This window comes from Streptomyces changanensis (assembly GCF_024600715.1).
GTDB lineage: Bacteria > Actinomycetota > Actinomycetes > Streptomycetales > Streptomycetaceae > Streptomyces > Streptomyces changanensis.
This window is the reverse complement of the sequence record NZ_CP102332.1, coordinates 5,369,640-5,829,220: the sequence shown is the minus strand read 5'-3', so window position 1 is coordinate 5,829,220 and position 459,581 is coordinate 5,369,640. Positions and strand designations below refer to the sequence as shown.

The following is a 459,581-nucleotide window of genomic DNA, read 5'->3' as shown; positions in this document are numbered from 1 at the left end:
TCCGCTCCCCCGCCGCGAGCAGCGCCAGCAGCGCCCAGGCCGTCTGGGAGGCGGTGGAGGCGCCGCGGCCGACCCACTCCTCCTCGCGGTAGGAGCGCAGGTCCTCGCCCCAGCCGCCGTCCTCGTTCTGGACGGACTCCAGCCAGGCCACGGCCCGCCGGATCGCGGGGTGCGCCGGCGGCAGCCCGGCCGCGGTGAGCGCCGGCACGACCGACCCCGTGCCGTAGACGTGGTTGACGCCCCAGCGGCCGAACCAGGAACCGCGGGGCTCCTGTTCGGCGAGGAGCCAGGCGATGCCCCGGCGGGTGCGCGGGTCGTGGGCGAGACCCTCGTGGGCGAGCATCTCCACCACGTGGGCGGTGACGTCGGCGGACGGCGGGTCGATGACCTCGCCGAAGTCGCAGAAGGGCAGCCGGTTGGGGAAGGGGCTCGTGTTGTCGGCGTCGAAGGCTCCCCAGGCGCCGTCCCGGCACTGCATGCCGAGGGTCCAGCGGGCCCCGCGGGCGACCGCCGCGTCGACCCGGTCCGGGTCGGGGTGGCGTACACGGCGCAGCGCGAGGATGACCTCGGCGGTGTCGTCGATGTCCGGGTAGGTGTCGTTGTGGAACTCGAAGGCCCACCCGCCCGGCGGCAGGTGCGGCCGGCGCACGGCCCAGTCGCCGCGCCGGACCACCTGCTCGGCGAGCATCCAGTCGGCGGCCCTGACGAGCGCCGGGTGGTCGGCCGGCAGCCCCGCGTCGGCGAGGGCGATGACGGCGAGGCAGGTGTCCCACACGGGTGACTGGCACGCCTCGACCATGCGGGCGCCGTCCTCCCGCCGGACCGCGAACCGGTCCAGCGACTCCAGCCCGGCGCGCATCACGGGGTGGCCGAGGTCGTAGCCGAGGAGGTGGAGGGCGATCAGCGAGTAGACGGCCGGGGGCTGGATGCCGCCCCAGCAGCCGTCGTTCTCCTGCCGTTCGACGATCCAGCGGGCGGCGGCGTTCATGGCGGCGCGGCGCAGCGGGCGGGGAGCGACGCGGCGGTAGCGGTGCAGGGCCCGGTCGAGCCGCTGGAAGAGCCCGTCCCAGGTGGCGGCCGGGGCGAGCGGGCGGGGTGGGTTCGGGCACCGGGGGTCGGTGTGCAGCTCGTCGAGCGTGAACGGGGCGGGGCGGACGGGGCGCTTCGCCGAGACGATGGTGAGGGGCACGATCGTCTGCCGGGCCCACTGCCCGAAGTCGTAGATGTTGAGCGGGAACCAGCTCGGCAGGAAGATGAGCTCCGGCGGCAGCTCCGGCAGGTCCTCCCACCTCCACCAGCCGAACAGGGCCAGCCAGACGCGTGTGAAGACCCGGGCGGCGGCGATGCCGCCCCGCTGCCGGACCCAGGCGGCGGCGCGGGCCATGTGCGGGGCGTCGGGCGGGTCACCGGCCAGGCGGAGCGCCACGTACGCCTCGACGGTGGCGGAGAGTTCGCCGGGCCCGCCGTGGAAGGTGGCCCAGGTGCCGTCGTCGCGCTGCTCCCCGCGGACGAAGCGGGCGGCGGCCTCGGTGACGGCCTCGTCGCGGATGCCGAGGAACTCCCGCAGGAGGAGGTCCTCGGCGTCCATGGTGACGTTGGTCTCCAGGTCGCCCTTCCACCATCCCTCGCCGTCCTGCCGGCCGAGGAGGTGGTCCACGGAGCGCCGCATCGCCGTCTCCGCGTCGGTCCTGACGTCGGGTGCGGGGGTCGGCGCGGGTGCGGTGGTGTGGTGCGTCCCGGTGGTCACGATCGTCCGCGGGCCCAGGGCCCCGGCGCTCCCGTCGGTCGTCGCTGTCATGGCTTCCCCTTCGTGCAGTGGACGTGCTGCTGCTACGGGTCTGCCGTCGGCCGCCGCCCGCACGCCGTGCGTGCGGGCGGGGGCCGCCGACCGCGCACTCATATGCGGGTGGAAGCGCTCCTGGGTCCGGGGCCGGGGGGCGGGGCGGGCGCGGACGGGGTCATGGGTGCCGTCATCGCTTCCTGACGACGACGAAGTCGGCGAGGGCGGTGAGCCGGTCGCGCACCCGGGACGGCATCTCGACGCGGTCCAGGGCGCCGACGGCGACGGCGTGCTGGCGGCGGGCCTCGTCGGCGGTCCAGTCGCGGCCGCCGGCCTCCTCGATGAGGGCGGCGCGGGTGGCGAACTCCTCCTCGGAGAACGACTCCAGGTCCTGGCTCTTGGCGTCGGCGGCGAGCAGTTCCCCCAGGCGTTCGGAGGCGGGGCCGCCCGCGGCGAGCGCGGCGACCACCGGCAGGGACTTCTTGCGCTGACGCAGGTCGCTCCAGGTCTGCTTGCCGGTGGACTCCGGGTCGCCCCAGATGCCCAGCAGGTCGTCGACGGCCTGGAAGGCCAGGCCGAGGTGGTGACCGTACGCCTCCAGGGCGTCGGCGGTGCGGTCGTCGGCGCCGCCGAGGACCGCGCCGATGGAGGCGGAACAGGCCAGCAGGGCGCCGGTCTTGTTGCCCTCCATCTCCAGGCACTCCTCGACCGTGACCCGCTCGCGGTGCTCGTAGGAGATGTCCTGCGCCTGGCCGTCGATCAGCTTGCGGGTGGCGACGGTGAGGCGGCGGGTGGCCCGGCCGGCCTCGACGGTGCCGAGCTCCAGCAGCAGTTCGTTGGCGAGGGCGAACAGGGCGTCGCCGACGAGGATGGCCTGGGCGGGGCCGTGCACCTTCCACACGGTGTCGCGGTGGCGGCGCTGCTCGTCACCGTCCATCAGGTCGTCGTGCAGGAGCGAGAAGTTGTGCACGAGCTCGACCGCGACGGCGCCGGGGACGCCCGTCTCCGGCGGGGCGCCGGCGGCCTCGGCGGACAGCAGCGCGAGGGCCGGGCGGACCGCCTTGCCCCCGTCGCCGTCGGCGGGGCGGCCCAGGGCGTCGATCCAGCCGAAGTGGTAGGCGGCGACGGTGTCCATGGGGTGCGCGAGCCGGTCCACCGCCGCGCGCAGGACGGGGGTGGACAGGGTCCGCCCGCGCTCCAGCAGCGCGGCGACCTCCGCGGCGTCGACGGTGTGGTTCGCCGGGGGCACTGTCGGCACGGTCTCTCCTCTTGTTCCTGTACGCGGTCTCATGCCGCCTCCTCGATGGGGTGTACGTGGGGGCGGCCGAGGGCCGAGAGGGCGGCGGACGCGGCGGCGGAGCCGCTGCGCACCGCTCCTTCCATGGTGGCGGGCCAGCCGGTGGCGGTCCACGCGCCGGCGAGGTACAGGCCGGGGGTGTGGGTGCGGGTGCCGGGGCGGTACCGTCCGACGCCGGGGGTGGGGGCGAACGTCGCCGTCCGCTCCCGGGTCACGAAGAAGTCGTGCACGCGGGCGCCGCGCGCGGCCGGCAGCAGCCGCTCCAGCTCCGGCAGGTAGCGGGCGCGCAGCTCGGCGACGGGGGCGTCGATCTCGTGCCCGGCGGCCGACTGGGAGAGGGCCAGGTACTGGCCGCCGTCGTAGCCGGAGGCGACGGTGCGGTCGAAGACCCACTGGACGGGCGAGCCGAGCGCGGCGAAGAACGGGCGGCGCAGTACGGGTCGGTCGTACAGGACGTGGACGTTGAGGATGGGCGCGGTGCCGATCTTCAGCAGGTCGCCGGGGGCGGCGAGGGCGCCGGGCGGCAGCAGGTCGTGGGTCTCGCGCTGCGGGACGGCGAGGACGACGGTGTCCGCCTCCAGGGTGTCGCCGGGAACGTCGACGACCCAGCGGCCCGCGTCGGCGGGGGTGACGGCGGTGACCTTGGTGCGGACGGCGACGCGGACGCCGCGGGCGTCGAGGGCGCGGCGGGCGAGCGTGTCGTGGAGGTGGCCGAGGGGGACGTGGGCCCAGCCGATGTCGGCGGCACCGGGCTCGGAGAGCAGACCGGTCTTGAAGACCATGGCGGCGAGGCCGAGTGAGGCGTGGGGGGCGGTGGCGTTGAGCGTGGCGACGCCGACGAGGTCCCACAGCGCCTCGACGGCGCGGCGGGACTGGCCGTGCCGGGCGAGCCAGCCGGCGAAGTCGACGCCGTCGAGGGCGGGGTCGGCGGGGTCGAGGGCCTGCAGGGCGAGGGCGGCGCGGCCCACGCCGAGCCGCTCGGCGAGCGAGAGGTGCGGATAGCCGGCGAGGCTGGCCGCGAGGTGCAGGGGTACGGGCAGGGCGGTGCGGCGCAGCCGGCCGAGGCGGGGGCCGCGCGGGTGGGCGGCGTCCAGGACGGGCACGTCGAGGCGGTCCTGGACGGGCGCGAGGTGGGCGCCGCCGACGCGGTCGAGGAACCACCGGTACGCCGAGCAGCAGCGCAGGTAGACGTGTTGGCCGTTGTCCACGGTGAGGTCGCCGCGCCGGAACGAGAACGCCAGGCCGCCGAGGCGGGGCCGACCCTCCAGCAGGGTGACCCGCACCCCGGCGTCGGCGAGGCGCAGGGCCGCGGTGACCCCGGCGAGGCCCCCGCCGACGACGACGGCGCTGTGCCCGCTCACGCGACCGCCCCCCGCCCCCGTGCCGGGCGGGGGCGACGGGCACGGTCGGGACCGGCGCAGGCCGCCGGGCGGGCGGGCGCCGGGGGGCCGTCGGGGGTGGTGGCGGCAGGGGTCACGGGCGCGTCCTCTCGCTGCGGCGGGAGACCGTGCGCGCGTCGAGGCCGGACAGACCGCGCACGGCGACGTACGCCTTCTCGTGGCCGGGCAGGGACACGCGGCCCCGCAGCACGGCGCCGGGGTCGCGTTCGATGCGGTCGAGGAGGCGGCGGTAGATGCCGGCCATCGCGGCGACGCACGCGCCGCTGCGCCGGTCGAGCAGGGGCAGCAGCCGGTAGCCCTCGGCGAACAGGGCGCGGGCGCGGCGCACCTGGTGCTGGACGAGTCCGGTGAAGTCGCCGTCCACGGGTGGGGCGGCGGTGCGGAAGCCGTCGGAGCAGCCGAACTTGGCGAGCTCTTCCGCGGGGAGGTAGCTGCGGCCGTTGGCGGCGTCCTCGCGCAGGTCGCGGAGGATGTTGGTGAGCTGGAGGGCGAGTCCCAGGGTGTCGGCGTACTCGGCGGCGCGGGCGGCCTCGCGCGCGCCCGGGGCCGTGCCGAACACGCCGAGGGAGAGCCGGCCGATGGCGCCGGCGACGCAGCGGCAGTAGACCCGCAGGTCGTCCCACGTCTCGTAGGCCGCGCCGCGCACGTCCATCAGCACGCCGTCGATGAGTTCGTCGAAGCCTTCCAGCGGCAGCGGGAAGCGGTGGGCCGCGTCGGCGAGCGCGACGGCCACCGGGTCGGTGTCGTCGTCGGTGACGGTGCCGCGCCGGACGCGGTCCAGCACCTCGCGCGTGGCCTCCAGGCGGCTGCGCTTGTCCTCGGGGCCGAGGCCGCCGTCGCCGATGTCGTCGACCCGCCGGGAGAAGGCGTACAGCGCCGACATGGCCTGCCGCTTCGCGGTCGGCAGGAGCCTGATGCCGTACGCGAAGTTGCGGGCCTGACGGGCGGTCACGGCCTCGCAGTAGCTGTAGGCCGCCTGTACCGGCGGGGGCGGCTGCGTCGTGGTGTCCACGGTCCCCTTCACCCCTCTCTGCACGCTGTTCGCCACACCGCTCCCGCCCGGCGGAGCAGGCGGGGCCCGGTGGCCCTGGGCGGTTCGGGGAGCACGTCGTGGCGGGCGGCCGCGATGGCGTCGAGTGCCGCGTGGCCGCCGCCGACGAACCCGGCGAGCAGCAGCCGGAGCCGGCCGCGCACGCTCGCGACGAGCGGCGCCCCCTCCTCCAGCAGGGCGCGGGCCCGCCGCGCCTCGTACGCGACGAGCGCCCGGACCGCGGCGCCGGCGGTGGGGGCGGCCAGGTCGGCCTCGGTGACGTGGAAGCGGGCCATGTCCTCGGCGGGCAGGTAGATCCGGTCGCGGCCGAGGTCCTCGGCGACGTCCTGGAGGTGTTCGACGATCTGCAGGGCGGTGCAGACGGCGTCGGAGCGGCGGACGCGCTCGGGGGTGGTGGTGCCGGTGATCGCGAGGACGAGCCGGCCCACGGGGTTGGCGGAGAGCTCGCAGTAGGCGACCAGGTCGCCGTAGCCGGCGTAGCGGCGCACGTGCTGGTCCTGGCGGTTCGCCTCGACGAGCGCGAGGAACGGCTCGGGGGTCAGGGCGTGGCGGCGCACGGTGGGCCGCAGGGCGCGCAGCAGCGAGTGGGAGGGGGCGCCGGAGGCGTCGAAGACCCGCAGAAGGTCGGCCTCGAAGGCGTCGAGCAGGGCGGAGGGGTCCGCGTCGGGGTCGGCGCCGAGGTGGCGGGCGTCGGCCCCGCCGGAAGCCAGGTCGCCGTCGCCGATGTCGTCGACGAGCCGGGCGTAGCCGTAGACGGCCATGAGGTCGGCGCGCCAGGCGCGGGGCAGGAAGAAGGGGGCCACGGGGAAGTTCTCGGCCGCGGCCTTGTCGAGCGTGGTACGCGCGGTGGCGTCGGGGCGCGCCTGCCGGACAGCCGTCACTGCGCGCTGCCCGTCGCGGGGACGGCGGGACCCTCGGCGCGTGGGGGGTTCTCCGTCATGGCCGTCACGTCTCCCGTTCTACACTGCGGACCCAATACATCCCATTTCGGACACGCCGCCGGCCCCTCGGACCTATCACCACACATGGCGCGAATCAGAACCGCTACAGCTTACGCCGAGCACGCCCCGCGACCCGGCCAGGGGCTCCGCGCGTGGCACGCGAGGGCGTCCGGGACGGCGGGCGCACCGGCTCCGCCGCCCTGACCTGCGCCGTCCGCGCGGTTCGGCGGGGCTCGCCGGGCTACCTGCCGGTCTCCCTCTCGTACGCCCGGAGGACCTCGTCGGTCGGCCCGTCCATGAGGAGTTCGCCCTTTTCCAGCCACAGGACGCGGTCGCAGGTGTCCCGGATCGACTTGTTGCTGTGGCTGACGAGGAAGACCGTGCCTGCCTCCTTGCGCAGCTCCCTGATGCGCTCCTCGGAGCGGATCTGGAACTTGCGGTCGCCGGTGGCCAGCGCCTCGTCGATCATGAGGACGTCGTGGTTCTTGGCGGCCGCGATGGCGAAGCGGAGCCGGGCGCCCATGCCGGAGGAGTACGTCCGCATGGGGAGGGTGATGAAGTCGCCCTTCTCGTTGATGCCGGAGAAGTCGACGATGTCCTGGTAGCGCTCCTTGACCTCCTCGCGGGACATGCCCATGGCGAGACCGCCGAGGATCACGTTGCGCTCACCGGTGAGGTCGCCCATCAGGGCCGCGTTGACGCCCAGCAGCGAGGGCTGGCCGTCGGTGTAGACCTTGCCCCGCTCGGTGGGCAGCAACCCGGCGATGGCCCGCAGCAGGGTCGACTTGCCGGAGCCGTTGGTGCCGATGAGGCCGATGGCCTCGCCGCGGTAGGCGGTGAAGGTGACTCCGCGCACGGCGTGGACCGTGCGGACGCCGCGGCTCTCGCCCTTCTCGCCGCGGAGCATGCGGCTGAGGGCGGCCGTGGCACTGCCCCGGCCGGCCGACCCGCCCCCGTGGACGCGGTACACGATGTGCACGTCGTCGGCGATGACGGTGGGGATGCGCGAGCCCGCGGGGCGGGCTTCGTTGGTCTCGTCAGCCACGGCCGTACCGCTCCTCAGCCTTCCAGAAGAACACGAAACCGGCGACGCCGACGACGACCGCCCACAGGAGCGCGGCGAGCCACACGTGGTCGGGCAGGTTGTCGGAGGTGTAGCCCTCGATCAGCGCGAAGCGGATGAGGTCCATGTAGACGGCCGCCGGGTTGTACATCAGGACGTCGGCGATCCAGGCCGGTTTGTCCCGCAGCATGATCGGGATGGAGAACATGACGCCCGAGGCGTACATCCAGGTCCGCATGATGAACGGCATCAGCTGGGCGAGGTCCGGCGTCTTGCTGCCGAGCCTCGCCATGATCATGGCCAGGCCGGTGTTGAAGAGGAACTGGAGCACCAGCGCGGGGACGATCAGCAGCCAGCTGAGCGAGGGGTAGCTGCCGCACAGCGCCACGATGACGAAGAGCACCAGCATCGAGTACAGCAGCTGCTGGAGCTGCTGGAGCGCCAGCGAGATGGGCAGCGCGGCCCGGGGGAAGTGCAGCGCCCGCACCAGGCCCAGATTGCCGGAGATCGACTTCACGCCGGACATGACGGACGTCTGCGTGAACATGAAGACGAAGACGCCCGTCACCAGGAACGGGACGTAGACCTTCTTGTCCATGCCCCGGCCCGCTTCGAGGATCAACCCGAAGATCGCGAAGTAGACCGCGGCGTTCAGCAGCGGCGTCGCCACCTGCCACAGCTGGCCGAGCTTGGCCTGGCTGTACTGGGCCGTGAGCTTCGCCCGGGAGAACGTCATGATGAAGTGGCGCCGACCCCACAGCTGCCGGACGTACTCCGCCAGCCCCGGACGGGCGCCGCTCACCGACAGGCCGTACTTGGCGGCCAGCTCGGCCGGCGACAGGCCGTCGTCGGGCGAGGGCGGGACACTCACGGCGACCGCTCGGTCGCGGGTCGTCTCACTCACAGGTCGAAACTTTCGTGTTCACGATGCGGGGGCGGTGGGGTGCGGCCCGGTCCCCGGGGCGGGGGCGGCCCGTCCCCGGGGGCGGCCGGGCCGCCGGATCCGAGCTTGTCAGATGACGGGCGGGCGGCCCAGTCGCGTGAGGCGCCACACCGTGCGCCACCTCATGGGGCGCCGCGGCCCGCAGGGGGTCGTCCAGCCCTCCTTGAAGCCCCCGAACCACGCCTTCAGCGCGGCCCCCGACGGGCGCCTCAGCAGGGTCAGCAGCAGCCACACCCCGACGTACACCGGGACCAGCGGCGCCGGCAGGTTGCGGCGGGCCAGCCACACCCGGTTCCGCGCCACCATGCGGTGGTAGACGGCGTGCCGGGACGGGGCGGTCGTGGGGTGGTGGAGCACCATGTCGGACCGGTAGTCGATCATCCAGCCGGCGTCCAGCGCCCGCCAGGCGAGGTCGGTCTCCTCGTGCGCGTAGAAGAACTCGCCCGGCAGGGGCCCCACCTCGGCGATGACCTTCGTGCGCACGGCGCTCGCCCCGCCCAGGAAGGTCGTGACGCGCGAGGAGCGCATCGGGTCGGAGGCGCGCAGCCGGGGCACGTGGCGCCGCTGCGTGACGCCCGTCTCCGGGTCGGCGATGCGGAAGCTGACGATCCCGAGCCGCGGGTCGGCGGCGAACGCGGCCCGCAGGAGCTCCGCGGTGTCCTTGCCGGGGAGCAGCCCGTCGTCGTCGAGGAAGAGCAGCGCGTCGACGTCGGAGCCGTTCGGGCCGAACGCCTCGATGCCGACGTTCCGGCCGCCGGGGATGCCGAGGTTCTCGGGCAGGTCGACGGTGCGGACCCAGCCGGGGACCCCGCGGACGGGGGCGCCGTTGCCGACGACGACGACCTCGACCGGCTCGCCCTCCTGGCGGGCGACGGACTCGATGAGGGCGTTCAGGTCGTCGGGGCGGTCGCCCATGGTGATGATGACGGCACCGAGCTTCACGGCGTCACCTCAGCCTGCTGGACACGAGGACGGACACCAGGTGCAGCAGCGTCTGCAGCAGGGCGATGGCGGCGAGGACGGCGACGCCCAGGCGGCTGAAGAAGAGGTCGCCCCGGACCGTGTCCGCGACGGCCAGCACCACGATGAGCAGCGACGCCTCGATGCCGAGGACGAGCCGGTGGAACCTCAGCGCGGCGGCGGCCCTGCGGGCGAGCGCCATGCCGGACGAGCGCGGCTCGGCCGCGGCCTCCTTCACGGGCGGCAGGCCGCCCTGGTGACGGGCGACGCCGACGAGGTCGGTCTCCGCCTTGATGAGGATGGCGCCGAGCGCGGCGAGGGTGCCGAGGAAGGCCCACAGCCAGTCGATCCGGCCGCTCCCCCACAGGTCGGCCGCGCGCAGGCCGAAGCCGACGAGGACCGCCGCGTCGCACAGGTAGGCGCCGACCCGGTCCAGGTACACGCCGGAGAGCGAGAACTGCTTCTTCCAGCGGGCGACCTCGCCGTCGACGCAGTCGAGCAGCAGGTAGAGCTGGACCATCAGCGCGCCGAGGAGCGCGCCCGGGATGCCCGGGACCAGCAGCGCCGGAGCGGCGAGGACGCCCGCGAGGGTCATCACGTACGTCAGCTGGTTCGGGGTGACCCGCGTGGTGACCAGCAGCCGGGTGATGCGCAGGGAGATCTCGCGCATGTAGAGGCGGCCGCCCCAGTGCTCTCCGCTGCGGCGGTCCTTGACCCCGGCCGGATGGACGACCGGGCGGAGTTCAGCTACGGATGGTCTTGGCATAGTCGGCGTACGCGTCCCTGATCTGGTCGGTGGACAGGTCGAGGTGCTCCAGGACGGTGAAGCGCCCCGGGCGGGTCTGCGGCGCGTACTCGACGGCGCGCACGAACTCGTCCGGGGAGAACCCGATCTCCTCGGGCAGCACCGGCAGGCCGTGCCGGCGCAGGACCTCGGCGAAGAGCGACGACTCCTCGCGGGCGCCGCGCAGGTGCATGGCGAAGGCGGCGCCGAGGCCGACCTGCTCGCCGTGGAGCGCGGAACGCGCCGGGTAGAGCAGGTCGAAGGCGTGGGAGATCTCGTGGCAGGCGCCCGACGCGGGACGGGTGTCGCCGCTGATCGACATGGCGATGCCGGTCAGGACGAGGGCCTCGGCCAGCACGATGAGGAACTCGTCGTCCGCGACGCTCCCCGGGTGGCGCAGCACCGCCTCACCCGCCGTGCGGGCCATGGCGGCGGCGAGGCCGTCGACCTGTTCGCCGGTGTGCCGGTGCGACAGCTCCCAGTCGGCGATGGCCGAGATGTTGGAGATCGCGTCGCCGATGCCGGAGCGGACGAACCGCGCCGGGGCGTCCCGGATCACGTCGAGGTCGATGACCATGGCGATCGGCGAGGGGACGCCGTAGGAGCCGCGGCCGTTGTCGTTGTCGAGGGTGGAGACCGGCGAGCAGATGCCGTCGTGCGACAGGTTCGTCGCGACCGACACCATGGGCACGCCGACCCGCGCAGCGGCGTACTTCGCCACGTCGATGATCTTGCCGCCGCCGAGGCCGACCACGGCGTCGTACCGCTTGCCCCTCATGGCGTCGGCGAGACGGACGGCGGAGTCGATGCTGCCGTCGGCCACGGCGTACCAGTCGGCGTCCGGGAGCAGCGGCGCGAGCTTCTCGCGCAGCGCCTGCCCGGAGCCGTTGCTGATCGCCACGGCGAGCTTGCCGGAGGCGGAGATCCGCTGGTCGGCGAGGAGGCCGGCCAGGTCGTCCATCGCTCCGCAGCTGATGTCGACGACGACCGGCGAGGGGATGAGCCGGGTCAGTACAGGCACGCGATCCCACGGCCCTTCGCGAGGTCGTCGTGGTTGTCGATCTCGACCCACTTGACGTCGCCGATGGGCGCCACGTCGATCCGGAAGCCCCGGTCCACCAGCTCCTGGTAGCCGTCCTCGTAGTAGAGGTCCGGGTCCCGCTCGAAGGTGGTCCGCAGCGCGTCCGCGAGGTCCTCGGCGGCCTCCGGCTCGATGAGGGTGACGCCGATGTACTCGCCGGTGGCGGTGGCGGGGTCCATGAGCTTGGTGATCCGTCGGACGCCCTCGCCGTCGGCGGTGATGACCTTCATCTCCTCGTCGGCGAGGTCCTTCACCGCGTCGAGCGCGAGGATGATCCTCCGGCCCTCGCCCCGGGCGGCGAGGAGGGTCCTCTCGACGGAGACCGGGTGCACGGTGTCGCCGTTGGCGAGGATGACGCCCCGCTTCAGGACCTCACGGGCGCACCACAGGGAGTAGGCGTTGTTCCACTCCTCGGCCTTGTCGTTGTCGATCAGGGTGAGCGACAGGCCGTACGTGGCCTCCAGCTCCTCCTTGCGCGCGTACACGGCCTCCTTGCGGTAGCCGACGACGATCGCGGCCTCGGTGAGGCCGACCTCGGCGAAGTTGCGCAGGGTCAGGTCGAGGACCGTGGTGTCCCCGTCCACCGGCACGAGGGCCTTCGGGAGCGTGTCGGTGTAGGGGCGCAGACGGCGTCCGGCACCGGCTGCCAGTACGAGGCCGATCATGCGGGTTCTCCTTCGTCGTGTACGGCGGGTGCGTGGGAGGACACCCAGAAGCGGATGGACTCCGCCAGCCCCACCAGCGCGACGGCGCCGGCGAGGGCGGTCAGCGCCAGGGCGAGGCGCTCCCCACCACCCGCCGCGAGGAGGGCGGCGAGGACGGCCACGAGCAGCGTGCGCCCTTCCTGGCCGCCGAGCGTCCGCACCAGCCAGACGGGCGGCGCGCCGGTGCCGCCGCGGATGCGGTACACCGTGTCGTAGTGATGGTAGGCGACGGCCGCGACCAGCCCGAACGCCGCGGGGAGCGCCCCGGGGGCGTCTGCGCGGGCGGCCAGGACGAGGATCGTGCCGTACTCGGCGACGCGCAGGACGGGCGGGACGAGCCAGTCGAGGGCGCCCTTCAGGGGCCGGGCGACGGCGGCGCCGGAGGCCAGCGCGTACGCGGCGGCCGCCGCGACGACGAGGCCGCTGCCGACGGGCGCGGCGCACGCCGCGTACAGGAGCAGGGCCGCGCCGAGCACCGCGTACGGGGTGCGGCCGCCCAGCGGGCGGGCCCAGCGACGGGTCGCGCGGGCGGCGAGCTCGGCGAGCGGGCCGCCGTCGGCGAGATCGGCGAGGGCCCGGGCGGCGCGGTCGGTGCGGCCGGCCCGGCGGGTCAGCGAGCGCAGGACCCGGCCGGCGGTGGTGTAGCAGGCGGCGAAGGCGCAGCCGACGAGCAGGGCGTAGAAGACGACGCGGGGGCTGGTGACGGCGGTGAGCACCGCGATCATCGCCCAGCGCTCCCCGATCGGCAGGACGATCATGCGCCGCACCCAGACCGTCCAGCCGACGCTGTCGAGCCGGTCGGAGAGGGCGGCGGTGGGGCTGGTGTTGGCGGTGGCGTCGTGGTTGGCCTCGTTGAAGGAGAAGTCCACGACGTGCCGGCAGGTCTGGAGGACCATCGCGCCGAGGGCCAGCGCCCAGACGTCGTCCCCGCCGCGGGCGGCGCCGAGGGCGAGGCCCGCGTAGTAGGCGTACTCCTTGGCGCGGTCGAAGGTGGCGTCGAGCCACGCGCCGAGCGTCGAGTACTGCAGGGAGTAGCGGGCGAGCTGCCCGTCGGTGCAGTCCAGGACGAAGGAGAGGAGGAGCAGGACGCCCGCCGCGACGAAGCCGCCGCGGGTGCCGGTCGCGGCGCAGCCGGCCGCGACGAGCGCGGTCAGCAGCGAGGCGGTGGTGACCTGGTTGGGCGTGAGGCCCCGGCGGGCGCACCAGCGGGCGAGGTAGCGGGAGTACGGGCTGACGCAGAACGTGGTGAAGAAGCCGTCACGGGACTTCACGGCGGAGCGCAGGCGTACGGCCTCGTCGTCGACGGCGGCGACGGCGTCCCGGGTCTCCTTGCGGGCCTGGGGACCGGTCGGTACCGCGGCGACGAGCGAGCCGAGCTCGGGCCGGTGCACGGCGACGCCGTCGGCCTCCAGGGCGGTGGCGAGCGTGTCGGGCAGCGGGGGCGTACCGCCCGCGGACGCGCCGCCGGCCCGCGCGCCGCCCGCCTCGGGGGCGGTGGTGGGCGCGGCTCCGGAGGCGGTGGTGGGCGCGGCGACCGGCGCGGAGCCGGGGACCTGGGCGGAACCGGGGTCGGGCGCGGAGCCGGAGCCGGGGACCCGGGCGGTCAGGGCGCGGGTGAGGGACGGGCGGGCCTCGGGCTGCGCGGTGAGGGCGCCGGGCGCCGCCGCCGCCGGGAAGCGGGGGTCGGTCAGCGCCAGGCGCAGCGCGTGGAGGTGCCCGACGAAGCGCGGGTCGACGACGGCGACGCGCTCACCGGCCGGTACGGCGGCGAGGAGCGCGGCGGTCTCGCCCGGGCCCGCGGCGGAGCGGACCTCGAAGCCCAGCGACCGCAGATCGCCCTCGAGCGGCGATCCGGGTACCGGCGGACCGGTGAGGATGGCGGTCGACAGACGAACTCACTCCTTGGACCTGACGGCTGGTGTGCGGTGGCTCGGCCCGGGCGGGCGGCGGCACGTCGGCTGAGGCTATCGGATGAACGGAAGAGCGGGTTCACCGAGGGTTTGCGCGGACGGGAGCGGTCCGACCGGCGGCGGGATCATCATCCTCGATGATCGCCCCGGCCGACAAACTCCAGGTCGGGGACGCACCCGCCGCGGGCGTCCGCGCGCGGGCGCAAAGGCGCCGTCGGGGTGGCCGGCGGCGGTGGCCGGCAGCGGCGGTGGGCGGGCCGGGACAGCGGCCGGGACTGCGGGCCGCCCGGGTGAGGACGCCCAGGTCAGAGGGGATGACAACGGTGTTCAACCTCAGCTTGCCCATACCCCCCACCCGTAGTTGACTGACCGCTCGGAAGGCAGTCACCAACCTGATCGGGAGGCGACCCCATGGGGGCTGGGCACGACCACGGGCACACGCACGGCGGACCACCGACCGGTACGGCCGGAGCCGCGCACCGCTGGCGGCTGCGGGTGGCCCTGACCATCACGCTGGGCGTGATGGTGGTCGAGATCGTCGGCGGGCTGCTCGCCGACTCGCTCGCGCTGCTCGCGGACGCGGCGCACATGGCCACGGACGCCGTCGGCCTGGGCATGGCGCTGCTCGCCATCCACATGGCGAACCGCCCGGCCACCGCGAACCGCACCTACGGCTACGCCCGCGCCGAGATCCTCGCGGCTCTCGCCAACTGTCTGCTGCTGCTCGGGGCCGGCGGCTACGTCCTGTTCGAGGCGGTCCAGCGGTTCGTCACCCCCGCCGAGACGAAGGGCGGCCTGACGGTCGTCTTCGCGCTGGTCGGTCTGGCCGCGAACATGGTGTCGCTGTCGCTGCTGACGCGGGGGCGCAAGGACAGTCTGAACGTGCGCGGCGCGTACCTGGAGGTGCTGGCGGACGCACTCGGCTCGGTGACGGTGCTCGTGGCGGCGGGCGTCATCCTGGCGACCGGCTGGCAGGCGGCGGACCCGATCGCGTCGCTGGTGATCGGCATGATGATCGTCCCGCGCACGCTGCGGCTGCTGCGCGAGACGCTGGACGTGCTGCTGGAGTCCGCACCGAAGGGCGTGGACATGACGGAGGTCCGGGCGCACCTGCTGGCGCTGCCGGGCGTGGAGGACGTGCACGACCTCCACGCGTGGACGATCACGTCGGGGATGCCCGTGCTGTCGGCGCACGTCGTGGTCGACGCGAGCGTGCTGGACGGCCCGGGGCACGAGAAGATGCTGCACTCGCTGCAGGAGTGCCTGGTCGGCCACTTCGACGTGGAGCACTGCACCTTCCAGCTGGAGCCCGGCGGGCACGCGGAGCACGAGGCCGGCTTCTGCCACTGACGGGACGCCCGGGCGGGACCGCGGCGCCCGTCCGGGGGCCCGGGGGCCGTCGGACCGGCTGCTAGGCTGCGGCGGGAAGACCCGCACACCGGCAGGGAGAGGAGTTGAGGACGATGGCCGCCACGGTCGGCGCCGCCCTCCACGGCGACGCGTTCGGTCCCTCCTTCCCCTCTCCGGTGTCCGGCTGACGGCAGGACGCCGGACCCGGGGACCCTCCTCACGCAAGGGCTTCCACGGTGTCCCACGCTTTCCACGACGTCCCCTCCACTGCCTCGTCCTCCTCCCCTCCGGGTCCGCGCTGGCCGACCCGCCCCGAGACGGACGCGGACCGCGCGGCGGTCCACGCCGTCAACGCCGCGGCCTTCCCGACGCCGGCCGAAGCGGACCTCGTCGACGCGCTGCGCGCCGACCCCGACGCCTGGCTGCCGGGCCTGTCGTACGTCGCCGAGGCGCCCGACGGCTCCGTGGCCGCGTACGCGCTGATCACCCGGTGCCGGGTCGGCGACGCCCCGGCGGCGGCGCTCGCCCCCGTGGCGGTGGCCCCCGCGCACCAGCGGCGCGGCGCCGGGCAGGCGGTGGTGCGCGCCGTCCTGGAGGCGGCGCGGCTGCGCGGCGAGCGGCTGGTGCTGGTCCTCGGTCATCCGGAGTACTACCCGCGCTTCGGCTTCGCACCGGCGTCCCGGTACGGGATCCGGCCGCCCTTCGACGTGCCGGACGCGGCCATGATGGCGCTCGTGCCGGACGGTTCGGACCGGCCGCCCTCGGGAACGATCACCTATCCGCCCGCGTTCGGGGTGTGAGCCGACGGCCGCGCGTTCGGCCGTGTGGGCGCGGGCGCGGTGTGCCGACGGGCGCCTCCCGTACGGCAGACTGAGGATTGCCCCACAGGGCCGAGAATCGATGCGAAGGATGGTTATGCCGACCACACCTGCCACCGAGGCGAACAGCTCGTCGAACGGATCCGCGCCCACGATCATGCTCGAACTGGTCGACGAGGACGGCAGCACCATCGGCACCGCGGAGAAGCTCTCCGCGCACCAGGCACCGGGACAGCTGCACCGGGCGTTCTCGGTGTTCCTCTTCGACGAGGAGGGGCGGCTGCTGCTCCAGCGCAGGGCGCTTGGCAAGTACCACTCACCGGGTGTCTGGTCGAACACCTGTTGCGGGCATCCGTACCCGGGCGAGGCGCCGTTCACGGCCGCCGCGCGACGGGTGTTCGAGGAGCTCGGGGTGTCGCCGTCGCTGATGGCCGAGGCCGGGACCGTCCGCTACAACCACCCGGACCCGGACTCGGGTCTGGTGGAGCAGGAGTTCAACCACCTCTTCGTGGGGATGGTGCAGGCTCCGCTGCGGCCGGACGCCCAAGAGGTCGAGGAGACGGCGTTCGTCACGGCGCAGGAGCTGGCCGAGCGGCACGCGAGCGCGCCGTTCTCCGCCTGGTTCATGACCGTCCTGGACGCGGCCCGGCCGGCGATCAAGGAGCTGACGGGGGCCACGGGCGGCTGGTGAGCCCTCCGGTCCCGCGGGGCGCCTGACGGCCGGGTACGACCGGGGGCGCCCCGTCCGTCACCGGGGCAGGGCGGCCCAGATGGTCTTGCCGCCGGTCGCGGTGTGCTCGACGTCGCAGGTGCCGCCCGCCTCGCGGGTGATCTCGCGGACCAGCAGCAGGCCCCGGCCCCCCGTCTGCGCGTAGTCGGTCTCCAGCGCCTTCGGCCGGTAGGGGTGGTCGTCCTGGACGGCCACCCTGACCCAGGCGGGGCCGATCGCGACCTCCACCGACACCTGCGGGGAGAGCAGTGCCGCGTGCCGCACGGCGTTCGTGACCAGCTCGGAGACGATCAGGAGCAGACCCTGGGCGACGTCTCCGCCGCTCGGTACCCCCTGATGCTCCAGCAGGTCGCGTACGGCGTGCCGGGCCTGCGGTACGGAGGCGTCGACCGCGGGTGCGGTGAAGCGCCAGACCCCTTCGTACGACGGCGGCCGGGCCGGGACGCCTCCGCGGCCCGGCGCGGTCCGGCTCTCACCCTCGTGCTCGATTGTCGCCACGCGTCAGAGTGTTGGCCCCTGGACGGGACAGCCGAGGCTGTGACCGGAAGTGACCGCTTATCGGCGTACTCGGCTCGCAATTGAGCGGTATTTCTACTTCTCCGGCCGGTGCGGATCCGTTTCTGGCGCCTCCGGACGCCGGTGCTCCTCGTGCGGCGCCCTCCCCTCGGAGACCATGCCGACCACGCGGCGCCCGCCCAGCCCCATGGCGATCAGGCCGAGCCCGTCGAAGAGCAGGGCGAGGGAGAAGAACGTGCCGAGCACGTACAGGCTGTTCTCCGGCCAGCCGAACAGGACGAGCAGGCCCAGCAGGACGCCGAAGGCGCCCTGGAGCAGCGTCCAGCCGAACTGCGGGCCGCGCACCACCGCGCTGCCCACCAGCCGGAAGACGCCGCCGGTGAGGAAGAGGAGCGCCGCGAACATGGTGAACGCCTCGGCCGACTCGGCTGGGTGGCGGATCACGACGAACCCCGCGGCGATGTTCAGCGCGGCGACCACCACGGCCAGCCAGAAGGACCCGGTGCGGCGCGACTCCAGCGCGTGCAGCAGGCCGACCGCGCCGCCGATCAGCAGCAGCCAGCCGAACAGCAGCATGGACGTCAGGGTGGCCAGGCCCGTGTAGACGAGGCCGAACAGTCCGCCGAGCACCAGGGCCGCCCCCAGGAGCGCCAGCCGGCCGAAACTGCGACTCAGCCGCTTCCCCTCGCGGGCCGGGTCGTGGGTGGTATCGCGCATCGGTGCGCCTCGCTTCCCTCGGTACGACTGTCGCGGCGCCCCCTTCTTGATCGTACGGTCGGGCTCCCCGGATAGCATCCGACGCATGGAGCCGCAGCAGCCGCAGGCGTCGCAGGTACCGCAGGAGCCACGCCCCCCGCAGCCACCGCAGGCAGCACGCGCAGCGCGCGAGCCCCGGCTGGAGCACCGCGTCGCCGACGGCGTCGCGACCGTCGTCATCAGCAACCCGGCGAAGCGCAACGCCATGACGGCCGACATGTGGCGGGCCGTGCCGGAGCTGCTGGCCGAGCTGGCCGCCGACCGCGACGTACGGGCGCTGGTGCTCACCGGCGACGGCGACACCTTCTGCGCCGGGGCCGACATCTCCGCGCTGCGTCGGCCGGACGACCGTCAGCAGTCGCTGGCCGTGCGCGCCGAGGAGGCGCTCGCCGCCTTCCCCCGGCCGACCCTCGCCGCGGTGCGGGGGTACTGCGTGGGCGGCGGCTGCCAGCTGGCGGCCGCCTGCGACCTGCGCTTCGCCGAGGCCGGGGCGCGCTTCGGGGTGACGCCCGCGAAGCTCGGCATCGTCTACCCGGCCTCCTCCACCCGGCGTCTGGCCTCCCTCGTCGGGCCGGCCACCGCCAAGTACCTGCTCTTCTCCGCCGAGCTGATCGACGACGAGCGGGCGCTGCGCACGGGCCTGGTCGACGAGCTGCTGCCCGCCGGGGGCCTGGACGAGCGGGTCGCGGCGTTCCTCCGCGTCCTGACCTCGCGGTCCCTGCTCACGCAGGCCGCCGCGAAGGAGTACGCGGACGGACGCACCGGGCGCGAGGAGCACTGGGCGGAGCAGGCGCGTACGAGCGGCGACCGGGCGGAGGGCGTCGCGGCGTTCCTGGAGCGGCGGGAGCCGCGCTTCACGTACCGGGGCTGACCGCCCCCTACGCCCCGTACCGACCAGTCGGTAACGTGGGGCCATGACGATGACGACTCTCCCGCCCCGGGCCGTGCGCCGCTGCCACCACCCGGTGAACCTGCTCCACTCGACCGTCTACTTCTCCCCCGAGTTCGCCACCGAGCTGGCGGGCGTGGGCGTCGCCGACCCGCACGCCGCCTACTTCGCGGGCCGGGCCGCCGCCATGGGCGCCGTCGGGCCCGGTGTCGTCACCGGGACCTTCTACAACTTCAACCACGCCCTCGTCGCCCGGTACCTGCCCGCCGTGTGGGACACCGCGTCCCCGGCCGACGTGCTGGCCGCGCGGCTGCGCGCGGCCGACGCGACCGTACGGCGGCTGCTCGGCGACGCCGCCGCCTCGGACGGGATGGCGGAGGCGGCCCGGCTGGCGCTGCGCGCCACCGAGGCGTGCACCCGGCACGGCCGCCCGCTCTACGCCGCCCACGCCGACCTGCCGGTGCCCGAGGCGCCGCACCTCGCGTTCTGGCACGCCGCGACGCTGCTGCGCGAGCACCGGGGCGACGCGCACCTCGCGGCGCTGCTCAGCGCGGACCTCGACCCGCTGGAGGCCGTGGTGAGCCACACCGCGACCGGTACGGGCATCTCCCCGCGCTGGGTGCTCGCCACCCGCGGCTGGGAGCAGGCCGACTGGGACGCCGCGGTCGAGCGGCTGCGCGGACGCGGACTGCTGGACGCGGCGGGCGGGCTGACCGAGGCGGGCGCCGCCCTCCGCGAGGAGGTGGAGGCCCACACGGACCGGCTGGACGCCGCCCCCTACGAGCACCTGGGCGCCGAGGGCGTCGCCCGACTCACCGAGCTGGCCAGGGGATTCCTCACGGCGGCGGCCGCGGCGGGCGCCTTCCCCTCCCGGCTCACCGGCCAGGGCTGACCCCGGCCCGCCCGCGTCGCCCGCCCGCCGCGCGGCGCCCCGCCGCGGGCGGGCGCGCCGGGGCGCGGGGGCAGACGCGACACGTGCCGCTCTGAACAGGCAGAATGCGAGCGCAACCGAGGCACGAGAAGGCGGGTCGGGACAACCGTGACGACGTCCATCGAAGGCAGGATCGCCGAGGAACTCGGCGTACGGGAACGGCAGGTCAGGGCGGCCGTCGAGCTGCTGGACGGCGGATCGACCGTGCCGTTCATCGCGCGGTACCGCAAGGAGGCGACCGGGACGCTCGACGACGCGCAGCTGCGCACCCTGGAGGAGCGGCTGCGCTACCTGCGGGAGCTGGAGGACCGCCGCGCCGCGGTCCTGGACTCCGTCCGCGAACAGGGCAAGCTGACCCCGGAGTTGGAGGCCCGCATCCGGGAGGCCGACACCAAGGCGCGTCTGGAGGACATCTACCTGCCCTTCAAGCCGAAGCGGCGGACCAAGGCGCAGATCGCCCGTGAGGCGGGGCTGGAGCCGCTCGCCGAGGGGCTGCTGCGCGACCCGTCGACGGAGCCGCTCGCCGCGGCGTCCGCGTTCGTCGACGCCGACCGGGGCGTCGCCGACCCGGCCGCCGCGCTGGAGGGCGCCCGCGCCATCCTCACCGAACGGTTCTCGGAGGACCCCGACCTCATCGGCGAACTGCGCGAGCGGATGTGGACGCGCGGCCGCCTGGTGGCGCGGGTACGGGAGGGCAAGGAGGAGGCGGGCGCGAAGTTCGCCGACTACTTCGACTTCGCCGAGCCGTTCACCGAGCTGCCCTCGCACCGGGTGCTGGCGATGCTGCGCGGCGAGAAGGAGGACGTGCTCGACCTGGTCCTGGAGCCGGAGGAGCCGCGGGAGGGCCCGTCCACGTACGAGGGGACGGTGGCCAGGCGGTTCGGCGTCGCCGACCGGGGCCGGCCGGCCGACAAATGGCTCGCCGACACCGTCCGCTGGGCGTGGCGCACCCGCATCCTCGTCCACCTCGGCATCGACCTGCGGCTGCGGCTGCGCACGGCGGCGGAGGACGAGGCGGTGCGGGTCTTCGCCGCGAACCTGCGCGACCTGCTGCTGGCCGCCCCCGCCGGGACGAGGGCGACGCTCGGCCTGGACCCCGGCTTCCGCACGGGCGTCAAGGTCGCCGTCGTCGACGCGACGGGCAAGGTGGTCGCGACCGACACCATTCATCCGCACGTCCCACGCAACCAGTGGGACGAGTCGCTGGCGAGGCTGGCGCGGCTGGCGAAGCAGCACGCCGTCGAGCTCGTCGCCATCGGCAACGGCACCGCCTCCCGCGAGACGGACAGGCTCGCCGCGGACCTCCTCGCCCGCCACCCGGAGCTGGGGCTCACCAAGGTGATGGTCTCGGAGGCCGGTGCCTCCGTGTACTCGGCGTCGGCGTTCGCCTCCCAGGAGCTGCCCGAGCTCGACGTGTCGCTGCGCGGCGCGGTGTCGATCGCGCGGCGGCTCCAGGACCCGCTGGCCGAGCTGGTGAAGATCGACCCCAAGTCGATCGGTGTCGGCCAGTACCAGCACGACCTGTCCGAGGTGAAGTTGTCCCGCTCGCTGGACGCGGTCGTGGAGGACTGTGTGAACGGCGTGGGCGTCGACGTCAACACGGCGTCCGCGCCGCTGCTGTCGCGGGTCTCGGGCATCAGCGCGGGCCTCGCGGAGAACATCGTGGCGCACCGGGACGCGAACGGCCCGTTCCGCTCGCGGCGGGCCCTGAAGGACGTGCCGCGGCTCGGCCCGAAGGCGTACGAGCAGTGCGCGGGCTTCCTGCGGATCCGCGGCGGCGACGACCCGCTGGACGCGTCGGCCGTGCACCCGGAGGCCTACCCGGTGGTGCGGCGGATGGTGAAGGCGACCGGCGGGGAGGTCGCCTCCCTGATCGGCAACGCCGGGGTGCTGCGGTCGCTGCGCGCCGACGACTTCGTCGACGGGACCTTCGGTCTGCCCACGGTGACGGACATCCTGCGGGAGCTGGAGAAGCCGGGGCGCGACCCGCGGCCGGCGTTCCGGACGGCCACCTTCAAGGAGGGCGTCGAGAAGATCGGCGACCTCGCGCCGGGGATGGTGCTGGAGGGCGTCGTGACCAACGTGGCGGCGTTCGGCGCGTTCGTGGACGTCGGCGTGCACCAGGACGGCCTGGTCCACGTGTCGGCGATGTCGCGCACCTTCGTCAAGGACCCGCGTGACGTGGTGAAGCCCGGTGACGTGGTGAAGGTGAAGGTCCTGGAGGTCGACGGGGCGCGCAAGCGGATCTCGCTCACGCTGCGCCTGGACGACGAGCCCGTGGCGGACGGGCAGTCCGGCGGCCCGCGCCGCGAGCGCGGCCCCCGTCCGCCCCAGCAGCGCCAGGGCGCCGCGGCCGGCCAGGACCGGCGCGGCGGCCGGGGCGGCGAGCGCGGTGGTGGTACCGGCGGAGGCGGCGAGCGCGGCAGTGGTGGCGAGCGCGGCGGGAACCGCGGCGGCGACCGGCGGGCCGCGGCACAGGGCAACAGCGCGATGGCCGACGCGCTGCGCAAGGCGGGCCTGCTCGACGGCGGGGGCAAGAACCGCCGCTGAACCGCACGGGTACCGGGGCGGGGCGGAGTCCTCCCCCGCACGGGTAACGGGGCGGGTGGGGTCCTCCCCCGCCCGCCCCGCCCCCGTACCGGTCGACGTGCGGGGGCGCGCGGGGCGTGTGAGTCTGGCCGCGTCGCCGCACCGCGCGGCGGCTGGACGGAGGCGGTCATGAACCAGATCGGGGACAAGCCGGAAGAGGTCAGGAAGCACCGCGAGGAGGAGCGGCGGCGGGCGCGCGGGGACGACCCCGACGAGCCGGGGGGCGCGGAGGGCCGACCGGAGCACGACCGGGCCGACCGCGCCGCGACCGACGAGGCGGCGCGTGACTCCTTCGACACGTACGAGGAGATCGAGGACCGCCCGTAGCGGCGGCCACGGCCCGCGCCCGCCGGGGCGCGCGGGGCGCGGGGCGCGGGGCGCGGGGCGCGGGGCGCGGGGCGCGGGGCGCGGGGCGCGGGGCGCGGGGCGCGGGGCGCGGCGGGACCGTACCGTCGCGGGGCCCCTGTCCGTACCGGCGCCGGGGTCCGCCCGCCCCTCCGTACCGCCGCGGGTCCCGGCCCCGTACCGTCGCGGCGCCGTGCCCGTACCGTCGCGGGGCCGACCGGCCGGTGGGCCGGGGGTGTCAGATCTCGGTGACCTTCCCGCCGGCGACCTCGACGCGGCGGGTGACGTGGACGGCGTCCAGCATCCGGCGGTCGTGCGTCACCAGCAGCAGGGTGCCGGAGAAGGCGTCGAGGGCCGACTCCAGCTGCTCGATGGCGGGCAGGTCCAGGTGGTTGGTCGGCTCGTCCAGCACGAGCAGGTTGACGCCCCGGCCCTGGAGCAGTGCCAGGGCCGCGCGGGTGCGCTCGCCCGGGGAGAGCGTCGTCGCCGGGCGCATCACGTGGGCGGCCTTGAGCCCGAACTTCGCGAGGAGCGTGCGCACCTCGGCCGGTTCCGTGTCGGGCACGGCCGCGCAGAAGGCGTCGAGCAGCGTCTCCTCGCCGTGGAAGAGCCGGCGCGCCTGGTCGACCTCGCCGACGAGGACCCCGGAGCCCAGGGAAGCGTGGCCCGCGTCCAGCGGGAGGCGGCCGAGGAGCGCGGCGAGGAGGGTCGACTTGCCCGCGCCGTTGGCGCCGGTGACGGCGATCCGGTCGGCCCAGTCGACCTGGAGGGTCACAGGTCCGAAGGCGAAGTCGCCGCGCCGCACCTCGGCGTCGCGCAGGGACGCCACGACGGCCCCCGAGCGGGGGGCCGCGGCGATCTCCATGCGCAGCTCCCACTCCTTGCGCGGCTCGTCCACCGTCTCCAGGCGCTCGATCATGCGCTGGGTCTGGCGGGCCTTCGCGGCCTGCTTCTCGCTCGCCTCGCTGCGGAACTTGCGGCCGAGCTTGTCGTTGTCCCCGGCCTTGCGGCGGGCGTTCTTCACGCCCTTGTCCATCCAGGAGCGCTGCATCTGGGCGCGGCCCTCCAGGGCGGCCCGCTTGTCGGCGTACTCGTCGTACTCCTCGCGGGCGTGCCGGCGGGCCGTGTCACGCTCCTCCAGGTACGCCTCGTAGCCGCCGCCGTAGAGGGCGGTGCGGCCCTGCGCCAGGTCCAGTTCGAGGACCTTGGTGACGGTACGGGCGAGGAACTCCCGGTCGTGGCTGACGACCACCGTCCCGGCGCGCAGACCGCGCACGAACCCCTCCAGCCGCTCCAGCCCGTCGAGGTCGAGGTCGTTGGTCGGCTCGTCCAGCAGGAACACGTCGTAGCGGGAGAGCAGCAGCGAGGCGAGTCCGGCGCGGGCGGCCTGGCCGCCGGAGAGCGCGGTCATCGGCTGGTCGAGGCCGACGGTGAGGCCGAGGGCCGCGGCGGTCTCCTCGGCCCGGTCGTCGAGGTCCGCGCCGCCGAGGGCGAGCCAGCGCTCCAGAGCGGTGGAATACGCGTCGTCGGCGCCGGGCGCCCCGTCGACCAGGCCCTGCGTCGCGGCGTCCATCTCCTCCTGGGCGGCGGCCACGCCGGTGCGGCGGGCGAGGAAGGCCCGCACGGTCTCGCCGGGCCGGCGGTCCGGCTCCTGCGGGAGGTGGCCGACGGCCGCGGTGCGGGGTGAGAGGTGGACCTCGCCGTCCTCGGGCGCGTCCAGCCCGGCGAGGAGCCGGAGCAGGGTGGACTTGCCGGCGCCGTTGACACCGACGAGTCCGATGACGTCGCCGGGGGCGACGACGAGGTCGAGGCCGGTGAAGAGCGAGCGCTCCGCGTGTCCGGCGGCGAGGTTCTTGGCGACGAGGGTGGCAGTCATCAGGAGGCCGATCCTAGGACAGGCCCGACCGCCCGGGCACGGCCGGACGGGGACGGCCGGATGCCGGGTGGTGCCGGACCGGGGGCCCGGCGGACCGGCGCGGCCGGATGCCGGGGGGCACGGGACCGCGTGGCATGACCCGGATGCGGCGTGACCGGGGCGGCCTGACCGGGGCGGTACGGGGCCGCGTGCGGCCGAGGCCGGAGGCTGGCGGACCAGCGCGGCGTGACTACGGCGGCCGGACGCCGGGCGGCACGGGGCCGCGTGCGGCCGAGGCCGGGGACTGGCGGACCAGCGCGGCGTGACTACGGCGGCCGGACGCCGGGCGGCACGGGACCGCGTGCGGCCGAGGCCGGAGGCTGGCGGACCGGCGCGGCGTGACCGGGGTAGCCGGATGCCGGGCGGCACGGGACCGCGAGCGGACGGACCTGGGTGGCCGAACGCGGGCGGTGCCGGACCGGGGGCTGACGGAGACCGGCGCGGCGTGACCGGAGTAGCCGGATGCCGGGCGACACGAGACCGCGAGCGGACGGACCTCGGTGGCCGAACGCGGGCGGTGCCGGACCGGGGGCGGCCGGATCGGGGCGGCCGTCTGCCGGGCGACACGAGACCGCGTGCGGCATGACCGCGTGCGGCCCGACCGGGCGGTGCGGGACGTGGGTGCGGTCTGGCCGGGCGGCCGGATGCCCGACGGTACGGGACGACCGCGTACGGCCGGACCGGGTGCGGGTCGGACGTCGGGCAGCCGGACGGCGGAAGGTACCGGCCCCGGCGTACGGGGCCGGGTCACCGGGGCGGCCGGACGCCGGGTGGTTGCGGGTCCGGACTGCGGGCGGGCTGCGCCCGGTCCGGACTCCGTGCGCGGCGGGCCCGGTCCGGACTCCGTGCGCGGCGGGCCCGGTGCCGCCCCGCGCGGATGGGCGGCACGGGTGGCCGGTGGGGTCAGGGGCAGCGCGGTACCGGCCGCGCGGCCGTGACGTGGTAGGCAGCGCGGGCGTCGAGCAGCAGCGGCACCAGCGCGCGCAGCGACTGCCGCAGCGGTACCAGGCGGCCGTCGCCGTCGGGCACGGACCGGATGCCGTGCAGGGCCAGTTCGTCGCCCCACTCGGCGTACTGAGCGGCGTCGAGCCGGTAGGCGCAGGGCGGGTCGGCGAGGACCTCGGACGGCTCGGGCGGGTCGTTGTCGGCGCCGCCCAGCAGGACCGGGCCGCGGTCGGCGTACCCGGCGACGCGGGCCGTCGCGGTGGCGGCGGCGATCCGGGCGCGCCGCTGGGTGACGTGGGCGAACGCCCCCTCCAGCGCGGCGAGCTGGCTGTCGACGCGCCGCCGGTTGTCGGGGGCCGGATCGTCTCCCCCGGGGGGCGTGAGAGGTTCGACGCGTGTCTCGACGAGGAGGCCCACGCTGTGCTTGACGCCGGTGGTGTTGCGCAGGATGCGCTCCTGGCCGTCGCCGGCGACCTGGCGGATCGGTTCACCGGTGACCGGGTCGGTCCAGATGCCGTAGACACCGGTGCTGAAGCCCGCGCGGGCGGCGGTGGGGCGGACGTACCGTTCGGAGAGGGTGTGCGCCTCGTCGTGGACGGCGGTGGCGGTGTTGGGGTTGCGGGGCCACAGGGAGAGCAGGTCCTTGGCGTAGTACGGCGGGGTGGATCCGTACTCGTGCAGGTCGACGACGACGTGCGGGCGGTGGTCCCGCAGGACGCGGGTGAGCGCGCGGGCCTCCGCGGTGCGCAGGGCGATGTGGTCGCGGTTGACGTCGATGTCGTCGGCGTTGTGGCGGGTGTCGGCGGCGCGGCCGTCGGGGTTGGCGGTGGGGACGACGAGGACGGTGGTGCGGGCGAGAAAGTCGCGGGTGTGCGCGTCCCGGGCGTGGGCCAGGTCGCGGACGGTGGTGAGGCACGCCTCGCGGCCCGACGGCTCGTCGCCGTGCTGGCTGCACACGAGGAGCACGGTGGTGGGCGCGGCGGGGGACGCCGTGACCCGCACCAGCCGGAGCGGGCGGCCCTGGCGCGTGGTGCCGATGGTGGTCAGCGTGGCCCGGTCGCTGCCCCGGTCGACGGCGGCGAGGAAGCGCTGCTCCTCGTCGAGGGTGGTCCAGCGGGCACCGCCGCTGGTCTCGAAACCGGTGCGGGGCGGTGGGGCGGCCGGGGTGGCCTGGGCGGGTCCGAGCGCGGTCAGCGGCAGGGTCAGGGCGGTCGTGCAGGCGGCGAGGGCGGCCAGGGTGCGCCGGCGCAGGGTCATCGGGCGGCTCCCGGGAGCAGGGGACGGGTGCGGGGCGGGAGTGGCGCGGCCACTCCGGTGAGCGGGGCGGTGACCCCGCGCGGGATGGCCGCCCCGTCGACGGGGCCTGCGTCGGGGCCCACGACAGGGCTGGTGGCGGCGTCGGCGGCGCGGTCGGCGGCGGATCCGGTGGCGGCGTCGGCGGCGGCGCCTGCGACGGGCCCGCTGGCGGCGCCGGTGGTGGGCCCGCCGGCGGGGTCGAGCGTCGGGCCGGAGCTGTCACCGGCGGCCGGGACCCGGCCGGAACCGTCGCCGGAGGCCGGGACCGGGCCGGCGGTGGCACCCGCGGCGGGCCCGGAGGCCGGGGCCGGCGGGCCCGGCGGGGTCGGGAGGGTGGCGCGGGCGAAGGCCGGTGCGCCGCCGACGACGGGGACGCGGACGCTCGTGCGGGTCAGGTCGAGGGTCAGCGTGGGCCTGGACGGCGGTGCCTCCACGAGGCCCTCGTCGGTCCCCGCGACGATCAGCGCGAGCCGGTGCCCGGCCGGGACGACGTGGTCGGTGAGGTGCAGGTCGAGGGTGAGGGCGTGCGCGGCGCCCGGGGTGAGGGGGCGGCCCCGGTCAGGGTCGGCCCACGTGCCGAGGTCGGCCCAGCCGCGGCTGACGACGGTGAAGTCGACATCGGCCGTCCTCGCCGCGGTCTCCTTGAAGCAGGCGCTGTCGCCGGGGGTGCTCGCTCCCCAGCAGGTGCGGTGGGCGAGGGTGGTGATCCCCTCGCCGGGCGCCGTGTAGTCGCGGATGGTCGCCGGTCCGACGTCGACGAGGACGGCCGTCAGGTGGGCGCTGGTGGTGTCGGGCGTGGCGGTGACCGTCACGGTGGCCGATCCGGCGAGGCGCAGGTCCCGGGTGAGGGGGCGGGTGGTGAAGGCGGTCTTCGCGGGGGTCGGGGTGTCGATCCGGGCGGCCCAGTCGAGCTCGCCGAGCGACGGGTCGTCGGTGAACGCCGCCGTCGCGCCGGCCGGTGCCGGGCGGAGCCCGAGGATGCCGGGACCGCCGGGGGTGCGGCCCGGTGCGGGGCGCAGCGTCGTGGCGGCGGTGGCGGCCGGCGGCCAGGCGCGGTCGGTGGTCCACCGGTCCGGGGCGCGCTCGACGTCGGCCATCGGCTCCCGGTCGACGCCGTTGTCGTATCCGAGGAGGTGGTGGTCGAACCACCGGTGCAGGGTGCGGACCCACGCGGCGCGGCGGAAGTCGAAGGGGTCGACGTGACCCGTCCGGGAGAGCCAGATCCGCCGTTCGACGCCGTGCGCGGCGAGGGCGTCCCACCACCGGCCGAGGTGCCCGCTGCGGACGTTGAGGTCCTGCAGGCCGTGGACGGCGAGGACGCTCGCCCGGACGCGGGAGGCGTCGGGTACGTAGTCGCGCTCCGCCCAGAGCGGGGTCCGGTCGCCGGAGCGGGGGGCGCCCTCGACGAGGCGGCGCTGGACGGAGGCGCAGCGCCCGCGCGCCTCGGCGCTGTCGACGTGGTGCGCGAGCCGGTCGGGGCCGGAGCCGTGGAGGGGGGCGCCCTGGCTGAAGTAGTAGTCGTACCAGGAGGAGATGGCGCCGATCGGCACGATGGTCCGCAGGCCCCGGACGCCGGTCGCGGCGACGCCGTTGGCGACCGTGCCGTCCCAGCTCTTGCCGATCATGCCGGTGTCGCCGGTGGACCAGCGCGTGGCGTGGGCGCGGGTCGTGCCGGTGCGGGTCGTGTAGGCGCGGGCGCGCCCGCCGAGCCAGTCGACGACGGCCTTCGCGGAGAGGACGTCGGAGCGGCCGCCGACGTCGACGCAGCCGTCGGAGCGGTTGGTCCCGGCGAGGTCGACGGCGACGTACGCGTAGCCGCGGGGCACGAAGTAGTTGTCGTAGTGGAGCGGGAGGAGGACGGGGGCGCCGTTCGTGTCGTACGTCTTCTTCTGGCTCTCGTTGCCGCGGCCGCAGCAGGAGTAGTACGGGCTGGCGTCCATGATGACGGGGACGCGCAGTCCGTGCGCGGTCGCGCGCGGCCGGACGACGTCGGCGGCCACCCGGTCGGTCCTGCCGTCGCCGTCGCCGTCGAGGCCGGTGTCCACCCAGACGGACTCGCGGACGGCGTCGTCGTAGGAGTGGACGGGCCGGGACTCGGTGGGGCGCGGGGGCGGGGCGCCGTGGGCGCCGGCGGCCGGGAGGAGGACGGAGGCGAGGGCGACCGCGACGGTCACCGCCGCCGCTCCGCGGGGTGTGGGGGTCCCGCCCGTGCGGGCGGCGGGGCCGAGGGCGTGGGGGAGGGATCTCCGCGTGCGTATCGGCATGGGCGGACGGTACTGCCGTCAACTCCCGCACAGAAGAGGGCGATAGGGGGCGTTCGGCGACCAAGGGGACACAGCGGGTGCGGGGGGCTCATGTCGGCCGGATGGCGATCGTGTGACGGCGGGGGCCATGGACATGACTGCGACCGCGGAGCTGAATAGCGTTCAGCTCATCAGATCGTTCTACGACTTGGAGGGTCTTACGTGCACCGCAGACTGATCGTCCCGGGCGCGATCGCGGCCTCCCTGATGCTGGCGATCCCGGCGTCGGCCGCGAACTTCCAGCCGGGGGCACCGGGCATCGGCGATCCCTACTACCCGGCCAGCGGCAACGGCGGATACGACGTCGGCCACTACGACCTGCGGCTCAAGTACCAGCCGGCGACGGACCTGCTGGAGGGGACGGCGACGCTCATCGCCACCCCGACGCAGGACCTGTCGCGCTTCAACCTCGACCTCGGCCTGACGACGCACGAGGTGCGGGTCAACGGCCGCAAGGCGGAGTTCCGGACGTCGGGTGCCCAGGAGCTGGAGGTCACCCCCGCCTCGCCGCTGCCGAGGAACCGACCGGTTTCGGTCGTCGTGCGGTACTCCGGCAAGCCGTCCGAGGTGAAGATCGGCGGATGGACCGCCTGGCACCGCACCCCGGACGGCGGGGTCGCCGCGCAGGAGCCGGACTCCGCCGCGTGGTGGTTCCCGTCCAACGACCACCCGCTCGACAAGGCCACCTTCGACGTCTCGGTCTCCGTCCCGGACGGCACGCAGGCGATCAGCAACGGCGTGCTCCAGTCGCAGAGCTCGCGGCTCGGCTGGACGCGCTTCAACTGGCGCTCCGACAAGCCGCAGGCGACCTACCTGGCCACCCTCGCGGTCGGCAGGTTCGACATCACGACCGACACCACCGCCGGCGGCCTGCCCGTCCTCAACGCCTACAGCAAGGACCTCGGGGCGAACGCGGGCGCCGCCCGGGCCAGCCTGGAGCGCACGGCGGAGGTCGCGGAGTGGCTGGAGGAGGTCTTCGGCCCGTACCCGTTCAACGCCCTCGGCGGGTACGTCCCCAACGTGCGCAGCGGGTACGCGCTGGAGACGCAGACCCGGCCCTTCTACAGCCCGCGCCAGTTCGCGAGCGGCTCCAACGTCTCGGTGGTCGTCCACGAGCTGGCCCACCAGTGGTACGGCGACAGCGTGTCCGTCGAGGGGTGGAAGGACATCTGGATCAACGAGGGCTTCGCCCGGTACAGCCAGTGGCTCTGGTCCGAGAAGGAGGGCGAGGGCACCGCGCAGGAGCTGGCGGACTGGGTGTACGCCTCCCGTCCGGCCGACGACCCGTTCTGGACGGTCAAGCCGGGCGACCCGGGACCGGACGACCAGTTCCACGTGGCCGTCTACGACCGGGGCGCCCTGGCCCTCCAGGCGCTGCGGAACGAGATCGGTGACGAGGACTTCTTCCGGATCCTGAAGGGCTGGCCGACCGAGCGGGCCTACGGCAACGCGGAGGTCGCCGACTTCGTCGCCTACGCGGAGCGGATCTCCGGCAAGCGGCTCGGCGCCCTCTTCGACACCTGGCTGTACCAGCCGTCGAAGCCGCAGGCCCCGGCCGCCACCGGGGACCGGACGGCCGCGCGGTCGGCGGCGCCGGCCGTGGCGGACCCGGCGCCCGCGGCGCCCCCGAAGTCGTGGGCGAAGATCGCCGCGACGAACACCGTGCACGACACCGGCCACCCGGTCCACGAGGGGGGTCACCGCCACTGACAGCTCTCGCGGACGCGCGGTGCGGCGTGGGGCGGCTGCGGCGTCGCGCGCGGCGCCCGGGTCCGGTGGGGCCGTTCGCGCGTCGCTGCCTGCCGCGGCACGTCACGGGGCGCCGGCCGGTGGGTGGGGTCGGGGCCGCGGTGGGTCACCTCCTCGGGGTCGGCGGCCTCGGGTACCGCGGAAGTCACCCCGCTGACGCCGCCAACCCCTGCGGGGGCGACCCACCACGGCCCCTCCGTCGCCGTCCGGCGGGTGCGGGTCGACGTGCCGATCCGACATCCGGGCCGGGGCCTCGGCCCGCCGCGCCGGCCGGGCCCCGGTGACCAAGGGGGTGAGAGCGCTCTCACGTCCTTGGTCACCGGATATTCTGACCGGTGTACGCCGCGTCGCACCGCCCCGAGGAGTCCGCTGTGCCCGATCCGACCCCCGGGGCCCGTCCCACGCTCGAAGCCGTCGCGGCCCGCGCCGGTGTCTCCCGGGCGACGGTGTCCCGCGTCGTCAACGGCGGGGCGGGGGTGCGCCGGCCGCTGGTGGACCGGGTGCGCCGGGCCGTCGAGGAGCTCGGGTACATCCCCAACCACGCGGCGCGGACGCTGGTGACCCGGCGCAACGGCGCCGTGGCGGTGATCATCGCCGAGCCGGAGTTCCGGATCTTCTCCGACCCGTTCTTCGAGCAGCAGGTGCGCGGCATCAGCCGCGAGCTGACGGCGCACGACTCGCAGCTCGTGCTGCTCTGGGTGGAAGGCGCGGGCGACTACGAGCGGATCGCCCGCTACCTGGGCGGCGGCCACGTCGACGGCGCGCTCGCCTTCTCCGTGCACGACGACGACGAGCTGCCCGCGATCGTCCGCCGGGTGCAGGTGCCGACCGTCTTCGGCGGCCGGCCCGGCTGGCCGGGGGCCACCGGGGAGCCGGCCGTGCCGTACGTGGACGCCGACAACCGCGGCGGCGCCCGGGAGGCCGTGCGCTACCTGGTCGGCCAGGGGCGCCGGCGGATCGCGCACATCGCGGGGCCGCGCGACCAGACGTCGGCGACGGACCGGCTCGCCGGGTACCGGGACGTGCTGCTGGACGCCGACCCGGGTCTGGTGGCCCAGGGCGACTTCACGGAGGGCAGCGGCGCCGTGGCGATGGCCGGGCTGCTGGACCGGCGGCCCGACCTGGACGCGGTGTTCGCGGCCAACGACCTGATGGCCTCGGGAGCCCTGCGGGTGCTCCGGGAGCGCGGGCTGCGGGTGCCGCAGGACGTGGCGGTGGTCGGCTTCGACGACATGGAGTCCGTCGCCGCGGCGACGGACCCGCCGTTGACGACGGTCCGCCAGGACATCGAGGGGATGGGCCGGCTCATGGTGCGGCTGCTGATGCGGGCGCTCCACCCGGACGGCGGGCCCGGGGCGACGGACGCCGCCCCGGGCTCGGTGATCACGCCGACGGAGCTGGTCCGCCGGGCCTCCGCGTGAACGCCGGGGGGTGTTCTGCCGGACGCCGGGAGCCCGGAACGGTCGGCACGACACCCCCCACGTGCGGGACGCCCCCTACGTATACGGGATGACCAGCACCGACCGGTCCGTGCCCGTCTGGAGGCGCGCCGTGGAGGTGCCGATGGCGTGCCACACCTCCAGCCGAACGGTGCCGTCGCGGAGGTCGCCGAGCGTTCCGGTCACCGCCTTCGGTCCGCTCCCCTGGGTGTACTCCTCCCAGCCGGTCACCGGGTCCGTCGCGAAGTAGTGGTACGTCTCCGTGCGGTCGACGGTGCCGTCGCCGGTGAGGTCGTAGCTCACGCGGGCCTGCTGTCCGAGGCCGACGGCCGTGCCGGCGTCGACCTGGAGGCGGAAGGCCGTCGCGGCGCCGGGCCGCAGGGTGCCGTTGACACCCTTGGCCTCGTAGACGAGCGGCCGGTGCGGGGTGCCGTCGTGGTTGGCGCCGCCGGCCGAGGCGATGGTGTCGGCGCCGGCCTGCGCCCCCGTCGCGGTGGTCAGCGTGCCGCCGGTGCGCAGCTGGAAGGTGTCGCCGGTGGACGGCCCCGGTTCGCCCGGGCCGCCGGGATCGGTGCCGGTGCCGGTGGCGGTGGAGCGGGCCGGGACGGTGAGCTTCGCGCCGTCCGAGAAGGTGACCGTCCGGGCCGTCGAGCCGTGGTTGTGGGCGGCGTAGGTACGAACGGCGCCCTTGGTGAAGACGGCCGAGGTGGGCAGGTCGCCCGCCACCGTGGCGTCCGGCGCGCCCAGGGTGTCGAGGGTCGTGAGCCAGTGGTACGTGTGCGCCTTCGACTCGCCCTGCTCCGGGGTGTACCCGGCGTGCTGCGCGTCCCACTTGGCCTTGGCGGCCGCCGGGTCGGCGAGCGACTGGAACTCCCACAGGATGTCGCGCCACTCGACGGCCTGGCCGCCGTTCTCGCGCTCCATCTCGGCGATGTTGCGGCGGATGGCGTCCTTGCGGGCGGCGAGGTGGAGGGAGCCGCCGGTCACGGGGAGGACGTTGATGCCGTGGATCTCCTCGGGGTTGGCGGTCCACCAGGTGGAGTAGGCGGCGCCGCTCCCCCACACCATGCCGGCCGTGTCGTGGCCGAAGGAGGCCGGGAAGACCTGCTGGTCGGCGTCGAACCAGTACTGGGCGATGGCCTCGGACTCGGTGGTCAGCAGGAAGGTGCCCAGGTCGCGCAGGGCCGTGTCACCGGTGGCCGCGCCCCACAGGACGAGGCCGGCGCTGAGGTTGGTGGACTCCGACGACGACTCCTGGTTGTTGCCGGCCGCGAAGCCCTGGTGGCCGGAGGCCCAGCTGTGCCCGGCGTACACGTCGAAGCCGCGCAGGAAGGGGAAGGCGGCGTCGGTGCGGCTGGGGTTGGCGGCGTCCCGGACGAGGGTCTTCACCATGGTGCCCCACGCCGGGTCGGCGGCCCAGGACGGGTCGTACTGGGCGACGATCGCCGCGGCGTAGACGTAGTACGAGTAGTGGAAGTGGTGGTCGTTGAGCTCGGTGTCGCTGCCGTAGGAGGCCGGGTAGCCGGTGAGGGTCTTCCACGTCCGGTCGTAGGAGAACTCGCTCGGGCCACCCGCGGTGAACCACTCCTGGAGCCGGCCCTTGAGCAGGCCGACCAGCCGGTCGCGGGTCGCCGTCTCACCGATCTGCTCGGCGACGGGGACGAGCTGGGCGAGCCGGCCGAGGGCCTTGCCGGTCCAGTAGGTGTCGGTGGCGCCGGAGAACGGGTCGGGGGCGTTCACCACCTCGGCGAGGTAACCGCGCAGCCGGGCCGGGTCGGTGCCGGAGGCCCGGGGCAGGGCGGGCAGGACGGCCGCGGCGCGCTGGGCGGTGGTGAAGGTGCGGGACTCGCGGACCTTCATCGTGCCGCGCGGCGAGACATACGTGTACGCCGTGAGGGGGTCGGCGGTGTGCAGCCACTGGTGGCGGTAGAGGGCCTGGAGGGTGCCGGTCTCCGTGCCCTCCTGGGGCTGGGTGGTGAGGGTGTAGGTGGCGCGTACGGTGCCGCCGGCGGAGCTCCAGGTGGCCTGGGAGCCGGTGACGAAGCTGTAGGCGTACTTGCGGAAGGCGGCCAGGGCGTCCGTGGACGGCAGGACGGCGAGCGAGAAGTAGTCCTTGCCGCCCAGACCGGCCGTGAGGGAGGAGCCGGAGACCGTCCAGTCGCTGCCGGTGGGGGCGAAGAGGGCGTAGTGGTGGCCGTTGACGGTGATGCCGAGGACGTGGCCCTGGTCGGCGAAGACCGTGGGCGGGGCGGCGGTGGTGACGCTGGCGCTGCCGCCGCTGCCCTTGGCGTACACGAAGGGCAGGCCGTGGCCGATGGTGGTGCGCAGGGTGCGCGTGCCGTCGGACCAGTACGGGGTGACGGTCCAGTCCGACCAGGCGTCGGCCCGGGTGTCGGGGGCGTTGAGGCCGGTCAGGCCGAGGGTGAGGTCGCGCTTGTGGGCGAACTCGTACTGGCGGCCGTCGCCGACGACGGCGGGCGTGGTCGGGTAGCCCACGTCGAGGCCGGCGGCGGTGGCCTGGTACGTGAGCGGGTGGCCGTACATGGGCGTCGAGTACGGGTTGTCGCCGTAGCGCTGGAAGGCGAGGGACGACCACCAGTCGTTGGTCGGGACCGGCTTGCCGGCCGCGGCGGGGGTGAGCTTGGGGGTGACGGGGGCGCCCGTGTTGGTGGTGGGGCCCGACGTGCCGGGTGGCCGGGTGTCGGAGTAGCTGCCCGCGCCGGCCGGGACCGTGGCGGCGGCCGCGGGGGAGGCGGCCGGGCCGGTCAGTCCCACGGCGGCGAGGGCCGCGGCGAGCGTGAGGACGCCTGAGCGGGGGGTTCTCATGGGGGTCACCTCGAGTGAGGGCGGCGGGAGGACGCTCCGAGAGCGCTCTCAAGTGCCTGGAACGTAAAACTCCTGAAACATTGCTGTCAATACACGGAACGTGGGGCCGAGTTGGTGCCATGCACCGCCGTTATCCGTTCGAGTCTTGACGGGGAACGGCCCGCCGAGGCACGCTCCCTGGACCTTCTTGAGAGCGCTCTCACGGTTCCTGTGGTCGGTCCCGTGGTCGCTCCCGTGGGGTGTTCCCCGCTCGATCGAAGCCAAGGAGGCTTCCCATGCCCATCGCCCGAGCCGCCAGAAGGGCCGCCGTCCGACTCGGTGCGGTCGTGCTGACCGGGACCCTGCTCGCCGCCTGCGGATCCGGCGCCGACGGCGCGTCCGACGCCGCCGGCGGCGGGGTCACGCTGACCGTCGACCTGTTCGGCTCGTTCGGCTACAAGGAGGCCGGGCTGTACGCGGAGTACGAGAAGCTGCACCCCGGGGTGACGATCAAGCAGACCGACACGGAGGACGAGCAGGACTACTGGAAGTCCCTCCAGACCCGCCTCGCGGGGGGCGGCGGGCTGGCCGACGTCCAGGGCGTCGAGGTCGGCCGCATCGCCTCCGTCACGCAGCAGCAGGCCGACAAGTTCGAGGACCTGGCCAAGTACGGCGCGAAGGACCTCAAGGACCAGTTCGCCGAGGCCAAGTGGTCGGCGGCCACCACCAGGGACGGCCGCGTCCTGGGCCTCGGCACCGACGTGGGCCCCGAGGCGATGTGCTACCGCACCGACCTGTTCGCCGAGGCCGGTCTGCCCACCGACCGCGAGGAACTCGCCCGCGCGTGGGCCACCTGGGACGGGTACCTGGAGCTCGGCAGGCAGTACAAGGCGAAGGCGCCCCGCGGGAGCGCCTGGCTGGACAGCGTGGGCAGCCTCTACACGATCATGATCGGCCAGGAGGAGGAGCGGTATTACGACGCCTCCGGGAAGCTGATCTACGAGGAGAACCCGGCCGTCAAGGCCGCGTGGGACGCCGCCACCGAGGCCGCCGACGCCGGGCTGAGCGCCAAGCTCGACCAATGGTCACCGCAGTGGAACCAGGCCTTCGCCGCCGGGTCCTTCGCGACCATCCCCTGCCCCGCCTGGATGCTCGGCTACATCAAGGGCCAGGCCGGCGACGCCGGCAAGGGCAAGTGGGACATCGCCAAGCTCCCCGGCGGCGCGGGCAACTGGGGCGGCTCGTACCTGACCGTGCCGCGCGCGGCCCAGCACAAGAAGGAGGCGTACGAGCTGATCACGTGGCTGACGGCGCCCGAGCAGCAGGCGAAGCTCTTCCGCAAGCAGGGCAACTTCCCCTCGTCGACCGGCGCCATCGCGAAGGTCGCCGACGCGAAGGACCCGTACTTCTCCGGCGCCCCGATCGGCAGGATCTTCGGCGACGCCGCGAAGGCCGCGCCCGTCCAGGTCCTCGGCGTGCACGACAAGAACGTCGCCGACCAGATCACCAACGCGCTGAGCGAGGTCGAGCGCAAGGGCACGGCGCCCGACAAGGCATGGGCCAACGCGCGGAAGGGCGTCGCGAACGTCATGGGCTGACGGCCGGTCCCGTTCGGCGGCGGCCCGTACCGCCCCGAGCCGGCTCCCGCCGGGCGCTGCCCGTCCGGCGGGGGGCCGGCCGGCTCACGGCCCCGGAGCGGGGAGCGGTCCCCACCGGACCGCCCCGCCCCCGTCCCGGCCCGTCCGCACCGCCCGTCCCGTCCGCACCGCCCGTCCTGTCCGCATACACGCACCGCGCGCACTCCGGGTAGGTCCGGCACCTCCCGCACCCCCCGTACCTCCCGTACCTCCCGTACCTCCGCAGACCGCTCCCCGAAGGGCCGCCCCGTGACCCTCACCGCCCCGGCGGGCACCGCCGCGCCTCCGACACCCCCTCCGGCCAGGGCCGCACGCCCCTCGGCGGTGCGGCGGGCCTGGCGGACCGTCTCGCCGTACGCCTTCATCGCCCCGTTCTTCACCCTCTTCGCCGCCTTCGGCCTCTTCCCGCTCCTCTACACCGCGTTCGTCTCGCTCTACCGGGTGGAGCTGCAGACCCCGGGCGACATGGAGTGGCGGGGCCTCGGCAACTACACGGCGCTCTTCACCGACGAGTTCTTCTGGATCTCGCTGCGCAACACCTTCACCATCGGCGTGCTGTCGACCGTGCCGCAGCTCGTCATGGCGCTCGGCCTGGCGCACCTGCTCAACTACCGGCTGCGCGGCCGGACCTTCTTCCGCACCGCGATGCTGCTCCCGTACGCGACCAGCGTCGCCGCGGCCACGCTCGTCTTCGCCCAGCTCTTCGGCCGCGACTTCGGTCTGGTCAACTACGTCCTCGGGCTGGTCGGCTTCGGCCCGGTCGACTGGCAGACCGGCACGGTCGCCTCGCAGATCGCGGTGTCCACCATCGTCATCTGGCGGTGGACCGGCTACAACGCCCTGATCTACCTGGCCGGCATGCAGTCCATCCCCAGCGAGCTGTACGAGGCCGCGGAGATGGACGGGGCGTCCCGGTGGCGGCAGTTCGTGCACGTCACGCTGCCGGGGCTGCGGCCCACCATCGTCTTCACGGTCGTCGTGTCGACGATCGGCGCCACCCAGCTGTTCGGCGAGCCGCTGCTCTACGAGGGCTCGATCTCCGGCGGCATCTCGCACCAGTACCAGACGCTCGGCCTGTACATGTACGAGCAGGGCTGGGGCTTCTTCCACCTGGGCCGGGCCGCGGCCATCGCCTGGGTGATGTTCCTGCTCATCGTGGTGCTCGTGGGGGTCAACGCCCTCCTCGCGCGCCGCCGCACCCGCAAGGAGGCCCGCCGATGACCACCCGCGCGGGGCGCACGCTGCACGGCGGCAAGGTCGCGTACGCCATCCTGATCGTCGCCGTCCTCGTCTCGGCCTTCCCCTTCTACTGGACCATCGTCGCCGCCAGCCGGTCCAACGCCGACCTGGCGCAGGTGCCGCCCACGCTGCTGCCCGGCCCCAACCTGCTGCGCAACGTCGAGGCGGTGCTGGAGGAGGCGGACATCGGCACGGCCCTGCTCAACTCGCTGGTCGTGTCCGGGTCCATCACCGTGGGCACCGTGCTGTGCTGCACGCTCGCCGGCTTCGCCTTCGCCAAGCTCCGCTTCCGCGGGCGGGGCGCCCTGCTGACGATCACGGTCGGCACGATGATGATCCCGCCGCAGCTCGGGGTGATCCCGCTGTTCATGCTGATCGCCGAACTCGGCTGGGTGAACCAGCTCCAGTCGGTGATCCTGCCGGGCCTGGTCTCGGCGTTCGGCGTGTTCTTCATGCGGCAGTTCCTCGTGCAGGCGCTGCCCGACGAGCTCATCGAGGCGGCTCGCGTCGACGGGGCGTCCACCGCGCGGATCTTCTGGTCGATCGTCGTGCCCATCGCCCGGCCCGGCATGGCCGTCCTCGGCCTGCTGACCTTCATGGCCGCCTGGAACGACTTCTTCTGGCCGATCGTCGCGCTCTCCTCGCAGAACCCGACCGTCCAGGTCGCGCTGCGCCAGCTCGGCGGCGGCTACGTCCACGACCAGTCCGTGATCATGGCGGGCACACTGCTCGGCACACTGCCCGTGCTGCTCGTCTTCGGCCTGCTGGGCCGGCAGATCGTCGGCGGCATCATGCAGGGCGCGGTCAAGGGCTGACCCGCACCCCGCCGCCGGCCCCGCCGCACCGCCCCCGCCCGGTTCTCCGGCGCCATCCCACACACCTCCGGGAGTTCCCCCCTCATGACCGCTGCCGACGTCCAGTCCCGCCCGCCGGCGGGGCTCGCCTTCCCCACCGGGTTCCGCTGGGGCACGGCCACCGCCGCCTACCAGATCGAGGGCGCCGCCGCCGAGGACGGCCGCGCCCCGTCCATCTGGGACACCTTCAGCCGCGTCCCCGGCAAGGTCCGCAACGGCGACACCGGGGACATCGCCGCCGACCACTACCACCGGATGACCGAGGACGTCGCCCTCATGCGGGACCTGGGCGTCACCGACTACCGGTTCTCCGTCGCCTGGCCCCGGGTGCAGCCCACCGGGCGGGGCCCGGCCCTGCAGAAGGGCCTCGACTTCTACCGGCGGCTCGTCGACGAGCTGCGCGCGGCGGGCATCCGGCCCGTCGCCACGCTGTACCACTGGGACCTGCCGCAGGAGCTGGAGGACGGCGGGGGCTGGCCGCACCGGGAGACCGCCGAGCGGTTCGCCGAGTACGCCTCGCTCGTGGCCGGCGCCCTCGGCGACCGGGTCGCCACCTGGACGACGCTGAACGAGCCGTGGTGCGCCGCGTTCCTCGGCTACGCCTCCGGCGTGCACGCCCCGGGCCGTACGGACCCGGCCGCGTCCCTGCGCGCCGCCCACCACTTCAACCTGGCGCACGGGCTCGCCGTGGGGGCGCTGCGGGCGGCGCTCCCCGCGTCGACCGAGGTGTCGCTGACGCTGAACCTGCACGCGGTGCGGCCGCTGACCGGGTCGGAGGCGGACGGGGACGCGGCCCGCCGCGTCGACGCGCTCGGCAACCGGGTGTTCCTGGACCCGGTGTTCCACGGGCGACTGCCCGAGGACCTGGTCGCGGACACCGCGGCGCTGACGGACTGGTCGTTCGTCCGGGACGGCGACCTGGCGGCGGCCTCGGCGCCCGTCGACTCGCTGGGCATCAACTACTACTCCCCCACGGTCGTCGCGGCGGGCACCCACGAGGGCCCGTCGCCCTGGCCGGGCGCGGAGCGGCACGTGCGCTTCGAGCCGGCGCCGGGGCCGCGCACGGCCATGGACTGGCCGGTGGACGCGGACGGCCTCCACGAGCTGCTGACGCGGCTGCGCGACGAACTCCCCCACGTCCCGCTGATGGTCACCGAGAACGGCGCGGCGTACGACGACTACGCCGACCCGTCGGGCGAGGTCCACGACCCGGAGCGGGTGGCGTATCTGCGCCAGCACCTGGCGGCCGTGCACCGCGCGCTCGCGGACGGCGTCGACGTGCGCGGGTACTTCCTGTGGTCGCTGTTGGACAACTTCGAGTGGGCGTACGGCTACGGCAAGCGGTTCGGCGTCGTCCACGTGGACTTCGCGTCACAGCGGCGCACGCCGAAGGACAGCGCGCGCTGGTACGGGGAGGTCATCGCACGGGGCGGTCTGCCGCAGTGAGCGGGACCGGCCCGGCGTCCCGGCCGCGCCGGTGGGCGCGGCGGGCGCGGCGCGCGAGCGGCAGGTAGCGCAACCGCTCGGGGAGTGCGGGCACCACGGCCCGCACGACCCGGGAGAGCCGCCGCAGCCGCCGCTCCTGGGCCGGCGACCACTCCAGGCCGATCGCCGCGCGCGCGTCGGGCGGCATGAACCCGACGGTGACGAAGGCCCGGAAGCGGGCGAGGCGCGGCCACACGAGGGGCCACAGGGCGCGCAGCAGCAGCCGCAGCGGCAGGGGCCCGCGATCGGGCGGCGGCAGCGGGTCGCCCGTCACCACCAGGTCCCGCACGACGGGGGTGAACTCGACCTCCTCGGCGAGCATCCGGCGGTAGTACGGCCAGAACTCCTCGGCGGTCTGCGGCATGTCCCGGTCACGGATGCCGAGGACGCGCCCCACCCGCAGCCACTCGGCGTACAGCTGCCGTTCCTGCTCCGGGGTCATGGGCCGCACCAGGTAGCGCAGGGCGTGGTGCTGGACGGGGAACCCGGTGGCGTGGACCCAGGCGTAGGTCTCGGGCCGCAGCGCGTGGTACGGGCGGCCGCGGGTGTCCGTGCCCGAGATCGTGCCGTGCAGCCGGCGCAGGCGCCGCCCCTCCTCGGCGGCTGCCTCCCCGCCGTACACCCACAGTTGGAGCGAGCGCAGGGAACGCTCCCCGCGGCCCCAGGGGTCGGTGCGGAACACGGAGTGCTCGTCGACGCCGGCACCGACGGCCGGGTGCGCGACCTGGAGGGCGAGGGCGGCGGGCAGCATGAGCAGGCCCCTGACGTCCCCCGCGAGGCTCCACAGGACCCCGCCGGGAGGCGGCGGCTGCGGGTGTGCGGGGGGTGTCGTCATCGGTGTCGCTCCAGGTCCGTCCGGTGTCCGCGGGGTGGACCTCCAGTATGCGATCGGTGGCGGTACGGGGGGTTCCGGGCTCTCGGCGGGCGCGGAGGGGAGGGTTCTCCGGCCCGCCCGGTCTCCGCAAGATCTCCTCCACCCGGGATCTACCGGAGGGTAACCGCGGCTGCTTTGATGTGCCGCGCCGAGACCCGCCCCCACGTCCCCGGGAGTCCCCGTGCCGCGCCCCGCCCACCCCTCCGTGCCGCGCCCCGCCCGCACGTCCACGCCTCGCCCCGCCGGCCCCTGCGTGGCGCGTCCCGATCCGCGCCGCGCGCCGCGCGCCGTCCTGTCGGCCGCGGTGTCCGCCGCGCTCGCCGCGCTCTCCCTCACCGCCACGGCCCCGCAGGCGGCCGCCGCCCCGGAGGCGACGCCCCGCCTCACGGTCCTCACGTACAACGCCTTCCTCTTCAATCGCGCCCTGTACCCCAACTGGGGCCAGGACCACCGGGCGAAGGCGATACCCGCGGCGCCGTTCTTCGAGGGCAACGACGTGGTCGTCGTCCAGGAGGCGTTCGACAACACCTCCTCGGACGCGCTGCGCCGCAACGCCTCGGCCCGGTACCCGCACCAGACGCCCGTCATGGGCCGCGGCACGTCCGGGTGGGACGCGACGGGCGGCGCGTACTCGTCGACCACGCCGGAGGACGGCGGGGTGACGGTGCTCAGCAAGTGGCCGATCGTCCGCAAGGAGCAGTACGTCTACAAGGACGCGTGCGGCGCGGACTGGTACTCCAACAAGGGCTTCGTCTACGCGGTCCTGGACGTCGGCGGCTCCCGTGTCCACGTCGTCGGCACACACGCCCAGTCGACGGACCCCGGCTGCGCGGCGGGCGAGGCGGCGCGGGTGCGCTCCCGGCAGTTCCGGGCGCTGGACGCCTTCCTGGACGCGAAGGCCATCCCGGCCTCCGAGCAGGTGATCGTGGCGGGCGACCTGAACGTCGACACGCGGACGCCGGAGTACGCGACGATGCTCGCCGACGCGGGCCTGGCGGCTGCGGACGCCCGCACCGGCCACCCCTACTCGTTCGACACCACGGAGAACTCCATCGCGGCCGATCGCTACCCCGGCGACCCGCGCGAGGACCTCGACCACGTCCTGCACCGCGCGGGCCACGCCCGCCCGGCAGGCTGGACGAACCACGTGCTCGCGGAGCGCAGCGCGCCGTGGACGGTGTCGAGTTGGGGCCGCGACCACACGTACACGAACCTCTCCGACCACTACCCGGTGACGGGCCACGCGGCCCCCTGAGGAGCGGCGCCGGCCTTCCCGTCGTCCCGACCACTCCCCCGAGCCGGACCGGCCGGACACCCCCTAGCGGGGGTCCCTGCGCATGCACCAGGTGCGGGGGCCTCCGTCGGGGAGCCGGACGTCGGCCGTGACCCCGAAGCCGAGGCGCTCGTAGAAGCGTACGTTCCGCTCGCTGGAGGTCTCCAGGAACGCCGGGTACCCGGCCCGCGCGGCCGCCTCGATGCCGGGGGCCAGCACCGCGCCGCCGAGGCCCCGCCCCTGGGCCGCGGGGGCGACCGCCACCGTGTCGAGGAACCAGACCGGCTCCTTCGGTCGGTGCGGGGCGACGGCCCGCTCCGCGGACTCGTAGGCGGCCGCCCGGTCACCGGTCAGGTCACCGAGCAGGGGGCCGATCTCCGCGAAGGCGGGCGAGGGGTCCCGGTCGGGGGTGGACCAGACGGCGACGGCCCGGCCCGCGTCGGCCACCCAGACACGGCCGTACACCATGCCGACGCGGGTCAGGCACAGCTCCTGGAAAGCGCGGATCCGCTCCTCGTGGTCGTCCGCGGCGATCACGTGCCGCGTGTAGGGATAGTCGGTGAAGGCCCGCGTGAGGGTGTCGACCGCCGTCGGGACGTCGGCGTCGGCGAGGGGGCGTACGGACGCGTGGTCAGGGTGCCGGGACATACCCGAGGAAACGATCTCGGTGCGGGGACGGTTCCCACGCACCCCGCACCCTTCCCGCGCACCCCCCCCCGGCCCTTCCCGCACCCTTCCGGCGCCCTTCCCGCACGCGGCGGATAGCATCGGCGCGTGAACACCTACTGGCACGTCGTCCTGCCGCCGCTCTGCGCCTGATCGGGCGCAGACACCGACGGCTTTGACCTCCGTCCCCGACCGGCCCGCAGGGCAGTCAGGGTTTCTTGTCGTGCGCCCGTTTCGGATCAGTCCACTGACGCATTCGACGACGGAAGATCACGACAGTGCCGAACCGCACGTCCCCCCTGACTCCCGCGCGCCCGGCGACCGCCGGCCCGCGCCCCTCCCGCGCCGGTGTCCTCGGCGGCCCCGCGCCCATCCTCGGCTCGGCCGTGCTGTGGGGCACGACCGGGACCGCCGCGTCCTTCGCCCCGGCCGGCGCGTCGCCGGCGACCATCGGCTGCGCCGGTCTCGTCCTCGGCGGCATCCTGCTGTTCCTCACCTCCCGGGGCGCCCGCTCGCTGCCGGCCGCCTGCACACCCCGCGAGCGGCGGCTGCTGGCCCTGGGCGCGGTGGCGGTGGCGGGGTATCCGGTCACCTTCTACCCGGCGACCGCCCGGACCGGGGTGGCGGTGGCCACCGTGATCGCGTTGGGCAGCGCCCCGGTCTTCGCCGGGCTGCTCTCCTGGGCCACCGAACGGACGCGGCCCACCACCCGCTGGACGGGCGCCACCGCGGCCGCCGTCCTGGGTTGCGCCCTCCTGGTGCTGGGCCCCTCGCTCACCGCCCGCGCCACACCGGTGGACCCCGCGGGCGTGGCGCTGGCCGCGTGCGCCGGGCTGTCGTACGCCGTCTACGCCCTGATCGCGGCCCGGCTCATCAGCCGCGGGAGGCCGTCCGGCGCGGTGATGGGGGTGCTGTTCGGCGCGGCGGGGCTGCTGGTCACGCCGCTGGTGCTGATGCTGGGCGCGCACTGGCTCGCCACGGCGCGCGGCGCGACCGTGGCCGTGTACCTGGCCGTGTTCACCGTCTACCTCACCTACCGGCTCTACGGGCGCGGGCTGCGCCACACGTCGGCGTCGGTGGCCACGTCGCTGACCCTGCCCGAGCCCGCCGTCGCCGCGGTCCTGGGCGTCACCGTGCTCGGTGAACGCCTGCCGGCCGTCTCCTGGTGCGGGCTGGCCGTCCTGACCGGGGGCCTGGTCCTGCTGACCGTGCCCGCCGGCGCCGGCCGCCGGGTCGGTGGCGGCAACCGGCGCCGGCAGCCGGGGCGGTAGTCGCCGGGCGCCGCGGCACCGGCGGCGCCCGCCTTCCGTCAGGGCTCGTACACGTACGGGGTCGTGGTGGAGAGGGTGGTGAAGCCCAGGCGGTGCAGGATGGGGCGGCTGTCGGCGGAGGCGTCGACCTGGAGCCAGTCGTAGCCGCGGGCGGCGGCGGTGCGGGCGCGGTGGGCCACGAGGGCGCGGTAGACGCCCCTGCCGCGCCACTCCGGTACGGTGCCGCCGCCCCACAGGCCGGCGAAGGGCACGCCGGGGAGCATCTCCAGGCGGGCCGAGCTGATCGGCCGGTCCCCCGCCACGGCGAGGACGACGGCGACCGTGTCCGGCCGGTCCACGAGCCGGGCGAGCAGCCGCTGCCGCAGCAGCGTGCCGTCCGTGCCGAACGCCCGCTCGTGGACCTCCGCCACGAGGTCCATCCCGGCCGCGTCGGTGACCGGGAGGAGTTCCACGCCCTCGGGCGGCGCGGTGTCGATGGCGGCGCCGGCCGTCCCGGCGACCATGAGCGCCTCCCGGGGCTCGGCCCGGAAACCGGCGGCGACGAGCCGGTCGGCGAGGTCGGCCGGCTCGTCGTGGGCGTACAGCTTCCACTCGAAGTCCCGTCCGAGGGCGGTGTAGTGGCGGATCTGCTCCTCGACGGCCCGGTCCGCCGTCCCGGCGGTCAGGGCGCTCCACAACACGCCGTTCCACGCCTCGGCGGGGCCCGTCTGCCGGACGACCTCCCCCACCCGTTCCACGCGGCAGCCCGATCCGTCGGGCCGGGCCTCCCGCCTCATCCACCGGTCGTACAGCGCGCGTACCGCTTCCTCGTCCATGGGGGCAGCCGACCACCACGGGCGCGGGGCGGCAACGGATTTTCACCCGGCCCGCCATGGGGTACGTTGAACGTGTTCAAATACTTCGTCGAACGGGGGCAGGCACCATGGACACCGCACTGGACGGACGACCGCGGCGGGTACACGGGATCCAGCGCTTCGTCGCGGTCCTGGCCGCACTGGCGACCCTACCCGCGCTCGTCCTGGGCTTCGACGCCGGCCTCGGCGGCCTCTTCCTCGCCACGGCCCTGCCCGTCGCGGCGCCCCTCCTGCTCCTGCGTCACCCGCGCGCCTTCGGCTGGACGTGCGCGCTGCTGGGGCTCGCCCTCGCGGTGTGGGGCTTCGTCGGGGCCATGGGCGGGATGTTCTTCTTCCTCCCCTCGGCGGTGCTGCTCATGATCGCTCCCGCCGTCGGCCCCCGCTGACCCACCGGCCCGCCCACGGCGGCGCCGCGGGGGCGCGGTGGCCGCGGGGTTTCACAGGGGTGGTGCGACAGCAATACTGTTGCACCAGTGCGACACCAGCGTGGAAGCGAGGGCCCCTTGGCGACCGAGACGCAGCAGCCGGCGTTCACCGTGGACGAGCTCGCCGCCCGGGCCGGCGTCACCGTCCGGACGATCCGCTTCTACGGCACCCGCGGACTGCTCCCGCCGCCGGTCCTCGGCCCCCGCCGGGTGGGGCGGTACGGGCCCGAGCACCTCGCGCGGCTGGCACTGATCGAGGAGCTCCAGCACCAGGGCATGACGCTCGCCGCGATCGAGCGGTACCTGGAGCAGCTGCCGCCCGACGTGAACGCGCACGACCTGGCGATCCACCGGGCGCTGGTGGCGACCTGGGCGCCGGACTCCGTGGAGCGGCTGTCCCGCGCCGAGCTGGAGCGGCGGGCCGGGCGGCGGCTGACGGACGCCGACATGGACCTGCTCGCCGCGATGGACGTGCTGACCGGCCCCGACGAGGACGAAACCCTGCGCGTCGACCTGGGGCTGCTGCGCCTCGGCGTACAACTGCTCGACGTGCCGATCCCGCACGCGACGATCGTGGCCGCCCGCGCGGTGCTGGTGGAGCACACGCGCGAGGCGGCGCACGAGCTGACCCGGCTCTTCCGCGACGAGGTGTGGAGCCCGTACCGGGAGCGGGAGGCCGACCCCGAGGACCCGCAGCACGTGCGGGCGATGAAGTCGCTCTCCGCGCACATGCAGCCGCTGGTGGTGCAGGCGCTGGTCACCGCCTTCCAGCGGTCGCTGACCGAGGAGCTCCGGGCCGCCTTCCGCGCCCCGGAGTGACCCGGGCGCTCGGGGCCGGCCCGCCGCCCGGGGGACTCCCCGAGCGGCCCCGGCCGTCGCGTCAGTCCGTGAACGTCTCCCCCCGCTGCGCCTTCCGCACCAGCAGCGCCGGTGGCTCGAACCGCTCGCCGTACCGCGCGGCCAGCTCCCGCGTCCGCGCCACGAAGCCGGGCAGGCCGCCCTCGTAGCCGTTGACGTACTGCAGGACGCCGCCGGTCCAGGCGGGGAAGCCGATGCCCATGACGGAGCCGATGTTGGCGTCGGCGACCGAGGTCAGCACGCCCTCCTCCAGGCAGCGCACCGCGTCGAGCGCCTCGGAGAAGAGCATCCGCTCCTTCATGTCCTCGAAGGAGACCTCCGCGCCGGCGCGGGTGAAGTGCTCGCGCAGACCGGGCCACAGGCCGGTGCGGCGGCCGTCCGCGTCGTAGTCGTAGAAGCCGGCGCCGCCGCTGCGGCCCGTGCGGCCGAACTCGTCGACCATGCGGTCCACGACGGCCTCCGCCGGGTGCGCGGTCCAGGTCCCGCCCGCCTCCTCCACCGCGCGCCGCGTCTCGCCGCGGATCCGGCGGGGCAGCGTCAGCGTCAGCTCGTCCATGAGGGACAGCACCTTGGCCGGGTAACCGGCCTGGGCCGCCGCCTGCTCGACGGAGGCCGGTTCGACGCCCTCGCCCACCATCGCGACGCCCTCGTTCAGGAACTGGCCGATCACCCGGGAGGTGAAGAAGCCGCGCGAGTCGTTGACGACGACCGGCGTCTTGGAGATCTGCCGGACCAGGTCGAAGGCGCGGGCCAGGGCCTCGTCGCCGGTCCGCCCGCCCCGGACGATCTCCACGAGCGGCATCTTGTCGACCGGTGAGAAGAAGTGCAGGCCCACGAAGTCGGCCTGCCGCTCCACGCCCTCCGCGAGGACGGTGATCGGCAGCGTGGAGGTGTTGGAGCACAGCAGGGCGTCGGGCGCCACGACACCCTGCACCTCCTGGAACACCTTGTGCTTGAGGGCGGTGTCCTCGAACACCGCCTCGATGACGGCGTCGCACCCCGCGAGGTCCGCCACCTCGGCCGTCGGGTGGATGCGGGCGAGCAGCGCGTCCGCCTTCTCCCGGGTGGTCCGGCCGCGTTCGACCGCCTTGGCGCAGAGCTTCTCGGAGTACGCCTTGCCCTGGGCGGCGGCCTCCGCGGACACGTCCTTGAGCACCACCTCGATGCCCGCCTTCGCGCAGGCGTAGGCGATGCCCGCGCCCATCATCCCGGCGCCGAGGACGGCGGCCCTGCGGACCGTGCGGGGCTCCACGCCCTGTGGGCGGCTCCGCCCGGCGTTCACGGCCTGGAGGTCGAAGAAGAACGCCTGGATCATGTTCTTCGCGGTCCGGCCGGTGACGAGTTCCGTGAAGTAGCGGGACTCGATGACGCAGGCGCTCTCGAAGTCGACCTGGGCCCCCTCGACGGCGGCGGCGAGGATGTTGCGGGGCGCCGGGTAGGGGGCGCCGTTCAACTGCTTGCGCAGGTTCGCCGGGAAGGCCGGCAGGTTGGCAGCGAACTTCGGCTGCGCCGGGGTGCCGCCGGGGATCCGGTACCCCGGGACGTCCCAGGGCTGGCGGGACTCGGGGTGGGCGTCGATGAAGGCGCGGGCCTGGGCGAGCATGGACTCGGGCGAGTCGGCGACCTCGTGGACCAGGCCGTTCTCCAGGGCGCGCCGGGGTGGGTACTGCCGGCCCTGGAGGAGGACCTTCAGCAGCGCGTCGGCGATGCCCATGAGGCGGACGGTGCGGGTGACGCCGCCTCCGCCGGGCAGCAGGCCGAGCGTGACCTCGGGCAGGCCGATCTTCGAGCCGGGCGCGTCCAGGGCGATCCGGTGGTGGGAGGCGAGGGCGATCTCGTAGCCGCCGCCGAGCGCCGCGCCGTTGATGGCGGCGACGACGGGCTTGCCGAGGGTCTCGATGCGCCGCAGCGAGCGCTTGATCTCGTTGGTGGCGTCGAAGATCCGCTGGGCGTCGGCCGGGCCCGCCCGCATCATGTCCCTGAGGTCGCCGCCGGCGAAGAAGGTCTTCTTCGCCGAGGTGTAGACGATGCCGCGGATGGAGTCCCGCTCGGCCTCGCACCGGTCGGCGACCGCGGCGATCGACTCGCGGAACGCCTGGTTCATGGTGTTGGCGGACTGCTCCGGGTCGTCGAGGACGAGGGTGACGACACCGGTCTCGTCCTGTTCCCAGCGGATGGTGGAACGCGTCGGCAGGGCGGTCATGGATGCTTCTCCGTAACGGGGTTCGGGCGGGACGCGGACGGGGCGGACTCAGAGGCGCTCGACGATGGTGGCGACGCCCATGCCACCGCCGACGCAGAGGGTGGCGAGGCCGTACCGCTTGTCCTGGCGTTCCAGCTCGTCGACGAGGGTGCCGAGGATCATCGCGCCGGTGGCGCCGAGGGGGTGGCCGAGGGCGATGGCGCCGCCGTTGACGTTGATCCGGTCGAGGGGCAGGCCCATGTCCCGGGCGAAGCGCAGGACGACCGCGGCGAACGCCTCGTTGATCTCGACGAGGTCGATGTCGTCGATGGTGAGGCCGGCCTTGGCGAGCGCCTTGCGGCTGGCGGGCGCGGGCCCGGTGAGCATGATGGTCGGCTCGGAGCCGGAGACGGCGGCGGAGACGATCCGGGCGCGCGGCGTCAGCCCGTACCGCTCGCCGACCTCGCGGGAGCCGACGGCGACGAGGGCCGCGCCGTCGACGATGCCGGAGGAGTTGCCCGCGTGGTGGACGTGGTCGATCCGCTCGACCCAGTGGTACTTCTGGAGGGCGACGGCGTCGAAGCCGCCCAGGTCGCCGATGTCGGCGAACGACGGCTTGAGCCCGGCGAGGCTGTCGGCGGTGGTACCGGGGCGCAGGTGCTCGTCGTGGTCGAGGACGACGAGCCCGTTGCGGTCCTTGACGGGGACGACGGACCGGTCGAAGCGGCCGTCCTTCCACGCGGCGGCAGCGCGCTCCTGGGAGAGGGCGGCGTACTCGTCGACGTCGCGCCGGGAGAAGCCCTCGACGGTGGCGATGAGGTCGGCGCTGATGCCCTGGGGGACGAAGCGGGTGGTGTGGTTGGTCATGGGGTCGGACATCCAGGCGCCGCCGTCGGAGCCCATCGGCACGCGGGACATCGACTCGACGCCGCCGGCGAGGACGAGGTCCTCCCAGCCGGAGCGGACCTTCATGGCGGCGGTGTTGACCGCGTCGAGGCCGGAGGCGCAGTAGCGGTTCTCCTGGACGCCGGCGACGGTGTCGGGCAGCCCGGCGGCGATGGCCGCGATCTTGGCGATGTCGGAACCCTGGTCGCCGAGCGGGGAGACGACGCCGAGGACGATGTCGTCGACGGCGGCGGGGTCGAGGCCCGGGAGCCGGTCGCGCAGCTCGTGGATGAGGCCGACGACGAGGTCGATGGGCTTGGTGCCGTGCAGGGAGCCGTTGGCCTTGCCGCGGCCCCGGGGGGTGCGGATCGCTTCGTAGACGAACGCTTCGGTGGTCACAGGTCGGGCCTTTCGCGTCGCGGGGGTCGTCGCATCACGGGTGGGGTGGGTCAGCCGAGCAGCGAGCGGCCGATGATCTCCTTCATGATCTCGGTCGTGCCGCCGTAGATGGTCTGGATCCGGCCGTCGGTGAAGGCGCGGGCGACCGCGTACTCGCTCATGTAGCCGTACCCGCCGTGGAGCTGCAGGCACCGGTCCGCGACCCGCTTCTGCAGCTCGGTGGCCCACCACTTGGCCATCGAGGCGTGGACGGCGTCGAGCGTCCCGTCGGTGTGGTCCTCGATGCAGCGGTCGACGAAGGAGCGGGTGACGGCGCACTCCGTGGCCATCTCGGCGATCTCGAAGCGGACGTGCTGGAGCCGGGCGAGCGGCCTGCCGAACGCCTCGCGCCCCTTGACGTACGCGCTGGTGGTCTCCAGGAGGTGCTCGGCGCCCGCCGCCGCGGCGACGGCGATGGTCATGCGCTCCTGGGCGAGGTGGGTCATGAGGTGGACGAAGGCGCCGTCACGCTCGCCGAGGAGGTTCTCCTTCGGTACGCGGACGTCGCGGAAGAAAAGCTCGGCGGTGTCCTGGGACTTCTGGCCGATCTTGTCGAGGTTGCGGCCGCGTTCGAAGCCGGGGGCGCCGCGCTCGACGACGAGCAGGGACAGGCCGTGCGCCCGGCCCTCGGGGGTGGTCTTCGCCACCACGACGACGAGGTCGGCGAGGATGCCGTTGGAGATGAAGGTTTTGGAGCCGTTCAGGAGGAAGTGGTCGCCGCGGTCCTCGGCGGTGGTGCGGATGCCCTGGAGGTCGGAGCCGGCGCCCGGTTCGGTCATGGCGATGGCGGTGATGGTCTCGCCGGTGCAGAAGCCGGGGAGCCAGCGGCGCTTCTGCTCGGTGGTGGCGAGCCCGGTCAGGTACGGCCCGATGATGTCGTTGTGCAGGCCGATGGCGAGGCCGGGGGCGCCGGCGCGGGCGAACTCCTCGGCGAGCACGGCGCTGTAGCGGAAATCGGGGTTGCCGCCGCCCCCGTACTCCTCGGGCACGGCCAGGCCGAGGAGGCCCTGGCGGCCGGCGGCGCGCCAGGCGTCGCGCGCGACGACGCCGTCCTCCTCCCACCGGGCGTAGTGCGGCAGGACCTCCTTGGCGAGGAAGGTGCGGACGGTGTCGCGGAACGCGTCGTGCTCGGCGCTGAAGATCCGGCGCTTCAACGGGGCCTCCTGTCGGGGCTGTCGGCGCTGCTGTCGGCGGAGTCGGGGGCGGCCGGGGCCGCGCGGGGGGCGTCGGCGGGCGGTGCTGCGGGGACGGCCCCGGCGGGCGGTGCCCCACGGGTGGCGTCGACCGTCGGTGCGGGGTGCGCGACGGCCGGGACGTCCCAGTCGCGGGCGACCTCGTCGGCGTCCGCGCCCGGCCGGGCGGGCGGGCGGCGTACGGAGGCCGGGGTCGCCGAGAAGCGGGGGGCGGGCGCGGGCTGGGTGAGCCCGGCGTGCTCGGTGAACGTGCCCCGGGCGGCGAGGTGCGGGTGGGCGGGAGCCTCGCGCAGGGTCAGGACGGGGGCGACGCAGGCGTCGGTGCCCTCGAAGAGGGCCGTCCACTCGTCCCGGGTGCGGGTGCGGAACCGGGCGGCGACGGCGGCGCGCAGCCCGTCCCAGCGGGCCGGGTCGTGGCGGGCCGCCGCCGTGGCGTCGTCGAGCCCGAGGATCCGCGTGAACACGTCGTAGAAGCGCTGCTCCAGCGCCCCCACCGCCATGTGGGCGCCGTCGGCGGTCTCGTAGGTGCCGTAGAAGGGGCAGCCGCCGTCGAGGAGGTTGGTACCGCGCCGGTCCTGCCAGGCGCCGGCCGCCAGCATGGCGTGGATCATCGTGGCGAGGTGGGCGGCGCCGTCGGCGACGGCGGCGTCGACGACCTGGCCGGTGCCGCCCTCGGAGCGCGCGTGGTGCAGGGCGGCGAGGACGCCGACGACGAGGTAGAGGGAGCCGCCCGCGTAGTCGCCGACCAGGTTGGCGGGGACGGTGGGCGGCTCGTCGGGCCTGCCGAAGAGGGAGAGGGTGCCGGTGACGGCGATGTAGGAGACGTCGTGCCCGGCGCGCGCGGCGAGGGGCCCGTCCTGGCCCCAGCCGGTCATCCGGCCGTAGACGAGCCCCGGGTTGCGGGCCAGGCACTCCTCGGGGCCGACACCGAGGCGCTCGGCCACACCCGGCCGGTAGCCCTCGATGAGCACGTCGGCGCGGGCGACGAGGTCCAGGAGGCGGTCGGGGCCGTCGGCGGCCTTGAGATCGAGGAGGACGGAGCGCTTGTTGCGGTTGGTGAGGTCGTACGCGGGGTCGATGCCCAGCCCCGCGCCGCCCGGCCGGTCGACGCGGACGACGTCGGCCCCCAGGTCGGCCAGGAGCATCGCCGCGAACGGCCCCGGTCCGATGCCGGCCAGCTCCACCACGCGCACCCCGGTGAGCGGGCCGTTTCCCGTCGTCGCCGTCATCCGGTCCCCTCGCCACGCCTCTGTGACACTACTGCTGTAACAGTGACGATGTTAAGAACGTGTTCCATCGCGCACAACCCCCCACCGGCACGCCCCGCACCGGCCGCACCGGGGCGGGCACGACACCCGTTAGCCTCTGCCTCCTTACAGCAGCGCACCAGAGCAGTGGCGGAGGGCCTGATGGACACGCGGGACGGCACGGCACGGGCGTACGACGTGGTGCTCTACGGGGCGACCGGCTTCGTGGGGGAGCTGACCGCCCGCTACCTGGCGGCGCACGCGCCGGACGGGTGCCGGTGGGCGCTGGCCGGGCGGTCGCGCGAGAAGCTGGCGCGGTTGCGCGACCGCCTCGCCGCCGACCACCCCGGCTGCGCGGAGCTGCCGCTGCTCGTGGCGGACGCCGCCGACCCGGCCGCGCTGCGCGAGCTCGCCGCGTCGGCGCGGGTCGTCGCCACGACCGTCGGCCCGTACGTCTGGTACGGCGAACCGCTCGTCGCCGCCTGCGCGGCGGCGGGGACGGACTACGTCGATCTGACGGGTGAACCCGAGTTCGTCGACCTGATGTACGTACGCCACGACGCGCGGGCCAGGGAGACGGGGGCGCGGCTGGTGCACGCGTGCGGCTTCGACTCGGTCCCGCACGACCTGGGCGTGTACTACACGGTGCGGCAGCTGCCGCGGGACGTGCCGCTGCGGGTCGACGGGTTCGTCCGGACCAGCGCGCTCTTCTCCGGCGGCACGTTCGCCTCGGCGCTCACCGCGATGGGGCGCGGGCGGCAGACGGCGCGGGCGGCGCGGGAGCGGCGGCTGCACGAGCCCCGGCAGGTGGACCGGCGGGCCCGTGCGCCGCTGGCCGGGCCGCGGTTCAGCCGCGAGACCGGCGCGTGGGCGCTGCCGCTGCCGACGCTGGACCCGCGGGTCGTGGCGCGGTCGGCGGCGGCGCTGCCCGAGTACGGCCCGGACTTCCGGTACCGGCACTACGCGGCGGTGCGGACGCTGCCGATGGCGCTGGGCGGGGTGGCCGCCGTCGGCGCCGGCCTCGCGCTGGCGCAGGTGCCGCCGGCGCGCCGGTGGTTGCTGGACCGGTACGCGCAGGGGAGCGGCCCGGACGCGGAGCGCCGGCGGCGCAGCTGGTTCCGGGTCCGCTTCGTCGGCGAGGGCGGCGGGCGCCGGGTGTGCACCGAGGTGTCGGGCGGCGACCCGGGTTACGACGAGACGGCGAAGATGCTCGCCGAGTCGGCGCTGTGCCTCGCCTTCGACGGTGGCCTGCCGCCGGTCGCGGGCCAGGTGACGACGGCCGTGGCGATGGGCGACGCGCTGCTGGAGCGGCTGGGCGCGGCGGGCATCCGGTTCAGGGTCGCGGACGCGCGCTGAGCCCGGGGCGCGGGGGCGGTGGCTGGGCCCCGGGGCGTGGGCACGCGCGCGGCGGGCGGGGGCGGTGGCTGAACCGGGGGCGCGAGCGGCGGGCGGGGGCGGTGGCTGGGCCGGGGGCACGCGAGCCGGGGCGCTAAGGCGGTGGCCGGGCGGGGGGCGCGGGCAGGCGCACCGCGGAGGGGTGCGGGGACGGCGGGCGTCCGGGCGGCCGCCGCCCGGGCTCGGCGCCCGCGCGCGTCACTCCCGTACGAGGCAGAACGGGTGGCCCGCACGCGGCCCGCACACGGTCCGGGCCGTGCGCGGGCCGCCCGCGTCGAGGACCTCCGCGCCCAGCGCCACCGCCGCGTCGCGCGCCGCCTCCAGGTCGGTGACGCCCACGTCCGGGTGGACCCGCTGGGGCCGCCGCGGATCGGGCCACCGCGGCGGCTCGTACGGGTCGGCGCGCTGGAAGGCCGGCACCCGGCCGTCGCCGAGGTGGAGCGTCGCCCAGTCGTCGTCGAGGGACCAGCGCGGGTCCGGACGGTCCGTGTCGCCGCCCGGCATGCCCCGGTGGAGGACGGCCGGCGCCCGTGGGTCGGGGCAGTCCGGCACCACGCGCTGCAGCCGGTGGATCATGCGGCGCTCCCCTGCCCCGCGGTGGCCTCCCGCAGCGCGCGGCGGCACAGCGCGTCGGCGAGCCGGGTGGTCTCCGGCAGCCGGTAGCGGGGCGTCAGTGCCAGCGTGTGGGCGCAGGCGGCGTCGAGCGTGACGCGGTGTCCGACGGAGACGAAGACGGGCTTGACGCCGTCCCTGGTGCGCAGGGCCCGCCCCACCTCCTGTGCCCCGGCGAGGAGCGGCGCGGTGGAGCCCCGGCGGGGCGCCGGGTCCTCGTGGGTGAAGGTGAACGGGTTCTTCGCGACGCCCACGACCGGCAGCCCGGTGAGGACGCCGAGGTGGCTGGCGAGGCCGAAGCGGCGCGGGTGGGCCAGCCCGTAGCCGTCGCAGACGACGAGGCCCGGCCCGGCCGTGAGGGTGTCCAGGGCGGCGAGGACGGCGGGGAGCTCCCGGAAGGCGAGGAGGCCGGGGACGTACGGGAAGGAGACCCGGCCGACGGCGGTGGCCTCCTCGACGACGTCCAGCGTGCGGGCGTCCAGCACGACGGCCGCCGCGGCCACCAGGTCGCGCTCGTCGTCGTACGCCACGTCGACGCCGGTCACGAGGCCGGTGCCGGGGGCGGGCCCCGGCTCGTCCAGGACCACGCGGGCGCGCAGCGCGTCCTGGACGGCCAGGGCCTCCTCCTCGTCGGCCGGCCAGCCGGCGGGCGTTTCGATGATCGTCATAGTGCCGTCAGCCTAGCCAGCGGGTGTCGGGCCGTCGCCCACCGCGCGCCTCACGCCACCCCGTCGCCCCACCCCACGCGCCCCACCCCACACGCCTCACCCCGCGTGCCGGACCAGGCGCGCGACGCGGCCCTGGGCGCCCGACGCCCAGCAGCCGCCGTCCGGGGTGCAGTCCACGGTGTCGTACGAGCCGGTGTCGACGGTCCGCCAGGTCCGCCCGCCGTCCGTGGTGAGGTCCGTGCCGGTGGGGCCGACGGCGAGGGCGGCGGAGCGGCTGTGCGGCAGCCAGGCCACGGAGGAGCGGTAGGCGGGCGGGGGCGTGGTGGCCGTGCGCCATGCGCGGCCGCCGTCCCGGGTGACGGCGGCGGCGTCGGGGGACGGCTGGTCCGCGCGGTGGTCGCCGCCGACCGCGATGCCGTGGGCGCGGTCCCGGAAGGCGAGGCCGAACACGCCGCGGGCGGCGTCGCCCGCCGGTATCCCCGCCCCGGTGGCCGTCCAGGTCAGGCCACGGTCGCCCGAGTGCAGCACACGGCCGACGGACCCGCCGCCTGTCGCCAGCCAGACGTCGCGCGGACCGGCGCTGACGAGGCACTGGCCCCCGGCGGCGAACCCGGCTTCCCCGGGGAGCGCGGCGGGCATGCCCTCGTCCGGCAGGACCCGCCAGCTGCGCCCGCCGTCGGCGGTGGACAGGATCCGGAACCGGCCGTCGACGGGGTCGCTCATGGCGAGGCCGTGGCGTCGGTCGAAGAAGGTCACGCAGTCGTAGAAGGCGCGCGGGTCCGGGTTGCGGAAGGTCTCGGTCCAGGTGGCGCCGCCGTCGTCGGTGCGCAGGATGCGGGACGCCTCCCCCTCCCCGATCGCCAGGACCACCGCGCGGCGTCCGTCGAACGCCTCGACGTCCCGGAACTCCAGTTCGCCCGCGCCCGGTGGGGACACGTCGCGCCAGCTGCGTCCGCCGTCGGAGGTGCGCAGCACGGTGCCCGCCGAGCCGGCGACCCACGCCGTGTGCCGGGTCACCGCGGCCAGGCCGCGGAAGCGGGCCGTGACGCCCGTCGCGACCGGCTGCCAGCCGGGTACCGCCCCCGCCGCGCCGGCCTCGGACGCCCGCGCGGGGGCGGTCCCCCGGGCGTGGGCCGCCGGACCGGCCGCCAGGGCCGTCGCCGCCACGGCCGCCCCGCACAGCACCAGTGAAACCCACCGTCTCGTCTTCCCCATGGCTGTCATGGCGCCGGAACGTACTGCCCGCCCTCCGCCGCGTCCAGAGCGCCTCCGCCCGTGACGCACCTCACAGACGGCCGCAGTGCACGCCCCGGCGGAATCCGTCGTCCTTCCCGGTGAAGGGCAGAGCGGGAGACCGAGGAGGGAGCCGGACGTGTCCGCCGTGATCGAACAGGCCGTGGAAGCCCGTCTCGTCGCGCCCGCGCCCTGCATGGACGTCGTCCCCGCCGTCCTCGGCTACGCGTGCGCCGACCCCTACGCCGTGCGCATGACCTTCCCCGCCTCGGCGACGCTGGAGGGCGTGGAGGTCGTGTGGGAGTTCTCCCGTGAGCTGCTCGCCGCGGGTCTGGAGGGCCCGGCGGGGGCGGGTGACGTCCGGGTGCGGCCCTACGGGCAGGACCGGACCGTCATGGAGTTCCACGCCTGCGAGGGCGTCGCGGTGATCCACGTGCGCACCGGCGAGCTGCGCGGTTTCCTGCGGCGGGCCCTGGAGCTGGTGCCGGCCGGTCGCGAGCACCTCCACCTGGACCTGGACGGCCACCTCGCGCAGCTCCTGCGCGACGCGTACTGAGCCGCGCGCCCGGCGGGGAAAACCCGTTGCCGCCGGGGCCGCCCCCGCCCTAGCGTTCTTCCCGGCCCCGTAGCCGTCGATCGGAGTAGGACATTGCTCGTCTGAGGTCCTGAGACACCGTGCCGCCGCACGAAGCGCGCTCCCGCGCCGTGCGTGCCGCCGTGTGCGACCTCGGCGTACGAGCCCGTCCCGCCCGCCCCGCCCCGCGCCCCGCGCGGGCCGGCCGGCCCGACCGCCCCCGCCGCCCCCGGTCGCCACACCGGTGTCCCGCCCGTTGCCCCCCACCCCCTCCACGCAACCGGGAGACGCTCATGGCACACCCTTCCCCTTCCCCCGCGCTCGCCTGCTCCGCCCTGTCCTTCGCCTGGCCGGACGGCACCCCCGTGTTCGACGGGTTGAACCTGGCCGTCGGCCCGGGGCGCACGGGCCTGGTCGGCCGCAACGGATCCGGCAAGTCGACCCTGCTGAAGCTGCTGGCGGGCGAGCTCGCCCCGGCCGGCGGCACGGTCAGCGCCGCCGGCGACGTCGGGTACCTCCCGCAGGCCGCCACCCTCGACACCGGCCTGCGGGTCGACGAGGCGCTCGGCATCGCCCGCGCGCGGGCCGCCCTGCACGCCATCGAGTCGGGCGACGCGCGCGAGGAGCACTTCACGGCGGTCGGCGACGACTGGGACGTGGAGGAGCGGGCCCGCGCCACGCTCGACCAGCTGGGCCTGGACGGCATCGGCCTGGACCGCACCACCGGCGAGGTGTCGGGCGGCGAGTGCGTGCTGCTGCGGCTCGCCGCCCTGTTGCTCGCCCGGCCCGCCGTCCTGCTGCTCGACGAGCCGACCAACAACCTCGACCGCTACGGGCGCCGGCGGCTCCACGCGGCCGTCGACGCCTGGCCGGGCGTCCTCGTCGTCGTCAGCCACGACCGGGAGCTGCTGGAGCGCGTCGACCGGATCGCCGAGCTCCGCGAGGGCGGGGTCGGCTGGTACGGCGGGCCCTACTCGGCGTACGAGGAGGCGGTGGCCGCCGAGCAGGAGGCGGCCGAGCGGATGGTGCGCGCCGCCGAGTCGGACGTGCGGCGGCAGCGTCGGGAGCTCGCCGAGGCGCAGGTCAAGCTCGCCAAGCGGAAGAAGTACGGGCAGAAGAGCGCCGAGAACCTGCCGCCGATCGTCGCGGGGGCGCGCAAGCGGGCCGCCGAGGTGTCGGCCGGCAAGCACCGCGCCGTCCACGCCAAGCGGCTGGAGCAGGCGCGGGACCGGCTGGGCGAGGCGGAGGAGGCGGTACGGGACGACGACGCGATCCGCGTGGAGCTGCCGTACACGGCCGTGCCGCCGGGCCGGGGCGTGTTCCTGCTGCGGGACCTCGTGCTGCGCCACGGGGCGCGGCTGGACGGGGAGTTCGAGGTGCGCGGGCCCGAGCGGGTCGCCCTCGTGGGACGCAACGGCTCCGGCAAGACGACGCTGCTGCGGACCCTCGCCGGGGAGCTGGAGCCCGTCGCGGGGGAGGCGGTGGCGCGGGTCCCGCTGCGCTTCCTGCCCCAGCGGCTCGACGTCCTGGACGACGGGCTGTCCGTCGTGGAGAACGTGGCGCGCTTCGCCCCGGACGCCTCGGTGAACCGGATCAGGGCGCGACTGGCCCGGTTCCTGTTCCGCGGGGCGAAGGCCGACCAGGCGGCGGGGACGCTGTCGGGCGGCGAGCGGTTCCGGGCGGCGCTCGCGGCGCTGCTGCTGGCCGAGCCGGCGCCGCAGTTGCTGCTGCTGGACGAGCCGACCAACAACCTCGACACGGCGAGCGTGCGCAGCCTCGTCGACGCGCTGGAGGCGTACGAGGGGGCGCTGGTCGTGGCGAGCCACGACGTGCCGTTCCTGGAGGCGATCGGCATCACACGGGAGGTGTCGCTGGAGCGTGTGACCTCGGCCGATGCGGGAACGTGAGCGGTCGGTTCCCCGGGCGGGCTTGGCGCGGGGCTTATCGCGCGTTTAACCTACGGTCTCGTAACCTACGAGTCCGTAAGTAATGATCGCTTTCCCAGGAGCCCACGTGACCCTCACCTCTCCCCACCTCGGCAGTTCGGCGGACTGGACCGATGCCCGACTGCTGTACGCGCTGGAAGAGGTCGTCGAGAAGGAACTGAACCGGCACCTCAAGGTCGTCAAGGACTGGATGCCGCACGAGTACGTGCCGTGGTCCGACGGCCGGAACTTCCCGGGCCTCTTCGAGGACGGGGAGCCGTGGGATCCGCAGCAGTCGAAGGTGACCGACGTGGGCAGGATCGCCCTGGTGGTGAACCTGCTCACCGAGGACAACCTGCCGAGCTACCACCACGAGATCGCCACGCTCTTCGGCCGGGACGGCGCCTGGGGCACCTGGGTCCATCGCTGGACAGCCGAGGAGGGCCGGCACGGCATCGTCATGCGTGACTACCTGCTCGCCTCGCGGGCCGTGGACCCGGACAAGCTGGAGCAGTTCCGGATGGCCCACATGAGTGAGGGCTTCGAGTCGGACAACCGCCACTCGATGCTGCACTCGGTGGCGTACGTCGCCTTCCAGGAGCTCGCCACCCGCATCTCGCACCGCAACACCGGCCACCAGTCGGGCGACCCGGTGTGCGACCGGATGCTGGCGCGCATCGCGACCGACGAGAACCTGCACATGGTCTTCTACCGCAACCTGCTGGGCGCGGCCTTCGAGCTCGCCCCGGACCTCACGATGCAGGCGGTGCGGGACGTCGTCGTGAACTTCCGCATGCCGGGCCACGGCATGCCGGGGTTCGAGCGGGCGGCGGCGCAGATGGCGATCGGCGAGATCTACAACATGCGGATCCACCACGACGACGTGCTCCAGCCGGTGCTGCGGTTCCTGAAGGTGCTGGAGATCGACGGGCTCGGCCCGGAGGGCCTGAAGGCCCAGGAGGAGCTGGGCCTCTACATGAACGGGCTGGACGCGGAGGCGTCCAAGTTCGACGAGAAGCTGGCCGCGCGCAAGGCCCGGATGGCGGCCCGCGCCGCCGGCTGACGGCCGCGACGCGCTCGCCCGGGGCCGGCGGGGCCGCGGTGGCTCCGGTGGCTCGCGCGGGACCCGGCGGGCCGCGTCGCTCGACGGGCCCGGCGGCCCGACGGGCTCAGCGGCGGCCGGCGCGCCGGCGCCTGAGCGCGTACCGCTCCTGCTCGGAGAGGCCGCCCCACACGCCGAACCGCTCGTCGTGCGTGAGCGCGTACTCGAGGCACGCCTCCCGGCCCTCGCAGATGCCGCAGAGCATCTTCGCCTCACGGGTGGAGGAACCGGGCTCCGGGAAGAACAGCTCGGGCCCGGTCTGCGCGCACAGGGCGGTCTCCTGCCAGGAGAGCTCGCCGTCCGCCGGGGCGGTGCCGGCCGGGACGGGGCGGAGGGCGGGGCGTTCTGCGGTGTCGTTGATCGGCATGCCGCACACGCTCCCCCACCGCGATAAACGAGCCGTCAACGTACGGTCAACGCCGGCGGAGGCGGGTGCTCATCGTCAGGATGGCCCCGCGCACGGTGACGGGGCAAAGGGTTCCGGGGCGGGGCGTGTCCCCCCGCCGCGTTCCGCTTCCCGGCGCGTGCCCGGTTCACCGGTCGCGGGTCACCGGTCGCGTGCCGCGCCGGTCCTCGTCGAGGCCGGCGCCGCGCGAGCCCTACGGGGTGGCGGGCGCCCGGTGCAGGACGGCGAAGCGGGCGCCGTAGGGGTCGGTGAGCAGGGCGCTGCGGCCGAGACCGGCGAGGGCCCCGGGGCCGCGCCGGACGGTGCCGCCGAGCCGTTCGGCCAGCGCCACGGCCGCGTCCAGGTCGCCCACCTCGAAGTACGGCGTCCAGCAGGGGCCGTCTGCCGCCTCGGCCGGGTCCCCGCCGAGCGGGACGACCCCGCCGAAGGCGTCGGCGGGCGCGTCGGGTCCGCCGCCCGGCGGTTGGAGCAGCGTGTACGCCGAGCCGGGGTGCGCGGTGTGGGCCTCCATGCCGAAGACCTGGTCGTAGAAGGACAGGTCGGCGACCGGATCGGGCGTGTACAGCTCGGTCCAGGCGAGGGCGTTCGGTTCCCCGACCACGTCGAGGCCCTGGAGCGCACGGGGCTGCCACACCCCGAAGCCCGCGCCCGTCGGGTCGGTGAACAGGGCCATGCGGCCCAGGTCGAGGACGTCCGTCGGGTCGAGCGCCACGCTGCCGCCGCCCGCGCGGACGGCGGTCGCCGCGGCGTCGGCGTCCGGGGCGCGGAAGTACAGCGTCCAGGCCGTGCCGCCCCCGTGCGGGGGCGGCACGGTCATGGCGCCCGCGACGGTCCCGCCGGCGGCGGTGAACATGCCGTAGCCGCCCGCCTCGGGGCCGGCCGACGCGAACTCCCAGCCGAACAGCCCCCGGTAGAACGCCCGCGCCCCGTCGAGGTCGGGCGTGCCGAGGTCGATCCAGACCGGGGAGCCGGGGAGGGGGCGGGGGGTGGGCATGGGTACTCCTCGGGATGCCTTCCGGTGTCCGGTGCCTGCTGTCCGGTGCCTGCTCGGCGCCTGCCCGGCGCCCGCCCGGTGTCTGCTCCGTCCGGGCCGCCGTCCGGTGCCTGCTCTCCGGTGTCCGGTGTCCGTGTGGGGGCTGCTGGTCCGAGTCTGCGGCGGTCGTGGCGCCGGCGCACGCCGACCGTGGCGCTCGGGGGCCGCGCCGGCCGGCCGCCGGCCGCCCGGGCGCGGACCGGCCCGTCACTCCTTCCTGGCACGGCTCGGCTGCACCCGTTTGGGCTCCCCGGGCATCTTGGGGTAGTCCGGCGGGTACGGCAGGTCGCCGAGCCCGTGGTCGCGCTCGTCCCGCTCGGCGAGCTCCAGCAGCCCCTCCAGACCGAAGGCGTACTCCTCCATGTCGGCGTGGACGTCACCGTGGTCGGCGTACCGGACGGGCATGGTGATCAGGTCGAAGTCGCGCGGCTCGACGTCGTCGAGCTCCTCCCACCGCAGCGGGGCGGAGACCGGGGCGTGCGGTCTGGGCCGGACGGAGTAGGCGGAGGCGATGGTGCGATCCCGGGCCGTCTGGTTGTAGTCGACGAAGATCCGCTCGCCGCGCTGCTCCTTCCACCAGGCGGTGGTGACGCGGCCGGGCATGCGGCGCTCCAGCTCGCGGCCGACGGCGATGGCGGAGCGGCGCACCCCGGTGAAGGTCCAGCGGGGCTCGATGGGGACGAAGACGTGCAGTCCGCGGCCGCCGGAGGTCTTCGGCCAGCCCCGCAGTCCGTACTCGTCGAGGAGGGCGCGCAGTTCGTGGGCGGCGCGCACGGCGTCGGCGAAGCCGGTGCCCGGCTGGGGGTCGAGGTCGATGCGCAGTTCGTCGGGGTGGTCGGTGGCGTCGCCCCGGACGGGCCAGGGATGGAAGGTGAGCGTGCCGAGGTTCGCCGCCCACAGGACGGCGGCGACCTCCGTGGGGCGGATCTCGTCGGCGGAACGGCCGCTGGGGAAGGCGATGTGGGCCGTGGAGATCCACTCGGGGAGGTTCTTGGGCGCCCGCTTCTGGAAGAACGACTCGCCGTCGACCCCGTCCGGGAAGCGCTCCAGGGTGGTGGGGCGGTCCCGCAGCGCCCGGGTGATGCCGTCGCCGACGGCGAGGAAGTAGCGGGCCACGTCCAGCTTCGTGAAACCGCGCTCCGGGAAGTACACCTTGTCCGGGTTGGACAGGCGCACCGTGCGTCCACCCGCCTCCAGCTCCACCGCTTCTGCCATGCCGCCACGGTAGGCGGAGGGAACAGAACGCGCATATCGGGTCCGTCCGGGCGCAGAATCGTGCCATGGATCTGCCGGTGATGCCGCCCGTGAAACCGATGCTGGCCAAGAGCGTCAAGACCATTCCGCCCGGGATGCACTACGAGGGGAAGTGGGACGGGTTCCGTGCCGTCGTCCACCGGGACGGCGACGAGGTGGTGATCGGCAGCCGGACCGGCAAGCCGCTCACCCGGTACTTCCCGGAGGTGGTGGAGGCGGTGCGGCGGCTGCTGCCCGAACGGTGCGTCGTGGACGGCGAGCTCGTCGTCGCCCACGACGGGCGGCTGGACTTCGACCGGCTCTCCGAGCGGATCCACCCGGCGGAGTCGCGGGTGCGGACGCTCGCCGAGCGGACCCCGGCGCGGTTCGTCGCGTTCGACCTGCTGGCACTGGGCGACGCGGCCCTGCTCGACGCCCCGCTGACCGAGCGCCGCGCCGCGCTGGAAGGGGCCCTGGCGGACGTCCGGCCGCCCCTCCACGTGGCGCCCGCGACGACCGACGTCGAGATCGCGCGGCGGTGGTTCGAGCAGTACGAGGGCGCCGGGCTGGACGGGATCGTCGCCAAGCCGCTCGACCTCCGCTACCAGCCGGACGCCCGCCTCATGTACAAGATCAAGCACGAGCGCACCGCCGACGTGGTGGTGGCCGGATACCGCTTCCACAAGAGCGGCCCGGTGGTGGGTTCGCTGCTGCTCGGGCTGCACGACGACCGGGGCGCGCTCCAGCACGTCGGGGTGTGCGCCGCCTTCACGGCGCGGCGCCGCGCGGAGCTGGTGGAGGAGCTGGCGCCGCTGGTCATGGACCCGCCGGACGCGCACCCCTGGGCGGCCTGGGGGGAGGCCGCCGCGCACGAGAGCGCCCGCCGGCTGCCGGGGGCGCCGAGCCGCTGGTCGGGGAAGAAGGACCTGTCGTGGGTGGCCCTGCGCCCCGAGCGGGTGTGCGAGGTGGGCTACGACCACATGGAGGGCGACCGGTTCCGCCACACGGCCCAGTTCCGCAGGTGGCGCCCGGACCGGACGCCGGAGAGCTGTGGCTACGAGCAGTTGGAGGAACCGGTCTCGTACGACCTGGACGAGGTGCTGTCCGGTCCGTGACGGAGGCCGCCCTGACGCGGCCCGCCCCGTGACGCCCTGTCAGCGACCGGGCGCCCAGGGCCATGACGGAGCCGCCGGCCGGGGCCCCGGCCGGCGGCTCCGTCACCGGCGGGCTCCCCGGCCGTGGCGCGTCCTGCCGGGGCCGGCGCGGGCCGGGCGTCACCCGCCCCGGCGCTCTCCCTCGGCCCCCCGCTCTCCTCCGGTCCTCCGCTCGCCCCCGGTCCTCCGCTCTCCTCCGGTCCTCCGCTCGCCCCCGGTCCTCCGCTCTCCTCCGGTCCTCCGCTCGCCCCCGGTCCTCCGCTCGCCTCCGGTCCTCCGCTCGCCTCCGGTCCCGTGGCCGCCCTCGGTCCCCCGCTCGTCCTCGGGGGCGCGGCCGCGCTCGGTGCGGGGGCCGCGGGAGCGCCACTCCGGGCGGGCCTGGAGGGTGGCGTTCGCCTGGTCGTTGGCGTCCCGGTCGGAGACGCCGTGGTTCTCCGCCTCCTTGCGGAGCCGCGCGCGGTGGATGTCGTATTTCTTGCTGCCGGGCTCGGGCATGGCGCTCACCTCCGACCAGGTCGGGTACCCCGTGGAGGACCGCGGACACCGGACAGCCGGGGGCCGGGAGGCGGCCCCGGGGACGGACCACCGCCCCGGAGCCGTCACCATAGGGGGGTACATCCCGCGCCCGGACGCCTGCCACAAGCAGGACAGCAGTAAAGGACCTCACGTGACCGTGTCGCGTCTCATCCCCGTGCCGATCCCCGACCACGTCGCCGCGCTGATCGGGTCCTGCATGCCGATGGGGGTGCTCCAGGCGGAGATCGACGCCGAGTGCGCCGCGCGTGAGGTGCGCCGTTTTCGGGGCCCCATGTGCCAGGACGACCAGGTCGACCGGGAGCACGCCCTGGCGGCGCTGGCCCGCGCCAACAAGGTGCTGGCCGCGTACAACCCTGGCCTCGTGCTCCGCCCGGGCGGCGGCATCCGCTAGCCGCCCGCCCCGCCCGCCGGACCGCCGTCCCCGGACGGCCCCGGCGGACCCGCCGACCCGCCGGACGCCCCGTCAGTCGAACGTGCCGTCCACGTACACCCACGCCCCGCCGTCCTTCTCGAAGCGGCTGCGCTCGCGGAGCGCGCCCGGCTCGCCGGCGTGGGTGTAGTGCGCGGCGAAGGTCACCGTGCCGGTCGTGTGGAAGAGCGTGCCGTCCGTCGTGTCCAGGACCTCCAGGCCCGTCCAGCGGGTCTCCGGGTCGAAGTCGACCGAGCGGGGGCGGGTGGCCGCCGCCCAGGTGCGCAGCAGGTACCCCTCGTCGCGCACCACGAAGGCGCTGTAGCGCGACCGCATCAGCCGCTCCGCCGTCGGGGCCCGCTCGACGCCCGAGTGGAAGCGTCCGCAGCACTGGCCGTACGCCGCCGCCGATCCGCACGGGCAGGGCGCGTCCGGCCCGAGGGCCGGGGCGGGGGCCGGCGCGGCGGCACGGGCGGGGGCGGTGCGGGGGCGTGGCTTGCGTCGCGACATGCGTCCATTCTGCCCGGCGCCGCCCCGGGGCCCCTTTCCGGCCATTGTGCGGTGGGGGCCGCGCGGTGCTTCCGGGTCATGGGGGGCGGCCCTATCCTCCTGCGCCGGACGTGGTACTTACCGCCGGTAAAGGGGTCGGGATGAACCGTACGGGTACGACGCGACGCACGTTCGTGGCGGGCGCCGCCGCCGTCACCGGGGCGGGGGTCGTGGGCGTGGCGCCGACCGCCCGGGCAGGGGTTCCCCGCTCCCCCGGGCCGGCTGACGTGCCAGGCCGCTCCGTCGCCGTGCTGGGAGGCGGCGTCGCGGGGCTGACGGCCGCTCACGAGCTGGCCGAGCGGGGCTTCCGCGTCACCGTCTACGAGCGGCGCGCACTCGGCGGGAAGGCCCGCAGCATGGACGTGCCCGGCAGTGCCCGGGGCGGGCGCAGACCACTCCCCGCGGAGCACGGTTTCCGCTTCATCCCGGGCATCTACCACAACCTGCCCGACACGATGCGGCGGATCCCGTTCCCCGGGAACCCGAACGGGGTCTTCGACAACCTCGTCGCGCCCGGCGAGATGATGTTCGCCCGCACCGGCCGCGAGGACCTGCGCTTCCCGATCCCCTGGCCCGGGCACCGGCCCGAACGGCTGACCCTCGACGAGCTGCGCCGCGCGCTGACCGCCCTGCTCGACACCGCCCTGCGCCTGCCGCTCCACGAGACCGCCTACTTCGTCAACCGGGCGCTCGTCTTCCTCACCAGCTGCCAGGAGCGGCGCGACGAGGTGTGGGAGCGCACGCCCTGGTGGGAGTTCACCCGGGCGGCGCGGATGTCGGTCGACTACCAGCGGATCCTCGCCATCGGGGTGACCCGCAACATCGTCGCCACCAAGGCCGAGGAGGCCAGCACCCGCACCGTCGGCACGCTCGGCGAGGCGTTCGTCCTGAACGCGCTCGGCCGGGGCGCGGACGGCCCGCCCGACCGGATCCTCAACGCCCCCACCAACGAGGCGTGGATCGACCCCTGGGTGGCGCACCTGCGCGCGCTGGGCGTGGAGTTCAGGATCGGCTGGACGCTGCGCGAGATGCGGTACGGCGACGGGCGGATCACCGCCGCGCTGGTCGACGACCCGCAGGGCGGACGCCACGCGGTCACCGCCGGGCACTACGTCTGCGCGCTGCCCGTCGAGCACGCCCGCCGCACCTGGGGCCCGGCCCTGCGGGCGGCCGACCCCCAGCTGGCCCGCTGCGACCGGCTGCGCACCGACTGGATGACGGGCATCCAGTTCTATCTGACCGAGCGTCCGCCGCTCGTGCGGGGCCACGTGAACTGCATCGACTCGCCCTGGTCGTTGACGGCCATCGCCCAGGCCCACCACTGGACGGGCGGGGACTTCGCCGCGCGGTACGGCGACGGGGTGGCCGTGGACTGCCTGTCGGTGGACATCTCGGAGTGGGACCGGCCGGGGATCCTGTACGGGCGGACCGCGAAGCAGTGCACCCGGGAGCAGGTCGCGCGGGAGGTGTGGGCGCAGCTGAAGGCCGCGCTGAACGACACCGGCCACCAGGCGCTCAAGGACGGTGCGCTGCACTCGTGGTTCCTGGACCCGGGCGTCGACGGGCTCGGCACCCCGCACCCGACGAACGAGGACGAGCTGCTGATCCACCCCGTCGGCACGTTCCACGACCGGCCGCGGGCTCAGACCCGCGTGCCGAACTTCTACCTGGCCGGCGACTACGTCTCCGTCGACATCGACCTCGCGACGATGGAGGGCGCCAACGCGGCGGCGCGCCAAGCCGTGAACGCGCTGCTGGACCGGTCGGGCTCGGACGCGCCGCGGTGCGCGGTGCGCCCGCTGTTCCGGGCTCCGGAGATCGAGGGGCTGCGGCGGCACGACCTGTTCCGCTACCGGCTGGGCCTGCCCAACGCGCTCGACCTGGGGTGACGGCGCAGTAGCGTACGGGTCATGAGGCTGACGATTCTGGGCGGCGGCGGGTTCCGGGTGCCGCTGGTGTACCGGGCGCTGCTCGCCGACCACGGGGAGGGCCGGGTCACCCGGGTCGTCCTGCACGACGTGGACGGGGCGCGGCTCGCCGCGATCTGCAGGGTGCTGGCCGACCAGGCGGCGGGCGTGCCCGACGCGCCGGCCGTGAGCGCGACCACCGACCTCGACGAGGCGCTGCGGGGCGCGGACTTCGTGTTCTCGGCGATCCGCGTCGGCGGCCTCGCGGGGCGCGCGGCGGACGAGCGGGTGGCGCTGGCGGAGGGGGTGCTCGGGCAGGAGACGGTCGGCGCGGGCGGAGTCGCCTACGGGCTGCGGACGGTGCCGGTGGCGGTGCACGTGGCCCGGCGGGTGGCCGAACTGGCGCCGGCCGCCTGGGTCATCAACTTCACCAACCCGGCGGGCCTGGTCACGGAGGCGATGTCGCGGGTGCTCGGCGACCGGGTCGTCGGCATCTGCGACTCGCCGGTGGGGCTGGGCCGGCGGGTGGCGCGGGTGCTCGGCGCGGACCCGGCGCGGGCGTGGGTCGACTACGTGGGCCTCAACCACCTCGGCTGGCTGCGCGGGCTGCTGGTCGACGGGCGCGACCTGCTGCCGCGGCTGCTCGCCGACGACGTGGCGCTCGGCTCGTTCGAGGAGGGCCGGCTGTTCGGCCCGGACTGGCTCCGCTCGCTCGGCGCGGTCCCCAACGAGTACCTGCACTACTACTACTTCAACCGCGAGACGGTCCGCGCCTACCGGGAGGCGGTGTGCACGCGCGGGGCGTACCTGCGCGACCAGCAGGAGGGGTTCTACGCGGCGGCCGCCCGACCGGAGGTGCGCGCCCTCGACGCGTGGCGGCACACGCTCGCGGAGCGGGAGGCCACGTACATGGCGGCCAACCGCACGGCCGCCGGGGACGAGGCGGGGCGGGCCGAGGAGGACCTGGTGCCCGGCGGCTACGAGCAGGTGGCGCTCGCGCTGATGCGGGCGGTCGCGCGGGACGAGCGGTCCACGCTCGTCCTGAACGTCCGCAACCGGTCGACGCTGTCGGTGCTGGACGCCGACGCCGTCGTCGAGGTGCCGTGCCTGGTGGACGCGAACGGCGCCCACCCGATGGCCGCGGCGCCGCTGCCGAACCACGCCGTGGGGCTGGTGGCGGCCGTGAAGGCGGTGGAGCGGGAGGTGCTCGCGGCGGCGGAGAGCGGTTCGCGGCAGGCGGCGGTCAAGGCGTTCGCGCTGCATCCGCTGGTCGACTCGGTGGCGGTGGGCCGACGGCTGCTGGACGCCTACCGGGCGGAGCACCCGGAGCTCGCGTACCTCGACTGAGGCGCGCGGCGGGGTGCGCCGGCGCGGCTCCCGCCCGCGGCCGGCCGGTGGACGCCCACCGTGGACGGACGACCCGGGCCGCCGGTACGGACGACCGGGACACGGAGGGCCAGGGGACGACCGGGACACGGGCCGGGCATGACGCAGGGGCGCGGCGGCGCCCCCCGACGCCGCCACGGCCCACCCCCCATCACGGACAGGGGGCACCGCCGGTTCACCGGGGTGCCCCGTGACGGGGGGCGATGCCGTTCGACGGGGCGCGGCGGGGCGGGTCAGGGCTTGCGGGCGACAGCGGCGTACCCCGGGATGGGTTCGTCGCCGGCCACGGGAACGGGCTCACCGAGCTCGGGGTGCCACTCCGCGGTCAGCGAGACGCCCGGTTCGACGAGCTCCAGCCCGTCGAGGAAGCGGCCGAACTCCTCGCGGCTGCGGGGCCGCAGAGTGAGGCCGCGGCCCTGGTACACGGCGCGTGCCTTCGCGGCGCCCTCGGGGTCGAACTCGCTCGTCACGTGCGACAGGACGACGTAGCTGCCCGGCGCGAGGCGCTCGACGAGCCGGGCGAGCAGCTCGTAGGCGCCGTCCTCGTCGTCGACGAAGTGGAGCAGGGCGAGCATGGACAGGGCGACCGGCCGGGAGAAGTCGAGGACGTCGCCCGCCTGTTCCAGGATGGTGCGCGGGTCGCGGGCGTCGGCCTGGATGTACGCGGTGGCGCCCTCGGGGGTGGAACGCAGCAGCGCCGCGGCGTGGGCGAGGACGATGGGGTCGTTGTCGCAGTAGACGATCCGCGACTCGGGCGCTACCTGCTGGGCGATCTGGTGCAGGTTGGGCTCGGTGGGTATCCCCGTGCCGATGTCGAGGTACTGGCGGACGCCGGCCGCGCCGAGCCAGCGGGTCGCCCGGTGCATGAAGGCGCGGTTGACGCGGGCCATGTCGCGGCCGCGGGCGTCGATGGTGAGCAGCTGGCGGGCCATCTCCTCGTCGACGGGGTAGTTGTCCTTGCCGCCGAGGAACCAGTCGTACATCCGGGCGGGATGGGGCTTGCTGGTGTCGATCCGTACGCCGTCGGCGGGGGAGGCTTCCTCGGTGGCGGTGTCGTTCCCGGTCATCGGCTGCTCCAGGGGTCGGGGTCGGACGTGGTCAGTGTCGGACGTGGGGACCGGACGGTGTCGGCGGCCGGCCGGGGTGCCGCCGGACGGTGGTGCGCCGGACGATCGGTGGCCCGCGGGGGGCCGTGGCGCCGCGGGGTCGACCGCGGGGCGGTCGACAGCATATGACGCCGGGTCAGGTGAGCAGGAAGTCGGCCTGCCCGGACTTGGCGCCCTGGATGAACGCGGCGATCTCCCCGGGGGTGTAGATGAGCGCGGGGCCGTCGGGGTCGGCGGACTGGCGCACCGCGACCCTGCCGTCGGCCAGCTTCATGGCCTCGATGCAGTTGCCGCCGTTGCCGCCGCTCCACGGCTTGTGCCACCCCTCGGCGCCGAGGTCGGTGGCGGGCATGCCGTTGTATATGCGAACCATTCACAGCTCCTTGCGGAAAGCCCGGAGGATTTCCTTCGTACGTTGTGCGGTGGCGGCCTGTGCCGCCATGCGGTCCATGACCTCGAGGTGGGAGGCCACCTCGGGGCGCGCGTCGAGGTAGACGGCACCGGTCAGGTACTCGCTGTAGACCATGTCGGGGAGCTCGGGCACCGCGAACCGGAAGAGCACGAAGGGGCCGTACGTGCCGGGGTGGTGCCCGGTCGCGAACTCCGCGACCTGGAGGGTGACGTGCGGGAGCTCGGCCGCCTCGACGAGCCGGTCGAGCTGGGCGCGCATGACCGCCGGGCCCGTGCCGGGCGGCCGGCGGCGCAGCACCGTCTCGTCCATGATCACCCAGAACTTCGGGGGGTCGAGACGGCTGAGGAGGGCCTGGCGCTCCATGCGCAGGGCCACGTGCCGTTCGATGTCCTCGGGTGAGACCCGGCCGACCGCCCCGGCGCGGAGCACCGCGCGGGCGTAGTCCTCGGTCTGGAGGAGCCCGGGCACGAAGTGCGGTTCGTAGGCCCGGATGAGGCCGGCGGCGCCCTCCAGGCTCACGTACATGCTGAACCAGGTGGGCAGGACGTCGTGGAAGCGCTGCCACCAGCCGGGCCGGTTGGCCTCCTCCGCCAGCTGCACGAAGCCGGCCGCCTCGTCGCGGTCGACGCCGTACGCCTGGAGGAGCAGCTGCACGTACGGGATCTTCAACGCGACCTCGGCCGTCTCCATGCGGCGGATGGTGGCCGGGGCGACGTGCAGGACCCTGGCGGCCTCCTCCCGCTTCAGACCCGCTCGCTCCCGCAGATCCTGGAGTCGCTTGCCGAGAACGACCTGTCCCACGGTGGGGGCGGACCGCGGCTCGCTCACTTCTGACCTCCCCACGCGCTTTTTTGTCGAGTGTGCCATGGGAAGGCCAGACAGGACACAACACTCTGCAATTTTCAGAGTGCCACTTGCCAAGTGTTGTCCACGGGAGGAAAGTATTCCGATGAACCAGTCGGTGAACCAGTTCACGCGGCTGCCGCGCGCTCTGCCCCGGGGAGATGCGGCGTACGGCGCCGCTCCCATGTGAGGAATCGGTCGTGGCACCTGGTAATGCGCTCACCCCCCAGCTCACGGCCGCGCGACCGCTGACCCTGACCACCCCTCCCCACCGGCACCCCGACGCCCCGCCGGCGCCGCGGACGCCTCCGCCCGCTCCCCATCCGCACGCCCCTGACGTGCGCCGTTTCGCCTTCGAGCTGCCCGCGCGCGCCGAGGCCGTCGCCCGGGCGCGCCGGCTCGTCACCGAGCGGCTGGTGCTGTGGGGCCTCGCGGGTGAGGTGGGCGAGACCGCCGAGCTGGTCGTCTCCGAGCTGTTCACCAACGCCGTCGTCCACACCGGGAGCGGCCGCGTCGTGTGCGAGCTGCGCGACCGCGGCGAGCACGTGCGGATCGCCGTCCACGACGAGGGCTGCGCGGTGGCCGGGCCGCGTGCCCGCCCGGCCGACCGGGAGGAGTGCGGCCGCGGCCTGCTCCTCGTCGACGCCGTCAGCAGCGCCTGGGGCAGCCACGACGCCCGGCACGGGGCGGGGCGCGTCGTCTGGGCCGAGCTGCTCCACGGCACGGCGGGCCCATGCTGAGGTCGATGGTCACCCTGCTGTCCCCCCGTGGCCGGCAGGGCGACCGGGGGGCCGGAACGCCCTGGGAGGACGCGCTCGGCGAGGTCCAGCTGGCCCCGCCGCCGCACCTGCCGGCGACACTCGGGTACGACGCGGTCGGCGTACCGGCGCGGCACGGGGTGCGGCTGCTGAGCCGACTGCCGGGCAACGGCTGTGTCTTCGCCGACTCCGACTGGTGGTGGTGGCTCGTGCCGTCCGGGTCCGACGCGGACCTGCGCTGGCCCCTGCCCGCCTGCTACGCGCCCGGCGGGTTCGTCCCCGACCGGCGGCCGCGGCTGATGCGCCGGCCCGGCGGCACTTCCCCGTACACCCCGCCGATCCCGCTGTACCTGATGGTCTGCCAGCTGACCGGGACGGCGCCGGCCTGGACGGTCCCCGGGGTCGGGTCCCGCCTCTGAGCCGGCGCGCGTCCCGCCCGCGCCCCTGCGTGCGCGCCGGTCAGGCGTGGTCGGGGACCGGGACGCCGAAGTCCGGGGTGCCGTCGGGCTTCCAGCCGAGCCGCTGGACGCGGGTGTGCCGGTTCGGGTCGTGCAGCGGGTCGCCGGTGATCTCCCGGTACTGGCGGGCGTGGTAGACGAGGACGTCGGTGCGACCGTCCTCGGCGACGGTGAAGCTGTTGTGGCCCGGACCGTACTGGCCGGTGGTGTCGTCGCTGGTGAAGACCGGTACCGGGGACTTGGTCCAGGAGGCCGGGTCCATCAGGTCGGCGCGCTCGTCGGCGGTGAGCAGGCCCAGGCAGTAGTTGCTGTCGGTGGCACTGGCCGAGTACGTCATGAAGATCCGGCCGTTGCGCCGGAGGAACGCGGCGCCCTCGTTCACCTTGAAGCCGACGCGTTCCCACGGGTACTCCGGCGTCGTGAGCCGCACCTGGGGACCGGTCAGGGTCAGCGGGTCGGCCATCCGGGAGAGAAAGACGCCGGTGTTGGAGTCCGTGCCGGGTTCGTGCTGCGCCCACGCCAGGTAGCGGTCTCCGCGGTGGGTGAAGGTGGTGGCGTCGAGCGAGAAGGTGTCCCAGGCGGTCGTGATCATGCCGCGCTCGGTCCACGTCCCCCGGAACGGGTCGGGATGGCGGTTCTCCAGCACCCACATGCGGATGCGCCACACGTCGTGGGCCGGGGCCGCGGCGAAGTACAGGTACCAGCGGCCGTCGATGTGGTGCAGTTCGGGCGCCCATATGTGGGCGGACATGTCGCCGCTGGTGTGGCGGCGCCACACCACGGCCTCGTCGGCGGTGGTCAGGCCCCGCAGGGTCCGCGACCGGCGCAGCACGATGCGGTCGTACTCGGGGACGGTCGCGGTGAAGTAGTAGCGGCCGTCGGTGTGGCGCTGGATGTGCGGATCGGCGCGGTTGCGGACGAGGGGGTTCGCGTACGGGCGGCCCGGCAGCGCGCCGGGGGCCCGGGCGGCGGCCCGGTCGGCCGCGCCGGGGACGGCGCCGGCGGGAGCGGAGGTGCCGGGCGGCCCGTCGGCGGCACGGGCGGCGCCCGGTGCGGCCGCGAGGGCGCCGGCGGCCACGGCGCCCTGGAGGAGGAGCCGGCGGTTGAAGGCGTGACGGGGGTTCATGGAGTGTTCGCCTGCCTCACGTTCGTGGTGTCGAACAGCATCTGTGATTCCGAACGGCGAAACCGTAGAGGCGTGACGCGGAGAGGTCAACGGGGCGAGCGGGACCGGCTTCGCTACCTTCGCCGCCATGACCCCCACCACTCCCCTGTTCACCACCGCCCTCGCCTCGCCGACGGCCACCCTCGTCCTCGACGGCGGCCTCTCCAACCAACTGGAGGCACAGGGGCACGACTTGTCCGACGACCTGTGGTCGGCGCGGCTGCTCGCCGAGGACCCGGAGGCCGTCGTCGCCGCCCACCTCGCCTACTACCGGGCGGGCGCCGACGTGGTGACCACCGCCGGGTACCAGGCCACCTTCGAGGGGTTCGCCCGGCGGGGCGTCGACCGGGAGGGGGCGGCCCGGCTCCTCGCCCTGAGCGTGGAACTGGCCCGCGAGGCGGCCCGCCGGGCCCGCGCCGACGGCGTGGCCCGCCCGCTGTGGGTGGCCGCGTCCGCCGGCCCGTACGGGGCGATGCGGGCCGACGGTTCGGAGTACCGGGGCCGGTACGGGCTGGGCGTGGCCGCGCTGGAGGCGTTCCACCGCCCGCGCCTGGAGGTGCTCGCCGCGGCCGGGCCCGACGTCCTCGCCCTGGAGACCGTGCCGGACGCCGACGAGGCGCGCGCCCTGCTGCGGGCGGTACGGGGCCTGGGCGTGCCGGCCTGGCTGTCGTACACGGTCGCCGACGGCCGCACCCGGGCGGACCAGCCGCTGGAGGAGGCGTTCGGGCTCGCGGCGGACGCGGACGAGGTGGTGGCGGTCGGGGTCAACTGCTGCGCCCCGGAGGAGACGGAGCGGGCGGTCGCGCTCGCCGCACGCGTGACGGGCAAGCCGGTGGTGGCCTATCCGAACAGCGGCGAGGCGTGGGACGCCGGGGCGCGCGCCTGGCACGGGCGGCCGACGTTCTCGCCCGACCTGGCGGAGGCGTGGCGACGGGCCGGGGCGCGCCTGATCGGCGGCTGCTGCCGGGTGGGACCCGCGGCGATCACGGACCTGGCGACCCGGCTCCACCCCTGACGGCCACCCGGCCGGGGCGCGGGCGGGGCCGTGGGAGCGCGCGGGGCCGTGGGAGCGCGGGCCTGCGCCGGGGCGTGGGCGTGCGGGGACTCGGGGGCGGGGGTTCGCGTGGGAACGGGGGCGTGGGCAGGGAGATCGCCGGCTGACGGCCTGGCCGGTTCGGACCCGTCGGGGCGCGGGGCCGCCTAGGGTAGGAAGCGCTTGCTAAGCCGACCCAGGAGGTGCCATGACGCCGACCGCGAGCCCCGCCGGTCCGACTCTGGCGGTGGTGGCCCGCGAGGCGGGCGTGTCGGTGCCCACCGCCTCGAAGGTCGTCAACGGCCGCGAGGACGTGGCGCCCGAGACCCGGCGCCGGGTGACCGAGGTGCTCGACCGGCTGGGATACGTACCGCGCCGGCGGACCCCCGTGCCCCGGCGGCACGGCATGGTGGACCTCGTCCTGGCCTCCCTGGAGGGCCCGCAGACCGCGGCCGTGCTGCGCGGCGCCGAGCGCGCGGCCCGCGCCGCCGGGCAGGACCTGGTCCTCTCGACCGGCCGGCACCTGGGGCGCGACCGGCTCGATCGCATCGCCTCCCGGGGCTCGACCGGCGTGGTGTTCCACCGGGAGGGGGTGACGGCGGGCGCGGCCGCCCGTCTCGCCCGGCACCGGCTGCCGTACGTACTCCTCGATCCGGTGCGGCAGCCGTCGTCGGACGCCTTGTCCGTCGGCGCGGCGGACCGGCGGGGCGGAGCGGCGGCGGCCCGCCACCTTCTGGCGCTGGGCCACGAGCGGATCGCGGCCGTCGCCGACCCCGGACACGCGGTCGGGGCCGGGGCGGCGACGGACCGGGAGGCCGGTGGTGCGGGCGTCGACGGGGAGGGCGGAGCCGGCGTCGACGGGGGCGTGGGCCCGGGCCGCGACATGGAGCGCGGCGCCGAGGGCGGCGGCGCGCGGCTCGCGGGCTGGCGCGCGGCCCTCGCCTCGGCCGGGGTCCCGCACCGCCCCGAGTACCACCGCGTCCTTGCCCCCGGCACGCCGCAGGAGCAGGGCGCGCGGCTGCGGACGCGGGAGCTGCTGGACCTGCCGCAGCCGCCCACGGCCGTCTTCGTCTGCTCGGACGCGATGGCCCCGGGGGTCTACGCGGCGCTCGCCGAACGGGGCCTGCGCGTGCCCGCGGACGTGTCGGTCGTGGGCTACGGCGACCTGCCCGGCGCGCGGTGGGCCCTGCCGGGGCTGACGACCGTGCGCCGACCGGAGGCCGGGATGGCCGCCGCGGCGGTGGGGCTGCTCGTACGGCTGGCCTCGGGTGAGCGGCCGGACGGCGCTCTGGAGCTGCCGACGGAACTGGTGGTCCGGTCGAGCACCGCGCCGCCGGGCGCGTGACCGCCCGGGACGCCGGGGCGCGGGCGGGCGGTCGGCCCGCCGGACCTCACCGGTAGGCGGCGGAGACGTGGTAGGCGTACACGCCGACCATCCCCATCACGCCGAGGAGGACCACCCAGGACCGCAGGCCCGTGTGCCGCGAACGGCCTCCGCCCGCACGGCCGCCGCCCGCACCGCCCCGGCCGGCGCGGGCCACGGCCTCGCCCCTGCCCGCGCGGCCCCGGCGGACGCGACGGACGCCGGTACGGGCGCCCGCCTGTTCCGCCCGGGAGGATGTCGGCTCGGCGGCGGCCTCGGCCAGCAGCCGGCGGCAGACGGCGGCGAGTTCGTCACGGCCGGCCGCGAGGCGGACGACCACCTCGGAGCGGGCCGGGGCCGTGGTGCCGCCGTCGAGGATGCGGCCCGCCCGGATGAGGACCTCGTCACGGGTGCCCCTGGGCGAGAGGCTGATCCAGCGCCGGACGTGCTCGCCCCGGATGACGACGGCCCCCGACCGTTCGCGGTACAGCGTGTGCTGCCGCCACAGGACCGTCGCCAAGTCGGCGGCCACGTCCTTGAGTTGGCTCTGCATGCCCTCCCCTTCGCCAGGCCGCACACGCCTCGAACACGCATGCGCACGGGCACTCTAGCCCCCACCTCCGTCAGCCGCCGTGGCGGAGGCGCCGCCACGGGTCACCGTGGCGGCGCCGGCGGTGTCGCGGTGGGTGAGCCGGGGAGGCACCTACGGCGGGTGCGGGTGCCGGGGGAGGCGGCGGAGGCGCACGGGCGGGGGCGGGGGGAAGGACGGGCCGGACGACGGGCGAGCCGGTCGTCACCGGCGACAGACCCGCGCGGACGGCCCACCCCCGGACGTAGGCCCGACACGGTGGGGGGTTGCCCGGGCACGGCGCGGGCCGAGGCCCGGCACGGCGCAGACCTGGCACGGCGCGGGCCCGGCACGGTGGAGGCCGAGGCCCGGCGCGAGGGGGGCCCGGCACGGCGGCGGGCCCCCGCCCGGTTCAGGGACCGACCTCGAGCGGCGCGCAGGCCGGGTCCAGGCGCAGGCGCGCGAGGTCGCGGCCGACGAGCCCCCAGGCGTACCAGCCCTCGGGTTCGAAGGCGAGCTGAGGGTTGGTGTACCAGTCGTCGCCGAGTCCGGTCGCGATCGGCCGGGGCTGTGCGCCGCCGGGGCCCAGCAGGTGGACGTTGCCGCCGGCGCGGTAGGTGGAGGTGAACACCTCGCCCCGGTGCACCTCGATCTCGCCGTAGCCGGTCAGCGTCCCCTTGCCGAGGACCTGCCGGGTCCGCACGTCCATGGCGAACCATCCGGGGTCGCGCTTGAGCACGCCGTACAGGATGCCGTCGTGGTACTTCACGTCCTGGACGGTCTCGTTGTGGCGGCCGGGCTCGGTGTGGGTGTCGGGCACGGGGCTCTCCCACAGCACCCGGCGCGAGGCCAGGTCGAACGCCGCGACGGCGGCCGTGGTCCGGGTCGCCGTGGTGCCGCCGCCGCCCAGGACGTCACCGCCGAGGTAGACCACCCCGTCGGGGCCGAGGCTGAGGCTCATCAGGCTCTGGTCGCGGATCACGTCCACGTACACCTGCTTCTCGCCGGTGTCGGGGTCGACGACCGACAGGGCGCCCCTAAGGTTCGCGCCGAGCGGCGCGCTCGCCACCAGCAGCCGGTCGGTCGCCGGGTCGTACTCCATGTCCCACGGGCGCTGCTGGCCGTGGGACAGGGGGCCGAGGTACTCGACGGCGTGGCCCTTCGCCGGGTCGATGCGGGCGATCTCGCCGCTCGGGTACATCGCCGCGTACACCTTGCCGCCGCGGTGGACCAGCGCCTTGGGCTCACCCGCCACCCCGAAGCGGTGCCGGGTGCCCCGCGCCGGGTCGTGCACGGTCACGGAGAAGTGGCCGCCGACCCAGACCTTGCCGTCCGGGGTCCGCAGGATCGACTGGGGCCGCTCGGCGCCGGGGGTGAGCCCGGCCTCCAGCAGATCCGTGTAGTCGGTCTTCCCCGTCGTGATGTCCATGGTCCACACCCCGCCGCTGCCGGCGAACCCGGTGAGCACGGTGCCGTCGAGGAACAGGCCGCGGGTCTCCTCGCGGTCCTTGGGGGTGCCCACCACCACCGGCTGCTCGCCGGTGCGGTAGCGGTAGACGGTGCCGTTCGGCCGGGTGGAGACGTACGCGGTGTGGTCGGGGGCCGTGCCGAAGGCGTCGACGGTGTCGCCGCCGAGGGACACCTTGCGGACGTCGGTGCCGTCGGTTCGCAGGTCGTAGAGGGTGTCGCCGCCGGCGGCACGCACCCGGGTCCGGCCGACGGACACGGCGGTGAAGCCCGTGGCACCCTCGGCGAGGACGCGGACGGCACCGGTGGAGCGGTTGACCGACACCAGCTTGCCCTTGTCGAGCAGACCCGCGTAGACGTGGGTCGCGTCGACGGCGAGCGCCCGCACGGAGCGCTCGCCCTCGGCGAGGACACCGAGGTCCCGGGAGGCCCGTGAGACGGGGTCGTACTCCCAGACCCGGCCGTGCGGGTACGTGCCCGCGTAGATCCTGCCGTCGGGGGCGGCCGCGAGGCTCCAGACGAAGCCGCCGTTCACACCGAAGGAGGCGAGCCGCTCGATCCTGCCGGTGGCCGGATCGAAGCGGTAGAGGTCGGGCACGGGATAGGTGCCGATGTACACCTTGCCGCCCGAGACCACGGTGGCCCAGGCGCCCTCGGGGGAACCGGCGGCGGGGCCGTCCGGGATGGGCGTCTCGCGCACGACCCGGCGGGTGGCGAGGTCGAACTCGGCGAGCACCGGGGGCTTGAGGCCGCGCGTGACGACGTAGGCCCGTCCCCCGTGCACCGTGGCGCCGACTATCGCCCCGGTCAGGGATGCCTTGTCGAAGGTTTCCACCCCGGGTTCGGCACAGGCCCCGGCGGCCTGGGCGGCCCCGGCCGGCCCGGCGGGAGCCAGGAGCGCGAGCAGGGTCGCGAGCAGGACGAGGAGCGGGCGGCGGCGCGGCCCGCGGGGTAGGGGAGGTCGCATGCGTCGGGTCCGTACGGTGGGAAGTCGCTGACATGGCATCAAATGTCGGGAGTGATCACCCCGTCAACGGCGTTTTCGCGCCACCGCCCCCGCGGGAAGGGCCGACCGAGGGTGGTGACCGGGCCCGTGCGGGGCGGGGCGGCCGACCCACTCGGCCGACCCGCCCGCGCCCCGCCCCGCGCCGGCCCCCGGGACGCCGGGTCTCCCGGAGAGGTCGGTGTCCCCAGCCCTCGGACCCCCGGGGCGTCGGGCGCACCCAGCCCTCGGGTTCCCGGGACGTCGGGCGTCCCGAGAGCCCAGGCGTCCCGACGGCTCAGGCGTCCCGACGGCTCGGGCGTCCCGACGGCTCGGGCGTCCCGACGGCTCGGGCGTCCCGACGGCTCGGGCCTTCCGTCGGCTCAGGTGCCCTGACCGCTCGGGTGCCCCGAGGTACGGGCGGCGGCCCGGTGCCGGGTGGTCAGATCCGGCCGGCGCCCGCGTTCGCGGTCACCGACGCGACGACCGACGAGGCCGGTTCGGCGGCGTAGGCGTACGGCGGGGCGGTGAAGGAGCCCGTGCGGGAGATCTCGGTCGTCGCACCGCCGAGGTCGTTGCCGCGGAGGTTGGCGTATCCGTCGACGGCACTGCTGCGGCTGGTGGTGACGGCGACCTTGGTGGCCCGGAAGACGTTGTTCTCGACGAGCATCTGGGCGCCCATCCGGGAGTGGCAGGCCGTCTCGGCCCCCTGGACGTAGTTGTTGTAGAAGTGGCCGGTGCCGAAGCGGAGGCTCGGGATGCGCGAGTAGACGTCGCTGAAGTGGTTGTGGTGGTACGTGACACGCAGGTGGCCGGTGTCCTCGGAGGCGTTCTTGTCACTGTGCCCGACCAGGGACCCCTTGAAGTGGTCCTTGAAGGTGTTCCAGGAGACGGTGACGAGGTCGGCGCCGTGGTTCACGTCCAGCAGGCCGTCGTAGTGGTCCTTGTCGTGGTCGCGGTCGGCGGAGAAGGAGTTGTGGTCGATCCACACCTTCGTCGACTCGGTCACCGTGACGGCGTCGGCGGGTGCGACCGGCTTGGACAGGTTGAGGTTGCGGATCACGACGTTCGTCTCCTCCTTCACGCGCAGTCCGCCGCCGGTGAAGCCGGAGGACGCGCCGACACCGAGCACCGTGGTGTGCGAGCCGATGTCGACCTGTCCGGACAGGGGGATCAGGCCGTTGACGCGGACCACCTTGGGGTGGTCGCCGGTCACGGCCGCCTTGAAGGCGCCGAGCGTGGAGACCGTGACGGCGGCGGCGTCACCGCCACCCGTGGTGCCGGCGCCGAACCCGACCGGGGCGCCGTCGGCGGCGCCCGCCGACTGGGGGAGCGCGACGGAGGCGGCGAGGAGGGCGGCCGTGGCGGCGGAGATGAGGAGCAGTCGAGCGGTGCGCATGGGGGTCCCTTTCCGTACGGGTACGAGAGCGGCGTGGAGGCCGTACATGGAGTTGGCGCACGTTCATGTGAGTGACCCTATGCACCGGGCGGAGCTGCCTGATGACCCCGGCAGCCCGCCCGCTGGTCACATTTCTGAACGGAACGTAGGACGCAAGCGCTTTCTCGTCAACGGATCGCACACGTACTCCCGCACGCCCGCCCAGTGTCAACCGACAGTTGACACCACTCGACTGTCAACCTACCGTTGACACATGACGCACTCGGAAGGCGCCACCTCGTCCATCCGCCTGGACGACCTCATCAGCGCCATCAAGAAGACCCACCCCGACACCCTCGACCAGCTGTCCAGCGCCGTCATCGCCGCCGACCACCTGGGCGAGGTCGCCGACCACCTCATCGGCCACTTCGTGGACCAGGCGCGGCGTTCGGGCGCGTCCTGGACCGACATCGGCAGGAGCATGGGCGTCACGCGGCAGGCCGCGCAGAAGCGGTTCGTCCCGAAGGGCCCGGGCGAGCCCACGGAGCTGGACCCCAGCCAGGGGTTCGGCCGGTTCGACGAGGAGGCCCGCAAGATCGTGATGGCCGGGCACTCGGCCGCCCAGGGCGCGGGCAGCGCCGAGATCGGCCTCGCCCACCTCACCCTCGGGCTGGTCGGCGAGCCGGACACCGTGGCCGTACGCGCCATCACCGCCCAGGGCGTGTCGGTGGAGGACGTCCGGCGTGCCGCGACGGCGGTGCTGCCCCCGGCGGTCGAGGAACCGCCGTCCCTCGTCCCGTACGACCAGACCGCCAAGAAGGTCCTGGAACTGACGTTCCGCGAGGCGCTGCGCCTCGGCCACCAGTACGTCGGCCCCGGGCACCTGCTCCTGGCGCAGCTGGAGTTCGAGAACGGCGCCGGGCCGCTCAGCGGCCTCGGCATCGACAAGCAGGCCGCGGAGGCGTACATCACGGCCGCGTCCTGACCCGGGGCGGCCACCAGCCGCCTCCCTGCCCGGTCACCCGTCCGGCGCCCCCTCGGGTCACCCACCCGGCGCACCCGGGCGGCCGGACGGGCCAACCGGGACGGCGCCGGACGGGGTGGCGGGACGACGGCGGGCGCGGCGGCGCCCCCGCGATCCCGCCGCCGTGGTCCCGGCCAGGCGGCTGCCGCTCGAAAGGGTGGGCTCGGCTCGATGGGCGCTGCCCCGCCCGACCGGGAGGGAACCCCTGACTCCGAAAACCCACCGCCCGGAACGACCGGGCGGCGCGTCCCGCGACCCGGAGGAACACATGATCAAGAAGGCCCTTGCCTGCGCCGCGCTGGCCGCTGCCGCGATGGCGGTCGGAGCAGCACCCGCCGCCGCCGGTGAGTACGACGACAACGGCGGCCACTTCCACGCGGCGGAGTTCAGCGCCATGAAGGGGCACTACCTGCAGTCCCAGGGCGGCGCCATCATCGCCAGCGGCAGCGCGGTCGAGGGCTCGTACATGACGGTCGAGTAATTCCGCCGTCCGGCGGCGCCCGCCGCACCGGGAGCCGTCAGGGGCCGTCACCGGCCCCTGGCGGCTCCCGCGCGTAGGGGCGCCCACCGCCGCGCCCCTCCCCCGGCGCACGTGGCCCCGACGGGGAGGGCCGGGGCACCGGGTGGGACGTGTCCCGGCCGGACGGGCATCCCGCGCCCGTCGGCGGTGCCGGTCCTCGCTCGGCGACCTGCACCCGGCGTACCCGCCGAACGGACCGCGGAGACCGGGCAGTTCGCCGTCCACCTCGTGTGGGCACACGTGCGGCCGACTGGCTGGACGTGCCGCGCAGCGCGTGGGACGGCGTGGCGACGGCGGTCCCGTACGCCGGAGGGCCGGTACGCCGGAGCTGCCGGGCGTGCCGGCGACCGTCGAGGACCGCCCGCTGCGCCGGCTGGGCCCTCGACCCCTCGACCGCCTGGGGGCCGCCTCTCCCCGCTTTTCGAGCCGAGCTCCCCGCCCCCGCGGGCGGGTGACGCGCTGCGCCGTCCCGGAGCACCTCAGAGCAGGACTTCGGGAACGCGGCCCTCCCCCGCCCGCCACTGGACACCCCCGGCGCCGACCGTCCCCGGCCGGCCGGCAGGCGCGGGGCGGGGTGGGGCGCGGGGCGGGGCGGCGCAGGGCGTTGGCGGCGCAGGGCGGGCCGCGGACGGACGGGGTGGCGCAGGGCGTTGGCGGCGTAAGGCGGGCCGCGGACGGGGGTGGGGCGCGGGGCGGGGTGGGGCGCAGGGCCGGCCGCGGACGGGCGGGCGGCGCGGGGCGGGGATACGGGGACGGTGGCGGGTGTTGCGCTGGAGTGCGCTCCAGCTCGTAGGGTCGCCGACGTCGCACGCCGCGGCCCCGCTCCGCATCCCCGACCCCGCCGCGTCAACCCGCTTGCCCAGACTGGGAGATGACCATGCGCTACCGCACCCTCGGCCGCACCGGCATGGAGGTGAGCGCCTACTGCCTCGGCACCATGATGTTCGGCGCCGTCGGCAACCCCGACCACGACGACTGCGTACGGATCGTCCACGCCGCGCTCGACCGGGGGATCAACTTCCTCGACACCGCCGACATGTACTCGGCCGGCGAGTCGGAGACCATCGTCGGCAAGGCCCTGCGGGGCCGGCGGGACGACGTCGTGCTCGCCACGAAGGTGCACTTCCCGATGGGCGAGGGGCGCAACCGGAGCGGCAACTCGCGCCGCTGGATCGTGCGGGCGGTGGAGGAGAGCCTGCGGCGGCTGGACACCGACTGGATCGACCTGTACCAGGTGCACCGGCCGGACCACACGACCGACGTCGAGGAGACGCTGTCGGTTCTCGGCGACCTGGTGCGGCAGGGGAAGGTGCGGGCGTTCGGCTGCTCGACGTTCCCGGCGGAGGAGATCGTCGAGGCGCACCACGTCGCGGAGCGCCGGGGCCTGATGCGGTTCCGCACCGAGCAGCCGCCGTACTCGCTGCTGGCCCGGGGCGCCGAGGCGCACGTGCTGCCCGTCGTGGAGCGGCTGGGCATGGGGGCGCTGACCTGGTCGCCGCTGGCGTCGGGGTTCCTGACCGGCGCGTACCGCAAGGGCCGCCCGGTCGACCTGGGCACCGGACGGGCCGCGCTGACGCCGGCGCGGTTCGACCCGGCGCTGCCGGGAAACGCCGCCAAGCTCGACGCCGTCGAGGAGCTGGTCGCGGTGGCCGACGGCCTGGGCCGCACGCTGCCGGAGCTGGCGGTCGCCTTCCCGCCGGCACACCCGGCGGTCACGTCGGTGATCGTCGGGCCGCGTACGCGGGAGCAGTTGGACGCCACGCTGAAGGGCGCCGACCTCGTCCTGGACGACGACGTCCTCGACCGGATCGACGCGATCGTCCCGCCCGGGACCGACCTCTACCGCGCCGACGGCGTCTGGAGCCCGCCGTCGCTGACCGACCCGGGGCTGCGCCGCAGGTCGCGGGCCGCCCGCGCCGCCGCCTGACCGGCCGCCGGACGGGTCACCTGACTGACCGCCCGGCGCACGGCCGTCCGACCGGACGCTGGACGGGCCGTCCGCCCGGACGGTGGGCGGGCCATCCGACCGGACGGTGGGCGGGCCATCCGACCGCCCGGCGCACGGCCCGTCCGGCGGCACCGGCACCCGGCCGTGGGCCCGGTGGCGGGGCGGGTCACCGGGGGGCCCACCGGTACTTGCCGCCGCCCACCCACCGCACGACGGCCGGGTCGTCGAGGTCCACGTGGGTCAGGCCCGCGTGGTGGGCGAGGCGGATGACGTCCAGCACGTCGCGGGCGGTCCCGACGACGTCACCCCGGATCTCGACCACGCGGTACGGCGGGTCGGCGGGTACGACGCCGAGGACGACGATCGGGGCGGCGGCCGGCAGGCCGTCGGTCTCGGCGGGGTCGTCGTTCGGCACGGCGGGTCTCCTTCGCTCCGGGACGGCAGCCGCCCGGCACCGGGGCGACGCTCCCGGTCTACCACCCCGGACGGTGACACACCGGCGGTGACACCGCCCCGCCCCGGCGCCGCCCCGGGCCCCACGCACCCGGTGGACCCGGTGGACCCCGTCGGGCCCGGGCGTGGTCACGGGGCCGTGTGCCGCAGCACCTCTTCGGCCAGCCGGGCGTCGAGGACGGACGGCAAGGTGTGCCCCATGCCCGCCACGACGACCAGCCGGGCGTCCGGCACGGCGGCGGCGACGGCCTCGCCGTGCGCGAGCGGGAACATCGGGTCGTCCGTGCCGTGCAGCACCAGCGTCGGCGCCTTCACGGCGGCCGGACCGGCGGTACCGCCGGTGCCGGCGCTGCCGGCGAGGCTGTGGTGGAGCGCGGCCGGGAGGCTGCGGGCGCGCGCGTACACGAGCGACTCCATCGCGCGGTACTCGTCCTCGTCGAACGGGAGCGTGCCGCCGTGGAGCAGGCGCCACAACGGCATCCGGGTGGTGAGGTACTCCTCCAGGTCCGCGCCCTCGCGGGGCAGCGTCGCGGCGAGGGCCGCGAGCAGCTCCGGGGAGGGTGCCGGGAGGTCGCCGGGGAGGGGCGGGGCACCGGCCATCGCGCGCTGGATGGCACCGGGGGCGTCGGCCCACAGGGGCGAGGAGGAGAGGGCGGTGAGGGTGAGCACGCGGTGCGGGTGCGTGACGGCGATCCGCTGGGCGATCACCCCGCCGAGGGAGGCCCCCACCAGGTGCGCCCGCTCGACGCCGAGCCCGTCGAGGACCGCGAGCGCGTCGTCCGCCATGTCCGCGACCGTGTACGGGTGGGTGGCGAAGTCGACCGTGGAGGAGAGTCCCGTGTCGCGGTGGTCGTACCGGACGACGCGGCGGCCCCCCGCCACGAGCCGTTCGACGAAGCCGTCGTTCCACTGGACCCCTTGGGCGCCCGCTCCCATCAGCAGCAGTACGGCCGGATCGCCCGGGTTGCCGAACTCCTCCGTCCACAGGCGGAGTTCCCCCGCCGCCACCATGCGCTGCGTACCCGTGGAGCGGTGCGTGCCGCTCTTGTTCTCCTGCATGATCGTTCACGGTAATGAGAGCCGATGGCACCCGCCAGCACCTTTCCGGCCGCCCGCGCCACCCCGCCCCGGCTCCCCGGCGCCCCCCTGCGGCCACCCCGCCCCGGCTCCCCGGCGGCCACCGCGCCCGCCCCCCTGGCGGGGGCACTCGCGGGGGTCCGTCCGCGCGCGGGCGCTCCCCCGCCGACGGGCATAGCCTGGACGGGACGGACGGAGGTGGCGCCATGACGCACCAGACCGACGACCCGGGCCACGGCCCGGAGCAGCGGGCGGAGCGGACGTCCGGGGCCGTCGCCCTGGACGACCCGGAGCCGCGCCCCCTGCCGGAGTCCGCGGCCCGCGAGCTGTTCGCCGAGCGCGCCCCCCTGGGGCTGGTGCGGGTCTTCTCGGCGTCCGTGCCGCTCGTCCTGGACGGGGAGACCGTCGAGGACGAGGAGCGCATGCACGCCGACCTCGCCGGGCCCCTGCACCTGACCCCGCTCGGCAGCGGGGACGAGGTGGTGCTCGCGGGCTTCACCGACCGCGCGGCGATGCTCGCCGAGGCGCGCCGCGCCACCGCGGACGGGCCGCCCCGGGAAGGGCCGGACGGCGCGCGCGGCTCGTTCGAGCGGGTGTGCACGTCGAATCCGGACTCGCTCCCCGACCGGGTGTGCTTCTTCGAGGACGCGGGCGAGCAGGGGGACGTCAAGTGCCTGGGCGCCGGCCTGGGCTACCCGAACCTGAGCCGGGTGCACCGCGGCTTCCTCTCCACCCAGAACTGGAACGACGTCATCTCCTCGCTCAGCTGGTGCCGCTTCGACGTCTCGCTGTTCGACGCCTTCGACTGGCAGGGCAACGAGTTCTTCGCCCGCAAGGGCTGCACCACCCCGGACCTGAACCGGTTCGGGTGGGGCGACCGCGCCGCGTCCATCGCCAACTGGGGCAACTGACCGGCCGGGTGACGGCCTCTCGGCCGTCGATCGCCGTCGGCCGGATTCGCTCCCGCCCCGGTCCGTCCCGCCGTCCATCGGGTTACCGTACGCGCATGACTGGTGACGACGAGGTGGCGGTCGTGGACGGCGTGCCGTCCAGGGTGCGGGCCGTCTACGGGCCCGACGACCTGAGTTCCGTGCCGTCCTTCGGTGGCGGCTTCATCAACTTCGGCCACTGGGACGGTATCCCGCCCGACCCGGAGCGGCCCCTCACGGTGGACGACCGGGTCCGCAGCGAGCGGGACCTGTACCGGCGGGTGCTCGGCGCGCTGGCCGGCGGCCGGCCGCGGGGCCGGGCCGTGGAGGTCGGCTGCGGCCTCGGCCTCGGCTGCGCCCTCGCCCTGGAGGAGTACGCCTTCGACGCGGTGACGGGCGTCGACATCCACCCGGACCAGCTGGCCCGGGCCCGCCGCGCCAACGCCGAGCTGCTGGCCGCGTCCCCCGACCGGCTGTGCTTCGCGCGCGGCGCCGCCGAGCGGTTGCCGCTCCCCGACGCCGGCTTCGACCACCTCTACTCGGTTGAGGCCGCCCAGCACTTCCGCGACCTGCGCGCCTTCGCCCGGGAGGGCGCGCGCGTGCTCCGCCCGGGCGGCCGGGTCGCCGTCGCGAGCTTCTTCGTCCCGGACGACCGGGAGGACGCCGCGGACGAACTGGCCCGGCGCCTGGACAGCTTCGCCTCGGGGCTGGACGTGGCGCACCCGCTGCCGGAGCTGACCGGTGCGCTGGCCGAGGCGGGGCTCGTGGAGGTCCGGGCCGAGTCGCTCGGGGAGTCGGTGTGGCCCGGTTTCGACCGCTTCCTCGCCGGGGTGGACCTGCCCGTGTCCTGGCCGCGCAACTTCCTCGGCGCGTACCGGGACGGGCTCCTCGACTACTACCTCGTCACGGCCACCCGCCCACCGGCCGCCTGAGGCTTCCGCCGGCCGCCCCCGCCCTCCCCCCGGGCCCCATGGCCGGGCCCTCCCCCAGGCTCCCTCGCCCTTCCCCGAGCCCCGTAGCCGGACCCCCTCGCCCTTCCCCGAGCCCCGTAGCCAGCCCTTCCCCACCCCCCCGCCCTGCCACCGGCCCCGCATCCTCGGCGCCGGCGGGCCGCCCCTGCGGTGGCGCGCGGCCCGGCCGCTTCGGGCGTACGGCGGCCGGGTACCGGGTCAGGCGTCCGCGGGCAGGGCGGCCGGGAGGCGCTTCGGGCCGTGCGCCTCACCGCGGGCGAACGCCGTCGCCGCCGCCCCGGGGCCGAGCGCGGCCTGCCACCGGGCCCACACCCGATCGACGTCGTACCGCTCCGCCGCCGGCAGCGGTGCGCCCGCCCCGGCGCGGGCCGCGCCGAGCAGTTCCGCCGCCCGCCCGGCGGCGCCTCCGGCCGCCGCGGCCCCGTGACCTGACCACGAGGGCGGGAGCCCCTAGCCGAGGCGCCAGTGCCGCAGCCGGTCGCCGTCGCGGGTGAGCCAGGTGCCGTCGCCGAGGGGGACGACGGTGTCGTCGACCGGGCAGGGGTAGCGCAGCCGCCCCAGCGGGCGCAGCGTGTCCGCCGCCAGCAGCCAGTGCGTGTGCTCCAGGGGGCCTTCGCTGGGTACCCAGTCGGCGGTGACCAGCAGATGCGAGCCGTCCAGGACGTGCGCGGACCCGAAGTCGTCGTTCTCGGCGTCCCACGACAGGTCGTTGAGGTCGAGCGTCGCGACCGGGGACGCGGCCGCGCCGGCGGCGGCGCGGGCGTCGTGGAGGGCCAGTTCGTACCGGTCGTCGTCGAGGGCCGTCCATTCGGCGCGGCGCAGGGTCACCACCCGGGAGGAGCCGGGGAGGAACCCGACCACCTCGTGGCGGTCCGCGGTGACGCCGAGGATCCGCAACCCGCCGTCGGACGGTTCCGCCCAGTACCCGGCCCAGCCGTACCAGGCGGTCCGGAAGGACGCCGCGAGGAGGGCGCCGCCCGCGTGCCACTCCAGGGCGAGCGCCCCCGCCACGGCCGCGACCGGCTGCTCGGCGCGGACGGTGCCGGTCCCGGCGTCGAGGAGGAGCAGGCGGTCGCGGCCGTAGCCGCGCCGGCGCGGACCGTCCTGCAGGGCGACGGCGCGTGCGGCGACCTCCTCCTCCGGCAGCAGGGTCGGGACGGTCACGGCGACCAGGCGCCCGGACGGGTCGGGCGCGGGCGCGCCGGGTGCCCGGGGCGGGCGGTGCCCGCCGTGCCAGGTGTCGTGCGGCAGCTCCCAGCGGGTCGTCCCGTCGGGCGCCACGGCCCGGACGCGGGCGGCCTCCGCGACGACGAAGCCACCGCCCGGTGCCGGTTCGGCGTGCGCGCCGGGTGGCAGGTCGAGGGCCTCGACGGGTGCGCGGGCCCCCGCGAGGAACGCCTCACGGTCGTGCACCTCCAGGCGGTTCGGCGTCCGCAGGGACAACCGGTCCCCGGGGGCGCGGCGCACCCTGCCGGGCGCCTCTGTCGCGCCGAGCGGTACCGGCACGATCCGTACGTCCCCCGTCTCCCTCATGCCGCGATCCTGTCACCCGGGCGGGCGCGCCGAGCGGCCGAGGCGTCACCCGCCGACGTCCCCGCCCCGCGCCGGCTCAGGCGTCGGTGGAGAGCCAGGCGTCCCCGGCACGGAGCCACAGCGCGCCGTCGCGGCCCTGGCCGCAGCGCGGGACCACGCGTCCGGGCACGCGCACACGGCTGCGCGCGGTCACGGTCCACGCGCCGTCGACCAGCCGGGCGCGTACCACCTCGACGGCGCGCCGGCCGTGCTCGCGCCGGGTGAACACCGCGCGGTCGCCCCGTACGGCGAACCCGTCCGGCTCGGGTACGGGGCTGGGCCGGCTGGTCACCTCGCCCGTGGCGGGGGTGACGCGCGTCAGGTACGTCCCTGGGGCGCTGCCGCCGGAGTACCAGACGAGCCACACGTGCTCCCCCTCCGTGGCAGCGGCGCACCCCTCCAACGGTGCGTCGGGGAGCCGGCCGCGCGGCCCCCACACCGAGCGGCCCTCGGTGCTCCACCCGGCGAGGCCGGCCGCGGACTCCGGGTGCCCGCCGTACACGCCCTCGTCGCCGTGGGCCGTCCAGACGAGCCCGCCGCGGTCGGTGACGAGGACGGGGATGTCGTCGCCGAGGCAGCCGGCGCTCTCATGTGCGCCGTCGGTGGACCAGACGACGGCGTTCGGCCGCCACTCCCCCGTGGTGTCGTCCCGCAGCGCCCGACCGGCGACGAGCAGCAGGCGCCCGTCGGGCAGGAGGGCGATGTGGGCGGGCACGAGCGGGATGCCGTCGAGCGACCGGCGCTCGCCCGACCCGTCGGCGCGGCGGATCAGCAGCAGCCCGTCGAACGGCGCCCGGGGACTCCACCCGACCCAGCCCCTGACCTGTCGGTGGCGGCGGAGCTGTCGTCGGCGCACGAGCAGGACCGCGAGTTCACCCGCCGGGCCGACGGTCCACCACAGCGGCCGCCGCCCGGCCCAGCGTTCCGCGACGGGCGCCCTCCACACGTCCCGGAACCCGCCACCGTCCACACCCATGCCCCCGCCCCCGTCCCGCACGGCGGACCGCGATGCCCGCCTGCCCGGAGTCTACGGACGGGGGAGGTCGGGGAGGGCGGGGATGCCGCCGCGGTCACCGCCGGGGGCGGGACCGGGGGCCGGGACGCGAAAGACCCCACATCATGTGGGGTCTTTCGTCTGGTGTCCGAGGGGGGACTTGAACCCCCACGCCCGATAAAGGGCACTAGCACCTCAAGCTAGCGCGTCTGCCATTCCGCCACCCGGACCAGGTGTCTCGCCGCCCCGGGGCGTTCCCCGCGGCGACATGGATAACTCTACCAGGGGTTCCGGGTGCCCTTCACCCGCATATCCCGTGGTCAGGGAGGTGCGGGCGAGGGCTCCGGCTCGTGCGTGCGGTGCGTTTCCGCAGGGTCACGGAGGGTGCGCCGGCGGCCCGTCCGGGGCGCCGGGGCTCAGGGGGTGTGGACGATCTGGCCCGCGTACGAGAGGTTGCCGCCGAAGCCGAAGAGGAGCGTCGGGGCGCCCGAGGGGACGTCGCCGCGCTCGACGAGCTTGGACAGGGCCATCGGGATGGACGCGGCGGAGGTGTTGCCGGACTCGACGACGTCGCGGGCGACGACGGCGTTGACGGCGCCGATGCGGCGGGCGAGGGGTTCGATGATGCGGAGGTTGGCCTGGTGGAGGACGATCGCGGCCAGGTCCTCGGGGGCGAGGCCCGCCCGCTGGCAGATCTCGCGGGCGATGGGCGGCAGCCGGGTGGTGGCCCACCGGTAGACGGCCTGGCCCTCCTGGGCGAAGCGGGGCGGCGTGCCCTCGATGCGGACGGCGTGGCCGAGCTCGGGGACGGAGCCCCACAGGACGGGGCCGATGCCCGGGGTGCCGTCCGGGGCCGCTTCGACGATCGCAGCGCCGGCCCCGTCACCGACGAGGACGCACGTCGTCCGGTCGGTCCAGTCGGCGACCTCGGTCATCTTGTCGGCACCGATCACCAGGGCGCGGCGCGACGAGCCGGCCCGTACGGCGTGGTCGGCGGTGGCCAGGGCGTGGGTGAAGCCGGCGCAGACCACGTTCAGGTCGAGGGTCGCCGGGGAGGCCATGCCGAGGCGGGCGGCCACCCGGGCGGCCATGTTCGGGGAGCGGTCGATCGCGGTGGACGTGGCGACCATGACGAGGTCGATGTCGTCGGGGGTGAGGCCGGCCGACGCGAGGGCCTTGGCGGCGGCGTGGGCGGCCATCTCGTCGACCGGTTCGTCGGGGCCGGCGACGTGCCGGGTGCGGATGCCGACGCGGCTGCGGATCCACTCGTCGCTGGTGTCGACCAGCGCGGTCAGGTCGTCGTTGGTGAGCACCTTGGCGGGCTGGTGGTGCCCGAGCGCGGCGATACGAGTGCCCGTCATGCCCGGGAACCCCCTCGGCTGTCGGTTTTCGGATGGTCAGGAGTCCCCAAGTCTGGTCAGCGACTCATCGGTAACCCGTCGCGTGATCCGACAGGATTCCCGCGCGCCACTTGGAGAGTCCGCCACATCGCGGGAGTGACCGGGGATGACCCTGTGTGACGGGGCCCCGGGGGTCGGCCGGGGCTGGAGGGACGGGCGTGCGGGAGAATGCCCACCGGGACGGTACCGCGGGGCGACGGAGGGGACGGGCATATGGGACGGGTCACGGAGCGGCGGCGTGTCATCCGGGTCCGGGACGGCGCGGTGGCCACCCGGCCGGACACGCTCGTCGCCGAGGAGCCGCTGGAGATCCGGCTGAACGGCAAGCCGCTCGCCGTCACGATGCGCACCCCCGGCGACGACTTCGCGCTGGCGGCCGGGTTCCTGGTGAGCGAGGGGGTGCTGGCCTCGGCGGACGACGTGCGGACCATCGTGTACTGCGCCGGGGCGCGCGAGGACGGCGTGAACACCTACAACGTCGTCGACGTGCGGCTGGCGCCCGGCGTGCCCGTGCCGGACATCACGCTGGAGCGGAACGTCTACACCACCTCGTCGTGCGGCCTGTGCGGCAAGGCGAGCCTCGACGCGGTGCGCACGACGACCCGGTTCTCGCCGGCGGACGGTCCGGCGCTGACGGTCGGGGTGGACACGCTGGCCGGGCTGCCGGACCGGCTGCGGACGGAGCAGCGGGTGTTCGAGCGGACCGGGGGGCTGCACGCGGCGGCGTTGTTCTCGCCGTCGGGTGAGCTGCTGGACGTGCGGGAGGACGTGGGCCGGCACAACGCGGTCGACAAGGTGGTGGGCCGCGCCCTGCGGGAGGGGCGCCTGCCGCTGGCCGGGGCGGTGCTGCTGGTGTCCGGGCGGGCGTCGTTCGAGCTGGCGCAGAAGGCCGTCATGGCGGGCGTGCCGGTGCTGGCGGCGGTGTCGGCGCCGTCGTCGCTCGCGGTCGACCTGGCCGTCGAGACCGGGCTCACCCTGGTGGGGTTCCTGCGGGGCGGGTCGATGAACGTGTACGCGGGCGAGCACCGGCTCGTCGGGGCGGACGGCACGCCCCTGCGGGCCTGAACCGCTGTCACCCGGCCCGCGCCCCGGCGGGTCCCGCGTCCGGCTGGGCCCCTGCGCGGGCCGTGCCCGGCTGTCCCCGCGGGGCGCCCGGGGCGCCGGGGTCAGCGGGCGCGGCGGCGGGCCTCCACCGGTATGTCGATCATCTGGAGGGTGAGGGTCGGCGGGGGCTCGGCGACACCGGGACCGCCCGCCTCGACCCAGGCGAGGATGTCGTCGAGGCAGTCGTCGTCCAGCGTCCAGCCGATCCAGGCAGCGCGGGCGCCTCGCCTGCGCGCCTCCCCGGAGGGCTGGACGACCACGACGTTGGCCTGGCCGCAGGGGCCGAGGCAGTCGCTGGTGCGGACGGTGAGCCGGCCGCCGGACGCGGCCGCCGCCTGCCGCAGTCGCGCGAGCTGACCCACGTGGTCGGTGCCGGGGTGCTTGCGCGCGTCCCCGCAGCAGCAGCCGCGGCAGACGACGAGCGAGCAGGGCCGGTCCGCCCCGGGCCGTATCCAGCGGGTCACCGGGCACCGCCCGCGACGTAGGGGACTGCGGCACGGGCGGACGGGTTCCGGCGAGGGGCCGAGTGGGTCCGGGCCACACCGGCCGGGGCCGGGCGACCCGGCACCCCGGGACCCGGCACCGGACGGGTCGGGACCACGCCGGTCGGGAACGCGCCGGGTGAAAGCGCGCAGGGCGGGAGCGCGCTGCCCGGCACCGCGCGACCCGGCGCCGGTCGGGTCAGGACCGCGCGGTTCGGGACCGTACGCGTCAGGACCGCGCTGCCCGCGCCGGGCGTGCCGGGTCGGGCGGTCGAGCACGAGGGCGAGGGGTGCGGGGCCGCGCGGTACGGCGCCAGCCCGCGCTGCCGGGGCGTACGGGGTGGCGCCGGCGTGCGGCGCCGGGGCGGGCGGCGTGGTCGCGTGCGCGGGGCGGAGGCGCGGGGTGCGGGTGCGGGCATGCCCTCACGGTAACGGCCGTGATCATGGTCGCGGGGCGGTGGGGCGGCTCCCCGCCACGCGGGGTGGCGGCCACCGGCGCGAACGGGTGGAACGGGTCTCGGCCACGACGGCTGTGATCGGCGCGTACAGATTCGGTGGAGATTCCGGCGGCCGCTCCTTACCCGTGAGTCAGTAGCGGACGGGACCGCACCCCCGTGACCACGCGCTTGCCGGTCTGACCAGTGGCGACGCCCTTTGTCCAGACTTTGATGACCCCCTCCCGCACCCACTCTCCGTGGGATACCGTCACCCTCCGCTGTGCTGAGCGCCACAAGGAGCAGGCCATTGCGCGAGATGACCGTGCCACCCCTGGCGACCGCTCCGCTGGTCGGCGGCTTGGCCGACGCGGTGTTCGACCACGCCGCGAGCGACCCGGGCCGGGTCGCGCTGGGCCGCAAGGACGCGTCCGGCCGGTGGGGCGAGGTCACCTCCCAGGGGTTCCGCGACGAGGTGCTGGCGCTCGCCAAGGGGCTGCTCGCGCAGGGCGTGCGGTTCGGGGACCGGGTCGCCGTCATGTCGCGTACGCGCTACGAGTGGACCCTGTTCGACTTCGCGCTGTGGACTGTGGGCGCCCAGCCGGTGCCGGTGTACCCCACCTCCTCCGCCGACCAGGTGCACTGGATGCTCCACGACGCCGGCGTCACCGCCTGCGTCGTGGAACACGAGGACCACGCCATGACCGTCGGCTCCGTCGTGGACCGGCTGCCGCTGCTGAAGCGACTGTGGCAGCTGGACACCGGGGCCGTCGCCGAGCTGGTCGCGGCGGGCGCCCGGATCGACGACGAGGTGGTGCACCGTCACCGGCGCGCGGTGACGCCCGAGTCCGTCGCGACGGTGATCTACACGTCGGGGACGACCGGCCGCCCCAAGGGGTGCGTCCTGACGCACGGCACCTTCATGTTCGAGGCGGACACGCTCGTCGAACGCTGGGAGCCGGTGTTCCGCCCCCGGCCCGGGGAGGACGTCTCGACGCTGCTCTTCCTGCCCCTCGCCCACGTCTTCGGCCGCATGGTGCAGATCGCGGCGGTACGCGGCCGGGTGAAGCTCGGCCACCAACCGCTGATGTCGGCGGGCGCGCTGCTGCCGGACCTGGCGGCGTTCCGCCCGTCGTTCGTGCTGGCCGTCCCGTACGTCTTCGAGAAGGTCTTCCACGCGGCGCGGCGGCGGGCGGAGGCCGAGGGCAGGGGCGGGGCCTTCGACCGGGCGGTGGAGGTGGCCGTGCGGTACGCGGAGGCGCTGGAGCAGCGTGACTTCGGGCTCGGACCGGGGCCTTCCGCGGCGCTGCGGGTGCAGCACCAGTTCTTCGAGAAGGTCGTGTACGGGAAGGTCCGCGAGGCGCTGGGCGGGCGGGTGCGGCACGCGATGTCCGGCGGCTCGGCGATGGACCGGCGGATGGGGCTGTTCTTCGCGGGCGCGGGGGTGACCGTGTACGAGGGGTACGGGCTGACCGAGACGGCGTCGGCGGCGACCGCGAACCCGCCGGAGCGGATCAGGTACGGCACCGTCGGGCAGCCCGTACCGGGGACGTCGGTGCGCATCGGGGAGGACGGGGAGGTGTGGGTGCGGGGCCGGAACGTCTTCTCCGGTTACCTCAACGCCCCGGCCGCCACCGACGCCGTCCTGCGCGACGGCTGGCTGGCCACGGGGGACCTGGGCGCGCTCGACGAGGACGGGTACCTGACGATCACCGGGCGGAAGAAGGAGATCCTGGTGACGACGAGCGGCAAGAGCGTGTCGCCGGTCGCGCTGGAGGACCGCGTGCGGTCGCACCCGCTCGTCGCGCAGTGCGTCGTCGTCGGCAACGACCGGCCGTACGTCGCGGCGCTCGTGACCCTGGACCAGGAGGCGGTCGAGCACTGGCTGGCGATGCAGGGCAGGACGGTCCTGCCGGCGGTCGAGCTGGTCCGCGACCCGGCCCTGGAGAAGGAGATCCGGCGGGCGGTCGTGGCCGCCAACACGCTGGTCTCGCACGCCGAGTCGATCCGTACCTTCCGGATCCTGGCGCATCCGTTCAGCGAGGAGCACGGGCTGCTCACCCCGTCGCTGAAGCTGAAGCGGCGCGCGATCGAGACGGTGTACGCGGCGGAGGTCGACGCGCTGTACCGCTGACCGGCGGCCGGACGCCGGCGGCGGGGCCCACCGTCCGGCGGCCGGGCCGTCGCGCGCGGGGCCGGCCGCCGGGCGGTCAGGGTCGGTCAGGGTCGGCCCGGGGTGCCCCCGGGACGGCCCGGGCCGCGCGTCAGGGTGTGGCCCCACACGCCCGCCAGCGCCGCGAGCGCGGCGCCGCCCGCCGTCCACAGCCAGCGCGACGACCACCAGCCGGACGACCAGCCGTCCTCGGGCTCGACGGTGGCCGACGAGCCCTGGACGAGCGGTGCGGCCAGGCGACCGTCGACCGCCGCCGCGCCGCCCGCGTCCTCGATGGTGACGTCCAGCGCCGCGTCGAAGGGCAGGCCGGCATCGGTGGCGGCGACCCCCACGGCGGTGAGCCGGACGTAGTACGCGCCGGGCAGCGGGTCGCCGGACCACGGCTCGGCCCAGGCGCGGACCGTGCGCAGGTGGCAGGTGAGGTCGGCGGTGCGGGCGTCCGCGGCGAGCGTCCGGGTGTCGCTGCCGTACCGGCACGCCTGACGGCGGCGGAGCCCGTCGTACACGTCGATCCGCCAGGTGGTGCCCGAGCGGCGGGCGGACGTCTCGGGCAGCGTGACCGTGGCCCGTACGGTCGCCCGGTCGCCGGCGTCCGCGGGGAACTGCCAGTACAGGTAGTCGCCGGTCGACGCCTGGGCGGTGGCGCGCTGTCCGGGGCGCACGGCGGTGGCGGCCCGGAAGGAGGTACCCGCCTCGGTGGGGGCGGCCGCTTCGCCGTCCCGTGCCGACGGGGTGGGCGAGGGGCTCGCGGCGACGGCGGCCGGCGCGGCGAGGCCGAGCAGCGCGGCCCCGGCGAGCAGGACGGCGGTGGACCGGCGCGCCGCGGACCGCGGGGCGGGGGTGGCGGACGGGGCCGGTGCGGCGGACGGGGCCGGGGCGGCCCGTCGGGTCAGCGGGGTGCGTACGGTACGCATCAGTTGGTCCTCCAGACGGTGACGCGCCAGCGCGAGAGCCAGCCCCACAGGAGCCCGGCGAGGAGGCCGGCGAGCACGAGGACGCCGAGCGCCCACCAGCCGCGGGCGAGGCCGAGGAAGGCGGGGTCGTCCGCCTCGTCCGGGCCGTCGACGAGGGCGATGCTCAGCTCGACCGGCAGGCCCGGGGTGGTCTTGACGCCGGCGGGCGCCGAGAAGGAGTTGCTGACGCGCAGGCAGACGGTCTCGGAGGCGGGTTTGCCGGAGCCGCTGTCGGTGTCGGCGTCGTCGATGTCGGGCTTCGGGTAGCGCAGGCCCGTGGAGATGACGTCGGTGCGGCCGTCCCCGGCCGCCTCGCCCCGTACGATCTCCCGCCCGGCCGGGGTGGACGCCCGCAGCAGGACGCCGTAGTCGCGGTTCACGGCCCGGTCGGCGCCGACGCTGACGGCGGCGCGCAGCTCCTGGCCGGGCAGGACCTCCACCCGGTACCAGCGGTGGCTGCCGAACACCTCGCGGTCGGTGTACAGGCCGGGGCGGAGCACCGGCGCCGCGGCGCACCGGTCGCCGCCGCTCGTCGCGACCGGTGTGAGGACCGGCTCGGCGGCGCGCTCGACGAGTTGGCTGACCCGCTCGGAGAGTTCGGCGGTGTGCCGGACGGAGGTGTACGTACCTCCGGTGGCCTCGGCGATGCAGACGAGCTGGGCGCGCGTCTTGGCGTCGGGGACGAGGCCGAGCGTGTCGATGGTGAGGTGGATGCCCTTGGCGGCGATCTCCCGGGCGACCTCGCACGGGTCGAGCGGGGCACAGGTGTCCTCGCCGTCGGTGATGAGGACGATCCTGCGGGTGGCGTCGCCGCCTTCGAGGTCGTCCGCCGCGCCGAGGAGCGCGGGGCCGATGGGCGTCCAGCCGGTCGGGACGAGCGTCGCCACGGCGGCCTTGGCCTCGGTCCGGTCGAGCGGGCCGACCGGGTACAGCTGCCGCGTGTCCCGGCAGCCGCGCTTGCGGTCCTTGCCGGGGTAGTCGGCGCCGAGGGTGCGGATGCCGAGCCGCACGTCCGCCGGGACGGCGTCGAGCACCTCGTTGAACGCCTGCTTCGCGGCGGCCATGCGGGACTGGCCGTCGATGTCGCGGGCGCGCATGGACCCGCTGACGTCGAGGACCAGTTCGACCTTGGGCGCCTCGCCCGCGGGCTCCCCGGTGTCGGCGAGGGCGGCGGTCGGGGCGAGCCCGGCCGTCAACGTGACCAGCAGGCCGCACACGGCGGCCGCCAGTCGCTTTCGTGTGATCATCGCCGGATCATATGGAGGGCGCCGCGCCACCCCCAACTCCCCCGGCGCGCGGGCGCCCCGCCCCCGTGCCGGGGCGAGGCGGCGCGGGGGCGGAGGCCGCGGGGCGTGGCCGGCGGGGGCGGGGCGGGGGGCCGAGGGCCGAGGCGGGGTCAGGAGACGCGTCGGGCCGTGTGGACGGTGCGGGCGGTGAGGACGTGGACGTCCGCGCGGTGGTGGAGGCTCGCCGGGTCGGCCGGGTCCAGGAGGCGGTCGAGGGTGGCCGCGTCCTCCTTTGTGAGGTCGTCGGCGACCCTGCGGTGGCGGTCCATCGCCGTGACGACGTGCTCCCGCACGGCGGCGGGCACCGGCGCGGGGACGTCGAGCAGGAACGTGCGCGTGCCGGCGGGGGCGAGGCCTGCGGCGGCGAGGAGGGCCCGCCAGTCCTCGGTCTCCCGGCGGGAGCCGGGGAGTTCGCCCCGCATCGTGGTGAACCAGTCGGCCGCCAGCGCCTCCAGGCGGGCCTCCAGCCCGGGCCGGCCGATGCCGATGTCGCGGGGCAGGTACCGGGGCGGCAGGCCACCCTCCACGAGGGCGAGCAGCCCGCCGGGGCGCAGCCGGCGGCCTAGGTCGGTCAGGGCGCCGAGCTGGTCGCCGACGTGGTGCACGGACTCCCCCGCCCAGATCAGGTCGGCCTCGCCCAGCGCCTCGACGTCGTCGGGGAGTTCGGCGGTGAGCGTGGTGACGCGGGCGCCCCGCTCGGCGGCCCGCTCGCGGGCGCGCTCCAGCAGTTCCGGCGTCGGGTCGACGGCGACGACCTCCGCGTACGGGAAGGTCTCGGCGAGGAGGCACGACAGCACGCCGGGGCCGCTGCCGACGTCGAGGACCCGCTGCACGGAGCCCGGCGACAGCAGCTCGGTGAGCCAGGACGCGGCCTGCCGGTACATCGGGAGGCGGATCTCTGCGCCGTGCTCCAGCAGCGGCAGCATCTCGGTCCAGTCGATGTGGGTGGAGTGGTGGTGGGTCATGGGGACAGGGTGCGGCGTGCTGCCGGGCCGGGCGAGGAACCGTGCCGGTCCGGCAACACCGCCGCCGGGGAGGGGTCAGTCGGCGCCGTGGACGGCGGCGATGGCCTCCACCCGGGTCGCGAGCTCGAAGTCGCGGTCGGTGACGGCCCCGCCCGCGTCGTGGGTGTGCACCGACAGAGCCACGGTGTCGTAGCCGAGGGTGAGGTCGGAGTGGTGGTTCAGCTCGTCCTGGACGCGGGCGACGTGGACGACCATCGCGGTGGCCGCGAAGTGGGTGGCCAGGCGGTAGGTGCGGGTGATCCGGTCGCCCGCCAGGCTCCAGCCGGGCAGTTCGCTGAGCCGGTCCTCGATCTCCTTCTGCGACAGCGGTTCGGTGGGCATGGCCGGTGCTCCTTCTCGGTTCGGCGCCGGTGGGGTGGCGGCGGTGCCGACCCTACGGTCCCGGGAGCCCGCGCCGGTGGTCAACACGGCGGTCTCGGCTACCGTCTGCGGTATGACGACGGTCGCGACGGTCACGGGCGTGGGGGCTCTGCTGCGGGAGTGGCGGGAGCGGCGCCGGCTGAGCCAGTTGGAGTTGGCGCTGAGGGCGAACTCGTCGGCGCGGCACGTCTCGTTCGTCGAGACGGGCCGGTCCCGGCCGAGCGAGGAGATGGTCCTGCGCCTGGCGGAGCACCTGGACGTGCCCGTCCGGGAGCGCAACGCGCTGCTGCTGGCGGCCGGTTACGCGCCGCGGTACACGGAGTCGGCGCTGGACGGCCCGGAGCTGGGCCCGCTCCGCGAGGGCGTCGAGCGGCTGCTCGCCGGGTACGACCCGTACCCGGCGATCGTCGTGGACGGCTCGTACGCGGTGCTGGCCGCGAACCGGGGCGCCGGGCTGCTGCTGGAGGGGGTCCCCGGCCACCTGCTGGGCCCGCCGCCGAACGCCATGCGGGTCACGCTGCACCCGGAGGGCCTCGCGCCGCGGATCCGCAACCTGCCGGAGTGGCGCGGCCACCTGCTGGCGCAGATGGAGCGGCAGATCGCCCTGGACCGCTCCGAGCGGCTGCGCGCGCTGTACGACGAGGTCGCCGCGTACCCGGTGCCGGACGCCGATGCGCGGGGCGGGCAGGACGGGGACGGCGGGGAGGAGGCCGCCCCGTACCCGTACTTCGCGCTGCCGCTGCGGATCGAGGTGCGGGGGCGGGTGCTGTCGTTCGTGTCGTCGATCTCGACGTTCAACACGCCGATGGACGTGACGGTCGCCGAGCTGGCCATCGAGACGTTCCTCCCGGCCGACGCGGCGACCGTCGACTTCCTGCGCGCCCTGCCCGACTGACCGGACGGGCCGTCGGCCTCCGAGCCCCGGGCCCGCCCGCGCCCTGCCCCGGATCGAATCGGATCGGCCCGAATCGGACCGGCACCGGTCCGGATCGGACCGGCACCGGTCCCGGTCCCGGTCCCGGGGCGCAGCCACCGGCCACCGGGCCCCACCATCGGACCACGTCCGGGCCGGGGGCCGGGCCGCCGAGGCCTGGACTCCGGAAGCCGGGGTTCCGGCGGCCCGGCCGCCCGGGGGACTCCGGAAGCCGGGGCTCCGGCGGCCCGGCCGCCCGGGGGACTCCGGAAGCCGGGGCTCCGGGGGCCTGGCCACCGGGGCGGGATTCCGGGGCCGGCCCGGGGGCCCGACGGGGCGGGACGGGTTCAGCGGGCCGTGGTGCCGGCGGTGGCGCGCAGGGCGGACCACTGCAGCGCGGCGAAGCCCGCGACGGTGGCGGCTTGCACCGGGATCCACACGGCCCCCGCGGTGGTCGGCTCCAGCCAGGCCGCGAGCGCCACGACGCTGAGCACGGCCCACACCGCGTTGGCGTCGACGACGAGCTTCACGGCGGCCCCTGAGGGCCGCGGCCGGGCGGCGAGCGCGCCGACGCCGGCGGCGAAGGCGGTGAGGAACACGCCGAGGCCGAGCAGCAGCGCCGCGTCGACGCCGAGCAGTCGTCCGAGCGGCCCGGAGGCGGCGACGTAGGCGAGGCCGTTCCCCCCGGTGACGACCGCGTCGAGGGCGAGGAACCGGCGCAGGGCGGTCCGCGGCTCGGTGGTGCGGGAAAGGCCGGCGAGCAGGGCCTGGGACATGGCGGATCACCCTCCATCAAGGTGGTGCAGGACACGGGTCGGCGGTGCGGGGCCGCGACCCGCCGCCGAGCACCCCGGGTGTGCGTCCCGGGAGGCCCGGGGCGGGCCCCGGTGAGCAGAAGCCTGCCGGGCGGACCCACGCGCGTCGATTACGTCCGGGGTAATGCCGGGGACGGGCGGTAGTGGTGGACAGACGGAATGGTGGACGGGCGGGGGCGGTGGAGGCTGGCGGGGTGGGGGGCGCGCCGGCGAGGCTTCACCCGGTCGGCGCGGCGCGTGAAGCTGCGCTGTGGGGCCGCTTAAGAAAACCTCGATGGACGCGGCGGGCCGCTCTCGGCACATTGGTCGCGTTGACCACTCTTCCCGCCTGGAGTCGCCGCGATGAAGGCCCTTGTCAAGCAGAAGGCCGAGCCCGGCCTGTGGCTGATGGACGTCCCCGAGCCCGAGACGGGCCCCGGGGACGTGCTCATCAGGGTGCTGCGCACCGGCATCTGCGGGACCGACCTCCACATCCGCTCGTGGGACAACTGGGCGCGCCAGACCGTGTCGACGCCGCTCGTGCTCGGGCACGAGTTCGTCGGCGAGGTCGCCGCGGTCGGCTCCGACGTGCGGGACGTCGCGGTCGGCGACCTGGTGAGCGGCGAGGGCCACCTGGTGTGCGGCAGGTGCCGCAACTGCCTGGCGGGACGCCGGCACCTGTGCCGGGCCACCGTCGGCCTGGGCGTGGGCCGGGACGGCGCGTTCGCCGAGTACGTCGCGCTGCCCGAGTCGAACGTCTGGGTGCACCGCACGAAGGTGGACCTGGACATCGCCGCGATCTTCGACCCGTTCGGCAACGCCGTGCACACGGCGCTGTCCTTCCCGCTCGTCGGCGAGGACGTGCTGATCACCGGCGCCGGGCCGATCGGCATCATGGCGGCGGCCGTCGCCCGGCACGCCGGCGCCCGCAACGTCGTCATCACCGACGTGAGCGAGCCGCGCCTGGAGCTGGCCCGCAAGGTCGGCGCGACGCTCGCGGTGAACGTCGCCGAGAGCGGCATCGCCGACGCGCAGCGGCAGCTGGGGCTCCGCGAGGGCTTCGACATCGGCCTGGAGATGTCCGGCCGGCCAGAGGCGATGCGCGACATGGTCGCGAACATGACGCACGGCGGCCGGATCGCGATGCTGGGCCTGCCCGCGGACGAGTTCCCGGTCGACTGGTCGAAGATCGTCACCTCGATGATCACCATCAAGGGCATCTACGGCCGGGAGATGTACGAGACCTGGTACGCGATGACGGTGCTCCTGGAGGGCGGTCTCGACCTGAGTCCCGTGGTCACCGGCCGGTACGCGGCCAAGGACTTCGACGCCGCGTTCGACGAGGCCGCGACCGCGCGCAGCGGCAAGATCATCCTCGACTGGACGGCCTGACGGCCAAACCGGACGATCCCGGTCCGCACGCCCGCGGCCGCCCGCGGCCGCCCCGCCGCCCCCGCACCTCCCCGCCCGACCAGCATCCCTAGGAGCACCCCTCATGTTCGCGTCCGTCCGTGACGACCTCCGCGCCAGCCTCGACGAGATCCGCGACGCGGGGCTGTACAAGCCCGAGCGGGTCATCGGCACGCCGCAGTCGGCGTCCGTCGCCGTCACGGCGGGCGGCGCGGCCGGCGACGTGCTGAACTTCTGCGCCAACAACTACCTCGGCCTGGCCGACCACCCGGAGGTCGTCACGGCGGCCAAGGAGGCGCTGGACCGCTGGGGCTACGGCATGGCGTCCGTCCGCTTCATCTGCGGCACGCAGGAGATCCACAAGGAACTGGAGGGCCGGCTGTCGGCGTTCCTCGGGCAGGAGGACACGATCCTCTACTCCTCCTGCTTCGACGCGAACGGCGGCGTCTTCGAGACCCTCCTCGGCGCCGAGGACGCGGTGATCTCCGACGCCCTCAACCACGCGTCGATCATCGACGGCATCCGCCTGTCGAAGGCCGCGCGGTACCGGTACGCCAACCGTGACCTGGGCGAGCTGGAGGCCCGGCTGAAGGAGGCGGCGGGCGCCCGGCGCCGGCTGATCGTCACCGACGGCGTGTTCTCCATGGACGGCTACGTCGCCCCGCTCAAGGAGATCTGCGACCTGGCCGACCGGTACGACGCGATGGTCATGGTCGACGACTCCCACGCCGTCGGCTTCGTCGGCGCGGGCGGCCGCGGCACCCCCGAGCTGCACGGGGTCATGGACCGCGTCGACATCGTCACCGGCACCCTCGGCAAGGCGCTGGGCGGAGCGTCCGGCGGCTACGTCGCGGCGCGCGCCGAGATCGTGGAGCTGCTGCGCCAGCGCTCCCGCCCGTACCTCTTCTCGAACTCCCTCGCGCCGGTGATCGCCGCCGCGTCGCTGAAGGTCCTCGACCTGCTGGAGTCGGCGGGCGACCTGCGGGAACGGCTCGACGCCAACACGAAGCTGTTCCGCACCCGCATGGCGGAGGAGGGCTTCGAGATCCTCCCCGGCGACCACGCCATCGCACCGGTGATGATCGGCGACGCGGCGCGGGCGGGCCGCCTGGCGGAGCTGCTGCTGGAGCGCGGCGTGTACGTGATCGGCTTCTCCTACCCGGTCGTGCCGATGGGCCAGGCCCGGATCCGGGTACAGCTGTCGGCGGCCCACTCGACGGCGGACGTGGAGCGCGCCGTGGCGGCGTTCGTGGACGCGCGGGCCGTGCTGGACGCGTGACGCCGGACACGGCCGGCGGGTGACAATGGCAGGGTGATCGACCCCCGCCGGCTGCGCATCCTGCGGGCCGCGGCGGACCACCGTACGGTGACCGCCGCGGCCGCAGCGCTGTACCTGACGCCGTCCGCCGTGTCCCAGCAGCTGGCCGCGCTGGAGCAGGAGACCGGGCACACCCTGCTGACCCGCAGCGGCCGGGGCGTGCGGCTCACCCCGGCCGGGGAGATCCTGCTGGAGCACGCGAACGAGGTGCTGGCGCAGTTGGAGCGGGCCGAGGCCGAGCTCGCGGCGTACGCGGACGGCACGGCGGGCGAGGTGGCGGTCGCCGCGTTCGCCACGGGCATCGCCGAGGTGCTGGCCCCGGCGATCGGGCGGCTGGCCCGGCGGCACCCCGGGATCCGCGTGCGGGTGCGGGACGCCGAGGGCGACGAGTCGCTGCCGCTGGTGCTGGACGGCGGCGCCGACGTGGCGCTGGCGGTGGAGTACCGGGGCGCCCCGCGCGAGGGCGACCGCCGGCTGGCGCGCGTCGCGCTGTACGCGGAGCCGTTCGACGCGGTGCTCCGCGCGGGGCACCCGCTGGTGCCGGAGCGGGAGGTGGCGCTCGCCGCGCTGGCCGACAGCGACTGGATCGGCCAGTCCCCGGGCAACCCGTGCCAGGACATGGTGCTGTTCGCCTGTGAGCTGGCCGGTTTCCAGCCGAGGATCGTGCACGTTTCGGACGACTTCCGCGCGGTGACGGCCCTCGTCGGGGCGGGCGCCGGGGTGGCGCTCGTCCCGCGGTCGGCGCTGCGCGGCATCGAGCTGAAGGACGTGGTGGTGCGGCCCGTGACGGGCCCCGCCGCGTTCCGCCGGGTCTTCGCGGCGGTACGCCGAGGCGCCGAGGACCATCCCCTGATCCGCCCGGTCCTGGACGCGCTGGCGGAGTCGGCGTCCACCATGGCGGTGGCGGACGGCCGGCGGACGGACGCCGGGCGGACGGACACCCGCCCGGTCGCGGCCCCACGCTAGCGGGCACCGGGTCGATCAGGTCGGATCAGGGAGCGGCGCCCGGTGCCCGCACAGCGCAGGAGAGAGTCGACGCGTGGCGTCGGCGACCGACGGCAACGCGGCGAGGCTGGTGCCGGGCGCCGCGACGCCGAGCTGATCGGCACGAACCGCGTTCCACGGCGCTCCGCCCGGCCCGCCGTACCGCGCCGGCCGTACCGCGGCGGGCGGGGCGGAGCGGCGTGGAACGGGGTCAGCGGGTCCCGGGGGTCAGGCCGGGTTCCTGGCGCCTGCCGGCGGTGGGGGTGGACGGGGGCTCCGGGGCGGGGCGCCGGTCCGGGTCGGTCTCCGCCGGGCGACTGCGGGCGGCTTCCGCCCGTACCAGGGCGGTCAGGGCGGCGAACGGGTCCACGGGCATGGCTGTGCTCCTCGTGCGGTCGGCTGCTGACGTCGCTGGGGCCCCCGGTCCGGGGGCCGCGGGCCGGTCAGCGGCGCAGCACCACGCAGCGCACGGTGCGTACCGCCGGGTCGGGGGCCGGCACCGTCGCGGGAGCGTCCCGCGGCGCCAGGCCGACGGGCACGGAGCGGGCGGGCGGGGCCGACCGGGCGGAGGCGGCGGACGTACGGCCCTTGCCGCGCGGTGCGCGGGACGGCGGAGCCAGGTCCGTCCCGCCCGGGTCGCAGGCGCCTTCGCCGGCCGGTGCCGGCGCCGCCGAGGCGGCGGGGCGGGGCTCGGCGGCGGAGCCGGACGCGGTGCCGGCGGTGGCGCCGAGGAGGGTGACCAGGAGCAGCAGCGCCGCGAGCACCGACGCGCGGACGGCGGTGGCGGGGCTGGTGCGGGGCATGGCGGGACCTCCTGGACCCGATCCTTTGCCCGTATCCCTGCCTCGGCGCGCCCGCGGCGGGCCGAGGCCGCCCGGCCGGAGTACGGCGTTGCGCCGTTCCGGCGACGGCGAGGGCGCCCGCGACGGCCACGGTGCCGGCTCCGGCGCCGACCTCGGCGAGGGCCACCCCCGCGGCGGGGCCACCCCCGTGGCGCGGATACCGGCGCCGGGGCGTGGCGGGGCGGTCCCCGGCGCGTCCGGCGCGGTCGTGGTGTCGGGGGACGCCCGTCACGCCGTGACGGGCGTCGCCTCGCCGCCGTACCGGCGTGGAGGCCGTGGCCGGGCCGGGGTCAGGGCGTGCGGCTGCGGGTGCGGCGGGCGGACATCCAGGCGTGGACGAGCACACCGGCGAAGAGGAACAGGACGCCCTGGTAGACCGCGGCGTACCCGGACCCGGCGACCAGCCACATGGAGAAGCCGAACGCTAGGGCGGCGAGCACGCCGTCGCGCACGAGGCGGGGGCCGTGGACGCGGTCGCCCCGGCCGGAGAGCAGGAAGTGGATCTGCGCGGCGGTCGACAGCAGGTAGGGCACGGTCGCGGTGAAGGTGGTGACGAGGACGAGCGTCTCGAAGACGCCGTCGGAGCCCGCCGTGTAGTTGTAGACGGTCAGCAGGGAGGCGAGGACGACCGTGACGAGGACGCCCGCGGTCGGGACGCCGCGCCTGCGCTGGGCGAAGACCTGCGGGAACAACCCGTCCCGGGCGGCCGCGTACGGGGTCTGGGCGCTCAGCAGGGTCCAGCCGTTCAGCGCGCCGACCATGGACACGACGGCCATGCAGGCGACGGCCGTACCGCCCCAGGTGCCGCCGAACATGGCGTCGACGGCGTCGGAGAAGGGCGCGGAGGAGTCGACGAGCCGGTCGTGGGCGACGGTGCCGAAGACCGCGACCGTGCCCAGCAGGTAGAGGACGGCGGCGCCCAGCGTGCCGAGGATGGTGGCACGGCCGACGTTGCGGCGGGGGTCGCGCACCTCGCCCGCGCTGACGGCGGCCGACTCGACGCCGAGGTAGCTGAAGAGCAGGATCGCGGCGGACGCCGACACGGCGCCGAGCGCGCCGGAGTCGCCCGCGCGGAAGGGGCCGAGGTTGTCGGCGTCGAAGAAGAACAGGCCGCAGACCGCGACGAGGAGCAGCGGGACGAACTTCAGCACGGTGGCGACCAGCTGCACGGCGCCGACGTAGCGGGTGCCGGCGAGGTTGGCGAGGGCCGGCAGCCACTGGACGAGGAGGGCGGCGGTGACGGTCGCGGCGACGGAGCCGTGCAGCGGCAGCAGCACGTCGAGGTAGCCGACCGCGGCGACGGCGAGGGCGGCGTTGGAGACCCAGGTGGTGATCCAGTACGACCAGGCCGACAGGAAGCCGGCGAAGTCGCCGAACGCCTCCCGGGCGTAGACGTACGGGCCGCCGGTGCGGGGGTGGCGCTCGGCGAGCCGCCCGAAGACCAGCGCGAGGGCGATGGCGCCGGCCGTGAGGACGGCGAACGCGACGAGGCTGATGGTGCCGTAGGGGGCGACGGACGCGGGGAGCAGGAAGATGCCGCCGCCGATGATGTTGCCCATGACCAGCGCGGTGGCGACGGGGAGTCCGAAGCGCCGCGCGTGCGGGCCGCCCTCGCCGGCGGCCGCGGCTCCCGGGGCGCCCCGCCCGGTCGCCGTACCCGGTTCGGTCGCCGATCCCGGTTCGGTCGCGGTCCCCCCTCCGGTGGGGGTCCCCCGGGTGGGGGTGTCCGCTCCGACGGGGGTGTCCTGCCCGGTCCCCGCTGTGTCCTGCCCGGCGTCCGGGGTGCTGACCGTGGTCATGAGGGGTGGTGCGCCTTTCTCCGTACAAACGTCGAACATGCTCACGTACGGCGAAACAGCGCTCCAAATCACCCGTCTTTGTCCGGCGTGAGTCGGTCCGGCACCGGAAATGCTTCGCCCACCAGCGACTCCGACGGTGATTCCTGCACGTGGCCGATCGGCACCTGGGGGCCGCGGCCCTCCGCCAGCCACCGCCGCAGCACCCGGTGCACGGCCTCCGCGCCGACCGGCGGCGCACCGTCGGGGGACGGCGCGGAGAAGTCGCGCGGCCACAGCAGGAAGGCGTCCGACTGGCCGCCGCCGAGGCCGCCGTGGGAGCCGATCTGCTCCTCGAAGGCGTGCACCCGGTCGGTGCGCGGGTCGTACATGGAGTTGACCATGATGTCGGCGACGTGCGGGAAGGTGTCGGTGCGCCGGATCGCGTCCGCGGCGCCCGGGCCGAACACCGCGAGCGGGCCGGACGCGTCGGTGAGGTCGCGGACAGGCGCCTCGAACCCGCCCGCGCCGAGCACCACCGACCCGTGCCGCTCGCTGCGGACCAGCAGGAAGCCGATGCCGGGGTGCCCGGCGAGCGTCCGCAGCAGCCCCGGGTGGCGGGCGTCGATCTCCTCGCGCGTCAGCCGGTGCGGCACGTCGGGGAAGTACACCAGCCCCAGGTTCCCCGAGGCCAGCACCACGGGACCGGCGCCGCTCGGCGGGCGGTCGTCGCGCCGCTCCCCCTCCACCGGCCGGTGCAGGGCGCTGCGCAGGGCGTTGCGGGCCTCCGCCCCGCTCGCGCTGTGCCGGGCGCGGCGGGACACCGGCAGCCCGCAGCCGGCCCGCACGAGGTCGCGCAGGGTGAGGCCGTAGGCGCTCTCGAAGGTCTCACCGAAGCTCTGCCCGTGGTCGGAGAGGAGCACGATCCGGTACGGGCGGGGGGCGTGCTCGGTGGCCTCGGCGATCGCCGCGACGCAGCGGTCGAGGCGCCGGAGGACCTGTGCGGCGTCCGCGCCGCGCGGCCCGGAGTGGTGCGCGACCTCGTCGTACGCCACGAGGTCGGCGTACACGGCCGTCCGGCCCGCCAGGACGTCGCCCAGGACCGCGGCGACGACGATGTCGCGCTCCACCACCGTGGCGAAGGCCCGCACGAACGGGTACAGGCCGCCGCGGGGCACGCGCGGGGAGTCGCCGCGGAGCCGGGCGCGCAGTGACTGGACCAGCTCCCGGCAGACCTCGGCGACGAAGGAGATCGCGGTGCGCGTGGCGTTGGCGGGATCGCGGAAGTACGCGAAGTACCCGGCGCGGGAGCGCGTTCCGGGGCCGCGGCGGGCGGAGACCGACAGCACCAGGGCGAGCTGGTCGGCGCCGCCGCCGAAGAGGTTGCCCCGGCTCGCCCCGTCCTCGGCGAGGAGCCCCGGGTCACCGGTGCGTTCGGCGGCGCGGCGCTGGAGCTCCACGGCGCTGGAGGGGCGGTTGCTCACCATGAGCCGACCGGTGTCCTTCTCGTACCAGCGGAACGCGGGCACGTCGTGGTTGGTGCCGTGCAGCAGGGCGAGCTGGCTGGCGCCGGTCTGGCTGGACCAGTCGGTGCGCCACGAGGTGAGCCGGTGCGTGGTGCGCTCCCAGGCGGCGACGGTGGGCATGAGGCCGGCGTCGACGGCGTCCCGCAGGACCCCGTGGCCCACGCCGTCCAGTTGCAGGAAGACCGTGCCGGGCGGGCTGCCGGGGCCCGGCGCCGCGGCGGTGCGGCGCCGCCCGGCCAGGCGGTACAGGCGGCGGCGGTAGGCGTCGTCGTCACGGACGGCGAGCGCGGTGGACGTCGCCGACGCGACGGCGGACATGACGGCGGCCACGACGACGGCGTTCTCGGGGTCGGCCTCGCCGCGCCCGTCGGGGATCGTCCACAGGACGACCAGCAGCAGCGAGCCGTTCAGGGCGAACACCAGCACGCCGAGGACGAGCGCGGGGACCAGCAGCAGCGCCCGGACGACCAGCGGCCACACCAGCGCGCCCAGCAGGCCGAAGGCGCCGGCGGCCCAGGCCGCGGTGACCGCCGTGCGAGTGATGCTGTCGCCGTCGTCGGACTGGAGCTGGACGTCGGGCAGCGCCCCGGCGAGGGCGAGGAGGGTGAGCGTCGACACGGCCCACACCACGACCACCCGCAGGAGGGCCGCGCCCGCCGTCCTCCACCACCCGACGCCCACGACCTCCGCCTTTCGCCCGTGCCCTCCCGCTCCAGCGTGGCACACGGTGCCGTGCCGGCGACCGGCGCGGGGCCCGGCCGGCCCGAGGCCCGGCGGCCGGGTGCCGCAGGCCCGACCCGACCGGTGGGGCAGCCCCTAGGCTTCTGGGCATGGAGGTCACTTGGTGGGGTCACGCCACCTGCACGGTCGAGGACTCCGGTGTGCGGGTGCTGACCGACCCGCTGTTCGCGCGCCGCGTCGCGCACCTGCGGCGGCGCCGGGGCGCTGCGCCGCCGCCCGAGGCGGCCCGGGCCGACGTGGTGCTCGTGTCGCACCTGCACGCCGACCACCTGCACGTGCCGTCGCTGGCCCGGCTCGCGCCGGGCACGCGGCTGGTGGTGCCGCGCGGCGCGGCACGGTCGGTGCCGGGGCTGCGGCGGTTGCGCGGGCTGCGCGTGACGGAGGTCGGCGCCGGCGACGAGGTGAACGTCGGCGCCGTGGTGGTGCGGGCCGTGCCGGCCGCCCACGACGGGCGGCGGCTGCCGGTGGGGCCGCACCGCTCCCCCGCCCTCGGGTACGTGGTCCGGGGTGCGGCGCGGACGTACTTCGCCGGTGACACCGGCCCGTTCGACGGGATGGCGGAGGCGGTCGGCGGGGTGGACCTGGCGCTGCTGCCGGTGGGCGGCTGGGGCCCGTACCTGGGCCACGGGCACCTCGACGCGCGGCGCGCCGCCGAGGCCCTCGCCGCGTTGGCGCCGCGGGCCGCGGTGCCGGTGCACTACGGCACGTTCTGGCCGATCGGGATGGGCGCCGTGCGGCCACACGAGTTCCACGCCCCGGGTGGCGAGTTCGCCCGGCTCGCGGCACGGCTGGCGCCGGGGGTGGAGGTCCACGTGCCGCGGCACGGGGAGCGGGTGCGGCCCTGGGCGGCGCGGTGATCGCGGACCTGGTCGGCCAGTTGCCCGACGAGCAGACCCAGCGGGCCGTCGGGTACCCGGCGTTGTTCCTGCTGGTGGCCTTGGGCGCGCTGGTGCCGGTGGTGCCCACGGGGCCGATCGTCGGTTCGGCGGCGGTCGTCGCCTACCACCAGACGGCGCCGCTCTCCCTGCTGTGGGTCTTCCTGGTGGCGTCGGCCGGGGCGCTCACCGGCGACGCGGGGCTGTACTGGCTGGGCCGGCGCGGCGCCGGCTCGCGCAACGGGTCGCGCTGGCTGGCCTCGCTGCGGGCCCGGGCGGCGCCGGACCGCCTGGAGCGGGCGCAGGAACGGCTGCGGCAGCACCGGGTGCCGGTGTTGGTGCTGTCGCGGCTGGTGCCGGCGGGGCGGATCCCGGTGATGGTGGCGTGCCTGCTGGCGCGGATGCCGCTGGGGCGGTTCGTGCGGGCGGACGTGCCGGCGGTGCTGGCCTGGGCGGTGGCGTACCAGCTGGTGGGCGTGGCGGGCGGCTCGCTCTTCCCGTACCCGTGGCAGGGGGTGGCGGCGGTGGTGGGACTGACGCTGCTGGTCAGCGCGGTGCCGCCGCTGTGGCGCCGGGCGCGGGGCGGCTAGACGCGCACGGCGGGCGGTGGCGGGCGCGCGGGACGCGCACGGCGGACGGACGCGCACGGCGGACGGGCGCGCAGGCGGGCGAGCACGCGGCGGCGGGGCGTGCCTGCGGACGCGTACGGCGGGCGGGCCGGCCACGGCGGGCGCGCGGGCCACGAGGGGCGACGCGTGCCTGGCGGGGCACGCGGTGGGGCGGCCGGCGGCGGTCACAGGACGCGGGACTCGCCCACCGCCAGGTCCCAGAGGCGTTCGCGGGGCAGGCCGGCCGCCTCCCAGGCGGCCAGGAGCCGGGTCAGGGGCTCCATGACCGGCTCGGAGGACAGGACGAACGTCGCCCAGTGCATGGGGGCCATCGCGCGGGCCCCCAGGTCGCGGAAGGCGCGGACGGCCTCCTCCGGGTCGGTGTGGACGTCGCCGAGCCACCAGCGGGGCGCGTACGCGCCGATGGGCAGCAGCGCGAGGTCGATCCCCGGGTGGCGGTCGGCGATCCGGCGGAACCAGTGGCCGTACCCGGTGTCACCGGCGAAGTACACGCTCCTGTCCCGCCGATCGGTGAGGACCCAGCCGCCCCACAGCGTGCGGCAGGTGTCGGTCAGGCCGCGCTTGGACCAGTGGTGGGCCGGTACGAAGTCGAAGCGGACGCCGTGGAGTTCGGCCCCCTCCCACCAGTCGAGCTCGGTGACGGTGGAGAAGCGGCGGTGGCGGAACCAGCGGCCGAGGCCGGCGGGGACGAAGACGGGGGTGCTGCGCGGGAGCCGGCGGAGCGTCGGCGCGTCCACGTGGTCGTAGTGGTTGTGGCTGATGACGACCGCGTCGACCGGGGGCACGTCCTCCCAGCGGACACCGACGGGTGTGACGCGCGCCGGGGTGCCGAGGATGCGCCGGGACCAGACGGGGTCGGTGAGGACGGTGAGGCCGCCGACGCGCACGATCCAACTGGCGTGCCCGGCCCAGGTGACGGCCAGCGTGTCGGGGTCGGCGGGCGGCAGCGGCCCGGGGGCGAACGGCAGCTTCGGCACGTCCCGCAGCCCGTCGGCGCCGGGGCGCACCGCGGCCGCGCCCTCCCGGGCCAGGCGGGCGAAGGCGCGGACGCCGGGCAGCGGCGCGGTGAGACGGCCCGCGAAGGAGCGCGGCCAGCGGCGTACCTCGCCGAGGGGCCGGGGGGCCGGCCGGGGGACGGGGGCCACCGGAGCGCCGTGGTGGGGCGCGGTGGCGGGATCCGCGGGGGGCGGGGGATCGGCGTGGGTCGGGTCCGTCATGTACGGGCTCCTTCACCGGTGTCGGCGCGGTCCGTGCGCGGTGCGCCGCCGCCGAGGGCAGCCGACAGGGCGCCCAGCGCCTCCGTCACGTGGGGCCGGTCCAGCGGGTCGGCCGCGGCCAGGGCCTCCAGCCGCTCGGCGGGGGTGGGGCCCAGCAGCGGCGTGGTGGCCAGGCGTACCCGCAGCGCGCCGAGTTCGTCGCCGAAGCGGTGGCCGCCGGGGACGGGGGTGCCGAGGCGCGCGGTCAGGTACTCCTCCAGCTCGATGGAGTCGGTGACGCCCCGCTCGGCGAGGTGCCCGCGGAGCGGGCCGAGGTCGGCGTAGAGGTGGCGGCCCGCCTCGGGCGGGAGGGCCAGGGCGCCGGCGGTGAGCACCACCCGGTGGGCCGCGGCGGCGACGCGCGCGTGCAGGGCGTTCGCGGCGGCGGTGCGCGCGGTGAGGGTCCGCGGCTCGTCGAGGGCGTGGGCGAGGGCGGTCGCCAGGGGGCCGGGCAGGTCGGCGCCGAGCGCGGTGAGCACGTCGAGGACGCGGGCGCGGTGTGCGGTGGCACCGGGCCGGGTGGGGAAGCGGGCCACGGCCGCGGGCCACGCGGCGGGGGCGACCGAGCCCGCCAGGTCGCACACGACGGTGACGTCGTCGGGGCACATCTCGGCGGGACTGACGAACACGGTGTCGCGGGGGTGGTGGACGGTGTCGCGCCACGTCTCGTCGCTGACGATGTGGAGCCCTTCCCCGACGGCCGCCTCGCAGGCCTCGCGGACCAGTTCGGGGGGCGTGACCGTGCCGGTGGGGTCGTCGGCGACGGACAGCAGCAGCACGGCCGGCCGGCCGCCCTCGGCCCGCACCCGGCGGACGGTCTCCAGGAGGGCGTAGGGGTCGGGGACGCCGCCGCACTCGGCGGGCGTGGGCACGTGGTAGGCGGGGCGGCCGAGGAGGCGGGCCTGCGGCGTCCACGCGAGCGGGCAGGGGCGCGGCATCAGGACGTCGCCGCCGTGCGCGGCGAGCAGCGCCAGGAACAGCGGGCCGGCGCCCGGGGCGGCGACGAGGTCCTCGGGGTGGCAGTCCAGGCCGCGCCGGGACCAGTAGCCGCAGGCGGCCTCCCGCAGCACCGGGCCGCCGCCGGGTGGTTCGGCGTCGGTGCGGCCCGCCGCGGCGGCGAGGAGGCCGGAGAGCTCCGGGAGGACGGGCAGGCCGGTGTCGGGGGCGGGCGGGGCATGGCGCACCTGGCCGTGCCCCTCGGGGGCGGAGCTGTGCATCGCCTCGACCTCCCGGGACCTCTCGTACCGCTTCGTCAAGCTTCGCTCCGGTTCCTGTGCGCACTGCCTTTATACGAAGATTCCCGGGGGTTCGCCGTTCGGGGGCGGGCGGTCGGGGGGCGGGCGGCCAGGCGTGCCAGCTCCTTCTCCAGGCCGTGGCCGCGGGCGCGTACGACGGCGGCGGCGACGTCGGCCAGTTTGCGGTTGGTGAGCTGCGAGACGCGGCGGAGCACGGTGTGGGCGTCCTCGGTGCCGCAGCCGAGGGCGTGCACGACGATGCCAACCGCCTGGTCGATGACCGGCCGGGAGCGCAGCGCCGTCTCCAGTTGGGCGACCTCGGCGAGGGCGGCACGGTGGAGGTCGTCACGGACGAGTGCGGCGGTGGCCGCCTCGCCGAGGGCTGCCGCGGGGCCGTGCGCGGCGCCGGCGAGGGAGCCGGGGCGGAAGCCGTACAGCGTGAGGGTGACGTCGGTGCCCGGACGGCGGAACGGCAGGGTCACGCTGGTGCGCAGCCCGGCGCGGAGCGCGGCGGCCCGGTGGGCGGGCCACCTGGTGTCGTGGAGGAGGTCCGGGACCTCGACGGGCCGGCCTGCGTCGAGCGCCGCCCGGACGGGCCCCTCGCCCGCGTCGAGCTGAACGGTCACGAGGGCGGCCAGGTCCGGATGGGTGGCAGCCGTGCGGCACCCGTCGGCCTCGGGCCCGTACGCCTCCGGCCCGTACGCCTCGGGCCCGTACGCCTCGGGTCGGTGCGCCTCGGGTCCGTGCCGCCGCTCCTGTCGGGGTCCGCGCGGCGGGCCGTGTTCCGGCTCCCGCGCGTCGTCGCCGAGGGTCGCGGCGGCGCCGCAGCAGGCCGGTACGGAGCGGACGCACTCCTCGGCGAGCCGTCGGAGCCGGCGCGCCGCGGACACCGGGACCGGTCCGTCGTCCTCGTGCTGGATCGGCATCGGGGGGTGCTCCTCTCGACGTGCGGCTGCCCGCCCGCAGCGGCCCGAAACGGCCGGGCGTTCGCGACGTGCACCCGGTTACCGTGCCTACATGCGGACGACGGTGCGGGCGACCCGGGAGCGCGCGCGGGTGTGCGCGGCGCGGTGGGGTGACGGGCGGCGGCGGGAGCCGGGAGCGCGGCGCGGTGACGGGCGCTCGCGGGGACCGGGAGCGGGCTGGGGTGACGGGCGGCGGCGGGGTCCGGGGGCACCGTGGAGCGGCGGGCGGGGGCCCGGGACGCGCCGCCCGGGCCCGGGCGGCGAGAGGGCCTCCGGATGAGCGGGACCGACGCTTTCGGCCGCGACCTCGCGGACTTCGTCCGGCGGGTGGGCGAGCTGCGCGCCGCCCGCGCGCTGCCCCCGGAGGAGCGGCGGGACGCCCTGGACACGGCCCTGTTCGAGCTGCAGCACGTGGCGGAGACGCTGTGGCCGCAGTACGAACGCCTCGCGGCGCGCGCCCCGGCGGGCAGGCCGGCGGAGCGGCAGGAGTCGCAGCTGCTGAAGGCCGTCTTCCAGCGGCTTCCGTTGCCGGTCGCGCTGGTCGACGGGGACACGGCCGTCCGGCGGATGAACCAGGCGGCGACCGTCCTGACCGGGGTCCCGGCCGGGTACGCCACGGGCCGGCCGCTGGCGGCGTTGCTGGCGCCGGGCGACCGGGTGGCGTTCCGCTCGCAGGTGGCCGCGGCGGCCCGTGGCGAGGGCGGTCGGAGCCTGTCCGTGCGGGTGCGTCCGCGTTCGGAGGAGCCCGTCCGGGTGACGCTGGTGGCGCTGCCGTTGCCCGGTGAGCCGGTGCCGGCGGTGCTCGTGGTGTTCCAGCCGGGTGCCGACGTCGTGGAGGCGCGGGGTGCGGCGGTACCGGCGGGTGGGGTTCCGGGCGGGCACGCGGAAGTCCTGGCCGCTGGGGCCGGGGCCGATGACCGGGCGGGGGCCGGTGGCGCGGGGGCCGGCGACCTGGCCGGGGCCACCGCCCGAGCGTCGGCCCTGGACGTGGTCGACGCGGTCGCGACCGCTCTGCTGCGCCGCCCGCCGGGGGACGCCACGGGGGCGCTGGAGGCGGTGGCGCGGGTCCTCCACGGCCGGTTCGCCGACTGGGTCCTCGCCGACCTGACGCCCGCGGGCGCGGCGCACGCGGCGGACCGCCCGGCGCCGGGGCCGCGCCGGGTGGCGGCGCTGGGACCATCCGGCGAGGACGCGCTCGCGGGCGAGCTCGCCGCGCAGGAGCCGGCGCGCTGTCCCCTCGTCGCCGAGGTCGCGCGGAGTGCCTCGGCCGCCCTCCAGGTACGGCTCGAGGACCCGCTGGCGCTGGGCACGGACGCCGCCGGGACGGCCGTGCTGGTGCGCGCCGGGGTCGGTTCGCTGCTGTGCCTGCCCGTCCTCGACGGTGGTGGCGGCCCGCAGGACGGGCCGCGGACGCCGCGGGTCCTCGGCGTGCTGACACTGCTGCGCGTCGACGCGCGGCGGGCGTTCTCGATGGCGGAGGCGCGGGCGGCCGACGTGGCCGCCCGCCACACGGGTATCGCGATGGTCCGCCCGGGGTGACACCGGCGGTTACGCGGCGTCCCGCATGATGTCCTCGCGCAGCCGGGAGCAGCACCGGCTGATGAGGCGGCTCACGTGCATCTGCGAGATGCCGAGGTCCTCGGCGATGCTGCTCTGCGTCATGTCGCGGAAGAACCGCATGTACAGGATCTTCTGCTCGCGCTCCGGGAGGGTGCGCAGCCTCGGCTTGACGGCCTCCCGGTCGACGACGATGTCCAGGGCCGGGTCCGGCCCGCCGAGCGCGTCGACGAGGGTGTAGCCGTCCTCCGTGCCGGGCAGTTCGGCGTCCAGCGACAAGGCGGTGAAGCTGTCGAGGGCTTCGAGGCCGGCGACGGCCTCCTCCTCCGTCATCCCCGCCTTCTCGGCTATCTCCGCGACCGTCGGGGCGCGGCCGCCGACGGAGTGCGAGAGCTCCTGGTAGGCGGCGCGGACGCGGCCCCGGAGGTCCTGCACCCGGCGCGGCACGTGCAGGGTCCACATGTGGTCGCGGAAGTGCCGCTTTATCTCGCCGGTGATGGTGGGCACGGCGAAGCTCTCGAAGGCCGCGCCCCGCGACGGGTCGTACCGGTCGACGGCCTTGACCAGGCCGAGGGCGGCGACCTGCTTGAGGTCCTCCAGCGCCTCGCCGCGGTTGCGGAACCGGCCTGCCAGCCGGTCGGCCATGGGCAGCCACGCGCTGACGATGTCCTGGCGCAGACGGTCCCGTTCCTCTCCGGGCGGCAGTGACGCCAGCCGGCGGAACGCCTCGGCGGTGTCGGGCGCGTCGTCGTGCGGATGCTTCGAGTGAGCGAGGGTAGGCATGATCGTGTTCAGCTCCCTGAGCGGCGCTGATGGTTGGCTGTCACCCCGGGAAGCGCCGCCGCCGGAACCGGGCGCGGACACGCCCGGAGCGGCGATCCGCTCCCACGGACGTGCCTCCGGTCCGAAGCACGAGATGCGCCTGCCCGGGGGCCTTGATGGCAAACGCCTTGATCCCACTGTCCGCCTGATTGCGCCGTTCGGCTTCCCGAGGGGCGCCCGGCCGGTCCGTCCGGGGCGGCGGCGGTGCGCCGCCACGGGTGGGGCGCGGGGGTGTCCGCGCAGGCGGGAGCGGGTGTGGCGGGGCCGGGCGGGGCGTTTTGAGGGCCGTCCCGCGCCTCGCGGGAGTTCGGCTGTCCGGGTGACCGGCACGGGGGTCGGAGCGGCGCGAGGCCGGCGCGGCGCGGCGCCGTCGCGGGCGCCGGGGCGGCACGGGGCCCGGAGCGGCGCGGGGTCGGCGCGGGCACCAGGGCGGCGCACGGGCCAGAGGGGCGCGGCGCCGTCGCGGAAGGGCGCACCCGGCGGCCCCGGGCCGTCCCGGGCCGTCCCGGGCCGGAGGGCGGTCGGGAGCCCTGCGACCGGGGAGCCGGCGACCGGGAAGGGACCCGGAGCCCGCTGTGCGGCCGAGGTACCGGGCCGGGCGGCACGCGCCCGGCCCGGCCCCGGGACGGATGGACGCGGGGCCACCCTGCGCCGGTACGGAGGCGGGGGCTGTCAGGCCGCGTCGGGCTGCTCGGCGGCGAGGGGCGCCACGACGGCGGTCGGGTCGACGACCGGCGCGACGAGCGGCTCGACCGGGACCACCTCCCCCGCCGCCCCGGCCGCGCCGTCGGGCTCCTCGGGGGGCGCGGGCAGCATCCGGTCCTCGTAGTGGGCCATGGCGAGGACGACGCCCAGCAGGGCGGGCGGCAGCAGCAGGGCGAGCAGTGCGGTCGTGACGTCCATCGCCTCGTCCCTTCCGTCCACGGACGCGGGGAGCGGCCCGGGGCGGACCGCCGTCCGCGCGTCCCGGTCCGCTCCCCACCCTTCACCCCTCGGCCGTCCGGCCGCTCAGCCACCCGGCCGCGTCGGCGAGTCCCCGCGACGCCCCCCGCCAAACCAGCGGACCGGCCGGCGGACCGACCGGCGGGCCAGGCGACGGGCCGCCGGCGGGTCCACCGGCGTTCCGGCGAAGCGCCCGTGAAGTGGTGGTTTGCGGCGGCGCGGCCGGGTACCCGCCCGGCGACCGACACACGCGGCACCGTGGAGGACTTCATGCAGCGAGGCAGCGATCGGCTCAGCCGGCGGCAGGACGACGCGATGAAACACGAGCTCCAAGGGCTGCTCCGGTCCGGCCACCCCACCCGTACGGAGGAGTGGCACGACCCCGAGCCGGTGGCCGACGACGACCCGGCGCTCGCCACCGGCCGCGGCCCGTCCGACGCCTTCGAGGCGCTGCGCCTCGAACTGGCCCGGCACCTCGCCCGAACGCCGTTCCCGGCCCACCGGGTGGACCTGCTGCGCGTCATGCGGGAACGGCACGCCCCCGACCCGCTGACGGAACGGGTGGAGGAACTGCCCGGCGACCGGACCTACCGCAGCGTGCAGGACGTCGCGGTCGCCCTGCACGGGCGATGACGGGGCCGGGAGCGGAGGCCGCGGGCGGTACGGCGCGGCTCGTCCGCGAGGTCATGACCGCGGGAGTGGCCGCCGTCCGCCCCGACGCCTCACTCGTCGAGGCCGCCCAGCTGATGCGGGCCCAGGACGTCGGGGACGTGCTCGTCGCCGACGGGGACCTGATCGTGGGGGTGCTGACGGACCGGGACATCACCGTCCGGGCGGTCGCCGAGGGCGCCGACCCGTCGACCGTGAGCGCCCAGACCGTGTGCACCCCCGACCCGGTCGTCGTCGGGCCCGACGACGACGTCGCGACGGCCGTGGGCCTGATGCGGCGGCACGCCGTGCGGCGGCTGCCGGTCGTGGAGGCCGGACGCCCCGTGGGCGTGGTCAGCCTGGGCGATCTCGCGGTCACCGAGGAGCCCCGCTCGGTCCTGGCCGACATCAGCAGGGCCGCACCCGAGAACGACACAGCGATGGACGAAAGGATCTGAGACCGTGCGCATCGCGTTTCTGGTGGCGCCCGAGGGCGTCGAACAGGTGGAACTGACCAAGCCGTGGCAGGCGGTCGCCGACGCCGGCGACACCCCGGAGCTGGTCTCGACGGCGTCCGGGCACGTCCAGGCGTTCAACCACCTGGACAAGGCCGACACCTTCCCCGTCGACCGGACCGTGGAGGAGGTCTCGGTGGACGACTACGACGCGCTGGTCCTGCCCGGCGGCGTGGCCAACCCGGACGCCCTGCGCATGGACGAGGGGGCCGTCGCGCTCGTACGGAGCTTCTTCGACGCGGGCAAGCCGGTCGCGGCGATCTGCCACGCCCCGTGGACGCTGGTGGAGGCCGACGTCGTGCGCGGCCGGAGGCTGACCTCCTGGCCCAGCCTGCGGACCGACATCCGCAACGCGGGCGGCGACTGGGTGGACGAGGAGGTCGTCGTCTCGGGCGACGGCTCCGGTACGACGCTCGTCACGAGCCGCAAGCCGGACGACCTGAAGGCGTTCTGCGACACGTTCACCGCCGAGTTCCGCAAGGCCGGGCAGGGCAGCCGGGCCGCCTGACTCCCACGGCCCCTCCCCCGGCACCGTACTGACGCGCCCGCCCCGGTCCACCGACCCGGGCGGGCGCGTGCGCGTGCGCACGGGCCCGGTCCGGGTGCGTGGGCGGCGTGACCGGTCCGGGTGCGGTGGGCCGCGTGACCGGTCCGGGTGTGGGCCGCGTGACCGGTACCGGCCACGCGGCGCCGGTCACCACCGCTCCTCGCCCTGCGCGCGGCGGCCTCGCCTACGCGCGGCGGCCCAGCAGGGCGAGGAGCCTCGTCTGGGCGTCGGCGTCCGCGGGCACGTCCAGCGGTCGGTCGAAGAGACCGGTGGACGGCAGCGAGTCCGCGTAGGGCGTGAACTCCCCGAGCGCGAAGTCGACGAGCCGGCGCGGCAGGCGCTCGTCCGCGCCGATCGCCCGCGACAGGTCCCACGCGTGGACCACGGCGTCCGCCGTCATCTGCGCGCAGTAGGCGGTGGCCGGGGTGTCGCCGGACGACAGGCTGACCGTCCGGTCGAGCGCGCCGTCCTCGCGGAAGGCGTCGCGTGCGCCCGCCGCGGCGCGGTCCCAGGTGGCGACCGGGTCGTCGCCGAGGACGTCCCCGTCGTACTTCCCGCCGACCTCGGCGACGGTCCGGCCGTCGCGCACCAGGTCGACGACCCACAGCTGTTCGCCGGCCAGGTGGCCGACCAGGTCCCGCACGGACCACTCGGAGCAGGGTGTGGGCGCGTCCCACTGGTCGTCCCGGACCGCGTGGACGCGCGACGAGAAGAGGGCGAGCGCCTCCGCGTGCCGGTCGAGGAGCGGGCTGCCGGACATGGATCACCTCCGCGTGTGTGGGTTCCACTCTGGGCGCGGGCGGGGCTCCGCGCGACAGGAGGGCGGCCGTGTGCCGTCCGACCTCACGGGTACCCGTCGCGGACCGACGAACCGGCCTCCGGGAGGGAGCCATGCAACTCGCCTTTCTGACCGGCCTCTACGACCACCCAGGACCGTGGGCGAGCGTGTACCTCGACACGTCGCGGCGGGACGAGTCCGCCGAGTGGCGGCAGGAGCTCACGGCGCGCAACGCCTGCGAGGAGCTCGCCGCGCAGGGGTGCGACGAGGCGACCGAGCGCGCCGTCCACGAAGCGCTGAACCGGTGGCCCCGACCACCGGGCGAGGCCGGGCGCGCGGTGTTCGCCGCGCACGGCGAGGTCGCTCTCGACCTGCCGCTGGCCGCCCGCCCGCTCGCGCCCACCCAGGTCTCCTGGTCGGCGCTGCCGCGTCTGGGACCGCTGCTCGACCTGGCCGCGGGAGACCCCGTGTGCCTCGTCGCGTACATCGACCGCGTCGGCGCCGACCTGGAGCTGCGCAGCCCGGTCGGGGCGGTGCCCGCCGGGCAGGTGGAGGGCCGGGACTGGCCCGTGCACCGCACCTCGGGCGGCGCCTGGTCCCAGCGGCACTTCCAGCTCGCCGTGGAGAACACCTGGGAGGAGAACGCCGCCGAGATCGCCGACGCCGTCGCCGAGACGGCCGAGGACCTGGGCGCGGACCTCGTGGTGCTCGCCGGTGATCCGCGCGAGCGGCGCTCCGTGCACGAGCGGCTGCCCGTCGGCCTGAAGGCGGACGTGGTGGAGAGCGAGCACGGCGGCCGGGCCGCCGGCGCCTCCCGGGAGCGGCTCGACGAGGACGTGCGGGCCGCGAAGGACGCGTTCCTGCGGCGTACCGCGGAGCAGGAGCTCGACCGGTTCCGGGCGGCCCGCGCACCGGAGGGCGGGAGCCCCGCGGGGGCGGCCGCCTGCGAGGGGGTCCCCGCGCTGGTCGAGGCGGCCCGCGAGCACCGCATCGCCGAGCTGCTGATCCGTCCGGACGGGCCCGACGCGCACCGCCAGGTGTGGGTGGGAGCCGCGCCGGACCAGGTGGCCGTGCGGCGCACGGAGACCCAGTACCTGGGCGCGACCGAGCCGCTGCCGGCGCGCGCGGACGACGCGTTGCTGCGGTCGGCGTTGGCGACGGGGGCGGAGGTCCTGCGCGTCCGGCCGGAGGTCGACGACCGGCTGCCGGTCGGCGGTCTCGGAGCGCTGCTGCGGTGGCCGTACGACGAGCAGGAGACCGAGGTTTCGACCAGATGACCGCGACGGGGAACGCCCCGCGCCCGCCGACCCCCACGGGACCGGCGGGCGCCGTCGTAGCGCCCCCCGTCGACGGCGGCGGCCCGGCGCGCCCGCCCGCCCGGTCCGGAGGCGCCGTCATACCGTCCGAGGCCCGTGCGGGCGACGGACCGAGGCCCGTGCGGGTGACGGCGGGCCGCCTGGGGCTCGCGCCGGGGCGGTCGCGCCGGGGCGGTGACGAGGTGCCGGCGGGCGCTGTCGGCGGGCCCGCGCCGCGCCGGCGGCCTTCCCGGCCGGGCCTTCGCGACCGCCGGCCGCCGGCGCGCGCGAGCCCCCACCGCCGGGCCGGGCGGGTGAGGGCTCGCGACCCGGCGCCGGGCCGGGCGGGTGGTCAGGCCACGACCCGCTCCACCAGCAGCGTCACGGCCGCGGCGATGGAGTCGGCGTCGATGCCCGCCGCGTGCAGCTGCTCCTCCGGCGTCGCTGAGCCGGGCATGTTCCGCACGGCGAGGCGGGCCATGCGGGGGGCGGGCCGGCCGTCCGCGAACACCTCGGCCACCGCGTCGCCGATGCCCCCCTCCGGGTGGTGGTCCTCCACGGTGAGGATGCAGCCCGTCTGCCCGGCGGCCTCGTTCAGGGTGTCGGCGTCCACCGGCTTGACCGAGTACAGGTCGATCACGCGCGCCCGGATGCCGCTCTCCGCGAGCCGGTCGGCCGCTTCGAGGGCCTCGTGGACGGTGACGCCCGCGGCGACGATGGTCACCTTGTCGTCGTCGTGGCGGCGCAGCACCTTGCTGCCCCCGACGGGGAACTCCTCGTCGGGCCCGTAGATGACGGGCGTCCCGCCGCGGCTCGTCCGCAGGTAGCGGATGCCGTCCAGGTCGGCCATGGCGGTGGTGAGCCGGGCCGTCTGGTTGGCGTCGCACGGGTAGAGGACGGTGCTGCCGTGCACGGACCGGAGCATCGCGATGTCCTCCAGGCCCATCTGGGACGGGCCGTCGGGGCCGATGGCGACGCCCGCGTGGGAGCCGACGAGGTTGATGCCGGCGCGGCTGACCGCGGCCATGCGGACGAAGTCGTGGGCGCGGGTGAGGAACGCGGCGAACGTCGCGGCGTACGGGACGTATCCCCGCGCCGCGAGGCCGACGGCTCCGGCGACGAGTTGCTGCTCGGCGATGTAGCACTCGAAGTACCGCTCCGGGTGCTCCTTGGCGAAGACCTCGGCGCGGGTCGAGTCGCCGACCTCCGCGTCGAGGACGACGACCCGGCCGCGCGCGGCGCCGACCGCCGCGAGGGCCTGCCCGAAGGCGTCACGGGTGGCGACCCGGTCGCCCGGGTCGTAGCGCGGCGGCGCGGGCGTGGTGTCGCCGACGGCGGTCGTCACCTTGCCGTCGGGCGGCGCCTGGACGGTCACGCGGGTGTGGCGTACGCCGCCGAGTTCGGCGATCGCCTCGTCCGCGTCGGGCAGGGGCTTGCCGTGCAGGCCCTCGCGGTCCTCCACGGCCTCGACGCCGCGGCCCTTGCGGGTGCGGGCGAGGATGGCGGTGGGCTTCCGGGTGGTGGAGCGGGCCTCGGCGAAGGCGGCGTCGATCGCCTGGACGTCGTGGCCGTCGACCTCGACGGTGTGCCAGCCGAAGGCGTGCAGGCGCCGCGCGTACGCGTCGAGGTCGTGCTCGTGGCGGGTGGGGCCGCGCTGGCCGAGCCGGTTGACGTCGACAACGAGGGTGAGGTTGTCGAGGTGGTTGTACGCGGCGTGCTCGACCGCCTCCCAGACGGAGCCCTCCGCCATCTCGCTGTCGCCGGACAGGACGTACACCCGGTACGGGAGCCGGTCCAGGCGCTGCCCGGCGAGGGCCATGCCGACGGCCACGGGCAGCCCTTGGCCGAGGGAGCCCGTGGCGGTGTCCACCCAGGGCAGCCGCGGCGTGGGGTGCCCTTCGAGGCGGCTGCCGAGCGTGCGGTAGCCGAGCAGCTCCTCCTCGTCCACGGCGCCGGCCGCGCGGTACAGGGCGTACAGCAGGGGCGAGGCGTGGCCCTTGGAGAGGACGAGCCGGTCGTTGCCGGGGTGGTCGGGGTGGTCGAAGTCGAAGCGCAGGTGGTGGGCGAGGAGGACGGCCGCGAGATCGGCGGCGGACATGGAGGAGGTGGGGTGGCCGGAGCCGGCCGCGTCGGCGGCTCGGACCGCGTCGACGCGCAACTGCTGACCCAGTTCTGCGAGTTCCTCGTACTGCATGCGTCGTTCACTCCTTCCCGGGCGCGCCGCGGGTGTGGGCGAGCTCGGGTGCGTCGGTGTCGAGGGGGACCTGCCAGGAACGGACCAGGCCGAGCTGGACGGCCTGCCGGGGCAGGGCGGCGTCGAGCAGCCAGTCGGCGGCCACCCGGACGCGGTTGCCGGGCATGGCGGCCAGGTGGTAGCCGCGGGTGACGGCGCCGGCGACCGGACCGGAGAGGGGGACGCCGAACGGGTTGGCCGCGGCCTTGACCCCGCCGAGGTCCACGGCGAAGCCGAGCGCGTCGTGCCGGTACGGGGCGGGGGTGCCGAGGCCGAGGGACGCGGCGACGTTCCGGGCGGCGGTCTTCCCCTGGCGCGAGGCGTGCTGCGCCGTCATGGGGGTGATCTCGCCGGGGCGGGCGAGGTCGGGCACGGCGGCGGCGTCGCCGCACGCGAAGACCTCCGGGTGGCCGGGGACGGCGAGTTCCGGGGTGACGACGATCCGGCCCTGCTGGAGGGGGACGCCGACCTGGGAGACGAACGGGTCGGGGCGGACGCCGACGCACCAGATCAGTGAGCGCGTCGGGACGAACTCGCCGTCGTCGAGCAGGACGCCGTCGGCGGTGGACTCCTTGACGGAGGTGCGGGTGCGCACCTCGACGCCCCGGTCGCGCAGGACCCGGTCGGCGGTGGCGGCGAGGCGCTCGTCGAGGCCGGGCAGGACGCGGTCGGCGACGTCGACGAGCAGCCAGCGGGGCGCGCGGTCGCGCGGCCAGTGGGGCTGCTCGCGCACGAGGGCGTCGGTGAACATCTTGCCGTGGGCGGCGACCTCGGTGCCGGTGTAGCCGGCGCCGACCACCACGAAGGTGCGGCGGGCCTCGGCGGTCGCGGGGTCGTCGGCGCCGGCGGCCATGAGCTCGATCTGCCGGGTGACGTGGTCGCGCAGGTAGAGCGCCTCGGGCAGACCGCGGAAGCCGGTGGCGTGCTCGGCGATGCCCGGGATGGGGAGGAGCTTGCTGACGCTGCCGACGGCGAGGACGAGCCGGTCGTAGTCGATCCGGCCCGAGGTGCCCTCGGGGTCGGTGCAGTGCACGGTGCGCGCGTCGAGGTCGATGCGCTCCGCCGTACCGAGGACGAGCCGGACGTTCCGCAGGGTGCCCGGCAGGGACACGGTGACGCGGCGGGGTTCGAGGATGCCGGCGGCGACCTGGGGCAGCAGCGGCAGGTAGAGGAAGTAGTCGGTCGGGTTGAGCAGGACGATCTCGGCGCGGCCGCGCAGGGTGCGGGACAGTTCGCGTGCGGTCCGGTAGCCGGCGAAGCCGGCTCCGACGATCAGGACGCGCGGACGGCGCCTCGTCGCGGTGGTCACTGGGCCTCCCGTGGGTGGTGTGCGGTCAGGCGCGGTGGTGGGGCGCCTCGGGGTCCGCGGGCGGGCCCGGCGGCTCCGGGCCGGCGGGAGGCTCCGGCGGTGCGGGATCGGCGGGAGGCTCCGGCGGTGCGGGATCGGCGGGAGGCTCCGGCGGCTCCTGGGCAGCGGGAGGCTCCGGCGGCTCCGGCGTCGAAGGAGGATGCGGCGGCGCCGCGACCGGCGGGGGGACCACCGGTGAGGGTGGGGTGCCGGGGGCGACGACGCGGACGTCGTCCGGTTCACGGGCGGCCGGGGAGTCGGGTGCGGAGTCGTCCACGGACGCGGTGGCGGGGTCCTCGGTGCGGTACGGGCGGTCCTCGGCCGTGCGGGCGTCGCGGCGGCGCGCCTTCACGACCACCGCGGCCAGCAGGGCAGCGCCCAGCGCCGCGGTGGTCGCCCGTACCGGCTTCCGGGACCGCGGGGTCTTGGTCGTCATGGGCGGCGGGTACCCGGGCCTCCCCGCGGATAACGCCCCACCACCCCTGTCCGCATTCTGGGAATCACGTCTCGGGATGTGGTTGGCCGGCGTAGCGTGGCGGTCCTGTCCCGGTCCCGAGAGAGACGGAGTAGGGCGATGGCGGATGCCGTCTACACGCATGGCCACCACGAGTCGGTGCTGCGGTCGCACCGGTGGCGCACGGCCGACAACTCGGCGGCGTACCTGCTGGGTTCCCTGCGGCCGGGGCTCGACGTGCTCGACGTCGGGTGCGGTCCCGGCACCATCACGGCGGACCTGGCCGCGCTGGTCGCGCCGGGACGCGTGACGGCGGTCGACGCCGCCGACGGCGTCCTGGCGCAGGCGCGCGCGGTCGCCGCGGAGCGCGGCCTCGACAACGTGGTGTGCGCTGTCGCCGACGTCCACGCGCTGGACTTCCCCGACGACTCCTTCGACGTCGTCCACGCCCACCAGGTGCTCCAGCACGTGGGCGATCCGGTGGCCGCGCTGCGGGAGATGCGGCGGGTGTGCCGTCCGGGCGGGGTCGTCGCCGCGCGGGACAGCGACTACGCGGCGTTCGCCTGGTACCCCGAACCGCCGGCGCTGGAGGAGTGGCGGGGCCTGTACCGGCGGGTGGCGCGGGCCAACGGCGGCGAGCCGGACGCCGGCCGCAGGCTGCTGTCGTGGGCGCGGCAGGCGGGGTTCACCGACATCACCCCCAGCGCCGCAGTGTGGTGCTTCGCCACACCGGAGGAGCGCGCGTGGTGGAGCGCCCTGTGGGCGGACCGCACGACGGAGTCGGGGTACGCACGGCTGGCGGTGGAGGGCGGCCATACGACGCCGGAGGGGCTGGCGGCCGCCGCGGGGGCGTGGCGCGAGTGGGGCGTGGCGCGAGTGGGGCGCGAGCGCGGACGCGTGGTTCACCGTGCCGCACGGGGAGATCCTCTGCCGGGTGTGAGGCGTCCCAACTACCCTGGTCCGGTATGGAGATCCTCGGCACCACACTGCGCATCTGCGTCGACGACCTGGACGCCTCGGTGGCGTTCTACGAGCGGCTCACCGGCGGTCCGGCGCTGCGGTTCGAGCGCGGCGGCGTCCGCGTCGCCGCCGTCGGCTGCTTCCTGTTGATGAGCGGCCCGGAGCCGGAGCTGGAGGTGCTGCGGAAGGTGTCGGCGACGATCGCGGTCGCCGACGTGGACGCGGCGCACGAGGCGCTCACGGCGGTCGGCGCGAAGGTGCTGGCCGGCCCGGTCCCGACGCCGGTGGGCCGCAATCTCATCGCGGTCCACCCGGACGGCTCCGTCTTCGAGTACGCGGACCGCCGGGCCGGGTAGCCGCCGGGCGCGGCCGGCCGTCCGGCATGCGCCGCCCGCCGCGACCGGACGCGGACACCCGGCCCCGGGCTCCGTCCGGCGGGCGCCCAGCGCCGGGCTCCGTCCGGCGGGCGCCGGGTGTCCGCGCCGGATATTCGCTGGGCGTCCCCGCCCGGCCTCCCTAGGGTGGAGGGCGCCCGCGCCCCCAGGCGCGGGTTCGGTCGGAGCGGGGCGGAAGGCGGTACGGCATGGGGGCGCGTCACACCTACCGGGTGATCGTGCGGGGCGTCTGGGACGGCCTGACGGACCGGGACCGCGAGCGCCTCCTGGCCGACGCGGACCGGCACGGCCTGTCCTCGATGCGGTTCACGGAGGAGGGCTCGCTCACCTACGACGCCGCGCTGAAGCGCTTCAGCTACCGCTTCACGGTGGTGTCCGACGCGGACGACGGGGAGGAGATGGCCGCACTGCTCGCCGAGGAGCGGGCGGAGGCGGCGCTCGCCGCGCTGGGTCTCGGCCACCGGGCGCTGACCTCGACAGCCACGGACATGGACACCATGAAGGTCAACGACCGGGGCCGGCGCCCCGGGCGGCCGGCTCGTCCGCGGTGAGCGCCCACCGCTCGTGGTCCCGCCACTCCCCGTCGACGAGGAGCATCGCCGGGGAGTAACCCTCCCTGCGGAACCCGGCGCGGCGGACGAGGGCGATCGAGGCGGCGTTGCCGGGTTGGATGTTGGCCTCCAGGCGGTGCAGCCCGAGGGGGCCGAAAGCGTGGCGCACGACGAGGCCGAGCGCCTCCCCCATCAGTCCCCGCCCGGCGGCGTGCGCGAAGGCCCCGTAGCCGAGGGCGCCGTTGCGGAAGGCGCCCCGGACGATGTTGTTGACGTTGACGAAGCCGGCGATGGCGCCGCCGTCGCGCTCGCAGACCAGGTGGCCGAGGCGGTCGGGGGCCTCGATCAGGCGCCGCGCGTAGGCGGCGTAGGCGTCGGCGTCGTCGGGCGGGAAGAGCCAGGGCCGGTGCAGGTCCCGGCTCTCCCGCGCCCGTGCGGTGAACTCGTCGGCGTCCTCGTACCGGAAGGGCCGCAGGCCCACCCGGGGTCCCACGGCCAGGTACGCGGCCGGCCGGATGCTCTCGTCGTCGGGCATCCGGCCAGCCTAGGCGATGTCCCGCTCAGTGGTGGGCGACGACCACGGGGCGTTCGTCCGACGCCTCGGCGGCCTCCTCGGCCGGCGGGCGCTGGATGAGCAGCGAGGTCACCACGCCGACGGCGAGCAGGGCGAGCGCGGTGTACATGGCGTTCTGGTAGCCGGCCTCGGTGACGCCGCCGGCGTCGCTGCCCGCGGTGATCATGGCGGAGGCCAGGGCGATGCCGAGGGAGGCGCCGATGCCGAAGCAGGCGCCGTTGAGGCCGGAGAGGGAGCCGGGCTTGTCCGCCGGGGCGGTGGTCACGGCGAGCCCGTTGAGGCCGGTGAGCATGAAACCGCCGTAGGTGACGCCGAGCGCGGCGAGCGCGGCGACGAGGATCCACTCGTTGTGCAGGAAGAGCGTGGCCACGAGGAAGATCGCGAAGTTGGCGACGGCGCCCGTGACGACGATCTTGCGCCAGCCGATCCGCGGGCCGAGCCGCCCGGTGAGCGGGGCGGAGACCACCCCGATGAGCTGGATCGGCGTGAGGAAGAGGATCGCCGAGGTGACGGCCGTGAGGCCGAGGCCGACCCGCGCGTCCTGCGAGAACAGCGGGATGGTCAGGGCGATGGCGCCGAACGCGCCGCCGAGGGTGCAGATCGTGGTGAGGAGCAGCGGCCAGGCGCGCCGGGAGGCGAGGACGTCCAGGTCGATGACCGGGTTGGGGGCGGTCTTCTGCGAGAGGACGAAGAAGGCGAGGGAGGCGAGGCCGCCGATGAGGAAGGCGAGGGTGAGCGCCGAGGTCCAGCCCCAGGCGGCACCCTGGGCGAGGCCGACGAGGATGCCGGTGAGGCCGAGGGCGAGGGCGGTGATGCCGCGCGCGTCGAACCGGGCGCCGGGCTCCGTGGTGGGCGGTACGTCGGGGACGTAGCGGCGCACGCCGATCAGGCCGGCGACGGCGATGAGGGTGGAGCAGACGAAGATCCCGCGGAAGCCGATGGTGTCGGCGATCTGGCCGCCGGCGATGGCGTCGACGCCGGCGAGGCCGCCGTTGACGGCGGTGATGATGCCGGCCGCCTTGCCGAAGCCGGCCGGGGTGAGCAGCTGGTTCAGCGTGAGGAAGGCGAGGGTGAACATCGCCGCCGAGACGCCCTGGAGGATGCGGCCCGCGATGAAGACCTCGATGTTCGGCGCGACCACGCAGAGCACGTTGCCGACGATCAGGACGGCGGCGCACACGAGCATCATGGGCTTGCGGCCCCGCTGGTCGCTCAGGCGGGCGAGGGTGACCTGGCCGATGGCCGCCATCAGGAAGAAGAGCGTCTGGGAGAGGCCGGCGGCGGCCGTGGTGGTGCCGAGCCGCTCGATGACGTCCGGGAGCGCGGGACTGAGCATGGTGGCGTTGATCTGGTAGCCGAGGACGGCCAGGACCATCGCCAGCAGCATGGGGCCGCGGCCCGCGAGGTCGGATTCGGCTCCGGAACGCGTCCGGCCGGGCGTGGTTGACATGTCGGCCCCTTTGCCTGGGATGTCATCTCGTGCAGTGTCCGTGGCCACCTGCCCGTCAGTTGTCAGACAAGTGCCAGGTGACACCCTGTGGTCTACGCGCGTAAAACGTCAAGGGTCACCGGAGTGTGATGTGCGCCGTACCGACCCCCCGGCGACCCGCCGCCGCACGGCACCGCCGGTGCGCACGGGATTGCCCGGTGGCGGCGGGGCGGCATACCGTGCGCCATGACCTGCTGACAGGTGAGCCCGGGAGGTACAGCGGTGGTCAGTGCGGAGCGGCGGCGCCCGGTCGTGGTGCTGTACGAGCGGATCGTCGACGCCATCCACGCGGGCACCTACCCGCCGGGGTCCACCCTGCCGTCCGAGCCGCGCCTCGCCGGGGAGCTGGGCGTGAGCCGGCCGGCGCTGCGCGAGGCACTGCTGCTGCTCCAGGAGGACGGGCTGCTGTCGGTGCGCCGGGGCGTGGGGCGCACGGTCAACGACCGGCCGCCGCGGCGCGGCTTCGAGTACGTCCGGCCCCTGGAGGAGCTGCTCGGCGCCGGGGCGCCCGTCCGGGTACGGGCGCTGCTGCGGACCGTGGAGGAGCCGACCGACTTCACCACCCAGCACCTGCTGGCTCCGGTCCGGGCCGGGCTGCGGTTCTGGGAGTCCCTGCTCGCCGCGGAGGGCACGGCCGCCGCGCTCAGCCAGGAGTGGGCGGCCCCCGACGGGACGCTGGAGCGCGTCCACCCCGCCTTCGCCGCGGCCCTGCGGGAGGCGGCGGCCCCCGAGCGCACCTCGATGCTGTCGGTGCTGGTCGGGGCGTCGCGGGGGGTGGCGCTCGCCGCCCACAGCGCCGTGACGGCGACCCTGCTGGGCCAGCGGCGCGGGGAGCAGCTGGACCGGCCGGCGGACACCCCGGCGGTGCTGGTCACGCAGGTCGTGCGGGTCGGCGAGACGCCGGTGCTGGCGGCGAAGCACATGCTGCCGACCGGCGCCCCCGCCCTGCCGCTGCTCCAGTCGAACTGAGCCCGCCGCTCCCCCACGCGGGGGTGTCGCGCGGGTCACGGCGGCCGCCGCCGGGGTGCCCTACACTCCGGTCATGCACTTGTCTGACAACCTCGCCTCGTCCCGTGCCGTCGCCGACTGGATCCGCCAGGCCCCGAAGGCGGTCCTCCACGACCACCTGGACGGCGGCCTGCGCCCCGCCACGATCATCGAGCTGGCCCGCGCCTGCGGCTACACCGGACTGCCGACCGAGGACCCGGCCGAGCTGGCCGTCTGGTTCCGGGACGCGGCGGACTCCGGGTCCCTGGAGCGCTACCTGGAGACGTTCGCCCACACCTGCGCGGTGATGCAGACCCGCGAGGCCCTCTTCCGGGTGGCCGCCGAGTGCGCCGAGGACCTGGCGGCCGACGGCGTCGTCTACGCGGAGGTGCGGTACGCGCCCGAGCAGCACCTCGCGGCCGGGCTGACCCTGGACGAGGTCGTCGAGGCCGTCAACGAGGGCTTCCGCGAGGGCGAGCGCCGCGCCGACGGCCGCATCACCGTGGGCACCCTGCTCACCGGGATGCGCCACACGGACCGCTCCCTGGAGATAGCCGAGCTGACCGTCGCCCACCGCGAGCGCGGCGTGGCCGGGTTCGACATCGCGGGCGGCGAGATCGGCAACCCGCCGGCCCGCCACCTGCCCGCCTTCCAGCACCTGAAGCGGCACAACTGCCACTTCACGATCCACGCCGGCGAGGCCGTGGGCGCCGAGTCGATCCACGAGGCCGTCCAGGTGTGCGGTGCCGAGCGGATCGGCCACGGCGTGCGCATCACCGACGACATCGCCGAGGACGGCACGCTGGGCCACCTCGCCGCGTACGTCCGCGACAACCGGATCACGCTGGAGGTCTGCCCGACCTCCAACCTCCAGACGGGCGCGGCGAAGGACTACGCGACGCACCCCGTCGACCGGCTGCGCCGCCTCGGCTTCCGCGTCACGCTGAACACCGACAACCGCCTGGTGTCCGGCACCACCATGAGCGAGGAGTTCCAGCACATGGTGGACGCCTTCGGCTACGGCCCGGAGGTCTTCGAGGAGTTCACCGTCGCCGCCGTCGAGGCCGCCTTCCTGCCGCTGCCGGAGCGCCGCCGCCTCATCGACGAGGTGATCCGGCCGGGCTACGCCGCCCTGGCCGCGTCCTCCCGCTGACGACGCGGGGCGGGGGCGCGGCGGCCCACGGGTCGCCGCGCCCCCGCCCCCGTAGCCCCGCCGCCGGCACGTGCGGCCCGCGGGCGCCACGGCGACCGGGGCTCAGCGCAGCGCCGGCTCCGCCAGCCGCAGCACCCCGGCGTCGGCGTCGAGTTCGGCCGGTACGCCGAGCGGCACGGTCAGCGCGGGCGTGCCGTGGCCGAAGCCCAGCTCCTCCACGACGGGCACGCCCAGCCCGCCGAGCCGGTCCCGCAGCACCGCGCGCACCGCGCCGTACGGGCCGCACTCCTCCCACGAGCCGAGCGCCACGCCCGCCACGCCGTCGAACAGCCCGGCCCGCAGCAGCTGGGTCAGCATGCGGTCGATCCGGTACGGCTCCTCCCCCACGTCCTCCAGGAGCAGCAGCCCGCCGCGCAGCGACGTCCGCCCGTCCGGCGTGCCGAGCCCGGCGGTGAGCAGGCTCAGACAGCCGCCCACGGTGACGCCGCGGGCCCGGCCCCCGACCAGCGGGCGGGCGGTGCCCGCTCCGAGCACGCGCGCCGACTCCGGCGCGAACAGCGCCGTCCGCAGGGCGTCCTGCGTGGCGGTGTCCTTCAGGAAGGCGGCGGCCCCGACCATCGGGCCGTGCAGCGTCACCAGGCCGAGCCGCAGCGCGAACGCCTCGTGCAGCGCCGTCGCGTCGCTGAAGCCGACGAACACCTTCGGCCCGGCCGCCCGCATGGCGTCCCAGTCCAGCAGGTCCACGACCCGCTGGGCGCCGTACCCGCCGCGGGCGCAGACGACCGCGTCGACTCCCGGGTCGCACCAGGCGGCCTGGAGGTCGCGGGCGCGGTCGGCGTCGGTGCCGGCGAGGTAGCGGGCGGTGGGGTGGCGGTCCACGGCGTGCGGCAGCGCCACGGCGTCGAGGTCCCAGCCGCGCAGCACGTCGAGGCCCACCTGCAGCCGCTCCTCGGCGACCGGCCCGCTCGGCGCGACGACGGCGACCCGGGCGCCCGGCCGCAGGCGCGGCGGGCGGGTGAGCGGGGTCAGGGTGGTACGGGTCGTCACGTCCGCGGCTCCAGCGCCGGCACGTCCGGGCGGGCGATGCCGAAGGTCCGCGCGTACAGGGACAGTTCCGCCTCCAGGGCGCGGACGAGGGTGTCGGCGCGGCGGAAGCCGTGCTCCTCGCCCTCGAAGGCGAGGTACGTGTGGGGGACGCCGCGTCCCGCCATCCGCGCGAGGAACCGTTCGCATTGCTCGGGCGGGCAGATCACGTCGTCCAGCCCCTGGAGGAGCAGGAACGGTGTGCGGATGCGGTCGACGTGGCCGAGCGGCGAGCGCTCGCGGTACCGGCCGGGGACCTCGGCGCGCGGCCCGACGAGGGACTCCAGGTAGTGGGACTCGAAGTCGTGGGTGCCGCCCGTCGCCCAGCCCTCCAGGTCGAGCACCGGGTAGCGGATGGTGGCGCAGGCGTAGGCGTCCGTTGCGGCGAGCGAGACGGCGGCGGTCCAGCCGCCGGCGCTGCCGCCGCGGATGGCGAGCCGTGCCGGGTCGGCGGTGCCCTCGGCGGCGAGGGCCTCGGCGACGGCGGCGCAGTCCTCGACGTCGACGACGCCCCACTGCTCCCGCAGCTGCTCGCGGTAGGCCCGCCCGTAGCCGGTCGAGCCGCCGTAGTTCACCTCGGCGACGCCGATGCCGCGCGACGTGAAGTAGGCGATCTCCAGGTCGAGGACGAGGGGGGCGCGGCCGGTGGGGCCGCCGTGCGCCCACACCACGTAGGGCGGCAGCTCGTCGTCGGGGGCGACCCGGTCGGGGTTGTGCGGCGGGTAGACGTGGGCGTGGACCTCGCGGTTGTCGGGGCCCGTGAAGGTCCGCAGCTGCGGCTCCGGGTAGTAGGCCGGGTCGACGGGGTCGCGGTGGGCGGCGCCGACGACGCGGGCGCGGCCCGTGCCGGTGTCGAGCTCCACGACCTCGTGACCGCTGCGCGGGCTGGCGGCGACGCCGAAGACGCGGGTGCCGTGGGTGGCGAGCGTCGGCTCCCACTCCGTCCAGGGCCCGGCCGCGTCGACCAGTTCGCCCGTCTCGGGGTCGAGTATGCCGAGCGCGGTGGCGCCGCGGCCGTGGACGACCGCGACGAGCCCGCTGTCCAGCGGCCGGAACCAGCTGAGCCCGATCTTCCACAGGGGCCCGCCGAACTCCTCCTCGCGGCCCGGGCACAGCGGTGTCGCGGCCGTCCCGCCGGGCTTGCACCGGTACAGCTCCCACCAGCCGCCCCGGTCGGAGGCGTACAGGAGGGACCCGTCGGGGGCCCATTCGACCTGGCACACCGACTCGTCGACGGCTCCGGCGACGGGCGCGACCGACGCGAAGGGGCCGCCGTCCACGACGTCGCCGGTCATGACGAGCGTGCCGTCCCACGGCATGAGCGGGTGGTCCCAGGCGAGCCAGGCCGCCCGCCGCCCGTCCGGGGAGAGCCGGGGTCCGGTGACGAACCGGTGCCGGTCGTCGGTGAGTTCGCGGATCGCGGAGCGGTCGTCGGCGGCCGACCCATCGAGGGGCACGGCGGCGATGACCCGCCGCACGTCGCCGGGGCCCTCGCCGGTGGACTCCTCCAGGACGCACCACACCTCGCGGCCGTCCGGGTGGAGCACCGGGTCGGCCCAGCGCAGGCCGGCGCCCGTCCCCGACACGGGGGTGAGGGGGCGCGGCGCGGCCGTGCCCCCGGGCTCGTGGGCGTACAGCCGCTGGTCGGGGAAGTGGCAGAAGACGACGAGGGGCCCGGTGCCGTCGGGCCGCGCCGTGCCCGCCCACGGCCGGCCGCCGTACTCGACGACGCGGCTGCGGACGTTCCAGGGGGCCGGCAGCACCGTCTCCTCGGCGCCGTCGGCGGTGCGGCGGACCAGGGCGCGGCGGCCGTCCTCGGCCGGCCGCGGCTCGGTCCACCACACCTCGTCGCCCACCGTCCCGACGTACTCGGGGTGCCCGTCGTGCGCGGCGGCCAGCCGCGCGTCGATCGGTGACGGCCAGGTTCCGTAGGGGCCCGTGGGCACCATGGACGATTCCCCCCTGTGGGCTATGCGGTACGCAGACAGTGGTCGAGGACGCGGACGCCGAAGTGCAGCGCGTCGACCGGGACGCGCTCGTCGACGCCGTGGAACATGGCCTGGTAGTCGTAGCCGACGGGCAGCCGCATCGGGGCGAAGCCGTAGCCGACGATGCCGAGCCGGGAGAACTGCTTGGCGTCGGTGCCGCCCGACATGCAGAACGGCACGACCCGCGCGTCCGGGTCGAAGCGCTCGACGGAGGCGCGCAGGGCGGCGTACGTCGGGGAGTCGACCGGCGCCTGCAGGGCGACCTCCCGGTGCACGAACTCCCAGTCGACGCCGGGGCCGGTCAGCTCGTCGAGGGTCGCGGCGAACTCCTCGTCGCCGCCGGGCACGGTCCGCCCGTCGACGTGGGCGGTGGCGGTGCCGGGGATGACGTTCACCTTGTAGCCGGCGTCGAGCATCGTGGGGTTGGCGCTGTTGCGGAGGGTCGCCTCGACGAGCGTGGCGGCCGGTCCGAGCTTGCCGAGCAGCCCGTCCACGTCGAAGTCCGGCCGGTCCAGGTCGGGGGCGTCCAGGCCGTGCAGGACGGCGAGTTCGGTGAGGGCGGCGCGGACCGTGGGTGTGAGCCGGACGGGCCACTGGTGCTCGCCGATGCGGGCCACGGCGGCGGCGAGCCGGCTGACCGCGTTCTCCCGGTTCACCTTGGAGCCGTGCCCGGCCCTGCCCCGCGCGGTGAGCCTGAGCCAGGCGGTGCCGCGCTCGCCCGCGGCGACCGGGTAGAGCGTCATGCCGGGGCCGGCGTGGAAGGTGTAGCCGCCGGACTCGCCGACGGCCTCGGTGCACCCCTCGAACAGGTCGGCGTGCCGGTCGGCGAGGAAGCCCGCGCCGTCCTCGGCGCTCGCCTCCTCGTCGGCGGTGTAGGCGAGGACGATGTCGCGGCGCGGCCGGACGCCGTGGCGGGCCCAGTCGCGGACGACGGCGAGCACCATCGCGTCCATGTTCTTCATGTCGACGGCGCCGCGGCCCCACACGACGCCGTCGCGGACCTCGCCGGAGAAGGGGTGGACGGTCCAGTCGGCGGGCTCGGCGGGGACCACGTCGAGGTGGCCGTGGACGAGGAGCGCGTCGGCCGACGGGTCGGTCCCCTCGATGCGGGCGACGACGTTGGTGCGTCCCGGGGTCCGCTCCAGCAGGAGCGGTGCCAGGCCCGCGTCGGCGAGCCGTTCGGCGACGTACTCGGCGGCGGGGCGCTCCCGGCAGTCGCCGCCGCCGCGGTTGGTGGTGTCCATGCGGATGAGGTCGGACGTGAACGTCACCACCTCGTCGAAGGCCGGTCCGTCGGACGGGTCCTGCTCGTGCCCCCGGTCCTGGCGGGTCGGGTCAGCCATACTGCTCCTCCACTGCGGCCGAGACGATCGTGGTGACCGCCTTGAAGGTCCGGATCGTCTCGTACATCGTGGCGCCGGTGTGGGCGACGCGGCGCTCGCCGCAGACCACCACGCCCGGGACGACGGTGGCGGCCGCGGCCAGGTGCTCCGCGTCGAACTCCAGCTCCACGGTGAACGGTCCGCCGCGCACCGGTTCGTACCGTACGGCCAGGGAGGCCGCTTCCTTCGCCGCGGCGCGGATGTCGGCGGCCGTCCGCGCGGGCGTGCGGCAGACCGCCGCGTACCGCGACACGTGGTCCTTGACGGCGACCTTACGCGCCTCGGGGGCGTAGGCGAGGGCGTCCTCACAGGTGCGGTCGTCGCCGGTGACGAGGACGACGGGGACGCCGTACTCGGCGACGACGTGGGCGTTGAGGTACCCCTCGGAGGCGCGGGTGCCGTTGAGCCAGACGCCGGTGATGGAGTTGGCGAGGTAGGTGTGGGCGAGGACGCCCTCCGTGCCGGCCCCGGTGTGGTAGCCGACGAAGGCGATGCCGTCGACGTCGCCGTGCTGGACGCCCTCGACCATGGAGAGCGACTTGTGTCGGCCCGTCAGCATCTGGGCGCGGGGGTCGAGCCGTTCGAGGAGGAGGTTGCGCATGGTCCAGTGCGCCTCGTTGACGAGGACCTCGTCCGCGCCGCCGTCGAGGAAGCCGAGGACGGCCGCGTCGACGTCGGAGGTGAACATCGCCCGGCAGCGCTCCCACTGGGGGGTGCCGGGCAGGACGTCGGCGGGCCAGGTGACCCCGGTGGCGCCCTCCATGTCGGCGCTGATGAGGATCTTCATGCCCACACGTTACGCGGCGGTGCGGGCCGGTACCAGGTGCGCGCGGGCCGGTCCCGGGTGCGCGTCCGTCACCGGGGCGGTGCGGGGCGGGGGTAGGTGCGGGACTGCTTGACGCTGCCGAAGGCGAAGCTCGACTCGATGGAGGCGATGCCGGGGATGGCGTGGACCTGGTTGCGGACGAGGAGTTCGTACGCCTCCAGGCTTTCGATGACGACGCGCAGCAGGTAGTCGCTGCTGCCGGCCATCAGGTAGCAGTCCTGCACGTGCTCGATGCCGCCGATCCGCTCCTCGAAGACGGCGACGGCCTCCGCCGTGTGGCGTTCGAGGCGGATGCGGACGAAGACGGTGATCGGCAGCCCGTAGGCGACCTGGTCGACCATCGCGGTGTAACCGCGGATGAGACCGGACTCCTCCAGGCGGCGGACCCGCCGTAGACAGGGGGACGGGGAGAGCCGGACCCGGTCGGCCAGGTCCTGGTTGGACAGGCGCCCGTCCGCCTGCAGCTCGCGGATGATCCGCAGATCGGTGGCGTCCACGCCTCCACCCACCCCCTCCCGACCGCCCGCGCGGTCCCCTGACCGGCCACGACGGCCGTTCTTGGCAGATCCTGCCCCAAACATAGGTCCGAGCGGCAGAACTGGCAATCGGCTGCCCCGGCGTTGGTCCTACTGTTGCGGCGCACAGGGATGGGTTTTCCGTACGGATGGAGGTCGGGTGGTCGCGACGAGCACCGTGGGCGCGCCCGCGGTCGGCCGGGGACGGCGGCTCCCCGTCCTGTCCCCTGGAGCGGTGGGCATGACCGCGCTCTTGCTGACGGTGTCGATCTGGGCGGCGTTCGCCCTGAGCGCCCGGGCGCTGGGCGCCTCGACGCTGCTGCCCGCCGACGCGGCGCTGCTGCGGTTCGGTGTGCCGCCGGCTCTCCTGGCGGTGGCGCTGTGGCGGCGCCGGCGGGCGCTGGCCGCGGTGCGGCCCGGGCCCGCGGTCAAGATCGTGTGCGGGGCGGGGGTGCCGTTCTTCCTGGCGGCCATGTACGGCGGCTCGCTGACCTCGGCCTCCTTCGTCGGGGCGATCGTGCCGGGCATGGTCCCGCTGTTCGTCTCCGCGCTGGTGGTCGCGCGCGGCGGGCGCCTCCCGCGCGGCGCGCAGGCCGCCGGGCTGGCGCTGATCGCGCTGGGCGTCGTCGCCCTCGTCTGGCGGTACGCGGTGCCGTTCGACTCCGACGTGATGGTCGGTTCCGGGACGCTGCTCGTGGCGAGCGGGCTGTGGGCCCTGTACACGGTGGGCCTGCGGGAGGTGGACCTCGACCCGGTCGGGTCCATCGGGCTGCTGTGCGTGCCGTCCTTCGCCGTCGTCGCGGCGCTGGTGGCGCTGGGCGTCCTGCCGAGCGGGCTGGGGCGCGCGACCGCCGGCGACGTCGTCCTCTTCCTCGTCGTCCAGGGCCTCGGGGTGGGCCTGTGCGCGGGGCTGCTGTACGCGTTCGCGATACGGCGGCTCGGCGCCGAGCGCAGCTCCGTCGTCGGCAGCCTGAGCCCGGTGGCCGTGGTGCTGCTGGCCGTCCCCCTCCTCGACGAGCGTCCGACGGCGGCCGTGCTCGTCGGCGTCCCCCTCATCACCGCGGGCGTGGTCCTGGCCAACCACCGCCCCCGCCCCACCCGTACCGACCGCGACCCGGAGGTCTCCCCCGATGCTTGAGCTGCTCCCGCCCCCGCCGGCAGACCCCCTGTGGGACCTGGCCGCCGAGTTCGGCGCCGACCCGCGCCCCGAGCGGCTGAACCTCGTGCTGGGCGTCTACCGCGACCACACCGGTGTGACGCCGGTGATGCGGGCGGTGCGGGACGCCGAGCTGCGCCTCGCCGAGCGCTCGGCGTCGAAGGAGTACCGGGGACTGTCCGGCAACACCGCCTTCAACCGCGCCATGGTCGCGCAGGTCCTCGGTGACGGCGCGGCGGCCGCCCGGGCCACCGCCGTGCAGACCGTCGCGGGCACCGGCGCCCTGCGCCTCCTGGCGGACCTGGTCCGGCGGACCCGGCCCGGCACGACGGTGTGGATCAGCGACCCCGCCTACGTCAACCACCGGCCCATCCTGGAGGCGGCGGGCCTCGTGGTGCGCGCGTACCGCTGGACCGACCCGCAGGGGCTGCTGGAGGACCTGCGCGGCGCCGGCCGCGACGACGTCGTCCTGGTGCAGGGCTGCTGCCACAACCCGACGGGCGTCGACCTCGACCGCGCGACGTGGGAGGCCCTGGCGGCGATGGCCGGCCGCGCCGGCTGGGTGCCGTTCGTCGACCTGGCGTACCACGGGCTCGGCGACGGCCTGGAGGCCGACCTGTGGGCGACGCGGATGCTGGCGGAGCGGCTGCCGGAGGTGCTGGTCGCGGTGAGCTGCTCGAAGAACTTCGGCCTGTACGCGGACCGCACCGGCTGCGCGATCGTCGTCGGCTCGTCGCCTCGGGTGCTGGCCCACGCCGAGACGGCCCTGCAGAACGCCGCCCGCACGCTGTACTCGATGCCGCCGGAGCACGGGGCGGCGATCGTGGCGACGGTCCTGGAGGACGACGCGCTGCGGAGCTGCTGGCACGCCGAGCTGAACGTCATGCGGCGCCGGGTCGCCGCGAACCGCGCCGCGCTCGTCGCCCGGCTGGCGGAGCTGGGCTGCGGCGCCTGGGCGGAGCCGCTGGCCCGGCAGAAGGGCATGTTCGCGGGGCTGCCGCTGTCGCCCGACGGGATGCGGGCGCTGCGCCGCGACCACGCCGTCTACGGCACGGCGTCGGGGCGCCTCAACATCGCGGGGCTGCCGGCCGACCGGGTGGACCAGCTGGCCGGTGCCATCGCCGCGGTCCTCGGTGGCGTCCCGGCCTTCGCGTCCGGGCCGGGCCCCGGCCTGTCGGTACCGAGCCAGGCCGTCCCGGTCTGAGCCCGGCCGTCTCGGGGCCTGTCGTCTCGGGGCCGGCCGTCTCGGGGCGGCCGTCTCGGGGCCGGCCGTCTCGGTCCGAGCCCGGTCTGTGCGGCCTGGCCCGGCGCGGCCGTCCCCCGCCCCGAGACCGAGCGTCGCGGTCCGAGCCGAGCCACCCCCGCCCCGGGGCGGGGGTGGCTCGGTGTGCGCCGGCCGCCCGGGCGCAAGCGGCCCGTCAGGCCGGCAGGACCGGGCTCCTGGGGCCCGGAACGGCCAGCAGACGGGACAGCTCGGCGCGGTGGAGGTCGGCGACCGGCGCCAGCAGATCGGGGTGGCGCAACAGCGCCGCCGCGCGCCGGTCGGCGTCGCCGGGCGACAGCAGGCGGCGGCTGCCGACCGGCGCCGGGCCGCGCAGGGCGACGACCGCCGCGGCCGCCAGTTCCGGCTCGCCGAGGAGGCAGGCCGCCCAGCTGGCGACGACCTCGTCCACCCACGTGCGCCACGGCTCGTCGCCGCCGTCGGCACCGGTGAGCCAGTCGAGCCGGTCCGCGCCGCCCGCGCCGGTCATCGAGACGAGCGCCGCGTCCAGTTCCGTCGGGTAGCGCAGGGCGGCGGCCACTCCCGCGGCCTGCCGTGCCTGTGCCTCGGCGAGGGCACGGTCGACGGCGCCGCCCCCGGAGGGGTAGGCGCGGGTCAGCCACTGCGCGGTGGCCGCGACGATCGAGGGGAGTTCGGTGTGCACTGCCGGTCCGGGGGCCGTCGGGATGGTGGCCAGCACGGTACCCCGATGCGCCCTTCCGGCGTAATGACGCATATCACCCGCGTCCGGTGGTATCCGCACCGTGCACGATCATCCGAACCGGAGGAGAGGCCATGGGACACGGCGGCGACGTGATCAACGAGCTGGTCACCGACCACCGCGAGGTGGAGGAGCTGTTCAAGCGCATCGAACGGCTGCCCTCGGGTGCCGCGGAGCGCAAGGAGCTGGCCGACCAGGTCACGATCGAGCTGGTACGGCACGCGGTCGCCGAGGAGGAGTACCTGTACCCGGCGGTGCGCGAGCACGTGCCGGGCGGGGACGCCATCGCCGACCGGGAACTGGCGGACCACGCGTCCGCCGAGCGCACGATGAAGGAGCTGGAGGCGTGCGAGGCGGGCGACGTCCGGTTCGACGCGCTCGTCACGCAGCTGATGGCGGAGATCCGCGGGCACGTGGACGACGAGGAGGCGAACCTCTTCCCGCGCCTGCGCGCGTCCTGCCCGCCGGAGGCGCTGGAGGAGCTGGGCGACAAGGTCCGCAAGGCGAAGAAGGTGGCGCCGACCCGGCCGCACCCGGCCGCGCCGGACAAGCCGCCGGCCAACAAGCTCCTCGACCCGGGCGCGGGCATCGTCGACCGGCTGCGCGACGCGGTCACGGGGCGCGGCAAGCACGGCTGACGGGCCGCTCCGGCCCCCGCGCGGCGGCGCGGCGGGCGGCACGGACTCGGGGCGGGCGACGGACCACGGATCCGTCGCCCGCCCCGATCGTCGTGCGGGCCGTGGTCGGAGGAGGCGTCAGGCGTCGTGGCCGAGGAGCACGTCCCGTTCGGTCCGCCCGCCGCCCGTCACGCTGAGGGCGGTGGCGACGGGCGGGTAGCCGGTGGCGATGACGGTGTGGGCGCCGGAGGGCAGGTCGACGAAGCGGAAGATGCCGTCCGGTCCGGTGGTGAGGGTGTCGACGACGTTCCCCGCGGCGTCGAGCAGCGTCACGCGCGCGTCCTCCACGGGACGGCCGCCGGGGGCGCGGACGGTGCCGCACACAACGGCGCCGCCCGCCAGCTCCACGTCCTGTCGGGTCTCGCGGGCCGCCTGGACGGTGACCGGGACGGCGGTGGGCCGCAGGCCGGGCGCGCCGGAGGTGAGGGTGTACTCGCCGGCGATCAGCTCGGTCAGCAGGTAGCCGCCGTCGGGCGCGGTGCGGGTGGTGGCGACGACGTCGCCGCGGACGTCGGTGAGCGTGACCCCGGCGTCCTGGACGGGTGAGCCGTCGGGGGTGGTGACGGCCCCGGAGAGGCGGCCGGCGCCGCCGAGGACGACGTCCAGTCCGACGGCGCCGTCGGGGCGGTCACCGGCGGTGAGGGTGACGGCCCGGGGCTGGTGGCCGGCGGCCGAGGCGATCAGCACGTACGCGCCGGGGGCGGGGGTGCTGAGCGCGTAGCGCCCGTCGGCGCCGCTCGCGCCGCGGCCGGTCTGGCGGCCGCGGACGTCGATCAGGGTGAGGGCGGCGCCGGGGACGGGCGAGCCGTCGTGGTGGCGGACCGTACCGCAGACGGGGGCGCCGGGCGCGGGGAGGGACGCCGGGCCGTACGCCGCCTCGGGCGGCGGGGCCGCCGCCCCGGCGAGCGGCACGGCGGTCCGTGACGCGGCGGACCCGGCGTCGACGGGGACGGCGTCGATGAGCCCGGCGTCGACGGGCCCGGCGTGGGGCGGGACGGCGTCGCTCGGAGCGGCGCCGGTGGGGACGGCATCGGTCGGGGTGGCGCCGGTCGGCTCCGGGCCGGCGTACGCGGGCGCGGGGCCCGGGGGCGGTACGGGTCGGGGGCCGCGTGCCGCGGGGACGGCGCCCGCGGCGGGGCGGGGGTCGGACACCAGCGGTCTCTCCTTGAGGAAGAAGGCGGCGAAGAGGCCGACGGCGAGCACCGGCACCAAGTGGAGCAGGATCCGCGGCGCGGCGTCGGCGTACACGTGGGCGTAGCCGTGGCGCAGGACGGGCGGCAGGGGGTGCGGCTCGGCGAAGAGCGTGCCGAGGAGGGTGACGCCCGCGCTGGCCCCGATCTGCTGGCAGAGGGTGAGGGCGCCGGTCGCGGCGCCTACGTCGCCGGGGCGCGCGACGTTCTGCACGGCCAGCACCAGGACGGGCAGGACGAGGCCGATGCCGGTGCCGAGGACGGCCTGCCAGACGCTGTGGTCGAGGCGGGGGGTGCCGGCGTCGAGCTGGGAGAGCAGCCACATGCCGACAGCGGCGACGGCCGTGCCGATGACCGCGTGGACGGCGTAGTGGCCGGTCCGGCTGACGAGGTGTCCGGAGACGAGGGACGCGGCGGCCAGCGCCCCGAGGAGCGGGAGGATCAGCAGCCAGGTGTCGAGGGCGCCGCGGGCGCCGGCCTGCCGGAGCAGCGCGGGGAGGCACACGGCCACCCCGAGGAGGGCGACGCCGACGAGCGCGCCGACGACCGCGCACACGAGGAAGACGGGGTCGCGCAGCAGCCGCAGCGGGATGACGGGTTCGGGCGCGCGGTGGGCGACGACGAGGTGGAGCAGGGCGCTGCCGGCGGCGGCGCAGCCCAGGCCGAGGATGGTCCTGGAGGTCCAGGCGTGCGCGGTGCCGCCCCAGGTGAGCAGCAGGACCAGGCAGGCGGTGGCGGCGGTGAGGAGCAGGGCGCCGAGCACGTCGGGGCGCGCCCGGCGGTGCGCGGCGGCCGAGCCGCGGCCCCGGCCGGCGGGGGTGGAGGGGCGCAGGGCTGCGCCGACGACGGCGAGGGCGGCGAGGCCGCCGGGTACGACGAGGTGGAACGTCCAGCGCCAGGAGGCCGTCTCGGTGACGTACCCGCCGAGGAGCGGGCCGGTGACGGTGGCGACGGTGAACGCGGCGGCCAGGACGCCGAGGTGGCGGCCGCGCCGGTGGGCGGGCGCCAGGTCGGCGGCGAGGGCCTGCGCGCCGGTGAGGACTCCCCCGGCGCCGAGTCCCTGCACCGCGCGCAGGGCGACCAGTTCGTCCGGGGTGCGGGCCCAGCCGGCCAGGGCGGAGGCGGCGACGAAGAGCGTGAGGGCCCACTGGAAGACGGCCTTGCGGCCGTAGAGGTCGCCGAGCTTGCCGTGGAGCGGCAGGGAGGCGGTGGCGGTGAGGAGGAAGGCGGTGACGGCCCACGTCGCGCGGTCGGGGCGGCCGGGCAGGTCCGCGGTGACCGCCGGGAGGACGGGGGCGAGGGCGAGCTGCTGGAGCGCGACGAGGAGGACCGCGAGGGCGAGCCCGGTCAGGGCGAGTCCCGCGCGGCGGGGGCCGGGCACCGGCCCGAGCGCCGGGCCGGGGTGGTGCGGTGGGCCGTCGGGGGACGGCGGCGGCGCGGTGGAGCCGGGTGCCGCGGTCCGTACGGTCTGCTCGTCCTGCGCCAGCGTGATCCCACCCACGAAACCGCTCCCCTCGTCTCGCCGCTCGCGTCCGGGGCGCCATTGTTCGCATCAGACGCGGAGGGTGATCAAGCGGTGCATTGCGGGCGGGAGGGTGGGTACGGGCCCGGTCGCGGCCGACGGCGCGCGGGCGGCGCCCCGCCGGTCCTGCGGTTTCGGGCGTACCGGGCCCCGGTGGACCCTTCCCCGGCGCGCGCCGGGCGGCGGGGAAGGGCGGGGGAAGTCCACTCGAACCGGTGACGGGCGGGGGCGGGGCCGGGGCCGGGTCGTGCCGGGTGCCCGCGCCGCGGTGCCGGGCGCCGCGGGCCGGGCGGGGCGCCGCGCGGCCGGCCGAGCGGGGCTGTCCGGACGGGCCCGGGGGACGGCGGCCCGTGCCGGTCACGCCACGGCGGCTACTTCTCGACCTCGGCCGCGAGGTTGGCCAGGACGGCGTCGTGGATCCGGCCGAGGCCCTTGGGGGCGAAGGTGCGCTCGAAGAAGCCGCCGACGCCGCCGGCGCCGTCCCACACCGTGGTGACGACGGCCCGGGCGCGGCCCTCACCGGCGGGGGTGACCGTCCAGGTGGTGACCATGGAGGAGTTGCGGTCCTTCTCCACGAGCTGCCCGTCCGTGGGCTCGGTGACCTCCAGCAGGCAGTCACGGACGCGCTTGCTGGTGGCCTGGAGCCTCCAGTGGACGAGGGTGCCCTCGCCGTCGCCGCCCTCGCGCACCTCGTACTCGCTGAAGTGCTCGGACAGGAGCTTCGGGCGGGTGTCCCGGTAGTCGGCCAGCGCGTCGAACACGGTCTCCGCGTCCGCCGCGATGACCCGCTCCGTCGTGGCCTCGACCTGCGCCATCGCTTTGACCTCCAGCAATCGTTCTTCGGGGGCTCCACCCAACCACCTGCGGCCGGGGGACCCAAATCCGGCCACCAAGCGATCATGGGAACAGTTGTTCTATTCTGGATCCGTACGTCACGCTCGACCGAGGAGGCCGCCATGCGCTGGGACAACCTGGGGGACCGCCCCGAGGGCGCGGCCGGGGCGGCCGTGACGGGCGAGGCGGCACTCTTCGGGACGGACGCGGTGACCACGCGGACGTTCGACACGCCGGAGTTCCGCGGCATCACGTTCCACGAGGTCAGGGCCCGCTCGATCCTCAACCGGGTGCCCGGCGCCTCCCGCATGCCGTTCGAGTGGACCGTCAACCCCTACCGTGGTTGCACCCACGCCTGCGTGTACTGCTTCGCCCGCCGCACGCACGCCTACCTCGACCTCGACACGGGTGTCGGCTTCGACACCCAGATCGTGGTGAAGGTCAACGCCCCCGAGGTGCTGCGCCGCCAGCTCGCCTCGCCCCGCTGGCAGGGCGCGCACGTCGCGATGGGCACGAACGTCGACTGCTACCAGCGGGCGGAGGGCCGCTACCGGCTCATGCCCGGGATCATCGAGGCGCTGCGCGACCGCGCCAACCCCTTCTCGATCCTCACCAAGGGCACCCTGATCCTGCGCGACCTGGACCTCCTGCGCCAGGCCGCCGAGGTGACCGACGTCGGGGTGTCGGTGTCGGTCGGCTTCACCGACCAGGAGCTGTGGCGGACGGTCGAGCCGGGCACACCCGCCCCCGAGCGCCGCCTCGACGTGGTGCGGACGCTCACCGACGCCGGCATCGGCTGCGGAGTGCTGATGGCCCCCGTCATCCCCTTCCTCGGCGACCGCCCCGAGCAGCTGCGCGCCACCGTCCGGGCCATCGCCGAGGCGGGCGCCACCTCGGTCACACCACTCGCGCTGCACCTGCGCCCGGGTGCCCGCGAGTGGTACGCGGAGTGGCTGCAGCACCACCACCCGCACCTCGTACCGCGCTACGAGCGGATGTACGCCGGGGGCGCGTACGCGCCGACGTGGTACCAGCGCCGGATCACGCGTCAGGTGCACGAGTTCGCCGCGGAGTTCGGGATCGGACCGGCCGGGCGGGGCGAGGCGCGCCGCGTCGCCCCGCCCGGCCGCGCCGAGCGAGCCGGGGGCCCGGCGCGGGCGCGGGCCGGGGAGGCGCGGGAGGCGCCGCCTGCGGAGCCCACGCAGCTCACCCTCCTCTGACCCGCGCCGCGCGGACGGGCACCTCCGCCCCCACCGGCACCAGCCCGCCCCGCGCGGTCCGCCCGCACCTCCGCCCCACCGGCACCGGCACCGGGCCACCCCGCGCAGCCGCTCGCGCCCACCTCGTGGACCCGCTCCACGGGCCCGGTGCCCGGACCGCGCCCCCGATCGGGTCACGTCCGGGTGGATCGGGGCGGTCCGCCCCGGATCGGGGGGCGACGCCCCCGAGACTGGCCGGATGCAGAAACGCGCAGGAGTACTCATCGCCGCCGGCGCGCTGGTCGCGGGGGCCGTCACCGCCGCGCCGTCGGCCGCCGAACCGTCCGCGCCGAAGCCCGGGACGCCGCTGCAGTGGGCGGCGTGCGCCACGCGGCAGTACCCGAAGCTGGAGTGCGCGACCCTCCGGGTGCCGCTCGACCACGCCGCGCCGCGGGGCGAGCAGATCACGCTCGCCCTCTCCCGGGTCCGGCACACCGCCCGGACCTCGCAGGGCCCGCTGCTGGTCAACCCCGGGGGGCCCGGCGGGAGCGGCCGCACGCTGGCCGGTTTCGTCGCGTCGTCGCTCCCGGCCTCCGTCGCCGCGCAGTACGACGTGATCGGGCTCGACCCGCGGGGCGTGGGCGCCAGCCGGCCCGCCCTGGACTGCCGGCCCGGCCACTTCGCGCCCGTACGCCCCGACTCCGTCCCGCGCGACCAGCGCGAGGAGCGGGCCGGGCTGGCGCGGGCGGCGTCGTTCGCCCGGGCGTGCGGCGAGAAGCACGGCCGGCTGCTGCCGTTCATGGACACCGTGAGCGCCGCGCGGGACGTGGACGCGGTCCGCGCGGCGCTGGGCGCGCCCCGCATCAGCTACCTCGGCTACTCGTACGGCACCTACCTCGGCGCGGTCTACGCCAAGCTCTACCCGCAGCGCGTGCGGCGGGCGGTCCTGGACTCGGTGGTGCACCCGGGCGGGGTCTGGTACGACGCGAACCTCGCGCAGGATCATGCCTTCGACGCCCGCCACAAGGCGTTCCTCGCCTGGGTGGCCCGGCACGACGCGGTGTACGGGCTGGGCACCGATCCGGCGCGGGTCGAGGCGCGTTGGTACGCGATGCGCTCGGCGCTGCGCGCGGAGCCGGCCGGCGGCACGGTGGGACCGGCCGAGCTGGAGGACACCTACCTGCCGGGCGCCTACCACAACGGCCACTGGCCGGTGCTGGCCTCGGCGTTCGCGGCGTACGCGGTCGACGGGGACACCCGCCCGCTGGTCGACGCGTACGAGTCGATCGCCCGGCCGGACGCCGCGAGCGACAACGGCTACTCGGTGTACACGGCCGTGGAGTGCCGCGACGCCCGCTGGCCCACGTCCTGGGGCGTGTGGCACCGCGACCACTGGGCCGCCCACGCCAAGGCGCCGTTCTCCACCTGGAACAACGCCTGGTACAACGCCCCGTGCGCCTTCTGGCCCGTGCCGCCGCTGACCCCGCTCGACGTGGCGAACGAGGCGGTCCCGCCGGTCCTGCTCTTCCAGGCCGACCAGGACGCCGCCACGCCGTACGAGGGCGCCGTCGCCACCCACGGGCTGCTGCGGGACTCCCGGCTGGTGGTCGAACGGGGCGGCGGCAACCACGGGGTGACCCTGCGCGGCAACGCCTGCGCGGACCGGATCCTCGCCCGGTACCTGGCGACCGGCGAGGTCCCGCGCGGGGACGGTGGCGTCGGGGTGGACGTGTGGTGCCCGACCCGGCCCGACCCGGAGCCGGCGGCCACCGCCCGCAAGGCGCCCGCACCCGCCCCGGTGCACGGGGTGCGGTGGGCGCTCCCCCGCGGAAACTGACGCGCGCCGGAGCCGGGGCGTCCACCACCATGGCCGCATGACGACGCATCTGACGCACGTGGCGGCCCCCGACGGGGTCGCGCCCGGTTCCGGTTACAGCCATGTCGTGTGGGGGACGGGCCGGTTCGTCGCCGTGTCGGGGCAGTGCGCCCTGGACGGGGCGGGCCGGGTCGTCGGCGAGGGCGACCCGGCCGCCCAGGCGCGGCAGGTCTTCGCGAACCTGGGCCGCTGCCTCGCCGCCGCCGGGGCGACCTTCGCCGACGTGGTGAAGCTGACGTACTACGTGACGGACGTGGGGCACCTGCCCGCGGTGCGGGAGGCCCGGGACGCGGTGATCGACGCGGCGAACCCGCCGGCGAGCACGGCCGTCCAGGTGGCCGCGCTCTTCCGCCCCGAACTGCTCCTGGAAGTCGAGGCGCTGGCGGTCCTTCCCGAGGGGCGGCGGCCGTGAGCGCCCGGGTGCGGGAGATGGCCGAGGCCGACTGCGCGGCGGTGGCCCGGGTGCGCGTGGCGGGCTGGCGCTCGGCCTACCGGGGGCTGCTGCCGGTGGCGTACCTCGCCGCGCTGGACGTCGAGGAGGACGCGGCGGCCCGACGCGAGCACCTGGCACGCGCCGGGGGGCGGGTGGTGCACCTGGTGGCGGAGCGCGACGGGGACGTGGTCGGCTGGGCGGCGTTCGGCCCCGACCGCCGGCCGGACGCCGGGCCCGCCGACGCCGAGCTGTACGCCCTGTACGCGCTCCCCGCGGTCGTGGGGACCGGGGTGGGGCGGGCCCTGATGGAGGAGGTGACCGCGCGGGCCTCGGCCCGCGGGTACAGGTCGCTGTCCCTGTGGGTGCTGGAGGACAACGCGCTGGGGCGGCGCTTCTACGCGAAGGCGGGGTTCACACCGGACGGCACGCGCGAGCCGTGGGAGGTCGGCGGCACCACCCTGATGGAGCTGCGCTGCACCCGCCCACTGGCACCGGCACCCGCCTGACCGCACCACGGGCGACGGGCGACGGGCGAGGGGCGGCTGGTGGGCGGGCGGCGGGGCGGGCGGCGGACGGCGGGCGGCGTGGCCCGCCGGCGGACGGCCGGTGGCGCCGCGCGGTCCGTCCGGGTCAGTCGTCGGCCGGGAGCCGGGCCAGCGCGGCGGCCGCCGCCGCGCCGATGCGCGGGTGGCGGCGGGCGGCCTCCAGGACGGGGCGCGCGCGGGGGTCGGCGAGGGCACCCAGCCCCTCGGCGCAGGCGACGCCCACGCGCCAGTGCGGGTCGTCCGGGGCGAGCCGCCGGCCGAGGACGGTGACCAGGGCCGGTACGGAGTCGGGGGCGCGCAGCGCGGCCAGCAGCCGTACCGGTACCAGCGCGTAGGCGACGCGCAGTTCGTTGGTGGCGAGCGCGGCGGCGGCGCGCGCGGTGCGCGGGTCGCCGAGGCGGCGCAGCGCGTGCGCGGCGGAGACGCAGCGCTCGGGGTCGCGGTGGTTGAGGAGGAGGACCAGCGCCTCGAAGGCCCGCCGGTCGCCGGCGAGACCCAGCCGGAACGCGGCGAGTTCGCGCGCCCACAGCTCCTGGCCGGGCGCGGTGAGGACCGCGGCGAGCTCCTCGTGGTCGGGGGTGGACGCCAGCCGTCGGAAGGCGGCGGTGTCCCCGGCCTCGTCCTCCAGCCGGTCGGTGAGCGAGCCGAACTCGGGGTCCATGGCGGTCAGGGTAGCGACGGGGCGGGATGCGATCCAGATCACACCGCCCGGCTCACCCCCGGGGGCTGGCGCGCTCATTACCCACCGGTTAACCTCATGTGAGCGGGGCCAACCCCCCGCACTCCTCCGGGCGGCCTGGTGACGCAGCCGCCCGAGTGCCCGTCGGTTCAGCACCTTTCACGACGTGACTCCGGGACAGGGTCCGTCGGCTCCCACCGCGCGGCGCGCAGGACGCGCCCGCCCGGCGCGCCCAGCGCGCGGTACGCCCCTGACGCCACGCCCCGCGTGCGCCCGGCCGCCGCGCCCCGGCACCCTCACCAGTCGTCACTCATCCCTGGAGTCCCGTGATGGACACCCCTCTCTCCACCATCGCCGTCGTCGGTCTCGGCACCATGGGCGCCGGAATCGCCGAGGTCCTGGCCCGCGCGGGCCGCGAGGTCGTCGGCATCGACACCGACCAGGCCGCCGCCCGGCGCGCGGTCGCCGCGCTGGAGACCGCCACCGCCCGGTCCGTGGCCCGCGAGCGGATCACCGAGGAGGAGCGACGCGACATCCTCTCCCGCTTCCGCACGTTCTCCGACCTCCAGGCCGCGGCCGACGCCGACCTCGTCATCGAGGTGGTCCCGGAGTCCTACGAGGTGAAGCAGCGGGTGCTGCGCGCCCTGGACTCCGTCGTCCGGCCCGACGCGATCGTCGCGACCGGTACCAACGCGCTCTCCGTGACCCGGCTCGCCGCCGACTCCGCCCACCCCGAGCGGGTGCTCGGCCTGCACTTCTTCAACCCGGCGCCGGCGATGAAGCTGGTGGAGGTCGTGTCGTCGGTGCTGACCGCGCCGCAGGCCGTCGCCGCCGTCACCGACCTCGCGCACGCCCTCGGCAAGGAGCCCGTGTCCGTCGGCGACCGGCCGGGTTTCGTCGCGGACGGCCTGCTCTTCGGCTACCTCAACCAGGCCGCCGCCATGTACGAGTCGAAGTACGCCTCCCGCGAGGACATCGACGCGGCGATGCGGCTCGGCTGCGGACTGCCGATGGGCCCGCTGGCGCTGCTGGACCTCATCGGCGTCGACACCGCCCGTACGGTCCTGGAGGCCATGTACGCCGAGTCGCACGACCGGCTGCACGCCCCCGCGCCGATCCTGAAGCAGCTGAGCGAGGCGGGCCTGACCGGGCGGAAGGCGGGGCGCGGCTTCTACACGTACGACGGGCCCGACAGCGCCACCGTCGTGCCCGACGCGCTCACCCCGCGGGAGGAGGCCGCCGGCGGCGCCGCGCCGCGCACGGTCCGCTCCGTCGGTGTCGCCGGGTCCGGCACGATGGCCTCCGGCATCGCCGAGGTCTTCGCGAAGGCCGGGTACGACGTGGTCCTCGCCGCCCGCTCGCAGGAGAAGGCGGACACCGCCCGGGCCCGCGTCGCGAAGTCCCTGGCCCGCTCGGTCGACAAGGGCCGCATGACCGCCGACGCCCGCGACGAGACGCTCGCCCGCATCACCCCCGCCGGCTCGCTCGACGCCTTCGCCGACGTGGACCTCGCGGTGGAGGCGGTCGCCGAGGACCTCGACGTCAAGCGGCAGCTGTTCGCGGCGCTGGACGAGGTCTGCAAGCCGGGCGCGGTCCTGGCCACCACCACCTCCTCGCTGCCGGTCGTCGCCTGCGCCCGCGCCACCTCGCGCCCGCAGGACGTCGTCGGGATGCACTTCTTCAACCCGGCCCCGGCGATGAAGCTGGTGGAGGTCGTCCGCACGGTCCTCACCGCCGACGACGTCCACGCCACCGTCCGGGCGGTCACCGCGCGGATCCGCAAGCACCCGGTGGACTGCGGCGACCGCGCCGGGTTCATCGTGAACGCGCTGCTCTTCCCCTACCTCAACAACGCGATCAAGATGGTGCAGGACCACTACGCGTCGCTGGACGACATCGACGCCGCGATGAAGCTGGGCGGCGGCTATCCGATGGGGCCGTTCGAACTGCTCGACGTCGTCGGCCTCGACGTCTCCCTCGCGATCGAGCGGGTCCTGCACCGCGAGTTCCGCGAGCCGGGCCTCGCGCCGGCGCCGCTGCTGGAGCACCTGGTCGCCGCCGGCTGCCTGGGCCGCAAGACGGGGCGCGGCTTCCGCGAGTATGCGCGGCGCTGAGCCCGGGGAGACGTACGGTCCGGGGCCACACGGGTCGTGCGACGAGTGGGGCGGGCTGCTCGGACCCTCGGGCGGCTCTCCCCCTCGGGCGCGCTCTCCTGCGCCGATGCAGTACGTTCGGGGCATGTCCCAGCCCGCGAAGACACCCCGTGCCGGCACCGCGCCGGAGACCCCGGAGAGCCCCGCCGGCGGCCGCGCCGCCGCCCAGCGGCTCAAGATGCGCCGGGAGCTGGCCGCCGCCGCCATGGAGCTCTTCGCGACGAAGGGGTACGAGGCCACGACGGTCGACGAGATCGCCGCGGCCGCCGGGGTCGCCCGCCGGACCTTCTTCCGCCACTTCCGCTCCAAGGAGGAGGCGATCTTCCCGGACCACGACGACACCCTGGTCCGGGCGGAGGCGGTCCTCAACGCGGCGCCGGCGCACGAGCACCCGCTGGACACGGTGTGCCGGGGCATCAAGGAGGTCATGAAGATGTACGCGGCCTCCCCCGCGGTCTCCGTCGCGCGCTACCGGCTGACCCGTGAGGTGCCCACGCTGCGGGAGCGGGAGATCGCCTCGGTGGCGCGGTACGAGCGGCTCTTCACCCGCTACCTCCTGGGCCACTTCGACGAGCGCGACCACCACGACGGCAACGACGACCCGCTGCTCGCCGAGGTGGCCGCCTCCGCCGTCGTCACCGCGCACAACCACGTGCTGCGCCGCTGGCTGCGGGCGGGCGGCAAGGGCGACGTGGAGACCCAGCTGGACCACGCGTTCGCGATCGTCCGCAGGACGTTCGGCAGCGGGATCGGCGCCGGCCGGTCCACGGCGGCGAGGACCGGCACGGAGCCGGCCCCGGTCACCGCGTCGCGCGAGGGTGACGTCCTGGTGGCGGTGGCGCGCACCGACGCGCCGCTGGAGCAGGTCATGCGGACGATCGCCCGGGCGCTCGGCCACGAGGGGTCCTGACCCGGCACCGGCCGCCCGCCCCGCCCTCGCCGTGGCGGTGGGCGGCGCCGGTGATCCGGCCGGTACGGCGCCCCGCCCCGCGCGGGGCCTGGTCGAGGACGACGTGCGCGTTGATCCCGCCGAACCCGAAGGCGTTGACCGCGTTGCCCTCGCACTCGGGCTCCCGGGCAGGCGCGACGGGCCCGGCACCAGGCACGGGGCCCGGCCGGGCGGTCGACGGCCCGGCGGGCGGAGGCCGGCCTGACGGTCGGCGGCCCGGCGGCTGACGTCCGGCGGTGGACGGCCCGGCCGGGGTCGCGGCCGGGGTCGTTCTCGTGGTGACGGCCGCGGGTCCGGTCCGTACAACCCTTCGGGCCGGGTGGAGGTCCAACGACCGGTACGGCGGGGGCCGGACGGTGACGAGCGGCTCCCGCCGGTCGTCAGTTCCCGAAAGGACCCGTGCCCGGATGACCCTTCTCCCGTCCCTCCCCCTACGCCGCGCCGCCGGCGGCGGCGCGGCGCTGGCCGTGCTCCTCGCGGCCAGCGCGAGCGCCGCCGCCGCGCCCGCCCTGGCCGAGGAGGCGCCTCCGGCCGTCATCGAGGTCGGCTTCCTCTCCCCCGGCACGCTGCCGCGGCCCGCCGGGACGCTCACCGAGGCGCACTTCCTGACCCACCAGTTCTCGCTGTCGGGCCAGCGGCCGGACGGCGCGCGCGTCACCGGCGCCGAGCTCACCGTCGACTTCGGCGGCGCGGCGGACGTGGCGGAGTTCCGGTTCCGTCCGGAGTGCCGGGTCGCCGGCACGCTCGCGACCTGCCCCGTGACGATGCCGGACGGCTCCGGCGACCCCGAGGCGTACGTCCCGTTCCTCGTCCGGCCGAAGCTCGGGACCGCGGCGGGCGCCCGCGGCGTCGTCCGGGCGACCGTCCGCGCGGACAACGCCCGCCCGGCGCTCGCGACCCCCACCGAGCTGCCCGTCAAGGTCGCCGACCACGACCGGGTGGTCCTGGGCGGCTTCCCCGACCCGCCGTCGCTCACCGTCCCGCCGGGCGGCCGGGCGACGCTTCCCTTCGTCCTCACCAACACCGGCGCCCGGCCGCTGGGCCGGGTCACGCTCACCGCCGACGGCTTCGACGGCGACGAGACCGTCGTCTTCCCCGGTGACCACCGCAACTGCCGCTACACCACGAAGGACCCCAAGGACCCGGCGTCCGCGCGGACCGGCATGAGCTGCGTGTTCGCCACGGCCGTCGAGCCGGGCGCCACGTACCGCACCGCGCCCGGCCTCTCGGTGGCCCTGGCGGGGCTCGCCGAGCGCGGCCGCGTCCGCTTGACCGCGTCGGTGGGCGCGCCCGCGGGGAGCGGGGTGGCCGGTCGTTCCGCCCCGCTCGCCCTCGTCCCCGCCACCTCGCCCCTGCCGCCGCGCGTCCCGGTGCCGGTGGACGCGTACACCGCGGACGCGCCGCCGGTGATCGGGGTCCGCAGCGAGCCCGCCGCGGACGGCGCGGCGGTGGGGGCCTCCGTCCGTACGGAGGTCGGCCGGGAGGTCACGGCCCGGGTCGGGGTGGAGAACCGCGGGCGGGCGCCGCTCGCCGCACCGTCCGTGCTGGTCGAGGTGCCGCGCGGCGTGGAGGTCGTCCGGCCCGATCCCCGGTGCCGTCCGGAGCAGGCGCTGCCCTGGCGCACCACGGACGCCCGGCCCACGTTCGGCGACCGTCCCGGCGACGCCGCCCCGGTGCCGACGGGGACGGTCCACCGCTGCACGGATCCGGCCGGTCTGGCCCCGGGCGGACGGCGGCTGTTCTCGTTCGCGCTGCGGCCGACCCAGGTCCTCGACGGGGCGAAGGGCGTCGTGTTCCACCCGACGCCCAGCCCGTACGACGTCTCCCAGCGCGCGAAGGTGGCCTTCCTCTCGGTGACCGCCACGGCGGCCGCGACCGCGAGTCCGTCCCCGAGCGCGATCCCCTCGCCGAGCCCCACCGCGACCCCCTCCCCCGTCGCGACGCCCACCACGGCGCCCACCACGGCACCGGCCGTGCCGTCCTCGGGCGCGCTCGCCGCCACCGGCGCGGGGAACGCCCCGGTCCTGCTCGGCGTCGCCGCCGCGCTGACGGCCGCGGGCGTGCTGCTGGTCGTCCGGCGCCGCGCCGCCGCTCCGGAGGCCCGCGACCCGCGCTGACACTTCCGCACATAATCGAACACACACTGTGACGGCCGCTCCTCCTGGGGCGGCCGTTGCCGCTCATCCGTGTCGGGCGGATGACAAGTGAGAGAAATTGTTGGCACGCAGTGTCTTGTCAGCTGGCACGCGGTGCCATACGTTGATGTCGTCCGGGCGGCCGGCGTGCAGAGACCTTCTCGTACGCCGGCTGTCCCCGCGGCCCTTCCCGGGGCCGCGCGCCCGGACGCCTGCGTCACAGGCACTTCCGCGCACCACCCCGCGCCGCCGAGCACCACCGGCCGAACCGACGGCACACCTCCACAGCAGCACCCCGACGTACCCCTGAAGCGTCCCCGAGACGCATGCATCGCCGGAGGCACCACCGTGAAGGAAATCCTGGACGCGATCCAGTCGCCGGACACCACGTCCGCCGACTTCGCCGCCCTCCCCCTGCCCGAGTCGTACCGCGCCATCACGGTCCACAAGGACGAGACCGAGATGTTCGAGGGCCTCACCACCCGGGAGAAGGACCCCCGCAAGTCCCTCCACCTGGACCGGGTGCCGCTGCCCGAGCTGGGCCCGGGCGAGGCGCTCGTCGCCGTCATGGCCAGCTCGGTCAACTACAACTCGGTCTGGACCTCGATCTTCGAGCCGGTGTCCACCTTCAGCTTCCTGGAGCGTTACGGCCGGCTCTCCGAGCTCACCAAGCGCCACGACCTGCCGTACCACATCATCGGCTCCGACCTGGCCGGCGTCGTGCTGCGCACCGGCCCGGGCGTCAACGCCTGGCAGCCCGGCGACGAGGTCGTCGCGCACTGCCTGTCGGTCGAGCTGGAGTCCTCGGACGGCCACAACGACACGATGCTCGACCCCGAGCAGCGCATCTGGGGCTTCGAGACGAACTTCGGCGGCCTCGCCGAGATCGCCCTGGTCAAGTCGAACCAGCTGATGCCCAAGCCGGGCCACCTCAGCTGGGAGGAGGCCGCGGCCCCCGGCCTGGTCAACTCCACCGCGTACCGCCAGCTGGTCTCCCGCAACGGCGCCGGCATGAAGCAGGGCGACAACGTCCTGATCTGGGGCGCCAGCGGCGGCCTCGGCTCCTACGCCACCCAGTTCGCGCTGGCCGGCGGCGCCAACCCGATCTGCGTCGTCTCCAGCGACCAGAAGGCGGACATCTGCCGCTCGATGGGCGCCGAGGCGATCATCGACCGCAACGCCGAGGGTTACAAGTTCTGGAAGGACGAGCACACCCAGGACCCCAAGGAGTGGAAGCGCTTCGGCAAGCGCATCCGCGAGCTCACCGGCGGCGAGGACATCGACATCGTCTTCGAGCACCCCGGCCGCGAGACCTTCGGCGCGTCCGTGTACGTCACCCGCAAGGGCGGCACGATCACCACCTGCGCCTCGACCTCGGGCTACATGCACGAGTACGACAACCGCTACCTGTGGATGTCCCTGAAGCGGATCATCGGCTCGCACTTCGCGAACTACCGCGAGGCGTGGGAGGCCAACCGCCTGATCGCCAAGGGCAAGATCCACCCCACCCTGTCGAAGGTCTACTCGCTGGAGGACACCGGCCAGGCCGCGTACGACGTCCACCGCAACCTCCACCAGGGCAAGGTCGGCGTGCTCTGCCTGGCCCCCGAGGAGGGCATGGGCGTGCGCGATCCGGAGATGCGCGCCGAGCACCTCGACGCCATCAACCGCTTCCGGAACATCTGACCGGAACGTCCGAGAGGCGACACCACCGTCATGACAGAGCGTCAGAAGGACCGGCCCTGGCTCATGCGGACGTACGCCGGTCACTCGACCGCCGAGGCGTCCAACGAGCTGTACCGGCGCAATCTCGCCAAGGGGCAGACCGGTCTCTCGGTCGCGTTCGACCTGCCCACGCAGACCGGCTACGACCCCGACCACGTCCTCGCCCGCGGCGAGGTCGGCCGGGTCGGGGTCCCGGTCTCCCACCTCGGGGACATGCGGCGGCTGTTCCAGGACATCCCCCTGGAGCAGATGAACACGTCGATGACCATCAACGCCACGGCCATGTGGCTGCTGGCGCTCTACCAGGTGGTGGCCGAGGAGCAGGGCGCCGACATCTCCCGGCTCCAGGGGACGACGCAGAACGACATCGTGAAGGAGTACCTGTCGCGCGGGACGCACGTCTTCCCGCCCGGTCCGTCACTGCGGCTGACCACCGACATGATCACCTACACGGTGAACCACATCCCCAAGTGGAACCCGATCAACATCTGCAGCTACCACCTGCAGGAGGCGGGAGCCACACCGGTCCAGGAGATCTCGTACGCGATGTCGACGGCGATCGCCGTCCTCGACGCGGTGTTCGCCTCCGGGCAGGTCCCCGAGGAGCGGCGGGGCGACGTGGTGGCGCGCATCTCCTTCTTCGTGAACGCGGGCGTCCGCTTCGTCGAGGAGATGTGCAAGATGCGCGCCTTCGGCCGCATCTGGGACAAGGTCACGCGCGAGCGGTACGGCATCGAGGACGCCAAGCAGCGGCGCTTCCGCTACGGGGTGCAGGTCAACTCGCTCGGCCTGACCGAGGCGCAGCCGGAGAACAACGTCCAGCGGATCGTCCTGGAGATGCTCGCCGTGACGCTCTCGAAGGACGCCCGCGCGCGGGCCGTCCAGCTGCCGGCGTGGAACGAGGCGCTGGGCCTGCCCCGCCCCTGGGACCAGCAGTGGTCGCTGCGCATCCAGCAGGTCCTCGCGCACGAGAGCGACCTGCTGGAGTACGAGGACATCTTCGAGGGCTCGCACGTCGTCGAGGCGAAGGTGAGCTCCCTGGTCGACGAGTGCCTGGCGGAGATCGACCGGATCCAGGGGATGGGCGGCGCCATGGCCGCCGTCGAGTCCGGCTACCTCAAGTCGCAGCTCGTCTCCTCGCACGCCGAGCGGCGGGCCCGGATCGAGACGGGTGAGGAGAAGATCGTCGGCGTGAACTGCTTCGAGTCGACCGAGCCGAACCCGCTCACCGCGGACCTGGACACCGCCATCCAGACCGTGGACCCGGCGAACGAGGCGCGGGTCGTCGCGGCGCTGCACGAGTGGCGCGACAACCGTGACGAGGCCCGCGCGCAGGATGCCCTCGCCACCCTCAAGGCGACGGCCGCCGGGGACGGGAACCTCTTCGCCGCCACCCTGGAGTGCGCCCGTGCGGGGGTCACGACCGGGGAGTGGGCCTGGGCGCTGCGCGACGTGTTCGGCGAGTTCCGCGCGCCGACCGGCGTCTCGTCCGCCCCGCTCGCGGTGGCGGCCGAGGAGGGCACCCCGCTCGCGGCCGTCCGGGACAAGGTCGCCCGGACGGCCGCCGAGCTGGGCTCGGGACGGCTGCGGCTGCTGGTCGGCAAGCCCGGCCTGGACGGGCACTCGAACGGCGCCGAGCAGATCGCCGTACGGGCCCGCGACGCCGGGTTCGAGGTGGTCTACCAGGGCATCCGGCTCACTCCCGAGCAGATCGTCGACGCCGCGCTCGCGGAGGACGTGCACTGCGTGGGACTCTCCATCCTGTCCGGCTCGCACGCCGAGCTGGTGCCCGACGTGCTGGTCAGGCTCCGGGAGGCCGGCGCCGCCGACATCCCCGTCGTCGTCGGCGGGATCATCCCGGGCGCCGACGCCGCCGAACTGCGGCGCGCGGGCGTGGCCGCCGTCTTCACGCCGAAGGACTTCGGCATCACGGAGATCATCGGCCGTATCGTCGACGAGATCCGCAAGGCCAACAAGCTCGACCCCCTCGACAACCCCGCAATCCCTGCAAGCACGGAGGTCTCCGCATGACCGCGACCACCCCCGCCGGCTCCGTGAACCGGCTGCGCCCCCGCCGCTCCTGCCTGGCGGTGCCCGGCTCGAACCCGCGGTTCCTGGAGAAGGCCCAGGGCCTCCCGGCCGACCAGGTGTTCCTGGACCTGGAGGACGCCTGCGCACCGCTCGCCAAGCCCGACGCCCGGCACACCATCGTGAAGTTCCTCAACGAGGGCGACTGGACGGGCAAGACCAGGGTCGTACGGGTGAACGACTGGACGACCCAGTGGACGTACCGGGACGTCGTCACGGTCGTCGAGGGCGCGGGTCCCAACCTGGACTGCATCATGCTGCCCAAGGTGCAGGACGCCTCCCAGGTCGTCGCGCTGGACCTGCTGCTGACGCAGATCGAGAAGACGATGGGCTTCGAGGTCGGCCGGATCGGCATCGAGGCGCAGATCGAGAACGCCCGGGGCCTGAACAACGTCAACGAGATCGCGCAGGCGTCCCCGCGCATCGAGACGATCATCTTCGGCCCGGCCGACTTCATGGCGTCGATCAACATGAAGTCGCTGGTGGTCGGCGAGCAGCCGCCCGGCTACCCGGCGGACGCCTACCACTACATCCTGATGAAGATCCTCATGGCGGCCCGCGCCAACGACCTGCAGGCGATCGACGGCCCCTACCTGCAGATCAAGAACGTGGACGGCTTCCGCGCCGTCGCCGGCCGCGCCGCCGCGCTGGGCTTCGACGGCAAGTGGGTGCTGCACCCGGGCCAGGTCGAGGCCGCCAACGAGGTGTTCTCCCCCTCGCAGGAGGACTACGACCACGCCGAGCTGATCCTCGACGCGTACGACTACTACACGTCCGAGGCGGGCGGCAAGAAGGGCTCGGCGATGCTCGGCGACGAGATGATCGACGAGGCCAGCCGGAAGATGGCGCTGGTCATCGCCGGCAAGGGACGGGCCGCCGGCATGCGGCGCACCAGCACGTTCGAAGCCCCGGAGGCGTAGCACCATGCAGTTCGGACGCACCTACGAGGAGTTCGAGGTCGGGGCCGTGTACAAGCACTGGCCCGGGAAGACGGTCACCGAGTACGACGACCACCTCTTCTGCCTCCTCACCATGAACCACCACCCGCTCCACATGGACGCGAACTACGCGGAGAGGACCACCGACTTCGGCCGGAACGTCGTCGTCGGGAACTACGTCTACTCGCTGCTGCTGGGCATGTCCGTGCCGGACGTCTCCGGCAAGGCCATCGCCAACCTGGAGGTCGAGTCGCTGCGGCACGTGGCGCCGACCTTCCACGGGGACACGATCTACGGCGAGACGACCGTGCTGGACAAGACCCCGTCCCGGTCGAAGGACGACCGCGGGATCGTGTACGTCGAGACCAAGGGCTACAAGCAGGACGGCACGCTCGTGTGCGTGTTCCGCCGCAAGGTGATGGTCCCCACCGAGACGTACATCAAGGAGCGCGGCGGTGAGCAGCCGGGCCGCCCGGAGCTGAACGCCCCCTCGGAAAAGACGGAGAAGTAGCCATGGCCCGACTCGCGCAGACCGCCGGTCTCACCGACGTCCAGCAGGAGATCGTCTCGACGGTCCGGGAGTTCGTCGACAAGGAGATCATCCCGGTCGCGACGGAGCTGGAGCACCGGGACGAGTACCCCCAGGAGATCGTGGACGGGCTCAAGGAGCTCGGCCTGTTCGGCCTGATGATCCCGGAGGAGTACGGGGGTCTGGGCGAGTCGCTCCTGACGTACGCGCTGTGCGTGGAGGAGATCGCCCGGGGCTGGATGTCCGTGTCGGGCATCATCAACACGCACTTCATCGTGGCGTACATGCTCAAGCAGCACGGCACCCAGGAGCAGAAGGACACCTTCCTGCCGCGGATGGCGGCCGGCGAGGTGCGCGGCGCGTTCTCGATGTCGGAGCCCGGCCTGGGCTCGGACGTGTCGGCCATCACGTCGAAGGCGGTGCGGGACGGTGACGAGTACGTCCTGAACGGCCAGAAGATGTGGCTGACGAACGGCGGCACGTCCACGCTTGTCGCCGTACTGGTCCGCAGTGACGAAGGACACCCCGAGGGCACGGCCCCGCACCGGTCGATGACGACCTTCCTGGTGGAGAAGGAGCCCGGCTTCGGCGAGGTCCGGCCCGGTCTCACCATCCCCGGGAAGATCGACAAGATGGGGTACAAGGGGGTCGACACCACCGAGCTGATCATGGACGGACTACGCATTCCGGCCAATCGGGTCCTGGGCGGGGTCACCGGCCGAGGGTTCTATCACATGATGGACGGCGTCGAGGTCGGTCGCGTGAACGTGGCCGCGCGGGGCTGTGGCGTCGCACAACGCGCCTTCGAGCTGGGCGTCGGGTACGCCCAGCAGCGTCACACCTTCGGCAAGCCGATCGCCCAGCACCAGGCCATTCAGTTCAAGCTGGCCGAAATGGCTACCAAGGTCGAGGCCGCTCATGCCATGATGGTGAACGCAGCTCGCAAAAAGGACTCCGGGGAGCGAAACGACCTCGAAGCGGGCATGGCCAAGTACCTGGCCTCCGAGTACTGCAAGGAGGTCGTGGAGGACGCCTTCCGTATCCACGGTGGATACGGGTTCTCCAAGGAGTACGAGATCGAGCGCCTCTACCGCGAGGCGCCGATGCTCCTCATCGGTGAAGGCACGGCCGAGATCCAGAAGATGATCATCGGCCGCCGGCTGCTGGAGGAGTACCGGGTCCAGGGCTGATTGTCGGGCTTCAGGGGCTTATCGACGGTAATGGACCGCGAAGAAGATCACACCCAGTCATCTTCTTCCGGTCGTCGACTCGGCTTCTGGCTTGCCCAGTTGCGGCCCGCAACCGATAGCATCGCCAGAAAGCCGCCGTCCCCCCGTTCCCAAGCGCGGCCTCATCCGCTACGAAGGTCATCCATGCCCCACAGCCAAACCTCTGCACCTCGCGACAGCCGCACCGGCGTACGCCTCGCGCGCGGAGCATCGCCGTGGCTCCTGCCGACCGTCGCCACCGCTGCACTCAGTCTTGCCCGCTCGCGCCGTTCCAAGCGCGCCGCGGCCATCGCTGTGCCCACCACCGCGCTCGCGGCGGGCATGCTGTGGTTCTTCCGCGACCCCGAGCGCGAGATCGCTCAGGGCAGGGTCATCTCGCCCGCCGACGGTGTGGTGCAGAGCATCATGCCGTGGAAGGACGGGCGCACCCGGGTCGCCATCTTCATGAGCCCCCTGAACGTCCACGTCAACCGCGCCCCCCTCGCGGGCACGGTGACCTCCGTGGAGCACATCCCGGGCGGGTTCGTGCCGGCGTTCAACAAGGAGAGCGAGAACAACGAGCGCGTCGTCTGGCACTTCGACACCGAGCTCGGCGACATCGAGATGGTGCAGATCGCCGGCGCCGTGGCGCGACGCATCGTCCCCTACCTGTCGCAGGGCGCCAAGGTGGAGCAGGGCGACCGGATCGGTCTGATCCGCTTCGGCTCGCGGGTCGACATCTACCTTCCGGAAGGTGTGGACGTCGCCGTCGAGGTCGGACAGACCACGACCGCGGGGGTGACTCGCATTGACCGTGATTGACCCCGAAAGGCCGGCCGGCTGGGTCTCCGACGGCGAGGTGGACACCTCCGCCGAGGACCAGGAGGAGATGCCGCTGTCGCTCCGCCTGTCGATAGCGGACACGCTCACGCTGGGTAACGCCACCTGCGGTTTCATGGCGGTGTACTTCACCACCACCGGGATCCTCATCCCGCACCTCGTGGGCAGCGAGGAGAGCGGCATGGCGCGGCACTCCGCCGCGACCGCCGTGATCCTCATGCTCTGCGCGGCCGTCTTCGACCTCTTCGACGGGCTCGTGGCGCGCAAGCTCCGCTCGTCCCCGATGGGCGCCGAGCTCGACAACCTGTCGGACCTGATCAGCTTCGGTCTGGCCCCGGCGTACTTCGTGCTCGTCTACGGGATGGTGGCGGACGACGCCCACCAGCGGGTCTCCGCGGTGGCGGCGATCGTGGTCCTGCTCGCGGTGGTGCTGCGGCTCGCCAGATTCTCCTGCGTGACCATGAAGGACGGCATGTTCCAGGGCATGCCGAGCCCCTTCGGGGCGCTGACGGTCGTGTCGATCGTGCTGCTGGAGCTGCCGTTCATCCCGACGCTGCTGGCGATCATCGGTACGGCGTGGCTCATGGTCAGCCGCGTCGAGTACCCGAAGCCGCGGGGCATCCTCGCGGTGGCGATGCTCAGCTGGATCGTCGGCGCGATGGGCCTGCTGGCCGCGTGGGCCTTCGAGGCCCCGGGCGGGCAGCTGCTGCTGCAGACCGGCTGCGCCCTCCAGGTCGTACTGGGCGCGGTGATCCCGCTCTTCGCGACGGCGCGACGGGTGAACACCTTCCGCGACAACCGGCGCGAGAGCCGGGAGGCGCGGACGGCGCAGCTGCCGTAGCGGACGAGATCGGCCGAGGGGCCCGGGTGCGGGAAACGCACCCGGGCCCCTCGCCGTACCGGGCGGGCCTCCCCCGCCTCTTCCCCGGCCTTCACGCCGTGTCGCGGGCTTCTCCGCCTCTTCCCCGGCCTCGTCCGCCGTTCCGGCCCCGGCCGTGCCGGCTCAGCCGAGTGCCTTGTAGTAGTACGTGGTGCCGCGCGGCACCCCCGCCGGGTCGGCCGCGTACCCGGGGACGGTTCCCGCGCGGGTCCAGCCGGCGGAGCGGTAGAGCCCCTCCGCCGGGCTTCCGGTCTCGGTGTCCAGGACGAGCAGCGTGAGCCCCGCGTCGGCCGCCCCGGCCTCGGCGGCCGCCAGCAGCCGCCGCCCGAGGCCCCGGCCGCGCGCCGAGGTGTGCACGAGCAGTTTCGACACGTCCCCGCGGTGCCGCTGGTTCGGGAGGGCGGGCCGCACCAGCGACACCACCCCCAGCAGTTCCCCGCCGGCGCCGCGGGCCGCCCAGACGGTCCTGGCGCCGCTTTCCACCTCCGCCGCCGCACTGCGCCACCAGGCGGCCGCCTCGGCGGTGTCCAGCGGCGCGAGGAAGCCGACAGACGCCCCGTCGTGCACGGCGTCCCGCAGCAGGGCTGCCAGCGCGCCACCGGCCTCCGCGCGCACACGTTCGCTGGGGAAGAGCGCGATGCGGGCCCCGTACGCGCCCGTGCCGGCGTCGCCGCCGGCAGCCGTAGCCGCACCGGCGCCCCCGTCCGTGGCCGTGCCCGTGTCCCCACGCGTGTCCCGGTCCGTGTCCATGATCGGATCGTGGCATGCCGGTGTTGCGTCCGGGTGACGAGGTGATCCCCGGGGCCGCCGCCCGGTGGTGAGCCGCGCGGGGGTGCGCGGCCGGCGGGGCGGCGGTCGGGGCCGGACGTCAGGGCCGGGCGGTCAGCGGAGGAAGTCCTCGGCGAGGCGGGACGCCAGGCGCTCCAGGAGGGGGCCCGCCTCGGCGATGCACCGGGCCGTGTCCGGCTCCAGGTCGGTCAGCGCGTAGGCCCGGCGGATGCCGGCCCGGCCGAGGGCCTCGGGCGGGAGGGCCAGCCGGCCGCAGACGGCGACGACGTCGACGTCGGCCGCGCGGGCCGCCGCGGCGACGCCCGCGGGGGCCTTGCCGTGCAGGGTCTGCTCGTCGAGGGACCCCTCACCGGTGATGACGAGCGTGGCGCGGCCCAGGGCGTCGGTGAAGCCGAGGATGTCCAGCATCAGCTCGATGCCGGGGCGGAAGCTCGCCCCGAGGCCGACGAGGGCCCCGTAACCGATGCCGCCCGCGCCCCCCGCACCCGGCGAGGCGGCCGCCTCCGCGGCGCGCGGGCCGATCGCCTCCTCAAGGACCGCCACGTAGTGCGTGAGGGCGGCGTCGAGGACCTCCACGTCCCGTTCGGTGGCCCCCTTCTGCGGGGCGAAGACCGCGGGCGCGCCCTTCGGGCCGGTGAGCGGGTTGTCCACGTCGCTCGCGAGCACCAGGTCCACGTCCGCGAAGCGCGGGTCCAGCCCGGACAGGTCGGCGGTCGCCAGGTCGCGCAGGCCGCCGCCGCCCGGACCGACGGGCTCGCCGTCGCCGTCGAGGAAGCGCGCGCCGAGCGCGGCGAGCATGCCGGCGCCGCCGTCGGTGGTGGCGCTGCCGCCCACGCCGAAGACGATGGTGCGGGCACCCGCGTCGAGCGCCGCGCGCAGCAGCTCGCCGGAGCCGTGGGTGGTGGCCGTGAGCGGGGCGAAGACGCCCTCGGGCAGCAGCTGGAGGCCCGACGCCTCCGCCATCTCCACGACCGCGGTGGTGCCGCGCAGCGCGAAGGCCGCGGTCACGGGCTCGCCGAGTGGGCCGGTCACGCGCAGCTCGCGCCGCTCGAACCCGGCGGCCACCGCCGCCGCGACCGTGCCGTCGCCGCCGTCCGCGACGGGCAGCGCTTCGACCCGGACGTCCGGCACGACGTGCCGGATCCCCGCGGTCACGCGCTCGGCGACCTGTACGGCCGTGAGCGACCCCTTGAACTTGTCGGCCGCCACGAGCACGTGCGCGGCCTCAGTAACTGCTCCGTCCGTCACCTTGCATCCCTTGCTATCGAACAGGCAGTCGCGCCGGTGCCGACCCTATCCGGAGCTCCGGACGGCGTGCCACCCCTCCGTGGCCGGGTCGGGAGCCCGTGATCGGGGATCACGAGCACGGAAGCGACCGGTCACTCCCCGTCAGGCGCTCCCCCGGGCAGCCCGGTGAAGAGCTCGCCGGACATCACCCTCGTGGGCATCGGCTGCACCGTGGTCCTGCGCGCGGCGGTGTGGGCCCGGCTGTGGGGGGCTGGGGGGGGACTCCTTCGACAGCGCGTCCGCGGCTGCCCTGTCATGGGTGCTGGACGACTTCGGGTGGCTGTTCGTGGTCGCGGCCGACGCCCTCCCGGTCCGCTGCCTCGTGATCGCCTCCAGCAGGTTCGGCCGGATCCGGCTGGGCGCGGGTGACTCGGAGCCGGAGTACGGCAACCTCGCGTGGATCGCGATGATGCTCAGCGCCGGCATGGCCGTCGGTCTGATGTCCACGGCGTCGGGGAGCCGCTCACGCACCACCTGACCCCGCCGCCGGCGAGCGGGGTGCGCGCCGAGTCGGCCGAAGCGGCCCGCACGGCGATGGAGTACTCGTTCTTCCACTGGACGCTGACCCCGTGGGCGGTCTACGGCATCGCCGGACGCGGACGCGGACACGGGGCACACGGGGCACGCGGGTGGCGGCGGCCCGGGACGCCGTAGGAGGTGGGCGGCGCGGCCGATCCCGCGCGGGGGACCGGCCGGAGAGGCGCTCCGGGGCGTCCCGTCCGGTCAGGGCGAGCCCGCCCTGACCGGACGGGACGCCCCTAGGCTGGCCGCATGACCACGACCGACTACGCCACGTACATCGCCGGGCTGCCCAAGGTGCTCGCGGGCGCCGCCACGCTGCTGCGCGATCCGGAGGGACGCGTCCTGCTCGTCGAGCCCAACTACCGCGAGGGCTGGGCGCTGCCCGGCGGGACGATCGAGTCCGACGCGGACGAGACACCCCGCCAGGCGGCCCGCCGCGAGACCCTGGAGGAGATCGGGCTGGACGTGCCGCCCGGCCCCCTCCTGGCCGTCGACTGGGTGCTGGGCCCGGACCGCCCGCCGATCGTGGGGTACGTGTACGACGGCGGCGTCCTCGACGCGGAGGCGTTCGGGCGGATCCGCCTGCAGGAGACGGAGTTGCTCTCCTGGCGGCTGGTGCCCCGCGAGGAGATCGGGACCTACCTGCTCGGCCCGCTCGCCTCGCGGGTGGCGGCGGCGCTGGACGCCCTGGAGGCGGGCCGGGGGCCGGTCGAGCTGGAGAACGGCCGCCCCGCGCGCTGACCGCGGGGGGCCGTCCGGTCAGCCGTGGTGGTCCTGCGGACTGGGCTCCGGGGCGCGGGGGGCGTCCTCGCTCGCCACCCGCTCCTCCGTGCGGTGCCCGCGCTGGATGTAGTCGCGGACGACGAGCTCCACGGCGTCCTGCGGGCTGCCGACGCCCGCCAGGACCATGACTTCCACGACGAGTTCGGCATCCAGACTGACTGTCACCTTGGCCATGGGCGGGACCCTACAGGCTGGTCCGGTCATCCGTTCGCCGGACGGCGGATCCGCTGCGTACGCTCGGCGTATGACGAGGGTCGCGTTGCTCACCGGCGCCGGGATCTCCACCGACTCGGGGATCGCCGACTACCGGGGTCCCGACGGGCTGTGGCGGCGCGACCCGGACGCCCGGAAGCTGGTCACGTACGCGTACTACATGGCCGATCCGGAGATCCGGCGCCGCGCCTGGCGGATACGCCTGGACGGTCCCGTCCTGCGGGCGCGGCCGAACGCCGCGCACCTGGCCGTGGCCGCGTTGGAGCGCACGCCGGGCTTCGCGGTGCGGGTGCTCACGCAGAACGTCGACGGGCTGCACCAGCTGGCCGGCCTGCCGGGGCGCAAGGTGGTGGAGCTGCACGGTTCGGCGCGGGCCGTGGTGTGCACCGGCTGCGGTGCCCGGTCGCCCATGGCCGCCGCCCTGGAGCGGGTGGCGGCGGGCGAGGACGATCCGCGGTGCGAGGCGTGCGGGGGGATCCTGAAGTCGGCGACCGTGATGTTCGGCGAGCGGCTGGACCCGGCGGTGCTGGGCGAGGCGGTGGCGGTCGCCACGGCGTGCGACGTGTTCCTCGCGGTGGGTTCGTCGCTCCGGGTCCAGCCGGCCGCGTCGCTGGTGCGGACCGCCGCCGAGAACGGGGCCCGGCTGGTCGTCGTGAACGCCGAGCCGACCCCGTACGACGCGCTGGCCTACGAGGTGGTGCGCGAGCCGATCGGTACGGCGCTGCCGGCACTGCTCGGGCGGCTCTGACCGCCCGTGGCACGGGCCCGCCCGCCGGGGCGGCCCCCTAGAACAGGGCGCCGGCCCGGTTGCCGCTCTCGAAGGCGAGCAGTCGGCGCTTGCGGTCGAGGCCGCCGCCGTAGCCGGTCAGGCCGCCGCTCGCGCCGATCACCCGGTGGCAGGGGACGATGATGCCGACGGGGTTGCGGCCGTTGGCGAGGCCGACCGCGCGGGACGCCTGGGGCGCGCCGAGGGCCCGGGCGAGGTCGCCGTACGTCCGGGTCTCGCCGTAGGGGACCCTGCGCAGCTCGTCCCAGACGCGGCGCTGGAACGGTGTGCCGGCCAGGCGCAGGGGCAGGTCGAACGCGGTCAGTTCGCCGGCGTGGTAGGCGTCCAGCTGGCGGACGGCCTCGGTGAAGGGCCGCGGGTCGGGTTCGCCGAAGGTCTCCTCGGCGGGGCGGTGACGCTGGTCGGTCATGTACAGCCCGCTGAGGACGCCGTCGGTGGCGACGAGCGTGAGCGGGCCGTAGGGGCTGTCGACGACGGTGTGCTGCCGGTTCATGCGGGCTTCCTCAGGAGGGGAGGTGGTTGATCGGGTGGCTGTCGGTCGCCCAGAGGTACTGGACGGCGTAGGCGCGCCAGGGGCGCCAGGCGGCGGCGCGTGCCGTGAGCGCGGCGGGAGTGGACGGCAGGCCGAGCCCGGCGGCGGCCCGGCGGACGCCGAGGTCGGTGGGGAGGAAGGCGTCGGGGTCGCCGAGGGCCCTCATGGCGATCGCCTCGACGGTCCAGGGGCCCAGGCCGGGCAGGGCGAGGAGGCGGGTGCGGGCCTCCTCCCAGTCGGTGTCCAGGCCCAGTCGGAGGGTGCCGTCGGCGAGAGCGCCGACAAGGGTGGTGAGCGTCGTGCGGCGGGTGCGCGGCAGGGCGAGGGCCTCGGGGTCGAGCGCGGCGAGCGCCCCGGGCGCGGGGAACAGATGGGTGAGTCCCCCCTCGGGGTCCTCGACGGGGGTGCCGTGCGCGGTGACCAGGCGCCCGGCGTGGGTGCGGGCCGCGGCCGTGGAGACCTGCTGGCCGAGGACGGCGCGGACGGCGAACTCGGCGGCGTCGACGGTACGGGGGACGCGGCGGCCGGGCGCCGCGTCGACGAGCGGCGCGAGCAGCGGGTCGGCGCGCAGCTGCTCGTCGACGGCGACGGGGTCGGCGTCGAGGTCGAGGAGCCAGCGGCAGCGGCTGATGGCGTGGGAGAGGTCGCGCGGGTCGGTGAGGAGCAGCCGGCAGGCGATGTGGCCGGCGGCCGGGGCGAGGGAGACGATGCCGGGCCCGTTCGGGAGGGCGAGCGTGCGCCGGTAGGCGCCGTCGCGCCACTCCTCGACGCCGGGGACGGCGGTGGCGGCGAGGTGCCCGAAGAGGTTGGACGGGTCGAGGGGCGTGCGGTAGGGCAGCCGCAGGGCGATGACGCCGGGGGTGGGCGAGGGGGCGGCGCGGGGGCCGGTGGCACGGGCGCGCAGCTCGCCGGGGGCGAGGGCGAAGACCTCGCGGACCGTCTCGTTGAAGGTGCGCACGGAGGAGAACCCGGCGGCGAAGGCGATGTCCGCCATGGGCATGGCGGTGGTCTCGATGAGGACGCGGGCGGTCTGCGCGCGCTGGGCGCGGGCGAGGGCGAGCGGCCCGGCGCCCAGTTCGGCGCGGAGCTGCCGCTCGATCTGGCGGGTGGAGTACCCGAGGCGGGCGGCGAGACCGGGGACGCCCTCGCGGTCGACGACGCCGTCGCGGATGAGGCGCATGGCGCGGGCGACGGCGTCGGCCCGTACGTCCCACTCCGGGGAGCCGGGGCTGGTGTCGGGCCGACAGCGCTTGCAGGCGCGGAACCCGGCCTGCTGGCAGGCGGCGGCGCTCGGGTAGAACACCATGTTCCGGGGCTTGGGGGGCACCACCGGGCAGCTGGGGCGGCAGTAGATGCGGGTGGTGAGGACGGCGGTGAAGAACCAGCCGTCGAAGCGGGCGTCCTTCGACCGGACCGCCCGTACGCAGCGCTCGGTGTCGGTGTGCATGGTTCCAGCATCGGGCAGCCGGGCGGCGGGTCGCTGGCGGTTTTCCGACATGAGCCTCCGCCGGCCTGGGGCGGGGCCGACCGCCTGGCGGGGGCGGGATGGCCGCCTGTGCGGCGGGGCGGAGCGGCTATGGGGGAAACCACCTGCGGGGCGGGGCCGGCCACCTGCGGGGCGGGGCTGGGGGACACGGGCGGCGGTTGGGGCGCGGGCGCGGACCTGTGCGGGCGGGCCGGGGGACACGGCCGGCGGGCGGCAGCGCGGGGCCCGGTGCGGCGGGGCACGGGCGGGGCGCCGGTGCGGGCGGAGTGGCGGGGCACGGGCGGGGCACCGGTGCGGGCGGAGCGGTGGGGGCGCAGCCGGAGGGCCCCACGGGTCTCGCCCCGGCGGGCCGTGGGGCCGGCTCCACGGGGGCGTCGCCCGGGGCGCCGACCCGTATGGGAGGGGCAGGAGGGACGGTCGAGGAAATCGCCCTGACGGGCCCGGGCCCGGGACGGGTACACGTCGCCCGGGGGTGCCCCCTCATGGTGCGCGGGCAGCACCCCGCGGGGTGCGAGCGCGGGAGCGCGGGATGCGATGACGGCGGCCGCCCGGCGCCGGGGAGCGCGGGCGGCCGCCGTCGGGGGCGTACGTGCCGGGGGCCGTCCGGTGAGCGGTGCCGGACGGCCGGGCGAGGGGCGGCCCGTGGCGCGGACGGGTCAGGCGGTGGCCTCGGCGGGGGCGGCCGTCGCGGTGACCAGCCCGGTCAGCACCGCGGAGAGGCCGGTGATGACCTCGGCGTCCTCCGACGGGTGGGTCTCGGCGAACCGCGTCACGGAGCCCGGGATGGCGAGCTCGACGCCCTCCACCACGGTGCCGCCGGCCACGCCCACGGCCTTGCGGACCTCGGTCTGCGCCCACACGCCACCGTACTGGCCGAAGGCGGTGCCGATCACGGCGACCGGCTTGCCCCGGAGCGCGCCGGCGCCGTAGGGGCGGGACAGCCAGTCGATCGCGTTCTTGAGGACGGCCGGCATGGTGCCGTTGTACTCCGGGGTGAACAGCAACAGGGCGTCGGCGTCGGTGACGGCGGCACGCAGCCGGGCGGCGGCCTGCGGGAGGTCCGCCTCGGTGTCGATGTCCTCGTTGTAGAAGGGGACGTCGGCGAGACCCTCGTACACCTCGACGGTGGCGCCCTCGGGGGCGAGGTCGACGGCCGCCTCGGCGAGCTGGCGGTTGTGGGAGCCGGCGCGGAGGCTACCGACGAGGGCGACGATGCGAGCGGACATGGGGACTCCTGGAGGGGACGACGGGAGACTTCCAATTAACCGGACCGGGGTCCGTTTATAGTTGTACCAGTTAACCGGACCACGGTCCACTTTCTTCCGAGGGCGTTAGGCTGCCGCCATGACCACTCCGCCCCCGCACGGACGTACGGAGCTGCCCCTCACTCCCACCGACGCGCCGCCGCCCCTGCGCGCGGACGCCGCCCGCAACCGCGCACGTCTGCTGGAGGCAGCCGCCCGCCTGGCCGCCGAGCACGGCGCGGCCAACGTGACCATGGACGCCATCGCCTGCGCCGCCGACGTCGGCAAGGGGACCGTCTTCCGCCGCTTCGGCGACCGCGCCGGACTGCTGCTGGCACTCCTCGACCACCAGGAGGAACGGTTCCAGGCCGCGTTCATGTCGGGCCCCGCACCGCTCGGCCCGGACGCCCCGCCCCGCGAACGGCTGCACGCCTTCGGCCCCGCCGTCCTGCGCCACGAGCAGGACCACCTCGACCTGTACCTGGCCGCCCAGCCCACCGCCGAGCGCCGCCACCTCGTACCCGCCCGCGTCGTACGGCTCACGCACCTCACGCTGTTGCTGCGGCAGTCCGGCACGGGGGCCGACGTGGAGCTGGCCGCGCACACCCTCCTCGGCAGCCTCGACACGAGCCTCGTGCACCACCTCCTCACCCGGCGCGGCATGCCGCTGGAGCGCCTGGAAGCCGGCTGGCACGACCTGGTGTCACGGCTGCTGCCGCCCGCGACGCACGACTGACCCCCCACCCCTCGGATTCCCGGTCGCCCCGCGCCCCCGCGCCCCCCGGCCTCGGGGCAGCCGGGAGCGTCGACGCCCGCGGGCCGCCACCGGTCGGGCCGTGGCCCGTCCATCCGCCGCCGACGAGCCGCCCTCACACGTTCGGGCGACGCGCCCTCCGAACGCTTGCGCGACTGGAACCCGGACGACAAGAATGATCGACAGCCGGCCCGGGGGGACCGGCGCGTCGTGATCCGGGGGGAGTTGACGCATCGCATGTTCCGTCCTGCGCGGCATCCGAGCCGCCCCGCGCGGTATCCGCACCGTCCCGCGCCGTTCTCAGGCGGCTCCGCACGATCTTGGCGGCGCCCCGTGTGGCCCTCGGACCCCTGACCCCCCGCCCGGTCCACGGGTGCCCGCCGCGTGGAGGGGCTCTTTCGCCCTGCTCGCGCGGCCGCGGCCGCGCGCCGGCACCCGCACCGGTCCCGTGACGGACCGGGCCGCTCCGTCCCAGCCGCCGACGCCGGCCACGCCGGCTCCCCGTTCCCCGAGGAAGACCATGCCCCGTACCCGTCCCCGCGCCCGCCGGCTCGGCGGCGCCCTGACCGCCTGTGCCGCCCTCGGCGCCATCCTCCTCGCGCCCGGCGCGGCGCGGGCCGCCGTGGGCCAGCCCGTCCCGGCCGGCCAGTACGCGTTCACCGCCCGCCTCGTCATCGGCGACGAGCCGCACAGCCGGGCCTGCTCCGGCGTCCTCGTCGACCCGCGCTGGGTGCTCACCGCGAAGAGCTGCTTCGCGGCCAACCCCGCCCAGAGCATCGACATCCCCACCGGCGCACCCGCCGCCAGGACCACGGTCACCGTGGGCAAGACCGACCTGAACGCCTCGGGCGGGCACACCGCGAACATCGTCGAGCTGGTGCCGCGCGCCGATCGCGACCTCGTCATGGCCCGGCTGGACCGGCCCGCCACCGGGATCGCCCCGGTCAAGCCCAGCGGGCAGGCGCCCACCGCGGGCGAGGAGCTGACGGTCGCCGGCTTCGGCCGCACGAAGACCACCTGGGTCCCCGACCGTCTCCACTCCGCCGTCTTCACCGTCGGCGCCACCACCGCGACCGAGTTCGAGATCGCCGCGACGTCCCCCGCCGACGCGTCCGTCTGCCAGGGTGACACCGGCGGCCCCGCGCTGCGCACCGAGAACGGCGTGCCCACCCTCGTCGCCGTCACGAGCCGCTCCTGGCAGGGCGGCTGCTTCGGCAGCACCGCCACGCGCACCGGCGCCTTCGAGTCCCGTACGGACGGCCTGGCCGCCTGGGTGACCGCCACGACGAACCGCGCCGTGCACCTGGCGCCCGGTCAGAGGCTGCTTCCCGGCCAGATGCTCGCCTCCCACCACGTCAAGTTCGTCATGCAGACCGACGGCAACCTGGTGGCGTACCACAACGCCGGCGGCGGCGCCCTGTGGGCCAGCGGCACGTACGGCAACCCCGGCGCGTACGCGGTGATGCAGCACGACGGCAACCTCGTCGTCTACGGCAAGGACGGCAGCCCCAGCACCGGCGGCGGTCTGTGGAGCACCCGCACCCACGGCAACGAGGGCGCCTTCGCCGCCCTGCAGAGCGACGGCAACCTCGTCGTGTACTCGCGTCCCGCCACCGGCGGCGCCGGCTCGGCCCTGTGGCACTCGGACACCTGGATGCGCGACAACAAGGTCGCGGCCGGCAAGCGGCTGATGCCCGGCGCGTGGGCGCAGAGCGCGCGCGCCGTCCTGCTGATGGACGCGCTGGGTCGGCTCTCCCTGCGTGACCGCACCACCGGCAAGGAGCTGTGGACGGTCGGCGGCCACCACCCCGGCGCCTACGCCCTCATGCAGACCGACGGCAACTTCGTGCTGTACGCGAAGGACGGCGGCCCGACCCAGGGCGGGGCGCTGTGGAACACCGGCACCTTCTCGGCCGGCTCCCACCTCCTGCTCCAGGACGACGCCAACCTCGTCCTGTACGGCCCGGACGGCAAGGCCCTGTGGGCCACCCACACCTCGCTCTGACCCGCGGAGCGCCGGCGTGCGGGTCCACCCCCGCACGCCGGGCACGCCGCACACGGGGCACGCCGGGCGGCCGGAGCCAAAGGCGCGGCCGGGGCGGGAGGCGTCGTCAGCGCATCCGCGCGGCGAACGCCTCGTACGCCGCTTCGTCGTGGAGGACGAGGACGACCTCCTCGACGGCGGTCCTCGCGGCCCGCACCGCCGCCACGGCGATGCGGGCCGCGTCGTCCATCGGCCAGCGGTAGACGCCCGTGGAGATGGCCGGGAACGCCACCGTACGGGCGCCCAGTTCGTCCGCGACGCGCAGCGACTCCCGGTAGCAGGAGGCCAGAAGGGGGGAACGGTCCTCCTCGGCGGAGAACACGGGCCCCACGGTGTGGATGACCCAGCGGGCGGGGAGCCGCCCGGCCGTGGTGGCGACCGCCTGGCCGGTGGCGAGGCCCCGGCCGTAGTGGGAGGCGCGCAGCCGGCGGCACTCGGCGAGGATCTCCGGGCCGCCCGCCCGGTGGATCGCACCGTCGACGCCTCCGCCGCCCAGCAGCGAGGAGTTGGCGGCGTTGACGACGGCGTCGACCCGCTGGCGGGTGATGTCACCGAGGACGAGGGACGGTTCGGTCATGGCCGCATCCTGTCACCCGTGCCCGTGCCCCGTCTCCGTCCCCGTCCCTCAGCGGGCGGTGCGCCGCAGGTGCCGCCAGACCGCCTTGGCCGCGTTGTGACCGGACATGCCGTGGACGCCGGGGCCCGGCGGGGTGGCGGAGGAGCAGAGGAACACCGCGGGGTGCGGGGTGCTGTACGGGAACGGCGTCAGCCGCGGGCGCAGCAGCAGTTGCAGGCCGGTGGCGGCGCCGCAGGCGATGTCGCCGCCGATGTAGTTGGCGTTGTGCGCGGCCAGTTGCGGCGGACCGGCGGTGGCGCGGGCGAGGACGAGGTCGCGGAAGCCCGGCGCGAAGCGTTCGATCTGCCGCTCGATCGCGTCCGTGAGGTCGCCCTGCCAGCCGTTGGGGACGTGGCCGTACGCCCAGAACACGTGCTTGCCCGCGGGGGCGCGGCCCGGGTCGGCCACGCTCGGCTGGGCGGTGATCAGGAAGGGCGCCTCGGGGGCCGTACCGCGCGAGACCCCGCGCAGGGCGGTCGCGATGTCGCGGCTGCCGGGTCCGATCTGGACGGTGCCGGCGCGGCGGGGCTCCTCGGCGGTCCAGGGGACGGGTCCGTCCAGCGCGTAGTCGATCTTGAAGACGGAGGCGCCGTAGCGGTAGCCGTCGTAGTAGCCGCCCAGTCCGGCGATGCGGGCGAGGGCCGTGGGGGACGTGTCGAAGACGTAGGCGCGGGCCGGCGGCAGGTCGTCGAGCCGCTTGACCTCGTACTCCGTGTGGATCGCGCCGCCGTGGTCCCGTAGGAGGCCGGCGAGGGCGTCGGAGACGGCCTGGGAGCCGCCGCGCGGCAGCGGCCAGCCGTTGGCGTGCGCGGCGAGGGCGAAGACGAGGCCGATCGCCCCGGTGGCCAGGCCGTCGAGGGGCGCGATGACGTGTGCGACGAGGCCCGCGAAGAGGGCGCGGGCCCGGTCGTCGCGGAAGCGGCGCATCAGCCATGTCGAGGGGGGCAGGCCGGCCAGGCCGAACCGGGCGAGGGTGACCGGGTCGCGGGGCAGGGCGGTCAGCGGCAGGGACATGAAGTCCCGGGCGAGCGTGTCCCACCGCCCGGCGAACGGCGCGACCAGGCGCCGGTAGGCACCGGCGTCGCGCGGCCCGAACGACGCGGCCGTCTCCGCGACGGACCGCGACAGCACCGCGGCCGTGCCGTCGTCGAAGGGGTGTGCCATCGGGAGCGGCGCGTGGAGCCACTCCAGGCCGTAGCGGTCCAGCGGCATGGCGCGGAAGGCGGGCGAGCCGATGCCCAGCGGGTGGACCGCCGAGCAGGGGTCGTGGCGGAACCCGGGCAGGGTCAGCTCCTGGGTGCGCGCTCCCCCGCCGATGGTGTCCTTCGCCTCGAACACGGCTACGGAGAAGCCGCGGCGGGCGAGTTCGACGGCGGCGGTCAGCCCGTTGGGGCCCGCCCCCACGACGACGGCATCGAGCATCGACGGCACGTTCGCACTCCTTCGTCTGCCGACGGCCAGAACCGCCAGGATAGGCCGCGGGCCGCGCCCGCCCGCCCGGGGGCGGGTGGTCGGGCCGCTTCGGGCGCGGCCGGGGCCCGCCCTCGGCGAGGGCGGTCGGCGCCGCCTCGGGCACCGGGGACGCGGTGCCGCGGGTCCGGGGGACGCGGGCGTCGCCCTGCCGGCCGTGGCGCGGCCGGCCCGTCACCGTGGACGACCGCGCACCGCCGGCCGTGGCTCACTGCGGGCGCAGGAGAGACCTGATCCGTGTCGCCGTCGCCTCGTCGCGGGCGGCCGTGAACGGCAGGGTGTTGCCGCCGGTGACGCGGAAGGGGACGCCGTCGACCGTGACGTGGGTCCCGCCCGCCTCCTCGACGAGGAGCAGCCCCGCCGCGTGGTCCCAGGCGTACTCCCACGTGAACGCGACGGCGTCGCGCTCCCCGCGCGCCACCGACAGGTACGCGAGGCCCGCGGAGCCGCACGGGCGGGGATCGACGCCCTCCACCCGGAGGCCGGCGAGGGCCTGTTCCTGCGCGGGCGTGGCGTAGTCGGGGTGGGCCGTGGCGACGCGCAGGGCCGCCCCGGGCGCGGGCGAACCGGCCCGCAGCTCCGCGCCGTTCAGCCGGGCGCCGCGGCCGCGTACGGCCACGGCCGTCTCGCCGAGCGCCGGCGCGTGCGTCCAGGACGCCAGCACCCGTCCGTGCCGGGCGAGGGCGACGAGCGTGCAGAAGCCGGGATCGCCCTGGACGAACTGGCGAGTTCCGTCGACCGGGTCGACGATCCACACCGGGGCGTCGCCGCGCACCGCGTCGTACCGGCGCGGATCGGCGTGCACGCCTTCCTCGCCGACCACGACGGAGCCGGGGAGCAACGCCGTGAGGGTCTCCGTCAGCCGCGCCTCGGCGGCCCGGTCCGCGACCGTCACGAGGTCGTGCGGGCCGGCCTTCTCGTCCACCTCGTGCGCGGCGAGCCGCCGCCAACGGGGCGTCACTTCCTCGGCCGCGGCCTCGAGGACCGCTTCACCGGCGGCGGACAGGAACGCGGTGTCGTCCAGCAGGTCGTCGTCGATCATGCGTCCATCACACCACGGCCCACCGACACGCCGGCCTCGGCGACGTGACGCGCGGGGGCGGGGGCCGCTCCCGGCGTCACCCCCCGTTCCCCCGGGGTTCGCCACAGCCCATCGGGACACCGGACCCGTCGGTCCTACGGGGCCACCGGTGCCGGCAAGCCCTACCGGTCCCACGGGAGCCACCGGCCCCCACAGGACCCCCACAGGACCCACCAGCCCCACGTGAGCCACTGGACCTACGGGACCGACCGTCCCCTGGAGACACCCGGCGGACGGGCCACCAGGCGACGGACAGCGGACCCCGTCCTCGTACCGGCCGGCGCGGCGGCCCGGGAGCCCGGGAGCCCGGGAGCCCGGCGGAGACTCCCCCGTGGGCGGACGGCCATCGGCACGACCGCCGACCGGTCGCCGGACACGGCGGCGCGGCGGCCGGGTTCCTGCTGGGCGGGCGAACCGGGGCCGGGCCGGGCCGGACAGCGGGCCGGACAACGGACCGGGGGCAGGGACGGGGACGGGAGACCGGGGGCCGAGGACCGAGGACCGGGGACCGGGGACGTGGACCCCGGCCCGGGCGCGGGGGTTGTCGGTGGCGGCTGCCAGGATCACCGTCATGGTCACGAACGTCGCCCTCCCGCTCCCCACGGAACTGCACAGGTCGCACGCCTACACCGACTGGGTGCGCGCGCACGATCCGGCCGCGGAGGCGGTGGCGGTCGCCCTGCTGGAGGACGTGTGGGCCGGTCTCAACCGGGCGCGGGAGAAGCCCGGGCGGTTCCTGGAGGCGATGGAGGCCCGGGCGCGGCGGCTGCCACCGGCCCACCTCCCCTGGTTCTGGGACACGGTGGCGCACCGGCTGTGCGGCACCAGCGACCGCTACGCGGGCCGGGCCTACGCCCTGGCGCGCAAGGCGGAGCAGGAGCACACCCTGCCGGTGGACCCCGCGTGGCGGACGGGGAACGTCCTGCTGCTCGCGGCCCGGGGCGCGCTGCCCGCCAAGGAGCTGAGCGAGCACCAGCGGTGGCTGGCGCGGACGTGGGACCCGACCGGCGCGCACGAGGAGTACCTGCGGGTCCTCACGGCGTGGGCGACCTCCCCCGGCGAGCTCCCCGCCGACCTGGCGCGGCGCGTGCGCGCGTCGGCGCGCGCGGCCGGCCTCGACACGGCGGAGGACGCCCGTGTCCTGGCGCGGATCATGGGCGGGGCGCGCGGGAGGGCCGTGCCGGACGCGCTGCTGGACGCGGTCGCGGGGTTGCTGGCCGCGCACCCCCTGGAGGACGCGGCGTACGCGCCGCTGGTCGACCTGTTCCCCGAGTCGCGGGGCGACGCGTCGGCCTGGCTGCGGTTGCTCCTGCGGTCCGGCGCCGCCGACGCCGTGGTGGCCGGGCGGGTGGCGCCGGAGGGTGGCGTCGCGGCCTGGTTGGGCCGGTACACGCGCATGTACGGGCACGGGCGGCGGGGCGGCGGCGTGTTCCGGCAGCCCATGCCGCAGGAGCTGTTCGCGCTGGTGGCGCGGTTCGCGCCGCTGTTGCGCGCGGCCGGGACGCCGGTACGGATCCATGAGGACCGCTACCGGTACCCGGGGCTGGACGCCGACCTGCTGGACGCCTGCCTGGCCGAGGGGATCGCCGTGGAGGACCCGGGCGACGCGGTCCGGCTGGAGTTCTGGGGCGAGCGGTCGCGGCGCGACCTGCGGGCGCTCGCCGCGGACCCGGTCTTCGGGCGGCGCCTGGAGGGGACGGTCCACGCCGGGCTGCGCGGTGGCGGCACGGCGATCACGCGCCTGCCGGAGAACGCGGGCATCGCCGCCGAGGTGCACGCGCGCGTCGAGGCGCTGCTGGCGGAGGCGCGCGGCGGTGGCGTCGCCGCCGCCGACGAGGCGGTGGACGAACTGGCCGCGCTGCTGGACCGGCCCACGGCCACGGCGCTGGAGGGCGTCGAGGAGGCGCTCGCGGCCGTGGACCTGGTGGGGCCGCTGGGGCGGGCGCTGCGCGCGGGACTCCCCGAGGAGCTGGGGTGGCCCGCGCTGGAGGAGGCCGTGACGGAGTTCGGGCCCGGCGGGGTGCGCGGCGTGACGAGCACGTGGCCGGTGCTCACCGTGTACGGCGCGGACCGGGCCGTCGCGGTGGACCACGGGGGGCGGCGCGGCGCGTGCGCGTTCCGGGTCCCGGAGGGGGCGACGCTGCACGTCGTGCACTTCGTGGGCGGCTCCTTCCTCGTCAGCTGGACGGACGAGGAGCGCGGCTCGTACGGCACGCGGGCCTTCTGGGCCGACCGGCCGCAGGACGTGTTCACGCCGGAGCGCTGGGGTGGTCTGCGTCCGTTCGACGGGATCATCGACGGGGCGTTCGGCTTCCAGTTCGCCACCCCGGACGGTGGCGGCCGGCACGACGGCAGCCGGGTGCTGCGGCCGGGCGGCCGGGAGGGCGTGGACTGCCGTGAGCTGCAGATGAGCGACGGCACCCGGTTCTGGAGCGCCCGGGTGTACGGGGACGACTGGGAGCGCGTCGACCCGGTCACCGGGGAGCGCGGCGGGAAGCGGGAGCTGCCCGCGTTCCACGGCACCGGCGACGTCCCGCCGGACCACGCGCTCCACTCGGACGCGCTCACCCTGGCGGTCCTGCCGGAGGGTGCGCCCGCCTCGCCGCTGGGGCAGGACGGGCGGCTGGTGGGCTGCCGGGTGCTGCACCGCACGGCGTACGCGGGACCGTCGCCGACCGACTTCCTGCTGGAGGGCGTCGACGGGCGCCGCGCCCGGTTCCGCGCCCGGCAGCCGGGCCGCCACCCGTGGGGCGTCCTGCGGATGCCGGCGGGCGGCGAGGACGCGGTCCTGGTGCAGCCGGACGACGTGCGGGTGTACGCCGTGGAGGACGGCTCACTGCTGTGGGAGGCGCACGGCTTCCCCGCCGGCGCGCGGAACCGCCGGCGCAAGCCGTCCGGGCACGCCGTCGGCCCGCTGCCCCCGCCGGCCTTCTGGCACTTCCTCACGCCCCGGGACGAGACGTCCTCCAAGGCGCTGCGCGCGGTCGGTGACGACGCCGCGCGCGCCCTCCTCCACGCGGCCCGCGACCGTTCCGGTGAGGGTGCCGCGGAGGCCGTACGGGCGGAAGTGGCGCGTGTGCTGCCCGAGGTGACGGAGCCCCGCGTCGTGGCGGGCGCGGTGCGCGCCACGCTGCTCGCCGCCGACGTGCTGCGGCGGCGGGAGGAGCTGTCGCGGCGGGTGGGCGTCATGCGGTCCGGCCCGGTGGTGGAGCTGCCGGAGGCGGTACCGGACACGGTGCTGGCGCCCGCGCTGTACGGGCTGCTGCCCGCGCTGCGGCCGTTCGAGGCGCACGTGGCCCGCCCGCAGCCCGCGACGCTGACGGCGGTGGCGGCCGACGGCCGCCACCTGCGCGGGGAGATCGACGACGAGACGCGGCGCCTGGCCCTGCCGGCGGAGCCCGTGGAGTGGGCCGCGCTGGCGGGCCGGATCGACGCCGTGGCCTGGCGGGCGGTGGCCGGTACCACGCCGGAGGCGGAGCGGCGGGCGCTCGCGGCGCTGCTGCAGGTGTGGAGCCGGCAGCCGTTCGCGGAGCGCGGCGGCCGGTGGCGTACCGGTCGGGCGCCGACGGAGGCGGTGGCCGCGTGCCGCGCCGCGGGCGGGGTGCCGGCCTCGGGCGCGGAGCGCGGCGGTACGGCGCGGTTCCTCCAGCGGGAGGACGATCCCGCGCCGTCGGGGGCCGCGGAGACCGTGACGTTCACCGTCGAGGGGGACGACGCCGGGCGCCTGCCGAGGCTGCTGGAGCTGCTTGACCGGTACGGCCCGCCGGCCGTGCCGCCGGGGGCCGTCGACGTCTTCGCGTGGCGGACCGGGGTGCGGCGCACGGTGGCGGCGCTCGTGCTCGGGGGGCTGCCGCGCCGCGAGCGGCACGACGACGACCACCGCATGCTGCGGGGGAAGCCGTACCGGGCCACGAAGGCCGTCATCGACGAGTACGTGTCGCTGTGGCACCGGCTCGGGCAGCGCGGGCGCCTCGCGGTGCTCGCGGCGGGCGTCCCCGAGGACCCGGCCGAGCTGTGGGCCGACGGCGGCATGGCGGCCGCCGCCGGGCGCATGGCGGAGGTGTGGGCGCGGCTGCTGGGGACGGCGGAGTACGTCGACGAGGAGCTCGCGGGGGCGCTGGAGGAGGGCCTGGGCCTCGGCGCGGAGTGGTCGCGCGGTCTGGCGACGGGTGAGCTGCCGGAGGGGGTGGTCGGCTTCTCCGGCGCCGGGTGCGTCCTCGCGGCCGGCCGGAGGGGCGGCCTCCAGGTGCACGAGGCGACCGCCGACGGCACGCCGGGGACGTGGCTGACCACCTCGCGGCTGCCGGACGAACGGCTCGTGGCGCTGGTGGTGTGGGCGCTGTGCGAGCGGCCGGTGGGCGATCCGGCCGTGGCGGGGGCGACCGCGCTCCACGGGCGGTTGCGGCGGCTGCTGGACGACCCGCGCACGCTGGTTCCCCTCCACGGGTGGCGCCGGTTCGCGGAGGCGATGGCCGCCGACCCGGCCGTCCCCGCGTACGCGGGCGCCGTCCTGCCCTGCGCGCAGCCGCTGCTCGACGACACCGTCGCGACGACCGGCGTGTACGACGACGGGGTGTTCGTGGTCGCCGCCCCCGGTGGCGACGCGTTCCTGCGGACGGCCGCGCTGGGCGACCCCGAGCGGGTGGAGCACGCGCTGCGGCGCTGCGACGGGCTGGGCCTGACGTGGGTGGTGGAGCGGGTCGGGTGGATGCGGGAGGTCCGCGACGGCGGCGTCGCCCGCATGGTGGCGCGGGCGGCCGCGACGCCGGTTCCGCCCGGCGGGTACGAGCTGAACCCCGCGCTGAGCGTGCCGGACCTGGTGGCGACCGCCGCCGCGGACCTCGGTGTCGGAGGAGACGCGGCGGCGCTGTACCTCCAGCTCCTGACACTGGCGCGGCCCACCGACCGCAACGTCCGCCGATGGAACGACTGGACGCCCGCCCGGCACCGGGCGGCCCAGGAGGAGCTGGCGGCCGCGGGCGCGGTGGAGACCGGCCGGCGGGCGCGGGCGGGGCGCACCGCGTTCGTCCCGGGGCCGTGGACCGACCTGAGGGCCCCCGAACTGCCGTTGGAGACCGCGAAGCTCGCCTCGTACGGGGCCTCGGTCTCCCCGCGGCTGTCGGTGCCGTGGCTGCGGCTGCTGCCCGTGGCGCCCCCGCACGAGCTGTTCGCCCGGGCGTGGGCGGCACGCCCGTAGGGCCCGTCCGGAGAGTCCCGCCCGGCACGCCCCCCGTGACCTCCGGGCACGGGGGGCCACCCCCACCCCCCGCCGTCGGCGAATCAGGCAGCGGCGGCCGGTGCGCCCGGCGGGCGGAGCTCGTACCAGCGCAGGTCGTCCTCCAGCTGGGCGGCGAGGGAGACGAGCCGTTCCTCACCGCCGCCGGGGCCGAGCAGTTGGGCGCCGACGGGCAGGCCGTCGGCGGTGAAGCCGGCGGGGACGTTGACGGCGGGCCAGCCGAGGACGTTCCACGGCCAGGCGTAGGGGCAGGCCGCCGCGATGGCGAGGTCGGTGCGCCACCCCGGCAGACCGTCGAAGGCGCCGATCCGTGGGGGCGGGGCGGCCGTGGTGGGCGTGAGGACCACGTCGTACGCGGTGAACAGTGCGCCGATCCTGCGGTGCTGGCGCAGTTCGCGGGCGCGGGCGGCGCGCAGGAGCCGGCCGCCGAGACGGTGGCCCGTGCGGGTGGCGCCGCGGGTGCGCGGGTCGAGGAGGGCGGGATCGGGGTGGCGGTCGGCGTAGGCCGCTATCCCGGCGGTGGCGCGGGGCAGGAAGCCGAGCCCGACGAGGCCGTAGTCGGGGCGGGCCTCCTCCACGGTGTGGCCGAGCCGGGCGAGGGTCTCGGCGAGCGCGGTGACCGCGCGGCGCACGCCCGGGTGCAGGGGGGCGCGGGTGCCGGTGAAGGGCGGCCGCCAGGCCAGGGCGACGCGCAGGCGGCCCGGGTCGCGGCGGGCGGCGGCCGACGCGTCGACGGCCGGCAGCCGGAAGCCCTCCCGGGGATGCGCCCCGGAGACGGCGTCGAGCAGGAGGGCGGCGTCGGCGACGGTGCGGGCGAGGGGACCGTTGACGGTGAGGCCCTCGAAGCAGTCGTCGTACGGGTGGACGGAGACCCGGCCGCGCTGCGGTTTGACGCCGACGAGGTGGGTCCAGGCGGCGGGGATGCGGATCGACCCGGCGCCGTCCGAGCCGAGGGCGGCCGGCACCAGCCCGGCGGCGACGGCCGCCGCGGACCCTCCGGACGAGCCGCCGGGCGTGTGCCCGGCGTCCCAGGGGTTGCGGGTGGCGCCGAAGGCGGGGCCCTCGGTGAACGGCCACTGGCCCAGCTCGCAGGAGTTGGTCTTGCCGACGACGATCGCGCCCGCGGCGCGCAGCCGGCGCACGGCCTCGCCGTCGGAGGCGGCTGGCGGGACGTCTCCCGCACAGCCGAAGCGGGTCGGCAGCCCGGCGACGTCGGTGTCGTCCTTGACGGCCACGGGCACGCCGAGGAGCGGCAGGCGCTCCCCCGCCGCGAGGCGCCGGTCGGCGTCCGCCGCCTCGGCGAGGGCCGCGTCGGCGCGGACGCAGCGGAAGGCGTTGAGGGTGTCGCGGGTCGCCTCGATCCGGTCGAGCGCGGCCCGCACGAGAGACTCCGAGCTGGCCCCGCCCTCCCGCACCAGCCGTGCCTGCTCCACGAGCCCGAGGTCCGCCACCGCCGCGTGAGGGGTCATACCGCCGGAGCCTACTGACGCGTAACCTCCGTGTCAGGGTCCCGGGCGCGGCCTTCCGACGATTCGTGCCCCGCTCCGATCCGGTCGGCCCCGCGGACCTCGCCGCCGCGCGGGCGTTCGCCGCGCGGCCGTGGACGGGCGGAGACGGCGCTTCCCGACGGGGCGGCGCCGCGGGGGCGCGGGCCCCCAGGGGTCGGGGGCCGTCGCGTACGTCGTCGTCCGTCGCCGGGGTGAGCCGGGTGTGGTCGGGTTCAGGCCGGGTGGTCGGGCTGCTGCTCGGGAGGCGTGCCGCCGCCCTTCCCGCCGCCCTTGTTCCCGCGGTCCGTGCCGTGGGCGCGGCCACCGCCCCCTGTGGGCTCGGCGGCCTTGAGGGCCTGGCTGTCCTCCGGGGTGCCGGCTCCCTTGTCGTTGCGCCGCAGTTCGGGTTGTTGCGGATTCGGCATCGCCGCTGCTCCTTCCCGGGCGTGTTCTCCACGGTGGGTGTCGATCGGACGGGTAGCCGCGCAGCTCCGCGCGAAACACGCAGACGGCCCGGCCGCCATCCACAGGCCGCCATGCGCCTCCCGACGCCGGCCGCCGCCACGCCGTCGCCGGGCATCGGGCGGCCGTCAGTCGGCCAGTGCCGGGATGACCTCGGCGCCGTACGCGTCGATCGTGGCCTCCTTCGCGTCGTGCATGGCGTACAGCGCGAACTGGTCGACGCCCAGAGCGCGCAGGGCCCGCAGCTTCTCGATGTGGGCGGAGACGGGGCCGAGGAGGCAGAAGCGGTCGACGATCTCGTCGGGGACGAAGGAGGCGGAGGGGTTGCCCGCCCGGCCGTGGTGGCTGTAGTCGTACCCCTGCCGTCCCTTGATGTACGCGGTGAGCGCCTCCGGCACCAGGTCCGAGTGCTCGCCGTACCGGCCGACCAGGTCGGCGACGTGGTTGCCGACCATGCCGCCGAACCAGCGGCACTGCTCGCGCGCGTGCGCCAGGTCGTCCCCCACGTACGCGGGCGCGGCGACGCAGACGCTGATGGCGGCGGGGTCGCGACCGGCGTCCTCCGCGGACTTCCGCACCGCCTTGACCATCCACTCCGTGAGGAACGGGTCGGCGAGCTGGAGGATGAACCCGTCCGCCTTCCGCCCGGCGAGCGCGAGGGCCTTGGGCCCGTACGCCGCCATCCACACCGGCAGCCGGCCGTCCCTGATCCAGGGGATGCGGACGGGCTTGCCGTCGACGAGCGCCTCGCGGCCCTCGGCGAGGTCCCGGATGACGTCGATGGCCTCGCCGAGCCGGGCGAGGGTGTTCGGCTGCCGCCCGGCGACCCGCATCGCGGAGTCCCCGCGCCCGATGCCGCAGACGGTGCGGTTGCCGTACATGTCGTTGAGGGTGGCGAACGTCGAGGCGGTGACCTCCCAGGCCCTCGTCCCGGGATTGGTGACCATGGGGCCGACGCGCAGCTTGGTGGTGTGTTCGAGGATCCGGCTGTGGATGACGAAGGGCTCCTGCCAGAGCACGGCGGAGTCGAAGGTCCAGCCGTACCGGAAGCCGTTGCGCTCGGCGCGCCGCATGAGCCCGACGACCTCGGAGGCGGGCGGGTCGGTCTGCAGGACGAGTCCGAAGTCCATACGGGGCCTCCTCAGGTCAGGTACTGGCAGGTGGCGCGCGGGGTGTACACGCCGTGCCCGGCGCGGCCGGTGTAGGTGCGGCGGTCGATGACGACCTCGCCGCGCGACAGGACGGTCTCCACCCGGCCGGTGACGGTGCGGCCCTCGTACGCGGAGTAGTCGACGTTCATGTGGTGGGTCCGGGCGGAGATCGTCTGGGTCGTCGCGGGGTCGTAGACGACGATGTCGGCGTCGGCGCCGGGAGCGATGGTGCCCTTCTTCGGGTACAGGCCGAACATCCGGGCCGGGGCGGCGCAGGCGATCTCGATCCAGCGGCGGCGGCTGATGTGCCCGTCGACGACGGCCTGGTGCAGGAGGTCCATGCGGTTCTCGACGCCGGGCAGGCCGTTGGGGATGCGGGAGAAGTCGCCGCGGCCGAGCTCCTTCTGGCCCTTGAAGCAGAACGGGCAGTGGTCGGTGGAGACGACCTGGAGGTCGTCGGTGCGCAGTCCGCGCCAGAGGGCCGCCTGGTGCTCGCGGGGCCTGAGCGGGGTGCTGCACACGTACTTGGCGCCCTCGAAGTCGGGCTCGGCGAGGTTGTCCGTGGAGAGGAACAGGTACTGGGGGCAGGTCTCGCCGAAGACGGGCAGGCCCCGGTCGCGCGCGACGGCCAGTTCGGCGACGGCCTCCTCCGCCGAGACGTGCACGACGTACAGGGGGGCGCCGGCGACGCGGGCGAGCTGGATGGCGCGGTGGGTGGCCTCGGCCTCCAGGAGGGCCTTGCGGACCTCCCCGTGGTGGCGCGGGTCGGTCTCGCCGCGGGCGAGGGCCTGCTCGACGAGGACGTCGATGGCGATGCCGTTCTCCGCGTGCATCATGATCAGTCCGCCGTTGAGGGCGGAGCGCTGCATGGCGCGCAGGATGCGGCCGTCGTCGCTGTAGAAGACCCCGGGGTAGGCCATGAACAGCTTGAAGGAGGTGACGCCCTCCTCGACCAGCAGGTCCATCTCCTTGAGCGCGTGCTCGTCGACGTCGGAGAGGATCATGTGGAAGGCGTAGTCGACGGCGCACTTGCCGTCGGCCTTGGCGTGCCAGGCGTCGAGCCCCTCGCGCAGGGTGTGGCCGACGGACTGCACGGCGAAGTCGACGATGGTGGTGGTGCCGCCCCAGGCGGCGGCGCGCGTGCCGGTCTCGAAGTCGTCGGAGGCGAAGGTGCCGCCGAAGGGCAGTTCCATGTGGGTGTGGGCGTCGACCCCTCCGGGAATGACGTACCGGCCGGTGGCGTCGATGGTGCGGTCGGCGGTCCAGGAGTCGGCGACGCCGCTGCCGTGGGCGGCGAGCGCGGCGACGCGGCCGTCCTGGACCAGGACGTCGGCGTGGGTCTCCTCGGCGGCGGTGATGACGAGGCCGCCCCGGACGAGGGTGCGGGTGCTCATGGCCTGGCGGCCCCCTTGCGTGCGGGTGGGTGGCTTACCGGATGGTGTGGAGGGCCTGTTCGAGCAGGGCGGCGCCCTCCTCGGCCTCGGCGACGGTGAGCGACAGCGGCGGCGCGACGCGCAGGACGCTGGTGTCGTGGCCGCCCCCCTTGCCGATGAGCAGCCCGCGTTCCCGGGCGGCCTCCAGGACGGCCGCGGCGGCCCCCGGGTCGGCGGCGCCGGTGTGCGGGTCGGCCAGTTCGACGCCGAGCATCAGACCCCGGCCGCGCACCTCCCGTACCCGGTCGACGCCCGCGGCGATGGCGCGCAGCCGCTCGGCGAGGAGGCCGCCGACGCGCCGGGCGTTGCCCTGGAGGTCGTGTTCGAGGAGGTAGGTGAGGTTGGCGAGGCCCGCGGCCATGGTGACCGGGGAGCCGCCGAAGGTGGAGATCGAGTTGGCGCTCAGGCAGTTCATCACCTCGGCGCGGGCGACGACCCCGCCGACGGACATGCCGTTGCCGATGCCCTTGGCGAAGGTGAGGAGGTCCGGCGGGCCGGCGGCGGCGTGGGCCTGCCAGCCCCAGAAGTGCTCGCCGGTGCGGCCCCACCCGGTCTGCACCTCGTCGCTGATCCAGAGGATGCCGTGGCGCCGCAGCACCTCGCGGAACGCGGCGTACAGCCCGTCGGGGGGCGAGGTGAAGCCGCCGACGCCCTGGATGGGTTCGGCGATGAGCGCGGCGACGTCGCCGGTGTGCCCGATCAGGTCCTCCAGGTCGGCGACGCAGGCGGCGGTGAAGTCCGCGTCGGACAGGTGGGCGAAGGGGCCGCGGCCGCGGACGGCGCCGTGCACGTACAGCGTGCGCAGCGGGGAGAGGCCGGTGGTGGCCCAGGCGCGGTTGCCGGTGACGGAGACGGTGGAGAAGGAGCGGCCGTGGTAGCTGTTGCGCATCGCCAGGATCTGGTTGGTGCGGCGGTACGCGGTGGCGAGGAGGAGCGCGGTGTCGTTCGCCTCGGTGCCGGAGGTGGTGAAGAAGACGCGGGCGTCGGGGATGCCGGAGAGGGCGGCGACGCGCTCGGCGAGCTCCACCATCGGGCGGTTGAGGTAGAGCGTGGACGAGTGGATGATCCGCCCGGCCTGCTCGGCGACGGCCTTGGTGACCTCGGGGAGGGCGTGGGCGGTCATGGTGGTGAGGATCCCGCCGAAGAAGTCGAGGTAGCGGTTGCCCTCGGCGTCCCAGACGTGGCGGCCCTCGCCGTGGGTGATCTCGACGGGGTCGTCGTAGTAGAGGGACAGCCAGTCGGGCAGGACGGCCCGGTGGCGGTCGTGGAGCTGCCGGTGCGCGTGGGGGTGGTTCACGGCCGCACCAGCCCCTCGTACGCGTCGGGCCGGCGGTCGCGGTAGAACGCCCACTGTTGGCGCACGTCGTCGATGAGGTCGAAGTCGAGGTCCCGCACGAGGAGTTCGTCCTCCTTGTCGGACCCGGCCTCGCCGACGAGGCGGCCGCGCGGGTCGACGAAGTAGCTGGTGCCGTAGAAGTCGTTGTCCCCGTAGTGCTCCCGGCCGACGCGGTTGATCGCGGCGACGAAGTACTCGTTGGCGACGGCTGCCGCGGGTTGCTCCAGCTGCCACAGGTGGGAGGAGAGGCTGCGGTGCGTGGCCGACGGGTTGTACACCAACTGTGCTCCGTTGAGGCCGAGTTGCCGCCATCCTTCGGGGAAGTGGCGGTCGTAGCAGATGTAGACGCCGACGCGGCCGACGGCCGTGTCGAAGACGGGCCAGCCGAGGTTGCCGGGGCGGAAGTAGAACTTCTCGTAGAAGCCCTTGAGCTGCGGGATGTGGTGCTTGCGGTACTTGCCGAGGTAGGTGCCGTCGGCGTCGATGACGGCGGCGGTGTTGTAGTAGAGGCCGGGGCCCTCGACCTCGAAGACCGGGGCGACCACGACCATGCCGGTCTCGCGGGCGAGGTCGCGCATGCGGCTGACGGTGGGGCCGTCGGGTACGGGCTCGGCCCAGCCGTAGTGGTCGACGTCCTGCTCCTGGCAGAAGTACGGGGCGTTGAACACCTCCTGGAAGCCGATCACCCGCGCCCCCTGGCGGGCGGCCTCGCGGGCGTGCTCCTCGTGCTTGGCGATCATCGATTCGGTGTCGCCGGTCCAGGAGGCCTGGACGAGCGCGGCGCGCACGGTGTGGGACATGGGCTGCTCCTTCGGCACGGCGTCGATGAGCCTCTACGCACGTAGAGCGGTACGTGGGAGGAGACGTAGGAGGAGAACGTAAGCCTCGTCACATCGCGGAGCAAGACCGCCGCCGTCAACAGCCGGAGTCGATCACGTTTCACACCCAAGTGGTCCACAACGGACGCGTTTCCGAACGACGCCGGACGGTGTTCCGTGCGGCGGTCCGGACCCCCGGATCCGGCTCGGGGGTGCGGACCGTCGCGCGGGCCGACGAACGCCGCGCGGGCTCGGGGGCGCCGCGCGGGCGCCGGGAGCAGCCGTGCGCGGTTCGGGGCAGCCGTGCGCGGTCGGGGGCGCGGGCGGGGTGTTACGGGCGCCCCGCCGGGCGCACCACCATCGCCGCCCCGCCGCCGCGCCGGGTGCGCTCGGCGGCCGCCAGCCAGCGGCCGTCGGGGAGGCGCTGGACGCCGGTGGCCGCGCCGATCTCGGGGTTCTCGCGGAAGGCGTGGCCCAGGGCGGCGAGGCGGGCCCGCAGCGCACTGCGGTACAGAGCGGGTTCGAGGTCGGTGACGGGCTGGTTGCGCTGGCTGGCGCGCGGGGCGGCGATCGCGTCGACGAGCGGCAGCCGGCGGTCGACGACGCCCGTCAGGGTCTGCAGGACGGTGGTGATGATGGTGGCGCCGCCGGGGGAGCCGAGGGCCAGGACCGGCCGGTCGTGGCGGTCCAGGACGATCGTCGGGGACATGGAGGAGCGCGGCCGCTTGCCGGGCCCCGGGAGGTTGGGGTCGTGGACCGCCGGGTTCGCCGGGGCGAAGGAGAAGTCCGTCAGCTCGTTGTTGAGGAGGAAGCCGCGGCCCGGCACGGTGATGCCGCTGCCGCCGGTCGACTCGATGGTCAGGGTGTACGCGACGACGTTGCCCCACCGGTCGGCGACCGTCAGGTGCGTGGTGTTCTCCCCCTCGTACGTCGTGGGCGCCGCCGTCCCGCCCGCCGCGCACGGCTCGGGGTCGCGCGGGTCGCCCGGGGCGAGCGGGCTGGTCAGGGCCCGGTCGTCACGGACGAGGCAGGCACGCGCGTCGGCGAACCGCTGCGACAGGAGCCCCTTGACCGGCACGTCCTCGAACGCCGGGTCACCCACCCACCGGCCGCGGTCCGCGAACGCGATCCGGCTCGCCTCGATCAGACGGTGCAGGTACGTCTGCGGCGACGCGCCCGCGAGGTTCCCGCGCTCCAGGATGTTGAGCGCCTCGGCGACCGTGGTGCCGCCCGACGACGACGGCGCCATCCCGTACACGTCGAGGCCGCGGTACTCGGTCTTCGTGGGGCGGCGCCGCAGCGTCTCGTACGCCGCGAGGTCACGGACCGTCAGGTCGCCGGGCCGGACGGTCCGCGTCGCGCCGGCGCGCACGGGCGGGGTGCGGACGGTGCGGACGATGTCGCGGGCCAGGCCGCCCCGGTAGAGCGCCGCGCCGCCGTGGCGGCCCAGCTCCTCGTACGTGCGGGCGAGGTCGGGGTTGCGCAGGGTGGAGCCGACGGCGGGGAGGGCCCCGCCCGGCAGGAACAGCTCCGCGCTCGCCGGGAAGTCCCGGAAGCGCTCCTCGTTGTCCCGTGTCTGGGCGCGGAAGGTGCCGTCCACGACGAAGCCGTCCCGGGCCAGCCGTACGGCGGGGCGCAGCAGCTCCCCCAGCGGTTTGCTGCCCCAGGTGTCCAGGACGGTGTCCCAGGTGGCGGGGGTGCCGGGGGTACCGACGCCCAGGCCGCTGGTCATGCCCTCCGCGAAGGGGATCGGCTCGCCGTCCTCCAGGAAGAGGGAGGCGTCGGCCGAGCGGGGGGCGGTCTCGCGCCCGTCGACGGTGTGGACGGCGCGGGTGCGGGCGTCGTAGTACACGAAGTACCCGCCGCCGCCGATGCCCGCCGAGTAGGGCTCGGTGACGCCGAGGGCGGCGGCGGTCGCGACGGCGGCGTCCACGGCGTTGCCGCCGCGGCGCAGGACCTCGATCCCGGCGGCGGACGCGTCGGCGTCCACGCTGGACACGGCGCCCCCGTAGCCGGCGGCGACCGCCTCCTTCGCCGGCGCCGGTGGCGGCGCCGCGACGGCCGCCCCCGTCGGCGGTGCCGCCCCGCCGACGGCGAGCACCGTCGCGGCGACGGCGGCGAGGGAGACGTTCCGTACGGTGGACCGACGCATGCGGGCTCCTCCAGTCAACGGCCGTCCGCGCAGCGTAACTTCACACCGCCCGCGGTACCAGGACCGCTAGCATGCGCGCCCATGGACGACGACCTGTGGAACATCGTGCTCGGCGTGGCCGCCAGTGGGCTCAGCGCGTCACTCGGATGGCTGGCCCGCACGGCGCTCACCCGGCGCCGGCTCCGCCGCAAGCAGGGCTTCTTCGGGCTGCCGGGCAACGCGGAGTGCCTGCTCGTGGTGAACCGCGAGGCCGGCGGGGACGGCGTCCACCGCAACGACGTGTTCGCGCTGCTGGAGCTGTCCGCGCTGATCCGGGACTGCGACGCGCACGCCCGCATCGTCCGCCACGACCAGGCGGTGCAGGGGTTCGGGGACCGCACGGAGTTCTGCCTCGGCGGCCCGACCTCCAACCGGCGCATGGCCGCGCACCTGCGCACGCTCCTGCCGGGCATGCGGCTCGTGGAGGGCCCGGGGAAGAAGCCGGACGTCTACCGGTTCGGCACGCGGGAGTACCGGGCGGAGCTGGGCCTCAGCGAGTACGTCGTCCTCGCGCGGCTCACCGCCGGGGAGGGCCGGCACCCGGTGTTCCTCTTCTGCGGGCAGCGGGCCATAACGAACCAGGCGGCCACCCGCTACCTGGTCCGCCACCACGAGCAGCTGGCGCGCGAGCACGGGCGCCGCCCGTTCGTCCTGCTGCTGAAGGTGGTCAACTCGCAGGCGTACGGTCCCGACGTGGTCGAACTGGTGGCCGACGTGACGGCGGCGGCCCTGGACCCGGCGCCCGCCCCCGACCCCGATCCGGCCGCGCCCGCCGATGCGGCGGATGCCCCGGCTGGTGCCCCGGCGGCTGGTGCCCCGGCGGCGGGGACGACGGCGGGCGCGGCGACGGCAGGGGACGAGGACCCGGGCCCGGACCGCGCCGCCGCCCGGACCGCCGACGCCCCCTGAGCGACGGGCGGTCCCGGGCGGCCGGGCACATCGTCATCGGGTGAGGACCGCGTCGTGGCACGTCCGTTACCCGCACGCGCCCCGGCGCCCCCGCGGCGCGCGGTGTCGGGCGCGTCACATCCGGCGTTCCGGAAATACCCGCTCGCCCCGCAACCCGAACCGGTCGTTCGCCCTCTCACCCAGGGAAGACGAACGTATCGGAGGATTTCCCGTTGAGCCGCACACGTGCCCGCACCACGCTCCGCACCACCGCCCTCGCCGGTACCGCGGTTCTGACCGCGGCCCTGACCGCGTGCTCGGGCGGCGGCAGCGGCTCCTCGACCGGCGGTGCCGGCGGGGACGGCAAGGCCAAGCCGGAGACGCGCATCTCCGTGAACCTGACGGGCAAGCAGGCGAAGCCCGGCAGCCCGGTCCGGGTCACCCTCGCCGACGGCAAGCTCGCCCAGGTGACGGTGACCGACTCGAAGGGCGCCACGCTGGAGGGCAAGGTGTCCACGGACGGCAGGTCCTGGACGTCGGTCCGCAACGCGGCCCCCGGCACCGGTTACACCGTCGAGGCGCGCGACGCGAACGGCGGCAGCGCCAAGGCCGACTTCGCCACCGCCGCCCCGGAGAAGGTCAACAAGCTCACCCTCGCCCCGGGGAAGAACACCACGGTCGGCATAGCCCAGCCGCTGTCGATCGTCTTCGACCACCCGGTCAAGGACAAGGCGGCGGTGGAGAAGGCCCTCAAGGTCACCACCTCGAACGGCACCGAGGGCTCGTGGGGCTGGATGCAGGACTGGTCCGGCAAGGACCGGGTCGACTGGCGGCCGAAGGAGTACTGGAAGTCCGGCACCAAGGTCACCCTGGACGCCCGCCTCAACGGCGTGGACTCCGGGGCCGACGGCGGCTGGTTCGTCCGGGACTACACCACGAACTTCACCATCGGCCGGAACCAGGTCGTCAAGGTCGACCTGGACGGACACCGCCTGAAGCTGCTGCGCGACGGCCGGGTCGTCAGGGACGTCCCGATGTCGGCCGGCACGCCGGGTGGCGAGAAGGCGTCGTGGCGGGGCAAGACCGTCCTGATGTCGAAGGAGGGCACCATCAACATGCGCTCCGAGACGGTGGGCCTCGGCGACGCCTACGACAAGATGGTCGACTACTCGATGCGGCTCACCTGGTCGGGCATGTACGCGCACGCCGCGCCGTGGAACGCCAAGTACATGGGCAGCGCCAACCGCAGCTCCGGCTGCATCGGCATGACCGACGGCAACGCCCGGTGGGTGTACGAGCAGGTGCAGGTCGGCGACCCGTTCGAGATCGAGGGCGAGGACGCCAAGGGGACGCAGGCCCTCAACAACGGCTACGGCGAGTGGAACCTCTCCTGGAGCGAGTGGCAGGCGAAGAGCGCGCTGCGCTGACCGGGCGGGCGGCCGGCCGCACCCCGCCACCAATTGTTACCGTCACGTAACTTACCAGGGAGTTACCCCGGGTAAGCATGGGCGGATACCTTCGGTTCACTTTCGACCACGCGTGACACGCGAGTGAGGAGTGACCCGTGGGACACGTGCGCTCAGCCAAGCGGGCCGCGGCCGCCGGTACGGCCGCGGCCGTCCTGGTGACCGGGGCGGCCTTCGGGCTCGCCCCGGCGGCGTCGGCCGGGACCGCCGACGCCGCCCCCTCCGCCGCCTCCACCGCCGCGGCCGGGATCCGTTTCGTCGACATCGTCGGCGACGGGGGCACCGTCCTCAAGGCCAACGTCGTCACGCCGGCGGGCGCCGACGCGACCCGCCGCCACCCGCTGGTCGTCCTGCCCACCAGTTGGTCCATGCCGCAGATCGAGTACCTCGCGCAGGCGCGGAAGCTCGCCGACGCCGGTTACGTCGTGGTCAGTTACAACTCCCGCGGCTTCTGGCAGTCCGGCGGGAACATCGAGGTCGCCGGCCCGCCGGACATCGCCGACGCCTCCAAGGTCATCGACTGGGCGCTGGCCCACACCCCCGCCGATCCCGAGCGCATCGGCATGGCCGGCGTCAGCTACGGCGCCGGCATCAGCCTCCTCGCCGCCGCGAACGACGAGCGCGTCAAGGCGGTCGTCGCGATGAGCGGCTGGGCCGATCTCATCGACTCCATCTACAGCGGCCGCACCCAGCACCTCCAGGCCGCCGCGATGCTCGGCGGCACCGGCCTCCTCACCGGCCGCCCGAGCCCCGAACTCCAGCAGGTCCTCAAGGACTTCCTCGCCTCCGATCTCGACCAGGAGGACGAGATGATCGCGTGGGGCGCCAAGCGCTCCCCGGCGTTCCAGGTGGACCGGATCAACGCCAACGGCACCGCCGTCATGCTCGGCAACGCCTGGGGCGACACGATCTTCCCGCCCAACCAGTACGCGTCCTTCTACGAGAAGCTCACCGGTCCCAAGCGCCTGGAGCTGCGCCCCGGCGACCACGCCACCGCCGAGGCCACGGGCCTGCTCGGCCTGCCCAACGACACCTGGACCAACGCCCACCGCTGGTTCGACCACCACCTCAAGGGCGTCGACAACGGCATCGACCGCGAGCAGCCCGTCCAGCTCAGGTCGCGGACGGGCGGCGGCTACGAGGGCTACGCGAGCTGGACGTCGGTCGGCGCGGACGAGCGCAGGATCCCGCTCACCGACACACAGGGGGTGCGCGCGAACGTCGACTCCGGCGCCAACGGCGGCGTCCTGATGCTCTCCAACCTGCTCGACCAGTTCCTCAAGCTCCCGCCCACCGCCTCGATCCCCCTCCTGCCGCGCTCCTACGCCGCCGTCTGGCAGTCCGAGCGGTACGGCTCCGTGCAGCGGGTCCGGGGGACGGCGAAGCTGCACACGACGGTCACCAGCACCGCCTCCAGCGGCACCCTCGTCGCCTACCTGTACGACGTGGGCCCGCTCGGCCTCGGGAAGCTGGTCAGCAACGCCCCCTTCACCTTCCACGACAAGACGCCGGGCCGGCCGTTCGCGGTGGACCTGGAGCTCTTCTCGACCTCGTACGACGTCCCCGCCGGACACCGGCTCGCCCTGGTCGTCGACACCGTCGACCCCCTCTACATCGAGCACAACCCGTCCGGCGCGCGGCTGACCTTCTCCTCGCCGCCGTCCGACCCCTCGTACGTGTCGGTCCCGCTGCGCGAGGAGTGATCACCGGCCGCTGCCGGGCGGGCTCGGCCCCGCGCCGCCCCTCCCCTCCGCAGGAGGGGCGGCGGCGTCCGTCGGCCCGGTCGGCGCGCGGGCGCGCGCGGCCGGGGCCCCGGGCCCGCTCAGCGGGCGGGGATCGGGCAGGGGACGCCCCGCGCCCGGCGGCCCGACCCGGAGGGGCGGACTTCCACGGGGGTGCGGTACTCCACGGTGCGCCCGTCGGCCATGCGCTGCCTGCCCCATTCCCAGGTGTCGAGGTCAAGGCAAACTATCCAGCGGAACAAGGCACTTCACCGCCCGACACGGATATCGTGCATTAGCGGTATTGGATGATGAAGCGGGGCGATACGGGCGGAACGCCCATCGCCCTACCTCCCCTCGGCGGCCTCGCCGTACGTCTGGGAGAGCTGCGGGGAGCCGGTGATCGCCCAGTCGAGTCCCGCCCCGACGACGTCGATCTCCCGCCCGGAGGCGAGCCGGACGACGGCCCGGCCGCCGGGGAGCACGTCCCACACGGCGCCCGGCACCGTGCGCACGATGACCGTGCCCAGGTAGAGCCCGGCGTCGTTGCCCACCCACGGCAGCTCCTCGGGGTCCTCCCGCCAGCGCGGCGGCAGTTGGTCGAGCGCCTCCAGCGAGCGGGGCGTGTCGTCGAGGAGAACACCCGCCTCCTGGGCCCGGGCGCGCAGCAGCGCGCACTCGGCGAGCAGACCGGCGGCACCCTCCGGGTCGCGCTCGAAGGCGGAGACGAGCACCGTGGTCCGCTCGCCGCCGCGCCGTCTGCGCCAGGAGTCCAGGAAGGGGATGTTCATACCGCCAGCGTCGCACTCCGCGCGCCCGGCGCACCACTGGGCACGCGCCGGACGGCCCCGGGGAAACACCCCTCCCGGGTCATGCCGGCCCGCCGCGCCCACGCGCGCCCTCGGGGCGGCGGGGGCCCGCGGAGGCGCTCGCCCTCAGAGCTTCAGGTCCACGACGACCGGGGCGTGGTCGGACGCGCCCTTGCCCTTGCGCTCCTCGCGGTCCACGTAGCTGTCGCCGACCGCCGAGGCGAACGGCTCGTTCCCGTAGACCAGGTCGATCCGCATGCCGCGGTTCTTCGGGAAGCAGAGCTGGCGGTAGTCCCAGTACGTGTACGGGTGGTCGTACTTCAGGGGGCGCGGGACGACGTCGGCCAGGCCCGCCCCGCGCAGCCCCTCCAGGGCGGCGCGCTCGGGCTCGGTGACGTGGGTCGACCCCTCGAAGAGGGAGCGGTCGAAGACGTCGTCGTCGGTCGGGGCGATGTTGAAGTCGCCGAGCACGGCGAAGGGCCGGGGGCCCGCCGCGTCCTCGGCGACGGCTCCCTTCAGCGCCTCCAGCCAGCGCAGCTTGTACGCGTAGTGGTCGTGGGCGACCTCGCGGCCGTTCGGCACGTACACCGACCAGACCCGCACGGGGCCGCAGGTCGCGGAGATCGCCCGCGGCTCCTGCACGCCCTCGTACTCGGGCCCCCCGGGCAGGCCGCGCACGACGTCGTCGAGGCCGACCCGGGAGACCACGGCCACGCCGTTCCACCGGCCGGTGGCGTTCACCGCCGACTCGTAGCCCAGCTCCCGCAGCTCCGCGGCGGGGAACTGCTCGGCGGTGCACTTGGTCTCCTGGACGCACAGCACGTCCGTGCCGCTGCTCTCCAGCCAGGCCAGCAGACGCGGCAGCCGAGCGGTGATCGAGTTGACGTTCCAGGTGGCGATACGCATGTCGGACAGCCTAACGGCGGGGTCCGACAGCCCGCCCTCACAGCTCGGTGTACGCCCCGGCCGTCAGCCGCCGGTGGTCGGTCCCGCCGAGGGCGCCGATCTGCCGGTCGTAGATCGGCCGGGCGAGCGGCGTGAGCAGCGCGTCGTGGACGTCGATGGCCTGCCGCGGCTTCACCTCCCGCACGTAGTCGATCACCTCGCTGATCTTGTTCCACGGTGCCATGACCGGCAGGAACAGCGTGTCCACGGGCCGCTCGGGAACGGTCAGCGCGTCGCCGGGGTGGAAGACGGACCCGTCGATGAGGTAGCCGACGTTGGTGACGCGCGGGATGTCCGGGTGGATGACCGCGTGGAGTTCGCCGTGCACCTCCACCTCGAAGCCGGCGGCGGTGAAGGTGTCCCCGTGGCCGACGGTGTGGACCCGGCCGGGGAAGGCGGCGGCCAGCTGCTCGGCGACGCTGCGGAGCGTCCAGATCTCGGCGGCCGGGTCGGCCTCCAGGCCGGCGCGCAGCCGTCCCTCGTCGAAGTGGTCGGCGTGTTCGTGGGTGACGAGGATCGCGTCGGCGCCGAGCGCCGCGTCCTCCTCGCTGAACCCGCCCGGGTCGATGACGAGGGTCCGTCCGTCCTTCTCCAGCCGTACGCAGGCGTGGGCTTTCTTCGTCAGCTTCATGGGCCCATCCTGCCCCGGTCCCGGGCGTCCCGTGGGCGGGAGGTCAGGGTTCGAGGGTGGTCTCCTCCGCGATGACCCGGGCGGCCACCCGGAAGGCGGAGTTGGCCGCGGGGACGCCGCAGTACACGGCGGTCTGGAGGAGCACCTCGCGGATCTCGGCGGGGGTCAGCCCGTTGCGCAGGGCGGCTCGGGTGTGGAAGGCGAGTTCGTCGAGGTGGCCGCGGGCGGCGAGGGCGGTGAGGGTGACACAGCTGCGGGTGCGGCGGTCGAGGCCGTCGCGGGTCCACACCTCGCCCCAGGCGTAACGGGTCACCAACTCCTGGAAGTCGCCGGTGAAGTCGTCGGCGGCGGCGAGGGCGCGGTCCACGTGGGCGTCGCCGAGCACCTCGCGGCGGACCCGCAGGCCCTCGTCGTACGGGTCGGGGCGGTGGGCGGGCGGCTGCTCCGGGGCGGCGGCCGGCGCGGCGACGGGCTGCGCGGCGGGGACGGCCCCGGGGGGCGCGGCGGGGGCGGGCGTGAAGGCGGCGGTGACCTGGGGCGGTACGGGGACGGCGGCCAGGGTGTCGTGCCAGGCGCTGGAGAAGTGCCGTACGAGCAGGTCGGTGACGGCGGCCGGCTGTTCGACGGGGGCGAGGTGGGCGGCGCCGGGGACGACCGCGAGCCGGGCGTCGGGGATGCCCGCGACGAGGGTGCGCGCCTCGGCCGGTCCGGTGACCCGGTCGTCGGCGCCGACGAGGACGAGCGTCGGGACGCCGATCCTGCCGAGGTCGGCCCGTACGTCGAAGGTGGCGAGCGCCTCGCACGCGGCGATGTAGCAGCCGGCGTGGGTGGTGCGGACCATCTGCACGGCCCAGTCGACGATGGCGGGCTGGGCGGCGGCGAAGGTCTGGGTGAACCACTGGCCGGGGGCGAGGCGCGCCATCGGCTCCAGCCCGTTGGCGCGGACGACGACCCCGCGCTGTCGGTATTCGTCGGCGGTCGCGAAGCGGGGCGAGGCGGCGACGAGGGCGAGGGAGGCGAGGCGCTGCGGGGCGCGCAGGGCCAGGTCCGCGCCGACGGCGGCGCCGAGGTCGGACCCGGCGTACCCGAAGCGCGCGACGCCGAGGTCGTCGAGGGTGGCGAGCAGCCGGTCGGCGAGCTCACCGACGGAGGAGACGGGTTCGGCGGGGGCGCCGCCGTGCCCCGGCAGGTCGAACCGGACGACGCGCCAGCGCGCGGTGAGCTCGGGCGTCTGCCGGTCCCACATGTGCCAGGTGGTCCCGAGGGAGGGCCCCAGGACCAGGACAGGGGCGTCTTCCGGGCCGTCCGAGCGGTATTGCAGGCGTCGCGCAGTCGTCTCACTCACCGGCTCACGCTCCCACATCCCACGCTCTCCCCCACCGACGGGCCCGGGCTCCCGCGGGCCTGCCCCGAATCCCGGCTGCCCCGGGCGCAGGTCCGCGACGCCCGTCCCGGCGTATCCCTTCTCGGTCGTCACGACGTCGGTGTGCCCCGCCCGCCGGGCGGGACGCGATCCGGAACCCCGCTGCCCACGGGGCACGTCAAGCACGTCGCGGGCATCGTACAAGCGGAACCCGCCGCATCGCCCTCCCGGCTGTGCGGCCACGAGCGGGCCCCGGCTTCAGGACCCCCCGGCCTCGGGGCCGTCGGCGCCGGCGGCTGTCCCGCGCCGGTCCGGTCCAGGGAAGGTGGGCGGGAGCCGCGGGCGCCCGCGCGACGGGGTTCCTCGCGTGTCCGGGTACGGGTCGGGGCGGTCCCGTCCGCCGGCCGGGGGCGCACCGCGCGGGGGCGTGTACCTGTCGCGGGGTCTCGCTACAGTGGGCCGTCGCACCGGCGTTCGGCGGCGCGACGGGACGAGGGCAGGGGCGGGGGCGGAGATGGGCAGACGTGCGCGCCTGACCGTCGCGGGTGCCCTGCCGTCCGTGCTCCTGGCGGCCTGGTCCCTGGTCCTGGTCCTGTTCGGCACGGCCCCGGCCGCCCACGCCGCCGCCGGTCCGGTCGCGCTCCCCACCGCTTCCGCACGCGCCGACGTCGTGCGCCCCGGTGCCCGGCCCGCGCCGGACTCCGCCGTGTCGGACGCGGCCTCACCGAGGACGACGGCCCGGGAGCACACCGTACGGCCGCCCGGTGAGCCGCCCGCCGCGGCCCTGCCCGTGGACGCGTTCCCGCCGGCGCCGTTGCGCGGCGTGGCGGCCTGCGGGCCGTGCCAGGAGCGGGGCCCGCCCCGCGGTACCCACGACCCGCGGTACATCCGCGGCCCTCCGTCCTCCCCGGACAGCTGACGTTCCACGCGCCCGCCGTCCCGGGAGTCCGCGGCATGCCCGCGACCCGGGGGCGGTGGGGCATCCGGCCGTGACGGCCGGTGCCCCCCGAGGCGCGCTTCCCCTGCGTCCGCCCGTCCCCGGGCCCGGCCGCCCGCCCCGCAGCGGCGGGCGGCCGGGCTCCCGTGGACCGCCCGTGGAGTACTCATGTCATCTCGCCGTGCCACGTTCTGGCGCGCGCTCGTCGCGCTCGCCGTCGTCGGCGTCTCCCTCTACGTCGCCCTCACCACACCCGCCCGCCTGGGACTCGATCTGCGCGGCGGGACCCGCATCGTCCTGGAGACCCGGGACTCGCCCACCGTGCGCGCCGACGCGGCCGCCACCGACCGTGCGCTGGAGGTGTTGCGCCGCCGGGTCGACGGCCTGGGCGTGGCCGAACCCTCGCTCGTCCGCTCCGGGGAACGCCGCATCGTCGTCGAACTCCCCGGAGTGCGGGACCCGCGCCAGGCCGCCGAGGTCATCGGCCGCACCGCGCAACTCACCTTCCACGCCGTCACCGGGGCCACCGCGGGCCCCGCCGGCGGCCCGGCGGCCGACGGCTCGCGCGTCCTCGCCGACCCCGACACGCCCGGCGCCCTCCTGCGGCTGGGCCCGCCGGCCCTGACGGGCGACGGGGTCGAGGACGCCGAGGCGGTGTTCGACACCCGGTCGGGCCTCGGCTGGACGGTCGACCTCACCTTCCGCGGCGGAGCCGCCGACGCCTGGGCGCGGCTCACGGGGGAAGCGGCGTGTGCCGCGCCGTCGGATCCCGCCCGGAGGGTGGCGATGGTCCTCGACGACCGGATCGTCTCCGCGCCCGGGATGCAGAGCGGCGTGGCCTGCCGGGCGGGGATCACCGGTGGCGCGGCCCAGGTCACGGGCGGCTTCTCGGCCGGTGAGGCGCGTGACCTCGCGGCCCTGGTGAAGGGGGGTGCCCTGCCGGTGCCCGTGACGACCGTCGAGCAGAGCACCGTCGGCCCCACGCTCGGCGCCGAGGCGATCAGGGCCAGCGCGCTCGCCGCGGTCATCGGGCTCGTCTGCACGGGGGTCTTCATCGTCGTCGTGTACCGGCTGCTCGGTCTGCTGGCCACCCTCGCCCTCGGGCTGTACGGGCTGCTGTCGTACGCCGCCGTGGTCGCGCTCGGCGCGACGCTGACGCTTCCGGGCCTGGCCGGTTTCGTCCTCGCCATCGGCATCGCCGTCGACGCCAACGTCCTCGTCTTCGAACGGGCCCGGGAGGAGTACACGAGGCCAGGCGGCGGGTCGCGCGGCGCGGTCCGCGACCTGCGGCGCCCGTTGCGCACCGGGTTCACGAAGGCGTGGAGCGCGGTCGCCGACTCGAACGTGACGACGCTGCTCGCCGCCGGCCTGCTCTTCGTGTTCGCGACCGGGCCGGTGAAGGGCTTCGGGGTCACCCTCGCGATCGGCGTGCTCGCCTCCATGGTCTCGGCCATGCTGATCACGCGGCTGCTCGCCGAATGGGCGGTGTCCCGGCGGTGTGTCGCCCGGCGGCCCGCCCTCACCGGCATGGCCACCACCGGTCGACTGCGCGCGCGGCTCGTGCGGCGGCCGCCGCGGTTGATGCGCCACCGGCGGCGCTGGCTGGGCGTCTGCGCCGGTCTGGTGGTGCTCGCCGTGGGCGGGATCGGCGTGCGCGGCCTGGAGCTCGGCGTCGAGTTCACCGGCGGGCGGGTCGCGCAGTACACGGCCGAGCACCCCGTCGACGCGGACGCCGCCCGCGCGGCGGTCGTCGACGCCGGGTTCCCGCACGCGGTGGTGCAGACCACGGGGGAAAACGACGTGTCCGTACGCACCAAGGAGACCGGCGACGACGAGCAGCGGCGCATCCGGGAGGCGCTCACGCGGGTCGCCGGCGCGGTGGAGGTCGAGCGCGACGACCGGATCGGCCCCAGCCTCGGCAGCGAACTGCGCACGTACGCCCTCCTCGCCCTCGGGCTGGCGATCGGGGCGCAACTCCTCTACCTCTCCGTCCGCTTCCGCTGGACGTTCGCGGCGGCGGCGGTGGTGGCGATGGCGCACGACGTGCTGCTCGTGGTGGGGCTCTTCGCCTGGTGGGGCAAGCCCGTGGACAGTGTCTTCCTCGCCGCGCTGCTCACGGTCGTCGGGTACTCGGTCAACGACACGGTGGTGGTCCTGGACCGGCTGCGGGAGCTGCGCCGTACCGGCACGTCGGCGGGGTGGGCGGAGCTGGCGGACCGGGCGGTGGCGCAGACGATGCCGCGGACGGTGAACACCGGCATGGGCGCGCTGTTCGTCCTGGTCGCCCTGGCGTTCCTGGGTGGGGACTCGCTCGCCGACTTCGCCGTGGCGCTGCTGGCGGGAGTCGTGGCGGGCATGGCGTCGACGGTGTTCACCGCGATGCCGGTGACCGTGCTGCTCCAGGAGCGGTTCCCGAACCGCTCGCGGGACGGGGAACCGTCGGGCGGGGACCGTACGGCGCGGTCCCGCGACCGCCACGGAGCCGTGGTCTGACCCCGGCCGTCGGCGGGCCGGGCCGGGCCCGCCGACGGCCCGCGGGGCGGGCGCCGGCCCCGGGGGCCCTGACGGGGTGGGTCCCGGTCCTCGTGTCCGCTCCGACCGGTGCGGAGGCCCGGACAGTACGCGGTGGTGCCCGGCCCCGACCACCGGCCGGGACCCGGCGCGCCGGCCCGGCCGTCCGCTACCGCGTCCGCTTCACGCCGAGCGAGACGAGGTACCGTCCGTCGTCCTCCGGGAGGTTGCGGTGGACGACGTCGGAGAGGGTGCGTGTGCGGCGCAGGATGTCGATCCCCTCGGGGGAGAAGGTGGCCGCGGTGAACAGCCGGGGCGACAGCAGCGGGTTGGTCAGGGCCTCCGAGAACGAGTCGATGCCGATGATCCGCCCGAGCAGGTTGCCGAAGAGGCTGCCGTGGCGGGCGTCCTCGGCGAAGATGCCGACGTACAGGTCCAGCTCGTCGACTCCGCCGTACAGGTCGTGCAGCGCTTCCAGCACCGCCGGGTCCCCCGTCACCTGGCGCAGGTCGGTCGCCCGCGGGAAGCCGAAGTGCTCGCGGTAGTCGTTGTACGGGGCGACCTCCAGCGCGCGGCTCACCTCGACGCTGCGCTCCTCGATGGGCAGGAGCAGGGGGTCGGTGTTGAACAGGCTCATGCGCCCGGCGGGTTGGCGGGACAGGTCGTCGAAGAGGGGCCCCATGCCGCGCTCCTCGATGAGCCGGCCGTTGGCGAGGGTGTGGAGCAGCGGCACGTCCCGGCCGCCGATCCGGTACGTGGACGGGATGAGGCTGTGCCAGCGGTACACCAGGCTGAACTCGATCGTCGACCAGTTCTCCCGGTACCAGCTGGACCTGACCGTGCGCCGTGGGTCGAGGCGGAAGCGGAAGTGGAAGGGCGTCAGGTGGTTGATGTACTCCTCCAGCACCAGCCGGATCGTCATCACCACGAGGATGTTGCGGGTGGTCTGGAAGACCCGTTCGTCGTCCCACGCGGGGTGGGCACGCGTCAGCAGCCCGGCGATCCTGTTGTGCTCGCGGAGGAACAGCACGTTGACGAGCATGGGGCCGAGGTGGGCGTGCGCCCGGTCGCCGCCGGCCGCGAACACGGTGTCGCGCAGCTGCTCCGGGACGTCCTCCCAGCGGACGGGCTTCAGCGCCTCGAACTCCGCCTTGATCCGCCCCTGGTCGCACAGCAGCGGCGGGAACTCGCCGCCGCCGACCGTGCGGCTCTTGAGCCGTCCGCCCTCGAGCTCCCGCAGGCACGCCGTCGCCTCCGCGTTCGCGCCGTACAGCTGCACCAGGTCGATGGTGTGCGGGGAGTCGGTGCGCCGGGGGTCGCCGCCCCGGCCGTGCCCGCGCAGGAAGCCGTCGGTGAACCACTGGGCGAAGGCGGGCAGCAGCGCCGTCGAGCGGGCGCAGGTGGCGCCCTCGCCGTCGCGGCGGAAGAGCTCCGCCGCCCGGGTGGGGGCGGGGCGGCCCGGGTGCGGCGCGGTGTCGGGAGGGAGGTGCCGGCCGACGTACGAGCGGTCCGTCAGGGAGGCCCACGAGGTGTAGGGCGCCAGTGTGCTCAGCGGGTTGGGGCGCGGCGGCGCCTTGAGGATGGCGAGGTCCGTCAGCGCGGCGTTGGTTGTGCGGTAGAGCCAGCGGTTGCCCTGCACGGCCCGCCACAGGGGCTCGTAGTGGGTGAGGACGTGCGCCTCGACGCGGTTGCGCCAGCCGTCCCTGGAGGGGTCGCGGCCGTCGCCGGTCCCGGTGCGCGCGCGGCGCGAGGTGGTGGTCATCCGTGCTGCCCTCTCCTCGTCGTGTCGGTGGGCGGGTGCGTCAGGACGACGCCGTCGCGCCCGCCGTCACGGTGTAGTGCTGGGGGTACGGGGTGCCCGCGTAGTCGAGGTCGCGCACGGCGCCGGGCAGGGGCCTTACGCCCGGGCGCAGCAGCACGCGGCGGACCGTCTCCGGGACGATCGCCCGGGCCGGGTACTTGCCCACGCAGTCGTGCGCGCCGTGGCCCAGCACGAGGTTGTGCACGGGCGTGCGGTCCGGCCGGAAGGCGTACGGCTCCTCGACGACCGTCCCGTCGAACATCGCCGACGCCAGGTGCGCGTGGACGACGGTGCCCGGGGCGAGCGGGGTCGCGCGGGGCGTGCCGGCGGCGAGGACGTGGTCGCGGACGCAGAGCCTCGGCGTCGACGGGACGAAGGGGTGGAACCGCAGCGCCTCCCACACGTAGCCGTCGAAGACCGCGGTGTCCTCGTCGGCGGCCGCCCGTTCGGCGCGGGCGAGCTCGTCGGGGCGCGAGGCGAGCTCCTTCAGGGCGGTGGCCGCGCACTGGGCGGCGTTCTGCTGGTAGCCGATCAGGTAGCCGACGAGCTGGTGGTTGATCCGCTCGTCGTCCAGCTCCCGGCCCGTGCCGGGCGGCAGGGACGCGCGCAGCATCCGCCCGAGGACGTCGTCCGGGGTCGCCTCGTGCTGTGCCGAGCCGTCCGCCGGCCGCCCACCCGCGGCGCCCGTGCCCCCGGCGGCGCCCGTGCCCGGCCCGGTGCCCACGGCGCGACGGCGGGCGATGACGCCGGCCACGACGTCGTGCAGTTCCTTGCCGGCCGCCACCCCGGAGGCGTGCACCTCCGGGTCCCTCTCCTGGTTGACGAAGACGGCCCGCTGCACCCGCTGGGAGAGGGTGTGCAGGGTCTCCTCGGGCACGTCGGTGAACCCCAGGTACTCCCGGGCGACGCGGGCGGCGACCGGGGCGGCGTACTCCTGGACGTAGTCGAACGTCGTCCGGCCCTCCATGCGCGCCACCGCGACCGCCCGGTCCAGGGCGTCGTCCGCGATCCGGGCGGTCAGCCGGCGCACCGGTGCGACGTCCTCCGCGGGCAGCATCAGCTGGGCGTGGGCGCGGTCGTGCCAGTGGACGTCGGCGCCGTCCCGGGCGAGCATGAACGGCCCGTGCAGGGCCTCCTCCAGGGCCGGCCCGTACACGCCGACGGTGAACACGTCGGGGGTGGACAGCACCTCCATGACGTCGGCCATGCGGGTGACGAAGACGCCGACCGGGGTCACGAACACCGGCCGTCGCTCGCGCAGTTCGCGCAGGAGGGCGGGGCCGTCGGCCTTCATGCGCCGCCTGAGCAGACCCACGCGCCCCGGGGCGTCGGCCGTCGGGATCGCGTCGTACTCCGCGAGGAACTCCATGGGACCACCCAGACGTGGCAGGGCGACACGACGGGTCGCCGGCGGATTCCTCCCCATTACGGCACGGGCTGCCGGTGTCCGCACCCGGGCCGCGCTGTCGGTGTGAACCTGCCCGCGGCGCACGGGCGCGACCGCGCGCCGCCGCCCCGCCGGACCGGCGACGGCCCAGCATGGGGCGGAACCCACCCGGCGCAGACAGGAGGCCGCACAGCATGCTTCGACGAGGCGAACCCCCGTCGCCGGCCGCCGGCGACGCCGCCGGGCCGGGCGACCCGTCCCCGGGGCCGGGCGACCCGACCACCGGGCGGCCTGGCGACCCGGCCGCGGGGCCGAGCGGACCGTCCGCCGGGTCTCGGGCCGGCACGGTGCCCGTGTCGGGGGCCGAGTACACGGGCTATCTGGTCGGCATCATCGTGCTGCCCTTCGTCGTGCTCGCCGCCGCCCTGCCCTTCGCCTGGGGATGGGGCGCGAGCGGCCTCGACGTGACGCTGGGCCTGGTCATGTACGCGGTCTCGATCGCCGGCATCTCCACGGGCTACCACCGGCACTTCACCCACCAGGCGTTCAAGGCGAAGCGTCCCCTGCGCATCGCCCTCGCGCTCGCCGGCGGCATGGCCCTGCAGGGACCCGTCGCCCTGTGGGTCGCCGAGCACCGCCGCCACCACCAGTACTCCGACCGACCCGGCGACCCGCACTCCCCCTGGGCGTTCGGCACCGGGCGCCGTGCCCTGCTGCGCGGCCTGTGGCACGCGCAGATCGGCTGGTTCGCGCGGCGGCGGCGCGCGGACCTCGTCCACTACGCGCCCGACATCCTGTCCGACCCCGACATCGCACGGCTGGACCGCCGGTACTGGCTGACGGTCTCCGTGTCGTTCGCGCTGCCCCCACTGGTCGGGGGCCTGTGGACCCTGTCCTGGGCCGGCGCCGCGACGGCCTTCTTCTGGGGGAGCCTGGTGCGCTACGCCGTCGTCCACCACGTCACCTGGTCGGTGAACTCCGTCGCCCACGCCTTCGGCCCGCAGCACTACCGCAGCCGGGACCAGTCCCGCGACGTGGGCTGGGTCGCGCTCCTCACGTTCGGCGAGGGCTGGCACAACCTGCACCACGCCGATCCGACCAGCGCCCGGCACGGCGCGCTGCGCGGACAGCCCGACGCGACCGCCGCCCTCATCCGGTTCTTCGAACGCAGGGGGTGGGCCCACGACGTGCGCTGGCCGGACCGGGAGCGGCTCTCCGGCCGGGCGCTGCCCGGCACCGCGCCACGATGGAGTGAACGGTGAGCTCGCCGCGCGTGTCGCGGCCAGCGGCAGTCCCCGCGGCGGGCCCCGGTGGTGGTAGGCAGGGACCGTCCGCACACCGTCCCGCACCGCACCGCGTACCGTCCGGCCCGAACGGGCCCCGCCCCGCCCGCGCCCGTGGAGGCGCGGCCCGGCGGGTGGACGGGGAGGCGGGCCGTGCCCGCCCGACACCGGAGGTTCCCCGTTGGACCCTCGCACGCGCGACGTCGCCGTCACCGGCGTCGGGCTCCTGACGCCGGCGGGGACCTGCCCCGACACGACCTGGGCCACCCTGCTGCGCGGCGTGTCGGTGGCACGCCCCGATCCGGTGCTCGCCGGGCTGCGGACCGACTTCTCCTGCGCGGTGCCCGACTTCGTGGTCCGCACGGCGCTCGGGCACGCCACCGCGCGGCGCCTCGACCCGTACGCACAGATGGCGGTGGTCGCCGCCCGCCAGGCCGTCGGCGACGCCGGCCTGGACCCGGCGCAGTGGCGCGGCGACCGCGTCGCCGTCGTCCTCGGCGTGGGCAGCAACAGCCTGCACTCCTACGAGGAGGCCTTCCGGCTGCTCCGGGAGGACCGCGGCCACCGCGTCTCGCCCTACCAGGTCACGCGCAGCGTGCCGAACATGGCCGCGGCGGAGGTGGCCCTCGACCTCGGGGCGCACGGCGTCAACTTCACCACCAGCAGCGCCTGCGCCTCCGGGGCGACCGCCCTCGGGACGGCACTGGACCTGTTGCGGGCGGGCCGCTGCGACGTCGTGCTGGCCGGGGGGAGCGAGTCGGCGCGCAGCCGGATGACGACCACCTGCTTCGGCCAGATGCGGGCCATGTCCTCTCGCCGCTCCGACCCCGCCACGGCGTCCCGCCCCTTCGACGTGGAACGCGACGGCTTCGTACCGGGCGAGGGGGCCGCCGTGATGGTGCTGGAGCGCGCCGAGGACGCCCACCGGCGCGGCGCCGCGGTCCGGGGCTACCTCGCCGGCTACGGGGCCAGCGCGGACGCCCACCACCCCGCCGCCCCGCACCCGGAGGCCCGCGGCGCCGAGGCCGCGGTGGTCGCGGCGCTGGAGGACGCCGGCTGCGCCCCGCACGACGTCGACCACGTCAACGCGCACGCCACGTCCACCCCGCTCAACGACGTCACCGAGGCGCGCATGCTGCGCCGCCTCTTCCGGCACGACCCGCCGGTGACGGCGAACAAGAGCGTCATCGGCCACGCCCTGGGCGCGGCCGGCGCCATCGAGGCGGTGCTCACGGTGCTGTCCCTGCAGCACGGCACGATCCCGCCGACGGCCAACCTGACCCGCCAGGAGCCGGGGGCGGAGCTGGACGTCGTCACCGGAGCGCCCCGCCGCGTCCCGCGGATGCGGACGGCGGTCAGCACGTCGTTCGGCTTCGGCGGGCAGAACACGGCGCTCGTCCTGCGCGCGCCCTGAGGCGGCGGGGGCGGGGCCGGACGATCGGCTGACGGGGTACCGGTGCCTCGGGGCTCACGGGGGCGGATCGTCAGGGCTCACGGACCCGGCCGGTCGGCTGACGGGTACCGGTGCCTCGGGGCTCATGGCTCCCGGCCGGCGGACCGTCGGGGCTCACCGCTCCTGGCCGGCGGATCGTCAGGGCACGGGCCCGGCCGGCCGACGGGCCGCCCGGGGCTGGTGGGCGCGGTCGACGGCACGTCAGGGCGGTGCCCCATTGCCGTCAGGCCGTCGACGGCCGCGGCGCGGGGCGGGTGGTGGCGGCGGCGGCGGTGGCGGCGGCGGCGGCGCGATCGTTCCCGGCGCGGGTGGCGTGCCGGCCGAGGAGGGCCGCCGCGTCCCGTACGTCCCGCGCGGCCACCCCGCAGCACTCGGCCTGCCGGCGGAGCGTGGGCACGCACCAGTCGGGCACCCCGGGCCGTCCCTCCAGCGCGGCGGCCTGCGCCAGCAGTCGCCGTGCGGCGCCGGCCAGCACGTCCGCGTCGGCGCGCAGACGCTCCTCGTGGGCGGGCGATCCGTCGTCGTGCCGTACGGCGTCCACGGTCATGCGGCTCCCTCGCTCTCCTGATTCGTTCCCGGGTCCCCGGATCCCCGGGCCCCGGCCGATCCCCCCTCCCCGGCCCCGCCCTCAGCGGGGCAGGGGCGCTCCCGCGCCGCGGCGGGCCTGGTACTCCGGGGCGCTGAGCACGCACAGCGGCCGTGCGCCGTCCAGCCCGAGCGCCCGGACCTGCCGCGCGAGCGGTTCGTCCTGCGCCGCCTGCCCCGGCGCGCAGCGCAGGCGTACCCGGGGCGCGGCGTGGAACCGCTGGCGGCCCGCGCAGTGGACCATCGACCGCAGGGTCGCCTCGGCCGTGCGCCCGTACAGGACGCAGTCGACGTGCGGGGCGGGGACGTACGGGCCGAGGTCGCCGGTGAGCGTGACGAGCGGCCGCCCCGCCTTCGCCCCCTCCCCCGTCGCTCCGGGGGCGGGCGCGGCGAGGACGGCGTGCAGACGGTTGGCCGTCAGCCGTACGTCGAGGGAGGCCCTGGTGGCGGGCTGGCCCCACACCTCCCGGCTGACCGCCTCGGCCTCCGGGCTGGTGACGGCCAGAGCCGTCACCTGGCGTCCGGTGCGGCGGGTGTCGGCGCGGCGCAGCAGCTCGCGCAGCACGTCGTGGGCGCGGGGCCGCCACAGGTCGTTGACGAGGACGGCGAGGCTCAGCTCGTTGTAGGGTCCGACGCTCGCGCAGCGGTGCTCGTACGCGGAGAGCGCCACCAGCACGCGGCGGCCGATCCGGGTGGGGCTCATCCAGGACGTGTCGGACAGCAGGGAGGCCGCGCGCCCGGGCTCCACGGCGAAGACCGCGACGACGGCCGTCGAGTCGTAGTACCGCACGGGCAGCTCCGCCGGTCCCGCCGAGGTGGCCACCGGGGCGACGGGCACGGTCAGCAGCGGGTACCCCTGCGGCGGGTTCGCCCGGTCCTTCAGCTGGTACACCTGCGAGCGCAGTACGGGCCCCCGGTAGGGCGTCAGTGCCTCGTCGATGTCGTGCCGGGCGTCGGGCAGGTCCGCCTCCAGGTTCCCCAGGTACGTGCCGAGGGAGTGGCAGAGCGGGAAGTCGTGGCTGGAGTCGATGTAGTCCACCTCGTACCAGTCGGGGTGGGGGGTGAAGACCGAGCCGGAGCCGGCGCCGCGGCCGTCCAGCGTGGGGACGAGGTCGTGCTGGTTGGTGACGCTCGCCACCCACGTACGGGGGTCGGCGGGCCGCTTGTTGTCGATGGGGGAACCGACGGCCACCACGTGCGTCACCCGGAAGCGCCGGCAGAACCCGTCGTTCTGCGCCAGGTTCATCAGGGCGATGCCGCCCTCGCTGTGGCCGACGAGCGCGAGGTCGGCGCCGGCGGGCAGCCCGTACTCGTCGATGGCGAGCAGGATCCCGCGCGTGTACGGGGACTCGGGGTCGAACAGGTTGCTCCACGCCCCGACGAAGTCCTGCGGCGAGTCGTTGCGGGGCTTGCCCGGGGCCATGCCGGGGGCCTGGAGGACGTGCCGCACGACGCCGTCGGGCCCGCGCACGTCCTGGATCAGGATGCGGCCGTCCGTGCCGAGGGCGTCGATGTTGCGGAGGAAGCCCATGAGCGACCCCTCCGCGGCGAACGGCCACGGCTGGTCGCCGTCGGGCTCCACCGGTACGGCCGCCCCCTCCCCCGCGTCGAACGCCGCCAGGTGGCGGGCGGAGATCCCGAACCACGGGTCGGCGTGCAGCGCCTCACCGGTCGCGATCTGCCAGCCCACCTCGTCGTTGAGGGGGTTCTCGTCGAGGAGCGCGCGGATGGCGGAGAGCTCGGCGAAGAGGGGGGCGATCGTGGACATGGCCCGTTCCGCGCCCTTGTCCTTCAGCAGGGACCGCAGGGCGCGCAGCGCCTCCACGTCCCGGTCGCCGGTGACCGCCTCCATCAGGCGCCGCATGCCCGGGTCCCGTTCCAGTTCGGGGTGGTGGGCCAGGACGGCGCCGGCGCGCAGCCGCAGCGACGTCACGGCGACCCGGTTCGCCAGGCTCTCCCGGCCGCAGACCTCGCCGGCCTGGCCCATCCGCCGCAGGGCCCCGTCACCGGCGCCCAGGGCGAAGCCGAGGCCCGCCCCGTTCGTCAACGCCCGTACGAGCGCCCACTGCGCGGCCAGACCCGTCCGGGGGTGGCGCAGGGTCGACCGGGTGAACCCGGACGAGCCGAGCAGCGCGCCGGTCCGCGCGGCGACGCCCCGGACCTCCCGGGCGCTGCGCGACACCTCGAAGGCCGCCTCGCGCAGCAGACGCGCGGTGTCGGCCGCGCCGGACTCGCCGGGGTGCTCCGCACCGGCGTGGTGATGGGACCCCATGACGGCCTCGCAAGGACGTGAACGCCGGGCCGACCGGTTCGGCCCCTCCGGGCCGATCCTGCGGCCTCGCGCCCGCCCGCGCATCCCGGGCCGCCCGGGACGCGCACGTACCGGTCACCGGTCACCGACCGGCGGCCGGCTGCCGAGGGCCGAGGGCCGCCGGGGAGGGAGGGGCAGCCGCGCCGGTTCGCGCCGGGATCCGTCAGGCGCCCAGGTCGCGGGTCGCCGTCCGCAGGGCCGACGCGACGGCCCGGGTCTCCTCGGGCGACGGGGCGTCGCCGCCGAGCCGCTCCACGAGGTCCGCGCGGGTGACGAGCACCGCGGCCCCGCGGTACGGCTCGGAGTCGAGGTCGGTGGGTCCCACCACGTGCGCCCGTCCCTCCATCAGGACGAGCGCCGCCTCGTCGTCGGGCTTGTCCAGTAGCTCACGGACGTGGTTCTCGTCGATCATCTGTGTTCCGCCTCCCTGGTCACTCGGCCGCTCGGGCCGTCCTGTACGACCGGACCGTCGGGCGGCCCGTCCTGGGATCATCACCCCACCGCGGGGAACCATGCCGGTCGCCCCGGAGTGGCGCGACGAAGCCCCGCCGACCGGGCGGCGAGGCTCGGGAGAAGGGGTTGCGGACGCTTGCGGTCAGGCACGGCTCCCGGCAGGGGCCCTCGTACGGGCCTGCCGCGTCCCGGTGGGCGGGGACGGGAGACGGGGGCCGGCCGGGCTGTCCCGGCGGCCCACACCCTCGGCTCGGCCCGGGTGCCCGGCCCGGGGGCGGGCCGTGCACCCGGTGCGGCCGCGCGGCCGCCCACCGGTGCCGAACGCCTAGCGCAGCGGCTGGAAGTACCTGTCGAGCACCCAGTCGGCGACGCGGTGGCCGGTGGCGTTGCCGACCGTGTCGGCGGTGCGGGTGTGGATGCCGGCGAAGACGCGGGCGTCCACCGCGTCCTTGTCGTACTGCCAGGCGTGGCCGTAGTGCCTGGTCTTGCCGGTCCGGTGCGAGCGGACGTTCAGGTCGATGAGGGGGCTGCCGAGGAGGCGGGTCAGCGCCCGCGACAGCGCTCCGGCCGTGGTGGCGTGCCCGCTGAGGTAGTCCGGGTGCGACGGGGTGACGAGCAGCGGCTCCCAGTCGGCGGCCGGCGTGGTGGCGGGGTTGCCGTCGTCGCCCTGGTGGCGGATGGCGGTGACGGGCCGCCAGGAGCCGTAGTGGAGCTTGGCGTCCCAGGCGGCGATGACGGCGTCCGCCTGCGCGGTGTTCGCCGCGGCGTAGAGGCGTGCGGTGTCGGTGATGTCGAAGCGGTGCCGCGAGGCGTGGTCGCCCAGCGCCTTGGTGATGTCGAGCTCGGTGAAGAAGTGGGCCGTGTCGGTCTGCCGCGCGTTCCTGCGGGAGCCGGTCTTGACCCCGTACGCCTTGACCTCGTTGTAGTCCTTGGCGTAGCGGGCGGACGTCAGGGAGGGCGGCGGGCCGGGGCGGAACTGCCGGGGCGAGTCGAGCGCGAAGGGCTTCAGCTTGCCGAGCCACGCGGTGTCGAACGGGGTGTGCCGGGGCGGAGTGGGCTGCCACGCTCCCGGGGTGGCCGGGCGGCTGAAGGGCACCTGGGCGCCGCGCCCGTCGCGGGCGCGGAGGGCGATGACGTGATCGGCGGCGCGCTTGCCGAAGGCGACGCCCTCGTCGCGGGCCCGGCCGGCGGGCAGCTCCGCCAGGGAGGCGGTGTAGGAGGCCCGGAGCGAGTCGCGGGCCTGCGGGAAGTAGTGGTGCAGCACGCGGTGCGCGGCCGCGACGGCAGCCGCCGGGGAGGACGCCGTGCCGGGGCCGCGCACCTGCCACTTGTAGGGGGCGTAGCGGCCCTCGATGCCGACGACGGCGTTGTACATGGCCGCGGCGACGTACGCCTCCACGATCTGTGTCTCCGGCACGCGGTTGTCCGGCTCGGTCTCGGTCGTGACGTCCGCGATGGTCATCCACTCGGTGATCACGGAGCCCGGGACGAAGGGCGATCGGGTGTCCGGGGTGCTGCCGGCGGCCGCCGGCGCGATGGCCGATGCGGACGCGAGCACCAGGCCCGCCGTCACCGCCACCGCCGCGCGTGGTGTGGACCACGCACCTCTCTTGCGCATGAAAGTCTCCTCGCACCGGTTGCTGTCCCCCCGACAGGGACCCTCCCCCCACAGGGCGCGGCAGTCTCACCGCGCCCGGGCGGATGTGGTCTGGCCGGCTCAGCTTCACCACCCGAATGGGGCGCCGAGGGGGCATCGGGAGTGCGGCGGCGGTGCGGGGACGGAGCGCGGTTCCGTCGAGAGGGCGCGGGCGCGGGAGGGGACGCGAGGAGGGCGGGGTGCTCGGGGCGCGTCCAGCGGATGCGGGGGCTCACTGCGGGCTGTCAGCTCCCTCTCCGGTGGGGCAGGCCACGCCCGCCGACCGCTCACCGACCCGCGCGGGGGCGGCGCCGAGGTCCCGCCGGAGCGTTCCGGCGGGGCCCCGCTTCACGGTGTGGCGGTGGAGACCACGTACACGCGCGGGGCCGCCGGGTCCGTGAGGTCGACGGTGATGTCGCGGGTGGGGCGGGGGCGGTCCTGCCGGTGGGTGGTGCCGGCCCAGTCGCGGTGGGCGGGGAACGTCCAGTCGACGGTCGCGGCGTCGCGGTCGGCGACGGTGATGTCGCCGGGGGCCAGCTCGGAGCGGCTGGTGCCGATGTCGTCGAGGAAGGTGTCGAGGCCCGCCCCGGTGGTGGTGAACCGGACGTAGAGCCGGCTCGACTTCCAGTTGCTCGTCTCGAAGTAGGCGACCTCCCGGGACCGCGCCGGGATCGGCACCTCGAAGACGCGGCGCTTCATCTTCGACGGCCAGCTGTCCCGGAGGCCGGTGACGGACGACTCGGCCTCCTTGTCGCGGCCGCTGGAGCGGCTCTGCTCGGCGGAGATCGCCAGGTAGCCGGCGGGAATACCGATGAGCAGGGCGATGACGAGGGCGGTGTACCAGCGGCGGCGGACCGTCTCGCGGTGGGTCTCGCCCGCGGGCGGGGCGGCCGGAGCGGAGGGCCGGGCCGCCCGGGCCCCGTCCCGCAGGCGGTTCCGGTCCAGGGCCTGGTCCCGGGCCTGCTCCCGGTCCCGGTCGGGGGTCCGGCCCTTCGTGTGGTCCGGGTGCTGGGCCTGGGCTCCGTCCTGGGCCCGGTCCCGGTCGGGGGTCGGGTGGTCGGTGCGGGGGTCGGAGGTGGGGCTCATGCTCCTGGTTCCTCGGTGGTGCTGCGGGCGCGGAGGGTGCGGCCGCCGCCGGGGCGGAGGACCCGCGCGTACCGTTCGTACCGTTCGTAGCGCTCGACGCGGCGCCGGTTGGCGCGGCGGAAGCGGCGGGCGACCAGCCGGGCCAGGTCGGCGGCCCCGACCATACCCGCCTCGGGGCCGAGCTCCGCCTTCGCGACACGGGCCTCGGGGCGGTAGCCGCGGCCGGTGAGGTGGCGGCGGAAGGCGTCCCGGGCCGGGACGATCAGCAGGTCGTCGGCGGCGCTGACGCCGCCTCCGATGACGAAGCAGGACGGGTCGAGGGCGGCGGCGAGGTTGGCGATGCCGACGCCCAGCCACTGGCCGATGTCCTGGAGGAGCTCGATGCACATGGCGTCGCCCTCGCGGGCGAGCTCCGTGATGAGCGGGCCGGTGATATCCGGGACGTTCCCCTTGACGCGTTCGACGATGTTGTACGCGACGGGCGAGTCCGCGGCGGCCAGCTCCCGTGCCTCGCGGACGAGGGCGTTGCCGGAGCTGTACTGCTCCCAGCAGCCGCGGTTGCCGCACGGGCAGCGGTGGCCGCCGGGGACGACCTGCATGTGGCCGAACTCGCCGGCGACGCCGTACTTGCCCCGCTTGACGTGGCCGTCCTCCAGGATGGCGCCGCCGATGCCGGTCCCGAGGGTGATCATGACGAGGTGGTCCTCGCCCCGGCCGGCGCCGAACCGCCATTCGGCCCACGCCGCGGTGTTGGCGTCGTTGTCGACCATGACGGGGACGGCGAGCCGGGCCTGGAGGGAGTCGCGCAGCGGCTCGTTGCGCCAGGCGAGGTGCGGGGCGAACAGGACGCGGCTGCGGTCGGCGTCGACCCAGCCGGCGGCGCCGATGCCGACGGCGTGGACGTCGTGCCGGTCGGACAGGTCGAGGACGAGCTCGACGATGGTGTCCTCGACGACCTTGGGGCTCTTGGACTTGTCGGGGGTCTCGGCGCGGACCTTCTCCAGGATGCCGCCGTCGGCGTCCACGACGCCCGCCATGACCTTCGTACCACCGATGTCGATGCCGACGGTGGGGACGCGGGGCGCGCTCAGGTGGGAGCGGCGCTCACGGCTGCCGACGGTGCGCAGGACGGTGCCGCGTTCCGGGACGCGGGGGGTGTCGCGGTGCGTGCTCACGGGTCCTGTCGCCCCTGCGGGTCGGTGGGCCGGCCGCGCCGCGGGTCCGGCGGCGGACGGTGCCCGCCGTCCTCGATTCTGCCAGCCGCGGGGGCGCGTTCCAGTTCGTGGCGCAGGGCCTCCAGCTCGCTGCCGCCGGCCATCTGGCGGGTGAGCTCGTCGAGGGTGACGGAGTCCCTGGTGTGGCTGCCGGCCATGACGCCGCGCTTGAGCAGGACGAAGCGGTCGCCGACGAGGTGGGCGTGGTGCGGGTTGTGGGTGATGAGGACCACGCCGAGGCCGGCGTCGCGGGCGGCGGCCACGTACGTGAGGACGACGCCGGACTGCTTCACGCCGAGCGCGGCGGTGGGCTCGTCCAGGACGAGGACCTTGGCACCGAAGTGGACGGCGCGGGCGATGGCGACGCACTGGCGCTCGCCGCCGGAGAGGGTGCCGATGGGCTGGTCGACGTCGCGCAGGTCGATGCCCATGCGCAGCAGCTCGGCGCGGGTGGTCGCGCGCATCCGGGCCACGTCGAGGCGCTTGAAGGGGCCCTTGCCGGTGGTGGGCTCGGAGCCGAGGAAGAAGTTGCGCCAGACCGGCATGAGGGGGACCACGGCGAGGTCCTGGTAGACGGTGGCGATGCCCAGGTCGAGGGCTTCGCGCGGGGAGGAGAGGGCGGTCTCCCGGCCGTCGACGCGCAGGGTGCCGGCGTCGTGGCGGTGCAGCCCGGAGATGATCTTGATGAGGGTGGACTTGCCGGCGCCGTTGTCGCCGAGGACGCAGGTGATCTCCCCGGCGTGGACCTGGAGGGAGACGTCCTGCAGGGCGCGGACGCCGCCGTAGTGCTTGCTGACGCCGTCGAGTTCCACGAGTGCGGTCGTCATGAGGTGGCCTCCGCGCGCTTGCGGACCCAGGCGTTGAGGAGGGTCGCGAGGAGCAGCATCGCCCCGAGGAAGAACTTGAACCAGTCGGGGTTCCACTCGGCGTAGACGATGCCCTTGCTGGTCATGCCGAAGATGAACGCGCCCACGGCGGCGCCGACGGCGGAGCCGTAGCCGCCGGTGATGAGGCAGCCTCCGATCACCGCGGCGATGATGTAGATCAGTTCGTTGCCGACGCCCTCGCCCGACTGCACGACGTCGTAGGAGAAGAGCAGGTGCTGGCCGGAGACCCAGGCGCAGAAGCCGACGCCCATGTAGAGGAGCGTCTTGGTGCGGTGCACGGGGACGCCGACGGCGCGGGCCGCGTCGGCGTTGCCGCCGACCGCGAAGATCCAGTTGCCGAAGCGGGTGCGGAGCAGGATCCAGGTGGCGACGGCGACGAGGCCGAGCCACCACAGGATCGTCACCTTGAGGGTGGCGCCGCCGACGGTCGTCTCGGAGGCGAAGAGGGCCCGCGCCGAGTCGAAGCCCTCCATGTCGGCGATGGTCTTGGTGGAGACGGTGCCGCTGACGAGCTTGGTGAGGCCGAGGTTCAGTCCGGTCAGCATCAGGAAGGTGCCGAGCGTGACGATGAAGCTGGGCAGCCGGGTGCGGGTGAGGACGAAGCCGTTGAAGCAGCCGACGCCGAGGCTGACCAGCAGGGAGACGGCGACGCCGACCCAGGCGTTGGCGGTCAGCTGGTAGCTGACCATCGACGAGACCAGCGCGGCCGTCGTCACGAGGACGCCCGCGGACAGGTCGAACTCGCCGCCGATCATGAGCAGGGCGACGGGGACGGCCATGATGCCGATGGTCGACGCGGCGTACAGGACGGTGCCGAAGCTGGCGGCGCGCAGGAAGCCGTCGGCGACGACCGCGAAGAAGAGGAAGACGGCGGCGGCGCCGACGACCGAGCCGAGCTCGGGGCGCGCCAGCAGCTTGCGGAGCGGGGAGGCGGGCGTCAGCCGCTCGTCCCGGTCGGGGACGGCGGGCGGTGCGGCGGCGGTCATCGGGTGCCCCGCTCGGTGTACTGCGCGAGGGCGGCGGCGTCCTCGCGCGTGATGATCTGCGGCCCGGTGAGGACGGGGCGGCCGCCGCCGAGGACGTCGGCGTTGTAGCGGTAGAGCCACAGCAGGTCGACGGCCTCGTAGCCCTGGAGGTAGGGCTGCTGGTCGACGGCGAAGCCGAGGTTGCCGTTGCCGAGGCCGGCGGCGACCTTGGCGTTCAGGTCGAAGGTGTCGACCTCCGCGCGGGAGCCCGCGGTGCGCTTGGCCTGGACGGCGGCGTCGGCGAACGGCGCGCCGAGGGTGACGACGGCGTCGATGGTGGGGTCGCTCTGCAGCTTGGCCTCGATGGACGCCTGGACGTCGGGCATGTTGGTGCCGTCGACGTGGAGGTTCTGCAGCCGACCGCCGAAGGTCTCGCGGACACCGGCGCAGCGCTGCTCGTGGCCGACGTTGCCCTGCTCGTGCAGGACGCACAGGGCCTTCTTGCGGCCGCGCCGGTCCAGTTCGTCGCCGACGGCCTGGCCGGCGACGGTCTCGTCCTGCCCGATGTGGGTGAGGGCGCCGAACGCCTCGGACTGGGCGGAGCCGGAGTTCACCGTGATGACGGGGATGCCGGCGGCGACGGCGCGGGCGACGGACGCCTTCAGCGCGTCGGGCTTGGCGAGGGTGACGATGAGCCCGTCGACCTTCTTGTCGACGTACGAGTCGACGAGCTGCGCCTGCTGCTGGCCCTCGTCGCTGTGCGCGTAGAGGAAGTCGATGTTGTCCTTCGCCGCGGCCTGGCGGGCGCCCTTCTGCACGATGTCCCAGAAGCTGTCGCCGTCGCCGGAGTGCGTGACCATGGCCACGGTCCAGCGGGGCGTGGTGACGTTCGCCCGGCCCTCGGCGGCCTGGGCGGCCGCCCTGCGCGCGTCCTCGGCGCGCTTGCCGCCCGTGGCGCTGCAGGCCGTGAGGGTCATGCCGAGTGCCGCCACCAACACGGCGGCCACCGCGCGTACTCCTGTCCGAACCCTTGCCACGACCTCGTCGCCCTTCTCGCTGCCCCGTGCGGTCCCTGTCGCTGCCGGACCGGGCGATTCGCCCCTTACCGACTGGCCAAGTATCCGGCATGTCGCCGCCGGCGGTACCCACCGGGGCGCCACCGACCGGGCGGGGCCCGCCGGGCGGGGCCCTGCGGACGCCCCCTAGGGGCGGGCGAGGAGGTGGAGCTCGAAGGAGTGGCGGGAGGCGCGGTAGAGGTGGGAGCCGAGCTCCACCGGGCGGCCGGTGTCGTCGTACGTGGTGCGCTCCATGGTGAGCAGCGGGGCGCCCTCGGCCTCGTCGAGCAGCGCGGCCTCGTGCCGGGTCGCGGTGCGGGCGCCGATGGACTGGTGGGCGCTGTGCAGCGTGACGCCCGCGGCGCGCATCAGCCGGTACAGGCCGGTGGACTCCAGCCGCGCGGCGTCGAGGTCGACCGTCCCGGCGGGGAGGTGATTGCGGAGCCGGGCCACGGGCTCGCCGCGGGCGCTGCGCAGCCGCTCGACGCGGAGCACGTCGCTGCCCTCGGGTACGTCCAGGGCAGCGGCGGTCCGGGCGTCGGCCGGTTCGACGCGGTGGTCGAGGACGCGGGTGGTGGGGTGCTGCCCGGCCGCCTGCAGGTCGTCGTAGAGGCTGCTGAGCTCCAGGGGGCGCCTGACCCTGTTGTGCACGACCTGGGTGCCGACGCCCCGGCGGCGGACGAGCAGGCCCTTCTCGACGAGCGCCTGGATCGCCTGGCGGACGGTGGGGCGGGAGAGGCGGAGCCGGTCGGCCAGGTCGATCTCGTTGCCCAGGAGGCTGCCCGGGGTGAGCGCGCCGGTCGCGATGGCGGCCTCCAGCTGCCGCGAGAGCTGGAAGTAGAGCGGGACGGGGCTGGTGCGGTCCACGCTGAGCGGCAGTGCGGCGGCGGGGCCGGTCCGGTCGCTGGGCTGCTTGGGCACGGGGGGAGCGTAACCGCGTCCCCTGGTGGCGGGAAGTGGCCCGCGATCGTGCGCTCCGGTGATCGGACACGTGCTTGACATGCCGGTTCCGGCATGACCCACTTTGGGACATGCGTATCGGATTGATCGGAACCGGTCGTATCGGCACGTTCCACGCGAAGGCGCTGAGTCGGCATGCGCGGGTGGGTGGTCTGGTCCTCACCGACGTGGACGCCGAGCGGGCCGGGCGGCTCGCCCGCGCGGTCGGCGCCACGGTCGCGCCCTCGGTCGACGAGATCTTCACCTGGGGGGTGGACGCCGTGGTGATCACCTCCGCGACCTCCGCCCACGCCGACCTCCTCACCCGCGCCGCCCGCGCGGGACTGCCCGCCTTCTGCGAGAAGCCGATCGCCGCGGACCTGCCGTCCACGCTCCGCGCCCTGCGCGCGGTGACGGCCGCGGGCACCCCGCTCCAGTTGGGCTTCATGCGCCGTTTCGACGCCGGGTACACGACGGCCCGGGAGGCGGTGCGCGCCGGGCGCCTGGGCCGGCTCCACACGGTGCGCGCCGTCACGTCCGACCCGGCCCCGCCGCCCGCCGCGTACCTGCCGCTCTCGGGCGGCCTGTTCCGCGACTGCCTCGTCCACGACTTCGACATGGTCCGCTGGGTGACCGGCCGGGAGGTGGTCGAGGTGTACGCCGCCGCGTCCGACGCCGGCCCGGCGCTCTTCCGGGAGGCGGGCGACGTCGACACGGCGGCCGCGCTGCTCACCCTCGACGACGGCACCCTGGCGACGGCGACCGCCACCCGATGCAACGGCGCCGGGTACGACGTGCGCATGGAGCTCGCCGGGGAGCTCGACCAGCTCGCCGTGGGCCTGGACGACCGTACGCCGATCACCTCGGCCGAGCCGTTGGGGCCGCCCGCCGCCACCCGCCCGTGGACGGGCTTCCTGGAGCGGTTCGCCCCGGCGTACGAGGCGGAGCTGGACGCCTTCGTCCGCTTCGTGCTGGGCGAGCGGGACAACCCCTGCGACGGCCGGCAGGCGCTGGAGGCGCTGCGCGTCGCCGAGGCGTGCGAGCTGTCGCGTCGGGAGCGCCGGGCCGTACGGCTGGCGGAGGTCCCCGACCTCGAACCGGCGGCCTGAGCGCGGCACGCCCGGCGGGGGCGTGGCACGCGGCGGCCGGGGAAGCGGGTTCCGGGGGCGTACGCGGAGGCGGGCGGGGGCGTACGCGGAGGCGGGCCGGGACGGCGGCTCCGGTCGTCGGCTTCGCGGTGCCGGCCGTCACCGACGGCTACGGCACGGCGGCAGGGGCGCTGCCGCGGGTCACTCCCCCGCGCCGAAGGTGCCGAAGGTGGCGGGGCCGGTGGGGCGGTACGTCTGGATGGTGGCGCCGGTCCCCGTCGTGCGGTGACCGGTCAGTTCGAAGGCGGTGGGCGTGCCTCCCTCGGGGAAGAGCCGGCGGCCGCTGCCGAGGAAGACGGGGAAGACGAGCAGGTTGAGCCGGTCGAGGAGACCGTGGGCGATGAGGCCCTGCGCGAGGCGGGCGCTGCCGTGGACCTGGACCTCGCGCCCGGGGCCCTCCTTGAGCCGGGTGACCGCCTCGACGAGGTCCCCCTCGACGAGGCGGGAGCCGTGCCAGTCCACCCGGTCGAGGGTCCGGGAGACGACGTGTTTGGGCAGGGTGTTGAGGCGGCTCGCGATCGGGTCGTCCGGGTCGGTGACCTGCGGCCAGTACCCGGCGAAGATCTCGTAGGTGCGCCGGCCGAGGAGGAAGGCGTCGGCGCGGTCGAAGACCTCGACCATGAACCGGCCCATGTCCTCGTCCGCGAAGGGGACGAGCCAGCCGCCGTGGTCGAAGCCGTCGGAGGGGTCCTCCTCGCGACCTCCCGGCGCCTGCATGACGCCGTCGAGGGAGAGGAAGGCGGTGAGGGTGAGCTGAGCCATGGCGCGCGCCTTTCGTGGGGTCCGTCACCAGCTCAGACCGGCGCGGCGCCCGGAACTCATCGGCGCGCGGCGACCGGGCCCCCGTGTCCCGCAGACGGAGCAGTGCCCGTCCGGAGCGCCCCGCTCGTACCGTCACCCACCCGCAGCGCGGCCCGCCGGGGCGGGCGAGGGGCGGGGGCGGGTGAGACCCACGGGGCTGCGGGACCGGCGGGGCTGCGGGACCGGCGGGGCTGCGAAAGCGGCGGGTCCGGCGGGCGGGCGAGACCCACGGGGGCGGCGAGGCCCACAGCGCCGCGGAGGCGACGCGGGCGACGGCCCACGGGCCTGCGGGACCGGCGGGGCGGCGAGACCACAGGGCTGCGGGGCCCGCGGGGCCGTGGGATGCGCCGGGTGGGCGGGTCGGGCGGGGCGGCCGGTGCTGTCGGGTCGGCCGCCCCGCCCGCACGGGCAGGTGTCGTCGCTGCCCGGGCCGGGGGTGGTCAGCCCCCGAGCTCCTGGTGACGGGCGGTGAGGCGCTTGGCGCCCTCCTCCGTCAGGGACCCGAAGAGGCGCAGGCGGGAGATGCCGCCGTCGGGGTAGATGTCGATGCGGACGTGCGTGCCGACGGCCGGCGCGGGGAGCACGAAGCGGTGGTTCGTGTCGGGCTGGAGCCGGGTCCGGGGCAGGACCTCGGTCCACTCCCCACCGTCACCGTCACCGTCACCGTCACCGCCGTCGCGCACGGAGAGCGCGGCCCAGCCCGCGCTGTTGCCCTTGAGGTACGCGGTGTCGATCTCGACGGCGCGGATCTCGGCCTGCTCGGCGAGCCGGTAGCGGATCCAGTCGTTGCCCTGGTCGCGGCGGCGGCGGGTCTCCCAGCCGTCGTCCATCTTCCGCGAGCGGCCGGGCTGGATGGTGTTGGTGGCCGGTGAGTAGAAGCGGTCGGAGGCGTCCTCGACGGTGCCGCCGTTCTCCAGGGCGGCGACGTCGAAGGTGCCGAGCGCGCCCAGCCACGCCGGGTCGGGCGCCACCTCGCCGTACACGCGGAGCCGGGCGATGCCGCCGTCGGGGTGCTGGTTGACGCGCAGGTGCGTGAAGCGGCGCTCGACGTCGACGGCGAAGCCGTTCGCCGCGTGCCCGCCGACGGCGGTGCGCGGGACGAGGGTGGTCCACTCGACGTCGGGGCCGAGGAGCTCCTCGGGGGACGGCGAGCCCGGTACGGAGGCGCCCTCGACGGAGACGGCCTGTGGGTAGTTGCCGCGGAAGTGGGCGGTGTCGACGACGATGCCGCGGACCACTCCGGGCGCGCCGAGCCGTACCAGCGCCCAGTCGTGGTCGTCGGCGGTGGGGTGCGGCAGGTCGGCGGAGACGCCGCGCCGGCGGCGGGTCTCCCAGCCGTCCATGACCTTGCCCTTGTGGCCGAAGTGCTCGGGGTCGAACTCGGCGGGGCCAGGCTTGAGGAGGTTCTCGCGCTCGGCGAAGAACTCGTCGTTGGCGGCGACGACACCGGCGCCGAGCCGGCGGTCGGCGAGGTCGACGAGGCCGGCGAAGGGCAGGTCGGCGGTGCGGTAGTCGGCGTACGGGTCACCGCCGCCGTAGGGGCTGGCGTCGCCGGTGTGGCGGGGTATGCCGGTGTCGGTCACGGGATTCACTTGTTCCTTTCGAGCAGTCGCCCGCTCGGCTCGGCGGGGTTGCCGCGCTCGGCGATGCGTACGCCGCGCAGCCAGGTGGAGGTGACGACGCCGTGCAGGGTGCGGCCCGCGTAGGCGGTGACGCGGTTGCGGTGGTGCAGCCGCGCCGGGTCGACGGTGAAGGTCTCGTCCGGGGCGAGGACCGCGAAGTCGGCGTCGCGGCCGGGTGCGATGGCGCCCTTGCGGTCCAGTCCGGCCAGCGCGGCCGGGGCGGTGGACATCCACCGGGCGACGTCGTCGAGGGTGTGCCCGCGGCGGCGGGCCTCGGTCCAGACGGCGGGCAGGCCCAGCTGGAGGGAGGAGATGCCGCCCCAGGCGGTGGAGAAGTCGGGGGTCTTCAGGTCCGCGGTGGACGGCGAGTGGTCGGAGACGACGCAGTCGATGACGCCGTCGGCCAGGCCCTGCCACAGGGCGTCCTGGTTGGCGGCCTCGCGGATGGGCGGGCAGCACTTGAACTCGGTGGCGCCGTCGGGCACCTCCTCGGCCGTGAGGGTGAGGAAGTGCGGGCACGTCTCGACGGTGACGCGCACGCCCTCGTCGCGGGCGGCGGCGAGGAGCGGCAGCGCGTCGGCGGAGGACAGGTGCAGGACGTGGACGCGGGCGTCGAGCCGGCGGGCCTGCGCGACGAGGTTCTCGACGGCCGTGTTCTCGGCGTCGCGGGGCCGCGAGGCGAGGAAGTCGGCGTACCGGGCGGAGCCGCGCTGCGGGGCGGCGTCGAGGTGGTGCGGGTCCTCGGCGTGGACGATCATCAGGCCGCCGAAGCCGGCGACCTCGGCGAGGGAGGTGGCGAGCTGGTCCTGGTCGAGCTGCGGGAACTCGTCCACGCCCGACGGCGACAGGAAGCACTTGAAGCCGAAGACGCCCGCGTCGTGCAGCGGCCGCAGGTCCTTGACGTTGTCCGGGAGGGCGCCGCCCCAGAAGCCGACGTCGACGTGGGCCTTGGGACGGGCCACGTCCTGCTTGACGCGCAGGTTCTCCACGGTCGTCGTGGGCGGCAGCGAGTTCAGCGGCATGTCGAGCAGGGTGGTGATGCCGCCGGCCGCCGCGGCCCGGGTGGCGGTCCAGAAGCCCTCCCACTCGGTGCGGCCGGGGTCGTTCACGTGGACGTGGGTGTCGACCAGGCCGGGGAGGACCACGTCGTCGCCGACGTCCTCCAGGCGCGCCCCGGCGGGCGGCTCGGTGTCGTACGGCAGGACCGCCGTGATGGTGCCGCCGGCCACGGCGATGGCCGCGGCGCGCGTGCCGTCGAGGGTGACGACCCGCGTCGAGCGCAGCACCAGGTCCACGTCCGGGTTCACGTCCACACTCTCCCCATTCCCGATGTCTCCGTCATTCCCGTCCACTTCGGCGAGCTTCAACGAACTGTTGAAGGAGTCTTCACCCGCCCCTCGGCCCCCGTCAAGGGCCTCCCGGAGCGAGGAGTTCCCCTTGGCGGATTCCACAAAGTGGAAATAGACTTCCGCGTAGAAGAACGTATCTCCCCACAGGAGGGGGGTGCCGGACCACCCGCGCAAGGCCGCGGAACCACGGACAAACAGTCCCTGACCGGCCGGGATGCCCGGTCGCGCCCGATGTGCCGCACGGACGGGCCCGGTAGGCTGCTGCCTTGTCCATCCGCCTCGAAAGGACCGTTGACGTGCCGACGTCCAGCGCCAGCACCCCCGACGCCGCCGCCAAGCCCGCGGGCGGGAGCGGTGGTGTGCAGTCCCTTGAGCGTGCCTTCGACCTCCTGGAGCGGATGGCCGACGCCGGGGGCGAGGTCGGGCTGAGCGAGCTCTCCGCCAGCAGCGGACTGCCCCTGCCCACCATCCACCGGCTGATGCGCACCCTCGTGGCCTGCGGGTACGTCCGACAGCAGGCCAACCGCCGGTACGCCCTCGGGCCCCGGCTCATCCGCCTCGGCGAGTCCGCCTCCCGCCTCCTCGGCACCTGGGCGCGCCCCTACCTGGCGCGGCTCGTCGAGGAGACCGGCGAGACCGCCAACATGGCGCTGCTCGACGGGGACGAGATCGTCTACGTGGCGCAGGTGCCGTCGCGCCACTCGATGCGCATGTTCACCGAGGTGGGGCGCCGGGTGCTGCCGCACTCGACCGGTGTCGGCAAGGCCCTGCTCGCCCACACCCCGCCGGAGGAGGTCCGCGCGCTGCTCGCCCGGACCGGGATGCCGGCCGCGACGGAGAAGACCATCACCACGCCCGACGGGTTCCTCGCCGCGCTGGAGCAGGTGCGGGTGGCCGGGTACGCCGTCGACGACAACGAGCAGGAGATAGGGGTGCGCTGCCTGGCGGTGTCCGTGCCCGACTCCCCCACCCCGGCGGCCATCTCCATCTCGGGCCCGGCGGGGCGGGTCACCGAGGCGGCCACGGACAAGATCGTGCCCGTCCTGCAGGAGGTCGCCCGCGACCTCGCCACCGCCCTCACGACCACCACGGCCCCGCAGGGCTGACACCCGGCCCCGGCCTCCCGGCCCTCTGCCTCCGGTCGGGGTCATGACCGGGAGCCGGAGAGCGGCGCCGGCAGCGGCGTCCCGGCCCGGCCGGCCCGCGGTGACGGCCCGGGCCGGGCGTCGGCACCGGCCCGGCGGTGCGGTTCTGACCTCTCGCCCCCCTCCCCCGGCCTGCGCGCCTACCCCCGCTTCGCGCAGGGCGACCGCCCCGCCCACGCCGCCCTGCTCGCCGCCGGCCACCCCGCGGGCTCGGAGCACCAGTGGGAAGAGCACCACGAGAACCGGTGGGACCTCCTCCAACGGGTGACCTGCGAAGAGCTCGACCCCGCCTACGACGGACCCGCCCGACCAGGCACCCCGCTTCGCCCCGAGGGCACGGGGCCGGCGGCGACACCGGGGACCACCTGCGTCCGATGCTCGGCGACTCCACCGCGGCCCTGGGCGACCTGGAAACCTGGACGCGGCCGCAGGGCACCTCCTGACACCCCGGTCCGCGCCCGCAGCGACCGCCGACAACACGACACACGCCCCGCCCCGCCTCGGCGAGCGGGGCGACTGCCGTACGCGCGGTGGGCCGGGCCGGCGCTCAGTGCCCCGGTACCGCGGCCGTCAGCCGGCCGTCGCGGACCGTGACCGTGCGGTCCGCGAGGGCCAGGTGCGCGGGATCGTGCGTCACCAGCAGCGTGGCCGTGCCCCGGCTGCGGGTCAGCCCCGCCAGCAGGTCCAGTACGGCGGCCCCCCGCTCGTGGTCGAGCGCGCTGGTCGGCTCGTCGACCAGCAGCACCGCCGGGTCGTTCACCAGGGCCCGCGCGATGGTGACGCGCTGCCGCTGCCCGCCCGACAGCTGGTGCGGCCGCCGCCCGGCCCGGTCCGCGAGCCCGACCGCGTCCAGCAGCTCCAGCGCCCTGCGCCGCACGTCCCGGCCGCGCCGTCCCGCCAGGTGCGCCATCACCTCCAGCTGCTCGACCGCGGTGAGCGACGGCAGCAGGTTCGGCTGCTGGAAGACGATGCCGACGCGCTCGCGGCGCAGCGCCGCCCGGCCGGTGCGGTCCAGCGTCCCGGTGTCGACCCCGTCGACGACCACCCGGCCCGCGTCCGGTGTCACCAGCGTCGCCGCCACCGCCAGGAGGCTGGACTTGCCGGACCCCGACGGGCCCACGACGGCCACCAGCTCTCCCCCGCCGACCCGCAGGCCCACGGCGTCCAGCGCCGTCAGCCGGGCCTCGCCGTCCGGGTAGGTGAGCGTCACGTCGTCCAGGAAGAGGGTCATCGGGCGCTCCCCAGCGCGGTGAGGGGGTCGACGGCGGTGATCCGCCGGATGGACAGGGCCGCGCCGAGCAGGCCGAGCACGACCATCACGGCGGCGGGGCCCAGGACGGTCAGCGGCTCCAGGACGAACGGCACGCCGCCGCCGATGAGCGCGCCCGCCGCGGCGGCGAGCGCCGTACCGAGCAGCGTGCCGGCGACGAGCACCACCACGGCCTGCCCCAGCGCGTCGCGCAGCAGGTAGCCGGTGGAGGCGCCGAGGGCCTTCAGCACGGCGACGTCCCCGGCGCGCTGGATGGTCCACACGGTGAAGAACGCCCCGGTCACGAGCGCCGAGATCACGAAGAGGAAGCCACGCATGAGCTGGAGGGAGCCGTTCTCCGCCTGGTACGAGCCGAGCGCGGTCAGCGACTCGTCGACGGTGCGGCTCCGCGTGCCCGCGGCCCGGTCGCCGGCCGCGTAGTCGACGCCGGAGCCGCGCAGCACGACGAGGGTGGCGCCCTCCTCGGCCGGGCCGCCGAGGCCCCGCCAGTCGTCGAGCGAGGTCCACACGACCGGCGTGTGGCTGTACGAGGCGTCACCCTCGACCGCGGCGACGGTCAGCCGGCGGTCCCGCCCCACGCGCACGGCGTCCCCCGGGCGGACGCCCAACTCCTCGGCCGCCGCCGTGGAGAGCACCGCCTGCCCGTCGTCGAGCCGGTCGCCGCGCGGGGCGATTCCGGCGGACGGCCGCGTGCCGAAGACGGAGACCGCCGCCGCCCGCTCGCCCGCTGAGGCGTTCACGGTGCTGATGCCCACGGGTTCGGCGGCGGTCACCCCCGGCCGTCCCGCCCAGGTCCGCCAGGCGCCCTCGGGCACCACCGACGCGGTGAACGACAGCTCCCCGCCGGCCGGCGGCGCCCCGAAGGCGAGCCGGTCGGCGGGCAGTCCGGTGATCGCCGAGACGTTCTCCCGGGCGAGCCCGGCCGTCAGCCCCGACAGCAGCCCGACGAGCAGGGTGAGCAGCACGATCACCGTACCCATCAGCGCGAACCGCCCCTTGGCGAATCTCAGGTCCCTCCATGCCACGAACATGACGACCAGACTGTCGGCGGCCCGCGCCCCGGGCATCGCGCCGCGGATGGGGGCCGAATCGAACTTTCGGTTGAGGGCGCGCCCACCCGGGCGGCCTACGCTGGACGGGCCATGGACCCACGCCCCCGTACTCCTGCCGTGCACCCCGGCGCCCCGGCCGCGCGGGCCCACGCCCCCGCGCCGGACCGGGACGCCCCCGCACCGGTGGCGGACACGGCCGAGCCGAGCCCCCGCGCGCCCGCCCCGGACGTGCGCGTACCCGCCCCACGGGTCCTGCGCGCGGGTCTGCACCTGCTCATGGCGGGCCTGCTCGCCCTGGCGGCCGTGCGGGCCGTGGCGGGCGGGGACACGGCCCGGGCCGTGGCGGTCACGGGGGCGGCGGCCCTGATGGGCGCGGTGTACGGGGCGGGCCCCTCCCTGCGCTCCGTGCGCTCCTCGCGGTCGGCCGCGACGGTGTGGCTCGGCGCGCTGGGGGCGACGTGGCTGGTGCTGCTGGCCCTGACGCCGGACGGGCTGTGGGCGGCGTTCCCGCTGTACTTCCTCCACCTGCACCTGCTGCCGGTCCGCCGGGCGCTGCCCGCCGTGGCGGCCACGGCGGGCGCGGCGGTCCTCGCGTACGTGGCCCACGGGGCGCCGGTGAGCCCGGGCGTGTTCGTGGGGCCGCCGCTCGGGGCCGCGGTGGCGGTGGCGACGGTGCTGGGCTACCAGGCGCTGTACCGGGAGAACGAGCGGCGACGGCAGCTGATCGAGGAGCTGGTGTCGACGCGCGCCGGTCTCGCCGCCGCCGAGCGCCACGCCGGGACCCTCGCCGAGCGGGAACGCCTCGCCCGCGAGATCCACGACACGCTGGCCCAGGGCCTGTCCTCCATCCACCTGCTGCTGCGGGCCGCCGAACGCGCCCTGCCGCCCGGGGCGCCCGCCGCGCCCCACATCGAGCGGGCCCGGCGGGCCGCGCAGGACAACCTGGCGGAGGCCCGCCGCTTCGTGCGGGCGCTCGCCCCGCCGAGCCTGGAGCGTGACTCGCTGGTGGCGGCGCTGCGGCGGCTCTGCGAGCCCGGCGCCGCGGTCGGGGACGACGGTCCGCGGGTGCGGTTCGCCCTGAGCGGCACCCCCGTCCCGCTGCCCACGCCGTACGAGGTGGCGCTGCTGCGGATCGCCCAGTCGGCGCTGGCCAACACCGTGCGGCACGCGCGGGCGGGACGCGCCGGGGTCACCCTCACCTTCATGGACGCCTCCGTCACCCTGGACGTCGTCGACGACGGCGCGGGCTTCGACCCCGGCTCCCCCGGCGCCCCCTCGGCGGAGGGCGGCTTCGGCCTGCCCGCGATGCGGGCCCGCGCCGAGTCGCTGGGCGGTACGTTCGCGGTGGAGTCGGCGCCCGGTCAGGGCACGGCTGTGGCGGTCGCCCTGCCCCTGCCCCTGCCGCCGACGCCCGTAACGGCGCCGGCGCCGCCGGCGGGCGGGGCGTCGTGACCGTCCGCTTGCTGCTCGCCGACGACCACCCCGTCGTCCGCGCGGGGCTGCGCGCCGTGCTCGACACGGAGGCCGACTTCACGGTGGTGGGCGAGGCCGCGACGGCGGAGGCGGCCGTGGAGCGGGCCGCGGCGGGCGGGGTGGACGTCGTCCTCATGGACCTGCAGTTCGGGCCGGGCGGCATGCACGGCTCGGCGGCGACGGCCGCGATCACGGCGCGCGCCGGCGCGCCGCGGGTGCTGGTGCTCACCACGTACGACACCGACGCGGACATCCTGGCGGCGGTGGAGGCGGGCGCCAGCGGCTACCTGCTGAAGGACGCGCCGCCGGAGGAGCTGGCGGCGGCGGTGCGCACGGCCGCGGCGGGCCGGTCGGCGCTCGCCCCGGCGGTCGCCCACCGGCTGATGCACCGGATGCGGGCGCCCGCGCGGACGTTGACGCGGCGGGAGCTGGAAGTGCTGGGGCTCGTCGGTGAGGGGCTGTCCAACCAGCAGATCAGCCGGCGGCTGTTCCTGAGCCAGGCGACCGTGAAGTCGCACCTGGTGCACGTCTTCGCCAAGTTGGGCGTCGAGTCCCGTACGGCGGCCGTGGCGGAGGCCCGGGCCCGGGGCCTCCTGCGCCGCTGACCCCACCGAACCGCGAACCACCCACCACCAGACCACCGGAGGACCGGACCACCGGACCACCGGACCACCGGACCACCGGACCACAACGTCGGGAGGGGCCGTGGTGGGTCGCCCCCGCAGGGGTCGGCGGCGACAGCGGGTTCACTTCCGCGGTACCCGAGGCCGCCGACCCCGAGAAGGTGACCCACCGCGGCCCCGACCCCCGAGACCGGACCGCAGAAACCCACGGACCTCCCCGGGCGCAGCGGACGGGGCCGGGGGCCCGAGACCCGCTGGGGCCTGAGACCCGCTGGGGCCGGACGACGCACGACGCCCGCCCGCCTCAGGGACCGACTCGGGCCGCCTCAGGGACCGACTCGGGCCGCCTCAGGGCCCGGCTCGGGCCGCCTCAGGGCCCGGCTCGGGCCGCCTCAGGGCCCGGCTCGGGCCGCCTCAGGGCCCGGCTCAGGGCACGGTTCCGGTACCGGTACCGGTACGGGGGCCGTCGCCGAAGTCGTCGATCGCCTCGCGCACCCCACCCAGGGCCGGCGCCAGGGCGCTGACCGAGCCGATCGCGCCCGCGACCAGCAGCAGCGACCGGCGCAGCCGGCGCGGCTCCGGCGGCAGCCCGCCGACGGCCATCGCGGCGAGCGCGGCGAGCTCCTCCTCCGCGATGCCGCGGTCGGCCAGCTCGCCGCGCACGGCGGCCAGTTCGCGCCGCAGCCGGGAGACGGCGGCACCGAGCCGCACGACCCTCGGATCGGCGTCCCCGGTCACGGTCAGCTCGACTGCTCCCCGTCCATCGCGCCGCGCCACACCGTGAGGTCGAGACTGATGTAGTCGCTCGGGTCCGACTCCGGGGAGAAGCCCTTGACCGTCAGGAGGGCGACGTCGCCCGCGCCGTTCTGCAGGCAGACCCGCGAGCCGCGCGTCAGCTGGTCGTCGTCGATGAAGTTGGCGTAGCGGGTCTCCTTGAGGCAGGTGTCCAGGCTGCCCTCCTGGCCGGTGCGGAGCAGGACGAGACGGCCGCCGCCACCGCTCGACGTGGAGATGCCGGAGACGCCGTAGTGGAGGTCGCCGCCTTCCTTCTTCGGCTTGACCGGGTGGTCGACCAGGGCGAGTTCGTACCCCGAGGTGAGGTCGATGCCCTGGTACTCGACGGGTGCCGGCGGCGCTGCGGGGGCGCCTCCCGTGGTGCCTCCGTCCGGCGCCGCCGAGCCGTCCGCGCCGGCGTCGGCGCCCGTCCCGGTGCCGTCACCGGTCTGGTCGCCCTCGCCGACGGTGCCGGTGCCGGTGCTCGCGGACGGTGTGCCGGGCGCGGTCGAGACCCGGTCGCCGCCCTGCGCGCGGTCGCCGCCGTCCCCGCGGTCCTTCAGCAGGGCGTACGCCGTGGCGCCGCCCGCGACGGCGAAGGCGACGATCGCCGCGACGGCGATGAGGCCGGCGCGGGACGTGCGCTTGGGCTGGACCGGGGGCGTCGGCCCGGTCCCGTCGGGCCCGTACGGGCCTCCGGTCACCACCGGGTGCGTGTACGGGTGCGGCGGGGGTGTGTGGTGCTGCGGCGGGGGCGTCGGCTGGTGGCCGGGGCCCACGGTCTGCGGCGGGCCGAAGCCCTGGGGCGGCGCGGAGGGCGCGGCGTGGGCGGTGGCCGGGTGCGTGGGCGCGGCACCGCCCCCCATGCCCTGCCCCGGCTGTACCGACTGCCCCGGCCGGCCCGCGTGCGCCGTCGCCGCCGCTCCGGGCGGTGTGGCCGGCGGGGGCGGGGTGGTGGCCGCGGCGGGGGCGGGGGCCGCCGCGCGGGTGGTGATGTCGGCGGCGACGGCCCCCGGCAGCCACTCCTCCGGGCGGCGCAACGCCGTCTGGTCGCTGGCCCGGTGGCACAGCGACAGGACCTCGGCGACGGAGGGCCGCTCGGCCGGGTCCTTCGCCAGGCAGCGCGTGGTCAACTCGCGCAGCTGCTCGGGGAGTCCGTCGAGGGAGGGCTCCTCGTGCACGATGCGGTACAGCACGCCGTGCGAGGTGCCCTCGCCGAACGCGGGGCTGCCGAGCGCGGCGTACGCGGCGACCTGCCCGAGCGCGAAGACGTCCGTGGCGGGGGTGACCGTGCTGCCGGCCGCCTGCTCGGGCGCCATGAAGGCCGGCGTGCCGATGGTGACGCCGCTGCTGGTCAGGGAGGTCGCGTCGGCGGCGCGGGCGATGCCGAAGTCGATGACGCGCGGGCCGTCGGAGGCGAGCAGGACGTTGCCCGGCTTGAGGTCGCGGTGGACGATCCCGGCGCCGTGGATGACCTGGAGCGCCTCGGCGATGCCGGCGACGAGCAGCAGCACGGTGTCGACGGGCATCGGGCCGTGCTTCTGCACCGCGTCGGCCAGCGAGGGGCCGGGGACGTACGCGGTGGCGAGCCACGGTTCGCGCGCGTCGGTGTCGGCGTCGATGACGGGCGCCGTGTAGAGGCCCTGCACGCGCTGCGCGGACTGCACCTCCTGGGCGAACCGGCGCCGGAACTCGGCGTCCTGCGCGAAGTCGGGGCGGATCACCTTGATGGCGACGGGGCGCCCGCCCGGTGTGTACGACAGATAGACCTTGCCCATGCCGCCGGCGCCCAGCCGGGCGGCGAGCCGGTATCCCGCGACGGAGCGCGGGTCATCCTCCTCCAGCGGCTGGAAGACGGTTCCCCCATGGTGCGGACCACCACTCATCAATCCATGTCTCCTGAAAAGGACTTCACGCGCGCCGTGTGCGTACGTCGGCGGCACTCGTGTGCCGGAACCGCACCCTATCCAAGCGTGGCGCCTGGGCTCCACGCGTCGGCAGGTGCGGTATTCCTTCCTCATGGACGGCATGACGACGATCGTTCCCGGGCCGGGTCCGGCCGCACCTCCCCTGACCGCCGGTCTGCTGCTCGCGGCGGGCGGCGGGCGGCGGCTCGGGGGGCGCCCGAAGGCGCTGCTGGAGCACCGGGGGCGGCCGCTGGTGGAGCACGCGGTGGCCGCGCTGCGGGCGGCCGGCTGCGGGGTGGTGCACGTGGTGCTGGGCGCCGCGGAGCGGGCCGTGCGGGAGCGGGCGGCGCTGGAGGGGTGCGTGCTGGTCGGCAACCCCGACTGGGAGGAGGGCATGGGCTCGTCGCTGCGGGTCGGGCTCGCCTCCCTGGCGGGCGGCGGGGCGGACGCGGCGCTGGTCGCGCTGGTCGACCAGCCGGGGATCGGCGCGGAGGCGATGGCGCGGGTGGTGGGCGCGTACCGCGGGCCCGGGTCGCTGGCCTCGGCGTCGTACGGCGGGAGGCGGGGGCACCCGGTGCTGCTGGGCGCCGACCGGTGGGCGGGGGTGGCGCGGAGCGCGGAGGGCGACCGGGGCGCCCGCGCCTACCTGCGGGCGCACGAGGCGGAGGTCGTCCTCGTCCCGTGCGAGGACGTGGCCGACCCGTACGACATCGACACGGAGGCGGATCTGGCGCGGCTGGAGGGGTAGGGGTGAGGGCGCGCCCCGGCAGGGGCCGGCGTGAACACGCCGTGCGCGCCGAGGCACCGAGCGCCACGTTGTGTCGAGCCAAAGAATCTCGACATCAACAAACCATTGAACTTCCACTATGAGGAAACTACTATCCACTGATCAGAAGCACCTGTCCGTCCACAGGCGCCCGCGACCGCACCGCGGCTCATGGGGCACTCCGTGCCACCCGCGTATGGGCCCGGCGGCCGCCGGCACCGCCGCCCTCGCAAGCCCGCTGAAGGAAGTGACAGCTCATGTCCGCACCAGCGCCGTCTCCGCTGGCCATCGTCGAAGCCGAGCCCCTGCCCCGGCAGGAGGAGGTCCTCACCGACGCCGCCCTGGCCTTCGTGGCGGAGCTGCACCGGCGGTTCACACCGCGGCGCGACGAGCTCCTCGCCCGCCGCGCCGAGCGCCGCGCCGAGATCGCCCGCACCAGCACGCTCGACTTCCTCCCGGAGACGGCCCACATCCGGGAGGACGACAGCTGGAAGGTCGCCCCGGCACCGGCCGCGCTCGACGACCGCCGCGTGGAGATCACCGGTCCGACCGATCGCAAGATGACCATCAACGCGCTCAACTCGGGCGCCCGGGTCTGGCTCGCCGACTTCGAGGACGCCTCCGCCCCCACCTGGGAGAACGTCGTCCTCGGCCAGCTCAACCTCATCGACGCGTACGAACGGAGGATCGACTTCACCGATCCGCGCTCCGGCAAGTCGTACGCGCTGCGCCCCGCAGAGGAGCTGGCGACCGTCGTCATGCGGCCCCGCGGCTGGCACCTGGAGGAGCGCCACCTGCACGTCGACGGCCGCCCCGTGCCCGGCGCCCTCGTCGACTTCGGCCTCTACTTCTTCCACAACGCCCTGCGGCTGCTGGACCTCGGCAAGGGCCCGTACTTCTACCTCCCGAAGACGGAGTCGCACCTGGAGGCCCGCCTCTGGAACGACGTGTTCGTCTTCGCGCAGGACTACCTCGGCGTCGACCGGGGCACGATCCGCGCGACCGTCCTCATCGAGACGATCACGGCCGCGTACGAGATGGAGGAGATCCTCTACGAGCTGCGCGACCACGCCTCCGGGCTGAACGCCGGCCGCTGGGACTACCTCTTCTCGATCGTCAAGAACTTCCGCGACGGCGGCGCCCGGTTCGTCCTCCCCGATCGCAACGCGGTGACGATGACGGCCCCGTTCATGCGCGCGTACACCGAACTCCTCGTCCGCACCTGCCACAAGCGCGGCGCGCACGCGATCGGCGGGATGGCGGCGTTCATCCCGTCCCGCAAGGACGCCGAGGTCAACAAGGTCGCCTTCGAGAAGGTCAAGGCCGACAAGGACCGCGAGGCCGGGGACGGTTTCGACGGCTCGTGGGTCGCCCACCCCGACCTCGTCCCGATCGCGATGGCCTCCTTCGACGCGGTCCTCGGCGACCGGCCCCACCAGAAGGACCGCCTGCGCGAGGACGTCGACGTGAAGGCCGCCGACCTCCTCGCCATCGACGCCCTGGACGCCAAGCCGACCTACGCCGGCCTCGTCAACGCCGTCCAGGTCGGCATCCGCTACATCGAGGCGTGGCTGCGCGGCCTCGGCGCCGTCGCCATCTTCAACCTCATGGAGGACGCGGCCACGGCGGAGATCTCGCGCTCCCAGATCTGGCAGTGGATCAACGCCGGCGTCGTCTTCGAGGACGGCCGCCGCGCCACGCCGGAGCTGGCCCGCGAGGTCGCCGCCGCCGAACTGGCCGAGATCCGCGCCGAACTCGGCGAGGAGGCGTTCGCCTCCGGGCGCTGGCAGCAGGCCCACGACCTGCTGCTGAAGGTCGCCCTGGACGACGACTACGCCGACTTCCTCACCCTCCCCGCCTACGAACAGCTCGTCGACTGACCCGCACAGCAGCCGACGGGCCCGCTCCCCCGCCCTCCCCCAGCCCGACCCCGCCCCACCCCGCCCCCGACGCCACCCGGCGCCGGGGGCGGGACCGTTCCCGAATCCGCCCCCGTCCCGCGCGGCTCCGGCCCGGCGCCCCCCGGCCCGGCGCACCCCCGACCCCGCGCGGCTCGGGCCGCCGACGGCCGGGCGGCCCGGCTCCACCTCCGGCACGGGCGGTTGTCAGTGGTGCGGTGTTCACTGTATCCGTCACGTTGAGTAACGAGACGGGGGGTCGTGGTGACGGACCGTTGCACGTATGTGTCGCTGGAGGGGCTGCGCGGGCGGGGGTGGACCGACGGGATGGTGCGGGACCTGCTCGGGGAGCCGGACGTGCAGGGGCGGGCGCGGCGCGGGCCCGGGCCGCTGGTGCGGTTGTACCTGCTGGCCCGGGTGGAGGCGGTGGAGCGGACGCGGGAGTTCGCGGTGTGCGCGCGGGCCGGAGGGGCGCCGGGGCTGGAAGCCTATGCGGATCGCCGCGCTGCGGCGGCGCGGCGCGGTCCTGGCGGTGTTGCGCGCGGAGCCGATCCACGTACCGGTGCTGCCTCGCGCCGAGTTGGAGCGGCGGGCGGCGGGGTACCGGCGGCACGTCGGGGGCGCGGGGGCGGACGAGGGCGCCGGTGCCCTGCTGCGCTGGCAGGTGGCGTATCTGCGCCACGCGCTGCGGTCGTACGACCGGCTCCTCGACGGGCTGTTCGCCGCGACGGGGAGGGCCGAGGCGGAGCGGCTGCTGCGGCAGCGGGTGTACGGGGCCATCGCGGCGGCCTACCCGTGGCTCGCCGAGGAGTGCGCGCGCCGCTCGGGCCGGGGTGGGCGACCGTGAACCGCGCCGGGGCACGGTCGGATATTCGGTGGGATCGGCGCCGGCGGGCCTGGCATGCTCCGGGTCCATGGCCCACCGCACGCGCCCCAGTCTGTACGTCTCCGTCGACATCGAGGCCGACGGCCCCATCCCCGGCCCCTACTCCATGCTCAGCGTCGGCGCCGCCGTCGCCGGACGGCAGGACGCCGACGGGTACACGCCCGCGGACCCCGAGGCGACCACCTTCTACCGCGAACTGCGGCCGGTCGCGGAAGACTTCGTACCGGAGGCGCTCGCCGTCAGCGGCCTCGACCGTGACCGCCTGCGAATCGAGGGTGCCGAACCGGGGGGCGCGATGCGGGAGTTCACCACCTGGGTGCGGCAGGTGAGCGACGGTGCGCAGCCGGTGATGTGCGGGTATCCGGCGTCGTACGACTGGACGTTCCTGTACTGGTACCTGATCCGGTTCACCGGCGGCAGCCCGTTCGGGCACTCCGGGTGCCTGGACATGAAGACGCTGTACGCGACGAAGGCGCGCGTGCCGCTGCGCGCCGTGCCAAGCGGACGATGCCGCGTGAGCTGCTGTCGAGCCGCCGGCACACCCACCACGCCCTGGACGACGCGATCGAGCAGGCGGAGCTGTTCAGCAACCTCATGGCGTGGGAGGGCAGACCGCCCGCCGGCTGAGCCCGGCCCGGGCCGATGGGGCCGGACCGGCAGGTCCGGGTTCCGCCCCGTAGGACGTACGGTCCCGGCCCCGCGCGACAAGGACGCGCGGGGCCGGACCCGCAAGGGGGCGGGTACCGGGGTCCGGTACCCGCCCCCGGGGCGGGGGTCAGTGCGCCGGCGCCGGTTTCGTGACGCGGGATTCGGTGATGTCGTCGCCCGGCTCCATCGGGGCCGTCACCTCGTCGGAGTCACGGCGGGCGGGGCCTCCGAGGTGGTTGAAGACGAGGTTCAGCAGGACGGCGGCGACGCAGCCCGTCGAGATCCCCGAGTCCAGGATGATCTTCGCGGTCTCCGGGAACGCGTGGTAGAACTCCGGGGCCGTGATCGGGATGATGCCGACGGCCAACGACACGGCCACGATGAGGACGTTGTTGTCCTTCTCCAGACCCGCCCTGACCAGGGTCTGGATGCCGCTCGCGGCGACCGACCCGAAGAGGACCACGCCCGCGCCGCCGAGCACGGGGCGCGGTACGACGGCTATCAGGGACGCCGCCACGGGGCACAGCCCCATGAGGACGAGGAAGCCGCCGCCCGCCGCGACGACGAAGCGGCTGCGGATCCGCGTCATCGCGACGAGGCCGATGTTCTGGGCGAAGGCGCTGCACATGAAGCCGTTGAACAGGGGGCTGATCGCCGAGCCGAGTGTGTCGGCGCGCAGTCCGGCGGCGATGGTCCGCTCGTCGGCCGGCCGCTCGACGATCTCGCCGAGCGCCAGCATGTCGGCGGTGGACTCCGTCATGGACACGAGCATCACCACGCACATGGAGACGATCGCGGCGACGGCGAACTGCGGGGCACCGAAGTGGAAGGGGGTGGGGAAACCGACGAGGTCGGCGTCGAGCACCGGGGTGAAGTCGGTGACGCCGAACGGGATGGCGAGCAGGGTGCCGAGGACGAGACCGATGAGGACGGCCACCTGCTTGACGAAGCCGCGGGTGAACCGGCGTATGAGGAGGACGATCAGAAGGGTCGCCGCCGCCAGGCCGAGGTAGGTGGTGGAACCGTAGTCGTCGGCGGCGGGGTTCGGACCCTGCGCCCAGCCGAAGGCGACGGGGAGCAGCGAGACGCCGATCAGGGTGATGACCGAGCCGGTGACGACCGGCGGGAAGAAGCGGACGAGCTTGCTGAACCACGGGGCGGCGACGAAGCCGAGCAGGCCGGCGACGATGATCGCGCCGAAGATGACGGGCAGCGCGTCGGCCTTGTCGTCCGTCGTGTCGACGATGGCGAGCATGGGGGCGACGCCGGCGAAGGTGACGCCGTTGACGAAGGGCAGCCGGGCGCCGATCTTCCAGACGCCGAGGGTCTGGAGGAAGGTGGCGAGGCCGGCGGTGAAGAGGCTGGCGCCGGTGAGAAAGGTCAGTTCGGTGGCGGAGAGGCCGACGGCCGCGCCGACGATCAGGGGCGGGGCGACGACGCCCGCGTACATGGCGGCCACGTGCTGGAGGCCGCTGGTGACCATCCGCAGGGGCGGGAGCGTCTCGTCGACCGGGTGCCTGCCGCCCGCGGGGGCGGAGCCGGGGTCGAGGGGGTCGGGGGTGAGCGACGCGTCGGGAAAGGAGTCGGACGCGTGGGGGTCGGGGCTGGGGGCGGGGGTCTGGTTGCCTGCATCGTTGTGGGACCTGGGCATGGCGGCCACGGCGGTTCCTCCGGTCGGTTAACGCGTCGGCGGTGTGACACGGGTTTCAGGGAGGTGCTGAGGTGATGCGGGAGGTCGGTGAGGGGGTGCGGAGGTGCGGCTGAGGGGGTGTGCGGAGGCGAGGGGTCACCGCTGAGGGGGCGAGGGGTTGCGGGGCGCGGGGCCCGGGTGTGGGGCGCGAGGTGCGCGGGCAGGGGTGCGCGGAGGTGGTGGTGCACGGCGGTGCGGGGGTGGGGCCGGTGCGGAGTGCGGAGGTACGGCCGCGGTTCGTCGGCCGGGTGGCCGCGGAGGTGCGTGCGCGTGCGGGCGCCCGGGACCGTCCCGGGGGGTGACGTACCCGATGCGGTACGGCACCCCCCGGTCGGGCTCCCGCGGACCCCGCTCGGGTCCGCGGTGACCGGCCGGGGGCCGTCCCCCCCGGCCGGACTTCGTGGATCGACGCCGGGGCTCAGCCCTGGGCGGCGATACGGGCGAGACGCCGGGCCTCGTCCCTGGTGGAACGCGCGATGGCGTCCTCGTCGGCGGTCAGCAGGCGATTGTCCTCGACGATCTGCCGGCCGTTGACGAACGACGCGGTGACCGGCGCGGCCGCGCCGAAGACCAGCGCGGTGACCGGGTCGGCGATGGAGGCGTGGGCGAGCGTGTCCAGCTTCCACAGCACGAGGTCGGCGAGCTTGCCGGCCTCCAGGGAGCCGATCTGGTCGGCCCGCCCGAGGACCTGGGCGCCCCCGTACGTACCGAGGCGCAGGGCCTGGCGCGCGGTGAGGGCGGCTTCGCGGTGGGCGCCGAGCCGGTTGACGAGGAGGGCGTTGCGCAGTTCGGTGTGGAGTTCGCCGGACTCGTTGGAGGCGGTGCCGTCGACGCCGAGGCCGACGGGTACGCCGGCCTTCAGCATGTCGGGGACGCGGGCGATGCCGGCGGCGAGGCGGGCGTTGGAGGAGGGGCAGTGTGCGACGCCCGTCCGCGTCCGGGCGAACGCCTCGATGTCGGAGTCGTTCATGTGGACGCAGTGGGCCATCCACACGTCCTCGCCGAGCCAGCCGGTCGACTCGAAGTAGTCGGTGGGGCCCATGCCGAACAGCTCGTGGCAGAACTTCTCCTCCTCGACGGTCTCCGAACCGTGGGTGTGGAGGCGCACGCCGAGCCGGCGGGCGAGTTCCGCGCCCTGCCGGAGCAGTTCGGTGGAGACGGAGAAGGGGGAGCAGGGGGCGACGGCGACCTGGGTCATCGCGTCGAAGGAGGCGTCGTGGTGCGCGCGGACGGTCGCCTCGGTCGCGGCGAGGGCGCCGTCGAGGGTCTCGACCGCGAAGTCCGGCGGCAGGCCGCCGTCCTTGGCGCTGCGGTCCATGGAGCCGCGGGCGAGGGTGAAGCGCACGCCCATGTCGGCGGCGGCCCCGATGATCGCGCCGGACAGGTCGCCGGAGCCGCGGGGGAAGACGTAGTGGTGGTCCATGGCGGTGGTGACGCCGCCGCGGGCCATCATCGCCAGGGAGCCCTGGGCGGCCGCGCGGACCATCTGCTCGTCGATCCGTGCCCAGGTGGGGTAGAGCGCGACGAGCCAGTCGAAGAGGTTGTGGTCGGTGGCGAGGCCGCGGGTGATCCACTGGTAGAAGTGGTGGTGGGTGTTGACCAGGCCCGGTGTGACGAGGTGGCCGGTCCCGTCGATCCGGCGGACCACGTCCGCGAGGCCCTCGGGGGCCCGTCCCGCGCCGATCGACTCGATCCTGTTGTCCGCGATGACGACGTGGCCCGAGGCGTACTCGGTGTCCTGGGCGTCGACGGTCGCGATCGCGCAGTTCTCGATCACGATGCGCTGGGCTGCCGAAGGTGCCATGGTGCGTCCTTCTGGGTCTCGGGTGACGAGGGTGGGCACGGCAGGGCCCTGGGAGGATTTGAGTGCCGCGGCCTGGCGGCTGCGGGTGCCGAGGGGGTGAAGTCGGGGTGTCCGGCCGGCCGTCCGTCCCGGCCCGCAGGGGTGGGGCGGACGGCCGTGCGCGGGTGTCAGAGGTTGGTCATGTCCACGGGTATGAGGGCGTCCACGCCGTCGCGCAGGACGGTCGCCTCGATCAGTCCGTACGGGCGGTCCGCCGCGAAGTAGACCTCGTTGTCGTTCTTGAGGCCGAAGGGCTCCAGGTCCACGAGGAAGTGGTGCTTGTTCGGGAGGCTGAAGCGGACCTCGTCGATCTCCGAGCGGTTGTTGATGATGCGCGCGCCCATCTGGTACAGCGTCTGCTGGAGCGACAGGGAGTACGTCTCGGCGAAGGCCTGGAGCATGTGCTTGCGGACCTGCTCGTAGGACTTCTCCCAGTTCGGCGAACGCTGCTCGTCGTCGGTCCAGTTGAACCGCCAGCGGGCGGCCACCTGCGTCGCCAGGATGCGGTCGTACGCCTCCTGGAGGGTGGTGTACCGGTCCTTCACGTAGCCCCAGAACTCCGAGTTGGTGGAGTTCATGACGACGAGGTCCTTCAGGCCGGAGATGACCTGCCACTTCTCGCCGTCGTAGGTGATCTCGGTGAGGCGGGTCTCCTGGCCCTTGCGGACGAAGGAGTGCTTGACCTCGTCGGCGCCGATGAACTTGGAGTTGGCGTCGGACGTGGCGATCCGCTCCCAGGCGTACTCCTCGATCCGGATCCGGGCCCGGTGGATGGGCTCCTGGCTGGTCACGAAGTGGCGGGCCAGGTGGATGCCGAACTGCTCGGCGGACTCGATGCCGTGCTCCTTGGCGAACGCGTACACCGTGTTCTTGGTGGTGTCGGTCGGCAGCACGTGGGCGTTGGAGCCGGAGTAGTGGACGTCGTCCATGTCGCCGGAGAGGGCGACGGAGACGTTCAGGTCCTTGATGTGGTGGGTCGCGCCGTCCCGCGTGATCTTCACGACGCGGTTCTCTGCTTTTCCGTACTGGTTCTGGCCGAGAATCGTGGGCATGGTGGCTGCTAGCTCCCTCGGTAAACGGAGTAGCCGAACGGGTTGAGCAGCAGCGGTACGTGGTAGTGCTCGCCCGGTACGACGGCGAAGGTGATCGCCACCTCGGGGAAGAACACGCCGCTGTCCCGTGTCGCGGGGGCGTCCTGCTGTGCCTCGGCTTGCTTCTTGGCGAAGTACGCCTCGGTCTCGAAGTCCAGGCGTACGTGGGTCGTGCCTTCCGGCAGGGCCGGGAGGTCCTTGCACCGCCCGTCCGCGTCGGTCACGGAGCCGCCGAGCGCCACCCACTCCGCGGCGCGGCCGGCGCGGGCCGCGAGGGAGACGGCGACGCCCTCGGCGGGGCGGCCGGCGCTGGTGTCCAGGACGTGCGTGGACACCGATGCGGTCGTGTCGGTACTCATGCGGGGCCTTCCTCCACCAGACGGTTGAGCCGGATCCTGTTGATCTTCCCCAGTTCGACGCGGACGATCTCCCGTTCGCGCTCGGGCGTGTGCGCGATCCGCTCGCGGACGGCGTCGCGCATCTGCTCGCCGGTCCGGCCGGTGGCGCAGATGAGGAAGACGTGGCCGAACCTCTCCTGGTAGGCCAGGTTCAGTTCGAGCATCTCGGCCCTGAGCTCCTCGGAGGCCCCGGCCATGCCGCGCTGCTCGCGGGCGGAGGTGGGGTCGCCGGGCTTGGGCCGGCCGATCGGGGGGTGCCCCGCCATGGCCTCGGCCAGGTCCTCGGCGGTCAGCTCCGCCGTGGCGGCGTCGCTGGCGCGGAAGAGGTCCTCGGCGGTGGCGTAGGGGCGCTGGGCGAGGAGCTTGGACCCCCACGTCGAGCTGGCGCACACCTCGTGCAGGGCGGCGAGGGCGTCGCCGTCCGGGAAGGTGTTGAACCGGGAGAGGCCCGGTGTCGAGGTACTCGAAGTCACGGGAGCCTCCGTGGCTGTTTTTCGCTGTCGTCGGACGGGCTGCGGATAGCTAACGCCCTGCGGCGACGCCGCGTCAACACTTTGTTGAAAATCCTGTGACACGAAAGCCGTCGCCCGGACACCCGGACGACGGCCGGTGTTCTACTTGCCCTTGGTGCCGTTCTCCCTGTTCAGGTAGTTGTACACGGTGAACCGGCTGACGCCGAGCGCGCCGGCCACCGTCTCGACGCCATGGCGCACGGAGAAGGCGCCGCGCGCCTCCAGGCCGCGGACGACCTCCTGCTTGGCCTTGCGGTCGAGCGCGGACAGCGGCATCCCGTGGCGCCGCTCCAGGGCGGCCAGGATGTGCTCCAGCGAGTCGGCGAGCTGGGGCAGTCGTACGGCGATCACCTCCTCGCCCTCCCAGGCGAGCACGACGTCGTCGGGTCCCGCCTCCGCGGGCGCCAGCACCCGGCCGCCCATGGCGTCGACGAGCGGCTTCACGGCGGTGACCAGCGGGTGGTCGCCCGGCGCGGTCACCGCTCGCCCTTCCCGATGACGTTCACCTGGAGCGAGACCCGGGTCGCCCCGGCCTCCAGGGAGCGGCGCAGCAGGGCGTCCACGGCGGCGAGCACCGCCTCGGGGCGGCCCTCGGCGGTGTTGCCGAACGGCCCCACGTCGACGGCGTCCAGCTGGGCGCCCTGGATGACCTCACGCGCCACGACCGCGTGCGCGGGCGCCTCGTCGAGGTCGAACGGTTCGGTCGTGAACTCGACCCTCAATCGCTCCATGGGCTCACGGTAACGCCGCGCGCGGCGACGTCCACCTGGCGGGTGCCCCTTGACAAGGACCGCGTTCCACTTGCACTCTTCCATCACGCAGAAACCAACTTCCGCAATACGGAAGGAGCGCCGCCCTCATGGCCCGCTTCTCGGAAGACGCAGGCAAGGCCCAGCGCTTCGATGTGAACCTGTCCATCCTCTTCACCGAGCTCCCGCTGCTGCAGCGCCCCGCGGCCGCCGCCGCGGCCGGCTTCACCGCGGTGGAGCTCTGGTGGCCCTGGATCGAGACCCCGACGCCCCCGCGCGGCGAGCTCGACGCGCTGAAGAAGGCGCTGGACGACGCCGGCACCCGGTTGGTCGGCCTGAACTTCTACGCCGGGCGACTGCCCGGCCCGGACCGCGGCGCCCTGTCCGTACCGGGTGAGGAGTCGGACCGCTTCCGCGCCAACGTCGACGTGGCCGCGGACTTCGCCGCCTCGGTCGGCTGCACCGCGCTCAACGCCCTGTACGGCAACCGCGTCGACGGCGTCGACCCGGCCGCGCAGGACGCGCTCGCCCTGGAGAACCTGGTCCTGGCGGCCCGCGCGGCCGACCGGATCGGCGCGACCCTGCTGGTCGAGGCCCTGAACAAGCCGGAGTCGCCCCGCTACCCGCTGGTGAGCGCCCCGGCCGCGGTCGAGGTCGTCGACCGGGTCAACGAGGCGACGGGCCTGGGCAACGCGAAGTTCCTGCTGGACCTGTACCACCTGTCGATGAACGGCGAGGACCTCGACGCGGTGATCGACGCGTACGCGGCGAAGACCGGCCACGTCCAGATCGCCGACAATCCGGGCCGCGGCGCTCCGGGCACCGGCGACCTCGACCTCTCCGGCCTGCTGACGCGGTTGCGCGGCGCCGGCTACGACGGCTGGGTGGGCCTGGAGTACAAGTCCGGCGACCGCCCCGGCGCGGACGCCTTCGACTGGCTGCCCCGCCCGCTGCGCGCCGCCGACTGACCCCCGTTACGAGCACGGAAAGAGGAACCCTCATGACCACCCTCCCCAAGGTCGCGTGGATCGGACTCGGCATCATGGGCTCCCCCATGTCCGAGAACCTGCTGAAGGCGGGCTACCAGGTCACCGGCTACACGCTGGAGCGGGAGAAGCTGGACCGGCTGGCCAAGGCCGGCGGCACCGCCGCGGCGTCGATCGCCGAGGCCGTCCGCGACGCGGACGTCGTCATCACGATGGTCCCGGCGTCGCCGCAGGTCGAGGCCATCGCCTACGGCCCCGACGGCATCCTGGAGAACGTCCGCGAGGGCACGCTGCTGATCGACATGTCGTCGATCACGCCGCAGACCTCGGTGGACCTCGCCAAGGCCGCCGCCGACAAGGGCGTGCGCGTCCTGGACGCCCCCGTGTCCGGCGGCGAGGCCGGCGCCATCGAGGCCGTGCTCTCCATCATGGTCGGCGGCGAGCAGGCCGACTTCGACGCGGCGCTGCCGGTCCTGGAGGCGCTCGGCAAGACCATCGTCCTGTGCGGCCCGCACGGGTCGGGGCAGACGGTGAAGGCCGCCAACCAGCTGATCGTCGCGGTCAACATCCAGGCGTGCGCCGAGGCCGTGGTCTTCCTGGAGAAGTCCGGCGTCGACCTGAGGGCCGCCCTGGACGTCCTCAACGGCGGCCTCGCCGGCTCCACGGTGCTGACGCGCAAGAAGGACAACTTCCTCGACCGCGACTTCGCCCCCGGCTTCCGGATCGACCTGCACCACAAGGACATGGGCATCGTCACCGACGCGGCCCGCAACGTCGGCGCCGCCCTGCCGGTCGGCGCCGTGGTCGCCCAGCTGGTCGCCTCCCTGCGCGCCCAGGGCGACGGCGGCCTGGACCACTCGGCCCTGCTGCGCGCGGTCGAGCGCCTCTCCGGCGCCCAGGTCTGACCCGCAGCCCTCCGTTCCCCCGACCCGGATCCCCGCTCCTGACCGGCCCGGGTCGGGCCAGACTTCCGGACGGCGCCGGCGCTGACACCTGTCCTGTCGCGCCCAGGCGCCGGTGCCGTCCGGAATCCCTTTCTCCGCTTTCAACAAACTGTTGACGTTCTCCTCGGGGCGTCCCTACGCTCCTGAGCACCCGCCAGCAGCTCCGCACGGAAGGTCAACCGACGAAAATGGCGAAGCGCGTGCTTACGACCGAGTCCGGCGCCCCGGTCGCCGACAACCAGAACTCCGCCACCGCCGGTGTCGGTGGCCCGCTCCTCATCCAGGACCAGCACCTGATCGAGAAGCTCGCCCGCTTCAACCGGGAGCGCATCCCGGAGCGCGTCGTCCACGCCCGCGGGTCCGGCGCGTACGGCCACTTCGAGGTCACCGACGACGTCACCGCCTTCACCCGGGCGCACTTCCTCGGCGAGGTCGGCCGGCGCACCGAGCTGTTCCTCCGCTTCTCCACCGTCGCCGACTCGCTCGGCGGCGCGGACGCGGTGCGCGACCCGCGCGGCTTCGCGGTGAAGTTCTACACCGAGGAGGGCAACTACGACCTCGTCGGCAACAACACCCCGGTCTTCTTCATCAAGGACCCGATCAAGTTCCCCGACTTCATCCACTCGCAGAAGCGCGACCCGTTCACGGGCAAGCAGGAGCCGGACAACGTCTGGGACTTCTGGGCGCACGCCCCCGAGGCGACGCACCAGGTGACGTGGCTGATGGGCGACCGCGGCATCCCCGCCTCGTACCGCCACATGAACGGCTACGGCTCGCACACCTACCAGTGGACGAACGCGCGGGGCGAGGCCTTCTTCGTCAAGTACCACTTCAAGACGAACCAGGGCATCCGCTGCCTGTCGTCCGAGCAGGCCGCCGAGGTCGTCGGCCAGGACGCCAACTCGCACCAGACCGACCTGCTCCAGGCCATCGAGCGGGGTGTGAACCCCTCCTGGACGCTGTACGTGCAGATCATGCCGGCGCACGAGGCGGCGGAGTACCGCTTCAACCCGTTCGACCTGACCAAGGTGTGGCCGCACGCCGACTACCCGCTGCGGCGAGTGGGCCGCCTCGTCCTCGACCGCAACCCGGACAACGTCTTCGCCGAGGTCGAGCAGGCCGCGTTCTCGCCGAACAACTTCGTCCCCGGCATCGGCCCGTCCCCGGACAAGATGCTCCAGGGCCGCCTGTTCGCCTACGCGGACGCCCAGCGCTACCGCCTCGGCGTGAACCACACGCAGCTGCCGGTCAACTCGCCGAAGGCTCTCCCGGGCGGCGCCGACAACTACGGCCGCGACGGCCTGATGTCGACCCGCAACGGTGCCCGCCAGGACCGCAACTACGAGCCCAACTCCTACGCCGGCCCCGCGCAGACCGACGCGGCGCTCTCCGCCCCGCTGGCGGTCGCCGGGTACACCGGCACCCACGCGGCACCGGCGCACGTGAAGGACGACGACTTCTTCCAGGCGGGCGAGCTGTACCGCCTGATGTCCGAGGACGAGAGGGCCCGCCTCGTCGCGAACATCGCCGGCGGCCTGTCCCAGGTCTCCCGCGAGGACGTCGTCGAGAAGAACCTCGCCCACTTCCACGCCGCCGACCCGGAGTACGGCCGGCGCGTGGAGGAGGTCGTCCGCGCCCTGCGCGAGGACTGAGCGCCGACTTCGTCGACGCGATGACGGCGTACGGAGGCTGACGGGAGGTCGGCCGCCGTACGCGGTCCGGACCGTGGCCCGGATGAGGGGTGGCCGCGGGTACGGACAGGTGAGGGCCGCGGCGGTGTACACACCAGTGCGGTGGTGAGCGGATCCGGTCGCCTCCTTGACCTGAAGGGAGGCCGCCCGGAACCCGGGGTCGCCGCCGCGGTCCCACGAACCTCCCCCACCGATGCCGTCCGGCGGCGCGAACGTCCTGTCGCGCCAGCCTCGCACCGTCGGACGGTCTCCACCCTGCGCGCCCCCCGCTCCGGCGGGGGGCGCGCTGTCATGTCCGCTGCCCCCTCGGGCGGGCGCCTTCCGCACGCCGGGGCCCGGGACGGTCGCGCCGGCCCCGCCCGAGGACCGCCGCGCCGCCGGCCGCACCCGAGGGCTCGTACCGGCACCCCCACCGGACCGGCATCGGTCGAGCCACGACCCACCGCCCGTGCGTGCGGGCCCACGGACCGCCGGGTGGCGGTACGGGGGCGCGACACCGGCGGGGCGCGCCGGCCCGCCGCGGGAGGGCTCCTCGACGGTGCCCGTGCCGCCGCGGTGGCGGGGCGGTACGTCAGTGGTCGGACCGGAGGCTCGGGTCGATCAGCCTGTCCAGAACCTCGCGCACCGCGCGGTACGCCGTCGCGGCCGTCGCGTCGGCCGCCCGTTCCTCCTCGTCCCGGGCCCAGTCCCGGGCGACCCTCACTCGCCGGAGCAGTTCGTCCGCGTCCACAATCTCGGCCATGCCCTACGGCTACCCCCGTCCGCCCCGGCCATGGCACGGCGAACGGCCCCCGCCCCGGTGTACCGGGAGGGGGGCCGTGTGCGCCTCTGCGGGCGGGCGTCAGGCGAGCGGACGGACCGCCGTCGGGGCGTGGCCGGGCTCGGTGGCGAGCTCCTCCCACTCCGTGATGTCGCTGATGTCCATGGTGCGGCTCATGGAGATGTTCGTGACCCTCTCCAGGATCGCCTCCACGACGACCGGAACCCGGTACTCGGCGGCCAGCTTCTTGGCCTCCTCGAAGGCCGGCAGCAGCTGGTCCGGCTCGGTGACGCGGATCGCCTTGCAGCCGAGGCCCTCGACGACCTTGACGTGATCGACGCCGTAGACGCCGAGCTCCGGGGAGTTGAGGTTCTCGAACTCCAGGTTCACCTGGAAGTTGATGTCCAGGCCGGCCTGCGCCTGGCGGATCAGACCCAGGTAGGAGTTGTTGACCAGGACGTGGACGTACGGGATGCGGTGCTGCGCGCCGACGGCCAGTTCCTCGATCATGAACTGGAAGTCGTAGTCACCCGAGAGCGCGACGACCTGGGCCTCCGGGTCCGCCTTGGCGACGCCGAGCGCGGCGGGGATGGTCCAGCCGAGCGGCCCGGCCTGGCCGCAGTTGATCCAGTGGCGCGGCTTGTAGACGTGCAGCATCTGCGCGCCGGCGATCTGGGAGAGGCCGATGGTGGTGACGTACCGGGTCTCGGGGCCGAACGCCCGGTTCATCTCCTCGTAGACGCGCTGCGGCTTCAGCGGCACGTCGTCGAAGTGCGTGCGGCGCAGCAGGGTCGCCTTGCGCTCCTGCGTGGAGGCGACCCAGGCGGAGCGGTCGGGGAGCTTGCCGGCCGCCTTCAGCTCCCTGGCGACCTCGACGAAGAGCTCCAGGGCCGCCTTGGCGTCGGAGGCGATGCCGTAGTCCGGGGCGAAGATCTTGCCGATCTGGGTGGGCTCGATGTCGACGTGGACGAACGTGCGTCCCCGGGTGTAGACGTCGAGCTTGTAACCGGTGTGGCGGTTGGCCCAGCGGTTGCCGATGCCAAGGACGAAGTCCGACTCCAGGAAGTTCGCGTTGCCGTAGCGGTGCGAGGTCTGGACGCCGACCATGCCGGCGTTCAGGCCGTGGTCGTCGGGGAGGGTGCCCCAGCCCATGAGGGTCGGGATGACCGGGGTGTTCGTCAGCTCGGCGAACTCGACCAGCAGGTCGGACGCGTCGGCGCTGATGATGCCGCCGCCCGCGACGATGACCGGGCGCTCCGACTCCAGGAAGAGGGAGAGCGCCTTCTCGATCTGCGCCCGGGTCGCGGCCGGCTTGTAGACCGGCAGCGGCTCGTACGTGTCGGGGTCGAACTCGATCTCGGTGAGCTGGACGTCGATCGGCAGGTCGATGAGGACCGGCCCGGGGCGTCCGGAGCGCATCAGGTGGAACGCCTGCTGGAAGACGCCGGGGACCTGCGCGGCCTCCAGGACGGTGGTGGCCGCCTTGGTGACCGGCTTGGCGATCGACGCGATGTCGACGGCCTGGAAGTCCTCCTTGTGGATCACGGAGGTGGGGGCCTGGCCGGTGATGCAGAGGATCGGGATCGAGTCACCGATGGCCGAGTACAGGCCGGTGATCATGTCGGTGCCGGCGGGGCCGGACGTCCCGATGCAGACGCCGATGTTCCCCGGGTGGGTGCGGGTGTACCCCTCGGCCATGTGCGAGGCGCCCTCGACGTGGCGAGCGAGGGTGTGGTCGATCCCGCCGCCCTGCTGGAGGGCCTTGTAGAAGGGGTTGATCGCCGCGCCCGGCACACCGAACGCGTTGGTGACGCCTTCGCGCTTGAGGATCTCAACTGCCGCTCGGGCGGCGGTCATTCGAGGCATGGGTGCTCCTGCTTCGGCCTGGCGGATCCGGCTCTGTCGCGCCACCTGAGAGCGTCGATCCGTTCTCGTCTTCCGTAATGCGGAATACTATTTCTGTTATACGGAAGCAATGTAGGCCGGGTCCCCGGAACCCGTCAAGGGATGGCCGAATGCCTCCCCAAGCACGCGCGCGTGGTGGACCATGGGGGACGCGAAGAAGGGGGCCGATCGCCGTGGGAGAGAACGTGCCGGTGCGCTGCCCGGCCTGCCGCCGCGCACACGCGTACACAGCGCCCGTCTACCCGTGCGCGTGCGGCGCGCCGGTGGCCCCTCCCGTGATGCGCGGCGCCCCCGCCGAGCCCATCACGCACCGCACCTGGACGGACGAGTGGGTCACCGTCCGCTGCGGTGCCTGCCGTCGGCTGGGCCAGTGGCCGCAGCCGGAGCTCGGCTGCCCCTGCGGAGCGGTCCTGCGGGTTCCGGTACGGCCGGTCACCACGACGAACCCGAGCAGACTCGGCGGACCCGTGCGCTTCGACCCCCCGGGCACGGGCGCGACGAGACGCGAGACGACCGGTGATCACACGACCGGGCCCGACGCGCCAGGCCCTGCGACCGCCCCGGACACCACCGCCGGCGCCTCGGGGCCGCCCCCCGGCCAGGAACCGTCCGGACCCCCCGAGGCGACCGCGTCCACCACGGGCGTCTCCACGGTCCACACCGCCCCCGTACCGCCCCCTCCCCCGCCTGTCGCCCGCCCCGCCTTCCACCCGGTCACCATCCGCACCGCCCGGGACGCGGTCACCACCGCCGCGCTGTATCTGCGGTGGCTCGGATTCCGGGAGGTCGTCCAGCCGGAGGAGCGTCGCGCGGCCGTGTCGTCCGGCATCGAGCTGCGGGGCCCCGGTCTGGTCGCGCAGGTCGACCCGACGACCCGGCCCGTCGCCCTGCGCGCCGTGGAGTGCCTGTGGCTGGAGGGGCTCGCGGCGGCGGCGGTGGCCGTGTGCTTCTCCCTCGCCGGGTACGAGGACAAGGCCCGCGCCCGCGCCGACGGCGTGGGGCTGCCCCTGTTCGTCATGGACCTCACGGGCACGCCCCAGCCGGTCAACTCGCCCGCCGACGACCTGCTCGCGCGGGGGGCGTGACGTGCGGATCCGCCCCGCCCGGCACGCCGACCTGCCGCGCCTCCAGGACGTGGAACGCGCCGCCGGCGAACCGTTCCGCGCGCTCGGCATGGACGCCGTCGCCGACGACGACCCGCCGCCGCTCACCACCCTGGAGGAGTACCGGGCGGCCGGTCGGGCCCTGGTCGCCGAGGAGGGCGGCCCCGCCCTGGCGTACCTGCTCTGGGACGACGTGGACGGTGCCGCCCACGTGGAGCAGGTGAGCGTCCACCCGGACGCCGCCCGCAGGGGCCTGGGGCGCGCCCTCATCGAGGAGTTGGCGGCGGACACGGCCGCCCGCGGGGTCCCGGCGCTGACGCTCACGACGTTCCGGGACGTGCCGTGGAACGCCCCGTACTACGCCCGCATCGGCTTCCGCGTACTGGCGGCGGCGGAACTGACGCACGGCCTGCGCGGCATCCGCCACGCCGAGGCGGCACACGGCCTGGACCGGTGGCCCCGCGTCTGCATGCGACGCGACCTGCCACGCGCCCCGGGGCGGTAGGCGGGGCCGGGCGGGTTCGCCCCCGCAGGGGTCGGCGGAGAAGCGCGGGTGCCCCGGCCGGGACCCGAGCCCGCCGACCCCGAGGAGGTGAGCCCGCCCGGCCCCGCCGCACCCACCACCCTGGATGGGCGCCGCCACCGCAACCCCCACCCAGAGGCAGTGCCGTCCTCCGGCCCCGAACAGAACCGACACCCCACCCCGACGCCGACCCCCCACCCCCTACCGGTGGTCCTCCTCGCGGTACTCGGCGGTCGAACTGGCCGCGGTGCGCTCCCGCAGTTCGATGCGGCGGATCTTGCCGGACACGGTCTTGGGCAGTTCGGCGAACTCGATCCGGCGGATGCGCTGGTACGGGGCGAGGACGGCCCGCGCGTGCGCGAACAGCGCCTTGGCCGTCTCCGGGCCGGGCTCCCAGCCGTCGGCGAGGACGACGTACGCCTTGGGGACGGCGAGCCGGACCGGGTCCGGCGCGGGCACCACGGCGGCCTCCGCGACCGCCTCGTGCTCCAGCAGGGCGCTCTCCAGCTCGAACGGGCTGATCTTGTAGTCACTGGCCTTGAAGACGTCGTCGGCCCGCCCCACGTACGTGAGGTATCCGTCGGCGTCGCGGGCGGCGATGTCGCCCGTGCGGTAGAAGCCGCCGCGCATGGCCTGCGCGGTGCGTTCGGGGTCGCCGTGGTACCCCGTCATGAGCCCGGCCGGTCGGGCGGACAGGTCCAGGGCGATCTCGCCCTCGTCGGCGCCCGGCTCGCCCGTCACCGGGTCGAGGAGCTCGACGCGGAAACCGGGGCTCGGGCGGCCCATGGAACCGGGCTTCAGGAGCTGGCCGGGGCTGTTGGAGATCTGGACGGCCGTCTCGGTCTGCCCGAATCCGTCGCGGACGCTGACGCCCCAGGCACGCCGTACGGCGGCGATGACCTCGGGGTTGAGCGGCTCGCCCGCCGCGACGACCTCGCGGGGCGGGGTGCGCAGGGCGGTCAGGTCGGCCTGGATGAGCATCCGCCACACCGTGGGCGGGGCGCAGAAGCTGGTGACGCCGTGGCGGTCCATCTCCGCCATGAGGCGGGCCGGGTCGAACCGCGTGTAGTTGTGGACGAAGACCGTGGCCTCGGCGTTCCAGGGAGCGAACAGGTTGGACCAGGCGTGCTTGGCCCAGCCGGGTGAGGAGATGTTGAGATGGACGTCGCCGGGCCGCAGCCCGATCCAGTGCATCGTCGCCAGGTGGCCGACGGGGTAGGAGGTATGGGTGTGCTCGACGAGCTTCGGGCGGGCGGTGGTGCCGGAAGTGAAGTAGAGCATCAGGGTGTCGGAGGCGTCGGTGGGCCCGTCGGGGACGAAGGTGTCGTCCGCGGCGTAGGCGTCCTCGAACGCCGCCCACCCCCCACCGGCGCCCCCCACCCCGCCCCGCGCGGCCTCCGCGGCCTCCCGCGAACGGCCGCCGCCGACGGCGATGCGCGTGTACTCCCCCGGCACGTCGTCGAACTTGCCGATGTCCGCCGCGCGGACGACGACGTGGCGGGCCCTGCCCCGCTCGACGCGGTCCCGGAGGTCGGCGGGGCCGAGCAGCGGGGTGGCGGGGATGACCACCGCGCGCAGCTTCATCGCGGCGAGCGCCGTCTCCCACAGCTCGACCTGGTTGGCGAGCATGACGACGATCCGGTCGCCGGCCGCCACGCCGTGCGCGTCACGCAGCCAGTTGGCGACGCGGGCCGAGCGGGCCGACATCTCCGCGAAGCTGCGCCGCGTCTCGGTACCGTCCTCCTCGACGATGTGCAGGGCGGTCGCGTCGTTGCCGGCCGCGATGACGTCGAACCAGTCCAGGGCCCAGTTGAACCGGGCGGGCCGGGGCCAGGAGAACCCGGCGCGGGCCGCCTCGTAGTCCTCCCGGTGCCGTAGCAGGAAGTCCCGGGCCGCCCGGAACTGCTCGGTCGCGCCGCTCTCCGGCATCGTCGTCCTCCTCGTCGCGGGGGGGTGTGGGCGCCATGGTGTACGCGCCGCCCCCGGTGTCACTACCCCCCGGACGCCCCGGAAGCGCACCGACCGCCCCCGCCCGCACCCGCACCACCCCGCGCCTCGGGCCCCACGCCACTCCCCACCGACACCCCAAACCTCACACGCCACTCCCCACCGACACCCCAAACCTCACACGCCACGCACCACCCGACGCCCCCACTCCCCCACCCCGGACCGCCGATCCCCCGATCACCGGCTACGCGTCGGCGGCGAAGGTCCCGATCCGCACGTCGAAGGGGCCGCGACCCGGCGTGGTGAGGACGTACCCGGCCTCGTCGATCAGCGCGTCCCGCTGGGCGCCGGTGAGCGGGGTGAAGGGCTGGACGGTCATCGTGGCGGCACCGTCGCGGCCCTCGTCCAGCGCCCAGATCCCGGCGACGAGTCCGTCGACGAGGAAGGTCCGGTACGCCTGGTTGCCCTTCCACGTCCGGTCCCGGTACTCGGTCGGTACGACGCGCGAACGGTCGGCGTGGGAGAGCAGGAGGTTGTCGAACTCGGGCAGGAAGCGGGGCGGGGCCGACGTGTCCGGGTCCGGGCGGGGCGCGTCGGGGAGGTCGAACAGCTCGGTGCCCCGCGGGTCGCGGAAGGTCACCAGCCGGGGCCGCAGCCGCTCGAACGCGTCCCGCAGCCGGGTGAGGCCGCACCAGGTCTGCATGTCCTTGACGGAGGCGGGCCCGAAGGCCGCGAGGTACCGCAGGACGACGTCCTCCGGGCGCACCGGCGGCGCCTCCCGTACCCGCCGGGGTCCGAACCAGACGTCCGTCGTGGTCAGCTCGACCTGGCCGCTGCGGTCCCACAGGCCGCGCGGGGTGACCTGGACGAGCGGCAGCGAGCAGCGGGCGGTGACGGTCAGGGCGAGGGGGTCGGCGTCGGGCCAGCGTTCCAGCAGGACCTCGCGGATCTCCTTCGGGGTGCGGGGCCGCTCCTCGACGAGCTCGCGGACGAGGGCCGTCAGGACGTCGACGTCCACGCCGGCGAGCCGCTTGCGGAACTGCCGCACCCCGCGGTCGCCGACGGGCCGCGTGAAGGGGCCGAGGGCGAGGACGTCGTCGGCGGTGTGGGTGTGGAGGGTGGACCGCAGGGTGACGACCCGGGCGACCTCGCGCCGCTCCATCAGCCCGGACAGCTCCTCGGGGCGGAAGCCGTCGAGCCGGGCGGCGAGGGCGTGGTACGGGGGCTTGGTGTTCTGCGCCTGGAGCCCGACGAGGTGGCGCACGGCGTCCTTCGCCGGCATGCGGGTACGCCGTAGGAGGAGCTGACGTGCCAGCGTGGCGCGGTTGAGCGCCCGGAGGGAGAGCACGGGCGGGGTCGTCGATGCCATGGCGGCACGCTACCGAGCGACGCGGACACCTTCTGTCCGCGAGACGGCGAACCGACGGCCATACCGGCGACCGGGCCGGGACAAACCGGGGCGTATATCCTGCCTTCCGGCCCCGGACGTCCGCAGGAGGTGAGGACCCGCGATGACCCTGCCCTCAAGGAGGCACAACCGCCGCCGGCGCCCCGACGAGCCGGAGCCGACGGCGCCGCCCGCCGCGGTCGACGCGGCCGTCGACCCGACCGTCGCCCCCGCGGGAGGGGCGCGGGGCGGCAGCGTCGTCGAGGCGTCGCTGTACCGGGACGGCCGCAAGGTGTCGTCCCCGACCTCCCTCTCCGAGACGTTCCGGCAGCTGCGCGAGGAGCCGGACGGCATGGCGTGGATCGGTCTGCAACGCCCGTCCGAGGGCGAGCTGCTGTCGCTGGCGGCCGAGTTCGACCTGCACGAGCTGGCCGTCGAGGACGCGATGGAGGCCCACCAGCGACCGAAGCTGGAGCGGTACGGCGGCACGCTCTTCGTCGTCCTGCGTGCCGCCCGCTACCTGGACGCCCAGGAGGAGGTCGACTTCGCCGAGCTGCACGTGTTCGTCGGCCCCGACTTCCTGATCACCGTCCGGCACGGCGCCGCCCCCGACCTGTCGGTGGTGCGCCGCCGCATGGAGGACACCCCGGAACTCCTCGCCCTCGGTCCGGAGGCGGTGCTGTACGCCATCCTGGACGCGGTCGTCGACGGATACGCGCCGGTCGTGGCGGGCGTCCAGAACGACATCGACGAGATCGAGACGGAGGTCTTCCGCGGCGACCCCGCGGTGTCCCGCCGCATCTACGAACTCTCCCGCGAGGTGGTCGAGTTCCAGCGCGCCACCCGCCCGCTGGTCGGCATGCTGCACGGCCTGATGGCGGGCTTCGCCAAGTACGGCACGGAGGAGGAGCTCCAGCGCTATCTGCGCGACGTCGCCGACCACGTCACCCACACCAGCGAACGCGTGGACGGCTTCCGTCAGGCCCTGACGGAGATCCTCACGGTCAACGCCACCCTGGTCACCCAGCAGCAGAACGCCGAGATGCGCGCCCTGGCGGAGGCCGGCTTCGAGCAGAACGAGGAGATCAAGAAGATCTCCTCGTGGGCGGCCATCCTCTTCGCACCCACACTGGTGGGAACCATCTACGGCATGAACTTCGACCACATGCCGGAGCTGCACTGGGTGTACGGCTACCCCTTCGCGATCCTGCTGATGGCGGTGGTGTGTTCGAGCCTGTACGTGGTCTTCAAGAAGCGGGACTGGCTGTAGAGGTCAGGCGGGATGCACCCGACCTCAATTCGCATCCGCGAAACGGTTGCCTTCCTCCACCCGGGGTTCCATGCCCCGTGTCGCGGCACGCCGGAAGCCGGGCCGCCATCGCGGCCGTCACCGAGAGCCGCCAACCCGGCCAAGGCCACCCCCACGGCCGGCGGCTCGCCCGAGCCGGCATCCCACCCGGTCCGGCCGAGCAGGTGCTGTGCGCCGTCCGGATCCGTCTCTCCAGCGAGCCGGCCCTACTCTTCGACCTGTGCACGCGCGGCGCCGAGGTACGCAGGAACGTCGTCCGCTGCCCGTCCGACGTTGGCGCCTCGCACGTCGTGCTATCAAGTTCGCACCCCACAAGACGCTTCAGGCGCGAGCAATGAGTCTGGGCGGCGGATCGGGTCTGCCCTGGCATGACTCGCATCATCGGCGACATCTCGATCCCTCTCGACGGCTTCGTCACCGGGCCCCCGGCCCCAGCCCGGGCAACGGGCCGGGCACCGGCGGGGAGGCCCTGCACACGTGGGCGTTCTCCGACGCCCCCGACGACCGCCGGGCCCTGCGCGAGGGGACCGCCCGGTCGGGCGCCGTCGTCCTCGGCCGCCACCTCTTCGACGTCGTCGACGGGCCGGAGGGCCGGGACGACACGTCCGTCTACGGCCCCGGGGCAGACGGCAAGCCCGCGTCCTTCGTCGTGACGAGCTCGCCGCCGGAGTCGGCGCGGACAACCAGACTCGACTGGACGTTCGTCACCACCGGTCTGCCCGATGCCGTCACCGCCTCACGCGAGCGAGCCGAGGTGGCGTCGTCGGACAGTGGCAAGGGCCTCGACCTCGTCCTCATAGGCGGCGGCGCCACGGTCGGCTCGGCGCTCGGGACCGGGCTGGTCGGCACGCTGAGGACGCCTCTCGCCGCCCCTCGTGCTGGGCGCCGGGAGACCGCTGTCCACCGGCACAGCGCCGCGCACGCTGGTACAGCGGAGCGTGATCCCGACATCGACCGCGACGCAGCTGACCTACGACGTCCTGAGGTGATCCGATGACCACTGTCAACGCCAATGAGATCGCCTTGGGCATCGAGTCGTTCGGTGACGACGACGCGCCACTCGTCCTGCTCGCCACGGGACGACCATGCTTTCCTGGCCTGACGCGCTGTGCGAGCGCCTCGCCGCCGGCGGGCGCCGTGTGGTGCGCTACGACCTGCGCGACAGCGGTGAGTCGACGACGGCGGATCCGGAGGCGCCCGCCTACACCCTGCGCGGCCTCGCCGCCGACGCGGCGGCCCTAGCGGACGCGCTCGGCGGCGGGCCTGCGCACCTCGCGGGGATCGGCGTCGGTGGAATGGTCGCCCAGGTGGCCGTGCTCGACCATCCGGGCGCGTTCTCGGCACTCACCCTGGTGGGAACCCGCGCGGTTGCCCCCGGCCTGCCCGACGATGACCTCCCCGGCCATGACCAGGCGACGATGAGGCGGCTGTTCGCGCGTCCGATGCCCGACTGGTCCGACCGCGAGGCGGTTGCGGAGTTCGCCGCCGCCGGCGCGGAGATCCTCGGCGACGACCCCGTCGCAGCGCGCGCAGTCGCCGCGCGCATGCGGGACCGCCCGCCCGGCACCGCACCCCCGGTCCAGATGGCCAACCAGATGGGGATGGTGTTCTCCAAGCTCGACTGCGAACCCCGCTGGCGCGAGCGCCTGCCCGGGATCGAGGTCCCCACGCTGGTCGTCCACGGCGGCCGCGACCGGTTCTTCCCCGTCGGCAACGGCGAGGCGATCGCGCGCGAGATCCCCGGGGCACGGCTGCTCGTTCTCAAAGAGGCAGCCACTGCGATCCCCGATGCGGCGGTCGGCGAGGTCACCGAGGCGATGCTCACGCACGGATAGAGGACGTCGGGTGCCGCGCGGGTCTGGCCACCCCGCAGCGGTGGGCGTCGGAGGCTCGGCGCGGGAGTCCACGGAGCCAGGCTCAACACCCCGCTCAACGAATCCCCTCACGGGCAGCGCCACACGTGGTGCGCACGACGTGGTCGGTCACACCGGCGCCGAGCCGCGAAAAGTGTCCTCCGTGCCTCGCGCCACACGGTCGCCCCCACGGAAGACGGCGGACGCTCGGGAGCGGCCTGGTCTCGGGTGGTGCCGTGGGTGGCGTACTGTTGGGTCTACCGACGCGGGGTGGAGCAGCTCGGTAGCTCGCTGGGCTCATAACCCAGAGGTCGCAGGTTCAAATCCTGTCCCCGCTACTGAAGTGACATGAGGCCCGGATCATGCGATCCGGGCCTCATGCGTGCACCCGCACCTCAGGCCGTCCGTCCGAATGCAGTCCGCAGCGGTACGCGCCGTGCGGTGGATGCTCGCCGGATCGCGGTCGCCCGGACCGCGTCTTCCGGGCCCTCGACCGCCGCCTCTCGGACTGCTGCCCACATCGCTCGGACGACAGCCCCTCCCTGCGCGGCACTGTCCTGGGCCGGCGGGAGGTGTGTGGGGCGAACCTGCCGCGCGGCTGTGCGCAGCGCCGCGATGACGGCGGGTCGCGTCGGGCAGGTGGTGATACCGCTGCCGCCGCACGACGTCGACGGTACTGAGCGTGAGTTCCCGCAGTCGCGCCTGGTCGGTGAGCTGCGGGTGGTATGAAGCGAATCCGGTGAGCGCGGGGGCCACGCTCCCGGCGGCGGTCGACGGCAGCGCGGCGACCGCGTCGGTGGCGCCGACCGTGCCCTTGACCGCGGCGATGGCGCACTCGGCCTCCTCTGTGGCGACGATGATCCGGTCGGCGTGTTCGAGGAGCAGCCGCGCCCTTTCAGAAGTCCGCACACGCGAAGACTCACGCGCCGCCGTTCGCCTTTCGCGGGCAGCCGGACCGTTGCCCCGCAGCAGTCGAAAGCCTGCCGTCGGACGGTGCGCGCCCCGCCCCTGCCCGCGGGGCGGACGGTGCTCAGGCGGTGGTGGTGTCGTCGCCGGGGGTGCGGCTGCGCCGGCGGTCCGCGAGGCTCGCCCGGACGAGCAGGGCGAAGGCGCCGCAGATCAACAGGGGACCCGCCACGACGCGCAGGACGAGCAGTTCGTCTCCCGGTACGCCCGCCAGGCCGAGGACGGCGGGCGTGATCGCGCCCACCCAGACGGTCAGGGCCGCGATGCCACGGGCCTTCGTGGACCGCGGGCCGGTCGGTCGTACCCAGCGCGGTGCCCAGCCGCGCAGTGACGCGACCGCGAGGGGGACCAGGGCGAGCGTCGCCGCGACGAGCCAAGCCCAGTGGAACGAGACCATGTGCCGTCTCTTTCTCTGTGAGTGCCGAGGGGGAGGGAGGGGAGCGGGGAAGGGAGGGGCCGTGCCCCCGGGGGTTTCCCCGCGGGGGCACGGCCGTCGATCAGCGCTGTCCGCCGGTGGTCACCGGTCAGCAGCGGCGGTCGTAGTAGTACGGGCCGCCGTAGGCGAGGCCCGGACCGTACCAGGTACCTCCGAGGCCCATGACGAAGCACCGCTTCTTGCTGTTCGCCTTGGCGGCCGCCTTCTGGGCGAAGCCGGAGAAGGCGGCGCCGACGAGGCCGATGCCGGCTCCGACGGGCCCGCCGAAGACTCCGACCGCGGCCCACAGGGGGCCCCAGTACCAGTGGGCGCTGCGGCCGAGCTTGGCCGTCCAGGACCGGTTGAACCGCATCTCGGCCTTGAAGTTGTAGGCGGTCGAACCGACCCAGGTCCGGTGCGTCCACGCACGGACGTAGGCGTGGCCCCAGGAGAAGTACCGCGTCTTGCTCTTGCTCCAGCGACCGTCGAGGTCCTCCCGGTTGATCGGGTCGGCATGGGAGTACTCGTAGGCGTTGTGGTTGCCGCCGTAGACCGGGTCGGCAGACAGGAAGCGGCCCGTCGACGGGTTATAGAGGCGCACGCCCATCAGCATGACGCCGGTCTGCGTCTCGGCGGACCGCAGGTGGCCACCGAGCCAGCCGTAGCGGGAGGCCGCCTGGCCCTCGCGGGCGTTGCCGTACTCGTCGGAGTCGAGCACGACGGGTGCCTGGCTGCTGTCCAGCGGCAGCTGGAGGGCGATGTCGCCGCGGACGGCGGTGAGCTGGAGGACGGTGTCGCCGGTCTTGCCGGTCGTGGCCGCGAACTGTCCGCCGGCGGTCGAGACGTTGCGGGTCACCGCGCCGGTGGCGGTGTCCTCGACGATCCAGCGGGGGCTGTCCCCGTCGTCGCCGTAGTGGTTGAGCTTGGACGCGGTCTGCGTCCAGGTGCTGCCGCTGCCGGTCTCCACCTTCCAGGAGCGGAAGCGCAGGGCGGCGTCCAGCTGCCAGGTCTGGCGCTTGCCGTTGACCGTCTGCTGGTGGGCGAGGTCGTTGGCGTAATAGCCGAACGTGCCGTTGCCCGGAGCGGCGGTGGTGCGGCCGAAGGCGTCGTAGGCGTAACCGGCGTCGACGAGGCGGTCGGCGCTGTCGTAGGTGTGGTTGGTGGTGCTGCCTCCCGTGGTGGGGCAGGCGCCGCCGGACGAGCCGGTGGCGGTGGTCAGCGAGGTGCGGTTGGTGCGCTTGTCGAAGCCGTACGTGCGGCGGGTGCAGACCTCGCCGACGCTGTCCTCGACGGTCGTCAGGCGGCCGGCCCCGTCGTAGCGGTACGACTGGGCGGACCAGCCCTGGTGGCTGATGACCTGGCCGTGGACCGACTTGGTGACCGTGTCCGAGAAGACGGTCGTGCCGTCGCTGTCGCGCGTGTAGACACGGGACGTGGCCGAGTCGACGCTGTCGTCGGTGACGGTGAGGGTGTATCCGCCCGGCAGCTGCTCCGTGGCGACGGCGCCGTCGGCGTCGTAGGTCGCGGAGAACGTACCGGCGACGGAGTCCGTGGTGGAGGTGGTCAGGCCGCGCGGTTCGGCGGTGTGGTCGTACGTGTAGGTGACGGTCGACGGCGCGGAGTCGGTGACCTTGACCGGGCGGTCGAGCTTGTCGTACTCGGTCGTGGTCACGCCGCCGTCGGCGTCGGTGTAGGAGACGAGGCGGCCGAGCTTGTCGTACGCCTTGGTGATCGTGCCCGCCGTCGGCGAGCTGACCTTCGTGACCTGGCCGGTGGCCGGGTCGTACTCGGTGGTGGTCTCCGGGACCGCCTGGCCGATACCGCCGGTGACCGTGACCGTGGTGGGTCGGCCCGCGGCGTCGAGCGTCAGCGTCGACGTGCGGGTGACGCCGTTGGCGGTCTCCGTGATCACGTTCGCCTGGCCGAAGACGCCGTACTGCCTCTCGGTGTCGGGCAGCTTGGCGGGGTTGGAGCCCCCGCCCGTGATGTCACCGGCCGGACCGGTCCAGCAGAGTTGGTCCGCCCACTCGGGACGGCCCTTGCACCAGCCGGTGCCGTCGGCGACCCAGTACTCGCTGATGCGGGCGGCCGCGTCGTTGCCCGTGGATCCGGGCAGCTGCTGCGAGACGACGCGACCCTGCGCGTCGTAGCCGGTCGAGGTGGTCAGGTTGAGGCCGCCCGAGTCCTGGATGCGCAGGGTGGGCAGGCCCTTGGCCCAGTCGTACTGGGTCTCGTTGACGCGCTTCTCGCCCATGACCGAGAAGTAGTCGCGGACGCGCGCGCCGGTGATCTCCAAGGTGACCTGGTCCGCCACCTTGGCGGTGCCGTCGGTGGGACGGCCCTCGTCGTACTCCTTCACCGTCCAGGGCCTCGCCGGCACGGAGGTGCCAGCGCCGACCAGCACGGTGGTGCCGTCCTTGAGGTCCTCGGTCAGGTCGACCCGGTGGATCGGGCCGAACTCCTCCAGGTCACGGGTACCGGTGGAGTTGTAGAGCCACACGGTCGACAGCTGCTCGGCTCGCTCGGCCGCGGAGCGACCGATGATGCCGAGGTCGGTCAGCGTCGTCCTCTGCGCCGCCGTGGTGCCGAGCGCGAGGGCCCGGTTGCCGGGAGTCAGTTCCCGGACCGTGTTGCCAAACCGGTCGTACTCGGTGGTCGAGATGTGCCCACCCGGCGTGGCGGTGTTCACCGAGCTGCCGGAGGCGTTGAGGTACGTGACCGTGGCCCGCCGGTAGTCGGCGGAGGTGAGGTTCGCACCCGAATGGGACGCGGGTACCGAGTCCGCCGGAAAGACGGCGGTGGCGTCGGTCGGCGCGTCCAGCTGGCCCCAGGCCGCCACGTCGGCGGGCCCCATGGCGTGGGGCGCCTTGGTGCCGGTGAGCGGGACGCCGTAGACGACGCTGGTGACCGCGTCACCCTCGGTGGTTCCGGTCGTACCCTGCTTCAGCGTGGGGCGGGATACCTTCAGCAGCATGCCGTCGACGGAGGCCGTACCGGCGCCCGCGTTGCCGTAGGTGAACGTGAACGGCAGCTGACCCTGCGGGTCCAGCCAGGTGACCCGGCCACCCCAGTAGGCGTACTGGGTCTGGCCGGCCTGGCTCAGGCGCGGGTCCCACTGCTGGCGCAGCAGACCGGTGGAGTCGTAGCGGTACTTCGACACGGCGGTGGCGGTGGAAGCGGCGGCCCCGGGCGTGGTGGCCCACAGGCGGATCTCGCTCACCTGGCCGGCGAAGTCACCGAACTCGGCGGTGGTGGCGGTGCCGGTGGCGGTGGTCGCCGTCGCGTAGACGAACTCCAGGACGCGGCAGCCCCTGGTGGACGGCGTGGTGTCGCAGGTCGCGGCCGTGACGGCCGACGTCGGGGCGATGATCCGCTTCGGGCGGGCCAGCGTCTTGCCGGCCACCGTCACGGTCTCCGAAACCACCTTGGTGGTGGTGTTGGACAGTCCGTCGTGGAGCGTGCCGGACACCTGCCAGGTCGTCGCGCCGGTCGGCTTGGCGAACGTGGTGACGGTGCCCGCGGTGTCGGACAGCGTGAACGAGCCGGCCGTGCTGCCCTTCAGGGTGAGGCTCTCCGCGCCGGGCTGGGAGATCCAGCCGGTCTTCGCCGCGTTCGCGGTGAAGTGCAGGGCGTCGCCCTCGGACATGACGACGGTCACGGCGGTGTCCGAGACCTTGCGCAGGTGGGCGTAGTCGGACTTGGTCACTTCCGCGACCGTGCCCGACACCCACTCCTTGCCGAAGATCGGTGCCTGGCCCTCCTGCCTGGCGCCCTTGTCCGGGACGCGCGAGGAGGCGGTGCGGGTCACCGTCATGCCGAAGAACGACGCGTCGGTCGCCGACAGGGTGAAGTCACCGTTGAGGAGGTTGAGGGTGCCCGGTCCCACGTCGGTGGTGGATGCGCTGTCCGCGTTGCGGTCCACGACGACGGTCAGCGGCAGGGTGCTGCTGCCCGCGGAGTTCGGCCCGGTGAAGTCGGCCTTGATCTCGACCGTGCCGTCGGGGTCGACCGTATCGGTGGCGTTCCACACCAGGGGGGCGTTCTTGCCGTTGACGAGCGGGACCGGCCAAGCGGTCAGCGCGGCCCCGGCGGAGGTCACGTGCCCGGCGGGGATCTGCACCCACCCGTCGGCGGCGGAACGGCGCCACGAGAAGGACACCTTGTCGTACTTCGCGCCGTCCGCTTCGGCGACGAGCGGGAGCCGGCGCGCGGTGTGGTCACCCACGGACGGCTGGGCGAATCCGCCGGGGCCAGCGTGGAAGACGTACTCCCGCGGTTCGGACTTGTTGTCCGCCTTGTCCACGGACCGCACCTGGAGGGTGTGCGTGCCGTTCTTGGGCGGGGTGACGCCGATGGCCCTGGTGGCACTGGAGCCGCCGGTCGCGACCTTGGTCCAGGACACGCCGTCCAGCGACCACTCGAGCCAGTGGTGGTCGGCCGCGGGCGGAGTGACCGTGAAGGTGCCGGCCTGCCCCTCGCCCTTGACCCACTGACCGGTGGGGTAGTCGGTCGAGACGATGCTCGCCGGAGCGGAGGGCGCGGCGGTGTCGACCGTGAAGGCCTTCCACTCCGACCAGCCGGCGTTGTAGTGCGTGCCGTCGTAGGGCGACGTGCGGAACCTGTAGGTCTTGCCGTTGGTGAGGACCCCGGCGGGGACGGTTACCGAAGCGGCCTGCCCCGAGGCGACCCACGGGGAGACGAGGACGTCACCGACCTGGGTGTTGGTGGCGTCGTCGAAGATCTGGAAGGTGCCGTTGACCTTGTCGCCGTCCGCGTCGACGAACGTGTCGCGGAGCGTCGGCGTCGCGGTGTTGACCACGTAGGCGCCGCCGTAGGAGAAGAACGGCGGGCCGGCCTCCTGCTTGGTGCCCGTCTTCGGCCGGAAGTTGTAGTTCACCACCAGCTTCGGCGGGTTGGTGGCCGCGTTGGCGGAGTTGACGCGCTTCCACTGGGTGACGAGCGTCTCGCTTGTGGCCCGCAGGCCCATGTGGCCGCGGGTCGCCTTGGCGGACGCCCACTCCTGCACCAGCGTCTTCACGTCGGCGTTGATCCAGCCGTCGGGCTGCGTCGTGCACGAGGTGTTGCCGCGGGTCTCGGTGGAGGTGGCCTTCTTGGCGGTCATCGCCGGGCGGTTCGTCCAACGGCTGGACGTGGACGCCGCGCCGGCGGACCAGACCTCCCAGGGTTCGGCCTTGCAGTCCGGCACGTTGCCCGAGTGGAAGTTCCACAGGCTCAGTTTGGCGTTGAGGACCACCGCGTCGCGCAGCGGCGTGGTGTCCCAGGAGAGGAAGGATTGCGCGGTGCGCGGCGTGCCGTCGGCGTTCTTCGTGCGACAGTGCCGGACAGGCGCGCGGCCACACGGGCGGAGGGCAGGTCCGCCGCCTGCGTGGCAGCCGCCTTCTTCGGCGCCGCGGGGACCTGCTTCGCCACGGCCGTCACGGGGAGCGCGCCGTCGAGCAGGGTAACGGCCAGGGCCAGGGTGAGCGTGCTCGCTATGAGGCGAACTCTCCCCTCGGGCCTGGAACGTCCACGCCTTGGTGACGTGGGCAGATGAACCGTCATAGTTCCTCGGTCTCTTGCATACGGATGCACCACACATGTGGAGTAGCCGTGAAGCTACACGTGACCGAAAGAGGCGTAAGCAGCGAACCCGAGCAAATGGATCTTGAACTGTTCCCGATGGTTGCGTGATTTACGTCACACAGGCGTGTCCGTCTTGACATGAAAGGGCCCCTGGGGACGGGTGTGCGACCCGCCCCGCAGGGGCCCTGTGTTCGGAGGAACTACCGTGTGCAGGCGCTCACTTGAGGTAGACGAGGCCGTCGGTGGTGACAGCGGGGCGTCCCGCGGTGCCGACGACGACGACCTTGACGGTGTGCTTGCCGCTGGTGGCCCAGGTCTTGGTCCAGATGGCGTCGCGGTACTTGGTGGTGGCCGACTTCAGGTCGACGGTGGCCGCCTTGACGCCGTCGACGTATACGTACGCCTGACCGGAGGTGGCGGCGCGGGAGACGACCCAGGCGGCGGAGCGGCCGGTGAAGGTCCAGGTCAGGCTGGCGTTCTTGGTGGAGGAGGCCAGGGACTTGCCACCGAGGTAGCTGGTGGAGGACTTGGCCGTCCAGGTGCCGGACCTGGTCGCGGAGGTCTCCTGGAGGATGACGGGGGTGGCGGCGGTGGCGGCCGTGGCGGTGTTGCCGGCCCGGTCGTGGGCGGTCATGCTCCAGGTCGTGGCCGCACCGGACTTGGCCGTGTGGGTGGCGGAGTACACCGTCGGGCCGTAGGTCCTGGCGACGGGACTGGTCAGCCGCACTTCCTTCAGCGAGGTGCTGTCGGTGGCCTTCCAGCTCAAGGTGACCGGTACGGCGGTGGTGTTCACGGTGCCGGCGCGCAGGGCGAGGGTGGGCTTGGTGGTGAAGACGGGCGCGGTCGTCTCGGCGACCACGGTCGCGGCGGTGGTCGTGGTGGTGCGGTCCGACTGGTGGACGGCCCGGACCTGGACCTTGTGGGTGCCGGGCGTGAGGGTGGCCGTCGCGGAGGTCGCCGAGCCGGCGGTGGTGGTGGCGACCTTGCCATCGACCAGCAGCTCGTAACCCTTGACCAGGGCGGCCGGCGTGGTGGACGACCAGTTCACGGTGACAGTCGACTTCGTGTGGTACGTCGTGCCCGACAGGCCCGCACCGGTGATGGACTTCACCGCGAGCCCGGCCACGGGGCCGGCGGCCCAGGAGCGCAGGGTGGGCAGCTGGCCGTAGAAGGCGTCGCCTGGGCACTGGGTGTTGTAGCCGTCGCGGTGGCCGTGGATCACCGGGAACGAGACCTGGGCGCCCTTTGTCCAGGTCCGCCCGTAGTAGCTGCGCCCGCCGTCACCTGCGGTGAGCGTGGTCGTGCCGACCGGGTCGACGCCGTACTGGCCCAGCTTCCACGCCGCGATACGCGCCACCGAGGTCATCGCGGCCTGCGAGGGGACGGTATCGGTGTAGGTGCCCAGGACGGAGATGCCGGTCGTCTCGGCGTTGAAGCCGTAGGCGTGCGCGCCCTGGACGGGCTGGTCCACTCCGCCCTTGCGGCCCTCGTAGACGGTGCCGCACTTGTCGACGAGGAAGTTGTAGCCGAGGTCCTTCCAGCCCAGCTGCTTGACGTGGTACGCGTAGATGCCGCGCACCACCGCGGGCGCCTGCTCGCACGTGTAGGTGTTGGACTCGGCGGTGTGGTGCACCACCACCGCCTTCACCTTCCCGCCCGGCAGGTACCCGGGGGCCTCGGGGCTGATCGACTCGTCCGCGCCCCAGCTCGCCCGGGGTGTGATCGGCGGGCGCGGCACCGTGGACGGCGGCGCCGGCGGCACGCTCACCGTCGTACTCGTACTCGGACTCGGGCTCGCCGGCGGGGTGGACGGCACGGAGGCCGTCGGCGAGGGCGGGGCGCTCGTCGTGGGCTCGCCGGTCGGCGGCTCACTGACGGGAGGGGTGGTGACCGGCTCCTCGGTGGGCGTCACCGAGACCACCGGGTCGGGCCCCGGCTCGCTCTCCACCGGTCCGGGCGTCGACTCGGCCGGTGTGGGCTCCGCTGTCTCCTCCACGGCGAACGCCGCCGGGGCCATCGCGGACGCGGTGCCCGTCTTCGGGTCCACCATGTCCAGCCGCAGCCCGGCCGGCAGCCGGTCCGACACCGTCCCGCCCGCCCGCAGACGCACCTCGACACCGTCCGACGGCCCCACCCACGCCGGTTCCGTACCGCCGCGGGCAGCGCCGTCCTCGCCCTGGCCGCTGTCCCCGTCCAGCCGCAGCCACGACGACCACCGTCCCGACCCCGCCTCGCGGGTGCGGACCTCGACCGTGCCGGCGACGCGCGCCGACGGTTCTGTCCACGTCACGCCCAGCATGCTGAACGGCCGGGTCCCTTCCTCCTTCAGGGCAGCCGAACGACCGTCAGGACTCGCCGCGATCGGCTCCGTCCGCGCCTCCGCCACGACAGGACGGGGCTTGCCGTTCCCCGCTTCCGTGGCTGTCGGTTCGGGGCCCGTGACCCCCTGGAGCACCAGAACACCGGTGACACCCGCCACGGCCGTAGCCGCCGCCAGCACTATTCGACGCCGCTTCACGCAGCCCCACCCCTCACGTCCGAACCACGAACAGCCGCGCGTGCCGCAAGCCCCCGCGTCTCTATGCGCACGAAGGCTACACACATGTGTGCGATGACCGATCTCCCGCTTGCCCGCCGGGCGCAGGACGACCGGCCCCGGGGAGAGCCGGAGACGGACCGCACGGCGGGATCGACAGCGGGGCGGGGCTCGGAGAATCGGCGGGCGAGGGGCGGGGCCCGGGGTCGGCGGCAGCGGGCCCTTCCGGCGCCTTCGCCGCTGCCGGCGTCGAGCACGCCGCCGGTGAGGTTCCACCGAACGCGGTCGAGGAGTTCAGCCATCCCGGAGCGGCCAAGATCCTCGCGGAAAGGGGTTCCGCCTGGAAAAGGGTGACGGGCACGTCCTGCTCGCACAGTGCGACAGCGGACCCGGCCTTCTGGAGGTCCTGTCACGTGGCCGGAAGGACAGGACCTGCTTCCGTGTAACGGGCAACGGGGGCTACCGGACGCTTGAGCTGCCGGCCGTCATGGGTGTCAAGGGCAACGACTACAACACCGAGGTGACCACAACCGTCGACGACGAGGAGAACTCGTTCGACATCGCGAAGAACGCCTGGACGAATGTCGGCGAGGCCGCCGATCCCAGCGGTCGCGACCACGTGCTCGTCGAGATCGTCGCCACCCGGTAGGGCGGACCACCCCTCGGGGGGTCCCGTCGTTCCCACGCGCGGCGGTCGCGCACCGGCCGCAGCACGGGGGATCACCGCGAAACGGCTCGGGGGCAGCGTGTTCACCGACGGCGTGAACCGTCGCAGGGTCGTGGCGCGGCTCGCCGGGCCGCCTCGGCACTCGTGCGGCCCTGGCGGACCGCGGCGGGGAGAAGCGGGTGGGCACGGCTGCCCGGCTCCTTGAGTGGACCCGCCGCGGTCCGACCCGGCGTTACGACGGTACGGCCGTCGTGGGGTCCTGTTCGTCGGTGTCCGGTTCCTGCGGCGGGGTGCTCAGCTGCTCGCGCAGGTAGTTCCAGACCACCGCGATCAGCGCGGCCGCCGGTACCGCGAGGAGGCTGCCCACGATCCCGGCCAGGCTGCCGCCCAGCGTGACGGCGAGGAGGACCACCGCCGCGTGGAGGCCGAGCCCGCGGCTCTGGATCATGGGCTGGAACACGTTGCCCTCCAGCTGCTGCACGACGACGATGATCGCCAGCACGAGCAGCGCGTCCGTCAGACCGTTCGAGACCAGCGCGATGAGCACCGCGACCAGGCCGGCGAAGAGGGCGCCCACGATCGGCACGAACGCGGATACGAAGGTCAGCACCGCCAGCGGGAGCACCAGCGGGACGTCGAGGATCCACAGGCCGACGCCGATGAGGACGGCGTCGATCAGACCGACGAACGCCTGGGACCGTACGAACGCGCCGAGGGTCTCCCAACTGCGCGCGGCCACGGTCGGGACGTCCGTGGCCAGCCGGCCGGGGAGCTGGCGGGTCAGCCAGGGCAGGAACCTCGGGCCGTCCTTGAGGAAGAAGAACATGAGGAAGACCGCCAGGACGGCGGTCACCACACCGTTGATCACGGTGCTCACTCCGGTGACCACCGCCGTGACCATGCTGCCGATGCTGTTCTGGATGCGGGCGACGGCCGTGTCGAAGGCACCGGTGATCTGGGCGTCGCCGATGTTCAGCGGCGGCCCCGCGGCCCACTCCCGCACCCTCTGGATGCCCGCGACCACGCCGTCGGCCAGCTCCCCGGACTGCGAGGCCACCGGCACCGCGATGAGCGCCACGATGCCCGCGGCCACGAGCAGGAACACCACGGTGACCACCGACGCGGCCAACGCCGGGGGCCAGCCGTGCCGGCGGAGGAAGCGAGCCAGGGGCCAGGTCAGGGTGGTCAGGATCAGGCCCACGATGAGGGGCCAGACCACCGACCACATACGCCCCAGCAGCCACAGGGCCGCCGAGACTGCCACGAGAACCAGCAGCAGTTCGGCGGAGGCGCGTGCCGAGGTGCGCAGCGCGGCGGCGGTTTTCGTGGAACTCAGCGAAGCAGGCATACAAGCACCCTATGGGCACTCCCGCCGAGGCCCGTCACCGCTGCCGGTGGAGACGGTCGAGACGCTCGCCGTCGGCCGTCAGGCGCGGCAGCGGAGCATGGCCAGTGGCGGGTTGGCGACGAAGTCCGCCCAGAAGTCCGCGCCGTACTCGCGGACGCCCTCGTCGGACACCTCCAACGGCACCCAGGTCACCTCGCCGAAACCGGCGGCCCGCAGACACTCCTCGAAGACCTCGCGGCGCGGGCAGGCGGCGACGAAGCGGATCGGCGGGTCGAGCAGCGCCGTGACCCGGACCTGCGGCCCGGTCCCGGTCTCCTCCCCGGTCCCGGTCTCCTCCCCGGTCGGCTCGCAGCGGAAGCCGTACTTGTCCAACGGGGGGCCGTCGAAGCGGTAGTCGGGCGCCATGGCGAACACGAAGAACTCGGCGCCGGGCACCAGGCTCCGGTGCACGGTGCGGCACATGCGCTCCATGGCGGCGACGTCCTGCGCGTAGCCGAACAGCTGGACCGCCGTGGCGACGTCGAAGCGCCGGTCGAGAGGCGGCAGTTCGGACACGTCGCCCACCTCGTAGCGCACACCCAGCGGGTCGCGCTCCTCCAGCGCCCGCGCCGCGGCGACCATCTCTGAGGAGATGTCGATCCCGAGCACCTCCGAGGCGCCGCGCCGCTTGAACTCCCTGCTGTAGAAGCCGGTGCCGGAGGCCAGGTCCAGGACCGACTTGCCGCGCACGTCCCCGACCAGGGCCAGGAAACCGGGCACCTCCGCGTAGTGCGCCAGCGGCAGGGACTTGAAGCCCTCGAACGCCTCACCGATCTCGTCGTACTGCTGCACACTCACCGTGCCGTCCTCCCCTGTCGGGTCACGCCACGGCTCCGGCCCCTGCCTCGAGGGCCCGCCGCGGCCTCGTGCCTCTCGCGAGGAGTCTCCCGGCAGGCGGACGGACCGCCGTACTGGCGGAAGGCACGAAGACGCCGGCCCCGTCCCGGCCACTCGCACGGGCCTGGGAACTCGGCCTTCGACGCGCCGGGTGGACGCCGCGCTCGGCCGAGGGTCAGCCGAGAGTCGCGAGCAGGGCGTTGCACACACCGGATACGACGCCGACATCACGCGGGCGATGCGGCGGGTCGGGCGTGCGCCATGGTGCGCAAGGGGTACGCCGACGAGTGCGAGGGGCCCGCGGACATGCCCGAGCACTGCCGCGTCTGCCCACCGTTCGGGAAGCCGTGGACGGCACGGGGGGACGGGTGACATCGGCAAGGGCGGACAGACACCCGCGGGCCTGTCGCCCCCTCGCCCCGGGGCGCACGGGCGGTGCGGTGGGCGGGCGTCCCGTCTATGATCGGCGCCGGTGAGCCGGGAAGTCTGGTCGGCGTTCGTCCCGCCGACCCCTGGAGCCGTCACGTGCACACCTCCCCGACGCCCGACCTGCCCCCGGCGGAGCCGGCGGCACCGGCCTCCCGCCCCTCGATCGCGGAAGGTCCACCCGCCCCGGCGCCGGCGCCCACCACCCCCGCCCCGGGCGCGGACGCCGGCACTGACCCGGGACCGGCTGTCGACCCAGGCACGGACCCGGGACCGGACCGGGGTCCGGCGGCCGACGGGGACACGGCCCCGGAGGCCGGCACGGGCGCCGACACAGGCGCGGGGAGCAGACCGAGCGGTCAGGCGCGCCGGGTCGAGGCGCGACGTGCCAGGCGGGAGCGGGTCGCGCTGCTCGCCGCGTCGGCGGTCGCTCCGTCCGCGCCGGTGCGGTGGGGCGCGGGATGGGGCGGCAGGGTGTGCGGTGCCGCCGTGCTCGTGGCGTACGTGGCATCGGTGCACCGGCCGGTGGGCGCGGGCCTGTCCCGTCCCGAAGCGGGGGCGTTCCTCTTCGCCGTGTGGACGTCACTGGTTCTGGCGTGGGTCGTCTGCCGCCTCGCCATGTGGCGGGTCACCGCCGACCGGGACGGGATCCACGTGCGGCGCATGTGGTCCACCCATGTCCTGGCCTGGCCGGTGGTCGGCCGGGTCGAGCTGCGCCACGACGGGCTGCTGGAGATCTTCGGCCCGCGGGGTTCCACCCTGGCCGGGACGTTCGCGCCGCCTTGGCTCTCGCGCCTCACCCGGCGGGACTGCGCGGGCCGGCGGGCCGCCGACCTCCTGACCGCCATGTCCCTGCACCCGCACCTGCGCCCCGCAGGTCAGGTGTCACGCCGCTCGGGACGTGCGGGTTTCGCCCGGTGGGCGGTCCCCCTGGCCGTGCTCGTCCACGCCGCTCCGCTCCTCCTGCGGGCCTGAACCCACCCGGTCGACGCCCACCCCGCCGGGACGCCGCACGCCCGCACGTACCCCGGTCAGGGAACAAGGGTCAGGGACAGGGGTCAGGGACGGGCGGCATGGGTTCCGGGAGCTTGACGGGCACGCGTGCGGACGGCCGGGCGCTCTCGGGCCGGGTCTCTCGGACCGGGCGGGCCCGGTTTCAAGACGACGGGGCGGGCACCGTTTCGGACGTCGGGGCGGGCAGGGTCTCGGGCAGACGGGCGCGGAGCGTGGCGGCGAACTCCTCCGCGCGGGCGAGCTGGACGCGCAGCTTCTCCACCTGCCCCGCCGCCGTCTGCTCGTACGCGCGTACGCGCTCCAGGAGCGCCTCGCGCTCGTCCGGGCCCGGCCCGTCACCCGCGTCGAGGCGGTCGGTGGCGTCGAGCAGGTCGCGCATCTGGTCCAGGGTGAAGCCGAGCGGCTTCATCCGGCGGATGACCATGAGACGGGCGACGTCACCCTCGGTGTAGAGGCGGAAGCCGCCCTGGGAGCGGGCGGAGGGGACGACGAGGCCGGTCTCCTCGTAGTGGCGGATGGTCCGCAGGGACAGCCCGGTGCGCGCGGCGACCTCGCCGATCTGCATGTGCTTGCCGTCCACGCGCCTGTGTCCTGGCCTTTCCGTCACGGCGGTACGGCCCGTGCGGGCCCGCCGATGTCTACTCTAACGTTAGGGTAGAGTTGCTGGTGGTGAAGCGGTGTACCGGTGCTTCGCCGTTGCCGTGTCGGGGCCGCCGCCGCCCCCGGCGAAGTCCCGATTCTTGCAGGAGAGACGCGTGCGCGAGCCCAGGACGCTCGGCGCCGCCGCCTGCCCGCCGTGACACCTCGTTCCCCGACGTGAGCCCCGGCGCCGTCGCGCCCGCCGCTCCGCCCCCTGATCTTCCGGCGCCGCACCGGCGGGGCCGTTCGCGGGGTGCCGCCCGGTACCTCCGCGTCCTTCCCCACACCCCCGGGCCCGCCACGGGGAATGTGCCCGAGCACGACAGGTTCCTGATCCCTTGCCCTTCACCACCACCGTGTCCCCGGCCGCGCGCCTGCGCGGCCTGAAGCCCGACTGGCTGTCCGACCCCAAGGTCTGGCGCACCGAGATCCTCGCGGGGCTCGTCGTGGCGCTCGCGCTGATCCCCGAGTCGATCTCGTTCTCGATCATCGCCGGCGTCGACCCGACGGTCGGGCTGTTCGCCTCGTTCACCATGGCCGTGACCATCGCGGTCGTCGGCGGGCGCCGCGCGATGATCTCCGCCGCCACCGGTGCCGTCGCCCTCGTCATCGCGCCGCTCAACCGCGAGCACGGCCTGGGATACCTGATCGCCGCCGTCATCCTGGCCGGTCTCCTCCAGGTCGTCCTGGGCGCCCTCGGAGTGGCGAGGCTCATGCGCTTCATCCCCCGCTCCGTGATGGTCGGCTTCGTCAACGCCCTGGCCATCCTCGTGTTCATGGCGCAGGTCCCCGAGATGCGGAACGTCCCCTGGGCCGTGTACCCGCTGATCATCGGCGGACTGGCGCTGATGGTGCTCTTCCCGAGGGTCACCACCGTGGTCCCGGCCCCGCTGGTGTCCATCGTGATCCTGACCGCGATCACCGTCGGGGCGGCCATCGCGGTGCCCACCGTGGGCGACAAGGGCGCGCTGCCGTCGTCCCTGCCGGTACCGGGCCTGCCCGACGTGCCGTTCACCCTCGACACCCTGACGACGATCGCCCCCTACGCGTTCGCCATGGCGCTGGTCGGCCTCATGGAGTCGCTGATGACCGCCAAGCTCGTCGACGACATCACGGACACGCACTCCGACAAGACCCGTGAGTCCGTCGGTCAGGGCATCGCCAACATCGTCACCGGCTTCTTCGGCGGCATGGGCGGCTGCGCCATGATCGGCCAAACGATGATCAACGTGAAGGTGGCCGGCGCCCGCACCCGCGTCTCGACCTTCCTGGCGGGGGCCTTCCTGATGGTGCTGTGCATCGTCTTCGGCCCCCTGGTCTCGGACATCCCCATGGCCGCCCTGGTCGCCGTCATGATCATGGTGTCGTTCGCCACCTTCGACTGGCATTCCGTCGCCCCGAGGACGCTGAAGCGGATGCCCGCCGGCGAGATCGCCGTCATGGTGATCACCGTCGCCTGTGTCGTGGCGACCCACAACCTCGCCGTCGGCGTCATCGTCGGCTCCGTCACCGCCATGGTCGTCTTCGCCCGGCGCGTCGCCCACTTCACCGAGGTCACGGCCGTCGTCGACCCCGACGGGACCACGGTCGTCTACCGGGTCACCGGCGAGCTGTTCTTCGCCTCCTCCGACGACCTCGTCGGGCAGTTCGACTACGCGGGCGACCCGGAGAGGGTCGTCATCGACCTGAGCGCGGCCCACGTCTGGGACGCCTCCTCCGTCGCCGCCCTGGACGCCGTCGAGACGAAGTACGCGCGGCACGGCAAGAGCGTCGAGATCACCGGTCTGAACGACCCCAGCGCCCACCTGCACGGCAAGCTCACCGGCGGGCTCGCGGCCGGCCACTGACCGGCCCCGCCACCGACACGGGCGCGGGCCCCGTCCCACGGCCGTCTCCCGCGCTCGTGCGGGCGTCCGGGCCGGGGTCCGCCGGCCGGGGTCTGCCGGCAGCGCCGTATGACGTGCCGCCCGGCCGGGGGGCGGCTACTGCGGCCGGCGGCCGGTGGGGGCGTCGCCGGGGTCGTCGGGCAGCGCGATACGGGCGGTGACGCGCTTGCCGACCGGCTCGCGCTGGACTTCGAAGCCGTGGGCGACGGCCATCACGATCTCCAGGCCGTGCTGGCCGACCCGGCCGGGGTCGGCCGCCCGCGCCACCGGCAGGACCGGGTCGCTGTCCCACACGACGACCTCCACCGAGACGCCGACGAGGCGCAGCTCCATCAGGACCGGACCGGGCGCGTACTTGCGGGCGTTGGTGACGAGCTCGCTGACGACCAGCTGGGTGAGGTCCATCGCGCGGGCCGACACGGGCAGCCCGTACTCCCCCTGGACCCGGGCGAGGAAGTCCGCCGCCCGGTGGCGCGCCTCGGCGATGCACGAGCCGTCGCCGTCGAGCGCGACGACATCCTGGAGGGGGGCGGGCTTCACGCCCCCGCCGTCTGGTGCCGATTCCACTGGATCCACCGCTGTTCCCCCGTTCACGCTTGCGCGCATACCCGCGATGACGGCTCGTATGCACCCGCGCGTTGCCGAGTCGTCGACCACATGGTGCACGCTCGTCCCCTGTGAGAGGCTACCGGTGCACATGATCATCCGATCCGGCCCAGCGAGAGCAGCAGAGGAACCCGTGAAGGACACCGATGAGGCAGTGCGGCCCGGCCCGCTGTCGATCCGCACGGACTGCGTCGACGGCATCCGGGTCGTCACCGTGCACGGCGAGATCGACCACACCTCCCGCGACACCCTCCACCGGGCGTTGACCCCCGCCCCGGACGGCGGTCGGCCGCGTACGGTGATCGACCTCGGCGGCGTGTCCTTCATGGACTCCAGCGGCGTCAACGTCCTGATCGCCGCCCACCAGAGCGCCACCGGCGCCGACGGCTGGCTGCGCCTCGCCGACCCCCAGGAGTCGGTACTGCGCCTCGTGCGGCTGGTCGGCCTCGACACCGTCATCCCCTGCCACCCCACCCTCCAGCAGGCCCTGCGCGGCTGACCGGCGGCGGCGCTCCCCCGCGCGGGCGTGGCGCACACCCCGCCCCCACAGCACCGCGGCGCGCGTCCACCCCGGGCCCGTGGAGGGCCGGGGTGGACGCGCGCCGCGGAGTGGGGCGTCCGGAGCAGCGATCAGAACGCGAACACCGGGTTGCCGTTGAGGGTCGCCGCCATGACGCACGCGTTGGAGAACGTGTGCTTCCAGGAGACGCGCTGACCCTGCCAGACACCGTCGACGGCGGCGGTGACGGGGTCGTAGTGCATGGGGCAGAACCGGTTCGGGTCCGGGGTGGCGAGGAGCGCGTCGAGGTTCCCGGTGGTGGCGGCGAGGGCGGCGCAGGCGGCCTTGGGGTCGGGGTGCGTCCCCTTGACGGTCGGCGCGCAGCTGAGGGTCGCGGCCTTCGTGACGGTGGCGCCGTACTCGCCCTGGGTGACGGTGAGGACGACCGCGGAGGGACCGGCCGAGGTGGCGGGCCGGGCCGTAGCGACACCGGTGGCGCCGGTCAGGGCCAGGAGGGTGGCGGCGGAGACGGCGGCGATGCGAAGACGCACGACAGAACTCTCTTTCGATGTGAAGGCCAGCTGCGGAAGTTGTCTACGTTGTGTCGACCACGTGCCGCCGACTCTGTCTGATGTGAAGGTCGAGCGCACATCCATCACCGATTTACAGACATCTCGTTCGATTATCGGTGACCGAACGGTCGTTCTGGCAGCTCAGGCGGGTGTGCGGGCCGCCCGCTCACGGAGCGGGGCGGGGTTGCACCCCTGGGTGACGGGGCCGGGGCGGGGCGCTGACCTGGTGCCGGCCGCTCCCGGTTCACCGAACGTCCACCAAAGCTGACCGGATAGTGACGTCCACCCTGCCGCTCCGGCCCGCCCGTGCATGAAACCGGCGCGCCGAAGCATGCGGAGAGGATGGAATGCGTGATGTACGAGGAAAGGTCCGGCCGTTCGGACACCGTGGAGTGCGGGCTGGAGGAAGAGGCCTGCCATCAGGTCCTCAAGCGGCTGCGCGACCTAGGCGAGGGCGAGTTCGGCTGGGTGCGCCTCGTCGACCCGGCGGAGGCCGATGTGGTCCAGCTGGCGGAGGGGCTGGGCCTGCACCCCCTCGCGGTCGAGGACGCCGTCCAGGCGCAACAGCGCCCCAAGCGGGAGCGGTTCGGCGACGTGCTGGCCGTCGCGCTCAAGACGCTGTGGTACCTGGAGGACGAGACAGCGGTCGAGACCGGGGAGATGATGCTCTTCGTCGGCCCCCGCTACGTCCTGACCGTGCGGCACGGCCCCGTCGACCCGGCCGCCGAGGCCGCCCGGCGGCTCGCGGCGAACCCGGGCATGCTCCGCTTCGGCCCGCTGTCCGTCCTGCACGCCGTCCTCGACGTGGTCGTGGACGCCTACAGCGACTCCGCCGAGAAGGTACGCACCGCGCTGACCACGCTGGAGGACTCCGTCTTCTCCACGACCCGCGTGGACCACACCCAGGCGATCTACTCCCTCAAGCGGGAGGTACGCGAGTTCCGCGACGCGGTCCAGCCCCTCGTCCCGGTCCTCCAGGGACTCCTCAGCGACCCGCGCCAGGACGACTGGGAGAGCCAGGACGGCCAGTGGAGCCAGGACGGGCAGGAGGGACAGGAGGGACAGGAGGGGCGCAACGGACAGGAGGGGCAGTACGGGCAGGACGCACGGGAGTGGCGGGACGGGCCGGACGGACGGGACCCGCGGGCCCACCACCTGCCGAAGGCGCTGCCGTACTTCCGTGACGTCGCGGACCACCTGAACCGCACCGACACCGAGGTCCGCTCGCTCGACGAACTGCTCAACTCGGTCCTCGACGCCCAGCAGGCGCGCGTGGGGACCTGGCAGAACGACGACATGCGCCGCATCTCCGCCTGGGCGGCGATCTTCGCGATCCCCACGATGGTCGCCGGCGTCTACGGCATGAACTTCGAGCACATGCCCGAACTCGGCTGGAGCTACGGCTACCCCCTCGCCCTGGCCCTGATGGCCCTGGCGTCCGGAGCCCTCTACCGCGCCTTCCGCCGCAACGGCTGGCTCTAGCGGGTACGTCGGCGCGACCCCGGCCACGGGCGGAGCCGCGCCGCGACCTCACGCGCCGGCGGGGGCGTGGGGCCTCGGGTGGCGGCTCCGGACGGCGCGGGCGCCCAGGGCCTGGAGGAGGCGGACGTACGGTGACCAGCGTGCCGGGCGGGCCACGCCACCCGTGCAGGCGAGTTCAGCACGGTCGAAGGCGTCCTCCAGGCAGGCGTCGTGCAACGGGCGGAAGGCCAGGGGCCAGGTGATCCGCGCCCAGCCGCCGGTGGTCATGGTCAGGGTGTGGTGCAACCGGGTACGGCCCGGCCCGGCGGGCAGGACGGCGAGCTCGTGGAAGCCGCGGAAGCCGCGCGGCCGGGTGAACTCGAAGCGGATCCAGCGCCCGGGGACGTACCCGGTCACCGTGTACCCCACCGGCCAGTGGCCGCCCACGGCGCCGGGCCCCAACGGGCGGTCGAACTCCATCGGCGACCAGTCGCGGCCCGGCCACAGGAGGTCGCCCTCCCCGCTCGCGAGGGTGTCGATCACTGCGCCGACCTCGTCCTCCGTGGCGGCCAACAGGCGTTCGTGCACGTTGTGGACGCCCATGCGCCCTCCCCTCAACCCTATTGGAGACATCCCTCCAATAAATCAGAGGCTACTCTCTTATTCATGGCGAGACCACCCCGCTTCGACATCGACCAGCTCCTCGACGCCGCCGTCCGCCTCGCCGCCACCGGCGGACCGCCCGCCGTGACCATGTCGGCGGTCGCCCACGCCGTCGGCGCCCCCAGCGGCTCGATGTACCACCGCTTCACCGGGCGCCCGGCCCTCCTGGCCGAGGTGTGGCTGCGGACCGTCGAACGCTTCCAGGCCGGCTACCACGCCGTCCTCGCCGGCGAGAGCGACCCCCACCGGGCGGCGCGCGCGGCCGCCCGGCACGTGGTGGGCTGGAGCCGCGGGAACCCGGACGAGGCCGCCCTCCTCCTCTACGGCGCCGCCGACTTCGGCCGCGACGACTGGTCCGAGGAGCACACCCGACGCGCCGACCTTGGCAACGAGCGGGTGTACGCCTCCCTGACGGCCCTCGCCGAGACCCTCGGCGCCACGGACGCGCGGGGCCGCGACCGCGTCGCCCTGGCCCTGGTCGACCTGCCGCTGTCCCTGGTCCGCCGCTACCTGCGCGCCGGCGAACCCCTCCCCCCGCACGCCGAGGACCTCACCGAGGAGTGCGCGGTCGCCCTGCTGACGTGACGTCACCGGCCGCCGCGCCGCGTGGGCACGCGCCCCGCCGGCAGGCGTCCGTCCCCCCGGTGGGACGCGCGTTCCTACCGCGCGTCCCACCGGGGTGGGGGCGGGGCGGTCAGGAGGTGGTCCAGGGCCGTACCGCGCTCCGTGGGGTGCAGGCGGACCTGCTTGCCCCGGCGTTCCCGCAGGAGGAGCCCGGCCGCCTCCAGGTGCCGGCAGTGGTACGTCGCGGTGCTGATCCCGACGTGGAGGTGGTGGGCGAGCTCGGTGACCGTCGGCCTGCCGGGCAGGTTCCTCAGGATCTCCGCGCGGACGGGGCCGAGGACCAGTGACAGCCCGTCGGCGCCGGCCCCGTCGCCCTTCCCGGGCCGGCCCCCCGCGATGCGGCCCAGGCCGGGCACGGCGTAGCCGATCCAGAGGACGTCGTCGCGGTCGGCTCCGTACATGCTCGCCGTGTACCCGGAGGCCAGGGACACCAGGACGAGCGGCCGGCGGCCGAGGTCGGCGAGCTCCCGGGGGCACGCGTGGGGCAGCCGGAGGACGCCGTCCTCGTAGCGCACCCCGCAGTCGAGGCTGGTGAGGAGTCCGTCGAGGCCGCCGGTCACGGCGGCCAGACCGATCCGTTCCACCTCGCGACCGATCAGCACGTCCGCCCGGCGCCACAGCGGGGCCTTCCCGTACCTCCCGACGCGCACCGCCGCTGGGGGTCACTGGGCCCGTAGCCGTCCGCTCCGCGGCGGACGGTGCCGCGCGGCGGGCGTCGCTGACAGACCGTCGGTCTTCCTGCTCCCACCGGCCACGCGCCGCTCACCTGGGGCGATGCAGCCGCCGGAGGGGGCGCGGAAGGCGTGTCCCGGTGGGGAAGCTCAGCTCACCGGGTGAGGAGCCAGGTGGTCGTGCACAGCGTCGCGGAGGTGACGAGGGAGGCGACGCCGAGGCACAGGAGGCGATGTCGCAGTCGGGTGTAGCGGGCGGTGTACTCGGCCCGCAGTGCGACGCAGTGGTCGGCGACCGTCCGCAGGGCCTCCTGGGACAGCCCGACGCGCTCCTCGGCGTAGAGGCGGGCGACCTCCTCGTGCTGGGCGGTGGTGAGCCACGGCATGCGGCGGGCGAACGCCTCGCCCCCCTCGCGGGCCTCGCGCAGTTCCGCCTGGGCGAGGAGGTAGCCCTCGACGCGGTTGATGCCCGCCGCCACCTCGTGGCCGGCCACCCGGGTGGCCCGCGTCACCGACGCTCCCCGCGGCGCCGCGCGATGGACGTCCCGTGCCCGGGCTCGATGCGGTCCCGGCGCCCGCCCGTCTCCGCCGACCGGAGCGCGTCGCTGGTCACGAGGACGGAGGGCTTCGTGGTCATGGTGACGGTCGTCGTCATGCGGGACCTCGTCCGGGGTGGTCGGCGGCGGGCGGCGGGCGCGAGTGGGCACGTGCGTTGCTCTGTCGCACCTTGGCAAACGCGACGGCCGATCGCGTGCCACGACGTCACCGATGGGGCCGTTCGGGGGGAGTGGCGTCCGGGCGGGGGTGTCACTCGGCGGGTGACCGGCCCGGCGTCATCCTCGCCCCCTCCGTGCCGCCGGCCCTGCCGGTCCCGCCCGTGCTGCCCGTGCTGCCCGTGCTGCCCGTGCCGCCGGCCCTGCCGGTCCCACCCGTGCCGCCCGTGCTGCCCGTGCCGCCGGTCCCGCTGTCCGCCGTGCGGTGGACCATGGCGGCGGCCACGTCGCGGAGCTTGACGTTCGTGTGCTGCGACAGGGACACCAGGATCCGGAAGGCTTCGTCCGGGCCGACGCGCCGCTCGGCCATCACGGCGCCGACCGCCTGGTCGATCGTGGCACGGGATCGCAGCGCCGTCCTCAGCTGCGCGTTCTCCCTCTCCAGCGCCGCGAGCCTCCCGTGGTCCGCGGCCGGGCCGCCCGGAGGTCCGGCGCCGCGGGCCGGGCAGCCGGTGACGTCCTCGATCTGCACCAGCAGCCCGGTCACGGTCCCGTCGCCGTCGAGCAGGGCGCTGCTGCGGAAGGTCCAGTACCGCTCGGCGCGGCCGGTGGGACCGTCGGCGGACGGCACGCACACCCGCTGAGGAGGCGTCACATCCGCGCGCCGCAGACGCAGGACGCGGCGCAGGGAGGCGCCGAGCACGGCCGGTACGCTCCCGCCGCGCCCCGGCCGGTCGCGGTCGCGGTCGCGGTCGCGGTCGCGGTCGGGACGGTCGCCGCCGGGACCGTGGCGTACGCCGTCGATCGGGGCGTCGGGTGGCGCGTCGGTGGAGGTGTCTGACGCAGCGTCGGGCAGCACGTCCAAGAGGCTCCGGCCGACCAGCTCGTCACGTTCGCGACCCGCCGCCCGCACATACGCCGGGTTGACGTCCAGGACGGTCGACACCGGGCTCAGGAGCACCATGGGTGACCGGGCGGCGAGGAAGACGCGTTCGTAGTCGGCCTGACGCGGCGTGGTCCGACGCACGGCACAGCCCCGCACGCGACGTCCTTTCTGGCGGCGAGTTGGCGACGACCTGCTCCGCATGCCCCGGCTCGCGCCGGTGACACACCGGCGTGCGCGCGGTCACCGGGGTCGGACACGCCCCCGATGTGGAGTCGGGCGCGTGCCGGAGGGGGATGCTCAGACGGCGACGTGTACGGGATGCCCGGGCGCCGAACCGTCCGGCCGCCCGCCGTGCCGAGGGGGCGGCACGGCGGGTGGTACGGCGGGGGCGCACCGCCGTGCACGGCGCCTTCGAAGCCGTTGCCCGGCCATTCTCGCCCGTACAGCCGACATGCGTGCGCGCGGAAGGGGAAGCCGGTACGGACCTTCAGTTCCGCACCCAGGAGAGGGGAGAGGGGAAATGCCCGCCGAACGCGACGGCGCGGACGAGGAAGCCGGCATGCTGAACACCCTGAGCATCGAGCAGACCTGGCAGTTCGACGGGGCGCTCGGCGACGTGGCGGAGGCCCGTCAGGGGGCCGCCGCCTTCCTCCACGGCCTGGAACGCCTCCAGGCTCCGCGGGCCCCGGACGCTCTGGACGACGTACTGCTGGTGGTCACCGAACTCGCCCTGAACGCCTTCACCTTCGCCCCCGGACCGTTCACGCTCCAGCTGCGCGCCGTTGCCGACAGTGTGCACGTGGCGGTCACCGACACCAATCCGGCCGTGCCGCGGCCCCGGCCTTTCGACCTGGAGGGGCGCGGTGGCATCGGCTGGCACCTGATCGGCGCGCTCGCCGAGCAGACCGTCACCGTGCCCGGCCCGGAGGGGAAGACGGTGCACGTCTTCCTCCCCTGGTGAACAGCCGGGCCGACACCCGGACGGAGGCGACCGCAGACCGCCCCGGCGGGCGCCCGGCAGGCGTCCCGGTGGGGGCGGTCACGGTACGGTCGGCGCCGTGGACTCCGGCAGCCACCGGCTCCGGCGGGGAGCCCGGTCGTGGACTCCCCGGGCCGGGCCGGGGCGGTGGCTCAGTTCGTCGCCAGCATGCCCTTGCGCAGCTTCGCCAGGGTCCGCGACAGCAGGCGCGAGACGTGCATCTGGGAGCAGCCGAGCTGCTCGCCGATCTGCGACTGGGTGAGCTCCTCGACGAAGCGCAGGTGCAGGATGCGCCGCTCGCGCTCGTCGAGGTCGGCGACCAGGGGGGCGAGGCTGTGGAAGTCCTCGACCAGCTCCATGGCGTGGTCCTCGACGCCGATGAAGTCGGCGAGAGCCGCCTCGCCGTCCTCGCCGTCGCCGGTGACGGCCGCGTCCAGGGAGCTGGAGTTGTAGGCGTTGGAGGCGAGCCGCGCCTCGATGACCTCGTCCTCCGTGAGGCTCATCAGCTCCGCGAGCTCCTTGACCGTCGGGGTGCGGCCGAGCCGGCTGCGCAGCTCCTCGGTGGCGCGGGCCAGCTCGACGCGCGCCTCCTGGAGGCGGCGCGGCACGTGGACGGCCCACGACGTGTCGCGGAAGAACCGCTTGATCTCGCCCATGATGTAGGGGACGGCGAAGGTGGTGAACTCCACCTCACGGGAGATCTCGAACCGGTCGATGGCCTTGATCAGGCCGATCATGCCGACCTGGACGATGTCCTCCATCTCGTCCGCGCCCCGGCTGCGGAAGCGGCCGGCCGCGTACCGGACGAGCGACATGTTCATCTCGATCAGGGTGTTGCGGACGTCCTGGTACTCGTGGGTGCCCTCCTCCAGGGAGGCCAGGCGGTCCAGGAAGAGCCGGGTCATCGCCCGGGCGTCCTTCGGGGCGACGCTCTTGGGGTCAGCCGGCTTCCGCAGCTCGGCAATGTGCTCCGTCTTCGTACCGGCCAGAACCGCGGTCATGCCTGCATCCCTCCCTGGGTGGTCGCCCTCGTGCGTCTGTGAGGGCCTGTGGGCCGCGCATACCCGGTTCCACACGAAGCATGCTCATCTTTTTTTTCGCCCGTCGCCGAATCCCGCGCCGAGCCCCCGGCGAACCCCGTGCCGAGCGGTCAGCGGGCCCTCGCCGGGCCTCGCCGAGCCGCCCCCGAATCCCCCCGGACGTGGCGCGGCGGTGGCGGTTCGGGGCGGCGGCACCGGGAAAACGGTTCGCAGTCCGTACCCCGTACCGCCCCAGGAGGCCGACGTGATCCGCTCCGAGACCCGTGGCAGCCATGACACGGACAGTGACGCGGAGGCGCGCAAGCAGCGACTGCGAAGACGACTGGAACGCCTGATCGGGATCGCCGCCACCGAGGGCAACGACCTCGTCCCCCTGCGCAACGGGGACGAGATCTTCCCCGCGATGCTCGGCGCGATCAGGTCGGCCGAGCACACCATCGACATGATGACCTTCGTGTACTGGCGCGGGACGATAGCCCGGGACTTCGCGGCCGCGCTGGCCGACCGGGCCCGCGCCGGGGTGCGCGTGCGGCTGCTCCTGGACGGGTTCGGCGCCCGGCTCATCGAGCGGAGCCTCCTCGACGACATGGAGGACGCCGGCGTGCAGATCGCCTGGTTCCGCAAACCGGTCTGGCTGTCGCCGTTCAAGCAGAACCACCGCTGCCACCGCAAGGCGCTGGTGGTCGACGAGCGCACCGCGTTCACCGGGGGCGTCGGGATAGCCGAGGAGTGGTGCGGCGACGCCCGCGGTCCCGCGGAGTGGCGCGACACCCACGTGCGGATCGAGGGACCCGCCGTGGACGGCATCGCCGCGGCGTTCGCCCAGAACTGGGCGGAGTGCCACGACGAGCTGTACGACCACCGCGACCGCTTCACCGAGCAGCCACAGCCCGGCACGTCGGTCGTGCAGGTCGTACGGGGCTCGGCGAGCATCGGCTGGCAGGACATGCAGACGCTGGTGCGGGTCATGCTGACCTCGGCGGAGGAGCGCTTCCGCCTCGCCACGGCCTACTTCGCCCCGGACCCCTACTTCGTCGACCTGCTGTGCCGGACCGCCCGCCGGGGCGTGGCGGTGGAGATCCTGCTGCCCGGCCCCCACACCGACCAGCGGGCCTGCCGGATCGCGGGGCAGTCCCACTACACGGAGCTGCTGGCGGCGGGCGTGGTGATCCGCCAGTTCCAGCCGACCATGATGCACGCGAAGGTCATCACGGTGGACCGGGTGGCGTCGCTCATCGGCTCGACCAACTTCAACCGGCGGTCCATGGACCACGACGAGGAGGTCATGCTCGCCGTCCTCGACGAGGAGTTCACCGCCACCCTCGACCGGCACTACGACGAGGACGTGGCGCGCAGTGAGGCCGTCGACCTCACCCGCTGGCGGCGCCGCGCCGCGGCCCAGCGGCTGCGGGAGGTCGCCGTCACCCCCATCCGCCGCTTTCTGTGACGCCGCCCGTACCGGTACGTACCAGTATGGGCGGTAGGTCGAGGCACAGACGGTACGTGGTGGTACGTGCGGTGTATGCCGGTACGTGTCGGCTGGTACGTGTGGGCCGGTGCGTCCGGCGGGAGCTCCGGGAGCCCGCCTCGGAGCCGCCGCCCGTCCGGGCCGTACGCAGGGAGAACGGCCCGAAAGCGGGTAGCCGGGTCGCACGCGTGCGGCCCGCCTGTCCCCGGCCGCCCGACCGAGGAGAGGCGGGAGGCGCCATGCCGGAGCAGCAGAAGGAGCCGGAGGACCCCCGGCAGAGGGACCGCGGGGCCGGCGCCCCGACGGCGGCCCGCCTGGAGCGGACCGCCGCCGAGGTGTTCGGCTGGCAGGAGCTGCGGCCGGGACAGCTGACCGCGATGGAGGCGGTCGTCGCGGGCCGCGACACCCTGGCGGTCATGCCGACCGGTGCGGGCAAGTCCGCCGTGTACCAGGTGGCCGCCCTCTGCCTGCCCGGCCCCACGGTCGTCGTCTCCCCGCTGATCGCCCTCCAACGCGACCAGATCGCCGGGCTCCTCGACCGCGGCGGGCCGGACGGCGTCGCCGTCAACTCCGCGCAGCCCGCCGGGGAGACCGCGGCTGCCTGGGACGCGGTGCGTCACGGGGACGCCGAGTACCTGTTCCTCTCCCCCGAGCAGCTGACGAAGGACGAGGTCGTGGAGCGCGTCGCCCGCGCGGCCCCCTCGCTGTTCGTCGTCGACGAGGCCCAGTGCGTCGCCGCCTGGGGCCATGACTTCCGTCCCGACTACCTGCGCCTGGGCGGGGCGATCGAGCGGGTCGGCAGACCCCCGGTCCTCGCCCTGACGGCCACGGCCGCTCCCCCGGTCCGCGAGGAGATCGTCCGGCGGCTCGGCATGGACGACCCCGCGCTCGTCGTCGCCGGCTTCGACCGGCCGAACATCACCCTGGAGGTGGAACGCTTCCCCGACGACGCGGCCAAGCGCCGGGCCGTGGTGGAGCGCGCCGCCGCCGAACCGAAACCCGGCATCGTGTACACGGCGACGCGCCGGGACGCCGAGGAGTACGCGGCGGAGCTCGCCGCGCTGGGCCTGTCGGCCGCCGCCTACCACGCCGGGCTGCGCGTCGGCGAGCGGTCCCGGGTGCACGACGCGTTCCTCGCCGGTGAGGCGGACGTGGTCGTCGCGACGTCCGCCTTCGGCATGGGCATCGACAAGGAGGACGTGCGGTTCGTGCTCCACGCTTCCGTGCCGGGCTCCCCCGACGCGTACTACCAGGAGATCGGCCGGGCGGGCCGCGACGGGCGGCCCGCGGTCGCGGTCCTCCACTACCGGCCGCAGGACAGCGGCCTCCAGCACCTCTTCGCCGCCCGGACGCCCGACGAGGAGACCATCGGGGAGGTCGCGGAACACATCCGCGACGCGGACGGCCCGGTCGCGCTGGACGACGTCGGCGAGCGCGCGGACCTCTCCCGCCGCCGGGTGACGGCCGCCGCGAACCTGCTGGAGGAGGCGGGCGCCGTCCGCACCGACACCGCGGGCGAGGTACGGGCCGTGCCCGGTGTGACGCCCGGCGACGCCGCCGCGAGGGCGGCGGAGGCGGCCGAGGCGCGCCGCAGGCTGGAGCGGTCGCGGCTGGAGATGATGCTCGCCTACGCGGAGACGACTGGCTGCCGCCGCCGCTTCCTGCTCGGGTACTTCGGTGAGCCCTACGACCCGCCGTGCGGCGCCTGCGACGTCTGCGAGCCGGCCCCGTCGGACGCGCCGGCAACGAGCGTCACCGCCGGGGCGACCGGCGCCGGCTCCGGGGACGGACAGGACGACCCTCCCGCCCACCCGTCGGCCGCCGCGTACCCGGCGGGGACGGCGGTGCGGCACAGCGAGTGGGGCGACGGCACGGTGATGAGCGAGGAGGGCGACCGGATCACGGTCCTCTTCGACACCATGGGCTACCGGACGCTGTCCCTCACCGCGGTCACTGACAACGGCCTGCTCACGGCCCGCCCGGAATCCTCCCGCTGACGCGGCCGGCCGACCCGGCCGGGCCGCTCGGCACCGCTGACCCGGCCGGGCTGACGGGCGCCGCCGGCCCGGCTGGGCTGACGGGCGCCGCCGGCCCGGCTGGGCTGACGGGCGCCGCCGGCCCGGCTGGGCTGACGGGCGCCGCCGGCCGGGGAGCGGCGCGCGGCGTGGGGTGGTGCCGCGGGCGGGGCGGGGGTCAGCCGGGGGGTGGGGCGGACAGGCCGCAGGCGGCGTAGTAGGCGCGCAGGGCGGCCTCGCCGCCGGAGCCCATCGCGGTCATGATCCGCTGGTACCGGGCGGAACGCAGATCGCCGGCGACGAGGACCCGCGGGTGTTGGGCGGCGGGCGGACAGTAACCGTCGGCGTCGTGGACGAGGGCGCCGGGCGGGGCGGTCGGGGCGCTGCCGAGGCTGAGGTGGACGGCGTCCGCCCGGAGCGTGCGCCGCCGGCCGTCGCGGCCCACCAGCTCCGCGGCGACCGCGCCGCCGACCGTGCGCAGGGTCAAGTGGTCGACGGGGAGGAGGGTGACACGCGGGTCGTCGCGGATCTCGTCGGTCTTGTGGTCGTCGCCCGTCGCGTGGGCGACGAGCAGGCGGGTGCGCAGGTCCGGGTGGGCGCGCAGGAACGTGCCGACGGGGCGGTCGCCGCCGAGGACGAGCAGCGTGCGCCCCTCGGCGGCACGCGGGTCGGCTAGCCACAGCGGGAGCGGATCGCAGCCGGGCGGGGCCGTGATCCAGGGGACGTCGCGAGGTCGCAGGGGACCGACGCCGGTGGCGACGACCGCGTACGGGGCGGTGTGGCGGGTGCCGTCGTCCAAGGTGACGGTGACGTGGTCGTCGTGGGCCCGCAGTCCGGTGGCCCGGCGGCCGAGCTCCGGGCGGCACAGCGGTGTCGCCGCCAGCTCGGCGGCGACGGCGCGGGCGAGGGCGGGACCGGTGGTGTGGCCGCCGAGGACGTTGTCGAGGGCAGGGATGCGGTGGAGGGTGTGGCACGGGGCGTCCGGCTCGATCAGGACGGAGCGCAGACCTACGCCGGCGGCGGTACGGGCGGCGGCGCACCCGGCGGGGCCTCCGCCGATGACGATCAGGTCGGTGTGGCTCCCGGTGCCGGTCAGGCCGGAGACGCTTTTGCTGCCGGTCGACGTGGCGCTGCCGATCGACGTGGCGGTGTCGGTGTCGGTGGACGTGGTGGTGCCGGTGGACGTGGCGCCGCCGGTGTCGGTGGGCGGGCCGGGGATGCCGGGGGGCGTGCCGGGCCGGCCGGGCCCGGCCGGGCGGGAGGGTGCGGCGGCCATGGCGTCAGTCCGGCACCCGCCCGGCGCGGCCCGGTGGTACGGGGGCGTCACGGCCCGCCGGGGCGGAGGGTGTCGTGGGCACGGGGGCCGGGTGGCAGGTGGACGACCACGAGCGCGGCGAGGGCGAGCAGCACGTTGCGGGCCGCCGCGTCGAGGCCGTTCCACTTCGACGACTGCCACATCGCGAACCACTCGCCGCCGATGGCGAGGAAGCCGAGTCCGAAGAGCAGCAGCACCATCACCAGCCCGGCGGTGCTCGCCGCGCGGGCGCGGTCGGCACGGTCGGCGGCGCCGCGGCGCAGCGCCCGGAACCACAGGCCCGTGGCGTACAGCAGGACGGCCGCCGTCACCGTCTCCCAGGCGATGACGGCGACGTAGGCGGCGTTCTGCAGGGCGGGGGACTCGATCGCCCGCCACATCAGGTCCGGGTCGCGGAAGGTGGTGTCCATGGCCAGGACGTGCCGGACGAACTGCTGGTTGGTGCCGAAGTCGGTGATGTTGCCGAACGCCACCAGGGCCATGTGGACGGCGACGGTGGCCGTCATCGCGGTCGCCGCGATCGGCAGGACGCCTGGCAGTCGCCGCCCGCTCCGGCGGGCACCCGTCCTGTTCCCTCCGGCGGGCGTCGTCCCGCCGAAGGGCCCGCCGCCCGCACCGCCCGTGCCGTCCGCGTCACCGGCCCGGCCGCGCCCCGCGCCACCCACGTCGCCCGCTCTCACGTGCCCTCCTCCGCCGCCCGCTCCCCGTTGTCCTCCCACCCCTCCCTGCCCACCCCGCGCCCGCCGTGAACGTCACCGGTCGTGGACGCCGACCTCCCGGAGCGAGTACCCCCACGAGGTGGCGCGCCGGACGCCGACGACGCGGACGTACCGGGCCTCCGTGGCGGCGAAGCGTGCCGTGTCGAGGCCGCCGTCCCCGGCCGTGGTGGACCAGGCGGTCCGCCACCTGGTGCCGTCGGTGGAGAGTTCGACCCGGTACGCCGCCGCGTGCGCGGCCTCCCAGTCGAGCGTGACGCGGGCGACGGACCGGACCCGGCCGAGGTCGATCCGCAGCCACTGGTCGTCGCTCCACTCGCTCGCCCAGCGCGTACCGGGGTCGCCGTCGACGGCGTTGCCGGGGGCGTAGCGGGTGAAGGGGTTCCACCACTCGGAGGAGCTGGCGGTGGCGCCGGCGCCGGCGGCGAGGTCGTCCGCCGCCGTGTGGCGCTCGGACGCACCCCAGGTGCGCAGGTACGACTCGGCGCCCCGGAACAGGTCGTCCACGACATCCTGCCCGGCGACGGTCCGCACGTCCTCCAGCCAGTCGGGGACGAGGCCGTGGTGGGCGGCGCCGTCGGTGTTGACGTCCCAGGTGCGCAGCCCCGTCGTCTGGCGGTCCAGGACGGAGCCGCCGTCGGCGCTGCGGAACGGGTACCGCACCGGGTTCGGGGTGTCGGCGCCCCGGGGGGCGGGCCAGCCGCCGACGCCGTTCATGTCGGTGCCGTAGCCGTAGCCGACGCCGTACCGCTCGCGCAGCGCGTCCGTGCGCCGCGCCTCCGCGCCGAACGCCTCGGCGCCGTGCATGTACTGGGCGATGAAGCCGCCGAGGCGGTAGACGCGCTCGGTCCAGTCGAGGTCCATCCAGCTGTGCGAGGAGAGGACGCCCGGGTACGACGCCGCGTCGAGGACGTCGAGGGCGCGGCCGGCGGCCTTGACGCTCATGTGGTCGATCTCCAGCATCATGCCGCGCCGCATCATGCCGCGCAGGGCGTACTCGCCGAGCTCGGTGAGGCCGCGGGTGTTGCACCGGGCGTCCGCCGCGTACGTGGGAACGCTCACGCCGGGCGGCAGCTTCGCCTCGGCGCCGGGGGCGGCGGCCGACCCGATGGGGTTGTCCTGCTGGGGTCCGGTGCACTTGCCCGTCTGCCAGAAGGTGCCCGTCGACAGGAACTGGCCGACGTTGATGGCCGTGCCGAGGGCGCCCGAGTCGAAGCGGACCCCGCACAGGGCGTTGTCGAACTTGTGGCAGAGGAACATGCTGCGCACGCCGAGCGCGTGGAGTTCGTCGAGGCCGCGGTCGATGTCCCCGCGGTCGCACTGGGCGACGTCCAGGACCTGCTTGCAGCCGAACGGTTCGGAGGTCTCCACCCCGAGGACGACGGCGAGCTTGCCCTGGCGGATCACCTCCCGGGCCTGGGCGCTGTCGGTGACGATCCGGAACCAGCCGCGGCCCGGGCCGCCGTGCATGCGGTCGACGTACGCCTGCATCTCGTACGTCTTGCGCGCCTGGAGTCGGATGGAGGTCATCTCGTCGCAGCCGCGGTCCTTGAAGAAGTAGACCGAGCAGATGACGCCGTTGGTGACGAGGTCGTTGACGAGGACCCGCTGGCCGCCGCGCCAGGCCCGCTCGATCCAGGCGTAGTAGTTCTGCTGATGGGTGAGGGAGTCGTGGGCGGGCCAGTCGGCGAACGTCGGCCAGCCGTCCGGGTCGTGCCGGCCGTCGCCGCCCTTGGTGATGAAGTCGAAGACGGCGAGGGAGCCGTCGGGGTAGTGCTCGGGGCAGTCCTTGAGCGCGTCGGCGACGCCCTGCTCGGAGAAGGGCTTGCCGCAGATCAGCCGGCCGCCGAACGCCTCGTTGGACATGATGTGGTTGTGGGCGTCGACGAAGCCCCGCACCCGGCCCTGGGCGTCCGTGCCGCGGAAGGGCTCGCCGGTGACGCCGATCGCGCTGTCGGGGGAGGGTCGGGCGGCCGGTTCCCACCAGGCGGGTTCCGGTACGGCTCCGGTGGCGGTGGGGCCGAGCGCCAGGGCCGTCGCGGTGAGGAGGAGCGCCAGGACCGCGAGGATGCCGCGCCTGCCGTGGGGGTGTCGGGTCATGGGCGTCACTCATGCCTTCGGGTCGACCGGATTGTCATGTCCCGTGCATTGGTGTGACGAGGATCGGCCCCGGTCGCACAGCAGTCAAGAGCCGCGCGGCACCGGCACGGCCCCCAGGCGCGCCCCGGCGGCAGGCCGGGGCGCGGCGGGGCGCGCCGGTCGGGCGCGGCGGTGCGTGACGCGTCATCCGGAGGAGGCGCGGCGCACGGCGCGCGTCGGGCGGGGTGGCGCGGGGCGCGCCGGTCGGGCGGGGTGGCGCGGGGTGTCAGCCGGGCGGGGTGTGGGTGGCGCGCGGTGTGTCAGTCGGGCGGGGTGGCGCCGCGGAAGAGGGCCGCGAACTCGCGGGGGAGCCGGCCGGTGATCCGGTCGAGCTCGTCGCCGGGCAGGACCTCGGCGAGGGTCCCCAGGACGGCGGCGGCGTCCCATTGGGCGGTGCGCGGACGGACGCCGGTCCGCTCGTCGACGCGCCGGTGGAACTCCTCGACGCCGAAGCGCTCGGCGGGACCATCCGCGCCGCCGTTCCCATCACTCCGGGGTCCGTCGGTACGGGCTGCGCCGGTACGGGCGCCGTCGACGGCGAGCGGTGCGCCGAGGTCCCCGGGCAGCAGCGCCGCGAGGGCGGCCGCGTCCTCGGGGGCGACGCGGTGGCCGAGCACCTCCAGGACCGCCGCGGTGATCCGCGCCGCCTCGTCCGGGCCCCGGTACTCGCCCCGCTCGCACACCCGGGCGAGGAACTCGTCCTGCCGCATCGCTGTCTCCTCCTGCCGTACGGTCCGCCGGCCACCCGCGGGGCACTGCCCGCTCGGCGCGCGGCCCCGGCGGGTGGCGGCAACGCCCCACCGGTCCGTCCGCGCGCGCCGTCCCGGCGCCGTCCCCGCCACCGTAGGGGCGGCCCGCCGGCGCCGCACATCGGGTCGCCCGCTCGCGGTACCGACGGGGCGACGCACCGGGCGCCGCGGGCCCGGCCTGATCGACGACGGGACGACCGGCGAGGCATCGCCCACGGAGGCCGGGGCACCCGTCAGGGATCCGCAACCGGAGCCGAGCATCGGGAGGACACCGTGGCCACCGGCCCGCCCACGAACGACGGAGCCGACCAGCGGGCCGTCCGCGATCTGGAGGCCCACTTCGAGGGGGTGCTCGGGGACGTGACGACGGCCCGGCTCGCGGCCGCCCGCTACCTGGACGCGCTGGAGCGCGCCGACGTGCCCGACGAGCCCGACCGGCGGGACGACGTGCTCCTGGTCGTCACCGAGCTGGCGAGCAACGCCGTCCAGTACGCGCCCGGCCCCTTCACCGTGCGGCTGCGGCGCACCTTCGACGGCGTCCACATCGAGGTGCACGACACCAACCCGGAGCCGCCGGTGCCCCGCCCGTGGTCGCCCCGGGAGAACAGCGGGGGCGTGGGCTGGCACCTCGTCCACGCGCTCGCCACGCAGGTCAGCGTCCTGACCCGGCCCGAGGGCAAGGACGTCCACGTCTTCCTGCCCTGGTGACCGCCCCTCCTCTCCCCCGCCGTGCGGGGCGGCGGTTCACCCGGACGGACCGGCGCCGACGGCGCCCGCCACCCGGTCGTGATGGGCTGGAGCTCCTGTCGTCCACCGCACGGAGAGCCGCCATGTACGAAATGCACATCGGCACGGCCGCCACCGACTCCGACCTGGTGTGGCACGTCGTCGCCCAGCACCAGTCCGCCGCGCTCTGCGGACAGCCCCTCGGCGACCAGGCCGCCGACACGGACCGGCACTGCCTGTCGTGCATGACGATGTTCCAGGAACTCATGCGGCGGCCCGGTCAGTCCTGACGACGGCCTCCTCGGGGCGACCGGTCACGGTCTGTGCACCACCCGCGCCACAGTGCTCTCTCGTCACATTGACACCAGCTCATGATCGGATACTTTGGGTCCACATCAAGACGTGCTGACCTTGCGCGCTTCCTGGGGGGAACTGGTGTACCACCGCCGCCGCGTGGTGTTCCGCGCGGCGAGGTCGCGACGCCCCTGACGCGACGCGGACGCGGGTCAGCGGTGGGAATCAGGGGAGATTCTTCGTGACCGATCGAAAGCCTCGCACCGTGCGGGGCATCGCGCTCGTGGCCGCGGTGGCGGCAGCCGGCGCGCTCACCGCGACCAGTCCGGCCCAGGCCCTCGTCGGCGACGCCGTCGCCGACGGCTCCGAGACCTTCGCCGCCTACGTGAACGTCGGGGGCGAGCGCGCCTGCACCGGCGTCCTGGTCGACCCCCAGTGGATCCTGACGGCCAGCAGCTGCTTCTCCGACAATCCGTCGCAGCCCTTCCCGGTCCCGGCCGGCGCCCCCGCGCTGAAGACCACGGTGGTGGTGGGCCGCGCCGACCTCACCGGTACGGCCGGCACCCAGACCGAGGTCGCCGAGATCGTGCCCCGCGCCGACCGCGACGTGGTCATGGCGCGGCTGGCCAAGCCGGTGACCGGCGTCGACCCGGTGGTGCTGGCCGCCACCGCGCCCGCCCAGGGCGAGACGCTGCGCGTGCTCGGCTACGGCCGCACCAGGACGGCGTGGGTGCCCGACCGGCTGCACGGCGGCGCCTTCACCGTCCAGGAGGCCGCCACCGGCTCCACGGTGAAGGTCGCCAGCGCGGGCGGCACCATCTGCCGCGGCGACGCGGGCGGCCCGGCCCTGCGGACGACGGACGGCAAGGTCGAGCTGGTCGCCCTCAACAGCGCCTCCTGGCAGGGCGGCTGCCACGGCACCGACCCGGCCGAGACCCGTACGGACGCCGTCGAGACGCGGGTCGACGACCTGCGCGACTGGGTCCGGCAGGTCCGCGCACTGCCGCAGGAGTCGATGATCGCCTCCGGCGACTTCAACGGCGACGGCAAGGCCGACGTCGCGGGCTTCTACGACAACGGCACCTCCCCCGCCAACCGGAACCGCTCCTCGCTGCACACCTGGCTGAGCAACGGCACCGGCTTCGCCGCCCCGCAGCAGATGTGGACCACGCCGGGCGGCTTCACCTGGCAGGCGTCGAAGCTGACCACCGGCGACTACAACGGCGACGGCAAGGACGACGTGTCGGTCTTCTACGACGCCGGCAGCTCCGCCGACGGCAACATCTCCTCGGTCTACACCTGGTACAGCACCGGCACGGGCTTCCAGGCGCCGAAGCGCACCTGGACGACGCCGGGCGGGTTCAGCTGGGGCGCCTCCAAGGTCGTCTCGGGCGACTTCAACGGCGACCGCAAGGACGACATCGGCGTCTTCTACGACCGCGGCAGGGGCACGGACGGCGTCACCCGCTCCGCCCTGTTCGCCTTCACCAGCACCGGGACCGCCTTCGCCAACCCGACCCTGGAGTGGGAGAGCACCGGCAACTTCCGCTGGTCCGCCTCCCAGCTGACGGCCGGCGACTACAACGGCGACGGCAAGGCCGACGTCTCGGTCTTCTACGACGCCGGCACCTCCGCCGAGGGCAAGAACCTCTCGGCGCTCTACACCTGGTACAGCACGGGCGCGAACTTCGCGGCCGTGCAGCGCACCTGGCTCGCGGGCGGCGGTTTCACCTGGAGCGCCTCCAAGGTCGCGTCGGGCGACTTCAACGGCGACGGCAAGACCGACGTGTCGGTCTTCTACGACCGCGGCCTGTCGGACGGCAAGTGGGGCTCGAACCTGTACACCTTCATCAGCACCGGCACGGCCTTCGACGCGCCGACGCTGAAGTGGGCGAGCACCGGCGCCTTCCGCTGGAGCAGCAGCCAGTTCACGGCGGGCGACTACAACGGCGACCGCAAGGGCGACGTCGCGGTCCTCTACGACCTCGGCACGACCCCCGACGGCCGCAAGGTCGACGGTCTGTACTCGTGGCTGAGCACGGGCACCGGCTTCGGCGCCCCGGCCGCCCGCTGGAGCGGCCCGCTCGGCTGACCCCGCGCACCGTTTCCCCCAAGTGCCCGCGTACCCGTCCGGTACGCGGGCACTTCCGCGTCCACGGACCCCGCCGATCCGGGCCAGACCGCCCGGGATCCGCCGGTCGGTGGCCGCCGGTCGAGGTCCGGTCCGGGGCCCGCTCCGCGCCCCCGGCCGGCGCCGGCCGGCGCGCCGATGGTTTTCGGCCAGGGCGGGCGGCGTATGAAACCAGTGGTGCTCGTGGGGACGTCGTGGCGGATGTTCGCTCTGTGACCGACAAGAAAAGGGGGCACCCCGGTGCAGCCCATCGAAACCCGTCCCAGCCGCCGTACGGTACTCGCCGCCGGAGCGGGGGCCCTCCTGGCCGCCGCCGTGGCCGGCACGGCGCCCGCCCACGCCGCGGGCGGACCGGACGGCGGTGTCCGCGGGCAGTTGCGTGCCCTGGAGCGCCGCCACGACGCGCGGCTCGGCGCGTTCGCCCACGACACGGGGACGGGCAGGACCGTGCTGTACCGGGCGGACGAGCGCTTCCCCATGGCGTCGCTCTTCAAGACCCTGGCCGCCGCGGCCGTCCTGCGCGACCTCGACCGGGACGGCGAGGTCCTCGCCCGACGGGTCCACTTCACCGCCGCGTACGTGGAGCAGTCCGGCTACTCCCCCGTCACCCGCGAGAACGTGGCGACCGGGATGACCGTCGCCGAACTGTCGGCCGCGGCGATCTGCCAGAGCGACAACACCGCCGGCAACCTGCTGCTGCGCGAGCTGGGCGGCCCGACCGCGATCACCCGGTTCTGCCGGTCCCTCGGCGACGACACGACCCGGCTCGACCGCTGGGAGCCCGAGCTGAACTCGGCCGAGCCGTGGCGCGTGACGGACACGACCACTCCCCGCGCCATCGGCCGGACGTACGGGCGGCTGGTTCTCGGCTCGGCGCTCGCGCCCGACGACCGAGAGCGGCTGACGGCGTGGATGCTCGCCAACACCACGAGCGAGGAGCGCTTCCGCAAGGGCCTCCCGGCCGACTGGGTCCTGGCGGACAAGACGGGCGGCGGGGAGTACGGCGGGAACAACAACGTGGGCGTGGCGTGGCCGCCCGGACGGCCGCCGGTCGTCCTCGCCGTGCTCACGACCCGGTTCGCGCCCGACGCGACGGCGGACGACGCCCTCGTCGCGGAGGCGGCACGGCTGCTGGCGCACTCCCTGAGCTGAGCGCGTCGCCGGAGCCGCCCGGGCCGCGTCCGGGCGTGCGGCACGGTCGTGCGGCCGCGGGCGGAGTGGCCGCGGGCGGGTGGCCGCGGGCGGGACGGCCGCGGGTGGGTGGGCGCGGAGGTCGGGCGGCACGTCACCCGTCCGGCGCAAACCCGGTGCGACCGGGCGCGCCCGCGCCGCCCGCCCGGTCGTCGCCCTCCCGGCCGGGGCCCGCGCCGCACGGCTCCCCGCCGGGGTACCCCGCCCGGCTCCGCCGGCCCGGCCCCGTGGCCCCGTGCGGGCCATGATGGTCGTGGAGCCCGTTCCTCGCGCCGCGCCGGGTCCCCCGGGGCTCGCCCGCGGGGACCCGGGCGGCCGACGACGCAAGGAGACCCGCCCATGAGCCCGCCCACGGCCCGCGGCACGGTGGTCCCCGCGCTGCGGGCCGTGCGGGCCGTCGTCTTCGACACGGACGGGGTCCTCACCGACTCGGCGCGGGTCCACGCCGCGGCGTGGAAGGAGACCTTCGACGCGTTCCTGGCCGGTCTGCCGCCGGACGCCGCCGACCCGGCGGCGCGGCGGCCCTTCGACACGGCCGACGACTACCCGAGGTACGTGGACGGCCGCTCGCGGCGGGACGGTGCCGCCGCGTTCCTCGCCTCGCGCGGTCTGCCCGCGGGACCGGCCGTCGTGGAGCGCGTCACCGCCGACAAGGAGCGCCGGTTCACCGCCCGCCTGCGGGGGCGCCCCGTCGACGCCTACCCGGGGACGGTGCGGCTGCTGCGCGCCCTGCGGGACGGCGGCGTGCCGATGGCGGCCGCCTCGGCGTCCCGGCACGCCCGCGAGGTGCTGCGGGGGGCGCGGCTCCTCGACCTGTTCGACGCGCTGGTGGACGGGGTGGAGGCGGCCCGGCTGGGCCTGCCCGGCAAGCCCGATCCTGCGCTGTTCCAGGAGGCCGCGCGCCGGCTCGGCACGCCGGCCGGGCGGTGCGCCGTGGTGGAGGACGCCCTCGCGGGGGTCGAGGCGGGGCGGCGCGGCGGGTTCGCCCTGGTCGTGGGCGTCGACCGTACGGGCCGCCCGGGCGGCGCCGAGGCGCTGCGCCGGCACGGCGCCGACCTCGTCGTACGGGACCTGTCGGAGCTGCTCGCGGTACGGGAGGGACAGCCGTCGTGACCGACTGGACGTGGGAGTTCGAGGGGTACGCCGCCGAACGGGAGGCGCTGCGGGAGTCGCTGTGCACCCTGGGCAACGGCTACTTCGCGACGCGCGGCGCGATCCCGGAGTGCGCGGCGGACGGGACCCACTACCCGGGCACGTACGCGGCGGGGTGTTACGACCGGCTGGCGTCGGAGGTGGCGGGCCGGCGGGTCGAGAACGAGGACATGGTGAACCTGCCCAACTGGCTGCCCGTGCGCTACCGGGTGGTCGACGGGCCGGAGCCTGGCCCGTGGCTGACGCCCGCGCACGAGTACCTCACCGACCACGCGCTCGCCCTCGACCTGCACGGCGGCACCCTGGAACGGCGCAGCCGGTACGAGGACGACGACGGGCGGCGCCTCGCGGTGCGCCAGCTGCGGCTGGTCCACATGGGCGACCCGCACCTGGCGGCGCTGCGCACCGAGTTCACCGCCGAGAACTGGGCGGGGGAGCTGGAGGTCGAGGTGGAGCTGGACGGGTCGGTCGCCAACACCGGCGTGGCCCGCTACCGCCAGCTGTCCTCCCGGCACCTGGAGGACGTCGGCACCGGCGAGGCCGCGGACGGCCGGGTGTGGCTGCGGTGCCGCACGGTCTCGTCCGGCATCCGCGTCGGCCTCGCCGCGCGGACCGCGGCGCCGGCCGACCTGGAGGTCGTCCACGGCGACCGGCGGGTGACGCAGCGGGCGCGGCTGGTGCTGGCGCCGGGCACGACCGTCGTCGTCGACAAGGTCGTGGCGCTGCACACCTCGCGCGACCCGGCGATCTCCGACCCGCTGCACGCTGCGGTGGACCGGGTGGGCCGCGCGCCCGGCTTCGGGGAGCTGCTGGCCTCGCACCGGGCGGCCTGGCAGCAGTTGTGGCGCCGAGCGGAGCTGCGGGTGCCGAACGCGGCGGGCCGCATCCTGCGGCTGCACCTGTTCCACGTGCTGCAGACGCTGTCGCCGCACACCGCCGACCTGGACGTGGGGGTCCCGGCGCGCGGGCTGCACGGCGAGGCGTACCGGGGGCACGTCTTCTGGGACGAGCTGTTCGTGCTGCCCTACCTGAACCTGCACTTCCCCGAGGTGTCGCGGGCACTGCTGACCTACCGGCACCGCCGACTGGAGCGGGCCCGGTTCTCCGCCCGGGACGCCGGGCGGGCCGGGGCGCTGTACCCGTGGCAGAGCGGGAGCGACGGGCGGGAGGAGACCCAGCAGCTGCACCTCAACCCCCGCTCGGGCCGCTGGCTGCCGGACCACTCGCACCTCCAGCACCATGTGGGCTCGGCGGTCGCGTACAACGTGTGGCGCTACTGGGAAGCGACCGGGGACACGGAGTTCCTGCACACCAGGGGTGCGGAGATGCTGCTGGAGATCGCCCGGTTCTGGGCGGACTCGGCGACCTACGACGCGGACCTCGACCGGTACCGCATCCGCGGGGTGATGGGGCCCGACGAGTACCACGACGGCTATCCGGGCGCGGACCGGCCGGGTCTGGACGACAACGCCTACACGAACGTGACGGCGGCGTGGGTGCTGGCGCGCGCGCTGGAACTGATGGCGGAGCTGCCGGAGCCGCGCCGGCGGGAGCTGGAGGAACGCACCGGGCTCCACCACGGCGAGCTGGCCCTGTGGGACGACGTGTCGCGCCGGCTGCACGTGCCGTTCCACTCCGGGGTGATCAGCCAGTTCCACGGGTACGGGGAGCTGGCCGAGCTCGACTGGGAGGGGCTGCGGCACCGGTACGGCGACATCAGACGGCTGGACCGGATCCTGGAGGCGGAGGGCGACTCCGTCAACCGCTACCAGGCGTCGAAGCAGGCGGACGTGCTGATGCTGGGCTACCTGTTCCCGCCGGCCGAACTGCGCGCGCTGCTGCGGCGGCTGGGGCACGCGCTCGACGACGAGACGTGGTGGCGGACCGTCGAGTACTACCTGCGGCGCACGAGCCACGGCTCGACGCTGAGCGTGCTGGTGAACGGCTGGGTGCTGGCGCGGGTGCGGCGGGCGGAGGCGTGGGAGTTCGTCCAGGAGGCGCTGGTGGCGGACATCGCGGACCTGCACGGGGGGACGACCGGCGAGGGCATCCACCTGGGCGCCATGGCGGGCACGCTCGACCTGGTGCAGCGCGGGCTGACGGGGCTGGACACGCGGGGCGGCCGGCTGCGGCTGGACCCGGTGCCGCTGCCGGAGCTGTCGGAGTACGACTTCACCCTGCGCTTCCACGGGCACTGGGGCGTGCGGCTGCGGATGACGCCGGAGAGCCTGCACGTGACGGTGCCGGAGTCGGGGATCGCGCCGATCGACATCGAGCTGCCGGGGTGTGCGGTGTCCATCGAGCCCGGGCGTTCCGTGCGGTTGCCGCTGCCGGAGTAGGGGTGGGGTTCGGTGGGGTGGGGTTCGGCCTGGGGCGCCCGGGGGCGGTGGGTGGGGTCGGGGGTGTGCGGGGTCACCTCCTCGGGGTCGGCGGGCTCGGGTCCCGGCGAAGGCGCCCGGCCGTCCCCGCCGACCCCTGCGGGGGCGACCCCGCGCCACCCCCTCCCGGCCGTCGGCGTCGGGCGTTGTCGACGGTTCGTCAGGGGGGCGCGCGAGGAGTGAAGGGGGGCGTGGGGCGTAAAAGGGGGCTCGTGGTGGGTAGTTGACGACCGGGTCGGCACAGCGTGTCGTCGCGGGGTCTTGATCTTTTCCCAGGTTAGGCTAACCTAACTTTCCGTAGGCGGCGGTGGGCACCCCCACCGCGCCTGCCGCGTGTGCGCCTTGTGCGCGACCCCCGCAACACGACCGAAGGGCATCCGCCATGCCGAACGGTGCGCTGCGCGCCGAGCTCCTCGAGCGCCAGGAGCGACGCGAGTCCTCCGCCCGTACCTACGCAAGCACGCTGCCCGTCGCCCCCGTGCACGCCGCCGGAGCGGTGATCACCGGGGCCGACGGACGCACCTACCTGGACTGCCTCTCCGGCGCGGGCACCCTCGCGCTCGGGCACAACCACCCCGAGACCGTCGCGGCCCTCCAGTCGATCCTGGCCTCCGGTGCACCGCTGCACACGCTGGACATGATCACCCCTCAGAAGGACGCCTTCAGCGGCGAGTTGCTCCGCCGGCTGCCCGGTGGGCTGCGGGACACCGCGCGGCTGCACTTCTGCAGCCCGGCCGGTACCGACGCCGTCGAGGCGGCGCTGAAACTGGCCCAGCACGCCACGGGGCGGCGCGGGACCGTGGCCTTCACCGGCGCGTACCACGGCATGACGCTCGGCGCGTCCGCCGTCTCGGGGCCGCCCCGCATGAGCGGCATGGTCGGCGCGGACGGCGTGCCGGTGACCCGTCTGCCCTACCCCTACGGGCTGCGCTGCCCCTTCGGCACCGGCGACGGCGAACGGTCCGGGGAGCTGTCGGCGCGGCTGCTGGAGAGCCTGATCACCGACCCCAGCAGCGGGGTGGGTCCACCGGCCGCCGTCATCCTGGAGGTCGTCCAGGGCGAGGGCGGGGTGGTCGAGGGCCCGGACGGCTGGCTGCGGGAGGTCCGGCGCATCACCGCCGAGCACGGCATCGTCCTCGTCGTCGACGAGATCCAGACCGGCGTCGGCCGCACCGGGCACTACTGGGCGTGCGAACGCGCGGGCGTCACCCCCGACGTGCTCGTCACCTCCAAGGCCGTCGGCGGCGGCCTGCCGCTGGCGCTCATCGCGTACCGCCCCGAGCTCGACACCTGGCGCCCGGGGCACCACACCGGGACCTTCCGCGGCAACACCCTCGCCATGGTCGCCGGCGAGATCACCCTGCGGACCGTCGCCGAGCAGCAGTTGGCGGAACGCGCCCTGAAACTCGGCGAGCGGATCCGCCGCGGTCTGCGTGACATCGCCGCCCTGCACCCCGTCCTGGGCGAGGTGCGCGGGCGGGGGCTCATGATCGGCGTGGAGCTCGTCGACCGCGACGCGGCCCCCGACCGCCACGGCGTCGCCCCGGGCGACCCCGCCCTGGCCCACGCCGTCCGCGCGGCCTGCGTGGAGCGTGGTCTGCTGCTGGAGCTCGGCGGCCGCGACGACACCGTCGTCCGGCTGCTGCCGCCGCTGGTCCTCACCGACGAGCAGGCCGACTCCGTCGTGGAGCGCCTCGCCGCGGCCCTGGCGAGCGTCCGGTGACCCGGGACGGCCGGGACGTTTCCCCAGCGGACGAGGTCGCCGGCATACCCCGGGCCGGTGAGGTGGACCTCGCCGTCGCGGGCGGCGCCGACGGGGCGTACGCGCTCGGCAAGCTCACCTCGGTGGTGCTCGACGCGCTCGCCGACGGCGCCACCGCGCGGGGCGGGCCGCTGCCCGACGGCGGCCCGACCGCGGTCGCGGAACGGTTACGCGCCGCCTGCGCGCCCGTCCTGCCCGAGCGGGGCACCGGCGCCGAGGAGGCCCTGCGGACCGTCGTGCGGGCGGTGGCCGAGGGCGCGGCCGACCCGGCCCACCCGTGGTGCGCGGCCCATCTGCACTGCCCGCCCCTGGCGGTGGCCGCAGCCGCCGACCTGGCCGCCGCCGCGCTCAACCCCTCGATGGACTCCTGGGACCAGGCGCCCGCCGCGGCGGTGCTGGAGCAGGACGTCACCGCCGCCCTCGCCGACCTGGTCTACCCGGGCCGGGCCGCGGCCGACGCGCTGGTCACCAGCGGCGGCACCGAGTCGAACCTCGTGGCGCTGCTCCTCGCCCGCGAGCGGGCCCGCGCCGCCGGCGCCGCCACGGTGCGGGTGGTGTGCGGCGCCAACGCCCACCACAGCGTGCGGCGCGCCGCCTGGCTGCTGGACCTGCCCGAGCCGGTCACCGTGGCCGCCCCCGGCGGGCGGCTCGACCCGGACGCCGTCGACCGGGCCCTCGCCCGGACCACCGGTCCCGCCCTGGTCGTCGCCACCGCGGGCACCACCGACGAGGGTCTCGTGGACCCCCTCCCCGAGCTGGGGTCCGTCGCCGCGCGGCACGGAGCCGAACTCCACGTCGACGCCGCGTACGGCGGGCCGCTGTTGTTCAGCGAGCGGCTCGCGCCCCGCCTCGACGGGCTGACCGCCGCCACCTCCGTCACCTTCGACCTGCACAAACTGGGCTGGCAGCCGGTCGCGGCGGGGGTCCTCGCCGTCGCCGACGGCGCCGCGCTCGCCCCCCTGGCGCTGCGCGCCGACTACCTCAACGCCGACGACGACGGCGAGGCCGGACTGCCCGACCTGCTGGGCCGCTCCATCCGCACCACCCGCCGCCCCGACGTGCTGAAGGTCGCCGCCACCCTGCGCGCCCTGGGCCGGGACGGGCTCGGCGCGCTCGTCGAGCACTGCGTCGACGCCGCCCACGCGTTCGCGGCGCTCGTCGACGCCCATCCGCGGCTGCGCCGCCGACCCGGCGACATCGGCATCAGCACCGTGCTGTTCCGCCCCACCGCCGCGGACGCCGCCGCGCCGGCGGACGGCGACGCGCTGGTCGCCGAGGTACGCCGCCGGCTCCTCACCGAGGGCCGCGCCGTCGTGGGGCGGGCCGTCGCCGAGGACGCGGACGGCACGCGGCGGCTGTGGCTGAAGGCCACCCTGCTCCATCCGCGGGCCGCGGGCGAGGACCTGGCGGGGCTGCTGGACCTGGTCGCCGCCACCGCCGCCCGCACCAGCACCACGCACCCACAGGAACCGGAAGGACCGCGATGACGACCGAGCAAGCCGCCGAGGAGCCGAGGACCGTCGACCTGCTCGGCGTGGGCGTCGGCCCGTTCAACCTGTCGCTGGCCGCGCTGGCCGACGGGGTGCCCGGGCTCGACGCCGTCTTCCTCGACCAGCGGCCCGCGTTCCGGTGGCACCCGGGCCTGCTGATCGAGGGAGCGACGCTCCAGGTGCCGTTCCTCGCCGACCTGGTGAGCCTCGTCGACCCGACGAGCCGGTGGTCGTTCCTCAACTACATCCGCACCCAGGAGCGGCTGTTCCCGTTCTACTTCGCCGAGCGTTTCCACATACCGCGCGCCGAGTACGACGCCTACTGCCGCTGGGTCAGCGAGGAACTGCCCTCCTGCCGCTTCGGGCACCGCGTCGACGCCGTCACCTGGGACGAGGACCACCGGGCGTACGTGGCGGAGTACACCCGGGTCGACGGGCACGGCGCCGTCCTCGGCACCGGCACGGTCCTCGCCCGGCACCTCGCGCTCGGCGTCGGCACCGCCCCGCACGTCCCCGCGCCGCTGCGCGCCCTGGCCGCCGCCCCGGACGTGCCCGTGCTGCACTCCGCCGACTACCTCGCCCACCGGGACCGGCTGCTGACCGCCGGGCACGTCACCGTCGTCGGCGCCGGCCAGTCCGGGGCCGAGGTGCTGCTCGACCTGCTGCGGGCCCGCCCCCACGGGCGGGAGGGGCTGACGTGGCTCGCCCGGACCCCGGCCTTCGCACCGATGGAGTACAGCAAACTGGGCCTGGAGCACTTCACGCCCGACTACACCCGCTACTTCCACGACCTGCCCGAGACCGCCCGCGACCGGCTGCTGCCGGCGCAGTGGCAGCTGTACAAGGGCGTCAGCACGGACACCCTCGGCGACATCCACGACGAGCTGTACCGGCGCGCCCTCACCGGCGGGTGGCCCGACGTCACCCTCACGCCGGGCGTCGCCGTCACGGCCGCCGAACAGCGCGGCGGCCGGGTGGAGCTGTCCCTGGAGCACACCGAGGAGGGGTCCCGGGGCGAGCTGACCACCGACGCCGTCGTCCTCGCCACCGGCTACGCCGAGCGGCCCGTCGACGGGCTGCTGGAAGCGCTCGGCCCGCACATCTCCCGCGACGGCGCCGGCCGGCCCCTCGTCGGCCGCGACCAGCGGCTGGTCCTCGACGACAAGGTCGGCGGGGCCGTCTTCGTGCAGAACGCCGAGCGGCACACGCACGGCGTCGGCACCCCCGACCTGGGGCTGGCCGCCTGGCGCTCCGCGGTGATCCTCAACGCCCTCACCGGGCGGCCCGCCTACCCGCTGCCGGAGCGGACCGCGTTCACCACCTTCGGCCTCACCCGGCCCCGATCCGCCGACGACCAGAAAGAGTGCGCATGAGCGAGATCCGACCCCTGGACCCCGTCACGGAGGCCGACCGGGCCGCCGTCGACAACCTGCTGCGCTGCTGGGTGCGGGAGACCGGAGTGGAGCGGCCCGACGGCGACGTGCTGCGCCTGGAGCTGCCCGCGTCGGGCACGGTGATCGAGGTGCCCGTCCTGTACTGGTCGCCGGTCGGCTGGCACCGCTTCGGGTCCCCCCGCCTCCCGTCCGGGGCACCCGCCCCGGCCACCGCGCTCGCCGCGCTCCTGGGCGTCGAGGCGGCCGACGGCGACCCGGCCTCCGTGGCGGACCTGACCGGGCGGGTCAGCGACTCGGTGCGCCGCGTCGCCGAGTTCGTCCGGGTCCGCCGGGAGGCGCCCGCCGACCCGGCCGGCACCACCGCGTTCCTCGCCGCCGAACAGGCCCTCCTCACCGGGCACCCGCTGCACCCGACGCCGAAGAGCCGCGAGGGGCTCACCGACACCGAGGCCGCCCGCTACTCGCCCGAGGTCCGCGGCGCCTTCCCGCTCCACTGGTTCGCCGCCGACCCGTCGGTCGTGCGCGCCGACTCGTCGCTCGACCGGAGCGCCGAGGAACTCCTCGCCGGCTTCGCGGGCGACACCCCCACGCGCCCGTCGGGCACGGTCCTGGTCCCCGCCCACCCCTGGCAGGCGCAGGACGTCGTCCACCGGCCCGCCGTCCGCGCCCTGCTGGACGCCGGGCTGCTGCACGACCTCGGACCGTCCGGTCCCGCCTGGTCGGCGACCTCGTCGGTGCGGACGCTGTACCGGGCCGACGCGCCCGTGATGCTGAAGTTCTCCCTGGGCCTGCGGATCACCAACTCGCGGCGCGAGAACATGCGCTCCGAGCTGCACCGGGGCCTCGCCGTCGACCGGCTCCTCACCGCCGGCCTCGGCCGGGCGCTGCACGCCGCGCACCCCGGGTTCGCGATCGTCCGCGACCCGGCGTGGCTCGCGGTCGACGCCACCGCCGACGGCGGCGACACCGGCCTCGACGTGGTCGTGCGCGCCAACCCGTTCCCCGCGGACGCGGCGACCCAGGCCGAGTGCGTCGCCGGCCTCGTCGCGCCCCGCCCCGACCTGCCCGACGGCCGCTCCCGGCTGGCGTCGCTCGTGCACGCCATCGCCGCGCGCACCGGCCGGCCGGTCGGCGACGTCGGCGAGGAGTGGTTCGCCCGGTACGCCGAGCGCGTCGTCGGGCCCGTGCTGTGGCTGTACGCGACGTACGGTCTCGGGCTGGAGGCGCACCAGCAGAACACCCTGGTCACGGTGGACGGCGACGGTTGGCCGGCCGGCGGCCGCTACCGCGACAACCAGGGCTACTACTTCTCCCCCGACCGCAGCGACGCCCTGTACGGCTGGGTGCCCGGTGTCGGCCGTGACCTCGGCACGTACGTCGCGGACGACGTCATCGACGAGCGGCTCGCCTACTACGTCGGCATCAACAACCTGCTCGGCCTGGCCGGCGCGCTCGGCTCCCAGAGGCTCGCGGACGAGGAACGGCTGCTGCGGCACGCGGACCGGTTCCTCGCGGACGCCGCCGCCGCGCACGGCGACCGGCTGCGCCTCGCCTCGCTGCTGCGGGAGGAGCCGACGCTGCGCTGCAAGGCGAACCTGCTGACGCGGGTGCGCGGCATGGACGAGCTGACGGGCCCGCTGGAGGCGCAGTCGGTGTACGTGGACATCCCCAACCCCGTGGTGGAGGTGCGCAAGTGACGCGCGAGCGGCTCGTCATCGCCGAGACGGTGCTGGAGCAGGGCGTGTTCGCGCTGCGGGCGGTCGACCCGGCCGCCGACGCCGAGCTGGTGCACGGGTGGATGAACGACCCGGAGGTCGCCGAGTTCTGGGAGATGGCGCAGCCGGTGGAGCGCGTCGCCGCCTACCTGCGCGAGCAGGTGGCCAGTTCGCACTCCACGCCGTACGTCGGGTGCGTGGACGGCACGCCGATGAGCTACTGGGAGCTGTACCGGGCCGATCTGGACCCGCTGCGCCACCATTACGCCTCGCGGCCGCGCGACGCGGGCGTGCACCTGCTGCTCGGCCCGTCCGCCTACCGGGGCCGGGGGCTCGGGGCGGTGCTGCTGCGGGCCGTGTCGGACTGGCAGCTGCGCACCGATCCGTACGCGGAGCGGGTCGTCGCCGAGCCGGACATCCGCAACGCGCGTTCGCTGCGCGCCTTCGAGCGGGCCGGGTTCCGCATGGCACGGCAGATCGACCTGCCGGGCAAGCGGGCGGCGTTCATGGTCCGCGAGCGCACGGCATGACGGGGGCGCACGGACGCCCGGTGCTGCTGGCGGCGGCCGGGCTGCACATGGTGACCCAGTCGGCGCTGGCCCCGTTCTACCCGGCGCTGTTCCGCGCCGCGTACGGGGTGGAGGCGCTGGCCGCGACGGGGCTGTTCCTCGTGGTGTGCCAGGTGTCGGCGGTCGTGGCGCTGCCCCTGTGGGGGCGGGCGTGCCGGCGGGTGCCGCTGGCCCGGCTGGTGACGGCGGGCCAGACCGCCGCGGTGCTGCTGTCGGCGGCGCTGGTGCTGGCTCCGTCGTACGCGGTGTTCACCGGGGTGTCCGTGCTGCTCGTGGCCGCGAAGGCGGTCGTCCTGCTGGCCTACCCGGGGCTCGCGCGGAGCCATCCGCGCGGGGTGCTGCCCGGGGTGGTCCAGTACGTGGCCGTGCTGCACGCGGCGTCGGTCGCCGCGACGCTGCTGGGCGGCCTGGTCGTGTCCGTGCCCGACCCGCGCACCGCGCTGCCGCTGCTGGCCGTGGTGGAGGCGGTGCTGCTGGTGGCGTGCCTGCGGCTGCTGCGGCCGGCGGCCGGCCCGACGGGCGCCGCCGGCCCCGCGGCGCCCGCGGGGGGCGACGTGTGGCGGCTGGCCGGGTACGTGCTGCTGACGGCGGTCGCGGTGTACGCGGCGCGGCCGTACTTCACCGAGTACGTGACGGACGCCGGCGCGTCGGCGGGCACGGCGACGCTGCTGTTCGTGCTGCCGCACCTGGCGGTGCTGGCGCTGCTGCCCGTGGCCGGCCGGCTGCGGGCCCGGCTGGGCGGGCGGCCGCTGCTGCGGTACGGGATGCTCGTCGCCGCGGCGGGCCTGACCGCGCAGGCGGCGGTCACCGACCCCGGGTGGCTGGCGGTGGCGCGGCTGGTGTTCGGCGCCGGGCTGGCGTTGGGGCAGGTCGCCCTGGACGAGCGGGTGATACGGGCGAGCGGGTCGGGGGCGGCGTACAGCGTCGTCGCCATGGGTCAGACGGCCGGCCTGCTGCTCGCGCCCATGGTCGCCACCGCGGCGGCGTCCGCGGCACTGTGGGCCCCGCTGCCGGTCTGCGGCGCGTTGCTGTGCGTCCTCGCCGTCGCGGCCCCGGGCGGGGGCCGGTCCACCGCCGCGGCTGCGGCGGTTCCGTCCGCCGCCGTCGCGTCCGCGGTGACGCCGCCGGCCACGGTGCCGTCCGCCGCCGGTGGGCAGGTGTCACCCGGGGCGGAACGGGTGGGCACGGCCCCGCCCGCGCCGCCCGCCGTGCCGGCCGCCGAGACGGCACCCGCCGTGCTGCCGCAGCAGCGGCGGGCCCCCGGCCCGGTGGTCCCCGCCGCCGGCGCCGCCACCGGTGCGGCGGCCGGTGCGGCCGCGCGGGTCCGGCCGGAGGGCGGCCCGCCGACCGCCACGCCCCCGCCCGGGGGCGGCCCGCCCTCCCCTGGCCGCCGCGCCCCTGCCGCCGGCTCCCACGACCCCCATGGTCCAGCCACCCCCCACGGCCCAGGCTCCGGCCGCCGCGCCGGGGACCGGCCCCGCCGCCGCGCCCGGGTCGGTGCCCGCCGCACGCCCCTGACCCTTCACGCCCCTGCCCGCCCCCCGTCCGGGACTACAGGAATGACCTGCCATGACGATGCCCGGTAGTGCCCTGTCCGACCCGATACCCGGGCCCGCGTCCGGGCCCTCGCCGCTGCTCGAACCCGACCTGCTCGCGGCCTCCCCCGCCGGCCTCGCCGAGCTGGGCCGCCTCGTGCGCGACATCGCCCGGGAGGCCGCCGCCGGGCTGCGCCGCCGCGGCGGACCGTTGCCCGCGATGAGCCCGGAGGAGCTGACCCGGCTGGTCGACGAGCAGTTCCCCCATGGGGTCGTGCCGCGCGCCGGCGCGGGCCGCGACGCCGTGCTGGCCCTCGCCCGGGCCTGCGCGGAGACCACCGTGGACCTCGCCGACCCGCGCGCCGCAGCCCACCTCCAGCCGCCGTCGCTGGCCGTCGCCGCCGCCGCCGACGTCCTCGCCGGGATCTTCAACGCGTCCGTCGACACCTGGGACTCGGGCCCGTACGCCGTCGAGATCGAACGGCGGCTGGTGAAGGGGCTGTGCCGACTGGCCGGGTACGGGCCCGAGTCGGGCGGCGTGCTCACGCCCGGCGGCAGCGCCTCGAACCTCCAGGCCCTGCTCATCGCCCGCGACGCCGCCGCCGCGAAGGTCCGCGACGTGCGCAGCGGCGGGCTGACCGGGTTCGGTCTCGCGCCGCTCGTCCTCTGCTCCGAGCTGGCCCACTTCTCCGTCGCCCGGGCCTGCGCGGTGCTCGGGCTGGGCGAGGAGGCCGTGCGGACCGTGCCCGTCGACCGGCGGCACCGGATGCGCCCCGAGGCGCTGGACGCGGCGCTGCGCGGTGTGGACCCCGGGACGCGGCTGCCGGTCGCGGTCGTCGCCACGGCGGGGACCACCGACTACGGTTCCGTCGACCCGCTCCACGAGGTCGCCGCGGTGGCCCGGGAGCACGGTGTACGGCTGCACGTCGACGCGGCGTACGGCTGCGGCGCCCTCTTCTCCGACCGGCTGCGGCCGCTGCTCGCCGGGATCGAGGAGGCCGACACGGTCACCCTCGACCTGCACAAGACGGCCTGGCAGCCGGCCGCGGCCAGTGTCCTGCTCGCCCGCGACGCGGCCGACTTCACGTCGTCGACGGGGCTGCGGGTGGCCTACCTCAACCCGGACGACGACGGCGAGGCCGGGTACGACGGGCTGCTCGGCCTGTCGCTCCAGACGACCCGCCGCGCGGACGCGCTGAAGGTCGCGGCGACGTTCCTGGCGCTGGGCACCGACGGCGTCGGCGGGATGCTCGACGCCTGCCACGACCTGGCCCGGCACGCCGAGCGGGCGGTGGCGGCGCACCCGGCGCTCGTGCTGACGGCCGGGGCGACGCTCTCCACGGTCGTCTTCCGGTACGCCACCCGCGACCCGGCCGCGTCCGACGCCGTCAACGGCGCCCTGCGCCGCCGTCTGCTGCGCACCGGCCACGCGCTGGTCGGCCGGACGGACGTGGCGCAGGACGACGGCCGCCGCACCGTCCACCTGAAGCTGACGCTGCTCAACCCGCAGGCCCGCACGACCGACGTGGACGACCTGCTCGACGCGGTCGTCCGGGCCGGGCGGGCCGTCGAGGAGGAAGGGACCGCCGCATGAAGCGCCGCGGAACGGAGCAGCACAAGGGCCGGAAGAAGAACCGGCGTCCTCACGAGAAAGGCACAGCCCGTATGACTGACGGCCACCCCGTCCCCGACCTCGCCGACGTGTCGCCGGACGCGTGGCGGGAGGCGAACCGCAGACTCCTCGCCAAGACGCTCTCCGAGTTCGCGTTCGAGGAGCTGGTCAAGCCCCTGGAGCTGGAGACGGAGGGCCGCTTCCGCGTCGACCTGGACAGCGGGGTCTCGTACGTCTTCTCCGCGGCCCGGGGCGCCTTGGGCTCCTGGCGCGTGGACGGTTCCTCCGTCACGCGCGGCGCCGCAGGGCTGCTCGGCAACGAGATCGCCACGCCCGCCTGGGACGCGCAGCAGTTCCTGGTCGACTGCGCGGGGACGATCGGGACCGACCCGCCGACCCTGGCCATGTACCTCACCGAGGTGTCGGCGACCCTCGCCGTGGACGCCGCGCGCATCGAGCACGGCGGGCGGACCGCGGCCGAGCTGCGCGCACTGGACCACGCCGAGCTGGAGTCCGCCATGACGGGCCACCCGACGCTCGTGGCCAACAAGGGCCGCATCGGCTTCTCCGCGACGGACGTGCGGGCGTACGCGCCGGAGTCGGGGCGGGCGGTGGCGCTGCGGTGGATCGCCGTGCACCGGGGCCTGGCGGAGTTCCGCGGCACGCCGGAACTGAGCGAGCGGGCGGTCCTGGAGCACGAGTTGGACGAGGAGACCGTCGCCGCGTTCCGCGCGCGGATCGAGGCGGCGGGCGGCGACCCGGACGCGTACGTGTGGATGCCCGTCCACCCCTGGCAGTGGGACCACGCCGTGCAGGTGCTGTTCGCGGGCGAGATCGCCCAGCGGCGGATCGTCCCGCTCGGTGAGAGCGCCGACGCGTACCTGCCGCAGCAGTCGGTGCGGACGATGACGAACGTGTCGGAGCGCGGCCGCTGGGACGTCAAGCTCCCCCTGCGCATCGTCAACACGCTGATCTGGCGCGGCATCCCGCCGCACTGCACCCAGGGCGCGCCGCTGACCACGCAGTGGCTCACGGGCCTGCTCGGCAAGGACCCGCTGCTGCGCGACGAGCTGCGCACGGTGTTCCTCGGCGAGGTGGCGTCGGTGACGGTCCGCCACCCGTACCTGGACCGGGTGGCGGACGTGCCGTACCAGCACCTGGAGACGCTCGGCTGCATCTGGCGCGAGTCGGTGTCGTCGCGGCGGGACGAGGGCGAGCGGGTGCGGACGTTCGCGTCGCTGCTGTACGTCGACGAGCACGGCACGTCGTTCGCGGCGGAGCTCGCCCGCGCCTCCGGGCTGCCGGCCGAGGAGTGGCTGTCGCGGCTGTTCGAGACGGTGATGCACCCGGTGCTGCACGTGATGTACACGTACGGCATCACCTTCAACCCGCACGGCCAGAACACCCTGATCGGGTACGACGGGAACGACGTGCCGTGCCGGCTGTTCCTCAAGGACTTCGTCGACGACGTGTCCGTCTCGCACACCCCGGTGCCCGAGCGCGGCCCCGAGCCGGACGGCTACGACCACGTCCTGCCGCGCAAGGACCCGGTCGTCATCCGCCAGCACGTGGTGGACCAGTTGCTGCTGGGCCACTTCCGGTACCTGGCGCCGCTCGTCGCCGAGCAGCTGGGCGTGGCGGAGGAGCGGTTCTGGCGGCTGGTGCGGCAGGCGGTCGTGTCGTACCAGAAGCGGTTCCCGGAGAAGGCGGAGCGGTTCGCCGCCTACGACATGCTCGCGGAGGAGTTCCCCCGCTACCCGTTCAACACCGACCGGCTCGTCGTCACCCGCTACGTCGACCGGGCGCTGCGCCACGCGCTGCGCCCGAACGGCACCGTCCCCAACCCGCTGTCATGAGCATCGAGATCAGCGCGTCGGAGCTCACCCTCGGCCACGGGGGCGAGCCCGTCGCGCGGAGCATCGCCGTCGCCCTGGCCCCCGGCGAGGTCACCGCGCTCGTGGGGCCCAACGGCTCCGGCAAGTCCACCCTGCTGCGGGCGCTGGCCCGGCTGCACACCCCGGACGGGGGGCGGATCGTCCTGGACGGGCGGGACCTCGCCGCCTACCGGCCGCGGGAGCTGGCGCGCAAGCTGAGCTTTTTGACGCAGTCGCCGATCGAGCCGGCCGGGGTGACGGTCGAGGAGCTGGTCTCCTACGGGCGCCACCCCCACCAGGGCCTGCTGGCGCGCGGCGCGGGCCGGGAGGACCGCGAGGCCGTCGCGTGGGCGCTGGACGCCACGAACCTGCGCCCGTTCGCCGAACGCACCCTGGACCGGCTGTCCGGCGGCGAGCGGCAGCGGGCGTGGATCGCCATGGCGCTGGCCCAGCGCACCGGTCTGCTGCTGCTCGACGAGCCGACGACGTACCTCGACATCCGATACCAGATCGAGGTGCTGCGGCTCGTGCGGCGGCTGGCGGACGAGCACGGCATCACCGTGGCGGTGGTGCTGCACGACCTGAACCAGGCCGCCGCGTTCTCCGACGCGATGGTCGTGCTCGCGGGGGGCCGCATCGTGGCCTCCGGCACGCCCGCCGAGGCGCTGACGGAGGACACCGTCCGCACCGCCTTCGGCATCGACACGACCGTCACCCACGACCCCCACACGGGTGTGCCGACCTGTCTGCCGACCTGGCGCGAGCCATCGGCGGCGGCGGCCACCTGAGACCCACCGCACCACGGAACCGCACCACCCGAACGAGCAAAGGAACCTCGCTCATGCGCACACCACCACGGGCCGCACGGATCACCCTGACCGCCCTCCTCGCCGCCGCGGCGCTCGCCGTCACCGCCGTCGGCTGCGGCTCCGCCGCCGAGGAGGCGGGTGGCGGGTCACCGACGAAGGGCAGCGGCGGCGGGAAGGACGGCGGCGCCGTCACCGTCACCCACCTCAAGGGCTCCACCACACTGGACAGGCCGGCGGCGAAGGTCGTCGCGCTGGAGTGGACGTACGCCGAGGACCTGCTGGCCCTCGGGGTGTCCCCGGCCGGTGTGGCCGACGTGAAGGGCTACGGCCAGTGGGTCACCGGCGGCCCGCGCTTCGGAAAGGACGTCAAGGACGTCGGCACCCGGCAGGCGCCCAGCCTGGAGACGATCAAGGTGCTGAAGCCGGACCTGATCATCACGTCCAAGGTGCGCTCCGAGGCCAACTACGAGCAGCTCAACAAGATCGCGCCGACGCTGATGTTCGACCCGTACGCCACGGACAGCGAGTACGAGGAGATGCGGGCGACGCTGAAGAAGATCGGCACGGCGGTCGGCAAGGCCGACGCGGCGGACCAGGCGCTCAAGGACCTCGACGCGAAGGTCGACGCCGCGAAGCGCAAGCTCGCCGACGCCGGCAAGGGCGGCTCCGCGGTGACCGTCGCCCGCGGCTACACCACGGACGGCGCCGCCGTGGTGGAGGTCCTCACCGACTCCACCATCCCGGGCGGCCTGCTGCCGCGCCTCGGCCTGAAGAACGCGTGGTCGGGCAAGGCCGACGCGTACGGCATGAGCAAGGTCGACATCGAGGGCCTGAAGCCGGTGGAGAAGTCCAGCCTGGTGTACGTCGCCGCGAAGGACGACGACGTCTTCACCGGCTCGCTGCCGAAGAACGCGCTGTGGCAGAGCCTGGACTTCGCCAAGGGCAAGCGGGTCCACGCCCTCGACCCGGGCACGTGGTTCTTCGGCGGGCCGTTCTCCACCGGTCAGGTGGCCGACGAGATCGCGGACGCGCTCACTTCATGACCGGGATCGCGACGCGTCCGGTGAGGACCGCGGTGCCGGGCCCGGCCGGGAGGGCGCGCCGCCTCCCGGCCGGGCCGGCCGCGATCGTGCTGGGCGGGGTGCTCGCGCTGCTGCTGGTGACGGTGGCCCACCTGGGCCACGGCCGCAGCGGCGTGGGGCTGGGGGACCTGCTGCGGGTGCTGCTGGGCGGCGGCGACGCCGACGCCCGGTCGGTGCTGCTCGGCGGGCGGCTGCCGCGCACGCTGGCCGGGCTGGTGGCCGGGGCGTCGCTGGCGGTGGCGGGGTGCCTGCTGCAGTCGTCGGTGCGCAATCCGCTGGCGTCACCGGACACGCTGGGAGTGACGGCCGGCGCGTACCTGGCGGTGGCCGTCAGCGCGATCACCGGCTTCTCGCTGGGCGACCTGCCGCGCGGCGGGGTGGCGTTCGTGGGCGGTCTGCTGGCCGCCGCGCTCGTGCACACCGTGGCCGGCGGGTCGCGGGGCCGTCCGGCGCACCTGGTGCTGGCCGGGGTGTCCGTGACGCTCGCCCTGTCGAGCGTCACGGCGGTGCTGGTGGTGTTGTTCCAGGAGGAGACCGGGGCGGTGTTCTTCTGGGGCCACGGCTCCCTCGCGGTCGCCGACAGCGGCCGGTCGGTGACGGTGCTGCCGCTGCTCGCGGCCGGGCTGCTGGGCGGGTTGCTGCTGGCGAGGACGCTCGACATCCTCGGGACGGGCGACGAGACGGCGCGGGGCCTCGGCGTGCACGTGGGGCGGGTACGGCTGACGGCGGTGCTGCTGTCGGTGCTGCTCACGGCGTGCGCGGTCGCGGTGACGGGCCCGATCGGCTTCGTCGGCCTGGCCGCGCCGCACCTCGTGCGGTTCGCCGGGGTGCGGCGGCACGCGGCGCTGCTGCCGGCGTCCGCCGTGTGGGGCGCGACGCTGCTGCTGGGGGCGGACCTGCTGGCGCGGGTGACGTCGCCCACCGGCAACGAGGTCCCGGCCGGCGTGGTGACCGCGCTGTTCGGCGCGCCGCTGTTCCTGTGGCTGGCCCGCCGCCTGCCGGCGGAGCCGGCCGCGCCCGGCACCGTGATGCCGGGGCGGCGCGGGCGGCGGCTGCCGTACCCGGCGTTGCTGGTCGGCGGGGTGGCGGCGGTGTGCGCGCTGCTGGCCGGCGGGCTGGTCCTCGGCGACATCTCCGTCCCGCTCGCCGAGCTGCCCCGGCTGCTGGCGGGCGGCGGTGACGAACTGCTGGGCGGGGTGGTGCTGGAGTACCGGCTGCCGCGCCTGCTGGTGGCGGCGCTCGCCGGGGCGCTGCTGGCGGTGGCGGGCGGCATCGTGCAGACGGTGTCGCGCAACCCGCTGGCCGACCTGACCGTGATGGGCGTCAGCGGTGGCGCCGGGTTCGGTGCGGCGCTGGTGCTGGTGGCGCTGCCGTCGGTGCCGTACGCGGCGCTACCCGTCGCGGCGCTCCTGGGCGGTACGGCGGCGTTCGCGCTGACGTACGGGCTGTCGCTGCGGAAGGGTTCGGTGGCGCCGGAGCGGTTGGTGCTGGTCGGCATCGGCACGTTCGCGCTGACGACGGCCGCCACCAACTACCTGGTGGTGGGGGCGCGTTTCCAGGTGGCGCAGGCCCTGACGTGGCTGTCGGGGTCGACGTACGCGCGGGACACGACGGACCTGTCGGTGCTGGTGGTGGCGGTGGTGGCGGGCGTGCCGTTGGTGGTGCTGGCCTTCCGCCGGCTGGACCTGCTGGCGCTGGGCGAGGACACGCCCCGCACGCTGGGCTTGCCGCTGGAGCGCACCCGGCTGGCGGTGCTGGCCCTCGCGGTGGCGCTGGCGGCGTGCGCGGTGGCGGTGGTGGGGACGGTGGCGTTCGTCGGCCTGGTCGCGCCGCACGCGGCGCGGATGCTGGTCGGTTCGCGGACGCACCGGCTGCTGCCCACGGCGGCGCTGCTGGGCGCGGCGCTGATGATCGCCGCCGACACGGTGGGCCGGACGGCGATCGCCCCGGCGGAGATCCCCTCGGGGTTGCTGGCGGCGCTCATCGGCACGCCGTACTTCGTGTGGCAGCTGCGGCGCGGCGGGCGCGCGGGGTGACGTACGCCCCGGATCGGCCGACCGGGCCGGGGCGGGGCGGGCGGCTCGGGGCGGGGCGGGGCGGGCGGCTCGGGGCGTACGGTCCGGGGCGAGGCGGCCCGGGCCGGGCCCAGGGGGCCGGTTCCGGGCGGCTCGGGCCCGGGTGTTGCTGGTGGGTCCGGAGGTCCGGAGGTCCGGACGGTTCGGGCGGGACCGGGGGCGGTTTCGGCGCTCGCAGTGGTCCCGACGGTCCCGGGGGCCCGGCGGTCTCCAGCGCCCCGGGGGTCCCAGCGGTCCCGGAGGTCTCGGCAGTCTCACGCATCCTCCGGGCCCGACGGCCCGGGGTCGGGAGGCCCTGGGGCCCGCGGGTCCCGGGGGCCCCGGCTGTCCCGAGGGTCCCGGCGGGCGGTCTCAGCGGCCGCGCGCCTCGCGGAAGCGGGCCAGAGCGGCGGGGAGTTCCACGATCGGCGGCGGGTAACCGTCACCGATCCGCTCCCGGACGGCCGGCTTCCACGGCTCGTGCACGGCCGGGCCCGCGATGCCCGCCAGCTCCGGCACCCAGCGGCGCACATAGGCGCCCTCGGGGTCGTAACGGCGTCCCTGGAGGATCGGGTTGAGGACGCGGTGGGGGCGGCTGTCGGTGCCGGTGCCCGCCACCCACTGCCAGTTGAGCTGGTTGTTGGCGACGTCCCCGTCGACCAGCAGCTCCAGGAAGTGCCGGGCGCCGACGCGCCAGTCGACGTAGAGCGTCTTGGTGAGGAAGCTCGCGGCGAGGAGCCGCCCCCGGTTGTGCATCCAGCCCTCGTGGGCGAGTTGGCGCATGGCGGCGTCGACGACCGGGTAGCCGGTGCGGCCGGAGCGCCACGCCTCGATGTCGCCGGCCGCCGTCCGCTCGTCGCGCCACCGGTCGTACCGGGTGCGGTAGTCGTCGCGGGCCGCGCGGGGGCGGGCGGCGAGCAGTTGGCGGTGGAAGTCGCGCCAGCACAGCTGCCGGGCGAACGCCTCGGCGCCGGGCGTGCCCCGGGCCCGCGCCCGGTGGACGGCCTCCACGGCGGAGACGGAGCCGAAGTGCAGGTGCGGCGAGAGCCGGGACGTGGCGTCGCCCGCCAGGTCGTCGTGGCGTTCGCCGTACGCGTCGACACCGTCGCGCAGCCAGGCGTCGAGCCGCCGCCGGCCCTCGCCCTCGCCCCCCGCGGCGAGGCCGGGCGAGGTGCCGGGCACGCCGGAGCGGGACGGGAGCTCCTCGGAGCGGACGCCGTCGGGCACGGGGACCGCGCGGGGCGCGGCGAGCGGTTCACGGGGCCGTTGCCCCGACCAGCGGCGGAAGTACGGGCCGAAGACGGCGTAGTGGTCGGAGCCGTGCGGGGTGACCTCGCCGGGCGGGACGACGGTGCCCACCCCGTCGTGGACGAGCAGCCGCCGTCCCGCGGCCGCCAGGGCCGTGCGCAGGAGCTCCTCGCGGTGCTGGGCGTAGCCACTGTGGTCGGCCGCCATGTGCACCTCGGTGGCGCCGGTCTCCGCCGCCACCGCGGCGACCGCATCGGCGACGCGCCCGGACCGGACGACGAGCCGCCCGCCGCGCCGCCGCAGTCCCGCGTCGAGGTCGGCGAGGCAGTCGGCGAGGAACGCCGCCCGGTTGGGCGGGGCGAACCCGGCGGCGGTGACGGCCTCGTCGCGGACGAAGAGCGGGACCACGGCGCCGTGGGCGCGCAGGGCGGCACGCAGAGGCGGGTGGTCGTGCAGGCGCAGGTCCGAGGTGAACAGGACGACGGCGGTGGTCACGGCGCGCTCCCGGGGGCGGCCGCGGGTCTGGCCGCGGCCTTGGTGATGTTGCGGGCCATCCCGCCGAAGACGACGGCGTGGAACGGCGAGACGCTCCACCAGTAGGCGTGGCCGACCAGGCCGCGCGGGGCGAACAGGGCCCGCTGCCGGTAGCGGGTGCGGCCCTGCTCGTCCCGGTCGGCGTACATCTCCAGCCAGGCGAGGCCGGGCAGGCGCATCTCGGCGCGCAGGCGCAGCAGCCGGCCGCGTTCGATCTCCTCGACGCGCCAGAAGTCGAGCGAGTCGCCGGCGCGCAGCCGGGCGGCGTCGCGGCGGCCGCGGCGGAGCCCCACCCCGCCGACGAGCCGGTCGAGCCAGCCGCGCACGGCCCAGGCGAGGGGGAAGGAGTACCAGCCGTTGTCCCCGCCGACGCCTTCGATGACCCGCCACAGCCGCTCGAGGTCGGCGTCGACCAGCCGCTCCCGCTCGTCGGTGTAGAGGCTGCCGCCCGCCCAGTCGGGGTCGGTGGGCAGCGGGTCGCTGGGGGCGCCGGGCACGGACGCGGACGACCAGCGGGTGGTGACCCGGGCCTCGCGGACGCGGCGCAGGGCGAGCGCCAGGGCCTCGTCGACGCCGATGGGCGCGCCGGGCGGGTCGGGGACGTACCGGCCGATGTCGTGCTCCCTGCAGACGACCTCGTGGCGCAGGGAGGCGGCGAGGGGCCGGGCGATGGAGGCGGGCACGGGCGTGACGAGCCCGATCCACAGGCTGGACAGGCGCAGGCTCAGCACGGGGACGGACACGATGAACCGCCGCCGGAGCCCGGCGACGGCGGCGTAGCGCCGCATGAGGTCGCGGTAGGTGAGGACGTCGGGCCCGCCGATGTCGAAGGCGCGGTGGACGTCGGCGGGCAGCCGGGCGCTGCCGACGAGGTAGCGCAGGACGTCCCGGACGGCGACGGGCTGGATGCGGGTGCCGACCCAGCTGGGCGAGACCATGACGGGCAGCCGCTCGGTGAGGTAGCGCAGCATCTCGAAGGAGGCGGAGCCGGAGCCGAGGATGACCGCGGCGCGCAGGACGGCGGTGGGCACGCCGGAGTCGAGGAGGATCCGCCCCACCTCGTCGCGGGACCGCAGGTGCGCGGAGAGGCGGTCGGCGGGGACCCCGGCGGGGGTGAGGCCGCCGAGGTAGACGAGGCGGCCGACGCCGGCGGCGCGGGCCCGGGCGCCGAAGAGGGTCGCGGCGCGGCGGTCGGTGTCCTCGAAGCCGCGGCCGGTGCCGAGGGAGTGGACGAGGTAGTAGGCGACGTCGACGCCGCTCATGGCGGCGGCCACCGACTCCTCGTCGGTGACGTCGCCCCGGACGATCTCGACCCGGCCGGCCCAGGGGTGGTCGCGGAGCTTGCCGGGCGAGCGGGCCAGGCAGCGGACGCGGTGGCCGGCGGCGAGCAGTTCGGGCACGAGCCGGCCGCCGATGTACCCCGTCGCGCCGGTGACCAGGCAGAGGGGAGGCCGGTCGGGCCCCGGGGTGGTGTCGGTCATGACGCCTCCGTCTCGTGTGGTGCTCTTTCCACGGTGGACCGCCTCCCCGGGTTCCGCCCGCCCGGTGCTTCCGCCGCCCCGGTGCTTCCGCCCGTCCGGTGCGCGCGGATGCGCACCTGCGGGTTTCTATAGGCTGACCAGGTGGTGACGAGGGACGACGAGCGGGCCGACGGCGGGACGCGGGGTGAGCGGCACCCGGCGGACCTGCAGGCCTTCGCCGTGCAGCTGCGCCGGATGAACGGCGAGGTGAACCGGCTGGTGCACGGCTTCGCGACGAGCCAGGGCCTGCACCCGACGGACGTGCAGGCGCTCGCCGCCATCCTGGACGCCACCGAGCCGATGACGCCGGGGCGGCTGCGCGAGCACCTGGGGCTGACCTCGGGCGCGGTGACCGCGTGCGTGGACCGGCTGGAGCGGGCGGGGCACATCCGCAGGTCGCGGGAGAGCGCCGACCGGCGCGTGGTCCACCTCCACTACGCCGAGGGGGCGCGCGGGGCCGCGCGCGCCTTCTTCCAGCCGCTGGCCCGGGCGACGGAGGCCGCGCGGGAGCGGTTCGCACCGGAGGAGCTGGAGGTGGCGCTGCGCTTCCTCACCGTCCTGAACGAGGAGCTGGGCGCGGAGGGCGTACCCCGGCGTTGACGGGGTGGACGGCCGCGACCGGCGCGCCCCGGGTGGGTGACGGTCCGGGCGCGTGGCGGCCCTGGCGGGTGGCGGTCCCGGGCGCGTGGCGGTCCCGGGCGCGTGGCGGTCCCGGGCGCGTGATGCCTCGTGGCGTGCGGGCCTCCGGGCGTGTGCCGATCCCAGCGTGGCGGGGACCCTCCCGGACATATAACTCGATCATTGAGATAGTTTGTTGTTGAGATACTTCTCGAGACGATCGGCGTGCCGGCTCTCCCGGGCCGGCCCGCGGGACGCCTCCCTCTTCCGCAGGAGACCCATGTCCGCGTTCCCGGCCCTCGCCCGCCGGCTGCTCCCCGCCCTCCTGATCGCCGTGTGGCTCGCCGTCGGCGGCGGACTTGGCCCGTACGCCGGCAAGCTCGGCGAGGTGGCCACCAACGACCAGGCGGCCTTCCTCCCGGAGGACGCCGAGTCGACCCGCGTCCTGGAGGCGCAGCGCGCCTTCCGCCAGGAGGAGTCGCTGCCCCTCGTCGTCGTGTGGACGGCGGCCGACGGCGGACGCCTGGCGCCCGCCGCGCGCGCGGACGCCACCCGGGCGCTCGCCTCGCTGGCCGGCACGCCCGGCGTCGTCGGCCGCCCCTCCCCCGCCCTGCCCTCCGAGGACGGCGAGGCGCTCCAGGGCGCCCTGCGGCTGGCGCCCGACCTCGGAGACGAGCTGTCCACGGTGCTGGACCGGGTCCGCGACACCGCCGGCGACGTCCCCGGCACGCGTGCCCGACTGGCCGGCCCGGCGGCGACCCAGGCCGACCTGGGTGACGCGTTCGCCGGCATCGACGGCCTGCTGCTGGGCGTCGCCCTCGCCGCCGTGCTGCTCATCCTGCTGCTGGTGTACCGCAGCGTGCTGCTGCCACTGGTGATCATTCTGTGCGCGGTGTTCGCGCTGGCCCTGGCGTGCGCGGTGGTGTACGTCCTCGCCGACGCCGACGTCCTGCGCGTCGACGGCCAGGTGCAGGGCATCCTGTTCATCCTCGTCATCGGCGCCGCGACCGACTACGCCCTGCTGCTGGCCGCGCGGTTCCGGGAGGAGCTCGCCCGGCACGAGGACCGGTACGCCGCGATGCGCGCCGCGATGCGCCAGTCGTACGGCCCCGTCGCGGCGAGCGCCGCCACGGTCGCGCTGGGGCTGCTGGCCCTGCTCCTGAGCGACCTGACCAACAACCGCGCGCTGGGTCCGGCCGGCGCCATCGGCATCGTCTGCGCGGTCCTCGGGGCGCTGACGTTCCTCCCGGCCGTCCTGGTCCTGCTGGGCCGCGGGGCGTACTGGCCGGCGGCGCCGAAGTCCGGGACGGGCGGCGCCGGGCACGGCGTGTGGACGAAGGTGGCGGCCCTCGTGGACCGCGCCCCGCGCCGCGTCTGGGCGGTGACGCTCGCGGCCCTGCTGGCGTGCGCGGCGTTCGCCCCCACCCTCACCGCGCGGGGGGTGCCGCTGGACGAGATCTTCGTCGACGACGCGCCGTCCGTCTCCGCGGGCCGGGTGCTCGGCGAGCACTTCCCCGGCGGTTCGGGCAACCCGGCCGTCATCGTGGCGGACGCGGCGGCGCTGCCCGCGGTCACCGCCGCGGCCGAGGGCACCCGGGGGGTCGATTCGGCCGTGCCCGTCACCGCGTCCGGCCGCCCGGGCGGGCCGCCGCTCACGGTGGACGGCCGCGTCCAGGTCAACGCCACGCTGCAGGACGCCCCCGACAGCGACGCCGCCAAGGAGGCCCTGGCGCGCCTGCGGACCGCCGTCCACGCCGTGCCGGGCGCCGACGCCCTGGTGGGCGGCTACACGGCGCAGCAGTACGACACCCAGCGGACCGCCGAGCGGGACCGCGAGGTGATCGTGCCGGTGGTGCTGCTGATCATCCTGCTGATCCTCGTGGGGCTGCTGCGCTCCCTGCTTCTGCCGGTGCTGCTGGTGGCGACGGTGGCGCTGAACTTCCTGGCGACGCTGGGCGTCTCGGCCCTCGTCTTCGAACGGGTGCTGGGCTTCAGCGGCACGGACGCCTCGGTCCCGCTGTACGGGTTCGTCTTCCTCGTCGCCCTCGGTGTGGACTACAACATCTTCCTCATGTCCCGGGTCCGCGAGGAGACCTTCCTGCACGGCACCCGGGAGGGGGTGCGGCGCGGCCTGACCGCGACCGGCGGGGTGATCACCTCGGCGGGCGTGGTGCTCGCCGCGACGTTCGCCGCGCTCGCGGTGATCCCGCTGGCCTTCCTGCTCCAGATCGCGTTCATCGTCGCCTTCGGCGTGCTCCTCGACACGCTCGTCGTGCGGTCGCTGCTCGTGCCCGCGCTGGTCCGGGACATCGGGCCGGTGTCCTGGTGGCCCGGATCCCTCAGAACACGGACAGGCCCGTCAGGGTCGTGAACCGGTCGAGCGCGGCGACCCCGGCGACGGAGTTGCCGCGCTCGTCGAGGCCGGGGCTCCACACGCACAGGGTGCACCGGCCGGGGACGACGGCGATGATGCCGCCGCCGACGCCGCTCTTGCCGGGCAGCCCGACCCGGTACGCGAAGTCGCCGGCGGCGTCGTACGTCCCGCAGGTCAGCATGACGGCGTTGACCTGCTTCGCCTCGCTGCGGCTGAGCAGCGCGGAGCCGTCGGCGCGCACGCCGTGCCTGGCGAGGAAGCCGGCGGCCAGGGCGAGGTCGGCGCAGGACGCCTCCAGGGAGCACTGGCGGAAGTACTGCTCCAGTAGGTCCCCGACCGGGTTGCCGACGTTGCGGTACGAGGCCATGAAGTGGGCCAGGGCCGCGTTGCGGTCGCCGTGCGCGGCCTCGGACGCGGCGACGTCCTCGTCGAAGTCCAGGGCGGTGTTGCCGCTCTCGGCGCGCAGGAACGCGCGGAGCGTGTCGGAGGCGTCGCCGGTCAGGGTGTGCAGCCGGTCGGTGACGACGAGCGCGCCCGCGTTGATGAACGGGTTGCGCGGGATGCCGTGCTCGTACTCCAGCTGCACCAGCGAGTTGAAGGGGTTGCCGGAGGGCTCGCGCCCCACGTGCTCCCACAGCGCCTCGCCCTCCAGGGAGAGCGTCAGGGCGAGGGTGAACGCCTTGGTGATGGACTGGGCGGAGAACGGCCGCCGCCAGTCCCCCACCCCGTAGACCGTGCCGTCGAGCTCGGCGACGGCCATGCCGAAGCGGCGCGTGTCGGCCTCGGCGAGCGCCGGGATGTAGTCCGCCGGCCGGCCGCGGCCCGGCCGGGCGGCGATGTCGGCGGCGATCTGGTCGAGGACGGGCTGGAAGGCGGGGGCCACGGTCGTGCTCACTCCGGCGTGTGCGATGGCGTGTTCGGGGCCCATTGTGCACGTCCCCGGCGCGCGGCCCGGCGGGGGCGCCTCAGTGAGGCGGGACCGCCCCGGCGAGGGCCGGCAGGATCCGGTCCGGGGTGAGGGGGAGTTCGCGGAAGCGGACCCCGGTGGCGTGGTGGACGGCGTTGCCGACGGCGGCCGCCGCGCCGACCGTGCCGATCTCGCCGATGCCCTTGCTGCCCATGGGGTTGAGGAGGCGGTCCTCCTCGTCGATCCAGTGGGCCTCCACGGCGGTCACGTCGGCGTGGGCGGGCACGTGGTAGGAGGCGAGGTCGCTCTCGGTGAAGTCGCCGTGGGCGGCGTCCATCGTGCTGCCCTCGGTCAGGGCCATGCCGATCCCCATGATCATGCCGCCGACCAGCTGGGAGCGGGCGGTGCGCGCGTTGAGGACGCGCCCCGCGGCGAACACGCCCAGCATGCGGCGCAGCCGCACCTCTCCGGTGACGGTGTCGACCTGGACCTCGGCGAAGTGCGCGCCGAAGGCGTGCCGCGCGTACGGCGGGGTGCGGCGGGCCTCGTCGGAGGTGTCGGCGGTGACCGTCAGCCCGTCCGCGGGCAGGGGGTCGGACCGGGCGGCGAGGGCCGCCGTGAGGTCGGTGCAGGCACGGTGGACGGCCCAGCCCCAGGACGCGGTGCCGGAGGAGCCGCCGGCGAGGGGGGCGCGCGGCAGGCGGGTACTGCCGATCTCGATGCGCACGGCGTCCAGCGGCACGGCCAGCGCGGCGGCGGCGACCTGGGCGAGGACGGTCCGCGCGCCGGTGCCGATGTCGGTGGCGTTGACGCGGACGGTGTACGTGCCGCCGGGATGGGCGGTGGCCGACGCGGTGGACGGCGCGGCGTACGCCGGGTAGGTGGCGGCGGCCACGCCCGAGCCGATGAGGAGGGGGCCCTCGCGGCGGGCGCCGGGGCGCGGGTCGCGGTCGGCCCAGCCGAAGCGGCGCGCTCCCTCGTGCAGACAGCCGACGAGGTTGCGGCTGCTGAAGGGGCGGCCGCTGTCGGGCTCGGTGGCCGGGTCGTTGCGGACGCGCAGCTCGACCGGGTCCATGCCGAGGGCGTCGGCGAGCTCGTCCATGGCGGACTCCAGGGCGTACATGCCGGGGGTCTCGCCGGGCGCGCGCATCCACGACGGGGTGGGCACGTCGAGGGGGACGACGCGGTGGGTCGTCAGGCTGTGCGGGGAGCCGTACATGACACGGGCGGGCACCGCGGCCTGCTCGACGAACTCGGCGATGCGCGAGGTGTGGGTGGTGACCTCGTGGCTGAGGGAGGTGAGGGTGCCGTCCCGTTCCGCGCCGAGCCGCAGCCGGTGCAGGGTCGGGGCGCGGTGCCCGGTGACGGCGGGCAGGTGGCGGCGGGGCAGCGCGAGCTTGACGGGCCGGCCGGTGTGGATCGCCGCCATCGCGGCGAGCACGACGTGCGGGCGCGGTGTGCCCTTGCTGCCGAAGCCGCCTCCGACGTGCTCGGCGACGACGGTGACCCGGTCCTCGGGCAGGTCGAAGAGGGTGGCGAGGACGGAGCGGACGGCGTTGCCGCCCTGGCAGGAGTCGTACACGGTGAGCCGGCCGCCGGAGTAGTGGGCGGTGGCGGCGTGCGGCTCCATGGGGTGGTTGTGCAGGGGCGGCACCCGGTAGGCGGTGTCGACGCGTACGGGGGCGGCGGCGAAGGCGGCGGCCGCGTCGCCGCGCTCGCGGTGGCCGGGCTGACCGCCGTTGGCCTTCTCGGGGGTGTACGCCTCCGGGTGGTCCTCGGCGAGGACGACGTCGTGCGGCTCCGGCTCGTCGCCGGGGTCGGCGTACGCGACGCGGACGGCGGCGGCGACGGCGCGGGCCGCCTCCGGCGTCTCGGCCAGGGCGAGGGCGACGTACCAGCCGCGGTGCGGGACGGCGTCGTACTGCAGGACGTCGAGTTCGGCGTCGTCGGGCGGCGCGGCGAAGCGCGGCGCGTCGAACGGGGTGAGGACGGCGACCGCGCCCGGCAGGGCCAGGGCGGCCGCGGTGTCGACGGCGGTGACCCGGCCGCAGGCGATCCCGGCGGCGACGGGCCAGGCGTGGAGACAGCCGGGCGGGGTGTGCTCGGCTGCGTACCGCGCGGCGCCGGTGACCTTGTCGCGGCCTTCGATGCGCTCGGCGGGGGCGCCGAGGGTGTGCGGGGTGGCGGCCATGGGGGTCCTTCTCCGGTCAGGGGCGGGGGGCACCGGCGAGGCCGCCGACGACGTCCTCGGCGAGCCGCTGGGCGAGGGTGACCTTGTAGGCGTTGTCGCGCAGCGGTTCGGCGGCGGCGAGTTCGGCGGCGACGGCGCGGGCGACGTCCGCCGCGGTGGGGGCCGTGCCGAGCAGGGCCTCCTCGGCGTGACGGGCCCGCCACGGGCGGTGCGCGAGCCCGCCGAACGCCAGCCCCACGTGCCGTACGGCGCCCCGGGCGTCGAGGTCGAGGACGGCGGCGACGGAGACGAGCGCGAAGGCGTACGAGGCGCGGTCGCGGACCTTGCGGTAGGTGGAGGCGAGCCCCGCGGTCGCGGCGGGCAGCGTCACGCCGGTGATCAGCTCCCCGGGCCGGATGACCGTGTCCAGCTCGGGGTGGTCGCCGGGCAGGCGGTGGAACGCGGCGACGGGCACGGTGCGGGCGCCGTCCGGGCCCTGCAGCTCGACGTCGGCGTCGAGAGCGGCGAGCGCGACGGCGAGGTCGGAGGGGTGGGTGGCGATGCACAGGTCCGAGTGGCCCAGGACGGCGTGGTCGCGGTGGACGCCGTCCCGGGCGCCGCAGCCGCTGCCGGGGACGCGCTTGTTGCAGGGCTTGGTGAGGTCCTGGAAGTAGGGGCAGCGGGTGCGCTGGAGGAGGTTGCCGCCGGTGGTGGCGGCGTTGCGGAGCTGCCCCGAGGCACCGGAGAGCAGGGCGCGGGAGACGGCGGGGTAGCGGTCGCGGACCAGGGGGTGCGCGGCGAGGTCGCTGTTGCGGACGGTGGCGCCGACGCTCAGGCCGCCGTCGGGCCGTTCCCGCACCTCGTCCAGGGGCAGGCCGGTGACGTCGACGAGCGCGTCGGGCGTCTCGACGCCGAGCTTCATCAGGTCGACGAGGTTGGTGCCGCCGCCGAGGTAGCGGGCGCCGGGGTGCGCCGCGTGGGCGGCGGTGGCCTCCCCGACGGTGCGAGCGCGGACGTACGCGAAGGGTTTCACCGGGACACGTCCTCCACGGCCTGGACGATGTGGGGGTAGGCGCCGCAGCGGCAGAGGTTGCCGCTCAGCCGCTCGCGGATCTCCTCGCGGTCGAGGGCGGCGGCTCCCGGGGCGGGGGGCGCGCCGTCGGGGGTCACGGCGGAGGGGTGGCCGGCGGCGGCCTCCGCGAGCATGCCCACGGCCGAGCAGAGCTGGCCCGGGGTGCAGTAGCCGCACTGGAAGGCGTCGCGGTCGAGGAAGGCCCGCTGGAGGGGGTGCAGCGTGCCGTCCGCGTCGGCGAGCCCCTCGACGGTGGTGACGTCGCACCCGTCCTGGGCGACCGCGAGCAGCAGGCAGGCGTTGGCGCGCCGCCCGTCGAGGAGGACGGTGCACGAGCCGCACTGCCCGTGGTCGCAGCCCTTCTTCGCGCCGGTGAGGTCGAGCCCCTCGCGCAGCACGTCGAGCAGGGTGGCCCGATGGTCGACGGTGAGGGTGCGGGGCGTCCCGTTCACCCGGAGGGTGATCTCGGAGTGGTACGGATCAGGCGGGGGCGTCGTCGGCTGCACGGTGCGGGGCCTTCCGTCAGGGCGGGGGCGGCGGTGGTCGGCGGGCGGGCGGGCGCGGGGTGCGGTGCGGGTCGGGCGGCGGCCGCCCGCTCCACGTATCCAGCCTGGGCCAGGTCACACCTCCCGGCACGCCGAACGCCCCGCGGACGCGCGACCGGGCGACCCGGCCCGGGCACGGCCCGGGCACGGCCCGGGCACGGCGCACCGGAGCGCCGGCATCGGGGGCACCCGGGGGCGGGCGCCCGGAACGCCCCGGGCGCGGCGGAGGGGGCACCGGCTCTCTCCGTGGACCGTCCGGGCCCCGGAGGGGCAGCGGCGACCGGCCGCCCCGCGACGCGGCGGCCCCGGCGACGGCACCACGCCCACGGCGGCCCGGAGACACGCCCCACGACGGCGGGCGCCACGCGGGGCCCGGCGGCCGGGCACGAGGGCGCGGGCGGCCCGGATCCACGCCACGGGGACGGCGGCGGCCCGGACGCGGGGCCCGAGCGGGCCCACGCGGGGCCCGGCGGCCGGGCACGAGAGCGCGGCGGGAGGCCGGGCACCAGGGCGCGGGCCGACGGGCACGAGGGCTCGGGCGGCCCGGAGCCACGCCACGAGGACGGCGGCGGCCCGGACGCGGGACCCGAGCGGACCCACGCGGGGCCGGGCGGCCGGGCACGAGAGCGCGGCGGGAGGCCGGGCACGAGGGCGCGGCGGGAGGCCGGGCACGAGGGCGCGGGCGGCCCGGAGCCACGCCACGAGGACGGTGCCGGGCCCGACGTCGGGTCCGAGCGGGCGCGACGCGGGGGCGGCCGGCTCCATCAGGGGCCGGCCGCCCCGCACGCGGTCAGCGCTTCAGCGCGTTCTTCGCCTTCTTCCCCGCCTCGCGCAGCTCGCCCCGCGCGCGCTCCGAGCTGCCCTCGGCGGCCATCTCCTCGTCGCCGAAGGCGCGGCCCACGTTCTCCTTCACGGCGCCCTTGAGCTGCCGTGCCTTCGGGGACGCCTTGCGCTTCGCGGACATGCCTCGCCCTCCCTGGTCGTCGCTCGGTCCCGGCACGGCCCGCCTGCCCCGGGCACAGTCGGGCAAACCGGGACACTCAGGACTGCTCCGGCTCGCGCGGCAGGTCGAGCGCGTCCCAGTCGAGCATGCGCTCGGCCTGCTCGTGGGCCGTCTCGGCGAGCCTTCTCACCTCGTCCAGGACGTCTCCGTGCTCCTCGACGAGTCGGTCGTAGATCGGGGAATCGGCGATCTGGGGGTGGGTCGTCACGGGTGTGCTCCTCGGTGCGCGCGGGACGGCTGGGGCCGGGGGGACCCGGCGCTCGCCGTCTGCCCGGTGCCGCGCGGATCATGCGCGGCACCTCGTACCCACGTTCCCTCCCCCGCGCGGCCGGGGTCAGCGCACCCCTTCCTGCGTCCGGCGTACGCACTCGGCGACGACCTCCGGCAGGCTGCCGTACCGCCGCAGCAGCCGCCGCTGCACCTGGGCGCCGTTGCCGTCGCTCAGCAGGTCGTCGAGGGCCTTGCGGGCGAGGGCGAGGTCGCCGTTCTCGTCGAGCGCCGCCTCGACGTGGAGGAAGAGCGCCCGCACGACGCGCTCGGCCGGCGCGGGGCGCATGGTGTGCGGGTGGAGGAGTTCGTCGTCGAGCCCCGAGCGGGCTGCGCGCCAGGCGGCGGCGCGCAGCAGTCCGATGCCGTGCTCGTCGGGTGGGGTGCCCTCCCGCCACTGCCGTGCCGCGGTGTCGACGAGCGCCCGGGCGAGCGTGGCGACCAGGACCGTCGTGGAGGCGTCCAGGCAGACGTCGGCGGTGCGGATCTCGACGGTCGGGTAGTGGCGGGAGAGCCGGGCGTCGTAGTAGATCATCCCCTCGTCCTGGAGGACGCCCGTGGCGACCAGCTCGCGCACCCGCCGGTGGTACCGCTCGGCGGACCCGAACGCCTCCACGGGCCCCGTCGAGGGCCAACGGCCCCACACCCGGCTGCGGTAGCTGTGGTAGCCGCTGTCGCCTCCTTGCCAGAAGGGCGAGTTGGCGCTCAGCGCGAGCAGCACCGAGAGCCAGGGCCTCATCCGGTCGAGGACGGCCACGCCCTCCTCGTCCGAAGTGACCGAGACGTGGACGTGGCAGCCACTGGTGAGCTGTTCGAGGGCGGTCACCGCGTAGTTCTCCCGGATCCAGCGGTACCGCCGGCCCTCGGTGACCGCGGGGTCCACGGGCAGCGGCGACGTCGCCAGCGCCGCGACGGCGACACCCACCTCGGCGGCGAGGTCCGCGGCGTCCGCCCGGCACCGTTCGATCTCGGCGGCCAGCTCGGCCATGGAGGTCCGGGGCAGCGTCCCGAACTCCAGCTGCTGGCCCTGCAGCTCCTTGGTGAAGGCGTGCTCCCGCCCCTCGTACCGCCGGGCGGCCGTGGCCAGTACCTCTTCGGAGACAGCGCGCGGCTGCCCCGATCGCGGGTCCACCAGGAGGAGTTCCTCCTCCACTCCGACACTGCGCAAAAGAACCCGCCTTTCCGGTCGCATCCTGTGTGGGGACAACTGACGGAACTGCCGGACGTGCCTGACGTGCTGGACTGCGGCGTGCTGGACTGCGGCCGTGCTGCCCCTGCGGGCGTGTCACCTTGCTGACGTGCCGCCCGTGCGGGCATACCGCCTTTCGGGCGCGCCGCGTCGCGGGCGTGCCGCATCGCGGACGGGCCGGACGCACCATCATCCCCGGCCCTGGTCCGCCGCGCACCGCCCCGGGGGCCCGTCTGCGGGATCTGGCGAGTTCCCACCGCACCCGGCCGGAACAGGCGCGACGCACACCCCCCTGACGCCCCGACATGCGAAGCGACCCCTCCTCCCCCACACCGCGCCCGGCGGCCCCGACGGGTCGAGACCTTGACGCCGACCACCCGTCCACTCACGCGAAGAGGACTGAGGCGAAGACGACGGGTTCGTGTTCGCCTGCGGCTCACCTCCGCTCAGACGGAGGCGAACCGGTCGTCGAGCGCGTCGCCGAACTCGGGCGGCGGTCCTCTCCGCTCGGGCGGAGGGGAGTCGCTGTTCCGGTGGTTCGCGACCGGCGAGCCCCGCGGGCGCGCCCGCACGGTCATGGCCCTGTCTTCAGGCGCAGGTGTGTCCGCGGGGCCGGCCAGGACAGCCACGCGCGCCGCGTCTACGCGCCGGGAGCCCTGCTCGCGGGACGGCTGTCCCGCGTCACGGCGGCGACCACGGCGGTGACGGCGGAGGTCGCGGCGAGGCTCCCCACCATGACCAGCCCCACGCCGATCACGAAGAGACCGCTGGAGTCGTCCGACCAGTCGTGGAAGGCGGCGGCGGTCAGACCGGCCGTGGGCCCGAGCACCGCGCCGACGAGGTGGCGCCGGTACGCGGCCCAGGAGACCGGCACCAGCAGGGTCAGCACCAGCCCGATCACCTGCCACGCCTCGTACGGGCCGGTCGTCGAACCGTCGGGCTGCACGTCGGGGTGCTGGTCCCAGCCGAGCCACGCGGCCCACACCGCGGTCGCGAGCAGGGCCAGCAGGAGGCAGGTCCCCAGCTGGGGGACGGCGGACTTGGAAGGTCGTCGCATGGCCACAGCCTCGTGGATCTCCCCGGCGCCGGCCTGAGTGCGCGTACTCAGGGCTCGTCCGAGTACGCCCGCCACGGCCGTGACCCGCTCCCCTCCGGGAGCGGTCACGCCACGGAGTCGATGCGGCCGGCGGGGTTGGACGGGCCGTCGTGGTGGATCGGGGTGTGCGCGCCGGTCAGGGACGCGCCGCTGCCGCCGCGGCGGGCGGCGACGATCTCGGCGGCGATCGACAGGGCGGTCTCCTCCGGTGTGCGGGCGCCGAGGTCGAGGCCGATCGGGGAGCGCAGGCGGGCCAGTTCGAGTTCGGTGACGCCGACCTCGCGCAGCCGCCGGTTGCGGTCCTCGTGGGTGCGGCGGGAGCCCATGGCGCCGACGTACGCGACGGGGAGGCGCAGGGCGTGCCGCAGGAGCGGGATGTCGAACTTGGCGTCGTGGGTGAGGACGCACAGCACGGTCCGCGCGTCGACCCGGGTGGTCTCCAGGTACTCGTGCGGCCAGCCGACGACGATCTCGTCGGCGTCGGGGAAACGGGCGGCGGTCGCGAAGACCGGCCGGGCGTCGCACACGGTGACGTGGTAGCCGAGGAACTTCCCGACCCGTACGAGCGCCGACGCGAAGTCGATGGCCCCAAAGACGATCATGCGGGGCGCGGGGACGCTGGATTCGACGAGCAGCGTCAGCGGCCGGCCGCACCGCGCGCCCTCCTCGCCGAGGGTGACGGTGCCGGTGCGGCCCGCGTCGAGCAGGGCGCGCGCCTCGGCCGCGGCGGTGCGGTCGAGGCCCGGGTGGCCGCCAAGCCCGCCCTCGTGCGAGCCGTCGGGGCGGACGAGCAGGGCGCCGCCCATCAGGTCGGCCGGCCCGTCGACGACGCGGGCCAGGGCCGCCGACTCGCCGCGGGCGGCGGCGGCCAGCGCGGCGGGGAAGACCCCGCCGCGGACCGGGGTGACGAGGACGTCGATGACGCCGCCGCAGGTGAGCCCCACGGCGAAGGCGTCCTCGTCGCTGTAGCCGAAGCGCTCGAGGACGGTGTCGCCGTCCTCGATCGCCTGCCGGCACAGCTCGTACACGGCCCCCTCCACACAGCCGCCGGAGACCGATCCGATCGCCGTGCCGTCGCGGTCGACGGCGAGCGCGGCACCGGGTTGCCGGGGCGCGCTGCCGCTGACCGCCACGACGGTGGCGACGGCGAAGTCGCGTCCCTGCTCGACCCACTGGCCGAGCTCCTCGGCGATGTCCAGCATGTCGGCCTCCTTGGGGCTTCGGAGCGGTGGTGTGGAGGGGCGTGGGCGTCCGTCAGTGGCCGGTGCCGGTCACGAAGTAGAAGACGAACACCGCGGAGAGGACCCACATCAGGACACTGGGCTCGCGCCACTTGCCCTGGGCGGCCTTGATCGCGCAGAAGGCGATGACGCCGGCGCCGACACCGGTGGTGATGGTGTACGTGAACGGCATCAGCACGACCGTGAGGAAGACCGGCACGGCGACGGACCAGTCGGCCCAGTCGACGTGGCGGGCGTTCTGCAGCATCATCGCGCCGATCACGACCAGGGCGGCGGAGGCCACCTGGCCCGGTACGAGCTGCGTCAGCGGGGTGAAGAAGAGGCAGGCGGCGAAGAACAGGCCGGTGACCGAGGCGGACAGCCCGGTCCGGGCGCCCTCGCCGACGCCGGTGGCGGACTCGATGAAGACGGTCTGCCCGGAGGCGCTCGTGACGCCGCCGATCGCGCCGCCCGCGCCGTCGATGAACAGTGCCTTGTTGAGGCCCGGCATACGGCCGGAGGCGTCGGCGAGCTTGGCCTCCTGCCCGACGGCGATGATCGTCGCCATGGCGTCGAAGAAGCCGGCCAGCACGAGCGTGAAGACGATCATACCGACGGCCGCGTAGCCGAGCTGCTCCCAGCCGCCGAACTCGACCTGGCCGAAGAGCGAGAAGTCCGGCATGGAGACCACCCCGCCGTGCAGGACCGGCGCCTTGCCGCCCCACGCCTCCTCCTCGATGAGGCCGGTGGCGGTGGCGACGACCGAGATGACGGTGCCGACGACGATGCCCAGCAGGATCGCGCCGGGGACCCGCCGCGCCTGGAGCATGAAGATCAGCAGCAGGGTGACGGTGAAGAGGACGACCGGCCAGCCGGTGAGCGAGCCGCCGACGCCGAGGGCGACGGGACCGCCGCCCAGGCCCTTGCCGACGAAGCCGGCGTTGACGAAGCCGATCATCGCGATGAACAGGCCGATGCCGATGGTGATGCCGTGCTTCAGGGCCAGCGGTATGGCGTTCATGATGACCTCGCGGACACCGGTGACCACCAGGAGGCAGATCACCGCTCCGTAGATCACGCACATGCCCATGGCCTGCGGCCAGGTCATGTGGGGCGCCACCTGGGTGGAGACGACACCCGCGACGCTGAGGCCCGCCGCCAGCGCGAGCGGGACCTTGCCGATGATTCCCATCGCCAGGGTGGTGACCGCTGCCGCGAGGGCGGTCGCCGTGATCAGGGCGGGCTGGCCCAGCTTGTTGCCGAGCAGGTCCTCGCCGCCGAGCAGCAGCGGGTTGAGCAGGAGGATGTACGCCATGGCCATGAAGGTCGTGACGCCGCCGCGCACCTCGCGCGCGACGGTGGATCCTCTGTGCGTGATGTGAAAGTACCGATCGAGCCAAGACCGTCCGGCGGGGATGCGCGTGCCTTCGCCCGCGTCTTCCGGAACGGTCTTCGGCTCCACTGACGATTGGGTCATGGTGCCTACTCCCAAGGTTCACAGGGGCACCCGCGGGCTCCGACTCCGGGCCCGTGCGCGGGATTTGGGATGGTGCTTGGCTGCACGACCCGGGGGAACGGCCCGAGACGGACGGGGTTCTGCGCTGGGGGGTGGGGGGATGGGGGGTGGTGGGTGCGGGGACCGCGAGCGGTGCGGTCCGATCGGTCCGACGTGCCTGTGGGGGTCTCCCTGCGGCTGTGCGGTGGTTCGGTGGTGGGTGCTCCGGACGGTGCGGACCGCGGGACTGTGACGTTCCCGGCAGCCGCGCACCGCCCGGAGGTTCGGGGGGCGCCGCCCGGAGGGGCTACGCGGTGCCGGTGAGGTGCTCGGGGCGTACCGGCGTCCTGTTCAGCTCCAGGCCCGTCGCGTTCCGGATCGCCGCGAGGACGGCCGGCGTGGACGACAGGGTCGGGGCTTCGCCGATGCCGCGCAGGCCGTAGGGGGCGTGCTCGTCGGCGAGTTCGAGCACGTCGACCGGGATGGTCGGCGTGTCGAGGATGGTGGGGATCAGGTAGTCCGTGAAGGAGGGGTTCCGCACCTTCGCCGTCTTCGGGTCGACGACGATCTCCTCCATGACCGCCATGCCCAGGCCCTGGGTGGTGCCGCCCTGGATCTGGCCGACGACGGAGAGCGGGTTGAGGGCCTTGCCGACGTCCTGGGCGCAGGCCAGCTCGATGACCTTGACCAGGCCCAGCTCGGTGTCGACCTCCACGACGGCGCGGTGGGCGGCGAACGAGTACTGGACGTGGCCGTTGCCCTGGCCGGTGCGCAGGTCGAACGGCTCGGTCGGGCGGTGGCGCCACTCGGCCTCGATCTCGACGACCTCGTCCTCCAGGACGTCGACCAAGTCGGCGAGGACCTCGCCGCCGTCGGTGACGACCTTGCCGCCTTCGAGCAGCAACTCGGCGGTGGCCCAGGCGGGGTGGTACGTGCCGAGCTTGCGGCGGCCGATCTCCAGGACCTTCTCGCGGACCAGCTCGCAGGAGTTCTTCACCGCCCCGCCGGTGACGTACGTCTGGCGGGAGGCGGAGGTGGAGCCGGCGGAGCCGACCCGGGTGTCGGCCGGGTTGATGGTCACCTGGGTGACGCCGAGCTCCGTGCGGGCGATCTGGGCGTGGACGGTGACGCCGCCCTGGCCGACCTCCGCCATGGCGGTGTGCACGGTGGCGACGGCCTCGCCGTTGATGACCTCCATGCGGACCCGGGCGGTGGAGTAGTCGTCGAAGCCCTCGGAGAAGCCGACGTTCTTGATGCCGACGGCGTAGCCGACGCCGCGGACGACGCCCTCGCCGTGCGTGGTGTTCGACAGGCCGCCGGGCAGCGCGCGGACGTCGGCGCCCTCGGTGGACTCCCACTGGCGCTCCGGCGGCAGCGGGCGGGCCTTGACGCGGCGCAGCAGCTCGGCGACGGGCGCCGGGGAGTCGACCGGCTGGCCGGTCGGCATGATCGTGCCCTGCTCCATGGCGTTGAGCCGGCGGAACTCGACGGGGTCCATGTCGAGCTTCGCGGCCAGCTTGTCCATCTGTGCCTCGTAGGCGAAGCACGCCTGGACCGCGCCGAAGCCGCGCATGGCGCCGCAGGGCGGGTTGTTGGTGTAGAGGGCGATCGACTCGATGTCGACGTCGTCGATGACGTAGGGGCCGGCCGAGAGGGACGCGGCGTTGCCGACGACGGCCGGGGAGGCGGAGGCGTAGGCGCCGCCGTCCAGCACGATCCGGCACTTCATGTGGGTGAGCTTGCCGTCCTTGGTCGCCCCGTGTTCGTAGTGCAGCTTCGCCGGGTGGCGGTGCACGTGGCCGAAGAACGACTCGAACCGGTTGTAGACGATCTTCACCGGCTTGCCGGTGCGCAGCGCCAGCAGGCAGGCGTGGATCTGCATCGACAGGTCCTCGCGGCCGCCGAAGGCACCGCCGACGCCGGAGAGCGTCATGCGGACCTTGTCCTCGGGCAGGCCGAGGACGGGGGCGATCTGGCGGAGGTCGGAGTGCAGCCACTGGGTGGCGATGTACAGGTCGACGCCGCCGTCCTCGGCGGGTACGGCGAGGCCGGACTCGGGGCCGAGGAACGCCTGGTCCTGCATGCCGAAGGTGTACTCGCCCTCGACGATCACGTCGGCCCGGGCGCGGGCCGCCTCGACGTCGCCGCGGACGATGGGCTGGCGGTGGACGATGTTGGGGTGCGGGACGTGCCCGGAGTGGTGGTCGTCGCGGCCGGGGTGCAGGATCGGCGCGCCGGGGCCGAGGGCGGACGCCTCGTCGGTGACGACCGGCAGCTCCCGGTACTCGACCTTGATCTTCGCGGCGGCGCGCCGCGCGGTCTCCGGGTGGTCGGCGGCGACGACGGCGACCGGCTCGCCGTGGTGGCGTACGACGCCGTTGGCGAGTACGGGGGTGTCCTGGATCTCCAGGCCGTAGTTCTTCACCTCGGTCGGCAGGTCGTCGTAGGTGAGGACGGCGTACACGCCCGCCTGGGCGAGGGCCTCGGAGGTGTCGATGGAGACGATCTCGGCGTGGGCGACGGGAGAGCGGAGGAGCTGGCCCCACAGCATGTCCTCGTGCCACATGTCCGAGGAGTAGGCGAACTCGCCGGTGACCTTGAGGGTGCCGTCGGGCCGGAGGGTGGACTCGCCGATGCCGCCCTTGGTGCCCTGGGCGCCCTGGGTGACCTTGGTGGGCGTGCCGGCCGGGGTGGCCGCGGCCCGGGTGTTCTGCGCGGTGGTCATGGGTGTCAGACCGCCTCTCCCTGACGTTCCTGGCGGGCGGCCGCGAGGCGGACGGCGTCCAGGATCTTCTCGTAACCGGTGCAGCGGCAGAGGTTGCCGGAGAGCGCCTCGCGGATGTCCTCGTCGGTCGGCGACGGGTTGTTCTCCAGCATCTCGTCGGCCGCGACGAGCAGGCCCGGGGTGCAGAAGCCGCACTGCACGGCGCCCGCGTCGATGAACGCCTGCTGGATCGGGGAGAGGGGGGTGCCCTCGCCGGTCTGCGAGTCGGTGCCGCGGGCGGACCACTGCTTGGCGTCGTCCAGGCCCGTGCCGCAGGCGCCGGTGGCGCAGCCGGCCTCGGCGCGCTGCCTGGCGAACTCGGCGAGACCCTCGACGGTGACCACCTCGCGGCCCTCGACCTGGCCGGCGGCGACGAGGCAGGAGCAGACGGGGACGCCGTCGAGGCGGACGGTGCAGGAGCCGCACTCGCCCTGCTCACAGGCGTTCTTGGAGCCCGGCAGGCCGAGGCGCTCGCGCAGGACGTAGAGGAGGGACTCGCCCTCCCAGACGTCGTCGGCCTCCTGCGGACGTCCGTTGACGGTGAAGTTGACGCGCATGGGTTATGCAGCTCCTTCCAGCGTGCGGGCGCTGCCGCGGTACTGCTCCCAGGTCCAGCCGAGGGTGCGGCGGGCCATGATGCCGACGGCGTGGCGGCGGTACCTGGCGGTGCCGCGGACGTCGTCGATCGGGTTGCAGGCGGCGGAGGCCAGCTGCGCGAACTGCTGGGCGATCGACGGGGTGATGATCTTGCCGTTGTCCCAGAAGCCGCCCTCTTCGAGCGCGGCGTTCAGGAACTCCTCGGCCTCCCTCGCCCGGATCGGCGTGGGCGCGGCGGAGCCGATGCCCGTGCGCACCGTGCGGGTCTCCGGGTGGAGGGCGATACCGAAGGCGCAGACCGCGATCACCATGGCGTTGCGGGTACCCACCTTGGAGTACTGCTGCGGGCCGTCGGCCTTCTTGATGTGGACGGTCTTGATGAGCTCGTCGGGCTGCAGGGCGTTGCGCTTGACGCCCGTGTAGAACTCGTCGATGGGGATGAACCGGCTGCCGCGCACCGACTCGACCTCCACCTCGGCGCCCGCGGCGAGCAGCGCCGGGTGGGCGTCCCCGGCGGGGGACGCGGTGCCGAGGTTGCCGCCGACACCGCCGCGGTTGCGGATCTGCGGCGAGGCGACGGTGTGGGAGGCGAGGGCCAGGCCGGGCAGCTCGGCCCGCAGGTGCTCCATGATCCGGGTGTACGGGACGGAGGCGCCCAGCCGGACGTTCTCCTCGCCGACCTCCCACTCACGGAGCGACTCGACGCGGTTCAGGTCCAACAGGTACTCGGGCCGCCGGTGGTCGAAGTTGATCTCGACCATGACATCGGTGCCACCCGCGATGGGCACAGCCGTGGGGTGCTCCGCCTTGGCGGCGAGCGCCTCCTCCCAGCTGGCGGGGCGAAGGAAGTCCATGAGTGGCTCTCTTCATTCGTGACGACGTGGTCCGCGCTCTTCCGGGTACCCCGCCGCCCGGGCCCGAGGGCCGGTGGTGCGTGGGCGCCGGGATCGGCGGGATCGGTGTGATCGGGGCTGTTCGCCGGGGCGCGGGGACGGCCGGCCCTCGATGAGGTGTTCATCTGCTGTTGACGCGTGGTGGCCCCAGTACACCCAGCGGTGCTCCACCCGGTGCAGTCACCGAAACCATGAAGGAGTTGGCTGGCGGCACCCCCGGTCTTGTAGATTCGAACGAAAGGCGGGGATCAGTAGTCTCTTCGTTTCCCCCCGGAAACGGTGGCGAGGGCCCACCGTCCACAACGAGACACCACGAGAAGGATCGGCGACGACATGCGGCTGCGCGCACTGCTGGAGACCGAGGCGCTGGGCTTGCGGCTGCTCAGCGGCGAGGACGAGCTCGACCGCACCGTGCGCGGCGTGATGACCACGGACCTGAGGGACCCCAGTCGGTACCTCTCCGGGGGCGAGCTGGTCCTCACCGGCCTGGCCTGGCGGCGCGACGAGGCGGACTCGGAGCCGTTCGTCCGGATCCTCGCCGGGGCGGGGGTCGCCGGTCTCGCGGCCGGTGAGGCGGAGCTCGGCGCCATCCCGGACGACCTCGTCCAGGCGTGTTTGCGCCACCGCCTCCCCCTCTTCGCAGTGAACGAATCGGTTGCTTTCGCAACTATCACCGAGCACGTCGTTCGACAGGTGTCCGGCGAGCGCGCGGGGGACCTGGCGGCCGTCGTGGATCGGCACAGGCGGCTGATGACCTCCGGCCCGGCCGGGGGCGGCCCCGAGGTGGTGCTCGACCTGCTCGGCACCGACCTGGACCTGCGGGCCTGGGTCCTCTCCCCGACCGGGCGGCGGATCGCGGGCGCCGGCACCCCGCTGCCCGCCGAGGTCGGCGCGGTACTGGCCGGGGAGCACCTGGCCGCGACCCGCACCGGCCGGCGCGGCCCGCACCGGGCGCAGGTCGGCGGGTCGACGTACTCGCTCTTCCCGATCCGTAACACCGGTCGGGGCGCCGCGCCGGCGGCCAGGGACATCCGCGAGACGGTCCTCTCGGACTGGCTGCTGGCCGTGGAGGCCGACGCCGGCGACTGGCCGGCCGCCCGGCTGGACCTGCTCCAGGGCGTCACCCAGCTCATCGCCGTGGAGCGCGACCGCAGGGACGCCGCGCGCACGGTCCGCCGCCGGCTGGCCCAGGAGGTCCTGGAGCTGGTGCAGACCGGCGCCGCCCCGGCGGAGATCGCCGCCCGGCTGCGGGTCGCCGCGCCCGTGCTGCTGCCGGGGCTCGGCGCCGCGCCGCACTGGCAGGTCGTCGTCGCCCGCGTCGAGTGGGGCGAGGACGGCGCGGTCGAGACCGGCCCGGTCGCCCAGTCGCTGCTGGAGGAGATCCTCGTCGACCCGGCGACGAGCGGACCGGACTCGGCCGACCGCATCGCGGTGGCCCATTCGGGGGACGAGGCCGTCGCGCTGGTACCGCTGCCCGCCGTCGCCCCGGTGACACCGGGCGCGGCGGGCCCCGACGCCGAGGCCGAGGACGGCGCGCCTGCGGATGCGGGTACGGGTGCGGGAGGTGACGGCGGGGCGGCCGCGGGCGGTTCGGACACCGCGGCCACGGGCGGCCCGGCGGCCGGCCCGGGCGCGGGCGGTACGGCCGGCTCCGGCTCGGGCGGCGGTGGCGGCTCCCGCGCGGGCGGCTCCGGCGCGGGCCGCTCGGCGGGCGGGGCCGGGCGCGGGCTGCACGCCGAGACGCTGCTGGCCGCCGTACGGACGCCACTGTCGGCGGGCCTCGCCGACGACGGGCGGCTCACGCTGGGCGTCAGCGCCGCCGTGCACTCCGCGGAGGGACTGCGCGGCGCGCTGGAGGAGGCCCGGCACGCCCGCCGCGTCGCGGCGGCACGCCCCGGACGGGTCTGCGCGGCCGGCCACCACGAGCTGGCCTCGCACGTCCTGCTGCTGCCGTTCGTCCCGGACGACGTGCGCCGGGCGTTCACGGCGCGGCTCCTGGACCCGCTGCGCGACTACGACCGACGTCACCGGGCCGAGTTGATCCCGACGCTGGAGGCGTTCCTCGACTGCGACGGCTCCTGGACGCGCTGCGCGGCGCGGCTGCACCTGCACGTGAACACGCTGCGGTACCGCGTCGGCCGGATCGAGCAGCTGACGGGACGCGACCTGTCGCGCCTGGAGGACAAGCTGGATTTCTTCCTGGCGCTGCGGATGTCCTGAGCGCGGACGGCGGTACGCCCCCACCTGGAGAGCGGTTCACTCTTTCGAGGGAATCGCCATGAAGGTGGGGGCGCACCGCCGCACCACCCCTCCCCGCCCCTCGGCCCCGCCGCGCCCCGGCGCCGCTCACCCCGGCGGGCGGTCCGCGCCACGCCGCGCCCGCCGGGTGATTGTGAATCAATTCACCCGGCCTCTTGGCCGGGTGTGCGGTTCCGTGCTGTGATGCGTCCGTCCCAACAGCTCGATGGTGCGCTCGGGGAGGGCAACGTGGCGCATACCGCCATGTCTGGTTCCGGAACGACCGATGCCGACGATCCGCTCCAGACCGCGGTATGGCGGCTGCGCTCCCGCGGCTGCTGGGCGGACGCGGCGGCCCTGCTCACCCCCACGGCGGACGACCCGACCGTGGCGGTCCAGCGGGCCTCCCTGCTGATCGAGCGGTGCCTCTACACCGAGGCCGGCTGGGCGGAGGCGGAGGACGCGCTGCGCGCCGCCGAGGCCGTCGCCCAGGACGACGAGGAGCGCGGCGCGGCCGCCTGCGAGCGCGGCTACCTCGCGTACGCCGCCACCCTGCACGGCGTACGGGACCGGGCCGACGAGGCGCGGGCGGCGCTCGGCCGCTCGGCGGCGCTGCTCGGGCCGTCCTCACCGCGGCGCGCGCTGCTGGACTTCCGGCGCGGGCTGCTCGCCCAGTACCTGGCGGACGCGCCGCAGGCCGCCCGCGCCGCCTACCGGCGCGCGCACGCCGCGGCGACCGCGCAGGGCGACACGCTGCTGCTGGCGTTCACCTGGCGGCACCTGGCCGGACTCGCGCTGCGCGAGGGCGAGTTGGCGGAGGCCCGGCACGGCTTCGCCGAGTCGCTGCGGCTGCGCGAGGAGCTGGGCTACCTGGTGGGTACGGCCCCGGCCCTGGCCGCCCTGGCCGACGCCGAACCGGAACCGGAGGCGAGCCGTCTACGGGCGGAGGCGCAGCGGCTGTTCCGGCTCCTGGGCGGCGTACCGACCTGGCTGGCGACCCAGTTCGCCCCGCACCCGGCGGCCTGACCACCCCGCCGCCCCTCCCCCGGCCCGCCCGCCGCGGCCCTCCCTCCACCCGCCCCCCGTCCCCCTGTCGTCCCCCTCTCCGACCGGCCCCCGGCTCCGACCACCTCCACGGCCGCGGCCCTCACCCGAACTGGACACACGTCCGCCGCCGCGGCGATCATCACGCGGGCACGGCGGCGGCACCACACGGGGGGCGGGACATGACGGAGGACGAACGGGCACGGGCGCGGGCGGAGCGGGCCGTGGCGGCGCTGCGGTCCCTGGCGGCGGCCCGGCCCGGGGAGGTCACCCTCCACGACGGCCTCCCGGACACCGAGCCGGACGGCTGGCCGGTCCCCGTTCCCGAGGCGGTGCGAACCGTCCTGCGGGAGACCGCCGGGATGACGGTCGGCGGGGAGCCGTACCGCTTCGGCCCCGGCCCGGGCCCGGCGCGGTCGCGCGGCCTGTGGGAACCGGGCCGCTTCTCCGCCGGCGAGGGCACCCTTCACGTGGGCGTCGGCGAGGACGGCGCGGACCCCACCGACTGGGGCCCGGTCGTCTCCCTGCTCCGCCGGACCGACGCGCAGGAACTGGTCGTCGAGGCCCCGACGTTCACCCACTGGCTGCTGGACGTGGCCGCCCTCCTCGCGGACGGCCCGGCCACGCTCGACGCCCGTCCGAGGCCGGCCGTCTCCGTCCCCGCCGTCCCGAGCGTGGCGGTCGCCGAGGGCGACGACGCCGAACTGGCCGCCCTCGCCGGGCGCGGGCACGCGCTCACCGACCTCGTGGACCTGCGCGCCCTGCCCCGGTACCCCTGCGCGGTGCGCTGGGAGCCGTACTACTCGCTCGGTGGCGCCACGGCCGACACGGGCGCGAGCGAGACCGTGCTGCGGCTCGCCGGAGGCGGCCGCGCGCTGCTGGTCCACAGCGACGTCAGCGGCGACTTCCTGGACCGTCCCGTCACCCGTCACCGGGTCCCGGACGACGCGCCGCGGCGGGCCGTCGCCGAACTGCGGGCGCTCGCCGCCGAACTGCCCGACCGCGTACGGCTGGAGCCCGGCTGCTCCGACAGCGCCATGGACACCTGGCCCGTACCCGTCCCCGAGGACGTCCGGACCGTGGTGCGGGAGATCGGCGGCGTCCTCGTGGAGGGCGCGCCGCCGCTGCGGCTGCTGCCGGGCGTACCGGAGCACCGGGTCGCCCCCGAGGCGCACCGCATGATGGGCGGCGACGGCGCCTACTGGCCGCTGGCGCTCGCCCGGCAGGGGCGGCACGGGGCGCTCGTCCAGGTGCGGTTGGACGCCGCGACGGGCGCGTGGGGGTACGTGGTGTCGGTACCGGTCGGGCCGCGGGAGCTGCGCGAGGAGCCGGCGGCGACGGTGCTCGCCGAGTCCCTGCCGCACCTGTTGCTGACGGTGGCCCGGTACGCGCGCGAGGCGGCCGCCGGCGGCGACTTCGCGCGGGCGGTCCGGCAGGCCACCCGCTGCTTCTCCCCGAACACCGGCGAACCGTGGACGCGCCCGGCGCCGCTGGACGAGTTCGCCGGGTCGGACGACCCGTTGCTGGCCGCGCTGGCGGAGCTGCCGGCGGGCACGCACGCGGCGGACCTGCGGGACGCGCCCTTCCCCAGCGACGTCTGCTTCCACCGGGCGGAGGAGTGGGACGACCGCCCCCTCGCCCGGCTGCTCTTCCCCGGCGCGGGCCGCGTGGCGGCGGCGATCCCGGCCGACTGACGGCGCCGAACCGGCGGACTCCGGCGCACCGTCCCCGCTCGGGGCGGGGCGGCGTTTCGGGGGGTCCGAGAAGGGCACACGGGGGGCGGTGCGGTCCCCGGAGTTCCGGAGGTGAGGGCGCCATGCCAGGGCGTGAGGAGCTGCCGTCGACGCTGGAACGGTCCCCGGAGGGCGCGCAGCGGACCTGGATCGCGGCGCACGACTCGGCCGTGGAGCAGTACGGCGAGGGCGAGCGGGCCCACCGCGTCGCGTTCAGCGCGCTGAAGCACGCGTACGAGAAGGTGGGCGACCACTGGGAGGAGAAGGAGAAGGGCCGCAAGGGCCCCTCCGATCCGCGCGCCGAGGCGCCGCGCGACCGGCCGGCCCGCAGCGGCGAGGGCGTGGACGAGAACGCCTCGAAGCGGCACCTGTACGAACTGGCCCGGCGCTTGGGCGTCGAGGGCCGGTCGCGAATGTCGAAGACGGAGCTGGCCGAGGCGCTGCGCAGGGAGAACCGGACCCGCACGCGGCAGGCGCGCGAACACTGACCGGGCCGGGCCCGCCGACGGGCCGGCGCCGGCCCGGACGCGGGCCGGGAGCTGTCCGGTACGCAGGCGCGGGCGCGGAACGGTCCGGTGCGCGGGCCGGCAGCGGTCGGGCGGGCTCTGCGGAGGCCGGGAACGGCCGGGAACTGTCCGGTACGCAGGCGCGGGCGCGGAACGGTCCGGTGCGCGGGCGCGGGCGCGGAACGGTCCGGTGCGCGGGCGCGAGAGCAGTCCGGTGCGGGCCGGGAGCAGTCCGGTGCGGGTCGGGGCGGCTGGAGCCGTGGGTGGTGCGTCTCGGCCGGGGCAGCGCCGCGCGGGGTGGTGGGTCAGGTGGGGTGCAGGCGGACCGTGGTGGTGTCGGTGGCGATCGTCAGGGAGCCGTCCGGGCGGACGGCCACCGCGTGCACGGCCGGGCCCGGGCGGAAGGGGCGGACGCGGCGCGTGCGCGGGTCGCGCAGCTCCACCAGGCCGTCCGCCCAGGCGACCGCGAGGGTGCGCGGCCCGGCGTGCAGGGCCACCACCGGGTGGGGACGCCGGGCCACCGGGACGCCGTCCCCGGCGCCGGGCCGCCAGGCGAGGACCGTGCCGTCGTCGCCCCCGCTGTAGACGCGGGGCCCGGCCGCCGCCAGGGCGGTGACCCGCCCCGCGTGCAGGGACGCCTGGTGGAGGCCGCCCAGGGTGAAGGCGTGGACGGAGCCCATGCGGTCCCCGGTGAGGACCGCGTCGCCCGCGGCGGCGAGCGCCGTCGCCGGGTGCGTCGCGAGGGTGGCGGCCACCGCCTCGACCAGCCGCGGCACGGCCGGACCGGTGGTACGGAGGCGGCCCCGCTCGTCGAGCGTCAGCACGGTGCCGTCGTCGAGGCACGCCACGGCCCTGGACCGGGGGTCGTCGGCCTCGACCAGGCGGCCCGCCCACACCGTCAGCGCCCCGGTCCTGGCGTCCCGGGACTCCGTCACCGACCAGGGCGCGTCCGCGGCCAGGGAGGCCAGGGCGGGGCGGAGCCGCGGGTCGGCGTCGTCGGGCAGCGCGGCCAGGAGGGTGAGCGCCCGGGTGGCGGGGGTCTGGCCGTCCCGGACGAGGGCCTGGCCGGCGCGGAGCCAGGCCGCGCGCAGCCCGCCGTGGCCCGCGGGCTCGGTCTCGTACGCCCGGGTGACCCGTACGGGGTCGGCGGCGCAGACCGCGGCCGGATCGGCGAGGGGTGGCTGCTCGTCGGGCGCACCCCCCGGTACCGGGCCCGCCACGGTCACCTCGACACGGCCGACAGCACGCAGGTCGGCGGCCAGTTCCGGCAGGCCGAGCACGTCCGCGGGCAGCGCGACGCGGTCGGGGCGGCGGCGCGGTCCGGCGAGGAGCGCGGTGAGGAGTTCCCCGGGCGTCCCCGCGACCACGCCGAGGGCGTTGGCGACGGTCCATACCGTGGCGCGCACCGTTTCGCCGCCCTCAGTTCCCGGAGCCCGTGAAGTGCTCCCTGATCAGGGACTCGACCACCGTCAGGTCCCCGGCGGCGAGCGCGTCCAGCAGGGCACCGTGCTCGGCCGCGTCCGCCACGAGATCGGCGCGGCGGGTGGCGGGCGGGCTGACGAGCGGCCACTGCGAGCGCCGGTGCAGGTCGTCGGCGACCGCGACGAGTTGTTCGTTGCCGGCGAGGCCGAGCAGCGCGCGGTGGAAGGCGCGGTCGGCCTCCGCGTACGGGGCGAGGTCGCCGTGGGCCGCGGCAGCCGCCGTCGCCTCGGCGAGGGGGCGCAGCTCCGCCCAGCGCCCGGCGGGCAGCGTGCGGGCGAGCCGCAGCATGACCGGTACCTCGATCAGGGCGCGGACCTCGGCGAGCTCGCGCAGTTCGCGCGGGGTGCGCTCGACGACGCGGAAGCCCCGGTTGGGGACGACCTCCACGGCTCCCTCGACGGCGAGTTGCTGCATCGCCTCGCGGACGGGCGTGGCGGAGACGCCGAGGCGCAGGCCGAGCGCGGGCGCCGAGTAGACCACGCCGGGGGCGAGTTCGCCCCCGACGAGCGCGGCGCGCAGCGCGTCGAGGACCTGGCCGCGCACGGAGTGGCGCCGGACGAGGCGGGACGCACCGGGGGCGGGGTCCCCGGCCGTGGTCCCGGCCGGCGCGGGCCGGTCGTGGGGGTACGCGTCCCGCGGATGCACGTCCTCCGGGTACGCGTCCCGCGGGTGCGCGTCCTGCGGCTGCGTTCCGTGGGTGTGCTCGCCGCGGGCCTGCTCATCGCGGGCCTGCTCCGGTACGCGGCCGGTGGTGCGCGGCCACCGCTCGGGGTGCTCCGCGGCCCCCCGGGCCCTGCCCTGCTCCACTCGGGTCCTCCTGTCCGCCGCGCGTGTGTGGCCCGGCTCGCGGTGCGGGGGCCCGCTGTGCACGATAGGCGCACGGGGCGGCGGGACACACATCGATCAGATCGGGTAAGGTAAGGCTAACCTGCAAACGATCGCGATTCGGTGGTCCTGCATGTCCCTCCCCACACTGCTGCCTTCCGTCCCCGCGTCACCGGTCGCGGAGTCGTACACCCGCCTCGCCGAGGTCTTCCCCGGGCTGCGCGTGCGCGAACTGGGCGAGGCCGAGGCGACGCCGCGCGGCGAGGGATGGGTCGGCGCGGACGAGTTGGCCTCCGGCGGCCCCGCTCTCGACGCCTTCCTCTCCTGGGACGCCGCGCAGGTGCTGCGCGACTACGGCAAGCAGGCGCGCCCGGACGTCGTCGCGAGCTTCGGCCTGCACCGGTACGCCTGGCCCGCCTGTCTGCTGGTGACGGTCCCGTGGTTCCTGCACCGCCGGGTGCCCCGCGTGCCCGTCGGCGACGTGGCGTTCCAGCGGGCCATGGGCCGGATGGCCGTGCGGGTGCGGGAGTTCGCGTGCCTGCCGGACGACCCGGCCGCGGGTCTCCCGGGCGCCCGCGTCGTGGCCGACGAGGAGGCGCTGCGCGCCGAGGTGCGGGCGGCGGTGGCCGAGCACATCGGCCCGGTGCTCGACGGCTTCGGACCGCGGATGCGGCGCCGCGGACGGGCCCTGTGGGGCATGGCGACGGACGAGGTCGTCGAGGGCCTGTGGTACGTCGCCGGGCTGCTCGGGGAGGAACCGCGCGCCATGGCCGAGCTGGAGCTGCTGCTGCCGGGCACGGCCAAGCCGTACGTGGGTCCGGCCGGCTTCCGCGAGTTGTCCGCCCCCGACGGCCGGCCGCTGCCGACCCGCGACCGGGCGAGCTGCTGCCTCTTCTACACACTGCGCCCCGAGGACACCTGCGTCACGTGCCCGCGCACCTGCGACACCGACCGGGTGCGCCGCCTGACCGCCGCCACCGCCTGACGCGCGCCCTGCCGCCCTCCGTCCGACGGCCACCCCTGGCACGCTCCGCCTGCCCGCCACCACCGCCCGCCGCCACCGCCTGAGGCGTGCCTCCTGCCGCCCCCTCCCCAGGCGCTCCCGGCGCCCTCCGCCTGACGCCCCACCCCCCTCGCCCGGCCCGCGCCCCACGCCCCGCCCCGGGCCCGGGCCCGGGCCCTGCCAACCCGCCCACGCCCCGCGGCGCACCACCACGCCCAGCGCCCCCGCCCCGTACCGGCCGGCGGCCGGCCGGTACGGGGCCGGGTCCCGGGTCACTCCGGCGGGCGCGGCAGTTCGTCCCCCCACGGCGGGTCCGCGCCGGGCACCGCGCAGGTACGGGCGGCGACGAGCGCCGCGTACGCGCAGCAGGCGGCGGTCTCGTCGAGCGTCAGTCCGTCCAGTCGGCCGCCGAGCCGGCCGAGCCCCGCCAGCGCGTGCAGCAGTCCGGCCGTGAACGAGTCGCCGGCGCCGACGGTGTCGACGACGTCGGTGGGCGGCGCCGGGACGGTGCGGCGCTCGCCGTCGAGCGAGACGAGGGCGCCGCGCGGCCCGCGCGTGAGCACCACCAGCCGGGCGCCGGCGGCGTGCCAGGTGTCGCAGGCGTCCTCGGGCGCCACGCCCGGCAGGAGTGCGCCGAGGTCGTCCTCGCTGAGGCGCAGGATGTCGGCGAGCGCGCACCAGTGGTCCATCCGCTCGCGGTAGACGGCCGGTTCCACCAGCAGCGGACGGACGTTGGGGTCGACGCAGACCGTGGCGTACCGCCGGGCCACCGCCAGGAACTCCTCGACGCGGCGTCCGCCCGGCGCCCGGACCAGGGCGAGGGAGCCGGTGTGCACGCAGACCGTCCCGGCCGGCTCCACGGCGGCGAGCTCGGCGGCGGTCCACTGCCAGTCGGCGGCGCCCTCGGCGAAGAAGGAGTACGTCGCCCGGCCGTGGACGTCCAGGTCCGCGACGGCCAGGGTGCTCGGTTCGGGAGCGGTCACGCACTGCGTCAGGTCGACGCCCGAGGCCGCGAGGCGCTCGCGGAAGAGGGTGCCGAAGACGTCGCCGGAGAGCCTGCCCAGGAAGCGGGCCGGCGTGCCGAGGCGGGCGAGGGCGACCGCCGTGTTGGCGGGCCCGCCGCCCGGCAGCACCCGCAGGGAGAGCCCCCCGGGGCCGGCGGCGCGGCCGGGGTCGGTGAAGGCGTCGGCGACGCACTCGCCGAGCACGGTGATGGGCTGACTGGTCATGATCTCCACCCTGGACGGCCGGACCGGCCACTGCGGGTACCAGCATCACACCGGCCGCCCGGAGGCGTTCCGGCGGGGGTGACGCGTTCCACGCCACTCGCCCGGGTGGAGTAACTCGAACGCAACCCGGTGAACAGCACGGGAGTTCGACCGGATTGCCCTCATTCGACCTGCCAGGGGCCCCGATGGCGTTCTCTTGTCCCGAAACCTCGTGACGCGCCCCGCGGGTCGGCCAAGATGGCGCACCGACACGCACCACTGCGATGCGAGGGACACCGCATGAGACTGACCGACATATCGCTGGACTGGCTGCTCCCGGGCGGTGTGATGCTCGCGGGCACCGTGGTGGCGGTGGCGGTGCTCGCGCGCGGCAGGCGCACCGCCGGCGGCAAGGCCGCGGCCGACGACTCCTGGGAACGCAGCGAGGAGCGCCGCCGGCGCAAGGAGGCCGTCTACGGCATCGCCTCCTACCTTCTGCTCTTCTGCTGCGCGGCCGTCGCCGCCGCGCTCTCCTTCCACGGCCTCGTCGGCTTCGGCCGGCAAAACCTCAACCTCTCGGGCGGTTGGGAGTACCTGGTCCCGTTCGGCCTCGACGGCGCGGCCATGTTCTGCTCGGTCCTGGCCGTGCGGGAGGCCAGCCACGGTGACGCCGCGCTCGGCTCACGGCTGCTGGTGTGGCTCTTCGCCGGGGCGGCCGCGTGGTTCAACTGGGTGCACGCCCCGCGCGGGCTCGGCCACGACGGCGCCCCGCAGTTCTTCGCGGGGATGTCGCTGTCGGCGGCGGTGCTGTTCGACCGGGCGCTCAAGCAGACCCGCCGGGCGGCCCTGCGCGAGCAGGGCCTGGTGCCCCGTCCGCTGCCGCAGATCCGGATCGTCCGCTGGCTGCGGGCGCCCCGGGAGACGTTCGCCGCCTGGTCGCTGATGCTCCTGGAGGGCGTCCGCACCCTGGACGAAGCGGTCGAGGAGGTCCGCGAGGACCGGCGGGAGAAGCACGAGAACCGCCGGCGCCGGCGCGAGCAGCAGAGGCTGGACCGGGCTCGGCTGCGCGCCTTCAACCGCCAGCACCGCGCCTGGGGGCTGGGCCGCGGCGGCCGTCAGGTCGACGTACCCGCCCTGAACCCGGCGCAGGGTTCCGCGCCGGCCACCGTCGGGGCGTCCGTCGCGGAGCCCGCCATAACCGAGCCGGGACAGCTGCCACCGCGTTCCCGGCCCTCCCTCCAGGCGGTGAAAGGAGCTGAGCCGCGCACCGTCGACCTGACGGCGGAGGACGACACCCAGGCGATCCCCCGGCTCGACTCGCTGGAGCAGAAACTGAAGAGCCTGGAGCAGCAGTTCGGCTGAGGCGTCCGCCTCGCTCGGTCCGCGACGGGGCTCCGCCCGCCGCCGGGGGCCCGTCCGCGTCCACGGACGGGCCCCCGGCGCGCCGCGGCTCACGCGGGCGGTTTCACGTCCGTCAGCTCGAACCACACCACCTTGCCGACGCCCTGCGCCCGTACGCCCCACGCGTCGGCCAGCGCCTGCACCATCAGCAGCCCCCTGCCGTGCGTGCCGTCGTCGGACGCCGGGACGTACGGGTCGGGCAGGTCGGGGACGAAGTCCCGCACCTCCACGCGCAGCGCCGTCCGGCCGAGCGTCGCCGTGACGACCGCCCCCTGCCCGGTGTGGATCAGCGCGTTCGTCACCAGCTCGCTCGTGAGGAGCTCCGCCGTGTGCGCCGGCTCCGGGGCGATCCGGTGGCGCAGCAGCTCCCGCAGCCCACGCCGTACGCCGGCCACCGCCGTGAGGTCGCCGACGCCGACGTGCCGCCTCAGCTGTGTCCCCCCGGGTACGCGGTCACGCCCGTCCACCATGGGTCCGACCCCTGCCTGAAGCCCACTCATATCCCCCACCCGCACACGTTGTCGGCCCTTCTCCTCGAACAGGCTCACGGGATCCATGCCCCCCTGCTCCGACAGTCACGCGTGCGAAGCCCGGACGGACAGGCGCACGGAGGGGAGCAGTGAGGCACGGCGGGGTGTCAAGGTCGCGGGAGGTTCCGCACGTTGGATCGGGCCATCTGGAGCATCCGGCCCACGCCGCCGTCGAGCACGATCTTGCTGGCGGACAGGGCGAAGCCGGTCACCATGTCGGCGCGGATCTTCGGCGGGATCGACAGGGCGTTGGGGTCCGTCACCACGTCGACCAGCGCGGGGCCCTTGTGCCGGAACGCGTCCTTGAGGGCGCCCGCGAGCTGTTTCGGCTTCTCCACGCGCACCCCGTACGCACCGGCGGCCCGGGCGACCGCGGCGAAGTCCGGGTTGTGGTTGGTCGTGCCGTGTGACGGCATCCCGGCCACCAGCATCTCCAGCTCCACCATGCCGAGCGAGGAGTTGTCGAAGAGGACCACCTTCACCGGCAGGTCGTACTGGACCAGCGTGAGGAACTCGCCCATCAGCATGGAGAAGCCGCCGTCGCCGGACATGGCCACGATCTGGCGGCCGCCGTCGGTGAACTGCGCGCCGATGGCCTGGGGGAGGGCGTTGGCCATGGAACCGTGACTGAAGGAGCCGATGATCCGGCGGCGCCCGTTGGGCGTGAGGTAGCGGGCCGCCCAGACGTTGCACATGCCGGTGTCGACGGTGAAGACGGCGTCGTCGTCGGCGAGGTCGTCGAGGACGGACGCCACGTACTCGGGGTGGATGGGGGTGTGCTTCTCCACCTTGCGGGTGTACGCGCGGACGACGCCCTCCAGCGCGTCGGCGTGCTTCTTCAGCATCTTGTCGAGGAAACGCCGGTCCGTGCGGGGGCGCACCCGGGGCACGAGGCAGCGCAGGGTCTCACGGACGTCGCCCCACACTCCGAGGTCGAGGCGGGAGCGGCGGCCGAGCCGTTCGGGCCGCACGTCGACCTGGACGATCCGTACGTCGTCGGGGAGGAAGGCGTTGTACGGGAAGTCGGTGCCCAGCAGGATGAGCAGGTCGCACTCGTGGGTGGCCTCGTAGGCGGCGCCGTAGCCCAGCAGTCCGCTCATGCCGACGTCGAACGGGTTGTCGTACTGGATCCACTCCTTGCCGCGCAGGGCGTGACCCACGGGGGCCTTGACGCGCTCGGCGAACCGCATGACCTCCGCGTGGGCACCCGCCGTGCCGCTGCCGCAGAAGAGGGTGATCCGGTCGGCGGCGTCGACCATGCGGACCAGCGCGTCGATCTCGGCGTCACCGGGGCGCACACTGGGGCGCGCGGTGACGAGGTCGTGCACCGCGGCCTCCTCCGGGGCGGGACGGGCGGCGACGTCACCGGGGAGGGTCACCACGCTGACGCCGCCGCGGCCGACGGCGTGCTGGATCGCGGTCCGCAGCAGCCGGGGCGTCTGCTGCGGGTTGGAGATCATCTCGCAGTAGTGGCTGCACCGCTGGAAGAGCTGGTCGGGGTGGGTCTCCTGGAAGTACTCCAGGCCGATCTCGCTCGAAGGGATGTGCGAGGCGAGGGCGAGGACGGGGGCCATGGAGCGGTGCGCGTCGTACAGGCCGTTGATGAGGTGGAGGTTGCCCGGGCCGCAGGAGCCGGCGCAGGCGGCGAGGGAGCCGGTCACCTGTGCCTCGGCGCCGGCCGCGAAGGCGGCGCTCTCCTCGTGCCGCACCTGGATCCACTCGATCCCGCGGGTGCGCCGCACGGCGTCCACGACGGGGTTGAGGCTGTCGCCGACGACGCCGTAGATCCGCTGGACCCCGGCGCGCACCAGGGTGTCGACGTAGTGTTCCGCCACGTTCTGTCTGCCCATGGCACCATCCACGCACGGCCCGCGCGCTCACGCCTCCCAGACGGCCACCGCCGTCCGGTCATCGGCGTACCCCTCCACCCCCAGCCGGGTGTCGGCGAGGAACGCCGCGAGGCCCGGCGGTCGCTCGCGGGGACCCCAGCGGGCGGCCAGCTCGGCGGCGAACGCCGTTTCGCGGCGCAGCGGCTCGGCGAGGCCGGTCGTCGCGAGCAGCAGGGTGTCGCCCGGGCGCGCGACGGAGGCGCGGAAGCGGAACGGCACGGCGGGCGGCGCGGGCGAATCGGGACCGGGATCCCCCCGGCCGGGGGCGGGGGGAGGGTCCTCGACGACGTACGAGGCGCGGGCACGCGGCGTCACGCCGAGCCGCAGGGTCAGCCGGTCGTCCCCCGCACCGGACCCGTCGTCGGGGACGGGGGGCGGGGAGCCGAAGCCGGCCACGGGCCCGCCGCTGACGGCCGCCGGCTCGCGCAGCGGCGGCTCCAGGTCCTGCCAGGCGCCGTCGCGCAGCCGGAACAGGCCGCCGGCGCCGACGCCGAAGAAGACCCGCGTACGGCAGGCGGGGTCGGCGGTCAGCAGCAGGCAGCGCAGGTCGGCGGTGTACGCGTCCGGCTCGACGCCGAGGTCGGCGGCGCGGGCGCGGAGCTTGCCGCAGACGCGGTCGGTGAGGCGGTGCAGCCCCGACTTGAGGTCGTCGCGGCGCCCGGCGCCGATGTCCCGGGCGAGCCGGGCGTGGCTGCGGCCGACGGCCTCGCCGACCCACCGGCAGGCGTCCCCGGCGGCCAGGTGGGAGCCCTCGCCGGCCCGGGTGCCGGTGGCGACGGCGAGCAGCAGGAGCGTGTCGTCGCCGGTCCCGAAGCGGGCGGTCAGCAGCGCGTCGCGCCGCGGTTCGCCGCGGTGGCGCGCCACGTCCCCGCGGCTGGAGACCGCGCGGAGGGTGCACGTGCCGTACCGGGCCCCGTCCAGCACGGTGTCGTGGACCAACTCGTCCAGCCCGTGCACGCGGGCCTCGGGCAGCGCGGTGGGCTCGGGGTCGTGGCCGGGCGGTCCGCCGCCGAGGTGGGCGGGGACGAGGGAGGCACGGGTCACGACGGGAACGCCGTCGCGAGGCTGCGGCACGTGCGACGCGGCGGACCCGGACGAGGCGGCGGGGCCCTGGCCGGGCGGGACGGCGGGGGCGGGTGAGGCGGGCTCGAGCGGGGCGGGCGCGGGCGGCGCAGGGGCCGTGGGGCCCTGACCGCGTGGGGCAGCAGGCGCGGGCGGGACGGCGGGAGTGGGTGGGGCGGCGGGCGCGGGTGGGGCGGCGGGCGGCACAGGGGCGGCGGGCGCGGGTGGGGCGGAGGGCGGCACAGGGGCGGCGGGGCCCTGGCTGGGCGGCGCGGCGGGCGCGGGCGGGACGGCGGGCGCGGGCGGCACAGGGGCCGTGGGGCTCTGTCCAGGCGGCGCGGCGGGTGGGGCGGCGGGCGCGGGTGGGGCAGGGGCGGCGGGGCCCTGGCTGGGCGGCGCGGCGGACGCGCGGCGTGGGTCCTCGTGGGCGGAGCCCGCGTCGTGCGGGGCGTCCGCCGGAAGCTCGGAGGACGGGTCGGCGGCGGGGGCGGACGCGGGGCGGTCCGGCGTCCTGGGGGCCGAACCGGGGTGCGGTGGGGTACGGGGGGCGGGCCCGGGGTCCGGTGGAGGCGCCTGTTCCACCACCGGGGCGGTCGGGGGCCGGAGCGGTGGGCGGTCGGCGGAGGTGCGGGGACCCGAGGCGGGGTCGGAACCTCCCGGGGCGGGGGCGACCGGCGGAGACGCGGGGGGCGGCGGCTCCGCCGGGCCCGAGGCCTGCGCGGTGCAGGACCGGTGCGGAGGGCCGGACCCGGGCGCGGTGCCGGACCCGGGTCGTGGGGCGAGCGCGTCGGAGGCGGAGCGGTACCGGTCGTCGAGGCTGTCGCCCGACACCGTGGCGCCCGCGTCCGGGGCTGCCTCCGGGGCCGCGGCCGGGCCCTGGGCCGGGTCGTCGTACAGCCGTTCCCACCAGTCGTCGTCCGCGGCGGGCCTGTCCCCCTGTGGGTTCATGTCCTTCATTGTCCACAGCGGGGCCCGCCCGAAAACGGTGCTTCGGCAAAAAGGGGGCAGGCGCGAAGGGGCCCGCCGGGGCGCCCTCCCTCCCCAATGCGGGAGGGCCCCCGGCGGGCCCACGTGGTCGGCGCTCGTCGCGCGCAGAGTCGTGCGGCACGACGCCGTACGCGCGGACCACGGTCCTGCGGACGCCCGCGGTGGCGCCACCTTGTCAGAGTGACGGGTGGTGCGGGGATGATGGGTGCGGCGGGTTTGCGCCGTGGCCGTTTTCCGCCACGGACGAGCGGAGGGGTGGGTTCGGGTGCTGGGGGCGATAGGTCTCGACGAGCGTCAGGAGTCCGCGTACCGGGAGTTGGTCGCGCTGGGCGCGGCCGAGGTACGGGACCTGGCGCACCGGCTGGCGCTGCCTGAGCCGGAGACCGAGCGGACGCTGCGGCGGCTGGAGGCGCAGGGTCTGGCCGCGCAGTCCTCGTACCGCACCGGCCGGTGGGTCGCGGCGCCGCCCGCGGTGGCGCTGGGCGCCCTGCTGACGCAGCAGCGGCACGAGTTGGAGCGGGCGGAGCTGGCGGCCGCGCTGCTGGCGGAGGAGTACCGCACGGAGGCCGCGGAGCCGGCCGCGCACGACCTGGTCGAGGTGGTGACGGGCGCGAGCGCCGTCGCGCACCGGTTCCTGCAGCTCCAGCTGGGTGCGGCGCAGGAGGTGTGCGCGCTGGTCACGGGCCGCCCGGTGGTGGTGACGGGGGCGGAGAACGACGCCGAGGAGCGCGCCGCGGACCGGGGCGTCGCCTACCGGGTGGTGGTGGAGCGGGAGGTCCTTGAGCGGCCCGACGGGGTGGCGGAGCTGACGTCGGCGCTGGGCCGCGGCGAGCGGGTGCGGGTGGTGGACCGGGTGCCGACGAAGCTGGTGGTCGCCGACCGGTCGCTGGCGATGGTGCCGCTGACGGGCCGGGTCGCGGAGCCGGCGGCGCTGGTGGTGCACGCCAGCGGGCTGCTGGAGTCGCTGATGGGGCTGTTCGAGGCGGTGTGGCGGGACGCGGTGCCGCTGCGGCTCGGCGCGGGGCGGGACGTGCCGGTGCCGGCGTCGACGCCGGGCCCCGACGCGACGGACCTGGAGGTGCTGTCGCTGCTGCTGGCGGGCATGACGGACGCGAGCGTGGCGAAGCAGCTGGACCTGGGGCTGCGGACGGTGCAGCGGCGGGTGAAGGGGCTGATGGAGCTGGCGGGCGTGACGACCCGGCTCCAGCTGGGCTGGCACGCCTACGAACGCGGGTGGGTCACGCGCTGACCTGCACGGGCCGGGTCCGTCCGGCAGGCTGGACAGATGGGTGTGTGGCAACAGCTGCTGGTCGCTCTGGTGCTGCTGCTCGGCCTGGTGGGGGTGCTGGCGCCGGGCGTCGCCGGGTCGTGGCTGGTGTGGGCCGGGGTGGCGTGGTGGTCGCTGCAGGTGGCGACGGCGGCCGCGTGGTGGCTGTTCGCCGGTTCGACGGTGCTGATGCTGGTCACGCACGTCGTGGTGGGGCGGTTGCCGCCCCGGCGGCTGCGGGGTGTCGGGGTCACCCGGCGGATGGTCGTCTACGCGGGCGTGGGGGCGTTGCTGGGGTTCGTGCTGGTCCCGGTGGTGGGCGGGGTTCCGGGGTACGTCGCCGGGGTCTACCTCGCGGCGCGACGGCGGCACGGCGGGCACCGGAGGGCGGTGGCGGCGACGCGGCTGGCCATGCGGGCGATCGGCACGAGCGTGCTGGTGGAGCTGTACGCGTCCCTGCTGGTCGTCGCGGCCTGGCTGGGCGTACTGGTCGGCACCTGACGGCCCCGGGCCCACGGCTGCTGATCGGCGCCCACCGGACCGGCGGCCCACGTCCCTGATCGGCGACCGGCGGGCCCGGCCCGCGCCCGACCATGCCCGACCGGTCAGCGCCCGACCCAGGCAGGGCCCCACCCAGGCAGGGTCCGACCCAGGCAGGGTCCGACCCCGGCAGCGCCCGACCCGGGCAGCGCCGGGTGCCACCCAGGTGCGGGTGCGATCGGACGGGGCCGGGGCCCCGCCCGGGTCCCGCTCCGGAAACCGCCGGACGCGGGCGGCGCCCCCGCCCAACCGCAGCACGGTCGGCGCCCGCGTCCGGCGGACGGGGTGCCGACCGCGTCCGGCGGACGTCCGTCAGAAGGGGCGGCCGACGCGCTTGGCCTGGAGGGCGGCGCGCCCCTCGGCGCCCTTGCGCTTCCAGTCGCGCCGCAGCTCCGCCCGGACCCGGGCGTCGGTCTTGGCGACGATGTACTGGTTCTCCCGGAGCAGCTTGCGGTAGCTCTCCAGGCGCCGTTCGGGCAGGGTGCCGTCCTCGACGGCGGCGAGGACCGCGCAGCCGGGCTCCGCGCCGTGGGCGCAGTCGTGGAACCGGCAGGACGCCGCCAGTTCCTCGATCTCCGAGAAGACCTGCCCGACGCCCGTACCGGCGTCCCACAGCCCGACGCCCCGCAGGCCCGGCGTGTCGATGAGCACCCCGCCGCCCGGGAGGGCCAGCAGGTTGCGCGTGGTGGTGGTGTGGCGGCCCTTGCCGTCGACGTCCCGGATCGCCTGCACGGCCATGGCGTCCGTGCCGAGCAGGGTGTTGGCGAGGGTCGACTTGCCGGTGCCGGAGACGCCCAGCAGCACGCTCGTCCCGCCCGCCACGTACGCGCGGAGCGCGTCGACGCCCTCGCCCGTGGCGGCGCTGACGGGCAGGACCGGGACGCCGGGGGCGCTGGTCTCCACGTCCTGGACGAGGTGGGCGATCCCGGCGGCGTCGGGGACGAGGTCGGCCTTGGTGAGGACGACGAGCGGCTGGGCCCCGGATTCCCAGGCGAGCGCGAGGAACCGCTCGATCCGGCCGAGGTCGAGCTCGGCGGCGAGGGAGACCGCGACGACCGCGTGGTCGACGTTGGCGGCCAGGATCTGCCCGTCGGACCGCTTGGAGGAGGTGGACCGCACGAAGGCGGTCCGGCGCGGCAGGTAGGCCCGTACGTAGCGGGGGTTGCCGCCCGCCGGGTCGACGGCCGCCCAGTCGCCGGTGCAGATGACGCGGAGGGGGTCGTGCGGCGTCACGAAGGCCGTGTCGGCCCGCACGACGCCCTCCGCGGTGACGACGTCGCACTGGCCGCGGTCGACGCGGACGACCCGGCCGGGCAGGAGGCCGCGGTCGGCGTGCGGCGCGAACTCCGCCTCCCAGCCGGTGTCCCAGCCGTAGGAGGAGAGCGAGGTGGACGGGGTGGTGGTGGACGAGGAAGACAAGGGGTGCCCTTCGCGAGGGTGGCCCCGGCGGCTACGCGCCCGTTCGGCGCGTGCGGAAGGAAGGTCGGTCAGCCGGAGACCACGGGAGCGGGAGTGTCGATGCTCTGAATCCGGGTCAGGCCCGGTGCGGGGACAGTCATCAATGTCCTCACCTCCCTCTCGTCCGTACGTCGTCGGACACGCTAGCCGCGGCGGGTCGGGCGCCGCCAACGCTTTTTCCGGGCACCTCCGCGGCCCCACCGCCCACCAGCCCCCGGCCCACCGGCCGCCCGCCCGCGGCCCGCCACCCGGCCCCGGCGCGTCGCACACCGCGTACGGAGACCGACGTACGCCGACACACCGCTTCCGCCGTATTCGGACGCGGCGTTCGGCGGCGGCCCGTCCATTCGTTCATACGCTCGACGCATGACGCGATCGGCGGACGCGGGCGCGCGGGACGGGCGGACGCGCCGGGGGTGCGTGATCGGCGCACCGCAGCCGACCTGCGGAGTCACACCCTTCGTTTGAGGGGGATCCGTGCCGGGGCCCGGCATTGCTCATGACAACCATTGTCATGTGATGGCATGCTCGTCCTGCGCCCGCCGTCCGGCCACACTCGGCCCAGCACAGCAGTCACCTGCTCAGTCCCTTCGAACAGTCCACTCGAGCAGTCCCTTCGAGCAGACCTCCAGACCCTTCGAGAGGACCAGGACCAGACCCGCATGAGCGAACCGCTGTATCTCGCACCACGCCTGGAGTCGCGGCCGGCGGCGCTGCTGGACTCCCCCGCCTTCCTCCATCCCCTGGTGGCCGCCCTGGGCTCGCCCCTCAACCTGCTCCTGCCGGACCAGATCGCCGACAACGTCCGCGCGTTCCGCGAGGTGTACGCCCGCCACCGGCTCACCGGGCGGATCTGCTACGCGCACAAGGCCAACCGGTCGAGCGCCCTCGTACGGCGACTGGCCGCGACCGGCCCCGGCACCGGGATCGACGTCGCCTCGCTCGGCGAGCTCCAGCACGCCCTCGCCGGCGGCCTCACCCCCGACCGGATCGTCGCGACCGGCCCCAAGGACCCCGACTTCCTGTGGCTCGCGGCCCGCACCGGCGTCACCGTCGCGGTCGACTCGCCCGGCGAGCTGACCGCGCTCGCCGCGCTGGTGGAGCGCTTCCGGCTGCCCCGCGTACCGATCCTGCCGAGGCTGTCCGAGTTCGCCTCGACGGGGACCCGCGTCCTCACCCGGCGCAGCCGCTTCGGCACCCCGGCAACCGAGGCCGACGCCCTGCTCGACCTGGTCGAGAAACACCGCGACGCCGTGGAGTTCACGGGCGTCTCCTACCACCTCGACACCATGGCCCCGACCGAGAAGGCCGCCGCCCTCGACGGCTGCCTGCGGGTGCTGGACGAGAGCCGCCGGCGCGGGCTGCGCCCCCGCGCCGTCGACATCGGCGGCGGGTTCGGCACCGACTACCTGGCCGACGGCGCCCAGTGGGAGCGGTACACCACCGAACTGACCCGCGCCCTCCTCGGCCGGCGCGCCCCCCTCACCTGGGAGGGCCACGGCTACGGGCTGCGCGGCGAGAACGGCACCCTGCGGGGCGCCCTCGGCGTCTACCCCGGCCACCGGCCGGTCGCGGGCCCCCGCTACCTCGACGAACTGCTCGCGCAGACCGCCCCGTCCCTGGGCCGACCGCTGGCCACCCTGCTCCTGGAGAACCTCTACGACCTGCACACCGAACCCGGCCGCGCCCTCACCGACCAGTGCGGGATCACCCTCGCCCGGGTCCTGGAGGTGCGGGTCACGGCGGCCGGCGAGCGGCTCGTACGGCTCGCCGCGAACGCCCGCGACATCGGCCTGGAGGACCACGGGCTGCTCGTCGACCCGGTCCTCGTACCGGCCGGCGCGACGGCCCGGGAGCCCGGCGGGGACTCCCCCGTGGGCGTGTACCTGCTGGGCAACCTGTGCCTGGAGTCGGACCTGATCAGCCGCCGCCTGGTGTTCCTGCCGAGGGAGCCGCGCGCCGGCGACCTGCTCGCGTTCGCCAACACCGCCGGCTACTTCATGGACTTCACCGCCGACCACGCCCTGCACCAGCCCGTCGCCCGCAAGGTCGCCGTGTACCGCGACGGCGACGCCGGCCCGTGGCACTGGTGCCTCGACGAAGAGTACTGGCCCCACCTCACCGCGGGGGACGACGAATGAGGTACGACCACATCACCGACGCCATCGGGGACACACCGCTCGTCCGCATCGACCCCGAGGTCCACGGCCTGCGCCACATCGACCTGTACGCCAAGTTGGAGATGCTCAACCCGTTCGGCTCGGTCAAGGACCGGGCCGCTTGGCGGATGGCGCAGCCCCACCTGGAGGAGGCCCGGCGCCGGGGGCGGACCGTGGTGGAGCTGTCCAGCGGCAACACCGCCAAGGCGCTCGCCGTGATCGCCGGCATGCACGGACTGCCGTTCCGCAGCGTCACCAACCGGATGAAGGTCCCCGAGATCAAGGACCTGCTCCTCCTCCTCGGCGCCGAGATCGAGGAACTGCCCGGGCAGGCGGAGTGCCTCGACCCGACGGCGACCGAGGACCCGCTGACCCGCATCCACCGCATGCTCACCGAGGACGACGACGCGTACCTGCACACCGACCAGTACTACAACCCGGCCAACGCCGAGGCGCACTCCGGCGGTACCGGCCCCGAGATCATCAAGGACCTGGGGGGCGTCGCCCCCGACTTCTTCGTCGCCTGCGTGGGCACCGCCGGGTCGTCCACCGGCGCCGCCCGCGCCCTGCGCGCCCACGACCCGGCCGTCTCCGTCATCGGCCTCGTCGCGCAGAAGGGCGACTTCGTGCCCGGTATCCGCAACATCGACGAGGTGCATGAGGTCGGCCTGTTCGACCCCCGGACGTACGACGCGCTGGAGGCGGTCAGCGCCGACGAGGCCATCGACGGCATGCTCACGCTGGTGCGCCGCTGCGGCATCCTCGGCGGCCCGACCGGCGGGGCCGCCTACCACGGCGCCCTGCGGTACCTGCGGCAGCGGGACGCCGAGCAGGCCGGGGGCGGCGACGGCCGGCGGCGGACGGCCGTCTTCATCGTCTGCGACCGCGTCGAGAGCTACATGAGCTACGTGCGCACGCGCCGCCCCGAGCTGCTGCGGCGTCCGCCGCGCCCCAACTCCCCCGCCTCGGTGACCCCGCGGGAGCTGGCGGAGGTGCACGTCATCGGCGTCGAGGAGGCGCGGGCATGGATCGCGACCGAGCGGCCCGTCGTCGTCGACCTGCGCGGGGCGTTCGCGTTCGCCGCGCTCCACATCGAGGGGTCGATCAACATCGTCGACGAGCTGTTCGAGGAACTGCTGCACGGCGGGCTGCCGTTCGGGCGGTCGCAGCCGGTGCTCCTGGTCTGCCCGGTCGGGGAGCAGTCCGTGACGTACGCGGCGCTGCTGGCCCGCATGGGCCACCGGGACGTGCGCAGCCTGGCGGGCGGCGTCATCGCCTGGCGGGACGCGGACGCGCCGATGGTGCGGGACTGAGGGGGGCCGGCATGTACACCACGACGTCACCGCTGCCGCACGACCCGCCGCCGGCGGGGCCGTCCGCCGGGCTGCGCGAGTGGCAGCGGCCGCTGCGCGAGCAGTTCCCGATCATCACGGGGCACCCCGGTCTCGCCTACCTGGACAGCGCGGCGACGGCGCAGAAGCCCCGGGCGGTCCTCGACGCGGTGCAGGCGTACCTGACCGGGTGCAACGCCAACGCCGGGCGGGGCACCTACACCTGGGCCAACCGCACCACGGCGCTCATCGAGGAGACCCGCGAGCGCGTCAAGGCGTTCCTGGGCGACCCGGACCCCGAGCGGTCGTCGGTCTGGTTCACCGGCGGTACGACGGAGGGGCTGCGGACGGTCGCCCGGGACTGGCTGGTGCGGGAGCTGGCGGACGGCGACGAGATCGTCGTGCCGTTCGCCGACCACGAGGCGAACCACCTGCCCTGGCTGGAGGCGCGGGACCTGCTCGCCGAGCGCGGCGTGCGGATCACCGTCCACCCCATGCCGTACCAGCGGGACTCGCGCGACTACGACCTGGAGGCGCTCGCCCGGCTGGTCGGGGGGCGGTTGCGGTTCGTGGCCGTCACCCACGTCCACCACGTGTACGGCGCCGACATGAACGTCCACCGGGTGCGGGAGGTGGTCGGCCCGGACGTGCCCATCTGCCTGGACGCGGCGCAGAGCGTCGGCCACCTGCCGCTGGACCTGGCCGCCCTGGACGTCGACTTCGTCGTGTTCTCCGGACACAAGGCGATGGCGCTGCCGGGGACGGGCGTGGTGTGGGCGCGCGGGCGGCGGGGCGGCGCGTTCCGGCCGGGCGGCTGGCACGGCACGCCGAACACCGCCGGGATCGTCAGCCTGCGGGCCGCGCTGGACTGGCTGGACGCGGCGGGCCCGGCACGGATCGAGGAGTGGACGGTCGGCCTGGGCGTGCGGCTCACGGACGGGCTGGCCCGCCTCGACGCGTACGAGGTGCTGGGCTGCCCGCTCAGTCTGGCGGCGGACTCGGCGGTGCAGCGGCGCCAGGGCCTGGTGACCTTCCGGCACCGGACCGTCCGTGCCAACGACGTGGGGTTCGTACTGGCCGCGCACGGGCTGCTGGTGCGGGCCGACGGGCTGTGCCAGGCACGGGCCGGCGAGAGCGAGAGCTCGGTGCGGGTGAGTCTGCATGTCTACAACACGCCCGAGGAGGTCGACCGCCTCCTCGGGGTGCTGTCCACGCTGGCCGGGGACCGGCCGGGCGGCGGGCGGCGGTAGGGCACGGAGAGCAAGGGAGCACGAGGGCAGGATGACCCAAGGGTTGATGTCGCGACGGCTGACGGCCGAGCGGGCGGGCGAGTGGATCCGCCGGTGGGATCTGCAGCAGCAGCGGTACGCGTGTGACCGTGAGGCCCGCTTCACGGTGATCGCCGACGTGGTGGAGGCGGCGACCGCGGGGGTGCCCCGCCCGCTGGTCGCCGACCTCGGCTGCGGTCCCGGCTCCCTCGCCGCCCGCCTGGCGGGGCGGCTGCCGCACGCCGAGGTGGTCGGCGTGGACGCCGACCCGCTGCTGCTGGCGCTGGGCCGGGCGCACCACGGCGCTTCGGTACGGTTCGCCGACGTGACGATCGGGGCGCCCGGCTGGCTGGCCTCGCTGCGGCTGGGCCGGCCGCTGGACGCCGTGGTGTCGGCGACGGCGCTGCACTACCTGCCGGAACCGGCGCTGCTGTCGGTGTACGAGCAGCTGCGCCGGTCGCTGCGGCCCGGCGGGGTGCTGGTCAACGGCGACCACCTGTTCCAGGAGGACCCGGCGGTGGCGGCGCTGGCCGACGTGGTGGGGCGCCGCCACGCCGAGCGGCACGGGGCGGACGCGCACGAGGACTGGCGGGGCTGGTGGGCCGCCGCGCGGTCCGCGCCGGAACTGGCCGCTCCGCTGGCCGAGCGCGCCCGGCGCGGTCCCGGCGCGGGCGGGGACAACGGGCTGACGCTGCAGCGGCACGTGGAGCTGCTGCGCAAGGCGGGCTTCGGCGCCGCGGGCCCGGTCTGGCAGTACGGCCCGAGCTGTGTGCTGGTGGCCGCACACGCGTGAGCGCCGCCCCGCCCCGGGGCTCGGGCCGGACCGGGCCGGTCCGCCGGGCCCGACCGGTCCGGGCCGGGCCCGACCGGTCCGGGCCCCGGAGCGGGGTCAGCGCAGGGCGTGGAACGCGGGCTGCGTCCAGCGGGCGGCGAACGGGCCGACGAGGACGAGGATCAGCACGTACGCGGCGGCGAACGGGCCGATCCTCGGCTCGGTGGCCACCGTGAGCCCGGCGATCACCACGGAGAACTCGCCGCGCGCGACCAGCGCCCCGCCGGCCCGCAGCCGGCCGCGCGGGCCGACGCGGGCGCGTCTCGCCGCGTACCAGCCGGTGTAGATCTTGGTGAGGGCGGTGACGGCGGCGAGGAGCAGCGCGGGCAGCAGGACGGGCGGGATGGCGGAGGGCACCGTCGACAGCCCGAAGAAGAGGAAGAAGACGGCGGCGAACAGGTCGCGCAGGGGGGCGAGGAGCTTGCGGGCGTCCTCGGCGACCTCGCCCGACAGGGCGATGCCGACGAGGAAGGCGCCCACCGCGGCGGAGACCTGGAGGCGCTGCGCGACCCCGGCGACGAGCAGCGCCAGGCCGAGGACGACCAGTAGCAGCATCTCGGGGTTGTCGGAGGAGACGGCGCGGCTGATGTGCCGGCCGTGGCGCAGCGCCAGGTACAGCACGACGGTGACCGTGCCGAGCGCGATCAGCAGGGTGGCGCCGCCCGCGACCAGGCCGACGCCGGCGACCAGGGTGGTGAGCAGGGGCAGGTAGACGGCCATGGACAGGTCCTCGATGACGAGGATGCCGAGGACGGCGGGCGTCTCGCGGTTGCCGAGCCGGCCGAGGTCGGCGAGGACCTTGGCGATGACGCCGGAGGAGGAGATCCAGGTGACCCCGGCGAGCGCCACGGCGGCGACGGGCCCCCAGCCGAGGAGGAGCGCGGCGGCCGCGCCGGGCAGGGCGTTGAGGACGAAGTCGACCGCACCGGCCGGGTACTGGGTGCGCAGGCTGCTGACGAGCTCCCCGGCGCTGTACTCCAGGCCGAGGAGGAGCAGCAGCAGGATGACGCCGATCTCGGCGCCGACGGCGATGAAGTCCTCGCTGGCTTCGAGCGGGAGGACGCCGCCCTTGCCGAAGGCGAGCCCGGCGAGGAGGTAGAGCGGGACCGGGGAGAGTCCCACGCGCTCCGCGAACCGTCCGATCAGTCCGAGTCCGAGGATGATCGCTCCGAGTTCGATGAGGAGCGCGGTGGTGTCGTGCACGCTCACTCCCCGCCGACGAGGGCGGTGAGCGCGGCGACGCCCTCGCGAGTGCCGACGACGACGGGGACGTCGCCGACCGGCCGCACGTCACCGACGGGCGCGGGGTGGGCGCCGGGGCGGCGCGGGATGTCGCCGACGGGGGCGCCCGGGGCGCCGGTACGGGCGCGCGCCCGGGTGTCGCGCGGCAGCCGCCCCGGGTGCGGGGAGTGGTGGGGCAGGGCGACGTGCGCGGTGACGAGGTCCGTGCCGTCGGTGCCGGCCTCGGCGGCGGGGGCCCGAGCGAGGAGCCGGGCCGGGGCGGCGTCGGGGGCGCGGGCCGCGCCGCCCTCGTGGGCGTCGCGGTCGTCGGCACGGTGGCAGCCTCGGTGGCGGCGGCCGTCCCGGCGGACGACGGCGGAGTGGTGCCGGCTCCCCGCGGTGATGAGGTCGTACTGCGTGCCGACGCCTGGCAGCGGGGTGCGACGGGGACCCATGACCGCACCTCCGGGGACGGCGCATGACGGGCGAGGAGAGGCTCCTCACCCTAGCAACACCTGTCCACTATGACGCCTTATGCGGCTTTCCCGGCCGGGCGGCAGTCGATGTGCGCCCCGGCCCGCGGCGCCGGGTACGGCGACGCCCGGTGCGGCGACGCCCGGGCCGGTGGCCGTGTCGGTGGCGCCGGGCCGGTGGCGCCCGGATCTCCGCGTCCGGGTCCGCGTCCGATCCGTTCAAGACGGCCGCGCCGCGGCCTCCCTAGGCTGCCGGCATGACTCCCACACCCCGTCTCGACGCGGTCGGCCTCGTCGTCTCCGACATGGCCGCGACCCTCGCCTTCTACCGACGCCTCGGCCTGGCCGTCCCCCGGGACGCCGACTCCGCCCCGCACGCGGAGGCGGTCCTTCCGGGCGGCCTGCGCGTCCTGTGGGACACCGAGGAGACGGTCCGCTCCTACGACCCCGACCGGCCCCGGGTGACCGCGGGCGACCGGATCGCGCTGGCGTTCCGCTGCTCCGGCCCCCAGGAGGTGGACGCGGTGTACGGGGAACTGGTGGCCGCCGGGTACCGGGGCCACCTGGAGCCGTGGGACGCCGTGTGGGGGCAGCGCTACGCGGTGGTGCTCGACCCGGACGGGCGCGGCGTGGAGCTGTTCGCCGACGCCGCGTAGGCCGACAGGGGCCTCCCGGTCAGGGCGCGCACCTCGCGGGCCAGGTGCGGCTGGTCGGCGTACCCGGCGCGCACCGCCACCGCCGCGTACGGCGTCCCCGCGTCCACCAGCCGCAGCGCCCGGCGCAGCCGCAGGATCCGCGCCAGCGTCTTCGGGCCGTACCCGAAGGCGTCGAGCGAGCGGCGGTGCAGCGTGCGGGGCCCCAGCCCCGTCGCGTCGGCCGTCGCCGCCACGCTCCACCCGGCGTCCAGCCGGGCGGTGACGGCCCGCAGGAGCGGGTCGGGGCGGGGCGCGTCGGCGGCGAGGGCCACGGCCGCCTCCTCCAGCGCGCCGGCCGGGTCCGCCCCGGCGGCGCGCGCCACCCGCGCGGTCAGCCGCCGGACGCGGTCGGCGGGCCACAGGTCGGCCAGGTCCACGCACCGGTCGCGCAGTACGCGGGCCGGGACGCCGAGCAGGGTGGGCGCGTCGCCTGGCGCGAACCTCACCCCCGCCCAGGGGCCGACCCCGCCGCCGGGGGCGTGGGCGCGCGTGTCCGGGCCGGCGACGAGGAGCCGCCCGTCGTTCCACAGCAGATCCATGCAGCCGTCGGGCAGGACGGGTGAGGCCGCCCCGGGCGGCCGTCCCCCGGGCACGGTCCACACGACGGCGCCGTCCAGCCGGGCGGGGCGCTCCCGGTACCCGCCGCTCAGCGCGGCCCCCACGGACCGGTCGGCCCACCGCCGTGCGGGCCGTGCGCCGGGCCGCCGTGCGCGTCGTGCGCCGGGCCGCGGGACGGGCCGCCCGTGCCGGGCCGGGCCCCGCCGGGGGCCGGCGGCCGTCCGGCGGGCGCGCGCCGGACCGGCGCGTCGGGCGGCAGCTCCCCCTTGGGCAGCTTGTCCTCCGGCGGCCTGCCCTTCGACGACTCCTCCCGCGCCTTGTCCCTGGCCTGTTTTTCCTTGGGCTGCCGCTCCTTCTCCGCCTTCTCCCACTGCAGGCGCGCCTTCACGTCGTCCGGGGGGAGGAATCGCGACCAGCGCTCCGGGAACTCCGACGGCATGTCCGGGTCGTCGGGGTCCCGGTCCCCCTCGGTGGCCCGGACCCGGGCGAGCAGCGCGGCCGCCTCCTTGGCCCGGACGCGTTCGTTCTCCGCGCGGGCGGCCGCCGTGGCGACGGACGGCCACACCCGGTCGATGGCGGCGTTGACGGCCGCCCCGACGAGGACCGCGAACGCCGAGATGCCGATCCACAGCAGCACCGCGATGGGCGTGGCGAGGGAGCCGTAGATGGTGGGCCCCTCCACCTGGCTCGTCAGGTAGATGCGGAGCAGGAAGCTGCCCAGCACCCACATGACGAACGCCACGAGCGCCCCCGGCACGTCCTCGATCCACGGCGACCTGACCGGCACGGACACGTGGTACAGGGTCGTCAGGAACGCCACGGACAGCAGGATCATGACCGGCCAGTACAGGACGGAGACCACTTCCGTCCCCCAGGGCACCAGCTCGACCACCCGGTCGGGGCCGACGACCGCGAGCGGCAGGACCACCGCTCCGATCAGGAGCGCGACGATGTAGAGGAGGAAGGCGAGCAGCCGCGTGGCGACGATCCCCCGGTGGCCGTCGAGTCCGTACATGACGGTGATGGTGTCGACGAAGACGTTCACCGCCCGGGAGCCGGACCACAGCGCTATGGCGAAACCGATCGAGATGACGTCGGGCCGGCCGCCCTGGGTGACGTCCTCCAGGAGCGGCTTGGCGATGTCGTTGACGCCCCGGTCCGACAGAACGGTGCCGACCGCGCCGAGGATGTTCCCCTCGATGGAGGCGACGGTGGTGGTGTTGGTCCATTCGTCGATGTAGCCGAGCAGGCCGAGCAGGCCGAGCATCAGCGGCGGCAGGGACAGCAGCGTGAAGAACGCGGCCTCGGCGGCGAGGCCCAGGATGCGGTACTCGATGCACGAGTTGACGGTGTCCTTCAGCAGGAGCCAGGCCATCTTGCGCTTCGAGACGTTGCGGTAGAGGACCCTGGCCCGGTGGAGCCGGCCCGTGGACGCGCTCGGTCCCGCGGGGCCCGGACTTCCGGCGGACCCCCCGGCCGACTCGGGTGTTTCCTTCGCTGCCTGCACGTCCTTACCGTATCCGCATGGCAGCCACCACCCACACCGTGACCAACCAGCCCCCGCCCCTGGTCGGGTACGACGTCTTCACCGCCGACCGGGCGCTGACCGAAGCCGTGGAGCGACACCTTCCGCCCGGACTGCGGGAGGAGGCCCGGGACGAGCTCTCGTCGCTCGGTACCACCGCCGGCTCGGCGCAGGCCCAGTCCTGGGGCGCGCTCGCCAACGAGTACCCGCCACGGCTGCGCACCCACGACCGGTACGGCCACCGCGTCGACGAGGTCGACTTCCACCCGGCGTGGCACCGGCTCCTCGGCCACGCCGTGACGTCCGGGCTGACCGGCGCCTGGAGCCGGCCGGGCGGGCACGTGCGGCGCGCGGCCGGGTTCCTGGTGTGGTCGCAGACCGAGGCGGGGCACGGCTGCCCGCTGTCGATGACGCACGCGGCCGTCCCCGCCCTGCGCACCGACCCGGAGCTGGCGGCCGAGTGGGAGCCGAGGCTGACGTCGCGCGTGTACGACGGCGAGGAGCTGCGGCCGCCCGCCGAGAAGGGCGGCGTGCTCTTCGGGATGGGCATGACGGAGAAGCAGGGCGGCAGCGACGTCCGGGCCAACACCACCGCGGCGGTCCCCCTGGACGCGGCGGGCGAGTACGTCCTGACGGGCCACAAGTGGTTCTGCTCCGCGCCCATGTCGGACGGCTTCCTCGTCCTGGCGCAGGCGCCCGGCGGTCTGACCTGCTTCCTCGTACCGAGGGTGCTGGCGGACGGCACGGGGAACGTGTTCCGCATCCAGCGGCTCAAGGACAAGCTGGGCAACCGGTCGAACGCCTCCGCCGAGGTCGAGTTCGACGGGACGTGGGCGCGCCGCGTCGGCGAGGAGGGGCGCGGGGTGCGGACCATCATCGAGATGGTGGCCGCCACGCGCCTGGACTGCGTGCTCGGCTCGGCCGCGCTGATGCGGCAGGCCGTGGCGCAGGCCGTGCACCACACGACGTACCGCCACGCCTTCGGCGGCCCGCTGGCCGACAAGCCGCTGATGCGCAACGTCCTCGCCGACCTGGCGCTGGAGTCGGAGGCGGCGACGGTCCTCGGCATGCGGCTCGCGGCGGCGTACGACGCGGTGGAGTCCGGCGGCACGGCATCCGGCGGTACGGGGCCGGGAGGCGCGGAGTCGGAACGGGCGCTGCTGCGCCTCGTGGTGCCGGCCGCGAAGTACTGGGTCACCAAGCGGTGCACGCCGACCGTGGCGGAGGCCCTGGAGTGCCTGGGCGGCAACGGCTACGTGGAGGAGTCCGGCATGCCGCGGCTGCTGCGCGAGGCACCGCTCAACTCGATCTGGGAGGGGTCGGGGAACGTCCAGGCGCTGGACGTGCTGCGGGCGCTGCAGCGCGAGCCCGGCGCGCTCGACGCGTACCTGCGGGAGGTCGGTGAGGCGCGCGGCGCGGACCACCGGCTGGACGGGGCGATCAAGGGCCTGCTCACGGAACTGGCCGATCTGGAGGGCGTCGAGGCCCGGGCCCGGCGGCTGGTGGAGCGGATGGCGCTGGTCCTCCAGGGGTCGCTGCTGGTGCGGTGGGCGCCGCCCGAGGTCGCGGACGCCTTCTGCGGGTCGCGGCTCGGCCGGGACTGGGGGACGGCGTTCGGAACCCTGCCGCACAGCCTGGACCTGGGCGCGGTCGTGGACCGGGCCCGGGTCGAGGTGTAGGGGAGCCGGGGCGGGTACGGGCTCCGCACGGCGCGGACGGCCCCGGACAGCCGACGGGCGCGGGACGCGGTGCGGCGTCCCGCGCCCGGGAGCGCGGCTGGGATGGTGCTGCGCCGACACGGCACCATCCCGTCGCGTACCGGAGACCGGTACGCGCCCACTGTCGTACGCGCGAGCGGTCCGGCGCGAGGGTTGCAGGAGGTTGCAGCGGGTGGCGCGTTCTGTGCGGACCCGGTCGGGCCCGGCGCGCCGCGGGGGGATGATGGGGGCCGAACGGCGACGGGGAGGGCCGGTGCGGAACGCCACAGTCGACATGACGCGGCTCGCCGCGATGGACGCGCGCGCGGCGACGCTGCTGCTCCACCACATCAGGGACGCCGCGCTGCGCGGCGGCCACGCCCCGCTGGCGCCGCGCGCCGACATACGGGCCTCGTGGGAGCGGATGCTGCGCACGGGCGTCGACCCTGACCGGGACCGCCGCTCGGGGCTGCTGCCGGCAGGGGAGCTGGAAGCGCGGCGGCACGGCACGACGCTCGGGGAGCTGCTGCCCGTGCTCCGCGAGGGGCTCATGGCGTCGCCGGGGGCGTCCGCCGACCCGGCCCGGCACATCATGGTCGTCGCCGACGCCGACGGGCGGGTGCTGTGGCGGGAGGGCCACGGCTCGGTGCTGCGGATGGCGGACGGGCACGGTTTCGAACCGGGCGCCGACTGGCGCGAGTCGACGGTCGGCACCAACGGCGTGGGGACGGCCCTCGTGGTGCGCCGCCCGGTGCAGGTGCACTCCGCCGAGCACTTCGTCGCGACGCACCACCCGTGGACGTGCGCCGGCGCCCCGATCACGGACCCCCGGGACGGCCGGCTGATGGGCGTGGTCGACGTGAGCGGCCCGGTGCCCACGATGCACCCGGCGATGCTGCTCCTGGTGCGTTCGGTGGCGGCGCTCGCCGAGGCGGAGCTGCGCAACCGCCACCTCGCGGGGCTGGCGCGGCTGCGGGCGGTGGCGGCGCCCCTGCTGTGCCGGGTGGGCGGCAGGGCGCTGGTGGTGGACCCGCACGGCTGGACGGCGGCGGTGACGGGCATGGCGCCCGTGGACCGGCTGGCGCTGCCGGGGTCGTTCGGCGGGGGCCGGATGTGGCTGCCGGCGCTCGGCGAGTGCGACGTCGAGCCGCTGCCGGGGGGCTGGCTGGTCCGGCCGCTGGACGGGGCCGGGGAGGGGGCAGCGGACTCGGTGACACGGCTGGTGCTGGACGTGAGCCGGCCCCGCGAGTGGACGGTGCGGGTGTCGGGCGCGGTGGGCTCCTGGCAGCGGGAGCTGACGCCCCGGCACGCGGAGTTGCTGTACGTCCTCGCCTCGCACCGGGACGGGCGCACGGCGGCGCAGCTGGCCGCGGACGTGTTCGGCGACCGGGGGCGGACGGTGACCGTACGGGCGGAGATGTCGCGGGTGCGGCGGACGCTGGGCGGTGTGCTGACCCACCGCCCCTACCGCTTCCGCGACGAGGTGGAGGTGGAGGTGGTCGCCCCGGCCGACCCGCGCGACCTGTTGCCCCACTCCACCGCGCCCGCCGTGGAGGCCGCGCGGCACGACGGCCCCGGCGACGACCGCGCTGGGTGACGGCGCCGCCGCACCCCGCACGGACCACAGCGCCGCACGGACCACCGGACTCCGCACGGACCACCGGGTTCCGTACGGACCGCCGGTTTCCGTACGGACCGCCGGGTTCCGCGCGCACCGGAGGACCCCGGGGCCGGTGGCCCTCGGACCGCCGGACCTTCGATCAGTCGGGGCCTCCGGGCAGGCGGGCCCCCGGCCGGGCCGGTGAGCCGCTGACCGGCCACGCCACCACGGGGGCGAGACGGAGTCCCACGATCCGGACACCGGGGGGCCGCGGACGTGCCCGGCCGGGGACGGCGTCCGGCCGGGTGAGAGGAACGCGCTGGCCAGGGCCGCGCGCTCCGTGGTTCCCTGGCGGCCATGAGCATCACCGTCACCACCTGGTACCTGGAGCAGACCTCCCCCGACGACCTGCGGCCCGCCGCCGCGCCGGACGGGGACGTCACGGTCGTCCGCGCCGAGGTGCCCTCACCCGAGTTCAGCCGCTTCCTCTACAGCGCGGTCGGCGGTGACCTCTGCTGGGTGGACCGGCTGGGGCTGACCCACGCGCAGTGGCGGGAGCTCCTGGAGCGGCCGGGCGCGGAGACGTGGGTGGCGTACGACAGGGGGACGCCCGCCGGGTACGTCGAGCTGGACCCACAGGACGACGGCGTCGTGGAGATCATGTACTTCGGTCTGATCCCCGCCTTCCGGGGCCGGCGCATCGGCGGGCACCTGCTGTCGTACGGCACCGCCCGCGCCTGGGACCTGGCGGACCGCTGGCCGGGGCGGACGCCGACGACGCGGGTGCGGCTGAACACCTGCTCGCTCGACGGGGAACACGCCCTGGCCAACTACCGGCGGCGGGGCTTCCGCGTCCACGACACCCGCGTCACCGAGAAGCCGGCGGAGGCGGCCGTGGCGCCGGGCCCCTGGCCGGGCGCGTACGCCTGAACCGACGGGACGCCCGACCCCGACGGGACGCCCGGCACCGCGGCCCCGACCGGCCGCCCGGCGCGACCCCGACGGGGCGCTCGACGTGACCCGGCCGGGGGGCTTGGCGCCACCCGACCAAGGGCTTGACGTGACCCGGACCACATCCGTCCACCATGCGGGACAGTCTGGTCCACATCGCGGACAAAGGTGGACTGGGTCCAAACTCCCGTGCCACGCTTCCGTCATGTCTCGAGCTGGAATTGCCTTGGTGAGTCGGCGGCACGTCGACCTCGGCCGCATGTCCAGCGCCATGTGTCCGGTGAGCTGAGAGACCCAGCGACGCCGCGACCCCCGATCTTCTGAACCCACCGCGCAATGTCGCGCAGGCGCTCTGCCTGCGCGACATTGCGCAGGTCAGAGCCGCCCTCCTGCAGTCCCGAAGGACGTATAGCCATGGCCGCCACCCCCGAACAGCCCGCACCCGCCACGCCCCGCCGCAAGCCGGGGCGCCACCGTGGCGAGGGCCAGTGGGCCAGGGGCCACTTCACGCCCCTCAACGGCAATGAGCAGTTCAAGAAGGACGATGACGGTCTCAATGTGCGGACACGCATTGAGACGATCTACTCGAAGGCCGGCTTCGACTCCATCGACCCCAACGACCTGCGTGGTCGGATGCGCTGGTGGGGCCTCTACACCCAGCGCAAGCCCGGGATCGACGGCGGCAAGACGGCCGTCCTCGAACCGGAGGAGCTGGACGACGAGTACTTCATGCTGCGCGTGCGCATCGACGGCGGCCGGCTGACCACCCGGCAGCTGCGGGTCATCGGTGAGATCTCGCAGGAGTTCGCGCGCGGCACCGCCGACATCACCGACCGGCAGAACGTCCAGTACCACTGGATCCGGATCGAGGACGTGCCGGAGATCTGGAACCGCCTCGAAGCCGTGGGCCTGTCCACCACCGAGGCGTGCGGTGACACCCCGCGCGTCATCATCGGCTCGCCGGTCGCCGGGATCGCCGAGGACGAGATCATCGACGGCACCCCGGCCATCGAGGAGATCCACCGCCGCATCATCGGCAACAAGGACTTCTCCAACCTGCCCCGCAAGTTCAAGTCCGCGGTCTCCGGCTCGCCGCTCCTCGACGTCGCGCACGAGATCAACGACATCGCCTTCGTCGGCGTGGAGCACCCCGAGCACGGTCCCGGCTTCGACCTGTGGGTCGGCGGCGGGCTCTCCACCAACCCCAAGATCGGCGTCCGGCTCGGCGCCTGGGTCCCGCTCGACGAGGTCCCCGACGTCTACACCGGCGTCATCTCCATCTTCCGCGACTACGGCTACCGGCGGCTGCGCAACCGCGCCCGGCTGAAGTTCCTCGTCGCGGACTGGGGCGCCGAGCGGTTCCGCCAGGTCCTGGAGGACGAGTACCTCGGACGCAAGCTCGTCGACGGCCCGGCCCCCGCCCAGCCCGTGCAGCAGTGGCGCGACCACGTCGGCGTCCACCGGCAGCAGGACGGCCGCTTCTACGTCGGTTTCGCGCCGCGCGTCGGCCGCGTCGACGGCGCCACCCTCACGAAGATCGCCGACGTGGCGGAGGCGCACGGCTCCGGCCGCGTCCGCACCACGGTTGAGCAGAAGATGATCGTCCTCGACATCGAGGAGGACCGGGTCGAGTCGCTCGTCGGCGCGCTGGAGGCGCTCGACCTGCGGGTGCAGCCCTCCCCGTTCCGGCGGGGCACCATGGCCTGCACCGGCATCGAGTTCTGCAAGCTCGCCATCGTCGAGACGAAGGCGCGCGGCTCGTCGCTCATCGACGAACTGGAGCGCCGCCTGCCCGAGTTCGACCAGCCGATCACCATCAACCTCAACGGCTGCCCCAACGCCTGCGCGCGCATCCAGGTGGCGGACATCGGTCTCAAGGGCCAGCTCGTCCTGGACGACGCGGGCCGGCAGGTCGAGGGCTACCAGGTGCACCTGGGCGGCGCGCTCGGTCTGGAGGCCGGCTTCGGCCGCAAGGTCCGCGGCCTGAAGGTCACCGCCGCCGAACTGCCCGACTACATCGAGCGCGTCCTCACCCGCTACCAGGCGGAGCGGGAGCCCGGTGAGCGCTTCGCGACCTGGGCGGCGCGGGCGCCGGAGGAGGCCCTGTCGTGAACGACGCACCCACGGCCACGACGCCGCCGCGCAACGGGGAGGCGCGGTGAGCGAGCGAGCGGCGCCCTTCCACTGCCCGTACTGCGGCGACGAGGACCTGCGCCCCGGCGAGCAGGGCCACGGCGCCTGGGAGTGCGCGGCCTGCAACCGGGCTTTCCAGCTGAAGTTCCTGGGCCTGCTGGCCCGGGGCCTGCAGCGCCACGACGGCGGAGGGGACCCCACGTGACCCTGACGGAGACCGACGACAAGCTCCGCGACCTGGCCGAGCGGGCCGGTCGCGAACTGGAGGACGCCCCGGCGCTCTCCATCCTGACCTGGGCCGCCGAGACCTTCGGCGAGCGCTTCTGCGTCACCTCCTCCATGGAGGACGCGGTCGTCGCCCACCTCGCCTCGCGTGCCTTCCCCGGCGTGAAGGTGGTGTTCCTGGACACCGGCTACCACTTCCCGGAGACCATCGGCACCCGTGACGCGGTCGACGCCGTGATGGACGTCGAGGTCATCACGCTGACGCCGCGGCAGACGGTGGCCGAGCAGGACGCCGAGTACGGGCCGCGGCTGTACGAGCGCGACCCCGACCTGTGCTGCGCGCTGCGCAAGGTGCGGCCGCTGGAACAGGGCCTGGCCGGGTACGACGCCTGGGCGACGGGCCTGCGCCGCGACGAGTCCGCGACCCGGGCGAACACCCCGGTGGTCGGCTGGGACGAGAAGCGCCGCAAGGTGAAGGTCTCGCCGATCGCCCGCTGGACGCAGGACGACGTGGACGCGTACGTCGCCGAGCACGGCGTCCTCACCAACCCGCTGCTGATGGACGGGTACGCCTCCGTCGGCTGCGCGCCCTGCACGCGCCGCGTGCTGGAGGGCGAGGACGCGCGCGCCGGCCGCTGGGCGGGCCGGGCGAAGACCGAGTGCGGGCTGCACGGCTGATGACGACTGTGGGAGAAGAGAACGTGACTGGGGCCACCATCTGGCTCACCGGGCTGCCGAGCGCCGGCAAGACCACGATCGCCTACGCGCTGGCGGAGCGGCTGCGCGCCGAGGGCCGGCGGGTCGAGGTGCTCGACGGCGACGAGGTCCGGGAGTTCCTCTCGGCGGGGCTGGGTTTCGGCCGCGCGGACCGGGACACCAACGTGCGGCGGATCGGCTTCGTCGCCGAGCTGCTCGCGTCGAACGGCGTGCAGGTCCTCGTACCCGTCATCGCCCCGTACGCCGACAGCCGCGAGGCCGTGCGCAAGCGCCACCGGCGGGAGGGCACCCCGTACGTCGAGGTGCATGTCGCCACGCCGGTGGAGGTGTGCTCGGAGCGGGACGTGAAGGGGCTGTACGCCCGGCAGGCCGCCGGCGAGATCAGCGGGCTGACCGGCGTCGACGACCCGTACGAGGAGCCGGAGAGCCCCGACCTGCGGATCGAGTCCCAGAACCAGACCGTGCAGGAGTCCGCCGCGGCGGTCCACGCGCTGCTCACCGAGAGGGGACTGCTGTGAGCGACGCGTGCGCGGCCGCCGAGCCGCAGACAGCAACGACGCCCGCACCTCCGCGCCACGCAGGCGGAGCAGCTCATGATGGGGATGCAGCATGACGACCACGGTCACCCACGTCCACGGAGACACCCACAGCCCGTTCGCGCTGTCGCACCTGGACTCGCTGGAGTCCGAGGCGGTGCACATCTTCCGCGAGGTGGCGGGTGAGTTCGAGCGGCCGGTGGTCCTCTTCTCCGGCGGCAAGGACTCCATCGTCATGCTGCACCTGGCGCTGAAGGCGTTCTGGCCCGCGCCGGTCCCGTTCTCGCTGCTGCACGTCGACACCGGGCACAACTTCCCCGAGGTCATCGAGTACCGCGACCGCACCGTCGAGAAGCACGGGCTGCGCCTGCACGTCGCCTCGGTGCAGGACTACATCGACCGTGGCGTCCTGCGCGAGCGGCCCGACGGAACCCGCAACCCCCTCCAGACCGTGCCGCTGACCGAGGCCATCCAGCAGCACCGCTTCGACGCGGTGTTCGGCGGCGGCCGGCGCGACGAGGAGAAGGCGCGCGCCAAGGAGCGGGTGTTCTCCCTGCGCGACGAGTTCTCCCAGTGGGACCCCCGCCGCCAGCGCCCCGAGCTGTGGCAGCTGTACAACGGCCGGCACGCGCCCGGTGAGCACGTGCGCGTGTTCCCCCTGTCGAACTGGACCGAGCTGGACGTGTGGCAGTACATCGAGCGCGAGGGCATCGAGCTGCCGGAGATCTACTTCGCGCACGAGCGCGAGGTGTTCTCCCGGTCCGGCATGTGGCTCACCGCCGGCGAGTGGGGCGGTCCGAAGGAGTCCGAGCCGGTGGAGAAGCGGATGATCCGCTACCGCACGGTCGGCGACATGTCCTGCACCGGCGCCGTCGACTCCGACGCCACCACGCTCCAAGCCGTGATCGCCGAGATCACCGCGTCCCGGCTGACCGAGCGGGGCGCCACCCGCGCCGACGACAAGCTGTCCGAGGCCGCGATGGAAGACCGCAAGCGCGAAGGGTACTTCTAGAGATGTCCACCACCGCCGCCGAGCCGCTCTCGGCCACCACCCTGCTGCGCTTCGCGACCGCGGGCTCCGTCGACGACGGCAAGTCCACCCTGGTGGGCCGGCTCCTGCACGACTCCAAGTCGGTCCTCGTCGACCAGCTGGAGGCCGTCGAGCACGCCTCCCGCTCCCGTGGCCAGGAGGCGCCCGACCTGGCGCTGCTCACCGACGGCCTGCGGGCCGAACGCGAGCAGGGCATCACCATCGACGTCGCCTACCGCTACTTCGCCACCCCTCGACGCCGGTTCATCCTCGCCGACACCCCCGGCCACGTGCAGTACACCCGCAACATGGTCACCGGGGCGTCGACGGCCGAGCTGACCGTGATCCTGGTGGACGCGCGCAACGGCGTGGTCGAGCAGACCCGCCGCCACGCGGCCATCGCCGCGCTGCTGCGCGTGCCGCACGTCGTCCTCGCCGTGAACAAGATGGACCTCGTCGGCTACGAGGAGGCGGTCTTCGCCCGGATCGCCGAGGACTTCACGGCGTACGCGACCGAGCTGGGCGTGCCGGAGGTCACCGCGATCCCCATCTCGGCGCTCGCCGGGGACAACGTCGTGGAGCCGTCCGCGACGATGGACTGGTACGGCGGCCCGACCGTGCTGGAGCACCTGGAGACCGTGCCCGCCAGCCACGACCTGACCGGCTGCCACGCCCGGCTGCCCGTGCAGTACGTGATCCGTCCGCAGACCCCGGAGCACCCGGACTACCGGGGGTACGCCGGGCAGATCGCCGCCGGCACGTTCCGGGTCGGGCAGGAGATCACCGTGCTGCCGTCGGGGCGCACGTCGCGGATCTCCGGCATCGACCTGCTCGGCGAGCCGGTGGACGTCGCCTGGACGCCGCAGTCGGTGACCCTCCTGCTGGAGGACGACATCGACGTCTCGCGCGGCGACCTCGTCGTGCCGACCGGGGACGCGCCGGCCACCAGCCAGGACGTCGAGGCGACCGTCTGCCACGTCGCCGACCGGCCTCTGACGGTGGGTCAGCGGGTGCTGCTGAAGCACACCACCCGCACGGTGAAGGCGATCGTCAAGGAGATCCCGTCCCGGCTCACGCTGGACGACCTCTCCCAGCACCCGGAGCCCGGCCGGCTGGTCGCCAACGACATCGGCACCGTCCGCGTCCGCACGGCCGAGCCGCTCGCGCTCGACGCGTACGCCGACTCGCGCCGCACCGGGTCCTTCCTGCTGATCGACCCCGCCGACGGCACCACCCTCGCGGCGGGCATGGCGGGCGAGTCGTTCGCCAGCGAGAAGGCCACCGTCACCGCCGACGACGACGGCTGGGACTTCTGATGACCGACGCGTACGGGACGTTCGCGAAGGAGGGCGGCCGCGTCGGCAGCGGCGGGCTCGGCGCGGGGACCGGAGGAGTCGCCCGATGTGCCGGCTGACGCCCGCGCGCACGCCGTGCGCCCCTCCGCCGTACCCGCGCCGCGACGCGCACCGCAGACGAAGATCCCGAAGTACCTGACCCGAGAGGGAAACCCACCCGTGCCTGCCTCCCGCACCACCTCGCTCCGCCGCCTCGCCGCCCTGGCCGCGGCCCTGCCGCTGCTGATCGGCGCGCTCGCCTCCTGCGGCTACGGCTCCCAGGCCGTCAGTGACGAGAAGAAGGTGGCGGCCGAGGGTGAGAAGCTCTCGGCGGACGAGGTGCGGCTCGGGTACTTCCCCAACCTCACTCACGCCACCGCCCTCGTGGGCGACCAGGAAGGCATCATCCAGAAGGAGCTGGGCGGCACGGAGCTGAAGGTGTCGACCTTCAACGCCGGCCCCTCCGAGATCGAGGCGCTCAACGCCGACTCGATCGACATCGGCTTCATCGGCCCCTCCCCCGCGATCAACGGCTACGTGAAGTCCGGGGGCAGGAACCTGCGGATCGTCGGGGGTTCCGCGTCCGGTGGCGTGAAGCTGGTCGTGAACCCGGCGAAGATCAAGACACTGGACGACCTCAAGGGCAAGCGGATCGCCACCCCGCAGCACGGCAACACGCAGGACGTCGCCTTCCTCAACTGGATCAAGGGACGCGGCTGGAAGGTCGACGCCCAGAGCGGCAAGGGCGACGTCCTCGTGGTCCGCACGGAGAACAAGGTGGCCCCGGACGCCTACAAGTCCGGGTCCATCGACGGCGCCTGGGTCCCGGAGCCGACCGCGTCGAAGCTGGTCAGCGAGGGCGCCAGGGTGCTTCTCGACGAGTCGACCCTGTGGCCGGACAAGAAGTTCGTCATCACGAACATCATCGTGTCGCAGAGGTTCCTCAAGGAGCACCCGGACGTCGTGGAGGCGGTGCTGCGCGGCGCGGTGAAGACCAACGCGTGGATCAACGCCAACCCGGAGAAGGCGAAGGACTCCGCCAACGCCAAGCTGAAGGCGCTCACCGGAAAGCCGCTCGGGGACAAGGTCATCGACCCGGCGTGGCCGTCGATCCAGTTCGTCGACGACCCGCTGGCCGCGACGCTGCGGGCCCAGGCGGACCACGCGGTCGCCGCCGGCCTCCTCGAGCAGCCGGACCTGAAGGGCATCTACGACCTCCGGCCGCTCAACAAGGTCCTCGTGGCCGCGGGCAAGCCCGCGGTCGCCGACGCCGGTCTCGGCGCCAAGTAGCCCGCCCACCACCCGTTCCCGTATCCAGGAGGTGACGACCATGGCCACGACCTTCGCCGCCAAGGCCGAGGACCGCGTCGCGGTGACCCACGCGGCTCGCATCGCGCACGTCTCGAAGACCTTTCCCGGACCCACCGGACGACAGCTCGTGCTCGACGACATCTCGCTCGACGTCGCCCCCGGCGAGTTCGTCACCCTCCTGGGCGCCTCGGGGTGCGGCAAGTCCACGCTGCTGAACCTGGTCGCGGGGCTCGACCGGCCGACCGCGGGGTCCATCGAGACCCCCGGCGGCCGGCCGTCCCTGATGTTCCAGGAGCACGCGCTGTTCCCGTGGCTGACCGCCGGCAAGAACATCGAGCTGGCGCTGCGGCTGCGCGGCGTGCCGAAGGGCGAGCGGCGCGGCGAGGCGGAGCGGCTGCTGGAGCTGGTGCGGCTGGGCGGCTCGTACGGCAAGCGGGTGCACGAGCTGTCCGGCGGCATGCGCCAGCGGGTGGCGCTGGCGCGGGCGCTGGCCCAGGACAGCGACCTGCTGCTGATGGACGAGCCGTTCGCCGCGCTCGACGCCATCACCCGGGACGTGCTGCACGACGAGCTGACGCGCATCTGGCGCGAGACGCGGCTGTCCGTCCTGTTCGTCACCCACAACGTGCGCGAGGCGGTGCGGCTGGCCGAGCGCGTGGTGCTGCTGTCCTCGCGGCCGGGGCGGATCGCCCGCGAGTGGCGCATCGACATCCCCCAGCCGCGCCGTATCGAGGACGCCGCCGTGGCGGAGCTGTCCGTCGAGATCACCGAAGAACTGCGTGGGGAGATCCGCCGCCATGGGCAGCACTGACACGACGACCGGTGCCACCGGCAAGGTGGACGACCTCGCCGGGCTCGAAGCCGGCCTGGACGCGCTCGACGCGGTGCAGGTGCGCCGCACACCGGTGCGCGAGGTCCTGGTCAGGAAGGTCCTGCCGCCGCTGGTAGCCGTCGCCCTGGTGCTGGCGGTGTGGCAGGTCCTGGTCTGGGCGCAGGTCACCGACGCCTACAAGCTCCCGCCGCCCGCGGCCGTCTGGGACAGCCTGGCCACGATGTGGCTGCAGGGCACGCTGCTGGACGTGCTGTGGACCAGCGTGTCGCGCGCGCTGCTCGGCTTCCTGATGGCGCTGGCGATCGGCACGCCGCTGGGGCTGCTGGTGGCGCGGGTGCGGTTCGTCCGCGCGGCGATCGGCCCGATCCTGTCCGGTCTGCAGTCGCTGCCGTCGGTGGCGTGGGTCGCCCCGGCCGTGCTGTGGCTGGGACTCAACGACTCGATGATGTACGCGGTGATCCTGCTCGGCGCGGTGCCGTCGATCGCGAACGGGCTGGTCGCGGGCGTCGACCAGGTGCCGCCGCTGTTCCTGCGGGCCGGCCGGACCCTCGGCGCGACCGGTCTGCGGGGTGCCTGGCACATCGTCATGCCGGCCGCCCTGCCCGGCTACCTGGCGGGTCTGAAGCAGGGGTGGGCGTTCTCGTGGCGCTCCCTGATGGCCGCCGAGATCATCGCCTCCTCCCCCGACCTCGGCCTGGGGCTGGGCCAGCTGCTGGAGAACGGCCGCAACAACATCGACATGCCCGGCATCTTCCTGGCGATCCTGCTGATCCTGCTCGTCGGCATCGCCGTCGACCTGCTCGTGTTCAGCCCGCTGGAGCGCACGGTGCTGCGCCGCCGCGGTCTGATGACCAAGGGCTGATCCGGTGCCGGCCGCTCCCGTCCTCCTCGTCGTCGCCCACGGCAGCCGCGACCCGCGGCACGCCGCGACCGTCCACGCCCTGGTGCGGGAGGCGGGCGCGCTGCGCCCCGGCGTCCGGGTGGAGACGGCGTTCCTCAACTTCACGGTGCCGTCGGTGCCGGCCGTGCTGGAACGGCTGGCGGCGGACGGCGAGCGCGACGTCGTGGTCCTGCCGCTCCTGCTGACCCGGGCCTTCCACGCCAAGGCCGACGTCCCGGCCGTGCTGCGGCAGGCCCCGCCGGCGCTGAGGATCCGGCAGGCCGCCGTCCTCGGACCGTCACCGCTGCTGATCGCGGCGGTGGAACGCCGGCTGTACGAGGCGGGGCTCACCCCCGCCGACAAGGGCTCGACCGGGGTCGTCCTGGCCTCGGCGGGCTCCACCGACCCGGAGGCGAACGCGGTGATCGCTGAAACGGCGCGGGAGCTGCGGCGCGCCGGTTGGTGCGCCGTGCGGCCCGCGTTCGCCTCCGCATCCCTCCCCCGCACCGAGGACGCCGTCCGGGCGCTGCGGTCGGAGGGCGTACGGCGGGTGGCGGTCGCCCCGTACGTGATCGCCCCGGGGCGCCTGCCGGACCGGATCGCCGCGGGCGCGACCGGGGCCGACGTCCTCGCGGACGTCCTCGGCCCGGCACCCGAACTCGCCCGCCTGCTGCTGCGCCGCTACGACACCGCCCGCCCGGCCCGCCCCCTGGCAGCCGTGGGCTGACCCGCCGCCCCGCCCCGGGCGGAGCTCAGGAGGTGGGCTCCGCGGTCAGGTCGGCGAGCTTGCGCACGGTGTTCCAGTTGCGGGTGGTGGCGACGATCCCGCGCAGCAGGGCGGGACGGGCGAGCGCGTCGGCCAGGGCGGACCGGCCGAGGCCCTCGGGGGTGTAGAGGTACAGGGCGCGGTCGCCGAGGCGGTACTCCTCGGGGAGGTGGGCGACCGGGTCGACGGCGGCGAACCGGTCGGGGGTCGCGGGGACGTTCAGGTAGGTGACGTGGAGCTGCCGGCCCTCCAGCCCGTCGGCGGGGAACGGGCAGTCGTCGACGATCGCCCGCAGGTACGGGGCGCCGCGCACGAGGCAGTCGACGGGGAAACCGAAGCGTTCCGCCAGGGCCTGTTCGAGCCGGGCGGCGAGCGTGTCCTCGTCGGCGCCCGGTCCGGCGGTGAAGACGGCGTTGCCGGACTGGAGGTGGGTCCGTACCTCACCGTGGCCGAGGTCCGTGAGGAGGGCGCGCAGGTCGGCCATGGGGACCTTCCTGGACCCGCCGACGTTGACCCCGCGCAGGAGCGCGGCGTATCGGGTGGTCGTCATGGCGGCCACCCTAGGGGGCGGCTCCGACACCGGGCGGTGCGAGACTGGCCGGCGGGCGCGGTGCGGTGGGCGGCGCGCCCGCGGGTGCGCGCCGGTGGGCGGCGCGCGGCAACGGGAGCGCGAGGGGCGAGGCGGCGGTATGGACGAGGCACGGGCGCGGGGGATCCTGGACGCGGCCGGGTACGCGGCGGGCGGGGGCGCGACGCTGCTGTCCCTGGGCGAGAACGCGGTGTTCGCGGTCGGCGGCCTGGTCGTGAAGGTGGGCCGTGACGCCGAGCTGCTGGACCGGGCGCGGCGTGAGGTGGCCGTCGCCTCGTGGCTGGCGGAGGCGGGCGTCCCGGCGGTGCGGGCGGCGGAGGCCGACGCGCTGCTGGTGGACGGCCACCCGGTGACCGTGTGGCACCGGCTGCCCGACGCGGTCCGTCCGGCCGAGCCCCGTGACCTCGCCCCGCTGCTGCGGTGGGTGCACGAGCTGCCGGCGCCGCCCTTCCCGCTGCCGCGCAGGGAGTTGCTCGGTGGGGTGGAGCGCTGGCTGCGGCTGGCCGGGGACGCGGTCGACCCGGAGGACGCCGCCTTCCTGCGGGAGCGGAGGGACGGGTTCGCCGCGGCGGCCGCCGGTCTCGTCCCGCGGCTCGCCCCGGGGCCGATCCACGGTGACGCGCTCCCCCGAAACGCGCACGTGGGCCCGGACGGTCCGGTCCTCGTCGACCTGGAGACGTTCTCGGCGGATCTGCGCGAGCACGACCTGGTGGTGCTCGCGCTGGCCCGCGACCGGTACGGACTGGACCCGGCGGCGTACGACGCGTTCACCGCCGCGTACGGCTGGGACGTGCGCGAGTGGGAGGGGTGCGCGGTGCTGCGCGGGGCGCGGGAGACGGCCAGTTGCGCCTGGGTGGCCCAGCACGCCCCGGTGAACCCGGCGGCGCTGGCCGAGTTCCGCCGCCGGGTGGCGTCGCTGCGGGACGGCGACCCCGAGGTGCGCTGGTACCCGTTCTGACGGAGTGACAGACTGACCGTCCCGAGGTGTGATGGCCGAGAGCGGAGGACTGTCGATGCGCGTCGAACTCACCGAGGTGGCCCTGGAGGTGGAGGTCCGGGAGGGCGGCGGCCGGGCCCCGGCGGTACTGCTGGTGCACGGCTTCCCGGACACGCACGCCTGCTGGCGCCACCAGGTGCCGGCGCTGGCCGCCGCCGGGTACCGCGTGATCGCCCCGGACCTGCGCGGCTTCGGCGGCTCGGACCGGCCCGCGGACACCGCGGCGTACGCCCCGGCCCGCTCGGCCGGTGACCTGCTGGAGCTGCTCGACCGGCTGGACGTCGGGCGGGTCCACCTGGTCGGGCACGACTGGGGGTCGGGGATCGTCCAGCGGCTGGCCATGACCGCGCCCGAGCGCGTGGCGAGCCTGTCGCTGCTGTCGGTGGGGCACCTGGGCGCCCTGTGGGACGCGGGGTGGGAGCAGCGCAGCCTGTCCTGGTACATGCTGCTGTTCCAGCACGCGGGTCTGGCCGAGGAGTGGCTGCTGCGGGACGGCGCCGCGAAGGCGCGGGAGTTCCTCGCGGAGCACCCGGACGCCGACGAGGTGCTGGCCCGGCTGGCCGAGCCGGGGGCGCTGACCGCGGCGCTCGCCGTCTACCGGGCGGGGCTGCCGCCGGAGGTGCTGTTCGGCCCCGAGGGGCCCCTGCCGCCGCTGCCGGGGCCGGTGCAGGGCCTGTGGAGCAGCCGCGACCGGTTCCTCACGGAGGCGTCGATGGCGGGCACGGGCAAGTACGTGGCGGGCCCGTGGCGGTACGAGCGGATCGAGGGCGCCGGGCACTGGCTGCAGCTGGACGCGGCCGAGCGGGTGAACGCCCTGCTGCTCGACTTCCTCGCCGAGCACTCCTGACCCGACCGGCTCCCGACCCGACGCGCTCCTGCTCCGACGGGCTCCTGCTCCGACGACTCCCGACCCTACGGGCTCCCGGCGCGCGCGTCCGGCGGGCGACCGGCGTCCGACGCGGCCGGCTCCCGGCGCGGCCGTCCGGCGGGCCGCCGGAGCGGTGCGGTCAGCCGGCGACCGGAGCGACGTCGGGTGCCGGCGACGCCGCGGGCCGCCGTAGCGGCCAGGCGGGGTCCACCACGGCGTCGGGGCTGCCCTGGCGGCGCAGGAACGCCTGGAAGTCCGTCGCCCACGCGGCGTACCACTCGACCTGGCGGGTGTGCAGCTCCGCCGGGGGCAGGCGCGCGACTCGGGCGTGCCGCTCGGCTATCGCGCAGGCCACCAGCACGGCGGCGAGCGCGTCGGCGGCCGCCTCGTGGGCGTCGTCGAGCACCACGCCGTACTCGGCGCAGACCGCTTCCAGGTTCCGCTTGCCGCGCCGGTAGCGGTCGACGGCGCGGTCGATGGTGTACGGGTCGACGACCGGGCCGATCGGCGCGCCGCCCAGCCGCTCGCTCAGCGAGGGCAGGCCGTGGCGGCGCAACTCGGCCGTCAGGAGCGTCAGGTCGAAGGCGGCGTTGTACGCGACGACCGGCACGCCCCGGATCCAGTACCCGGCCAGGGCGTCGGCGACCTCGTCGGCCACGTCGCGGGCGGGGCGGCCCCGGGCGGCGGCGTGCTCGCTGCTGATGCCGTGGATCGCCGACGCCTGGGCGGGGATGAGCACGCCGGGGTCGGCGAGCCACTCGCGGCGCGACCGGGTGACCCCGCCCCGCACCTCCACGACGGCGGCCGTGACGATCCGCGCCTCGAACGGCTCCGTGCCCGTCGTCTCCAGGTCGAAGCCGACCAGTGTCTCCCCGTGCCAGCCCATGCCGCACCTCCTTCACGGCGCCGCGGTCCGCGCGGCGTCCTCCCCCAGTGGGCCTTCACCCTCGCACGCGGCACTGACAACCCGGCCCGGGGAGCGGCCGGGGTGCGGCCCGGGAGGCTTCGGGGAACGGCCCGGGGCCCGGCCGGGGGGCGGGTACGGCGGGTGCCCGGACAGCGCCGGGCGGCGGGGGGCAGGACGGCGGGCGCCCGGGCTATGGCCGGGAGCGCCCGACAGCGCCGGGTCAGGAGACGGGGCGCGAATCCGCCCAGAACGACTCGAACTCCTCGCGGTACGTCTCGAACAGCCCGTGGTCGGCCTCGCCCGACGGGGTGACGAGGGGTCGGCGCGCCCCCCGCAGCACCAGCACGGGCGCCTCCATGCCGCGGGCGCGCCGCAGGTAGGACTGGACGATGCCGACGCCGTCGGGGCCGTCGCCGTCGACGAGGTAGGCGGTGAAGCGGGGCGTGTCGTCGAACACCTGGATCTCGAAGGCGCCCGGGTCGCGCAGCTTGGAGCGGACCCGCCGCATGTGCAGGATGTTCATCTCCACGGACCGGCTGAGCTCGCCCTTCCTGATGCCGAGCTCCCGCTCGCGCCGTTTGACGGCGCTGCTCGCCGGATTGAGGAACAGCAGCCGTATCCGGCACCCGGTCTCGGCGAGCCGGACGAGGCGCCGCCCGGAGAAGTTCTGCACGAGCAGGTTGAGACCTATGCCGATGGCGTCGACGCGCCGGGCCCCGCCGAAGAGGTCCTCGGCGGGCATCTGCCGCTGCAGGCGCACGCGGTCGGGGTGGACGGAGACCACGTCGGCGTACCGGTCCCCCACGAGGTCCTCGACGGCGTCGACGGGCAGCCGGTGCGCGGACGGCACGCCCGCGCCGCTGCCGAGGATCTCCAGGAGTCGGGCGGAGGCCCGCTCCGACTGGTCGAGCACGGTCCGCGACAGGGCCCGGTTGCGGGAGACGACGTTGCGGGTGACCTCCAGCTCGTCGAGGGCCAGCTCCAGCTCGCGGCGGTCGTCGAAGTACGGCTCGAAGCAGGGCCAGTGCTGGACCATCAGCTCGCGCAGCTGGGGCAGGGTGAGGAAGCTGAGGACGTTGTCGTCGGCGGGGTCCAGGAGGTAGCCCTTGCGGCGGGACACCTCACGGACGGCGACGGCCCGCTGCACCCACTCCTGCCCGGCGGGGCCGGCGGCGGCGACGACCCAGTCGTCGCCGTGCATCGGTTCGTAGATCGGCCGGAGGACGGCGGCCACCACGGCCCGCAGTCGCTGTTCGACCAGATTCAGCCAGATGTAGGCACGCCCGGCGCGCTGGGCGCGGGTGCGCACCTCGCTCCAGTCCTGGGCGTCCCACTCCAGCTCCGCGCCGATCTCCATGGGCCGGGCGAGTGAGACCGCGCCGGGCGGGACATCAGCGGAGTCAGTGGAGTCCCCTTCATGACCTGAGTCACCTGGGGGCAGCTCCAGCCCTCCCGAGCTCACCCGCGCACCGCCTTCTGCTTCCGAACGCCCGTCTCCAACGATCAAGGAAGGGTACTCCGGGAGGGGGAGGCGATGCAGCCGGATGCGCGTGGTTCTTTCCCAACCTCCATGCCGGAGGCGGTGGTTCCGGGGTGACGGGGTAGGAGGGGTGAGGTGATTCATAGTGGTGAGCCGCGCGCCCCGGGGCGCCGCCCCCGGCGGTCGGGCGGCGCGCGCGGCCGCGGCACGGGCGCCCCGGCCGGGGGGACACGGGGGTGCGCGCGGTTGACCGGGCCGGGCGGTCCGGCCGGCCGGACCGGGCCGCCGGGCGGGCGCGGGCGCCGTCCGGCACCGCCGCCGCGGCCGGCGGGGAGCCCGGGAAGGACGGTTTCCGGCCAGACCACCGCAACGAGCCGTATTCCCGGTCACCCGGTAGGACCGTCCGGCGTCCTAGGCGGGCGCGCGACTTTCGTGGAGGATCGGTCAGTGACCCCCATCAGCCGGAAGTGACCCCATCAGCCGGATCGGAATGGAAGAGTCTTATCTATGCAGGTCTGGCCGGGACAGGCGTATCCCCTCGGTGCCACCTACGACGGCGCCGGAACCAACTTCGCGGTCTTCTCGGAGGTCGCCGACCGCATCGAGCTGTGCCTCCTGCACGAGGACGGTTCGGAGACCGCGGTGGAGCTGCGCGAGAGCGACGCCTTCGTGCGGCACGCGTACCTGCCCGGGGTGATGCCGGGCCAGCGGTACGGCTTCCGCGTGCACGGGCCGTACGCGCCCGAGCAGGGCGCCCGGTGCAACTCCTCCAAGCTCCTGCTCGACCCGTACGCGCGCGCCATCGCCGGGTCCGTCGACTGGGGCGAGGCGGTGTACGGCTACCACTTCGGCAAGCCGGACTCCCGCAACGACCTGGACTCGGCGCCGCACACCATGTCGTCCGTCGTGGTCAACCCGTACTTCGACTGGGGCGACGACCGGCCGCCGCGCACGGACTACCACCGCACCGTGATCTACGAGGCGCACGTCAAGGGCCTGACCATGCTGCACCCGGCCCTCCCCAAGGAGCTGCGGGGCACGTACGCCGGGCTCGCCCACCCGGCGATCATCGAGCACCTGACGGAGCTGGGCGTCACGGCGATCGAGCTGATGCCGGTGCACCAGTTCGTCCAGGACCACCGGCTCGCGGACGCCGGCATGGCGAACTACTGGGGTTACAACACCATCGGCTTCTTCGCCCCGCACAACGCCTACGCCTCGTGGGGCGACCGCGGGCAGCAGGTGCTGGAGTTCAAGTCGGCCGTGCGCGCCCTGCACCAAGCGGGCATCGAGGTCATCCTGGACGTGGTGTACAACCACACCGCCGAGGGCAACCACCTGGGCCCGACGCTCTCCTTCCGCGGCCTGGACAACACCTCGTACTACCGGCTGGTGGAGGACGACCCGCGGTACTACATGGACACCACCGGCACCGGGAACTCGCTGCTCATGCGGTCCCCGCACGTCCTCCAGCTGATCATGGACTCGCTGCGGTACTGGGTGACGGAGATGCACGTCGACGGCTTCCGCTTCGACCTGGCGGCGACGCTGGCCCGCCAGTTCCACGAGGTGGACCGGCTGTCGTCGTTCTTCGACCTGGTGCAGCAGGACCCGGTGGTCAGTCAGGTGAAGCTGATCGCCGAGCCGTGGGACGTCGGCGAGGGCGGCTACCAGGTGGGCAACTTCCCGCCGCTGTGGACCGAGTGGAACGGCATGTACCGCGACACGGTCCGCGACCTGTGGCGGGGCGAGCCGCGCACCCTGGCCGAGTTCGCCTCCCGCCTCACCGGCTCATCCGACCTGTACCAGGACGACGGTCGGCGGCCGCTGGCCTCGGTGAACTTCGTGACCTGCCACGACGGTTTCACGCTGCGGGACCTCGTCTCGTACAACGAGAAGCACAACGACGCCAACGGTGAGGGCAACCGCGACGGGGAGAGCCACAACCGCTCGTGGAACTGCGGCGTCGAGGGCGGGACCGACGACGAGGAGGTGCGCGCGCTGCGGCTGCGGCAGATGCGCAACTTCATCGCCACGCTGATGCTCTCCCAGGGCGTGCCGATGCTCAGCCACGGTGACGAGTTCGGCCGCACCCAGCACGGCAACAACAACGCCTACTGCCAGGACAGCGAGCTGTCATGGGTGCACTGGCCGGAAGCGGAAGCGGACGCGGAGACGGAGACGGGGGAGGCGGCGGAGGCCCGGTCGCTGCTGGAGTTCACCCGGTCGATGGTGTGGCTACGCCGCGACCACCCTGTCTTCCGGCGCCGCCGCTTCTTCCACGGGCGGCCGGTGGAGGGCACCCACGACGACCTGTCGGACATCGCGTGGTTCGTGCCCGACGGGCGGGAGATGAAGGCGCGCGACTGGCAGGCCGCCCACGCCAAGGCCCTGACGGTCTTCCTCAACGGCCACGCCATCTCGGAGCCGGGGCCGCGCGGGGAGCGGATCTCCGACGACTCGTTCCTGCTGATGTTCAACGCCGCCGCCGAGGACCTGGAGTTCACGGTGCCCGTCAACCACGGCCGCCAGTGGCAGGTCGTCGTGGACACGGCCGTGCCGGAGGGCGTGCCGCCGGGCCAGGGCGACAAGGTGGCGGCGGGTGACCGGCTCACCGTGGTCGGCCGGAGCCTGACCGTCCTGCGCCGCCCGGCGTAGGGCCCCTGAGCCGAACGAGGGATCCGCCGAACGGGGTAGTCGGGCCGAGCGAGGGGAGACGCGCCGTGTCGGCGGGTACGTACGTTCGCATGACCTCCCACACGCCCCTCGCCACGTACCGGCTCCAGCTCCAGCCGGACTTCCCGTTCCGGGCGGCCGCCGGCGCGGTGCCCCACCTCGCCTCGCTCGGGGTCTCGCACCTGCACCTGTCACCGGTCCTGGAGGCGGTGCCCGGTTCGACGCACGGCTACGACGTGACCGACCACGGACGGGTCCGCGAGGAGCTCGGCGGCGAGGCGGGGCTGCGCGACCTCGCCCGCACCGCGCGGGACCACGGGCTGGGCCTGGTCGTCGACCTCGTGCCCAACCACATGGCGGCCGCACTGCCCCACAACCGGGCCCTGTGGGAGGTGCTGCGCGACGGACCCGCCTCGCCCTACGCCCGCTGGTTCGACATCGACTGGGAGGCGGGCGGCGGCCGGGTGCTGCTGCCGGTGCTGCCGCAGCGGATCGGCGAACTCACCGACGACCTGCGGGTCGACGCCGACGCGGAGGTGCTGCGGTGCGGCACGCAGGTCTTCCCGCTCCGACCGGGCACGGCCGGGCTTCCCCTGGCGGAACTGCTGGACGCCCAGTGGTACCGCCCGGCGTGGTGGCGGCTGGCCCGCACGGAGCTGAACTACCGGCGCTTCTTCACCATCTCCGACCTCATCGGGGTGCGCGTGGAGGACCCGGAGGTCTTCGAGGCCACCCACGCCAAGATCCTCGAACTGGTGCGGGACGGCGTCGTCGACGGCCTGCGCATCGACCACCCGGACGGGCTCGCCGACCCGGAGGCGTACCTGCGCACCCTGGAGGCGGCGACGGGCGGGGCCTGCTGGACGGTGGTGGAGAAGATCCTCACCGGCGACGAGCGGCTCCCTTCCTCCTGGCCGGTGGCGGGCACCACGGGGTACGACGCGCTGCGCCGGATCGACGGGCTGTTCGTGGACGGCGCAGGCGCCGAGGAACTGGCCGACGTGTACCGCAGGTTCGCCTCCCCGCCGGGCGACCGCGGCGGGTACTGGGAGGCGACGGCCCGCCGGGCCGCCTACCGGGTGGTCACGCACGAGCTGGCCGCCGAGGTGGCGTACCTGACGCGGACGGCGGAGCGGGTCTGCGCCGCCTACCCCGGGCTCCGCGACCACGCGCCGTGGGCGCTGCGGGCCGCGGTCCGCGAACTGCTCATCCGGGTGCCCGTCTACCGGCCCTACCCGCAGGGCGGCGCGGAGGAGGTGCTGACCGAGGGGGCGGCGCGGGCCGCGAAGGAGACGTTCACCGTGCCGGAGGAGGCGGCCGCCGTCGACGTCGTGCGGGAGCTGGCGCTGGGGCGGCTCGGCGACGGGCCCGACCAGCGGGCCTTCCGCGCGCGGTTCGCGCAGACGTCGTCCGCGCTGCGGGCGAAGTCGGTGGAGGACACGGCCTTCTACCGGTACGTGCCGCTGCTGTCGGCGAACGAGGTGGGCGGCGAGCCGGGCCGGCCGGCCGTGTCGCCGGAGGAGTTCCACGCGTACTGCGCCCGCCTCGCCCGCGACTGGCCGGCGACGGGGACGGTGCTGTCGACCCACGACACCAAGCGCAGCGCGGACGTGCGGGCCAGGATCGCGGTGCTGTCGCAGTGCCCGGGCCGGTGGGCGAAGCTCCTCGGGGACGTGGCGCGCGTGGCGGCGCCCGACGGGCAGCTCGCGTGGTCGGCGTGGCAGACCTCCCTGGGCCTGGGCCGGCCGGCGCGCGAGCGCCTGGAGGGCGCGCTGCTCAAGGCGGCGCGCGAGGCGGGGCTGCACACGGGCTGGACGGAGCAGGACGCGGTGTACGAGGAGGCCGTGGCCGCGTTCGTGACGGACGGCCCGGCGGGGCCTCCGCAGCACGCGGTGGCGGAGCTGGCGGCGGAGGTGGAGCCGCACGCGTGGGCGAACGTGCTGGGCGCTGCGCTGGTGCACCTGACGATGCCGGGCGTGCCGGACCTGTACCAGGGGACGGAGGCCGTCTACGAGGCGCTCGTCGACCCGGACAACCGCGCGCCGTTCACGCCGCCGCGCGCGGACCGCAAGACGGCCCTGACGCGGGCCGCGCTCGGGCTGCGGCGGCGCCACCCGGAGGTGTTCGGCCCGGAGGGGACGTACACGCCGCTGGCGGCCTCGGGCGAGGCCGCGGACCACTGCGTGGCGTTCGTCCGGTCGGACCGGGTGGTGACGGCGGTGACGCGGCTGTCGCTGCGGCTGGCGGAGCGGGGCGGCTGGGGCGACACGGCGCTGACGCTGCCGGAGGGCCGGTGGGCCGACGCCCTGGACGGCGGCCGGGTCCTCGACGGCGGGCGGCCCGTGCCGCTGGCGGAGCTGTTCGCCGAACGGCCGGTGGCCCTGCTGAGCCGTACGGAGTGACCGGCCGGGCGGATGACGACGGGTGACCGCTCCACCGGGCGCGGCGGGGCGGGCCCTTCGATGGGCGGAGACGGTGACCGCTCCACCGGGCGCGGCGGGGCGGGCCCTCCGATGGGCGGAGACGGTGACCGCTCCGCCGGGAGTGGCGGGGCGGCGGCTCCCGAGGGCGGGCCGGTGGCCGCTCCGTACGGCTCAGCGGGCGTCGAGGCGGAAGGCCATCCGGCCGAAGGAGACCATGTCGCCGGGCTGGACGACGACGGTGCCGGTGACGCGGCGGCCGTTGACGGTGGTGCCGTTGGTGGAGTTGAGGTCGCGCAGCATCCACAGTCCGCCCTGCAGACTGAGTTCGGCGTGCAGCCGGGACACCGTCTCGTGGCTGAGCCGCAGTCCGTTCACCGGGTCGCGGCCTATGCGCAGTGGGTACGGGCCCGGCTCCGGCAGGAGCAGCTTCGGCAGCCGCTCGGCCTGCCACGCCCGGCCGAGCCGGACCGAGAAGGCGGACATCCGCTCGACGGCGCCGAACAGCTTCCGCGACCAGCCCCCGGGGTGCTCGCGCAGGTCGTCGGTGAGGGCCGCCAGCTCCTCGGAGTGGCGGGCGACGAGGGCGAGCTCCATGCGGCGCAGGAACGTGTCGTGGGACAGCTTGCCCTGCACCGCGCCCTCGCGGAGCAGCTCCAGCGCGCCGTCCCGCTCGGCGTCCGACAGCCGGGCGGGATGCGTCTGGGACTCGAAAGGCGACGTCACAGAGGTGATTGTCGGTGTCGGGGCCCGGAGTGTCCAGACGGGTGTCCGCCGCGGGGTCCGATCGGCCAAGTGCCGTGCTTCCGGATCTCGATCCCGCCAGGATGGGGACGCGGTACCGATGGGCCGTCCGACGACGAGGGGATCGCCAGTGCTGTTCGAGGTGTGGGCGCCGAACGCGCGCGAGCGGGTGGAGCTGGAACTTGCGGGTGCCCGGCACCCGATGGAGCGCGACCCGGTCCGCGAGGGCTGGTGGACGACGCTGGTGGCCGGTGACGGCGGCGTCCCGGACGGGGCCCGGTACGGGTACGCGCTGGACGGCGGCCCCGTCCTGCCCGACCCGCGGTCGCGGCGCCAGCCGGACGGGCCGGACGGGCGCAGCGCGGTGGTCGACCACGGGACGTACGAGTGGCGCCACGAGCCGCCCCGGCGGGGACTGCGCGAGGCGGTCCTGTACGAACTGCACGTCGGGACGTACACCCCGCAGGGCACGTTGGACGCGGCGGCCGGGCGGCTGGAGCACCTGGTGCGGCTGGGCGTCACCCACGTGGAGCTGATGCCGCTGTGCCCGTTCCCCGGCCGGCACGGCTGGGGGTACGAGGGTGTGTCGCTATGGGCGGTGCACGAGCCGTACGGCGGGCCCGCGGCGCTCAAGCGGTTCGTGGACGCCGCGCACGGTCTGGGGCTCGGCGTGGTGCTGGACGTGGTCCACAACCACCTGGGCCCGTCCGGCAACCACCTGCCCGCCTTCGGTCCGTACTTCACGGAGACCCACCACACGCCGTGGGGCGCGGCGGTGAACCTGGACGCGCCGGGCTCGGACGAGGTGCGGGCGTTCCTGCTGGGCAGCGCGCTGTCCTGGCTGCGGGACTACCGCGTCGACGGGCTGCGGCTGGACGCGGTGCACGCCCTCGCCGACACGCGGGCGCTGACGTTCCTGGAGGAGCTGTCGGCCGCGGTCGACGAACTCGCGGCGGAGCAGGGCCGCGAGCACTTCCTGATCGCCGAGTCGGACCTGTGCGACCCGCGGACGACGACCCCGCGCGAGGCCGGCGGCCTGGGGTTGCACGCCCAGTGGAACGACGACTTCCACCACGCCCTGCACACCGCGCTGACGGGCGAGTCCCAGGGGTACTACGCCGACTTCGCGCGGCGACCGCTGGACGCGCTGGCGAAGACGCTGGGCCGGGTCTTCTTCCACGACGGGACGTACTCGACGTTCCGGGGCCGTACGCACGGCCGCCCGGTCGACGTGGCGACGGTGCCCGCGCACCGCTTCCTCGGCTACGCCCAGACCCACGACCAGGTGGGCAACCGGGCGCAGGGGGACCGGCTCTCGGCGTCCCTCTCCCCCGGCCTGCTGGCGTGCGCGGCGGCGCTCGTCCTCACCGGGCCGTTCACGCCGATGCTGTTCATGGGCGAGGAGTGGGGCGCGGGGACACCGTGGCAGTTCTTCACCGACCACACCGACCCGGAGCTGGCGGAGGCGGTCCGCACCGGGCGGCGGCGGGAGTTCGCGGCGCACGGCTGGAAGGAGGAGGACGTGCCCGACCCGCAGGAGCCGGCGACACGGGACCGCTCCTGCCTGGACTGGTCGGAGCCGGAGCGCGAGCCGCACGCCCGGCTGCTGGAGTGGCACACGCGGCTCATCGCCCTGCGGGCCGAGCTGCCGGACCTCACCGACCCGGACCTGGCGGCGATCCGCCTCGCGTACGACGAGGAGGCCCGCTGGATCGCGTACCGCCGCGGTGACGTGCGGGTGGCGGTGAACCTCGGCTCCGCGCCGGCCAGGATCGCGCTGGGCCAGGACGGCGTACGGGTGCTGGCCGCGTGGGAGCCGGTGGCGGAGCCGGAGGGCGAGGGCGGGACGCTGGTGGTGCCCCCGGAGTCGTGCGTGGTGCTCGCGGACCGCTGACGCGCGGTGGCGGCCGGCCGGCGGTGTGGTGGCGGCCGGCCGGCCGGTGGTGCTGGGCGGCCGGTGCCGGTGTCCTGGTCGGAGGCGGGGGCGGTCGGAGGCGGGGGCGGTCGGAGGCGGGGGCGGCGGATCGTCGGTGATCGGTGGCCGCCGGGGCCGGTCGGTCAGCGGGCGCGGGTGAGGCGGTCGGCCAGTTCGGCCGCGGGGCCCGCCGGGGCGGCGGCGCGCAGGAGCTCCACGCGGTGGACGAGCCGCGGTTCGACGAGGGGTACGGCGGTGGCGCCGGGGGCGGCCGGGACGGTCTCCGGCAGGAGCGCCAGTCCACGGCCGGCCGCGGCGAGCGCGGTGAGGGTGCGGACGTCGGTGCCGTCGTAGCGCAGCGCGGGCCGGAACCCGTACGTGCCGTGGGCGGCGCGGAGCCGGTCGAGCGGGATCCCCGCGGCCGGGGCGTCGATCCAGCGGGCGGCCGCGAGGTCACCGAGGCGCACACCCGACCGGTGGGCGAGCGGGTCCCCGGCGGGCAGGTGCAGGGCGAGGGGGGCCGTGGCGACGCGGGTGGCGGTGGGCTCGGCGGCCTCGGGCCCGTCGTCGGCCGGGTCACCCGGAACGTCGAGCCGGTCGACGAGGCCGAGGACGGCGGCCCCCGCGGCGAGGGCGGCGCGTACCGCCTCGCGGGGCAGGACCGTCAGGGTGACGCGGGCGGTGGCGGTGGGGAGCGCGGCGAGCAGCCGGGGGCCGACGGCGAGCGGCGAGGCGGCGACGGCCAGTTCGGCATCCGGCGCGGCGGCGAGCCGGGCGAGGTCCGCGCGCGCCGCGCCGAGGCGGAGCAGCAGCGGCACGGCGTGCTCCAGGAGCCGGGCGCCCGCCACGGTGGGGACGACGGGCCGGCGGGTCAGCAGGGGCAGGCCCAGGTCGCGTTCGAGGTCGGCGAGGTCCCGGGCGACCGCGGACCGGTCGCGGCCGAGCTCGTGGGCGGCCGCCGAGAAGGAGCCGAGCCGGGTCACCGTCACGAACGTGCGCAGCAGGTCGGGGTCCATGCCCTCAGTCTGGACGGTCCCGGCCGGCCACGGAGCCCCGACGGCCTCACCGGCCCCGCGGCCCGGCCCACCGGACCGACGGTTCTCGGCCCGGGGCCCGGAACAGGGGCTCGGCCGGCCGACAGCCGGCCGACGGGTCAGGCCCCCGGTCCGGCCCCCGGTCCGGGAGGGCCGGGCCGGGAGGGCCGGGCCGGGGAGAGAGGCCGGCCCGGTCGAGCCGGTCAGGTCGCGTCGGGTCCGGTCAGCGCGGGCCGGCGGCCGGGGAAGGGCGCGCCCGTCCACACCACGTCAGGTGAGGCGACGTCACATCACGCCAGGTGGACGACGAGGTCCGCTCGGTCGCGGCCCGCGGCGACCAGGCGCGCGTTCGCCTCGTCCGACTCCCGGACCCAGCGCTCCGCGCGGGCGCGGTCCTTGCCGTGGGCCACGTGTCGTTCGACGAGGCGGCGGACGCGGAGGCGGTCGTCGGTCTCCACGAACCACACCTCGTCCAGCAGCGCCCGTACCGGCGCCCACGCGGGGTCGTCGTGCAGCAGGTAGTTGCCCTCCGTGACGACGAGCGGGAGGTCGGGCGGGACCGGGACGCTGCCCGCGACGGGTTCCTCCAGGTCGCGGTCGAAGGCCGGCGCGTACACGGTGACGCCGGGCTCGGGAGCGCGCAGCCGGGCGAGCAGGGCCGCGTACCCGGCGGCGTCGAAGGTGTCGGGGGCGCCCTTGCGGGCGGCACGGCCGAGTCGTTCCAGTTCGGCCTGCGCGAGGTGGAAGCCGTCCATCGGCACGAGCGCGGCGAGCCCGTCGAGCCCGTCGACGAGGCGGGCGGCGAGGGTGGACTTCCCCGCGCCGGGCGCGCCGGCCAGACCGAGGATGCGGCGGGGCCCGGTGGAGGCCAGTTGTCGTGCGCGGGTGGTGAGTACGGCGAGTCGATGCGCGTCCATGGGGCCGATTGTCCCGTCTCTCGTCTGGTGGCTACCGATCGGTAGCCGGAAGGCTGCATTCCGTCCACCATGTGACGCGAACATGCCGATTCACGGGGTGGCGGAGCCGCCCACCCGATCCGAAGAGGAGTGGATCCCATGCACGCACCCGGAAGAGCACGTCGGTGGAGCGCCGCCCTGGCCGCCTCGGCCGCCCTGACCCTCGCCCTGCCCGCCCAGGCGACCGCGGCCGCCGCGGCGGAGCCGGCCGAGCGGCGGGCCGCGGCCGTCGCGACGCACGGCGGACTCGCCCAGCTGCGGGGCGTCGACTACACCGCCTGGCAGCGCGACGTGGCCACGGCGCTCACCTCCGCGCGCCCCTACCTGGAGCAGCGCACCGCCGGCGGGTCGGGACAGAAGCTCGCGATCGTCCTGGACATCGACAACACGTCCCTGGAGACGGACTTCCACTACTTCTGGGAGTACCCGACCCCGGCCGTCCGCCCCGTCCTCGACCTCGCGCGCTACGCCCACTCGCGCGGCGTGGCCGTCTTCTTCGTCACCGCCCGCCCCGGCATCATCCACGACCTCACGGCGCACAACCTGAAGGCCGTCGGCTACCCCGTGACCGGGCTGTACGTCCGGGACCTGCCCGACCTGTTCGAGGAGGTCGCCGCGTACAAGACCGAAAAGCGCGCCGAGATCGAGGCCAAGGGCTACACGGTCATCGCGAACATCGGCAACCGTCCCAGCGACCTGACGGGCGGCCACGCCGAGCGCACCTTCAAGCTGCCGGACTACGACGGCAAGCTCTCCTGACGTTCCCCGGCACCGGCCGGCGCGGCGCCGCGGTGGCGGTCGAACCCCACCCGCACCGTGGCGTCGCACAGGCCGGTCACCCACCGGTGCGCGGGGGTCTCCAGCGCCGCGGAGGCCGGCACACCGTCGAGCACCCTGCGGACGGCGGCGAGGGCGCCGTTCCCCGCCACCTCCAGCGACCCGCCCAGGACGTACAGGACGCCGCCCGCCCCGGAGGGGCCCGTCTCCGCGACCGCCGGGGGTCTATGCGCGTAGAAATGTTCCACAGTGCAACCTGGGATCCGCTGAAGCTCCTGGGCGACAGCGCCGATGTCCAAGGCGACCCCGTGCTGCCCTGGGGAATCCAACCGGATGTGGATCGCGTACATGCGCAACATGATCGCATCGCGACCGAGAAGAGGGCAGCAGGGCGACTGGCCTCTAACTGCCATGACAGCAGGCGGCCTTCCCCGGGAGGGCGCCTACAGCCAGCCGCAGCGGGCGGCGAGCAGACCTGCCTCGAAGCGGCTGCGCGCACCCAGTTTGCTCATGATCTCGGCCATCATCCGGCGCACCGTGCGCAGCGAGACGCCGAGGCGGCGGGCGGCCACCTCGTCCGTGCTGCCGGTCTCCAGCAGCCTGAGCAGCTCCAGCTCCTGGGCGGTCGGCTCGCCGGCCTCGGCGGACTCGACCGCGCCGAGCGGCCGGGCACGCTCCCAGTACGACTCGAAGAGGCTGACCAGCGCCGCCAGTACGCCCGGGGCGTGGACGACCACCGCGCCCGCGCGGCTGTTCTCGGGGTCGACGGGCAGCAGCGCCTGCGTGCCGTCCACGATGAGCAGGCGGACGGGGAGGGAGGGGATCGTCCGTATCTCGCCGCCGAGTCCGGAGAGCCAGCGGGCGTACTCCATGGTGGCGCGGTCGTTGCGGACGCTGTCGAGGTACAGGGTGCGGATGCGCACGCCCGCGGCGAGACTGTGCTCGTCCAGCGGACGGCTGGCGTTGAGGGCGTCCTCGCTCTGGCCGCCGCCGGGCATGAAGGAGAGCAGCTCGTGCTTGGCGAGGGTGGCGAGTTCGGCGAGCCGGGAGCGGACGGCGACGACGTCGTCGAGCCGCTCCAGCCCGATGTTGCCCCGGTGCCCGCAGTTGGAGGAGTACGCCACGGCCAGCTCGGCGGCGAGCGCGCGGGCGGCGGCCAGTTGGGTCTGCTGCGCCTGGATCTCCAGTTCCCGCCGGTGCAGCAGGGCGGCGAGGGCGATGCCGGGCGGGAGCGCGACCGGAGCGGCCGCCGTCCCGCCCGAGTACAGCATGGACAGTTCGGCCAGCTCGTCGAGGCAGGCGCGCACCTCCGGCCCGGTCATGCCCAGGTCGCCGGCGATCTCGGCCACGCCCCACCCCGGCTGGGACACGATTAGCCGGTACACGTCAAGACTGCGCCCGTGGAGCCCCAGAAGGGACGCCAGTGGCCTCTGATCAGGATCGTCGTCGGAGTGGTCGACCGCCTCAGTGACCCGCCTCACCGCTCACGCACCTTCCCCCCAGTGCCTTGATCATATCGCCAGCGTGCATGGTAAGGGCTGGGGGCGGGGTTCCGAGAGGGGGTCCGAGGATCGAGCGCGCGGACGCGGCGTGGGCCCACGACCGCGGGCCGTGACGGCGGGCCGGGGTCAGTAGCTCACGCAGGCCGTGCGCCACTCCGTGTAGAAGTCCCAGACCTGCGGGGAGCATTCGGCCGGGCCGTACTGGGACTCCTTCGCCCCGACGTGCGGCATGTGCGGGTACGCGCCGACGCCGGGCCGGTTGACGTGCAGCATGCCCGCGTCGATGCGGTCGAGCGCCCGCAGGGCGAGGCTCTGGTCACCGGTGAAGACGGCCGCGGCCATGCCGTAGCGCACGGAGTTCACGACGCGCAGCCCGTCCTCGAAGCCGTCGCAGTCGATGACGGAGAGGACCGGACCGAAGATCTCCTCCTGGGCGACGAAACTGTCCGCTTCGACGTCCACCAGGACGGTCGGGGCCATGAAGCAGCCGTCGGCGAGGGCGCCGCCGAGGCGCTCGCCGCCGCGGACGACGGACGCCCCGTCCGCCACGGCCCGGCGGACCCCGTCCACGCAGGCCCGCAGGCGCTCCTCGGAGACGACGGGGCCGAGCCCGGCGTCCGGGTCGAGGCCGTCCCCGGCCGTGAGGGCGTCCGCCCGCGCGGTGAGGCGCGCCACGAGGCCGTCGCGGACGGCGCGGTCGACCACGACGCGGCTGGTGGCCGAGCAGCGCTGTCCGGCCTGGCCGAAGGCGCCCGCGACGATCGCGTCGGCGGCCAGGTCGAGGTCCGCGTCGGCGAGCACCAGGGCGGCGTTCTTGCCGCCCATCTCCAGCTGCGTCCGCAGGAAGCGGGGCGCGCCGGCGGTGTGGATGGCCCGGCCGACCTCGACGGAGCCGGTGAAGGAGACGCCTGACACGGCCGGTTCGGCGACCAGCGCCTCGCCCGCGGCGCGGCCGCCGTGGACGAGGTTGAGCACCCCGCCGGTCGCCCCCGCCGCCAGCAGGCACTCCACCAGCAGCGCGGCGGTGTACGGGGTGAGCGGGGACGGCTTGAGGACGGCGGTGCAGCCCGCGACGAGGGCGGGGGCCGCCTTCCAGGCGGGGATCGCCAGCGGGAAGTTCCACGGGGTGACGAGGCCGACCACCCCGATGGGGTGGCGCCGGGTCAATGCCAGGGTGCGCGGGTCGTCGGCGGGCAGGGTCGCCCCGCCGAGCCGGCGTCCCTCACCGGCCGTGTACTCCATCAGCGCGACGGTCCGGTCGACCTCGCCGCGCGCCTCGCGCAGCAGCTTGCCCTGCTCACGGGTGATCGCCACGGCGAACTCCTCGCGGCGCTCCCGGACGAGGGAGGCCGCGCGCATCACGATCTCCCCGCGCCGGACGGGGCCCAGGTCGTGCCAGGCCGGCAGCGCGGCGGCCGCCGCCGCGACGGCGTCGCGCACGTCGGCGGCGTCTGAGTCGGCGCTGCGGCTGACGATCTCGCCGAGCCGGGCGGGGTTGCGGTTCTCCTGGCGGCGGCCCGACAGGGCGTCGCGCCAGGTGTCGCCGACGAGGTTGCGCACCTCTACGACGGCCGGTGCGGGGGCGGTACGGCGGGGCTCCATACTCTTCCTTTGTCTGGCGTGCGTCGGGGCGGCCCGCCCGGGGCTCGGGAACCCGGGCGGACCGGCGGGCGGCGGACCGGCTCGCGCGCGGGGGCGCCCCGGGCCGGGCCGGCGCCGGGTCAGTCGAGCGGCGCGGCGTAGGTGGCGGTCAGCCGGTCGTGGCGCTGCTGGAGCGCCAGCAGCTCGTCGACCCGCTGGAGCGCGAACACGTCCTTCAGCGCGGCGATGGAGCCCTCCACGCCGTAGGTCGAGCCGGCGCCGCCGATCTGGGCGAGGACGTCGCGCATGGCGCTGATCGACGCCCGCAGCCCCTGGTTGGCGTAGATGACCCCGCCGAAGCCGCGGGTGGTCAGCTCGTCCGCGGTGACCTGCGGGTACGTCGTGGGCACGACGATGACGGGCAGGGCGCCGCGGTAGGACTCGCGGAAGGCGAACACCTCGTCGGGGGCGCTCTGCTTGGAGTGGATGAGCAGGGCGTCCGCGCCGGCCCGCTCGTAGACGGCGGCGCGGCGCAGCGCCTCCTCCATGCCGGCCCCGGCGATCAGGGCCTCGATCCGCGCCACGACCACGAAGTCGGGGTCGGTGCGGGCCTCCTTGGCCGCGGTGATCTTCGCGGCGAAGTCGCCGAGGGGGGCGAGGTCCTGGTTGCCCTCCACGAAGCTGTTCATCTTCGGGAACATCTTGTCCTCGATGCACACGCCGGCCATGCCCCGCGCCTCGTACGAGCGGATCATGTGCACGACGTTGCCGACGCCGCCGAAGCCGGAGTCGCAGTCGGCGAGGACCGGGATCCCCACGGCGCCGGCGATCTCGGCCGCCGCCTCCAGGCACTCGGCCATGGAGAGGATGTTGGCGTCCGGGATGGCGCGGGCGGCCGAGATCTCCAGTCCGCTGGCCCAGATCGCCTCGAAGCCGGCCTCCTCGCCGAGCTTGGCGCTCAGGGCGCCGTGCGCCCCCATGATCCGGGCTATGGCGGGGCCGTTCAGGGCTTCACGCAGGGCACGGGTCTTCGACATTCGGGCAACTCCTTCACAGGTGGGGTGGGTCCGGGAGGTCAGGCGGCGACCGGGTCGAGCGCGGCGGAGAGCCGCTCGACGATCTGCTGCGGGGTGTGCGTCACCCGGCGCCCCGGGCCGCCGGTGCGCGGTCCGGTCAGCGCGTGCAGCAGGGCGGGCCGCGGGGTCAGGTCGGCCGCCCGGAGGCCGGCGGCGTCCTCGACTCGGACGGCGTGGGCGTATCCGGCGGCGAGCGCGAGGGCGGTGAAGTCGGCGCGTCCCACGGTGGCCTGGCCGCCGGTGCTCTCGTGCATGCCGTTGTCGACGACGACGTGGAGCAGGGGGACGCCGGCGCCCGCGACCAGGGGCAGTACGCCGAGGTTCATCAGCAGGGAGCCGTCGCCGTCGAGGGCGATCACCGTCCGCGCGGGGCGGGCGAGCGCGATGCCGAGGGCGACGGGCGCGGCGATGCCCATGGAGCCGACGAGGTAGAAGTTCTCCGGCCGGTCCGCCGCGTTGAACAGCTCGCGGGTGGTGAAACCACAGGTGGAGACGATCACCGCGTCGGGGTGCCGGTCGAGGAGCTCGGCGGCGACGTCGGAGAGCGTCAGCGCGGCGGAAGGGGTGGGGGCGGGTGCGGACATCAGATGCCTTCCCGGACGACGAGCACGCCGCAGCGCTGCTCCTTGTCCATCAGGTCGATCACGGTGGCGACGGAGGCGGCCGGGTCGGCGTGGTCCAGGACGGTGTACGGGAGCCGGAACAGCTCCAGCAGCCGCAGCAGCTCCGCCCCGATCACGTCGTGCTCGACGGCGTCGTTGCCGTCGTGGCCCCGCCAGCTGACGATCAGCAGCACGGGCACGTCGTAGATGAGGTTGAACGAGGTGATGACGTTGAGGGAGTAGCCGAGCCCCGAGTTCTGCATGAGGACCACGGCGCGCTCCCCGGCGACGACGGCTCCGGAGGCGATGCCGATGGCGCTGTCCTCGCGGGGTGCGGGGACGTAGCGCAGCCGGGCGAGCCGGGCGTCGTCGCCCGGGTCCTCCAGGAGGCGGAACGCCCCGGTGAGCAGGGAGCACGGGACGCCGGTGGCCAGCGTGAAGCCGTGGTCCACGAGGCTGTCGAGCAGGGCGCGGGCGGTCGCACCCGTGGCGGTGGAGTGCATGTCGGCCTTCCGTCGGTGGGGTCGGTGCGTCAGGGGGTCGCGGCCGCGCGGGCCGCGGGCGGGCCGCCGGCGAGCGGGACGAACTCAGCCCGGTAGGCGTCCTCCACCCGCCGTGCGGTGGCGAGGCAGGAGCGCATGTCGTCACCGGTGACGAGGAAGGTGAGGACGTTGTAGGGCCGATCCGGGTGGAGCTCGGCGCCCGGCGCGAACCGGGTCTTGCAGAACACCAGCTCCGGGAAGGCCGCGAGCAGTTCCTCGCGCGGTGTCTGCGCGGTCATCCGCACCGGTTCGGCGGGCGGCGGCACGCAGCGGTACAGGGCGTGGCGGACCCGGCCGTAGTCACCCTCGGGCGGGCGGCCCAGGGCGAGCCTGACGACGTCCGCGGCGATGTCGGCGCCGGTCGCGGCCCGCAGCAGATGGCCCATGGGGCCGCCGAGGCGGGCGTTGAGCTCGATGCAGGCGGGGCCGTCGGGGGTGAGCTTGAGCTCGACGTGGGTCGCGCCCCAGCGGATCCCGAGGGCTCCGATGATCCGGCCGGTGTGGTCGAGCACCTGCCGCTGCCGGTGGGCCGGCAGGGAGGTGGGGGCGGCGTGGCCCGTCTCGACGAAGCCGTGCTGCGGGAGTTTGTCGGTGATGCCGACGTGCGTGACGCGGCCGTCCGCCACCAGGGACTCGACGCTGACGTAGTCCGCGAAGCCCGGCTCCTCGTACCACTCGTCGCCGACGAGCAGCTGTTCGAGGACGAACAGCGGCTCGGGGTCCAGCAGCGGCGACTGCCGGTACGCGGTGAGCGCCTCGGCCAGCCGGGCGCGCAGCTCCGCCTCGTCGTGGACCTTGCTGACGAGGAAGCTGGCCGCGCCGTGGACGGGCTTCAGGATGGCCGGGAAGCCGACCTCGGCGACGGCCTCGGACACGTCGCCCTGGTCGCGGACGACCCGGAAGCGGATCGTCTCGACGCCGGCCCCGCGCAGTCGGCGCCGCTGGTCCAGCTTCGACTGGGCGGTGCGGACGGCGCCGGGCGGGTTGCCGGGCAGGCCCAGCAGCTCCTGCGCCTCGGCCTGCGCGACGATGAGCGGTTCGCCGAAGGTCGCCACGCCGTGCAGCGGGCGCCGCCGGTGGAGTTCGGCGAGCATGCCGGGGATCTCGCGGTGGTCGCCGGTGGCGAGCCATTCGCCAGTGCACTCCCGGCTCCAGCGCTCCTTGAGGGCGGTGGCGGCGGCGGCCGTCGGGCCGCCCTCGTACCAGACGACGGTGACCTGGCGGGTGACCGTGATGGCCGCCTCCAGGGCGGCGTCCGGCGAGATACCGCCGGCGCCCAGGAGCAGCGCGACGTGCGGTGCGGCCGGGCTCACCGGGTGCCCTCCCCCGGCTCCCGGCCCGCGAACAGCACCTCGCGCACCATGCGCTCCAGGTCGTCCGGGTCGTGCGGGTCGACCAGCTGCACGCCCATGCCGCGGTCGGCGCGCTCCCGGGCGGCCATGACGTTGCGGTGGGGCACGCCGTGGACGGCGGGGATGGTGATGTCGTTGCGCCCGAGCCAGGTCTCCACCCCGAGGGAGGCCATCGTGTCGGACGGCACCAGGACCAGGGCGCGGGCGGTGGCGACGAGGCCCGGGTCGCGCAGGATGTCGGGGATGCCGGCGCCCCACAGGTCGCCGCCGAGCTCGGCGACGACGATCTCGGCGCCCTCGTCGGCGAGCCGGCCCACGAGGTGGCGGGCGGCGCCGACGACGGCGTCGGCTCCGTGCCCGTACGTGGTGCCGAGGCCGGCGTCGACGAAGTCGGCCGCGCAGTGGGCACCGGCGTCGGCGAGGGTCAGCAGGTCGCGCAGCCGGCCGGTGCCGGCCAGCTTGGTGACGCCGACCCGCAGCCCGTGGCGGGCGGTCAGGTGGTGGACGAGGGCGGAGGCGAAGGTGGTCTTGCCGACCTCGGCCGCGGTGCCGCCGACGAACACGACGGGCGTGGCCGGAACCGTGTCGGCCGCCTTGCGCCGCAGCCGCAGCACCCGCCCGTCCCGGTCGGCGGCCAGGCCGACCAGCTCCAGGGCGGTGGCGGTGCCGAGGGAGGACGGGGACGACGCGGCGATGCCGATGATGCCGCCGACCGCCATCAGGTCGGCCGGGTCGCCGGCCTTCACGGGCAGGCCGCCCTCGGGCAGCCCCCCGTAGATCGAGGTGGTGGAGTGGCGCTCGCCGAGCACGCCGACGACCTCGTCTCCGACGCGGACGCGGACGTCCCGGCCGCTGGTGTTCTCGACGGCCTTGTAGGCGCCCACCGAGACGACCCGGGCGACGACCACGTCGCCCGCCTGCCCGACGCCCTCGACGGCCGTCAGCTCGTCCGGGAGCCCGTGGGTTCCGCGCGTGCAACTCGCGATGATTCTGGTCATGACCTGTTCCAGGAGGTGGGAGGGAGGGATGGCCGGGCGGAGGTCACTGGATGTTGACGCTCCAGATGGTGCGGGGATTGACCGCCGTGCCCCCGTCCGGCGCGGTGCGGGTGGCGACCACCTCCTGGCGGCCGTGCCCGTAGCGGTCGTTGTCGATGACGACGACGTCGCCGGCCTCCATGACGTACGCCTGGTGCACCTCCGGGTCGTCGGCCGTGGCCTTGAACCGCACGACGGCCTCGTACCAGCGCTCCCCGTCCGGCATCCGCTCGGCCGCCCGGCCCAGCCGGGTGACGTCCTGGGGGAGGCGCACGGCGACGTCGTCCGGCACCGGGGTGAGCCGGGGCGTCCCGGGCACGTACAGGAAGGGCAGCGCGGAGGGCTCCTCGTCGAGGTGGGAGGCGGGGAAGCTGACCGAGTTGGCGGTGAGGAGGCGCAGGTCCTCCGCCCAGTGCTCCGGGTGGCGCTCCCGCACGGCGCGCAGGACGTCGCCCCAGCGCACGATCAGGGACTCGCCGTTGTGTCCCGGTGCGAAGTCGCGCCAGCCGGGGTCGGCCATGAGCATGGCCAGGTGGAGCGGCCGCCGCCGGGCGAAGGAGCGCCCGGTGTGCAGGGGCAGTGATCCGGCCTTCTCCTGGACGCGCTGTTCGCCACCCGGTTCGGGGGCCCGGCAGCGGACCGTGTTGACGGCCGGGTGGAGGGCGTACGCGTCGGAGGCGGAGCCGGCCGCGTAGTTCGGGCAGAGCTCGCCCAGGTGCTCCAGTAGGTCGGTGTAGCGCGCGACGTCGAGCGGGAAACCGCGGAGGTAGGCGAGCCGGTGCTCGGCGACGGAGGCGACCGTCGCGGCCCTGATGTCCGCCGGCGACATCCCCGAGCAGTCGATGGCGATGCTGTCGAACATGATCATAACCCCTTGGACGGGAGAAGGGAACGTCGGTCGGCCGTCAACTCGCCTGCACACCAAGGCCGTTGGCGACCAGGGCGGCGTACAGCTCGTCGGTCGACCCACCGGACGGCAGGGTGAGGAACGGGACCCCGCCCTCCCGGTGGCGCTCGCGTACGGACGCCAGCGCGCACTCGTCCGGCGCGACACCGGTCACGAGGACGGCGATGCCGTTGCGGGCGAGGATCTCGGCCACCAGGCCGGTCCGCAGGACGGCGGCGGCCGCGGTGTCCCCGGGCGAACCGAGCCCGGCCGTCCCCTCCAGCACCTCGACGCGGCGGTGCTCGCCGCGCAGCCGCTCGGCCAGCGCGGCGGCACCGGCGGCATGGCCCGCACCGGCGGCGTCGGGCGCCACGGGACCGGCCGCCGGGGCGGTACCGGTTGCCGCGTCCGCCGGGGCGGTACCGGCCGTCGGGGGCGCCAGCCACAGGGTGGCGCCGGGGAGACACGTGCAGACGGTCGCGTGCTGGTTCATCGGGCACCTGCCGGGATCTTGTCGGTACGGTCCGCCACGGGCGGCCGCTCCTCGTCCCCGTCGCGGGGCAGCAGGCCGCGGCGGATCGCGGACTCGAGCCATCCGCCGGCCATCAGGGAGGTGATGACGGCGGTGAGGACCAGGGTGGTGAAGAGGGTCGCGTTGATGATCCGCGCGTCGTAGGCGAGGGTCGCCAGGACGATGCCGGGGCCGCCGCGGGCGTTCATGGCGACCGCGAGGTTGAGCGCGCCCGCCCGCGGCCGGCCGGCCCAGCGGGCACCGAGGTAGACGCTGGCCGCCTTGACCACGCAGGCGAAGGCGGTGAACGCCACGGTGAGCAGGGGGTCGAAGGCGTGGACCAGGTCGAGTTTGAGGCCGACGATCGCGAAGTAGACGGGGATGAAGAACCCGGTCGCGAAGCCGCGGACGGCGGCCATCGGGTCGGGCTCGCCCGCGCCGCGGCTCCAGCTCGTCATCAGGCCCACGAGGAAGGCGCCGTACATCGGCGTGATGCCGAGGAAGACGCAGGTGCCGCCGGCGCCGAGGACCACGGCGACCTGCACGGCGACCTGGACGCCCGCCCCCGGCCGCTCCCCCGCCTCCGGCCGGCCCGCGGTCGGCCCCGGTCCGGCCGCCGGCACGTCCGGGCGGGCCGCGGTACGGCGGCGCAGGAGCGTCCCCACCCCGGCCGTCAGGCCGAAGAAGACGACCGAGACGAGGGCGTGGTAGGCGATGGCCCCGTCGCCCGTGCCCACCCCGAGCAGCGCCGGGGCGCCGAAGGCGTCGTGCGGGCCGCCGCCGACCATGCCGAGGGCGACCGCGATCACCACGTTGAGGACGATGTCCTCCAGGACGGCGACCGAGAGCACCACCCGGGCGAAGGAGGTGCCGGCGATGCCGAGGTCCATCATGATCCGGGAGATCACCGGGATGCTGGTGATCGCGACGGCGCACGCGATCACCAGCGTGAGCGCGGTGTGGTCGCCCGCCTCCCCGACGACCGAGGAGAGGTCGACGACCCGTACCAGCAGCAGACCGCAGCCGAACGGGATGACCATGCCGACGACGGCGATCAGCACCACGGCCCGCCCGTCGTGACGGGAGAACACCGCACGCATCTGCAGCCCCGCGAGGAACATGAGCAGCAGCACGCCGAGTTGGTACACGAGGGCGAGCCCGGTCGCGGCCGGCCCGGTCGGCGGGAAGAGCCACCCCTGCGCGCCGGGGGCGAGGAGGCCGAAGAGCGACGGGCCGAGCAGCAGGCCGCCGGTGATCTCCCCGATGACCGGCGGCTGCCGCAGGCGCGCGAAGAGCCTGCCCATGAGGTGCGCCGCGAGGAGCAGCAGCATCAGGGAGGCGAACAGCCGGAAGAGGTCGACGTCGGTCACGGCGCCCCCCAGGCGGACGTCTCCCCGACCAGGCCGGCCGAGCGGGTGGTGCCGTCGGCCGGGTCGATCAGGAGGAAGGCGCCCGTACGGCGGTTGTCCGCGTAGTCGTCGAGGGCGAGGGGCTCGGCGGTGCGCAGGACGACGCGGCCCAGGTCGTTGACGTCCAGGGCGCCGGCGGCGTCGCGCCGTTCCAGCGTGTCGACGTCGGTGCGGTACGTGATCTCCCGGACCACCGCCCGCACGGTCCGCGTGGTGTGCTTGAGCAGGACCTTGTCTCCGGTGCGCAGGGGGCGTTCGTGGAGGTGGCAGACGGTCGCGGTGACGTCCCGGGTGAGCCGGGGCGCGGCGCCGGCGGCGATCAGGTCGCCGCGGGAGACGTCGACGTCCTCGGCCAGCCGGACGGTGACCGACTGGGTGGCCCGCGCGGCGGACGCCGGGGTGCCGAGGACGTCGATGCCGGCGACGGTGGCCCGCTGCCCGGAGGGCAGGACGGTCACGGTGTCGCCGGGCCGCAGCACGCCGGACGCCAGCCGTCCCGCGTAGCCGCGGTAGTCGCGGTGCGCGCCGCTCTGCGGGCGGATGACGTACTGGACGGGGAAGCGGGCGGGCGCGTCCGGCGAGCCGGCGGCGACCTCGACGCCCTCCAGGTGCTCCATCAGGGTGGGACCGCTGTACCAGTCCGTGTGCGCGGACGGGGCGACGACGTTGTCGCCCTCCAGCGCGGAGAGCGGGATCGCCACGACGTCGGCGGTGCCGAGACGGCGCGCGTAGCCGGTGAACTCGTCCGCGACGGCCGCGAAGACCGCCTCGTCGTAGCCGACGAGGTCCATCTTGTTCACGGCGAGCACGAGCCGGGGGACGCGCAGCAGCGCGGAGACGGCGGCGTGCCGGCGGGTCTGCTCGACGACGCCGTTGCGCGCGTCGACCAGGACGACGGTGAGGTCCGCGGTGGACGCGCCGGTGACCATGTTGCGGGTGTACTGCACGTGGCCGGGGGTGTCGGCGAGGATGAACCGGCGCCGGGGGGTGGCGAAGTAGCGGTAGGCGACGTCGATGGTGATGCCCTGCTCGCGTTCGGCCCGCAGGCCGTCCGTGAGCAGCGCCAGGTCCGGGACGTCCTGGCCGCGGCGCCGGGAGGCCGCCTCGACGGCCTCCAGCTGGTCGACGAGGACCGACTTGGAGTCGTGCAGGAGCCGGCCCACCAGGGTGGACTTGCCGTCGTCGACGGAGCCCGCGGTCGCGAAGCGCAGCAGGGTGGCCGCCGCGGGGTCGTGCCGGGTGTGGGTGGTGGCCGTCATGTCAGAAGTACCCCTCACGCTTGCGGTCCTCCATGGCGGCCTCGGACAGCTTGTCGTCGGCGCGGGTGGCGCCGCGCTCGGTGAGGCGGCTGGCGGCGATCTCGGCGATGACGTCGGCGACGGTGGTGGCGTCGGAGTCGACGGCGCCGGTGCAGGACATGTCGCCGACCGTGCGGTAGCGGATCATCCGCTTCTCCACCGGCTCGGACTCCTTCGGACCGCCCCACTCGCCGGCGGTGAGCCACATGCCGGACCGGGAGAACACCTCGCGCTCGTGCGCGAAGTAGATCTCCGGCAGCTCGATGCCCTCGCGCTCGATGTACTGCCACACGTCCAGCTCGGTCCAGTTCGACAGCGGGAAGACCCGCACGTGCTCGCCGACCATGTGGCGGCCGTTGTACAGGTCCCACAGCTCGGGGCGCTGGCGGCGCGGGTCCCAGGCGCCGAACTCGTCGCGCAGGGAGAACACCCGCTCCTTGGCGCGCGCCTTCTCCTCGTCGCGCCGGCCGCCGCCGAACACCGCGTCGAAGCGGTGCCGTTCGATCGCGTCGAGCAGCGGCACCGTCTGGAGGGGGTTGCGGGTTCCGTCGGGCCGCTCGGTGAGCCGGCCGTCGTCGACGTACTCCTGGACGCGTGCGACGTGCAGGGTCAGCCCGTGCTTCGCGACGGTGCGGTCGCGGTACTCGATGACCTCGGGGAAGTTGTGCCCGGTGTCGACGTGCAGCAGCGAGAACGGGACCGGCGCGGGCCAGAACGCCTTCAGCGCCAGGTGCAGCATGACGATGGAGTCCTTGCCGCCGGAGAAGAGGACCACCGGCCGCTCGAACTCACCCGCCACCTCGCGGAAGATGTGCACCGCCTCGGACTCCAGGACGTCCAGGTGGGTGGGGCGGTAGACACCGGTCGCCCCGGTCACGGCACTCATGCCAGTCCCCTTCCGACGAGCAGGGCGTGGATGTCCGCGGCCGACCCGGCCACCGGCCGGCCGGCCGTGTCCAGGCGCAGGTCCGGGGCGTCGGGCTCCTCGTACGGGTCGTCGACGCCGGTCAGCCCGCTGATCTCGCCGGCGGCCTGCCGGGCGTACAGCCCCTTCACGTCCCGCTCCGAGCACACCTCCACCGGCGTGGCGACATGCACCTCGACGTACGGGGTGCCCTCCCGCCGGTGGTGTGCGCGCACCTCGGCGCGACTGTCGGCGTACGGGGCGATGACGGGCACCAGGACCTTCACGCCGTTCGAGGCGAGCAGCTCGGCGACGAAGCCGATCCGCCGCACGTTGGTGTCCCGGTCCGCGCGGCCGAAACCCAGCCCCGCCGAGAGGAACTCCCGGACCTCGTCGCCGTCCAGGACCTCGGTGCGGTGGCCGGCGGCGCGGAGGCGTTCGGCCAGGGCGCGGGCCAGGGTGGTCTTCCCGGCGCTGGGGAGGCCGGTGAGCCAGACCGTCGCGCCGCGTCCGGCGGGTCCCGCGGGGTGTGCGGGCACCGCCTCGAATGTGCTGTTGTCTGTGTCCGTCATCGTCCTTCGACCTCGGTGAGGGTGTGGTCCGGTCGGTGAGGACCGGTCAGGAGCCGGTCGTGGCCTCCGCGACGGCCGCCAGCAGGGCGGCCGCGTCCTGCGGGCGGCAGACCAGGAGGTCCGGCAGGTAGGGGTCCGCGCGGTTGTAGACCGGCGGGGTGCCGTCCAGCCGGGACACGTGCAGTCCGGCGGCGAGCGCGACGGCGGCCGGAGCGGCCGAGTCCCACTCGTACTGGCCGCCCGCGTGCAGGTACGCGCGGGCGTCGCCGCGGATCACGGCCGCCGTCTTGGCGCCCGCCGAGCCCATGCCGGCCAGCTCGGCGCCGATCCGCCCGGCGACCTGCGTGAGGAAGGCGGGCGACCGCGAGCGGCTGCCGAGGACGGGCAGGCGGTCCGCCGGGGAGTCCGGCGTGGGCGGCGGTGTGCCGGTGGACAGCGTGACGCCCTGGGCGGGCAGGGCGACGGCCCCCGCGGCGAGCCGGCCGCCGGTCCACAGGGCGACGTGCACGGCCCAGTCCTCCCGGCCCGGCTCGGAGAACTCGCGGGTGCCGTCCAGGGGGTCGACGATCCACACCCGCTCGGCGGTCAGCCGCGCCGCGTCCGCCTTCCCCTCCTCGGAGAGGACGGCGTCGCCGGGGCGCTCCGCCGCGAGCGCCGCGGCGAGGAACTCGTGCGACAGCCGGTCGCCCGCCGCCTTCAGCGCCGCCGGGTCGGCGAAGCCGGACTCCGCCCGCAGCTTCAGCAGCAGCTCGCCGGCCTCCTCGGCCAGCCGGTGCGCCAGCCGGTGGTCGTCCTCGACGGTGACCTGCTCCAGGACCCGTTCGACGTACCGCACCAGCGCCTCCGGGTCGGGGCCGCGGACCACGCCGGACAGCGGCAGGTGTTCGGGCCGGTAGGAGTGGCTGGTCGGGGTGGTCGTGCCCGGTGCGGTGATCCGGTGGCGCACCACCACGGGGTCGTCCAGCAGGGCGCGGGCGCCGCGCACGGAGACGGCCGCGCCGCCGTGGACGTGGCCGGGGAAGAGGAAGAAGCCGTGCGCGAGGCCGGGTGCGGGCGGGCCGAGGAAGCGCTCGGCGAGCGCGTCGTCCACGTCCGACGCCATGTCCAGCGTGTGCAGGTGGGCGCCGGTGCGCCGCTCGGTGACGTCGACGATGTACCCGCCGCCGCAGCGGGCCGCGACCTCCATGAAGACCGGCCCGCTCGGGGTCATGATCGCTTCGAGGTGGAAGGTGAGCGTCTCGCCGCCGAGCGCCCGCACGCAGCGCACGGCCCACTCCGTCAGCTCCGGGTGGTCGAACTGCACGGAGCCGATGGGCGCCCCGTTCTCGAAGCCCAGCGGCGTGCCGACGTAGCGGGACGGCTGGGCCACCACCGCCTCGCCCTTGAAGAGGAAGCCGTCCACGTGCCAGATCGGGCCCTCGACGTACTCCTCCAGCTCGTACCGGGCGGCGAACCCGCCGCCCGTGCCCTGCTCCGTGCCGGTCTGCGCGGCCGGGTCCGCGGGGGACTGCGCGGCGGCGGCGCGGACGAACTCCAGCGCCTCGTCGAGGGTCTCGAAGAGACGTACCCCCTGGCTGCCGCCCTCGTCGCGCGGCTTGACGATGGTCCGGCCGCGCCAGCCGGGGCCGGCGCCGGGCCGGTCCGGGGCGGCCGGACCGTCCGGGGCTGCCGGCCGGTCCGCGGGGACGAAGCGCGGCACGCGGAAACCGGCCCGCGCCAGGGTCCGCTTCATGGTCACCTTGTCGCGGAAGTTGCGCGCCGCCGCGGCGCCCATGCCGGGGATGCCGAAGGCGTCGCGCAGCTCGGCGGCCGGGGTGATCAGCTTCTCGTGCCGGGCGATGATCCGCTGGAACGGCGGCTGCCCGGCCATCCACGGCCGCAGCTGGTCGGCGACGGGCCGGGCCGGGTCCAGGGGGAACGTCCCGCAGCGGACATGGGCGGGGATGTTGGCGAGGTACTGCGGCGTCCCGGCGTACACGACGTCGTGGACGGAGTGGTCGATGGCCCGCTCGTAGGCGAGCCGTTCAAACAGGTTCTGATGCAGGACCAGGATGCGCACCGGCGTTCTCCCTGAGGGTGAAGTGGATGACGGCCCACGCGGCGGCGGCGCACAGCCCCATGAAGACGAAGAGCAGTTCCCGGGGGAACAGCGTCAGCACGAGCCCGCCCGCCGCGGGCCCGAGGCCGAGACCGAGGTTGCGGAGCGTGGCCGCACCGAAGTACGTGCCGCGCAGGTCGGGTGGCGCGAGTTCGTCCACCACGACGCTCACCGTGGGGACGACCAGGACCTCGGCGAGGCTGATCAGCACGACCAGCGCCACGAGGGCCGCCCGGCCGGAGCCGGTGAGCGGGAACAGCAGGCAGACGACCGCGAACAGCGCGTTGCCCGTGAGGAGGGTGCGCCGGGGGCCCAGCCGCTCGGCGGCCCGGGAGGCAAGCGGCTGGAGCGCGATGACGGCCACGGCGTTGACCGTGAGCAGCACCGCGAAGAAGCGGATCCCGTCGGGGAACCCGGTGCTGACGATCCGCGAGAGGTTCGACTCGATCTGGCAGTACGCCAGGGTGAACAGGATCATCGACACGGTGAGGCTGCGGAACGCCCGGTCCGCCGCGAGCACCCGCAGCGCCCCGGTGAAGCTGCGCCGGTCCCCCGCCGCCTTGGCTCCCGCCGCGGGGGCCGAGGCGGCGGGCGTCGGGACGGGGGCGCCGTACTCCGTGCCCCGGCCGAGCCACGCGTACGCGAGCGCGAAGAGCAGGTAGCAGCCGCCCGCGATGACGAAGGCGAGCCGGTCGGAGGCGAGCCCCAGGAAGGCCCCGGTCGGCGGGCCGACGGCCACGGCCGTGTTCGTCAGCACGTACCGGTGGCGGAAGAGCACCGGCCGCTGCTCCTTCGGCAGGCTGTCGGCCATCACCACCTGGGTGACCGGCCAGAAGAACGCCGACATCACGCCGTACGAGACGTTCAGCACCCCGAACAGCACGGGGAACGCCAGCGACTGCCGCAGGTACGTGGCCACGGCGAACAGCAGCCCGAAGACCAGCGCGGTGCCGAAGAGCCCGACGAGCAGGATCCGCCGCCGCCCGATCCGGTCCGCGAGGACGCCGCTGAAGAAGCCGGCGGTCAGCGAGCCGATCTGGTTGAGCCCGACGAGCAGCCCGATCACGTGGGCCGGCAGGTCGGCGTTGCGGCTCAGGAAGATCGTCATGAACGGAATACAGAGATACGACACGAGCTTCAGGAAGAACGTGCTCGCCATCGTCACCGCGACGATCGGATGCCGGTAGGCGGCGAAATCCCGTCGGCGTTTCTCGCGGCGCGTCTCACCACTCATGGAATTCCTCTTGGCTCGGACGCGGGAACGCCGAAGCGGGCCGGAGGTCTCCGGCCCGCTTCGGCGTTCGTCTGGGTGGTTCGTGTCTGTCGGCTACGCGATGCCCTCCACCGCGGTGTTGCGGTAGAAGGGGGCGTCGTCGGGGCCCGTGAAGTCCGGCCGGTACCAGGTGGCCGGGCGCAGCGAGGGCCGGATGGCGTCGGCGACGCCCAGCACCGACGCGAAGAGCGCCATGCGGATCGGGATGCCCGCGTCGGTCTGCCGGAAGATCGCCAGCCGGGGGTCGGTGTTCAGGTCCGTGCCGAGGTCGTTGGCGGCGGGGCGGCTGTCCCGGGGCAGCGGGTGCATGATCACCGTGTCGGGGCGGCAGACCCGGTCCACCAGCGCGCGGTCGATGCGGAACTCGTCGCTGTACGGGACGGGCAGGTCGGCGAAGCGCTCCGTCTGCAGGCGCGTCGCGTACACCAGGTCGGCGTCCCGCAGGCCGGCCTCGGGCCGGTCGCTCACCTCGACGTGGTGGCCGCGGCTCGCGGCGAGTTCCAGCAGCGGAGCGGGCATGCCGAGGCTGTCGGGCGAGACGCAGACCAGCGTCAGCTTGTCGTACCGGGACAGCAGCTTGATCAGCGAGTGGACGGTGCGGCCGTGGCGGAGGTCGCCGACCATGGCGATCCGGGCGCCGTCGATGTCGCGGCCGAGGCGGTGGAACTCGCGGTGCATGGTGAACATGTCGAGGAGCGCCTGCGTGGGGTGCTCGCCCGCGCCGTTGCCGCCGTTGACGACGGGGACGTGGGTGGCGTCGGCGAACTCGTGGACGGCCGCCTCGTCGGGGTGGCGCATCACGACGAGGTCGCAGTAGCCGCTGACGACGCGGCTGGTGTCGGCCAGCGACTCGCCCTTGGCGATCGACAGCAGCTCGACCCCGGTGGTCGTCGTCACTCCGCCGCCCAGGCGCAGGAAGGCCGACTCGCAGCTCAGCCGCGTGCGGGTGCTGGCCTCGAAGAAGAGGCTCGCCATCACGGCGCCCTCGAGGACCCGCGTGACCTTCCGGCCGCGGGCCACCGGCGTCAGGACGTCCGCCAGTTCGAAGAGCCGCTCCAGGTCGTCCCGGGTGAAGAGGTCGCTGGAGAGAATGTGCTTTCCGGTCAATGACATGACGACTCTGACTTTCTCTATGACACCGGGTACAGCCCTCGGCCGCGGCCATTCTACGGGCCGGGAACAGTGCCGGGAATTGCCTCCCCGCCGGGCCCGCGGGGGCCCGGCGGGGAGGCGTCACCACCGCGGCGGAGCGGTGTCACCGCCCCGGCGCGGGGCGGTGGGAGCGGGTCCGCCTACCGGTCGGCGAGCGCCACGAGCTGCACCGACGAGACGTTGCGCTGCTCGACCTCCTTCAGCGACGAGACGGCCGTGTCGAGCGACTGCGCCGCCGCGTTCGTCCCGGGGCCGGCCATCAGCGCGTCGAGCTCGCCCTGGAGCTCGGCGCAGACGGCGGCCAGGTCGGCCTGCTCGGCCGCCTGCCCGGTCGGCTCGGCCGCGTCCTCGCCGGGGGTGGTGGGGACGGGGTTGTCCATGTGCTTCTCCTTCTGGGTGTGACGGTGTTCGCCCCGGTCAGCGGACCGTGACGCTCCACAGCTCGCGGTCGTTGGTCCGCGCCTCGCCGTCGACCGCGTACTCGCCGACGATCTTCTGACGGCCGTGCGCGAACCGGTGGTTGTCCAGCAGCAGCAGGTCGCCGCGCTCCATCGGGAAGCAGGAGAACAGCCCGTCCTCGACGCTGGCGTCCAGCAGGTAGTCCAGGGACTTCCGGTAGGCGTCGGCGTCGGGCAGCTGGTCCTCGATGCCCGCGATCTTGTCGCGCAGGTCCTGCTTGAGCCGGACGCCCACGTCGTACCGCCCGCGGGAGTCGTCCAGCGGGTAGAGCAGCGGCAGGTCGCTCAGCTCCTCCCGCACGTTGTTGGCCCGGAAGGTGATCGGCGTGCCCGACAGCCGCGCGAAGTGCTCCTCGAACACGGCGCCGTCCCGCTCGGCGAGCCGGGTGAACAGGTCGTACCAGGAGACCACGACGGACTCGCCCCGCTGCCCGGCCGGGACCTCCCGCCAGCCGGGCTCCACCATGAGCATCGCGAAGAACGCCGGGCGGGGCGTGCACCAGGAGCGGGCGGAGTGCGGCCGCAGACCGCCGGCGACGTAGTGGACGGACTGGGCGCCCTCGGTCTTCTTCTTGTACTTCACCCGGTTGATCTGCGGGTGCGGGTCGGTCTTCGCCAGCTCGCTGAGCGAGGAGTAGTTCCGCAGCGGTTCGCCGAAGGCGCCGAGGAACTCCAGGTAACGGTCGGGGTCCAGGGGGAAGTCGCGGACCAGGCAGATCCTGTTCCGCCCGACGACCTCGCGGGCCGCGGCGACGGTCTGCGCGACCGTCCGGCCGGCCGCGGACACGGACTCGTCCTGGATGGTCCGGGCGAGCCGGTCCTCCGTGATCGTCATGGTCGTTCTCCTTTTCGTGCTCAGGCGGCGGTGGCGGCGAGCTGCTGGAAGCGGCGGGCCTCGGTGATCCGGCCGGCGCGGGCCAGGACCGACGCGTGGGTGAGCAGGGTGAGCCGGTCGGCCCGCGGGCTCTCGGCCTCCTCCGCGAGCAGGGCCACCGCCTCGTCGGTCTTGCCGCGGCCCGCGAGGAACCGGGCGAACTCGGCGCGCAGCTCCCGCTGGTCGCTGTTGGCGGCGAGGCTCTGCCGGTAGAGGACCTCCGCGAGGTCGGGGTCGTCGAGCCGCTCGGCGGTCAGCTTCGCCAGCTTGCCGAGGGTGTACGGGTGGTTCGGGCGGCCCGACAGCGCCCGCAGCATCAGCGCGCGGGCGCCGGCCGTGTCGTCCTCGTGCTCGGCGACGTACAGGGCGTAGTTGCACAGCGTGCGCGGGTGGGCCGGGTCGAGGCGCAGCGCCTCGCGGTAGCGGGTGCCGGCGTACTCGGGGTCCTGCTTCTTGTGCTGGGCGAAGAGCGCGAAGTTGCTGTGGACGCGGGCGTACCGGGTCTCGGGGCGCACCGGCCGGCCCGAGGCCCGCTTGACGTCGTCCGGCGCCCAGTGGATCTTCTCGGTCCACAGGGACAGCAGCCGCAGGTCACCGGCGTCCTCGGGGTAGCGGGCGCGCATCTCGGCGAGGCCGATCGGGTCGGGCCGGGCGTCGAGGTAGCCGAAGCGCGCCATGGTCTCCCACTCGGAGAGGGTGATGAGCTCCTTGAGCTCCTCCGGGTAGTCGGGACGGATGCTGGTCGCGTTGATCCGGTCGCCCTCGGCGAGGACGGAGGCGTCGAACTCCTCGCCGGCGAGCTTCAGGAACCGCGCGAAGTCGGCTGCCAGGTCCTCCTGCCGGCCGACGAAGTCCACCTCGTCGTCCGGCGTGCCGACGTACGAGGTGTAGATGTTGCCGAGCGCGCCCGGCAGGACGGTCACGGCCCGCCGCACGAAGGTCTGGAAGTCGTCGCTCTCGCAGTGCTCGTCGAGCGGGTACTGCGGCCGCCAGCCCTTCTCCATGCGGTAGGACCAGTAGGAGCGGTACCACTCGAGCGGGTCGCGGACGAAGGCGCCGACGAAGCCGTACCGGGAGCGGTCGAAGTCGGCGAGGAGGTCGTGCTCGCGCATCGCCGGGTCGCCGACCTCGGCGACCTCCAGGCCGAGTTCCCTGACCTTCCTGCGGATCCACGTGCTGCCCGTCTTCGGGGTCAGGAGCAGCAGCGCGTTACTGCGCGTGAAGTGCAGTGCCATGGACGTCTCCAGGATCGGGCGCGGACGCCGCCTTGCGGCGCGCCGCGTGGGGTGTGTCGAAGAGCTTGAGGGTGGTGTCACCGGGCGGGCCCGCGTCGGCGGCGGGCGGGCGGTCGAACAGGTGCGTGTCGAGGTGGGCGGCCGTCACGGCGTGGAGCGCGGCCCGGTTGCCGGTGGTGACCACCTCGTGTCCCTCGTCGGGGAAGAGCGCGAGGGTCGCGTCCTTGCCCGCCCGGGCCAGCGCCATGAACATCCGGGTGGCCATCTCGGCCGGGACGCGGCTGTCGTTGGCGCCGTGGACGAGCAGGACGGGGCAGCGCACGCCGGCGGCGTTGTCCACCGGCGACACCGCCCGGAGCGCCGCCCGCTGGTCGGGGTCGGCGGGGTCCCCGACGCGGCGGTGCAGCATGGGCGCGGCGGTCCGCCAGAAGGCGGGGGGTTCCTCCAGGAAGCGCACCAGGTCGGTGAGGGGCGAGGTCGCCACCACGCAGCGCAGGTCCCGGCGGGTGGTGGCCGCCATCTGGAGCACCGCGTACCCGCCGTAGCTGCCGCCGACCAGGGCGAGCCGGTCGGGGTCGGCGACGCCCTCGGCGACCGCCCAGTCGAGGGCGTCCTCCAGGTCGTCCTGCATGGCCAGGCCCCACTGCCGGTCGGCGGCGTTGGTCCAGGCCGGGCCGAAGCCGGTGGAGCCGCGGAAGTTGGGCTCGATGACGGTGCAGCCCCGCTCGGCGAGCCAGGTGCGCCGCTCGGCGTACTCCCAGCGGCTGCGCCGCCAGGGCCCGCCGTGGACGAGCAGCACGGCGGGGCCGGGCCCGTCGCCGTCCCCGCGTGCCGTGCCGCGCGTGACGTACGTGACGGCCTCGCCGCCGCCGCGCAGCGGCACGCCGACGGCGCGGCACGTGACGGACGATGGCGGGGTGCCGGGCCGGGCCGCGCCGAGCCGCCAGGTGTCGCCGCCGGCGGGCTCGTGGACGTACCAGTGCGTGTCGTGCTCGGGGCGGTGCGCGGCCACCAGCCACCGGCCGCCGCGGCGCTCGGTGACCACGGGTTCGGTGCCGAGGCGCGTGCGCAGGTGCTCGAGTACGGGTGCCCAGCGGGGGTCCAGGGCGACGCAGGCGCGCCGCTCGCGTTCGGTCTGCACGATCCCCGGGCGGCCGGTGCCGGGCTCGAACAGGACGTCCGGGATGTCCCCGCCGCGCACCCGGTGCTCGGTGCGCAGCTCGCGCGCGGGGGCGCCGTCCCGGCAGGCGAGGGCGGTGAGGCGGACGCCGTCGGGGCCGTCGGGCAGGACGAAGTACGCGGTGTCCCCGTCGGGTGCGAAGGCGAGGAACCGCACGGTGAGCGCGTCCTCGTGCGGGACGTGCAGGAACGGCCGGCCGGCGGTGGGCTCGCCGTGCCACAGGTCGCGCGAGCCGTCGTCGCCGACGGTCTCGGTCAGCCGGGGGCGCAGGGACGTGTCGGCGTAGACGGCCGCGTAGCCGCGGTCGCGGAGCACCTCCGTCCGGGCGCCGGTGCGCAGGGACACCAGGTGGTGGTCGAGTCGGCCGGGCTCGCCCCCCTCGGCGGCGAGCAGCACCTCCTCGGGGCGCTGCGGGCTCAGTCCGGCCAGCCGTGTGCGCCGCCCCGGCGCGCCGAGCGGCGTCCAGGTGCCGTCCGCCACGTCGACGCGGAAGAGCGTCCAGCTCTCGGAGCCGTCCGGGTCGGAGAGGGCGAGGCCGACTCCGGGCAGGTGCGACCAGGTGAAGGCGCGGCAGCGGGCGGCTCCGACGTCCGAGCGGCCGTGTTCGCGCCGGGCCGCGAGGTCGTGCACGACGAGGCGGGTGGCGCCGTCGCCGGCGGAGAGCCAGGCGGCGTACCGCCCGTCGGCGCTGAGCGAGGGCGGCCCGTCGGTCCGCCCCGCGCCACCGCCGGTGGCCGCCCCGCCGGTGGCGCGCGCCGGTCCGCCGGTCACCGGTCCGCCGGCGCCGGCGCGGCCCCGGGCCCCTGGTGGGCGTGGAGGACGCCCTTGACGACGCGGTCCACGTCGGGCTCGGGCGGGACGACGATCCGCACGCCGGCCGGCCAGTCGGCGGGGTAGCCGCGCAGGTCGTGGACGAGCCGCGTGCGGTACCCGGCGTGGCCCAGCTCCTCGACGACCTCGGCGGCCCGGGGGGTCTCCAGGCAGACGTAGTTGGCGTCCGACGGCCACAGGCGCAGCCCCTCCACCCCGCTCAGCCCGGCGACGAGCCGCTCACGGCACGCGTGCACGCGGCGGACGCTGTCGCGGACCGGCGCCGGATCGGCGAGGAGGCCGAGCGCGGTGCGCTGGGCGACGCCCGAGACGCTGTTCGGCATGAGCCAGAACGGGAAGTCCTCGCGGGCGAAGGAGGCGGAGACGGCGAAGCCGATCCGCAGGTTCGCCAGGCCCCACGCCTTGGAGAAGGTGCGCATGACGACCAGGTTCGGGAAGCGCTCGACCAGGGGCAGCGCGGTCGCCGGGGCGAAGTCCGCGTACACCTCGTCCAGGACGACCAGGCCCCGCGCCCGCTCGAGGAGCGCGGCGACGTCCTCCACCGGGAACTGGTAGCCGAGCGGGTTGCGCGGCGAGCACAGCACGGTGATCGCGTCGTCGCGCCCGAGGTGGGGCTCCAGCGCGGGGAGCAGCTCCCCGGGTTCGCGCACCGGGACGGCGAGGTACTCCCAGCCCTGCTGGCGGGCGACGGTCGCGGTGAGGTGGAAGTTGGGGGTCACGTCCACCACGAGCCCGCGGTAGGCGCTGCGCAGCAGGGTGTCGATGAGCTGGGTGGCGCCGGCGCCGACGCGGACGAAGTCGGCGGGCACGCCGAAGTGGGCGGCGGCGGCCGTGGCCACCTGCCGGCTCCACACCTCGTCCTTGTTGGTGATGTCGATGTCCTCGGCCGCCCGGAGCAGCCGGGCGGTGTGGGCGGCGGGGTCCAGGAAGTGGTTGCCCGTCCAGGTCAGGTCTCGCGTCATGGGGTCGGTCGCTTCCGCCGGGTGTGGGTGGGGTCGCTGGGCGACGGGATGGTCGCGGGGTCGGTGCCGTCGGTGCCGTCGGTGCCGGCGGCGCCCGGTCCGCGGGCGGGCGGGGTCACGCGGGCGCGGTCAGGTAGCGCCGCTTCTTGCCCCCGGGCGGGGTGATCCGCTCGTGGCGCTCCAGCAGCGGCTCCTCGCCCGGCAGCAGGCGGTCCAGGGCCGCGCGCAGCTCCCGCCGGAGCCCCTCCTCGTCGGGGCGGCCGGGCTCGGGGGCCCAGCGCAGCACGGTCCGGTCCGGGTCGCGCAGGTCGACCTGGAAGTCGCCGAGCCCGGGCAGGTGGCCGACGGCGCCGGTCACCGTCTCGGCGGGCAGCTCCGCCGTACGGAACCGCAGGGTCCCCGGCTCGCGTCCGCGCAGCCGCAGCAGCCGCTGGGTGCCGTCGGGGGCGGTGTCCAGTTCGGCGTGGTCGCCGGTGCGGTAGCGGGCGACGAAGGTGCCGCGGTTGACGAGGTTGGTCAGCACCAGCTCGCCCGCTCCGGCGGGGCGCGGCGCGCCGTGCTCGTCCAGGACCTCCAGGCGGACGTTCTCGCCGAAGACCCGGTAGGTGCGCGCGTCGGGCGTGGTGGCGGCGACGAGGCCGCCCTCGGTCGACGCCAGGGCGTCCACGACGGGTGCCCGGAAGTAGTCGGTGAGGCGGCGCCGGTCGTCGTCGTGCAGGGGCTCGCCGCTGACGAGCAGCAGCCGGGGCGTCCAGGGCGGTTCGGCCGCGCCCTGCCGGAGCAGGGCGGCACGCAGGTCGAGCAGGTACGTCGGCTTCCCGTAGAGCACCGGCGCGCGGAGCCGGGAGAACAGCCGCAGCGCGTCGGCGCCGCCGAGTTGGAGGCGTACGTACAGGCCGTTGCCCAGGGGCGGGAGCGGGCGGACGAAACTGGCGCGGCCGGGCTTGTTGCTGATGAAGACGACGGCCGGCTCACCGCGCCGAAAGAGGTCGGCGGGGAGCCCGGCGACGTCCCGTATCTGCGCGAAGAAACGGTAATTGACGGCGTACCAGGCGGCGTCGTCGAGCCTCACTTCGAGCGGCTTCCCGGTGGTCCCGCTGGAGGAGAGCCGGTACGTCGCCGCGACGCGCGGCGAGCGGAACAGCTCGCCGTTCTCCTGGTGTACCGCCCGGTCCGTCAGGGGGAGTTCCACGCCCGCGTCCCGGTAGAAGGGGACGTCCCTGCGGAGCTCGTCGACGAAAGCGCGGTACGCGGCGTCGGGCGAGGAATGGCGGGGGCGGTCCTCCCAGGCGGCCCGCGCCCGCTCGATCTCCTCGAGGGATTTCAGGGTGGCGTCGTCCGAGTCCAGAGTCATGACCGTACCCAATCGGCGATCCGATGCTGATCCGGAGAAATGCGCCTCGGCGGTCGACCGCACCGGCGGTGCCGATATCAGGAGTTCGAGGCGGGTCGGTCCGTAAATTCCGACACTTCTTCCGCTGGCCCCAGCGTGACACCCGCCCACGCCCTTGTCAAACATGATCCACAACCGCTTTTCCACGAATGCGGACATGCCGAATCCGCGCATGAACGGATGTCAATTCATGCGCGCATTCGGCTGCGTGGATTCCTGTCCCGCGCTATCCGGCGGCGAGCAGGGTCAATTCTTCGAGGTCGTATTCGGCGCGGGTCGCCGTGCCGTGGCGGGTGAGCTTGCCGCGGCTGGCCCACTTGCGCACGGTCGCCTCGGAGACCCCGACGGCGACGGCGGCGAGCCGGGTGGGCAGCGTCCGGCGGGCCGCCCGCGCGGGCTCCGCCGCGGCCATCCGGCCGCGCAGGTCCAGCCACTCGTGCGGCTGCCAGACGTGGCCCGCCCCGCAGCGGACGTCCCGCGCCCACCCGTCGGCGCCGCCGCCCATGGTGACGACGACCTCGCCCCCGCACCCGTCCCTGACGCAGGCACCGACCCGGATGCGGCGGACGCCGTCCGGCCGGGCGATCCGCCTCGCCCCGTCGGTGACCTGCGCGATCTCCCCGGCCATGTCGGCGACGGCCGGGTGGTTTGCGAGCAGGTCGAGGTGACGGGCGAGGAACGCGGCGAGCTCGGGCACCCGGCGCTCGGGCACGGGCGGCCCGTAGGTCTCGACCGCCACACCGGCCCACGAGGCGAGCACGCCCACGATGGCGGAGCGGGCCGCCGCGGCGGCCTCGTCGAAGACGCGGTCGGTGCTCCTGGTGCCACTGACCCGCTGAAGGGGGCCGGTGGCGACCGGCCCCATGAGGTACTCCATCTCGGCGTACAGCCGGGGCAGCTCCGCGAGGTCCGCGGCCAGTCGTTCCCGGTCTTCCATCAGACGTCCCCCCGTTCGGTGTTTCAGTCCCAGCCCCAGCTGTCCTCGGAGTTCTCGACGACATTCGAGACGGAAGAGGACTGGAGCTCATCGGTCCGCTTCGCGGGGTCGACGATCAACACGGCGACGCACGCGGCCGTGGAGCAGGCGAGAGCAGCGATGAATCTGGTCGGCATGGATGGTCCTCGTTCGTCCAAGGCATTGGCACGACAGTGGGTGCGTTCGGCGGCGGGACTTCCTGTGCCGTCCCCCGGGAATTCACCCGGTAGCCGCCCGTTCAAAATGGCACGGCCACGCGGGGACTCTCCAGAGCGCCCTTGTGGCCGTAAGGTGCCACTGCATCAAGATGCCAGGGTCGGGGGGTGTGCGGGCGGGCCCGGCAGGTGTCGCAGGCCGTTCCGTCAACTCCCCTGTGGCGTTACGATCTTGGGCGCACCGCACCCATCGCGCCCACCACCCCCACCGCCCCCTCGCACCGCACCCGCCCCCGCGCCCGCACCGCGAGCGGTCCCGGCCGGTCGCCGCTCCGGCGGCGGTCGGGCGCCACGACGAGACCCTGGAGCCGGCCCGTGCTCGAGACCCCCCACCCCCCGTCCGTCCTGCGGTCGACCGTCGGCGTGCTGGTGACCGACGAGCGCGCGCGACCGCTGCTGGTACGGCCGGCGGGCGGGGGCGGCCCGTGGGCGCTGCCGTCCTGCGGCTGCGCCCTGTCCCTGCCGTGCGGCACGGTGCCCGCGCGGCCGGTCCTGGTCTTCGACCGGGTGGCGGCCGGCTGCGAGGGACGGCTCGTCGTCGACGGCGGTCGCCTCGACGCCGCCGGACTCGGCGGGGTGGAGGGGCCGGTCACGTGCGTGGAGCCGGCCGTCGCGGCCGGACTGCTGCCGGCGGCCGAGGGGCGGCGGATGCTGGCCGCGCTGCGGGCGCGCGTCGCCGGCGCGGGCCCGGTGGTGCTGGAGGAGGGGAGGCCCGCCGGGCCGGCCCCGGTCCTGGACCGGCTGGGGCTCTTCGGGCGGCCGAGGACGGCGCAGGAGCTGCCCTGGTACGAGGGGACGCCCGTACCCACGCAGTTGACGCCCCGTCAGGCGTGGGGGTGGCTCTTCGCGCCCGACGGGCGGGTGCTCGTGCTGGTCGACCCGCGCGACGGCCACGCGGAGCTGCCGGGCGGGACCATCGAGCCGCAGGACCCGTCACCGGCCGCGGCGCTGGTGCGGGAGGCCGGCGAGGAGGCGTCCGTGACCACCGGCGAACCCGTGTACCTGGGCCACCTGCCGGACGTGCACGACGGCCGGCCGGTGGCCAGGACCCGCTTCGCCGCCCCGCTGACCGGGATGGGCCCCTCGGCCGTCGACCCGGCGCTGAACATCCGGTACGCCCGTCTGCTCGTCACGCCGCAGCAGGCGGTGGACCTGCTGGGCTGGGGGGCGATGGGGCGCGCGCAGGCCGCGGCGGCGGTCCGCGCGGCGGAGGCGTGGGGCGCGCCACGGGCGGAGGCGCGGCCCGTGGAGGAGGTCCACGCGGCGGGCGGCCTCCCGGCCCGGCCCGGGGCGGCGGCCCACGACTGAGGCGGCGCGGCCGCCGCGCGCGGGCCCCGGCCCGCACGCCTGTGGCCGCACACCCGCCGCGCACCCGCCGCGCGACCGCCACCGGGGAGGCGTCACCCGCCCGTCACCGGGCGCGCCGCGGTCACCCCTCGTCGGGGGCGAGCCGCAGCGAGACGGAGTTGATGCAGTACCGCTGGTCGGTCGGGGTCGGGTAGCCCTCGCCCTCGAAGACGTGCCCCAGGTGCGAGCCGCACCGGGCGCAGCGCACCTCGGTGCGGGCCATGCCGTACGAGCGGTCCTCCACGAGCTCGACGGCGGCGCCGTCCTTCGGGTCGTAGAAGGACGGCCAGCCGCAGTGCGAGGCGAACTTGGTCTCCGAGGTGAAGAGCTCGGCCCCGCAGGCGCGGCAGGAGTAGACCCCCTTGGTCTTCGTGTCGGTGTACTCGCCGGTGAAGGCGGGCTCCGTACCGGCCTCGCGCAGGACGTGGTACTCCTGCGGGCTCAGCTCGGTGCGCCACTGCTCGTCCGGCTTGTCGACCTCGTACGCCATGGTGTGCTCAGCTCCCTCTGCTCGGGTCAGTCCGCCAGGCGGGCGAGGATCCTCGGGCCGAGGTCCGTGACGTCGCCGGCGCCCATGGTGAGAACGAGGTCGCCGGGGCGCGCCATTCCCGCGACCAGGTCGGGGACGGACGCCTTGTCGTGGACCGGTGTGACGGCGGCGCCCGCCGCGGTGGCCGCGTCGCTGATCAGAGCGCTGGTCACGCCCGGGACCGGGTCCTCGCGGGCCGGGTAGATGTCCAGGACGAGGGAGGCGTCCGCGAGGGCGAGGGCCTGCCCCATCTCCGTGCCGAGCTCCTGGGTGCGGGAGAACAGGTGCGGCTGGAAGACCACCAGGAGGCGCCGGCCGGTCCCGGCCGCGGCCCGCATCGCCTCCAGGTCGGCGGTCATCTCGGTGGGGTGGTGGGCGTAGGAGTCGACGACCTGCACGCCCGCGGCCTCGCCCTTGAGCTGGAGGCGGCGGCCGACGCCGGTGTAGGCGGTGAGGGCCCGGGCCAGGTCGGCCGGGTCGATGCCCACGCGGGCGCCGGCGGCGAGCGCGGCGGCGGCGTTGTGGGCGTAGTGGCGGCCCGGGACGGAGACGGTGAAGGTGTGCTCCACGCCGTCGAGGGCGACGGTCACCTCACTCGTCATGCCGTGGGGGGTGATGCGGCGGATCCACGCGTCGGCGCCCTCGTCCTCGCCGACCCGCAGGACCTCCAGCTCCGGGCGGCCCGAGACGCGCTCGGCCAGCTCCCGGGCGCCCGGGTGCTCGCCGACCACGAGGGTGCCGCCGGGGCGGACGCGGGCGACGAACGCCTCGAAGGACTCGTGGATCTCCTCCAGCGAGGCGTAGTTCGCGTGGTGGTCGAGCTCGACGTTGAGGACGAGCGCGACTTCGGGGTCGTACTTCTGGAAGCTGCGGTCGCTCTCGTCCGCCTCGGCGACGAAGAGCTCGCCCTCGCCGTGCCGGGCGTTGGTGCCGGGGCCCGCGAGGTCGCCACCGATGGCGTACGACGGGTCGAGGCCCAGCTCCGTCAGGGCGACGGCCAGCATCGACGTGGTGGTCGTCTTGCCGTGGGTGCCGGCGACGGCGATCGGGCGCAGGTCCCGCATGAGCGCGGCGAGGGCGTCGGAGCGGTGGACGACCGGGACGGCGAGCTGCCGCGCGCGGGCCAGCTCGGGGTTGTCGGCGCGGATGGCGCTGGAGACCACGACGCAGCTGGCGTCGTCGGCCAGGTGGTGGGCGGCGTGGCCGATGTGGACGGTCGCGCCGAGGGCGCGCAGCGACGCGGCGGTCTCGGACTCGCGCGCGTCGCTGCCGGCGACCTTGGCCCCGCGCTGGGCGAGGATCTTCGCGATGCCCGACATTCCGGCGCCGCCGATGCCGATGAAGTGCGGCCGTTCCATTGCGGCAGGGATGGCGGGTGCCATGCGGATCTCTCCCCGGGGGTGTGTCGTACGTAGGGGGCCAGCCTATTCGTTGTGGGCGAACAGCTTGAGCACCGGTACGCCGACCTTGTGACGCGCGCGGGAGGCCCAGTCCCGGTGGAAGAACTCCTCCACGTAGTGGGGCGCGGTCAGCACGATCACCTCGTCGGCGTGCGCCTCCTCCACGACGGCCTTCATCTTGTCGAGAGGGTGGTCGGCGACGACCTGGCCCACGGCCTCGCAGCCGGCGGCGCGCAGGGCCTGCACGGACAGGTCCATGGCCGTCTCCGCGGGGCCCCGGGCCTCCGCGCCGGACGGCTCCTCCCCCTCCCGGGCGGCGTCCCCGATCGCGCCGACGGCGACGTCGTCGATGGCGCGCAGCAGGGCGTCGGCCTGGTCGCCGCGGGGCTGCATGAGCACGATGAACGAGACGTCCTCGTCCCCGTGCAGGGTCGTGACGAAGTCCACGTCCGTGGAGGACAGCGGTTTCTCGATCATCAGAACGCTTGTGAACACCTTCGGAGCCCTTCTGCGGAAACCATCCTTCCCCGTGCCCGCACGGGGTCTGAGATGTTAAGTGTGCCCGGCGGGAAGTAACCGGAACGGCTAATTCATACCGATCGCCGGATCAGCCCTTCCGCCGGTACCGGGTGAAGAGGAAGCCGTCCTCCTCCAGCAGCGACGCCAGCGCGAACCGCGCGGGGACGGCCATGGACGGCCCGCCCGCGATCCGCTGGGCGTCCCCGGCGGTGAGGGTCGGCGAGACGGTGAGGCACAGTTCGTCGAGTACCCCGGCGGCGACGAACTGACCCAGCAGGCGCGGGCCGCCCTCGGTGAGCTGCCGCGTCAGCCCGCGCGCCGCGAGCTCCGCCACGATCCGGGCGGGCTCCGCGCCCGCCCCGTCGCCCGCGACGACGACCTCCACGCCGGCCTCCCGGGCCCGGCCGACCCGGTCGGCGGGGGCGGCCGCGCCCGTCAGCAGCAACGTCGGCACGAGCGGCGCGGTGAACAGCGGCAGCGAGAAGTCCAGATCCAGGGAGGCGCTCACCACCGCGACGGCCGGGGCGGGGCCCTGCCCGGCGGCGGCCCGCCGGGCGGCGAAGGCGTCCCGCGCGCGGGCCGGCCGGTACCCCTCCAGACGGACGGTCTCGGCACCCACCACGACGACGTCGGCGAGTCCGCGCAGGGTGCCGAAGATCCGCATGTCGGCGGCGGAGGAGATCGGCTGCGAGCGGCCGTCGTGCTGGGCGGCGCCGTCCAGGGACGAGACCATGTTCGCCCGCAGCCAGGCGGCGCCGCCCGCGGGCGCGGCGGTGGCCGGGTAGGCGTACGCCTCCGCCAGCTCGTCGAGGGACCACTCGCGCCCCTCGGCCGGGGCCCCGGGGACGCCGGCGGTCCCGGCGGCTGTCCCGGTCCCGGTCGCGGCCCCGCCGGCGGGCACGGTCGAGCCGTCGGGGCGCCCGGTGGGGACGGGCGGTGTCTGGTCGGTCACAGGGAACAGGCGTCGCATGCCGAGCAGTCTGGCACGGCGCTTACAGTGGGGAGCGTGTCGACGAGTGCCCTGACCGAAGCGGTCCCGCTGTCCCTGTGCGCGCGCGAGCCGCACGTCCCCGCCGACCGCCTGGTCGCCGAGATGGTGCCGCCGCCGCGGTTCGACGGGGTGCGCTTCGACACCTACATCCCGGACCCGAACCAGCCGAGCCAGACCGAGGCGGTCGAGGTGCTCGCCGCCTTCGCCGAGGGGCTCGGCGGGGCCCACGCGAGCGGCACGGGCAGGCGCCGCTGGTTCTCCCGCAAGCCCGCCGCCCCCACCGGCCCCCGCGGCGTGTACCTCGACGGCGGGTACGGCGTCGGCAAGACGCACCTGCTGGCGTCGCTGTGGCACGCCACCCCCGCCGAGCCCGCGCTCAAGGCGTTCGGCACGTTCGTGGAGCTGACCAACCTCGTCGGCGCGCTCGGGTTCCAGCAGACCGTGCGGACCCTCAGCGGCCACCGGCTCCTGTGCATCGACGAGTTCGAGCTGGACGACCCGGGTGACACGGTGCTGGTCTCCACGCTGCTCGGCAAGCTGGTCGAGGCGGGCGTGGCGCTCGCCGCCACCTCCAACACGCTGCCCGGCAAGCTCGGCGAGGGCCGGTTCGCCGCCGCCGACTTCCTGCGCGAGATCCAGGGGCTGTCCGCACACTTCCGGCCGCTGCGCATCGACGGCGAGGACTACCGCCACCGCGGGCTGCCCGAGGCCCCGCCGCCGTACGCGGACGAGGAGGTCACCCGGGTCGCGCGTGCGACGCCCGGCGCCTCCCTGGATCACTTCCCCGCGCTGCTGGAGCACCTGGCGCGGGTCCACCCCAGCCGGTACGGGGCGCTCACGGAGGACGTGGCGGCGGTCTGCCTCACCGGCGTGACGGCCGTGCCCGACCAGTCGACCGCGCTGCGCCTGGTGGTCCTCGCCGACCGGCTGTACGACCGGGAGATACCGGTCCTCGCGTCCGGCCTGCCCTTCGACCGGCTGTTCAGTGACGAGATGCTGAACGGCGGGTACCGGAAGAAGTACTTCCGGGCGATCTCGCGGCTCACCGCGCTGGCCAGGGACGCCAAGGGGCTGGTCACGCAGTAGGTTGGACGGTCGTAAGCCTCCACCGTCCTGGTGCCGTACGGCGCCGGAAGGGAACCTGGCATGGCCACCACGCGTCACGCGCACACCGTCTGGGAGGGCGACCTCACCGAGGGCACGGGCACCGTGACCCTCGACTCCTCCGGCATCGGCTCCTACCCGGTCTCCTGGCCGGCGCGCGCCGAGGAGCCGAACGGCATGACGAGCCCCGAGGAGCTCATCGCCGCCGCGCACTCCAGCTGCTTCTCCATGTTCCTGTCCGGCGCCCTCACGAAGGCCGGGACGCCGCCGACCCGGCTGACGACGAAGGCCGACGTCACGTTCCAGCCCGGCAAGGGCATCACGGGCGTGCACATCACCGTCGAGGGCGAGGTGCCCGGGATGGACGAGGCCGCGTTCACGAAGGCCGCGGAGGACGCCAAGGCGGGCTGCCCCGTGAGCCAGGCGCTCGCGGGCACGACGATCACCCTCTCGGCGGCGCTCGCCGGCTGAGGCGCCGACCCTCCGGCTGCGGCCACCACCCCGCGGGGTGGTGGCCGCGGCCGTGTGCGCCCCGGCCGCGCGGGCGGCCGGCGGCGGGCGGGCGGCGACCGGTGGGCGGCGGCCACGGCAGGCGACCGGCGACGGGTGGCGGCCGGCGGCAGCCACGGCGGGCGGCAGACGACGGACGGCGTACGGAACCGCCCCGCCCGACCGGGGAGGCCGCACCGGCCGTCGCAAGCCACACCGTCCACACCATTCACCTCCCACCACCCTGCGTGATACACGTGTGCGGATCCGTCACGTCCGTGTTCCTGTCCGCAAGCAGGGAGTCGCCATGTCCGCAACACGACGTCACCTCCTCGCCCGCACCGGTACCGCGCTCGCCGGGATCGCCTTCAGCGGCGCGCTCGCCGAGCTCTTCGCCGGCACCGCCGCCGCCACCGCCCACACCGGGGACGTCGGGTACGGCCCGCTCGTCCGCGACCCCGCGGGGCTCCTCGACCTCCCGCGCGGCTTCCGCTACCGGGTGCTGTCCGCGGAGGGCCGGCCACTGCGCTCCGGGGAGGGCACGGTCCCCGGCCGGCACGACGGCATGGGCGCCTTCGCGGGCCGCCAGGGCCGCGTCCACCTGGTCCGCAACCACGAGAACGGCGCGACGGCCGCCCTCGGCGTCCCGACCGTCGCCGGGCTGACGTACGACCCGGCGGCCCGGGGCGGCTGCACGGCCCTCACCCTCGACCGGCGCGGCTCCGTCGTGGACGAGCGCGTCGCCCTCGCCGGCACCGCCGTCAACTGCGCCGGTGGCCCCACGCCCTGGCGGACCTGGCTGACCTGCGAGGAGACCGAGGCGCAGGCCGGCACCGCCGGGTACGGCAAGGACCACGGCTTCGTCTTCGAGGTCGACCCCGCCGATCCGCGCCGCTCCGGCGCGGTGCCCCTCACGGCGATGGGCCGCTTCCCGCACGAGGCGGTCGCCGTCGACCCGCGCAACGGCGTCGTCTACGAGACGGAGGACGCCTTCGACCGCCCGTTCGGGCTCTTCTACCGCTTCCTGCCGCACCGGCCGCTGGGCGGCCCCGGCTCGCTGCTCGCGGGCGGCGCGCTCCAGGCCATGCGCGTGCCGGACGTGTCCGACCTGTCCGCGGTGCGCGAGCCGGGGACCCGCTTCGACGGCGTCGAGTGGGTGCCCGTACCCGACAGCCAGGCCCGGCGGACCCCCATCCGGTTCCAGGACTTCGGACCGCGCGGCATCACGCACGCCCAGAAGCTGGAGGGGTGCTACTGGGGCGGACGGTCGGTCTACTTCGTCTCCAGCTTCGCGCGCGCCGCGCAGGGCTCGGCCGCCGACCACCACGGCCAGGTGTGGCGGTACGACCCGGACTCCGGGCGCCTCACGCTCGTCGTGGTCTTCGGACCCGACACCGGCGTCGACCTGCCGGGCGAGTCACCCGACAACATCTGCCTCGCGCCGGGGGGCGGCCTCATGGTGTGCGAGGACGGCGACGGCGTCCAGCACGTCTACGGGCTGACGCGGCGGGGCGAGGTCTACGCGATGGCCCGCAACGCCCGGAACACCGGCACCGCCGACGACCCGGTCTACGGGGAGTTCGCCGGCGTCACCTTCTCGCCGGACGGCCGGACGATGTACGTGAACTGCTACGCGCCCGGCACGACCTTCGCCGTCACCGGCCACTGGCGCTGACGTCCCGGCAGGTCCGACCCGCCCGACGGCAGATCCGACCCGTCCGGCCCGTCCGGCCCTTTCGGCACGTCACGTCACGTCCGACAACGGCCGACACCTCCGACACGTCCGACGCAGAAGAGCACATCTCCGACGACGCGCAACTGATCATATATTTTCCGATAGTGACATTTTCTGCTCGACGTCTGTCCGTACTGGCCGTGCTGTGCGCCCTGGCGACCGGCTGCGGGACACCGCCCGCGGCCGGCCCGGCCGCCCGGCCGGCCGGGGCCGCGGGCCCCTCCCCCTCGGCGCCCCCGCACGCGGCGACCGCCCCGGCCGTGCGCACGCCGCCCACGCTGGCGCCGGGACCCGACGGCCTGACCCCGGTCTTCGAGCGCCGGACCGACGGCGCGGGCGGCGCGGACGGTACGGGAGGCGCGGGCGCCAGGGGTGGTACGGGAGGCGCGGGCGGCCGGGCCGCGGACCGGACCGTGGCCCTCACCTTCGACGCCGACATGACCGCCGACCAGGGCCCGCGGGCGGCGAGCGGCGAGCGGTTCGACAACCCTGCTCTCATCGCCACCCTGCGCCGCCTGGAGGTGGAGGCCACGGTGTTCATGACGGGCCGCTGGGCGGAGGAGTACCCGGACCAGGCGCGGTCGATCGGCACCGACCCGCGCTTCGAGATCGCCAACCACTCCTACAGCCACCACGCCTTCCGCTCCCCCTGCTACGGCCTGCCACGGCTGCCGCCCGAGGAGATGGCGGCGGACGTGCGGAAGGCGTTCGCGGCGTTCCGCACGGCGGGCGCCCGCAACGTCGTGCCGTACTTCCGCTTCCCCGGCGGCTGCCACGACGAGGCCGCGCTGCGGGCGCTCGCGCCGACGAAGGTCACCGCCGTCCAGTGGGACGTGGTGGGCGGCGACGCGTTCGCCTCCGACGCGGACGCGGTGGCCGACCAGGTGCTGGCCGGGGTGCGGCCGGGCTCGGTCGTGGTGCTGCACTGCACCCGCAGCGCGGCCCCGGTCACGGAGGCGGCCATCCGCCGGATCGTCCCCGAACTCCGCGCACGCGGCTACCGCTTCGTGAAGGTCTCGGACCTGATCGCGACCCAGACCGCACGCTGACCCCGACCGCGCCGGCTGCGGCGGTCGGCGGTCACCCCGCCTCGCGGACCGCCGCGACGGCCTTGCGGGCGGCGACCTGGACGGGGTCCCACACAGGGGAGAACGGCGGCGCGTACCCCAGGTCGAGGGCCGCGACCTGCTCCACGGTCATCCCCGCGGTCAGGGCCACCGCCGCGATGTCCACGCGCTTGCCGGCGCCCTCCCGGCCGACGATCTGGGTGCCCAGCAGGCGGCCCGTGCGCAGTTCGGCCAGCATCTTCACCGTCATCGGCGCCGCGTCCGGGTAGTAGCCCGCGCGGCTCGTCGACTCGACCGTCACCGCCACGTACCGCAGCCCCACCTCGCGCGCGTCGCGTTCGCGCAGGCCCGTGCGGGCGATCTCCAGCGAGCAGACCTTGCTCACCGCCGTGCCGACCACGCCCGGGAAGGTGCCGTAGCCGCCTCCCACGTTCGCCCCGATCACCTGGCCGTGCTTGTTGGCGTGCGTGCCGAGCGGGACGTGCCGTTCGCGGCCGGAGACCAGGTCGAGCACCTCCACGCAGTCGCCGCCCGCCCACACGTCCTCGTGCCCGCGCACCCGCATCGACAGGTCGGTCAGCAGCCCGCCGTACACGCCGAGCGGCAGGCCCGCCGCCCGGGCCAGGGACGTCTCCGGCTCGACGCCGATGCCGAGCACGACGACGTCGGCCGGGTACGTGGCGTCCCCGGCCTCCACCGCCCGCACCCGGCCGTCCGCTCCGGTCCGGATCGCGGTGACCCCGGCGCCGGCGACGACGTCGATGCCCATCCCCTCCATGGCCGTGTGCACCAGCCGGCCCATGTCCGGGTCGAGGGTCGCCATGGGCTGCTCGCCCCGGTTGAGGACGGTCACCTCGTAGCCGCGCTTGAGCAGCGCCTCGGCCATCTCCACGCCGATGTACCCGGCGCCGACCACGACCGCGCGGCGCCCGGGCGTCGCGGCCAGGGTGTCGAGCAGGGCCTGTCCGTCGCCGAGGGTCTGCACGCCGTGCACGCCCGGCGCGTCGATGCCCGGCAGCGGCGGGCGCACCGGCCGCGCCCCGGTCGCGAGCACGAGCCGGTCGAAGCCCGTCCACTGCTCCTCCCCGGAGTCGAGGTCCCGGGCCCGGACGCGCCGTCCGTCCAGGTCGAGCTCGGTCACCTCGGTCCGCAGCCGCAGGTCGATGTCGCGGGCGCGGTGCTCCTGCGGGGTGCGCGCGACGAGCCGATCGGGCCCCTCCACGTCACCGCCCACCCAGTACGGGATGCCGCAGGCCGAGTACGACGAGAAGCCGCCGCGCTCGAACGCGACGATCTCCAGGTCGTCGACCCCCTTCAGCCGCCGGGCCTGTGACGCGGCGGACATCCCCGCCGCGTCACCCCCGACCACCACCAACCGCTGTCGCCGTCCCACACGTCCCATGCGGAACACGCTACGGGGTCGGGGCCGTTCAGTCCGCCCCGCGCCCCGTCCCCGGGCGCCCGGCGTCCGTGCTCTTGGCGCCCGTGCCCGCGCCGGCGTCCGCGTCCGTGCCGGCGCCCGGACGCCCCTCCGTGCCCGTGCCGGTGCCGGTGCTCGTGCCGGAGCCCGCGTCCGTGCCGGCGTCCGGGCCCCCCTCCGTGCCCGTGCCCGTGCTCGTGCCCGTACCGGCGTCCGCGTCCGTGCCGGACGTGGACGCGGAGGCGGGAACGGGAGCCGCGGCCGGGGTCGGGGCGTGAGTCGGCGCCTGGGCCGGCACCGGTGCGTGGGTGGGTGCGGATGCGTACGCCGGTACGGGACCGCGTCCCGGGACGGGCCGGGCGGCCGCAGCGGGGGCCGGCCGCCGGGCCGCCCTGCGGGCCCGCCACGGGCGGCCGAACACCCGCCACAGGACGTACAGCAGCGCCGCCACCGCCAGCCACGGGGCCAGCGCCGCCAGGACGATCACCACCCACTTCACCGTCGCGGCCAGCGCGTCCCAACCGCCCGCCAGGGCGTCCAGCGGGCCGGGGTCGTCCTTCTCCGCCGGCTTCTGCGGGGTCCGCCGCTCCGAGAGCTCCAGGGTGATCGTGGCCAGCGCCGTACGGTCCTTCAGGGCGGCCTGCTGGGCGAGGAGCGACTCCAGCGCGGCCTGGCGGGTGCTCAGCTCCTGTTCCAGCGTCACCACGTCACTCAGCCGCGTGGCCTGGTCCATCAGCTTCCGGACCCGCTCCACGCTGGCCCGCTGGGTGGCGACGCGGCTGCCCACGTCCACCACCTGGTCGGTGACGTCCTTCGCCTCCGCCTTCCGCGACAGCAGCCGGCCCGCGCCGCTGAGCTCGCCGAGCACCTGCTCGTACGCCGCCTGCGGGACGCGCAGCACGATCCTCGACGTCATCCCGTCGGCCCCGTCGGGGCCCTGGCGGCGCCGTGTCGACTCGTCGGCGACGTGGCCGCCCGCCTTCGCCGCGGCGTCCCGCGCCCGCGCCAGCGCCTCGCCCGCGTCCACCACCTCCACCGACAGCTCCGCCGTCCTGATGACGTGCTGCTGCACCGCGGCCGGCGCCGCCCCCTTCGCGCCGCCCGCGCCGCCGCGGGCCGACTCGGGCCCGTACGCGGAGCCGGCGTCCGCGTCCCCCCGGGCCGCCTCGGGCGCGGCGGCCCGGTCGGCGGTCGACGACGTGCCGCCGTCCGCGCCGGCGCCGCACCCGGCGAGGGCCAGCGTGGCGCCGATCAGGACGGCCGCGCAGGCGTGCCGCGGTCGGGTTCGGTTCGGCATGGATGTCCCCCAAGGTGTCTCGTGCCGTGTCCAGTGACGCCGGTTCGACGCGCGGGACGGGGGACGTGGTTGCCCTTTCCCGGTTCCGAAAGGGTCACGGTCGGGCCGCGTCACGGCGTTTGAGAGAGTGGACCCATGAACGTGGACAACGTGGACACGCCCCACGGACGCGTCGTCGTCGTGGGCGGCGGCATCGCCGGACTCGCCGCCGCCCACCGCCTCCTGCTCGCGGGGCGGCGCGTGACGCTGCTGGAAGCCACCGGTCGGCTCGGCGGCAAGCTCCACGCCGGGCGGATCGCGGACGCCCCCGTCGACCTCGGGGCCGAGTCGATCCTGGCCCGCCGTCCCGAGGCGCTCGAACTGGCCCGCGCCGTCGGCCTCGGCGACCGGCTCCAGCCGCCCGCCACGACCCGTGCGTCCGTCTGGACCCGGGGCGCGCTGCGGCCGATGCCCCAGGGGCACGTCATGGGCGTCCCCGGCGACGCCCGCGGGCTCGGCGACCTGCTCTCGGCGGAGGGGCTGCGCGCGCTCGAAGGCGACCGCGCGCAGCCGCCCACCGAGCTCGGCGACGACGTCGCCATCGGTGCGTTCGTCGCCGAGCGGATGGGCCGCGAGATCGTCGACCGGCTCGTCGAACCCCTCCTCGGCGGGGTGTACGCGGGCGACTCGTACCGGATCTCCATGCGGGCCGCCGTGCCGAAGCTGTTCGAGGCCGCCCGCCGCCACGCCACCCTGACCGACGCCGTCCGCGCCGTGCAAGGCGCGGCGGCCCAGGTGCCCGCCGGCCCGGTCTTCATGGGCGTCGAGGGCGGGGTGGGGCGGTTGCCGCTCGCCGTCGCCGACGCGGTCACCGCCCTCGGCGGCGAGATCCGCACCGCCACCCCCGTCGACGCCCTCACCCGCCGTGCCGGGCGGGACGGAGGCGCCGGGACGTGGGAGGTCCGTACGGGGACGGAGGTCCTGCACGCCGACGCGGTGGTCCTCGCGACCCCCGCCCCGGCCGCGTCGCGGCTCCTCGCCGCGGTGTCGCCGGCCGCCGCCGCGGAGCTGGGCGCGATCGAGTACGCCTCGATGGCCCTCGTCACCCTCGCCTTCCGGCGCGCCGACCTCGCCGGCCTGCCCGAGGGCTCCGGCTTCCTGGTACCGCCGGTCGACGGCCGCACGATCAAGGCGTCCACGTTCTCCGGGCACAAGTGGAAGTGGGTCGACGAGGGGTCCGGCGACCTCTTCGTCCTGCGCGCCTCCGTCGGCCGGTACGGCGAGGAGGAGCACCTGGAGCGGGACGACGCCGACCTGGTCACGGCGTCGCTGCGGGACCTGGGGGACGCCGTCGGGCTCGCCGCGCGGCCGGTGGCCACCGAGGTCACCCGTTGGGTCGGCGGCCTGCCGCAGTACCCCGTCGGTCACCTGGGCCGGGTCGCCCGGATCCGCGACGCGGTCGCCGCGCTCCCCGCGCTGCGGGTGTGCGGGGCGGCGTACGACGGCGTGGGCGTCCCGGCGGTGGTCGCGGACGCGTGGCGGGCCGCGGACGAGATCATCGCCACGCCGACCCTGGCGCGGAGCACCGAGAGCGACGAGTGAGAATAGCCCTATGAGTGCGCCCGAAAAGATCCCGAACGCCGGTAAGAAGGCGAAGGACCTCAACGAGGTCATCCGCTACACCCTGTGGTCCGTCTTCCGACTGCGCGAGGCTCTGCCCGAGGACCGGAGCGGCTACGCCGACGAGGTCCAGGACCTGTTCGACCAGCTGGCCGCCAAGGACGTCACCGTCCGCGGCACCTACGACCTCTCCGGACTGCGCGCCGACGCCGACCTGATGATCTGGTGGCACGCGGAGACCTCGGACGAACTCCAGGAGGCGTACAACCTCTTCCGCCGCACCCGCCTCGGCCGCGCGCTGGAGCCCGTGTGGTCGAACATGGCGCTGCACCGCCCGGCCGAGTTCAACAAGTCGCACATCCCGGCGTTCCTCGCCGACGAGACGCCCCGCGACTACGTCAGCGTGTACCCGTTCGTGCGCTCGTACGACTGGTACCTGCTGCCCGACGAGGACCGCCGCCGCATGCTCGCCGACCACGGCAAGATGGCCCGCGGCTTCCCCGACGTCCGCGCCAACACGGTCGCCTCGTTCTCCCTCGGCGACTACGAGTGGATCCTCGCCTTCGAGGCGGACGAGCTGTACCGCATCGTCGACCTCATGCGCCACCTGCGGGCCAGCGAGGCGCGGATGCACGTCCGCGAGGAGGTCCCGTTCTACACCGGCCGCCGCAAGGCGGTCGCGGACCTGGTGGCGGGCCTGGCCTGACGGCCCGACAGCACGGTGGCGGCCGGGCATCCAGCCGGCCGCCGCCCCCCGACCCGGAAGATCAGACGGCGGACGCGAACCGTCCGCCGCTCCAGCGACACCGGGTCCGGCTCCGGGTGCGGCGCGCAGTTCCCTGCGCGCCGCACCGGCGTCACCCCCCAGGGCCTCCGCGCCAGGGCACTTTGCACTCCCACGGCCTCGCACCAGGGTCGTCCCACCCGCCCCTCCCCCGCGCCGCCGCTCCCCCGCCCGGCCGAGGGTGTCACCGATTTTCGTGCGGTTGAGGGGTGTCACCGCACCAGCGCCGCGCGGGCGGCGTGCACCAGCCGCGCCGCCCGGCCCGGCGGGCGGGGGGCCGACCGCTCCGCCCACCACCGGTACAGCCGGCGCCGCCCGGCCGCGTCCCCGGGCAGACCCGCGTCGAGCGCGTACCGGGCGAAGGCCAGGGCGTCCTGCCGGTAGCCGCCCGGCATCGGGCGGGAGCCCGCGTACGCCGCGAACGCGTCACGGTAGCCGTCGCCGAGCAGCCCGGGCAGCTCGGGGGCGACCTTCGCCACCACCCCGGCCCGCTTGCGCACCAGCGCCCCGGCCTGCACCCGCAGACGCGCCCCGTCGAACCCCTCCGGCGCGGGCGTCCCCGCCACGAGCGCCGACAGCAACGCCGCCTGGGCCAGCCCCAGCCGCTCCCGGGCCCCGTCCCGCACGACCGCCGTGCCCTCCGGCAGTGCCGCCGTCCCTTCCGGTGGCGCCGTCACGCCGTCCCGCAGCGCCGCGCCACCCGCGACCGGCCCCGACACCGCCGCCCCTCCACCCGCCGCCCGGCCCCTCGCCGTTCCCACCACGCGACCCGTCACCGCCCGCCCTGCCACCGCCCGTCCGGCCCCTCCACCCGCCGCCCCTCCACCCGCCGCCCGTCCCGGCGCGGTGACCGTGCCGCGGATCGTGGCCAGCTCCGCCGCCAGCTCGTCCTCCGGCGGGAAGTCGTCGTCGCGCTCCAGCAGCACCCCGGGCGGCGCCGCCCTCGACGCCAGCTCCGCCAGCAGGTCCAGGACGGCCGGCGGCACGGGATGGGCGTGCGTGTCGTGCCACACGCCGTCGCGCTGCACGCCGCCCGCCACGTGCACGTACGCGATGGCACCGGCCGGCAGCGCGGCGAGCGCCTCGTACGGGTCGTCGCCGCGGTTGACCCCGTTGGTGTGCAGGTTCGCCACGTCGACGAGGAGGCGGACGCCGGTGCGGTCGACCAGCTCCGTGAGGAACCGGCCCTCCGTCAGTTCGTCGTCGGGCCAGGAGAACAGCGCCGCCACGTTCTCCAGGGCGAGCGGCACGGGCAGCGCCTCCTGGGCGATGCGGACGTTCTCGCAGAGCACGTCCAGCGCCTCCCGGGTCCGCGGCACCGGCAGCAGGTGGCCGGCCTCCATCGCCGGCGACGCGGTGAGCGGCCCACCGGCCCGGACGAACGCGACGTGCTCGGTCACCAGCGGCGCGCCCAGGGCGGTCGCCGTCTCCGCGAGCCGCGCCAGCCGTCCCGGGTCGGGCCGCCCGGCGCCGCCCAGCCCGAGCGACACGCCGTGCGGGACCACGGTGACGCCCCGCTCGCGCAGCCGCACCAGGGAGGCGGGGAGGTGTCCGGCGCAGAGGTTCTCCGCGACGGCCTCCACCCACTCCACCCCGGGCAGCCGCTCCACCGCGTCCGCGATCTCCGGACGCCACCCGATGCCGATGCCGAGCCCCGTCATGTCTCCCCCTCGTCCGTACCGCTGGAGGGGTCATGGCCCCGTCACGGGGGCCGCCAACCGCGCCCCGCCGCTTTCAGAGCTTCATTTGAGCTTCGGCGGGAACGGCCGACGGGGCGGCGGACCGGCGGCGGAGGACGAAGGGCCGGCGGACCGGCGGGCGCGGGGGCGCCCCGGGTCTCACGGGCGGGTGGTCTCGATGGAGGTCGGCGGGCCCGGCCGGGCCGACGGCAGGGACGTGAACGTCTGCCCGGGCGCGGGCACGGCGGGGACCGGCGCGGGCGGCAGGTTGCCGTTGGGGGCCGGCGGCCCGGTGGGACTGGCGGTGGCCTGGCCGGCGGCCTCGTTGGCGATGGCGTCGAAGTCGACCCTGCCGGTCGCCTCCAGCATGGTGATGTGGTCCAGGACGGTCTGGTTGGCGTCCGAGGCGAGCTGGCGGATCAGGCTGTTGCGGGTGGTGTGCCGGACCTGCGCGACCAGGCCGAAGACCTTCCCGTGGGCGTTGCGCAGCAGGTTGGCGAACTTGGTCTCGTACTCGACCCCGCTCGCCGCGGACAGCTCCCGCAGCCAGCCCTGCTGCTGCTCGGTGGGCTGGTTCGGCAGCTCCACGCCGAGCTTCGCCGCGACGTCGCGGGCGCGCTGGTCGAGGTCGGTGTGGCCGACCACGAGGTGGTCGCCCGCGTCCCTGATGGCCTGCGTCGGGGCCCGCTCGACGGCCTGCTGCCCGGCGGGCAGCTCCCACAGTCCGGCCAGCCGCACCTTCACGAGGAAGTCCCGGTCGGTGGCCGACAGCGGGCCCCACTGCGTGGCCACGGACGACGCGTTGAGGTTGGCCTGCCCGGTGCCCGACCGGTCGGCGTACGACCAGACGGGGAACGCGAGCGCCGCGACCGTGGCGACGAGCGCCGCGATGATGAGTGCCGTTCCGTTGATGTGCCGCAGCACTGTGCCTCCCGACCCGTTCGACCTGCCTCACGGCGCTGGGAGGTACGTACGGCACGGGCGGGGCGTTCAACGCCCCCGACGCCGGCGCTCCACGGCCCGCCGCAGCGCGCCACCGGCCCGGGCGCCACCGGACCGCGCCACCGGACCGCGCGCCGTCAGGCCGCGCCGAGCGGGAAGTCGGAGACCACGGTCGCCGAGCCGGGGGCGACCTCCGTGAAACCCGCGTCGCGCACGACGGGGCGGTCGCTGCCCACCAGGGCGGCCCAGCGGGCGGGCGGTGCCGTACGGACCGCGAGCGGGAAGCCCGCCTCCCGCCAGGCGGCGCGGGTCCCCTCGTCCATGGCCCACCACAGGAGCTGCGCGCCGTGTCCGACCTGCGCCATCTCCTTGCCGGTCGACATGCGCAGTTCCGGGTTGAGCCACAGCACGGCACGTCCCGGCCCCGACGCGGGCGGGGGCGCGGGCGGCCCTGCGGGGTCGTCGAGCTCGGTGCCGGAGACCTGGAGGCGGGCGAGGTCCTTCGGCCAGCCGTCGAGGGGCACGGGCGGGAAGACCCGCACCTCGGCCTCCTCCCCGGTGACCGTGATGCCGGGCAACCGCTCGGCACGGCGCCACTCCGCGCCCCTGGCCCGCCGGACGACCTTGCGGATGCGGGCGTCCTGCCAGTCGCTGACCGCCCGGGCCCACGCGCCGTCGCCCGTGGAGCGCTCGTCCGTCAGCAGCACCAGCACGGCCCGCGCCGCGGTCTGCAGCGCGTCGGTGCGGGCGGGCGGGGCGGCCTTCTCCACCCGCACCACCAGGGGCAGGACGAACTGGGGCGCGGCGTCCCGGGTATCGCTCGCGGGCCTGTCGGTGTCGTTGCTGGTCACGGCCCCAGTCTGCCAGTCGGCCACCGGGCGTCCGGAGACGGCTCCGGGACCCGCGCCGGGAGAGGGCGGAGGACTACAGTCGTACACATGGACGAGAGCCGAGGTCACGCGGACACGTACCGCGGCACGCCGGACGCGCCGCAGGCACCGGCGGAGGCGGGCGCCCGGGGCGGGCCGCCGTTCGCCGACTGCGTGCTCTGCGGGGAGCCGACCGAGTACCCGGAGTCGACCAGGGGCGCCACGCTCTGCCCCGTCTGTGAGTGGCGGGAGGCCGAGCGCACCGCCTGCTCGGGCTAGGAGCGCGGCCCATCAGGCCGACATGACGTTTCCGCTGGCCCGGGGGCGCGACGGGCTCGGCCCGGGACGGGCTACCGCGCGGTGCGGGTGTGGACGTGCTCCACGAGCCGCGTCAGCGCGTCGGGGTCGGTCGTCGGCAGTACGCCGTGGCCGAGGTTGAAGACGTGGCCCTCCAGGTCGGCCGCCGCCCGCAGCACCCGGTCGGCCTGCTCCTCGACGGCCTCGCGCGGGGCGAAGAGGACGGCCGGGTCGAGGTTGCCCTGGAGCGCCTTGCCGGGGCCGACGCGGCGGACGGCCTCGTCCAGCGGGACGCGCCAGTCGACGCCGACGACGTCGGCGCCCGCCTCGCCCATGAGGCCCAGCAGCTCGCCGGTGCCGACACCGAAGTGGATGCGGGGCACGCCGTACCCGGCGACCGCGTCGAAGACCTTCGCCGAGGCGGGCATGACCGCGCGGCGGTAGTCGGCCGGGGAGAGGGCGCCCACCCAGGAGTCGAAGAGCTGCACGGCGGAGGCGCCGGCCTCGATCTGGACCTTGAGGAAGGCGGCGGTGATGTCGGCGAGCCGGTCCAGCAGGTCGGCCCACAGCTCGGGGTCGCCGTACATCAGGGCCTTGGTGTTCTCGTGGTTGCGTGAGGGGCCGCCCTCGACGAGGTAGCTCGCGAGGGTGAAGGGCGCACCCGCGAAGCCGATCAGCGGGGTGGCGCCGAGCTCGCCGGTGAGCATGCCGATCGCCTCGGTGACGTAGGCGACGTCGTCCGGCGTGAGCGCGCGCAGCCGCTCCAGGTCCGCGCGGCGGCGGATCGGCTCGGCGACGACGGGGCCGACCCCGGGCTTGATGTCGAGGTCGACACCGATCGCCTTGAGGGGCACGACGATGTCGCTGAAGAAGATCGCCGCGTCCACCCGGTGCCGGCGCACGGGCTGCATCGTGATCTCCGTGACCAGCTCGGGCCGCATGCAGGACTCCAGCATGGGGATGCCCTCGCGCACCTTCAGGTACTCGGGGAGCGAGCGCCCCGCCTGGCGCATGAACCAGACCGGCGTGTGCGGCACCGGCTCGCGCCGGCACGCCCGGAGGAAGGCGGAGTCGTACGTCTGCGTCGGGGGGCCCGAGGGGCGGGTGTTGGCACTCACGCCCAGAATCTTCGCACGGGCGGGCGCGCGGCCGTGCCCGGCGGCCCGCGCGGGGGCGGGTGTCCCTCCCTGCGCGCGGGCCCCGTTCCGCCTACTCTTCCCCGCATGGCTGCGGCTCAGGAACAGTTCTCCGATCACTCCGACGGCACCGAGGGCACGGGCGGCGGGGACGGTGACGCGCTGCCGCCCGTTTTCCGGCTCGCGGTCGACGCGCTCCGGGCGGCGCGGCTCCGCCCGGAGCTCGAGGTGGAGCCGTCGCCGCCGCCCCGGCGGCTCGCCCCGTACGCGTACGCGCTGGAGGCGACGGCCGTCCAGGACGGCCAGGACCTCGCGGACGGCCGGCTGGTGCTGCTGCACGACCCCGCGGGGCACGAGGCCTGGCACGGGACGTTCCGGCTGGTGACGCTGGTGCGGGCCGAGCTGGAGCCGGAGATGGCGGCGGACCCGCTGCTGCCGGAGGTGTGCTGGTCGTGGCTGACGGGTGCGCTCCAGGCACGGGGGCTGTCGTACGCGGAGGCGAGCGGGACGGTCACGCGGGCCGGGTCCCATTACTTCGGCGGACTGGCGGAGCGCCGTCCGGCGACGCAGATCGAGATCCGGGCGTCCTGGACGCCGCAGGAGGGCCGCAACGGCGCGCCGGACACGGCGGCGCACCTGACGGCGTGGGGTGACCTGCTGTGCCAGGTGGCGGGGCTGCCGCCGTCGGGGCCGGGCCCGGCGGAGGGCACGGCCGGGGTCGTCTCCCTCCCCCAGCGCCGCGGCCCGCACCACCCGTAGGACCCGCCCCGCCCTCGGGACCCGCCCCGCCCTCGGGACCCGCCCCGCCCTTGGGACCCGCGCCGCCGTCCAGGGAGCCGGCGGGCGGGCGGACCTCGCGGTGCGCCGGTCGTCGCGTCAACCGGCGGATGACGGTCCGGGCGGTCGTGCGCCCCTCGTCCGGAGGGAGCCTGGGCGCCTCCTGGTGAGAGGGAGGCGGTCGGGGTACGGGTGACGGCTCATTCGTAGGATGATCGATCACCCGTCCGAATTGCCCCAATTGTTACTCACCAAATCGTGATCTTCCTCTAAAGGCGGACGCGATTGCTGCCGAAGAGGTCTGTGACCCTTCCACACGGCTCGCCCCGGCCATCCCGGGCCGGCAGTGTTCCGCACCTTCCCAGGAGGCCTGGTGTCCGTTCTCCTCGAGCAGCCCGCAAGCCTGGTCGCCTACCGCCCGAACAAGCCGACGGCCATGGTCGTCGTGGCCGACCCGCGCGTCCGCTCCACCGTGACCCGCCATCTGTGGGCCCTGGGCGTGCGTGACGTCATCGAGGCTTCGTCCATCGCGGAGGCCCGCCCCCGAATCGGCAACCCGCGCGACATCTGCGTGGCCGACGTCCACCTGCCCGACGGTTCCGGACTCACCCTCCTGTCCGAGACCCGTGCCGCCGGCTGGCCCAACGGCCTGGCCCTGTCCGCCGCCGACGACATCGGCGCCGTCCGCAACGCCCTCGCCGGCGGCGTCAAGGGATACGTCGTCACCGGCACCCGCACCAACATCGGCCACCCGACCCGGCCCGGCGCCGCCCCCATCGGCTCCGCGGCCGCCCGCCTCCACCGCCGCCCCCCGGGTGCCCCGAGCCACCCGGGCGGCTACCGCGAGCTGTCCGGCCGCGAGGTCGAGGTGCTCCGACTGGTGGCGGAGGGCCAGTCGAACAAGGCGATCGGCGTCTCCATGGGCCTGTCCGCCCTCACGGTGAAGAGCCACCTCGCCCGCATCGCCCGCAAGCTGGGAACCGGCGACCGGGCCGGCATGGTCGCGGTCGCCCTGCGCACCGGCATCATCCACTGACCCCTCTCCCCCTCCCCCGCCCGCCGACGGAACGTTCCGTCGGCGGGCGCCCGCCGTTCACGGATACCCTTGACAGGTGACCGACGCCCAAGACACCGCAGCAGACACACCACTGCGAACCCCCGGGGGCGGCCCTCCGGACGACGGCGTCGCAGCCGACGGAGGCCCCGGCCCGGACCCGATCCCCCTGCTGGAGCCCCGCGAGGGGGTCCCCCCGGTGGTCGCCGACGCCGAGGCCCTGGCCCGGGTGATCGAGGCGTTCGCCGCCGGTACCGGACCCGTCGCCGTCGACGCCGAACGGGCGTCCGGTTACCGCTACGGCCAGCGCGCCTACCTGGTGCAGCTGCGCCGCGAGGGGGCCGGCACGGCGCTCGTCGACCCGGTGGGCTGCCCCGACCTGTCCGCCCTCGGCGAGGCGCTCGCCGACACCGAGTGGATCCTCCACGCGGCCACCCAGGACCTGCCGTGCCTGCGCGACATAGGCATGGTCCCCACCGAGCTGTTCGACACGGAGCTGGCCGGCCGCCTCGCGGGGTTCCCCCGGGTCGGCCTCGGCGCGATGGTCGAGTCCGTCCTCGGGTACGTCCTGGAGAAGGGCCACTCGGCCGTCGACTGGTCGACCCGCCCGCTGCCCGAGCCGTGGCTGCGGTACGCCGCGCTGGACGTCGAGCTCCTCGTCGACCTGCGTGACGCGCTGGAGAAGGAGCTCGACCGGCAGGGCAAGCTCGCATGGGCCCGCCAGGAGTTCGACGCCATCGCCTCCGCCCCTCCCGCGCCGCCCCGCAAGGACCCCTGGCGCCGTACCTCCGGCATGCACAAGGTGCGCCGCCGCCGTCAGATGGCGGTCGTCCGGGAGCTGTGGACCGCCCGTGACCGGATCGCGCAGCGCCGCGACGTGTCGCCCGGCAAGGTCCTCAGCGACGCCGCGATCGTCGAGGCGGCGCTCGCCCTCCCGGCGAACGTGCAGGCGCTGACCGCCCTGCCCGGCTTCGGCACCCGCATGGGGCGCCGTCAGCTGGAGCAGTGGCAGGCCTCCGTCGACCGGGCCAGGGCGCTGCCCGAGGCGCAGCTGCCACAGCCCGGCCAGGCCGTCACCGGCCCGCCGCCGCCGCGCGCCTGGGCCGACAAGGACCCGGTGGCCGCGGCGCGGCTGTCCGCGGCCCGTACGGCGATCTCGGCGCTGGCCGAGTCGCTGAACCTGCCGCAGGAGAACCTGATCACCCCGGACACGGTCCGCCGCGTCTGCTGGGAGCCGCCGCAGGACCCGACGCCGGAGACGGTGGCCGAGGTCCTCGCCGGGTACGGCGCCCGCCCCTGGCAGGTGGAGCAGGTCACCCCGGCGCTCGTGAAGGCCCTGCGGGTGACGCAGGCCTGACCACCCGTACCGGGACCGGCCCGCCACGTCGCGCGGCGCCCGCCGCACCCGGCTCGACGCCCGCCGTACCGGGGCGGTGCCCGCCGTACCGGGATGGCGCCCGCCGTACCGGGGCGGTGCCCGCCGTACCGGGGCGGCGCCCGCCGTACCGGGGCGGCTCCCCCGCCGTGCCCCGGCCCGGCTCCCTGCGCCGTCCCGTCCCCCGCGGACGGGGCGGACCCCGCCGCCGGGCGGGCCGGGGCGGGGTCCACAGGGTGCGTCGGGCACCGGGCGGGGGCCGGTGACGGTCAGACCTCCGCGGGGAAGCGCTGCCAGACGCGGTGGCGGGCGAGCAGGCCGACCACGTCGCCCAGCGCGCGCTCGCCGTCCTCCGCCACGAGCACGCCGGGCGCGTCCGCCGGCACCCCCGCCGCCCGCAGGACCGTGTCGCCGCCCGCCCAGGCGGCGAGGGCCTTCGCGTGCCGGAACGCCTCGGCCACCATCAGCAGCACCCGCGGGTCGGTGCCCGCCGCGCCGGCGGCCGTGCCGCCGGCCTTCGCGTCGCGGGCGCCGTAGGCGTCGGCCCCCGGACCCGGCACGCCCGCCAGGAGCAGCGCGTCGAACTCGGTGGAGCGGGCCGTGGCGAACGTCCGCTGGACCGTGATCGGCTCGCCGTCCGCGTCGAGCACGCCGCCCGCCGGGGCGATGACCAGGGGGACCAGTCCCGCCTCCAGCGCGGCCCGGCGCACCGCCCGCACCCCGTCCAGGTCGCCGTCCGCCGCCGTCAGGATGCCGATGATGCGGCCCTCGACCGGCCAGGTGTGGCCCAGCTGCGACAGGGCGGGGCTGGGCGCCACGTCGGCCGGTGCCACGGTGGGCTCGGGCGCCGGGAGGCCGAGGCCCTGGGCGACCCGCCGGCACAGCTCGGAGTCGATGTTGGCGAGCACCCGCAGGCCGCGCTCCTTGATCGCCTGCTCGTGGCACTTGCCCAGTTCGAAGGTGTAGGCGGCGATGATGTGCTCGCGCTCGGCCGGGGACATGCTCAGCCAGAAACGGCGCGGCTGGCTGAAGTGGTCGGCGAACGACTCGGGCGCCTCGCGGACCTTGCGGGCCGCCGGGACCTCGACGGGCGTCTCGACGAAGGCGCCGGTGTCCGCCCCGGCCAGGAAGGGGCAGCCGCCGTCGAGCGAGTTCGGGCGGTACGGGGCGACGCCGCGGTGGACCGCCGTCTGGTGCATGCCGTCGCGGAACATGTCGTTGACCGGGGCGTGCGGGCGGTTGATCGGGATCTGGGCGAAGTTCGGCCCGCCCAGTCGGCTGATCTGCGTGTCGAGGTACGAGAAGAGCCGCCCGGCGAGCAGCGGGTCGTCGGTGATGTCGATGCCCGGCACGAGGTGGCCGGGGTGGAAGGCGACCTGCTCGGTCTCGGCGAAGAAGTTGGAGGGGTTGGCGTTGAGGGTGAGCAGCCCGATCGGCTGCACCGGCGCCAGCTCCTCGGGGACGATGTTGGTGGGGTCGAGCAGGTCGATGCCCTCGAAGGTCTGGTCCGGGGTGTCGGGGAAGGTCTGGACGCCCAGTTCCCACTGCGGGTACGCGCCGGCCTCGATGGCGTCGGCCAGGTCGCGGCGGTGGAAGTCCGGGTCGACGCCGTTGATGATCTGCGCCTCCTCCCAGACCAGCGAGTGGACGCCCAGCTTCGGCTTCCAGTGGAACTTGGCCAGCGTGGTCCCGCCCTCCGCGTCGACCAGGCGGAAGGTGTGGACGCCGAAGCCCTCCATCATCCGGTAGGAGCGCGGGATGCCGCGGTCCGACATGTTCCACAGCGTGTGGTGCGTGGCCTCGGTGTGCAGGGTGACGAAGTCCCAGAAGGTGTCGTGGGCGCTCTGCGCCTGCGGGATCTCCCGGTCGGGGTGCGGCTTGGCCGCGTGGACGACGTCGGGGAACTTGACCGCGTCCTGGATGAAGAAGACCGGGATGTTGTTGCCGACCAGGTCGAAGGTGCCCTCGCTGGTGTAGAACTTCGTCGCGAAGCCGCGGGTGTCGCGGACGGTGTCCGCCGATCCGCGTGAGCCGAGGACCGTGGAGAAGCGGACGAAGACCGGCGTCTCGACGCCCTTGCCGAGGAAGGCCGCTCGGCAGACGCCGGACGCCGTGCCGTACCCCTGGAAGATCCCGTGGGCGGCGGCGCCGCGGGCGTGGACCACCCGCTCCGGGATGCGCTCGTGGTCGAAGTGCGTGATCTTCTCGCGCAGGTGGTGGTCCTGCAGGAGGACCGGTCCCCGCGCGCCGGCCTTCAGCGAGTGGTCGGTGTCGTACAGCCGCGTGCCCTGCGCCGTGGTGAGGTACGCGCCGCTCTGCGCCATCCGGGCGGGGTCGGCGCCGGTCGGCTGGCCGGTCGGGCTGACGGTTTCCGGTCCCCGCTGGTCGGGCTTGGGCGGCAGGGGCTCACGCGGCTCGGTGGGTTCGTCCACCCGCGCGGGCTCGGGAGCGGGCGCGCCGGGGGCGGGGGGGTTGTGCACGGGACCTCCAGGGTGGGGCGAGGGATCGCATGAGCCTTGACCGCCGCGGCGCCCGGGGTAACGCTGGGTGGACGTACGTCCGTCCATCGGCACACGCGGAGGCGCGGTGATCGCCCGTCTGCCCCGGGACGGGCCTTTCGAACGGCCCTTTCGCGCCACGCCCGACCGCGCCGACCCCTACGCCGACCCGGTGTGACCTTCGACGCTCCGGGCCGGGGGACTGTGCAGCCTGGTTACCCGTAAGTAGCATGGGGGCAGCAAGCGCGCGCTTAGGCGCGTCGCCGCAGCAGTGCCACCCCGCACCCTGGAGGAGAGCCATCGTGCCTCGTACCGTCAGGGACGTCGTCTTCGTCGACGGCGTCCGCACCCCGTTCGGCAAGGCGGGCCCGAAGGGCATCTACCACGAGACCCGCGCCGACGATCTCGTCGTGAAGGCCATCCGGGAGCTGCTGCGCCGCAACCCCGGCCTCGACCCCGCGAAGGTCGACGAGGTCGCCGTGGCCGCCACCACGCAGATCGGCGACCAGGGCCTCACCATCGGCCGCATGGCCGGCATCCTCGCCGGTCTGCCGCAGTCGGTCCCCGGCTACGCCATCGACCGCATGTGCGCCGGCGCCCTCACCGCGGTGACCACGACCGCCGGCTCCATCGCCTTCGGCGCGTACGACGTCGCCATCGCGGGCGGTGTCGAGCACATGGGCCGCCACCCGATGGGCGAGGGCGCCGACCCGAACCCGCGCTTCGTGTCGGAGAAGCTGGTCGACGAGTCGGCCCTCTTCATGGGCATGACCGCGGAGAACCTCCACGACCGGTACCCGCACATCACCAAGCTGCGCGCCGACGAGTACGCCGTGCGCTCCCAGGAGAAGGCCGCCAAGGCGTACGCCAACGGCAAGATCCAGCAGGACCTGGTGCCGATCTCCGTGCGCCGCACCAACGCCGAGGCGGGCGAGACCGGCTGGGGCCTGGTCACCGCCGACGAGCCGATGCGCCCGGGCACCACGCTCGAGAGCCTGGCCAACCTGAAGACGCCGTTCCGCGTCCACGGCCGGGTCACCGCGGGCAACGCGGCCGGCCTCAACGACGGCGCCACCGCGTCGATCATCGCGTCCGAGGACTTCGCCCGCGAGAACGACCTGCCCGTCAAGATGCGCCTCGTGTCGTACGCCTTCGCGGGCGTCGAGCCGGAGGTCATGGGCTACGGCCCGATCCCGGCGACCGAGAAGGCCCTCGCCAAGGCGGGCCTCTCCATCGGCGACATCGGCCTGTTCGAGATCAACGAGGCGTTCGCCGTCCAGGTGCTCTCCTTCCTCGACCACTACGGCATCGCCGACGACGACGCGCGCGTCAACCAGTACGGCGGCGCCATCGCCTACGGCCACCCCCTGGCCTCCTCCGGCGTGCGCCTCATGACCCAGCTGGCCCGGCAGTTCGAGGAGCAGCCGGAGGTCCGCTACGGCCTCACCACCATGTGCGTCGGCTTCGGCATGGGCGCCACGGTCATCTGGGAGAACCCGAACCACAAGGACGCCGGAGGCAGCAAGTGAGCACCACCGCTGAGCTTTTGAAGGGTGCGGCCGAGCTGTTCCCGGACGAGGTCGTCACCCAGGCGCACGTACGCCACTTCGACCTGCCCCTCGGCGCGGGCCGCTTCGCGCTGATCACGCTGGACAACGGCTTCGACCACACCAAGCCGACCACCTTCGGCCCGCAGTCGCTCGGCAACCTCGACGCCGCGATCGACCAGGTCGAGAAGGAGGCCGCCGACGGCGAGATCGTCGGTGTCGGCCTCACCGGCAAGCCCTTCATCTTCGCGGTCGGCGCCGACCTCAAGGGCGTCGAGCTGCTCAAGCGCCACGAGGACGCGCTGGCCATCGGCAAGGGCGGCCACGACGTCTTCAAGCGCCTCTCCGCGCTGGCCGTCCCCACCTTCGCGTACTACAACGGCGCGGCGATGGGCGGCGGCGTCGAGGCCGGTCTGCACTGCACGTACCGCACCGTGTCCGCCGCCCTGCCGGCGTTCTCGCTGCCCGAGGTCTTCCTCGGCCTGGTCCCCGGCTGGGGCGGCTGCGCCATCCTGCCGAACCTGATCGGCGCGGACCGGGCGGTCTCGGTGATCATCGAGAACTCGCTCAACCAGAACCGTCAGCTCAAGGGCAAGCAGGTCTACGAGCTCGGCATCGCCGACGCCCTCTTCGAGGGTGCGGACTTCCTGGAGCAGTCGCTGCTGTGGACCGCGTCCGTCCTCAAGGGCGAGATCGCGGTCGAGCGCCCGGACGTCGACCGCGGCGAGGCCTGGGACGCCGCCGTGGCCCGTGGCCGGTTCATCGCGGACTCCAAGGTGCACGGCGCGGCCCCGGCCGCCTACCGGGCCCTCGACATCATCGCCGCGGCCAAGGACGGGGACCTCCAGAAGGGCTTCGACGCCGAGGACGCCGCCCTCGCCGACCTGATCATGGGTGGCGAGCTGCGCTCCGGCATCTACGCCTTCAACCTGGTGCAGAAGCGCGCCAAGCGCCCGGTCGGCGCCCCGGACAAGAGCCTGGCCCGCCCGGTCACCAAGGTCGGCGTCGTCGGCGCCGGCCTCATGGCCTCGCAGCTGGCGCTGCTCTTCCTGCGCCGCCTGGAGGTCCCGGTCGTCCTCACCGACATCGACCAGGAGCGCGTCGACAAGGGTGTGGGCTACGTCCACGCCGAGATCGACAAGCTGCTCGGCAAGGGCCGCATCCACCAGGACAAGGCCAACCGCCTCAAGGCGCTGGTGTCCGGCGTCCTGGACAAGGCCGAGGGCTTCGCGGACGCGGACTTCATCATCGAGGCCGTGTTCGAGGAGATGTCGGTCAAGCAGAAGGTGTTCGCCGAGGTGGAGGCCGTCGCCCCCGCCCACGCGGTCCTCGCGACCAACACCTCGTCGCTGTCGGTGTCGGAGATGGCCTCGAAGCTCCGGCACCCGGAGCGGGTCGTGGGCTTCCACTTCTTCAACCCGGTCGCGATCCTGCCGCTGCTGGAGATCGTCCGCGGCGAGCAGACGGACGACGCCTCCCTCGCTACCGCGTTCGCCGTGGCGAAGAAGCTGAAGAAGACCGCGGTGCTGGTGAAGGACGCCCCGGCGTTCGTCGTCAACCGCATCCTCACCCGCTTCATGGGCGAGATCCAGAACGTCATCGACGAGGGCACCCCGGTCGCCACGGCCGAGAAGGCCGTGGAGCCGCTCGGCCTGCCGATGTCGCCGCTGGTCCTGCTGGAGCTGGTCGGCCCCGCGATCGGCCTGCACGTGTCGGAGACGCTGAACCGCTCCTTCCCGGACCGGTTCACCGTGTCCCCGAACCTCAAGGCGGTCGTCGAGGCGGGCAAGCGCGGCTTCTACGTCTACGACTCGGGCAAGCCGGAGCTGGACCCCGAGGTCGCCGCGCTGCTGAAGCAGGGCGACACCGTCCTGACCGAGGAGCAGGTCCGCGACCGCGTGCTCGACGCCGTGGCCCAGGAGATCGGGCTGATGCTGGAGGAGGGTGTCGTCGCCGAGGCGCAGGACATCGACCTCTGCCTGATCACCGGCGCCGGCTGGCCCTTCCACCTGGGCGGCATCACGCCGTACCTGGACCGCGAGGGCGTGTCGGAGCGCGTGAACGGCAAGCGGTTCCTCGCGCAGGGCGTCGCCAGCGTCCCGGCGTGACCACCGCGCAGTGAACGCCCGGACGGGCCGCACGGGATCCTCCCGTGCGGCCCGTCCGCCGTTTCGGACACGATCCCCTATTCGCCGCCGGGCGACACACGCGTGGCCTGATGGTGGTACATCCGCCAGCCCCCGGCTCCGGCTCTCTTCCGCCAGATCGAACTGTGCCGGGTCCTGAGCCCGCCCAGCCTCGTCTCGAACGTCAGGTGTACCAGGCCGGGGGCGAGCCGCACACCCGAGATCCCCGAGGGCTCGAAGCGGGGGCCGTCCGCCGAGCTGCCCGGATGATCGGGCAGCTCGGCGAGCATGGTGGCGTACGTCCAACGCCGACCCGACCCGCCGACCTCCACGAACTCGGGGTCGAGGAGCTGGGCGGCGAGTTCCCGCGACGCACGCACGCGCGGGTCCATCAACCGCAACTCGCCCGCGATCGCCTGGGCCACCTCGTCCGTCGTACCGTCCATGGACACATCCTCCCCCCCACCCGCCGCCCCCTCGGCAACCCCGTTCCGCCGCCACCGGCCACGCGGCCGGCGGCGACGCAGGCCGGGCGGCGCGGTGACGGGTGGCGGGTGGGGCGCGCGGGCACCGTTGCCGCGCCGGCCCGGCGGCGGGTGCGGGGCACGAGCACCATGGACGCGGCCCGGCGGCCCGGTGGCGCGCGGGCCCAGCGGCGCGGTGGGGGCGGTCTCTCCGTGGTGGTCGGCGCCGACGGCGGGGCGGCGGCCGCTCTGGCCCGGTGGCGGGTGGCGGGTGGCGGGTGGCGGGTGGGGGCAGCGCAGGCACCGTTGGGCGGTGCAGGCACGTTGCCGCTCTACCCGGCAGCGCGCGATAGGTGGGGGCGGCGCAGGCACCGTTGCCTTTCTGACCCGGTGGCGGGTGGCGGGTGGCGGGTGGCGGCAACGCAGGCCCGGCGGCGGGGTGGCGGGCAGCGGCGGCCCAGGCACGATGGCCGCGCAGGCCTGGTGGCCCGGCGGCGGGTGGCGGCGGCAGCGCGGGCCCGGTGGCGAGTGGGGGCGGTGGGTCTGCCGGCAGCCGCTCCGTGGTGATAGGCGGCGACGGCGGGTCGGCGGCCGCTGCCGCCAGGGTGGCGGCCGCACAGGCCCGGTGGCTGGTGGTGGCGGCACAGGCCCGGTGGCCGCTCTGGCTCGCCCGCGCGGGGCGGGGGGGCGCGGCGCAGGCACGGTGGCCGCGCAAACCCGGCGGCGCGGTGGCGGGTGGCCGGTGGCGGCGCAGGCCTGGTGGCCCAACGGCGCGGTGGCCCGGTGGCCTCGTAGGCGCGGTGGCGGGTGGGGGCGGTCGCTTCGTGATGGTCGGCGGCGACGGCGGGGCGGCGGCCGCTGCGCCCGGGGTGCCGGCGACGGTCAGCACGCGGTCACGGGCGGCGGCGGGGCGGTGGGCGTCGGCCGCCGGCCCGCTGCGAACCGTCAGCGGCGACACCGGTGCGCCGCCGGCGGGGTGGCGGACCGGCGGCCGGTCGGGCGACCGACGGGACGGCGGACGGTGAGGCGGCAGACGGGGCGGCCGACGGTGGGGCGGGGGCCGTCGGTCCTCGGGGGCGTGAGGACCACCGGGCGGGGTGGCGCGTCGCGCGCCACCCCGCCCGTCGTGGTCAGTCCTCCGCGGCGAGTGCCTCGATGATCTGCTCGCCGTACTTGGCGAGCTTGTTCTCGCCGACGCCGCTGACCGCGCCGAGCTCGGCGAGGGTCGAGGGCGGCGCCGCGGCGATCTCCCTCAGCGTCGCGTCGTGGAAGACGACGTACGCCGGGACGCCCTGCTCCTTGGCGGTGGCCGCGCGCCACGCCCGCAGCCGCTCGAAGACGGGCAGCGCCTCGTCCGGCAGGTCGACGGGCGCGGCCTTCCGCTTCCCCGCCGCACCGCCCCGGCCACCGGCGCGCGCGGGCTTCTCCGGCTCGCTGCGCAGCAGCACCCGGCGGCGGCCGGCGAGCACCTCGGCGGACTCGTCGGTGAGGACGAGGGTGTTGTACTCGCCCTGCACCGCGAGGAGCCGCTGGGCGAGCAGCTGGCGGACCACGCCGCGCCACTGCGCCTCCGTCAGCTCCGTGCCGATCCCGAAGACGCTCAGCGCGTCGTGGTCGAAGCGGATGACCTTGTCGGTCTTCCGGCCGAGGAGGATGTCGACGATCTGGCCGACGCCGAAGGACTGGTTCCGCTCCCGCTTGAGCCGGACGACGGTCGACAGGGCCTTCTGCGCCGCGACCGTGCCGTCCCACGTGCTGGGCGGCGTCAGGCACGTGTCGCAGTTGCCGCAGGGGCCGCTCTCCTGCCCGAAGTAGGCGAGCAGCTGGACGCGGCGGCACTCGACGGTCTCGCACAGGGCCAGCATGGCGTCGAGGTGGGCGGCGAGACGGCGGCGGTGCTCCTCGTCGCCCTCACTGGTGTCGATCATGCGGCGCTGCTGCACGACGTCGTTGAGCCCGTACGCCAGCCAGGCCGTGGAGGGCAGGCCGTCGCGGCCGGCGCGGCCCGTCTCCTGGTAGTAGCCCTCGACGGACTTCGGCAGGTCGAGGTGGGCGACGAACCGGACGTCCGGCTTGTCGATGCCCATGCCGAAGGCGATCGTGGCGACGACGACCAGGCCGTCCTCCCGGAGGAAGCGCGACTGGTTCTCGGCGCGGGTGCGGGCGTCGAGCCCCGCGTGGTACGGGACGGCGTCGATGCCGTGCTCGACGAGGTACGCGGCGGTCTTCTCCACCGAGGCGCGGGACAGGCAGTAGACGATGCCGGCGTCGCCCTCGTGCTCGCCGCGCAGGAGGGCGAGGAGCTGCTTGCGCGGCTCGTTCTTCGGGGCGATCCGGTACTGGATGTTGGGCCGGTCGAAGCTCGCGACGAAGTGGCGGGCGTCCTGGAGCTTCAGCCGGGAGGCGATCTCCGCGTGCGTCGCCCGCGTCGCGGTCGCCGTGAGGGCGATGCGCGGCACGTCGGGCCAGCGCTCGTGGAGCTGCGACAGCTGGAGGTAGTCCGGGCGGAAGTCGTGGCCCCACTGGGCGACGCAGTGCGCCTCGTCGATGGCGAACAGCGCGATCTTCCCCCGCTCCAGCAGCCGCAGCGTCGACTCGACGCGCAGCCGCTCGGGCGCCAGGTAGAGCAGGTCCAGCTCACCGGCGGCGAACTCCGCCTCGACCAGCCGCCGCTCGTCGAGGTCCTGCGTCGAGTTGAGGAACCCGGCCCGCACGCCCACCGCGCGCAGGGCGTCCACCTGGTCCTGCATGAGCGCGATGAGCGGCGAGACGACGACGCCGACACCGGGGCGGACCAGTGCGGGGATCTGGTAGCAGAGCGACTTGCCGCCGCCGGTCGGCATGAGGACGAGCGCGTCACCACCGCCCACGACGTGGTCGATGATCTCCCGCTGCTCACCGCGGAACGAGTCGTAGCCGAAGACCCGGCCGAGGACCCGCAGGGCCTCGTCCGCGTCGGATGCGTGCGGGGAAGTCATTCGGCAATACTACGAGCGCCGCACGGGGCCCGGGGACCTCCGACCGCCGCCTGTGGATAACGTGGGGGCCATGACGTCCCCCCTGCTGATCGTCGACGCGGCGAACGTCGTCGGCTCCGTACCGGACGGCTGGTGGCGTGACCGCCGGGCGGCCGCCGAGCGGCTGCGCGACCACCTCGCCGGGTACGCCGCCGGGGGTGTGCCCGGTCTGCTGCCGGGGCCGCTCGACATCGTGCTGGTCGTGGAGGGGCGGGCGCGCGGCGTCGAGCCGGTCGACGGCGTGCGGGTCGTGGCGGCCCCGGCGGACGGCGACGCCACCATCGCGGAGCTGGCCCGCGCGGCGGCGGACCGCCCGTGTGTGGTCGTCACCGCCGACCGGGAGCTGCGCCACCGCGTCACCGCGTACGGCGCCCGCTGCGCCGGCCCGCGCACGGTACGTCCCGCCTGACCCGGCCCCGACCCCGCGCACCCCTACGGCGCCGGGGCGGCCGCGGCCGGGCCGGGCCCGAGCCCGGCGGGTCCGGCCCGGCCACGGCGGAACCAGTCGTGGTCGGGCCCGGTCGTGGTCGGGCCCGGCGGTCCCGGTCTAGCCGCGGTCCGGTCCGCCGGTCCCGGCCGGGGCGCGCTCCGGTCCGGGCCCACCGGCCATGCGGCTGCGGGACCGGCCGTACAGGAAGTAGACGACGACGCCCAGGGCCATCCAGATGGCGAAGCGGACCCAGGTCTCGGCGGGCAGGTTGAGCATCAGCCACAGCGACGCGGCCACCGACGCCGCCGGCAGCCACGGCACCAGGGGGGTGCGGAAGGCACGCGGCAGGTCGGGGCGGGTGCGGCGGAGGATCACCACGCCCAGGGCGACGACGACGAACGCGAACAGGGTGCCGATGTTCACCAGCGTCGCCAGCTCCGCGATGCTGGTCATGCCGGCGATGACGGCGATGAGAACGCCGAGCAGCACCGTCGCGCGGTAGGGCGTCTGGTACACCGGGTGGGTCCGGGAGAAGAAGCGCGGGAGCAGGCCGTCCCGGCTCATCGCGAAGAAGACCCTGGTCTGGCCGAGCAGCAGGATCATGCACACGGTGATGAGGCCGACGGCGGCGCCGAAGCTGATGAAGCCGGCGTACCACGGGTGCCCGGTGGCCTTGAAGGCGTCCGCGAGGGGCGCATCCACGGAGAGCCGGCTGTAGTGCTGCATGCCGGTGACGACGATCGACACGGCGACGTACAGGGTGGTGCAGATGAGGAGGGACCCGAGGATGCCGCGCGGCATGTCCCGCTGCGGCACGCGGGTCTCCTCGGCGGCCGTGGCGACCACGTCGAAACCGATGAAGGCGAAGAAGACGATCGACGCGGCGGTGAAGATGCCCATGACGCCGAAGTTCGTCGGCTCGTAGCCGAAGAGGACCTGCAGGAGCGGCGCGTCGAGGCCGCTGCCCCCGGTCTGCCGCTGCGCCTCGGGGATGAACGGCCGGTAGTTCGCCGCCTTGACGAAGAACGCGCCGGCCACGATGACGACGAGGACGACCGTGACCTTGATGACGACGACGAGCGCGGTGAGCCGCGCCGACAGCTTCATGCCGAGCACGAGGACGCCGGTCAGCGCCAGCACCAGCAGGAAGGCGAGCAGGTCGAAGCCGAACCCGTGGACCTCGTCCGTCCCGGACAGTGCCTGCGGCAGGTGCCAGCCGACGTTGTCGAGGAGCGAGCGGACGTACCCGGACCAGCCGACGGCGACGACGGCGGTGCCCAGCGCGAACTCCAGCACCAGGTCCCAGCCGATGATCCAGGCGGGCAGTTCACCGAGCGACGCGTAGGCGAAGGTGTACGCGGAGCCGGCGACCGGCACCGTCGAGGCGAACTCGGCGTAGCAGAGGGCCGCCAGGGCGCAGACGACGCCGGCCACGACGAAGGCGAGTGCCGTCGCGGGACCGGCGGTCTCCTTGGCGACCTTGCCCGTCAGGACGAAGATGCCCGTGCCGATGATCACGCCCACGCCGAAGACCGTCAGGTCCAGTGCGGAGAGGGATCTGCGCAGCCCGTGCTCGGGCTCCTCGGTGTCCTGGATGGACTGCTCGACCGTCTTGGTGCGGAACAGGCCGCTTCTCCGGCGCGGCGCCGGGTCCGTCTGTGTCGTCACCCGGTCATGATCCGGAGACGGGGCGGGCGGGGGACGGCCGCGCGGGCCGGGTTCACGCGAATGGGCCGGTGGGACCACCCGAACAGGGTGTTCCCACCGGCCCACACGGCCTACGGCGGCGTACCGCGGCCCACCCGGCGCACGGCACGGCGGCGGCGGTCCGGCGCCCGGGCCGGCCCGGTGCGGGCGAGCCCGTGGGCCGGCCCGGTGGGGGCCGGCCCGACGCGGGTCAGTCGCGGACCGGCTCCGCGGCGGCCTCGTCCGCGGTCTCGTCCGCCCGCTCGTCGGCCGTCTCCTCCGGGGCCTCGTAGCGGCCGTCCAGCTTGGAGACGAGGCCCGTCACCTGGCGGGCGACGTCCGGGGCGGTCAGACCGATCTCGGCGAGGACCTCCTTGCGGGAGGCGTGGTCGAGGAAGCGCGGCGGGATGCCGAAGTCGCGCAGCGGCACGTCGACGCCCGCGTCCCGCAGCGCCTGGGCGACGGCGCTGCCGACGCCGCCCACGCGGCCGTTGTCCTCGACGGTGACGACGACGCGGTGCCGGTCGGCGAGCGGCGCCAGGGCCTCGTCGACGGGCTTGACCCAGCGCGGGTCGACGACCGTCGTGGAGATGCCCTGCTTGTCGAGGAGGTCGGCGATCTCCAGGCACATCGGGGCGAGCGCGCCGACGGAGACGAGCAGGACGTCCGGCCGGTCGGTGCCCGGCTCGCGCAGGACGTCCATGCCGCCGACACGGCCGACGGCCTCGACGGCGGGGCCGACGGCGCCCTTCGAGTACCGCACCACGGTGGGCGCGTCGTCGACGGCGACGGCCTCGCGCAGCTGGGCGCGGACCTGGTCGGCGTCGCGGGGGGCGGCGATGCGGAGGTTGGGGACGACCTGGAGGATCGACATGTCCCACATGCCGTTGTGGGAGGCGCCGTCGGTGCCGGTGACCCCGGCGCGGTCCAGGACGAACGTCACGCCGCAGTCGTGCAGGGCGACGTCCATGAGCACCTGGTCGAAGGCGCGGTTGAGGAACGTGGCGTAGACGGCGACGACCGGGTGCAGCCCGCCCGCGGCCAGGCCCGCCGCCGAGACCGCCGCGTGCTGCTCGGCGATGCCCACGTCGTACACCCGCTCCGGGAACGCCTTGGCGAACTTGTCGAGGCCGACCGGCTGGAGCATGGCCGCGGTGATCGCGACGATGTCCTCGCGCTCCTTGCCGAGCTCGACCATCTCGTCGGCGAAGACGGAGGTCCAGTCGGCCCCGGAGGAGGCGATGGGCAGGCCGGTGTCGGGGTGGATCTTGCCGACGGCGTGGAAGCGGTCGGCCTCGTCCGCCAGGGCCGGCTGGTAGCCGCGGCCCTTCTCGGTGAGGCAGTGGACGATGACCGGGCCGTTGAACCGCTTGGCGCGCTGGAGCGCGGACTCCACGGCGGCGATGTCGTGGCCGTCGATCGGGCCGACGTACTTCAGGCCGAGGTCCTCGAAGAGGCCCTGCGGGGCGATGAAGTCCTTCAGGCCCTTCTTCGCGCCGTGCAGCGTCTCGTACAGGGGCCTGCCCACGACCGGGGTGCGGTCGAGGATGTCCTTGGTGCGGGCGAGGAAGCGCTCGTAGCCGTCGGTGGTGCGGAGCGTGGCCAGGTGGTTGGCGAGGCCGCCGATGGTCGGGGCGTAGGAGCGCTCGTTGTCGTTGACGACGATGACGAGCGGGCGGTCCTTCGCCGCGGCGATGTTGTTCAGCGCCTCCCAGGCCATGCCGCCGGTGAGCGCGCCGTCACCGATGACCGCGACGACGTGGTCGTCGCGGCCCAGCACCTCGTTCGCCTTCGCCAGGCCGTCCGCCCAGCCGAGGACGGTCGAGGCGTGGGAGTTCTCGATGAGGTCGTGCTCGGACTCGGCACGCGCCGGGTAGCCGGACAGGCCGCCCTTCATCTTGAGCCTGGAGAAGTCCTGGCGGCCGGTGAGGAGCTTGTGCACGTACGACTGGTGCCCGGTGTCCCACAGGATCCGGTCCTTCGGGGACTCGAAGACGCGGTGCAGGGCGATGGTCAGCTCCACCACGCCGAGGTTGGGGCCGAGGTGGCCGCCGGTCTTCGAGACCGCGTCGACGAGGAAGGTGCGGATCTCCGAGGCCAGCCGGTCAAGCTGCTCCGGGGAGAGCCGGTCGAGGTCGCGCGGTCCCCTGATACGGGTCAGCAATGCCACCCGTGCCTCCTTGCGTGTTGGGCTGGTCGAGGTTGAGCCGGTCGAGCGTGCCGATCCGCCGAGTCTAATGTTCCGTCCCGGACTGTGGACATCGGGCCGTGTCCGGGAGGCGCCCGTACGTGGTGACACGGACGGGCGGTGCGGACGTAGCCGAATGTAACCACGTGGGGCGGGTGGGTGCCCGGTGTCCACGGGCCCCTCCCTCAGGACGCGCCGGTGCCCGGCGCCGGTTGCGCGGCGCCGGGCACTGCGGGGTGACGCGCTGCCGCCAGGGGGTGTGTCCCGCCGATCAGGTCGGGCTCGCTGGGCCGACCTGATCGACACGACGCCCCCTAGGCGCGGCCGGCGTCCTTCTGGGTCCTGCGGGAGACCGAGTCGATCACGACGGCGGCGAGGAGCACCGCGCCGGTGATCATGTACTGGATCTCGCTGGCCATGCCGAGCATGTTCAGGCCCTGCTGGATCGACTGGATGACGATCATGCCGAGGAGGGCCGACCAGACCTTGCCGCGGCCGCCGAAGAGGCTGGTGCCGCCGATGACGGCCGCCGCGATGACGAGCATCAGGGTGTTGCCGCCGCCGAGGCTCTTCGTGGCGCCGCCGGAGAGGCTGGCGACGAAGAGGCCGCCGAACGCGGCGAGCAGGCCGGAGAGGCCGAACACGGTGATCCGGATCCGGTCGACGTTGATGCCCGCGCGGCGGGCGGCCTCGGCGCTGCCGCCGACCGCGAAGACCTGGCGGCCGAAGGTGGTGCGGCGGGCGACGAAGTCGGCGACGAGCAGGACGGCGAGGAAGAGCACGAGGGCCAGCGGCAGGCCGCGGGCGCCGGCGGGCTCGTTCAGCACGTAGGCGACGACGAGGCACAGGACCGCGACGACGCCGGTGCGCAGCAGGATCTCGCTGGTGGGGCGGGCGGCCAGGCCGGCGGCGCGGCGCCGCTTGACGTCCAGCAGCAGCGACGCGGCGTAGAGGAGCACCGCGGCGACGGCCAGGCCGTAGGCGGCGGCCTTGTCCTCGAAGTAGTAGCCGGTGAGGCTCTCCACGACGCTGCCGGTCGGCGTGTTGATGGAGCCTTCCTTGCCCATCAGCCAGATCTGCAGGCCGCTCCAGCCGAGGAAGCCGGCGAGGGTGACGACGAAGGCGGGCACGCCGACCTTCGCGAAGAAGAAGCCGTGCAGGAGGCCGAGGGCCAGGCCGACGACGACGGAGATGAGGACGGCGAGCCAGTCGTTCAGCCCGTTGGTGACGCTGAGCACCGCCCAGACGGCGGCGCCGACGCCGGCGATGGAGCCGACGGAGAGGTCGATCTCGCCCAGGATGAGGACGAAGACGATGCCGACGGCCATGATGCCGAGGCCGGAGCTGTAGACCGCGATGTTCGCGACGGAGCTCGCCGACAGGAAGTTGGCGTTCTGCGACTGGAAGACGACCGCGATGACGATCAGGCCGATGAAGACCGGCAGGGAGCCGAGCTCGCCGCCGCGGACCTTGCGGGTGAACTCGGTCCAGTAGCCCTTGAGGCCCTGCTCGCGGACGAGGAGGCGGGGGTCGACCGCCGGTACGGGCGCCGCCGACTGGTCGGTGCCGTTCGGGGCGTGGGCGCCGCGGCGCCGGGGGGTCTTGGTGAGGTCGCTCACTTCGCGTCCTCCTTCGAGGCCGTACGGGCCTGGCGGCGCGTGACGGCGTTGTCCGTGGCGCCGGTGATGGCGGCGATGATCTCTTCGTGGGACGTGCCCTGGACGTCGAAGACGCCGTTGTTGCGGCCGAGGCGCAGGATGGCGGCGCGGTCGGCGACGGCCCGGACGTCGGCCATGTTGTGGGTGATGAGGATGACGCCGTGGCCGTTCTCGCGGAGCCGCTCGACCAGGTCGAGCACCTGGGCGGTCTGCTCGACGCCGAGGGCGGCGGTCGGCTCGTCCAGGATGACGACCTTGGGGTTGCCGATCAGGGCGCGGGCGATGGCCACGACCTGGCGCTGGCCGCCGGAGAGGGAGGCGACCGGGATGCGCACGCTCGGGATGCGGATGGAGAGGGTGTCGAGGAGCTCCTTGGCGCGCTTCTCCATCGCGATCTCGTCGAGGACGGAGGCGCGGCGCAGCTCGGTGCCGAGGAAGAGGTTGGCGACCACGTCGAGGTTGTCGCAGAGGGCGAGGTCCTGGTAGACGGTGGCGATGCCGAGCTCCTGGGCGTCGTTCGGCCGGGTGACCCGGACCGGACGGCCCTCCCACTCGATGCTGCCCTCGTCGATCGGGTGGACCCCCGAGATCGTCTTGACGAGGGTCGACTTGCCGGCGCCGTTGTCGCCGAGCAGGGCGACGACCTCTCCGGCGTGGATCTCCAGGTCTACGTCGGTGAGCGCCTGGACGGCGCCGAACCGCTTGGAGACTCCGCGCAACGCCAGCACGGGCGTAGCGGACACGTGAATCATCTCCTTCACCCGCCCGACGGGCGGGGATGGTGGTGCGTTGGAGCACAAGGGGTGCGAGGGAGTCCGGCGCCCGCCCGCCGCCGCGGGGCGTGATGAGGGGGGTGGGCGCCGGACCGGTGCGGGGGCCCGGGTCGAACGGGCCTCGTGTGGGGCCCCTTCGGAGCGGGCCCCGCGCGTGGTGAGGAGGGAGGGGTGCCGGCTACTTGATGCCGGCGGCCTCGCAGGCGGCCTTGTACTCGGCCGTGCAGATGTCGGCGGCCTTGTAGACCTTGTCCATGACGACCGTGTCGGCGATGTTGTCCTTGGTCACGATCTGGGCGTCGTAGAGCTTCGCCGGGATGTTCTTGAACTCGCCGGTGAGGCTGGTGACCTTGGCCGGGGTGAGGTGGGCGAACTTCTCGCCCTTGAGGAGCGCGACGGCGATCTCGGCGGTGGTCTCGGCCTCGGGCTTGATCTGCTTGTAGATCGTGAAGGACTGCTCGCCCTTCAGGATGCGCTGCAGACCGGCGAGCTCGGCGTCCTGGCCGCCGACGGGGACCTTGACGCCC

General features: G+C 75.1%; 387 protein-coding genes, 2 tRNA genes and 5 pseudogenes (2 of these 394 cut by a window edge). 174 read left to right on the top strand and 220 right to left on the bottom strand.

Translation table 11 applies throughout. The features are described from left to right. The 12 genes from shc to NRO40_RS25385 form a co-directional block, all read right to left on the bottom strand. Positions 1-1,798, bottom strand: the 5' portion of a protein-coding gene (shc, locus tag NRO40_RS25440; RefSeq protein ID WP_058942609.1) for a squalene--hopene cyclase. It extends 200 nt beyond the left edge of the window; the window shows 1,798 of its 1,998 coding nt (coding positions 1-1,798); the start codon lies at positions 1,796-1,798; its stop codon lies beyond the left edge, outside the window. A gap of 172 nt (positions 1,799-1,970) precedes the next feature. After that, positions 1,971-3,071 (bottom strand): polyprenyl synthetase family protein, encoded by a 1,101-nt coding sequence (locus NRO40_RS25435; protein ID WP_079047117.1) that lies wholly within the window; start codon positions 3,069-3,071, stop codon positions 1,971-1,973. Further along, positions 3,068-4,438, bottom strand: a complete 1,371-nt coding sequence (hpnE, locus tag NRO40_RS25430) for a hydroxysqualene dehydroxylase HpnE (RefSeq protein ID WP_058942611.1) — start codon at positions 4,436-4,438, stop codon at positions 3,068-3,070. Before hpnE ends, NRO40_RS25435 begins: the two co-directional genes overlap by 4 nt. 112 nt (positions 4,439-4,550) lie before the next feature. After that, complete coding sequence (gene hpnD / locus NRO40_RS25425; RefSeq protein WP_408057059.1) at positions 4,551-5,489, bottom strand: presqualene diphosphate synthase HpnD; 939 nt, start codon at positions 5,487-5,489, stop codon at positions 4,551-4,553. Between the two features lie 8 nt (positions 5,490-5,497). Next, a complete protein-coding gene (hpnC, locus tag NRO40_RS25420) occupies positions 5,498-6,409 on the bottom strand; it encodes a squalene synthase HpnC (protein ID WP_058942612.1) in 912 nt (303 codons plus the stop codon). 301 nt (positions 6,410-6,710) lie between these two features. Further along, positions 6,711-7,514, bottom strand: a complete 804-nt coding sequence (locus NRO40_RS25415) for an ABC transporter ATP-binding protein (protein WP_257375512.1) — start codon at positions 7,512-7,514, stop codon at positions 6,711-6,713. Then, entirely contained in the window at positions 7,507-8,436 is a 930-nt protein-coding gene (locus NRO40_RS25410) for an ABC transporter permease (RefSeq protein ID WP_058942613.1), read from the bottom strand. Before NRO40_RS25410 ends, NRO40_RS25415 begins: the two co-directional genes overlap by 8 nt. 108 nt (positions 8,437-8,544) lie before the next feature. Then, positions 8,545-9,417 carry a glycosyltransferase family 2 protein gene (locus tag NRO40_RS25405; protein ID WP_058942614.1) on the bottom strand — a complete coding sequence of 291 codons (873 nt, stop codon included), beginning with the start codon at positions 9,415-9,417 and terminating at the stop codon, positions 8,545-8,547. 4 nt (positions 9,418-9,421) lie between these two features. Beyond that, on the bottom strand, positions 9,422-10,201 hold the full coding sequence (locus tag NRO40_RS25400; protein ID WP_058942615.1) for a CDP-alcohol phosphatidyltransferase family protein: 780 nt from the start codon (positions 10,199-10,201) through the stop codon (positions 9,422-9,424). Continuing rightward, positions 10,179-11,240, bottom strand: a complete 1,062-nt coding sequence (locus tag NRO40_RS25395) for an iron-containing alcohol dehydrogenase family protein (protein WP_058942616.1) — start codon at positions 11,238-11,240, stop codon at positions 10,179-10,181. The genes NRO40_RS25400 and NRO40_RS25395 overlap by 23 nt, the downstream gene beginning before the upstream one ends. Next, positions 11,228-11,965, bottom strand: a complete 738-nt coding sequence (locus NRO40_RS25390) for a phosphocholine cytidylyltransferase family protein (protein WP_058942617.1) — start codon at positions 11,963-11,965, stop codon at positions 11,228-11,230. The genes NRO40_RS25395 and NRO40_RS25390 overlap by 13 nt, the downstream gene beginning before the upstream one ends. Beyond that, positions 11,962-13,893, bottom strand: coding sequence for a DUF5941 domain-containing protein (locus tag NRO40_RS25385; RefSeq protein ID WP_058942618.1), 1,932 nt, complete (start codon positions 13,891-13,893; stop codon positions 11,962-11,964). Before NRO40_RS25385 ends, NRO40_RS25390 begins: the two co-directional genes overlap by 4 nt. Before the next feature lie 432 nt (positions 13,894-14,325). On the opposite strand from NRO40_RS25385, the gene NRO40_RS25380 reads away from it, so the two are divergent. The 3 genes from NRO40_RS25380 (at position 14,326) to idi (ending at position 16,773) form a co-directional block, all read left to right on the top strand. Continuing rightward, on the top strand, positions 14,326-15,264 hold the full coding sequence (locus NRO40_RS25380) for a cation diffusion facilitator family transporter (RefSeq protein ID WP_058942619.1): 939 nt from the start codon (positions 14,326-14,328) through the stop codon (positions 15,262-15,264). A 236-nt stretch (positions 15,265-15,500) separates the two neighbouring features. Then, entirely contained in the window at positions 15,501-16,064 is a 564-nt protein-coding gene (locus tag NRO40_RS25375; protein WP_058942620.1) for a GNAT family N-acetyltransferase, read from the top strand. Between the two features lie 115 nt (positions 16,065-16,179). Further along, on the top strand, positions 16,180-16,773 hold the full coding sequence (idi, locus tag NRO40_RS25370; RefSeq protein ID WP_058942621.1) for an isopentenyl-diphosphate Delta-isomerase: 594 nt from the start codon (positions 16,180-16,182) through the stop codon (positions 16,771-16,773). Positions 16,774-16,830: 57 nt separating this feature from the next. Here idi and NRO40_RS25365 read toward each other — a convergent pair whose 3' ends face one another. Both NRO40_RS25365 and NRO40_RS25360 read right to left on the bottom strand, forming a co-directional pair. Further along, positions 16,831-17,310 carry an ATP-binding protein gene (locus NRO40_RS25365; protein ID WP_058942622.1) on the bottom strand — a complete coding sequence of 160 codons (480 nt, stop codon included), beginning with the start codon at positions 17,308-17,310 and terminating at the stop codon, positions 16,831-16,833. Positions 17,311-17,403: 93 nt separating this feature from the next. Next, positions 17,404-18,045, bottom strand: a complete 642-nt coding sequence (locus NRO40_RS25360) for an HdeD family acid-resistance protein (protein WP_058942623.1) — start codon at positions 18,043-18,045, stop codon at positions 17,404-17,406. An 85-nt stretch (positions 18,046-18,130) separates the two neighbouring features. Here NRO40_RS25360 and NRO40_RS25355 point away from each other — a divergent pair, with 85 nt between their 5' ends. The 4 genes from NRO40_RS25355 to NRO40_RS25340 all read left to right on the top strand — a co-directional run bounded on the left by NRO40_RS25355 (position 18,131) and on the right by NRO40_RS25340 (position 22,820). After that, positions 18,131-18,955: an enoyl-CoA hydratase/isomerase family protein gene (locus NRO40_RS25355; RefSeq protein WP_079047118.1), complete on the top strand. Its 825-nt coding sequence runs from the start codon at positions 18,131-18,133 to the stop codon at positions 18,953-18,955. A gap of 49 nt (positions 18,956-19,004) precedes the next feature. Then, a complete protein-coding gene (locus tag NRO40_RS25350) occupies positions 19,005-19,865 on the top strand; it encodes an SCO6745 family protein (protein WP_058942631.1) in 861 nt (286 codons plus the stop codon). A gap of 147 nt (positions 19,866-20,012) precedes the next feature. After that, positions 20,013-22,454 carry a Tex family protein gene (locus NRO40_RS25345; RefSeq protein WP_058942624.1) on the top strand — a complete coding sequence of 814 codons (2,442 nt, stop codon included), beginning with the start codon at positions 20,013-20,015 and terminating at the stop codon, positions 22,452-22,454. 168 nt (positions 22,455-22,622) lie between these two features. Beyond that, on the top strand, positions 22,623-22,820 hold the full coding sequence (locus NRO40_RS25340) for a hypothetical protein (RefSeq protein ID WP_257375511.1): 198 nt from the start codon (positions 22,623-22,625) through the stop codon (positions 22,818-22,820). A gap of 256 nt (positions 22,821-23,076) precedes the next feature. Here NRO40_RS25340 and NRO40_RS25335 read toward each other — a convergent pair whose 3' ends face one another. From NRO40_RS25335 to NRO40_RS25325, 3 genes are all read right to left on the bottom strand, one after another. Next, positions 23,077-24,714, bottom strand: coding sequence for an ABC-F family ATP-binding cassette domain-containing protein (locus NRO40_RS25335; protein WP_058945502.1), 1,638 nt, complete (start codon positions 24,712-24,714; stop codon positions 23,077-23,079). Between the two features lie 942 nt (positions 24,715-25,656). After that, complete coding sequence (locus NRO40_RS25330; RefSeq protein WP_058945501.1) at positions 25,657-26,955, bottom strand: M14 family metallopeptidase; 1,299 nt, start codon at positions 26,953-26,955, stop codon at positions 25,657-25,659. Beyond that, the gene (locus tag NRO40_RS25325; RefSeq protein ID WP_257375510.1) at positions 26,952-29,258 is read right to left on the bottom strand and encodes a Xaa-Pro dipeptidyl-peptidase; all 2,307 of its coding nucleotides are present in this window, start codon (positions 29,256-29,258) and stop codon (positions 26,952-26,954) included. The genes NRO40_RS25330 and NRO40_RS25325 overlap by 4 nt, the downstream gene beginning before the upstream one ends. 201 nt (positions 29,259-29,459) lie before the next feature. Here NRO40_RS25325 and NRO40_RS25320 point away from each other — a divergent pair, with 201 nt between their 5' ends. Continuing rightward, a complete protein-coding gene (locus NRO40_RS25320; protein ID WP_058941543.1) occupies positions 29,460-31,007 on the top strand; it encodes a M1 family metallopeptidase in 1,548 nt (515 codons plus the stop codon). 410 nt (positions 31,008-31,417) lie between these two features. Beyond that, the gene (locus tag NRO40_RS25315; protein WP_058941602.1) at positions 31,418-32,467 is read left to right on the top strand and encodes a LacI family DNA-binding transcriptional regulator; all 1,050 of its coding nucleotides are present in this window, start codon (positions 31,418-31,420) and stop codon (positions 32,465-32,467) included. Between the two features lie 75 nt (positions 32,468-32,542). On the opposite strand, the gene NRO40_RS25310 is transcribed toward NRO40_RS25315, so the two are convergent. After that, on the bottom strand, positions 32,543-35,311 hold the full coding sequence (locus NRO40_RS25310; protein WP_058941544.1) for a glycosyl hydrolase: 2,769 nt from the start codon (positions 35,309-35,311) through the stop codon (positions 32,543-32,545). A 275-nt stretch (positions 35,312-35,586) separates the two neighbouring features. On the opposite strand from NRO40_RS25310, the gene NRO40_RS25305 reads away from it, so the two are divergent. The 4 genes from NRO40_RS25305 (at position 35,587) to NRO40_RS25290 (ending at position 40,466) form a co-directional block, all read left to right on the top strand. Next, complete coding sequence (locus NRO40_RS25305; RefSeq protein ID WP_058941545.1) at positions 35,587-36,888, top strand: ABC transporter substrate-binding protein; 1,302 nt, start codon at positions 35,587-35,589, stop codon at positions 36,886-36,888. A gap of 288 nt (positions 36,889-37,176) precedes the next feature. After that, positions 37,177-38,148: a carbohydrate ABC transporter permease gene (locus tag NRO40_RS25300; protein ID WP_058941546.1), complete on the top strand. Its 972-nt coding sequence runs from the start codon at positions 37,177-37,179 to the stop codon at positions 38,146-38,148. Continuing rightward, a complete protein-coding gene (locus tag NRO40_RS25295; protein WP_058941547.1) occupies positions 38,145-38,981 on the top strand; it encodes a carbohydrate ABC transporter permease in 837 nt (278 codons plus the stop codon). Before NRO40_RS25300 ends, NRO40_RS25295 begins: the two co-directional genes overlap by 4 nt. An 84-nt stretch (positions 38,982-39,065) precedes the next feature. Beyond that, positions 39,066-40,466: a GH1 family beta-glucosidase gene (locus tag NRO40_RS25290; RefSeq protein WP_058941548.1), complete on the top strand. Its 1,401-nt coding sequence runs from the start codon at positions 39,066-39,068 to the stop codon at positions 40,464-40,466. Here NRO40_RS25290 and NRO40_RS25285 read toward each other — a convergent pair. Then, on the bottom strand, positions 40,438-41,340 hold the full coding sequence (locus tag NRO40_RS25285; RefSeq protein ID WP_058941549.1) for an oxygenase MpaB family protein: 903 nt from the start codon (positions 41,338-41,340) through the stop codon (positions 40,438-40,440). The two genes, NRO40_RS25290 and NRO40_RS25285, sit on opposite strands and share 29 nt — an antisense overlap. Positions 41,341-41,671: 331 nt before the next feature. On the opposite strand from NRO40_RS25285, the gene sph reads away from it, so the two are divergent. Then, positions 41,672-42,634, top strand: a complete 963-nt coding sequence (gene sph / locus NRO40_RS25280) for a sphingomyelin phosphodiesterase (protein ID WP_232791017.1) — start codon at positions 41,672-41,674, stop codon at positions 42,632-42,634. Between the two features lie 63 nt (positions 42,635-42,697). Here the strand turns inward: sph and NRO40_RS25275 are convergent, their stop codons facing one another. Continuing rightward, positions 42,698-43,300: a GNAT family N-acetyltransferase gene (locus NRO40_RS25275; RefSeq protein WP_058941550.1), complete on the bottom strand. Its 603-nt coding sequence runs from the start codon at positions 43,298-43,300 to the stop codon at positions 42,698-42,700. A gap of 296 nt (positions 43,301-43,596) precedes the next feature. Between NRO40_RS25275 and NRO40_RS25270 the strand changes: the two genes are divergently transcribed. After that, positions 43,597-44,589 carry a DMT family transporter gene (locus NRO40_RS25270; protein ID WP_079046955.1) on the top strand — a complete coding sequence of 331 codons (993 nt, stop codon included), beginning with the start codon at positions 43,597-43,599 and terminating at the stop codon, positions 44,587-44,589. Positions 44,590-44,627: 38 nt separating this feature from the next. On the opposite strand, the gene NRO40_RS25265 is transcribed toward NRO40_RS25270, so the two are convergent. Continuing rightward, positions 44,628-45,404: a GNAT family N-acetyltransferase gene (locus NRO40_RS25265; protein WP_058941551.1), complete on the bottom strand. Its 777-nt coding sequence runs from the start codon at positions 45,402-45,404 to the stop codon at positions 44,628-44,630. 107 nt (positions 45,405-45,511) lie between these two features. Between NRO40_RS25265 and NRO40_RS25260 the strand changes: the two genes are divergently transcribed. Both NRO40_RS25260 and NRO40_RS25255 read left to right on the top strand, forming a co-directional pair. Further along, positions 45,512-45,829 (top strand): hypothetical protein, encoded by a 318-nt coding sequence (locus tag NRO40_RS25260; protein ID WP_058941552.1) that lies wholly within the window; start codon positions 45,512-45,514, stop codon positions 45,827-45,829. Between the two features lie 117 nt (positions 45,830-45,946). After that, entirely contained in the window at positions 45,947-46,687 is a 741-nt protein-coding gene (locus NRO40_RS25255) for a MerR family transcriptional regulator (protein ID WP_058941553.1), read from the top strand. Positions 46,688-46,748: 61 nt separating this feature from the next. On the opposite strand, the gene NRO40_RS25250 is transcribed toward NRO40_RS25255, so the two are convergent. Genes NRO40_RS25250 through NRO40_RS25235 form a run of 4 tightly spaced genes read right to left on the bottom strand, consistent with a single transcriptional unit; the run spans position 46,749 to position 52,653 of the window. After that, on the bottom strand, positions 46,749-48,929 hold the full coding sequence (locus NRO40_RS25250; RefSeq protein WP_058941554.1) for a 3-hydroxyacyl-CoA dehydrogenase NAD-binding domain-containing protein: 2,181 nt from the start codon (positions 48,927-48,929) through the stop codon (positions 46,749-46,751). Between the two features lie 48 nt (positions 48,930-48,977). Continuing rightward, positions 48,978-50,192: an acetyl-CoA C-acetyltransferase gene (locus NRO40_RS25245; RefSeq protein ID WP_058941555.1), complete on the bottom strand. Its 1,215-nt coding sequence runs from the start codon at positions 50,190-50,192 to the stop codon at positions 48,978-48,980. A gap of 50 nt (positions 50,193-50,242) precedes the next feature. Further along, positions 50,243-51,385, bottom strand: a complete 1,143-nt coding sequence (locus NRO40_RS25240; protein ID WP_058941605.1) for an acyl-CoA dehydrogenase family protein — start codon at positions 51,383-51,385, stop codon at positions 50,243-50,245. Continuing rightward, entirely contained in the window at positions 51,382-52,653 is a 1,272-nt protein-coding gene (locus NRO40_RS25235) for a CaiB/BaiF CoA transferase family protein (protein ID WP_257375509.1), read from the bottom strand. The genes NRO40_RS25240 and NRO40_RS25235 overlap by 4 nt, the downstream gene beginning before the upstream one ends. 180 nt (positions 52,654-52,833) lie before the next feature. Between NRO40_RS25235 and NRO40_RS25230 the strand changes: the two genes are divergently transcribed. Continuing rightward, entirely contained in the window at positions 52,834-54,027 is a 1,194-nt protein-coding gene (locus NRO40_RS25230; protein ID WP_058941556.1) for a saccharopine dehydrogenase family protein, read from the top strand. Positions 54,028-54,264: 237 nt separating this feature from the next. Here the strand turns inward: NRO40_RS25230 and NRO40_RS25225 are convergent, their stop codons facing one another. The 3 genes from NRO40_RS25225 to NRO40_RS25215 form a co-directional block, all read right to left on the bottom strand. Beyond that, positions 54,265-54,642 carry a VOC family protein gene (locus NRO40_RS25225; RefSeq protein ID WP_058941557.1) on the bottom strand — a complete coding sequence of 126 codons (378 nt, stop codon included), beginning with the start codon at positions 54,640-54,642 and terminating at the stop codon, positions 54,265-54,267. Beyond that, the gene (locus NRO40_RS25220; RefSeq protein ID WP_058941558.1) at positions 54,639-55,346 is read right to left on the bottom strand and encodes an endonuclease V; all 708 of its coding nucleotides are present in this window, start codon (positions 55,344-55,346) and stop codon (positions 54,639-54,641) included. Before NRO40_RS25220 ends, NRO40_RS25225 begins: the two co-directional genes overlap by 4 nt. A gap of 96 nt (positions 55,347-55,442) precedes the next feature. Then, complete coding sequence (locus NRO40_RS25215; protein WP_107115049.1) at positions 55,443-56,570, bottom strand: WD40/YVTN/BNR-like repeat-containing protein; 1,128 nt, start codon at positions 56,568-56,570, stop codon at positions 55,443-55,445. 148 nt (positions 56,571-56,718) lie between these two features. Between NRO40_RS25215 and ssgD the strand changes: the two genes are divergently transcribed. The 3 genes from ssgD (at position 56,719) to NRO40_RS25200 (ending at position 60,141) form a co-directional block, all read left to right on the top strand. Further along, positions 56,719-57,135, top strand: a complete 417-nt coding sequence (gene ssgD / locus NRO40_RS25210; protein ID WP_058941559.1) for a spore wall synthesis regulator SsgD — start codon at positions 56,719-56,721, stop codon at positions 57,133-57,135. 311 nt (positions 57,136-57,446) lie between these two features. Continuing rightward, on the top strand, positions 57,447-59,060 hold the full coding sequence (locus tag NRO40_RS25205) for an ABC-F family ATP-binding cassette domain-containing protein (RefSeq protein ID WP_058941560.1): 1,614 nt from the start codon (positions 57,447-57,449) through the stop codon (positions 59,058-59,060). A 106-nt stretch (positions 59,061-59,166) separates the two neighbouring features. Further along, positions 59,167-60,141 (top strand): acyl-ACP desaturase, encoded by a 975-nt coding sequence (locus tag NRO40_RS25200; protein WP_058941561.1) that lies wholly within the window; start codon positions 59,167-59,169, stop codon positions 60,139-60,141. Positions 60,142-60,247: 106 nt separating this feature from the next. Here the strand turns inward: NRO40_RS25200 and NRO40_RS25195 are convergent, their stop codons facing one another. The 3 genes from NRO40_RS25195 to ligD all read right to left on the bottom strand — a co-directional run bounded on the left by NRO40_RS25195 (position 60,248) and on the right by ligD (position 62,834). Continuing rightward, positions 60,248-60,547 (bottom strand): WhiB family transcriptional regulator, encoded by a 300-nt coding sequence (locus NRO40_RS25195; protein ID WP_079046956.1) that lies wholly within the window; start codon positions 60,545-60,547, stop codon positions 60,248-60,250. Between the two features lie 232 nt (positions 60,548-60,779). Beyond that, positions 60,780-61,580 carry a VOC family protein gene (locus tag NRO40_RS25190; RefSeq protein WP_058941562.1) on the bottom strand — a complete coding sequence of 267 codons (801 nt, stop codon included), beginning with the start codon at positions 61,578-61,580 and terminating at the stop codon, positions 60,780-60,782. A gap of 246 nt (positions 61,581-61,826) precedes the next feature. Next, positions 61,827-62,834 carry a non-homologous end-joining DNA ligase gene (gene ligD, locus NRO40_RS25185; RefSeq protein ID WP_058941563.1) on the bottom strand — a complete coding sequence of 336 codons (1,008 nt, stop codon included), beginning with the start codon at positions 62,832-62,834 and terminating at the stop codon, positions 61,827-61,829. Positions 62,835-62,899: 65 nt separating this feature from the next. On the opposite strand from ligD, the gene NRO40_RS25180 reads away from it, so the two are divergent. Then, positions 62,900-63,967 (top strand): ATP-dependent DNA ligase, encoded by a 1,068-nt coding sequence (locus NRO40_RS25180; RefSeq protein ID WP_058941564.1) that lies wholly within the window; start codon positions 62,900-62,902, stop codon positions 63,965-63,967. A 159-nt stretch (positions 63,968-64,126) separates the two neighbouring features. Here NRO40_RS25180 and NRO40_RS25175 read toward each other — a convergent pair whose 3' ends face one another. After that, entirely contained in the window at positions 64,127-64,501 is a 375-nt protein-coding gene (locus NRO40_RS25175) for a hypothetical protein (RefSeq protein ID WP_079046957.1), read from the bottom strand. 172 nt (positions 64,502-64,673) lie between these two features. Here NRO40_RS25175 and NRO40_RS25170 point away from each other — a divergent pair, with 172 nt between their 5' ends. Then, on the top strand, positions 64,674-64,934 hold the full coding sequence (locus tag NRO40_RS25170) for a hypothetical protein (protein WP_257375508.1): 261 nt from the start codon (positions 64,674-64,676) through the stop codon (positions 64,932-64,934). Between the two features lie 72 nt (positions 64,935-65,006). Here NRO40_RS25170 and NRO40_RS25165 read toward each other — a convergent pair whose 3' ends face one another. Then, positions 65,007-65,462, bottom strand: coding sequence for a YchJ family protein (locus tag NRO40_RS25165; protein ID WP_058941565.1), 456 nt, complete (start codon positions 65,460-65,462; stop codon positions 65,007-65,009). Between the two features lie 140 nt (positions 65,463-65,602). On the opposite strand from NRO40_RS25165, the gene NRO40_RS25160 reads away from it, so the two are divergent. Continuing rightward, a complete protein-coding gene (locus NRO40_RS25160; protein WP_058941566.1) occupies positions 65,603-67,390 on the top strand; it encodes a hydroxysqualene dehydroxylase in 1,788 nt (595 codons plus the stop codon). A 21-nt stretch (positions 67,391-67,411) separates the two neighbouring features. Beyond that, the gene (locus NRO40_RS25155; protein ID WP_058941567.1) at positions 67,412-68,755 is read left to right on the top strand and encodes a 6-phospho-beta-glucosidase; all 1,344 of its coding nucleotides are present in this window, start codon (positions 67,412-67,414) and stop codon (positions 68,753-68,755) included. A gap of 272 nt (positions 68,756-69,027) precedes the next feature. Here NRO40_RS25155 and NRO40_RS25150 read toward each other — a convergent pair whose 3' ends face one another. The 3 genes from NRO40_RS25150 to NRO40_RS25140 all read right to left on the bottom strand — a co-directional run bounded on the left by NRO40_RS25150 (position 69,028) and on the right by NRO40_RS25140 (position 71,140). Then, complete coding sequence (locus NRO40_RS25150; RefSeq protein ID WP_058941568.1) at positions 69,028-69,861, bottom strand: SAM-dependent methyltransferase; 834 nt, start codon at positions 69,859-69,861, stop codon at positions 69,028-69,030. A gap of 175 nt (positions 69,862-70,036) precedes the next feature. Then, complete coding sequence (locus NRO40_RS25145) at positions 70,037-70,273, bottom strand: DUF397 domain-containing protein (RefSeq protein WP_058941569.1); 237 nt, start codon at positions 70,271-70,273, stop codon at positions 70,037-70,039. Continuing rightward, the gene (locus tag NRO40_RS25140) at positions 70,274-71,140 is read right to left on the bottom strand and encodes a helix-turn-helix domain-containing protein (RefSeq protein ID WP_257375507.1); all 867 of its coding nucleotides are present in this window, start codon (positions 71,138-71,140) and stop codon (positions 70,274-70,276) included. 215 nt (positions 71,141-71,355) lie between these two features. Between NRO40_RS25140 and NRO40_RS25135 the strand changes: the two genes are divergently transcribed. After that, positions 71,356-71,895 carry an ATP-binding protein gene (locus NRO40_RS25135; RefSeq protein ID WP_232791013.1) on the top strand — a complete coding sequence of 180 codons (540 nt, stop codon included), beginning with the start codon at positions 71,356-71,358 and terminating at the stop codon, positions 71,893-71,895. Next, positions 71,889-72,332, top strand: a complete 444-nt coding sequence (locus NRO40_RS25130; protein ID WP_408057058.1) for a hypothetical protein — start codon at positions 71,889-71,891, stop codon at positions 72,330-72,332. Before NRO40_RS25135 ends, NRO40_RS25130 begins: the two co-directional genes overlap by 7 nt. A 40-nt stretch (positions 72,333-72,372) precedes the next feature. On the opposite strand, the gene NRO40_RS25125 is transcribed toward NRO40_RS25130, so the two are convergent. Then, positions 72,373-73,497 carry a glycoside hydrolase family 43 protein gene (locus tag NRO40_RS25125; RefSeq protein ID WP_058941574.1) on the bottom strand — a complete coding sequence of 375 codons (1,125 nt, stop codon included), beginning with the start codon at positions 73,495-73,497 and terminating at the stop codon, positions 72,373-72,375. Between the two features lie 127 nt (positions 73,498-73,624). On the opposite strand from NRO40_RS25125, the gene mmuM reads away from it, so the two are divergent. Both mmuM and NRO40_RS25115 read left to right on the top strand, forming a co-directional pair. Next, positions 73,625-74,551 (top strand): homocysteine S-methyltransferase, encoded by a 927-nt coding sequence (gene mmuM / locus NRO40_RS25120; protein WP_058941575.1) that lies wholly within the window; start codon positions 73,625-73,627, stop codon positions 74,549-74,551. A gap of 226 nt (positions 74,552-74,777) precedes the next feature. Then, positions 74,778-75,914 (top strand): LacI family DNA-binding transcriptional regulator, encoded by a 1,137-nt coding sequence (locus tag NRO40_RS25115; protein ID WP_058941576.1) that lies wholly within the window; start codon positions 74,778-74,780, stop codon positions 75,912-75,914. 46 nt (positions 75,915-75,960) lie between these two features. Here NRO40_RS25115 and NRO40_RS25110 read toward each other — a convergent pair whose 3' ends face one another. From NRO40_RS25110 to NRO40_RS25100, 3 genes are all read right to left on the bottom strand, one after another. Continuing rightward, on the bottom strand, positions 75,961-76,485 hold the full coding sequence (locus NRO40_RS25110; protein WP_058941577.1) for a hypothetical protein: 525 nt from the start codon (positions 76,483-76,485) through the stop codon (positions 75,961-75,963). A gap of 427 nt (positions 76,486-76,912) precedes the next feature. Further along, positions 76,913-78,934 carry a PQQ-binding-like beta-propeller repeat protein gene (locus NRO40_RS25105; RefSeq protein ID WP_058941578.1) on the bottom strand — a complete coding sequence of 674 codons (2,022 nt, stop codon included), beginning with the start codon at positions 78,932-78,934 and terminating at the stop codon, positions 76,913-76,915. Between the two features lie 457 nt (positions 78,935-79,391). Continuing rightward, positions 79,392-80,348: a pectate lyase family protein gene (locus NRO40_RS25100; RefSeq protein WP_058941579.1), complete on the bottom strand. Its 957-nt coding sequence runs from the start codon at positions 80,346-80,348 to the stop codon at positions 79,392-79,394. A 253-nt stretch (positions 80,349-80,601) separates the two neighbouring features. On the opposite strand from NRO40_RS25100, the gene NRO40_RS25095 reads away from it, so the two are divergent. The 3 genes from NRO40_RS25095 to NRO40_RS25085 all read left to right on the top strand — a co-directional run bounded on the left by NRO40_RS25095 (position 80,602) and on the right by NRO40_RS25085 (position 83,798). Continuing rightward, on the top strand, positions 80,602-81,312 hold the full coding sequence (locus NRO40_RS25095; RefSeq protein WP_058941580.1) for a Clp protease N-terminal domain-containing protein: 711 nt from the start codon (positions 80,602-80,604) through the stop codon (positions 81,310-81,312). A gap of 307 nt (positions 81,313-81,619) precedes the next feature. Then, entirely contained in the window at positions 81,620-81,832 is a 213-nt protein-coding gene (locus NRO40_RS25090) for a hypothetical protein (protein WP_058941581.1), read from the top strand. Positions 81,833-82,748: 916 nt separating this feature from the next. Further along, on the top strand, positions 82,749-83,798 hold the full coding sequence (locus tag NRO40_RS25085) for an aldo/keto reductase (protein WP_058941608.1): 1,050 nt from the start codon (positions 82,749-82,751) through the stop codon (positions 83,796-83,798). Between the two features lie 187 nt (positions 83,799-83,985). On the opposite strand, the gene NRO40_RS25080 is transcribed toward NRO40_RS25085, so the two are convergent. Together NRO40_RS25080 and NRO40_RS25075 are read right to left on the bottom strand one after the other, a co-directional pair. Beyond that, positions 83,986-84,234 carry a hypothetical protein gene (locus NRO40_RS25080; RefSeq protein ID WP_232791015.1) on the bottom strand — a complete coding sequence of 83 codons (249 nt, stop codon included), beginning with the start codon at positions 84,232-84,234 and terminating at the stop codon, positions 83,986-83,988. Positions 84,235-84,401: 167 nt separating this feature from the next. Then, a complete protein-coding gene (locus NRO40_RS25075) occupies positions 84,402-85,331 on the bottom strand; it encodes an alpha/beta fold hydrolase (RefSeq protein WP_058941582.1) in 930 nt (309 codons plus the stop codon). 224 nt (positions 85,332-85,555) lie between these two features. On the opposite strand from NRO40_RS25075, the gene NRO40_RS25070 reads away from it, so the two are divergent. After that, complete coding sequence (locus NRO40_RS25070; RefSeq protein ID WP_058941583.1) at positions 85,556-86,260, top strand: hypothetical protein; 705 nt, start codon at positions 85,556-85,558, stop codon at positions 86,258-86,260. A gap of 95 nt (positions 86,261-86,355) precedes the next feature. Continuing rightward, positions 86,356-87,210: a class I SAM-dependent methyltransferase gene (locus tag NRO40_RS25065; RefSeq protein WP_058941584.1), complete on the top strand. Its 855-nt coding sequence runs from the start codon at positions 86,356-86,358 to the stop codon at positions 87,208-87,210. A gap of 489 nt (positions 87,211-87,699) precedes the next feature. On the opposite strand, the gene NRO40_RS25060 is transcribed toward NRO40_RS25065, so the two are convergent. From NRO40_RS25060 to NRO40_RS25045, 4 genes are all read right to left on the bottom strand, one after another. After that, positions 87,700-88,782, bottom strand: coding sequence for a hypothetical protein (locus NRO40_RS25060; RefSeq protein ID WP_058941585.1), 1,083 nt, complete (start codon positions 88,780-88,782; stop codon positions 87,700-87,702). Between the two features lie 76 nt (positions 88,783-88,858). Further along, on the bottom strand, positions 88,859-89,797 hold the full coding sequence (locus NRO40_RS25055; protein WP_058941586.1) for a hypothetical protein: 939 nt from the start codon (positions 89,795-89,797) through the stop codon (positions 88,859-88,861). Between the two features lie 160 nt (positions 89,798-89,957). Next, a tRNA-Leu gene (locus NRO40_RS25050) sits at positions 89,958-90,045 on the bottom strand. 186 nt (positions 90,046-90,231) lie between these two features. Beyond that, positions 90,232-91,176 (bottom strand): beta-ketoacyl-ACP synthase III, encoded by a 945-nt coding sequence (locus NRO40_RS25045; RefSeq protein ID WP_058941587.1) that lies wholly within the window; start codon positions 91,174-91,176, stop codon positions 90,232-90,234. Between the two features lie 252 nt (positions 91,177-91,428). Here NRO40_RS25045 and fdhD point away from each other — a divergent pair, with 252 nt between their 5' ends. Continuing rightward, positions 91,429-92,280: a formate dehydrogenase accessory sulfurtransferase FdhD gene (fdhD, locus tag NRO40_RS25040; RefSeq protein ID WP_058941588.1), complete on the top strand. Its 852-nt coding sequence runs from the start codon at positions 91,429-91,431 to the stop codon at positions 92,278-92,280. Between the two features lie 101 nt (positions 92,281-92,381). On the opposite strand, the gene NRO40_RS25035 is transcribed toward fdhD, so the two are convergent. Further along, a complete protein-coding gene (locus NRO40_RS25035) occupies positions 92,382-92,783 on the bottom strand; it encodes a hypothetical protein (protein ID WP_058941589.1) in 402 nt (133 codons plus the stop codon). A gap of 771 nt (positions 92,784-93,554) precedes the next feature. On the opposite strand from NRO40_RS25035, the gene NRO40_RS25030 reads away from it, so the two are divergent. Continuing rightward, positions 93,555-95,369 carry an AMP-dependent synthetase/ligase gene (locus NRO40_RS25030; RefSeq protein WP_232791018.1) on the top strand — a complete coding sequence of 605 codons (1,815 nt, stop codon included), beginning with the start codon at positions 93,555-93,557 and terminating at the stop codon, positions 95,367-95,369. Between the two features lie 86 nt (positions 95,370-95,455). On the opposite strand, the gene NRO40_RS25025 is transcribed toward NRO40_RS25030, so the two are convergent. The 4 genes from NRO40_RS25025 to NRO40_RS25010 all read right to left on the bottom strand — a co-directional run bounded on the left by NRO40_RS25025 (position 95,456) and on the right by NRO40_RS25010 (position 98,993). After that, complete coding sequence (locus NRO40_RS25025; RefSeq protein WP_232791016.1) at positions 95,456-96,322, bottom strand: hypothetical protein; 867 nt, start codon at positions 96,320-96,322, stop codon at positions 95,456-95,458. After that, positions 96,322-97,608, bottom strand: coding sequence for a VWA domain-containing protein (locus tag NRO40_RS25020; RefSeq protein WP_079046960.1), 1,287 nt, complete (start codon positions 97,606-97,608; stop codon positions 96,322-96,324). Before NRO40_RS25020 ends, NRO40_RS25025 begins: the two co-directional genes overlap by 1 nt. Before the next feature lie 149 nt (positions 97,609-97,757). Beyond that, a complete protein-coding gene (locus NRO40_RS25015) occupies positions 97,758-98,612 on the bottom strand; it encodes a class I SAM-dependent methyltransferase (protein ID WP_058941590.1) in 855 nt (284 codons plus the stop codon). Positions 98,613-98,687: 75 nt separating this feature from the next. Further along, positions 98,688-98,993, bottom strand: coding sequence for a 4a-hydroxytetrahydrobiopterin dehydratase (locus NRO40_RS25010; protein ID WP_058941591.1), 306 nt, complete (start codon positions 98,991-98,993; stop codon positions 98,688-98,690). Positions 98,994-99,105: 112 nt separating this feature from the next. On the opposite strand from NRO40_RS25010, the gene NRO40_RS25005 reads away from it, so the two are divergent. Further along, positions 99,106-99,927 (top strand): helix-turn-helix domain-containing protein, encoded by an 822-nt coding sequence (locus tag NRO40_RS25005; protein WP_058941613.1) that lies wholly within the window; start codon positions 99,106-99,108, stop codon positions 99,925-99,927. Positions 99,928-100,292: 365 nt separating this feature from the next. Here NRO40_RS25005 and NRO40_RS25000 read toward each other — a convergent pair whose 3' ends face one another. Beyond that, positions 100,293-100,721, bottom strand: a complete 429-nt coding sequence (locus NRO40_RS25000; protein WP_058941592.1) for a hypothetical protein — start codon at positions 100,719-100,721, stop codon at positions 100,293-100,295. Positions 100,722-101,102: 381 nt separating this feature from the next. On the opposite strand from NRO40_RS25000, the gene tdh reads away from it, so the two are divergent. The 3 genes from tdh to NRO40_RS24985 all read left to right on the top strand — a co-directional run bounded on the left by tdh (position 101,103) and on the right by NRO40_RS24985 (position 104,433). Beyond that, positions 101,103-102,131 carry an L-threonine 3-dehydrogenase gene (gene tdh, locus NRO40_RS24995; protein ID WP_058941593.1) on the top strand — a complete coding sequence of 343 codons (1,029 nt, stop codon included), beginning with the start codon at positions 101,103-101,105 and terminating at the stop codon, positions 102,129-102,131. Positions 102,132-102,234: 103 nt separating this feature from the next. Beyond that, positions 102,235-103,428, top strand: a complete 1,194-nt coding sequence (locus NRO40_RS24990; protein ID WP_058941594.1) for a glycine C-acetyltransferase — start codon at positions 102,235-102,237, stop codon at positions 103,426-103,428. A gap of 33 nt (positions 103,429-103,461) precedes the next feature. After that, the gene (locus NRO40_RS24985; protein WP_058941595.1) at positions 103,462-104,433 is read left to right on the top strand and encodes a LysR family transcriptional regulator; all 972 of its coding nucleotides are present in this window, start codon (positions 103,462-103,464) and stop codon (positions 104,431-104,433) included. 229 nt (positions 104,434-104,662) lie between these two features. Here NRO40_RS24985 and NRO40_RS24980 read toward each other — a convergent pair whose 3' ends face one another. From NRO40_RS24980 to NRO40_RS24965, 4 genes are all read right to left on the bottom strand, one after another. After that, a complete protein-coding gene (locus NRO40_RS24980; protein WP_157901812.1) occupies positions 104,663-104,827 on the bottom strand; it encodes a hypothetical protein in 165 nt (54 codons plus the stop codon). A 67-nt stretch (positions 104,828-104,894) separates the two neighbouring features. Next, positions 104,895-105,254: a hypothetical protein gene (locus tag NRO40_RS24975; protein WP_058941596.1), complete on the bottom strand. Its 360-nt coding sequence runs from the start codon at positions 105,252-105,254 to the stop codon at positions 104,895-104,897. Between the two features lie 329 nt (positions 105,255-105,583). Then, a complete protein-coding gene (locus NRO40_RS24970) occupies positions 105,584-107,092 on the bottom strand; it encodes an amino acid permease (protein ID WP_079046962.1) in 1,509 nt (502 codons plus the stop codon). Positions 107,093-107,160: 68 nt separating this feature from the next. Further along, on the bottom strand, positions 107,161-109,275 hold the full coding sequence (locus NRO40_RS24965) for a phage holin family protein (RefSeq protein WP_058941597.1): 2,115 nt from the start codon (positions 109,273-109,275) through the stop codon (positions 107,161-107,163). A 143-nt stretch (positions 109,276-109,418) separates the two neighbouring features. On the opposite strand from NRO40_RS24965, the gene NRO40_RS24960 reads away from it, so the two are divergent. Both NRO40_RS24960 and NRO40_RS24955 read left to right on the top strand, forming a co-directional pair. Further along, positions 109,419-110,192 (top strand): MBL fold metallo-hydrolase, encoded by a 774-nt coding sequence (locus tag NRO40_RS24960; RefSeq protein WP_058941598.1) that lies wholly within the window; start codon positions 109,419-109,421, stop codon positions 110,190-110,192. Next, positions 110,189-110,800 carry a DedA family protein gene (locus tag NRO40_RS24955; protein ID WP_257375506.1) on the top strand — a complete coding sequence of 204 codons (612 nt, stop codon included), beginning with the start codon at positions 110,189-110,191 and terminating at the stop codon, positions 110,798-110,800. Before NRO40_RS24960 ends, NRO40_RS24955 begins: the two co-directional genes overlap by 4 nt. 203 nt (positions 110,801-111,003) lie before the next feature. On the opposite strand, the gene NRO40_RS24950 is transcribed toward NRO40_RS24955, so the two are convergent. Genes NRO40_RS24950 through NRO40_RS24940 form a run of 3 tightly spaced genes read right to left on the bottom strand, consistent with a single transcriptional unit; the run spans position 111,004 to position 114,256 of the window. Next, positions 111,004-112,056 (bottom strand): MBL fold metallo-hydrolase, encoded by a 1,053-nt coding sequence (locus NRO40_RS24950; RefSeq protein ID WP_058941599.1) that lies wholly within the window; start codon positions 112,054-112,056, stop codon positions 111,004-111,006. Next, positions 112,053-113,312, bottom strand: coding sequence for an aminotransferase class I/II-fold pyridoxal phosphate-dependent enzyme (locus NRO40_RS24945; RefSeq protein ID WP_058941614.1), 1,260 nt, complete (start codon positions 113,310-113,312; stop codon positions 112,053-112,055). Before NRO40_RS24945 ends, NRO40_RS24950 begins: the two co-directional genes overlap by 4 nt. A gap of 35 nt (positions 113,313-113,347) precedes the next feature. After that, positions 113,348-114,256 (bottom strand): GAF and ANTAR domain-containing protein, encoded by a 909-nt coding sequence (locus NRO40_RS24940; protein ID WP_079046963.1) that lies wholly within the window; start codon positions 114,254-114,256, stop codon positions 113,348-113,350. A gap of 315 nt (positions 114,257-114,571) precedes the next feature. Between NRO40_RS24940 and NRO40_RS24935 the strand changes: the two genes are divergently transcribed. Next, a complete protein-coding gene (locus NRO40_RS24935; protein ID WP_058941600.1) occupies positions 114,572-115,834 on the top strand; it encodes a PAS domain-containing protein in 1,263 nt (420 codons plus the stop codon). A 9-nt stretch (positions 115,835-115,843) separates the two neighbouring features. On the opposite strand, the gene NRO40_RS24930 is transcribed toward NRO40_RS24935, so the two are convergent. Both NRO40_RS24930 and NRO40_RS24925 read right to left on the bottom strand, forming a co-directional pair. After that, entirely contained in the window at positions 115,844-116,635 is a 792-nt protein-coding gene (locus NRO40_RS24930; RefSeq protein ID WP_058941601.1) for an RNA polymerase sigma factor SigF, read from the bottom strand. 711 nt (positions 116,636-117,346) lie between these two features. Beyond that, positions 117,347-117,577, bottom strand: a complete 231-nt coding sequence (locus tag NRO40_RS24925; RefSeq protein ID WP_058940137.1) for a hypothetical protein — start codon at positions 117,575-117,577, stop codon at positions 117,347-117,349. A 309-nt stretch (positions 117,578-117,886) separates the two neighbouring features. On the opposite strand from NRO40_RS24925, the gene NRO40_RS24920 reads away from it, so the two are divergent. The 3 genes from NRO40_RS24920 to NRO40_RS24910 are packed head-to-tail and all read left to right on the top strand — an operon-like array spanning position 117,887 to position 119,287. Further along, positions 117,887-118,249: a DUF2795 domain-containing protein gene (locus NRO40_RS24920; protein ID WP_058940262.1), complete on the top strand. Its 363-nt coding sequence runs from the start codon at positions 117,887-117,889 to the stop codon at positions 118,247-118,249. After that, positions 118,246-118,722: a CBS domain-containing protein gene (locus tag NRO40_RS24915; RefSeq protein WP_058940138.1), complete on the top strand. Its 477-nt coding sequence runs from the start codon at positions 118,246-118,248 to the stop codon at positions 118,720-118,722. The genes NRO40_RS24920 and NRO40_RS24915 overlap by 4 nt, the downstream gene beginning before the upstream one ends. Before the next feature lie 4 nt (positions 118,723-118,726). Next, complete coding sequence (locus NRO40_RS24910; protein WP_058940139.1) at positions 118,727-119,287, top strand: type 1 glutamine amidotransferase domain-containing protein; 561 nt, start codon at positions 118,727-118,729, stop codon at positions 119,285-119,287. 223 nt (positions 119,288-119,510) lie between these two features. On the opposite strand, the gene NRO40_RS24905 is transcribed toward NRO40_RS24910, so the two are convergent. Then, complete coding sequence (locus NRO40_RS24905; RefSeq protein WP_058940140.1) at positions 119,511-120,086, bottom strand: TIGR03086 family metal-binding protein; 576 nt, start codon at positions 120,084-120,086, stop codon at positions 119,511-119,513. 131 nt (positions 120,087-120,217) lie between these two features. Here NRO40_RS24905 and NRO40_RS24900 point away from each other — a divergent pair, with 131 nt between their 5' ends. Then, complete coding sequence (locus tag NRO40_RS24900) at positions 120,218-121,381, top strand: baeRF2 domain-containing protein (protein WP_058940141.1); 1,164 nt, start codon at positions 120,218-120,220, stop codon at positions 121,379-121,381. Positions 121,382-121,751: 370 nt separating this feature from the next. Here the strand turns inward: NRO40_RS24900 and NRO40_RS24895 are convergent, their stop codons facing one another. The 3 genes from NRO40_RS24895 to NRO40_RS24885 are packed head-to-tail and all read right to left on the bottom strand — an operon-like array spanning position 121,752 to position 125,416. Continuing rightward, complete coding sequence (locus NRO40_RS24895) at positions 121,752-123,593, bottom strand: transketolase (RefSeq protein WP_058940142.1); 1,842 nt, start codon at positions 123,591-123,593, stop codon at positions 121,752-121,754. A 7-nt stretch (positions 123,594-123,600) separates the two neighbouring features. Next, a complete protein-coding gene (locus NRO40_RS24890) occupies positions 123,601-124,941 on the bottom strand; it encodes an NAD(P)/FAD-dependent oxidoreductase (protein ID WP_058940143.1) in 1,341 nt (446 codons plus the stop codon). Between the two features lie 25 nt (positions 124,942-124,966). Then, positions 124,967-125,416, bottom strand: coding sequence for a hypothetical protein (locus tag NRO40_RS24885; RefSeq protein ID WP_058940144.1), 450 nt, complete (start codon positions 125,414-125,416; stop codon positions 124,967-124,969). A gap of 138 nt (positions 125,417-125,554) precedes the next feature. On the opposite strand from NRO40_RS24885, the pseudogene NRO40_RS24880 reads away from it, so the two are divergent. The 3 genes and pseudogenes from NRO40_RS24880 to NRO40_RS24870 all read left to right on the top strand — a co-directional run bounded on the left by NRO40_RS24880 (position 125,555) and on the right by NRO40_RS24870 (position 127,340). Further along, positions 125,555-126,374 (top strand): annotated as a pseudogene (locus tag NRO40_RS24880) (methyltransferase domain-containing protein). Positions 126,375-126,399: 25 nt separating this feature from the next. Next, positions 126,400-126,750, top strand: coding sequence for a VOC family protein (locus tag NRO40_RS24875; RefSeq protein ID WP_058940145.1), 351 nt, complete (start codon positions 126,400-126,402; stop codon positions 126,748-126,750). Between the two features lie 227 nt (positions 126,751-126,977). Further along, positions 126,978-127,340 carry a DUF6204 family protein gene (locus NRO40_RS24870; protein WP_058940146.1) on the top strand — a complete coding sequence of 121 codons (363 nt, stop codon included), beginning with the start codon at positions 126,978-126,980 and terminating at the stop codon, positions 127,338-127,340. On the opposite strand, the gene NRO40_RS24865 is transcribed toward NRO40_RS24870, so the two are convergent. Both NRO40_RS24865 and NRO40_RS24860 read right to left on the bottom strand, forming a co-directional pair. Then, the gene (locus tag NRO40_RS24865) at positions 127,294-127,875 is read right to left on the bottom strand and encodes a GNAT family N-acetyltransferase (RefSeq protein ID WP_058940147.1); all 582 of its coding nucleotides are present in this window, start codon (positions 127,873-127,875) and stop codon (positions 127,294-127,296) included. The two genes, NRO40_RS24870 and NRO40_RS24865, sit on opposite strands and share 47 nt — an antisense overlap. Positions 127,876-127,900: 25 nt before the next feature. Next, positions 127,901-129,364: an MFS transporter gene (locus tag NRO40_RS24860; protein WP_079046749.1), complete on the bottom strand. Its 1,464-nt coding sequence runs from the start codon at positions 129,362-129,364 to the stop codon at positions 127,901-127,903. Positions 129,365-129,625: 261 nt separating this feature from the next. Between NRO40_RS24860 and NRO40_RS24855 the strand changes: the two genes are divergently transcribed. Together NRO40_RS24855 and NRO40_RS24850 are read left to right on the top strand one after the other, a co-directional pair. Continuing rightward, positions 129,626-130,372, top strand: coding sequence for a GntR family transcriptional regulator (locus NRO40_RS24855; RefSeq protein WP_058940149.1), 747 nt, complete (start codon positions 129,626-129,628; stop codon positions 130,370-130,372). A 73-nt stretch (positions 130,373-130,445) separates the two neighbouring features. Then, positions 130,446-131,543, top strand: coding sequence for an adenosine deaminase (locus tag NRO40_RS24850; RefSeq protein ID WP_058940150.1), 1,098 nt, complete (start codon positions 130,446-130,448; stop codon positions 131,541-131,543). A gap of 102 nt (positions 131,544-131,645) precedes the next feature. Here NRO40_RS24850 and NRO40_RS24845 read toward each other — a convergent pair whose 3' ends face one another. The 5 genes from NRO40_RS24845 to NRO40_RS24825 all read right to left on the bottom strand — a co-directional run bounded on the left by NRO40_RS24845 (position 131,646) and on the right by NRO40_RS24825 (position 137,319). Then, the gene (locus NRO40_RS24845) at positions 131,646-132,590 is read right to left on the bottom strand and encodes a S66 peptidase family protein (protein ID WP_058940151.1); all 945 of its coding nucleotides are present in this window, start codon (positions 132,588-132,590) and stop codon (positions 131,646-131,648) included. Next, complete coding sequence (locus NRO40_RS24840) at positions 132,587-134,575, bottom strand: prolyl oligopeptidase family serine peptidase (protein WP_058940152.1); 1,989 nt, start codon at positions 134,573-134,575, stop codon at positions 132,587-132,589. Before NRO40_RS24840 ends, NRO40_RS24845 begins: the two co-directional genes overlap by 4 nt. Positions 134,576-134,595: 20 nt before the next feature. Then, positions 134,596-135,957 carry a M20/M25/M40 family metallo-hydrolase gene (locus NRO40_RS24835; RefSeq protein WP_058940153.1) on the bottom strand — a complete coding sequence of 454 codons (1,362 nt, stop codon included), beginning with the start codon at positions 135,955-135,957 and terminating at the stop codon, positions 134,596-134,598. Next, complete coding sequence (locus NRO40_RS24830; protein ID WP_058940154.1) at positions 135,950-136,783, bottom strand: M55 family metallopeptidase; 834 nt, start codon at positions 136,781-136,783, stop codon at positions 135,950-135,952. The genes NRO40_RS24835 and NRO40_RS24830 overlap by 8 nt, the downstream gene beginning before the upstream one ends. Before the next feature lie 68 nt (positions 136,784-136,851). Continuing rightward, on the bottom strand, positions 136,852-137,319 hold the full coding sequence (locus NRO40_RS24825) for an Lrp/AsnC family transcriptional regulator (RefSeq protein WP_058940155.1): 468 nt from the start codon (positions 137,317-137,319) through the stop codon (positions 136,852-136,854). 259 nt (positions 137,320-137,578) lie between these two features. Here NRO40_RS24825 and NRO40_RS24820 point away from each other — a divergent pair, with 259 nt between their 5' ends. Beyond that, on the top strand, positions 137,579-138,475 hold the full coding sequence (locus tag NRO40_RS24820) for a DMT family transporter (RefSeq protein WP_107114978.1): 897 nt from the start codon (positions 137,579-137,581) through the stop codon (positions 138,473-138,475). Beyond that, entirely contained in the window at positions 138,468-139,697 is a 1,230-nt protein-coding gene (locus NRO40_RS24815; RefSeq protein WP_079046750.1) for an amino acid aminotransferase, read from the top strand. Before NRO40_RS24820 ends, NRO40_RS24815 begins: the two co-directional genes overlap by 8 nt. 214 nt (positions 139,698-139,911) lie before the next feature. On the opposite strand, the gene NRO40_RS24810 is transcribed toward NRO40_RS24815, so the two are convergent. Beyond that, positions 139,912-140,418 (bottom strand): hypothetical protein, encoded by a 507-nt coding sequence (locus NRO40_RS24810; RefSeq protein ID WP_058940263.1) that lies wholly within the window; start codon positions 140,416-140,418, stop codon positions 139,912-139,914. Positions 140,419-140,549: 131 nt separating this feature from the next. On the opposite strand from NRO40_RS24810, the gene NRO40_RS24805 reads away from it, so the two are divergent. After that, positions 140,550-141,113, top strand: a complete 564-nt coding sequence (locus NRO40_RS24805; RefSeq protein WP_058940157.1) for a hemerythrin domain-containing protein — start codon at positions 140,550-140,552, stop codon at positions 141,111-141,113. A 117-nt stretch (positions 141,114-141,230) separates the two neighbouring features. Here NRO40_RS24805 and NRO40_RS24800 read toward each other — a convergent pair whose 3' ends face one another. Further along, positions 141,231-143,843: an MFS transporter gene (locus NRO40_RS24800; RefSeq protein ID WP_058940158.1), complete on the bottom strand. Its 2,613-nt coding sequence runs from the start codon at positions 143,841-143,843 to the stop codon at positions 141,231-141,233. 392 nt (positions 143,844-144,235) lie between these two features. Next, positions 144,236-144,679 (bottom strand): SRPBCC family protein, encoded by a 444-nt coding sequence (locus NRO40_RS24795; protein ID WP_058940159.1) that lies wholly within the window; start codon positions 144,677-144,679, stop codon positions 144,236-144,238. 141 nt (positions 144,680-144,820) lie between these two features. Here NRO40_RS24795 and NRO40_RS24790 point away from each other — a divergent pair, with 141 nt between their 5' ends. The 4 genes from NRO40_RS24790 to NRO40_RS24775 all read left to right on the top strand — a co-directional run bounded on the left by NRO40_RS24790 (position 144,821) and on the right by NRO40_RS24775 (position 148,712). Beyond that, positions 144,821-145,918, top strand: coding sequence for an Rv2578c family radical SAM protein (locus tag NRO40_RS24790; RefSeq protein WP_058940160.1), 1,098 nt, complete (start codon positions 144,821-144,823; stop codon positions 145,916-145,918). A 238-nt stretch (positions 145,919-146,156) separates the two neighbouring features. Next, positions 146,157-147,734, top strand: a complete 1,578-nt coding sequence (locus NRO40_RS24785) for an alpha/beta hydrolase (RefSeq protein WP_058940161.1) — start codon at positions 146,157-146,159, stop codon at positions 147,732-147,734. Positions 147,735-147,771: 37 nt separating this feature from the next. Continuing rightward, positions 147,772-148,185, top strand: a complete 414-nt coding sequence (locus NRO40_RS24780; RefSeq protein ID WP_058940162.1) for a RidA family protein — start codon at positions 147,772-147,774, stop codon at positions 148,183-148,185. After that, positions 148,182-148,712 (top strand): GNAT family N-acetyltransferase, encoded by a 531-nt coding sequence (locus tag NRO40_RS24775; protein ID WP_232790916.1) that lies wholly within the window; start codon positions 148,182-148,184, stop codon positions 148,710-148,712. The genes NRO40_RS24780 and NRO40_RS24775 overlap by 4 nt, the downstream gene beginning before the upstream one ends. A gap of 124 nt (positions 148,713-148,836) precedes the next feature. Here the strand turns inward: NRO40_RS24775 and NRO40_RS24770 are convergent, their stop codons facing one another. After that, complete coding sequence (locus NRO40_RS24770) at positions 148,837-149,412, bottom strand: HEAT repeat domain-containing protein (protein WP_079046763.1); 576 nt, start codon at positions 149,410-149,412, stop codon at positions 148,837-148,839. A 347-nt stretch (positions 149,413-149,759) separates the two neighbouring features. Between NRO40_RS24770 and NRO40_RS24765 the strand changes: the two genes are divergently transcribed. The 10 genes from NRO40_RS24765 to pssA all read left to right on the top strand — a co-directional run bounded on the left by NRO40_RS24765 (position 149,760) and on the right by pssA (position 162,836). Further along, the gene (locus NRO40_RS24765; RefSeq protein WP_058940164.1) at positions 149,760-151,544 is read left to right on the top strand and encodes a 3-hydroxyacyl-CoA dehydrogenase family protein; all 1,785 of its coding nucleotides are present in this window, start codon (positions 149,760-149,762) and stop codon (positions 151,542-151,544) included. Between the two features lie 124 nt (positions 151,545-151,668). Then, entirely contained in the window at positions 151,669-152,493 is an 825-nt protein-coding gene (locus NRO40_RS24760; protein WP_058940165.1) for a TetR family transcriptional regulator, read from the top strand. A gap of 446 nt (positions 152,494-152,939) precedes the next feature. Next, complete coding sequence (locus NRO40_RS24755) at positions 152,940-154,649, top strand: hypothetical protein (RefSeq protein ID WP_058940166.1); 1,710 nt, start codon at positions 152,940-152,942, stop codon at positions 154,647-154,649. Between the two features lie 366 nt (positions 154,650-155,015). Beyond that, entirely contained in the window at positions 155,016-156,353 is a 1,338-nt protein-coding gene (gene ccrA / locus NRO40_RS24750) for a crotonyl-CoA carboxylase/reductase (RefSeq protein ID WP_058940167.1), read from the top strand. A gap of 30 nt (positions 156,354-156,383) precedes the next feature. Then, positions 156,384-158,423 carry a protein meaA gene (locus NRO40_RS24745; RefSeq protein WP_058940168.1) on the top strand — a complete coding sequence of 680 codons (2,040 nt, stop codon included), beginning with the start codon at positions 156,384-156,386 and terminating at the stop codon, positions 158,421-158,423. Continuing rightward, positions 158,420-159,400: an HpcH/HpaI aldolase/citrate lyase family protein gene (locus tag NRO40_RS24740; RefSeq protein ID WP_058940169.1), complete on the top strand. Its 981-nt coding sequence runs from the start codon at positions 158,420-158,422 to the stop codon at positions 159,398-159,400. Before NRO40_RS24745 ends, NRO40_RS24740 begins: the two co-directional genes overlap by 4 nt. 4 nt (positions 159,401-159,404) lie before the next feature. Continuing rightward, positions 159,405-159,929, top strand: a complete 525-nt coding sequence (locus NRO40_RS24735; RefSeq protein WP_058940170.1) for a MaoC family dehydratase — start codon at positions 159,405-159,407, stop codon at positions 159,927-159,929. 2 nt (positions 159,930-159,931) lie between these two features. Further along, entirely contained in the window at positions 159,932-161,137 is a 1,206-nt protein-coding gene (locus NRO40_RS24730) for an acyl-CoA dehydrogenase family protein (protein WP_058940171.1), read from the top strand. A gap of 183 nt (positions 161,138-161,320) precedes the next feature. Then, on the top strand, positions 161,321-161,977 hold the full coding sequence (locus tag NRO40_RS24725; protein ID WP_058940172.1) for a phosphatidylserine decarboxylase: 657 nt from the start codon (positions 161,321-161,323) through the stop codon (positions 161,975-161,977). Beyond that, on the top strand, positions 161,964-162,836 hold the full coding sequence (gene pssA, locus NRO40_RS24720; protein ID WP_198549242.1) for a CDP-diacylglycerol--serine O-phosphatidyltransferase: 873 nt from the start codon (positions 161,964-161,966) through the stop codon (positions 162,834-162,836). The genes NRO40_RS24725 and pssA overlap by 14 nt, the downstream gene beginning before the upstream one ends. Positions 162,837-162,998: 162 nt before the next feature. Here pssA and NRO40_RS24715 read toward each other — a convergent pair whose 3' ends face one another. Both NRO40_RS24715 and NRO40_RS24710 read right to left on the bottom strand, forming a co-directional pair. After that, complete coding sequence (locus tag NRO40_RS24715) at positions 162,999-163,625, bottom strand: GNAT family N-acetyltransferase (protein WP_079046752.1); 627 nt, start codon at positions 163,623-163,625, stop codon at positions 162,999-163,001. A gap of 132 nt (positions 163,626-163,757) precedes the next feature. After that, on the bottom strand, positions 163,758-164,912 hold the full coding sequence (locus NRO40_RS24710) for a glycerate kinase (protein WP_079046753.1): 1,155 nt from the start codon (positions 164,910-164,912) through the stop codon (positions 163,758-163,760). A gap of 216 nt (positions 164,913-165,128) precedes the next feature. Between NRO40_RS24710 and NRO40_RS24705 the strand changes: the two are divergent. Continuing rightward, positions 165,129-165,584: pseudogene (locus NRO40_RS24705) on the top strand (BCCT family transporter); the annotation flags it as partial. 138 nt (positions 165,585-165,722) lie between these two features. Beyond that, positions 165,723-166,214 carry an NUDIX domain-containing protein gene (locus tag NRO40_RS24700; RefSeq protein WP_058940176.1) on the top strand — a complete coding sequence of 164 codons (492 nt, stop codon included), beginning with the start codon at positions 165,723-165,725 and terminating at the stop codon, positions 166,212-166,214. An 18-nt stretch (positions 166,215-166,232) separates the two neighbouring features. Here NRO40_RS24700 and NRO40_RS24695 read toward each other — a convergent pair whose 3' ends face one another. Next, positions 166,233-166,430: a type II toxin-antitoxin system VapB family antitoxin gene (locus NRO40_RS24695; protein ID WP_058940177.1), complete on the bottom strand. Its 198-nt coding sequence runs from the start codon at positions 166,428-166,430 to the stop codon at positions 166,233-166,235. 70 nt (positions 166,431-166,500) lie between these two features. Here NRO40_RS24695 and NRO40_RS24690 point away from each other — a divergent pair, with 70 nt between their 5' ends. Then, complete coding sequence (locus tag NRO40_RS24690; RefSeq protein ID WP_058940178.1) at positions 166,501-167,217, top strand: SIR2 family NAD-dependent protein deacylase; 717 nt, start codon at positions 166,501-166,503, stop codon at positions 167,215-167,217. A 37-nt stretch (positions 167,218-167,254) separates the two neighbouring features. Here the strand turns inward: NRO40_RS24690 and NRO40_RS24685 are convergent, their stop codons facing one another. The 3 genes from NRO40_RS24685 to NRO40_RS24675 all read right to left on the bottom strand — a co-directional run bounded on the left by NRO40_RS24685 (position 167,255) and on the right by NRO40_RS24675 (position 170,500). Then, positions 167,255-167,749, bottom strand: a complete 495-nt coding sequence (locus tag NRO40_RS24685; RefSeq protein WP_058940179.1) for a methylated-DNA--[protein]-cysteine S-methyltransferase — start codon at positions 167,747-167,749, stop codon at positions 167,255-167,257. Between the two features lie 10 nt (positions 167,750-167,759). Then, positions 167,760-169,235, bottom strand: coding sequence for an AlkA N-terminal domain-containing protein (locus tag NRO40_RS24680; protein ID WP_058940180.1), 1,476 nt, complete (start codon positions 169,233-169,235; stop codon positions 167,760-167,762). Between the two features lie 695 nt (positions 169,236-169,930). Further along, the gene (locus tag NRO40_RS24675) at positions 169,931-170,500 is read right to left on the bottom strand and encodes an NAD(P)H-dependent oxidoreductase (protein WP_058940181.1); all 570 of its coding nucleotides are present in this window, start codon (positions 170,498-170,500) and stop codon (positions 169,931-169,933) included. A gap of 118 nt (positions 170,501-170,618) precedes the next feature. Here NRO40_RS24675 and NRO40_RS24670 point away from each other — a divergent pair, with 118 nt between their 5' ends. Then, positions 170,619-171,254, top strand: a complete 636-nt coding sequence (locus tag NRO40_RS24670; protein ID WP_058940182.1) for a TetR/AcrR family transcriptional regulator — start codon at positions 170,619-170,621, stop codon at positions 171,252-171,254. 538 nt (positions 171,255-171,792) lie between these two features. Beyond that, on the top strand, positions 171,793-173,277 hold the full coding sequence (locus NRO40_RS30635) for a trypsin-like serine protease (RefSeq protein ID WP_058940183.1): 1,485 nt from the start codon (positions 171,793-171,795) through the stop codon (positions 173,275-173,277). A gap of 106 nt (positions 173,278-173,383) precedes the next feature. Here NRO40_RS30635 and NRO40_RS24660 read toward each other — a convergent pair whose 3' ends face one another. The 3 genes from NRO40_RS24660 to NRO40_RS24650 all read right to left on the bottom strand — a co-directional run bounded on the left by NRO40_RS24660 (position 173,384) and on the right by NRO40_RS24650 (position 176,444). Further along, a complete protein-coding gene (locus tag NRO40_RS24660; protein ID WP_058940184.1) occupies positions 173,384-173,893 on the bottom strand; it encodes an O-acetyl-ADP-ribose deacetylase in 510 nt (169 codons plus the stop codon). Positions 173,894-173,941: 48 nt separating this feature from the next. Beyond that, positions 173,942-175,363: a phytoene desaturase family protein gene (locus NRO40_RS24655; protein WP_058940185.1), complete on the bottom strand. Its 1,422-nt coding sequence runs from the start codon at positions 175,361-175,363 to the stop codon at positions 173,942-173,944. A 247-nt stretch (positions 175,364-175,610) separates the two neighbouring features. Next, positions 175,611-176,444 (bottom strand): inositol monophosphatase family protein, encoded by an 834-nt coding sequence (locus NRO40_RS24650; protein ID WP_257375505.1) that lies wholly within the window; start codon positions 176,442-176,444, stop codon positions 175,611-175,613. Positions 176,445-177,054: 610 nt separating this feature from the next. Between NRO40_RS24650 and NRO40_RS24645 the strand changes: the two genes are divergently transcribed. Continuing rightward, positions 177,055-181,680 carry a hypothetical protein gene (locus tag NRO40_RS24645; RefSeq protein ID WP_058940186.1) on the top strand — a complete coding sequence of 1,542 codons (4,626 nt, stop codon included), beginning with the start codon at positions 177,055-177,057 and terminating at the stop codon, positions 181,678-181,680. Positions 181,681-181,763: 83 nt separating this feature from the next. Here NRO40_RS24645 and NRO40_RS24640 read toward each other — a convergent pair whose 3' ends face one another. From NRO40_RS24640 to ggt, 7 genes are all read right to left on the bottom strand, one after another. Beyond that, positions 181,764-183,188: an amidase gene (locus NRO40_RS24640; protein ID WP_058940187.1), complete on the bottom strand. Its 1,425-nt coding sequence runs from the start codon at positions 183,186-183,188 to the stop codon at positions 181,764-181,766. Between the two features lie 251 nt (positions 183,189-183,439). After that, complete coding sequence (locus NRO40_RS24635) at positions 183,440-183,631, bottom strand: hypothetical protein (RefSeq protein WP_058940188.1); 192 nt, start codon at positions 183,629-183,631, stop codon at positions 183,440-183,442. A 165-nt stretch (positions 183,632-183,796) separates the two neighbouring features. Continuing rightward, positions 183,797-184,798 (bottom strand): TIGR03842 family LLM class F420-dependent oxidoreductase, encoded by a 1,002-nt coding sequence (locus NRO40_RS24630; RefSeq protein WP_058940189.1) that lies wholly within the window; start codon positions 184,796-184,798, stop codon positions 183,797-183,799. A gap of 11 nt (positions 184,799-184,809) precedes the next feature. Next, positions 184,810-186,213, bottom strand: coding sequence for a dihydropyrimidinase (hydA, locus tag NRO40_RS24625; RefSeq protein ID WP_058940190.1), 1,404 nt, complete (start codon positions 186,211-186,213; stop codon positions 184,810-184,812). Positions 186,214-186,247: 34 nt separating this feature from the next. Then, on the bottom strand, positions 186,248-187,549 hold the full coding sequence (locus tag NRO40_RS24620; RefSeq protein ID WP_058940191.1) for an aspartate aminotransferase family protein: 1,302 nt from the start codon (positions 187,547-187,549) through the stop codon (positions 186,248-186,250). Further along, the gene (locus tag NRO40_RS24615; protein ID WP_058940192.1) at positions 187,546-188,388 is read right to left on the bottom strand and encodes a nitrilase-related carbon-nitrogen hydrolase; all 843 of its coding nucleotides are present in this window, start codon (positions 188,386-188,388) and stop codon (positions 187,546-187,548) included. The genes NRO40_RS24620 and NRO40_RS24615 overlap by 4 nt, the downstream gene beginning before the upstream one ends. A 349-nt stretch (positions 188,389-188,737) precedes the next feature. After that, a complete protein-coding gene (gene ggt / locus NRO40_RS24610) occupies positions 188,738-190,558 on the bottom strand; it encodes a gamma-glutamyltransferase (RefSeq protein WP_058940193.1) in 1,821 nt (606 codons plus the stop codon). A gap of 81 nt (positions 190,559-190,639) precedes the next feature. Between ggt and NRO40_RS24605 the strand changes: the two are divergent. From NRO40_RS24605 to NRO40_RS24595, 3 genes and pseudogenes are all read left to right on the top strand, one after another. After that, a pseudogene (locus NRO40_RS24605) lies at positions 190,640-191,353 on the top strand (hypothetical protein); the annotation flags it as partial. 365 nt (positions 191,354-191,718) lie between these two features. After that, positions 191,719-192,912, top strand: coding sequence for a L,D-transpeptidase (locus tag NRO40_RS24600; protein WP_058940194.1), 1,194 nt, complete (start codon positions 191,719-191,721; stop codon positions 192,910-192,912). Between the two features lie 137 nt (positions 192,913-193,049). Further along, on the top strand, positions 193,050-194,654 hold the full coding sequence (locus tag NRO40_RS24595; RefSeq protein ID WP_058940195.1) for an alpha/beta fold hydrolase: 1,605 nt from the start codon (positions 193,050-193,052) through the stop codon (positions 194,652-194,654). A 365-nt stretch (positions 194,655-195,019) separates the two neighbouring features. Here the strand turns inward: NRO40_RS24595 and NRO40_RS24590 are convergent, their stop codons facing one another. The 4 genes from NRO40_RS24590 to pcaDC form a co-directional block, all read right to left on the bottom strand. Then, positions 195,020-195,463 (bottom strand): DUF6278 family protein, encoded by a 444-nt coding sequence (locus NRO40_RS24590; protein ID WP_058940196.1) that lies wholly within the window; start codon positions 195,461-195,463, stop codon positions 195,020-195,022. A 144-nt stretch (positions 195,464-195,607) separates the two neighbouring features. Next, positions 195,608-196,387: an exodeoxyribonuclease III gene (locus NRO40_RS24585; RefSeq protein WP_058940197.1), complete on the bottom strand. Its 780-nt coding sequence runs from the start codon at positions 196,385-196,387 to the stop codon at positions 195,608-195,610. A 37-nt stretch (positions 196,388-196,424) separates the two neighbouring features. After that, the gene (locus NRO40_RS24580; protein ID WP_058940198.1) at positions 196,425-197,057 is read right to left on the bottom strand and encodes an MBL fold metallo-hydrolase; all 633 of its coding nucleotides are present in this window, start codon (positions 197,055-197,057) and stop codon (positions 196,425-196,427) included. Positions 197,058-197,100: 43 nt separating this feature from the next. Then, a complete protein-coding gene (pcaDC, locus tag NRO40_RS24575) occupies positions 197,101-198,402 on the bottom strand; it encodes a bifunctional 3-oxoadipate enol-lactonase/4-carboxymuconolactone decarboxylase PcaDC (protein WP_058940266.1) in 1,302 nt (433 codons plus the stop codon). A gap of 532 nt (positions 198,403-198,934) precedes the next feature. On the opposite strand from pcaDC, the gene NRO40_RS24570 reads away from it, so the two are divergent. Then, positions 198,935-199,339: a hypothetical protein gene (locus NRO40_RS24570; protein ID WP_058940199.1), complete on the top strand. Its 405-nt coding sequence runs from the start codon at positions 198,935-198,937 to the stop codon at positions 199,337-199,339. A gap of 186 nt (positions 199,340-199,525) precedes the next feature. Then, positions 199,526-201,850 (top strand): protein translocase subunit SecD, encoded by a 2,325-nt coding sequence (secD, locus tag NRO40_RS24565; RefSeq protein ID WP_058940200.1) that lies wholly within the window; start codon positions 199,526-199,528, stop codon positions 201,848-201,850. A gap of 187 nt (positions 201,851-202,037) precedes the next feature. Here the strand turns inward: secD and NRO40_RS24560 are convergent, their stop codons facing one another. Both NRO40_RS24560 and NRO40_RS24555 read right to left on the bottom strand, forming a co-directional pair. Then, positions 202,038-203,630, bottom strand: a complete 1,593-nt coding sequence (locus NRO40_RS24560; protein ID WP_058940201.1) for a peroxidase family protein — start codon at positions 203,628-203,630, stop codon at positions 202,038-202,040. 40 nt (positions 203,631-203,670) lie between these two features. Then, on the bottom strand, positions 203,671-205,038 hold the full coding sequence (locus NRO40_RS24555; RefSeq protein WP_058940202.1) for a cytochrome P450 family protein: 1,368 nt from the start codon (positions 205,036-205,038) through the stop codon (positions 203,671-203,673). A gap of 212 nt (positions 205,039-205,250) precedes the next feature. On the opposite strand from NRO40_RS24555, the gene NRO40_RS24550 reads away from it, so the two are divergent. Together NRO40_RS24550 and NRO40_RS24545 are read left to right on the top strand one after the other, a co-directional pair. After that, positions 205,251-206,318, top strand: coding sequence for an acyl-CoA desaturase (locus NRO40_RS24550; protein WP_079046755.1), 1,068 nt, complete (start codon positions 205,251-205,253; stop codon positions 206,316-206,318). Between the two features lie 202 nt (positions 206,319-206,520). Then, positions 206,521-207,753: a beta-ketoacyl-[acyl-carrier-protein] synthase family protein gene (locus NRO40_RS24545; protein ID WP_058940204.1), complete on the top strand. Its 1,233-nt coding sequence runs from the start codon at positions 206,521-206,523 to the stop codon at positions 207,751-207,753. Positions 207,754-208,015: 262 nt separating this feature from the next. Here NRO40_RS24545 and NRO40_RS24540 read toward each other — a convergent pair whose 3' ends face one another. The 10 genes from NRO40_RS24540 to NRO40_RS24495 form a co-directional block, all read right to left on the bottom strand. Continuing rightward, positions 208,016-208,339, bottom strand: a complete 324-nt coding sequence (locus NRO40_RS24540; protein ID WP_058940205.1) for a hypothetical protein — start codon at positions 208,337-208,339, stop codon at positions 208,016-208,018. A gap of 81 nt (positions 208,340-208,420) precedes the next feature. Then, the gene (locus NRO40_RS30630) at positions 208,421-210,649 is read right to left on the bottom strand and encodes an alpha/beta hydrolase family protein (RefSeq protein WP_058940206.1); all 2,229 of its coding nucleotides are present in this window, start codon (positions 210,647-210,649) and stop codon (positions 208,421-208,423) included. Positions 210,650-210,851: 202 nt separating this feature from the next. After that, on the bottom strand, positions 210,852-211,100 hold the full coding sequence (locus tag NRO40_RS24530; RefSeq protein ID WP_058940207.1) for a hypothetical protein: 249 nt from the start codon (positions 211,098-211,100) through the stop codon (positions 210,852-210,854). A gap of 366 nt (positions 211,101-211,466) precedes the next feature. Further along, complete coding sequence (locus tag NRO40_RS24525) at positions 211,467-212,759, bottom strand: vanadium-dependent haloperoxidase (RefSeq protein ID WP_058940208.1); 1,293 nt, start codon at positions 212,757-212,759, stop codon at positions 211,467-211,469. A 366-nt stretch (positions 212,760-213,125) separates the two neighbouring features. Next, a complete protein-coding gene (locus tag NRO40_RS24520; protein ID WP_408057093.1) occupies positions 213,126-213,707 on the bottom strand; it encodes a hypothetical protein in 582 nt (193 codons plus the stop codon). 152 nt (positions 213,708-213,859) lie between these two features. After that, entirely contained in the window at positions 213,860-215,038 is a 1,179-nt protein-coding gene (locus tag NRO40_RS24515) for an ROK family glucokinase (RefSeq protein ID WP_058940209.1), read from the bottom strand. Continuing rightward, a complete protein-coding gene (locus tag NRO40_RS24510) occupies positions 215,035-215,904 on the bottom strand; it encodes an ATP-binding cassette domain-containing protein (RefSeq protein WP_058940210.1) in 870 nt (289 codons plus the stop codon). Before NRO40_RS24510 ends, NRO40_RS24515 begins: the two co-directional genes overlap by 4 nt. After that, positions 215,901-216,950 (bottom strand): ABC transporter permease, encoded by a 1,050-nt coding sequence (locus NRO40_RS24505; protein WP_058940211.1) that lies wholly within the window; start codon positions 216,948-216,950, stop codon positions 215,901-215,903. Before NRO40_RS24505 ends, NRO40_RS24510 begins: the two co-directional genes overlap by 4 nt. Then, the gene (locus NRO40_RS24500; protein WP_107114971.1) at positions 216,947-217,966 is read right to left on the bottom strand and encodes a sugar ABC transporter substrate-binding protein; all 1,020 of its coding nucleotides are present in this window, start codon (positions 217,964-217,966) and stop codon (positions 216,947-216,949) included. The genes NRO40_RS24505 and NRO40_RS24500 overlap by 4 nt, the downstream gene beginning before the upstream one ends. Positions 217,967-218,131: 165 nt before the next feature. Beyond that, complete coding sequence (locus NRO40_RS24495; protein WP_058940268.1) at positions 218,132-218,851, bottom strand: GntR family transcriptional regulator; 720 nt, start codon at positions 218,849-218,851, stop codon at positions 218,132-218,134. A 164-nt stretch (positions 218,852-219,015) separates the two neighbouring features. Here NRO40_RS24495 and NRO40_RS24490 point away from each other — a divergent pair, with 164 nt between their 5' ends. Beyond that, positions 219,016-220,032: a Gfo/Idh/MocA family protein gene (locus tag NRO40_RS24490; protein ID WP_257375504.1), complete on the top strand. Its 1,017-nt coding sequence runs from the start codon at positions 219,016-219,018 to the stop codon at positions 220,030-220,032. 180 nt (positions 220,033-220,212) lie between these two features. On the opposite strand, the gene NRO40_RS24485 is transcribed toward NRO40_RS24490, so the two are convergent. From NRO40_RS24485 to allB, 3 genes are all read right to left on the bottom strand, one after another. Then, a complete protein-coding gene (locus tag NRO40_RS24485; RefSeq protein ID WP_058940213.1) occupies positions 220,213-220,833 on the bottom strand; it encodes a dihydrofolate reductase family protein in 621 nt (206 codons plus the stop codon). Between the two features lie 479 nt (positions 220,834-221,312). Further along, a complete protein-coding gene (gene alc, locus NRO40_RS24480; RefSeq protein WP_058940214.1) occupies positions 221,313-222,455 on the bottom strand; it encodes an allantoicase in 1,143 nt (380 codons plus the stop codon). Positions 222,456-222,460: 5 nt separating this feature from the next. After that, the gene (gene allB, locus NRO40_RS24475; RefSeq protein ID WP_408057056.1) at positions 222,461-223,801 is read right to left on the bottom strand and encodes an allantoinase AllB; all 1,341 of its coding nucleotides are present in this window, start codon (positions 223,799-223,801) and stop codon (positions 222,461-222,463) included. Positions 223,802-224,139: 338 nt separating this feature from the next. Between allB and NRO40_RS24470 the strand changes: the two genes are divergently transcribed. Further along, positions 224,140-224,949, top strand: coding sequence for an IclR family transcriptional regulator (locus NRO40_RS24470; protein WP_058940216.1), 810 nt, complete (start codon positions 224,140-224,142; stop codon positions 224,947-224,949). Between the two features lie 586 nt (positions 224,950-225,535). On the opposite strand, the gene NRO40_RS24465 is transcribed toward NRO40_RS24470, so the two are convergent. Continuing rightward, positions 225,536-226,219, bottom strand: coding sequence for an ABC transporter ATP-binding protein (locus NRO40_RS24465; RefSeq protein WP_058940217.1), 684 nt, complete (start codon positions 226,217-226,219; stop codon positions 225,536-225,538). Then, positions 226,216-227,289, bottom strand: coding sequence for an ABC transporter permease (locus tag NRO40_RS24460; RefSeq protein WP_058940269.1), 1,074 nt, complete (start codon positions 227,287-227,289; stop codon positions 226,216-226,218). Before NRO40_RS24460 ends, NRO40_RS24465 begins: the two co-directional genes overlap by 4 nt. 297 nt (positions 227,290-227,586) lie before the next feature. Between NRO40_RS24460 and NRO40_RS24455 the strand changes: the two genes are divergently transcribed. After that, positions 227,587-228,762, top strand: a complete 1,176-nt coding sequence (locus tag NRO40_RS24455) for a sensor histidine kinase (RefSeq protein ID WP_257375583.1) — start codon at positions 227,587-227,589, stop codon at positions 228,760-228,762. After that, the gene (locus NRO40_RS24450; RefSeq protein ID WP_058940218.1) at positions 228,759-229,388 is read left to right on the top strand and encodes a response regulator; all 630 of its coding nucleotides are present in this window, start codon (positions 228,759-228,761) and stop codon (positions 229,386-229,388) included. Before NRO40_RS24455 ends, NRO40_RS24450 begins: the two co-directional genes overlap by 4 nt. A gap of 444 nt (positions 229,389-229,832) precedes the next feature. On the opposite strand, the gene NRO40_RS24445 is transcribed toward NRO40_RS24450, so the two are convergent. Next, positions 229,833-230,144: a DUF5955 family protein gene (locus NRO40_RS24445; RefSeq protein WP_058940219.1), complete on the bottom strand. Its 312-nt coding sequence runs from the start codon at positions 230,142-230,144 to the stop codon at positions 229,833-229,835. 2 nt (positions 230,145-230,146) lie between these two features. Beyond that, positions 230,147-232,066 (bottom strand): serine/threonine-protein kinase, encoded by a 1,920-nt coding sequence (locus tag NRO40_RS24440; protein WP_058940220.1) that lies wholly within the window; start codon positions 232,064-232,066, stop codon positions 230,147-230,149. Between the two features lie 142 nt (positions 232,067-232,208). Between NRO40_RS24440 and NRO40_RS24435 the strand changes: the two genes are divergently transcribed. From NRO40_RS24435 to NRO40_RS24420, 4 genes are all read left to right on the top strand, one after another. After that, on the top strand, positions 232,209-232,835 hold the full coding sequence (locus NRO40_RS24435; protein ID WP_058940270.1) for a nucleotidyltransferase family protein: 627 nt from the start codon (positions 232,209-232,211) through the stop codon (positions 232,833-232,835). A 275-nt stretch (positions 232,836-233,110) separates the two neighbouring features. Next, positions 233,111-234,733, top strand: a complete 1,623-nt coding sequence (aceB, locus tag NRO40_RS24430; RefSeq protein ID WP_058940221.1) for a malate synthase A — start codon at positions 233,111-233,113, stop codon at positions 234,731-234,733. Between the two features lie 508 nt (positions 234,734-235,241). Beyond that, positions 235,242-235,598: a hypothetical protein gene (locus NRO40_RS24425; RefSeq protein ID WP_232790917.1), complete on the top strand. Its 357-nt coding sequence runs from the start codon at positions 235,242-235,244 to the stop codon at positions 235,596-235,598. Positions 235,599-236,144: 546 nt separating this feature from the next. Further along, a complete protein-coding gene (locus NRO40_RS24420; protein WP_232790918.1) occupies positions 236,145-236,264 on the top strand; it encodes a 3'-5' exoribonuclease in 120 nt (39 codons plus the stop codon). Positions 236,265-236,412: 148 nt separating this feature from the next. Here the strand turns inward: NRO40_RS24420 and NRO40_RS24415 are convergent, their stop codons facing one another. From NRO40_RS24415 to NRO40_RS24385, 7 genes are all read right to left on the bottom strand, one after another. Beyond that, positions 236,413-237,768: a nucleobase:cation symporter-2 family protein gene (locus NRO40_RS24415; protein WP_058940271.1), complete on the bottom strand. Its 1,356-nt coding sequence runs from the start codon at positions 237,766-237,768 to the stop codon at positions 236,413-236,415. Between the two features lie 625 nt (positions 237,769-238,393). After that, positions 238,394-239,779 (bottom strand): 8-oxoguanine deaminase, encoded by a 1,386-nt coding sequence (locus tag NRO40_RS24410; protein ID WP_058940222.1) that lies wholly within the window; start codon positions 239,777-239,779, stop codon positions 238,394-238,396. A 167-nt stretch (positions 239,780-239,946) separates the two neighbouring features. Next, positions 239,947-240,870 (bottom strand): factor-independent urate hydroxylase, encoded by a 924-nt coding sequence (pucL, locus tag NRO40_RS24405; protein ID WP_058940223.1) that lies wholly within the window; start codon positions 240,868-240,870, stop codon positions 239,947-239,949. An 8-nt stretch (positions 240,871-240,878) separates the two neighbouring features. Then, the gene (uraH, locus tag NRO40_RS24400; RefSeq protein ID WP_058940224.1) at positions 240,879-241,268 is read right to left on the bottom strand and encodes a hydroxyisourate hydrolase; all 390 of its coding nucleotides are present in this window, start codon (positions 241,266-241,268) and stop codon (positions 240,879-240,881) included. Beyond that, a complete protein-coding gene (gene uraD / locus NRO40_RS24395) occupies positions 241,265-241,780 on the bottom strand; it encodes a 2-oxo-4-hydroxy-4-carboxy-5-ureidoimidazoline decarboxylase (protein WP_058940225.1) in 516 nt (171 codons plus the stop codon). The genes uraH and uraD overlap by 4 nt, the downstream gene beginning before the upstream one ends. 141 nt (positions 241,781-241,921) lie before the next feature. Next, entirely contained in the window at positions 241,922-242,299 is a 378-nt protein-coding gene (locus NRO40_RS24390) for a helix-turn-helix domain-containing protein (RefSeq protein ID WP_058940226.1), read from the bottom strand. After that, positions 242,296-242,550, bottom strand: a complete 255-nt coding sequence (locus NRO40_RS24385; RefSeq protein WP_058940227.1) for a hypothetical protein — start codon at positions 242,548-242,550, stop codon at positions 242,296-242,298. Before NRO40_RS24385 ends, NRO40_RS24390 begins: the two co-directional genes overlap by 4 nt. A gap of 128 nt (positions 242,551-242,678) precedes the next feature. Between NRO40_RS24385 and NRO40_RS24380 the strand changes: the two genes are divergently transcribed. The 3 genes from NRO40_RS24380 (at position 242,679) to NRO40_RS24370 (ending at position 246,150) form a co-directional block, all read left to right on the top strand. Then, the gene (locus NRO40_RS24380) at positions 242,679-243,536 is read left to right on the top strand and encodes a TIM barrel protein (RefSeq protein WP_058940228.1); all 858 of its coding nucleotides are present in this window, start codon (positions 242,679-242,681) and stop codon (positions 243,534-243,536) included. Between the two features lie 32 nt (positions 243,537-243,568). After that, a complete protein-coding gene (locus NRO40_RS24375; RefSeq protein ID WP_058940229.1) occupies positions 243,569-244,459 on the top strand; it encodes a 2-hydroxy-3-oxopropionate reductase in 891 nt (296 codons plus the stop codon). Positions 244,460-244,686: 227 nt separating this feature from the next. Further along, positions 244,687-246,150 (top strand): catalase, encoded by a 1,464-nt coding sequence (locus NRO40_RS24370; RefSeq protein ID WP_058940230.1) that lies wholly within the window; start codon positions 244,687-244,689, stop codon positions 246,148-246,150. Between the two features lie 610 nt (positions 246,151-246,760). Here the strand turns inward: NRO40_RS24370 and NRO40_RS24365 are convergent. Together NRO40_RS24365 and gcl are read right to left on the bottom strand one after the other, a co-directional pair. Beyond that, positions 246,761-246,931, bottom strand: coding sequence for a hypothetical protein (locus NRO40_RS24365; RefSeq protein WP_198549244.1), 171 nt, complete (start codon positions 246,929-246,931; stop codon positions 246,761-246,763). A 99-nt stretch (positions 246,932-247,030) separates the two neighbouring features. After that, positions 247,031-248,815: a glyoxylate carboligase gene (gene gcl / locus NRO40_RS24360; protein WP_107114972.1), complete on the bottom strand. Its 1,785-nt coding sequence runs from the start codon at positions 248,813-248,815 to the stop codon at positions 247,031-247,033. 317 nt (positions 248,816-249,132) lie between these two features. Here gcl and NRO40_RS24355 point away from each other — a divergent pair, with 317 nt between their 5' ends. Beyond that, positions 249,133-249,939 carry a hypothetical protein gene (locus NRO40_RS24355; RefSeq protein WP_306674885.1) on the top strand — a complete coding sequence of 269 codons (807 nt, stop codon included), beginning with the start codon at positions 249,133-249,135 and terminating at the stop codon, positions 249,937-249,939. Position 249,940: 1 nt separating this feature from the next. Further along, positions 249,941-250,462, top strand: a complete 522-nt coding sequence (locus tag NRO40_RS24350; protein WP_058940233.1) for a GNAT family N-acetyltransferase — start codon at positions 249,941-249,943, stop codon at positions 250,460-250,462. A gap of 219 nt (positions 250,463-250,681) precedes the next feature. On the opposite strand, the gene NRO40_RS24345 is transcribed toward NRO40_RS24350, so the two are convergent. Together NRO40_RS24345 and NRO40_RS24340 are read right to left on the bottom strand one after the other, a co-directional pair. Beyond that, positions 250,682-252,409, bottom strand: a complete 1,728-nt coding sequence (locus tag NRO40_RS24345; RefSeq protein WP_058940234.1) for an AMP-binding protein — start codon at positions 252,407-252,409, stop codon at positions 250,682-250,684. A gap of 262 nt (positions 252,410-252,671) precedes the next feature. Beyond that, complete coding sequence (locus tag NRO40_RS24340) at positions 252,672-253,796, bottom strand: winged helix DNA-binding domain-containing protein (protein ID WP_058940235.1); 1,125 nt, start codon at positions 253,794-253,796, stop codon at positions 252,672-252,674. A 142-nt stretch (positions 253,797-253,938) separates the two neighbouring features. Here NRO40_RS24340 and NRO40_RS24335 point away from each other — a divergent pair, with 142 nt between their 5' ends. The 4 genes and pseudogenes from NRO40_RS24335 to NRO40_RS24320 all read left to right on the top strand — a co-directional run bounded on the left by NRO40_RS24335 (position 253,939) and on the right by NRO40_RS24320 (position 257,314). Continuing rightward, the gene (locus NRO40_RS24335) at positions 253,939-255,084 is read left to right on the top strand and encodes a magnesium and cobalt transport protein CorA (protein WP_079046756.1); all 1,146 of its coding nucleotides are present in this window, start codon (positions 253,939-253,941) and stop codon (positions 255,082-255,084) included. A gap of 407 nt (positions 255,085-255,491) precedes the next feature. After that, positions 255,492-256,112: pseudogene (locus tag NRO40_RS24330) on the top strand (dihydrofolate reductase family protein). A 96-nt stretch (positions 256,113-256,208) separates the two neighbouring features. After that, positions 256,209-256,958 carry an alpha/beta fold hydrolase gene (locus NRO40_RS24325; RefSeq protein ID WP_232790919.1) on the top strand — a complete coding sequence of 250 codons (750 nt, stop codon included), beginning with the start codon at positions 256,209-256,211 and terminating at the stop codon, positions 256,956-256,958. Positions 256,959-257,240: 282 nt separating this feature from the next. Further along, a tRNA-Met gene (locus NRO40_RS24320) sits at positions 257,241-257,314 on the top strand. A 692-nt stretch (positions 257,315-258,006) separates the two neighbouring features. Here NRO40_RS24320 and NRO40_RS24315 read toward each other — a convergent pair. The 3 genes and pseudogenes from NRO40_RS24315 to NRO40_RS24305 all read right to left on the bottom strand — a co-directional run bounded on the left by NRO40_RS24315 (position 258,007) and on the right by NRO40_RS24305 (position 266,239). Continuing rightward, positions 258,007-258,339, bottom strand: a complete 333-nt coding sequence (locus NRO40_RS24315) for a hypothetical protein (protein ID WP_058940236.1) — start codon at positions 258,337-258,339, stop codon at positions 258,007-258,009. A 427-nt stretch (positions 258,340-258,766) separates the two neighbouring features. Then, positions 258,767-263,686, bottom strand: a pseudogene (locus NRO40_RS24310) (RHS repeat-associated core domain-containing protein); the annotation flags it as partial. 471 nt (positions 263,687-264,157) lie between these two features. Then, positions 264,158-266,239: an N-acetylmuramoyl-L-alanine amidase gene (locus NRO40_RS24305; RefSeq protein WP_232790920.1), complete on the bottom strand. Its 2,082-nt coding sequence runs from the start codon at positions 266,237-266,239 to the stop codon at positions 264,158-264,160. A 724-nt stretch (positions 266,240-266,963) separates the two neighbouring features. Here NRO40_RS24305 and NRO40_RS24300 point away from each other — a divergent pair. After that, a complete protein-coding gene (locus NRO40_RS24300) occupies positions 266,964-267,125 on the top strand; it encodes a hypothetical protein (RefSeq protein WP_232790921.1) in 162 nt (53 codons plus the stop codon). Between the two features lie 250 nt (positions 267,126-267,375). Here NRO40_RS24300 and NRO40_RS24295 read toward each other — a convergent pair whose 3' ends face one another. Then, entirely contained in the window at positions 267,376-268,491 is a 1,116-nt protein-coding gene (locus tag NRO40_RS24295; protein ID WP_058940237.1) for an AI-2E family transporter, read from the bottom strand. Between the two features lie 78 nt (positions 268,492-268,569). Beyond that, complete coding sequence (locus NRO40_RS24290; RefSeq protein ID WP_058940238.1) at positions 268,570-269,328, bottom strand: class I SAM-dependent methyltransferase; 759 nt, start codon at positions 269,326-269,328, stop codon at positions 268,570-268,572. A gap of 969 nt (positions 269,329-270,297) precedes the next feature. Here NRO40_RS24290 and NRO40_RS24285 point away from each other — a divergent pair. Next, a complete protein-coding gene (locus NRO40_RS24285; protein WP_157901775.1) occupies positions 270,298-270,768 on the top strand; it encodes a PH domain-containing protein in 471 nt (156 codons plus the stop codon). Positions 270,769-270,949: 181 nt separating this feature from the next. Here the strand turns inward: NRO40_RS24285 and NRO40_RS24280 are convergent, their stop codons facing one another. Then, complete coding sequence (locus tag NRO40_RS24280; protein WP_058940240.1) at positions 270,950-271,387, bottom strand: MerR family transcriptional regulator; 438 nt, start codon at positions 271,385-271,387, stop codon at positions 270,950-270,952. Between the two features lie 415 nt (positions 271,388-271,802). On the opposite strand from NRO40_RS24280, the gene NRO40_RS24275 reads away from it, so the two are divergent. After that, positions 271,803-273,293 carry a SulP family inorganic anion transporter gene (locus tag NRO40_RS24275; RefSeq protein WP_058940274.1) on the top strand — a complete coding sequence of 497 codons (1,491 nt, stop codon included), beginning with the start codon at positions 271,803-271,805 and terminating at the stop codon, positions 273,291-273,293. Positions 273,294-273,428: 135 nt separating this feature from the next. Here NRO40_RS24275 and NRO40_RS24270 read toward each other — a convergent pair whose 3' ends face one another. Beyond that, positions 273,429-273,908: an ATP-binding protein gene (locus NRO40_RS24270; RefSeq protein WP_408057054.1), complete on the bottom strand. Its 480-nt coding sequence runs from the start codon at positions 273,906-273,908 to the stop codon at positions 273,429-273,431. Positions 273,909-274,071: 163 nt separating this feature from the next. Here NRO40_RS24270 and NRO40_RS24265 point away from each other — a divergent pair, with 163 nt between their 5' ends. Further along, positions 274,072-274,437: an STAS domain-containing protein gene (locus NRO40_RS24265; RefSeq protein ID WP_058940242.1), complete on the top strand. Its 366-nt coding sequence runs from the start codon at positions 274,072-274,074 to the stop codon at positions 274,435-274,437. A gap of 131 nt (positions 274,438-274,568) precedes the next feature. Here the strand turns inward: NRO40_RS24265 and NRO40_RS24260 are convergent, their stop codons facing one another. Further along, positions 274,569-274,988 carry an SSI family serine proteinase inhibitor gene (locus NRO40_RS24260; protein ID WP_232790922.1) on the bottom strand — a complete coding sequence of 140 codons (420 nt, stop codon included), beginning with the start codon at positions 274,986-274,988 and terminating at the stop codon, positions 274,569-274,571. 375 nt (positions 274,989-275,363) lie between these two features. Between NRO40_RS24260 and NRO40_RS24255 the strand changes: the two genes are divergently transcribed. Beyond that, on the top strand, positions 275,364-276,491 hold the full coding sequence (locus NRO40_RS24255) for a magnesium and cobalt transport protein CorA (RefSeq protein ID WP_232790923.1): 1,128 nt from the start codon (positions 275,364-275,366) through the stop codon (positions 276,489-276,491). Between the two features lie 48 nt (positions 276,492-276,539). On the opposite strand, the gene NRO40_RS24250 is transcribed toward NRO40_RS24255, so the two are convergent. Continuing rightward, positions 276,540-277,073 carry an SRPBCC family protein gene (locus NRO40_RS24250; protein WP_058940244.1) on the bottom strand — a complete coding sequence of 178 codons (534 nt, stop codon included), beginning with the start codon at positions 277,071-277,073 and terminating at the stop codon, positions 276,540-276,542. A gap of 63 nt (positions 277,074-277,136) precedes the next feature. Here NRO40_RS24250 and NRO40_RS24245 point away from each other — a divergent pair, with 63 nt between their 5' ends. After that, positions 277,137-277,718, top strand: a complete 582-nt coding sequence (locus tag NRO40_RS24245) for a TetR/AcrR family transcriptional regulator (protein ID WP_058940245.1) — start codon at positions 277,137-277,139, stop codon at positions 277,716-277,718. A gap of 74 nt (positions 277,719-277,792) precedes the next feature. On the opposite strand, the gene NRO40_RS30625 is transcribed toward NRO40_RS24245, so the two are convergent. The 4 genes from NRO40_RS30625 to NRO40_RS24225 all read right to left on the bottom strand — a co-directional run bounded on the left by NRO40_RS30625 (position 277,793) and on the right by NRO40_RS24225 (position 280,168). Beyond that, the gene (locus NRO40_RS30625; RefSeq protein ID WP_058940246.1) at positions 277,793-278,407 is read right to left on the bottom strand and encodes a helix-turn-helix domain-containing protein; all 615 of its coding nucleotides are present in this window, start codon (positions 278,405-278,407) and stop codon (positions 277,793-277,795) included. Positions 278,408-278,583: 176 nt separating this feature from the next. After that, a complete protein-coding gene (locus NRO40_RS24235; protein WP_058940247.1) occupies positions 278,584-278,940 on the bottom strand; it encodes a hypothetical protein in 357 nt (118 codons plus the stop codon). Further along, a complete protein-coding gene (locus tag NRO40_RS24230) occupies positions 278,937-279,083 on the bottom strand; it encodes a hypothetical protein (protein ID WP_157901776.1) in 147 nt (48 codons plus the stop codon). Before NRO40_RS24230 ends, NRO40_RS24235 begins: the two co-directional genes overlap by 4 nt. Before the next feature lie 152 nt (positions 279,084-279,235). Beyond that, on the bottom strand, positions 279,236-280,168 hold the full coding sequence (locus NRO40_RS24225; protein WP_058940248.1) for an ANTAR domain-containing protein: 933 nt from the start codon (positions 280,166-280,168) through the stop codon (positions 279,236-279,238). 379 nt (positions 280,169-280,547) lie between these two features. Here NRO40_RS24225 and NRO40_RS24220 point away from each other — a divergent pair, with 379 nt between their 5' ends. Further along, positions 280,548-280,988: an ATP-binding protein gene (locus NRO40_RS24220; protein ID WP_079046760.1), complete on the top strand. Its 441-nt coding sequence runs from the start codon at positions 280,548-280,550 to the stop codon at positions 280,986-280,988. A gap of 170 nt (positions 280,989-281,158) precedes the next feature. Here NRO40_RS24220 and NRO40_RS24215 read toward each other — a convergent pair whose 3' ends face one another. Next, positions 281,159-282,007, bottom strand: coding sequence for an RNA polymerase sigma factor SigF (locus NRO40_RS24215; protein ID WP_058940249.1), 849 nt, complete (start codon positions 282,005-282,007; stop codon positions 281,159-281,161). Positions 282,008-282,290: 283 nt separating this feature from the next. Here NRO40_RS24215 and NRO40_RS24210 point away from each other — a divergent pair, with 283 nt between their 5' ends. Next, positions 282,291-283,493 carry a phospholipase D-like domain-containing protein gene (locus NRO40_RS24210; protein ID WP_408057053.1) on the top strand — a complete coding sequence of 401 codons (1,203 nt, stop codon included), beginning with the start codon at positions 282,291-282,293 and terminating at the stop codon, positions 283,491-283,493. Between the two features lie 260 nt (positions 283,494-283,753). Beyond that, positions 283,754-285,511, top strand: a complete 1,758-nt coding sequence (locus NRO40_RS24205; RefSeq protein WP_079046771.1) for a RecQ family ATP-dependent DNA helicase — start codon at positions 283,754-283,756, stop codon at positions 285,509-285,511. A 196-nt stretch (positions 285,512-285,707) separates the two neighbouring features. Here the strand turns inward: NRO40_RS24205 and NRO40_RS24200 are convergent, their stop codons facing one another. From NRO40_RS24200 to NRO40_RS24185, 4 genes are all read right to left on the bottom strand, one after another. Further along, the gene (locus NRO40_RS24200) at positions 285,708-286,805 is read right to left on the bottom strand and encodes an FAD-dependent oxidoreductase (protein WP_079046761.1); all 1,098 of its coding nucleotides are present in this window, start codon (positions 286,803-286,805) and stop codon (positions 285,708-285,710) included. Positions 286,806-286,852: 47 nt separating this feature from the next. Next, positions 286,853-287,383, bottom strand: coding sequence for a DUF2165 domain-containing protein (locus NRO40_RS24195; RefSeq protein WP_257375581.1), 531 nt, complete (start codon positions 287,381-287,383; stop codon positions 286,853-286,855). Between the two features lie 213 nt (positions 287,384-287,596). Then, positions 287,597-289,660: a galactose-binding domain-containing protein gene (locus tag NRO40_RS24190; RefSeq protein ID WP_058940250.1), complete on the bottom strand. Its 2,064-nt coding sequence runs from the start codon at positions 289,658-289,660 to the stop codon at positions 287,597-287,599. A gap of 299 nt (positions 289,661-289,959) precedes the next feature. Continuing rightward, positions 289,960-290,409 carry a DUF2267 domain-containing protein gene (locus tag NRO40_RS24185; protein ID WP_058940251.1) on the bottom strand — a complete coding sequence of 150 codons (450 nt, stop codon included), beginning with the start codon at positions 290,407-290,409 and terminating at the stop codon, positions 289,960-289,962. A 312-nt stretch (positions 290,410-290,721) separates the two neighbouring features. Between NRO40_RS24185 and NRO40_RS24180 the strand changes: the two genes are divergently transcribed. From NRO40_RS24180 to NRO40_RS24100, 17 genes are all read left to right on the top strand, one after another. Next, the gene (locus NRO40_RS24180; protein WP_058940252.1) at positions 290,722-291,156 is read left to right on the top strand and encodes an ATP-binding protein; all 435 of its coding nucleotides are present in this window, start codon (positions 290,722-290,724) and stop codon (positions 291,154-291,156) included. Positions 291,157-291,278: 122 nt separating this feature from the next. Continuing rightward, positions 291,279-291,464, top strand: a complete 186-nt coding sequence (locus NRO40_RS24175; protein WP_058940253.1) for a hypothetical protein — start codon at positions 291,279-291,281, stop codon at positions 291,462-291,464. Between the two features lie 245 nt (positions 291,465-291,709). Next, entirely contained in the window at positions 291,710-293,560 is a 1,851-nt protein-coding gene (locus tag NRO40_RS24170; protein ID WP_079046762.1) for an FG-GAP-like repeat-containing protein, read from the top strand. 279 nt (positions 293,561-293,839) lie between these two features. After that, entirely contained in the window at positions 293,840-294,751 is a 912-nt protein-coding gene (gene bla, locus NRO40_RS24165; protein WP_058940255.1) for a class A beta-lactamase, read from the top strand. A gap of 378 nt (positions 294,752-295,129) precedes the next feature. After that, on the top strand, positions 295,130-295,903 hold the full coding sequence (locus NRO40_RS24160; RefSeq protein WP_058940256.1) for an HAD family hydrolase: 774 nt from the start codon (positions 295,130-295,132) through the stop codon (positions 295,901-295,903). Continuing rightward, a complete protein-coding gene (locus NRO40_RS24155; RefSeq protein WP_058940257.1) occupies positions 295,900-298,281 on the top strand; it encodes a glycoside hydrolase family 65 protein in 2,382 nt (793 codons plus the stop codon). Before NRO40_RS24160 ends, NRO40_RS24155 begins: the two co-directional genes overlap by 4 nt. Positions 298,282-298,702: 421 nt before the next feature. Next, positions 298,703-300,043, top strand: coding sequence for a diaminobutyrate--2-oxoglutarate transaminase family protein (locus NRO40_RS24150; RefSeq protein ID WP_058940258.1), 1,341 nt, complete (start codon positions 298,703-298,705; stop codon positions 300,041-300,043). A 44-nt stretch (positions 300,044-300,087) separates the two neighbouring features. Continuing rightward, complete coding sequence (locus NRO40_RS24145) at positions 300,088-301,569, top strand: pyridoxal phosphate-dependent decarboxylase family protein (RefSeq protein ID WP_058940280.1); 1,482 nt, start codon at positions 300,088-300,090, stop codon at positions 301,567-301,569. After that, positions 301,566-302,945: a lysine N(6)-hydroxylase/L-ornithine N(5)-oxygenase family protein gene (locus NRO40_RS24140; protein WP_058940259.1), complete on the top strand. Its 1,380-nt coding sequence runs from the start codon at positions 301,566-301,568 to the stop codon at positions 302,943-302,945. Before NRO40_RS24145 ends, NRO40_RS24140 begins: the two co-directional genes overlap by 4 nt. Beyond that, a complete protein-coding gene (locus tag NRO40_RS24135) occupies positions 302,942-304,663 on the top strand; it encodes an IucA/IucC family protein (RefSeq protein WP_058940281.1) in 1,722 nt (573 codons plus the stop codon). Before NRO40_RS24140 ends, NRO40_RS24135 begins: the two co-directional genes overlap by 4 nt. Next, positions 304,660-305,211: a GNAT family N-acetyltransferase gene (locus tag NRO40_RS24130; protein WP_058940260.1), complete on the top strand. Its 552-nt coding sequence runs from the start codon at positions 304,660-304,662 to the stop codon at positions 305,209-305,211. The genes NRO40_RS24135 and NRO40_RS24130 overlap by 4 nt, the downstream gene beginning before the upstream one ends. Beyond that, on the top strand, positions 305,208-306,836 hold the full coding sequence (locus NRO40_RS24125) for an MFS transporter (RefSeq protein ID WP_257375503.1): 1,629 nt from the start codon (positions 305,208-305,210) through the stop codon (positions 306,834-306,836). The genes NRO40_RS24130 and NRO40_RS24125 overlap by 4 nt, the downstream gene beginning before the upstream one ends. Further along, positions 306,820-308,379 (top strand): pyridoxal phosphate-dependent decarboxylase family protein, encoded by a 1,560-nt coding sequence (locus NRO40_RS24120; RefSeq protein WP_198549462.1) that lies wholly within the window; start codon positions 306,820-306,822, stop codon positions 308,377-308,379. The genes NRO40_RS24125 and NRO40_RS24120 overlap by 17 nt, the downstream gene beginning before the upstream one ends. Before the next feature lie 71 nt (positions 308,380-308,450). Next, positions 308,451-310,253: an IucA/IucC family protein gene (locus tag NRO40_RS24115; protein ID WP_058944965.1), complete on the top strand. Its 1,803-nt coding sequence runs from the start codon at positions 308,451-308,453 to the stop codon at positions 310,251-310,253. Then, positions 310,250-311,059, top strand: coding sequence for an ABC transporter ATP-binding protein (locus NRO40_RS24110; RefSeq protein ID WP_257375502.1), 810 nt, complete (start codon positions 310,250-310,252; stop codon positions 311,057-311,059). The genes NRO40_RS24115 and NRO40_RS24110 overlap by 4 nt, the downstream gene beginning before the upstream one ends. Positions 311,060-311,112: 53 nt before the next feature. Continuing rightward, complete coding sequence (locus NRO40_RS24105; protein WP_058944964.1) at positions 311,113-312,123, top strand: ABC transporter substrate-binding protein; 1,011 nt, start codon at positions 311,113-311,115, stop codon at positions 312,121-312,123. Next, positions 312,120-314,198: an iron ABC transporter permease gene (locus NRO40_RS24100; RefSeq protein ID WP_058944963.1), complete on the top strand. Its 2,079-nt coding sequence runs from the start codon at positions 312,120-312,122 to the stop codon at positions 314,196-314,198. Before NRO40_RS24105 ends, NRO40_RS24100 begins: the two co-directional genes overlap by 4 nt. A 390-nt stretch (positions 314,199-314,588) precedes the next feature. Here NRO40_RS24100 and NRO40_RS24095 read toward each other — a convergent pair whose 3' ends face one another. Together NRO40_RS24095 and NRO40_RS24090 are read right to left on the bottom strand one after the other, a co-directional pair. Beyond that, a complete protein-coding gene (locus tag NRO40_RS24095; protein WP_058944962.1) occupies positions 314,589-315,959 on the bottom strand; it encodes a cryptochrome/photolyase family protein in 1,371 nt (456 codons plus the stop codon). Continuing rightward, a complete protein-coding gene (locus tag NRO40_RS24090) occupies positions 315,956-317,479 on the bottom strand; it encodes an SDR family oxidoreductase (protein WP_058944961.1) in 1,524 nt (507 codons plus the stop codon). Before NRO40_RS24090 ends, NRO40_RS24095 begins: the two co-directional genes overlap by 4 nt. Before the next feature lie 141 nt (positions 317,480-317,620). On the opposite strand from NRO40_RS24090, the gene NRO40_RS24085 reads away from it, so the two are divergent. Continuing rightward, complete coding sequence (locus NRO40_RS24085) at positions 317,621-318,118, top strand: MarR family winged helix-turn-helix transcriptional regulator (protein ID WP_058944960.1); 498 nt, start codon at positions 317,621-317,623, stop codon at positions 318,116-318,118. A gap of 298 nt (positions 318,119-318,416) precedes the next feature. Next, a complete protein-coding gene (locus NRO40_RS24080; RefSeq protein WP_058944959.1) occupies positions 318,417-320,507 on the top strand; it encodes an MMPL family transporter in 2,091 nt (696 codons plus the stop codon). Here NRO40_RS24080 and NRO40_RS24075 read toward each other — a convergent pair. From NRO40_RS24075 to NRO40_RS24010, 14 genes are all read right to left on the bottom strand, one after another. Beyond that, a complete protein-coding gene (locus NRO40_RS24075) occupies positions 320,476-321,405 on the bottom strand; it encodes a glutaminase (RefSeq protein WP_408057050.1) in 930 nt (309 codons plus the stop codon). The two genes, NRO40_RS24080 and NRO40_RS24075, sit on opposite strands and share 32 nt — an antisense overlap. Positions 321,406-321,475: 70 nt before the next feature. Then, positions 321,476-323,608, bottom strand: coding sequence for a xanthine dehydrogenase family protein molybdopterin-binding subunit (locus NRO40_RS24070; RefSeq protein WP_058944957.1), 2,133 nt, complete (start codon positions 323,606-323,608; stop codon positions 321,476-321,478). A gap of 16 nt (positions 323,609-323,624) precedes the next feature. After that, positions 323,625-324,620 carry an FAD binding domain-containing protein gene (locus tag NRO40_RS24065; RefSeq protein WP_058944956.1) on the bottom strand — a complete coding sequence of 332 codons (996 nt, stop codon included), beginning with the start codon at positions 324,618-324,620 and terminating at the stop codon, positions 323,625-323,627. Then, positions 324,617-325,165, bottom strand: coding sequence for a (2Fe-2S)-binding protein (locus tag NRO40_RS24060; protein ID WP_058944955.1), 549 nt, complete (start codon positions 325,163-325,165; stop codon positions 324,617-324,619). The genes NRO40_RS24065 and NRO40_RS24060 overlap by 4 nt, the downstream gene beginning before the upstream one ends. 829 nt (positions 325,166-325,994) lie before the next feature. Then, positions 325,995-326,168, bottom strand: a complete 174-nt coding sequence (locus tag NRO40_RS24055) for a CsbD family protein (RefSeq protein WP_058944505.1) — start codon at positions 326,166-326,168, stop codon at positions 325,995-325,997. Between the two features lie 76 nt (positions 326,169-326,244). Further along, positions 326,245-326,415, bottom strand: coding sequence for a hypothetical protein (locus NRO40_RS24050; RefSeq protein WP_198549442.1), 171 nt, complete (start codon positions 326,413-326,415; stop codon positions 326,245-326,247). A 126-nt stretch (positions 326,416-326,541) separates the two neighbouring features. Beyond that, complete coding sequence (locus NRO40_RS24045) at positions 326,542-327,642, bottom strand: glutamate--cysteine ligase (RefSeq protein ID WP_058944506.1); 1,101 nt, start codon at positions 327,640-327,642, stop codon at positions 326,542-326,544. A gap of 467 nt (positions 327,643-328,109) precedes the next feature. Beyond that, positions 328,110-328,241, bottom strand: a complete 132-nt coding sequence (locus NRO40_RS24040; protein ID WP_257375501.1) for a hypothetical protein — start codon at positions 328,239-328,241, stop codon at positions 328,110-328,112. Positions 328,242-328,303: 62 nt separating this feature from the next. Continuing rightward, positions 328,304-328,720, bottom strand: a complete 417-nt coding sequence (locus NRO40_RS24035; protein ID WP_058944507.1) for a hypothetical protein — start codon at positions 328,718-328,720, stop codon at positions 328,304-328,306. Positions 328,721-328,824: 104 nt separating this feature from the next. Further along, positions 328,825-329,961: an XdhC family protein gene (locus tag NRO40_RS24030; protein ID WP_058944508.1), complete on the bottom strand. Its 1,137-nt coding sequence runs from the start codon at positions 329,959-329,961 to the stop codon at positions 328,825-328,827. Positions 329,962-330,013: 52 nt separating this feature from the next. After that, positions 330,014-331,456, bottom strand: a complete 1,443-nt coding sequence (locus NRO40_RS24025; protein WP_058944509.1) for an NCS2 family permease — start codon at positions 331,454-331,456, stop codon at positions 330,014-330,016. Positions 331,457-331,781: 325 nt separating this feature from the next. Beyond that, positions 331,782-334,199, bottom strand: coding sequence for a xanthine dehydrogenase subunit D (gene pucD, locus NRO40_RS24020; protein WP_058944510.1), 2,418 nt, complete (start codon positions 334,197-334,199; stop codon positions 331,782-331,784). A 5-nt stretch (positions 334,200-334,204) separates the two neighbouring features. Beyond that, positions 334,205-334,795 carry a (2Fe-2S)-binding protein gene (locus NRO40_RS24015; protein ID WP_058944511.1) on the bottom strand — a complete coding sequence of 197 codons (591 nt, stop codon included), beginning with the start codon at positions 334,793-334,795 and terminating at the stop codon, positions 334,205-334,207. Between the two features lie 3 nt (positions 334,796-334,798). Next, complete coding sequence (locus NRO40_RS24010; RefSeq protein WP_058944512.1) at positions 334,799-335,689, bottom strand: FAD binding domain-containing protein; 891 nt, start codon at positions 335,687-335,689, stop codon at positions 334,799-334,801. A gap of 372 nt (positions 335,690-336,061) precedes the next feature. Here NRO40_RS24010 and NRO40_RS24005 point away from each other — a divergent pair, with 372 nt between their 5' ends. The 4 genes from NRO40_RS24005 to NRO40_RS23990 all read left to right on the top strand — a co-directional run bounded on the left by NRO40_RS24005 (position 336,062) and on the right by NRO40_RS23990 (position 341,231). Continuing rightward, positions 336,062-337,948 carry a PucR family transcriptional regulator ligand-binding domain-containing protein gene (locus tag NRO40_RS24005; protein WP_058944513.1) on the top strand — a complete coding sequence of 629 codons (1,887 nt, stop codon included), beginning with the start codon at positions 336,062-336,064 and terminating at the stop codon, positions 337,946-337,948. A gap of 282 nt (positions 337,949-338,230) precedes the next feature. Further along, on the top strand, positions 338,231-338,992 hold the full coding sequence (locus NRO40_RS24000) for a hypothetical protein (RefSeq protein WP_257375500.1): 762 nt from the start codon (positions 338,231-338,233) through the stop codon (positions 338,990-338,992). 200 nt (positions 338,993-339,192) lie between these two features. After that, entirely contained in the window at positions 339,193-340,704 is a 1,512-nt protein-coding gene (locus NRO40_RS23995) for a hypothetical protein (protein ID WP_058944515.1), read from the top strand. 122 nt (positions 340,705-340,826) lie between these two features. Then, positions 340,827-341,231 carry a ChaB family protein gene (locus tag NRO40_RS23990; RefSeq protein WP_058944516.1) on the top strand — a complete coding sequence of 135 codons (405 nt, stop codon included), beginning with the start codon at positions 340,827-340,829 and terminating at the stop codon, positions 341,229-341,231. 323 nt (positions 341,232-341,554) lie between these two features. Here the strand turns inward: NRO40_RS23990 and NRO40_RS30620 are convergent, their stop codons facing one another. Both NRO40_RS30620 and NRO40_RS23980 read right to left on the bottom strand, forming a co-directional pair. After that, complete coding sequence (locus NRO40_RS30620) at positions 341,555-342,655, bottom strand: WD40 repeat domain-containing protein (RefSeq protein WP_058944517.1); 1,101 nt, start codon at positions 342,653-342,655, stop codon at positions 341,555-341,557. 13 nt (positions 342,656-342,668) lie between these two features. Further along, positions 342,669-343,538 (bottom strand): GntR family transcriptional regulator, encoded by an 870-nt coding sequence (locus tag NRO40_RS23980; RefSeq protein WP_257375499.1) that lies wholly within the window; start codon positions 343,536-343,538, stop codon positions 342,669-342,671. Between the two features lie 151 nt (positions 343,539-343,689). Here NRO40_RS23980 and NRO40_RS23975 point away from each other — a divergent pair, with 151 nt between their 5' ends. Beyond that, positions 343,690-344,541, top strand: coding sequence for a (2Fe-2S)-binding protein (locus NRO40_RS23975; RefSeq protein WP_058944518.1), 852 nt, complete (start codon positions 343,690-343,692; stop codon positions 344,539-344,541). A 290-nt stretch (positions 344,542-344,831) separates the two neighbouring features. Here the strand turns inward: NRO40_RS23975 and NRO40_RS23970 are convergent, their stop codons facing one another. Then, a complete protein-coding gene (locus NRO40_RS23970) occupies positions 344,832-345,788 on the bottom strand; it encodes a carbohydrate kinase family protein (protein WP_058944523.1) in 957 nt (318 codons plus the stop codon). A 279-nt stretch (positions 345,789-346,067) separates the two neighbouring features. On the opposite strand from NRO40_RS23970, the gene NRO40_RS23965 reads away from it, so the two are divergent. Further along, positions 346,068-347,129: a DUF2637 domain-containing protein gene (locus NRO40_RS23965; RefSeq protein WP_058944519.1), complete on the top strand. Its 1,062-nt coding sequence runs from the start codon at positions 346,068-346,070 to the stop codon at positions 347,127-347,129. Positions 347,130-347,218: 89 nt separating this feature from the next. On the opposite strand, the gene NRO40_RS23960 is transcribed toward NRO40_RS23965, so the two are convergent. The 3 genes from NRO40_RS23960 to NRO40_RS30950 form a co-directional block, all read right to left on the bottom strand. Beyond that, complete coding sequence (locus tag NRO40_RS23960; protein WP_058944520.1) at positions 347,219-347,638, bottom strand: ATP-binding protein; 420 nt, start codon at positions 347,636-347,638, stop codon at positions 347,219-347,221. Between the two features lie 167 nt (positions 347,639-347,805). Further along, complete coding sequence (locus NRO40_RS23955; protein ID WP_058944521.1) at positions 347,806-349,548, bottom strand: pyruvate dehydrogenase; 1,743 nt, start codon at positions 349,546-349,548, stop codon at positions 347,806-347,808. 27 nt (positions 349,549-349,575) lie between these two features. After that, positions 349,576-351,597 carry a protein phosphatase 2C domain-containing protein gene (locus NRO40_RS30950; protein ID WP_257375498.1) on the bottom strand — a complete coding sequence of 674 codons (2,022 nt, stop codon included), beginning with the start codon at positions 351,595-351,597 and terminating at the stop codon, positions 349,576-349,578. 304 nt (positions 351,598-351,901) lie between these two features. Here NRO40_RS30950 and NRO40_RS23945 point away from each other — a divergent pair, with 304 nt between their 5' ends. Together NRO40_RS23945 and NRO40_RS23940 are read left to right on the top strand one after the other, a co-directional pair. Then, the gene (locus NRO40_RS23945) at positions 351,902-352,885 is read left to right on the top strand and encodes a helix-turn-helix domain-containing protein (protein ID WP_058944117.1); all 984 of its coding nucleotides are present in this window, start codon (positions 351,902-351,904) and stop codon (positions 352,883-352,885) included. 36 nt (positions 352,886-352,921) lie between these two features. Then, entirely contained in the window at positions 352,922-353,404 is a 483-nt protein-coding gene (locus NRO40_RS23940) for a DUF456 domain-containing protein (RefSeq protein WP_058944116.1), read from the top strand. Positions 353,405-353,755: 351 nt separating this feature from the next. On the opposite strand, the gene rsgA is transcribed toward NRO40_RS23940, so the two are convergent. Further along, positions 353,756-354,862, bottom strand: a complete 1,107-nt coding sequence (gene rsgA / locus NRO40_RS23935) for a ribosome small subunit-dependent GTPase A (RefSeq protein ID WP_058944115.1) — start codon at positions 354,860-354,862, stop codon at positions 353,756-353,758. A gap of 701 nt (positions 354,863-355,563) precedes the next feature. Between rsgA and NRO40_RS23930 the strand changes: the two genes are divergently transcribed. From NRO40_RS23930 to NRO40_RS23915, 4 genes are read left to right on the top strand one after another with little or no spacing between them, the layout of a single operon-like run. Beyond that, positions 355,564-357,042, top strand: coding sequence for a Y4yA family PLP-dependent enzyme (locus NRO40_RS23930; protein WP_058944114.1), 1,479 nt, complete (start codon positions 355,564-355,566; stop codon positions 357,040-357,042). Next, positions 357,039-358,373: a pyridoxal-phosphate dependent enzyme gene (locus NRO40_RS23925; protein ID WP_058944113.1), complete on the top strand. Its 1,335-nt coding sequence runs from the start codon at positions 357,039-357,041 to the stop codon at positions 358,371-358,373. The genes NRO40_RS23930 and NRO40_RS23925 overlap by 4 nt, the downstream gene beginning before the upstream one ends. An 11-nt stretch (positions 358,374-358,384) precedes the next feature. Then, positions 358,385-359,641 (top strand): aminotransferase class V-fold PLP-dependent enzyme, encoded by a 1,257-nt coding sequence (locus NRO40_RS23920; protein WP_058944112.1) that lies wholly within the window; start codon positions 358,385-358,387, stop codon positions 359,639-359,641. A 31-nt stretch (positions 359,642-359,672) separates the two neighbouring features. Further along, a complete protein-coding gene (locus tag NRO40_RS23915) occupies positions 359,673-360,452 on the top strand; it encodes a class I SAM-dependent methyltransferase (protein WP_232791197.1) in 780 nt (259 codons plus the stop codon). 96 nt (positions 360,453-360,548) lie between these two features. Here the strand turns inward: NRO40_RS23915 and NRO40_RS23910 are convergent, their stop codons facing one another. Both NRO40_RS23910 and NRO40_RS23905 read right to left on the bottom strand, forming a co-directional pair. Further along, on the bottom strand, positions 360,549-361,694 hold the full coding sequence (locus NRO40_RS23910; protein WP_079047345.1) for a cation:proton antiporter: 1,146 nt from the start codon (positions 361,692-361,694) through the stop codon (positions 360,549-360,551). Between the two features lie 2 nt (positions 361,695-361,696). After that, positions 361,697-362,167, bottom strand: a complete 471-nt coding sequence (locus tag NRO40_RS23905) for a hypothetical protein (protein ID WP_058944110.1) — start codon at positions 362,165-362,167, stop codon at positions 361,697-361,699. A 275-nt stretch (positions 362,168-362,442) separates the two neighbouring features. Here NRO40_RS23905 and NRO40_RS23900 point away from each other — a divergent pair, with 275 nt between their 5' ends. Beyond that, positions 362,443-362,841 carry a VOC family protein gene (locus tag NRO40_RS23900; RefSeq protein ID WP_058944109.1) on the top strand — a complete coding sequence of 133 codons (399 nt, stop codon included), beginning with the start codon at positions 362,443-362,445 and terminating at the stop codon, positions 362,839-362,841. On the opposite strand, the gene NRO40_RS23895 is transcribed toward NRO40_RS23900, so the two are convergent. Both NRO40_RS23895 and NRO40_RS23890 read right to left on the bottom strand, forming a co-directional pair. Continuing rightward, the gene (locus NRO40_RS23895; RefSeq protein WP_232791196.1) at positions 362,781-363,542 is read right to left on the bottom strand and encodes a helix-turn-helix domain-containing protein; all 762 of its coding nucleotides are present in this window, start codon (positions 363,540-363,542) and stop codon (positions 362,781-362,783) included. The genes NRO40_RS23900 and NRO40_RS23895 overlap by 61 nt on opposite strands. After that, the gene (locus NRO40_RS23890; RefSeq protein WP_107115186.1) at positions 363,527-364,945 is read right to left on the bottom strand and encodes a YihY/virulence factor BrkB family protein; all 1,419 of its coding nucleotides are present in this window, start codon (positions 364,943-364,945) and stop codon (positions 363,527-363,529) included. Before NRO40_RS23890 ends, NRO40_RS23895 begins: the two co-directional genes overlap by 16 nt. A gap of 17 nt (positions 364,946-364,962) precedes the next feature. Here NRO40_RS23890 and NRO40_RS23885 point away from each other — a divergent pair, with 17 nt between their 5' ends. The 14 genes from NRO40_RS23885 (at position 364,963) to NRO40_RS23825 (ending at position 378,936) form a co-directional block, all read left to right on the top strand. Beyond that, positions 364,963-366,642 (top strand): acyl-CoA dehydrogenase family protein, encoded by a 1,680-nt coding sequence (locus tag NRO40_RS23885; protein ID WP_058944108.1) that lies wholly within the window; start codon positions 364,963-364,965, stop codon positions 366,640-366,642. Positions 366,643-366,934: 292 nt separating this feature from the next. Continuing rightward, the gene (locus NRO40_RS23880; protein WP_107115185.1) at positions 366,935-368,257 is read left to right on the top strand and encodes a helix-turn-helix domain-containing protein; all 1,323 of its coding nucleotides are present in this window, start codon (positions 366,935-366,937) and stop codon (positions 368,255-368,257) included. 360 nt (positions 368,258-368,617) lie between these two features. Then, positions 368,618-369,190, top strand: a complete 573-nt coding sequence (locus NRO40_RS23875) for a GNAT family N-acetyltransferase (RefSeq protein WP_058944106.1) — start codon at positions 368,618-368,620, stop codon at positions 369,188-369,190. Positions 369,191-369,416: 226 nt separating this feature from the next. Further along, positions 369,417-369,500, top strand: a complete 84-nt coding sequence (locus tag NRO40_RS30835) for a putative leader peptide (RefSeq protein WP_391952646.1) — start codon at positions 369,417-369,419, stop codon at positions 369,498-369,500. Between the two features lie 125 nt (positions 369,501-369,625). Beyond that, a complete protein-coding gene (locus tag NRO40_RS23870) occupies positions 369,626-371,323 on the top strand; it encodes a nitrite/sulfite reductase (RefSeq protein WP_058944105.1) in 1,698 nt (565 codons plus the stop codon). Positions 371,324-371,369: 46 nt separating this feature from the next. Then, positions 371,370-371,549 carry a hypothetical protein gene (locus tag NRO40_RS23865; RefSeq protein WP_058944104.1) on the top strand — a complete coding sequence of 60 codons (180 nt, stop codon included), beginning with the start codon at positions 371,370-371,372 and terminating at the stop codon, positions 371,547-371,549. Beyond that, complete coding sequence (locus NRO40_RS23860) at positions 371,546-372,247, top strand: phosphoadenylyl-sulfate reductase (RefSeq protein WP_058944103.1); 702 nt, start codon at positions 371,546-371,548, stop codon at positions 372,245-372,247. The genes NRO40_RS23865 and NRO40_RS23860 overlap by 4 nt, the downstream gene beginning before the upstream one ends. Beyond that, positions 372,247-372,804 (top strand): adenylyl-sulfate kinase, encoded by a 558-nt coding sequence (gene cysC / locus NRO40_RS23855; RefSeq protein WP_198549426.1) that lies wholly within the window; start codon positions 372,247-372,249, stop codon positions 372,802-372,804. Before NRO40_RS23860 ends, cysC (NRO40_RS23855) begins: the two co-directional genes overlap by 1 nt. A 91-nt stretch (positions 372,805-372,895) precedes the next feature. Continuing rightward, on the top strand, positions 372,896-373,834 hold the full coding sequence (gene cysD / locus NRO40_RS23850; protein WP_058944101.1) for a sulfate adenylyltransferase subunit CysD: 939 nt from the start codon (positions 372,896-372,898) through the stop codon (positions 373,832-373,834). Between the two features lie 2 nt (positions 373,835-373,836). After that, positions 373,837-375,168, top strand: a complete 1,332-nt coding sequence (locus tag NRO40_RS23845) for a sulfate adenylyltransferase subunit 1 (protein WP_058944100.1) — start codon at positions 373,837-373,839, stop codon at positions 375,166-375,168. Between the two features lie 198 nt (positions 375,169-375,366). Next, complete coding sequence (locus tag NRO40_RS23840) at positions 375,367-376,476, top strand: aliphatic sulfonate ABC transporter substrate-binding protein (protein ID WP_058944118.1); 1,110 nt, start codon at positions 375,367-375,369, stop codon at positions 376,474-376,476. Between the two features lie 40 nt (positions 376,477-376,516). Continuing rightward, positions 376,517-377,308, top strand: coding sequence for an ABC transporter ATP-binding protein (locus tag NRO40_RS23835; RefSeq protein WP_058944098.1), 792 nt, complete (start codon positions 376,517-376,519; stop codon positions 377,306-377,308). Then, positions 377,295-378,191, top strand: coding sequence for an ABC transporter permease (locus tag NRO40_RS23830; protein ID WP_058944097.1), 897 nt, complete (start codon positions 377,295-377,297; stop codon positions 378,189-378,191). The genes NRO40_RS23835 and NRO40_RS23830 overlap by 14 nt, the downstream gene beginning before the upstream one ends. Positions 378,192-378,195: 4 nt before the next feature. Continuing rightward, entirely contained in the window at positions 378,196-378,936 is a 741-nt protein-coding gene (locus NRO40_RS23825; protein WP_058944096.1) for a sirohydrochlorin chelatase, read from the top strand. Positions 378,937-378,961: 25 nt separating this feature from the next. Here the strand turns inward: NRO40_RS23825 and NRO40_RS23820 are convergent, their stop codons facing one another. After that, positions 378,962-379,525, bottom strand: a complete 564-nt coding sequence (locus NRO40_RS23820) for a DUF1697 domain-containing protein (RefSeq protein WP_058944095.1) — start codon at positions 379,523-379,525, stop codon at positions 378,962-378,964. 139 nt (positions 379,526-379,664) lie between these two features. Here NRO40_RS23820 and NRO40_RS23815 point away from each other — a divergent pair, with 139 nt between their 5' ends. Together NRO40_RS23815 and NRO40_RS23810 are read left to right on the top strand one after the other, a co-directional pair. Beyond that, entirely contained in the window at positions 379,665-380,522 is an 858-nt protein-coding gene (locus NRO40_RS23815) for a phosphotransferase enzyme family protein (RefSeq protein ID WP_058944094.1), read from the top strand. A 31-nt stretch (positions 380,523-380,553) separates the two neighbouring features. After that, entirely contained in the window at positions 380,554-381,408 is an 855-nt protein-coding gene (locus tag NRO40_RS23810; protein WP_232791195.1) for an alpha/beta fold hydrolase, read from the top strand. A gap of 160 nt (positions 381,409-381,568) precedes the next feature. Here the strand turns inward: NRO40_RS23810 and NRO40_RS23805 are convergent, their stop codons facing one another. Beyond that, the gene (locus tag NRO40_RS23805) at positions 381,569-382,315 is read right to left on the bottom strand and encodes a 3'-5' exonuclease (protein ID WP_058944092.1); all 747 of its coding nucleotides are present in this window, start codon (positions 382,313-382,315) and stop codon (positions 381,569-381,571) included. A 241-nt stretch (positions 382,316-382,556) separates the two neighbouring features. Further along, positions 382,557-383,798: an SAV2148 family HEPN domain-containing protein gene (locus tag NRO40_RS23800; RefSeq protein WP_079047344.1), complete on the bottom strand. Its 1,242-nt coding sequence runs from the start codon at positions 383,796-383,798 to the stop codon at positions 382,557-382,559. A gap of 525 nt (positions 383,799-384,323) precedes the next feature. On the opposite strand from NRO40_RS23800, the gene glgX reads away from it, so the two are divergent. Next, a complete protein-coding gene (glgX, locus tag NRO40_RS23795) occupies positions 384,324-386,474 on the top strand; it encodes a glycogen debranching protein GlgX (protein WP_058942526.1) in 2,151 nt (716 codons plus the stop codon). 89 nt (positions 386,475-386,563) lie between these two features. After that, positions 386,564-388,894, top strand: a complete 2,331-nt coding sequence (gene treY, locus NRO40_RS23790; RefSeq protein WP_058942527.1) for a malto-oligosyltrehalose synthase — start codon at positions 386,564-386,566, stop codon at positions 388,892-388,894. Positions 388,895-389,086: 192 nt separating this feature from the next. Here the strand turns inward: treY and NRO40_RS23785 are convergent, their stop codons facing one another. Next, positions 389,087-389,638 (bottom strand): DUF1707 and FHA domain-containing protein, encoded by a 552-nt coding sequence (locus tag NRO40_RS23785; RefSeq protein ID WP_058942528.1) that lies wholly within the window; start codon positions 389,636-389,638, stop codon positions 389,087-389,089. Between the two features lie 118 nt (positions 389,639-389,756). Between NRO40_RS23785 and treZ the strand changes: the two genes are divergently transcribed. Continuing rightward, positions 389,757-391,550: a malto-oligosyltrehalose trehalohydrolase gene (gene treZ, locus NRO40_RS23780; protein WP_408057048.1), complete on the top strand. Its 1,794-nt coding sequence runs from the start codon at positions 389,757-389,759 to the stop codon at positions 391,548-391,550. Positions 391,551-391,714: 164 nt separating this feature from the next. On the opposite strand, the gene NRO40_RS23775 is transcribed toward treZ, so the two are convergent. Then, positions 391,715-392,587 carry a LysR family transcriptional regulator gene (locus NRO40_RS23775; RefSeq protein WP_058942530.1) on the bottom strand — a complete coding sequence of 291 codons (873 nt, stop codon included), beginning with the start codon at positions 392,585-392,587 and terminating at the stop codon, positions 391,715-391,717. A 308-nt stretch (positions 392,588-392,895) separates the two neighbouring features. Continuing rightward, complete coding sequence (locus tag NRO40_RS23770) at positions 392,896-393,522, bottom strand: nucleoside/nucleotide kinase family protein (RefSeq protein ID WP_058942531.1); 627 nt, start codon at positions 393,520-393,522, stop codon at positions 392,896-392,898. Positions 393,523-393,660: 138 nt separating this feature from the next. Between NRO40_RS23770 and NRO40_RS23765 the strand changes: the two genes are divergently transcribed. Then, positions 393,661-394,320, top strand: coding sequence for an HAD family acid phosphatase (locus NRO40_RS23765; protein WP_058942532.1), 660 nt, complete (start codon positions 393,661-393,663; stop codon positions 394,318-394,320). On the opposite strand, the gene NRO40_RS23760 is transcribed toward NRO40_RS23765, so the two are convergent. From NRO40_RS23760 to NRO40_RS23640, 25 genes are all read right to left on the bottom strand, one after another. Beyond that, on the bottom strand, positions 394,299-394,586 hold the full coding sequence (locus NRO40_RS23760) for a hypothetical protein (protein ID WP_157901873.1): 288 nt from the start codon (positions 394,584-394,586) through the stop codon (positions 394,299-394,301). The two genes, NRO40_RS23765 and NRO40_RS23760, sit on opposite strands and share 22 nt — an antisense overlap. Positions 394,587-394,781: 195 nt before the next feature. Continuing rightward, positions 394,782-395,708 carry a LuxR C-terminal-related transcriptional regulator gene (locus tag NRO40_RS23755; RefSeq protein WP_232791093.1) on the bottom strand — a complete coding sequence of 309 codons (927 nt, stop codon included), beginning with the start codon at positions 395,706-395,708 and terminating at the stop codon, positions 394,782-394,784. 258 nt (positions 395,709-395,966) lie between these two features. Then, positions 395,967-397,442: an aldehyde dehydrogenase family protein gene (locus tag NRO40_RS23750; protein WP_079047101.1), complete on the bottom strand. Its 1,476-nt coding sequence runs from the start codon at positions 397,440-397,442 to the stop codon at positions 395,967-395,969. 119 nt (positions 397,443-397,561) lie between these two features. Continuing rightward, a complete protein-coding gene (locus tag NRO40_RS23745) occupies positions 397,562-398,458 on the bottom strand; it encodes an isocitrate lyase/phosphoenolpyruvate mutase family protein (protein WP_058942534.1) in 897 nt (298 codons plus the stop codon). Between the two features lie 38 nt (positions 398,459-398,496). Then, entirely contained in the window at positions 398,497-399,081 is a 585-nt protein-coding gene (locus tag NRO40_RS23740; protein ID WP_058942535.1) for a thiamine pyrophosphate-dependent enzyme, read from the bottom strand. Next, on the bottom strand, positions 399,081-399,602 hold the full coding sequence (locus NRO40_RS23735) for a thiamine pyrophosphate-binding protein (protein ID WP_058942536.1): 522 nt from the start codon (positions 399,600-399,602) through the stop codon (positions 399,081-399,083). The genes NRO40_RS23740 and NRO40_RS23735 overlap by 1 nt, the downstream gene beginning before the upstream one ends. Positions 399,603-399,631: 29 nt before the next feature. Further along, positions 399,632-400,954, bottom strand: coding sequence for an ATP-grasp domain-containing protein (locus NRO40_RS23730; RefSeq protein WP_058942537.1), 1,323 nt, complete (start codon positions 400,952-400,954; stop codon positions 399,632-399,634). After that, positions 400,951-401,991 (bottom strand): P-loop NTPase family protein, encoded by a 1,041-nt coding sequence (locus NRO40_RS23725; RefSeq protein WP_058942538.1) that lies wholly within the window; start codon positions 401,989-401,991, stop codon positions 400,951-400,953. Before NRO40_RS23725 ends, NRO40_RS23730 begins: the two co-directional genes overlap by 4 nt. Positions 401,992-402,034: 43 nt before the next feature. Continuing rightward, the gene (locus NRO40_RS23720; RefSeq protein WP_157901874.1) at positions 402,035-402,892 is read right to left on the bottom strand and encodes a TauD/TfdA family dioxygenase; all 858 of its coding nucleotides are present in this window, start codon (positions 402,890-402,892) and stop codon (positions 402,035-402,037) included. A gap of 43 nt (positions 402,893-402,935) precedes the next feature. Then, positions 402,936-403,409, bottom strand: coding sequence for an adenylyl-sulfate kinase (locus NRO40_RS23715; RefSeq protein ID WP_058942540.1), 474 nt, complete (start codon positions 403,407-403,409; stop codon positions 402,936-402,938). After that, positions 403,406-404,797, bottom strand: coding sequence for a cation:proton antiporter (locus NRO40_RS23710; protein WP_058942541.1), 1,392 nt, complete (start codon positions 404,795-404,797; stop codon positions 403,406-403,408). Before NRO40_RS23710 ends, NRO40_RS23715 begins: the two co-directional genes overlap by 4 nt. After that, complete coding sequence (locus tag NRO40_RS23705) at positions 404,794-406,095, bottom strand: sulfate adenylyltransferase subunit 1 (RefSeq protein ID WP_058942542.1); 1,302 nt, start codon at positions 406,093-406,095, stop codon at positions 404,794-404,796. Before NRO40_RS23705 ends, NRO40_RS23710 begins: the two co-directional genes overlap by 4 nt. A 1-nt stretch (position 406,096) precedes the next feature. Continuing rightward, complete coding sequence (gene cysD / locus NRO40_RS23700) at positions 406,097-407,020, bottom strand: sulfate adenylyltransferase subunit CysD (RefSeq protein WP_058942543.1); 924 nt, start codon at positions 407,018-407,020, stop codon at positions 406,097-406,099. Continuing rightward, a complete protein-coding gene (gene cysC / locus NRO40_RS23695; RefSeq protein WP_079047103.1) occupies positions 407,017-407,610 on the bottom strand; it encodes an adenylyl-sulfate kinase in 594 nt (197 codons plus the stop codon). The genes cysD (NRO40_RS23700) and cysC (NRO40_RS23695) overlap by 4 nt, the downstream gene beginning before the upstream one ends. Positions 407,611-407,656: 46 nt before the next feature. Continuing rightward, on the bottom strand, positions 407,657-409,669 hold the full coding sequence (locus NRO40_RS23690) for an inositol monophosphatase family protein (RefSeq protein WP_232791094.1): 2,013 nt from the start codon (positions 409,667-409,669) through the stop codon (positions 407,657-407,659). Further along, complete coding sequence (locus tag NRO40_RS23685) at positions 409,635-410,942, bottom strand: MFS transporter (protein ID WP_058942544.1); 1,308 nt, start codon at positions 410,940-410,942, stop codon at positions 409,635-409,637. Before NRO40_RS23685 ends, NRO40_RS23690 begins: the two co-directional genes overlap by 35 nt. 93 nt (positions 410,943-411,035) lie before the next feature. Next, a complete protein-coding gene (gene pyrB / locus NRO40_RS23680; protein WP_058942545.1) occupies positions 411,036-412,094 on the bottom strand; it encodes an aspartate carbamoyltransferase in 1,059 nt (352 codons plus the stop codon). Positions 412,095-412,273: 179 nt separating this feature from the next. Next, positions 412,274-412,513, bottom strand: a complete 240-nt coding sequence (locus NRO40_RS23675) for a hypothetical protein (RefSeq protein ID WP_058942546.1) — start codon at positions 412,511-412,513, stop codon at positions 412,274-412,276. A 37-nt stretch (positions 412,514-412,550) separates the two neighbouring features. After that, a complete protein-coding gene (locus tag NRO40_RS23670) occupies positions 412,551-413,426 on the bottom strand; it encodes a TauD/TfdA family dioxygenase (RefSeq protein WP_058942547.1) in 876 nt (291 codons plus the stop codon). 20 nt (positions 413,427-413,446) lie between these two features. After that, positions 413,447-414,700 carry a tetratricopeptide repeat protein gene (locus NRO40_RS23665; protein WP_058942548.1) on the bottom strand — a complete coding sequence of 418 codons (1,254 nt, stop codon included), beginning with the start codon at positions 414,698-414,700 and terminating at the stop codon, positions 413,447-413,449. Further along, on the bottom strand, positions 414,675-416,651 hold the full coding sequence (locus NRO40_RS23660; RefSeq protein WP_058942549.1) for a S9 family peptidase: 1,977 nt from the start codon (positions 416,649-416,651) through the stop codon (positions 414,675-414,677). The genes NRO40_RS23665 and NRO40_RS23660 overlap by 26 nt, the downstream gene beginning before the upstream one ends. Further along, on the bottom strand, positions 416,648-417,673 hold the full coding sequence (locus NRO40_RS23655; RefSeq protein ID WP_058942550.1) for a pyridoxal phosphate-dependent aminotransferase: 1,026 nt from the start codon (positions 417,671-417,673) through the stop codon (positions 416,648-416,650). The genes NRO40_RS23660 and NRO40_RS23655 overlap by 4 nt, the downstream gene beginning before the upstream one ends. A 115-nt stretch (positions 417,674-417,788) precedes the next feature. Further along, positions 417,789-419,027: an AMP-binding protein gene (locus NRO40_RS23650; RefSeq protein WP_058942551.1), complete on the bottom strand. Its 1,239-nt coding sequence runs from the start codon at positions 419,025-419,027 to the stop codon at positions 417,789-417,791. Positions 419,028-419,292: 265 nt separating this feature from the next. Next, on the bottom strand, positions 419,293-420,003 hold the full coding sequence (locus tag NRO40_RS23645; RefSeq protein ID WP_232791095.1) for a hypothetical protein: 711 nt from the start codon (positions 420,001-420,003) through the stop codon (positions 419,293-419,295). 23 nt (positions 420,004-420,026) lie between these two features. Then, positions 420,027-420,179 carry a hypothetical protein gene (locus NRO40_RS23640; protein WP_157901875.1) on the bottom strand — a complete coding sequence of 51 codons (153 nt, stop codon included), beginning with the start codon at positions 420,177-420,179 and terminating at the stop codon, positions 420,027-420,029. A 393-nt stretch (positions 420,180-420,572) separates the two neighbouring features. Here NRO40_RS23640 and NRO40_RS23635 point away from each other — a divergent pair, with 393 nt between their 5' ends. Continuing rightward, the gene (locus NRO40_RS23635) at positions 420,573-421,565 is read left to right on the top strand and encodes an NUDIX hydrolase (protein WP_058942552.1); all 993 of its coding nucleotides are present in this window, start codon (positions 420,573-420,575) and stop codon (positions 421,563-421,565) included. A gap of 121 nt (positions 421,566-421,686) precedes the next feature. On the opposite strand, the gene msrB is transcribed toward NRO40_RS23635, so the two are convergent. The 4 genes from msrB to NRO40_RS23615 all read right to left on the bottom strand — a co-directional run bounded on the left by msrB (position 421,687) and on the right by NRO40_RS23615 (position 425,022). Beyond that, positions 421,687-422,094 (bottom strand): peptide-methionine (R)-S-oxide reductase MsrB, encoded by a 408-nt coding sequence (gene msrB / locus NRO40_RS23630; RefSeq protein ID WP_058942553.1) that lies wholly within the window; start codon positions 422,092-422,094, stop codon positions 421,687-421,689. Between the two features lie 26 nt (positions 422,095-422,120). Continuing rightward, positions 422,121-423,515, bottom strand: a complete 1,395-nt coding sequence (gene murC, locus NRO40_RS23625) for a UDP-N-acetylmuramate--L-alanine ligase (RefSeq protein ID WP_058942554.1) — start codon at positions 423,513-423,515, stop codon at positions 422,121-422,123. Between the two features lie 42 nt (positions 423,516-423,557). Further along, a complete protein-coding gene (locus NRO40_RS23620) occupies positions 423,558-424,028 on the bottom strand; it encodes a hypothetical protein (protein ID WP_058942555.1) in 471 nt (156 codons plus the stop codon). A 112-nt stretch (positions 424,029-424,140) separates the two neighbouring features. Further along, positions 424,141-425,022: a pyrimidine reductase family protein gene (locus NRO40_RS23615; protein ID WP_079047104.1), complete on the bottom strand. Its 882-nt coding sequence runs from the start codon at positions 425,020-425,022 to the stop codon at positions 424,141-424,143. A 36-nt stretch (positions 425,023-425,058) separates the two neighbouring features. Here NRO40_RS23615 and zapE point away from each other — a divergent pair, with 36 nt between their 5' ends. The 4 genes from zapE (at position 425,059) to NRO40_RS23595 (ending at position 429,420) form a co-directional block, all read left to right on the top strand. Continuing rightward, the gene (gene zapE, locus NRO40_RS23610) at positions 425,059-426,129 is read left to right on the top strand and encodes a cell division protein ZapE (protein WP_058942556.1); all 1,071 of its coding nucleotides are present in this window, start codon (positions 425,059-425,061) and stop codon (positions 426,127-426,129) included. 60 nt (positions 426,130-426,189) lie between these two features. Continuing rightward, complete coding sequence (locus tag NRO40_RS23605; protein ID WP_058942557.1) at positions 426,190-426,618, top strand: OsmC family protein; 429 nt, start codon at positions 426,190-426,192, stop codon at positions 426,616-426,618. A 325-nt stretch (positions 426,619-426,943) separates the two neighbouring features. Continuing rightward, the gene (locus NRO40_RS23600) at positions 426,944-428,311 is read left to right on the top strand and encodes an alkaline phosphatase PhoX (protein ID WP_079047105.1); all 1,368 of its coding nucleotides are present in this window, start codon (positions 426,944-426,946) and stop codon (positions 428,309-428,311) included. Positions 428,312-428,472: 161 nt separating this feature from the next. Beyond that, the gene (locus NRO40_RS23595; RefSeq protein WP_408057092.1) at positions 428,473-429,420 is read left to right on the top strand and encodes a polysaccharide deacetylase family protein; all 948 of its coding nucleotides are present in this window, start codon (positions 428,473-428,475) and stop codon (positions 429,418-429,420) included. A 31-nt stretch (positions 429,421-429,451) separates the two neighbouring features. Here the strand turns inward: NRO40_RS23595 and NRO40_RS23590 are convergent, their stop codons facing one another. Continuing rightward, on the bottom strand, positions 429,452-430,840 hold the full coding sequence (locus tag NRO40_RS23590) for an FAD-dependent oxidoreductase (RefSeq protein ID WP_058942577.1): 1,389 nt from the start codon (positions 430,838-430,840) through the stop codon (positions 429,452-429,454). 28 nt (positions 430,841-430,868) lie between these two features. Beyond that, positions 430,869-432,155, bottom strand: coding sequence for a DUF4349 domain-containing protein (locus tag NRO40_RS23585; RefSeq protein WP_079047106.1), 1,287 nt, complete (start codon positions 432,153-432,155; stop codon positions 430,869-430,871). A 135-nt stretch (positions 432,156-432,290) separates the two neighbouring features. On the opposite strand from NRO40_RS23585, the gene hemG reads away from it, so the two are divergent. Both hemG and hemQ read left to right on the top strand, forming a co-directional pair. Next, positions 432,291-433,736: a protoporphyrinogen oxidase gene (gene hemG, locus NRO40_RS23580; protein ID WP_058942558.1), complete on the top strand. Its 1,446-nt coding sequence runs from the start codon at positions 432,291-432,293 to the stop codon at positions 433,734-433,736. A gap of 10 nt (positions 433,737-433,746) precedes the next feature. After that, positions 433,747-434,460, top strand: a complete 714-nt coding sequence (gene hemQ, locus NRO40_RS23575) for a hydrogen peroxide-dependent heme synthase (RefSeq protein WP_058942559.1) — start codon at positions 433,747-433,749, stop codon at positions 434,458-434,460. Positions 434,461-434,750: 290 nt separating this feature from the next. Here hemQ and NRO40_RS23570 read toward each other — a convergent pair whose 3' ends face one another. The 3 genes from NRO40_RS23570 to NRO40_RS23560 all read right to left on the bottom strand — a co-directional run bounded on the left by NRO40_RS23570 (position 434,751) and on the right by NRO40_RS23560 (position 438,034). Further along, positions 434,751-436,199, bottom strand: a complete 1,449-nt coding sequence (locus NRO40_RS23570) for a DUF692 domain-containing protein (RefSeq protein WP_058942560.1) — start codon at positions 436,197-436,199, stop codon at positions 434,751-434,753. A 177-nt stretch (positions 436,200-436,376) separates the two neighbouring features. Then, positions 436,377-437,138, bottom strand: coding sequence for a DUF4142 domain-containing protein (locus NRO40_RS23565; protein ID WP_198549354.1), 762 nt, complete (start codon positions 437,136-437,138; stop codon positions 436,377-436,379). Positions 437,139-437,296: 158 nt separating this feature from the next. Beyond that, the gene (locus tag NRO40_RS23560; RefSeq protein ID WP_107115108.1) at positions 437,297-438,034 is read right to left on the bottom strand and encodes a peptidyl-tRNA hydrolase; all 738 of its coding nucleotides are present in this window, start codon (positions 438,032-438,034) and stop codon (positions 437,297-437,299) included. Positions 438,035-438,097: 63 nt separating this feature from the next. Here NRO40_RS23560 and NRO40_RS23555 point away from each other — a divergent pair, with 63 nt between their 5' ends. Continuing rightward, a complete protein-coding gene (locus NRO40_RS23555; RefSeq protein ID WP_058942562.1) occupies positions 438,098-438,307 on the top strand; it encodes a hypothetical protein in 210 nt (69 codons plus the stop codon). 71 nt (positions 438,308-438,378) lie between these two features. Here the strand turns inward: NRO40_RS23555 and hemE are convergent, their stop codons facing one another. Beyond that, positions 438,379-439,443 carry a uroporphyrinogen decarboxylase gene (gene hemE, locus NRO40_RS23550; RefSeq protein WP_058942563.1) on the bottom strand — a complete coding sequence of 355 codons (1,065 nt, stop codon included), beginning with the start codon at positions 439,441-439,443 and terminating at the stop codon, positions 438,379-438,381. 105 nt (positions 439,444-439,548) lie between these two features. On the opposite strand from hemE, the gene NRO40_RS23545 reads away from it, so the two are divergent. The 3 genes from NRO40_RS23545 (at position 439,549) to NRO40_RS23535 (ending at position 442,649) form a co-directional block, all read left to right on the top strand. After that, positions 439,549-440,220 (top strand): DUF3000 domain-containing protein, encoded by a 672-nt coding sequence (locus NRO40_RS23545; RefSeq protein ID WP_058942564.1) that lies wholly within the window; start codon positions 439,549-439,551, stop codon positions 440,218-440,220. A 391-nt stretch (positions 440,221-440,611) separates the two neighbouring features. Continuing rightward, positions 440,612-441,274: a response regulator transcription factor gene (locus tag NRO40_RS23540; protein ID WP_023590528.1), complete on the top strand. Its 663-nt coding sequence runs from the start codon at positions 440,612-440,614 to the stop codon at positions 441,272-441,274. Positions 441,275-441,350: 76 nt separating this feature from the next. After that, positions 441,351-442,649, top strand: coding sequence for a ribonuclease D (locus NRO40_RS23535; protein ID WP_079047108.1), 1,299 nt, complete (start codon positions 441,351-441,353; stop codon positions 442,647-442,649). A gap of 287 nt (positions 442,650-442,936) precedes the next feature. Here NRO40_RS23535 and NRO40_RS23530 read toward each other — a convergent pair whose 3' ends face one another. Continuing rightward, on the bottom strand, positions 442,937-445,147 hold the full coding sequence (locus NRO40_RS23530) for a catalase (protein WP_058942565.1): 2,211 nt from the start codon (positions 445,145-445,147) through the stop codon (positions 442,937-442,939). 320 nt (positions 445,148-445,467) lie between these two features. On the opposite strand from NRO40_RS23530, the gene NRO40_RS23525 reads away from it, so the two are divergent. Next, positions 445,468-446,694 (top strand): thiolase family protein, encoded by a 1,227-nt coding sequence (locus NRO40_RS23525; RefSeq protein ID WP_058942566.1) that lies wholly within the window; start codon positions 445,468-445,470, stop codon positions 446,692-446,694. Continuing rightward, positions 446,691-448,820, top strand: a complete 2,130-nt coding sequence (locus NRO40_RS23520; RefSeq protein ID WP_058942567.1) for a 3-hydroxyacyl-CoA dehydrogenase NAD-binding domain-containing protein — start codon at positions 446,691-446,693, stop codon at positions 448,818-448,820. The genes NRO40_RS23525 and NRO40_RS23520 overlap by 4 nt, the downstream gene beginning before the upstream one ends. Before the next feature lie 77 nt (positions 448,821-448,897). On the opposite strand, the gene NRO40_RS23515 is transcribed toward NRO40_RS23520, so the two are convergent. Both NRO40_RS23515 and recQ read right to left on the bottom strand, forming a co-directional pair. Beyond that, positions 448,898-449,284 (bottom strand): nuclear transport factor 2 family protein, encoded by a 387-nt coding sequence (locus NRO40_RS23515; protein ID WP_058942568.1) that lies wholly within the window; start codon positions 449,282-449,284, stop codon positions 448,898-448,900. Between the two features lie 1,148 nt (positions 449,285-450,432). After that, the gene (recQ, locus tag NRO40_RS23510; protein ID WP_058945504.1) at positions 450,433-452,280 is read right to left on the bottom strand and encodes a DNA helicase RecQ; all 1,848 of its coding nucleotides are present in this window, start codon (positions 452,278-452,280) and stop codon (positions 450,433-450,435) included. Positions 452,281-452,350: 70 nt separating this feature from the next. Between recQ and NRO40_RS23505 the strand changes: the two genes are divergently transcribed. Further along, a complete protein-coding gene (locus tag NRO40_RS23505; protein ID WP_058945505.1) occupies positions 452,351-452,728 on the top strand; it encodes an NYN domain-containing protein in 378 nt (125 codons plus the stop codon). Positions 452,729-452,866: 138 nt separating this feature from the next. Here NRO40_RS23505 and NRO40_RS23500 read toward each other — a convergent pair whose 3' ends face one another. From NRO40_RS23500 to NRO40_RS23480, 5 genes are all read right to left on the bottom strand, one after another. Then, on the bottom strand, positions 452,867-454,417 hold the full coding sequence (locus NRO40_RS23500) for an amino acid permease (RefSeq protein ID WP_257375497.1): 1,551 nt from the start codon (positions 454,415-454,417) through the stop codon (positions 452,867-452,869). A 229-nt stretch (positions 454,418-454,646) separates the two neighbouring features. Continuing rightward, positions 454,647-456,605 (bottom strand): 1-deoxy-D-xylulose-5-phosphate synthase, encoded by a 1,959-nt coding sequence (gene dxs, locus NRO40_RS23495; RefSeq protein WP_058941393.1) that lies wholly within the window; start codon positions 456,603-456,605, stop codon positions 454,647-454,649. 332 nt (positions 456,606-456,937) lie between these two features. Beyond that, entirely contained in the window at positions 456,938-458,242 is a 1,305-nt protein-coding gene (locus NRO40_RS23490) for a sugar ABC transporter permease (protein WP_058941394.1), read from the bottom strand. Then, positions 458,239-459,033, bottom strand: coding sequence for an ATP-binding cassette domain-containing protein (locus NRO40_RS23485; protein ID WP_058941395.1), 795 nt, complete (start codon positions 459,031-459,033; stop codon positions 458,239-458,241). The genes NRO40_RS23490 and NRO40_RS23485 overlap by 4 nt, the downstream gene beginning before the upstream one ends. A 199-nt stretch (positions 459,034-459,232) precedes the next feature. After that, positions 459,233-459,581, bottom strand: partial view of a substrate-binding domain-containing protein gene (locus NRO40_RS23480; protein WP_058941396.1) — the end only. 752 nt of this gene lie beyond the right edge of the window; the window shows 349 of its 1,101 coding nt (coding positions 753-1,101); the start codon falls outside the window, past its right edge; it ends in the stop codon at positions 459,233-459,235.

Coding starts and splice junctions, on each gene's coding strand:
- NRO40_RS25435 (WP_079047117.1), bottom strand. CDS start 3,071: ATGAGACCGCGTACAGGAACAAGAGGAGAGACCGTGCCGACAGTGCCC.
- NRO40_RS25400 (WP_058942615.1), bottom strand. CDS start 10,201: ATGCCAAGACCATCCGTAGCTGAACTCCGCCCGGTCGTCCATCCGGCC.
- NRO40_RS25390 (WP_058942617.1), bottom strand. CDS start 11,965: ATGATCGGCCTCGTACTGGCAGCCGGTGCCGGACGCCGTCTGCGCCCC.
- NRO40_RS25380 (WP_058942619.1), top strand. CDS start 14,326: ATGGGGGCTGGGCACGACCACGGGCACACGCACGGCGGACCACCGACC.
- idi (WP_058942621.1), top strand. CDS start 16,180: ATGCCGACCACACCTGCCACCGAGGCGAACAGCTCGTCGAACGGATCC.
- NRO40_RS25360 (WP_058942623.1), bottom strand. CDS start 18,045: ATGCGCGATACCACCCACGACCCGGCCCGCGAGGGGAAGCGGCTGAGT.
- NRO40_RS25355 (WP_079047118.1), top strand. CDS start 18,131: ATGGAGCCGCAGCAGCCGCAGGCGTCGCAGGTACCGCAGGAGCCACGC.
- NRO40_RS25350 (WP_058942631.1), top strand. CDS start 19,005: ATGACGACTCTCCCGCCCCGGGCCGTGCGCCGCTGCCACCACCCGGTG.
- NRO40_RS25340 (WP_257375511.1), top strand. CDS start 22,623: ATGAACCAGATCGGGGACAAGCCGGAAGAGGTCAGGAAGCACCGCGAG.
- NRO40_RS25335 (WP_058945502.1), bottom strand. CDS start 24,714: ATGACTGCCACCCTCGTCGCCAAGAACCTCGCCGCCGGACACGCGGAG.
- NRO40_RS25330 (WP_058945501.1), bottom strand. CDS start 26,955: ATGACCCTGCGCCGGCGCACCCTGGCCGCCCTCGCCGCCTGCACGACC.
- NRO40_RS25325 (WP_257375510.1), bottom strand. CDS start 29,258: ATGCCGATACGCACGCGGAGATCCCTCCCCCACGCCCTCGGCCCCGCC.
- NRO40_RS25310 (WP_058941544.1), bottom strand. CDS start 35,311: ATGAGAACCCCCCGCTCAGGCGTCCTCACGCTCGCCGCGGCCCTCGCC.
- NRO40_RS25305 (WP_058941545.1), top strand. CDS start 35,587: ATGCCCATCGCCCGAGCCGCCAGAAGGGCCGCCGTCCGACTCGGTGCG.
- NRO40_RS25295 (WP_058941547.1), top strand. CDS start 38,145: ATGACCACCCGCGCGGGGCGCACGCTGCACGGCGGCAAGGTCGCGTAC.
- NRO40_RS25290 (WP_058941548.1), top strand. CDS start 39,066: ATGACCGCTGCCGACGTCCAGTCCCGCCCGCCGGCGGGGCTCGCCTTC.
- NRO40_RS25285 (WP_058941549.1), bottom strand. CDS start 41,340: ATGACGACACCCCCCGCACACCCGCAGCCGCCGCCTCCCGGCGGGGTC.
- NRO40_RS25275 (WP_058941550.1), bottom strand. CDS start 43,300: ATGTCCCGGCACCCTGACCACGCGTCCGTACGCCCCCTCGCCGACGCC.
- NRO40_RS25265 (WP_058941551.1), bottom strand. CDS start 45,404: ATGGACGAGGAAGCGGTACGCGCGCTGTACGACCGGTGGATGAGGCGG.
- NRO40_RS25260 (WP_058941552.1), top strand. CDS start 45,512: ATGGACACCGCACTGGACGGACGACCGCGGCGGGTACACGGGATCCAG.
- NRO40_RS25250 (WP_058941554.1), bottom strand. CDS start 48,929: ATGACCGCCCTGCCGACGCGTTCCACCATCCGCTGGGAACAGGACGAG.
- NRO40_RS25235 (WP_257375509.1), bottom strand. CDS start 52,653: ATGACGGCGACGACGGGAAACGGCCCGCTCACCGGGGTGCGCGTGGTG.
- NRO40_RS25230 (WP_058941556.1), top strand. CDS start 52,834: ATGGACACGCGGGACGGCACGGCACGGGCGTACGACGTGGTGCTCTAC.
- NRO40_RS25225 (WP_058941557.1), bottom strand. CDS start 54,642: ATGATCCACCGGCTGCAGCGCGTGGTGCCGGACTGCCCCGACCCACGG.
- NRO40_RS25220 (WP_058941558.1), bottom strand. CDS start 55,346: ATGACGATCATCGAAACGCCCGCCGGCTGGCCGGCCGACGAGGAGGAG.
- NRO40_RS25215 (WP_107115049.1), bottom strand. CDS start 56,570: ATGACAGCCATGGGGAAGACGAGACGGTGGGTTTCACTGGTGCTGTGC.
- NRO40_RS25205 (WP_058941560.1), top strand. CDS start 57,447: ATGGCACACCCTTCCCCTTCCCCCGCGCTCGCCTGCTCCGCCCTGTCC.
- NRO40_RS25195 (WP_079046956.1), bottom strand. CDS start 60,547: ATGCCGATCAACGACACCGCAGAACGCCCCGCCCTCCGCCCCGTCCCG.
- NRO40_RS25190 (WP_058941562.1), bottom strand. CDS start 61,580: ATGCCCACCCCCCGCCCCCTCCCCGGCTCCCCGGTCTGGATCGACCTC.
- ligD (WP_058941563.1), bottom strand. CDS start 62,834: ATGGCAGAAGCGGTGGAGCTGGAGGCGGGTGGACGCACGGTGCGCCTG.
- NRO40_RS25180 (WP_058941564.1), top strand. CDS start 62,900: ATGGATCTGCCGGTGATGCCGCCCGTGAAACCGATGCTGGCCAAGAGC.
- NRO40_RS25175 (WP_079046957.1), bottom strand. CDS start 64,501: ATGCCCGAGCCCGGCAGCAAGAAATACGACATCCACCGCGCGCGGCTC.
- NRO40_RS25165 (WP_058941565.1), bottom strand. CDS start 65,462: ATGTCGCGACGCAAGCCACGCCCCCGCACCGCCCCCGCCCGTGCCGCC.
- NRO40_RS25160 (WP_058941566.1), top strand. CDS start 65,603: ATGAACCGTACGGGTACGACGCGACGCACGTTCGTGGCGGGCGCCGCC.
- NRO40_RS25155 (WP_058941567.1), top strand. CDS start 67,412: ATGAGGCTGACGATTCTGGGCGGCGGCGGGTTCCGGGTGCCGCTGGTG.
- NRO40_RS25150 (WP_058941568.1), bottom strand. CDS start 69,861: ATGACCGGGAACGACACCGCCACCGAGGAAGCCTCCCCCGCCGACGGC.
- NRO40_RS25145 (WP_058941569.1), bottom strand. CDS start 70,273: ATGGTTCGCATATACAACGGCATGCCCGCCACCGACCTCGGCGCCGAG.
- NRO40_RS25130 (WP_408057058.1), top strand. CDS start 71,889: ATGCTGAGGTCGATGGTCACCCTGCTGTCCCCCCGTGGCCGGCAGGGC.
- NRO40_RS25125 (WP_058941574.1), bottom strand. CDS start 73,497: ATGAACCCCCGTCACGCCTTCAACCGCCGGCTCCTCCTCCAGGGCGCC.
- mmuM (WP_058941575.1), top strand. CDS start 73,625: ATGACCCCCACCACTCCCCTGTTCACCACCGCCCTCGCCTCGCCGACG.
- NRO40_RS25115 (WP_058941576.1), top strand. CDS start 74,778: ATGACGCCGACCGCGAGCCCCGCCGGTCCGACTCTGGCGGTGGTGGCC.
- NRO40_RS25110 (WP_058941577.1), bottom strand. CDS start 76,485: ATGCAGAGCCAACTCAAGGACGTGGCCGCCGACTTGGCGACGGTCCTG.
- NRO40_RS25105 (WP_058941578.1), bottom strand. CDS start 78,934: ATGCGACCTCCCCTACCCCGCGGGCCGCGCCGCCGCCCGCTCCTCGTC.
- NRO40_RS25100 (WP_058941579.1), bottom strand. CDS start 80,348: ATGCGCACCGCTCGACTGCTCCTCATCTCCGCCGCCACGGCCGCCCTC.
- NRO40_RS25095 (WP_058941580.1), top strand. CDS start 80,602: ATGACGCACTCGGAAGGCGCCACCTCGTCCATCCGCCTGGACGACCTC.
- NRO40_RS25090 (WP_058941581.1), top strand. CDS start 81,620: ATGATCAAGAAGGCCCTTGCCTGCGCCGCGCTGGCCGCTGCCGCGATG.
- NRO40_RS25085 (WP_058941608.1), top strand. CDS start 82,749: ATGCGCTACCGCACCCTCGGCCGCACCGGCATGGAGGTGAGCGCCTAC.
- NRO40_RS25075 (WP_058941582.1), bottom strand. CDS start 85,331: ATGCAGGAGAACAAGAGCGGCACGCACCGCTCCACGGGTACGCAGCGC.
- NRO40_RS25070 (WP_058941583.1), top strand. CDS start 85,556: ATGACGCACCAGACCGACGACCCGGGCCACGGCCCGGAGCAGCGGGCG.
- NRO40_RS25065 (WP_058941584.1), top strand. CDS start 86,356: ATGACTGGTGACGACGAGGTGGCGGTCGTGGACGGCGTGCCGTCCAGG.
- NRO40_RS25060 (WP_058941585.1), bottom strand. CDS start 88,782: ATGAGGGAGACGGGGGACGTACGGATCGTGCCGGTACCGCTCGGCGCG.
- NRO40_RS25055 (WP_058941586.1), bottom strand. CDS start 89,797: ATGGGTGTGGACGGTGGCGGGTTCCGGGACGTGTGGAGGGCGCCCGTC.
- NRO40_RS25045 (WP_058941587.1), bottom strand. CDS start 91,176: ATGACGGGCACTCGTATCGCCGCGCTCGGGCACCACCAGCCCGCCAAG.
- fdhD (WP_058941588.1), top strand. CDS start 91,429: ATGGGACGGGTCACGGAGCGGCGGCGTGTCATCCGGGTCCGGGACGGC.
- NRO40_RS25030 (WP_232791018.1), top strand. CDS start 93,555: ATGACCGTGCCACCCCTGGCGACCGCTCCGCTGGTCGGCGGCTTGGCC.
- NRO40_RS25025 (WP_232791016.1), bottom strand. CDS start 96,322: ATGCGTACCGTACGCACCCCGCTGACCCGACGGGCCGCCCCGGCCCCG.
- NRO40_RS25020 (WP_079046960.1), bottom strand. CDS start 97,608: ATGATCACACGAAAGCGACTGGCGGCCGCCGTGTGCGGCCTGCTGGTC.
- NRO40_RS25015 (WP_058941590.1), bottom strand. CDS start 98,612: ATGACCCACCACCACTCCACCCACATCGACTGGACCGAGATGCTGCCG.
- NRO40_RS25010 (WP_058941591.1), bottom strand. CDS start 98,993: ATGCCCACCGAACCGCTGTCGCAGAAGGAGATCGAGGACCGGCTCAGC.
- NRO40_RS25005 (WP_058941613.1), top strand. CDS start 99,106: ATGACGACGGTCGCGACGGTCACGGGCGTGGGGGCTCTGCTGCGGGAG.
- NRO40_RS25000 (WP_058941592.1), bottom strand. CDS start 100,721: ATGTCCCAGGCCCTGCTCGCCGGCCTTTCCCGCACCACCGAGCCGCGG.
- tdh (WP_058941593.1), top strand. CDS start 101,103: ATGAAGGCCCTTGTCAAGCAGAAGGCCGAGCCCGGCCTGTGGCTGATG.
- NRO40_RS24990 (WP_058941594.1), top strand. CDS start 102,235: ATGTTCGCGTCCGTCCGTGACGACCTCCGCGCCAGCCTCGACGAGATC.
- NRO40_RS24980 (WP_157901812.1), bottom strand. CDS start 104,827: ATGCCCGTGGACCCGTTCGCCGCCCTGACCGCCCTGGTACGGGCGGAA.
- NRO40_RS24975 (WP_058941596.1), bottom strand. CDS start 105,254: ATGCCCCGCACCAGCCCCGCCACCGCCGTCCGCGCGTCGGTGCTCGCG.
- NRO40_RS24970 (WP_079046962.1), bottom strand. CDS start 107,092: ATGACCACGGTCAGCACCCCGGACGCCGGGCAGGACACAGCGGGGACC.
- NRO40_RS24950 (WP_058941599.1), bottom strand. CDS start 112,056: ATGACGGACCCGACCCACGCCGATCCCCCGCCCCCCGCGGATCCCGCC.
- NRO40_RS24945 (WP_058941614.1), bottom strand. CDS start 113,312: ATGCACAGCTCCGCCCCCGAGGGGCACGGCCAGGTGCGCCATGCCCCG.
- NRO40_RS24940 (WP_079046963.1), bottom strand. CDS start 114,256: ATGCCGATCCAGCACGAGGACGACGGACCGGTCCCGGTGTCCGCGGCG.
- NRO40_RS24935 (WP_058941600.1), top strand. CDS start 114,572: ATGAGCGGGACCGACGCTTTCGGCCGCGACCTCGCGGACTTCGTCCGG.
- NRO40_RS24930 (WP_058941601.1), bottom strand. CDS start 116,635: ATGCCTACCCTCGCTCACTCGAAGCATCCGCACGACGACGCGCCCGAC.
- NRO40_RS24925 (WP_058940137.1), bottom strand. CDS start 117,577: ATGGACGTCACGACCGCACTGCTCGCCCTGCTGCTGCCGCCCGCCCTG.
- NRO40_RS24920 (WP_058940262.1), top strand. CDS start 117,887: ATGCAGCGAGGCAGCGATCGGCTCAGCCGGCGGCAGGACGACGCGATG.
- NRO40_RS24915 (WP_058940138.1), top strand. CDS start 118,246: ATGACGGGGCCGGGAGCGGAGGCCGCGGGCGGTACGGCGCGGCTCGTC.
- NRO40_RS24905 (WP_058940140.1), bottom strand. CDS start 120,086: ATGTCCGGCAGCCCGCTCCTCGACCGGCACGCGGAGGCGCTCGCCCTC.
- NRO40_RS24900 (WP_058940141.1), top strand. CDS start 120,218: ATGCAACTCGCCTTTCTGACCGGCCTCTACGACCACCCAGGACCGTGG.
- NRO40_RS24895 (WP_058940142.1), bottom strand. CDS start 123,593: ATGCAGTACGAGGAACTCGCAGAACTGGGTCAGCAGTTGCGCGTCGAC.
- NRO40_RS24885 (WP_058940144.1), bottom strand. CDS start 125,416: ATGACGACCAAGACCCCGCGGTCCCGGAAGCCGGTACGGGCGACCACC.
- NRO40_RS24875 (WP_058940145.1), top strand. CDS start 126,400: ATGGAGATCCTCGGCACCACACTGCGCATCTGCGTCGACGACCTGGAC.
- NRO40_RS24870 (WP_058940146.1), top strand. CDS start 126,978: ATGGGGGCGCGTCACACCTACCGGGTGATCGTGCGGGGCGTCTGGGAC.
- NRO40_RS24865 (WP_058940147.1), bottom strand. CDS start 127,875: ATGCCCGACGACGAGAGCATCCGGCCGGCCGCGTACCTGGCCGTGGGA.
- NRO40_RS24860 (WP_079046749.1), bottom strand. CDS start 129,364: ATGTCAACCACGCCCGGCCGGACGCGTTCCGGAGCCGAATCCGACCTC.
- NRO40_RS24850 (WP_058940150.1), top strand. CDS start 130,446: ATGCACTTGTCTGACAACCTCGCCTCGTCCCGTGCCGTCGCCGACTGG.
- NRO40_RS24840 (WP_058940152.1), bottom strand. CDS start 134,575: ATGGTGCCCACGGGCCCCTACGGAACCTGGCCGTCACCGATCGACGCG.
- NRO40_RS24835 (WP_058940153.1), bottom strand. CDS start 135,957: ATGGCTGACCCGACCCGCCAGGACCGGGGGCACGAGCAGGACCCGTCC.
- NRO40_RS24830 (WP_058940154.1), bottom strand. CDS start 136,783: ATGAAGATCCTCATCAGCGCCGACATGGAGGGCGCCACCGGGGTCACC.
- NRO40_RS24820 (WP_107114978.1), top strand. CDS start 137,579: ATGACCGCGCTCTTGCTGACGGTGTCGATCTGGGCGGCGTTCGCCCTG.
- NRO40_RS24815 (WP_079046750.1), top strand. CDS start 138,468: ATGCTTGAGCTGCTCCCGCCCCCGCCGGCAGACCCCCTGTGGGACCTG.
- NRO40_RS24805 (WP_058940157.1), top strand. CDS start 140,550: ATGGGACACGGCGGCGACGTGATCAACGAGCTGGTCACCGACCACCGC.
- NRO40_RS24795 (WP_058940159.1), bottom strand. CDS start 144,679: ATGGCGCAGGTCGAGGCCACGACGGAGCGGGTCATCGCGGCGGACGCG.
- NRO40_RS24790 (WP_058940160.1), top strand. CDS start 144,821: ATGCGCTGGGACAACCTGGGGGACCGCCCCGAGGGCGCGGCCGGGGCG.
- NRO40_RS24785 (WP_058940161.1), top strand. CDS start 146,157: ATGCAGAAACGCGCAGGAGTACTCATCGCCGCCGGCGCGCTGGTCGCG.
- NRO40_RS24780 (WP_058940162.1), top strand. CDS start 147,772: ATGACGACGCATCTGACGCACGTGGCGGCCCCCGACGGGGTCGCGCCC.
- NRO40_RS24770 (WP_079046763.1), bottom strand. CDS start 149,412: ATGGACCCCGAGTTCGGCTCGCTCACCGACCGGCTGGAGGACGAGGCC.
- NRO40_RS24765 (WP_058940164.1), top strand. CDS start 149,760: ATGGACACCCCTCTCTCCACCATCGCCGTCGTCGGTCTCGGCACCATG.
- NRO40_RS24760 (WP_058940165.1), top strand. CDS start 151,669: ATGTCCCAGCCCGCGAAGACACCCCGTGCCGGCACCGCGCCGGAGACC.
- NRO40_RS24755 (WP_058940166.1), top strand. CDS start 152,940: ATGACCCTTCTCCCGTCCCTCCCCCTACGCCGCGCCGCCGGCGGCGGC.
- NRO40_RS24745 (WP_058940168.1), top strand. CDS start 156,384: ATGACAGAGCGTCAGAAGGACCGGCCCTGGCTCATGCGGACGTACGCC.
- NRO40_RS24740 (WP_058940169.1), top strand. CDS start 158,420: ATGACCGCGACCACCCCCGCCGGCTCCGTGAACCGGCTGCGCCCCCGC.
- NRO40_RS24735 (WP_058940170.1), top strand. CDS start 159,405: ATGCAGTTCGGACGCACCTACGAGGAGTTCGAGGTCGGGGCCGTGTAC.
- NRO40_RS24730 (WP_058940171.1), top strand. CDS start 159,932: ATGGCCCGACTCGCGCAGACCGCCGGTCTCACCGACGTCCAGCAGGAG.
- NRO40_RS24725 (WP_058940172.1), top strand. CDS start 161,321: ATGCCCCACAGCCAAACCTCTGCACCTCGCGACAGCCGCACCGGCGTA.
- NRO40_RS24715 (WP_079046752.1), bottom strand. CDS start 163,625: ATGGACACGGACCGGGACACGCGTGGGGACACGGGCACGGCCACGGAC.
- NRO40_RS24700 (WP_058940176.1), top strand. CDS start 165,723: ATGACCACGACCGACTACGCCACGTACATCGCCGGGCTGCCCAAGGTG.
- NRO40_RS24695 (WP_058940177.1), bottom strand. CDS start 166,430: ATGGCCAAGGTGACAGTCAGTCTGGATGCCGAACTCGTCGTGGAAGTC.
- NRO40_RS24690 (WP_058940178.1), top strand. CDS start 166,501: ATGACGAGGGTCGCGTTGCTCACCGGCGCCGGGATCTCCACCGACTCG.
- NRO40_RS24685 (WP_058940179.1), bottom strand. CDS start 167,749: ATGAACCGGCAGCACACCGTCGTCGACAGCCCCTACGGCCCGCTCACG.
- NRO40_RS24680 (WP_058940180.1), bottom strand. CDS start 169,235: ATGCACACCGACACCGAGCGCTGCGTACGGGCGGTCCGGTCGAAGGAC.
- NRO40_RS24675 (WP_058940181.1), bottom strand. CDS start 170,500: ATGTCCGCTCGCATCGTCGCCCTCGTCGGTAGCCTCCGCGCCGGCTCC.
- NRO40_RS24670 (WP_058940182.1), top strand. CDS start 170,619: ATGACCACTCCGCCCCCGCACGGACGTACGGAGCTGCCCCTCACTCCC.
- NRO40_RS30635 (WP_058940183.1), top strand. CDS start 171,793: ATGCCCCGTACCCGTCCCCGCGCCCGCCGGCTCGGCGGCGCCCTGACC.
- NRO40_RS24660 (WP_058940184.1), bottom strand. CDS start 173,893: ATGACCGAACCGTCCCTCGTCCTCGGTGACATCACCCGCCAGCGGGTC.
- NRO40_RS24650 (WP_257375505.1), bottom strand. CDS start 176,444: ATGATCGACGACGACCTGCTGGACGACACCGCGTTCCTGTCCGCCGCC.
- NRO40_RS24645 (WP_058940186.1), top strand. CDS start 177,055: ATGGTCACGAACGTCGCCCTCCCGCTCCCCACGGAACTGCACAGGTCG.
- NRO40_RS24640 (WP_058940187.1), bottom strand. CDS start 183,188: ATGACCCCTCACGCGGCGGTGGCGGACCTCGGGCTCGTGGAGCAGGCA.
- NRO40_RS24635 (WP_058940188.1), bottom strand. CDS start 183,631: ATGCCGAATCCGCAACAACCCGAACTGCGGCGCAACGACAAGGGAGCC.
- NRO40_RS24630 (WP_058940189.1), bottom strand. CDS start 184,798: ATGGACTTCGGACTCGTCCTGCAGACCGACCCGCCCGCCTCCGAGGTC.
- hydA (WP_058940190.1), bottom strand. CDS start 186,213: ATGAGCACCCGCACCCTCGTCCGGGGCGGCCTCGTCATCACCGCCGCC.
- NRO40_RS24615 (WP_058940192.1), bottom strand. CDS start 188,388: ATGTCCCACACCGTGCGCGCCGCGCTCGTCCAGGCCTCCTGGACCGGC.
- ggt (WP_058940193.1), bottom strand. CDS start 190,558: ATGCGTCGGTCCACCGTACGGAACGTCTCCCTCGCCGCCGTCGCCGCG.
- NRO40_RS24590 (WP_058940196.1), bottom strand. CDS start 195,463: ATGAACATCCCCTTCCTGGACTCCTGGCGCAGACGGCGCGGCGGCGAG.
- NRO40_RS24585 (WP_058940197.1), bottom strand. CDS start 196,387: ATGCGTATCGCCACCTGGAACGTCAACTCGATCACCGCTCGGCTGCCG.
- NRO40_RS24580 (WP_058940198.1), bottom strand. CDS start 197,057: ATGAAGCTGACGAAGAAAGCCCACGCCTGCGTACGGCTGGAGAAGGAC.
- NRO40_RS24570 (WP_058940199.1), top strand. CDS start 198,935: ATGGGCAGACGTGCGCGCCTGACCGTCGCGGGTGCCCTGCCGTCCGTG.
- secD (WP_058940200.1), top strand. CDS start 199,526: ATGTCATCTCGCCGTGCCACGTTCTGGCGCGCGCTCGTCGCGCTCGCC.
- NRO40_RS24560 (WP_058940201.1), bottom strand. CDS start 203,630: ATGACCACCACCTCGCGCCGCGCGCGCACCGGGACCGGCGACGGCCGC.
- NRO40_RS24555 (WP_058940202.1), bottom strand. CDS start 205,038: ATGGAGTTCCTCGCGGAGTACGACGCGATCCCGACGGCCGACGCCCCG.
- NRO40_RS24550 (WP_079046755.1), top strand. CDS start 205,251: ATGCTTCGACGAGGCGAACCCCCGTCGCCGGCCGCCGGCGACGCCGCC.
- NRO40_RS24540 (WP_058940205.1), bottom strand. CDS start 208,339: ATGACCGTGGACGCCGTACGGCACGACGACGGATCGCCCGCCCACGAG.
- NRO40_RS30630 (WP_058940206.1), bottom strand. CDS start 210,649: ATGGGGTCCCATCACCACGCCGGTGCGGAGCACCCCGGCGAGTCCGGC.
- NRO40_RS24530 (WP_058940207.1), bottom strand. CDS start 211,100: ATGATCGACGAGAACCACGTCCGTGAGCTACTGGACAAGCCCGACGAC.
- NRO40_RS24525 (WP_058940208.1), bottom strand. CDS start 212,759: ATGCGCAAGAGAGGTGCGTGGTCCACACCACGCGCGGCGGTGGCGGTG.
- NRO40_RS24510 (WP_058940210.1), bottom strand. CDS start 215,904: ATGACGACCGCACTCGTGGAACTCGACGGCGTCAGCAAGCACTACGGC.
- NRO40_RS24505 (WP_058940211.1), bottom strand. CDS start 216,950: ATGACCGCCGCCGCACCGCCCGCCGTCCCCGACCGGGACGAGCGGCTG.
- NRO40_RS24490 (WP_257375504.1), top strand. CDS start 219,016: ATGCGTATCGGATTGATCGGAACCGGTCGTATCGGCACGTTCCACGCG.
- NRO40_RS24485 (WP_058940213.1), bottom strand. CDS start 220,833: ATGGCTCAGCTCACCCTCACCGCCTTCCTCTCCCTCGACGGCGTCATG.
- NRO40_RS24465 (WP_058940217.1), bottom strand. CDS start 226,219: ATGACCCTCTTCCTGGACGACGTGACGCTCACCTACCCGGACGGCGAG.
- NRO40_RS24460 (WP_058940269.1), bottom strand. CDS start 227,289: ATGTTCGTGGCATGGAGGGACCTGAGATTCGCCAAGGGGCGGTTCGCG.
- NRO40_RS24455 (WP_257375583.1), top strand. CDS start 227,587: ATGGCGGGCCTGCTCGCCCTGGCGGCCGTGCGGGCCGTGGCGGGCGGG.
- NRO40_RS24440 (WP_058940220.1), bottom strand. CDS start 232,066: ATGAGTGGTGGTCCGCACCATGGGGGAACCGTCTTCCAGCCGCTGGAG.
- NRO40_RS24435 (WP_058940270.1), top strand. CDS start 232,209: ATGACGACGATCGTTCCCGGGCCGGGTCCGGCCGCACCTCCCCTGACC.
- aceB (WP_058940221.1), top strand. CDS start 233,111: ATGTCCGCACCAGCGCCGTCTCCGCTGGCCATCGTCGAAGCCGAGCCC.
- NRO40_RS24425 (WP_232790917.1), top strand. CDS start 235,242: ATGCGGATCGCCGCGCTGCGGCGGCGCGGCGCGGTCCTGGCGGTGTTG.
- NRO40_RS24420 (WP_232790918.1), top strand. CDS start 236,145: ATGCCGCGTGAGCTGCTGTCGAGCCGCCGGCACACCCACCACGCCCTG.
- NRO40_RS24415 (WP_058940271.1), bottom strand. CDS start 237,768: ATGGTCACCAGCGGCCTCCAGCACGTGGCCGCCATGTACGCGGGCGTC.
- NRO40_RS24410 (WP_058940222.1), bottom strand. CDS start 239,779: ATGGCACCTTCGGCAGCCCAGCGCATCGTGATCGAGAACTGCGCGATC.
- pucL (WP_058940223.1), bottom strand. CDS start 240,870: ATGCCCACGATTCTCGGCCAGAACCAGTACGGAAAAGCAGAGAACCGC.
- uraH (WP_058940224.1), bottom strand. CDS start 241,268: ATGAGTACCGACACGACCGCATCGGTGTCCACGCACGTCCTGGACACC.
- NRO40_RS24385 (WP_058940227.1), bottom strand. CDS start 242,550: ATGGAGCGATTGAGGGTCGAGTTCACGACCGAACCGTTCGACCTCGAC.
- NRO40_RS24380 (WP_058940228.1), top strand. CDS start 242,679: ATGGCCCGCTTCTCGGAAGACGCAGGCAAGGCCCAGCGCTTCGATGTG.
- NRO40_RS24375 (WP_058940229.1), top strand. CDS start 243,569: ATGACCACCCTCCCCAAGGTCGCGTGGATCGGACTCGGCATCATGGGC.
- NRO40_RS24370 (WP_058940230.1), top strand. CDS start 244,687: ATGGCGAAGCGCGTGCTTACGACCGAGTCCGGCGCCCCGGTCGCCGAC.
- NRO40_RS24365 (WP_198549244.1), bottom strand. CDS start 246,931: ATGGCCGAGATTGTGGACGCGGACGAACTGCTCCGGCGAGTGAGGGTC.
- gcl (WP_107114972.1), bottom strand. CDS start 248,815: ATGCCTCGAATGACCGCCGCCCGAGCGGCAGTTGAGATCCTCAAGCGC.
- NRO40_RS24355 (WP_306674885.1), top strand. CDS start 249,133: ATGCGCGGCGCCCCCGCCGAGCCCATCACGCACCGCACCTGGACGGAC.
- NRO40_RS24345 (WP_058940234.1), bottom strand. CDS start 252,409: ATGCCGGAGAGCGGCGCGACCGAGCAGTTCCGGGCGGCCCGGGACTTC.
- NRO40_RS24340 (WP_058940235.1), bottom strand. CDS start 253,796: ATGGCATCGACGACCCCGCCCGTGCTCTCCCTCCGGGCGCTCAACCGC.
- NRO40_RS24335 (WP_079046756.1), top strand. CDS start 253,939: ATGACCCTGCCCTCAAGGAGGCACAACCGCCGCCGGCGCCCCGACGAG.
- NRO40_RS24325 (WP_232790919.1), top strand. CDS start 256,209: ATGCTTTCCTGGCCTGACGCGCTGTGCGAGCGCCTCGCCGCCGGCGGG.
- NRO40_RS24315 (WP_058940236.1), bottom strand. CDS start 258,339: ATGGTCTCGTTCCACTGGGCTTGGCTCGTCGCGGCGACGCTCGCCCTG.
- NRO40_RS24305 (WP_232790920.1), bottom strand. CDS start 266,239: ATGCTGGGCGTGACGTGGACAGAACCGTCGGCGCGCGTCGCCGGCACG.
- NRO40_RS24300 (WP_232790921.1), top strand. CDS start 266,964: ATGGGTGTCAAGGGCAACGACTACAACACCGAGGTGACCACAACCGTC.
- NRO40_RS24295 (WP_058940237.1), bottom strand. CDS start 268,491: ATGCCTGCTTCGCTGAGTTCCACGAAAACCGCCGCCGCGCTGCGCACC.
- NRO40_RS24255 (WP_232790923.1), top strand. CDS start 275,364: ATGTACGAGGAAAGGTCCGGCCGTTCGGACACCGTGGAGTGCGGGCTG.
- NRO40_RS24250 (WP_058940244.1), bottom strand. CDS start 277,073: ATGGGCGTCCACAACGTGCACGAACGCCTGTTGGCCGCCACGGAGGAC.
- NRO40_RS24245 (WP_058940245.1), top strand. CDS start 277,137: ATGGCGAGACCACCCCGCTTCGACATCGACCAGCTCCTCGACGCCGCC.
- NRO40_RS24230 (WP_157901776.1), bottom strand. CDS start 279,083: ATGACGACGACCGTCACCATGACCACGAAGCCCTCCGTCCTCGTGACC.
- NRO40_RS24220 (WP_079046760.1), top strand. CDS start 280,548: ATGCCCGCCGAACGCGACGGCGCGGACGAGGAAGCCGGCATGCTGAAC.
- NRO40_RS24215 (WP_058940249.1), bottom strand. CDS start 282,007: ATGACCGCGGTTCTGGCCGGTACGAAGACGGAGCACATTGCCGAGCTG.
- NRO40_RS24205 (WP_079046771.1), top strand. CDS start 283,754: ATGCCGGAGCAGCAGAAGGAGCCGGAGGACCCCCGGCAGAGGGACCGC.
- NRO40_RS24200 (WP_079046761.1), bottom strand. CDS start 286,805: ATGGCCGCCGCACCCTCCCGCCCGGCCGGGCCCGGCCGGCCCGGCACG.
- NRO40_RS24190 (WP_058940250.1), bottom strand. CDS start 289,660: ATGACCCGACACCCCCACGGCAGGCGCGGCATCCTCGCGGTCCTGGCG.
- NRO40_RS24185 (WP_058940251.1), bottom strand. CDS start 290,409: ATGCGGCAGGACGAGTTCCTCGCCCGGGTGTGCGAGCGGGGCGAGTAC.
- NRO40_RS24175 (WP_058940253.1), top strand. CDS start 291,279: ATGTACGAAATGCACATCGGCACGGCCGCCACCGACTCCGACCTGGTG.
- NRO40_RS24160 (WP_058940256.1), top strand. CDS start 295,130: ATGAGCCCGCCCACGGCCCGCGGCACGGTGGTCCCCGCGCTGCGGGCC.
- NRO40_RS24150 (WP_058940258.1), top strand. CDS start 298,703: ATGCCGAACGGTGCGCTGCGCGCCGAGCTCCTCGAGCGCCAGGAGCGA.
- NRO40_RS24140 (WP_058940259.1), top strand. CDS start 301,566: ATGACGACCGAGCAAGCCGCCGAGGAGCCGAGGACCGTCGACCTGCTC.
- NRO40_RS24135 (WP_058940281.1), top strand. CDS start 302,942: ATGAGCGAGATCCGACCCCTGGACCCCGTCACGGAGGCCGACCGGGCC.
- NRO40_RS24125 (WP_257375503.1), top strand. CDS start 305,208: ATGACGGGGGCGCACGGACGCCCGGTGCTGCTGGCGGCGGCCGGGCTG.
- NRO40_RS24120 (WP_198549462.1), top strand. CDS start 306,820: ATGACGATGCCCGGTAGTGCCCTGTCCGACCCGATACCCGGGCCCGCG.
- NRO40_RS24115 (WP_058944965.1), top strand. CDS start 308,451: ATGACTGACGGCCACCCCGTCCCCGACCTCGCCGACGTGTCGCCGGAC.
- NRO40_RS24110 (WP_257375502.1), top strand. CDS start 310,250: ATGAGCATCGAGATCAGCGCGTCGGAGCTCACCCTCGGCCACGGGGGC.
- NRO40_RS24105 (WP_058944964.1), top strand. CDS start 311,113: ATGCGCACACCACCACGGGCCGCACGGATCACCCTGACCGCCCTCCTC.
- NRO40_RS24100 (WP_058944963.1), top strand. CDS start 312,120: ATGACCGGGATCGCGACGCGTCCGGTGAGGACCGCGGTGCCGGGCCCG.
- NRO40_RS24090 (WP_058944961.1), bottom strand. CDS start 317,479: ATGACCGACACCACCCCGGGGCCCGACCGGCCTCCCCTCTGCCTGGTC.
- NRO40_RS24080 (WP_058944959.1), top strand. CDS start 318,417: ATGTCCGCGTTCCCGGCCCTCGCCCGCCGGCTGCTCCCCGCCCTCCTG.
- NRO40_RS24070 (WP_058944957.1), bottom strand. CDS start 323,608: ATGGCCGCCACCCCGCACACCCTCGGCGCCCCCGCCGAGCGCATCGAA.
- NRO40_RS24055 (WP_058944505.1), bottom strand. CDS start 326,168: ATGTCCGCGAAGCGCAAGGCGTCCCCGAAGGCACGGCAGCTCAAGGGC.
- NRO40_RS24040 (WP_257375501.1), bottom strand. CDS start 328,241: ATGACCGTGCGGGCGCGCCCGCGGGGCTCGCCGGTCGCGAACCACCGG.
- NRO40_RS24035 (WP_058944507.1), bottom strand. CDS start 328,720: ATGCGACGACCTTCCAAGTCCGCCGTCCCCCAGCTGGGGACCTGCCTC.
- NRO40_RS24030 (WP_058944508.1), bottom strand. CDS start 329,961: ATGCTGGACATCGCCGAGGAGCTCGGCCAGTGGGTCGAGCAGGGACGC.
- NRO40_RS24025 (WP_058944509.1), bottom strand. CDS start 331,456: ATGACCCAATCGTCAGTGGAGCCGAAGACCGTTCCGGAAGACGCGGGC.
- pucD (WP_058944510.1), bottom strand. CDS start 334,199: ATGACCACCGCGCAGAACACCCGGGCCGCGGCCACCCCGGCCGGCACG.
- NRO40_RS24015 (WP_058944511.1), bottom strand. CDS start 334,795: ATGCGCGTCAACTTCACCGTCAACGGACGTCCGCAGGAGGCCGACGAC.
- NRO40_RS24010 (WP_058944512.1), bottom strand. CDS start 335,689: ATGGACTTCCTTCGCCCCGCCAGCTGGGAGGAGGCGCTCGCCGCCAAG.
- NRO40_RS24005 (WP_058944513.1), top strand. CDS start 336,062: ATGCGGCTGCGCGCACTGCTGGAGACCGAGGCGCTGGGCTTGCGGCTG.
- NRO40_RS24000 (WP_257375500.1), top strand. CDS start 338,231: ATGTCTGGTTCCGGAACGACCGATGCCGACGATCCGCTCCAGACCGCG.
- NRO40_RS23995 (WP_058944515.1), top strand. CDS start 339,193: ATGACGGAGGACGAACGGGCACGGGCGCGGGCGGAGCGGGCCGTGGCG.
- NRO40_RS23990 (WP_058944516.1), top strand. CDS start 340,827: ATGCCAGGGCGTGAGGAGCTGCCGTCGACGCTGGAACGGTCCCCGGAG.
- NRO40_RS23975 (WP_058944518.1), top strand. CDS start 343,690: ATGTCCCTCCCCACACTGCTGCCTTCCGTCCCCGCGTCACCGGTCGCG.
- NRO40_RS23970 (WP_058944523.1), bottom strand. CDS start 345,788: ATGACCAGTCAGCCCATCACCGTGCTCGGCGAGTGCGTCGCCGACGCC.
- NRO40_RS23965 (WP_058944519.1), top strand. CDS start 346,068: ATGAGACTGACCGACATATCGCTGGACTGGCTGCTCCCGGGCGGTGTG.
- NRO40_RS23960 (WP_058944520.1), bottom strand. CDS start 347,638: ATGGTGGACGGGCGTGACCGCGTACCCGGGGGGACACAGCTGAGGCGG.
- NRO40_RS23955 (WP_058944521.1), bottom strand. CDS start 349,548: ATGGGCAGACAGAACGTGGCGGAACACTACGTCGACACCCTGGTGCGC.
- NRO40_RS30950 (WP_257375498.1), bottom strand. CDS start 351,597: ATGAACCCACAGGGGGACAGGCCCGCCGCGGACGACGACTGGTGGGAA.
- NRO40_RS23940 (WP_058944116.1), top strand. CDS start 352,922: ATGGGTGTGTGGCAACAGCTGCTGGTCGCTCTGGTGCTGCTGCTCGGC.
- NRO40_RS23930 (WP_058944114.1), top strand. CDS start 355,564: ATGAGCGAACCGCTGTATCTCGCACCACGCCTGGAGTCGCGGCCGGCG.
- NRO40_RS23925 (WP_058944113.1), top strand. CDS start 357,039: ATGAGGTACGACCACATCACCGACGCCATCGGGGACACACCGCTCGTC.
- NRO40_RS23920 (WP_058944112.1), top strand. CDS start 358,385: ATGTACACCACGACGTCACCGCTGCCGCACGACCCGCCGCCGGCGGGG.
- NRO40_RS23915 (WP_232791197.1), top strand. CDS start 359,673: ATGACCCAAGGGTTGATGTCGCGACGGCTGACGGCCGAGCGGGCGGGC.
- NRO40_RS23905 (WP_058944110.1), bottom strand. CDS start 362,167: ATGGGTCCCCGTCGCACCCCGCTGCCAGGCGTCGGCACGCAGTACGAC.
- NRO40_RS23900 (WP_058944109.1), top strand. CDS start 362,443: ATGACTCCCACACCCCGTCTCGACGCGGTCGGCCTCGTCGTCTCCGAC.
- NRO40_RS23885 (WP_058944108.1), top strand. CDS start 364,963: ATGGCAGCCACCACCCACACCGTGACCAACCAGCCCCCGCCCCTGGTC.
- NRO40_RS23875 (WP_058944106.1), top strand. CDS start 368,618: ATGAGCATCACCGTCACCACCTGGTACCTGGAGCAGACCTCCCCCGAC.
- NRO40_RS30835 (WP_391952646.1), top strand. CDS start 369,417: ATGTCTCGAGCTGGAATTGCCTTGGTGAGTCGGCGGCACGTCGACCTC.
- NRO40_RS23870 (WP_058944105.1), top strand. CDS start 369,626: ATGGCCGCCACCCCCGAACAGCCCGCACCCGCCACGCCCCGCCGCAAG.
- cysC (WP_198549426.1), top strand. CDS start 372,247: ATGACGACTGTGGGAGAAGAGAACGTGACTGGGGCCACCATCTGGCTC.
- cysD (WP_058944101.1), top strand. CDS start 372,896: ATGACGACCACGGTCACCCACGTCCACGGAGACACCCACAGCCCGTTC.
- NRO40_RS23845 (WP_058944100.1), top strand. CDS start 373,837: ATGTCCACCACCGCCGCCGAGCCGCTCTCGGCCACCACCCTGCTGCGC.
- NRO40_RS23835 (WP_058944098.1), top strand. CDS start 376,517: ATGGCCACGACCTTCGCCGCCAAGGCCGAGGACCGCGTCGCGGTGACC.
- NRO40_RS23830 (WP_058944097.1), top strand. CDS start 377,295: ATGGGCAGCACTGACACGACGACCGGTGCCACCGGCAAGGTGGACGAC.
- NRO40_RS23820 (WP_058944095.1), bottom strand. CDS start 379,525: ATGACGACCACCCGATACGCCGCGCTCCTGCGCGGGGTCAACGTCGGC.
- NRO40_RS23815 (WP_058944094.1), top strand. CDS start 379,665: ATGGACGAGGCACGGGCGCGGGGGATCCTGGACGCGGCCGGGTACGCG.
- NRO40_RS23810 (WP_232791195.1), top strand. CDS start 380,554: ATGGCCGAGAGCGGAGGACTGTCGATGCGCGTCGAACTCACCGAGGTG.
- NRO40_RS23805 (WP_058944092.1), bottom strand. CDS start 382,315: ATGGGCTGGCACGGGGAGACACTGGTCGGCTTCGACCTGGAGACGACG.
- glgX (WP_058942526.1), top strand. CDS start 384,324: ATGCAGGTCTGGCCGGGACAGGCGTATCCCCTCGGTGCCACCTACGAC.
- treY (WP_058942527.1), top strand. CDS start 386,564: ATGACCTCCCACACGCCCCTCGCCACGTACCGGCTCCAGCTCCAGCCG.
- treZ (WP_408057048.1), top strand. CDS start 389,757: ATGGGCCGTCCGACGACGAGGGGATCGCCAGTGCTGTTCGAGGTGTGG.
- NRO40_RS23775 (WP_058942530.1), bottom strand. CDS start 392,587: ATGGACCCCGACCTGCTGCGCACGTTCGTGACGGTGACCCGGCTCGGC.
- NRO40_RS23770 (WP_058942531.1), bottom strand. CDS start 393,522: ATGGACGCGCATCGACTCGCCGTACTCACCACCCGCGCACGACAACTG.
- NRO40_RS23765 (WP_058942532.1), top strand. CDS start 393,661: ATGCACGCACCCGGAAGAGCACGTCGGTGGAGCGCCGCCCTGGCCGCC.
- NRO40_RS23750 (WP_079047101.1), bottom strand. CDS start 397,442: ATGGAGCCCCGCCGTACCGCCCCCGCACCGGCCGTCGTAGAGGTGCGC.
- NRO40_RS23745 (WP_058942534.1), bottom strand. CDS start 398,458: ATGTCGAAGACCCGTGCCCTGCGTGAAGCCCTGAACGGCCCCGCCATA.
- NRO40_RS23740 (WP_058942535.1), bottom strand. CDS start 399,081: ATGTCCGCACCCGCCCCCACCCCTTCCGCCGCGCTGACGCTCTCCGAC.
- NRO40_RS23735 (WP_058942536.1), bottom strand. CDS start 399,602: ATGCACTCCACCGCCACGGGTGCGACCGCCCGCGCCCTGCTCGACAGC.
- NRO40_RS23725 (WP_058942538.1), bottom strand. CDS start 401,991: ATGACCAGAATCATCGCGAGTTGCACGCGCGGAACCCACGGGCTCCCG.
- NRO40_RS23720 (WP_157901874.1), bottom strand. CDS start 402,892: ATGTTCGACAGCATCGCCATCGACTGCTCGGGGATGTCGCCGGCGGAC.
- NRO40_RS23715 (WP_058942540.1), bottom strand. CDS start 403,409: ATGAACCAGCACGCGACCGTCTGCACGTGTCTCCCCGGCGCCACCCTG.
- NRO40_RS23705 (WP_058942542.1), bottom strand. CDS start 406,095: ATGACGGCCACCACCCACACCCGGCACGACCCCGCGGCGGCCACCCTG.
- cysD (WP_058942543.1), bottom strand. CDS start 407,020: ATGAGTGCCGTGACCGGGGCGACCGGTGTCTACCGCCCCACCCACCTG.
- cysC (WP_079047103.1), bottom strand. CDS start 407,610: ATGACGGACACAGACAACAGCACATTCGAGGCGGTGCCCGCACACCCC.
- NRO40_RS23685 (WP_058942544.1), bottom strand. CDS start 410,942: ATGAGTGGTGAGACGCGCCGCGAGAAACGCCGACGGGATTTCGCCGCC.
- pyrB (WP_058942545.1), bottom strand. CDS start 412,094: ATGTCATTGACCGGAAAGCACATTCTCTCCAGCGACCTCTTCACCCGG.
- NRO40_RS23675 (WP_058942546.1), bottom strand. CDS start 412,513: ATGGACAACCCCGTCCCCACCACCCCCGGCGAGGACGCGGCCGAGCCG.
- NRO40_RS23670 (WP_058942547.1), bottom strand. CDS start 413,426: ATGACGATCACGGAGGACCGGCTCGCCCGGACCATCCAGGACGAGTCC.
- NRO40_RS23665 (WP_058942548.1), bottom strand. CDS start 414,700: ATGGCACTGCACTTCACGCGCAGTAACGCGCTGCTGCTCCTGACCCCG.
- NRO40_RS23655 (WP_058942550.1), bottom strand. CDS start 417,673: ATGACGCGAGACCTGACCTGGACGGGCAACCACTTCCTGGACCCCGCC.
- NRO40_RS23650 (WP_058942551.1), bottom strand. CDS start 419,027: ATGACTCTGGACTCGGACGACGCCACCCTGAAATCCCTCGAGGAGATC.
- NRO40_RS23645 (WP_232791095.1), bottom strand. CDS start 420,003: ATGGAAGACCGGGAACGACTGGCCGCGGACCTCGCGGAGCTGCCCCGG.
- NRO40_RS23640 (WP_157901875.1), bottom strand. CDS start 420,179: ATGCCGACCAGATTCATCGCTGCTCTCGCCTGCTCCACGGCCGCGTGC.
- msrB (WP_058942553.1), bottom strand. CDS start 422,094: ATGGCGTACGAGGTCGACAAGCCGGACGAGCAGTGGCGCACCGAGCTG.
- murC (WP_058942554.1), bottom strand. CDS start 423,515: ATGGCACCCGCCATCCCTGCCGCAATGGAACGGCCGCACTTCATCGGC.
- NRO40_RS23615 (WP_079047104.1), bottom strand. CDS start 425,022: ATGCGACGCCTGTTCCCTGTGACCGACCAGACACCGCCCGTCCCCACC.
- NRO40_RS23605 (WP_058942557.1), top strand. CDS start 426,190: ATGGCCACCACGCGTCACGCGCACACCGTCTGGGAGGGCGACCTCACC.
- NRO40_RS23600 (WP_079047105.1), top strand. CDS start 426,944: ATGTCCGCAACACGACGTCACCTCCTCGCCCGCACCGGTACCGCGCTC.
- NRO40_RS23590 (WP_058942577.1), bottom strand. CDS start 430,840: ATGGGACGTGTGGGACGGCGACAGCGGTTGGTGGTGGTCGGGGGTGAC.
- NRO40_RS23585 (WP_079047106.1), bottom strand. CDS start 432,155: ATGCCGAACCGAACCCGACCGCGGCACGCCTGCGCGGCCGTCCTGATC.
- hemG (WP_058942558.1), top strand. CDS start 432,291: ATGAACGTGGACAACGTGGACACGCCCCACGGACGCGTCGTCGTCGTG.
- hemQ (WP_058942559.1), top strand. CDS start 433,747: ATGAGTGCGCCCGAAAAGATCCCGAACGCCGGTAAGAAGGCGAAGGAC.
- NRO40_RS23570 (WP_058942560.1), bottom strand. CDS start 436,199: ATGACGGGGCTCGGCATCGGCATCGGGTGGCGTCCGGAGATCGCGGAC.
- NRO40_RS23555 (WP_058942562.1), top strand. CDS start 438,098: ATGGACGAGAGCCGAGGTCACGCGGACACGTACCGCGGCACGCCGGAC.
- NRO40_RS23545 (WP_058942564.1), top strand. CDS start 439,549: ATGGCTGCGGCTCAGGAACAGTTCTCCGATCACTCCGACGGCACCGAG.
- NRO40_RS23515 (WP_058942568.1), bottom strand. CDS start 449,284: ATGGACGGTACGACGGACGAGGTGGCCCAGGCGATCGCGGGCGAGTTG.
- recQ (WP_058945504.1), bottom strand. CDS start 452,280: ATGACTTCCCCGCACGCATCCGACGCGGACGAGGCCCTGCGGGTCCTC.
- NRO40_RS23505 (WP_058945505.1), top strand. CDS start 452,351: ATGACGTCCCCCCTGCTGATCGTCGACGCGGCGAACGTCGTCGGCTCC.
- NRO40_RS23485 (WP_058941395.1), bottom strand. CDS start 459,033: ATGATTCACGTGTCCGCTACGCCCGTGCTGGCGTTGCGCGGAGTCTCC.